General features: G+C 73.4%; 398 protein-coding genes, 1 tRNA gene and 2 riboswitches (1 of these 401 running past the window's edge). Of the genes, 199 read left to right on the forward strand and 200 right to left on the reverse strand.

Going from position 1 to position 452,649, the window contains the following annotated elements; all coding sequences use genetic code 11:
• Positions 1-26: 26 nt before the first annotated feature.
• Positions 27-434 carry a VOC family protein gene (locus ACZCLJ_RS14160; RefSeq protein WP_251152792.1) on the reverse strand — a complete coding sequence of 136 codons (408 nt, stop codon included), beginning with the start codon at positions 432-434 and terminating at the stop codon, positions 27-29.
• 154 nt (positions 435-588) lie between these two features.
• Between ACZCLJ_RS14160 and ACZCLJ_RS14165 the strand changes: the two genes are divergently transcribed.
• Entirely contained in the window at positions 589-840 is a 252-nt protein-coding gene (locus ACZCLJ_RS14165) for a hypothetical protein (protein ID WP_251152791.1), read from the forward strand.
• A gap of 139 nt (positions 841-979) precedes the next feature.
• On the opposite strand, the gene metE is transcribed toward ACZCLJ_RS14165, so the two are convergent.
• Both metE and ACZCLJ_RS14175 read right to left on the reverse strand, forming a co-directional pair.
• The gene (gene metE / locus ACZCLJ_RS14170) at positions 980-3,520 is read right to left on the reverse strand and encodes a 5-methyltetrahydropteroyltriglutamate--homocysteine S-methyltransferase (protein WP_463104172.1); all 2,541 of its coding nucleotides are present in this window, start codon (positions 3,518-3,520) and stop codon (positions 980-982) included.
• Positions 3,521-3,561: 41 nt separating this feature from the next.
• Positions 3,562-4,623: a methylenetetrahydrofolate reductase gene (locus tag ACZCLJ_RS14175; RefSeq protein WP_463104173.1), complete on the reverse strand. Its 1,062-nt coding sequence runs from the start codon at positions 4,621-4,623 to the stop codon at positions 3,562-3,564.
• A 117-nt stretch (positions 4,624-4,740) separates the two neighbouring features.
• A riboswitch (SAM riboswitch) is annotated at positions 4,741-4,843 on the reverse strand.
• 103 nt (positions 4,844-4,946) lie between these two features.
• Here ACZCLJ_RS14175 and ACZCLJ_RS14180 point away from each other — a divergent pair.
• Positions 4,947-5,645, forward strand: coding sequence for a hypothetical protein (locus ACZCLJ_RS14180; protein ID WP_463104174.1), 699 nt, complete (start codon positions 4,947-4,949; stop codon positions 5,643-5,645).
• A 14-nt stretch (positions 5,646-5,659) separates the two neighbouring features.
• Here ACZCLJ_RS14180 and ACZCLJ_RS14185 read toward each other — a convergent pair whose 3' ends face one another.
• Genes ACZCLJ_RS14185 through ACZCLJ_RS14210 form a run of 6 tightly spaced genes read right to left on the reverse strand, consistent with a single transcriptional unit; the run spans position 5,660 to position 12,360 of the window.
• Positions 5,660-7,207 carry a sodium/solute symporter gene (locus ACZCLJ_RS14185; protein WP_251152788.1) on the reverse strand — a complete coding sequence of 516 codons (1,548 nt, stop codon included), beginning with the start codon at positions 7,205-7,207 and terminating at the stop codon, positions 5,660-5,662.
• Complete coding sequence (locus ACZCLJ_RS14190; protein WP_463104175.1) at positions 7,204-7,662, reverse strand: heavy metal transporter; 459 nt, start codon at positions 7,660-7,662, stop codon at positions 7,204-7,206. The genes ACZCLJ_RS14185 and ACZCLJ_RS14190 overlap by 4 nt, the downstream gene beginning before the upstream one ends.
• Positions 7,659-8,552 (reverse strand): LytR/AlgR family response regulator transcription factor, encoded by an 894-nt coding sequence (locus tag ACZCLJ_RS14195; RefSeq protein WP_463104176.1) that lies wholly within the window; start codon positions 8,550-8,552, stop codon positions 7,659-7,661. Before ACZCLJ_RS14195 ends, ACZCLJ_RS14190 begins: the two co-directional genes overlap by 4 nt.
• Positions 8,549-9,775, reverse strand: a complete 1,227-nt coding sequence (locus ACZCLJ_RS14200; RefSeq protein ID WP_251152786.1) for a sensor histidine kinase — start codon at positions 9,773-9,775, stop codon at positions 8,549-8,551. Before ACZCLJ_RS14200 ends, ACZCLJ_RS14195 begins: the two co-directional genes overlap by 4 nt.
• A gap of 36 nt (positions 9,776-9,811) precedes the next feature.
• The gene (locus tag ACZCLJ_RS14205; RefSeq protein ID WP_463104177.1) at positions 9,812-10,078 is read right to left on the reverse strand and encodes a YbdD/YjiX family protein; all 267 of its coding nucleotides are present in this window, start codon (positions 10,076-10,078) and stop codon (positions 9,812-9,814) included.
• Positions 10,075-12,360, reverse strand: a complete 2,286-nt coding sequence (locus ACZCLJ_RS14210) for a carbon starvation CstA family protein (protein WP_463104178.1) — start codon at positions 12,358-12,360, stop codon at positions 10,075-10,077. The genes ACZCLJ_RS14205 and ACZCLJ_RS14210 overlap by 4 nt, the downstream gene beginning before the upstream one ends.
• 176 nt (positions 12,361-12,536) lie before the next feature.
• On the opposite strand from ACZCLJ_RS14210, the gene ACZCLJ_RS14215 reads away from it, so the two are divergent.
• The 3 genes from ACZCLJ_RS14215 to ACZCLJ_RS14225 all read left to right on the forward strand — a co-directional run bounded on the left by ACZCLJ_RS14215 (position 12,537) and on the right by ACZCLJ_RS14225 (position 16,713).
• On the forward strand, positions 12,537-13,148 hold the full coding sequence (locus ACZCLJ_RS14215; RefSeq protein WP_463104179.1) for a GNAT family N-acetyltransferase: 612 nt from the start codon (positions 12,537-12,539) through the stop codon (positions 13,146-13,148).
• Positions 13,149-13,230: 82 nt separating this feature from the next.
• On the forward strand, positions 13,231-15,990 hold the full coding sequence (locus tag ACZCLJ_RS14220; protein ID WP_463104180.1) for a hypothetical protein: 2,760 nt from the start codon (positions 13,231-13,233) through the stop codon (positions 15,988-15,990).
• Positions 15,991-16,074: 84 nt separating this feature from the next.
• Complete coding sequence (locus tag ACZCLJ_RS14225; RefSeq protein ID WP_251152783.1) at positions 16,075-16,713, forward strand: hypothetical protein; 639 nt, start codon at positions 16,075-16,077, stop codon at positions 16,711-16,713.
• A gap of 55 nt (positions 16,714-16,768) precedes the next feature.
• On the opposite strand, the gene ACZCLJ_RS14230 is transcribed toward ACZCLJ_RS14225, so the two are convergent.
• Genes ACZCLJ_RS14230 through ACZCLJ_RS14240 form a run of 3 tightly spaced genes read right to left on the reverse strand, consistent with a single transcriptional unit; the run spans position 16,769 to position 19,285 of the window.
• Positions 16,769-17,362, reverse strand: a complete 594-nt coding sequence (locus tag ACZCLJ_RS14230; RefSeq protein ID WP_463104181.1) for a TetR/AcrR family transcriptional regulator — start codon at positions 17,360-17,362, stop codon at positions 16,769-16,771.
• Position 17,363: 1 nt separating this feature from the next.
• Positions 17,364-17,945: a sugar O-acetyltransferase gene (locus tag ACZCLJ_RS14235; protein WP_463104182.1), complete on the reverse strand. Its 582-nt coding sequence runs from the start codon at positions 17,943-17,945 to the stop codon at positions 17,364-17,366.
• Positions 17,942-19,285, reverse strand: coding sequence for an MFS transporter (locus tag ACZCLJ_RS14240; protein ID WP_463104183.1), 1,344 nt, complete (start codon positions 19,283-19,285; stop codon positions 17,942-17,944). Before ACZCLJ_RS14240 ends, ACZCLJ_RS14235 begins: the two co-directional genes overlap by 4 nt.
• 153 nt (positions 19,286-19,438) lie before the next feature.
• Between ACZCLJ_RS14240 and ACZCLJ_RS14245 the strand changes: the two genes are divergently transcribed.
• Positions 19,439-20,743, forward strand: a complete 1,305-nt coding sequence (locus ACZCLJ_RS14245) for an NYN domain-containing protein (protein WP_463104184.1) — start codon at positions 19,439-19,441, stop codon at positions 20,741-20,743.
• A 9-nt stretch (positions 20,744-20,752) separates the two neighbouring features.
• Here the strand turns inward: ACZCLJ_RS14245 and ACZCLJ_RS14250 are convergent, their stop codons facing one another.
• Positions 20,753-21,964, reverse strand: coding sequence for a cation:proton antiporter (locus tag ACZCLJ_RS14250; protein WP_463104185.1), 1,212 nt, complete (start codon positions 21,962-21,964; stop codon positions 20,753-20,755).
• Positions 21,965-22,209: 245 nt separating this feature from the next.
• Between ACZCLJ_RS14250 and ACZCLJ_RS14255 the strand changes: the two genes are divergently transcribed.
• The 4 genes from ACZCLJ_RS14255 to ACZCLJ_RS14270 all read left to right on the forward strand — a co-directional run bounded on the left by ACZCLJ_RS14255 (position 22,210) and on the right by ACZCLJ_RS14270 (position 28,005).
• Positions 22,210-23,568 carry an 8-oxoguanine deaminase gene (locus ACZCLJ_RS14255; RefSeq protein ID WP_463104186.1) on the forward strand — a complete coding sequence of 453 codons (1,359 nt, stop codon included), beginning with the start codon at positions 22,210-22,212 and terminating at the stop codon, positions 23,566-23,568.
• Positions 23,569-23,855: 287 nt separating this feature from the next.
• Entirely contained in the window at positions 23,856-25,490 is a 1,635-nt protein-coding gene (locus ACZCLJ_RS14260) for a nucleobase:cation symporter-2 family protein (RefSeq protein ID WP_463104187.1), read from the forward strand.
• 250 nt (positions 25,491-25,740) lie between these two features.
• Positions 25,741-27,264, forward strand: coding sequence for an amino acid permease (locus tag ACZCLJ_RS14265; protein ID WP_463104188.1), 1,524 nt, complete (start codon positions 25,741-25,743; stop codon positions 27,262-27,264).
• A gap of 96 nt (positions 27,265-27,360) precedes the next feature.
• Complete coding sequence (locus tag ACZCLJ_RS14270) at positions 27,361-28,005, forward strand: lysophospholipid acyltransferase family protein (protein WP_251152775.1); 645 nt, start codon at positions 27,361-27,363, stop codon at positions 28,003-28,005.
• An 89-nt stretch (positions 28,006-28,094) separates the two neighbouring features.
• Here the strand turns inward: ACZCLJ_RS14270 and ACZCLJ_RS14275 are convergent, their stop codons facing one another.
• Complete coding sequence (locus ACZCLJ_RS14275; RefSeq protein ID WP_463104189.1) at positions 28,095-28,841, reverse strand: ZIP family metal transporter; 747 nt, start codon at positions 28,839-28,841, stop codon at positions 28,095-28,097.
• A 108-nt stretch (positions 28,842-28,949) separates the two neighbouring features.
• Between ACZCLJ_RS14275 and ACZCLJ_RS14280 the strand changes: the two genes are divergently transcribed.
• The 4 genes from ACZCLJ_RS14280 to ACZCLJ_RS14295 all read left to right on the forward strand — a co-directional run bounded on the left by ACZCLJ_RS14280 (position 28,950) and on the right by ACZCLJ_RS14295 (position 32,806).
• Complete coding sequence (locus ACZCLJ_RS14280; RefSeq protein WP_463104190.1) at positions 28,950-30,314, forward strand: sensor histidine kinase; 1,365 nt, start codon at positions 28,950-28,952, stop codon at positions 30,312-30,314.
• 54 nt (positions 30,315-30,368) lie between these two features.
• The gene (locus ACZCLJ_RS14285; protein WP_251152772.1) at positions 30,369-31,031 is read left to right on the forward strand and encodes a response regulator transcription factor; all 663 of its coding nucleotides are present in this window, start codon (positions 30,369-30,371) and stop codon (positions 31,029-31,031) included.
• A gap of 83 nt (positions 31,032-31,114) precedes the next feature.
• Positions 31,115-31,552, forward strand: coding sequence for a DoxX family protein (locus tag ACZCLJ_RS14290; protein ID WP_463104191.1), 438 nt, complete (start codon positions 31,115-31,117; stop codon positions 31,550-31,552).
• A 75-nt stretch (positions 31,553-31,627) separates the two neighbouring features.
• Positions 31,628-32,806: a hypothetical protein gene (locus ACZCLJ_RS14295; protein WP_463104192.1), complete on the forward strand. Its 1,179-nt coding sequence runs from the start codon at positions 31,628-31,630 to the stop codon at positions 32,804-32,806.
• 77 nt (positions 32,807-32,883) lie between these two features.
• Here the strand turns inward: ACZCLJ_RS14295 and ACZCLJ_RS14300 are convergent, their stop codons facing one another.
• From ACZCLJ_RS14300 to ACZCLJ_RS14310, 3 genes are all read right to left on the reverse strand, one after another.
• Positions 32,884-33,756, reverse strand: coding sequence for a hypothetical protein (locus ACZCLJ_RS14300; protein WP_463104193.1), 873 nt, complete (start codon positions 33,754-33,756; stop codon positions 32,884-32,886).
• 94 nt (positions 33,757-33,850) lie between these two features.
• A complete protein-coding gene (locus tag ACZCLJ_RS14305; RefSeq protein WP_251152768.1) occupies positions 33,851-34,498 on the reverse strand; it encodes a hypothetical protein in 648 nt (215 codons plus the stop codon).
• Between the two features lie 38 nt (positions 34,499-34,536).
• Complete coding sequence (locus ACZCLJ_RS14310) at positions 34,537-35,613, reverse strand: App1 family protein (RefSeq protein ID WP_463104194.1); 1,077 nt, start codon at positions 35,611-35,613, stop codon at positions 34,537-34,539.
• Between the two features lie 177 nt (positions 35,614-35,790).
• Between ACZCLJ_RS14310 and ACZCLJ_RS14315 the strand changes: the two genes are divergently transcribed.
• The gene (locus ACZCLJ_RS14315; RefSeq protein WP_463106412.1) at positions 35,791-36,216 is read left to right on the forward strand and encodes a hypothetical protein; all 426 of its coding nucleotides are present in this window, start codon (positions 35,791-35,793) and stop codon (positions 36,214-36,216) included.
• 10 nt (positions 36,217-36,226) lie between these two features.
• On the opposite strand, the gene ACZCLJ_RS14320 is transcribed toward ACZCLJ_RS14315, so the two are convergent.
• Positions 36,227-36,430 carry a hypervirulence associated TUDOR domain-containing protein gene (locus ACZCLJ_RS14320; RefSeq protein ID WP_463104195.1) on the reverse strand — a complete coding sequence of 68 codons (204 nt, stop codon included), beginning with the start codon at positions 36,428-36,430 and terminating at the stop codon, positions 36,227-36,229.
• Between the two features lie 70 nt (positions 36,431-36,500).
• Between ACZCLJ_RS14320 and ACZCLJ_RS14325 the strand changes: the two genes are divergently transcribed.
• Positions 36,501-37,130: a pyridoxamine 5'-phosphate oxidase family protein gene (locus tag ACZCLJ_RS14325; protein WP_463104196.1), complete on the forward strand. Its 630-nt coding sequence runs from the start codon at positions 36,501-36,503 to the stop codon at positions 37,128-37,130.
• On the forward strand, positions 37,127-37,492 hold the full coding sequence (locus ACZCLJ_RS14330; protein WP_463104197.1) for a TfoX/Sxy family protein: 366 nt from the start codon (positions 37,127-37,129) through the stop codon (positions 37,490-37,492). The genes ACZCLJ_RS14325 and ACZCLJ_RS14330 overlap by 4 nt, the downstream gene beginning before the upstream one ends.
• On the opposite strand, the gene ACZCLJ_RS14335 is transcribed toward ACZCLJ_RS14330, so the two are convergent.
• Positions 37,489-38,133 carry a nucleoside/nucleotide kinase family protein gene (locus ACZCLJ_RS14335; RefSeq protein WP_463104198.1) on the reverse strand — a complete coding sequence of 215 codons (645 nt, stop codon included), beginning with the start codon at positions 38,131-38,133 and terminating at the stop codon, positions 37,489-37,491. The two genes, ACZCLJ_RS14330 and ACZCLJ_RS14335, sit on opposite strands and share 4 nt — an antisense overlap.
• 81 nt (positions 38,134-38,214) lie before the next feature.
• On the opposite strand from ACZCLJ_RS14335, the gene ACZCLJ_RS14340 reads away from it, so the two are divergent.
• Both ACZCLJ_RS14340 and ACZCLJ_RS14345 read left to right on the forward strand, forming a co-directional pair.
• Positions 38,215-38,679, forward strand: coding sequence for a MarR family winged helix-turn-helix transcriptional regulator (locus ACZCLJ_RS14340; protein WP_463104199.1), 465 nt, complete (start codon positions 38,215-38,217; stop codon positions 38,677-38,679).
• Positions 38,680-38,758: 79 nt separating this feature from the next.
• A complete protein-coding gene (locus ACZCLJ_RS14345; protein ID WP_463104200.1) occupies positions 38,759-39,181 on the forward strand; it encodes an organic hydroperoxide resistance protein in 423 nt (140 codons plus the stop codon).
• A 49-nt stretch (positions 39,182-39,230) separates the two neighbouring features.
• Here the strand turns inward: ACZCLJ_RS14345 and ACZCLJ_RS14350 are convergent, their stop codons facing one another.
• Complete coding sequence (locus tag ACZCLJ_RS14350; protein ID WP_251152761.1) at positions 39,231-39,740, reverse strand: MarR family winged helix-turn-helix transcriptional regulator; 510 nt, start codon at positions 39,738-39,740, stop codon at positions 39,231-39,233.
• Between the two features lie 93 nt (positions 39,741-39,833).
• Here ACZCLJ_RS14350 and ACZCLJ_RS14355 point away from each other — a divergent pair, with 93 nt between their 5' ends.
• Together ACZCLJ_RS14355 and ACZCLJ_RS14360 are read left to right on the forward strand one after the other, a co-directional pair.
• Positions 39,834-40,262 carry a Rid family hydrolase gene (locus ACZCLJ_RS14355; protein ID WP_251152760.1) on the forward strand — a complete coding sequence of 143 codons (429 nt, stop codon included), beginning with the start codon at positions 39,834-39,836 and terminating at the stop codon, positions 40,260-40,262.
• A gap of 50 nt (positions 40,263-40,312) precedes the next feature.
• Positions 40,313-41,152 (forward strand): NAD(P)H-binding protein, encoded by an 840-nt coding sequence (locus ACZCLJ_RS14360; protein ID WP_463104201.1) that lies wholly within the window; start codon positions 40,313-40,315, stop codon positions 41,150-41,152.
• Between the two features lie 15 nt (positions 41,153-41,167).
• On the opposite strand, the gene ACZCLJ_RS14365 is transcribed toward ACZCLJ_RS14360, so the two are convergent.
• On the reverse strand, positions 41,168-42,493 hold the full coding sequence (locus ACZCLJ_RS14365) for a serpin family protein (RefSeq protein WP_463104202.1): 1,326 nt from the start codon (positions 42,491-42,493) through the stop codon (positions 41,168-41,170).
• Between the two features lie 154 nt (positions 42,494-42,647).
• Here ACZCLJ_RS14365 and ACZCLJ_RS14370 point away from each other — a divergent pair, with 154 nt between their 5' ends.
• Positions 42,648-42,818, forward strand: a complete 171-nt coding sequence (locus ACZCLJ_RS14370) for a hypothetical protein (RefSeq protein WP_463104203.1) — start codon at positions 42,648-42,650, stop codon at positions 42,816-42,818.
• Positions 42,819-42,829: 11 nt separating this feature from the next.
• Here ACZCLJ_RS14370 and ACZCLJ_RS14375 read toward each other — a convergent pair whose 3' ends face one another.
• From ACZCLJ_RS14375 to ACZCLJ_RS14385, 3 genes are read right to left on the reverse strand one after another with little or no spacing between them, the layout of a single operon-like run.
• A complete protein-coding gene (locus tag ACZCLJ_RS14375; protein WP_463104204.1) occupies positions 42,830-43,663 on the reverse strand; it encodes a ferredoxin reductase in 834 nt (277 codons plus the stop codon).
• A complete protein-coding gene (locus ACZCLJ_RS14380) occupies positions 43,656-44,255 on the reverse strand; it encodes a sulfite oxidase-like oxidoreductase (RefSeq protein WP_251152755.1) in 600 nt (199 codons plus the stop codon). The genes ACZCLJ_RS14375 and ACZCLJ_RS14380 overlap by 8 nt, the downstream gene beginning before the upstream one ends.
• Before the next feature lie 38 nt (positions 44,256-44,293).
• Positions 44,294-44,944, reverse strand: a complete 651-nt coding sequence (locus ACZCLJ_RS14385) for a TetR/AcrR family transcriptional regulator (protein WP_463104205.1) — start codon at positions 44,942-44,944, stop codon at positions 44,294-44,296.
• 127 nt (positions 44,945-45,071) lie between these two features.
• Between ACZCLJ_RS14385 and ACZCLJ_RS14390 the strand changes: the two genes are divergently transcribed.
• Together ACZCLJ_RS14390 and ACZCLJ_RS14395 are read left to right on the forward strand one after the other, a co-directional pair.
• On the forward strand, positions 45,072-46,385 hold the full coding sequence (locus tag ACZCLJ_RS14390; RefSeq protein WP_463104206.1) for a glycosyltransferase: 1,314 nt from the start codon (positions 45,072-45,074) through the stop codon (positions 46,383-46,385).
• Between the two features lie 155 nt (positions 46,386-46,540).
• Positions 46,541-47,902: a glycerophosphodiester phosphodiesterase family protein gene (locus ACZCLJ_RS14395; protein ID WP_463104207.1), complete on the forward strand. Its 1,362-nt coding sequence runs from the start codon at positions 46,541-46,543 to the stop codon at positions 47,900-47,902.
• Positions 47,903-47,917: 15 nt separating this feature from the next.
• Here the strand turns inward: ACZCLJ_RS14395 and ACZCLJ_RS14400 are convergent, their stop codons facing one another.
• Positions 47,918-48,658, reverse strand: a complete 741-nt coding sequence (locus ACZCLJ_RS14400) for a class I SAM-dependent methyltransferase (protein WP_463104208.1) — start codon at positions 48,656-48,658, stop codon at positions 47,918-47,920.
• A gap of 108 nt (positions 48,659-48,766) precedes the next feature.
• On the opposite strand from ACZCLJ_RS14400, the gene ACZCLJ_RS14405 reads away from it, so the two are divergent.
• From ACZCLJ_RS14405 to ACZCLJ_RS14415, 3 genes are all read left to right on the forward strand, one after another.
• Positions 48,767-49,393, forward strand: coding sequence for a carboxymuconolactone decarboxylase family protein (locus ACZCLJ_RS14405; RefSeq protein WP_463104209.1), 627 nt, complete (start codon positions 48,767-48,769; stop codon positions 49,391-49,393).
• A 4-nt stretch (positions 49,394-49,397) separates the two neighbouring features.
• On the forward strand, positions 49,398-50,270 hold the full coding sequence (locus tag ACZCLJ_RS14410; RefSeq protein ID WP_463104210.1) for an RNA polymerase sigma-70 factor: 873 nt from the start codon (positions 49,398-49,400) through the stop codon (positions 50,268-50,270).
• A 96-nt stretch (positions 50,271-50,366) separates the two neighbouring features.
• Entirely contained in the window at positions 50,367-50,723 is a 357-nt protein-coding gene (locus ACZCLJ_RS14415; RefSeq protein WP_463104211.1) for an iron chaperone, read from the forward strand.
• A gap of 94 nt (positions 50,724-50,817) precedes the next feature.
• On the opposite strand, the gene ACZCLJ_RS14420 is transcribed toward ACZCLJ_RS14415, so the two are convergent.
• Positions 50,818-51,744: an NAD(P)-dependent oxidoreductase gene (locus ACZCLJ_RS14420; protein WP_463104212.1), complete on the reverse strand. Its 927-nt coding sequence runs from the start codon at positions 51,742-51,744 to the stop codon at positions 50,818-50,820.
• A 50-nt stretch (positions 51,745-51,794) separates the two neighbouring features.
• Between ACZCLJ_RS14420 and ACZCLJ_RS14425 the strand changes: the two genes are divergently transcribed.
• Positions 51,795-52,181: a MerR family transcriptional regulator gene (locus ACZCLJ_RS14425; RefSeq protein WP_463104213.1), complete on the forward strand. Its 387-nt coding sequence runs from the start codon at positions 51,795-51,797 to the stop codon at positions 52,179-52,181.
• Positions 52,182-52,345: 164 nt separating this feature from the next.
• Here ACZCLJ_RS14425 and ACZCLJ_RS14430 read toward each other — a convergent pair whose 3' ends face one another.
• Both ACZCLJ_RS14430 and ACZCLJ_RS14435 read right to left on the reverse strand, forming a co-directional pair.
• Entirely contained in the window at positions 52,346-52,966 is a 621-nt protein-coding gene (locus tag ACZCLJ_RS14430) for a response regulator (protein WP_463104214.1), read from the reverse strand.
• Positions 52,963-54,465, reverse strand: a complete 1,503-nt coding sequence (locus ACZCLJ_RS14435; protein ID WP_463104215.1) for a histidine kinase — start codon at positions 54,463-54,465, stop codon at positions 52,963-52,965. The genes ACZCLJ_RS14430 and ACZCLJ_RS14435 overlap by 4 nt, the downstream gene beginning before the upstream one ends.
• Between ACZCLJ_RS14435 and ACZCLJ_RS14440 the strand changes: the two genes are divergently transcribed.
• Together ACZCLJ_RS14440 and ACZCLJ_RS14445 are read left to right on the forward strand one after the other, a co-directional pair.
• Positions 54,440-55,495, forward strand: a complete 1,056-nt coding sequence (locus tag ACZCLJ_RS14440) for an ABC transporter permease (RefSeq protein ID WP_463104216.1) — start codon at positions 54,440-54,442, stop codon at positions 55,493-55,495. The genes ACZCLJ_RS14435 and ACZCLJ_RS14440 overlap by 26 nt on opposite strands.
• Before the next feature lie 45 nt (positions 55,496-55,540).
• Entirely contained in the window at positions 55,541-56,266 is a 726-nt protein-coding gene (locus tag ACZCLJ_RS14445; RefSeq protein WP_463104217.1) for an ABC transporter ATP-binding protein, read from the forward strand.
• Positions 56,267-56,389: 123 nt separating this feature from the next.
• Here ACZCLJ_RS14445 and ACZCLJ_RS14450 read toward each other — a convergent pair whose 3' ends face one another.
• A complete protein-coding gene (locus ACZCLJ_RS14450) occupies positions 56,390-56,983 on the reverse strand; it encodes a hypothetical protein (protein ID WP_463104218.1) in 594 nt (197 codons plus the stop codon).
• Positions 56,984-57,137: 154 nt separating this feature from the next.
• Here ACZCLJ_RS14450 and ACZCLJ_RS14455 point away from each other — a divergent pair, with 154 nt between their 5' ends.
• Positions 57,138-58,196: a GlxA family transcriptional regulator gene (locus ACZCLJ_RS14455; protein ID WP_463104219.1), complete on the forward strand. Its 1,059-nt coding sequence runs from the start codon at positions 57,138-57,140 to the stop codon at positions 58,194-58,196.
• A 27-nt stretch (positions 58,197-58,223) separates the two neighbouring features.
• On the opposite strand, the gene ACZCLJ_RS14460 is transcribed toward ACZCLJ_RS14455, so the two are convergent.
• Both ACZCLJ_RS14460 and ACZCLJ_RS14465 read right to left on the reverse strand, forming a co-directional pair.
• Positions 58,224-59,675 carry an L-serine ammonia-lyase gene (locus tag ACZCLJ_RS14460; protein ID WP_463104220.1) on the reverse strand — a complete coding sequence of 484 codons (1,452 nt, stop codon included), beginning with the start codon at positions 59,673-59,675 and terminating at the stop codon, positions 58,224-58,226.
• 46 nt (positions 59,676-59,721) lie between these two features.
• On the reverse strand, positions 59,722-60,375 hold the full coding sequence (locus tag ACZCLJ_RS14465) for a DNA-3-methyladenine glycosylase I (RefSeq protein WP_463104221.1): 654 nt from the start codon (positions 60,373-60,375) through the stop codon (positions 59,722-59,724).
• Between the two features lie 153 nt (positions 60,376-60,528).
• Here ACZCLJ_RS14465 and ACZCLJ_RS14470 point away from each other — a divergent pair, with 153 nt between their 5' ends.
• Both ACZCLJ_RS14470 and ACZCLJ_RS14475 read left to right on the forward strand, forming a co-directional pair.
• Positions 60,529-62,253, forward strand: a complete 1,725-nt coding sequence (locus ACZCLJ_RS14470; protein WP_463104222.1) for an ATP-binding protein — start codon at positions 60,529-60,531, stop codon at positions 62,251-62,253.
• Positions 62,254-62,260: 7 nt separating this feature from the next.
• Entirely contained in the window at positions 62,261-63,976 is a 1,716-nt protein-coding gene (locus tag ACZCLJ_RS14475) for a tetratricopeptide repeat protein (RefSeq protein ID WP_463104223.1), read from the forward strand.
• A 27-nt stretch (positions 63,977-64,003) separates the two neighbouring features.
• On the opposite strand, the gene ACZCLJ_RS14480 is transcribed toward ACZCLJ_RS14475, so the two are convergent.
• Positions 64,004-64,864, reverse strand: coding sequence for a TetR/AcrR family transcriptional regulator (locus tag ACZCLJ_RS14480; protein ID WP_463104224.1), 861 nt, complete (start codon positions 64,862-64,864; stop codon positions 64,004-64,006).
• Positions 64,865-64,968: 104 nt separating this feature from the next.
• Here ACZCLJ_RS14480 and ACZCLJ_RS14485 point away from each other — a divergent pair, with 104 nt between their 5' ends.
• Genes ACZCLJ_RS14485 through ACZCLJ_RS14495 form a run of 3 tightly spaced genes read left to right on the forward strand, consistent with a single transcriptional unit; the run spans position 64,969 to position 67,620 of the window.
• Complete coding sequence (locus tag ACZCLJ_RS14485; protein ID WP_463104225.1) at positions 64,969-66,117, forward strand: ATP-binding cassette domain-containing protein; 1,149 nt, start codon at positions 64,969-64,971, stop codon at positions 66,115-66,117.
• Positions 66,114-66,965, forward strand: coding sequence for an ABC transporter permease (locus ACZCLJ_RS14490; RefSeq protein WP_463104226.1), 852 nt, complete (start codon positions 66,114-66,116; stop codon positions 66,963-66,965). Before ACZCLJ_RS14485 ends, ACZCLJ_RS14490 begins: the two co-directional genes overlap by 4 nt.
• Positions 66,966-67,023: 58 nt before the next feature.
• Positions 67,024-67,620 (forward strand): GNAT family N-acetyltransferase, encoded by a 597-nt coding sequence (locus tag ACZCLJ_RS14495; RefSeq protein ID WP_463104227.1) that lies wholly within the window; start codon positions 67,024-67,026, stop codon positions 67,618-67,620.
• Between the two features lie 29 nt (positions 67,621-67,649).
• Here the strand turns inward: ACZCLJ_RS14495 and ACZCLJ_RS14500 are convergent, their stop codons facing one another.
• A complete protein-coding gene (locus tag ACZCLJ_RS14500; protein WP_463104228.1) occupies positions 67,650-68,660 on the reverse strand; it encodes a LacI family DNA-binding transcriptional regulator in 1,011 nt (336 codons plus the stop codon).
• 133 nt (positions 68,661-68,793) lie between these two features.
• Between ACZCLJ_RS14500 and ACZCLJ_RS14505 the strand changes: the two genes are divergently transcribed.
• The 4 genes from ACZCLJ_RS14505 (at position 68,794) to ACZCLJ_RS14520 (ending at position 74,522) form a co-directional block, all read left to right on the forward strand.
• Positions 68,794-70,662 (forward strand): HAD family hydrolase, encoded by a 1,869-nt coding sequence (locus ACZCLJ_RS14505; RefSeq protein WP_463104229.1) that lies wholly within the window; start codon positions 68,794-68,796, stop codon positions 70,660-70,662.
• A 103-nt stretch (positions 70,663-70,765) separates the two neighbouring features.
• The gene (locus ACZCLJ_RS14510; protein ID WP_463104230.1) at positions 70,766-71,770 is read left to right on the forward strand and encodes a hypothetical protein; all 1,005 of its coding nucleotides are present in this window, start codon (positions 70,766-70,768) and stop codon (positions 71,768-71,770) included.
• The gene (locus tag ACZCLJ_RS14515) at positions 71,770-73,662 is read left to right on the forward strand and encodes an ABC transporter ATP-binding protein (RefSeq protein ID WP_463104231.1); all 1,893 of its coding nucleotides are present in this window, start codon (positions 71,770-71,772) and stop codon (positions 73,660-73,662) included. The genes ACZCLJ_RS14510 and ACZCLJ_RS14515 overlap by 1 nt, the downstream gene beginning before the upstream one ends.
• A complete protein-coding gene (locus ACZCLJ_RS14520; protein ID WP_463104232.1) occupies positions 73,659-74,522 on the forward strand; it encodes an energy-coupling factor transporter transmembrane component T family protein in 864 nt (287 codons plus the stop codon). Before ACZCLJ_RS14515 ends, ACZCLJ_RS14520 begins: the two co-directional genes overlap by 4 nt.
• Positions 74,523-74,535: 13 nt before the next feature.
• On the opposite strand, the gene ACZCLJ_RS14525 is transcribed toward ACZCLJ_RS14520, so the two are convergent.
• Together ACZCLJ_RS14525 and ACZCLJ_RS14530 are read right to left on the reverse strand one after the other, a co-directional pair.
• A complete protein-coding gene (locus ACZCLJ_RS14525) occupies positions 74,536-75,342 on the reverse strand; it encodes an SDR family NAD(P)-dependent oxidoreductase (RefSeq protein ID WP_463104233.1) in 807 nt (268 codons plus the stop codon).
• A 163-nt stretch (positions 75,343-75,505) separates the two neighbouring features.
• Positions 75,506-77,326 (reverse strand): hypothetical protein, encoded by a 1,821-nt coding sequence (locus tag ACZCLJ_RS14530; protein ID WP_463104234.1) that lies wholly within the window; start codon positions 77,324-77,326, stop codon positions 75,506-75,508.
• A gap of 392 nt (positions 77,327-77,718) precedes the next feature.
• Here ACZCLJ_RS14530 and ACZCLJ_RS14535 point away from each other — a divergent pair, with 392 nt between their 5' ends.
• Positions 77,719-80,727: an esterase-like activity of phytase family protein gene (locus ACZCLJ_RS14535; RefSeq protein ID WP_463104235.1), complete on the forward strand. Its 3,009-nt coding sequence runs from the start codon at positions 77,719-77,721 to the stop codon at positions 80,725-80,727.
• A gap of 186 nt (positions 80,728-80,913) precedes the next feature.
• Here ACZCLJ_RS14535 and ACZCLJ_RS14540 read toward each other — a convergent pair whose 3' ends face one another.
• Positions 80,914-82,017, reverse strand: a complete 1,104-nt coding sequence (locus tag ACZCLJ_RS14540; RefSeq protein WP_463104236.1) for a pectinesterase family protein — start codon at positions 82,015-82,017, stop codon at positions 80,914-80,916.
• Between the two features lie 156 nt (positions 82,018-82,173).
• Positions 82,174-82,389: a PspC domain-containing protein gene (locus ACZCLJ_RS14545; protein ID WP_285821140.1), complete on the reverse strand. Its 216-nt coding sequence runs from the start codon at positions 82,387-82,389 to the stop codon at positions 82,174-82,176.
• A 119-nt stretch (positions 82,390-82,508) separates the two neighbouring features.
• Here ACZCLJ_RS14545 and solA point away from each other — a divergent pair, with 119 nt between their 5' ends.
• Together solA and ACZCLJ_RS14555 are read left to right on the forward strand one after the other, a co-directional pair.
• Complete coding sequence (solA, locus tag ACZCLJ_RS14550) at positions 82,509-83,696, forward strand: N-methyl-L-tryptophan oxidase (RefSeq protein WP_251152727.1); 1,188 nt, start codon at positions 82,509-82,511, stop codon at positions 83,694-83,696.
• A complete protein-coding gene (locus ACZCLJ_RS14555) occupies positions 83,693-85,060 on the forward strand; it encodes an APC family permease (RefSeq protein ID WP_463104237.1) in 1,368 nt (455 codons plus the stop codon). Before solA ends, ACZCLJ_RS14555 begins: the two co-directional genes overlap by 4 nt.
• A gap of 96 nt (positions 85,061-85,156) precedes the next feature.
• Here the strand turns inward: ACZCLJ_RS14555 and ACZCLJ_RS14560 are convergent, their stop codons facing one another.
• The 5 genes from ACZCLJ_RS14560 to ACZCLJ_RS14580 all read right to left on the reverse strand — a co-directional run bounded on the left by ACZCLJ_RS14560 (position 85,157) and on the right by ACZCLJ_RS14580 (position 93,492).
• Positions 85,157-86,365 carry a beta-ketoacyl-[acyl-carrier-protein] synthase family protein gene (locus ACZCLJ_RS14560; protein ID WP_463104238.1) on the reverse strand — a complete coding sequence of 403 codons (1,209 nt, stop codon included), beginning with the start codon at positions 86,363-86,365 and terminating at the stop codon, positions 85,157-85,159.
• Positions 86,366-86,546: 181 nt separating this feature from the next.
• Positions 86,547-91,259: an ATP-dependent RNA helicase HrpA gene (gene hrpA, locus ACZCLJ_RS14565; protein ID WP_463104239.1), complete on the reverse strand. Its 4,713-nt coding sequence runs from the start codon at positions 91,257-91,259 to the stop codon at positions 86,547-86,549.
• 143 nt (positions 91,260-91,402) lie between these two features.
• The gene (locus tag ACZCLJ_RS14570; protein WP_463104240.1) at positions 91,403-92,203 is read right to left on the reverse strand and encodes a hypothetical protein; all 801 of its coding nucleotides are present in this window, start codon (positions 92,201-92,203) and stop codon (positions 91,403-91,405) included.
• On the reverse strand, positions 92,200-92,829 hold the full coding sequence (locus ACZCLJ_RS14575) for a helix-turn-helix domain-containing protein (protein ID WP_251152722.1): 630 nt from the start codon (positions 92,827-92,829) through the stop codon (positions 92,200-92,202). The genes ACZCLJ_RS14570 and ACZCLJ_RS14575 overlap by 4 nt, the downstream gene beginning before the upstream one ends.
• A 195-nt stretch (positions 92,830-93,024) precedes the next feature.
• Positions 93,025-93,492, reverse strand: a complete 468-nt coding sequence (locus tag ACZCLJ_RS14580; protein WP_463104241.1) for a hypothetical protein — start codon at positions 93,490-93,492, stop codon at positions 93,025-93,027.
• Positions 93,493-93,560: 68 nt separating this feature from the next.
• Between ACZCLJ_RS14580 and ACZCLJ_RS14585 the strand changes: the two genes are divergently transcribed.
• On the forward strand, positions 93,561-94,022 hold the full coding sequence (locus ACZCLJ_RS14585; protein WP_463104242.1) for a VOC family protein: 462 nt from the start codon (positions 93,561-93,563) through the stop codon (positions 94,020-94,022).
• Positions 94,023-94,157: 135 nt separating this feature from the next.
• On the opposite strand, the gene ACZCLJ_RS14590 is transcribed toward ACZCLJ_RS14585, so the two are convergent.
• Together ACZCLJ_RS14590 and ACZCLJ_RS14595 are read right to left on the reverse strand one after the other, a co-directional pair.
• Positions 94,158-98,771, reverse strand: coding sequence for a metallophosphoesterase (locus ACZCLJ_RS14590; protein WP_463104243.1), 4,614 nt, complete (start codon positions 98,769-98,771; stop codon positions 94,158-94,160).
• 137 nt (positions 98,772-98,908) lie between these two features.
• Entirely contained in the window at positions 98,909-99,496 is a 588-nt protein-coding gene (locus ACZCLJ_RS14595) for a GNAT family N-acetyltransferase (RefSeq protein ID WP_463104244.1), read from the reverse strand.
• Positions 99,497-99,660: 164 nt separating this feature from the next.
• On the opposite strand from ACZCLJ_RS14595, the gene ACZCLJ_RS14600 reads away from it, so the two are divergent.
• Positions 99,661-100,551 carry a siderophore-interacting protein gene (locus ACZCLJ_RS14600; protein WP_463104245.1) on the forward strand — a complete coding sequence of 297 codons (891 nt, stop codon included), beginning with the start codon at positions 99,661-99,663 and terminating at the stop codon, positions 100,549-100,551.
• Positions 100,552-100,558: 7 nt separating this feature from the next.
• Here ACZCLJ_RS14600 and ACZCLJ_RS14605 read toward each other — a convergent pair whose 3' ends face one another.
• Both ACZCLJ_RS14605 and ACZCLJ_RS14610 read right to left on the reverse strand, forming a co-directional pair.
• A complete protein-coding gene (locus ACZCLJ_RS14605) occupies positions 100,559-100,954 on the reverse strand; it encodes a type II toxin-antitoxin system VapC family toxin (protein ID WP_463104246.1) in 396 nt (131 codons plus the stop codon).
• Positions 100,951-101,205, reverse strand: coding sequence for a type II toxin-antitoxin system Phd/YefM family antitoxin (locus tag ACZCLJ_RS14610; protein WP_463104247.1), 255 nt, complete (start codon positions 101,203-101,205; stop codon positions 100,951-100,953). The genes ACZCLJ_RS14605 and ACZCLJ_RS14610 overlap by 4 nt, the downstream gene beginning before the upstream one ends.
• Before the next feature lie 140 nt (positions 101,206-101,345).
• On the opposite strand from ACZCLJ_RS14610, the gene ACZCLJ_RS14615 reads away from it, so the two are divergent.
• Positions 101,346-102,464, forward strand: a complete 1,119-nt coding sequence (locus tag ACZCLJ_RS14615; RefSeq protein ID WP_463104248.1) for an NAD-dependent epimerase/dehydratase family protein — start codon at positions 101,346-101,348, stop codon at positions 102,462-102,464.
• Between the two features lie 140 nt (positions 102,465-102,604).
• Here ACZCLJ_RS14615 and ACZCLJ_RS14620 read toward each other — a convergent pair whose 3' ends face one another.
• From ACZCLJ_RS14620 to ACZCLJ_RS14645, 6 genes are all read right to left on the reverse strand, one after another.
• Positions 102,605-103,684: an LLM class flavin-dependent oxidoreductase gene (locus ACZCLJ_RS14620; protein ID WP_463104249.1), complete on the reverse strand. Its 1,080-nt coding sequence runs from the start codon at positions 103,682-103,684 to the stop codon at positions 102,605-102,607.
• Between the two features lie 130 nt (positions 103,685-103,814).
• On the reverse strand, positions 103,815-104,315 hold the full coding sequence (locus tag ACZCLJ_RS14625) for a hypothetical protein (protein ID WP_251152712.1): 501 nt from the start codon (positions 104,313-104,315) through the stop codon (positions 103,815-103,817).
• 89 nt (positions 104,316-104,404) lie between these two features.
• Positions 104,405-105,289 (reverse strand): metal ABC transporter permease, encoded by an 885-nt coding sequence (locus ACZCLJ_RS14630; RefSeq protein WP_251152711.1) that lies wholly within the window; start codon positions 105,287-105,289, stop codon positions 104,405-104,407.
• Positions 105,286-106,146 (reverse strand): metal ABC transporter ATP-binding protein, encoded by an 861-nt coding sequence (locus tag ACZCLJ_RS14635; RefSeq protein ID WP_463104250.1) that lies wholly within the window; start codon positions 106,144-106,146, stop codon positions 105,286-105,288. Before ACZCLJ_RS14635 ends, ACZCLJ_RS14630 begins: the two co-directional genes overlap by 4 nt.
• Entirely contained in the window at positions 106,146-107,132 is a 987-nt protein-coding gene (locus ACZCLJ_RS14640; protein ID WP_463104251.1) for a metal ABC transporter substrate-binding protein, read from the reverse strand. The genes ACZCLJ_RS14635 and ACZCLJ_RS14640 overlap by 1 nt, the downstream gene beginning before the upstream one ends.
• Before the next feature lie 73 nt (positions 107,133-107,205).
• Positions 107,206-108,120, reverse strand: coding sequence for a universal stress protein (locus ACZCLJ_RS14645; RefSeq protein WP_463104252.1), 915 nt, complete (start codon positions 108,118-108,120; stop codon positions 107,206-107,208).
• 195 nt (positions 108,121-108,315) lie between these two features.
• Between ACZCLJ_RS14645 and ACZCLJ_RS14650 the strand changes: the two genes are divergently transcribed.
• From ACZCLJ_RS14650 to ACZCLJ_RS14660, 3 genes are all read left to right on the forward strand, one after another.
• Positions 108,316-109,038 carry a response regulator transcription factor gene (locus ACZCLJ_RS14650; RefSeq protein WP_463104253.1) on the forward strand — a complete coding sequence of 241 codons (723 nt, stop codon included), beginning with the start codon at positions 108,316-108,318 and terminating at the stop codon, positions 109,036-109,038.
• A 124-nt stretch (positions 109,039-109,162) separates the two neighbouring features.
• Entirely contained in the window at positions 109,163-109,597 is a 435-nt protein-coding gene (locus tag ACZCLJ_RS14655) for a pyridoxamine 5'-phosphate oxidase family protein (protein WP_251152706.1), read from the forward strand.
• Between the two features lie 104 nt (positions 109,598-109,701).
• Positions 109,702-110,202: an N-acetyltransferase family protein gene (locus tag ACZCLJ_RS14660; protein WP_463104254.1), complete on the forward strand. Its 501-nt coding sequence runs from the start codon at positions 109,702-109,704 to the stop codon at positions 110,200-110,202.
• 3 nt (positions 110,203-110,205) lie between these two features.
• On the opposite strand, the gene ACZCLJ_RS14665 is transcribed toward ACZCLJ_RS14660, so the two are convergent.
• A complete protein-coding gene (locus ACZCLJ_RS14665; RefSeq protein WP_463104255.1) occupies positions 110,206-111,369 on the reverse strand; it encodes a GAF domain-containing sensor histidine kinase in 1,164 nt (387 codons plus the stop codon).
• Between the two features lie 128 nt (positions 111,370-111,497).
• On the opposite strand from ACZCLJ_RS14665, the gene ACZCLJ_RS14670 reads away from it, so the two are divergent.
• Positions 111,498-112,316, forward strand: a complete 819-nt coding sequence (locus tag ACZCLJ_RS14670) for a tetratricopeptide repeat protein (protein ID WP_463104256.1) — start codon at positions 111,498-111,500, stop codon at positions 112,314-112,316.
• A 169-nt stretch (positions 112,317-112,485) separates the two neighbouring features.
• Here ACZCLJ_RS14670 and ACZCLJ_RS14675 read toward each other — a convergent pair whose 3' ends face one another.
• Together ACZCLJ_RS14675 and ACZCLJ_RS14680 are read right to left on the reverse strand one after the other, a co-directional pair.
• Entirely contained in the window at positions 112,486-113,112 is a 627-nt protein-coding gene (locus ACZCLJ_RS14675; RefSeq protein WP_463104257.1) for a DoxX family protein, read from the reverse strand.
• A 104-nt stretch (positions 113,113-113,216) separates the two neighbouring features.
• Positions 113,217-113,732 carry a hypothetical protein gene (locus tag ACZCLJ_RS14680; protein ID WP_251152701.1) on the reverse strand — a complete coding sequence of 172 codons (516 nt, stop codon included), beginning with the start codon at positions 113,730-113,732 and terminating at the stop codon, positions 113,217-113,219.
• Between the two features lie 189 nt (positions 113,733-113,921).
• Here ACZCLJ_RS14680 and ACZCLJ_RS14685 point away from each other — a divergent pair, with 189 nt between their 5' ends.
• The 3 genes from ACZCLJ_RS14685 to ACZCLJ_RS14695 all read left to right on the forward strand — a co-directional run bounded on the left by ACZCLJ_RS14685 (position 113,922) and on the right by ACZCLJ_RS14695 (position 118,378).
• Positions 113,922-115,877, forward strand: coding sequence for a M15 family metallopeptidase (locus ACZCLJ_RS14685; protein WP_463104258.1), 1,956 nt, complete (start codon positions 113,922-113,924; stop codon positions 115,875-115,877).
• A gap of 157 nt (positions 115,878-116,034) precedes the next feature.
• Complete coding sequence (locus ACZCLJ_RS14690; RefSeq protein WP_463104259.1) at positions 116,035-117,795, forward strand: ABC-F family ATP-binding cassette domain-containing protein; 1,761 nt, start codon at positions 116,035-116,037, stop codon at positions 117,793-117,795.
• 58 nt (positions 117,796-117,853) lie between these two features.
• The gene (locus ACZCLJ_RS14695; protein ID WP_463104260.1) at positions 117,854-118,378 is read left to right on the forward strand and encodes a DUF2087 domain-containing protein; all 525 of its coding nucleotides are present in this window, start codon (positions 117,854-117,856) and stop codon (positions 118,376-118,378) included.
• 24 nt (positions 118,379-118,402) lie between these two features.
• On the opposite strand, the gene ACZCLJ_RS14700 is transcribed toward ACZCLJ_RS14695, so the two are convergent.
• Entirely contained in the window at positions 118,403-119,050 is a 648-nt protein-coding gene (locus tag ACZCLJ_RS14700) for a TetR/AcrR family transcriptional regulator (RefSeq protein ID WP_251152697.1), read from the reverse strand.
• A 129-nt stretch (positions 119,051-119,179) separates the two neighbouring features.
• Here ACZCLJ_RS14700 and ACZCLJ_RS14705 point away from each other — a divergent pair, with 129 nt between their 5' ends.
• From ACZCLJ_RS14705 to ACZCLJ_RS14730, 6 genes are all read left to right on the forward strand, one after another.
• Positions 119,180-120,883 (forward strand): TIGR03086 family metal-binding protein, encoded by a 1,704-nt coding sequence (locus tag ACZCLJ_RS14705; protein WP_463104261.1) that lies wholly within the window; start codon positions 119,180-119,182, stop codon positions 120,881-120,883.
• Between the two features lie 38 nt (positions 120,884-120,921).
• Positions 120,922-121,446, forward strand: coding sequence for an aminoacyl-tRNA deacylase (locus ACZCLJ_RS14710; RefSeq protein ID WP_463104262.1), 525 nt, complete (start codon positions 120,922-120,924; stop codon positions 121,444-121,446).
• Between the two features lie 293 nt (positions 121,447-121,739).
• Positions 121,740-122,114, forward strand: coding sequence for an STAS domain-containing protein (locus ACZCLJ_RS14715; protein ID WP_251152694.1), 375 nt, complete (start codon positions 121,740-121,742; stop codon positions 122,112-122,114).
• 80 nt (positions 122,115-122,194) lie between these two features.
• Positions 122,195-123,454 carry an exonuclease SbcCD subunit D gene (locus ACZCLJ_RS14720; RefSeq protein ID WP_463104263.1) on the forward strand — a complete coding sequence of 420 codons (1,260 nt, stop codon included), beginning with the start codon at positions 122,195-122,197 and terminating at the stop codon, positions 123,452-123,454.
• Complete coding sequence (locus tag ACZCLJ_RS14725) at positions 123,454-126,720, forward strand: AAA family ATPase (protein WP_463104264.1); 3,267 nt, start codon at positions 123,454-123,456, stop codon at positions 126,718-126,720. Before ACZCLJ_RS14720 ends, ACZCLJ_RS14725 begins: the two co-directional genes overlap by 1 nt.
• Before the next feature lie 306 nt (positions 126,721-127,026).
• Entirely contained in the window at positions 127,027-127,437 is a 411-nt protein-coding gene (locus ACZCLJ_RS14730; RefSeq protein WP_463104265.1) for a class I SAM-dependent methyltransferase, read from the forward strand.
• Here ACZCLJ_RS14730 and ACZCLJ_RS14735 read toward each other — a convergent pair.
• Positions 127,391-128,071, reverse strand: coding sequence for a TetR/AcrR family transcriptional regulator (locus tag ACZCLJ_RS14735; RefSeq protein WP_251152690.1), 681 nt, complete (start codon positions 128,069-128,071; stop codon positions 127,391-127,393). The genes ACZCLJ_RS14730 and ACZCLJ_RS14735 overlap by 47 nt on opposite strands.
• A gap of 102 nt (positions 128,072-128,173) precedes the next feature.
• On the opposite strand from ACZCLJ_RS14735, the gene ACZCLJ_RS14740 reads away from it, so the two are divergent.
• Positions 128,174-128,602 (forward strand): VOC family protein, encoded by a 429-nt coding sequence (locus tag ACZCLJ_RS14740; RefSeq protein WP_463104266.1) that lies wholly within the window; start codon positions 128,174-128,176, stop codon positions 128,600-128,602.
• A gap of 87 nt (positions 128,603-128,689) precedes the next feature.
• Complete coding sequence (locus ACZCLJ_RS14745; RefSeq protein ID WP_251152688.1) at positions 128,690-128,854, forward strand: hypothetical protein; 165 nt, start codon at positions 128,690-128,692, stop codon at positions 128,852-128,854.
• A gap of 1 nt (position 128,855) precedes the next feature.
• Here the strand turns inward: ACZCLJ_RS14745 and ACZCLJ_RS14750 are convergent, their stop codons facing one another.
• From ACZCLJ_RS14750 to ACZCLJ_RS14760, 3 genes are all read right to left on the reverse strand, one after another.
• Entirely contained in the window at positions 128,856-129,641 is a 786-nt protein-coding gene (locus ACZCLJ_RS14750) for a uracil-DNA glycosylase (protein ID WP_463104267.1), read from the reverse strand.
• A gap of 124 nt (positions 129,642-129,765) precedes the next feature.
• Positions 129,766-131,091: a multidrug effflux MFS transporter gene (locus tag ACZCLJ_RS14755; protein WP_463104268.1), complete on the reverse strand. Its 1,326-nt coding sequence runs from the start codon at positions 131,089-131,091 to the stop codon at positions 129,766-129,768.
• An 80-nt stretch (positions 131,092-131,171) separates the two neighbouring features.
• A complete protein-coding gene (locus tag ACZCLJ_RS14760) occupies positions 131,172-131,957 on the reverse strand; it encodes an LLM class F420-dependent oxidoreductase (protein ID WP_463104269.1) in 786 nt (261 codons plus the stop codon).
• Positions 131,958-132,075: 118 nt separating this feature from the next.
• Between ACZCLJ_RS14760 and ACZCLJ_RS14765 the strand changes: the two genes are divergently transcribed.
• From ACZCLJ_RS14765 to ACZCLJ_RS14805, 9 genes are all read left to right on the forward strand, one after another.
• Positions 132,076-132,765 (forward strand): LmeA family phospholipid-binding protein, encoded by a 690-nt coding sequence (locus ACZCLJ_RS14765; RefSeq protein WP_463104270.1) that lies wholly within the window; start codon positions 132,076-132,078, stop codon positions 132,763-132,765.
• The gene (locus ACZCLJ_RS14770) at positions 132,762-133,967 is read left to right on the forward strand and encodes a DNA glycosylase AlkZ-like family protein (RefSeq protein ID WP_463104271.1); all 1,206 of its coding nucleotides are present in this window, start codon (positions 132,762-132,764) and stop codon (positions 133,965-133,967) included. Before ACZCLJ_RS14765 ends, ACZCLJ_RS14770 begins: the two co-directional genes overlap by 4 nt.
• A gap of 46 nt (positions 133,968-134,013) precedes the next feature.
• Entirely contained in the window at positions 134,014-134,649 is a 636-nt protein-coding gene (locus tag ACZCLJ_RS14775) for a hypothetical protein (protein WP_463104272.1), read from the forward strand.
• A 40-nt stretch (positions 134,650-134,689) separates the two neighbouring features.
• Complete coding sequence (locus tag ACZCLJ_RS14780) at positions 134,690-136,003, forward strand: FAD-binding protein (RefSeq protein WP_463104273.1); 1,314 nt, start codon at positions 134,690-134,692, stop codon at positions 136,001-136,003.
• Between the two features lie 129 nt (positions 136,004-136,132).
• Entirely contained in the window at positions 136,133-137,731 is a 1,599-nt protein-coding gene (locus ACZCLJ_RS14785) for a sodium-dependent transporter (RefSeq protein WP_463104274.1), read from the forward strand.
• On the forward strand, positions 137,728-137,895 hold the full coding sequence (locus tag ACZCLJ_RS14790) for a methionine/alanine import family NSS transporter small subunit (protein WP_251152680.1): 168 nt from the start codon (positions 137,728-137,730) through the stop codon (positions 137,893-137,895). Before ACZCLJ_RS14785 ends, ACZCLJ_RS14790 begins: the two co-directional genes overlap by 4 nt.
• Before the next feature lie 196 nt (positions 137,896-138,091).
• Positions 138,092-139,042: an ABC transporter substrate-binding protein gene (locus ACZCLJ_RS14795; protein ID WP_251152679.1), complete on the forward strand. Its 951-nt coding sequence runs from the start codon at positions 138,092-138,094 to the stop codon at positions 139,040-139,042.
• 136 nt (positions 139,043-139,178) lie between these two features.
• A complete protein-coding gene (locus ACZCLJ_RS14800) occupies positions 139,179-140,219 on the forward strand; it encodes an amino acid ABC transporter permease (protein WP_463104275.1) in 1,041 nt (346 codons plus the stop codon).
• A 68-nt stretch (positions 140,220-140,287) separates the two neighbouring features.
• Entirely contained in the window at positions 140,288-141,052 is a 765-nt protein-coding gene (locus ACZCLJ_RS14805) for an amino acid ABC transporter ATP-binding protein (protein WP_251153031.1), read from the forward strand.
• A 9-nt stretch (positions 141,053-141,061) separates the two neighbouring features.
• Here the strand turns inward: ACZCLJ_RS14805 and ACZCLJ_RS14810 are convergent, their stop codons facing one another.
• Complete coding sequence (locus ACZCLJ_RS14810; RefSeq protein WP_251152677.1) at positions 141,062-141,268, reverse strand: hypothetical protein; 207 nt, start codon at positions 141,266-141,268, stop codon at positions 141,062-141,064.
• A 166-nt stretch (positions 141,269-141,434) separates the two neighbouring features.
• Here ACZCLJ_RS14810 and ACZCLJ_RS14815 point away from each other — a divergent pair, with 166 nt between their 5' ends.
• Complete coding sequence (locus ACZCLJ_RS14815; RefSeq protein WP_251152676.1) at positions 141,435-141,875, forward strand: SRPBCC family protein; 441 nt, start codon at positions 141,435-141,437, stop codon at positions 141,873-141,875.
• A 2-nt stretch (positions 141,876-141,877) separates the two neighbouring features.
• On the opposite strand, the gene ACZCLJ_RS14820 is transcribed toward ACZCLJ_RS14815, so the two are convergent.
• Positions 141,878-142,708 (reverse strand): DUF1090 domain-containing protein, encoded by an 831-nt coding sequence (locus tag ACZCLJ_RS14820; RefSeq protein WP_251152675.1) that lies wholly within the window; start codon positions 142,706-142,708, stop codon positions 141,878-141,880.
• A 140-nt stretch (positions 142,709-142,848) separates the two neighbouring features.
• Between ACZCLJ_RS14820 and ACZCLJ_RS14825 the strand changes: the two genes are divergently transcribed.
• Both ACZCLJ_RS14825 and ACZCLJ_RS14830 read left to right on the forward strand, forming a co-directional pair.
• Positions 142,849-144,624, forward strand: coding sequence for a SpoIIE family protein phosphatase (locus ACZCLJ_RS14825; RefSeq protein WP_463104276.1), 1,776 nt, complete (start codon positions 142,849-142,851; stop codon positions 144,622-144,624).
• A 76-nt stretch (positions 144,625-144,700) separates the two neighbouring features.
• Positions 144,701-148,735 (forward strand): TM0106 family RecB-like putative nuclease, encoded by a 4,035-nt coding sequence (locus tag ACZCLJ_RS14830; protein WP_463104277.1) that lies wholly within the window; start codon positions 144,701-144,703, stop codon positions 148,733-148,735.
• On the opposite strand, the gene ACZCLJ_RS14835 is transcribed toward ACZCLJ_RS14830, so the two are convergent.
• Positions 148,732-149,508 (reverse strand): hypothetical protein, encoded by a 777-nt coding sequence (locus ACZCLJ_RS14835; RefSeq protein ID WP_463104278.1) that lies wholly within the window; start codon positions 149,506-149,508, stop codon positions 148,732-148,734. The genes ACZCLJ_RS14830 and ACZCLJ_RS14835 overlap by 4 nt on opposite strands.
• Positions 149,509-149,746: 238 nt before the next feature.
• Entirely contained in the window at positions 149,747-149,950 is a 204-nt protein-coding gene (gene cspE / locus ACZCLJ_RS14840; RefSeq protein WP_047231069.1) for a transcription antiterminator/RNA stability regulator CspE, read from the reverse strand.
• An 871-nt stretch (positions 149,951-150,821) separates the two neighbouring features.
• On the opposite strand from cspE, the gene ACZCLJ_RS14845 reads away from it, so the two are divergent.
• From ACZCLJ_RS14845 to ACZCLJ_RS14870, 6 genes are all read left to right on the forward strand, one after another.
• A complete protein-coding gene (locus ACZCLJ_RS14845; protein WP_251149712.1) occupies positions 150,822-152,072 on the forward strand; it encodes a branched-chain amino acid ABC transporter substrate-binding protein in 1,251 nt (416 codons plus the stop codon).
• Positions 152,073-152,187: 115 nt separating this feature from the next.
• Positions 152,188-153,246, forward strand: a complete 1,059-nt coding sequence (locus tag ACZCLJ_RS14850) for a branched-chain amino acid ABC transporter permease (RefSeq protein ID WP_251149713.1) — start codon at positions 152,188-152,190, stop codon at positions 153,244-153,246.
• Positions 153,243-154,610 carry a branched-chain amino acid ABC transporter permease gene (locus ACZCLJ_RS14855; protein ID WP_463104279.1) on the forward strand — a complete coding sequence of 456 codons (1,368 nt, stop codon included), beginning with the start codon at positions 153,243-153,245 and terminating at the stop codon, positions 154,608-154,610. Before ACZCLJ_RS14850 ends, ACZCLJ_RS14855 begins: the two co-directional genes overlap by 4 nt.
• Complete coding sequence (locus ACZCLJ_RS14860; protein ID WP_463104280.1) at positions 154,607-155,656, forward strand: ABC transporter ATP-binding protein; 1,050 nt, start codon at positions 154,607-154,609, stop codon at positions 155,654-155,656. Before ACZCLJ_RS14855 ends, ACZCLJ_RS14860 begins: the two co-directional genes overlap by 4 nt.
• Positions 155,643-156,362, forward strand: coding sequence for an ABC transporter ATP-binding protein (locus ACZCLJ_RS14865; RefSeq protein WP_463104281.1), 720 nt, complete (start codon positions 155,643-155,645; stop codon positions 156,360-156,362). The genes ACZCLJ_RS14860 and ACZCLJ_RS14865 overlap by 14 nt, the downstream gene beginning before the upstream one ends.
• A gap of 38 nt (positions 156,363-156,400) precedes the next feature.
• On the forward strand, positions 156,401-158,311 hold the full coding sequence (locus tag ACZCLJ_RS14870; RefSeq protein WP_463104282.1) for an outer membrane protein assembly factor BamB family protein: 1,911 nt from the start codon (positions 156,401-156,403) through the stop codon (positions 158,309-158,311).
• A 32-nt stretch (positions 158,312-158,343) separates the two neighbouring features.
• Here the strand turns inward: ACZCLJ_RS14870 and ACZCLJ_RS14875 are convergent, their stop codons facing one another.
• Genes ACZCLJ_RS14875 through ACZCLJ_RS14885 form a run of 3 tightly spaced genes read right to left on the reverse strand, consistent with a single transcriptional unit; the run spans position 158,344 to position 161,208 of the window.
• A complete protein-coding gene (locus ACZCLJ_RS14875; protein WP_463104283.1) occupies positions 158,344-159,294 on the reverse strand; it encodes a transglutaminase-like domain-containing protein in 951 nt (316 codons plus the stop codon).
• Complete coding sequence (locus ACZCLJ_RS14880; RefSeq protein ID WP_463104284.1) at positions 159,291-160,181, reverse strand: MerR family transcriptional regulator; 891 nt, start codon at positions 160,179-160,181, stop codon at positions 159,291-159,293. Before ACZCLJ_RS14880 ends, ACZCLJ_RS14875 begins: the two co-directional genes overlap by 4 nt.
• Positions 160,182-160,236: 55 nt before the next feature.
• Entirely contained in the window at positions 160,237-161,208 is a 972-nt protein-coding gene (locus ACZCLJ_RS14885) for a GGDEF domain-containing protein (protein WP_251149719.1), read from the reverse strand.
• A 172-nt stretch (positions 161,209-161,380) separates the two neighbouring features.
• Here ACZCLJ_RS14885 and ACZCLJ_RS14890 point away from each other — a divergent pair, with 172 nt between their 5' ends.
• The 5 genes from ACZCLJ_RS14890 (at position 161,381) to ACZCLJ_RS14910 (ending at position 168,118) form a co-directional block, all read left to right on the forward strand.
• Positions 161,381-163,804, forward strand: coding sequence for a S9 family peptidase (locus ACZCLJ_RS14890; RefSeq protein ID WP_463104285.1), 2,424 nt, complete (start codon positions 161,381-161,383; stop codon positions 163,802-163,804).
• A complete protein-coding gene (locus ACZCLJ_RS14895; RefSeq protein WP_463104286.1) occupies positions 163,801-164,724 on the forward strand; it encodes a hypothetical protein in 924 nt (307 codons plus the stop codon). The genes ACZCLJ_RS14890 and ACZCLJ_RS14895 overlap by 4 nt, the downstream gene beginning before the upstream one ends.
• Before the next feature lie 110 nt (positions 164,725-164,834).
• Entirely contained in the window at positions 164,835-166,433 is a 1,599-nt protein-coding gene (locus ACZCLJ_RS14900; RefSeq protein WP_463104287.1) for a hypothetical protein, read from the forward strand.
• Positions 166,434-166,577: 144 nt separating this feature from the next.
• On the forward strand, positions 166,578-167,822 hold the full coding sequence (locus ACZCLJ_RS14905; protein ID WP_463104288.1) for an anion permease: 1,245 nt from the start codon (positions 166,578-166,580) through the stop codon (positions 167,820-167,822).
• An 11-nt stretch (positions 167,823-167,833) separates the two neighbouring features.
• Positions 167,834-168,118, forward strand: a complete 285-nt coding sequence (locus ACZCLJ_RS14910) for a hypothetical protein (protein ID WP_251149724.1) — start codon at positions 167,834-167,836, stop codon at positions 168,116-168,118.
• Between the two features lie 4 nt (positions 168,119-168,122).
• Here ACZCLJ_RS14910 and ACZCLJ_RS14915 read toward each other — a convergent pair whose 3' ends face one another.
• Both ACZCLJ_RS14915 and ACZCLJ_RS14920 read right to left on the reverse strand, forming a co-directional pair.
• Entirely contained in the window at positions 168,123-169,334 is a 1,212-nt protein-coding gene (locus ACZCLJ_RS14915) for a glycoside hydrolase family 3 N-terminal domain-containing protein (protein ID WP_463104289.1), read from the reverse strand.
• Positions 169,335-169,398: 64 nt separating this feature from the next.
• Positions 169,399-169,812, reverse strand: a complete 414-nt coding sequence (locus tag ACZCLJ_RS14920; protein WP_463104290.1) for an SRPBCC family protein — start codon at positions 169,810-169,812, stop codon at positions 169,399-169,401.
• Between the two features lie 131 nt (positions 169,813-169,943).
• On the opposite strand from ACZCLJ_RS14920, the gene ACZCLJ_RS14925 reads away from it, so the two are divergent.
• Entirely contained in the window at positions 169,944-170,939 is a 996-nt protein-coding gene (locus ACZCLJ_RS14925; protein ID WP_463104291.1) for a hypothetical protein, read from the forward strand.
• An 85-nt stretch (positions 170,940-171,024) separates the two neighbouring features.
• Here ACZCLJ_RS14925 and ACZCLJ_RS14930 read toward each other — a convergent pair whose 3' ends face one another.
• Positions 171,025-172,176, reverse strand: a complete 1,152-nt coding sequence (locus ACZCLJ_RS14930) for a threonine aldolase family protein (RefSeq protein WP_463104292.1) — start codon at positions 172,174-172,176, stop codon at positions 171,025-171,027.
• A gap of 99 nt (positions 172,177-172,275) precedes the next feature.
• On the opposite strand from ACZCLJ_RS14930, the gene ACZCLJ_RS14935 reads away from it, so the two are divergent.
• On the forward strand, positions 172,276-172,653 hold the full coding sequence (locus tag ACZCLJ_RS14935; RefSeq protein WP_463104293.1) for a hypothetical protein: 378 nt from the start codon (positions 172,276-172,278) through the stop codon (positions 172,651-172,653).
• 78 nt (positions 172,654-172,731) lie between these two features.
• On the opposite strand, the gene ACZCLJ_RS14940 is transcribed toward ACZCLJ_RS14935, so the two are convergent.
• Together ACZCLJ_RS14940 and ACZCLJ_RS14945 are read right to left on the reverse strand one after the other, a co-directional pair.
• Positions 172,732-174,435 (reverse strand): alpha-amylase family protein, encoded by a 1,704-nt coding sequence (locus ACZCLJ_RS14940; protein WP_463104294.1) that lies wholly within the window; start codon positions 174,433-174,435, stop codon positions 172,732-172,734.
• Positions 174,432-175,424 (reverse strand): TIGR03885 family FMN-dependent LLM class oxidoreductase, encoded by a 993-nt coding sequence (locus ACZCLJ_RS14945; protein WP_251149731.1) that lies wholly within the window; start codon positions 175,422-175,424, stop codon positions 174,432-174,434. The genes ACZCLJ_RS14940 and ACZCLJ_RS14945 overlap by 4 nt, the downstream gene beginning before the upstream one ends.
• Before the next feature lie 119 nt (positions 175,425-175,543).
• Here ACZCLJ_RS14945 and ACZCLJ_RS14950 point away from each other — a divergent pair, with 119 nt between their 5' ends.
• Complete coding sequence (locus ACZCLJ_RS14950; protein WP_463104295.1) at positions 175,544-176,002, forward strand: VanZ family protein; 459 nt, start codon at positions 175,544-175,546, stop codon at positions 176,000-176,002.
• Here the strand turns inward: ACZCLJ_RS14950 and ACZCLJ_RS14955 are convergent.
• A complete protein-coding gene (locus ACZCLJ_RS14955; protein ID WP_463104296.1) occupies positions 175,941-176,801 on the reverse strand; it encodes a helix-turn-helix transcriptional regulator in 861 nt (286 codons plus the stop codon). The two genes, ACZCLJ_RS14950 and ACZCLJ_RS14955, sit on opposite strands and share 62 nt — an antisense overlap.
• Positions 176,802-176,894: 93 nt before the next feature.
• Here ACZCLJ_RS14955 and ACZCLJ_RS14960 point away from each other — a divergent pair, with 93 nt between their 5' ends.
• The gene (locus ACZCLJ_RS14960) at positions 176,895-177,500 is read left to right on the forward strand and encodes a dihydrofolate reductase family protein (RefSeq protein WP_463104297.1); all 606 of its coding nucleotides are present in this window, start codon (positions 176,895-176,897) and stop codon (positions 177,498-177,500) included.
• A gap of 6 nt (positions 177,501-177,506) precedes the next feature.
• Here the strand turns inward: ACZCLJ_RS14960 and ACZCLJ_RS14965 are convergent, their stop codons facing one another.
• Complete coding sequence (locus ACZCLJ_RS14965; protein WP_463104298.1) at positions 177,507-177,962, reverse strand: YchJ family protein; 456 nt, start codon at positions 177,960-177,962, stop codon at positions 177,507-177,509.
• The gene (locus ACZCLJ_RS14970; RefSeq protein ID WP_251149736.1) at positions 177,959-178,471 is read right to left on the reverse strand and encodes a MarR family winged helix-turn-helix transcriptional regulator; all 513 of its coding nucleotides are present in this window, start codon (positions 178,469-178,471) and stop codon (positions 177,959-177,961) included. The genes ACZCLJ_RS14965 and ACZCLJ_RS14970 overlap by 4 nt, the downstream gene beginning before the upstream one ends.
• 98 nt (positions 178,472-178,569) lie before the next feature.
• On the opposite strand from ACZCLJ_RS14970, the gene ACZCLJ_RS14975 reads away from it, so the two are divergent.
• Positions 178,570-179,160, forward strand: coding sequence for an NADPH-dependent FMN reductase (locus ACZCLJ_RS14975; RefSeq protein WP_251149737.1), 591 nt, complete (start codon positions 178,570-178,572; stop codon positions 179,158-179,160).
• A 126-nt stretch (positions 179,161-179,286) separates the two neighbouring features.
• Here ACZCLJ_RS14975 and ACZCLJ_RS14980 read toward each other — a convergent pair whose 3' ends face one another.
• Positions 179,287-181,071, reverse strand: a complete 1,785-nt coding sequence (locus ACZCLJ_RS14980; RefSeq protein ID WP_251149738.1) for a carbohydrate-binding protein — start codon at positions 181,069-181,071, stop codon at positions 179,287-179,289.
• A gap of 156 nt (positions 181,072-181,227) precedes the next feature.
• Here ACZCLJ_RS14980 and ACZCLJ_RS14985 point away from each other — a divergent pair, with 156 nt between their 5' ends.
• Complete coding sequence (locus ACZCLJ_RS14985) at positions 181,228-181,902, forward strand: DUF305 domain-containing protein (RefSeq protein ID WP_251149739.1); 675 nt, start codon at positions 181,228-181,230, stop codon at positions 181,900-181,902.
• A 57-nt stretch (positions 181,903-181,959) separates the two neighbouring features.
• Here ACZCLJ_RS14985 and ACZCLJ_RS14990 read toward each other — a convergent pair whose 3' ends face one another.
• Both ACZCLJ_RS14990 and ACZCLJ_RS14995 read right to left on the reverse strand, forming a co-directional pair.
• A complete protein-coding gene (locus tag ACZCLJ_RS14990) occupies positions 181,960-184,206 on the reverse strand; it encodes a hypothetical protein (protein WP_463104299.1) in 2,247 nt (748 codons plus the stop codon).
• A gap of 1 nt (position 184,207) precedes the next feature.
• Complete coding sequence (locus ACZCLJ_RS14995) at positions 184,208-184,606, reverse strand: hypothetical protein (RefSeq protein ID WP_463104300.1); 399 nt, start codon at positions 184,604-184,606, stop codon at positions 184,208-184,210.
• A 176-nt stretch (positions 184,607-184,782) separates the two neighbouring features.
• Between ACZCLJ_RS14995 and ACZCLJ_RS15000 the strand changes: the two genes are divergently transcribed.
• Positions 184,783-185,817, forward strand: coding sequence for a PfkB family carbohydrate kinase (locus ACZCLJ_RS15000; protein ID WP_463104301.1), 1,035 nt, complete (start codon positions 184,783-184,785; stop codon positions 185,815-185,817).
• A gap of 126 nt (positions 185,818-185,943) precedes the next feature.
• Here ACZCLJ_RS15000 and ACZCLJ_RS15005 read toward each other — a convergent pair whose 3' ends face one another.
• Positions 185,944-187,551, reverse strand: coding sequence for an asparaginase (locus tag ACZCLJ_RS15005; RefSeq protein WP_463104302.1), 1,608 nt, complete (start codon positions 187,549-187,551; stop codon positions 185,944-185,946).
• A 236-nt stretch (positions 187,552-187,787) separates the two neighbouring features.
• Here ACZCLJ_RS15005 and ACZCLJ_RS15010 point away from each other — a divergent pair, with 236 nt between their 5' ends.
• Positions 187,788-189,797 (forward strand): DHA2 family efflux MFS transporter permease subunit, encoded by a 2,010-nt coding sequence (locus tag ACZCLJ_RS15010; protein WP_463104303.1) that lies wholly within the window; start codon positions 187,788-187,790, stop codon positions 189,795-189,797.
• 47 nt (positions 189,798-189,844) lie between these two features.
• Positions 189,845-191,218 carry a pyridoxal phosphate-dependent decarboxylase family protein gene (locus ACZCLJ_RS15015; protein WP_463104304.1) on the forward strand — a complete coding sequence of 458 codons (1,374 nt, stop codon included), beginning with the start codon at positions 189,845-189,847 and terminating at the stop codon, positions 191,216-191,218.
• A 192-nt stretch (positions 191,219-191,410) separates the two neighbouring features.
• Here the strand turns inward: ACZCLJ_RS15015 and ACZCLJ_RS15020 are convergent, their stop codons facing one another.
• The 3 genes from ACZCLJ_RS15020 to ACZCLJ_RS15030 all read right to left on the reverse strand — a co-directional run bounded on the left by ACZCLJ_RS15020 (position 191,411) and on the right by ACZCLJ_RS15030 (position 194,616).
• Positions 191,411-192,655 carry a ScyD/ScyE family protein gene (locus ACZCLJ_RS15020; RefSeq protein WP_463104305.1) on the reverse strand — a complete coding sequence of 415 codons (1,245 nt, stop codon included), beginning with the start codon at positions 192,653-192,655 and terminating at the stop codon, positions 191,411-191,413.
• Between the two features lie 298 nt (positions 192,656-192,953).
• Positions 192,954-194,072, reverse strand: a complete 1,119-nt coding sequence (locus ACZCLJ_RS15025; protein WP_463106413.1) for an endonuclease/exonuclease/phosphatase family protein — start codon at positions 194,070-194,072, stop codon at positions 192,954-192,956.
• 358 nt (positions 194,073-194,430) lie between these two features.
• On the reverse strand, positions 194,431-194,616 hold the full coding sequence (locus ACZCLJ_RS15030) for a hypothetical protein (RefSeq protein ID WP_454042562.1): 186 nt from the start codon (positions 194,614-194,616) through the stop codon (positions 194,431-194,433).
• Between the two features lie 155 nt (positions 194,617-194,771).
• Here ACZCLJ_RS15030 and ACZCLJ_RS15035 point away from each other — a divergent pair, with 155 nt between their 5' ends.
• Positions 194,772-195,611 carry a VOC family protein gene (locus tag ACZCLJ_RS15035; protein WP_463104306.1) on the forward strand — a complete coding sequence of 280 codons (840 nt, stop codon included), beginning with the start codon at positions 194,772-194,774 and terminating at the stop codon, positions 195,609-195,611.
• A 119-nt stretch (positions 195,612-195,730) separates the two neighbouring features.
• On the opposite strand, the gene ACZCLJ_RS15040 is transcribed toward ACZCLJ_RS15035, so the two are convergent.
• The 4 genes from ACZCLJ_RS15040 to ACZCLJ_RS15055 all read right to left on the reverse strand — a co-directional run bounded on the left by ACZCLJ_RS15040 (position 195,731) and on the right by ACZCLJ_RS15055 (position 201,245).
• Positions 195,731-197,668: a glycerophosphodiester phosphodiesterase gene (locus ACZCLJ_RS15040; protein WP_463104307.1), complete on the reverse strand. Its 1,938-nt coding sequence runs from the start codon at positions 197,666-197,668 to the stop codon at positions 195,731-195,733.
• Between the two features lie 214 nt (positions 197,669-197,882).
• A complete protein-coding gene (locus tag ACZCLJ_RS15045; RefSeq protein WP_463104308.1) occupies positions 197,883-198,848 on the reverse strand; it encodes a glycoside hydrolase family 19 protein in 966 nt (321 codons plus the stop codon).
• Positions 198,849-199,188: 340 nt separating this feature from the next.
• Complete coding sequence (locus tag ACZCLJ_RS15050; RefSeq protein WP_251149751.1) at positions 199,189-199,908, reverse strand: histidine phosphatase family protein; 720 nt, start codon at positions 199,906-199,908, stop codon at positions 199,189-199,191.
• 98 nt (positions 199,909-200,006) lie between these two features.
• A complete protein-coding gene (locus ACZCLJ_RS15055) occupies positions 200,007-201,245 on the reverse strand; it encodes a hypothetical protein (protein ID WP_463104309.1) in 1,239 nt (412 codons plus the stop codon).
• 132 nt (positions 201,246-201,377) lie between these two features.
• Between ACZCLJ_RS15055 and ACZCLJ_RS15060 the strand changes: the two genes are divergently transcribed.
• Positions 201,378-201,923, forward strand: coding sequence for a hypothetical protein (locus ACZCLJ_RS15060; protein WP_463104310.1), 546 nt, complete (start codon positions 201,378-201,380; stop codon positions 201,921-201,923).
• A gap of 177 nt (positions 201,924-202,100) precedes the next feature.
• Positions 202,101-202,967 carry an alpha/beta fold hydrolase gene (locus ACZCLJ_RS15065; protein ID WP_463104311.1) on the forward strand — a complete coding sequence of 289 codons (867 nt, stop codon included), beginning with the start codon at positions 202,101-202,103 and terminating at the stop codon, positions 202,965-202,967.
• A gap of 112 nt (positions 202,968-203,079) precedes the next feature.
• Here ACZCLJ_RS15065 and ACZCLJ_RS15070 read toward each other — a convergent pair whose 3' ends face one another.
• Together ACZCLJ_RS15070 and ACZCLJ_RS15075 are read right to left on the reverse strand one after the other, a co-directional pair.
• Positions 203,080-203,724, reverse strand: a complete 645-nt coding sequence (locus ACZCLJ_RS15070) for a hypothetical protein (protein WP_463104312.1) — start codon at positions 203,722-203,724, stop codon at positions 203,080-203,082.
• Between the two features lie 146 nt (positions 203,725-203,870).
• Positions 203,871-204,980 carry a saccharopine dehydrogenase family protein gene (locus tag ACZCLJ_RS15075; RefSeq protein ID WP_463104313.1) on the reverse strand — a complete coding sequence of 370 codons (1,110 nt, stop codon included), beginning with the start codon at positions 204,978-204,980 and terminating at the stop codon, positions 203,871-203,873.
• A gap of 528 nt (positions 204,981-205,508) precedes the next feature.
• Here ACZCLJ_RS15075 and ACZCLJ_RS15080 point away from each other — a divergent pair.
• From ACZCLJ_RS15080 to ACZCLJ_RS15100, 5 genes are all read left to right on the forward strand, one after another.
• Entirely contained in the window at positions 205,509-206,660 is a 1,152-nt protein-coding gene (locus ACZCLJ_RS15080; RefSeq protein WP_463104314.1) for a multicopper oxidase domain-containing protein, read from the forward strand.
• A gap of 170 nt (positions 206,661-206,830) precedes the next feature.
• The gene (locus tag ACZCLJ_RS15085) at positions 206,831-210,754 is read left to right on the forward strand and encodes a ThuA domain-containing protein (RefSeq protein WP_285821084.1); all 3,924 of its coding nucleotides are present in this window, start codon (positions 206,831-206,833) and stop codon (positions 210,752-210,754) included.
• Between the two features lie 147 nt (positions 210,755-210,901).
• Positions 210,902-213,373, forward strand: a complete 2,472-nt coding sequence (locus ACZCLJ_RS15090) for an OmpL47-type beta-barrel domain-containing protein (RefSeq protein ID WP_463104315.1) — start codon at positions 210,902-210,904, stop codon at positions 213,371-213,373.
• Between the two features lie 244 nt (positions 213,374-213,617).
• Entirely contained in the window at positions 213,618-215,351 is a 1,734-nt protein-coding gene (locus ACZCLJ_RS15095; RefSeq protein WP_463104316.1) for a nuclease-related domain-containing DEAD/DEAH box helicase, read from the forward strand.
• A gap of 36 nt (positions 215,352-215,387) precedes the next feature.
• On the forward strand, positions 215,388-215,909 hold the full coding sequence (locus tag ACZCLJ_RS15100; RefSeq protein WP_463104317.1) for a hypothetical protein: 522 nt from the start codon (positions 215,388-215,390) through the stop codon (positions 215,907-215,909).
• 106 nt (positions 215,910-216,015) lie between these two features.
• Here the strand turns inward: ACZCLJ_RS15100 and ACZCLJ_RS15105 are convergent, their stop codons facing one another.
• The gene (locus ACZCLJ_RS15105; RefSeq protein ID WP_463104318.1) at positions 216,016-216,456 is read right to left on the reverse strand and encodes a HEPN domain-containing protein; all 441 of its coding nucleotides are present in this window, start codon (positions 216,454-216,456) and stop codon (positions 216,016-216,018) included.
• 31 nt (positions 216,457-216,487) lie between these two features.
• Positions 216,488-217,084: a MarR family transcriptional regulator gene (locus tag ACZCLJ_RS15110; protein ID WP_463104319.1), complete on the reverse strand. Its 597-nt coding sequence runs from the start codon at positions 217,082-217,084 to the stop codon at positions 216,488-216,490.
• A 54-nt stretch (positions 217,085-217,138) separates the two neighbouring features.
• Here ACZCLJ_RS15110 and ACZCLJ_RS15115 point away from each other — a divergent pair, with 54 nt between their 5' ends.
• Positions 217,139-218,230 carry a type II toxin-antitoxin system HipA family toxin gene (locus ACZCLJ_RS15115; RefSeq protein ID WP_463104320.1) on the forward strand — a complete coding sequence of 364 codons (1,092 nt, stop codon included), beginning with the start codon at positions 217,139-217,141 and terminating at the stop codon, positions 218,228-218,230.
• A 32-nt stretch (positions 218,231-218,262) separates the two neighbouring features.
• On the opposite strand, the gene ACZCLJ_RS15120 is transcribed toward ACZCLJ_RS15115, so the two are convergent.
• The 5 genes from ACZCLJ_RS15120 to ACZCLJ_RS15140 form a co-directional block, all read right to left on the reverse strand.
• Positions 218,263-219,945 carry an SIR2 family protein gene (locus tag ACZCLJ_RS15120; protein ID WP_463104321.1) on the reverse strand — a complete coding sequence of 561 codons (1,683 nt, stop codon included), beginning with the start codon at positions 219,943-219,945 and terminating at the stop codon, positions 218,263-218,265.
• A 94-nt stretch (positions 219,946-220,039) separates the two neighbouring features.
• On the reverse strand, positions 220,040-220,714 hold the full coding sequence (locus ACZCLJ_RS15125) for a hypothetical protein (protein WP_463104322.1): 675 nt from the start codon (positions 220,712-220,714) through the stop codon (positions 220,040-220,042).
• 29 nt (positions 220,715-220,743) lie between these two features.
• Entirely contained in the window at positions 220,744-221,601 is an 858-nt protein-coding gene (locus ACZCLJ_RS15130; protein ID WP_463104323.1) for a protein NO VEIN domain-containing protein, read from the reverse strand.
• A gap of 38 nt (positions 221,602-221,639) precedes the next feature.
• Complete coding sequence (locus ACZCLJ_RS15135) at positions 221,640-222,899, reverse strand: McrC family protein (protein ID WP_463104324.1); 1,260 nt, start codon at positions 222,897-222,899, stop codon at positions 221,640-221,642.
• Entirely contained in the window at positions 222,883-225,264 is a 2,382-nt protein-coding gene (locus ACZCLJ_RS15140) for an McrB family protein (RefSeq protein WP_463104325.1), read from the reverse strand. The genes ACZCLJ_RS15135 and ACZCLJ_RS15140 overlap by 17 nt, the downstream gene beginning before the upstream one ends.
• Positions 225,265-225,390: 126 nt before the next feature.
• Here ACZCLJ_RS15140 and ACZCLJ_RS15145 point away from each other — a divergent pair, with 126 nt between their 5' ends.
• The 4 genes from ACZCLJ_RS15145 (at position 225,391) to ACZCLJ_RS15160 (ending at position 227,881) form a co-directional block, all read left to right on the forward strand.
• Positions 225,391-225,780, forward strand: a complete 390-nt coding sequence (locus ACZCLJ_RS15145) for a hypothetical protein (protein WP_463104326.1) — start codon at positions 225,391-225,393, stop codon at positions 225,778-225,780.
• Positions 225,781-225,832: 52 nt separating this feature from the next.
• Entirely contained in the window at positions 225,833-226,924 is a 1,092-nt protein-coding gene (locus ACZCLJ_RS15150; protein WP_463104327.1) for a hypothetical protein, read from the forward strand.
• 70 nt (positions 226,925-226,994) lie between these two features.
• Complete coding sequence (locus ACZCLJ_RS15155) at positions 226,995-227,543, forward strand: hypothetical protein (protein WP_463104328.1); 549 nt, start codon at positions 226,995-226,997, stop codon at positions 227,541-227,543.
• Positions 227,544-227,560: 17 nt separating this feature from the next.
• Entirely contained in the window at positions 227,561-227,881 is a 321-nt protein-coding gene (locus ACZCLJ_RS15160) for a hypothetical protein (protein WP_463104329.1), read from the forward strand.
• 78 nt (positions 227,882-227,959) lie between these two features.
• Here the strand turns inward: ACZCLJ_RS15160 and ACZCLJ_RS15165 are convergent, their stop codons facing one another.
• From ACZCLJ_RS15165 to ACZCLJ_RS15175, 3 genes are all read right to left on the reverse strand, one after another.
• Complete coding sequence (locus tag ACZCLJ_RS15165; protein WP_463104330.1) at positions 227,960-230,218, reverse strand: 3'-5' exonuclease; 2,259 nt, start codon at positions 230,216-230,218, stop codon at positions 227,960-227,962.
• A 17-nt stretch (positions 230,219-230,235) separates the two neighbouring features.
• On the reverse strand, positions 230,236-236,736 hold the full coding sequence (locus ACZCLJ_RS15170; protein WP_463104331.1) for a DEAD/DEAH box helicase: 6,501 nt from the start codon (positions 236,734-236,736) through the stop codon (positions 230,236-230,238).
• Positions 236,737-236,931: 195 nt separating this feature from the next.
• Positions 236,932-237,165, reverse strand: coding sequence for a hypothetical protein (locus ACZCLJ_RS15175; RefSeq protein ID WP_463104332.1), 234 nt, complete (start codon positions 237,163-237,165; stop codon positions 236,932-236,934).
• Between the two features lie 111 nt (positions 237,166-237,276).
• Between ACZCLJ_RS15175 and ACZCLJ_RS15180 the strand changes: the two genes are divergently transcribed.
• Positions 237,277-238,512 carry a helix-turn-helix domain-containing protein gene (locus tag ACZCLJ_RS15180; protein WP_463104333.1) on the forward strand — a complete coding sequence of 412 codons (1,236 nt, stop codon included), beginning with the start codon at positions 237,277-237,279 and terminating at the stop codon, positions 238,510-238,512.
• A gap of 456 nt (positions 238,513-238,968) precedes the next feature.
• On the opposite strand, the gene ACZCLJ_RS15185 is transcribed toward ACZCLJ_RS15180, so the two are convergent.
• The 7 genes from ACZCLJ_RS15185 to ACZCLJ_RS15215 form a co-directional block, all read right to left on the reverse strand.
• Positions 238,969-239,736 (reverse strand): PP2C family serine/threonine-protein phosphatase, encoded by a 768-nt coding sequence (locus ACZCLJ_RS15185; RefSeq protein ID WP_463104334.1) that lies wholly within the window; start codon positions 239,734-239,736, stop codon positions 238,969-238,971.
• Positions 239,737-240,420, reverse strand: a complete 684-nt coding sequence (locus tag ACZCLJ_RS15190) for a vWA domain-containing protein (protein ID WP_463104335.1) — start codon at positions 240,418-240,420, stop codon at positions 239,737-239,739. It lies immediately after the preceding gene.
• Positions 240,408-243,188, reverse strand: coding sequence for a CFI-box-CTERM domain-containing protein (locus ACZCLJ_RS15195; protein ID WP_463104336.1), 2,781 nt, complete (start codon positions 243,186-243,188; stop codon positions 240,408-240,410). The genes ACZCLJ_RS15190 and ACZCLJ_RS15195 overlap by 13 nt, the downstream gene beginning before the upstream one ends.
• Before the next feature lie 740 nt (positions 243,189-243,928).
• A complete protein-coding gene (locus ACZCLJ_RS15200) occupies positions 243,929-246,172 on the reverse strand; it encodes a DUF262 domain-containing protein (RefSeq protein WP_463104337.1) in 2,244 nt (747 codons plus the stop codon).
• A 13-nt stretch (positions 246,173-246,185) separates the two neighbouring features.
• A complete protein-coding gene (locus ACZCLJ_RS15205) occupies positions 246,186-246,890 on the reverse strand; it encodes an 8-oxoguanine DNA glycosylase OGG fold protein (protein ID WP_463104338.1) in 705 nt (234 codons plus the stop codon).
• Entirely contained in the window at positions 246,890-251,827 is a 4,938-nt protein-coding gene (locus tag ACZCLJ_RS15210) for a class I SAM-dependent DNA methyltransferase (protein WP_463106414.1), read from the reverse strand. Before ACZCLJ_RS15210 ends, ACZCLJ_RS15205 begins: the two co-directional genes overlap by 1 nt.
• A complete protein-coding gene (locus ACZCLJ_RS15215) occupies positions 251,827-254,868 on the reverse strand; it encodes an SNF2-related protein (RefSeq protein WP_463104339.1) in 3,042 nt (1,013 codons plus the stop codon). The genes ACZCLJ_RS15210 and ACZCLJ_RS15215 overlap by 1 nt, the downstream gene beginning before the upstream one ends.
• 312 nt (positions 254,869-255,180) lie before the next feature.
• On the opposite strand from ACZCLJ_RS15215, the gene ACZCLJ_RS15220 reads away from it, so the two are divergent.
• On the forward strand, positions 255,181-261,450 hold the full coding sequence (locus tag ACZCLJ_RS15220) for a DUF4011 domain-containing protein (RefSeq protein ID WP_463104340.1): 6,270 nt from the start codon (positions 255,181-255,183) through the stop codon (positions 261,448-261,450).
• Positions 261,451-261,559: 109 nt separating this feature from the next.
• Here ACZCLJ_RS15220 and ACZCLJ_RS15225 read toward each other — a convergent pair whose 3' ends face one another.
• Positions 261,560-264,547, reverse strand: a complete 2,988-nt coding sequence (locus ACZCLJ_RS15225) for a DUF3427 domain-containing protein (protein ID WP_463104341.1) — start codon at positions 264,545-264,547, stop codon at positions 261,560-261,562.
• Positions 264,544-264,948 (reverse strand): (deoxy)nucleoside triphosphate pyrophosphohydrolase, encoded by a 405-nt coding sequence (locus ACZCLJ_RS15230; RefSeq protein ID WP_463104342.1) that lies wholly within the window; start codon positions 264,946-264,948, stop codon positions 264,544-264,546. Before ACZCLJ_RS15230 ends, ACZCLJ_RS15225 begins: the two co-directional genes overlap by 4 nt.
• A gap of 958 nt (positions 264,949-265,906) precedes the next feature.
• Here ACZCLJ_RS15230 and ACZCLJ_RS15235 point away from each other — a divergent pair.
• Both ACZCLJ_RS15235 and ACZCLJ_RS15240 read left to right on the forward strand, forming a co-directional pair.
• Positions 265,907-266,260 (forward strand): hypothetical protein, encoded by a 354-nt coding sequence (locus tag ACZCLJ_RS15235; RefSeq protein WP_463104343.1) that lies wholly within the window; start codon positions 265,907-265,909, stop codon positions 266,258-266,260.
• Positions 266,261-266,330: 70 nt separating this feature from the next.
• Positions 266,331-269,744 carry a helicase-related protein gene (locus ACZCLJ_RS15240; protein ID WP_463104344.1) on the forward strand — a complete coding sequence of 1,138 codons (3,414 nt, stop codon included), beginning with the start codon at positions 266,331-266,333 and terminating at the stop codon, positions 269,742-269,744.
• 6 nt (positions 269,745-269,750) lie between these two features.
• On the opposite strand, the gene ACZCLJ_RS15245 is transcribed toward ACZCLJ_RS15240, so the two are convergent.
• Both ACZCLJ_RS15245 and ACZCLJ_RS15250 read right to left on the reverse strand, forming a co-directional pair.
• Positions 269,751-271,379 carry an Hsp70 family protein gene (locus ACZCLJ_RS15245; protein ID WP_463104345.1) on the reverse strand — a complete coding sequence of 543 codons (1,629 nt, stop codon included), beginning with the start codon at positions 271,377-271,379 and terminating at the stop codon, positions 269,751-269,753.
• Positions 271,376-273,535 carry a hypothetical protein gene (locus tag ACZCLJ_RS15250; RefSeq protein WP_463104346.1) on the reverse strand — a complete coding sequence of 720 codons (2,160 nt, stop codon included), beginning with the start codon at positions 273,533-273,535 and terminating at the stop codon, positions 271,376-271,378. The genes ACZCLJ_RS15245 and ACZCLJ_RS15250 overlap by 4 nt, the downstream gene beginning before the upstream one ends.
• 493 nt (positions 273,536-274,028) lie before the next feature.
• On the opposite strand from ACZCLJ_RS15250, the gene ACZCLJ_RS15255 reads away from it, so the two are divergent.
• Together ACZCLJ_RS15255 and mug are read left to right on the forward strand one after the other, a co-directional pair.
• Positions 274,029-274,286, forward strand: a complete 258-nt coding sequence (locus ACZCLJ_RS15255) for a DUF4352 domain-containing protein (protein ID WP_463104347.1) — start codon at positions 274,029-274,031, stop codon at positions 274,284-274,286.
• Positions 274,287-274,369: 83 nt separating this feature from the next.
• Positions 274,370-274,972: a G/U mismatch-specific DNA glycosylase gene (gene mug / locus ACZCLJ_RS15260; RefSeq protein ID WP_463104348.1), complete on the forward strand. Its 603-nt coding sequence runs from the start codon at positions 274,370-274,372 to the stop codon at positions 274,970-274,972.
• A gap of 55 nt (positions 274,973-275,027) precedes the next feature.
• On the opposite strand, the gene ACZCLJ_RS15265 is transcribed toward mug, so the two are convergent.
• Positions 275,028-276,320: an FAD-dependent monooxygenase gene (locus ACZCLJ_RS15265; protein WP_463104349.1), complete on the reverse strand. Its 1,293-nt coding sequence runs from the start codon at positions 276,318-276,320 to the stop codon at positions 275,028-275,030.
• A 200-nt stretch (positions 276,321-276,520) separates the two neighbouring features.
• Here ACZCLJ_RS15265 and ACZCLJ_RS15270 point away from each other — a divergent pair, with 200 nt between their 5' ends.
• Positions 276,521-278,716, forward strand: a complete 2,196-nt coding sequence (locus ACZCLJ_RS15270) for a family 43 glycosylhydrolase (protein WP_463104350.1) — start codon at positions 276,521-276,523, stop codon at positions 278,714-278,716.
• A gap of 38 nt (positions 278,717-278,754) precedes the next feature.
• Here ACZCLJ_RS15270 and ACZCLJ_RS15275 read toward each other — a convergent pair whose 3' ends face one another.
• A complete protein-coding gene (locus ACZCLJ_RS15275; RefSeq protein ID WP_463104351.1) occupies positions 278,755-279,753 on the reverse strand; it encodes a ribonuclease Z in 999 nt (332 codons plus the stop codon).
• A 180-nt stretch (positions 279,754-279,933) separates the two neighbouring features.
• Between ACZCLJ_RS15275 and ACZCLJ_RS15280 the strand changes: the two genes are divergently transcribed.
• The 9 genes from ACZCLJ_RS15280 (at position 279,934) to ACZCLJ_RS15320 (ending at position 287,749) form a co-directional block, all read left to right on the forward strand.
• Entirely contained in the window at positions 279,934-280,524 is a 591-nt protein-coding gene (locus tag ACZCLJ_RS15280; protein WP_463104352.1) for a DUF6318 family protein, read from the forward strand.
• Between the two features lie 299 nt (positions 280,525-280,823).
• Positions 280,824-281,471: a hypothetical protein gene (locus tag ACZCLJ_RS15285; RefSeq protein ID WP_463104353.1), complete on the forward strand. Its 648-nt coding sequence runs from the start codon at positions 280,824-280,826 to the stop codon at positions 281,469-281,471.
• Positions 281,472-281,711: 240 nt separating this feature from the next.
• Positions 281,712-282,395, forward strand: coding sequence for a histidine phosphatase family protein (locus ACZCLJ_RS15290; protein WP_463104354.1), 684 nt, complete (start codon positions 281,712-281,714; stop codon positions 282,393-282,395).
• A 179-nt stretch (positions 282,396-282,574) separates the two neighbouring features.
• Positions 282,575-283,453 (forward strand): tryptophan 2,3-dioxygenase, encoded by an 879-nt coding sequence (gene kynA, locus ACZCLJ_RS15295; protein WP_251149798.1) that lies wholly within the window; start codon positions 282,575-282,577, stop codon positions 283,451-283,453.
• On the forward strand, positions 283,450-284,700 hold the full coding sequence (locus ACZCLJ_RS15300; protein WP_463104355.1) for an amidohydrolase family protein: 1,251 nt from the start codon (positions 283,450-283,452) through the stop codon (positions 284,698-284,700). Before kynA ends, ACZCLJ_RS15300 begins: the two co-directional genes overlap by 4 nt.
• On the forward strand, positions 284,697-286,100 hold the full coding sequence (locus ACZCLJ_RS15305) for a kynureninase (RefSeq protein ID WP_463104356.1): 1,404 nt from the start codon (positions 284,697-284,699) through the stop codon (positions 286,098-286,100). Before ACZCLJ_RS15300 ends, ACZCLJ_RS15305 begins: the two co-directional genes overlap by 4 nt.
• Complete coding sequence (locus tag ACZCLJ_RS15310; RefSeq protein ID WP_463104357.1) at positions 286,097-287,014, forward strand: PaaX family transcriptional regulator; 918 nt, start codon at positions 286,097-286,099, stop codon at positions 287,012-287,014. The genes ACZCLJ_RS15305 and ACZCLJ_RS15310 overlap by 4 nt, the downstream gene beginning before the upstream one ends.
• 40 nt (positions 287,015-287,054) lie before the next feature.
• Entirely contained in the window at positions 287,055-287,285 is a 231-nt protein-coding gene (locus tag ACZCLJ_RS15315) for a FitA-like ribbon-helix-helix domain-containing protein (protein ID WP_463104358.1), read from the forward strand.
• Positions 287,282-287,749, forward strand: a complete 468-nt coding sequence (locus ACZCLJ_RS15320) for a type II toxin-antitoxin system VapC family toxin (RefSeq protein WP_463104359.1) — start codon at positions 287,282-287,284, stop codon at positions 287,747-287,749. The genes ACZCLJ_RS15315 and ACZCLJ_RS15320 overlap by 4 nt, the downstream gene beginning before the upstream one ends.
• Before the next feature lie 55 nt (positions 287,750-287,804).
• Here ACZCLJ_RS15320 and ACZCLJ_RS15325 read toward each other — a convergent pair whose 3' ends face one another.
• Both ACZCLJ_RS15325 and ACZCLJ_RS15330 read right to left on the reverse strand, forming a co-directional pair.
• Positions 287,805-288,476 (reverse strand): sugar O-acetyltransferase, encoded by a 672-nt coding sequence (locus ACZCLJ_RS15325; RefSeq protein ID WP_463104360.1) that lies wholly within the window; start codon positions 288,474-288,476, stop codon positions 287,805-287,807.
• A gap of 142 nt (positions 288,477-288,618) precedes the next feature.
• Positions 288,619-289,347, reverse strand: a complete 729-nt coding sequence (locus ACZCLJ_RS15330; RefSeq protein WP_463104361.1) for a hypothetical protein — start codon at positions 289,345-289,347, stop codon at positions 288,619-288,621.
• Positions 289,348-289,566: 219 nt separating this feature from the next.
• Between ACZCLJ_RS15330 and ACZCLJ_RS15335 the strand changes: the two genes are divergently transcribed.
• The 3 genes from ACZCLJ_RS15335 (at position 289,567) to ACZCLJ_RS15345 (ending at position 294,294) form a co-directional block, all read left to right on the forward strand.
• A complete protein-coding gene (locus tag ACZCLJ_RS15335) occupies positions 289,567-289,998 on the forward strand; it encodes a ChaB family protein (RefSeq protein WP_463104362.1) in 432 nt (143 codons plus the stop codon).
• A 189-nt stretch (positions 289,999-290,187) separates the two neighbouring features.
• Complete coding sequence (locus ACZCLJ_RS15340; RefSeq protein WP_463104363.1) at positions 290,188-291,900, forward strand: collagen-binding domain-containing protein; 1,713 nt, start codon at positions 290,188-290,190, stop codon at positions 291,898-291,900.
• A 225-nt stretch (positions 291,901-292,125) separates the two neighbouring features.
• Positions 292,126-294,294 (forward strand): purple acid phosphatase family protein, encoded by a 2,169-nt coding sequence (locus ACZCLJ_RS15345; protein WP_463104364.1) that lies wholly within the window; start codon positions 292,126-292,128, stop codon positions 294,292-294,294.
• Between the two features lie 109 nt (positions 294,295-294,403).
• On the opposite strand, the gene ACZCLJ_RS15350 is transcribed toward ACZCLJ_RS15345, so the two are convergent.
• From ACZCLJ_RS15350 to ACZCLJ_RS15360, 3 genes are read right to left on the reverse strand one after another with little or no spacing between them, the layout of a single operon-like run.
• Complete coding sequence (locus tag ACZCLJ_RS15350; RefSeq protein ID WP_251149808.1) at positions 294,404-294,709, reverse strand: hypothetical protein; 306 nt, start codon at positions 294,707-294,709, stop codon at positions 294,404-294,406.
• Complete coding sequence (locus ACZCLJ_RS15355; RefSeq protein ID WP_463104365.1) at positions 294,706-295,332, reverse strand: hypothetical protein; 627 nt, start codon at positions 295,330-295,332, stop codon at positions 294,706-294,708. Before ACZCLJ_RS15355 ends, ACZCLJ_RS15350 begins: the two co-directional genes overlap by 4 nt.
• 42 nt (positions 295,333-295,374) lie before the next feature.
• Entirely contained in the window at positions 295,375-296,364 is a 990-nt protein-coding gene (locus ACZCLJ_RS15360) for a WXG100 family type VII secretion target (RefSeq protein ID WP_463104366.1), read from the reverse strand.
• A gap of 153 nt (positions 296,365-296,517) precedes the next feature.
• Between ACZCLJ_RS15360 and ACZCLJ_RS15365 the strand changes: the two genes are divergently transcribed.
• Positions 296,518-296,997 (forward strand): heme-degrading domain-containing protein, encoded by a 480-nt coding sequence (locus tag ACZCLJ_RS15365; protein ID WP_251149811.1) that lies wholly within the window; start codon positions 296,518-296,520, stop codon positions 296,995-296,997.
• Between the two features lie 175 nt (positions 296,998-297,172).
• Here the strand turns inward: ACZCLJ_RS15365 and ACZCLJ_RS15370 are convergent, their stop codons facing one another.
• Positions 297,173-297,697, reverse strand: coding sequence for an Hsp20/alpha crystallin family protein (locus tag ACZCLJ_RS15370; RefSeq protein WP_463104367.1), 525 nt, complete (start codon positions 297,695-297,697; stop codon positions 297,173-297,175).
• A 170-nt stretch (positions 297,698-297,867) separates the two neighbouring features.
• Here ACZCLJ_RS15370 and ACZCLJ_RS15375 point away from each other — a divergent pair, with 170 nt between their 5' ends.
• Positions 297,868-298,227, forward strand: a complete 360-nt coding sequence (locus tag ACZCLJ_RS15375) for a hypothetical protein (RefSeq protein WP_463104368.1) — start codon at positions 297,868-297,870, stop codon at positions 298,225-298,227.
• A 3-nt stretch (positions 298,228-298,230) separates the two neighbouring features.
• Here the strand turns inward: ACZCLJ_RS15375 and ACZCLJ_RS15380 are convergent, their stop codons facing one another.
• Together ACZCLJ_RS15380 and ACZCLJ_RS15385 are read right to left on the reverse strand one after the other, a co-directional pair.
• Positions 298,231-299,208, reverse strand: a complete 978-nt coding sequence (locus ACZCLJ_RS15380; RefSeq protein ID WP_463104369.1) for a hypothetical protein — start codon at positions 299,206-299,208, stop codon at positions 298,231-298,233.
• Between the two features lie 84 nt (positions 299,209-299,292).
• Complete coding sequence (locus tag ACZCLJ_RS15385; RefSeq protein ID WP_463104370.1) at positions 299,293-300,636, reverse strand: exonuclease domain-containing protein; 1,344 nt, start codon at positions 300,634-300,636, stop codon at positions 299,293-299,295.
• A 113-nt stretch (positions 300,637-300,749) separates the two neighbouring features.
• Between ACZCLJ_RS15385 and ACZCLJ_RS15390 the strand changes: the two genes are divergently transcribed.
• Positions 300,750-302,492 carry an acyltransferase gene (locus tag ACZCLJ_RS15390; RefSeq protein WP_463104371.1) on the forward strand — a complete coding sequence of 581 codons (1,743 nt, stop codon included), beginning with the start codon at positions 300,750-300,752 and terminating at the stop codon, positions 302,490-302,492.
• Between the two features lie 78 nt (positions 302,493-302,570).
• Positions 302,571-303,233 (forward strand): SDR family oxidoreductase, encoded by a 663-nt coding sequence (locus tag ACZCLJ_RS15395; RefSeq protein ID WP_463104372.1) that lies wholly within the window; start codon positions 302,571-302,573, stop codon positions 303,231-303,233.
• Between the two features lie 130 nt (positions 303,234-303,363).
• Here the strand turns inward: ACZCLJ_RS15395 and ACZCLJ_RS15400 are convergent, their stop codons facing one another.
• The 7 genes from ACZCLJ_RS15400 to ACZCLJ_RS15430 form a co-directional block, all read right to left on the reverse strand.
• The gene (locus tag ACZCLJ_RS15400; RefSeq protein WP_463104373.1) at positions 303,364-305,127 is read right to left on the reverse strand and encodes a M20/M25/M40 family metallo-hydrolase; all 1,764 of its coding nucleotides are present in this window, start codon (positions 305,125-305,127) and stop codon (positions 303,364-303,366) included.
• 178 nt (positions 305,128-305,305) lie between these two features.
• The gene (locus ACZCLJ_RS15405) at positions 305,306-305,761 is read right to left on the reverse strand and encodes a hypothetical protein (protein WP_463104374.1); all 456 of its coding nucleotides are present in this window, start codon (positions 305,759-305,761) and stop codon (positions 305,306-305,308) included.
• A 126-nt stretch (positions 305,762-305,887) separates the two neighbouring features.
• Complete coding sequence (locus ACZCLJ_RS15410; RefSeq protein WP_251149820.1) at positions 305,888-307,222, reverse strand: NAD(P)/FAD-dependent oxidoreductase; 1,335 nt, start codon at positions 307,220-307,222, stop codon at positions 305,888-305,890.
• 125 nt (positions 307,223-307,347) lie between these two features.
• On the reverse strand, positions 307,348-309,195 hold the full coding sequence (locus tag ACZCLJ_RS15415) for an AMP-binding protein (RefSeq protein WP_463106415.1): 1,848 nt from the start codon (positions 309,193-309,195) through the stop codon (positions 307,348-307,350).
• 61 nt (positions 309,196-309,256) lie between these two features.
• Entirely contained in the window at positions 309,257-309,544 is a 288-nt protein-coding gene (locus ACZCLJ_RS15420; RefSeq protein ID WP_463104375.1) for a hypothetical protein, read from the reverse strand.
• A gap of 12 nt (positions 309,545-309,556) precedes the next feature.
• Positions 309,557-310,075: a hypothetical protein gene (locus tag ACZCLJ_RS15425; RefSeq protein WP_463104376.1), complete on the reverse strand. Its 519-nt coding sequence runs from the start codon at positions 310,073-310,075 to the stop codon at positions 309,557-309,559.
• Positions 310,072-310,683 carry a class I SAM-dependent methyltransferase gene (locus ACZCLJ_RS15430; protein ID WP_463104377.1) on the reverse strand — a complete coding sequence of 204 codons (612 nt, stop codon included), beginning with the start codon at positions 310,681-310,683 and terminating at the stop codon, positions 310,072-310,074. The genes ACZCLJ_RS15425 and ACZCLJ_RS15430 overlap by 4 nt, the downstream gene beginning before the upstream one ends.
• 34 nt (positions 310,684-310,717) lie before the next feature.
• Here ACZCLJ_RS15430 and ACZCLJ_RS15435 point away from each other — a divergent pair, with 34 nt between their 5' ends.
• Positions 310,718-311,443: an MOSC domain-containing protein gene (locus ACZCLJ_RS15435; RefSeq protein WP_463104378.1), complete on the forward strand. Its 726-nt coding sequence runs from the start codon at positions 310,718-310,720 to the stop codon at positions 311,441-311,443.
• A gap of 33 nt (positions 311,444-311,476) precedes the next feature.
• Entirely contained in the window at positions 311,477-312,811 is a 1,335-nt protein-coding gene (gene fes / locus ACZCLJ_RS15440) for an enterochelin esterase (RefSeq protein ID WP_463104379.1), read from the forward strand.
• A 41-nt stretch (positions 312,812-312,852) separates the two neighbouring features.
• On the opposite strand, the gene ACZCLJ_RS15445 is transcribed toward fes, so the two are convergent.
• Together ACZCLJ_RS15445 and ACZCLJ_RS15450 are read right to left on the reverse strand one after the other, a co-directional pair.
• A complete protein-coding gene (locus ACZCLJ_RS15445) occupies positions 312,853-313,422 on the reverse strand; it encodes a PH domain-containing protein (RefSeq protein ID WP_251149826.1) in 570 nt (189 codons plus the stop codon).
• A gap of 69 nt (positions 313,423-313,491) precedes the next feature.
• A complete protein-coding gene (locus ACZCLJ_RS15450) occupies positions 313,492-314,139 on the reverse strand; it encodes a histidine phosphatase family protein (RefSeq protein ID WP_463104380.1) in 648 nt (215 codons plus the stop codon).
• Between the two features lie 337 nt (positions 314,140-314,476).
• On the opposite strand from ACZCLJ_RS15450, the gene ACZCLJ_RS15455 reads away from it, so the two are divergent.
• The 3 genes from ACZCLJ_RS15455 (at position 314,477) to ACZCLJ_RS15465 (ending at position 316,194) form a co-directional block, all read left to right on the forward strand.
• Entirely contained in the window at positions 314,477-315,172 is a 696-nt protein-coding gene (locus ACZCLJ_RS15455; RefSeq protein ID WP_463104381.1) for a DinB family protein, read from the forward strand.
• Positions 315,173-315,197: 25 nt separating this feature from the next.
• Entirely contained in the window at positions 315,198-315,872 is a 675-nt protein-coding gene (locus ACZCLJ_RS15460) for a DsbA family oxidoreductase (RefSeq protein WP_463104382.1), read from the forward strand.
• A 148-nt stretch (positions 315,873-316,020) separates the two neighbouring features.
• Entirely contained in the window at positions 316,021-316,194 is a 174-nt protein-coding gene (locus tag ACZCLJ_RS15465) for a hypothetical protein (RefSeq protein WP_251149830.1), read from the forward strand.
• Between the two features lie 16 nt (positions 316,195-316,210).
• On the opposite strand, the gene ACZCLJ_RS15470 is transcribed toward ACZCLJ_RS15465, so the two are convergent.
• Together ACZCLJ_RS15470 and ACZCLJ_RS15475 are read right to left on the reverse strand one after the other, a co-directional pair.
• Positions 316,211-317,233, reverse strand: a complete 1,023-nt coding sequence (locus ACZCLJ_RS15470; protein ID WP_463104383.1) for a DNA-3-methyladenine glycosylase family protein — start codon at positions 317,231-317,233, stop codon at positions 316,211-316,213.
• Between the two features lie 120 nt (positions 317,234-317,353).
• On the reverse strand, positions 317,354-318,004 hold the full coding sequence (locus ACZCLJ_RS15475) for a ribonuclease H family protein (protein WP_463104384.1): 651 nt from the start codon (positions 318,002-318,004) through the stop codon (positions 317,354-317,356).
• A gap of 280 nt (positions 318,005-318,284) precedes the next feature.
• On the opposite strand from ACZCLJ_RS15475, the gene ACZCLJ_RS15480 reads away from it, so the two are divergent.
• The gene (locus ACZCLJ_RS15480; protein ID WP_463104385.1) at positions 318,285-318,998 is read left to right on the forward strand and encodes a DedA family protein; all 714 of its coding nucleotides are present in this window, start codon (positions 318,285-318,287) and stop codon (positions 318,996-318,998) included.
• Between the two features lie 115 nt (positions 318,999-319,113).
• On the opposite strand, the gene ACZCLJ_RS15485 is transcribed toward ACZCLJ_RS15480, so the two are convergent.
• Positions 319,114-319,485, reverse strand: coding sequence for an FKBP-type peptidyl-prolyl cis-trans isomerase (locus ACZCLJ_RS15485; protein WP_251149833.1), 372 nt, complete (start codon positions 319,483-319,485; stop codon positions 319,114-319,116).
• A 107-nt stretch (positions 319,486-319,592) separates the two neighbouring features.
• Here ACZCLJ_RS15485 and ACZCLJ_RS15490 point away from each other — a divergent pair, with 107 nt between their 5' ends.
• From ACZCLJ_RS15490 to ACZCLJ_RS15500, 3 genes are all read left to right on the forward strand, one after another.
• Positions 319,593-320,711 carry a VIT1/CCC1 transporter family protein gene (locus ACZCLJ_RS15490; RefSeq protein ID WP_463104386.1) on the forward strand — a complete coding sequence of 373 codons (1,119 nt, stop codon included), beginning with the start codon at positions 319,593-319,595 and terminating at the stop codon, positions 320,709-320,711.
• A 102-nt stretch (positions 320,712-320,813) separates the two neighbouring features.
• Positions 320,814-322,046 (forward strand): hypothetical protein, encoded by a 1,233-nt coding sequence (locus ACZCLJ_RS15495; RefSeq protein WP_463104387.1) that lies wholly within the window; start codon positions 320,814-320,816, stop codon positions 322,044-322,046.
• A gap of 80 nt (positions 322,047-322,126) precedes the next feature.
• On the forward strand, positions 322,127-323,800 hold the full coding sequence (locus tag ACZCLJ_RS15500) for a hypothetical protein (protein ID WP_463104388.1): 1,674 nt from the start codon (positions 322,127-322,129) through the stop codon (positions 323,798-323,800).
• Positions 323,801-323,921: 121 nt separating this feature from the next.
• Here the strand turns inward: ACZCLJ_RS15500 and ACZCLJ_RS15505 are convergent, their stop codons facing one another.
• From ACZCLJ_RS15505 to ACZCLJ_RS15525, 5 genes are all read right to left on the reverse strand, one after another.
• On the reverse strand, positions 323,922-324,602 hold the full coding sequence (locus ACZCLJ_RS15505) for a hypothetical protein (protein ID WP_463104389.1): 681 nt from the start codon (positions 324,600-324,602) through the stop codon (positions 323,922-323,924).
• The gene (locus ACZCLJ_RS15510) at positions 324,602-325,432 is read right to left on the reverse strand and encodes an ATP-binding cassette domain-containing protein (protein WP_463104390.1); all 831 of its coding nucleotides are present in this window, start codon (positions 325,430-325,432) and stop codon (positions 324,602-324,604) included. Before ACZCLJ_RS15510 ends, ACZCLJ_RS15505 begins: the two co-directional genes overlap by 1 nt.
• Positions 325,429-325,791, reverse strand: a complete 363-nt coding sequence (locus ACZCLJ_RS15515; protein ID WP_463104391.1) for a PadR family transcriptional regulator — start codon at positions 325,789-325,791, stop codon at positions 325,429-325,431. The genes ACZCLJ_RS15510 and ACZCLJ_RS15515 overlap by 4 nt, the downstream gene beginning before the upstream one ends.
• A 63-nt stretch (positions 325,792-325,854) precedes the next feature.
• Positions 325,855-327,237 carry a GntP family permease gene (locus tag ACZCLJ_RS15520; protein ID WP_251149841.1) on the reverse strand — a complete coding sequence of 461 codons (1,383 nt, stop codon included), beginning with the start codon at positions 327,235-327,237 and terminating at the stop codon, positions 325,855-325,857.
• Between the two features lie 40 nt (positions 327,238-327,277).
• Positions 327,278-327,865 carry a gluconokinase gene (locus ACZCLJ_RS15525; RefSeq protein ID WP_463104392.1) on the reverse strand — a complete coding sequence of 196 codons (588 nt, stop codon included), beginning with the start codon at positions 327,863-327,865 and terminating at the stop codon, positions 327,278-327,280.
• 151 nt (positions 327,866-328,016) lie between these two features.
• Between ACZCLJ_RS15525 and ACZCLJ_RS15530 the strand changes: the two genes are divergently transcribed.
• The gene (locus ACZCLJ_RS15530; RefSeq protein ID WP_463104393.1) at positions 328,017-328,724 is read left to right on the forward strand and encodes a FadR/GntR family transcriptional regulator; all 708 of its coding nucleotides are present in this window, start codon (positions 328,017-328,019) and stop codon (positions 328,722-328,724) included.
• 124 nt (positions 328,725-328,848) lie between these two features.
• Here ACZCLJ_RS15530 and ACZCLJ_RS15535 read toward each other — a convergent pair whose 3' ends face one another.
• The 4 genes from ACZCLJ_RS15535 to ACZCLJ_RS15550 form a co-directional block, all read right to left on the reverse strand.
• Entirely contained in the window at positions 328,849-331,047 is a 2,199-nt protein-coding gene (locus ACZCLJ_RS15535) for an ABC transporter permease (protein WP_463104394.1), read from the reverse strand.
• A gap of 34 nt (positions 331,048-331,081) precedes the next feature.
• A complete protein-coding gene (gene modA / locus ACZCLJ_RS15540; protein WP_463104395.1) occupies positions 331,082-331,867 on the reverse strand; it encodes a molybdate ABC transporter substrate-binding protein in 786 nt (261 codons plus the stop codon).
• On the reverse strand, positions 331,864-332,268 hold the full coding sequence (locus ACZCLJ_RS15545; RefSeq protein ID WP_463104396.1) for a TOBE domain-containing protein: 405 nt from the start codon (positions 332,266-332,268) through the stop codon (positions 331,864-331,866). The genes modA and ACZCLJ_RS15545 overlap by 4 nt, the downstream gene beginning before the upstream one ends.
• Positions 332,269-332,555: 287 nt before the next feature.
• Positions 332,556-333,128, reverse strand: a complete 573-nt coding sequence (locus ACZCLJ_RS15550; RefSeq protein ID WP_463104397.1) for a TetR/AcrR family transcriptional regulator — start codon at positions 333,126-333,128, stop codon at positions 332,556-332,558.
• A 73-nt stretch (positions 333,129-333,201) separates the two neighbouring features.
• Here ACZCLJ_RS15550 and ACZCLJ_RS15555 point away from each other — a divergent pair, with 73 nt between their 5' ends.
• The gene (locus ACZCLJ_RS15555) at positions 333,202-333,780 is read left to right on the forward strand and encodes a dihydrofolate reductase family protein (RefSeq protein ID WP_463104398.1); all 579 of its coding nucleotides are present in this window, start codon (positions 333,202-333,204) and stop codon (positions 333,778-333,780) included.
• A gap of 79 nt (positions 333,781-333,859) precedes the next feature.
• On the forward strand, positions 333,860-334,354 hold the full coding sequence (locus ACZCLJ_RS15560) for a GNAT family N-acetyltransferase (protein ID WP_463104399.1): 495 nt from the start codon (positions 333,860-333,862) through the stop codon (positions 334,352-334,354).
• Between the two features lie 106 nt (positions 334,355-334,460).
• Here ACZCLJ_RS15560 and ACZCLJ_RS15565 read toward each other — a convergent pair whose 3' ends face one another.
• The 6 genes from ACZCLJ_RS15565 to ACZCLJ_RS15590 form a co-directional block, all read right to left on the reverse strand.
• On the reverse strand, positions 334,461-335,033 hold the full coding sequence (locus tag ACZCLJ_RS15565; protein WP_463104400.1) for a DoxX family protein: 573 nt from the start codon (positions 335,031-335,033) through the stop codon (positions 334,461-334,463).
• Between the two features lie 119 nt (positions 335,034-335,152).
• The gene (gene narI / locus ACZCLJ_RS15570; protein WP_463104401.1) at positions 335,153-335,911 is read right to left on the reverse strand and encodes a respiratory nitrate reductase subunit gamma; all 759 of its coding nucleotides are present in this window, start codon (positions 335,909-335,911) and stop codon (positions 335,153-335,155) included.
• Entirely contained in the window at positions 335,908-336,711 is an 804-nt protein-coding gene (gene narJ, locus ACZCLJ_RS15575) for a nitrate reductase molybdenum cofactor assembly chaperone (RefSeq protein WP_463104402.1), read from the reverse strand. The genes narI and narJ overlap by 4 nt, the downstream gene beginning before the upstream one ends.
• The gene (gene narH, locus ACZCLJ_RS15580; protein WP_463104403.1) at positions 336,708-338,540 is read right to left on the reverse strand and encodes a nitrate reductase subunit beta; all 1,833 of its coding nucleotides are present in this window, start codon (positions 338,538-338,540) and stop codon (positions 336,708-336,710) included. Before narH ends, narJ begins: the two co-directional genes overlap by 4 nt.
• An 85-nt stretch (positions 338,541-338,625) precedes the next feature.
• Positions 338,626-342,714: a nitrate reductase subunit alpha gene (locus ACZCLJ_RS15585; RefSeq protein ID WP_463104404.1), complete on the reverse strand. Its 4,089-nt coding sequence runs from the start codon at positions 342,712-342,714 to the stop codon at positions 338,626-338,628.
• 114 nt (positions 342,715-342,828) lie between these two features.
• A complete protein-coding gene (locus ACZCLJ_RS15590; protein WP_463104405.1) occupies positions 342,829-343,929 on the reverse strand; it encodes a 3-keto-disaccharide hydrolase in 1,101 nt (366 codons plus the stop codon).
• A gap of 129 nt (positions 343,930-344,058) precedes the next feature.
• Here ACZCLJ_RS15590 and ACZCLJ_RS15595 point away from each other — a divergent pair, with 129 nt between their 5' ends.
• Entirely contained in the window at positions 344,059-344,574 is a 516-nt protein-coding gene (locus ACZCLJ_RS15595; RefSeq protein WP_463104406.1) for a MogA/MoaB family molybdenum cofactor biosynthesis protein, read from the forward strand.
• Positions 344,575-344,609: 35 nt separating this feature from the next.
• Here the strand turns inward: ACZCLJ_RS15595 and ACZCLJ_RS15600 are convergent, their stop codons facing one another.
• The 4 genes from ACZCLJ_RS15600 to moaC form a co-directional block, all read right to left on the reverse strand.
• Positions 344,610-344,846, reverse strand: coding sequence for a MoaD/ThiS family protein (locus tag ACZCLJ_RS15600; RefSeq protein WP_251149854.1), 237 nt, complete (start codon positions 344,844-344,846; stop codon positions 344,610-344,612).
• Positions 344,847-344,848: 2 nt separating this feature from the next.
• Positions 344,849-345,133 carry a DUF6457 domain-containing protein gene (locus ACZCLJ_RS15605; protein ID WP_251149855.1) on the reverse strand — a complete coding sequence of 95 codons (285 nt, stop codon included), beginning with the start codon at positions 345,131-345,133 and terminating at the stop codon, positions 344,849-344,851.
• Positions 345,130-345,783: a molybdenum cofactor guanylyltransferase gene (mobA, locus tag ACZCLJ_RS15610; protein WP_463104407.1), complete on the reverse strand. Its 654-nt coding sequence runs from the start codon at positions 345,781-345,783 to the stop codon at positions 345,130-345,132. The genes ACZCLJ_RS15605 and mobA overlap by 4 nt, the downstream gene beginning before the upstream one ends.
• 101 nt (positions 345,784-345,884) lie before the next feature.
• Entirely contained in the window at positions 345,885-346,355 is a 471-nt protein-coding gene (gene moaC, locus ACZCLJ_RS15615) for a cyclic pyranopterin monophosphate synthase MoaC (protein ID WP_251149857.1), read from the reverse strand.
• A 92-nt stretch (positions 346,356-346,447) separates the two neighbouring features.
• Here moaC and ACZCLJ_RS15620 point away from each other — a divergent pair, with 92 nt between their 5' ends.
• The gene (locus ACZCLJ_RS15620) at positions 346,448-347,119 is read left to right on the forward strand and encodes an AIM24 family protein (protein WP_463104408.1); all 672 of its coding nucleotides are present in this window, start codon (positions 346,448-346,450) and stop codon (positions 347,117-347,119) included.
• 35 nt (positions 347,120-347,154) lie between these two features.
• Here the strand turns inward: ACZCLJ_RS15620 and ACZCLJ_RS15625 are convergent, their stop codons facing one another.
• Complete coding sequence (locus ACZCLJ_RS15625; RefSeq protein WP_463104409.1) at positions 347,155-347,946, reverse strand: MmyB family transcriptional regulator; 792 nt, start codon at positions 347,944-347,946, stop codon at positions 347,155-347,157.
• An 88-nt stretch (positions 347,947-348,034) separates the two neighbouring features.
• Here ACZCLJ_RS15625 and ACZCLJ_RS15630 point away from each other — a divergent pair, with 88 nt between their 5' ends.
• Positions 348,035-348,448 (forward strand): nuclear transport factor 2 family protein, encoded by a 414-nt coding sequence (locus ACZCLJ_RS15630; RefSeq protein WP_463104410.1) that lies wholly within the window; start codon positions 348,035-348,037, stop codon positions 348,446-348,448.
• Between the two features lie 20 nt (positions 348,449-348,468).
• Here ACZCLJ_RS15630 and ACZCLJ_RS15635 read toward each other — a convergent pair whose 3' ends face one another.
• Complete coding sequence (locus ACZCLJ_RS15635; RefSeq protein ID WP_463104411.1) at positions 348,469-349,875, reverse strand: molybdopterin molybdotransferase MoeA; 1,407 nt, start codon at positions 349,873-349,875, stop codon at positions 348,469-348,471.
• A gap of 104 nt (positions 349,876-349,979) precedes the next feature.
• On the opposite strand from ACZCLJ_RS15635, the gene ACZCLJ_RS15640 reads away from it, so the two are divergent.
• From ACZCLJ_RS15640 to ACZCLJ_RS15650, 3 genes are all read left to right on the forward strand, one after another.
• Positions 349,980-350,729 (forward strand): PAS and ANTAR domain-containing protein, encoded by a 750-nt coding sequence (locus ACZCLJ_RS15640; RefSeq protein ID WP_463104412.1) that lies wholly within the window; start codon positions 349,980-349,982, stop codon positions 350,727-350,729.
• A gap of 13 nt (positions 350,730-350,742) precedes the next feature.
• Positions 350,743-351,606, forward strand: a complete 864-nt coding sequence (locus tag ACZCLJ_RS15645; protein WP_463104413.1) for an SDR family oxidoreductase — start codon at positions 350,743-350,745, stop codon at positions 351,604-351,606.
• Positions 351,607-351,876: 270 nt separating this feature from the next.
• Entirely contained in the window at positions 351,877-352,677 is an 801-nt protein-coding gene (locus tag ACZCLJ_RS15650) for a GAF and ANTAR domain-containing protein (protein ID WP_463104414.1), read from the forward strand.
• Here the strand turns inward: ACZCLJ_RS15650 and ACZCLJ_RS15655 are convergent.
• Entirely contained in the window at positions 352,666-353,412 is a 747-nt protein-coding gene (locus ACZCLJ_RS15655) for a PAS and ANTAR domain-containing protein (protein WP_463104415.1), read from the reverse strand. The two genes, ACZCLJ_RS15650 and ACZCLJ_RS15655, sit on opposite strands and share 12 nt — an antisense overlap.
• 145 nt (positions 353,413-353,557) lie before the next feature.
• On the opposite strand from ACZCLJ_RS15655, the gene ACZCLJ_RS15660 reads away from it, so the two are divergent.
• Positions 353,558-354,067: a DUF6328 family protein gene (locus tag ACZCLJ_RS15660; RefSeq protein ID WP_463104416.1), complete on the forward strand. Its 510-nt coding sequence runs from the start codon at positions 353,558-353,560 to the stop codon at positions 354,065-354,067.
• 23 nt (positions 354,068-354,090) lie between these two features.
• Here the strand turns inward: ACZCLJ_RS15660 and ACZCLJ_RS15665 are convergent, their stop codons facing one another.
• Complete coding sequence (locus ACZCLJ_RS15665; RefSeq protein WP_463104417.1) at positions 354,091-355,356, reverse strand: MFS transporter; 1,266 nt, start codon at positions 355,354-355,356, stop codon at positions 354,091-354,093.
• Positions 355,357-355,465: 109 nt separating this feature from the next.
• Here ACZCLJ_RS15665 and ACZCLJ_RS15670 point away from each other — a divergent pair, with 109 nt between their 5' ends.
• From ACZCLJ_RS15670 to ACZCLJ_RS15685, 4 genes are read left to right on the forward strand one after another with little or no spacing between them, the layout of a single operon-like run.
• Positions 355,466-356,170, forward strand: coding sequence for a DUF1361 domain-containing protein (locus tag ACZCLJ_RS15670; protein WP_251149868.1), 705 nt, complete (start codon positions 355,466-355,468; stop codon positions 356,168-356,170).
• A gap of 33 nt (positions 356,171-356,203) precedes the next feature.
• Positions 356,204-356,911, forward strand: coding sequence for a hypothetical protein (locus ACZCLJ_RS15675; RefSeq protein ID WP_463104418.1), 708 nt, complete (start codon positions 356,204-356,206; stop codon positions 356,909-356,911).
• A complete protein-coding gene (locus tag ACZCLJ_RS15680; protein ID WP_463104419.1) occupies positions 356,908-357,570 on the forward strand; it encodes a hypothetical protein in 663 nt (220 codons plus the stop codon). Before ACZCLJ_RS15675 ends, ACZCLJ_RS15680 begins: the two co-directional genes overlap by 4 nt.
• Positions 357,567-358,139: a hypothetical protein gene (locus tag ACZCLJ_RS15685; protein ID WP_463104420.1), complete on the forward strand. Its 573-nt coding sequence runs from the start codon at positions 357,567-357,569 to the stop codon at positions 358,137-358,139. The genes ACZCLJ_RS15680 and ACZCLJ_RS15685 overlap by 4 nt, the downstream gene beginning before the upstream one ends.
• Here the strand turns inward: ACZCLJ_RS15685 and ACZCLJ_RS15690 are convergent.
• Together ACZCLJ_RS15690 and ACZCLJ_RS15695 are read right to left on the reverse strand one after the other, a co-directional pair.
• The gene (locus ACZCLJ_RS15690) at positions 358,103-359,503 is read right to left on the reverse strand and encodes a hypothetical protein (protein ID WP_463104421.1); all 1,401 of its coding nucleotides are present in this window, start codon (positions 359,501-359,503) and stop codon (positions 358,103-358,105) included. The genes ACZCLJ_RS15685 and ACZCLJ_RS15690 overlap by 37 nt on opposite strands.
• 60 nt (positions 359,504-359,563) lie before the next feature.
• Positions 359,564-359,830 (reverse strand): DUF4235 domain-containing protein, encoded by a 267-nt coding sequence (locus tag ACZCLJ_RS15695; RefSeq protein ID WP_251149873.1) that lies wholly within the window; start codon positions 359,828-359,830, stop codon positions 359,564-359,566.
• A 111-nt stretch (positions 359,831-359,941) separates the two neighbouring features.
• Positions 359,942-360,045: riboswitch (TPP riboswitch) on the forward strand.
• A gap of 67 nt (positions 360,046-360,112) precedes the next feature.
• Here ACZCLJ_RS15695 and ACZCLJ_RS15700 point away from each other — a divergent pair.
• The 4 genes from ACZCLJ_RS15700 to ACZCLJ_RS15715 are packed head-to-tail and all read left to right on the forward strand — an operon-like array spanning position 360,113 to position 364,472.
• Positions 360,113-361,201, forward strand: coding sequence for a thiamine ABC transporter substrate-binding protein (locus tag ACZCLJ_RS15700; protein ID WP_463104422.1), 1,089 nt, complete (start codon positions 360,113-360,115; stop codon positions 361,199-361,201).
• Positions 361,198-362,937, forward strand: a complete 1,740-nt coding sequence (locus ACZCLJ_RS15705; RefSeq protein WP_463106416.1) for an ABC transporter permease — start codon at positions 361,198-361,200, stop codon at positions 362,935-362,937. The genes ACZCLJ_RS15700 and ACZCLJ_RS15705 overlap by 4 nt, the downstream gene beginning before the upstream one ends.
• Positions 362,937-364,094, forward strand: a complete 1,158-nt coding sequence (locus ACZCLJ_RS15710) for an ABC transporter ATP-binding protein (RefSeq protein ID WP_463104423.1) — start codon at positions 362,937-362,939, stop codon at positions 364,092-364,094. The genes ACZCLJ_RS15705 and ACZCLJ_RS15710 overlap by 1 nt, the downstream gene beginning before the upstream one ends.
• 57 nt (positions 364,095-364,151) lie before the next feature.
• On the forward strand, positions 364,152-364,472 hold the full coding sequence (locus tag ACZCLJ_RS15715; protein WP_251149876.1) for a DUF4235 domain-containing protein: 321 nt from the start codon (positions 364,152-364,154) through the stop codon (positions 364,470-364,472).
• Positions 364,473-364,498: 26 nt separating this feature from the next.
• On the opposite strand, the gene ACZCLJ_RS15720 is transcribed toward ACZCLJ_RS15715, so the two are convergent.
• Together ACZCLJ_RS15720 and ACZCLJ_RS15725 are read right to left on the reverse strand one after the other, a co-directional pair.
• Positions 364,499-365,185 carry a response regulator gene (locus tag ACZCLJ_RS15720; protein WP_463104424.1) on the reverse strand — a complete coding sequence of 229 codons (687 nt, stop codon included), beginning with the start codon at positions 365,183-365,185 and terminating at the stop codon, positions 364,499-364,501.
• Positions 365,182-366,489 carry a sensor histidine kinase gene (locus ACZCLJ_RS15725; protein WP_463104425.1) on the reverse strand — a complete coding sequence of 436 codons (1,308 nt, stop codon included), beginning with the start codon at positions 366,487-366,489 and terminating at the stop codon, positions 365,182-365,184. Before ACZCLJ_RS15725 ends, ACZCLJ_RS15720 begins: the two co-directional genes overlap by 4 nt.
• A 203-nt stretch (positions 366,490-366,692) precedes the next feature.
• Between ACZCLJ_RS15725 and ACZCLJ_RS15730 the strand changes: the two genes are divergently transcribed.
• A complete protein-coding gene (locus ACZCLJ_RS15730; RefSeq protein WP_463104426.1) occupies positions 366,693-367,169 on the forward strand; it encodes a DUF6069 family protein in 477 nt (158 codons plus the stop codon).
• A gap of 150 nt (positions 367,170-367,319) precedes the next feature.
• Positions 367,320-367,937, forward strand: a complete 618-nt coding sequence (locus tag ACZCLJ_RS15735) for a dihydrofolate reductase family protein (protein WP_463104427.1) — start codon at positions 367,320-367,322, stop codon at positions 367,935-367,937.
• Here ACZCLJ_RS15735 and ACZCLJ_RS15740 read toward each other — a convergent pair.
• The 7 genes from ACZCLJ_RS15740 to pgi form a co-directional block, all read right to left on the reverse strand.
• A complete protein-coding gene (locus tag ACZCLJ_RS15740) occupies positions 367,895-369,532 on the reverse strand; it encodes a SpoIIE family protein phosphatase (RefSeq protein ID WP_463104428.1) in 1,638 nt (545 codons plus the stop codon). The genes ACZCLJ_RS15735 and ACZCLJ_RS15740 overlap by 43 nt on opposite strands.
• On the reverse strand, positions 369,529-371,277 hold the full coding sequence (locus ACZCLJ_RS15745; RefSeq protein ID WP_463104429.1) for a sensor histidine kinase: 1,749 nt from the start codon (positions 371,275-371,277) through the stop codon (positions 369,529-369,531). The genes ACZCLJ_RS15740 and ACZCLJ_RS15745 overlap by 4 nt, the downstream gene beginning before the upstream one ends.
• Positions 371,274-372,320: an ATP-binding SpoIIE family protein phosphatase gene (locus ACZCLJ_RS15750; RefSeq protein ID WP_251149883.1), complete on the reverse strand. Its 1,047-nt coding sequence runs from the start codon at positions 372,318-372,320 to the stop codon at positions 371,274-371,276. Before ACZCLJ_RS15750 ends, ACZCLJ_RS15745 begins: the two co-directional genes overlap by 4 nt.
• On the reverse strand, positions 372,317-372,733 hold the full coding sequence (locus ACZCLJ_RS15755; protein WP_251149884.1) for an ATP-binding protein: 417 nt from the start codon (positions 372,731-372,733) through the stop codon (positions 372,317-372,319). The genes ACZCLJ_RS15750 and ACZCLJ_RS15755 overlap by 4 nt, the downstream gene beginning before the upstream one ends.
• A complete protein-coding gene (locus tag ACZCLJ_RS15760) occupies positions 372,730-373,134 on the reverse strand; it encodes an STAS domain-containing protein (RefSeq protein ID WP_251149885.1) in 405 nt (134 codons plus the stop codon). The genes ACZCLJ_RS15755 and ACZCLJ_RS15760 overlap by 4 nt, the downstream gene beginning before the upstream one ends.
• Positions 373,131-373,970: an STAS domain-containing protein gene (locus tag ACZCLJ_RS15765; protein WP_463104430.1), complete on the reverse strand. Its 840-nt coding sequence runs from the start codon at positions 373,968-373,970 to the stop codon at positions 373,131-373,133. The genes ACZCLJ_RS15760 and ACZCLJ_RS15765 overlap by 4 nt, the downstream gene beginning before the upstream one ends.
• Before the next feature lie 157 nt (positions 373,971-374,127).
• A complete protein-coding gene (pgi, locus tag ACZCLJ_RS15770; protein ID WP_251149887.1) occupies positions 374,128-375,855 on the reverse strand; it encodes a glucose-6-phosphate isomerase in 1,728 nt (575 codons plus the stop codon).
• A gap of 173 nt (positions 375,856-376,028) precedes the next feature.
• Between pgi and ACZCLJ_RS15775 the strand changes: the two genes are divergently transcribed.
• Positions 376,029-376,607: a dienelactone hydrolase family protein gene (locus ACZCLJ_RS15775; protein WP_251149888.1), complete on the forward strand. Its 579-nt coding sequence runs from the start codon at positions 376,029-376,031 to the stop codon at positions 376,605-376,607.
• A 10-nt stretch (positions 376,608-376,617) separates the two neighbouring features.
• Here ACZCLJ_RS15775 and ACZCLJ_RS15780 read toward each other — a convergent pair whose 3' ends face one another.
• The 3 genes from ACZCLJ_RS15780 to ACZCLJ_RS15790 all read right to left on the reverse strand — a co-directional run bounded on the left by ACZCLJ_RS15780 (position 376,618) and on the right by ACZCLJ_RS15790 (position 379,424).
• Positions 376,618-377,790, reverse strand: a complete 1,173-nt coding sequence (locus ACZCLJ_RS15780) for a GNAT family N-acetyltransferase (protein ID WP_463104431.1) — start codon at positions 377,788-377,790, stop codon at positions 376,618-376,620.
• Positions 377,787-378,998, reverse strand: a complete 1,212-nt coding sequence (locus tag ACZCLJ_RS15785; RefSeq protein WP_463104432.1) for a GNAT family N-acetyltransferase — start codon at positions 378,996-378,998, stop codon at positions 377,787-377,789. The genes ACZCLJ_RS15780 and ACZCLJ_RS15785 overlap by 4 nt, the downstream gene beginning before the upstream one ends.
• Before the next feature lie 159 nt (positions 378,999-379,157).
• Positions 379,158-379,424 (reverse strand): GlsB/YeaQ/YmgE family stress response membrane protein, encoded by a 267-nt coding sequence (locus tag ACZCLJ_RS15790; protein WP_251149891.1) that lies wholly within the window; start codon positions 379,422-379,424, stop codon positions 379,158-379,160.
• Positions 379,425-379,592: 168 nt separating this feature from the next.
• Here ACZCLJ_RS15790 and ACZCLJ_RS15795 point away from each other — a divergent pair, with 168 nt between their 5' ends.
• Positions 379,593-380,012, forward strand: coding sequence for an RNA-binding S4 domain-containing protein (locus ACZCLJ_RS15795; protein WP_463104433.1), 420 nt, complete (start codon positions 379,593-379,595; stop codon positions 380,010-380,012).
• A gap of 100 nt (positions 380,013-380,112) precedes the next feature.
• Here the strand turns inward: ACZCLJ_RS15795 and ACZCLJ_RS15800 are convergent, their stop codons facing one another.
• The 3 genes from ACZCLJ_RS15800 to ACZCLJ_RS15810 all read right to left on the reverse strand — a co-directional run bounded on the left by ACZCLJ_RS15800 (position 380,113) and on the right by ACZCLJ_RS15810 (position 382,759).
• Positions 380,113-380,841 (reverse strand): lytic polysaccharide monooxygenase, encoded by a 729-nt coding sequence (locus ACZCLJ_RS15800; protein WP_463104434.1) that lies wholly within the window; start codon positions 380,839-380,841, stop codon positions 380,113-380,115.
• Positions 380,842-381,071: 230 nt separating this feature from the next.
• Positions 381,072-381,809 carry a lytic polysaccharide monooxygenase gene (locus ACZCLJ_RS15805; RefSeq protein ID WP_463104435.1) on the reverse strand — a complete coding sequence of 246 codons (738 nt, stop codon included), beginning with the start codon at positions 381,807-381,809 and terminating at the stop codon, positions 381,072-381,074.
• Between the two features lie 359 nt (positions 381,810-382,168).
• Complete coding sequence (locus tag ACZCLJ_RS15810; protein WP_251149895.1) at positions 382,169-382,759, reverse strand: 1-acyl-sn-glycerol-3-phosphate acyltransferase; 591 nt, start codon at positions 382,757-382,759, stop codon at positions 382,169-382,171.
• A 183-nt stretch (positions 382,760-382,942) separates the two neighbouring features.
• Here ACZCLJ_RS15810 and ACZCLJ_RS15815 point away from each other — a divergent pair, with 183 nt between their 5' ends.
• The 3 genes from ACZCLJ_RS15815 to ACZCLJ_RS15825 are packed head-to-tail and all read left to right on the forward strand — an operon-like array spanning position 382,943 to position 386,552.
• Complete coding sequence (locus tag ACZCLJ_RS15815) at positions 382,943-384,175, forward strand: ROK family transcriptional regulator (RefSeq protein ID WP_463104436.1); 1,233 nt, start codon at positions 382,943-382,945, stop codon at positions 384,173-384,175.
• A complete protein-coding gene (locus tag ACZCLJ_RS15820; RefSeq protein ID WP_463104437.1) occupies positions 384,172-385,095 on the forward strand; it encodes a polysaccharide deacetylase family protein in 924 nt (307 codons plus the stop codon). Before ACZCLJ_RS15815 ends, ACZCLJ_RS15820 begins: the two co-directional genes overlap by 4 nt.
• The gene (locus ACZCLJ_RS15825; protein WP_463104438.1) at positions 385,092-386,552 is read left to right on the forward strand and encodes an MFS transporter; all 1,461 of its coding nucleotides are present in this window, start codon (positions 385,092-385,094) and stop codon (positions 386,550-386,552) included. Before ACZCLJ_RS15820 ends, ACZCLJ_RS15825 begins: the two co-directional genes overlap by 4 nt.
• 136 nt (positions 386,553-386,688) lie before the next feature.
• Here ACZCLJ_RS15825 and ACZCLJ_RS15830 read toward each other — a convergent pair whose 3' ends face one another.
• Entirely contained in the window at positions 386,689-387,258 is a 570-nt protein-coding gene (locus ACZCLJ_RS15830; RefSeq protein WP_463104439.1) for a MarR family winged helix-turn-helix transcriptional regulator, read from the reverse strand.
• A gap of 88 nt (positions 387,259-387,346) precedes the next feature.
• Here ACZCLJ_RS15830 and ACZCLJ_RS15835 point away from each other — a divergent pair, with 88 nt between their 5' ends.
• Positions 387,347-388,327, forward strand: a complete 981-nt coding sequence (locus ACZCLJ_RS15835) for an LLM class flavin-dependent oxidoreductase (RefSeq protein ID WP_463104440.1) — start codon at positions 387,347-387,349, stop codon at positions 388,325-388,327.
• A 2-nt stretch (positions 388,328-388,329) separates the two neighbouring features.
• A complete protein-coding gene (locus ACZCLJ_RS15840) occupies positions 388,330-390,678 on the forward strand; it encodes an LLM class flavin-dependent oxidoreductase (protein ID WP_463104441.1) in 2,349 nt (782 codons plus the stop codon).
• A 167-nt stretch (positions 390,679-390,845) separates the two neighbouring features.
• Here ACZCLJ_RS15840 and ACZCLJ_RS15845 read toward each other — a convergent pair whose 3' ends face one another.
• Positions 390,846-392,051, reverse strand: a complete 1,206-nt coding sequence (locus ACZCLJ_RS15845) for a benzoate/H(+) symporter BenE family transporter (RefSeq protein WP_463104442.1) — start codon at positions 392,049-392,051, stop codon at positions 390,846-390,848.
• Positions 392,052-392,127: 76 nt separating this feature from the next.
• Between ACZCLJ_RS15845 and ACZCLJ_RS15850 the strand changes: the two genes are divergently transcribed.
• Positions 392,128-392,691, forward strand: a complete 564-nt coding sequence (locus ACZCLJ_RS15850) for a helix-turn-helix domain-containing protein (protein WP_463104443.1) — start codon at positions 392,128-392,130, stop codon at positions 392,689-392,691.
• Here ACZCLJ_RS15850 and ACZCLJ_RS15855 read toward each other — a convergent pair.
• From ACZCLJ_RS15855 to ACZCLJ_RS15865, 3 genes are all read right to left on the reverse strand, one after another.
• The gene (locus ACZCLJ_RS15855) at positions 392,619-393,869 is read right to left on the reverse strand and encodes a PrsW family intramembrane metalloprotease (protein WP_463104444.1); all 1,251 of its coding nucleotides are present in this window, start codon (positions 393,867-393,869) and stop codon (positions 392,619-392,621) included. The genes ACZCLJ_RS15850 and ACZCLJ_RS15855 overlap by 73 nt on opposite strands.
• Before the next feature lie 135 nt (positions 393,870-394,004).
• Complete coding sequence (locus ACZCLJ_RS15860) at positions 394,005-394,448, reverse strand: transferase (protein WP_463104445.1); 444 nt, start codon at positions 394,446-394,448, stop codon at positions 394,005-394,007.
• 86 nt (positions 394,449-394,534) lie between these two features.
• Positions 394,535-395,536 (reverse strand): LacI family DNA-binding transcriptional regulator, encoded by a 1,002-nt coding sequence (locus tag ACZCLJ_RS15865; RefSeq protein ID WP_463104446.1) that lies wholly within the window; start codon positions 395,534-395,536, stop codon positions 394,535-394,537.
• 209 nt (positions 395,537-395,745) lie between these two features.
• Here ACZCLJ_RS15865 and ACZCLJ_RS15870 point away from each other — a divergent pair, with 209 nt between their 5' ends.
• The 5 genes from ACZCLJ_RS15870 to aspA all read left to right on the forward strand — a co-directional run bounded on the left by ACZCLJ_RS15870 (position 395,746) and on the right by aspA (position 403,267).
• A complete protein-coding gene (locus ACZCLJ_RS15870) occupies positions 395,746-397,032 on the forward strand; it encodes an ABC transporter substrate-binding protein (RefSeq protein ID WP_251149906.1) in 1,287 nt (428 codons plus the stop codon).
• An 8-nt stretch (positions 397,033-397,040) separates the two neighbouring features.
• The gene (locus ACZCLJ_RS15875) at positions 397,041-398,087 is read left to right on the forward strand and encodes a carbohydrate ABC transporter permease (RefSeq protein WP_463104447.1); all 1,047 of its coding nucleotides are present in this window, start codon (positions 397,041-397,043) and stop codon (positions 398,085-398,087) included.
• A complete protein-coding gene (locus tag ACZCLJ_RS15880; RefSeq protein WP_251149908.1) occupies positions 398,087-398,980 on the forward strand; it encodes a carbohydrate ABC transporter permease in 894 nt (297 codons plus the stop codon). Before ACZCLJ_RS15875 ends, ACZCLJ_RS15880 begins: the two co-directional genes overlap by 1 nt.
• Before the next feature lie 53 nt (positions 398,981-399,033).
• The gene (locus ACZCLJ_RS15885; RefSeq protein ID WP_463104448.1) at positions 399,034-401,598 is read left to right on the forward strand and encodes a beta-xylosidase/alpha-l-arabinosidase; all 2,565 of its coding nucleotides are present in this window, start codon (positions 399,034-399,036) and stop codon (positions 401,596-401,598) included.
• 115 nt (positions 401,599-401,713) lie between these two features.
• Positions 401,714-403,267, forward strand: coding sequence for an aspartate ammonia-lyase (gene aspA, locus ACZCLJ_RS15890; RefSeq protein WP_463104449.1), 1,554 nt, complete (start codon positions 401,714-401,716; stop codon positions 403,265-403,267).
• A gap of 47 nt (positions 403,268-403,314) precedes the next feature.
• On the opposite strand, the gene ACZCLJ_RS15895 is transcribed toward aspA, so the two are convergent.
• The gene (locus ACZCLJ_RS15895) at positions 403,315-404,295 is read right to left on the reverse strand and encodes an ArsR/SmtB family transcription factor (RefSeq protein ID WP_463104450.1); all 981 of its coding nucleotides are present in this window, start codon (positions 404,293-404,295) and stop codon (positions 403,315-403,317) included.
• 70 nt (positions 404,296-404,365) lie between these two features.
• On the opposite strand from ACZCLJ_RS15895, the gene ACZCLJ_RS15900 reads away from it, so the two are divergent.
• On the forward strand, positions 404,366-404,701 hold the full coding sequence (locus ACZCLJ_RS15900; protein ID WP_251149911.1) for a cupin domain-containing protein: 336 nt from the start codon (positions 404,366-404,368) through the stop codon (positions 404,699-404,701).
• The gene (locus ACZCLJ_RS15905; protein WP_251149912.1) at positions 404,701-404,994 is read left to right on the forward strand and encodes a DUF4287 domain-containing protein; all 294 of its coding nucleotides are present in this window, start codon (positions 404,701-404,703) and stop codon (positions 404,992-404,994) included. The genes ACZCLJ_RS15900 and ACZCLJ_RS15905 overlap by 1 nt, the downstream gene beginning before the upstream one ends.
• A 57-nt stretch (positions 404,995-405,051) precedes the next feature.
• Here the strand turns inward: ACZCLJ_RS15905 and ACZCLJ_RS15910 are convergent, their stop codons facing one another.
• Positions 405,052-405,477 carry a MerR family transcriptional regulator gene (locus ACZCLJ_RS15910; RefSeq protein ID WP_463104451.1) on the reverse strand — a complete coding sequence of 142 codons (426 nt, stop codon included), beginning with the start codon at positions 405,475-405,477 and terminating at the stop codon, positions 405,052-405,054.
• A 65-nt stretch (positions 405,478-405,542) separates the two neighbouring features.
• Between ACZCLJ_RS15910 and ACZCLJ_RS15915 the strand changes: the two genes are divergently transcribed.
• The 3 genes from ACZCLJ_RS15915 (at position 405,543) to ACZCLJ_RS15925 (ending at position 407,967) form a co-directional block, all read left to right on the forward strand.
• Positions 405,543-407,096, forward strand: a complete 1,554-nt coding sequence (locus ACZCLJ_RS15915) for a SulP family inorganic anion transporter (protein WP_463104452.1) — start codon at positions 405,543-405,545, stop codon at positions 407,094-407,096.
• Between the two features lie 65 nt (positions 407,097-407,161).
• Positions 407,162-407,662, forward strand: a complete 501-nt coding sequence (locus tag ACZCLJ_RS15920) for a hypothetical protein (RefSeq protein WP_463104453.1) — start codon at positions 407,162-407,164, stop codon at positions 407,660-407,662.
• The gene (locus ACZCLJ_RS15925) at positions 407,659-407,967 is read left to right on the forward strand and encodes a transcriptional regulator (protein ID WP_463104454.1); all 309 of its coding nucleotides are present in this window, start codon (positions 407,659-407,661) and stop codon (positions 407,965-407,967) included. Before ACZCLJ_RS15920 ends, ACZCLJ_RS15925 begins: the two co-directional genes overlap by 4 nt.
• A gap of 19 nt (positions 407,968-407,986) precedes the next feature.
• Here ACZCLJ_RS15925 and ACZCLJ_RS15930 read toward each other — a convergent pair whose 3' ends face one another.
• Positions 407,987-409,258, reverse strand: a complete 1,272-nt coding sequence (locus ACZCLJ_RS15930) for an APC family permease (RefSeq protein ID WP_463104455.1) — start codon at positions 409,256-409,258, stop codon at positions 407,987-407,989.
• A 125-nt stretch (positions 409,259-409,383) separates the two neighbouring features.
• Between ACZCLJ_RS15930 and ACZCLJ_RS15935 the strand changes: the two genes are divergently transcribed.
• Positions 409,384-409,653, forward strand: coding sequence for a hypothetical protein (locus ACZCLJ_RS15935; protein WP_251149917.1), 270 nt, complete (start codon positions 409,384-409,386; stop codon positions 409,651-409,653).
• 12 nt (positions 409,654-409,665) lie between these two features.
• On the forward strand, positions 409,666-410,835 hold the full coding sequence (locus ACZCLJ_RS15940; protein WP_251149918.1) for a YihY/virulence factor BrkB family protein: 1,170 nt from the start codon (positions 409,666-409,668) through the stop codon (positions 410,833-410,835).
• An 86-nt stretch (positions 410,836-410,921) separates the two neighbouring features.
• On the opposite strand, the gene ACZCLJ_RS15945 is transcribed toward ACZCLJ_RS15940, so the two are convergent.
• The 6 genes from ACZCLJ_RS15945 to ACZCLJ_RS15970 all read right to left on the reverse strand — a co-directional run bounded on the left by ACZCLJ_RS15945 (position 410,922) and on the right by ACZCLJ_RS15970 (position 416,936).
• The gene (locus tag ACZCLJ_RS15945; RefSeq protein ID WP_463104456.1) at positions 410,922-412,811 is read right to left on the reverse strand and encodes an alkyl/aryl-sulfatase; all 1,890 of its coding nucleotides are present in this window, start codon (positions 412,809-412,811) and stop codon (positions 410,922-410,924) included.
• A 105-nt stretch (positions 412,812-412,916) separates the two neighbouring features.
• On the reverse strand, positions 412,917-413,831 hold the full coding sequence (locus tag ACZCLJ_RS15950) for a formylglycine-generating enzyme family protein (RefSeq protein ID WP_463104457.1): 915 nt from the start codon (positions 413,829-413,831) through the stop codon (positions 412,917-412,919).
• A 71-nt stretch (positions 413,832-413,902) separates the two neighbouring features.
• Entirely contained in the window at positions 413,903-414,349 is a 447-nt protein-coding gene (locus ACZCLJ_RS15955) for a VOC family protein (protein WP_463104458.1), read from the reverse strand.
• Between the two features lie 53 nt (positions 414,350-414,402).
• A complete protein-coding gene (locus tag ACZCLJ_RS15960) occupies positions 414,403-415,284 on the reverse strand; it encodes a helix-turn-helix domain-containing protein (protein ID WP_463104459.1) in 882 nt (293 codons plus the stop codon).
• Positions 415,285-415,419: 135 nt separating this feature from the next.
• Positions 415,420-416,007, reverse strand: coding sequence for a sugar O-acetyltransferase (locus ACZCLJ_RS15965; RefSeq protein ID WP_251149922.1), 588 nt, complete (start codon positions 416,005-416,007; stop codon positions 415,420-415,422).
• 44 nt (positions 416,008-416,051) lie between these two features.
• A complete protein-coding gene (locus ACZCLJ_RS15970; protein ID WP_463104460.1) occupies positions 416,052-416,936 on the reverse strand; it encodes a helix-turn-helix transcriptional regulator in 885 nt (294 codons plus the stop codon).
• A 143-nt stretch (positions 416,937-417,079) separates the two neighbouring features.
• Between ACZCLJ_RS15970 and ACZCLJ_RS15975 the strand changes: the two genes are divergently transcribed.
• From ACZCLJ_RS15975 to ACZCLJ_RS16010, 8 genes are all read left to right on the forward strand, one after another.
• Complete coding sequence (locus ACZCLJ_RS15975; protein ID WP_463104461.1) at positions 417,080-418,099, forward strand: zinc-dependent alcohol dehydrogenase family protein; 1,020 nt, start codon at positions 417,080-417,082, stop codon at positions 418,097-418,099.
• Positions 418,100-418,140: 41 nt separating this feature from the next.
• Positions 418,141-418,539, forward strand: a complete 399-nt coding sequence (locus tag ACZCLJ_RS15980) for a (R)-mandelonitrile lyase (RefSeq protein ID WP_251149925.1) — start codon at positions 418,141-418,143, stop codon at positions 418,537-418,539.
• A 142-nt stretch (positions 418,540-418,681) separates the two neighbouring features.
• Positions 418,682-419,629: a choloylglycine hydrolase gene (gene bsh, locus ACZCLJ_RS15985; RefSeq protein WP_463104462.1), complete on the forward strand. Its 948-nt coding sequence runs from the start codon at positions 418,682-418,684 to the stop codon at positions 419,627-419,629.
• A gap of 9 nt (positions 419,630-419,638) precedes the next feature.
• Positions 419,639-420,088 (forward strand): hypothetical protein, encoded by a 450-nt coding sequence (locus ACZCLJ_RS15990; RefSeq protein ID WP_463104463.1) that lies wholly within the window; start codon positions 419,639-419,641, stop codon positions 420,086-420,088.
• Between the two features lie 110 nt (positions 420,089-420,198).
• Complete coding sequence (locus tag ACZCLJ_RS15995; RefSeq protein WP_463104464.1) at positions 420,199-420,468, forward strand: type II toxin-antitoxin system Phd/YefM family antitoxin; 270 nt, start codon at positions 420,199-420,201, stop codon at positions 420,466-420,468.
• Positions 420,458-420,907, forward strand: a complete 450-nt coding sequence (locus tag ACZCLJ_RS16000) for a PIN domain-containing protein (RefSeq protein WP_463104465.1) — start codon at positions 420,458-420,460, stop codon at positions 420,905-420,907. The genes ACZCLJ_RS15995 and ACZCLJ_RS16000 overlap by 11 nt, the downstream gene beginning before the upstream one ends.
• A 101-nt stretch (positions 420,908-421,008) precedes the next feature.
• Positions 421,009-421,938: a cold-shock protein gene (locus ACZCLJ_RS16005; protein ID WP_463104466.1), complete on the forward strand. Its 930-nt coding sequence runs from the start codon at positions 421,009-421,011 to the stop codon at positions 421,936-421,938.
• Between the two features lie 84 nt (positions 421,939-422,022).
• Positions 422,023-422,742: a Type 1 glutamine amidotransferase-like domain-containing protein gene (locus ACZCLJ_RS16010; RefSeq protein WP_463104467.1), complete on the forward strand. Its 720-nt coding sequence runs from the start codon at positions 422,023-422,025 to the stop codon at positions 422,740-422,742.
• Positions 422,743-422,765: 23 nt separating this feature from the next.
• On the opposite strand, the gene ACZCLJ_RS16015 is transcribed toward ACZCLJ_RS16010, so the two are convergent.
• Positions 422,766-422,996: a hypothetical protein gene (locus ACZCLJ_RS16015; RefSeq protein ID WP_463104468.1), complete on the reverse strand. Its 231-nt coding sequence runs from the start codon at positions 422,994-422,996 to the stop codon at positions 422,766-422,768.
• Positions 422,997-423,193: 197 nt separating this feature from the next.
• Here ACZCLJ_RS16015 and dnaK point away from each other — a divergent pair, with 197 nt between their 5' ends.
• The 5 genes from dnaK (at position 423,194) to ACZCLJ_RS16040 (ending at position 427,860) form a co-directional block, all read left to right on the forward strand.
• Positions 423,194-425,077, forward strand: a complete 1,884-nt coding sequence (dnaK, locus tag ACZCLJ_RS16020) for a molecular chaperone DnaK (protein WP_463104469.1) — start codon at positions 423,194-423,196, stop codon at positions 425,075-425,077.
• On the forward strand, positions 425,074-425,757 hold the full coding sequence (gene grpE, locus ACZCLJ_RS16025) for a nucleotide exchange factor GrpE (protein WP_251149932.1): 684 nt from the start codon (positions 425,074-425,076) through the stop codon (positions 425,755-425,757). The genes dnaK and grpE overlap by 4 nt, the downstream gene beginning before the upstream one ends.
• A gap of 150 nt (positions 425,758-425,907) precedes the next feature.
• The gene (locus tag ACZCLJ_RS16030) at positions 425,908-426,906 is read left to right on the forward strand and encodes a DnaJ C-terminal domain-containing protein (RefSeq protein WP_463104470.1); all 999 of its coding nucleotides are present in this window, start codon (positions 425,908-425,910) and stop codon (positions 426,904-426,906) included.
• Positions 426,907-426,911: 5 nt separating this feature from the next.
• Entirely contained in the window at positions 426,912-427,385 is a 474-nt protein-coding gene (locus ACZCLJ_RS16035) for a heat shock protein transcriptional repressor HspR (RefSeq protein WP_463104471.1), read from the forward strand.
• Positions 427,386-427,551: 166 nt separating this feature from the next.
• Positions 427,552-427,860, forward strand: a complete 309-nt coding sequence (locus tag ACZCLJ_RS16040) for a DUF1540 domain-containing protein (protein WP_251149935.1) — start codon at positions 427,552-427,554, stop codon at positions 427,858-427,860.
• A 124-nt stretch (positions 427,861-427,984) separates the two neighbouring features.
• On the opposite strand, the gene ACZCLJ_RS16045 is transcribed toward ACZCLJ_RS16040, so the two are convergent.
• Positions 427,985-428,782: a hypothetical protein gene (locus ACZCLJ_RS16045; protein ID WP_251149936.1), complete on the reverse strand. Its 798-nt coding sequence runs from the start codon at positions 428,780-428,782 to the stop codon at positions 427,985-427,987.
• A 204-nt stretch (positions 428,783-428,986) separates the two neighbouring features.
• On the opposite strand from ACZCLJ_RS16045, the gene ACZCLJ_RS16050 reads away from it, so the two are divergent.
• Positions 428,987-434,248, forward strand: a complete 5,262-nt coding sequence (locus ACZCLJ_RS16050) for a sigma-70 family RNA polymerase sigma factor (protein WP_463104472.1) — start codon at positions 428,987-428,989, stop codon at positions 434,246-434,248.
• A gap of 63 nt (positions 434,249-434,311) precedes the next feature.
• Here the strand turns inward: ACZCLJ_RS16050 and ACZCLJ_RS16055 are convergent, their stop codons facing one another.
• The 3 genes from ACZCLJ_RS16055 to upp all read right to left on the reverse strand — a co-directional run bounded on the left by ACZCLJ_RS16055 (position 434,312) and on the right by upp (position 436,763).
• Complete coding sequence (locus ACZCLJ_RS16055) at positions 434,312-435,028, reverse strand: NAD(P)-binding oxidoreductase (protein WP_463104473.1); 717 nt, start codon at positions 435,026-435,028, stop codon at positions 434,312-434,314.
• A 135-nt stretch (positions 435,029-435,163) separates the two neighbouring features.
• Positions 435,164-435,850 carry a winged helix-turn-helix domain-containing protein gene (locus ACZCLJ_RS16060; RefSeq protein ID WP_463104474.1) on the reverse strand — a complete coding sequence of 229 codons (687 nt, stop codon included), beginning with the start codon at positions 435,848-435,850 and terminating at the stop codon, positions 435,164-435,166.
• 277 nt (positions 435,851-436,127) lie between these two features.
• Positions 436,128-436,763, reverse strand: a complete 636-nt coding sequence (upp, locus tag ACZCLJ_RS16065) for a uracil phosphoribosyltransferase (protein ID WP_251149940.1) — start codon at positions 436,761-436,763, stop codon at positions 436,128-436,130.
• A 149-nt stretch (positions 436,764-436,912) separates the two neighbouring features.
• On the opposite strand from upp, the gene ACZCLJ_RS16070 reads away from it, so the two are divergent.
• A complete protein-coding gene (locus ACZCLJ_RS16070) occupies positions 436,913-437,464 on the forward strand; it encodes a nucleoside deaminase (RefSeq protein WP_463104475.1) in 552 nt (183 codons plus the stop codon).
• A 239-nt stretch (positions 437,465-437,703) separates the two neighbouring features.
• Here the strand turns inward: ACZCLJ_RS16070 and ACZCLJ_RS16075 are convergent, their stop codons facing one another.
• The 4 genes from ACZCLJ_RS16075 to ACZCLJ_RS16090 form a co-directional block, all read right to left on the reverse strand.
• Positions 437,704-438,498, reverse strand: a complete 795-nt coding sequence (locus tag ACZCLJ_RS16075; protein WP_463106417.1) for an NAD-dependent protein deacetylase — start codon at positions 438,496-438,498, stop codon at positions 437,704-437,706.
• 649 nt (positions 438,499-439,147) lie between these two features.
• Entirely contained in the window at positions 439,148-441,166 is a 2,019-nt protein-coding gene (locus tag ACZCLJ_RS16080) for a carbohydrate-binding domain-containing protein (RefSeq protein ID WP_463104476.1), read from the reverse strand.
• The gene (locus ACZCLJ_RS16085; RefSeq protein ID WP_463104477.1) at positions 441,166-442,113 is read right to left on the reverse strand and encodes a polyphosphate polymerase domain-containing protein; all 948 of its coding nucleotides are present in this window, start codon (positions 442,111-442,113) and stop codon (positions 441,166-441,168) included. Before ACZCLJ_RS16085 ends, ACZCLJ_RS16080 begins: the two co-directional genes overlap by 1 nt.
• Positions 442,110-442,763, reverse strand: a complete 654-nt coding sequence (locus ACZCLJ_RS16090; protein WP_463104478.1) for a DUF4956 domain-containing protein — start codon at positions 442,761-442,763, stop codon at positions 442,110-442,112. Before ACZCLJ_RS16090 ends, ACZCLJ_RS16085 begins: the two co-directional genes overlap by 4 nt.
• A 249-nt stretch (positions 442,764-443,012) precedes the next feature.
• Between ACZCLJ_RS16090 and ACZCLJ_RS16095 the strand changes: the two genes are divergently transcribed.
• The 3 genes from ACZCLJ_RS16095 (at position 443,013) to ACZCLJ_RS16105 (ending at position 445,089) form a co-directional block, all read left to right on the forward strand.
• On the forward strand, positions 443,013-443,852 hold the full coding sequence (locus ACZCLJ_RS16095) for a siderophore-interacting protein (protein ID WP_463104479.1): 840 nt from the start codon (positions 443,013-443,015) through the stop codon (positions 443,850-443,852).
• An 8-nt stretch (positions 443,853-443,860) separates the two neighbouring features.
• A complete protein-coding gene (locus ACZCLJ_RS16100) occupies positions 443,861-444,901 on the forward strand; it encodes an iron-siderophore ABC transporter substrate-binding protein (RefSeq protein ID WP_463104480.1) in 1,041 nt (346 codons plus the stop codon).
• 98 nt (positions 444,902-444,999) lie between these two features.
• A tRNA-Ser gene (locus ACZCLJ_RS16105) sits at positions 445,000-445,089 on the forward strand.
• An 88-nt stretch (positions 445,090-445,177) separates the two neighbouring features.
• On the opposite strand, the gene ACZCLJ_RS16110 is transcribed toward ACZCLJ_RS16105, so the two are convergent.
• Positions 445,178-445,768 (reverse strand): TetR/AcrR family transcriptional regulator, encoded by a 591-nt coding sequence (locus ACZCLJ_RS16110; protein ID WP_463104481.1) that lies wholly within the window; start codon positions 445,766-445,768, stop codon positions 445,178-445,180.
• Positions 445,769-445,792: 24 nt separating this feature from the next.
• Between ACZCLJ_RS16110 and ACZCLJ_RS16115 the strand changes: the two genes are divergently transcribed.
• Entirely contained in the window at positions 445,793-447,076 is a 1,284-nt protein-coding gene (locus ACZCLJ_RS16115; protein ID WP_463104482.1) for an MFS transporter, read from the forward strand.
• 222 nt (positions 447,077-447,298) lie between these two features.
• A complete protein-coding gene (locus tag ACZCLJ_RS16120) occupies positions 447,299-448,993 on the forward strand; it encodes a glycosyl hydrolase family 18 protein (RefSeq protein ID WP_463104483.1) in 1,695 nt (564 codons plus the stop codon).
• 94 nt (positions 448,994-449,087) lie between these two features.
• Here ACZCLJ_RS16120 and ACZCLJ_RS16125 read toward each other — a convergent pair whose 3' ends face one another.
• Genes ACZCLJ_RS16125 through ACZCLJ_RS16135 form a run of 3 tightly spaced genes read right to left on the reverse strand, consistent with a single transcriptional unit; the run spans position 449,088 to position 450,916 of the window.
• The gene (locus ACZCLJ_RS16125; RefSeq protein ID WP_463104484.1) at positions 449,088-449,780 is read right to left on the reverse strand and encodes a phosphatase PAP2 family protein; all 693 of its coding nucleotides are present in this window, start codon (positions 449,778-449,780) and stop codon (positions 449,088-449,090) included.
• On the reverse strand, positions 449,780-450,478 hold the full coding sequence (locus ACZCLJ_RS16130; protein ID WP_463104485.1) for a phosphatase PAP2 family protein: 699 nt from the start codon (positions 450,476-450,478) through the stop codon (positions 449,780-449,782). Before ACZCLJ_RS16130 ends, ACZCLJ_RS16125 begins: the two co-directional genes overlap by 1 nt.
• A 48-nt stretch (positions 450,479-450,526) precedes the next feature.
• Positions 450,527-450,916: a RidA family protein gene (locus tag ACZCLJ_RS16135; RefSeq protein ID WP_463104486.1), complete on the reverse strand. Its 390-nt coding sequence runs from the start codon at positions 450,914-450,916 to the stop codon at positions 450,527-450,529.
• A 167-nt stretch (positions 450,917-451,083) separates the two neighbouring features.
• On the opposite strand from ACZCLJ_RS16135, the gene ACZCLJ_RS16140 reads away from it, so the two are divergent.
• The gene (locus ACZCLJ_RS16140; RefSeq protein ID WP_463104487.1) at positions 451,084-451,575 is read left to right on the forward strand and encodes an NUDIX domain-containing protein; all 492 of its coding nucleotides are present in this window, start codon (positions 451,084-451,086) and stop codon (positions 451,573-451,575) included.
• Positions 451,576-451,675: 100 nt separating this feature from the next.
• Here the strand turns inward: ACZCLJ_RS16140 and ACZCLJ_RS16145 are convergent, their stop codons facing one another.
• Together ACZCLJ_RS16145 and ACZCLJ_RS16150 are read right to left on the reverse strand one after the other, a co-directional pair.
• Complete coding sequence (locus tag ACZCLJ_RS16145) at positions 451,676-451,816, reverse strand: hypothetical protein (protein ID WP_251149960.1); 141 nt, start codon at positions 451,814-451,816, stop codon at positions 451,676-451,678.
• Positions 451,817-451,997: 181 nt separating this feature from the next.
• Positions 451,998-452,649: the 3' portion of an acetyl-CoA C-acyltransferase gene (locus tag ACZCLJ_RS16150; protein WP_463104488.1), read on the reverse strand. The gene runs 584 nt beyond the window's last position; 652 of the gene's 1,236 nt are visible here — the last part of the coding sequence; the start codon falls outside the window, past its right edge; the stop codon is at positions 451,998-452,000.

The raw sequence follows: 452,649 nt of genomic DNA on the forward strand, positions 1-452,649 counted from the left end.
TTCGGGCACGCGGACCCGGGGAACCGTCACCCGGCGGCGGAGCCGGCCACCGCGTCGCCGAGCTGCACGACGACGATCCGGTGACCGTCGGGGTCCTCGACGTGCGCGAACCGGTCACCCGTCTCGTCGTCGCTGCCGGGCCCGACGGTCGGCTCGACCCCGACGGACGAGAGCCGCGCGAGCTGCGCGTCGAGGTCGTCCACGTACAGCACGAGGTTCGGGAGGCCGAAGCGCACGAGCGGGGACGCGCCGTCGGGCAGCGGGACGAGCCACAGGCCGGGCTCGTCGACGCGGCCCGGGCCGACGTGGAGCAGGGGGAAGCCCTCGGTCTCGCCCCGGAACAGCGTCCCGAAGCCGAACCCGCCGGCCCAGAACGCGGCGCTCGCGTCGAGGTCCCGGCACAGCAGGACGGTGCGGCCGATCGTCGTCGTCATGCCGGGGAGCCTAGCCACGCCGACGTCGGCACGCGTGCCTGGTGAGGACGACCGGCATACCGTGGGACGACACCGGTCCGGGTACGGTGGAGCGCTGTCTGGAAGGTCGGTGATCGAGCCCGACCTCCACGAGACCTCAGAAGGAGTCACCGACATGACCACGAGCAGCGAGCAGGCGGCACGCAGCCCTCTTCCGACCGGCACCGAGGGCCGTGACATCCCCGGACACGCCGGCGCGTTCGCACGGTTCGTCGTCTCGCTCGTCCTGTTCGTCGGCGGCATCGTCCTCATGGGCGCCGGGATGTCCCGTCCCGACGACGGGGTGTGGCTGTTCGTCGGCGGCATCGCCGCGTGCACCATCGCCTTCATGTGGCCGATGACGGTCACGGGCAAGACCGAGCGCTGACGGCCGCCCTGCCTCTCGCCGAAGTAGAACGACAGGTCGCGAGGTAGAACCTCACGGGTTCTACCTCGCGACCTGCGGTACTACTTCGCGACCTGCGGTACTACCTCGCGGACTGCGGTACTACCTCGCTACCTGAGTACTACTTCGCGGACTCGGCGAGCGTCGCCCGGACCGCCTTCGCCGCCTCGACGAGGTGCTCGAGCGACGGGACCGTCTCCTCGTAGCGGCGCGTCTTGAGGCCGCAGTCGGGGTTGACCCACACGACCTTCGGGTCGATCGCCTTCACCGCGAGCTCGAGCAGCTCGGTGACCTCCTCGGTCGCCGGCACCCGCGGGCTGTGGATGTCGTAGACGCCCGGCCCGATGCCGCGGTGGTAGCCGGCCTCGGCGAGCTCCGGCACGATCTCCATGCGGGAGCGCGCCGCCTCGACCGACGTGACGTCGGCGTCGAGCCCGTCGATCGCACCGATGACCTCGCCGAACTCCGAGTAGCACAGGTGCGTGTGGATCTGCGTCGCCGGCTCCACGCCCGACGTCGCGAGGCGGAAGGACCGCACCGACCAGTCGAGGTACGCCGCCTGGTCGGCGCGACGAAGCGGCAGGAGCTCGCGCAGCGCGGGCTCGTCGACCTGGACGACCCCGATGCCCGCCGCCTCGAGGTCGGCGATCTCGTCGCGCAGCGCGAGCCCGACCTGGTTCGCGGTGTCGCCGAGCGGCTGGTCGTCGCGCACGAACGACCACGCGAGGATCGTCACCGGGCCGGTCAGCATGCCCTTGACCGGCTTCTCGGTGAGCGACGCGGTGTACGCGGACCACTCGACCGTGATCGGCGCCGGGCGCTGCACGTCGCCCCACAGCAGCGGCGGCCGGACACAGCGCGAGCCGTACGACTGCACCCAGCCGTTCGCGGTGACGGCGAAACCGTCCAGGTGCTCCGCGAAGTACTGGACCATGTCGTTGCGCTCCGGCTCGCCGTGCACGAGCACGTCGAGGCCGAGCTCCTCCTGCAGCCCGACGACGCGCGCGATCTCGTCACGCATGGCCGACGTGTAGTCGGCGTCCGACAGCTCGCCCTTCGTCCACAGCGCGCGGGCACGGCGGATCTCCGGGGTCTGCGGGAACGACCCGATGGTCGTGGTGGGCAGGGGCGGCAGGTCGAGGCGCTCCTGCTGCGCGGCCGCCCGCTCCGCGTACGGTCCGCGCGCGAAGTCCCCGTCGGTCAGCGCGGCGGCACGCTCGCGGACGGCGGGGACGACGACGCCGCTCGCCCCGGCCCGCGACGCGACGGCTGCGCTCGACGCGGCGAGGGCGTCGGCCACCGCCTCTCGTCCGTCCGTGAGCGCGCGGGCGAGCGTTGCGACCTCGCCGACCTTCTGGTCGGCGAACGCGAGCCAGTCGCGCAGGCGCGGGTCGAGCGTCGTCCCGGTGGCGGCACCCGGCTCGGCGAACGTCTCGTCCTCGACGTCGTGCGGCACGTGCAGGAGCGACGTCGACGTCCCGACCGCGAGAGCGCCCGCGCCGAGATGACCCGCGGCGTCGAGCAGACCCAGCTTCGCCGCGAGGTCCGCCCGCCAGATGTTGTGCCCGTCGACGGCACCCGCGACGAGCGTCTTCGTCGAGAGCCCGGGGATCGTCCCGTCCGGGGCGGATCCCACCGGGACCGCACCCTTGACGAGGTCGACGGCGATCGCGTCGACGTCGGTCCCGGCGAGGAGGGCGAGACCGTCGCGGGCCGTGCCGTGGGATCCCGACGCCGCGGCCTGCAGCCCGCCGAACGGTGCCGCGACGAGGATCGCGGGCCGCGAGCTGCTCGCCGAACCCGGGGTTGTGGCGCCCTCAGCGGCCTGATCGCCGTGCAGACCGGGGTTCGGCACCGTGCCGGGAGGCGTCACGACCGTGAGGTCCGACGCGAGGGCGCGGTACGCGGACTCCACGGCCGCCGCCAGCTCGGCGAACGACACGTCGACGTTGTCCGTCACGAGGATCGGCTCGTCGAGCTGGACCCACGGCGCGCCCGCCGCAGCGAGCGCGCGCAGCAGGTCGGCGTAGGCGGCGACGACGTCGTCCAGGCGGTCGAGCGGCGAGTACCCGGCGGGGGCGTCGTCGGCGGCCTTCGACAGCGCGAGGAACGTCACGGGCCCGACGACGACCGGCCGGGTCACGACCCCGGCCTCCTTGGCCTCGACGAACTGGCGCACGACGTGGTCGTCGACGAACCGGATCGGGGTGTCCGGACCGATCTCGGGCACGAGGTAGTGGTAGTTCGTGTCGAACCACTTGGTCATCTCGAGGGGTGCCCGCGAGTCCTGGCCGCCGGTGCCGCGAGCGACCGCGAAGTACCCCGCGAGGTCGAGCCGGCCCTCGGCGTCGGTGAGCCCGGCGAACCGGGACGGCACGGCGCCGAGCGTCGCGACGACGTCGAGCACCTGGTCGTAGAAGGAGAACGAGCCGGGGACGGACGCGTCGTCGGCGCCGAGGCCGAGGTCGACGAGACGCCGCACGGTCGCGAGCCGCAGCTCGCGCGCCGTGGCCTCGAGCTCGTCCGCGCTCGTGCGCCCGGCCCAGAACGCCTCGACGGCCTTCTTGAGCTCGCGGCGGCGCCCGATGCGCGGGTAGCCGAGGACGGTACCGGCGGGGAAGTCGACCGGAAGGTGGGTAGGGGAGGGTACGGAAGTGGCCATGTCGATACCTCTAGCTGGTCCGGGAGGACCGGTCAGACGGGCTAGCCGTGCGTGGCGGCGCTCGTCGTGGGCAGGGAGGTGCCGGAGACCCACGGCCCGCTGGCCAGGTCCGGGACGCCCGGGAGGTCGACGACGGCCGAGCCGTCGTCGCCGTCGCTCCCGTGCGTCCCGCCGCCGAGGTGGACACCCTCGAGCAGGTCAAGTGCGGCGTGGTGCTTGTTGAACGTGTACACGTGCAGGCCCGGCGCACCGGCGTCGAGGACGCGCTGCGCGAGGTCGACCGAGTACGCGATCCCGTAGGCGTGCTGCGCCTCCGGGTCGGGGAGGGCGTCGAGCGCGTCCAGCAGGTGCTGGGGAGCGGGGACGCCCGTGAGCTCCTCGACGCGACGGAGCCTGCGCGGCTCCGTCGTGGGCAGCAGCCCGGCGAGGATGGGGATCGTCACGCCGGCCGCGCGGGCCTCCGCGACGAAGTCGGTGTACGACGACGCGTCGTAGAACAGCTGGGTGATCGCGAAGCTCGCGCCCGCCTGCTGCTTCTGCACGAGGCGCTGCACCTCCTGCGTGCGCGTGGTGCCGGCGGCGCGGTTCCCGTCCACGAACGTCGCGACGGCGATCGTCAGCGGTCGGGCCGCGCCGCGCAGCGCGAGCGACGGGTTCGCCGCGCAGCGGGAGGCCTCGACCTCGCGCAGGAGCGCGACGAGCTCGATGCTCGACCCCACGCCGTCGGGCGAGGGACGCCAGTCCGGCTGGTCCTTGGGCGGGTCGCCGCGCAGCGCGAGGAAGCTGCGGACGCCCGCGTCGAGGAAGTCGGTGATGACGTCCTGCACGTGCTCGCGCGACGCACCCACGCACGTGAGGTGCGCGATCGCGTGCACGGGCGTGCCCTGGAGGAGCCGGCCGATGACGTCGAGCGACGTCTGCCGGTCGTTGCCCGCCGCGCCGTACGTCACGGACAGGAAGTCCGGCTGCGTCGCGACGAGCCGGCGCGCGGTCTCCCAGAACTTCGGCGCGGCGTCCGGGCGCCGGGGCGGCATGAGCTCGAACGAGATCGTGGGGCTCGCCGCCTCGGCGTGGGCGCGCCGGACGGCGTCGGCGACGCTCACGGCGCGACCTCGCGCGGGGGCTGCGCGGCCGGGCGCGCCGACGTGCGGACGGGAGCGCTCGCCGTCGGGCACGGAAGGCCCGGACGGTGCGCGAAGGATGCCTCGTTGACCATAGTCACTCCATCGACCCTGGCGTTAGCACCTTTGTCCTCGGGAGGCTTCCGTCGGCGGGTTGCTGCGGTGTCGTCGAGCCAGGACTCTCGACCGCTCTGGATGGTTCACCCGATCCTAAGCGCTATCCGCCATGCGGTCGAGGGCGCTCGTCAGGTGAGACGCGCCGTCGGCTAGCGTGAGCCCGTCGCGACACCTGCCCACGGAGGACCATGAAGACGACCGCAGCGCTGTTCTCCCGGCAGGAACGGCTCACCAGGGCGCTGGCGAAGGAGCTCGCTGCCCCCCAGGCTCCAGGGTGGGAGAGCATCTCCTTCTGGGCCAACGTCGTGGACGACCGGGTGCAGTCGTCGGTCTCTCTCCTGCGCGAAGGGACGCCAGACGCGGTCGGACCCCCGACGCCCAGGTTCTGGGAGCTGCTCGACACGTTGCGCGCCGTCATGGCCCGCCGCGGCCGGGGCACGTGGTTCGGGATGTCTCTCAGCGTCCCGGCCAAGGGCCGCGCGACGGCGACCTTCGACGGCGACCGCGAGCCGCTGATCGTGCCCCCGCCCTCCTACGAGAACTTCGGAAGGGACGAGGCGCGGTTCCCGCGCGACGTCGAGCACCGTCCCGCGTGGTTGCGCGAGCGGCTCTCCTGGGCGGCGTTGACGCCGGCGCAGCTCGAGCGCGCCGAGCTGGGGCGCTCGCACATGGAGGTGCCGATCTACGGCGGTACGCGGCAGCTGTTCCCCGTGTCCGTCGTGCCTGACGACGTCGTCGTGGTCACCGACTCGTGGACCGGGGCCCGGGCGTTCGTCGCCGCGGACGGGACGGTCCGCGTCGTCGAGGGCGAGCAGAGGACGCGCCCGAGCCCCGGGCCGCAGCCTCCCGCGCCGCCCCGTGGAAGCTGGCCCGGCGACGCGACGTGAGCCGACCGGCCGCCTCAGGAAGCGCGCGCGGTGGACGCCCCCGGACGGCGCGGTCGTTCCGGGACGTGCAGCCGGCGCAGGATCCGGTCGGCCCGCAGCGGGGGACCGCGGCGGTCGAGCCGCGACACGACGACGACCGTCGCCGTCGCGAGCGGGATCGTCCACGCCGCAGGCTGGGCGAGGAGCGCCCGCACCCACCCCGGCACGTCGCCGTCCGCGCCCGACGGCGACACCCCGTAGCCGGTGACGACCGCCGAGGACGCGAGCAGCGCCGTCGCGCACAGGACCGCACCCACGACCATCCCCGCGACCGCGCCGCGCGCCGTGAGGCCTCGCCACCACACGCCGAGCAGGATCACGGGGGACAGCGCCGACGCGGCGAACACGAACACGGTCCCGACGCTCGTGACGAGGCCCTGGGGGATGGTGAGCAGCGCGACGGCGAGCGGGACGACCGTGCACGCGACCGCGGACCAGCGGAACGAGCGCACGGTGCCGCCGAACAGGTCCTGGCTGACGACCCCCGCGAGCGCCACGACGAGCCCGGACGACGTCCCGAGGAACGCCGCGAACGCGCCCGCGACGACGAGCGCCGCGAGCAGCTCGCCGCCGACTCCCGGCACGAGGCGCGTCGGCAGGGTGAGCACCACGGTGTCGGCGAGACCGGGTTCGGCGAGGTCCGGTGCGACGACCCGGGCGACGAGTCCCAAGGTGCTCGACACCATGTAGAACACGCTGATCATGACGATGACGACGACGGTCGTGCGCCGCGCGGACCCGCCGTCGGGGCTCGTGTAGAAGCGGACGAGCACGTGGGGGAGGCCGATCGTGCCGAGCAGCAGGGCGAGGAGGAGCGACGTCGTCGCGTAGACGTCGGAACCGGCCGGGCCCTGCGCGTGGGGGAACACGACGGCGGGGTCGTGCGCGGGCGCGTCGGCGAGCGGGCCGGCGTCGGCGCCGAGCGCGAGGAGCAGGAACACGACGGGCACGGCGAGGGCCGTGAGCTTGACCCAGTACTGGAACGCCTGGACGTACGTGATGGACCGCATGCCGCCCGCCGCGACGACGGCGCACACGACGACCGCGACGCCCACCGACCCGACCCACGGCGGGACGGGGGCGACGGCGGCGATGACGAGAGCCGCGCCGTGGAGCTGCGGCACGACGTACAGCCACCCGATGACGAGCACGAGGACGCTCGTGACGCGCCGCGCGGTCACGGAGTCGAGCCGGGCCTGGACGAAGTCGGGGATCGTGTAGGCGCCGCTGCGGCGCAGCGGTCCCGCGACGAAGAGCAGCACGAGCAGGTAGCCCGCGGCGTACCCGACGGGGAACCAGAACGCCTCGGAGCCCGCGAGCAGCGCGAGCCCGGACAGCCCGAGGAACGTCCCGGCCGACAGGTACTCGCCGCTGATCGCCGACGCGTTCCACACCGGTCGCACCGTCCGCGACGCGACGAAGAAGTCGCTCGTCGTGCGCGAGATGCGCAGCCCGTAGACGCCGATGAGGACCGTCGCGAGCAGGAGCAGCCCGACGGCGACGAGCGGCAGCGCGGTGCTCACGCGTCCTCCGCGGTCTGTTCGCCGGGTGCGTCGTCCGGCTCGGCGAGCGCCCGGAAACGCCTCTCGTTGCGCGCCGCGGCGACGGCGAACACGACCGCGAACGCGACGATCACGGGGTAGAAGCCGTACGCGTGGACCAGCCAGGGGAGCGGCACGCCGGCGACGACGACCTCGTCGAGCGCGCTCGTGGTCGTGACGAGCAGGGCGAGCAGGAGCACGGCCACGAGGAACGTCCCGGCGCACGCGAGGGCGAGCCGCAGCTGGGCGCGTGCGAGGCTGCGGGCGTAGACGGTGACGTCGTCACCCGCCTCCACGGCGCGGGGCGGCCGGGCCGTGGTGCCCGACGGCGCGGGGTCGGGCAGGAGGGCCGGAGCGCCGGGGCCGGCGGGCGGAGCGGGGTCGGTCGAGCGGACGCGCACGCGACGCGCGCGTCCCTCGTCGAGCGGGTCGCTCACGACGGTCGCCGCCGGGGGCGCAGGAACGCGTCGCGCACCGCGGGGAGCATGCGCCGGCTCACGGGCACCTCCTGTCCCGCGACGACGAGCACGGGCCGCGGCCCGCCGAACCGCGCCGCGGTGACGGCGCCGCGCTGCACGAGGTACGAGCGGTGGACGCGCAGGAAGCCGGCCTCCGCCCAGCGCTCCTCGAGGTCGGTGATCGGCTCGCGCACGAGGTAGGAGTCGGCGTCCGTGACGAGGCGGGAGTAGTCGCCCTGCGCCTGGACCCAGCGCACCGCGCTGCGCCGCACGACCCGGGTCGTCTGGCCGACGGTCACCGCGAGGGCCTCGTCGTCAGGGGTGGTGTCGCCGGCCGGGGGCCGCTCGCCGGCGTCCCCGGGTGGGCGGCGCCCGTCGTCGTCCGCGGGCGGCCGGTCCGACGACGGCTCGGCGGGCGGCGCCGGGCGGCCGGCCTCGACCCGGGCGACGACGCGCTCGACGGCCCGCGCCAGGCGCTCGCGCCGCACGGGCTTGAGCACGTAGTCGACGACCTCGAGGTCGAACGCCTCGAGCGCGCGGGCCTCGTCCGCCGTGACGAGCACGACGGCGGGCCGGTGCACGAAGCGTGACAGCGCCCGCGCGAGGTCGAGCCCGCTGAGGCCGGGCATGTGGATGTCGAGGAACGCGGCGTCGAGCCGTTCCTCGGCGAGGACGCGCAGGGCCTCCGAGCCGGTGGACGCCGTGCGCACGGACCGGACGTGCGGGTCGCGCCCGAGCATGGCGGCGAGCTCGTCGAGCACGGGCCGCTCGTCGTCGGCGACGAGGACGTCGAGCGTCGGCCCGCCCGTCGTGCCCGGGTTCGTCCCGCGGTCCGTCGCGCCGGGGCCCGTCGTCCCGGGTGTCGTCACGGGCGGGCCTCGGTCTCGTGCAGGGGCTGCGAGAGGGGGATGCGCATCCGCACCATGGTGCCGGACCCGGGCGCCGTCTCGATCTCCAGGGCGTGGTCGTCGCCGTAGAGCTGGCGCACGCGCGTGTCGACGTTGCGCAGCCCGACGTGTCCCGCGCGGTCGCCGACGAGCACGGCGTGCAGCGTCGCGGGGTCCGTGCCGACGCCGTCGTCCTCGACCGTGATCTCGGTCTGCGTCCCCTCCGCGCGGGCGGTGATGACGATGGTGCCGCCCTCCTCGCGCGGCTCGAGCCCGTGCCGCACCGCGTTCTCGACGAGCGGTTGGACCGACAGGAACGGGATCGTCGTGGCCAGCACCTCGGGGGCGATCCGCAGCGTCACGGTGAGGCGCTCGCCGAAGCGCGCCCGCTCGAGCTCGACGTACGAGTGGATGCTGCGCAGCTCGTCGGCGAGCGTCGTGAAGTCGCCGCGGTCGCGGAACGAGTAGCGCGTGAAGTCGGCGAAGTCGAGCACGAGGTCGCGGGCCCGCTCGGGGTCGGTGCTGATGAACGCCGCGATCGCGCCGAGCGCGTTGTAGACGAAGTGCGGGCTGATCTGCGCGCGCAGCGCCCGTAGCTCGGCCTCGGCGAGCGCGGTGCGCGACGCCTCGAGCTCGCCGAGCTCGAGCTGGGCCGCGCACCACTGCGCGACCTCCTCCGTGGCACGCACGAGCGGCGGTCGCACGCGGTCGGCGAACGCGACGACGGCACCGACGACCGCGTCGCCCGCGACGACCGGCGCCCCCACGGCCTCGCGCTGCGCGTACGTGCCGACGTCGACCGTGCCCGACGGCGCGTCGCGCGCCGGGCGGTCGTCCCGCCCCTCGGAGACCTGGCGCCGTCCGGTCGAGACGACCTGCTCGGCGAGGCGCCTCGCGTCGGGCACGAGGTGCGACGGCCCGTCGAGGGCGAGGACCCCGTCGCGCGTGACGATCGCGAGCGCGTCGCACCCCAGGAGGGTCCGCAGCGACCGCGCGGCGCGGCGGACGTCGTCGCCGTCGAGCCCGTCGCGCAGGTGGGTCGCGGCGCGCGAGGCGAGGTGGAGCGTGCGGAAGGTGGCCTGCTCGGAGTCGCTCCCGAGCTCGCGCGTGCCGCGCGCGAACCGGAGCGCGAGGACGAGGCCCGCGGTGATGAGGACCCCGACGACGAGGCCGGCGGCGACGCCGGCGAGCACGGGCCCGGTCATGCAGCGATCGTAACGAGGCTCGACCGTGGGCCGGGGTCAGCAGCAGCGCGAGCCCGGGTTGGCGTCCTGCTCGGCGTGGCGCGCGCGCCAGAACTCGCCCTCGCTGACGACGTCGCACCCCGGGTGCGCGGCGCGCTGGTGCGCGACGTAGGTGGGGTACGCGTCGTCGCCCATGACCTGCCGGACGTACCAGCGGACGGCGGCCGCGGCGTCGTGCACCCGCCGGCCCGCGGTGCGGAGCCCCGCCACGACGGTCGCGCGGACCGTCGTGGCGGAGCCCTGCGGGTCCTGTCGCACCGTCACCGGTGCCCCGTCGCGACAGGACGCTTCTCGGCCGGCAGTGCCGACCACTCCTTCTCGAGGGACTTCTCCGCCGGGCTGGCGACGAGCCCCGAGGGCGCGAACCGGCGCGACGGGACCGCCGGGTCCTCGTGGTTCTCGCCGCCGCCGGCGCGCAGCGCCTTCACGGTCGTGACGACCGAGGCGATCATGACGACGATCGCGAGGACCACGAACACGATCGACAGGGTGCCCTGGACGAAGGTGTTGCGGACGACGGCCTCCATCGCCTCGACCGATCCCGCCGTGCCGAACGACGTCTCGCCGGCGTCGAGCGCGTCCTGGAACGCGTTGTGCTGCGCCCAGTACCCGACCGCGGGGACCGGCGAGAAGATCTTCTCGAACGACGCCGTGATCGTCACGACCGCGGTGAACGCGAGCGGCAGCGCGATGATCCACAGCCACCGGAAGTAGCTGCGGCCGCGCTTGGTGACGATCGCCAGCACGACGGCGAGCGCGATGGCGGCGAGGAGCTGGTTGGCGATGCCGAACAGCGGGAAGAACGTGTTGATGCCGCCGAGCGGGTCGGTCACGCCGAGGTACAGGATCGACCCCCATCCGGCGACCATGATCGCGGTGCACAGCCAGACCCCTGGCCGCCACGTGACCTCGCGGAACTTCGGCGCGACGTTGCCGATCGTGTCCTGGAGCATGAACCGCGCGACCCGCGTGCCGGCGTCGACGGCGGTGAGGATGAACAGCGCCTCGAACATGATCGCGAAGTGGTACCAGAAGCCCATCATCGCGGTGCCGCCCACGAGCTGCTGCATGATCGTCGCGAGGCCGAGCGCGAGCGTCGGGGCGCCGCCGGTGCGGGACACGATGGACGGCTCGCCGACGGCCTGCGCGGTCGAGGTCAGCATGTCGGGCGTGAGGTTCACGCCCATGAGCCCGAGGCCGTTGACGAACGCGACCGCGCCCTCCACCGTGCCGCCGGTCGCGGCGGCCGAGGAGTTCATCGCGAAGTAGATGCCGCGGTCGATGGAGATGGCCGCGACGAGCGCCATGATCGCGACGAACGACTCCATGAGCATGCCGCCGTAGCCGATGAAGCGCGTCTGGCGCTCCTTCTCGACGAGCTTCGGGGTCGTGCCGGACGCGATGAGCGCGTGGAACCCGGACAGCGCCCCGCACGCGATCGTGACGAAGAGGAACGGGAACAGCGACCCGGAGACCACCGGGCCGGTCTCGCCGCTCGCGAACTCGCTGATCGCGGGGACCGTGATCTCGGGCCGCACGACGATCACCGCGACCGCGAGGACGACGATGACGCCGATCTTCATGAACGTCGACAGGTAGTCGCGCGGCGCGAGGAGGAGCCACACGGGCAGCACGGCCGCGACGAAGCCGTAGACGATGACGCCCATCGCGATCGTCGTGCGGTCGAGGTGGAACATCTCCGCGCCCCACGCGGTGTCCGCGACCCAGCCGCCGCCGATGATCGCGGCCATGAGGAGCACGAAGCCGATGATCGAGACCTCGGTGATGCGGCCCGGACGGAGGTAGCGCAGGTAGACGCCCATGAACAGCGCGATGGGGATCGTCATGGAGACGCTGAACACGCCCCACGGGCTCTCGCCGAGCGCGTTGACGACCACGAGCGCGAGGATCGCGACGATGATGATCATGATGAGCAGGGACGCGACGATCGCGGCCGTGCCGCCCACGCGACCGAGCTCCTGGCGCGCCATCTGGCCGATGGTCCGGCCGCCGCGGCGCATGGAGAAGAACAGGACGAGGTAGTCCTGCACCGCGCCCGCGAGCACCACGCCGACGATGATCCAGATCGTCCCGGGCAGGTAGCCCATCTGCGCGGCGAGCACCGGCCCGACGAGCGGCCCGGCACCGGCGATCGCGGCGAAGTGGTGGCCGTAGAGCACGCGGCGGTCCGTCGGGACGTAGTCCTTGCCGTCCTCGCGGACCTCGGCGGGCGTCGCACGGCGGTCGTCGGGTCGCGTGATGTACCGCTCGATGACCTTCGAGTAGAAGCGGTACGCGATGAAGTAGGTGCACACCGCGGCGAACACGAACCAGATCGCGTTGACCGTCTCGCCGCGCACCACGGCGAGCATCACCCACGCGATCCCGCCGAGCAGCGCGACCGCGGACCAGACCGCGATCCGCGTCGGGGTCCAGCGCGGGGCGAGGTCGTCCTCGGGGACGGCGGTCGGGGGGAGCGCGGGATCGGGGACGATCTCCGGCTCGGGGGCCGCGGGTCCTTCCGCGGTCCGGGTGGACGATGACACAGGAGCCTCCCAGGGCGTCGCGTCGTTGCGTTCGACACGAGCAGGCTAGAGACGCAGGTCACACCGTGACGTGCCCGCCGGGACCGGCGGTCCAGGGGTGCGACGAACGGTGGTCGGCGTGCGACGAGCGGTGCGTCGCTGCTGCCGTCGACGCCCGGCCGCGCGACGATGGCGACGTGGAGGACGACCGTGCGGTGGACGGAGACCGTGCCGTGGACGGAGACCGTGCCGTGGACGACGACCGTGCCGTGGACGACGGCCGGACCCCGACGCTCGACGCGCCGCCCGTCCGGCTCCGCGCCTGGCGGCCCGACGACGCGCACGTCGTCGTCGAGGCGTCGCAGGACCCGCTGATCCCGCTCGTGACCACGGTCCCTCGCACTGCGGACCCCTGCGCGGTGGACGCGTACGTCGCGAGGCAGCGCCGGCGGCTGGCCGACGGGGTCGGCTACTCGTTCGTCGTCGCGACGGCCGACGACGACCACGCCGTCGGGCAGCTCTCCGTCCTGCTCCGCGACGCCGACCACGGTCGGGTCAGCATCGGGTACTGGGTCGCGGCGAGCCGCCGACGGCGGGGCTACGCGGGAGCGGCGCTGCGGGTCGCTGCGGACTGGGCGCTGGGCCTGCCGGGCATCCAGCGCGCGGACCTCTTCGTCGAGCCGTGGAACGAGGGCTCGTGGCGCGCCGCGGAGCGCGCCGGCTTCGTCCGGGAAGGGCTGCTGCGGGGGTGGCAGCGCGTCGGCGGGGTACGTCGCGACATGTTCGTCTACGGGCGCCTGATCGACTGAGCACGTCTCGGGTCGTCGCCGGGCGGGTGGGCGGTCCCGGCGATAGGTTCGTGCCGTCCCCCTGTGACGGAGGTCTCGACCCGTGCACCATCGCTCGTCCCCGGCGGCCCGTGCCCCCCACCCCCTCGCCACGGTCGGCGCCGCGCTCCTCGCGCTCGCCCTCGTCCTGGCGCTCGCGATCCCCGCGGCGCTCACCGCCGCGGCGCAGACCGGCACGGGCACGCTCTCTCTCTTCAAGCGCATCGAGAACCTCGACACGGGCTCCTCCGAGGGGCGCCGCGAGCTGTGGACGATGCACGCGCAGAACGTCGCCACGGGGGAGGTCATCGAGGGCGACGGGCTCAACGGCGTGCAGTCGCTCCAGGTGCCCGCCGGGACGTACCGGATCTGGGAGAGCGGCGGCGTCGCGGGCTACCGGTTCCAGGACTGGAACTGCGGCGGTGAGGACATCTTCGACCCGACGCCGGAGATCGTCGTCCCCGCGGGCGGCACGCTCACGTGCACGGTGGACAACGAGGCGATCTACCCGACGCTGACGCTGGTCAAGGACGTCGTCGGCGGTACTGCAGCACCCGAGGACTGGACGCTGCGCGCGCAGGGGCCGTCGTCGATCGGCGGGCCGTCCGGCTCCGACGAGGTGACGAACCAGGAGGTCCGGATCGGGCAGTACACGCTGTCCGAGGAGGGCGGACCGGACGGCTACCGCGACGACGGGTGGTCGTGCGAGGGCGCGGAGGTCGACGGGTCGACCGTGACGATCGACCTGGCCGACTCGGTGACGTGCACCGTGACGAACGTCGGGCCGGTGACGCCGACGGTCCCGACCCTGACCCTCGTCAAGGAGGTCGTCGGCGGGCCGGCCACGGCCGCGGAGTGGGACCTCACGGCGACGGGTCCGTCGACGCTCACGGGCGCGACGCGCGACCCGACGGTGACGGCGGTCGAGGTGGAGCCGGGGTCGTACGCGCTCACCGAGGACGGGCCCGCCGGGTACGACGGCGCGTGGTCGTGCAGCGGTGCGGCGTCCGGCGACGGGTCCGGCGGCTCCGTGACCGTCGCCGAGGGCGAGGACGTGGTGTGCACGGCCACGAACACGTGGACGGGTGCGACGCTCACCCTCACGAAGCTCCTCGAGGGCGAGATCTTCGCGCAGCCCGAGCACTGGACGCTCACCGCGACCGGGGGGCCCGACCCGGATGATCCTGTGTCGGTGAGCGGCCCGTCCGGGTCGGACGCCGTGACGGACGCCTTCCTCCCCGCGGGGGACTACACCCTCGCCGAGGACGGGTGGAGCGGCTTCGAGGCCGGCCCGTGGGAGTGCACCGGTGCCCCGGTGACGGGCGACGTCGTGAGCATCGGCGCGGGCGCCGACGTCGCGTGCACGATCACGAACACCCCGCTGCCGTCGCTCCTCACGCTCGTCAAGGTGGTCGACGGCGGTCCCGCCGCGCCCGAGGACTGGACCCTCTCGGCCACGGGGCCGCAGGCGGACGGCGAGCCCGGGACGATCTCGGGACCGTCGGGCAGCGTGGCGGTGACGCAGGTCGACGTGGGCGAGGGCGTGCACACGCTGGCCGAGTCGGGCGGGCCGCCGGGCTACGAGCCCGAGGGCTGGGTGTGCGAGGGCGGCCTGCTGCAGGAGGGGTCGAGCGTCGTGATCGGGCCCGACGAGGACGTCGTGTGCACGGTGACGAACACCTACGTCGAGTCCACGCTCACGCTGGTCAAGGTGGTGGTCGGGGGCTCCGCGGACCCCGCGGCGTGGACGCTCAGCGCGACGGACGCCTCCGGCGAGACCGTGGCCGAGGGCGCCGCGGGCAGCACGGACGTCACGTCCGTCCCGCTCCCTCCAGGGAGCTACGACCTCGCGGAGTCCGGCGGCTACGGCGGCTACGTGTCGGAGGGGTGGACCTGCGGACCCACGCCGGTCGACGGTTCGACGGTCACGCTCGGCCCGGGGGACGACGTCACGTGCGTGGTCACGAACCGCGCGGAGCTGCCGCACCTCACGCTCGTCAAGGAGCTCGACGACCGCGGGTACACCGGCGACGCCGAGCCGACGGACTGGACCCTCACCGCCCTCGGTGGCGGGACGTCGATCTCGGGGGTGACGGGCAGCCCGGAGGTCTCCCACGTCGCCGTCGCGCCGGGCCGGTACGTCCTCGGCGAGACCGGCGGCCCCGACGGGTGGACGGCGCTGCGCTGGGTGTGCGACGCCGCGCGCGTGGTCCAGTCCCCGGGCGAGGACGGCGCCCTGCTCTCGACCGTCGTGGTGGAGCCGGGCGACGACGTCACCTGCACCGTCACGAACCACTGGCTCGCGGGCACGCTGACCTTGCACAAGCAGGTGGTCGACGACGTGGTCCCGCTCAGCGACTGGGAGCTCACGGCGTCGGGACCGACGCCGATCTCGGGCTTCGACGGCAGCCGGGACGTGGCACTCGTGCCCGTCGCGGAGGGGACGTACGACCTCTCGGAGTCGGGCAGCGGGTGGGACTACACCGAGCAGGGCTGGGTCTGCGACGGCGGCGAGCTGGTCGACGAGGACACCGTCCAGGTCGACGACGGCGCCGAGGTCACGTGCACGGTGACGAACACGGTGCTCGACCCGCCGACGCCGTCCCCCACGCCGACCCCCACCCCGACGGACCCGACCGTGCCGCCCACGGACGGGCCGACGGACGTCCCGACGGGCGGCCCGGACGACACGCCGAGCGGCGACGCGGACGGCGGCGACCAGATGGCCGCGACGGGCTCCGACGTGGGCGCGCTGCTCGCGGTAGCCCTCGCGGCGCTGCTCGTCGGCGGCGTCCTGCTCGGGCTGCGACGCCGCGTCGGCTGAGCCCCTCCGCGGCCGTTCGCGCGGCGTCGTGCCTGCTGAGCCGTCCGCCGCGCGCGGCCCGACGGCGCGGGCTACTGTCCTGCCGTGGCCGACGACGAGGCGGGCAAGAGCGGTAGGTCCTTCCGGGAGACCGTGACGGTGATCCTTCTCTCCGTCACGGCCGTCCTCACGGCCTGGAGCGGCTTCGAGGCGAGCAAGTGGGGCGGCGAGATGTCGATCGCGTTCTCGCGCGCCTCGACGCAGCGCATCGAGGCGTCCACGGAGCGGACCCGCTCGGAGGCTGCGCGCGCGATCGACCTCCAGGTGTTCAGCCTGTACCTGGAGGGCGTCGCGAACGAGAACGACGAGCTCGAGAGCTTCGCGCGCGACCGCTTCACGCCTCACTTCGAGCCGGCGTTCGAGGAGTGGCTGGCCTCGCGCCCGCTGCAGAACCCCGACGCCGCCCTGAGCCCGTTCGCGCTCGACGCGTACGTCCCGCCCGGCGAGGTCGAGGCCGTCGAGGCGGACGCCCGGGCCGACGAGTACTTCGACCAGGCGCTCACGAACAACCAGCGCGGCGACGACTACACGCTCGTGACCGTCCTCTTCGCGCTCGTGCTGTTCTTCGGCGCGTTCGCGGGACGGTTCCGCTCGGAGCGCGCGTCGTGGGGCATGGTCGGCGCGGGCGGCGTCCTCTTCCTCGTCGGCGTCGGGCTGCTCCTGAGCTTCCCGAAGATCGTCTGACCGCCATCGGTCGACCGGAGCGCCGCCGGTCATCGACGACCGTCCCCACCCGGGCTCAGGCGTCGCCGGGTGCCGGGACGCCCGTGAGGCGACGGACCGCGTCGAGGACGTCCGCGTCGTCGTGCGGCTCGGTGTCGAGCGCGCGGTGGATGGTCATGCCCTCGACGAACGCGTCGAGGGCGCGGCACGTCGTGGGGTCGAAGTGGCGTCCGAGCGCCTCGCGGCTGCGGCGCATCCAGTCGTTCGTCAGGGTGCGGAAGGCGGGGTCGCGCGCCGCGAGCGTGTAGAGCTCGTGGCTCAGCACGAGGTCGCGCTGCGTGGCGAAGACGTCGTGCGTGACCAGCAGCGTCACCGCCCGGACCGCCTCCTCGGGCGTCCGGGCCTCGACCATGCGGCGCTCGAACTGTGCCGCCGCCTCGCGCGCGAAGCGGCCGAACGCCTCGCGCAGCAGCTCGTCCATCCCGGCGAAGTGGTACGTCATCGACCCGAGCGGCACGTCGGCGGCGGCCGCGACGCGGCGGTGCGACGTCCCCGCGACGCCCACCTCGGCGAGCACGTCGAGGCACGCGTCGACGATGCGGTCGCGGCGCCCCGGGTCGTGGCGGCGGGCGCGGCTCGTCGGCCGGGCTGCGGCCTCCCCGGGAGCCACGTCAGACCTCGCGGGCCACGCGCGCCGGGTTGCCGACGGCCACGACGTTCGCGGGCAGGTCGCGCGTCACGACGGCGCCGGCCCCGACGACCGTGTTCTCCCCGATGGTCACGCCCGGGCACACGATCACGCCACCGCCGAGCCACACGTTGTCGCCGATCGTGATCGGCCGCGCCGCCTCGAGCTTGTCGCGCCGGGGCTGCGGCTCGACGGGGTGCGTCGGGGTGAGCAGCTGGACGTCCGGGCCGATCTGGCAGTCCTCGCCGATCGTGATCGCGGCGACGTCGAGCGCCGTGAGGTTCGCGTTGACGAACGTGCGCGCGCCCACGTGGAGGTTCTCGCCGTAGTCGACGACGAGCGGCGGCCGGATCCACGCGCCGTCGCCGAGGGTGCCCAGGAGGTCGGCGAGGATCGCCCGGGACGACCCGTCGTCCGCCACGACGGCCCGGTGGTACTCGTCGGAGAGGCGGATCGCGCGCTTCGCGAGGCGCTCGTTCTCCGGGTCGTCCGCGATGTACAGGTCGCCCGCGAGCATGCGCTCGCGGTTCGTCCGGGGGTCGCCGGCGAAGTGGTCGGTCGTCATGGGGTGGCCTCCTCGGGCTCGGTGGCGTGCAGGTCGTGGCGGTCCGTGCGAGGCGGTCCCTCGGCGGCCGGGGGCGGGGCGGTCTGGCGACGGCGGCCCGTGAGGACTCCGCTGAGGAGCACGACGACGACGCCCGCGGCCGGGAGCACGAGCAGCCCGGTACGCAGGCTCGACGCGTCCGCGACCAGCCCGACCAGCGGTGGCGACAGCAGGAACCCGAGCCGCATGAGCCACGACACGAGGGTGAGCCCGGTGCCCGGGCGCAGGCCGGGGACCTCGTCCGCCTGCTGCATCGCGGCGGGCACGAGCGTCGCGGTGCCGAACCCCGCCGCGGCGAACCCGGCGATCGTGCCGGGCACGGAGGGGAACGCGAGCGCGAGGCCGGCGCCGACAGCGATGAGCGCTCCGCCGAACCGCGCGACGCCACGCTGGCCCCACCGGTCCACCATGCGGTCCCCGACGAGGCGCCCGACGAACTGCGCGCCGACCAGCGCGACGAACCCGAAGGCCGCGAGCTCCGCCGTGGCGCCGAGCGCCGGACTCGAGAGGTAGACGGCCGCCCACGTGCTGCCCGCGTCCTCGACGAGCGCTCCGGCGATCGCGACGAGCACGAGCGCGGCGAGCAGGCCCACGGTGCGCACGGTGACCCGCCGCCGGCCCGGGAGGAGGTCGCCCGCCCCGCGCGTCGGTGTGGCGTCCGGACCCGTGACGTCCCGGTCGGGGGCGGCGCCGACGGCTGCCGCGTCGTCGAGCCCCGTGTCCGGGCCGGGCAGGCACCAGCGCCGCGCGAGCAGCGCCACCGCCGAGAAGAGCAGCCCGGTGATCGCCAGGTGCACCCCGAGCGGGAGGCGCAGCGCGATCGCGGCGGCCGCCATGAGGCCGCCGGTCACGGCGCCGACCGACCAGACCGCGTGGAACCCGTTGATGATCGACCGGCGGTAGCGGCGTTGGACGCGCAGGCCGTGCGCGTTCTGGGCGACGTCGGTGAACGCGTCCATCGCGCCGCCGACGAAGAGCGCCGCGACGAGCAGGGGGAACACGGGTGCGGATCCCGCGAGGAAGACGCCGATCCCCGTGAGGACGGTGCCCGCCACCGCGACACGCGCCGAGCCGAACCGTCGCAGGAGGGGAGCGGCCAGCAGGCCGGCCGCGATCGCTCCGGCGGGGAACGCGGCGACGGCGGCGCCGTAGCCCGCGTTGCTGAGGTCGAGCGCGTCCTTGATCTCCGGGTACCGGGGCACGAGGTTGGCGAACAGCGCACCGTTGGTGAAGAACAGCAGCGCGACGGCGACGCGCGCACGGCGGTCGACCGTCGCGACCGCGGCGGAGGACGACGACATGCGTACGATCGTACACATGATGCCTGGGTCACCCGGCCCCCGAACCCGGGGTTGCCGGGCGTTCCGGGGTCCGGACGGCGCACGACCCCGGGTTCGGCACGATCTCCGGTGGGCGATCCGGCGTCCGCGCCGCGGGCCCCCTAGGCTCGGGGCATGGACCTCGAGGAACGCCTGGCCGTCTTCATCGACTACGAGAACCTCGCGCTCGGCGCGCGTGAGCACCTGGGCGGGATGTCCTTCGACTTCGGGCCGATCGCCGACGCCCTCGCGGTACGGGGCCGCGTCGTCGTGCGGCGCGCCTACGCGGACTGGTCGTACTTCGACGAGGACCGGCGCTCGCTGACCCGGCACCAGGTCGAGCTCATCGAGATGCCGCAGCGCATGGGGGCGTCGCGCAAGAACGCGGCCGACATCAAGATGGTCGTCGACGCGATCGAGATGGCGTTCGAGCGCGACTACATCTCCACGTTCGTCATGTGCACCGGCGACTCCGACTTCTCCCCGCTCGTCCACAAGCTGCGCGAGCTGAACAAGCGCGTCATCGGCGTCGGGGTCGAGAAGTCGACGTCGCGCCTCCTGCCGCCCGCGTGCGACGAGTTCTTGTTCTACGACCGCCTCGAGGGCGTCGACGTGCCCGACGAGCCGGAGGAGCGCTCGACGTCGCGCCGCGGTTCTGGCCGGTCCGCGGGCGGGGCGAGCGGCTCGGGAGGCAGCGGCGCGCGCGGCCGGAGGCGCGCGACGTCGGGCACGGAGAAGGCGGCGAAGCCGGAGCGGACGCGCGAGGAGTCCGCGCGCGCCGCGGCGGCCGCGCTCGTGGGCACGGACCTGGCGGGGGCACCGGCCGAGGAGACCGCGCCCGTGGCGGGCGACGGCGCGCCGGAGGGTGCGGACGAGGCGACCGTGCCGACGACGGTCCCGGCCGGCGCGGACCCGGTCGCTCCGGACGAGCCGGCCGACGCGGCCGACGACGACGCGCCCGCGGGCGAGGACCTGCCCATGGAGGTGCGCGTCGCGCAGACCCTCGCGGACCTGGCGTCGTCGACGGGTGGCGCCGTGACGGCGTCGGTCCTCAAGCGGACGCTCCTGCGCAAGGACCCGACGTTCAGCGAGGCCGACTACGGTTTCCGCACGTTCGGCGAGTTCCTGCGGTTCCTCGCCGACCGCGGGTTCGTCGAGCTCGCGACGGGTCCGGCCACGGGAGACCCGGAGGTGTCCCTGCCCGCGCAGGGTGACACGGACGCGACCTTCGAGCTCCTGCGCTCGGTCGTGCAGGAGGAGGGCGGGTCCGCGGCGCTGTCCGGGCTGAAGAACGCCATCCGCAAGAAGCGGCCGGACTTCAGCGAGAAGGCGCTCGGCTACCGCGGGTTCCTGCAGTTCTGCAAGGCGGCGCAGGCGGCGGGCGCCGTGACGCTCGCGTGGGACGACGACGCCGACGACTACCTCGTCACGGTGGCCTGACCGGACCGCTCACACCGTCTCGACGACGCCGTCCTGCGGCCCGTCCGTCCGTCGGTCGGCTGCCAGGGCGGCGTCGTCGCGGTCACGTCCGAGCCTGCTCGCCACCATCGGCAGGATGATCACGGAGAGCACCCCGGCTCCCACGAGCGCGGTGCCGGTCCGTGAGCTCATCGCACCGTCGTCCACGGCGAGCTCGGTGAGCGCGACGAGGACGGGCAGCGCCGTCGCCGAGTAGAGCGCCGTCTGCACGCGCTCGCGCGCGGGCAGGTCCCGACGGAAGAAGAAGAGCACCGGGCCGCCACGGACGAGGAGCATCAGGACCAGCAGGAGGACCGGCAGGGCCGGCGCGGCGACGATCGAGTCGACGTCGAGGCCCATGCCGGAGCTGACGAAGAACACGGGGATGAAGATGCCCCACGCGACGACGTCGAGCTTCTCCTCGAGCCGTCGCACGTCACCGGGGGCCCACCGCCGCAGGACCATGCCGCCGACGAACGCCCCGAGCACCGCGTCGAAGCCCATCGCCGCCGCGGTCGCGAGGAGGGAGACCAGCAGCAGCACGGTCAGGCGCAGCGTGCTCTGCCCGGTGCCGTGCTCCGACGCCTCGAGGAGGCGCAGGCCCGCGGGCGCGTGGACCCGCGCCGGGAGCGCCGAGAGGCCGATCGCGACGGCCCCGAAGAGCACGAGCAGGACGGCGGCGGCCCCCGTCTGGCGCGTGCCGAGGAGCAGGGCCATGGCGACGATCGGAGCGAGCTCGCCCACCGCGCCGTTGACGAGCACGGTCCGTCCCAGGCGCGTGCCGAGCCGGCCCGCGTCGCGCAGGATCGGCAGCACGATCCCGAGCGCCGTCGTCGTCAGGGCGATCGCGCCCGCGGCGAGCGCGTGGACCGTGTCGTGCTCGAGGAGGAGGAAGGCGACCAGCGCGCCGAGCAGGAGCGAGGTCAGCCACGCGCCGCCGGCCCGGCGGCCCTCGCGCTCGCGCAGCACGCTGGGCTCCAGCTCGTACCCGGCGAGGAGGAAGAGGAACCCCATGCCGAGGTCCGAGAGCAGGACCACGTCGTCGGGACCGGCGACGTCGAGCAGCTCGGGACCGATGACGACGCCCCCGAGCAGCAGGAGCACCACCTGGGGGAGCCGGGCGCGCGTTGGCATCAGCCCCGAGAGCAGCGGCGCCAGGAGCGCGACGACGAACACGGGGACGAGCGGCGCGTACTCGTTCACGGCGACTCCCTGGGCGGCGGACGGCGGCACCAGCATGGCGCACCGGCCCGCAGGGCGCGCGGGCGGAGCGCGCGGGTGGGCCGCGCTCCGTGGTTGACCTCGCGCCCCGACGGGTCCTACCGTCCAGAGGAGCCGCGGCGCACCGCCGCCGGCCCCTGGATCGGCAGACAGGACCACTGAGCCGGCGCACCGAGGCGCCGGACGTGCGCCACCGGTGACGCGACGACCAGCCACCAGGAGTCCTCATGACCCGTCTCTGGATCCGTGACCCGCTCGGCGTCTTCACCGCCGACGACACCCCCGCCGCCCCCGACGCGCGCGGCGGGATCGTCGTCGAGGAGGGCGTCGTCGCGGAGCTCGTCCCGGCGGGCGGAGCACCCGCGACGCCCGTCGACGAGACGTTCGACGCGTCGCAGCACGTGCTCACGCCCGGCCTCATCAACACGCACCACCACTTCTACCAGACCCTCACGCGCGCCTGGGGGCCCGTCGCCGACGCCCCGCTGTTCCCGTGGCTCCAGCGCCTCTACCCGGTGTGGGCGCGCCTCACGCCGCGCGACCACGAGCTCGCCACGACCGTCGCGCTCGCCGAGCTGCTCCTGTCCGGCTGCACGACGGCGGCCGACCACCACTACGTGTTCCCCGACGGCCTCGACGACGCGATCGACATCCAGGTCGAGGCCGTCCGGCGCCTCGGGATGCGCGCGACCCTCACGCGCGGGTCGATGACCCTCGGCGAGGACGACGGCGGCCTCCCGCCGCAGTCCGTCGTGCAGACCCTCGACGTGATCCTCGAGGACTCCCGCCGCCTCGTCGAGACGTACCACGAGCGCGGCGCCGGGGCCCAGGTCCAGATCGCGCTCGCCCCGTGCTCGCCGTTCTCCGTGACGACCGAGGCCATGCGCGAGAGCGCCGCGCTCGCCGAGGCGCTCGACGTGCGCCTGCACACCCACCTCGCCGAGACGATCGACGAGGAGGACTTCTGCCGCGAGCGCTTCGGGCTGCGCACCGTCGACTACCTCGAGTCGGTCGGCTGGCTGACCGACCGCGCGTGGCTCGGTCACGGCATCCACTTCGACGACGACGAGGTGCGCCGCCTCGGAGCGGCCGGGACCGGCGTGGCGCACTGCCCGACGTCGAACATGCGCCTCGCGTCCGGCATCGCGCGGGCCGTGGAGCTCGAGGACGCGGGCGCGCCCGTCGGGCTCGGCGTGGACGGATCGGCGTCGAACGACGCCTCGACGATGATCCTCGAGGCCCGCCAGGCGCTCTACCTGCAGCGGCTCAAGTACGGCGCGGACATCCCCGTGACGCGCGCGCTCGGCTGGGGGACGCGCGGGTCCGCACGCGTCCTCGGCCGCGACGACGTCGGCGTGCTCGCCGTGGGCAAGCAGGCCGACCTCGCGCTGTGGCGCCTCGACGAGCTGCGGTTCTCCGGGACGCACGACCCCGTCGCCGCGCTCCTGCTGTGCGGCGCGGACCGGGCGGACCGCGTCATGGTGGGAGGAGAGTGGCGCGTCGTCGACGGCGCGATCCCCCGGCTGGACCTGGGCGCTCTGATCGCCGAGCACTCGGCTGCCGCGCGCCGGCTCGTCGCGGGGTGAGCCCAGGGCTTCGTGGGGGTCGAGCGCCGTGGGGGGCCGGGCGGGGGCCTGCGTGGGGCGGCGGCGGGCCTACCATCCGCGGCCTCGTCCCTCGGCCGCTCCCGCCAGGCCCACCACGACCCGCCGCCGCCCCACTCCGGCCCCCGCCCTCCGCCGGCTCCCACCTTTGCGTCGCCGCAGGCCACGGACGAGTTGGTGGCGGAGACTTGACACACGTCACAGTTGGGGTTCGAATGGTGGAAGTACTTTTCCGCTGAGCGGAACGATAGCCGACGAGGAGGTCCGCTATGAACGCGCGAGCCCAGAAGGTCGCGGACGACGCCGAACGCCGTCCGGTACGCCCCGAGGACCAGCGTCTGCCCCTCGGGGCGACGTTCGGTTACGGGTTCCAGCACGTGCTGACGATGTACGGCGGCATCATCGCGCCGCCGCTGATCGTCGGCTCCGCAGCGGGCCTCACGCCCGCCGAGATCGGTGTTCTCGTCGCCGCGTCGCTCTTCATGGGCGGCCTCGCGACGATCCTGCAGACGATCGGCATCCCGTTCTTCGGCTCGCAGCTGCCGCTGGTGCAGGGCGTCTCGTTCGCGGGCGTGTCGACGATGGTCGCGATCGTCGGCGGCGGGGGAGGGATGCAGGCCGTGCTGGGCGCCGTGCTCGTGGCGTCCGCGGTGGGCTTCCTCATCACGCCGTTCTTCGCGCAGATCATCCGGTTCTTCCCACCGGTGGTCACGGGTGTCGTCATCACGACGATCGGGCTCACGCTCATGCCCGTCGCGGCGAACTGGGCGATGGGCGGCAACGCGGAGTCGCCGGACTACGGCTCGGTGAGCAACATCGGGCTCGCGGCGCTGACGTTCGCGATCGTGATCCTGCTCTCCAAGGTCGGCAGCGGGACCGTCTCGCGCCTGTCGATCCTCCTCGCGATCGTCCTCGGCACCCTCGTCGCGGTCTTCACCGGCCAGGCCGACTTCGCGGGCGTGGGCGACGGTCCCGTCGCCGCGTTCCCGGACTTCCTCGGCTTCGGCGCCCCGACGTTCGAGATCGCCGCGATCGTGTCGATGCTCATCGTGATCCTCGTGACGCTCACCGAGACGACGGCGGACATCATCGCCGTCGGTGAGATCGTCGAGACGAAGGTCGACCGCAAGCGCATCGCCAACGGCCTGCGTGCCGACATGGCGTCCTCGGTGGTCTCACCGTTCTTCGGCTCGTTCACGCAGTCCGCGTTCGCGCAGAACGTCGGCCTGGTCGCGATCACGGGCGTCAAGTCGCGGTTCGTCGTCTCGGCCGGAGGCGCGATCCTCGTGGTCCTGGGCCTGCTGCCCATCCTGGGGCGCGTGGTCGCCGCCGTCCCGACGCCGGTCCTCGGCGGTGCGGGCGTCGTGCTGTTCGGCTCGGTCGCCGCGTCCGGCATCCGCACGCTCGCCAAGGTCGACTACTCGAACTCGATGAACCTCATCATCGTCGCCGCGTCGATCTCGTTCGGCATGATCCCCATCGCGAAGCCCGACTTCTACGACCAGTTCCCCACGTGGTTCGGCATCATCTTCCACTCCGGGATCAGCTCGGCCGCGATCATGGCGATCCTGCTCAACATCCTGTTCAACCACATCAAGGCGGGCACGCCCGCGCAGCCGTCGGTGTTCGCCGAGGGTGCCGAGCGCGGCGCGAGCTCGGTCGACGACGACGATCTCGACGACCTCGAGGACGACGGCGTGCTCAACGGCTCCACCGGACGTCCCGGCCCGGCGTCGTCGACGAGCGCTCCGCGCCCGACCACGGCCCCCGACGCCGTCGCTCCGACGTCCGCTCCGACGTCCGCCCACCCGACCGCCAGCGGCGCTGCCGCCGAACCACCGGCCCACGAGGGCGACACCCCCGCCACCCGGCCCACCACAGCGCCGCGCACGGCGACCCCGTAGGACCCAGGCACGACGGCGTGCTCGACGACGCCCCGCACCCGCGTGATCTCCGCGCCCGGGTGCGGGGCGCCGTCGTGCACCGGCCTGTCAGTGCGGGAGGTCACCGGGGTGACCCGTGGCCCTGACACGTCGGTGTCGGCGCGCCGTTGTCAGGCTGAGAGGTCACCGGGGTGATCTGTGGCCCTGACAGGTGTCGGGTAGCGTCGGACGTCGGCCGACCGGCCGGAGCCCCCTACCGCTGGACCGCACCATGAGCACCCCACCCCCTGACCTCGGACCCGCCGGCCCTGTGGCGACCGGCCCCGGTACGACCGGCCCCGGCACCACCGCGCGCGAGGCGACCGCCCCGACCACCGGCGCGACGTCCGCCGACCGGCTCGGCCACGGCCTGCGCGCGCGGCACCTGACGATGATGGGGCTCGGCTCGGCGATCGGCGCCGGGTTGTTCCTCGGCTCGGGCGTCGGGATCGCGACGGCCGGGCCGGCGGTGCTCGTGTCGTACGCGATCGCCGGCGTCCTCGTCATCCTCGTCATGCGGATGCTCGCCGAGATGGCCAGCGCGCGGCCGGCGAGCGGGTCGTTCTCCGTGTACGCCGAGGAGGCGCTCGGGCCGTGGGCGGGGTTCGTCCTGGGGTGGCTCTACTGGTTCATGCTGGTCATGGTCCTCGGTGCGGAGATCACCGGGGCTGCCGTGATCGTCACCGGCTGGTTCCCGGGAGTGCCGCAGTGGGGCGTGGCGCTCGCCGTCGTGACGGTGTTCGCCGTCGTGAACCTGTGGGGCGTGCGGCAGTTCGGCGAGTTCGAGTTCTGGTTCGCGTTCGTCAAGGTCGCGGCGATCGTCGGGTTCCTCGTGGTGGGCGTCCTGCTCGTCCTGGGTCTGCTCCCGGGCACCGACCCCGTGGGGACGAGCAACCTCCTCGGGAACGGCGGCTTCGCGCCCGAGGGCTGGGCGGGCGTCGCGGCGGGGCTCCTCGTCGTGGTCTTCGCGTTCGGCGGCATCGAGATCGTCACGATCGCCGCGGCCGAGGCGCGCGACCCGCGCACGGCCGTCGCGCGCGCCACACGGTCGATCGTCTGGCGCATCCTCGTGTTCTACCTGGGCTCGGTCGCGATCATGGTGCTCGTCCTGCCGTGGGACTCGCCGCTCCTCGCGGAGAGCCCGTTCGTCGCGGTGCTGGACCTCGCCGGCCTGCCCGGCGCGGCGCGCCTCATGGAGGTCGTCGTGGTCGTCGCCCTGCTGTCGGCGTTCAACGCGAACGTCTACGGCACGTCGCGCATGGCGTACTCGCTCGCCGGGCGCGGTGACGGCCCGACGGCGCTGCGCCGCGTCTCGCGCCGCGACGTCCCGTGGGTCTCGGTGCTCGTGTCGGTGTTCTTCTCGCTCGTCGCCGTGGGCCTCAACTGGCTGGCCCCCGACGCGCTCCTGGGCGTCCTGCTCAACGCCGTCGGTGCGGCGCTGCTCGTCGTGTGGGTCCTCGTCGCGGTCTCGCAGCTGCGCCTGCGCCGTCGGCTCGAGGCCGAGGCGCGCGCCGCCGGCGAGCCGATGACGCTGCGCATGTGGGGGTTCCCGTGGCTCACGTGGGCGGTCCTCGTCGGGCTCGCGGCGCTCACCGTCCTCATGCTCACGGACGACACCGCGCGCGCCCAGCTCGCCTCGACGGCGGGGCTCGTCGTCGTGCTCCTCGCCCTGTACGCGCTCACCCGCGGAGGCCGCGCGCGGCGGCTGGCGGCGACACCCGACCCGGCCCGCGACCGGTCCGGCACGGCCACCTGAGACCCGGGACGACGTCGTGCACCGGCGTGCACGACGTCGTCGCAGGTCACGTCGCGTGTGCACGGGCGTGCGCGGACGACGGTGCACAATGAGCGGATGACCTACCGCGTCCTCAGGCTCATCCTGTCGCTGCTCGCCTACGTGCTGCTGCGACCCCAGGTGACCGGACGCAACAACATCCCGCGCAACGGTGCGGTCATCCTCGCGAGCAACCACCTGTCGTTCATCGACTCGCTCCTCATCCCGATCGTCGCGCCGCGGCACGTGACGTTCCTCGCCAAGGCGGAGTACTTCGAGGGCCGCGGCATCAAGGGACGGCTGTCGCGGTGGTTCTTCACGACGATCGGCATGATCCCGGTGCAGCGCGACGACCCGCGCGCCGGCCAGCGTTCGCTCGAGGACGCGCTCGAGGTGCTGCAGCGCGGCGGGGCGTTCGGCATCTACCCCGAGGGGACCCGTTCGCGCGACGGCAAGCTGCACCAGGGCCGCACCGGTGTCGCGTGGCTCGCGCTCGCCGGGCACGCGCCCGTCGTGCCGGTCGCGGTGCGCGGCACGGACAAGGTCCAGCCCATCGGCGCGCGCCTCCCGCGCATCCACCGCGTGCAGGTGCACTTCGGCAAGCCCATCGACCCGCAGCGCCAGCTCACGGCCGGGACGAGGCCCGCGCAGGCACGCCGCGAGCTGACCGACGAGGTCATGGCGTCGATCCACCGCATGAGCGGCCAGGACCTCGCGGCCTGACCGGAGTCTCGCCGAACACGACCTGACGGTCGTTATCGAGCCCTTCGCGACCCTCAGGTCGTGCTCGACGGCGCGCGACGGCGTGCTCGTCACCCGATCGAGCTGAGCCCGAACGCCGTCGCGAAGCCCAGCACGGTGACGAGGCCTGTCACGGGCCCGCCGAACTCGGTGGCCTCGGGGATCATCGTGTCGACGAGCATCGTGAGCAGCGCGCCCGCGGCGAACGCCTGCGTGACCGCCACGACGGCCGGCGACGCGCCGTCGAGCGCGAGGTAGCCGAACCCGGCGGCGAGAGCCGACACGACCGTCGTCGACCCCCAGAGCAGCCACAGCGGCGACGGGCTGGTCCCCGACTTGAGCAGGCCCGACGTCGCCGCCATCGCCTCGGGCAGGTTGGACAGGAAGACGGCGGCGAGCATCGCGACGCTCACGCCGCCGCCACCGATGAGCGTCGCGCCGAGGACCACCGACTCGGGGATGCCGTCGAGCACCGTCCCGAGCGCGATCGCTGCGCCGCCCGTGCCGCCCGCGGCCTGGACGGTGTGCCCCTGCACGCCGGTCGAGCGCTTGCGGCCCTCGCCCCCCAGGTTGTCGATCACCCGGTCGCCCAGGAAGAACGTGAGCGCGCCGCCCGCGAGCCCCGCCAGCAGCAGCCACCCGCTCACGCTGCGCGACGCGTCCTCCACGAGGTCGTACGCCACCGCGCTGATGAGCACGCCCGCGCCGAACGCCATGACGAGGCCGACAGCGCGCTGTCCTGGCGGGCGCCACAGCACCACCGCCGCGCCGATCAGCAGCGACGAGCTCGCGAGCAACCCCCACCAGAAGCCCTCCATGGGGACAAGTGGACCAGCGAGGCGCACGGACCGCGCGGCGGGCCCGACGGCGCCGCTCACCCGGGCGGGGGAGGCGGCCCGTGCGGGACCCGGGGGAGGATGGGGCGCATGACGCAGGGGACGCGCCCGGGCGGTGGCGACACGGCACGGCGGCTGACCGCGCCGCTGCGCAGCGCGTCGACCGTGCGCGCGGGCGTGTACCTCGTGATCGGCGGGGTCGTCGCGGGCGCCTACCTGGTCCTCGTGACGGGCTTCGTGCAGATGTTCGCGTCGACGCAGACGCCGCGCGTCGCCGCGGGGGTCCTCGCCGTCCTCTCGGCGGTGATCGCCGGCACGCCGCCGTTCCTCGCGCCGGTGCGTGCCCTGGAGATCGCGGCGGTGCGGACGTTCCTCGACGTCGACCTGCCGACACCCGCCGGCGACGCGAACCCGAGCGCCGCCACCCGGTGGCGGGCCGCGGCGTGGTACGCGCTGCACCTCGCGCTCGGGGCCGCCGTGCTCGTCGTGGTGCTCCTGGCGATCCCGGTCGCGACGCAGCTCGTCCTGTCGGCCCTCGGGATCGAGCCGGTGCTGCTCGGCGACTGGCGACCCTGGGAGCTCGTGCCGTCCTGGGCGGACACCTGGGCACTGGCACTGATCGCTGTCGTGCTCCTTCTCCTGCTCCCGTACGTGATCGTCGCCGCGCGGGAGCTGCTCCGCCAGGCGGCCTGGCCGCTGCTCGGCCCCGACCAGCTCGAGCGCATCGCGGAGCTCGAGGTCGCGGCCGACCGCGACGCCGAGCGGGGACGGCTCGCGCGCGAGCTGCACGACTCCGTCGGGCACGCGCTCACCGTCACGACGCTCCAGGCCGCGGCGGCCTCCCGGTTGCTGGCCACGGATCCCGAGGCCGCGCGGCGCGCGCTCGCCGCGATCGAGGAGACGGGCCGCAGCGCGATGGCCGACCTCGACCACGTCCTCGGTCTGCTGCGGGCCGACGGCACCGGCACAGGACCACGATCGCCCGCCCGCACCCTCGCGGACCTCCCCGCGCTGCTCGACGACGCCCGCCGCGCGGGTGCCGACGTCGTCCTCGTCGACGTGCCCGAGCGACCGCGCGGTCTCGGCCACGGGAGCGTCCGCGGCACGGAGGACGCCCGTCTCGTCGACGTGCCGCGCGCGACGTCGCAGGAGGCGTACCGCGTGGTGCAGGAGGCGCTCACCAACGCCCTGCGGCATGCGCCGGGCGCGCCGGTGACGGTCACCGTCGGGATCGAGGGCGCGGAGCTGCTGGGCGTCGAGGTGCGCAACCCGCTCCCGGAGGGCCCCGCGCCACCGCCCGACGGTTCGCGCCCCGCCCGCTCCGGAGGTCGCGGCGTCACGGGCATGCGCGAGCGCGCCCGCCTGCTGCGCGGGGAGGTCGACGCCGGTCCCGCGTCGGACGGCGGCACGTGGCTCGTGCGGGCGACGTTCCCGCTCAGGAGGTCCGGTGCGTGACGGTCCCGTGGGGACGATGGAGCGCACGCCGCCGCCGCTGAGAGGATCGAGCACATGACGGGCAGCCCACGCGACGGGACCATCCGCGTCGTCCTGGTCGACGACGAGGCGCTCGTGCGCGCAGGACTGCGCGTCATCCTCGACGCGGAGCCGGACCTCGAGGTCGTGGGCGAGGCAGGGGACGGCGTCGACGTGCCGCGCGTCGTCGCCGCGACCCGGCCCGACGTCGTGCTCATGGACGTGCGCATGCCGCGCGTCGACGGCATCGCGGCGACGACGGCGCTCCTGGCGCGCGAGCCGGCCCCGCGCGTGCTCGTCGTCACGACGTTCGAGAACGACGACCACGTGCTCGACGCCCTGCGTGCCGGCGCCCACGGGTTCCTGCTCAAGCGCGCCCGGCCCGAGGAGGTCGTGCAGGCGGTGCGCGTCGTCGCGCGGGGCGAGTCGCTGCTCTTCCCGGACGCCGTGCGTCGCCTCGCGACCGCACGGCCACCTGCCGGCGACGAGCTGCGCGGCGCACGGCTCACCGAGCGCGAGGGAGAGGTGCTGCGGCTCATGGCCGGCGGCCTGTCGAACGCCGAGATCGCGGGCGAGCTCTACCTCGGCGTCGAGACCGTGCGCACGCACGTCGGCAACGTGCTCGCGAAGCTCGGCGTGCGGGACCGCACCCAGGCGGTCGTCCGGGCGTACGAGTCGGGGTTCGTCCGAGCGGGGTGATGCGTGGGCCTCGCGGCGAGCCCGGATCCGCCGAGGGAGTCCCGCGGTGTCGCGAAGCAGGGCCGCGGTGCGACGATCGGTGGATGGACCTCTCCGTGCTCACCCAGCCGACCCGCACGTCCGTCCCCGCCACGATCGCGCGCGTCGCGCTCGGCCTCGCGCTCGTCGGTGCCGGCGTCAGCCACCTGACCGTCGCGCGCGAGGAGTTCCAGGCGCAGGTGCCCGACTGGTTCCCGGTCGACGAGGACGTGACCGTCCTCGCGTCCGGCGCGGTCGAGATCGCGCTCGGCGCGTCGCTCGTCGTGCTGTCGCGGAGGAAGGTCGCCGTGGGCCTCGTCGCGGCGGCGTTCTTCGTCGTGATCTTCCCCGGGAACGTCGCGCAGTGGATGGAGGGCAAGGACGGGTTCGGGCTCGACACCGACGCCAAGCGCTTCGGACGGCTGTTCTTCCAGCCCGTGCTCGTCGCGTGGGCGCTGTGGTCGACCGGCGCGCTGCGCGCTCTGCGTCGCGCCCGCGACTGACGGTCACCCGACCGGGGGAGGGGCGTCACCGCGGCGGGTGATCCCTGCGGCCTCGTGCGGGACGAGGGTCGGGTCATGAGCACACGACACCCCGACACCCGTCCCGTCCCCGGCGAGCCCGCCCCGACCGCTCCCGACCGTCCGCCGGCACCGAACCCCCAGCGGCCACGCCGTGCCGAGCCGGCCGACCGTGCCCGTCGGGCGCGCGGTACCTGGATCGGCCCGACCGCCGCGCTGTGGTGGGTGGTGGGTGCCGTCGTCGCGCTCGCCGTCACGCTCGCAGGCGACACCCTGCCGGTCGGCGACGCCGACGCCACCGGGTTCAGCGCGCTCACCGCCGTCCGCGGCGCGAGCCTCACCCCGTGGGTCGCCGTCCTCGCGCTGACCGGCGCGGCGCTCGCGGCGTGGACCTGGCGCGGCGGCCGGTCCCGGCCCGTGGCGCGGGGCGTGCGCCTCGCGACCTGCGCCGCCGTGGGCGTCGTCCTCGCGGGTGCCGTCGCACTGGTCGACGCGTCGATCCTCGCCCGGCTCGGCTACCTCCCGGTCACCGCGATCATGGCGCCGTTCGATCCGGAGCTGCGCGCCGCGTTCGCCGAGTTCCTCACCCCCGGCGTGCTGCTGCAGCTCGCGGTGCTCGTCGGCGCGGGGCTGCTCGCGGCGTCGACCACGCGGTTCGCGCGCCGAGCGGTCGGCGCGTGCGAGTCATGCGGCCGTCGGCACGACGGCGCCGACCCGGCCTGGACGACGCCCGCGTCCGCCGCCCGCTGGGGCCGCGTCGCCGCGCTCGTCGCCGCCGCGATCCCGCTGTTCTACGCCGTGACGCGCATCGCCTGGGTGCTCGGCATCCCGCTCGGCTTCTCGGCCGACGACGTCGCGGCACTCGCCGGGGACGACGCCTGGATCGCGGCGCTCGGCCTGGGCGGCTTCGCGCTCGTGGGCGCCGTCCTCACGCTCGGACTCTTCCAGCACTGGGGCGAGGTCTTCCCCCGCTGGATGGTCGGCCTCGCGGGCCGTCGCGTCCCGGTCAACCTCGCGGTGGTCCCCGCGACGATCGTGGCCGTCGCGGTCCTCCCGGCCGGTCTGTCGCTCATCGCCCTCGGCGTGAGCGACTCGAAGCTCGCGCTCACGGCCGACTCGTGGGGCGCCGTCGGCCCGGCGCTCCTGTGGCCGCTGTGGTCCGTCGCCCTCGGCGCCGCGACCTACGCCTACTGGCTCCGCCGCCGCGGCGCGTGCGTCGTGTGCGGCCAGGGCTAGCCCCCGGGGTCGCCGACCACGACCTGGGGGTCGTTCTCCGCGTGAGAACGGCCCCCAGGTCGTGCTCGGCGGCCGCGCTACTGCGGCTCGACGGGTCCGTCCTGGCCGGCGACGAGGTCGCCGCAGCTCGTCTCCTGGGCGGTCGTGACGACCGCGTCTTCCGGGCCGGCGCCCGTCGCGACGGTCTCCTCCTGGCCGTTCCTCGCCGTGCGGGCGTCGGTGTCGAGGTCCACGAAGGTGCGGTCGACGGTGAAGGAGGTGCCGTCGTCGGACACGGCGTCCAGGCCCGCGAGCCGCAGCTCGCCGCCCTGCTCCGTGCAGCCGACGCCGGTGCCGAACCCCGTGAAGCCCTTGTCGAACGTGTAGGCCTCGCCCTGGGCGTTCTGCGTCGGGGTCACCGCGCAGCCGGCCGCCGAGAGGAGCAGCACCTCGCGGCCCGTGTCGACGAGGGCGATCGGAGAGGTCCCGTCGCCCGCCGCGACGAGCTGCACGATCGCGCTCGCGGGCTGGGGGCTCGCCGACCCGATCGGCGCGGAGAACGTCGCGCCCGACGCCGTCGTGATGCCGAAGGCACGGTCGGCGCCCCCGGTGATCCAGGCGGTGTCGGGGCGGCCGTCGCCGTCCACGTCGACGATCTCGTGCGTGTCCGCGCCCTCCGGCGGGCCGTCGCCCTCGGCCGGGCAGCCCTCGGCGGCGGGGGCCGACGTCGTCGGGCTGTCACTCGGCGACGAGGTCGCGGTCGGCGACGCCGACTCGCTCGCGGTGTCCGACGGCGCGGGCGACGCGGCGGGCCCGCCGTCCGTGGGCCGGTTGACGAGCCACACGACGAGCGCGACGACGAGCACCGCGACGACGGTCAGCACGATCCACGGCCAGGTCCGCCGGGTCTGGTCGTCGGTCTCCGAAGGGTCGGGACCGGCGGGTGGTGGGGCGGAGCTCGGCGTCATCATGTCCTCAGGCAACCACCGGCCTGCCGCCGCGGCATCCGGGCAGCCGCGGCGTGCGGACGGCGCGCCGACCCGCCGGCTGCCCTCGACCGGTCGTCTAACCGGGCGGGTGCGCCTGCTCGGCGAGCTCGGTGAGGGCGGTGAGCCGCGCGGCCCAGAAGGCCTTGAGCGGCGCGGCGTCGTCGGCCGAGCGCAGACCACCGTGCTGCACGCCGACCCGGACCTTGCCCGCGGGGGTGCCGTCGGCGGCGCGCGGCTGGTACAGCCCGATGGTCACGCGCCCGGGTCTGTCCGGCGGTGCGCCGAGAGCGCCGACGGGCCACGCGAGCCGCACGGACGACGTCGGCGTGGCCCCGAGCACCTCGAGCCGCTCGCCCGCACCCATCTCGCCGAGCGCGACGTCGAGCCACCGCGCACGCGAGGCGTCGTCCGCGACGAGGGCGAACACCTCGTCGAGCGTCCCGACGACGGACCGGCTGGGCGAGACCTCGTACGTGCCGTCGGACCGCTGGCCGGGCGCGCGCATCCCGCGCTCCTGCTCGTACGCCACCGTGAGCGACTGCGCCCACCAGCCGTCGACCCCCTGCTCCTCGACGAGCCAGGCGGCGATGTCCTTGTGGGTCCACGTCGTCGCGTCCTGGGCGTCGAGCAGCGCGAACCACGTCGCGCGTGGCTGGCCGGTCGCGGTGGCGACGGCGTCGTCGCCCAGGGCCTCGGTGTGTCGGCGGACGCCTCCGGTGCTCATGAGCCCAGCGTCCCACCACGCCCTCGCGGGCGCACCACTCAGCGGCGGTAGGACGCCAGGGCCGCCGCGAGCGAGCGGGCGAGCGCGGCGCCGTCGGGCCCCTGCGCCGCCGGGACGGGCGCCTCGTGCTCGGGGCGGTGGGCGTCGTCGCCGGGCGTCGGCAGGGGCGAGCCGTGGGAGAGCACCTGCTGCGTGGGCGTGAGCTGACGGATCGCGATCGCGGCGACGTGGTCGGGGTGCAGGCGCGCGGCGCGCGTGTAGATCTCGGGGTCGTGCTGGCCGTCGTCGCCGATCAGGAGCCAGTCGACGTCCGGGAGGTCGCGCACGAGCCGGTCGATCGAGGTGTTCTTGTGCTCGCGGCCGCTGCGGAACCACCCCGTGTTGGTGGGGCCCCAGTCCGTGAGCAGCAGCGGGCCCGGCGGGTACGCGTGGCGCTGCAGGAAGCGGCGCAGGTTCGCCGCGGTGTTCCACGCACCCGTCGACACGTAGACGAACGGGGTGCCGGGGTTCGCCGAGGCGATGCCCTGGTAGAGCACGGCCATGCCGGGCACGGGGACCCTGGCGCTCGAGTGCCGGACGAAGGTGTTCCACGCTGCGAGGAGCGGACGCGGGACCGCGGTCACCATCGTCGTGTCGTCGATGTCGGAGACGACGCCGAGCCGTCGGCCGTCGGCGACGACCAGCACGCGGCCCGTCACGAGCTCGCCCGACGCGGGCCGGAACGTCACGTCGTGCCAGCCGGGCTCGAGGTCGACGTCGACCGTGACGTCGAGATAGCCCGACCGGTCCGAGCAGACGTCGACCACCGTCTCTCCGAGGTGCACCCGCACCTCCTCGCGCGACGCGGGCGCGGTGAAGAAGTAGCGCCAGCCGCGCCGGTCCGCCGTGGCCGCCGGGTCGTACGCGGGGCTCGCGAGCAGCACGCGGCCCAGCACGCGCACGCGGCGCGTGCTCCCGTAACCCGTGAAGGGCTCGACGCGCGGGCGCCACCCGCGCGCCTTCTGGAACCGGGAGACGACGGCGCGCCACCGGTCCTCGAGGCGGGCCGCCCGGTGCGGACGCTGGCTCCTGGACGGCTCGGTGGTGACGGAGGGTGCGGGGGCGGTCTCTGGCATGAGCGGTTCGGGCGTCTCCGTTCGGGGGTGGGCAGGTCCACACTGACACAGCGTTCCTCCGTGCGCGGCCGGGGGACGGCTCGCCCCGGCTCCTCGCGTGCGGGCGCCTCCTGCCCGTCCTAGCGTGGCCGCGTGGCCGACGACGCGACCGACCGAGACCCCCGCGAGACACGGGACCTGCCGGGGAGGGCGACACCCGACGGCGTGAGCGACGCGACGGTCGAGGCCCTGGGCGCGCTGAGCGAGGCGCTCGAGACGGTCGAGCGCGCGCGGGGGCACCTCTACACGTTCCACCAGCTCACCGGCGAGGCGGACCTCGCCCTCGGCGACGCGGTGGAGAAGCTCCGCGCGGCGGGGCACGACGACGTGGCGGACCGTGTCGCGGCGGACCTGGTCGGGCGCAACGTGGTCGGGGGGCGCTGGACGTTCCAGCTCGTCGAGGACTACGACGACGGGTATTGGTCGGCGTTCCGCGCGCACGAGCGGCGGGCGCGCGACGAGCTCGCCGGCGGCGTCCGGCACCTGTACGAGGCACGGATGAAGCAGGACCGGCGGTCGTCGGGCCGCGCAGGTCATGAAGCAGGGCCGGTGGCCCCGGCCTGACAGCGCCCGGTCAGAGCGCCCGGAGCGACGACTCCTTGTGCGCGGCGCGGGCGCCGCTCTTCTCCGACTCGACGATCCAGTACGGGTCGTCGTCGGTCGGGACGAACGTCTGGCCGTCGTGCTCGAACCGCTCGGTCCGCTTCTCGACGACCGTGCCGGTCGTCCGCCCCTGCGACGTGTTCCACGAGACCCGGTCCCCGCGCGAGATGCTCATCCACGGACCGTAGGCCGATGAGTCCGTGCTCGCCCACCGGTCCCAGTGGAGACCGACGAGAGGACCCGACGTGACCGCCACCCCCGACGACACCGCCGACATCCCGACCTCCGGACCGACCTCCCGCCCGACCTCCGCCGACACGGTCGAGACGCCCGGCGACCCCGCGGGGACGCTGATCCCCGGCTACAGCTCGCCGGGCGCGCGGCCCGTGCCGTGGGAGACCGTGCGGCGGGTGCTCGAGCGCGCCGACATCTCGTGGATCTCGACGGTGCGACCTGACGGGCGGCCGCACGTCACCCCCCTCATGACCGTCGTCGCCGACGGGTGCCTGCACCTCACCACGGGCCCCGAGGAGCGCAAGGCGCGCAACCTGGCGGAGAACCCGCACGTCGTCCTGACGACGGGGACGAACGCGTACGTCGACGCGCTCGACGTCGTCGTGGAGGGCGAGGCGGTGCGCGTGACGGACGACGCCGCGCTGCACCGGCTCGCCGAGCGGTGGCGGTGCAAGTACGGCGACGAGTGGGCGTTCAGCGTGCAGGACGGGACGTTCCGGCACGGGGACGGCGGCGAGGCGCTCGTCTTCGCCGTCCGGCCCGAGGTCGTCTTCGCGTACGAGCGGACGGCGGAGCACGCCGCGATGCGTTGGCGGTTCGACGGCGACGGCCGTGAGACACGCACTGCGGGTGCGTCATGACGGGCGACGCCGCGACGGTGGCACGCGACGAGCTGGTCGGCCGGCTCCGGGCCCTGCTCGCCGACGAGCCGTCGGTGCGCGAGGTGTCGATGTTCGGTGGGCGGTCCTTCATGGTCGACGACGCGCTGGTGGTCAGCGCGCTCCGCGGCGGAGACCTCCTCGTCCGCGTCGATGCCCGCCGTCACGACGAGCTCGTCGCGCGACCGGGCGCCGCGCAGGCCGAGATGGGCGCGGGCCGCGACATGGGGCCCGGCTGGGTCGCGGTCGACGCCACCGCCGTCGCCGGCGACGGCCTGTCGTCCTGGCTCGGCGTCGCGCTGGAGCACCACCGGGCCGCGACAGGAGGGCAGACCGAGGGCTAGTCCGGGATCACGCCGGAGACGACGACGTCGGCCCGCGACCGCGTCGCCTCGACGACGAGGGCGTTGCGGCCGTCGACCTCGGCCGCCCAGGCGGTCGCCGCCTCGACCGTGCGCCCGTGCCGCGTGTGGCGGTCGACGAGCCGTCGCCGGCGCTCCTCGTCGGTGGCGCGGCAGAACCACGCCTCGTCGAGCAGGTCGCGCACGCGCCCCCACGGCTCCTCCGCCACGAGGAGGTAGTTGCCCTCCACGACGACGACCCGGTGCTCGGGACCCACGGCGATCTCGCCGGCCACGGGCTCGTCGACCTCGCGGTGGAACGACGGCGCGTACACCGGGTGGCCGACCTCGTCGCGCACGCGGCCCAGCAGGGCGACGAACCCCCAGCCGTCGAACGTGTCGGGCGCGCCCTTGCGGTCGTGCCGGCCGAGCCGGTCGAGCGTCGTGTTCGCGAGGTGGAACCCGTCCATCGGCAGGTGGACGGCCTCGGGGCCGAGGGCCTCCGTGAGCCGGACGGCCAGCGTGGTCTTGCCCGCGCCGGGGCTGCCGGTGATCCCCACCACGACCCGCCCGTCGTCCGCCCGGTCCTGCAGCGCGCGCACGCGGGCGACCAGCGCGCCCAGGTCGTCCACCTCGGTCTCCATGCCGCCAGTGTCCCGGAGGACGGGGACATGGTCCGACCGGAATAGGTTGTGCACAACCAGGTTGTGCGCCATGATGTGGAGGTGAGCACCGCGAGCCCGCCGACCGACGTCGGCGACATGGTCTGCTTCTCCCTGTACGCCGCGGCACGCGCGACGACGCAGGCCTACCGGGCGCTGCTCGCGCCGTGGGACCTCACCTACCCCCAGTACCTGGTGCTCGTCGACCTGTGGGTGCACGAGAGCCGGACGGTCGGGGAGCTCGGCGCGTGCCTCGGCCTCGACTCGGGGACGCTCTCCCCGCTCCTGCGGCGCATGGAGCGCGCGGGACTCCTGGTGCGCACGCGCGACGAGACGGACGAACGGGTCGTGGTGGCACGGCTCACCGACCGCGGCCTCGCGCTCCATGACGAGCTCGGCGACGTCCCCCGGCGCGTCTACGAGGCGATGGGCCTGGACCTGGACCAGGCCCGCCGGCTGCGGGACGCGGTCCACGGGCTGACGGACGGCATGAAGGCCGTGACGGCGTCCACCCGCCACGCCGGCTGACCCCTCGTCCTCCCGCTCCACCGCGCGGACGTCCGCGCGGTGCTCCCGGGGCACGGCCCCGGCCGACGAAAGGAACTGCATGACTCCGCTGTACACCGCCGAGGCCCTCTCGACCGGGGGCGCCCGGAACGGCAACGTCCGCACGAGCGACGGGATGCTCGACCTCGACCTCGCCGTCCCGCGCGAGATGGGCGGCGCGGGCGGCGCCGCGAACCCGGAGCTCCTGTTCGCCGCCGGCTTCTCCGCGTGCTTCCACTCGGCCGTGCAGTCGGTCGCCCGGGCGCGCAAGATCCCGCTCCACGACTCGTCCGTCGGCGCGCGCGTCCAGATCGGCCCCGACGGCGAGTCCGGCTTCCGCCTCGCCGTCCACCTCGAGGTCGTCCTCCCGGACGTCCCTCACGACGTCGCGCAGGAGCTCGTCGAGGCGGCCCACCAGGTCTGCCCGTACTCGAACGCGACGCGCGGCAACATCGACGTCACGGTCTCCGTCGTGGAGGACTGACCGGAAGGTCGACCCCGGGTCGCGCGTGCTCGCGAGACCCGGGGTCCCCTCACGAGGCCGTGAAGTCCTCCGGCCGGGTCCGCAGCTTTTCCGCGATCCGGGCGAGCGCCCGCTGGTCGGTGACCGTCAGCGGGTCGAGCACGTGCTCGCGCACGGACCGCACGTGCGCGGGGGCCGCCTCGACCACCTTCGCCCAGCCCTCGTCCGTGAGCACCGCGATCGTCCGCCGCCCGTCGTCCGGGTCGGGGTGGCGGTAGGCCCAGCCGCGGGCCTCGAACCTCTTCATGACGTTGGACAGGCGGGACAGCGAGCCGTTGGTCAGGTATGCCAGCTCGCTCATCACCAGGCGGCGGTCCGGCGCCTCCGACATGTGGCTCAGCGTCAGGTACTCGAAGAGGGTCAGTCCGGCCGCGCGCTGGACGGCCGACTCCAGGCGGTTCGGCAGCAGGAGCATCAGGGAGACGGCGCCCGTCCAGGCCTCCTTCTCGCTCGGGGAGAGCCAGCGCGGCTCGTCCTCGGCGTCCGCGCCGACCTGCGCGTCCTGGGTCGGTTCCGGCATGGAGCCGACTCTAACAGCGCGCACTCACTTCACAGGTGAAGTCAGGAGTGCTACGTTCATTTCACGCCTGAAGTGACAATCGAAGGAGTTCCCATGGTCACCCCCCAGTTCTTCGCCACCCCCGGCTACGGCGACATGATGCGTGAGCGCCTCCACTACCAGCAGGCGGTGCGCCTCGGCGACGTCGTCCACCTCTCCGGCCAGGGCGGCTGGGACGACGAGATCCGCTTCCCCGAGGACCTGGGGGAGGAGATCGTCCGGGCCTTCGACAACGTCGAGCGCACCCTCGCGCTGGCGGGCGCCACCTGGCGCGACGTCGTCGCCGTCGACAGCTTCCACGTCCCCACGCGCCCGGACGAGATCGGCGACGAGCACACCGCGGTGATGGTCGAGCAGTTCCGCCAGCGGATGGGCGACCGGGCGCCGGTCTGGACCGAGATCGGCGTCGCCGCCCTCGGCGCCGTCGGCATGCGGGTCGAGATCCGGGTCACCGCGGTCGTGCCGGAGAGCACCGGCTCCTGACCCGCCCGACCGCGCACGACCACCAGGCTCCGAACGGAAGGGCAGGCACGATGCGCATCCTCATCACCTCCGTCCGCGGGAAGACCGGGTCGGCGCTCGCCGACCGGCTCGCGCCGCGGGACGACGTCGAGCTGCTCGGCGGGAGCACCGACCCCGCGCGCGTCACGCGTGACGGCGTCGTCCCGGTCGAGCTCTCCTGGGACAGGCCGGACGGCTGGGCCCGCGCCAGCGCGGGTGTCGACGCGGTCTTCGTCGTCGTGCCGCTCCGGGCGGACGCTCCGGAGCTCGTCGCCTCGTACCTCGCGACGACGTCGGCCTCGACCCACGTCGTCCTGCTCTCCGAGCGCGACCCGGAGCAGTCCGGACCGCAGGGCTGGTCCTCCCGCGTGGAGCAGGCCGTCCGGACGAGCGGGCGGTCCTGGACCGTCCTGCGGCCCGGCTGGTTCATGCAGGTCATGACGGACCCCCGGTTCCTGCGCGACCAGATCGCCGGCGGAGAGCTCGCCTTCCCGCACGCGGAGGCGCCCGTGGCGTGGACCGACGTGCGCGACATCGCCGAGGTCGCGGAGCTCGCCCTGCTCGACCGGGAGCACGCCGGCCGGACGTTCGAGCTCTCCGGCCCGCAGGCCGTGCTCCACACCCGGACGGCGGAGCTCCTGTCCGCAGCCCTCGGCCGGGTGGTCGTCTACACCGAGCTCGGGGCCGAGGAGGCTCTGGACGGGCTCACCGGGTTCGAGCGGGAGCTGACCGCCCTCACGTACGAGCGCGTGCGCGCCGGGCACTTCGCCGTCGTCACGGACGACGTGCCGCGCCTGACGGGCCGGCCGGCGCGTTCCCTGGAGGCGTTCGTCGCCGACGCGACGGCGGCCGGTGAGTGGTCGAGTCCGTAGCCGCGGGCGCCGACCTCAGTGCCGCGGGTCGCGGATCGCGGACGTGAAGAGGGCCCAACCCGTCTCGGAGTGGGCCACGGAGAAGACGTACGGGCGGTCGACGTGCACGACGACGGGCTCGATCGGGACCTCGGCGGACGCCGCCGAGATCCCCAGCTCCGTGACCGCCGCGGCGACGGTGCCCTCGGCGTCGACCTGCAGGATCGACTGCTGCTTCGCCTGCGACAGGAACAGCTCCTCCCCGCTGACGCCGGAGAGGTCCGGTGGCGGCAACGGGACGAAGAGCGCGCCGAGGCCGGCCGCGGTCAGCGCCGGCTGGAGGTCCAGCGGCTCCTCGGCGGGCACGTCGAGCGTGGGCATCGTGAGGTCGACCGGCACAGGACCCGCCGCGGCGAGCGCGTCCCGCAGCGCCGCGCTCGTCCCGGCCGGGAGGGACGCGGGGTCGGTCCCCTCGGGCGGGAGGACGACATCCGCGTGGAACGCCTCGACGTAGGGCAGCCGTACGGCGCGCCAGCCGTCGACCTCGGCGTACCGCGCCACGCTCGTCTGCCGCAGCGACTCGGCCCGGACCTCCTCGCCCGACGCCAGGAAGAAGGGGCGCTCCGTCGTCTCGGAGTCCTCGAACGGCTCCTGCCAGCGCGCGGCGAAGAGTGTCGCGTTCTGCAGCACGAGGCGCAGGTCGGGGTCGGGCTCGATCGCCGAGCCGTCGACGAGACCGCCGGTGTGGTAGCGGACCCAGTCGCTCAAGGGCTCGATCCCGGCCGTCGAGCCGAGGTCGGTCGGCAGGACGCCTGCGCCGTAGCCGGCGGCGAGCGCGTCGAGGTAGGAGGCGTGCAGGCGTGCCTCGTGGTCGACCACGACCTGGTTCGCGACGTGGGCGAGCGGCTTCTTCGGGAGCTCGTCCGCCCGGACGGTCGCCGGGTCGCCGTCGTGCTCCTCGAGCGCGGCGAGGAGCGCACCGACCGCCTCGGTCCGTGCGGTGCCGGACGCGCCGAGCGCGTCGTCGAGCGCGGCGGCCGTGTCGCCGCGGGCGCCCTCGGCGAGCATCGAGAGCGCGACGACGACGCTCGCCGGGGACACCACGACGTTCCCCTCGGCGGGGGCGGACGCGAGCAGGGTCGACCCGAGCCGGTCGGTCGCCGCGACGACGTCGGGGACGGACCCGGCGTCGGCGACCGCCGTGATCTCGCGGGGTACGTCGGCCGTCACGAGCGGCAGGTCAGGCGGCGTGGAGCGCGGCCCGCCGCACCCGGCGAGCACGGCGACCGCGACGGCCGCCCCCGCGACGTGCTGCAGCGGTCCGTACCGTGCCCTCGCGGTGCCGCGTGCCCTGGTTCCCATGGCGTCCCCCGTGCCGTCGCCCGTCGGCGCCGCACGGTCGTCCCGTCCGCGCGATGCCCCTGCCCGGACTGTGTGGCGGCGCGCGCAGACCTTGCGCGTCTCGCCACCAGGCAGTGCGCGCAGGCGGACGGTCGTCGCCCGCTAGGGTCCGCCCATGGCCATCTATCCGTTCCTGATCCTCGCCTACGTCCTCGTCATCGCGACGGTGGCCGTCCTCGTCGTCTGGGCCCTCGTGCTGACGATCAAGCTGCTCCGCAGCGTGCTCGCGGAGCGCGAGGAGCGGGCGCGTGCGTGGGCGCACGCGACCGTCGAGCCGCCGCAGTAGTCGCCCCGCGCTCAGTCGCCCGCGGGGCCGAAGCGCTCCGTCTTCACGCGCGCCGGGTCGTGCCCCAGCCCGACGAGCGTGCGCGACACCGCCTCGACGAACCCCGTCGGCCCGCACACGAAGCACGCGGGCCCGAGCTCGGGAGGCCACCCCCACGCGCCGAGCTCCGCGAGCGTGAGCCGGCCAGGGCCACGCCGCGAGTCGAGCGGCGCGGCGCGCGTGAACGCGATGCTCACGTCGAGGCCGTCGCCGGCGCGGGCGAGCCGGGCCAGCTCGTCGACGTAGAGACGGTCCTCCGGTCGGCGCACCGAGTACACGAGGCGGAACGGCGTGCGGTCGCCGTCGTCGCGCCGGGTGCGGAGCATCGCCATGAGCGGCGCGATCCCGGACCCGCCGGCTGCCAGGAGGACGGGGGTCCCGGCGTCGTGCTCGGGCGACCACACGAACCAGCCGCCGATCGGCCCGCGGACCTCGATCGCGTCGCCCACCGTGAACGCGTCCGCGAGATAGCCGGACACCTCGCCGCCGGGCACGCGCTGCACGGTCACCTCGACGCGGGCGGACGCCGAGGGGTCGGTCGCCGGGCTCGCGACCGAGTAGCTGCGCTCGGCCGTGTAGCCGTCGGGCGCGGTGAGGCGCAGGTCGAGGTGCTGCCCGGCGAGGTGCCCCGGCCAGTCGGGGACCTCGAGGACGAGGGTGCGCGCCGTCGGGCTCTCCGCCCACGCGTCGACGAGCGTGGCGACGCGCCAGCCCGACGGCATGGCGTATCGCGCCCCGAGCCGGGCGCCGCCGGCCTGCTCCGCGGCGCCCGGGGAGGCGACGCCGTCGGTCACCTCCTCAGTCACCCTGGTACCTCTGCTCGCGCCACGGGTCCCCGAGGTCGTGGTAGCCGAGCCGCTCCCAGAAGCCCTGCTCGTCCATGGGCATGAGCGTGATGCGGTTGACCCACTTCGCGGACTTCCAGAAGTACAGGTGCGGCACGACGAGCCGCGCCGGGCCGCCGTGGACCGGGTGCAGCGGCGCACCCTCGAACGTGTGGGCGATCCACGCCTTGCCGCCGAGCAGCTCGGCGACGGGAAGGTTGGTCGTGTACCCGCCGTAGCAGCCGACCATCGCGAAGTCGGCCGTCGACTCCACGTCGGCGAGGAGCGTGTCGAGCGAGACGCCGCGCCACGTCGTGCCGAACTTCGACCACCGGGTGACGCAGTGGATGTCGACCGTGGGCTCGTCCTGGGGGAGTCGCATCAGGTCGGCCCACGTCCAGGTGTGCGTGGCACCGGTCTCGGTGACGACGTCGAGCCGCCACGTGCTCGTGTCGACGCGCGGGGTGGGTCCCGCGGAGAGGACGGGGAACCCGTCCTCGACGTACTGCCCGGGCGGCAGGGCGACGCCCTGCGGTCTCGGTCGGCCCTGGAAGCCGGGGGTGAGGGTGCTCATGCCTCACGGTAGGCCCGTGCCCGACGGCGCGTCATCCGTCAGGTGACCGGCGCGGCTCCGGGGGGTGTCGCCACGAGCCGCACGACGGCGTCGCGCAGCCAGGCGCGGTACGCCGTGTCCGACCACCCGGCGCTCGTGACGAAGTGGGCCCGGCCCTCGGGGGCGAACACGTACGACAGCGTCTCGGCAGCGTCGTCGCGGGAGGTGCGGAGCATGAACCCGTGCGCGACGAGGAGGTCGACGCTCGCGCGGACGGTGGTCCGGCGGCGCTCGAACAGCGCCTCGAGCTCCGCGGCGACCTGGTCGTCGCCCTGGGCCGCCGCGGTGAATGCCGGCCACAGCCCGGCGACGCGCGCGTTGGCGTCCGCGACGAGCGCGACCATCCCGTCGAGGAAGGCGTCGGGCTCCGTCAGGGCGACGACGTCGCGACCCTCGGGTCGCTCGGCGAGCGACTGCGGGCCCACGGAGCCGCCGAACGTCAGCTCGAACGCGGCGAGCAGCAGTGCCCGCTTGGGGCCGTGGGACTTGACGGTCTCGAGCGAGACGCCGGCCCGCTCGGCGACGCGCACGAGGGTCGTGCGGTCGTAGCCGTTCTCGGCGAGCTCGGTGGCGGCGGCCCGCACGACGCGCTCGCGGGTGAGTGCGGCCTGCTCGGCACGCAGGTCGGACGAGTAGGCACGAGGGACCACTATTGACTACCCCCTGAGGGTGATGAATACTTTCGACGGTTGGTCGATCTTCTCACAGCCGGACGGCCCGGTCCGCGCCTCGCAGACCTCTCTCCACCCGTAGCGCTCCCCACGAAAGGCACGTCCGATGGCTTCCGTCCTCCTGTGCTCGACCCCCGTCCACGCCCATGTCACGCCGCTGCTCGCCGTCACGCGCAGCCTCGTCGCCCGCGGCCACGACGTCCGGTTCCTCACCGGCGCCCGCTTCGCCGCGGCCGTCACCGCCGCCGGGGCGCAGCACCTGCCGCTGCCCGCCGAGGCCGACTTCGACGACCGCGACCTCGCCGGGCACTTCCCCGGGCGCGAGGGGCGGACCGGCCTCGACGCCATCCGGTACGACATGCTGCAGATCTTCGTCGGGCCCGGGCACGCCCAGCACCGTGCGGTGCTCGCCGCCCTCGCCGACCGGCCGGCCGACGCCGTGCTCGTCGAGCCCCTGTTCCTCGGCGCGACGGCGCTCGCGGCCACGCCCGCGGACCGCCGCCCGCCGCTGGTCGCGCTCGGCATCTTCCCGCTCGGTCTGACGAGCGCGCACACCGCGCCGTTCGGTCTGGGCGTGCTGCCGGCGTCGGGCCGGCTCGGGGTCGTGCGCAACCGGGTGCTGCAGCGCGTCGTCGAGCGCTCGCTCGCCCCTGCCCAGGAGGCGACCGCCGAGCTGGTGCGGGCCGCAGGGGAGCGGCCGCTCGACGGGTTCTTCCTCGGCTGGCCCGCCCACGCCGACGCGATCGCCCAGCTCACGGTCGAGGCGTTCGAGTACCCGCGCCCCGACGTGTCGACGCCGGTGCACTACGTCGGCCCGCCCGCGGCGTCCAGTGCCGCGGGGTCGGGCGGCCCGGCCCTGCCCACCTGGTGGAGCGACCTCGACGGGTCGCGACCGGTCGTCCACGTCACGCAGGGCACCGTCGCGAACGAGGACCTGGACCAGCTCCTCCTGCCCACGATCCGCGCCCTCGCGGACGAGGACGTCCTCGTCGTCGCGGCGACGGGGGGACGGCCCGTCGAGGCCCTCGGCGCGCTGCCGGAGAACGCCCGCGCGGCGGAGTACCTGCCGTACGAGTCACTGCTCCCGCGGACCGCCGCCTACGTGACGAACGGCGGGTACGGCGGCGTCCACCACGCGCTGCGCCACGGCGTGCCGATCGTCGTCGCGGGGAAGACCGAGGACAAGGCCGAGGTCGCCGCGCGCGTCGCCTGGTCCGGCGCGGGCGTCCGGCTGCGGACGAACGAGCCGCGGCCGTCCCAGGTGCGGCGCGCGGTCCGGCGCGTGCTCGACGACACCACCTACGCGGCCGCGAGCGCGCGGATCGGCGAACGCATCGCCGCGTCGCCCGGGACGGACGGCGTGGTCGACGTCGTCGAAGGGCTCGTGGGCGCTGCGGCCCGGACCGCGATCGACGGCTGAGACGGTACCCACCGCGCTCGGGGCCGGTCGCGCCCGGTCACCCGCTGTTCACGCGCGCGACGCCCCGGTGTGGGCCTCGCGCCACTCGCCCTGCCTAGCCTCGGGCGCGCGGCACGCGGCAGCGTGCCCGTCGAAGGAGAGAAGGGGATGAACCCGTGAACCGTCGTGCACCGCTCCTCGCCGCGGCCCTCGCGGCGGTGCTCGCCTGCGGCACCGGAGCCGCCGCGGTCGCCGCGCCCGCGGTCCCGCCGCCCGGCGCGGACCTGCCGTCGTTCGACGCCCAGGCCCACCGCGGCGGCGTCGGTCTGAACGTCGAGAGCTCGGTCGCGTCGTTCTCCGAGGCGCTGCGGATGGGCGTCACGACCCTCGAGCTCGACGTGCAGATCACCGAGGACGGGCAGGCGGTCGTGACGCACGACCGGCGCACGACGCCTACGGTCTGCCGGGACACGCGACCCGCCACGCCGGGCGACCCGGAGTTCCCCTACGTCGGGCGGTACGTCAAGGACCTCACGCTGGCGCAGCTGCGCACGCTCGACTGCGGGTCCGTGACGAAGCCGCAGTTCCCGGACCAGAAGGCCTCGCCGGGCGCGCGCATGATGCTGCTCACCGAGGTGTTCCAGCTCGTGCGCGACCACGGCGCCGACGACGTCGTGCTCAACGTCGAGACCAAGGTCGAGGCCGGCGCGCCGCACGAGACGGCGCCGCGCGAGGAGTTCGTCCAGGTCGTGACCGGGCTCGTCCGCGCGTGGGGCATGGCCGACCAGGTGACGATCCAGAGCTTCGACTGGGGGTCCCTCATGCGCGTGCGCGAGGTGATGCCGGAGCTCCCCATCGTCGCGCTGACCAACGGGCAGCAGTTCCTCCAGGTGGGGATGCCGGGAGCGTCGCCGTGGCTCGGAGGCATCGACATGGACGACTTCGGCGGAGACCTCGTCGCCGCGGTCGACTCGTTCGGCGCCGACGCGATCTCGCCGGTGCACGGCGACCCGCAGAACGGGTCGGTCGACGACCCCGGCTACGTGCCGTTCACGACGCAGGAGCTCGTCGACGACGCGCACGCCGCCGGGATCCGCGTGGTGCCGTGGACGGTCGACGACCGTCCCACGCTCGAGCACCTGGTCGACCTCGGCGTGGACGGGATCATCACCGACCACCCCGACGTGCTGCGCGAGGTCCTCGCCGACCGCGGCTACGACCTCCCGGAGGGCCACGCCTGGGAGGGCGACCCGCGGCTCGTGGACCTCGCTGCGCGGGCGCAGTGCGTGGGCGGCCGCGCGCACGTCGCCGTCTACGCGGTCAACGGCGAGCGGGCCCCGATCGACGTCCGCCTCACCACGCCGTACGGCGACGCGAAGCGCAGCGGGGTCCAGCCGGGCGCGGCTGCGTACGTGCTCGTGAGCTCGCGCGCGACGAGCGTGCCCGCGGGGACGGCGACCGTCGCCGGGTACCTGTGGGACGGCGTCGGGCACCACGAGGTGCGGACCGTGCCGTACGCGGGCGTGGCCTGCGGCTGATCGCGTCGCCCCGGCTCAGGCGGGCGGGTCCTCTGTGCTCCGCAGGAGGTGCAGGACGGTCTGGTAGTGCTCCGTCACCGTGCCACCCAGGTCGTCGACCGCACGCGCGACCTGCTCCGCCTCGTCGGCGGTCCAGTCGCTGAACGTGCGGAAGAGCCGGTGGACCTGGTCGCGGTCGAGGTCGATCGACCAGTGCCAGCGATCGGTCAGGACGTGCTCGAACAGGCCGCCGGCCGACAGCTCCGCCACGGTCGGCCGCTCCTCGCGCGCGGGCGCGTCGTCGGTCCGGTCGCGCTGCGCCACGATCTCGTCGACGCGGCTCCGGAACGGGGTGGGGACGTCGTCGCCGAACACGTTCCGCCAGACGGCGAGCCAACCGCTGGGCCGCAGCGTGGCGTGCAGCGCGGGAAGCCCGACGGCGAGATCCACCCAGTGCATCGCCGTCGCCGCGACGACGGCGTCGAACGCGTCGTCGGGCAGTCGCGCGTCCTCGAGCCGAGCCACGCGCACTTCTGCTCCCGGGGCGGTGGCCTGCGCGAGCGCGGCCAGGCGTTCGCCCGGCTCGAGCGCGACGACGTCCGTCCCGCGGCGCACGAGCTCCGCGGTGGCGAGGCCCGAGCCTGCCCCCACCTCGAGGACCCGCAACCCACGACCGATCGCGCCGGCCGCCTCCAACGCGTCGAAGACGACCGCCGGATAGGGCGGGCGGGCGGACGCGTACTCGGCGGCCATCCCCTCGAAGTGCAGGCTCGACACCGCCCCACCCTACGGCGAGGGCCTCGCGCCGGATCTCGAACCGGGCTGTCACAGCCGCCGCCCGGCCGGTGTCTCCATGTCGACACCACGAGAACCTCTGGAGGAGACATGGTCAGCGAAGCACGGGTGCCCGCCGTCGAGATCACCGGCGTCTACGGGGCACTGGTCAGGACGATGAGCCGTCGGATGCTCGGACAGGTCCCGGACTCGCTCGGAGTCATGTGGAACAACCCCGCCGTGTTCAAGGACCTGATGGCGCTGGGACGCAGGGCCGAGAAGTGGGACCGGCTCGACCCGAACCTCGCGACGTTCGCGCACATGGCGACGGCCGCGACGGTCGGGTGCGGGTTCTGCCTGGACCTGCAGTACTTCCTCGCGCACGACAAGGGCCTCGACGAGGCGAGGGCGCGCGAGGTCCCGCGGTGGCGCGAGTCCGACGTCTTCACACCGACCGAGCGTCGGGTCATGGAGTACGCCGAGGCGATGTGCCAGACGCCGCCCGCCGTGTCCGACGAGCTGTCCGACGCGCTGCTCTCCGACATCGGTCCGGCGGCCCTCGTGGAGCTGGCCGCCAAGGTCGGGTTCATGAACGCCACGGCCCGGGCGAACGTGGCGCTCGGCATCCGCTCGCAGGAGCTCGCGGCGTCGTGCGGCCTGCCGCCGCTCGCCCGCCGGTCGCCCGCCCGCCCGTCGGACGCCGCCGCGGACACGGCGGCCGCCGTCGTGGCAGGCTGACCGCATGGGCGAGGACCCGTTCGTCGTGCACCGGCGCCTGCTGTTCACGGTCGCGTACGAGATGCTCGGCTCCGCGGCCGACGCCGAGGACGTGGTGCAGGACGCCTGGCTGCGGTGGGCCGACGTCGACCAGGACGAGGTGCGCGACCCGCGCGCGTACCTCGTCCGCACCGTCACCCGGCTGGCGCTCAACCGGATGCGGACGGTCTCGCGCCGCCGCGAGGACTACGTCGGCGAGTGGCTGCCCGAGCCGCTGCTGACGAGCCCCGACGTGGCGGACGACGTCGAGCTGGCCGAGAGCGTCTCGCTCGCGATGCTCACGGTGCTCGAGACGCTCCGCCCGGCCGAACGGGCCGTCTTCGTGCTCCGCGAGGTCTTCGACGTGCCGTACGACGAGATCGCCGAGGCCGTCGACCGCTCGCCGGCGGCGGTGCGGCAGATCGCGCACCGGGCGCGGGACCACGTCACGGCGCGGCGGCCGCGCGTCGCCGTCGACCGGGACGAGCAGCGGCAGGTGGTCGGGCGGTTCCTCGCGGCCCTCTCCACGGGGGACGTGCAGGGCCTGCTCGACGTGCTCGCCCCCGACGTCGTGCTCCTGTCCGACGGCGGTGGTGTCGTCTCCGCCGCCCGTCGTCCCGTGGTGGGGGCGGACCGGCTGGCGCGGTACCTCGTGGGTGGGCTCGCCAAGGCCACGGGGACCGTCACGGCCAGCCCGGCGTGGATCAACGGCGCGGCGGGCCTGCGGATCGAGATGGACGGCGAGCTGGCCAGCGCCGTGGGAGTCGTCGTCGAGAACGGCCGGATCACGCGACTCTTCGGCATCGCGAACCCGGAGAAGCTGGCGTGGCTCGACGACGAGGCGGTGCTGGCGCGGTAGGGGCGTGCGCCTAGGGTGTTTCTCTCCGCGGGGTTCGTCCAGCGACGACCTTGACCGCGACGAGGAACGACGAGGAACCAGGAACGAGACGCCTCCATGACGACGACATCCGACCACGACGCCTACATCGCCGCGGCGCCCGAGCAGTTCCAGCCCGTCCTGAGAAGTCTGCGGACGCTGCTGTCCCGGGTCCTGCCGGAAGCGGAAGAGATCGTCGCGTACGACATGCCGGGATTCACGATCGACGGCACGGTCGTCGCGAGCTACGCGGCGTTCAGCAAGCAGTGCGGGCTGTATCTCCGCCCAGGCGCCATCTCCGAGCATGCCGAGGACATCAAGGCCGCCGGACTCAAGGCAACCAAGACCGGCATCACCTTCTCGCCGCGAGCACCGATCCCGGACGACCTCGTCGAACGGTTGGTGCTGGCGTCACGCAAGGACGCCGGGGTCTAACGGCTCAGCCTCGGTCGACGGTCACCCGCAAGGCCTGCCGATGCCTCCTCGACGACGACGTCGCGCACGTGCCGGTCGAGGATCGCGCCAGGGCCTAGCGTCCGGAGGGCTCCGCCTGGCCGGCCCCGGACGGCTTGGAGAACTCTTCGATCAGCACAGGGTACTGCTCGGTCCCGTGCCCGGCGGCGACGGAACGGTCCGCGATGGCCTTGATGAGCCGTGGCAGCTCGTCGTTCACGCCGGCGGCCTCGCTCTCGGCGATCAGGTGCGACATCGCCCGCACATCGGTCTCCAGGGTCGAGACCTCGGCGGGGAAGGACCCGCGGTCGACCTGTTCCGCGTACCCGTGCAGCCAGCCGGCCACCTCGACCGCGATCTGCTGCGCGAACGGTGCGAACGTCGCGGCGTCGACCCCGGCCGTCCGGAGCAGGGCGGTGCCGTGCAGCCACGCGTCGAGGACGCTCCACATCATGGTCAGCCCGGCGACGTCGTACAGTGCCGCCAGCCCGGGGTCCTCGCCGAGGTGGGTGACGGTGCCCAGCGCTGCAAGGGTCGGCTCGTGCTTCTCGAAGACGGACCTCGGACCGCTGTGCAGCACGACCGCGTCGGCGGTCCCGATCGCAGACGGGACGGCCATGATGGCGCCGTCCAGGTACCGGGCGCCCCGTCGCTCGACACGGCGCGCCGCTTCCCGACCGTCGGACGAGCTGCCCGAGGTCAGATTGACCACGGTGGTGCCGTCGAGCCCGACGTCTTCCCCGTCGAGGACGTCGAGGACTGCGGCGTAGTCGGTGAGGCACAGGACCGTGAGGGAGCCGCTGCGGAGGGCGTCGCCGGCCGACGGCGCGAGGCGCGCGCCGTCCGCGACCAGCTGTGCAGCCTTGGACGAGGTGCGGTTCCACACGGTGACGGGGTGCCCGGCCCGCAGGAACGCCCGGGCGAGCGACCGACCCATCAGGCCGAGACCGACGACGGACACGGGGAGGGTGGATGACGAGGGGGTGCCGGAGGTGTTGTCCATGGGGGGAATCGTCGACGTTCGTACCGGTATGAAGGTCAAGGGGGAGCGGCATGCGGATCGGAGAGCTGAGCCGACGGACGGGGGTCCGTGCGCACCAGCTGCGCTACTACGGGTCACAGGGCCTGCTGGACGCCGAGCGCAGCGCGAACGGCTATCGCGACTACGGCGAGGACGCCGTGCTCCGGGTGACGCAGATCCGACACCTCCTCGGTGCGGGCCTGTCGTCCGAGGACATCGCGTACGTGCTGCCCTGCGCCGTCGGCGAGGAGCCGGAGCTGGAGGGATGTCCCGAGCTGCTGGCCGCGATGCGCACACGGCTCCAGCGGTTGGAGGACGAGGCGGCCCGGCTGGAGAGGTCCCGCGCCGCGCTCGCCCGCTACATCGCGGCCGCCGAGCGGACGGATCGTGAGAGCCGCCCGACGCTCGTCGACCGGTGAGGCAGGGGTCTCGACGAGCAGGACGGGCACTCGATCGTCCTCGCCGAGTCGTCACACGAGCAAGGCACGGACCTCTGCCTCTGGATCCAGCGCGACAGCGAGCTCGTCGGCAGCGGTCGTGGTGGCCCGGTCTCCACGGAGGGACCGCGCGACCGGCCAGTCCCTCAGAGCATGCCGCGGTCGCGGGCGGTGGCGGCGGCCTCGGTGCGTGACTGGGTCCCGAGCTTGGTGTTGATGTGCGCCAGGTGGGACTTGACGGTCGCGACGGAGACGAAGAGCTCGCGGGCGATGGCGTCGTTCGACCGGCCTCCTGCGACCAGTCGCAAGACCTCGAGCTCGCGTGCGCTGAGGTTCTCGCCGGGGGTGCGCATGCGGCCGAGGAGTCGGCGTTGCACGCCTGCGCCGAGGGCGACCTCGCCGGCAGCGGCCGACCGGATGGCGCGGGCGAGCTCGTCCGTGGGCGCGTCCTTGAGGAGGTAGCCGGTCGCGCCGGCCTCGATGGCGGCGAGGATGTCGGCGTCGGTCCCGTAGGTGGTGACGACGAGCACCGGCGTGCTGTGCCGGCGCACGATGGTTCCGGTGGCGGTCGCGCCGCCCATCCGAGTGTCGCCGAAGCGTAGGTCGAGCAGGATGACGTCGGCTCGGCCGCTGTCGTCGAGCCAGGCCAGCAGGTCCTCGGCGGTCGAGGTCTCGTGCACGACACGCATGTCCGGCTGGCTGTCGACGACGGCTCGCAGCCCGGCGCGGACCACGGGGTGGTCGTCGGCCAGGACGACGTCGATCATCGCGCGCTCTCCGTCTCTCGGGTGGGCAGGGTGACCGCGACGGCGGTGCCGGTCCCGGGACTGGTCTCCAGCGCGAGCGTGCCACCGAGCTCGTGGGTCCGCGAGCGGATGGCGGGGATGCCGAAGCCTCGCCCGTGGGCGGCGCGGTCGTCGCTGACGTGAGCGGGGTCGAACCCTGCGCCGTCGTCCACGACGTCGAGCGTGACCGTGTCGTCGGCATAGGTCAGCGTCATCTGGGCGCGGGTGGCGTCTGCGTGCTCGGCGACGTTGGCGAGGGCCGACTGCGCGATCCGCAGCAGGGCGGTCTCGAGCGGCACGGGTAGGGAACGGACGGTGCCGCTGGTGCGGACGGTGACGGTCAACGGTCTGCGTCGTCCGGCGTCGGTGTCGTTGTACGTGGTTGCGGTGCGGTCCGCCACCCGGCGCAGCGCCGCGACGAGGGTCGTGCGGTCGAGGTCGCTGGGGGTGAGGTCCTGCACGACGCGCCGGGCTTCGTCGAGGCCGTCGCGTGCTGCGCCGCGCGCCTGGTCGATCAGCGTCCCTGCCTTCTCGTCGTCGGTGCCGATGGCGTCGTCCGCCGCGCGGAGCAGCAGCTCGATCGCCGACAGGGACTGGGCCAGGGTGTCGTGGATGTCGCGGGCCAGGCGGGCCCGCTCGTCGGTCACGGCCCGCTCCCGCTCGGCCTGGGCGAGGTGCTGGCGTACCTGGGTCAGCTCGTCGACGGTGTGCTGCCGTGTCTGGGACTCGCGCACGAACGCCTCGATCCCGAGCACCACGCCGACGGCGACGGCTGCGCCGAGCACCGGGCCGAGCACGAACCCGGTCCAGTGGTCGTCTGCGTCGGCCTGCACCAGCAGGCCTTCGGCGACGGCGAGGACCGTGGTGACGGCGACCGCGGCGACGCCTCGGTGCGGGCCGAGCACGTGCATCTGCAGCAGCATGAGCGGGAACGCGAGCCACAGCGCGGCCGGCGACAGCCACAGCAGCGCGGCCCAGGGGACCAGGAGTGCGGCGATCCACGCGGCGTCGGGCCACCAGCGTCCCCTGGGGGTGTCCACGGATCGTTCGTGCACCCGCACGACCAGACGGCCCCCGACGTACAGGGCGCTGAACGCGACGGCGGCGAGGAGCACGGGCCAGCCGATGCCCGACGGTGCCTGCGCGACGGCGACCACGAGGAGTGCCGCGATCAGGACGTCCAGGCCCCGGATGAGGCCCCGCGTCGCCGAGGGCGGGGGGTGGCGGATCACCCGTCCACGGTAGCCAGACCCGGCGCCGACGCATCGTCCGAAAGGTTGATCGGCGCGCCCACCCTTCAGCGCCGAGGGATCACCCCGGATCGCGATGACCGCGGGCGCGGTGACGCGGAGGCTGGAGGTAGTCCCAGCAACTGCTGCACGCGCAGCCCGTTCGGAGGTTTCCATGTTCGTCGCCCTGCGCGATCTGAAGCATGCCCGCGGCCGTTTCGTCCTGATGTCCGTGGTGATCGTGCTGATCACGTTCCTCGTCACCTTCCTGGCGTCCCTCACGGCCGGGCTGGCCCGTGAGTCGACGTCGGCCGTGACAGACCTGCCCGCCGACCACCTCGTGTTCTCCATGCCCGCCGAGGGCGACGCGCCGGAGTTCACCGCGTCGCGTGTCGACCCCGACCAGTGGGAGGGCTGGGCCGACATCGACGGCGTCGAGTCCGCCGCGCCGTTGGGCGTGGCGACCACGCGGGCCGAGACGGACGGCACGACGGCGTCGGTCACCGCCCTCGGCGTCGACGAGGGCACGGCCCTGGTACCCGTCGAGGACGGCGGCGAGGCCGGGGACGTCGAGCCCGGCACGGTCGTGCTCACCCCGGGCGCGGCCGACGCTCTCGACGCCCAGGTAGGCGACACGGTGACGCTCGGCGGCACCGAGCTCACCGTCGCCGCGACCGTCGAGGCCGACCAGTCCATCTCCCACACCCCGGTGGTGTGGACGTCGCTGGAGGACTGGCAGGACATCGGGGCCCGCGGTCAGGCCGACCAGGCGGACGCGCCGGTCGCCACGATCGTCGCGCTGACGACGTCCGGCGACGTCGACCTCGCTGCGGCGGACGACGCGCTCGGCACGACGACCGTCACCACGTCGGAGGCGCGCTCGGCCGTGTCGTCCTTCGCCGGGGAGAACACGTCGCTGACCACGATGCAGGCGTTCCTGCTCGTCATCTCGGCCCTGGTGGTGGGCGCGTTCTTCACCGTGTGGACCATCAGCCGCTCCGGCGACATCGCGGTGCTCAAGGCACTCGGCGGCTCCACCCGCTACCTGCTGCGCGACGCCCTCGGACAGGCCGCGGTGCTGCTGATCGGCGGCGTCGCCGTCGGCACCGGGCTGTCCGTGGCAGCCGCGACCCTGCGGCCCGACGCCGTCCCGGTCGTCGTCACCGCCGCCACCACCCTCGTGCCCGCCGCAGCCCTGATCCTGCTCGGCCTGGTCGGCGCCGGAGTCTCGGTGGCCCGCATCACCCGCATCGACCCGCACGCGGCCCTCGCTGCCCGTTGACCCACCCGACCACCCCGACGATCCGACCCCTGCGAAGGAGACACCGTGGACCTGCACCTGGAGCACATCACCCTCGTCTACCCCGACGGCGACACGACCCTCACCGCTGTCGACGACGTCGACCTCACCGTCCCCGCCGGGACGACCACCGCCCTGCTGGGCCCGTCCGGGGCCGGCAAGTCCAGCCTCCTGGCCGTCGCGGCCGGCCTGACCCGCCCCAGCCGCGGCACGGTCACCATCGGCGGGGACGTCGTCCTCACCCCCGAGACCTCGGTGGCACGGTCGACCCGTGTGCGGCTCGAGCGCATCGGCATGGTGTTCCAGTCGCCGCAGCTGCTCGGCTCGCTCACCGCGCTCGAGCAGCTCGAGCTGCACGCCCACCTGCGAGGCGAGCGCCCGGCCAGCGTGCGCACCCGGGCCATGGAGCTGCTGGACGCGGTCGGCGTGGCCGACCACGCCGGCAAGCTGCCCGCACAGCTCTCCGGTGGTCAGCGCCAGCGCGTCGCCATCGCCCGCGCCCTCGTCGGCCGACCCGAGGTGCTGCTCGTGGACGAGCCGACGTCCGCGCTCGACCACGAGCGCGGCACCCAGGTGGTCGAGCTGATCACCCGTCTGGCCCGGGAGATGTCGGCCGCGACGCTCCTGGTCTCGCACGACGCCTCGACCCTCGCGACCGTCGACGCCACCGTGCGGATGCTCGACGCCCGCATCGAGGAGCCCACGAAGACCGGGTCGCGTCCAGAGCGTCCACTGAGACCGGGGCGATCCTGACCAGGGTCTCGATGGCCTCGAATGCCCTGGGTGGCCACACCGCTGGCCCGGTGACCACTGCGCCGGGCGGGCTCCGCGTACGGAGGGATCGCCGTGCGGAGTGCGAGCCACCGGGCCGCACCCTCAGCCGAGGACCGCAAGGGCGATGCATCCCAGGCCGAGCGGGACGTCGAGGTAGAGGCACGCCTCCGCCATGGAACGCGGCACGACGTCGTTGCGCCGGTGGTGGATGACGTCCCACACGGCATGGCTGGCGAGAGCCAGCCCTGCGACCCACAGCCCGACGTCGGGGTCGATGACCAGTGCCGTCACGGCGACGGCACCGAAGCCGAGAAGCGCGGCCCCCTGGACGAGCGTCGGTCGTGCCGCCCCGCGAGCGACGCCGATCCCCAGGAGCGTCAGCGCCGTGATCCCCAGGCCCGCCCACCAGGCGAGCCCCGCGACCTCGCTCGCGACGACGACGAGCGAGGCGCCGAGAATGCTCGCCCACGCGACCCACGGGCGCCCGAACGCAGCCGCGGCCAGGTAGCACAGCGCTGCGGCGCTCACGCCGATGGCCAGGGTGGTGCGGTCGGCCGCTCCGATCGCGAGCAGCAGGACGGCGACGCCCAGTCCCAGGGCGGCGGGCCAGCCGCTCAGGAGCGTGCGCGTGGCCGTCGCCGGCGGTGTCGTCGTACCGGCTGCGGCGCTCGTGCGGGTGGTGTGCTGCGTGCTCATCACGTCCTCGTCTCTCGGTGAGCGAGGTGCGTCCTGACACCCCGCGGCCTCGTCGGACGACCAGCGTCCCCCGGAGCGCCGGTACGCCCCGGGGGTATGGTGAGAGGCGTCCGGATCCTTGGACCGGACGTCGGGAATCCGGGGGTGGGGACTCATGGTGGAGCGACTGGTGGCGGTCGTCGGCTACGCCGGTGCGGAGCTGCTCGACATCGCGTGCGTGACCTCGACCTTGGTCCTGGCCAACCGCGTCGGTGCCCGGCCCGCGTATCGGGTCGTGCTGCTCACCCCGGCGGGCCGTCCCGTCACGTGCGACTCCGGCCTGAGGCTCGAGAGCCAAGGCTCCCTGCAGCGGTGGGTCGAGCACGTCGACACGGTCGTCGTGACGGGAGGGCTCGGTCACGAGGACGCGGGTGCGGACACACTCGTCGTCACGCACGTCCGTCGGATCGCGGCACTGAGCCGCAGGGTGGCCTCGGTCTGCACCGGGGCGACGGTCCTCGCCGCTGCTGGTCTCCTCGACGGACGGCGCGCGACCACGCACTGGCGCTATGCGGACCGGCTCGCGCAGGACTACCCGTCGGTGCGCGTCGACCCGGCACCCATCTACGTCCGGGACGGCAACGTGTACACGTCCGCCGGCGTGACCAGCGCCCTCGACCTCACGCTCGCGCTCGTCGAGGAGGACAACGGACCGGAGGTCGCGCGCCGCGTGGCCCGCGCTCTCGTGACCTACCTGCAGCGCCCGGGCAACCAGGCGCAGATGAGCATCTTCACCGCGGCCCCGCACGTGCGGGACGAGTGCGTGCGGGCCGTGGTGGACCTCGTCGCCACCCGGCTCGACACCGACCTCACGGTGGCCGCGCTGTCCGCTCACGCGGGTGTGAGCCCGCGGCAGCTCACCCGGCTCTTTGTCCGGAACCTCGGCCGCACGCCCGCGCGCTACATCCGGCGGGCCCGGACCGAGGCGGCCGCGCAGCTGCTCGCGTCGACCGACCGGACCGTCAGTGCCATCGCGCACGACTGCGGCCTCGGATCCGCGGAGGCGCTGCGGCAGGCCTTCGCCGCGGAGTACGGCCTCCCGCCCTCGCAGTACCGCGCTGCTCACCGCCGCGCTGCGTCGCCCCACCGGCCTGAGGAGGAGAACCGGCCGAGGGAGGTCAGCGGCGCCGGGCGCCGCGCAGCAGCCACTTCGCCCGGGGTCTCGTCGGCGTAGCCTGCGCTTGCTTCGCTGCGCTCCGGCTCAGCACTCGATGACGTTGACTGCGAGGCCACCCGTCGACGTCTCCTTGTACTTCGTCGACATGTCGACGCCGGTCTGGCGCATCGTCTCGATGACCGTGTCGAGGGACACGACGTGCGAGCCGTCGCCCTGCAGCGCGAGCCGGGCCGCGGAGACCGCCGTGCAGGCCGCGATGGCGTTGCGCTCGATGCACGGCACCTGCACGAGCCCGCCCACGGGGTCGCACGTCAGGCCCAGGTTGTGCTCCATCGCGATCTCTGCCGCGTTCTCGACCTGGGCCGGTGTGCCACCCAGCACGGCGCACAGTGCGCCGGCCGCCATCGAGCACGCCGACCCGACCTCGCCCTGGCACCCCGCCTCCGCGCCCGAGATGGACGCGTTGCGCTTGTACAGCGCCCCGATCGCGGCCGCCGTGAGCAGGTACGTCCGCATCGCCCGACGGCGCCGCTCGTCGTCCGCGGCCAGGTCCGGGTGGGTCCGCAGGAAGTGGCGACCCACCGCGGGGATGATCCCGGCCGCGCCGTTCGTCGGGGCGGTCACGACACGGCGACCGTCCGCGTTCTCCTCGTTCACCGCCATCGCGTACGCCTGCAACCACTCGATCGAGTGGTCGACCGCGCTCGACCCGTCGCGCTCCTGACTCTCGAGCCGCTCGCGCTGCGCGCGCGCCCGACGTCGCACCCCCAGCCGGCCGGGCAGCACGCCCTGGCGGTCCAGGCCCGCGTCGACGCACGCGCTCATCGCGTCCCAGATGCGGTCGACCCCCGCGCCCACCTCCTCGGCGCTGCGCAGCGACGTCTCGTTCTCCCACGCGACGGCGGCGATGGTCGTCCCCTGCGCGGCGCACGTCGCGAGCAGCTCGGCGGCGTTCGCGAAGGGGAACGGCACGTCGACCGGCTCCGTCGCGCGGTCCACCGGCTCGCCCGAGAGCTCCGCCCCGATCTGCGCCGCCTCGTTCGCCGACGCCGCCGCGAGCTCCTGCGCCGTGAGGACGAACCCGCCGCCGACCGAGTAGTAGGCCTCCTCGGCGAGGACGTCGCCTGCGGCGGACAGCGCGGTGCACCGCATCCCGTTCGGGTGCCCCGGCATCCGCGTCAGCGGGGCGAGCCGCACGTCCTCCTGGCGCACCGTCACGTCACGCCGACCGAGGAGTGACAGCCTCGCGCCGTCGCCGAGCTTCTCCCACCCACCCGGCACCCGGTCCGGGTCGCACGTCTCCGGGTCGAGGCCCGTCAGGCCGGCGACGACCGCGTCGGGCGTGCCGTGCCCCACCCCCGTCGCGCCGAGCGACCCGCACAGCACGACGCGCACGCCCGCGACCTCGTCGAGCGCACCGCTCTCGGCGAGGGAGCGCGCGAACGCCCGTGCCGCACGCATCGGACCCACCGTGTGCGAGCTCGACGGCCCGACGCCGATCGAGAACAGGTCCAGCACGGACACGTAGGAGCTCATGCTCCCATCGTCGCACCTCGTCTCATGATGCGGACACGTCGTGGGGTCAGGGCGTGCGCGCGAGCACGACCGGGCACGTCGCGAGGTGGTCGTCGACGAGCCCGCACGCCTGCATCGCGGCGTACGCCGTCGTCGGGCCGATGAACCGGAACCCGAGCTTCTTGAACGTCTTCGCGAGGGCGACGGACTCGGGGGAGGACGGCGGGACGTCCGCCCACGTCCGCGGCCGGGCGGCCTCCGCCCGGGCCTCGGGCGCGAACGACCAGAACAGCTCCTCGAGGGTGCGGCCCTGCTCGTGCAGCGAGAGGACGGCGCGCGCGTTGGAGATGGTCGCCTCGATCTTCTGCCGGTTGCGGATGATGCCCGCGTCGCCGAGCAGGCGCGTCACGTCGTCCTCGCCGAACGTGGCGACGACGTCCGGGTCGAAGCCTGCGAACGCCGCACGGAACGTGGGGCGCTTGCGCAGCACCGTGAGCCACGACAGGCCCGACTGGAACCCCTCGAGCGCGATCCGCTCGAGCAGCGCCGCCTCGCCGCGGACGGGCACGCCCCACTCCGTGTCGTGGTAGTCCTCGTAGAGCGGGTCCCCGTCGCCGAAGCACCGGGTGCCGCTCGGAGGTCGCGCCGGGGCGTCGTCGGGCACCGCGAGGGGAGTCGCGGCCCTCGCGGGGGTCTCGGTGTCGGGTGCGTCGGTCGTCATGGGCCCCACTGTGCCGCGCCGCGCCGACATCGTGGTGCCCGAGACGCGGATCTGTGGACGGGGCCCGTGCTCGTCGGGACTGTGAACGGCGAGGGGCGGTGTCGCCGGGGCAGGGCACACTAGGTGCGGCCCACCCCTTCCCGAGGAGCTCGCATGTCCGACGCCGCCCTCTCCGCGCTCGCCGCCGCCGTCCAGGCCGCGCCCGACAGCGCACCGCTCCGGCTGCACTACGCCGCTCTGCTCCTCGAGGCGGGTCGCGCGGTGGAGGCCACGGAGCACGCGAGCGCGGCCCTGCGCATCGACCCCACGAACGCCGAGGCGCTCGCCGTGCTCCAGCGCTCCGCGGCAGCCATCGCGAGCCGGACCGGAGTTCCCGCACCCACCTCTCCGCCGTCCGCTCCGGCGCCGTCGGCCCCGCAGTCGGCGCCTGCGGACGCCGCCCCCACGACACCCGCGAAGGAAGCACCCCCGGGCGCGGCAGCGCCGCCCTCGACCGCAGCGCCCTCGACCGACGACCCGCCCTCGACCGACGACCCGCCGTCGACCGACGGCGCACCCTCGACCGACGAGCCTCCGTCGACCGTGCGACCACCGACGTCGTCACCGCTCATCACCGGCATCCCGGACGACCTGACCGTCCCGCGGCGTCCCGCCGCCGGCGACGACCGGCCGGCCGGCTCCCCGGTCGTCCGAGCCGAATCCGGCGCCCCGGACGGCCCGGGAGCCCCGGGCGACCCGGCCGCGCAGGGCGACGCCGCGGCGTCGGGCATCGACTGGCGGCGTCTCGAGAAGGAGATGGGGCTGGACGTCCCGCCGCCCTTCGTCGAGGGGAGCGGGCCGGGATCGCCTGGCGACGCGTCGTCGTCGGGCAGCGTCACGCCGCAGCCGCAGCCGCAGCCGCAGCCGCAGCCGCAGCCGCAGCCGCAGCCGCACGCCCCCACGCCGCCCGGGCTCGTGCCGGCGCGGGACGACGTCGAGGCCTCGGACGACCCGTCGCTCGTCGAGGTGTCGCGCGAGACGATCACGCTCGCGGACGTCGGCGGCCTCGAACAGGTGAAGAAGCGCATCCGTGAGGCGTTCCTCGAGCCGATGCGGAACCAGGCCATCGCGCGCGCGTTCGGCAAGTCGCTGCGTGGTGGCCTGCTGCTCTACGGGCCGCCCGGCACGGGCAAGACGTTCATGGCGCGCGCGGTTGCTGGCGAGCTGGGCGCGCGGTTCCTCACGGTGACGCTCGCGGACATCCTCAACCGGTGGCAGGGCGAGTCGGAGAAGAGCCTGCACGAGATCTTCCAGAAGGCGCGGCGTCTCGCGCCCGTGGTGCTGTTCCTCGACGAGGTCGACGCGATCGGCGGCAAGCGCGCCCAGTACTCGGGGTCGTCGGGGATGCGGACGATCGTCAACCAGCTCCTCCAGGAGATGGACGGCATCGGGTCCGACAACGACGGCCTCTTCGTGCTGGGCGCGACGAACCACCCGTGGGACGTCGACACCGCGCTGCTGCGACCGGGTCGCTTCGACCGCGTCGTCCTCGTCCTGCCGCCCGACGAGCCCGCACGCGAGGCGATCCTGCGCCACCACCTCGCCGGACGACCCGTCGCGGGGATCGACCTGCGCGCGATCGCCGCGCAGACCGACGGCTTCTCCGGCGCCGACCTCGAGCACCTGTGCGCGACCGCCGCGGAGAAGGCGATGATGGACTCGATCGCGTCCGGGGAGGTCCGGCCGATCACGATGGCCGACGTGCGGGCCGCGCTCGCCGAGCTCCGCCCGTCGACGACGGCGTGGCTCCAGTCCGCGCGCAACGTCGTGACGTTCGCCAACAACGACGGCCGCTACGACGACCTCGCGGCGTACCTGCGCTCGCGGCGCATGCTCTGAGCGACCGGTGAGCACCACGACCGACCCTGCGACCGTCGTCTCGCGCGTCGAGCTGCTCGTCCAGATGGGACGGCCCGAGCGCGCGCTCGACGAGGCCGACGCCGCGCTCGCCGCCACCCCCGACGACCCGCGCCTCCTCGCCACCGCCGGCTGGGTCCGGCTGCGCCTGCAGCGCTCCGCGGAGGCGGTCCCGCTGCTCGAGCAGGTCGTCGCCGGGCACCCGACGGCGCACGGCGCGCTGTACCTCCTGTCGATCGCGCAGCAGAACACCGGCGACGTCGCGTCGGCGCGGGACAGCGCCGCTCGCGCGCTCGAGCTCGACCCCGACGACGCGCGGTACCACCTGCAGCTCGCCGACACGCACCTCGTGGGGAAGGTCCGGCGGCAGGACCGGGCGCTCGCGCGCGAGCGCATCGCGTCGGCGCTCGAGCTCGCGCCCGAGGACCCCGACCGGCTGCTCCAGGCAGCCCGCCTGTGGTCGCGGCTCGGCGACGACGACACGGCGCGCACGCTCGTGCGGCGAGGGCTCGCCGTCGCGCCGCAGCACGAGGACCTGCTGTACCTCGACGCCGCGCTCACGACCGACGCGGGACGCAGCGCGAAGGGCTTCGGCGCCGTCCTCGCGCAGAACCCCGAGCACGCCGAGGCCGGCTACGTGCTGCATCTCAGCGTGTGGCGGCAGGTCCTGCGCCTCGTCGAGGCGCCGATCCTGCTCGTCGGCGCGGTGGCGCTCGTCGTGACCTTCACGATGAGCGACGCGGCTGTGGGGAGCACCGCGGTCTGGGGGGTCGTCGTCCTCCTCGGGGTCCTCGTCACCGCGCTGCGCGCCGTGCCGGTGCTCGTCCAGGTGCCGCCCGGTCTCCTGCGCCGCACCCTGCGCTGGACGCCGTGGCGGCAGGGGACCACCGTGGCGCTCGCGGTCGGGTGGGTGGGTGTCGTGGCGGCACTCGTCCTGCTGTACGGGGTGCGCGACGCCGTCGCCGTGCGCTGGTCCCTCGTCGGCCTCGCGGGCGCCCTGCTCGTCAGCGGCGCCACGTCGACGATGCTGCACCGCGCGATGCTGACGCAGGCGCGCGACCTCGGCTACTTCCCGTCCGGGCGCGCCGGCACGGCGCGGCTGACCGCGCTGCGGTCCGGCCTGCGGGCGGAGACGACCCGCCGCCTGGTCGTCGTCGGGATCCCCGCGGTCGTCGTCCTGGCGATCGGCGCGAACGCTCTCGCGCGCGAGGACGGTCGCGGCGTCGCGGCGCTCGCCGCGGTCGCGTGGACGCTGCCCGGCCTCCTGGCGCTGTGGTTCGCGCGGTCGCTCCTGGGTCGCGTGCGGGCCGAGGGACCGGAAGAACTACGGACGGATGCCGCGAGGACCGTGCGGGCCGTCGTCGGTGGTGCGGTGCTGGCCCTCACGACGGCGCTCGTCGCCCTCGCCGGGGTGGCGGCGCTCGTCGCGGTCCCGGTGGTCCCGAACGCGCACGACGCCGACGGGCGCTACGTCCAGGAGGTCCGCGACCCCTCGGACGGGCCGACGTCGTCGTGCGGCGGACGCCCGGTCACCCGGCTCTCGTGCCTGCAGCGCGAGCGCGAGGAGCGCCTGGACGAGATGCAGGAGCGGATGGAGGACATGGAGGTGCCGACGTTCGAGGTGCCGGACATCGAGATCCCGGACTTCGACCTGCCCAGCGTGCCGCCCCTCGACGGCGAGGTCCCGGTGGTCCCGACGCCCTGACGGCTGCGGGGCTCGGCGGCCGCAGCGTCAGCGCCGCCGTAGGGCGGTGCGCTGCTCGACGAACGCCTCGATGCCGTCGAGGACGATCTGCAGCCCGACGTCGAAGCCGTCCTCCCACCCGTCGTCGTGGCGTGGCTGCTCCGGGGGCGGCCCGTCGGCGGCCAGCGCGGCCACGAGGTGCGGGTACGCCTCGGGTCTCGCGAGGTGGCGGAGCACCGTCTCGAAGTCGTGGTACGGGTTGGCGCGCTCGAGGGCGTCCGGGTCGAGCGCGGACTGCGGGGTGTCGTCGGGCAGGCCCTCCGCGCGCCGGACGGCGACCGCCGCCGCGCGCTGGGTCTCGACGACCACGCGTCCCTCCCCGAGGACGTGCTGCGCCAGGAGGCCGATGATCTGCAGCTTCTCGTCCGCCGTGAGCGCGACGTCCCGCAGGGCCCGGAACGCGTGGTCGAGCCACCGCACGCGGTGCGGTCCCAGACGGACCGTCGTGAGGGGCAGCTCGAGGAACCAGGGGCGCTCGAGGACGCCGTCGATCTGCGCGCGCGTCCACGCCTCCAGCCCTGCGCGCCAGTCGCTGCCGTGGTCGACGGGGAGCGGGAGGTCGGCGACGGCGGTGTCGGCCATGAGCGACAGGAGCTCGTCCTTGCTCGCGACATACCGGTAGAGCGCCATCGACGAGTAGCCGAGCGACTCTGCGACACGCGCCATGGACACCGCATCGAGGCCTTCGGCGTCGGCCAGCGCTATCGCGGCACGGGCCACTTGGTCGAGGCTCAGCGCGGGCTTCGGCCCTCGACGGCGTGCCTCGCCCCGCCCCCAGAGGCGCTGCAGCGTGGGGGAGACCGCAGGCTCGGGAGCCACCGTCACCTCGTCCGGCGCATCGTCGTCCATGCGGTCATCCTCTCGCGGGTGTTGACCCGCCGCGAAACTGTGTCTACCGTACACGTAACTGCTCTGCACATAAACAGTTTCCGCCCTACGCGCTAGGAGTCCTCATGGCACCGCCACTCGTCCAGGCCATCGGGCTCCGCAAGACCTTCGGTGGCCCGCGCAGGCCTGTCCCGGTGCTCGACGGCGTCGACGTCTCCCTCGCCGAGGGGGAGGTCGTCGCGCTGCTCGGACCGAACGGCGCCGGCAAGACCACGACCGTGCGCATCCTCACGACGCTCCTTCGACCCGACGGCGGCACCGCGACCGTCGCGGGCCACGACGTCGTGCACGACGCCGCCCGCGTGCGCGAGCTCATCAGCCTCACCGGGCAGTACGCGGCCGTCGACGAGAAGCAGACCGGCCGCGAGAACCTCGCCATGATGGGGCTCCTCGCGCACCTGCCGCGCCGCGCCGTCCGCCGCCGCGTCGACGACCTGCTCGACGCGTTCGACCTCACCGCCGCCGCCGACCGCCGCGTCGCCACCTACTCCGGGGGCATGCGCCGCCGCCTCGACCTCGCCGCCGGGCTCCTCGCCCGACCACGCGTCATGTTCCTCGACGAGCCCACGACCGGCCTCGACCTGCGCAGCCGCCAGACCATGTGGGAGGTGGTGCGGCAGGTCGTCGCCGACGGCACGAGCCTGTTCCTCACCACGCAGTACCTCGAGGAGGCCGACCAGCTCGCGGACCGTGTCGCGCTGATCGACGACGGGCGCGTGGTGGCGGAGGGCGCGCCGTCGGAGCTCAAGCGGCGGGTCGGCGACGCCGCCGTCGAGCTGACGTTCGCGACGCCGGAGGATGCGGCCGTGGCGCGGTCCGCGGGCGTGGGGCCGGAGGTGCTCGGGCTGGCCGCGCCGTCGCCCGGCGCGTCCGGCCGTCCGTTCGCGAGCGCGGCCTCTACGGCCTTCGCATCCTCCGCCCCCACGCCCGCTCGTCCTGTCGTCTCGCCCGGTGCGGACGGCGGTCGGAGCGGCTCCGGCCTCCCCGCGCAGCCGGGCGCAGCGGCCGTCGCGACGCTGCGGGTGCCGACCGACGGGTCGGTCGGGCACGTGCGGGACGTGCTCGCCGCGGTCACCGCGGCCGGTGTCGAGCCTGAGCGGTGGGAGGTGCGCGAGCCGACGCTCGACGACGTGTTCCTCACGTTGACGGGCCACGCGGCACGGACGACCGACCGCGCCACCACGCCTGAGCACCACGAGGAGGCCGCAGCATGAGCGCCCAGACCCTGTCCGCGCCGTCGGGCACGGGCTTGCCGCGGAGCGACGCGCTGCCGCGGCCCGGGCGGCACGTGCTCTCCGACGCGTCCACGATGATCGGGCGGTCGTTGCGGCTCGTGCGCCGCGAACCGGACGAGCTGCTGCTCGCGCTCGTGCTGCCCGTGATGATCATGGTGCTGTTCGTCTACGTGTTCGGGGGCGCGATCTCCGTCGGCGTCGACTACGTCACCTATGCGACGCCCGGGATCATCCTGCTGTGCGCGGGGTACGGGGCGTCGAACACGGCGATCTCCGTGGAGCAGGACATGTCCGGCGGCATCATGGACCGCTTCCGCTCGATGCCGGTCGCGAGCGCGACGGTGCTCGTGGGGCACGTCGTCGCGAGCGTCGTGAAGAACCTCGTGACGACGGCCGTCGTGCTGGGCGTCGCCTACCTCATCGGCTTCCGGGCCGACGCGTCGGCGCTCGAGTGGCTCGGCGCGTTCGGGATGGTCGTGGCCTACGTCGTCGCGATCACGTGCGTCGCGACGTTCGTCGGCGTGCTCGTGCGCTCGGCCGCGGCCGCCGGTGGTTTCGGCTTCTTCATGCTGTTCCTCCCGTACGTGTCGAGCGCGTTCGTGCCGCCCGAGACCATGCCGGAATGGTTGCGCGGCTTCGCCGAGCACCAGCCCGTCACACCCGTCATCGAGACGATCCGCGGCCTGCTGGTGGGCCTCGGTACCGACGGCGCCCCGGTCACGGACCTGGGCCCGACGGCGGCGATCGCCCTCGCGTGGTGCGCGGGCCTCGTCGTGGTGTTCCTCGGCGGCGCCGCGTGGGCGTTCGCGCGACGGCGGCGGCAGTAGACCTCGTGGCACCGGGTGGCGGGACCGCCGCCGGTCGACCTCCTGGAAGGACGGCAGCATGATCGAGATCGAGCGGGGAGACACGCTCGGCGAGGCCTACCGGCGACGGATCACCGAGGTCCTCGTGCAGGGGTTCGCCGAGGACTTCGTGTACTTCTCCACCGACCCGCGCGTCCTCGCCGACGCGTTCGAGCACATGCTCGTCCTGGACCGGTTCTACGTGGCGCTCGTGGACGGTGAGCCGGCCGCGGTCGCCTCGCTCACCGAGGGGACGCAGGAGTGCTTCGCACCGGAGAAGGGCCCCTTCCGAGAGGCGCTCGGTTGCGTGCACGGCGCGATCAGCCATCGGATCGTCCGCAGCCAGTTCCTGGGTGCGTACGACGGCGCCCGGGAGGGCCTCGCGGAGATCGGGTTCGTCACCACCACGCCGGAGCAGCAGGGCAAGGGCGTGGCGACCGCACTCGTGCGTCACCTGATGGACCTGCCGTACGACGAGCTCGTGCTGCGCGACATCAAGGACACGAACGCGCCGGCGCTCGGGCTCTACCGCAAGCTCGGGTTCACCGAGTCCTCCCGCCGCCCGGTGCGGTTCGCCCGGCGGGCGGGGTTCTCGGCGTACGTGTCCATGAGCCGTACCCGCGGCGCCGCGTCCTGAGCGCTCGGCGCGTGCGTGCCCGCCGGGTCTCAGCCGGCCTCAGCCGGTCGAGCGCTCGAGCCGCGTACGACGAGCGTGGGGGCGAGCACCTCGTGCACGTCCTCCCGTCGTCCGCCGGCGCGCTCGCGGAGCAGCTCGACCGCGCGTCGGCCCATGCGCTCGCGCTGCTGCTGCACGCTCGTGAGCCGCGGGCGGGCGCGCGTCGCGAGCGCGGTGTCGTCGTAGCCGACCACGGCGAGGTCGTGCGGCACGCGCAGGCCCAGGTCGTGCGCCCGGTCGAGGACGTCGAAGGCCTCGACGTCGTTGCGGGCGAAGACCGCGTCGTGCCCCGCCGCGAGCAGCGGGTCGAGCGGGGGCACCGCGCCGTCGTGCTCGACGACGCGGACCCGGTCGCCGAGGCCGTGGTCGCGCATCGCCGCCTCGTAGCCGCGCCGGCGGGCGGTCCCTGCGGGGCGTCGTGAGCCGGTGACGTGCGCGATCCGGGTACGCCCGGTGGTGACGAGGTGGTCGACGACGAGGGCCGCGCCGCGCTCGTCGTCGTTGTTGACGAGGTCGACGCCCGCCACGGGTGCGGCCGGGCGGCCCACCATGACGACCGGTGCACGGCGCGCCGCGGCGGTGAGCACCTCCGGCTCGACCCACGACGACACCACGACGAGCCCGTCGACCGCGAGGTCGAGGAGCTGCTGGACCCTCCCGGCGAGGTGGCCGCGGTCGCGGGAGCCGTGCGCGAGAAGGACCGACAGCCCGTCGGCCTCCGCCGCGGCCTCGACCGACGCGACGATCTCGGTGTGGTACGGGTTGTCGAGGCTGGACAGCACCACACCCAGCAGCATGCTGCGGCCCTGCTTGAGGGCGCGCGCCAAGGTGTTGGACCGGTAGCCGAGGGCGTCGGCCGACGCGAGGATCCGCTCGCGCGTGCGGTCGCTCACGCCGGTGTCGCCGCGCAGCGCCAGCGAGGCCAGCGACTTGGAGACCCCGGCGTGCGCGGCGACGTCGAGCAGGGTGGGTCGGCGCGAGCCGGTCGAGAGGGTCGTCACGAGTCCATCCTCGCGCCTCGGCGGCCTGCGTTCTCGCGGCAAGTCTGGAACGTTCCAGAAGTTCTGGTGCCGTTCACCGTCGCGCCACCTGCCGGACGACGGCGGTTGGGCGGCCGTCCCTAGCGTCACCGTCGTGACCCTCACCACTCCCGTCCCACCGGCCCGGGTCGACCGCCGGACCGCGGTGGCGGCGTCGTCCACCGGTGGCCTGACGACCCGGCCGACCGCCCTGCTCCTCGACTTCGGGGGCGTCGTCTTCGCCACGCGCAAGCGCCCGGACGGCATGGCCACGATGGCCGCGCACGTCGAGGAGGTCCTGGCCCGCGGCGGCCAGCACGTCCCGGCCGAGGAGCTGCTGCCCGTGCTGCAGGGCGGCCAGGTCGCGCTCAAGCACTGGAAGCACGCGCAGTCCCGTCGCCTCGAGCCCACGGAGCTCGACCACCGGACGATCTGGCGCGAGTTCTACGGGGGACCGCTGCCCGAGCCGGCGCGCGAGATCCTCGCGGGGAGCGCCGGGGCGCTGCAGGAGCTCCTGACCGCGACGCTCGCGGAGCACGTCGTGCGGCCCGGGATCCCCGAGCTGCTGGACCTCGCCGCGGACCTCGGCGTCCCGGTCGGCATCGTCTCCAACGCCCACAGCGGGCGCGCGCACCGCGCGCTGCTGGCCCGCCATGGGCTCGAGGACCGGTTCGCCGTGCAGGTGTACTCGGACGAGGTCGGGATCCGCAAGCCGCACCCCGGCATCGTCGAGCTCGCCGCGCGAGCCCTCGGGACCACGGCGTCCCGCTGCTGGTACGTCGGCGACACCCAGGACCGCGACGTCGTCGCCGGACGGCGCGCGGGCGTCTCGGCCGTCGTGCTCACGCGGCACACGCACACGGACGACCCGCCGTTCCCCGTCCGCGAGACCGCCGACGCCGTCCTCGACACCCCGGCGGAGCTCGTCCCGCTGCTCCGCGACGGCGACGCCCGCGACGGTGCGGACCGTGCGCACCCCGGACCGGCTCGCGCAGCGGCGCGGGTCGGCGCGGCGACTTCCGGTCAGCGGCAGGCCCTGCCGTCGGCGATCCTCCTCGACCACGGCGGGGTCATCGCCGTCTCGGCGCCCGACGAGACCGTCCGCCGTCGGTTCGCCGAGCACCTCGCGCAACGGCTGACCCGCGCCGGGTACGCGGTGTCGACCGACGGCGCGGCGTCAGCGCTGCAGGAGGCCCGCGTCCGGCACCGCGCCTGGAAGACCGCGCACGAGACGCCGCGGCACGCGGCCGTCAGCGACGCCGCGCGCACGGCGGCCGTCCCCGAGATCGACGCCGCGACGTTCTGGGTCGACCTCGTCGCACCGTGCCTCGACGGGGTCGTCGGGGAGGAGGCCTCGGCGGGCACGACCCCGCAGGAGGTCGTCGTGGGGCCGACCGCGCAGGAGACCGCACCGGGGAGGACCGCCGACGGCGCGGGGTCCGTGGACGGCTCGCGCGCCGGGATGCGCGACTGGCTGCGCGCCGAGTGCCACGACCTCATGGTCCGGTACGCACGCAGCAAGTCGGTGCCGACCGTGCGTCCGGGGGTCCGCGCGCTGCTCGAGCGCGCCCGTGACCTCGGCGTCCCGGTGGCGGTCGTGTCCAACACCGTGTGCGGGCGCGCGGTCCGGGACGAGCTGGCGGAGGCGGGTCTCGACGAGCTCGTCGGCGCGCACGTGTACTCCGACGAGCTCGGCGTCCGCAAGCCCGACCCGACGACGGCGCGCACGGCCCTCGTCGCGCTCGACGCCGACCCGGCGCGGGCGTGGTTCGTCGGCGACAAGCCGGGTCGCGACGTGCCTGCCGCTCGCGGTGCCGGGGTGGGCACGGTCGTGCTCGTCCGCGGCGGCTCCACGCCCGACGCCGAGCTCGACGCCCTCGGGCCGCTCGGACGAGCGGGCGCGATCACCGCGGACGTCCTCGCGACGAACCCGGACCTCGTCGTGGACGGGGTCGACGACCTCGTGCGGCTCGTCCTGCCCTGACCCGCACGGGTCTGACCACCGCCGACGCCTGACGACGGCATCCCGCACCGCCGACGCTCCACCACCCGCACCGACGAGCACCACCGACCCGAGGAAGGCCCTCATGACCGGCTCGCCGACCACCACGCCCCCCACGACCCCGACGACGACAGCCCGCCCGTCCTTCCGTCGCCTCGTGCACGACCCCGACGGCATCTCCGGCTCGCAGAAGCTGATGATCCTCGTGCTGTCCATGACGCTGTACGGCGTCGCCGACATCGTCGCGGACATGCTCCCGTCGTTCGAGGTCGGGTCCTTCGAGGTCGAGATCGCGTACTTCGCCTTCATCCCCGTGGTGCTCGCCGCGCTGCTCACCCCGCTGTGGGTCGCGCTCGGCGTCGCGATCGGCGAGGCGATGATCGCCGACATGCTGCTCGGCAGCTTCGGCGGCTTCGGCGAGGTCGAGGGCTTCCTGCAGCTCTTCGTCGGGACGTACGTCGCCGGCTGCATCGTCCGCGACCCGCGCAACCGGCGCCAGCTCTTCTGGGCGGCGATCGCCCTCGTCTCCCTCGACAAGGTGAGCTCCGCGGCCATCGACGTCGTCAAGGTCGCGGTCGGCGTCGACCCCGACGCGCTCGACGAGTCCGGCGGCACGCTCGGAGCGGTCGTCGTCGCGGAGAGCCTCGAGCTCCTCGGGGCGCTGCTCGTCACCGGCGTGCTGTTCGGCGGGCTCGCCGCGATGTGGCTCGCGCCGCGCCTGTACGGCAAGATCGAGCCGCTCATGGGCCTGCGGCCGCGCGACCCGCAGAACCCGCCGCGACTCGCCGGGCCGTGGGGCGTGAGCTTCTGGCTCGTCGCCGCCCTCGGCATCGCCGCCGCGGCGGCGGTGGGCGTGCTGAGCCAGTGGGAGGACCACGCGGGCCGCGAGGACGCCGTCACGACGCTCGGCGCGTTCGACGCCGAGCTCGTCGACGCCTACGGGGAGAACCTCCCGTGGGTCGCCGCCGTCGTGGGCCTCGTCGTCGGACTGGCCGCGGTCGTGGCGATCGCCGCCGTCGTGAACCGACGGCGCGACCGGTCCGCCGCAGGCGACCGCGCGAACGACCAGACCCCCGGCGCCGGCCGCTGATGGGCACGCCGACCGTCGGCCACGAGTCGACCCGCGAGCCCGCCCGCGAGCCGGTCCACGAGTCGGTCCACGACGCGGCCCACGAGCGAGCGGCCGAGGTGGCCGTCGAGGTCGAGGGACTGACGTTCCGGTACCCGGGGGCGACGGTCGACTCGCTGCGCGGCGTCGACCTGCGGATCGAGGCGGGCGACTTCGTGGCCGTGGTCGGCGGCAACGGCTCGGGCAAGACGACGCTCTGCAAGGCGTTCAACGGGCTCGTGCCGCACTTCTGGAACGGCGACCTGGAGGGCACCGTGCGCGTCTTCGGGCGCGACACCTCGACGCTCACCGTCGCCGACCTCGCGGACGACGTCGGGTACGTCTTCCAGGACTTCGGCAACCAGCTCGTGCGCCCCACGGTGCGCGACGACGTCGCGTTCGCGCCCCTCAACCTCGGCCGCGCCGACTGGGCGGCCCGCGCGGACGGCGCCCTGGGCGTGCTCGGCCTGGGCCCGATCGCCGACCGCTACACGTGGCAGCTCTCCGGCGGGCAGCAGCACCTCGTCGCGCTCGCCGGCGCGATGGCCCTCGCTCCGAGGCTCCTCGTCGTCGACGAGCCGGCGGCCGAGGTCGACCCGGCGCGCGCGGCGGCGATCTACGACCACCTCGCGCTCCTCAACGAGCGGGGCGTGACGGTCGTCGTGGTCGAGCACCACGCCGAGCTCGTCGCCCGGTACGCGCGGTCGGTCGTGCTCATGGCCGACGGCGCGCCCCTGTGGCACCTGCCCGTCGCCGAGGCCATGAGCCGGACCGACGACCTCGCGGCGGCCGATATCCCTGCGCCCCAGGTGGTCGCGCTCGCCCGCGCGCTGGACCCCGTCGTCCGTGCGGGCGGTCCGCCGCCGCTCACGGTCTCGGCGTGCGCCGCAGCACTCGCTGCGGGATGCCACCACGCGCCGTCGAGCACGGGATCACCCACCGTCGAGCACGCGATGGGCGACCGTCTGCGCGGAGATCCGGTGGCGAACCGCGTGCTCGGCACCGACGACGCGCACGCGCAGCGGACCGACCGCGACGCCGGGGCTCCGGCCGCCGTCGTCGCGGAGCTCCGCGGCGTCACGCACGGCTACCGCACCGTCTCGGGGCCGCGCTCCACCGTCCTCGACGGCCTCGACCTCACCCTGCACGACGGCGAGCGGGTCGCGCTCGTGGGGTCGAACGGCGCCGGGAAGTCGACGCTGCTGAGCCTGATGTCCGGGATCGCCCTGCCGCACGGCGGGTCGGTCGCCGTCGACGGGCGCGACACCCGCACCACGACCGCCGCCCAGCTGGCCGACGCCGTGTGCTACCTGGTCCAGCGCCCGGAGGAGATGTTCCTGCAGGACTCGGTCCGCGGCGACGTCGCGATGCACCCGCGGGGCCGCGGCGTGCCGGACGCCGAGGAGCTCGTCGAGCGCGTGCTCGAGCAGGTGCAGCTCACGGCGCTCGCCGACCGGGACGGGCGCCTGCTGTCCGGCGGGCAGCAGCGGCGCGCGGCGCTCGCCGTCGCCCTGGCCATGCGGCCGCGGCTGCTGCTCCTCGACGAGCCGACGTCGAGCCTCGACGTGCGTTCGCGCGACGACGTCATCGCCATGCTCGCGGCCCTCGCGGCGCACATCCGCTGCACCGTCGTCGCGACGCACGACATGCACCTCGTCGCCGAGTGGGCCGACCGCGTCGTGGTGCTGCACGAGGGCCGCGTGCTCGCCGACACGGACCCCGCGACCCTCTTCGCGTCGCCCGTCGTGCTCGCCGCGGCCCGCCTCGTCCCGCCGCAGGTGTCGCAGGTGGGCGCGGCGCTGGGGGTCGTCCCCGTGCCGCTGACCGTCGACGAGCTGGTCCGCCGGCTCGCCCCCGTGGAGGTTCCCGCATGACCGCCGGCCAGACGACCGTCGACGCGGCGGCCGGTGCGGACGCGCGGGAGACGGGCCGGCGCAGGACCGGGTTCGACCGCGCGTCGGTCGAGTGGGTCGTGCTCGAGCTCATGCGCGTCGCCTACGCCACGCGCGGCGGGTTCCTCGCCCGCCGCGATCCGCGCGCCGTCGTGCTCTGGTACGCGGCGTGCGCCGTCGTGCCGTGGTTCACCTACGACCTGCGCGTGCTGGGCGTGTTCTTCGCCCTCGCGCTGGGCTGCGCCCTCGCGGCGCGCATCGGGCCGTTGCTGCTCGGCCTCTTCGTGCTCGGGACGGTCGGTGAGCTCGTCTACGTGCTCGTGCTGGCGTTCGTGCTCGACGGCGACCTGGGCGCCCTCGTCGGCCTCGCCCAGGCGTTCCTCAAGCTGAGCACCGTCTCCCTCGTGAGCATGGCGGCGTTCGTCTCGCTCGACCCGGAGAAGATCTCGGACGCCCTGCTCGCCCTGCGGCTGCCCGCCATCCTCGGGTTCGCGGTCAGCTACGGCTATCGCATGGTCCCCGTGCTGGTCGAGGAGTTCCGCACGATCGTCGACGGGCACCGGATGCGCGGCGCGCCCTCCCGGGGGCACGGCTTCCTCGGGTGGCGCACGGTGGTGCGCGGCGCCTCCATCGCCGTGCAGGCGTTCTACCCGCTCGTGCTCAACACCGCGAAGCGGACGCGCACCACGGTCGAGGCGCTGGAGACGCGCGGCTTCACGTCGGCGTCCCGCGACGGCGCGGGGCGCCGGCTGCGGCTGGCCCACCTGCGGTACACCGCGGGTGACGCGGCGCTGATCGGCGTGACCCTCGCCGTCGTCGTGGTGGTGCTCGTGGTGCTGTGAGGCCGCCGCGCGGTCAGTCGTAGGCCGTCCACGGGTCCGACCGGACGCGCTCGTCCACCGCCGTGGCGTCCGCACCGATGACGACACGCCAGTCGCCGCGCCGCACCGCCTCGACGATCGCCGTGGCGGCCGCCGCGCTCGACACGGGCTCGTAGTCCGCGAAGAGCGAGCCGAGTGCCCGCCGCCACGTCCGGGGCGGGGACGGCATCCGGGTGCGGACGTGACCGGGCAGGACGAGCACCGCGGACAGGTGCGGCGCGTGCGCCTGGAAGTCGACGACCAGGGACTCGGTGAAGCCGCGCACGGCGAACTTCGCCGACGAGTACGCGCTGTGCGGGGTCCTCGGGCCGAGGCTCGCCCACAGCCCGCTCACCGACGACATGTTGACGACGACGCCCTGGTCGGCCGCCAGCAGCAGGGGCAGGAACGCCCGGGTGCAGTGGTAGGTCCCGAGCCAGGAGACGTCGAACGTCCGCTCCCACTCCACCTGCGGGCCGGTGACGAACGACGTCCCGCCCACGATCCCGGCGTTGTTGACCACGAGGTGGACGACGTCGGTCCCGTGCGCCTCCGCCACCTCGTCGCGGAAGCGATGGACCGCCTCCACGTCGGCGACGTCCACCACGTGGCCCGTCACGCGGACCGCGGGACCGACGGTCCCTGCACGCCGCACCGCCGCCGCCAGCCGGTCGCCGTCGACGTCGCAGACCGCGACGTGCACGCCCCGCCGGACGAGCTCGAGCACGAGGTCACGCCCGATCCCCGACGCGCCTCCCGTCACGACGGCGAGGCGGTTCTCGAACCTCTCGAAGGGGGCCACGGCGCCCACTCTGCCAACTCGGCGGCGAGCAGCCCCCGTGACACGTCGGCGACGAAGGAAGGGGCGGTGGTCCCGGTGCCCTGATGCACCGGGACCACCGCCCCGCGAGGGCGGCACCGTCGACGTGAAGCCGCCCTCGAGCTCGTGACCGCGCGGACGAGGGTCAGGCCTGGAGACGGCGCCGCAGGCCGAGCCCGATCCCGGCGACGCCCGCGAGGACGCTCCCACCGAGGAGCGCCGACGCGCCGACCGACAACTTGCCGGCGGGGGACTCCTCGACCTCGGTCCTGAGCTCCGTGGTCCCGGCCTGGAGCGTGCCCGTGCCGTCGGACAGCGTCTCCGCGCCGTCGGCGATCTTCGCGCTGCCGTCCCTCAGGTCCGACGCGCCGTCCGCGAGCGACGACGTGCCCTCGTGGAGCGTGACCGAACCCGTCGCGAGCGCCGCGTTGCCCTCGGCGAGCGTGGTCGCGCCGGCCGACAGGGTGGTCAGGCCGCTCTGGAGCTGCAGCGTCCCGTCCTCGAGGCGCGTCGTCCCGGCGAAGAGGTCGCCGGATCCCGTGGCGAGCCGTGCCGCACCGTCACGGAGGTCGCCCGCACCCGTGGCGGCGCGGAGCGTCCCGGCCTTGAGCTCCGCGGCGCCGTCGGACAGGCGACCCGTTCCCTCGGCGACCTGTGCCGCCCCCGCGCTGAGCTCACCCGTCTTCGCGTCGAGCGTCGCGGCACCGGCCTCGAGCTCTCCGATCCTGGCGTCGAGGGTGGCCGCACCGCCCGAGAGCTTCTGGACGCCCGACGCGAGGTCGGTGTCGATCCCGGCGCGCAGCTGCCGGACGCCGGCACCGAGACCCGGCGACTCGGCGGTGCCCTCGCCCAACCCGGCCTCCAGGCGAGCCAGTCCGACGGACAGGCCGGGCTTCTCCGCGGTCCCGGCGCCGAGGCCGGTGGTGAGCGCGTCGATCCCGCCGCCGACCCGGCCCGCTCCCGCGGCGATCTCGCCCGCGCCGCCGGCGATCCGCGCCGTGTACCCCGGCGTCTCGGCCGTCCCGTTGCCCAGCGCGCGGACCGTGCCGGCGAGCCTCGCGAGGGTCTCGGGCGTCGCCGGGACCTTTCCGCTCGCGAGCGCGTCGAGCGTCGCGGCGACGTCGTCCAGGCCGTTCCCGACACCCTGCGCCGACGTCTGGAGCGTCTCCGCGGACGTGCCGAGGGACGTGGCGCCGTCTCGGGCCGCACCGGCCCCCGCGATGAGCTGTCCGACGCCGGCCTGCAGCTGGTCCACCCCGCCCTGTGCCTGCGCGACACCCCCGGCGAGGCGCCCGGCGCCGTCCGAGAGCCGTTCCTGACCTGCCGCGAGGTCTCCGACGCCGCCGCCGAGCTGGTCGCGGACACCCGCCCGCAGCGCGGTCGTGCCCGCGGCAAGGGTGCCCGCACCGTCGGAGATCCTGCCCGCGCCGTCGGCCAGCGCGGAGGCCCCGTCCGCGGCGGTGACGGCACCCGTGCTGAGCCGACCGGCGCCGGCGTCCAGGTCGGCGGTTCCCGTGGCGAGGCGCGCCGCCCCTGCCGCGGCGTCGCCGGCACCGGTGGCCAGGCGTGCCGCGCCGTCGTTCAGCTCGTCCGCGCCGGTGGCGAGCTCGGTCGCGCCGTCGAGCGCGGTGGTGCCGCCGGCGGCGAGCCGGGCCGCGCCGTCGGACGCCTTCTGCGCCCCGGCAGTGAGATCGGCGGCCCCGTCCTCGAGGTCGCCCGCCCCGATCGCGAGGCGGACGGCGCCGTCCTGGGCCGTGGCGGTGCCGTCGGCGAGCTCGGCGGCGCCGTCGTCGAGGCGGGAGGCGCCGTCGTCGAGCCGGGTCGCGCCGTCGGCGACCCTTCCGTTGAACACGAGCAGGTACGCGACGAGCCCACCGACCAGCACGGCCAGCACGACGAGGGCGGCGGACGTGAGGACGGTGTGGGCGCGGGACGGTCGGGTGGCGGCGTGCAGCGTGGTCGGCATGGTCGTCCTTCCTCGCGCCCGGCGTCGTCGCCGGGCGGTCGGGAGCGGGGAGGGAGGCCCGAGGAGGTGGGCCACCGGACGTCCGCCCCCTTTGGCGGGACGCCGGGTATCAGGTAAATCTCGATCGACGCTAGCAACGCGAGCGGCACCGGGGACAGCGAGTAGCAGGTACATGTGCCTGACGTCGCCGTCACGATTCGGTCACGGGGGCGGAGTATCCAGTACTTCGTCGGTCACGAGGTCGCCCGCGGCAACCGAGGTCGTCCACCGTCGGTGGACGGTGCCGTGGATTGTTCACCACGACGTCACCCGGCGGTCCCGCACCGGATGCCCGAGCGACACGGCGCGCCACGACGCTCTGCTCGGCCCGTCAGACCCGCCGAAGGAGACCCATGCCACCGACCACCGCGCGCACCGGCACCCGCCGCTCGCGCCTCGCCGCGTTCGTCGCCACCGGCGCCGCGCTGACCCTGGGGCTGGCCGCGGTGCCCGCCCTGGCCGCCGTGCCGTCGGGCACGGGTACGCAGGGGACCGTTGCCTCCCTCGCCCGCGCTGCGACGTCCATCTGGGCGCAGCCTGCCCCGGACGAGACGTTCCACCGCCTCGCGACGTACCCGGTCTTCGAGAACCGGCCGAGCGGGGCCGCGGTCGAGGACACGACGGTCGCGGAGATCTCGGCGGTCAGCGAGGACGGGAGGACCGTCGTGCACACCGACGCCGCCGCGCGCCGCATCGGGTTCCTCGACATCTCCGACCCGAGCGCGCCGAAGGGTCTCGGCACGCTGAGCCTCGCCGGGCTCGGCTCGGAGCACGACGAGCCGACGTCCGTGGCGATCGTCGGCGGCTACGTGCTCGTCGTGGTCGACACCTCGGAGAGCTTCGTCGACGCGAGCGGTCGACTCGACGTCGTGGACCTCGCGACGCGCGAGCGGGTGACGTCCTTCGACCTCGGCGGGCAGCCGGACTCGATCGTCGTCACGCCGGAGGGGCGGCACGCGGTCGTCGCGATGGAGAACCAGCGCGACGAGGAGGCGACCCCGGAGGGCGCGGACGAGGGCGACCTCCCGCAGCTGCCGGCAGGCTTCCTCCAGGTCCTCGACCTGCCGGGCGACGACCCGGCGGCCTGGTCGACGCGGCCCGTGCCGCTCGTCGCCGAGGACGGCTCGGCCCTGCCGCTGCTCGTCGAGGCGGGTCTCGACACACCGCAGGACCCGGAGCCCGAGTACGTCGCGGTCAACCCTGCGGGGACGACCGTCGCGGTGACGTTGCAGGAGAACAACGGGGTCGTGCTCGTCGACGTCGCCACGGGCGAGCTCGAGGGCGCGTTCTCGGCCGGCACCGCGTCGGTCGCGGGCGTCGACACGGTCGAGGACGGCGTCATCGACCTCACCGGCGCGATCACGGACGTCCCGCGCGAGCCCGACGCGATCGGCTGGCTCGACGACACGCACGTCGCGACCGCCGACGAGGGCGACTGGAAGGGCGGCTCGCGCGGGTGGACCGTCTTCGACACCACGTCGGGCGAGGTCGTGTGGGAGGCGGGTGCCGAGATGGAGCACCTCGCGGCGCGCGTCGGCGTGCACAACGAGAGCCGCACGGAGAACAAGGGCACCGAGCCCGAAGGCCTGACGGTCGCGACGCTCGGCGGGACCAGGTACGCGTTCGTCGGGTCGGAGCGCTCGAACGTCGTCGCGGTCTACGACGTCACCGACGCCACGTCGCCGCGGTTCGTGCAGGTGCTCGCGACGACGAACGGCCCCGAGGGCCTGCTCGTGGTGCCGGAGCGCGACCTGCTCGTCGTGTCGAGCGAGGAGGACGACGCCGAGGTCGGCGTGCGCTCGGCCGTCACCGTGTTCGGCCTCGGCGAGCAGTACGCCGACGCCGCGGGGTCGCCGCAGTTCCCGAGCGTCGTCTCCGCGGACGTGACCGAGGGCGACGCCGCGGGCACGCCGATCGGGTGGGGCGCGCTCGGCGCCCTCACCGCCGACCCGGCCGATCCCCAGCGCCTGTGGACGGCGACCGACGCCGCGTACGCCGTGACGCAGCTCCTGTCGCTCGACGTCAGCGCCTACGGCGACGGTTCGCCCGCCCTGATCGACCGGTCCGTGACCCTCACCGCCGACGGCGCGCCCGTCGGCCTGGACGTCGAGGGCCTCGCCGCGCGTCCCGACGGCGGGTTCTGGCTCGCCGTCGAGGGGGCGTCGGGTCCGGAGAACGCGGTCGTCCGCGTGGACGCGGACGGCGCTCTCGTCGAGACCGTCGCGCTGCCCGACGACGTCGCCGCCGGCCTCGGCAAGCAGGGCCTCGAGGGTGTCGCGGTCCAGGGCTCGGGCGCGACCGAGCAGGTGTGGGTCGCGCTCCAGCGCGGCCTCACGACCGACGAGGGCGGCACCGCCGGGACCGCACGACTGGGCCGGTACGACGTCGCCACGGGCACGTGGGACTGGTTCGCCTACCCGCTCGAGCAGACCACGACGGCGGGCGACTGGACGGGCCTCAGCGAGGTCGCGGTCGTCGACGACGACACCCTCGCGGTGATCGAGCGCGACAAGCTCAACGGTCCGGCGGCCGCGCTGAAGCGCGTCTACGCGGTCGACGTCCCCGAGACGGCGGTCGGCGCGGCGTCGTCCACCCCGGTCGCGGTGACCAAGGAGCTCGCGCACGACGTCCTGCCCGACCTGCGCGCCACGAACGGCTGGACGCAGGAGAAGCTCGAGGGCCTGGCGGTCGCGGGCGACGGCACGGTCTACGCCGTCACCGACAACGACGGCACGTCCGACGCCACGGGCGAGACCGTCCTCCTCGGTCTCGGCGACGCGGCGGACGTGTTCAAGGACCACCTCGACCCGGCCGAGCCGGGCGAGCCCGGCGAGCCGGGGGAGCCCGGTGGCGAGACGCCGGGAGCGGGCGCGGAGCCGCCGTCGCCGGCCCTGCACACGGTCGACGCCGACGACCTCACGGACGACAACCAGGGCGGCCTGACGCTCTCGCCGAGCCGCGTCCGCCCGGGTCAGCAGGTCACGGCCACCGCCGACGGGTTCGCACCGGGGGAGTGGGTGGCTGCGACGCTGTTCTCGACGCCGGTCGAGCTCGGGATGTTCCGCGCGGACGCCGACGGCGTGCTCACGGCGACGGTGACGATCCCGGCCGACGTCGCGGCGGGCACGCACCGGTTCGCGATCGTCGGCCAGGTCGACGGCCGCGTCCTGTGGACAGAGCTCGAGGTGCTGGCCGACGCCTCCGCAGGCGGCTCGGGCGAGGACGACGACGCCGGGTCGCCGGGCGGTCTCGCCACGACGGGCGCGCACGTGGGCGCCTTGGTCGGCCTCGCGATCGTCCTGGTCGCCGGTGGCGTCGCCATCGTCCTCGCCCGCCGTCGGATGCGCCGCATCCCCGGGTAGGCGACGCGAGCAGGAGCCCTGGTGGGGCGACGTCGGATGCGAAGGGCGTCGAAGCCGCGCGCGGCCACGGACGGCCGACCGTCCGTGGTGACGGCGCAGCAGCCCGAGCACCGACGGCGCACCACCAGGGCGGGAGCGGGGGCCGGGGCGGGGCCCCCGAGTCCACGGGCGGTCGCGGCGCGGGGCTCAGCGGTCGTACGGCGCCCAGCCGTCGTCGCCCGCGAGGTACGCCTCGGGCGTGTGGGCGCGGGCCTCGGCGCGGGAGAGCTGAGGTCGTCCGGTCCCGGTGAGCGCCCCCGGGCCCCGGTTGGCGTGCTCCGCGTTGCTGCCGGGGTTCCAGTCGAAGCCGGACATGGTGGTCCACACGTCGTCACGCTTCAGGTGGGCGCCCAGCCACGAGCCACGGACCACGACCCTCGGGTCGGTGTCGGGGTTGCTGCTGGGGTGCCACGGTCGTCCGAGGTGGTACGAGCCGCGGTCGGCGTCCGTGACGAACCGCGACCCGACCACGAGGAACCCGTGGGAGAACCCGGAGGACGTGCTCGGCGCGAAGACGTAGCCCGACGGCGTGCTGTCGCGGCGCAGGGCCTTGATCCGCGAGTCCTCGATGACGGCGGTCGCGCGGCCGAAGACGAAGTCGACGTCGCCCTCGACGTAGGAGCCGGTGATGTAGACGCGTGCCGCCACGTCGACGCTCGGGGTGTCCAGGTAGAGGGTGTCCTGGTTGCCGAGGAACCGGACGTCGTCGAAGACCACCCGGTCGGCGCGGGTCTTCACCGCGACGGCCTGGTGACCGGAGAGCTCCGGGTGGGCGGCCTCGTCGAACCCGTTCTCGAACGTGACGTGCCGTGCCTCGAAACCCGCTCCGGAGACGGTCACGGTCGCGCTTCCCGTCGTGCCCCACGTGCCGCCCTCGGGCTTCGGGGTGCCGGCCGCGCGGTCGTCGGTGATCACGACGTCCTCGGGGTCCCCGGTCGACCCGACGAGCAGCAGGTTGGTGCGGTCGGCGGGGACGTCGACGCGCCCGGGGTACGTCCCGGGACGCACCAGGATCCTGACCTGCTCGGCGGAGTGGGCGGGCGCGAGGTCGACGGCGCCCTGGATCGTCGTGGTGTCGCCGGAGCCGTCGGCGGCGACCACGATCCGTGGCGCGGGCTCGTGGTGCCGGGGCGACGCCGTCGCGGCCGACGCGGGGACGAGGAGGAGGGCTCCGGCGGCGAGCGCGACGGGCAGCGGGGAGCGGCGGCCGCGGTCGCTGCGGCGGGACGAGGACGGGTGCGGGCTGGGCAAGACGGTGCCTCCTGGGATCAGCGGGTCAACATCGACCCGGACGGCTCCTCGGCGGTGAGAAACCGGTTCCCCAGATGGTGTCACCCGCCCCGACGCGGGACAAGTCGCGAGTCGGGGCGCCGTCCGACGTGGCCCTCGGGGGCTCGGTGCCGTCGTTCAGTCCCGGTCGTTCGGCATGAGGAGCCACAGGACGAGGTACGCCAGGACCTGGGGGCCGGGCAGCAGGAGCGACACGACCGTGACGACGCGCACGACCGTCGTGCTCCAGCCGAAGCGGCGCGCGATGCCGGCGCACACGCCCGCGATCATGCGGCCCTGACGCGGGCGCGAGAGCGTGGCGGAGTTTCCGGAGGAGGCTGCAGGAGTGCTCATGTCCTCGACGCTACGACCGCTCGTGCGCGAGCGACATCCGGAGAACCCCCGACCCGACCCTGGTTCTCGCGGACCGGACCCCGAGCCGCGTCTCGCGCCCGGAGGCGAGACTGGTCGGCATGACGTGGGACGCGCAGGTCGGGGTGGTCGGTCTCGGGGCGGCGGGCAGCGCGGCGCTGTGGCGCGCGGCGGCCCGCGGCGCGAGCGTGGTCGGGTTCGAGCAGCACGAGCCCGGTCATCCGCACGGGTCGTCGCACGGGCACTCGCGCCTGTTCCGCACCGCGCTCGTCGAGGGTCCGCAGTACGTCGACCTGGTGCGGCACGCGCACGGCCTGTGGCGCGAGCTCGAGCGTGCGTCCGGCCGTGACCTCCTCACGCTCACGGGCGGCCTGTTCGTCGGCCGGCCCGACGGCGCGATGCTCACCGCCACGCTCGACGTCGTCCGGGCGCACGACCTGCCGCACGAGCTCCTCGACGCCGCGCAGGTCCGTGCCCGCTTCCCGCAGCACGCGGTGGACGACGACGTCGTCGGCCTCCTCGACCCCGGCACCGGCGTGCTCCGCCCGGAGGCGGCGATCGTCGCCGCCGTCGAGGAGGCACGGCGTCTCGGTGCCCGGGTGCGCAGCCACGAACGGGTGGTGGCGGTCGAGCCGGAAGGAGGGGGCGTCGTCGTGCACAGCGACGGGCCGGACGGGGGCAGGTCGTGGCGCGTGCGGCGCCTCGTGGTCGCCGCGGGTGCCTGGGCGGACCGGCTGCTGCCCGCGCTCACGGTGCCGCACGAGGTGCGGCGCGTGCTGCTCACGTGGTTCGCGCCGCGGCCCGGGCAGGACGCAGCGCACCGTCCCGAACGGTTCCCGGCGTTCGTGCACGAGGCGGACGGGCGTCTCGCGTGGGGAGCGCCCGCGTTCGAGGGGCGCGGCGTCAAGGTCGGGCTGCACGACGCGCCCGTGCCGCTCGTCGACGACCCCTCGTCGAACCCGATCGAGGCGGCGCCCGAGGAGTGGCGCGAGGTCGCGGCATGGGTGGCCCACCGTCTTCCCGGGCTCGACCCGGCGGCTGTCACCGCCGAGGGGTGCATGTACACGCGCACGCCCGACGAGGCGTTCTCGATCGGCGAGCCCGCCGCCTACCCGGGCGTCGTGCTCGCCGCCGCGTGCTCGGGCCACGGGTTCAAGCACGCGAGCGCCGTCGGGGACGCCGTGGCGGCGCTCGCGCTCGACGAGGCGCCGCTCGTCGACCTCGGTGCCTTCTCGCCGGACCGGTTCGGGCCGCGAGCAACGGGAGTCGGTGCCACATTGGCCCGATGAGCAGCACCGACACCTCGCAGAGCCCCCGGAGCGCGGACCCCGACACGCGGCTGTCCCGGTCCGTCGGCGGCCGCCTCCTGTACCTGTTCATCCTCGGTGACGTCCTCGGCGCGGGCGTGTACGCCCTGGTCGGTGAGATGGCGGGCGAGGTGGGCGGCGCCGTCTGGCTCCCGCTGCTCGTCGCGCTGGGGCTCGCGCTGCTCACCGCCGGGTCGTACGCCGAGCTCGTCACCAAGTACCCGCGCGCGGGCGGCGCCGCGGTGTTCGCCGACCGCGCGTTCCGCAGCCCGCTCGTGTCGTTCCTCGTCGGCTTCTCGATGCTCGCGGCGGGCGTCACGAGCGCGGCAGGGCTCTCGCTCGCGTTCGCGGGCGACTACTTCGCGACGTTCGTCGACGCGCCCGACCGGCTCGTCGCCGTGCTGTTCCTGGCGGCCGTCGCCGCCCTCAACGCGCGCGGGATCAAGGAGTCGCTGCGTGCGAACGTCGCCATGACCGCGATCGAGCTGTCCGGGCTGGTCCTCGTGGTCGTGCTCGCGGCCGTGGTCCTCGGGCGGGGCGAGGGCGAGCCGGCCCGCGTCACGCAGTTCGCCGAGGGCACGACGCCGGCGCTCGCCGTCCTCGCGGGCGCCATCCTCGCGTACTACTCGTTCGTGGGCTTCGAGACGTCGGCCAACCTCGCCGAGGAGGTGCGCGACGTCCGGCGCACGTACCCGCGCGCCCTGTTCGGGGCGCTGATCACGGCGGGCGTCGTGTACGTGGCGGTCGGGCTCGCGGCGGTCGCCGTCGTGTCCCCGGAGACGCTCTCGGGCTCGTCGGGGCCGTTGCTCGAGGTCGTCGACGCGGAGGGCTCCGTCCCGGCCTGGGTGTTCTCGCTCGTCGCGCTCATCGCCGTGGCCAACGGCGCGCTGCTCACGATGATCATGGCGAGCCGCCTGGCGTACGGGATGGCCGAGCAGGGCATCCTGCCGTCGGTGCTCGGACGCGTCCTGGCCGGCCGTCGTACGCCGTGGGTCGCGATCGTCGTCACGACGATCGTCGCCATGGGTCTCGTCTTCACGGGCGACGTCGCGGCGCTCGCCGAGACGGTCGTCCTGCTGCTCCTGCTCGTCTTCGCCTCGACGAACGTCGCGGTCCTCGTGCTGCGCCGCGACCACGTCGACCAGCCGCACTTCCGCGTCGCGACGGTCGTGCCGGTGCTCGGCGTTGCGTCGTGCGTGCTGCTCCTCACCCAGCAGGACGGCGTCACCTGGCTCCGCGCGGGCGCGCTGCTCGCCGTCGGTGTGGTGCTGTACCTGGTGATGCGGTGGACGGGCGGCGTCGGCCGCGATCGCGGGCGGTCGACCGAGATCGGCACGTCGGCCTGACATCGGTCCTTCGGGCGGCCGATCTCGTGCGCTCGAACCGATCTCGGGGCGTCGTGCCGATCTCGAGCGCCCGCTCGCTCGGTGCGAGACGTGAGCTCAGTCGCGCGACACCACGACGCTCGCGCTGTGCCCGCCGAACCCGAACGCGTTGACCAGCGCGTGCCGCGCCGTCGTCTCCTGCGCGGCACCGCGGACCACGTCGAGGTCGATCGCCGGGTCCTGCGTGTCGAGGTTGAGCGTGGGCGGCACGATGCCGTCACGCAGCGCGAGGACCGCCGTGAGCACGCCCAGCGCCCCGGAGGCGCCGAGCAGGTGCCCGGTGGCGCCCTTGGTGGACGTCACGGGGGGCGGCGTACCGAGCGCCGCCCGGATCGCGGTCGCCTCGTTGGCGTCGCCTGCCGGGGTCGACGTCGCGTGCGCGTGCACCAGCCCGACGTCGCCCGGCTCGAGCCCCGCGGAACGCACCGCCTGCGTGATCGTGCGCGCCTGGTTCTCGGGGTCGCCGCCGACGATGTCGAACGCGTCCGACGTGAGCGCGGCGCCGGCGACGACACCGTGGACCGTCGCGCCGCGCGCCAGTGCGTGCCGCTCGCTCTCCAGCACGAGCACCGCAGAACCCTCCGCCATGACGAACCCGTCGCGGCCGACGTCGAAGGGTCGTGAGGCCTTCTCCGGGTGGTCGTTGCGCGTCGACAGCGCGCGGGACTGCGCGAACGCGGCGATCGAGAACGGCAGCACGCCCGCCTCGACGCCGCCGCAGACGACGACGTCCGCCGAGCCCGCGAGGATCATCTCCCGGCCCATCGCGATGGCCTCCGTGCCGGCCGCGCACGCGCTGATCGGCGCCCGCGCGCCGGCCTTGGCGCCCAGGACGATCGACAGCCACGCCGCGGGCCCGTTGGCCATGAGCATCGTCACGGTGTGGGGAGAGACCCGGCGGTAGCCCTGCTCGTCGAGCACCTTGGCCTGCGCGAGCGTCGTCGCGATGCCGCCGTTCGCCGACCCGATCGCGACCGCGAGCCGCGTCGGGTCGACGTCGGGCGCGCCGGCCGAGCCCCACGCCTCACGTCCGGCGACGAGCGCGAGCTGCTCCGCGCGGTCGGTCCGGCGTGACTCGCGGACGCTGAGCGCCTCCGCGAACGCGTCGTCCACCCGCGCCGCGATGCGCACCGGCAGGTCCTGCGCCCAGTCGTCCTCGATGGCTCGGATCCCCGAGCGCCCCCCGACCAGCCCCTCCCACGTCGCCGCCGCGGTCGTCCCCAGGGGGGTCACCGCTCCGAACCCCGTCACCACTGCGCGCGTCATGGCTGCCCCCGCTCCCTCGACCCGCCGGTGCGTGCGCCACGACGGGTGCCGGCCGATGGGACCCATTCCAGAGCATCGGACCCGGTTCTGTCGTATCGAGCGGTATACCGGCGGGTCGTCCGGGGTGCACGACGCATACCGTGGAGGCCTGCTCGACACGCGGACCGAGGAAGGGCCCGGGTCACCAGCCGCCGGGGCTGAGGAGCTTTCGGATCCGCTTCTCGCTCACCGGCCCGTCCGTGCCGAGCTGCTGCGCGAACAACGACACCCGCAGCTCCTCGATCAGCCAGCGCACCTCGGCGAGCTCGCGCGACCGGCCGACGTCGGGCGGCCCGGCGGCGTAGGCGGCGCGGGCCTTCGCGAACGCCTCCTCGACGTCGTGCACGCGCCACGCCAGCTCGGCGTCTCGGTTCGGGTTCGCCTGTGCCTTCTCCAGCCGGTACGACGCCGCGCGCAGGTACCGCGTGAGGTGCGGGAGCCGCTCGGGCGGGGTCGCCGAGACGAAGCCGTCGTGGACCAGCCCCGAGACCTGGTCGCGCAGGTCCGTGAGCGTGTTGAGCAGCGCGAGGCTGTTCGCCGACCGGATCTCCCCGTCCAGCGTCCGCGCCGCCGAGAGCGCCGCCACCACGTGCCCGACGACGCGGTGCACCTGGTCCTCCAGGTGCTGTCGGACGAACGTCCGCGCCGCCGCGTACGCGTCCGCGTCGCGGACCGTGCGCGCGTCCGGCTGCGCGCCGTACGACCCGCCGCCCCCGCTCGTGAGCGCGATCACGGCAGCGAGCTGCAGGTCTCCGACCAACGCCTCCGTCGACCGGTACGGGCTCGCCGCGAGCGTCAGCGACTGCGTGCTGCTCCACCGGCTCGTGATCCGGCCCGTCGCGAGCGCCGTCTCGCCGAGCAGCAGCCGCCGCACGCCGCGCGCGTGCTCGCGCACCTGCGCGTTCGCGTCCGCGAGCACCCGCAGCGCGACCGTCGGCTTGCCCTTGGCGTCCTGCTCCTCGACGACCGCGGGATACCCGCGCACGACGACACCGCCCCCGACGTCCGTCGACACCGTCTCCGGGATCGCACCGCTCGGCAGGTCCGTCGGCCACGACGTGAGCCCGGTCTGCTCGGCGACGAGGGCCGTCGTGGTCGGGCCGGCGTCCGGTGCGCCGTCGGTGCTCGGGCTGGCCGCGCCGTCGCCCCGTGCGGTCGGCTGTCGGTGGCCGCGCGCGTCCTCTACGCCCTTCGCATCCGACGTCGCACCGCCCGCTCGTCCGTCGTGTCGCCCCGGTGAGCCGGACGCCGACGCCCCCTCCGCCGCCGAACCCGACCCCGCAGCCTCACGCAACGCCGCGCCCACCGCGCCCTTCACGGCGGCGCGGACCGCGGCCTGGTTCTGGGCGGCGAGCCGACGCTGGAGCGCGAGGAGATCCTTCGACTCGTCGAGGACGACCGAGCTCGCGGCGCGGCCCGTGCCTCGAGAATCGATGACGCGGAAGGTCATGCGCAGGTGCGCCGGGAGGCGGGACTCCTGCTCGGGGCCCCACGCGTCGTCGGGGATGACGACGTCGCGCAGGGCGCGGACAGCGCGCGTGAAGGCGGCGGGGAACGGCTCGGCCATGTCGCCGGCGCGGGCCATGTCCTCCCACGCGGGCGAGTTCTCGCGCAGCCAGGCGACGACGTCGCGCGCGACGTCCGGGGCGGGCACGAGCTGGACGCGGACCGGCTTGGGCAGCGAGCGGATCGTCGCTGTCGCGAGCTCGTCCAGGAGGCCGGGGACCATCCAGTCGAACCCGTCGGGCACGACCCGGTTGAGGACGGAGATCGGGACGTGGACGGTGACGCCGTCCGCCTCCGTGCCGGGCTGGAACTGGTAGGTGAGCGGGAGCGTGAGCTCGCCCTGCGGCCAGGTCTCGGGGAACTGCGAGGTGTCGACCTGGTCCGCGTCGGGCACGAGCTGTTCGAGCGTGAACGTGAGCAGGTCCGGGTCGTTCCGGCGTGCGCTCTTCCACCAGCGGTCAAAGTGGGCCGCGGAGACGACGTCGTCGGGTACGCGTTCGTCGTAGAAGGCGAACAGGGCCTCGTCGTCGATCACGAGACCGCGCTGGCGCGAGCGTGCCTCGAGCTCCTCCGCCTCCTCCAGGAGGCGCCGGTTCTCGTGGAAGAACTGGTGGTGCGTCGTCCACTCGCCCTGGACGAGCGCGTGCCGCACGAACAGCTCGCGCGCCGCCTCGGGGTCGACCTTCGCGTAGAGCACCTTGCGGTCGGCGACGATCGGCACGCCGTACAGCAGCACCTTCTCGACCGCGATCGCGGCGCCGCGCTTCGTCGACCAGTGCGGCTCGGAGTAGGTCCGCCGCGCGAGATCGCCCGCGAGGTCCTCGGCCCACTCCGGCTGGATGCGGGCGACGTCGCGCGCCCACAGGCGGCTCGTCTCCACGAGCTCGCCCGCCATGATCCACGCCGGCGGCTTCTTGCTCAGCGGCGACCCCGGGAAGATCGCGAACCGCGCGCCCCGCGCGCCGGTGTACTCGTTGCGCGCCTGCTTCTGCGCCCGGCGCAGCGCCTTGGCACGCGCCTCGCCCTTGAGGTGCGCGACCGACGACGCCTTGACGTCGCCCGTGTCCTGCATCCCGATCTGCGACAGCAGCCCGGCGAGCAGCGCGCGGTGGATGGTGTCGCCGTCCCACGAACGCTTGTACGCGGCCGAGGCCGGGTCCGCGGCCGGTGCGCCGCCGGTGCTCAGGTCGGTGGCCGGGTGCGCGGGTGGTGCGCCGTCGGTGCTCGGGCTGGCCGCGCCGTCGCCTCGTGCCGTCGGCCGTCCGTTCTCGCGCGCGGCGGAGCCCGACCGGGGCTTGTAGGACATGTCGATGCCGAGGGGCTTGGCCATGTCGCGGAGCTGGGCGACGACGTCCTGCCACTCGCGGATGCGCAGGAAGTTGAGGTACTCGGCCTTGCAGAGGCGGCGGAAGGCCGAGGAGGAGAGGTCGTGCTGCTGCTCGCGGACGTACTCCCAGAGGTTGAGGTACGTGAGGAAGTCGGAGTGCGGGTCGGTGAAGCGGGCGTGGAGCTGGTCGGCCTGCGGGCGCTGCTCGGCGGGGCGCTCGCGCGGGTCCTGGATGGACATGACGGCCGCGATGATGGCGACCTCGCGCGCGACGCCGAGCGTCGAGCCCTCCCAGATCATGCGGGCCAGGCGCGGGTCCATGGGGAGCTGCGCGAGGACGCGACCGACCTCGGTGAGTCGAGTGGTCTGCTGCGCGCCGCCGGCCGCCGCGACGGTCTCCAGGGCGCCGAGCTCGGTGAGGAGCTGGACGCCGTCGCGCACGGCGCGCGTGTCCGGGGGCTCGACGAACGGGAAGCGCGCGACGTCGTCGGGCGAGCCGACGACGCCGACCGAGATCATCTGCAGGAGCACCGACGCGAGGGACGTGCGCAGGATCTCGGGCTCGGTGAACTCGGGGCGGGAGAGGAAGTCGTCCTCGGAGTAGAGGCGGATCGCGATGCCGTCGGCGACGCGGCCGGAGCGGCCCGAGCGCTGGTTGGCGCTCGCCTGCGAGACGGGCTCGATCGGCAGGCGCTGGACCTTCGTCGCCTTGGAGTAGCGCGAGATGCGGGCGGTGCCCGGGTCGACGACGTAGTGGATGCCCGGGACGGTGAGCGACGTCTCGGCGACGTTCGTGGCGAGGACGATCCGGCGCGACGCGTGCTGCTGGAACACGCGGTGCTGCTCGGCCGAGGACAGGCGCGCGTACAGCGGCAGGATCTCGACGCGCTGCGGGTGCTTCGGGTCCCGCACGCGGTCCTTGAGGTGACCCTCGAGCGCGTCGGCGGCGTCGTGGATCTCGCGCTCGCCGGAGAGGAACACGAGGATGTCGCCGGAGCCCTCGCGCATCAGCTCGTCGCACGCGTCGACGATGCCCGTGACGAGGTCCTTCTCCTCGGCCCTGGCCTTCCCGACGCTCTTCCCGCTCCCCGGGTCGACGTCGGGTGAGAGCGGCCGGTAGCGGATCTCGACCGGGTAGGTGCGACCGGAGACCTCGACGACGGGCGCGGCGTCGGGCAGGGCGTCGACGACGTAGTCCGGCGCGCCGCCGAGCTCGGCGAGGTGCGCGGGCGAGAAGTGCGCGGCGAAGCGGTCCGAGTCGATCGTCGCGGACGTGATGACGAGCTTGAGGTCCGGGCGCTGCGGGAGCAGCCGCGCGAGGTACCCGAGGAGGAAGTCGATGTTGAGCGACCGCTCGTGCGCCTCGTCGATGACAATCGTGTCGTAGGCGAGGAGCTGCGGGTCGCGCTGGATCTGCGCGAGCAGGATGCCGTCCGTCATGACCTTGACGAGCGTGTCCTCGCTCGACGTGTCGGTGAACCGGACCTGGTACCCGACGACCCCGCCGAGCGGGACCTGGAGCTCCTCGGCGATGCGCTCAGCGACTGTGCGCGCGGCGATCCGCCGGGGCTGCGTGTGCCCGATCTGCCCGGCACGCCCGCGCCCCAGGTCGAGCAGGATCTTCGGGAGCTGCGTCGTCTTGCCGGAGCCCGTCTCGCCCGCGACGACCACGACCTGGTGGTCGCGGATCGCGGCGGCGATGTCGTCGCGCCGCGCGCTGACGGGAAGCTGCTCGGGGTAGACGATCGGCGGGACGACGACGGCCCCGCGCTTCTCGGCGGCGCGGTCAAGCTGGGCGCGGCTGACCTGGCGCGTGCCCGACGCCGGCCGGTTGCGCCGGTCCGGCCGGGTCCCCGGGGCCGTGCTCTGGGTCTGGTTCGGAGCCTGGCCCGCGCCCTGCGGCGCGCGACCGCGGCGGCGGTTCCCGCGTCGCCGGCCCGGCGTACGAGGGGTGCCCTCGTCGGCGCCGTCCTGCTGGGCAGGGCGCACGTCGGGCTGGGGCTGGGAGGACTCGGGACTCACGACGACCCATTCTCTCAAGCGGTGGCAACCGCAAATCGCCGGACGGGCTCCGTCCCGCGAGAGAACGGCCCGATGATGCTGTCAGGGTCCCGCCAGCTGTGGAGTTCGATCGGAGCGGCCCCAGGTCGATGCAGGGTGGCAGGCTAGCTCCGCTTGTTCTTCGGCACCGCCCAGTCAGGTGTTCGGCGCTGGATCGGCTGCGCCTGGTGCCTCGGACGAGAGGCGTACGTGGACAGGCGGTCGAGTGCAACTGCTCCGCCGTCGACCAGCGCGACGATTGGTCTGTGGTCTCGGCGCAGTACGCCGATGGCGTGAGCGAGCCGTTCGGCATCCAGCTGGTTGAGCTGTGCGTCATTCTTGAAGTCTTCTGGCTGGACGAGGACTGCCATCGCGACGAAGTCCTCGAGGTGCCGGCGCACGTCGCCGGGAAGCAGCAGCGCAGACGCCTTGCCGATCAGCGATCCGACCAGCGTAGGCCGGTTGACGGTCGCGGACCGGTCGCTGATGACGACGGTGACCTGCTCGCTCCGGTTGATCTGCTTCTGAGCGCCCGGGGTCTCTAGGCCCCGGGCGCCGTGAATGTCGGTCCGGGAGGAGGCGACGGGGCCCAGGAAACGAGGGATGAGAACATCGATGACCGCCTCGTCGCGTCGCCACCGATGGTTGACGTCGTTGACGGACATGGCGAGGTCGGTGACGAACCCGATCTCCGACAGGATCTGGGTGACGGATCTGAGGGCGTTCGGCTGCTCACGGATGTGAAGGACCGTGTCGACATCTGTGGTGGAACGAACTGGCGGAAAGCCGCGTTCGAAGCAGTGCAGCTGGACCATCTGCCCACCGACGAGTGTCCAGTCATCGGGCATACGGTCTGCAAGGTCGAAGAGGCCTAACCAGGAGGCGGTCTGCGCTGGCGGCATCTCCGGCAACACGATGGTGGTCACAGGTACTCCCTCGCCAGCTCACGTGCCTGACGGACGTCGCGCTCTGACCCGTTGTCCACCAGGTCGGCGATGACGAGGGCGATGGGCACCGGGTTGGGTGGCAAGAACGGTGACACGTGAAGGATGGCGTTCGGCTTGCCGCGCGATGGCACGAGCCAATGGTCAGCCTTGATCGCCTCGGCTTCATCCTGATGGACGTAGCCCTCGACCAGGTCCGATACAGCCATCTGGGAGCGTCGGTCGCTGACTCCGCTGGGCACGACCCTGATGTCGTCGAGCACCTTGGCGGGATCGGGCGCGGACATCTCGAGTCGCTCGCCGCGCGAACGCAGCCATGATGCCAGGACCAGAGCGGGGTCGCTCCGGTCGCGCAGGTGGGACATCCGATCGTTGAGCTTCCACGCTGCCTGGGCGTCGAGCCAGCTGTCCGTCTTCAGGATGAGCGCCCACGCGTTGCGGGGACTCATCGGTCGCCCGGCCGGCTTGGGTTGGCGTAAAGAATGTGGACTGACTACCCAGCGTCCGCCGACCTTCTCGCCCTTGAGCTCGCCGGAGTGCAGCATGGCGAGCACCCGACGTTCGGACACGCCGAGTGCTCGTGCTGCGTCGGCTACGGAGACGATCATGTCGCCAATTATACGGGTGCACGAACGATTGACGACACCGCTCCGGCGGATCGGTTGCTCGTGTCCTTCGGGTGCACGAACGGCTGCGTTGCACGAGGTCGGCAGCCGGAGCAGCCAGCTCGCGGAGAGCGGGGTCGGCGTACGGAGCTCCAGTCACCTCCCTGGAGCCGGCAGCAGAGAGAGCGAGGCCCGGAGTCAGCGCGTCACGTTCCACACGAAGGTGGTGTCGCACGTGGCGGGGACGTGGAGACCGGCGGGTGACTCCCAGCCCTCGGGGGCACTCTCGGCCAGCACGCCGCCGGCGAGCACGACGGGGTCACCGTCGACGGACGAGCCGCCCGCCCCGCTCAGCGTGGTCCCGTTCCAGGCGACGAGGTCCTCGCTGAACACCGGCAGCCAGCGGGTGCCGAACCCGTCGGTGACGTAGACGCACCCGTCCTCGACGGTCAGGCGACCCTCGAGGAGGGCGTGGTCGCCCGCGCCGACGCTCTCGCCCCACACCGCGACCTCGTCGACCGTGACCCCGTCGGAGCCCGTCCACAGCGAGGCGCAGCCGCCCGCCGCACCCGCGCCGAGGGCGAGGAGGGCCGCGGCGGTGACGGGGCGCCGTCGGCCGGCCGGACTGCGGGTGCGCGAGCGCGCCGTCGCGCCGGTGCGTGTCATGGCGCGACCGTAGCGGGTGTCGGGGGGCGGTGGGACGCTCGGACGACATCGCCGAGCGGGGAGGAACCATGAGCAGCACGGTCCAGGTGACGTTCGACGCGCGGGACCCGCGCGCCCTGTCCATCTTCTGGAAGGAGGTGCTGGGCTACGTCCACCCGGGCCCGCCGGGCGTGGAGCTGCCGGACGGCGCGGACCCGCTCGCGGCGTGGGACGAGTTCCTGGAGCGTTCGGGCGTCCCGGAGGACCAGCGCAACAGCGCGTCGGCGCTCGAGGACCCGGACGGCAAGGGTCCGCGGATCTTCTTCCAGCAGGTTCCCGAAGAGAAGGTGGCGAAGAACCGCGTGCACCTCGACGTGCGGACTGCGCCGGAGCTGCGCGGCGACGAGCGGATGGCGGCTCTGGAAGCCCGGTGCGACGAGCTCGTCGGGCTCGGCGCCTCGCGGCTGCGACGCTTCGAGCCGGAGCCCCCGACGAGCATCGGGTTCATCGTCATGACCGACCCCGAGGGCAACGAGTTCTGCCTCGACTGAGGACGTCGGCCCGCTCCTGCGGCGAGGACGCGTCACCGCCCGGACGGCTTCACGGCCCGGACGGCTTCACCGCCCGGACGGCGTGACCCGCCCGCCCTGACGAGCGGACGGGTCACGGGTGTGAGGTGCGGGTCGTCAGCCGCAGGCGACGCCCTCGAACGGGACGGTGACGCTCTCCTCGGGACCGGTGCCGTCCGTGGCGGATGCCGTGACGGTCACCTCGCCGTCCTCGACCGTGCCGGACCTGGTCGAGAACGACGCGTACGCGAACTTGCCCGGGGCGACCGCGGCGAAGTCCTTCGCCCCGAAGCCCGTGTCGAACCGCACGTCGAGCGCCGCGTCGTCGGCGTTCGCGGCGCGGACCGCGACGTACGCCCGGCCGGCGAGGCAGCGGGACTCGGCGGTGACCTCCGAGAGCGTCGACGGCCCGGTGGCGTCGCCGACGGTGAAGGTGTGCACCGGCGAGACCACGGTGCCGCCGTACGGCCCCGTGACCACCGCGTACCACCCGTGCTCACCGGGCTCGACGTCGGTCCAGGTCGCCGTCGCAGCGGTGCCGCTCGGCACGCCGGTGACCTCGTCGATCGTCTCGGTGGTGAGCACGTCCACGGTCAGCCCGTCGGTCGCGAGCCGCTTCGTGGTCGGCTCCAGCCCGAGCGCGGCGTAGGGGATCTCGAAGTCCTGCATGCCGGGCGGGTCGTTCAGCGCGGCGTCGTCGGAGTCGAAGTCGTCCAGCGACGGCGAGTACGTCCGCACGACGATCCGGCCGCTCCCGTCGGTGCCGCCGTCGTTGTCGAAGTGCAGCAGCCGCAGGTACCCGAGACCGCCCTCCGGCAGGCCCTGGTAGTCGAACAGCATCGAGTACACGGTGCGGTCGGCGACGCCGTCACCGTCGTCGTCGAAGTCGTCGGTGCGGGTGTAGGCGTCGTGGTAGTGGCCCGAGCTCACGAGCACGACGTTCGGGTTCGGTGCCACGACCTCGTCGAGGATGCGCTGCGGGATCGGCCCGAGCCCTCCGGTGGTGAGCATGTACTCGTGCAGGTTGATCCAGACTGTGCGCTCCGGGTACTGCGCGATGACGTCGTTCATCCACTCGATGTGCTCGTCGCCGGGTGCCCACCCCATGTACAGCATGAGCAGGTCGACGCCCTGGACGCTGACCAGGTCGTAGTGACCCCGGTTGTCCTGGATGTCACCTCCCCACCACGGGTTGGCCGAGAACCGGTCGGCGCCGAAGTACTCCGAGTACGTCGAGTAGTCGGCGAGCGCGCCGCCGACGTCGTGGTTGCCCGCCAGCACGCCGTAGGGCAGCCCGGCGTCGTCGAGCGTGCGGTATGTCGGGTCGGCGTTGAGCCACTGGTGCTCCTGGTCCCAGTCGTCGACGATGTCGCCGGTGTGGACCAGGTACTGCAGGTTCACCTCGTCGCGGGCCTCGAGGACGAAGTCGTGGATCGCCTCCTGGTGCGAGTACCACTCGTCGCCCGAGCCGTCCGTCGGCTGGCCCTGGTTGTCGTTGTAGTACTGCGTGTCCGACTCCCAGGCGATCGTGAAGTCGTACTCCGACCGGGCCGTGGCGTCGGGGTGGAACGGCGTGGCGACGTCCTCCCGGCCCGACCGCGGCGCCCCGGCAAAGCCCTCGGAGTGCTGCACCAGCACCGTCACCTGACCGTCGCGGACATGGCCCTCGACAGGGACGGTGCCGCCGAGCTCGAACTCGGTGGCCGCCCCGTCGGTCGTGACGTACCGGTCGACCTCCTGCCAGGTGTCGCCGGCCACGTCGAGGACGGACAGCAGCACCTTCGCGCCGGCGTTCGCCGACCCGGACCAGGCGATCCGCACCTCGCTGTCGGAGCCGGCGTCCTCGGGCACGTCCACCGTGAACAGCTGGTACGGGAGCTCGGTGTCCGAGGAGACCTCGGCGGAGAGACCGTCGATGCCGACGATCCTGTCGAGCTCGTCGGCGCTCAGGAGGGTGCTCCCGTCCCGGGCGGTGGACGACGCATCCGTCGTGGTGCCCGAGAACGCCTCGACCTGCGGGTCCGCGGCGTCGACGGTGTGGCCGACGCGGAACTCGACGTCGAGGTCGTCACCGGTCGCCGACCCCGGGGTCGCGGACAGCGTCACGTCGCCGGCCTCGACCGTCGCACCGTCGGCCGGCGCGCCGAGCTCGACCGTCGGGACCTCGTCGGGCGTCGTGAGCCGGAGCGTCCGCTCAGCGAGGTTGCCCAGCGCGTCCGTCGCCCTCAGGACGACGGTGTGGTCGCCGGCGGCGAGCTCGAGCGACGACGTGGTGTGGGGCAGGTCGATCTCCTCGCCGTCGAGCGTGGCCGTGACCGAGTCGACGCCGGAGCCCGCGTCCGACGCCTGCGCGTCGATCGTGAAGCTCCCGCGGTACGTCTCGCCGTCGACCAGGTCCGTGCTGAGCTCGGGCGCCGTGTTGTCGACGACGACGGTGCGGGTCACGGACCCGGCGCCGTCGGCGCGGCTCGCCGAGACGGTGTGCTCGCCGTCGTCCACCGCGGTGGTGTCCCAGGTGTGCGCGAGCGAGTCGAACGCGTCCTGCGGCACCGAGAAGGTGGCGGTGAAGTAGACCTGGTTGGCGTCGTTGAAGCCGATCCGCGTGGTGGGGTCGGGGCACTCGCGGACCGTCTCCTCCTGGCCCTCGCCCGCCCCACCGCACACCTCGGGGCGCAGCACGCGGCCGTCGGGCAGGGCGAGGCGCAGGTTCATCGCCACGAAGTCGTCGTTGTTCTCGTCCGGGTCGGGCTCGGGCCACGCCTTGGTGCCGGCGTAGATGCCCAGGGTCAGGCCCTCCCCGGCGACGACGCGCTCGACCGGCACCTCGCTGGTGACCGTCTCGACGCGGGAGTAGAAGCCCTCGTCGAAGATCGTCAGCACGTCGTCGCCGAGCCTGACGCCGTTGCGGAAGAACGCGTCGGTGTTCGTGGCCTCGAACGCGAACAGCGCGGGGGCCTCGAGCGCCGCGGTGAGCTCGTCGACCTCGGAACCGTCGATCGACAGGCTCAGGTCGGCGGGGTCACCGGTCGTCGTGGCCGCGACCCGCGTCGCGCCGCCGACGTACTGCCCGTCGGCCACGCCGAGCCGCACGGGAGCGTCGCCGGTGTCGTCCAGGTCGACCCTGACGGGGCCGAACGTGGTCGCGTTCTGCCCGTCGGACGCCCAGACGGTGTACTCGACCCAGGCCTTGCCGTAGAGGTCCACGGCGGGGACGGCGTAGGAGAACCGGTCGGCGGCCTCGGCACGCAGCAGCTGGGTGACCGGCTCGCCGACGTCGGAGGTCAGGGTGAGCTCCACGGTGCTGACCAGCCGGTCGTCCGTCGCCTCGAACAGCAGGGCGAGCACGTCCGTCTGCGGGGCGTCGTCGCTGCCCGTCAGGTCGCTGACCACCGGCTCCTCGTCGTCCTGCGGCGTGACGACGAGCCCGGCGGGCACCTGGTCCGGCGCCACCGAGCCGGGGGTCGCCGCGCCGGTCCCGACGAGCGTCTGGGTCGTGCCCTCGTCCCAGCGGTACTGGATCGGCTGGTCGGCGACCGTCTGGCCGTCGTTCATGTAGTCGGCGCGGGAGACCGGGTGACCGGTGTTCGTCTCGACCTGCAGGCCGCGCAGGCCGCCGTTGGCCATGCCGCCGGAGGAGATCTCGACGAGGTCGGTGCCGGCCGTCAGCGTGCTCCCGAAGTGGGCGTTGAAGTCGGCGGCCGTGAGGTGGTCGTTCGCGCCGTTCTTGATCCACAGGACGAGCGTGCGCCCGGGCGCGATCACCGGGTCGGACGGCGTCGCGGGCCACAGCGTGCTGCTGGTGATCGCGTGGTTCGCGTCGAGGTAGAGGTAGCTGATCGTGTGCTCCGAGAACGGCACCGGCGCGTCGGACCCGTTGTAGACCTCGATGAACTCGTAGGCGTCCGCACCGGCGACGTTCGCCGTGTCCGGAGCCACCTCGGTCACCTGGAGGGCGGGCGCGTCGAGGGCCGGGTCGGTCGGGACCGGGTCCGGAGTGTCGGTCGGCGTCGGATCGGGGGTCTCGGTCGAGGTGGGGTCGGGTGTCTCGGTGGGGTCCGGCGTGGGTTCCGGGCCGACCGGAGCGAGCTGGGTGGCGTCGACGGAACCCGGCGTGCACGGGCCGGTGGAGTGCTCCACCAGGGCCGTCGACCCGTCGCCGGGGACGGCGAAGTGGGTCGAGACGCCCGGTGCGGTGGAGGTGCGGTCGTAGACCGACCAGCTCAGCGCGTGCCCTGCCGGGTCGTCCACACGGATGCCGCGCGACCCGCTGTTGGCCATGCCGGGCTGCCCGGTCACGTGGAAGAGCGGGACGTCGGCGGCGGCACCGACCGCGGCGCGGAAGTCGCCGTCGGTCCGCGCGAAGCTGTCGACGGTGGTCGACGTGTACTGCAACCAGAGCACCGCGCTGCCGTGCGCGGGGATCGTCGCCGTCTCCTCGGCGAGCGTGAGCGGCTTGTCGCTGCTCGACGTCCCGGCGTTCGTGAAGACGTAGGTGAAGCCGTGGCCGGCGACGTCGACGGGCTCGTCGGTCGTGTTCGTCACCTCGAAGAACTCGAAGTCGTCGTACCCGTCGTTGTCGGGGGCGATCTCCGTGACCACCAGGGGTGAGAGCGGGGTCGTGTCGGTGGTCGCGGCTGCTGCCGCCGGGACGGTGGCGATCGAGCCGCCGGCGACCACGAGCGCGGTGATGCCCGCGACGCGTCTGCTGAGGGCATGTCGTGACAGAGGCATGCGAAGAGGACCCTTCGTTCGTGGATGACGGTCGAACGCTGCCCGCACCACGTGAACGGATCCGTTCTCGGAGGTGAACCCGCGGCGACCGGGAGCGGTCGGGCGGGGTGCGCTGAAACCTGGGTTTCAGCGTGTGCTCAGCCGAGCATCCTGCGCATGACGACGCGCGACGTCCCGCCGCTGCGGCCGGTCGTCGCGGCGGCGCGCTCGAACCCCGCGCGCTCGAACAGGGCGACGTTCCCGACGTACCCGGAGATGACGTCGACCCGCTCCGGCCCGGAGTCCACGGGATAGCCCTCGATCGCGAGCGCGCCGTGGCCCTCGGCGTGCTCGACGGCGCCCGCGAGAAGGTGGTGCGCGAGGCCCTTCTTCCGGTACCCGGCACGGACCACGAAGCACACCACGCTCCACGCGTCGAGCTCGTCGACGAACGGGATGGTGCGCGAGTGCATGAGGCGCCGGTACGTGCTGCGCGGTGCGACGGAGCACCAGCCCGCGACCTCGCCGTCGACGTACGCGAGCACTCCGGGTCCGGGCTCGGTGCCGCACAGGTCGGCCATGTAGTCGGGGCGCTCGTCGTTGCCGACACGGCTGTCCCGGTACGACATGCACCAGCAGCCCTTCACCCCGGGGCTCTTCGGGCCCACCACGGTCGCGAAGTCGTCGAAGCGGCCGACGGCGGTGCGCACCTCCACCCGGCTGCCGCCCCACGTGCCCGTGCCCACGGTCGTCACGCTAGTCCGCCCCGCACCCCGCCGCGTGCCGAACCCCGGCTTGTGGCGGCATCTGGAGCCCATGTGCCGCACAACCCGGGGTTCGGCAGCCCCGCCGGGCGACCGGGTCGCGTCGCCGGGGGCGGCCGGGTGGCGTCGTGTGATGGGATCGACGGGTGTTCACGCGTCCCCGCACCCGCCTCGACCTGGTCCCGCGCCGCGTCCGCGTCCAGGCCGTCGTCGAGACCTCGACCGCGCTGCGCCGCATCACCTTCCGTGACGCCGGCGAGGGTGCGTCCGGTGTCCCGGGGTCGGACGACCCGGGGACGCTCGCCACGCTCCGGGCGCCCGGTCCCGACGACCACGTGAAGGTCTTCCTCCCCGACCCGGCGACCGGCGTGCTGCACCCCCCGACGCTCACTGCCGACGGTGCGCTCCAGCGTCCGGGTGGCGTCGTGTCGATCTCGCGCGAGATGACGGTCCGGGCGACCCGGACGGTCGACGGCGCGGTGGAGGTCGACGTCGACTGGGTGCTCCACGGCGACGACGTGCCCGGTGCCCCTCCCGGCGAACCGGGCGGTCCGGCGTCCGCCTGGGCGGCGCGCGCGAGGCCCGGTGACGAGGTGGTGCTCGTCGGACCGACGGCGAGCCAGGGCGTGCCCGACGGGATCGGTCGGCTTCTGGTCGTCGGGGACGAGACGGGTCTGCCCGCGCTCGCGCGATGGGTCGCGGCCGTCGGGCCGGAGATCCCGGTGACGGCGATCGTCGAGATCGGCGACGACGTGGACGAGGCGTTCGTCGAGGACGAGCTCGGGCGCGCGACCGTCGAGATCCTCTACCGCACCGACGGCCCGGGCCAGCTCGCCGAGGCCGTGCGCGCTCTCGGTCCGATCGACGCGGACGAGTACGTGGTCGGCGCAGGCGAGGCGACCGACCTCGTCCCCGTGCGCCGCGACCTGCGCCGCGCGGGCGCGCGCCCGGACCAGCTCGCGATCCGCGGCTACTGGCGGCGCGGCGTCGTGAACCTCGACCCGGAGGCCCCGCTGGACCCGAGCGACCCGGACTGACGGGTCGCTAGGCCCCGGCGACGACGTCGACCGCGAGACCCCGGCTCGCGGCGTGCAGGCGCTGGTCGTCCGTCCACAGCGCGGAGCACCCGTGCACCTGAGCGGTGGCGAGGTGGAGTGCGTCCGGGGTACGGAGGCCGAGCGCCGCCCGGAGGCGGGCGGCTCGCTCGAAGACGTCGGCGGGGACCGCCAGCTGGTGGAAGAGGGCGAGAACCGTGCGGTACCGCGCCTCGAGCTCGAGGTCGCCCCGGCGCAACGGCCCGACCAGGCACTCCATGGCGACGAGAGGGCTCACGGCGACCGCTTCGTCGCCGGCTCGCGCGAGGCGGCCCCGCACCGCGTCACCGCGCGTGCCTGGATCCTCGACCGCGTAGATGACGACGCACGAGTCGAGGTAGATCACTCCCAGCCCTCGCGCTCCGCCGCGATGTCGGCGTCGACCGCCTCCGCGCTGCGGACCGAGCGCCGTGGTGCCGGGTGGGCCTCCAGCCACTCGAGGATCGCGGGCCCCGTCCCGTGCGAGAGGTCGGCCCGCACAGGGACGAGTCGCACGACGGGGACGTCGCGCTTGGCGATGACCACCTCCTCGCCCGCAGCAGCGCGGGCGATCAGCGCCGACAGGTTGTTCTTGGCCTCGAGCACGTTCACCTGCATGCGTCCTCCTCGTCCTGGCCAGGTTACCTGGCCAGGCGACGCGAACGTCAAGGGGCTCTGGAGGACCCGAGCGATGCGAGGCCGTCTGCCGACCGCGTAAGCGGCTGCGTGCGGGCGCGCCGTGCGCGACGCTGGGCCGCATGACGACTCGGCTCCTGGTCCTCGGTGGTTCGGACTTCGTCGGCCGCGCGGTCGTGGACGACGCGCTCGCCCGCGGCTGGGACGTGACCGTCCTCAACCGCAGCACGCGGCCTGCGCCCGACGGCGCGCAGCAGCTCGTCGGCGACCGCACCCGCCCGGACGGGCTGGACGACCTCCGTGCGGACGACGTCGCGCAGAAGTGGGACGTCGTCGTCGACACGTGGTCGTGGGCGCCCGTCGCGGTGCGCGACGCCGCGCGTCTGCTCGCGGGGCGGATCCCGGGCGACAGCCGGTACGTGTACGTGTCGTCACGCTCGGTGTACGCGCCGTGGACGCCCCGGGGCGCGGACGAGTCGGCGCCGCTCGTCGACGCCCACCCGGACGAGGAGACGCACGACGACTACGCGCGCGCGAAGCGGGGCGCCGAGATCGCCGCCGTCGACGCCCTGGGCGACCGCGCGCTCCTGCTGCGCGCCGGCCTGATCCTCGGGCCGCGCGAGAACGTCGGCCGCCTGCCGTGGTGGCTGCGCCGCGTCGCGCAGGGCGGTCCCGTCCTGGCGCCGGGCCCGGCCGAGCTCCCGCTGCAGCACGTCGACGCCCGCGATCTCGCGGCGTTCGCGCTCGACGCGGCGCTCGCGGGCGCGTCCGGTCCGGTCGACGTGGTCTCCGCACCGGGCCACGCGACGATGCGCGACGTGCTCTCCGCGTGCGTCGCGGTGACCGCCGAGGCGGCCGCGGCGGCCGGGAACCCTCCCGCCGAGCTCGTCTGGGTCGAGCCGGAGGTGGTCGAGCGAGCGGGCATCGCCCCGTGGTCGCAGCTGCCGATCTGGATCCCGCCGGGCGAGCTGTACGACGCGCTGCACGGCTCGGACACGTCGCGCGCGTTCTTGCTGGGGCTCCGAACGCGCGACGTGCGCGAGACGGTCCGTGACACGTGGGACTGGCTGCAGGCCCTGGACGCCGACGGCGAGGCGACGCCGCAGCGCGAGGACCGCCCCGGCGTCGGGCTCCCGCGCGAGCTGGAGGAGGAGGCGCTCCGCCTCGCCCGGTCAGAGGCCGCCGACGGCTCCGGCGGCGGCGACGGACCCGGCCGACCTGGCGTCGGCTTCACGGCCTGAGATCCTGTCGCGCGAACGCGGCCGGCGGTGCGTGAGCTCGTGGTGCCGAGCACGACGCCACGCGCCGTCGACCACGACCTGAAGGTCGCCGACGACCGGTTGACGACCTTCAGGTCGTGCTCGGCGCGGTGCGTCCCGGCTCAGCCCTCCGCGAGCAGCTCGCGCACCCGGGGGATCACCCGTGTCCCGTAGAGCTCGATGCTGCGCATCATCGCGTCGTGCGGCAGCGTCCCGGACGAGTACTTGAGGTCGAACCGCCCGGCCCCGAGCGTGCGCACGGTCGAGGCGATCTTCTGCGCCACGGTCTCGGGCGACCCGACGTACAGCGAACCGTCCCGGATGTCGTGCGCGAACCGGCCCCGGTGGTACGCGGGCCAGCCGCGCTCCCGGCCGATCCGGTTGTTCATCGCGGCGAAGTGCTCGTAGACCTCCTCCTGCGCCTGCTCGTCGGTCTCGGCGACGTGCCCGGGGGAGTGCACGCCGACCGGCAGCACCGGCTGCCCGAGCTCGTCGACCGCGCGGTGGTACAGGTCGACGTACGGGCGGAACCGCTCGGGCTCGCCGCCGATGATCGCGAGCATCAGCCCGAGCCCGTGCCGCGCCGTGCGGACCACCGACTCCGGCGAACCGCCGACCCCGACCCACGTGCGCAGCCGCCCCGACTCCGTCTTGGGGTACACCTCCTGGCCGGACAGGCCCGCGCGCGTCGTCCCCGACCACGTGACGGGGCCCTCGTCGAGCAGGTGCACGAACAGGTCGAGCTTCTCCTCGAACAGCACCTCGTAGTCGGAGAGGTCGTAGCCGAACAGCGGGAACGACTCGATGAACGACCCGCGCCCGAGGATCACCTCGGCGCGACCGTCGGACAGGGCGTCGAGCGTCGCGAAGCGCTCGAACACGCGCACGGGGTCGTCGGAGCTGAGCACCGTGACGGCCGACCCGAGCCGGATCCGCGACGTGCGTGTCGCGATGCCCGCGAGCACGACCTCGGGCGCGCTCACGGCGAAGTCCGCGCGGTGGTGCTCGCCGACGCCGAAGAAGTCGACGCCCACCTGGTCCGCCAGCACGGCCTCGTCGACGACCTCGCGGATCGTCCGCGCCGCGGTGACCGGTGCGCCGTCGGGCCCGGCGGTGACGTCGCCGAAGGTGTCGAGGCCCAGCTCGACCTGGTCGGGGGCAGGCGCGGCGCCCGTCGTGGGGGTGGTGGTCGGCTCGGACATGGTCTCTCCTCGGTCGTCGCACGCCGTCCGGTGGCGGCGGTGCGTCCCGGACAACCGTGCGCGGCCCCGGAATCTTCCGCACGTCCGCCGGACGACCGACCCGGGCGCCAGGAGCTGCCGAGGAGAGGTGTCAGGCGGTCGCGCGGGTCGTCTCGCCCCTGAGCTCGTCGATGTGCGACTGGAGCCGCTCGAGCGCGACGGCGACACCCTCGCCGGCGTCGTGCGCGAGGTCCGTGACGTACCGGAGCTGGGCGGACGCGGCGTCGAGCGCGACCTGCGCGTCGGCGAGGGCGATCGTCGCGCGCCCGTCGGCCGCGTGGTCGGCGTCCTTCGCGTGGTCGAGAGCGGCGCGCGCCTCGTCGGTCGCGGCCTGGACGGACTCGGTCGCGTCGACGACGTCGTTGCGCAGCACGGGGTGCAGGGCGGGAAGGTGGGAGCCGACGCGTTCGATGTCGTCGCCGATCGTCTCGGTTTGGACCTGTGCGTCGGCGATGAGCTGTTCCACCTCGGCGGCGCTCGCGGTGGCGCCGAGCGGGAGCATCATCGACAGCGCGAGCAGGCTGGCGGCGGCGAACCGGGCAGACGTCCTCGTCCGCGGCGTCGCCGACTGATCGCTCGTCCTCGCTGACATGGTGAACAGTCTGGGGTGCGTTCCTGGGAAGAGCCAGGGAATCAGGGCCCGAGGTGTGGAGATTTCGCACACAGCGCAGGTCGGACGGCTCAGGATCGCGACGCGGCGACGGCGCGGCGCCGTCGGGCCCGCGCGACGCGCGTCGTGAGGAGCCCGTGCCGCGGGCTGAACAGGTAGGCGAGCGCGAAGACGGCACCGAGCGTCACGACCACCGTCCCGCCCGACGACGTGTCGAGCCAGTAGCTGAGGAAGATCCCGACGACTCCGGACGCGGCCGCGACGAGCGGGGAGATCCACAGCATGTGCGAGAACCGGTCCGTGAGCAGGTACGCGGTCGCGCCCGGCGTGATGAGCAGCGCGACGACGAGCACGACCCCGACCGCCTGGAGCGCGACGACGACCGTCAGTGCGAGCAGCCCGAGGAGCAGCGCCCCGAGCCGGCGCGGCGAGAGGCCGATCGCGTGCGCGTGCACGGGGTCGAAGGCGTAGAGCGTGAGGTCGCGCCGCTTGAGCACGACGACGGTGAGCGTCACGGCGCCGAGCACCAGCACCTGGAGCAGGTCCGCGCGCGAGACGCCGAGCAGGTTGCCGAACAGGATGTGGTTGAGGTCGGTCTGGCTCGGGGTGACGGAGATGAGCACGAGGCCGAGGGCGAAGAGCGTCGTGAACACGACGCCGATCGCCGCGTCCTCCTTGACGCGGCTCGTGTCCCGGACCGCGCCGATGAGCAGCACCGCGAGCAGCCCGAACAGGAGCGCGCCGAGCGCGAACGGCGCCCCGACGACGTACGCGAGCACGACGCCCGGCAGCACCGCGTGCGACACCGCGTCGCCCATGAGCGACCAGCCGACCAGCACGAGCCAGCACGACAGCACCCCGCACACGATGCCCGCCGTGAGCGTCACGGCGAGCGCCGTCCGCACGAACTCGAACGACAGCGGCTCGACGACCAGGTCCCAGATCCCCGGGCTCACGGCGCGACCTCCAGCCCGAACGCGAGCGCCAGGTTCTCCGGGCGCAGCACCTCCTCGGGCGTCGCGTGCAGCAGGACGCGGCGCATGAGCAGGATCGCCTCGTCGGCGAGCGCGGGCAGGCCGTGCAGGTCGTGGGTCGAGACGAGGACGGTCGCGCCGTCGTCCGCGAGCTCGCGCAGGAGCGCGGTGATCGTCGTCTCGGAGCGCTTGTCGACCCCGGCGAACGGCTCGTCGAGCAGCAGGATCGTGGCGCCCTGTGCGAGCCCTCGCGCCACGAACGCGCGCTTGCGCTGCCCGCCGGACAGCGCGCCGATCTGCCGGTCCGCGAGGTCGGCGAGCTCGACGCGCTCGAGGGCGTGGTCCACCGCTGCGCGGTCGGCGGCCCGCGGACGCCGGGTGAAGCCCTGGAAGCCGTACCGGCCCGTCATGACGACGTCGCGCACGCTCAGCGGGAACGCCCAGTCGACGTCCTCGCTCTGCGGGACGTACCCCACGGCCTGGGCGCGCCGGGCGCGGGCCGGCGGGGCGCCGTCGAGCAGGACGGTGCCGTGGTCGGGGCGGAGCATGCCCATGATCGCCTTGAACAGCGTGGACTTCCCGGACCCGTTCATCCCCACGAGCCCGCACACCGTCCCGCGACCGCGGGTCGAGCCGACGGTCAGGGACGCGGCGTCCAGCGCCAGGACCTCCCCGTGGTGGACGGTGAGGTCGCGCACCTCGATCGCGGGAACGGCGCCGGTGCCCGACGCCGCGCGGTCGCCCGACGCCGCCTGCTCGCCCCGCGCCGCCCGGTCGCCCGACGCCGCCTGCTCGCCCCGCGCCGCCCGGTCGCCCGACGCCGCCCGGTCACGTGCCATCAGTCCTCGCTCCCCGGCGACTCACCGGTGAGGCCGGCGACGATCGTGTCCGCGTCGTGGCGCAGCAGGTCGAGGTAGGTCGGGACGGGGCCGTCGGGCTCGGACAGCGAGTCGACGTAGAGCACGCCGCCGAACGTCGCGCCGGTCGCCTCGACGACGCGCTGCATGGGACCGTCGGACACCGTGGACTCGCAGAAGACGGCCGGGACGTCGTCGTGCTCCACGAGCTCGATCGTGCCCGCGACCTGCCGCGGCGTGGCCTGCTGCTCGGCGTTGACGGCCCACAGGTAGTGCTCGGTGAGGCCCGTGTCGCGCGCGAGGTAGGAGAACGCGCCCTCGCACGTGACGAGCGCGCGGTGCTCGGCGGGAAGGGAGTCGAGCGACGCCGTGAGCTCCTCGTGCACGGCGTCGATCTCGGCGGCGTACTCGTCGGCGGCGGCGTGGTAGTCCTCGGCGTGCTGGGGGTCGATCTCGGCGAACGCGGCGGCCATGTTCTGCGCGTAGAGCCGGCCGTTCACGGGCGACATCCAGGCGTGCGGGTTCGCCGTGCCCCGGTACTCCTCGGCCGTGTCGTCGCCGAGCGCGATGGTCTCCACCCCGTCGCTCACGACGACGTGCGGCACGTCGAGGTCGCCGACGAACCTGTCGAACCACGCCTCGAGCCCGAGCCCGTTGTCGAGGATCAGGTCGGCCTCCGCGGCGCGCCGCAGGTCGCCCGGGGTGGGTTCGTAGCCGTGGATCTCCGCCCCGACCTTGGTGATCGACTCGACGCGCAGGTGGTCGCCGGCGACGTTGCGGGCCATGTCGGCGAGCACGGTGAACGTCGTGAGGACGACCGGGCGGTCGTCGGTGGCACCTCTCGACGACCCGGCGTCCGTGCCGGTCGAGCACCCACCGAGACCCAGCGCGACGGCGAGCGCCACGAGCCCTGCACCCGCGCGGCGCGCGGCCTGTCCGGCGGTGACCCGGAGAGGAAAGTTCGGCATACCGAATAATCTAGTCCGGCGGCGCGTGCCGGGCAACGAGGGCGCGCGGTGCGCCGGACCGGACGCGGGTGGGTCAGGGCTTCGCCGCGTGCACGACGGCGACCGGGCCGTCGGCGTGGTGCAGCACGTCGTGGCTCACGGAGCCGATGAGCATGCCCTGGACGTCACCTCTGCCGCGCGACCCGACGACCGTGAGCCCCGCGCTCCTGCCGGCCTCGTGGAGCGCGACGCCGGGCCGCCCCTCGACGACGAACGTCTCGACGCCCACCGCGTCGTGCTCGGCGGTGCGCACGCGAGCGAGCGCCGCCTCGACGGTGCGCGCCGCAGCGCGTCGCGCGTCGCGCTCCGCCTGGGTGTCGAGCGCGAGGCGCTCCTCCGGCTGCAGGCTCGCGGCGAGACGCCACGCGCACACCGCGACGACGCGCCCGCCCGTCGCGGCGGCCTCGTCGAGCGCGAAGCGCAGCGCCGCATCACCGTGCACCGACCCGTCGACCCCCACCACGACGTCCGCCGTGCGGTGGTGGCACCTGTCGACGGGCGGCACGACGACCACGGGCGCCGGGCTGCGGGCGGCGAGGCGCGTGGAGACGGAACCGAGGAAGGCGGCGCCGACCGAGCCGAGGCCCCGCGTCCCGACGACGACGAGGTCGGCGTCCTTCGCGGCGTCGAGCAGCACCTCGGTCGGGGCTCCGGAGCGCAGCGTCGTGCGCACGTGCACCGTCGGGTCGACGCGCGCGGCGCGGTCGACGGCCGCGTCGAGGACGGGTCGGGCGATGGCGTCGACCTCGTCGACCGTCGGGTAGTACACGCCGCCGACGAACGGCGTCGACACCACGGGTACGTACGCGACGTGCAGGACGCGCAGCGTCGCACCGCGGCGGGCCGCCTCGCGGACCGCCCAGTCGAGGGCGCGCCCGCTCGTCGTGCTGCCGTCGACGCCGACCAGCACCACCGGCCCGTGTCCCTCGCCCGCTCCGTCCGTGCGCATCGTCCTCACCTCGCCCTCCGCGACGGGCCCGTCCCGTCCTCTCCTGGATACCTCCGCGGGACCGCCACCCGCGACGGCCGCACGGCCTGCCGGGCCCGGTCCGACGGCACGACGGCCGGGGACCAAGGTCCTGACCTCGCCGTACGGGCCGCACCCGACGGGAGACGGCGCCGTCGAGCGACTAGGTTGAGAGCCATGGGCTCTCCCCACCCGATCCGCGTGTTCCTGCTCGACGACCACGAGGTGGTCCGCCGCGGCGTCGCCGCGCTGCTCGAGGCGGCCGGTGACATCACCGTCGTCGGCGAGGCCGGCACGGCCGCCTCCGCGCTCTCGCGCATCCGCGCGACCCGGCCCGACGTCGCGATCCTCGACGTGCGGCTTCCCGACGGCTCCGGCGTCGAGGTGTGCCGCGAGGTCCGCTCGGAGCTTCCCGAGGTCGGCTGCCTCATGCTCACGTCGTTCGCCGACGACGAGGCGCTGTTCCAGGCCGTGCTCGCGGGGGCCTCGGGCTACGTGCTGAAGCAGATCCACGGCTCGGACCTCGTCGGCGCCGTCCGCACGGTCGCCGCGGGCGGGTCGCTGCTCGACCCGTCGAGCACCGCGCGCGTGCTCGAGCGCTTGCGGCACGCCGCGGACGAGATCCCCGACCGGCTCGAGGGGCTGTCGCAGCAGGAGCGCCAGATCGTCGCGCTCATCGGCGAGGGCCTCACGAACCGGGAGATCGGCCAGCGGCTCTACCTCGCCGAGAAGACGGTGAAGAACTACGTGTCGCACGTGCTCGCGACGCTCGGCCTCCAGCGCCGCACCCAGGTCGCCGTGCTCGCGACGGAGATCCGCACCGAGGAGGCGCGCGGCGGGACGACCGGGTCGCCGGGCTCGACGGGCGGGGCTCCCGGTGGGCAGCGGCCCCGGCCCTGACGGTGCCGGCCCCGACGACGCCGGACCTGACGGCGCCGGACCCTTCGCTCCGGGGCCCGGCGACCGCGCGTCGTCGGGACCTTCGGCACTCACGGATCTGACACCCCGGCGCGACGATGAGGACATGACGACCACCGGCGCCCGGGGCGGGCTCGCGTCGGCGGGGCTCACGGAGCTCGCGCCGGAGGAGAGCTACGCGCTCCTCGCGACGGTGCCCGTGGGGCGCATCGTCTTCACCGATCACGCGCTCCCGGCCATCCAGCCGGTGAACTTCGTCCTCGACGGGCCCGACGTCGTCTTCCGGACGGGCGAGGGGTCGAAGCTCGCGGTCGCGGCGAGCCGCGCCGTCGTCGCGTTCGAGGCCGACTGGTTCGACGCCGAGGCCCGCTCGGGCTGGTCCGTCGTCCTGGTCGGCCGGACGTACGAGGTGACGGACCCGGAGGAGCGCGAGCGCCTGCTCTCCCTCCCGCTCGTCACGTTCGTGCCGGGGGACCGCGACCGCGTCATCAAGGTCGTGCCGCGCATCGTCACGGGCCGCCGCATCGCCCGGTCGGCCTGACCGTCCGGCGGGTCCTGCACCTTTCGGTACCTGGAACCGCCGAAGCCGGTGCTCGGCCGCCGACGACCGCACGAACCGCCGAACGGTCCGGCTAGCCTCGACCCGTGACCACCGCGCCCGCCGTCCGCGACGCCGACCTCGCCGACTGGCCCGGCATCTGGCGCGTCCTCGAGCCCGCGTTCCGGGTCGGCGAGACCTACACCTACCCGCGCGACATCGCCGAGGACGACGCCCGCGTCGCCTGGACGGGCTCACCGGGCGTGCGCGTGCTCGTCGCCGTGGACGACGCCGGAACGGTCCTCGGCACCGCGAAGTACCTGCCGAACCATCCGGGGGCCGGGGCGCACGTCGCCAACGCGAGCTTCGTCGTCGGGCCGGACGCCGCGGGGCGCGGCGTCGGGCGGACCCTGGCGCGTGCGGTGCTCGACGGCGCCCGCGCCGACGGCTACCGCGCGATGCAGTTCAACGCCGTGGTCGAGACGAACGAGCGCGCCGTACGTCTCTGGGAGTCGCTGGGCTTTGCGGTCGTCGCGACCGTCCCCGAGGCGTTCGACCACCCGGTGCACGGGCTCGTGGGCCTGCACGTCATGCACCGCACGCTGTAGCCGCTACCCGAGCGGAGCCCACCACTCGAGGCGCGTGCCGCCGTCGGGCAGCGCGGTGACCGTGCACCCCCCGCCGAGCGCCGACGCCCGCGCGTCCATGTTGCGCAGCCCGGAGCGGCGCCCGCCCTCGCGGATGCCGACGCCGTCGTCGGTGACGGTCAGGCGCGCCTCGTGCGCGGTCACGCCGAGGTGCACGACGACGGCGCTCGCCCCCGCGTGCCGCGCGACGTTGGTCAGGCCCTCGCCGAGGACGACGACGAGCTGGTCCGCGACCTCCGCGGGCATGCTCGGGGCACCCTCGGTCACGCCCGCGCCCGAGCGCTCGCCCGAGACCTCGACCTGGACGTCGGGCGCGAACCCGAGGACCGTCGTCGCCGCCGCGGCCTGGGCACGCAGGCGGTCCTCGATGGACGGGGCGTCGGGGTCGGCCGCGGTGTGCAGGGCGAAGATCGTCGAGCGGATCTGGCGGATCGTCTCGTCGAGGTCGGCGACGGTCTCCTCGATGCGCGTGCGTGCCGTCGGGTCTGCGACGAGCGGCTGCACGCTCATGAGCGACATCGCGGACGCGAAGAGGCGCTGGATGACGACGTCGTGCAGGTCGCGCGCGATGCGGTCGCGGTCCTCCAGGACGCCGACCTGCTTCGCCCGTCCGTAGAGCCGCGCGTTCTCGATCGCGACGCCGGCCGCGGCGGCGAGGGCGACCACGGCCGCCTCGTCCTGCGCGGTGAAGGGCTCTCCGCCGGCCTTGTCCGTGAGGTACAGGTTGCCGAAGACCGTGTCGCGGACGCGCACGGGCACGCCGAGGAACGTGTGCATGGGCGGGTGCCCGTCGGGGAAGCCGGCGGAGCGTACGTCGTCGGCGATCTCCGGCACGCGGATCGGCTCGGGGCGGTCGATGAGCTCGCCGAGGAGGCCCTCGCCGTGCGGCCAGTGGTCGATCGCCGCGACCTCGTCGTCGGAGAGCCCGAGCGGGACGAACCGCGCGAGGCGCTCGCGACCCGAGGGGTCCAGGACGCCGAGCGCGCCGTAGCGCGCGCCGGTCAGGTCCATGGTGGCCCGGACGATGCGCTGCAGCACCTGGTCGAGGTCCAGGTCGCTCGTCACCGCGACCACGGCGTCCAGCACGCGCTGCCCGACGCCGTCCGGCAGGTCGGTCTCTCCGCTCACCGGTGCAGTCTCCCAGACGGGCGTGCGCGGGCCGTCCGCCCGGCGCGTCCGGTGTGACCCACGTGACATCGTCGTGCGCTAGGGTGCGTCCACGCCGACGCGGGGGGACGGAAGGACGCGCTGCTGCCATGTCCACCCTGCCCTCCACCCGTGAGAGCGCTCTCGCCGACCTGCGCGCCGCCGTCGCGCACCTGCACCCGGACGACCCCGCCGAGCTCGTCGCGATCGCCGACGACCTGTGCGCGCTCGGCACCCCGGCCGCTGCCGTCCCGTTCTACGAGGAGGCCGCGGCGAGGGAGGTCCCCGGGGCGCTCTACCGGCTCGGCATCGCCCGGTACGACGCGGGCGACGACGTCGAGGCCTTCCGCTGCTTCGAGCTCGCGGGCCTCGCCGGGGACGCCCACGGGGCGTTCATGGCCGCCCAGGTCGCGCACGAGCGCGGTGACCTCCACGCGGCTCGCCGCTGGTACGAGCAGGCGGAGGGCGTCGACGGCGCGTCGGAGCGTCTCGCGCAGGTCCTCGCCACCCTCGGGGCCGGGTCGGGCGAGCCCTTCGGCGCCGGCGCCGGGGCGGGCGGGGCGTTCGGCGCCAGGACGGCCGGGCCGCCTGGCGGGACGGCCCGCGAGGACTGGGAGACCGCCGTCGAGCAGGCGCGGTCCGGGTCCATGGGGCCCGACGCCGCCGTCGGGCTCCTCGAGTCGTGGGCCGAGGCCGGGGAGCCCCGGGTCGCGCCGGCGCTCGCGGACCTGTACACCCGCGCGGGTCGCCTCGCCGACGCCGAGGACCTGCTGGAGCAGGCGGCGCTCGTCGGCGACGCGGCGTCGGGCACGGCGCTCGGCGTCCTGCGGCTCAAGGCCGGCCGCGTCCCCGAGGCGATGGACCTGTGGCGCGACGCCGCGGACCGCGGCGACCAGGACGCGGCGGAGCTCCTGACGCGGTTCGGCTGACGCCCCGGCCCCGGCGGCTCGGGGCACGACAGAGGGTGTGCGGGTGGTCTCCCCACCACCCGCACACCCTCTTCCCCGGGGCGGCCTGCGCTGCGACGGCCTCAGAATCGTCGCGCGGTCCTGGGTCCTGCCCCTGTGGCCCGCCGTTCGCGGCGAGCGGTCCGGTGCGTCACACGAGCCAGCGGTTGCGGCGGACGACCGGGAGGTTCTTCCAGACCTTGCCCAGACCGAGCACGTCACCTCCGCCGATCAGCGCGAGCGCCACGATCGTCAGCGCCATCGTGAGGTGGTCGTCGATGATCGGGTTCGTCTCGAGCGGCAGCGCCGCGAGGTACATGAAGACCAGGAGCAGCGAGCCGCTCACCGCGGCGATGCGCATCCCGATCCCGAGGACCAGCGCGAGCCCGATGCCGAGCAGGCCGACCATGAACAGCCAGTCGGCCCAGACCGCGCCCGCCATGCCGTTGAAGAACCCGGCGAACGGACCCTCGACGCCCGACAGGAAGCCGGTCGTGGGGCTCCCGCCGTTGACCCAGGCCCTCTCGGCCGGCGTCGCGAAGCCGAGCCCGAACGTCTTGTCGAAGAATGCCCACAGGAAGTAGAACCCCAGGGCGATGCGCAGCACGCCGAGCACGACCTGCGCAGGCCGGCTCGCTCGTGCGGCGAGGCTGAGGGTCTCGGGCGTCGTGCCCTCGACCGTCGTGAGCGGTACGTTCACGTCCCGCTCGGTCGTCCCCGTCATCGTCGTCCCCTTCTCGTCGACCCGGTCCCTGTGGCCGGGCTCCTCGATCTCCATTCCACCGTGTGGAGGAGTCGTGGACGCCAGGAGAAGGTCGCGCGACGGCAGGACCTAAGACCTTTCGTGGGGACGAGGACGTGGCGTCGGGCGCACGCCGGCGCTCAGCCGGTCGACGAGTCGAGCCCGGCCCGCAGCTCGTCCACCTGCGCGCGCAGGTCCTCGAGCGACTCCCGGACGGCCGCGTCCGCGTCGGAGAGCGACGACGCGACGGCGTCGAGCTGGTCGGACGCCGCGTCGAGGCGCTCCTCGGCGTCCGCGAGCCGCTGCTCGGCCTCGGCGCGCTCGGCCTCCGTGGCCGACGCCGCGTCGTCGACCGCGCTCCGGGCCTCGTCCGCCGCGTCCTGGGCGGCGGTGACGGCCTCCTCCGCGCGGGCGCGCGCGTCGTCGGGCAGCGAGCCGAGGTCGTCGGTGAGCGAGCGGACGTCCTCACCGATCGTCTCGGCCTGCGAGCGCGCGTCCTCGAGCAGCTGCTCCAGGCCGTCGCCGGTGAGGGTGAACTCCGGGACGGAGACGGAACCGTCGTCGGCGCAGGCCGTGAGCGCGAACGAGCCCGCCACGGCGACCGCGGCGAGCGCGCCGCGCGATCTTGACCAGGGATGACGCGCAGATGAACTCATGGGTTCGATTCTCCTGTCCGATCGTGACCACATGGTGAGGGCCGTGGGGACGCGGTGTACCGTAATCGGACGAGGCACTGCGGCGGTCCGACATCGCAGCGCCGGGCGCGACGACGCGTGCGACCGGGCATCACCATGCACGACCAGGACCGCACGGTGCGACACGTCAGCGCGTACGAGGGAGTCACGGTGGGCACGGAGACGCACAGCGAGGACGCGGGCGACCGCGCGCTGCCCGCCTCGTCGAGCCGGGCCCGCACCGTCTCTCAGGTCCTCATCTCGTCCGCGCTCGGCATCACGCTCGTCGCGGCGCTCGCGAGCAGCGCCCAGCCCCAGCAGGGTGCGTCCTTCTACGCGACCCCCGTGTCGACCGCCGCCGAGCCGGTCGCGAGCGTGCTCGGCACCGGGCTCGACGAGTCCCAGCAGCTCGACGGCGCCATCGAGGTCCTCGCGACCGCGAACGCGCTCGAGTCGGGTGTCGTGAGCCCGTCCATCGAGCAGGCACGGTCCGAGCTCGGGATGCTGCTCGCGACCTACCTCGCACAGCAGGACGCCGCACGCCGGGTGCCCGTGCAGGTCGTCCCCGAGGACGAGCTCGACCTCGACTCCTCGCTCGACGAGCCCACGCTCCCGGGCCTGCCCGACCCCCTCGCGCCGCCCGCGGACGACCTGGACGGCGACGCCCCGCTGGAGGACGCGCCCCCGGAGGACGCCCCGGCCGGCGACGCCCCCAGGGCGGCGGTGCCGAAGAAGGACGCGCCCGACGAGAGCGCGCCGGACGACGAGCCCGCCACGCTCGCCTCGTCGACCCCCGCCCCCGTGCCGACGCCCAGCGGCTCTCCCTCGGGGACGCCGACCGACGTCCCGTCCGACCTCCCGACCGACGTCCCGACGGACCTCCCGACGGACCTCCCGACCGGGCCGTCGAGCGGCTCGGACGACGCGCCGTCGGGCACCGAGCAGCCGGACGGCTCGGGTGAGCGAGTGCTCCCCGAGGACGCCGTGCCCGCGCCGGACGGTGTCGCGCCCGGCGAGCTCGAGGGCGACGACGAGGGCGACGACAGCTCCGGCGACGGGGACGACGACGGCGCGCATCACGACGAGGACGGCCACGACCACGGAGCGGTCACGCTCGACGACGTGGTGGTCTCCGCCACGCACCTCGCCGACCTGCTCGGCACGACGACCGCGTTCCCCGAGGTCGACGTCCTCCCGGCGGACGGCATCGACCCGGCGACCGGAGCGCCGGTCGGGTCCACGCTCGCGGACCGCCTCGCCGAGGTCGTCGCGAAGTACGCCGGCTCCACGGCCGAGTACGAGAACGGGCGCATCCCCGCGAACGTCCTGTGCGACCTGTCGTTCGCGCCCGGCCAGTCGCTGCGGTGCGACGCCGCGGAGCAGCTCGAGGCCCTGGCCGCCGAGTTCGAGAAGGCGTTCGGGTACGCGCTGAGGATCACGGACTCGTATCGGCCGTACGAGGACCAGGTGCGGCTCAAGGCGATCAAGCCCTACCTCGCCGCGGTGCCCGGCACGTCCCAGCACGGGTGGGGGCTCGCGATCGACGTCGGGGGCAACGTCCCGTCAGGGACCTCCGCCGAGTACGTGTGGATGCGCACGCACGCACCCGACTACGGGTGGGACAACCCGTCGTGGGCCCGGCCGAACGGGTCGAAGCCCGAGCCGTGGCACTTCGAGTTCTTCGGTGCGGGCGCGATGCCGGACCGGTACACGCCGGCCGAGACCACGACCCCGACCCCGAGCCCGTCGCCGAACCCCGCGCCCGGGCCCAAGCCCACCGCGCCGCCGGCCCCCGCGCCGACGCCGACCCCGAAGCCCACGCCCACTCCGACGCCGACCCCGACGGACCCGCCGACGAAGCCGACCGATCCGCCGACGAAGCCGCCGACGGACCCGACGGACCCGCCGACGGACCCCACGGACCCGCCGACGGACCCCACCGATCCGCCCACGGACCCCACGGACCCCACGGACCCCACGGACCCGCCGACCGACCCCACGGACCCCCCGACCGAGCCGACGCCGGACCCGACGGACCCGCCGACCGAGCCGACGCCCGACCCGACGGACGAGCCGACGTCGATCCCGACGGAGTCGCCGACAGAGGGCGCGACCGAGGCGCCCTGACCCGGCCGCGCGAAAATCCCGTGACGTCGGGACGTGCGCCGCGTAGCGTCGTGCCCGATGTGATCCTCACCTGCCCCGACCGGCCCGTCCGTCCTCGCCCGAAGCCGGCCCACGCCCCGTCGCGTGGAGCCCCGGGCACCCCTTGGCAGGTGATCCCATGAATCCCGTCCTTCGTGCGTCCGACGTCCACATGTCCTACGACGGCCGCGCCGTGCTGCGCGGAGTCGACCTCGCCGTCGACCCCGGCCACCGCGCCGGGCTCGTCGGGGAGAACGGCGCCGGGAAGTCCACGCTCCTGCGCGTCCTCGCGGGCGCGACCGCCGCGGACTCCGGCACGGTCGAGCGCCCGCCGGACCTCGGGTTCCTCCACCAGGAGTTCCCGTACCCGCCGTCGACCACGGTGCGCGCCGTCGTCGACGACGCGCTGGCGGAGGTCCGGGCGATCGAGGCCGCGCTGGAGGCGGCGGCCGTCACCCTCGCGAACGTGTCGGGGCCACAGGTCGCCCCGGCGACGCCGTCGACCGACAGCCCTGGCACGCGTGAGCGCGACGCCGAGGCCGCGTACGACCGCGCCCTCACGCGCGCCCAGCTGGCCGACGTGTGGGACGCCGACGCACGGGCCGCACGCACGCTCGCCGGGCTCGGGCTGGACGTCGAGGGGGTCGCGGACCGGCCCGTCGGGACGCTCTCGGGCGGGCAGCGCACACGGCTCGGGCTCGCCGCCCTGCTCGTGCGGCAGCCAGGGGCGCTCCTGCTCGACGAGCCGACGAACCACCTCGACGACGGCGCCGCCGAGTTCCTCGCCGCCGCGCTGCGCGCCCTGCCCGGTGCCGTCGTGCTCGCGAGCCACGACCGCGTGTTCCTCGACGAGGTGTGCACGGAGATCCTCGACCTCGACCCGTCGGCGGCGCCGCACCGCGGGGCGTCGGGGGACGGCGCGTCGTCGGGCATCACGGCCTACGGAGGGACCTACAGCGACTACCTCGAGGCCAAGCGCGTCGAGCGCGAGCGCTGGGAGCAGCAGTTCGCGGCGGAGCAGGCGGAGCTCGCCGAGCTGCGCCGGTCCGTCGCGGTGACCGCGCGCGACGTCAGCAAGAACCGTGAGCGGGGCAACCAGGCGAAGATCCTCTACGACTTCAAGGGCGAGCGGGTCCAGAGCCAGGTCTCGCGCCGCGTGCGCAACGCCCAGCTGCGCCTCGACACGCTCGACCGCGAGCAGGTCCGCAGGCCGCCGCCGCCGTTGCGCTTCGCGCCGCCCGCCGCGGCGTCGCGGTCCGCGCGGGGGGAGGCGCTCGGAGGTGACCTCGCGGTGTGGGCGCGGGACGTCGTCGTGCGCCGGGACGGTCCGGTGCCGCCGGGGGAGCGGGCCGCCCGGCTCGACCTCGCCGCGTCCGGCGCGCGGTCGATCGAGGTCGCGCGCGGCTCGCGCCTGCTGGTCACGGGTGCGAACGGGGCCGGCAAGTCGACCCTGCTGCACGTCCTCGCGGGGGACCTCGTGCCCGACGCCGGATCGGTGGGCCGGGCGAAGGGGGTCCGGGTGGGGCTCCTCGAGCAGGACGTCCACCTGCACGACGACGCCCGCACCCCGCGCGAGCTCCTCGCCCTCGTGCAGGGTGTGGCGGAGGGCGAGGGCGCGCGCGACGCTCGGGTGGACGCGCACGGGCTCGTCGCGCCGCGCGACCTCGGCCGTCCGCTCGCGGACCTGTCGGTCGGGCAGCGACGCCGGGTCGTGATCGCGATGCTCGTGTCGCAGGCGCCCGACGTGCTCCTTCTCGACGAGCCGACGAACCACGTCTCGCTCACGCTCGCGACCGAGCTCATGGAGGCGGTCGAGGACTGGCCGGGCGCCGTCGTCGTCGCGTCGCACGACCGGTGGCTGCGGCGGCGGTGGACGGGCGACGTCGTGCACCTCGCCTGAGCCCTCGGCCAGGGACCCCCGGTGCGGCGAGCCGCCCGCCCGACCGTAGGGTCGGGGCATGGACAGCACGCTCCCGGTCCCCGCCAACGCCTGGAAGCAGGTCGTCGCGTCGCTCGCGGACGACGGGCGGCTGCGCCTGTTCGGTCGCGTCGTCGTCGAGGCGCCCGCGGAGGCGGACCTGACGACCGACGACCGGCGTCGGCTCGCGCCGCTGCTCGCGGCGGGCGTCGTGGTGCGCGACGACGCCGGGGTGCTGCGGGCCGACCCCGGCCGGTTCGCGGCACTGCTCGCGGGCGCGTCCGCACCGCAGGAGACCGGTCCGGAGCGGTTCCTCAGCGAAGGCCGCCTCGTGCGCAGCCCGAAGCGCCTGCGCGACCGGCAGCTCGTCGTGCGGTACCTCGCGTCGCAGGTGCTGCCGCTCGAGGAGCCGGTCACCGAGCTCACGTTGACGAAGCGGCTCGCGGAGCGTGCGGTGGACCCCGTGTCGCTCCGGCGCTCGATGGTCGACGCCGGCCTCGTGCACCGCACGCGCGACGGCGCCGAGTACTGGCGCACGGTCGTCACCGAGTTCGACGACGTGTGACGCCTCCGCGGTGAACCCGGGACGTCAGCCGCGGGGGACCCAGCGGACGCCGAGCTCGTCCTGCGTCGGGGCGCTCCCCGGAAGGCGTCGCCCGTCGCTGGCGGACGCGCGCAGCCCTGCGAGCTGCAGCTCGAGGTACCGGCGGCGCAGCGCGGCGACGCGGTCGGGGTCGCCGAGACGGACGGCCGCGAGCTGCTCGTAGACCATCGGCAGGTCGGTGTCGTCGACGTCGGCACGCACGACGCCCGCCTGCTGGGCGCGCCGGAGCACGGTGCCTGCGAGCTCGCCGGCCTCGACGGCGAGCTCGCGGTGCTCCGGTGTCGGCGTGAAGCGGCCCGCGAGCTGCACGGTCAGGGAGTGCACGTCCGCGTCGACGATGCCTCGCAGGAACGTCTCGAACGACTCCCACGGGTCCGTGACGTCGAGCGCCCCGCGGGCGACCTCGACGAACCGGCGCAGCCCGTCGAGGCACAGGGTGGCGAGCAGCGACTCCTTGCTCGGGTAGCGGCGGTACAGCGCGCTGATGCCGACGCCCGCGGCCTGCGCGACGGCGGCGACCGGCGCGTCGGGCTCCGCGACGAACACGTCGCGCGCCGCCGCGAGGATCGCGGTGTCGTTGCGGGCCGCCTGGGCGCGCCGTCCGCTCAGCGCCGGGCTGCTCTCGGTCGTCATGAGCACGACCATAGCACTTGTGCGGAACGGAACGTTCCGCTACTGTGGAAATAGAACGGAACGATGTATTCCGTTCCCGGCGATCGGACCCGACCGCCGGAGGGCAGCGCCCGGACCTCGGAGGAACCCATGACCACGTACACCGACCCGACGGCAGTGATCGACCGCGCCCACGCCGCGCTGCGGCAGGTGGTCGCGGCGCTCTCCGCCGACGACCTGGCGCTCCCCACCCCGTGCGCGGGCTGGACGGTCGCCCACGTCCTCCAGCACGCTGCGGGCGACCAGCGGGCCTACGTCGCCGCGCTCACGGGGGAGGGCGGGCCGACGGAGGACCCGTTCGCCCCCTCGGGTGAGCTCGCCGAGAGCCCGGGCGAGCTCGTCGAGCCGGCTCTCGCCGCGTCCGCCGCCGCGTTCGCGCTCGTCGAGCCCGGCAGCGAGGTCTCCACCCCGCTGCCGATCGGGCCGGTGCCCGCGCTGTCCGCGGCCGGCGCCGCGGCGATCGACGCGGCCGTCCACGCGTGGGACGTCGCCGTCGCCACCGGGCAGGACTCTCCCCTCGACGACGACCTCGCGGCGTTCCTGCTCTCCGTCGCGCCCCCGCTCGTCGAACCGGTCCGGCCCTACGGCGTGTACGCGGCGGCGCTCGACGCCCCCGACGCCCCCGACGGCGCGGACCCCGGCCCGGCCGACGCGCTCCTGCGCTACCTCGGCCGCGACCCGCGCTGGACCGCGGTCGTCCCGACCCGGATCGAGATCCGCCAGGCCGACCTGGACGACGTCCGCGAGCGTCTCGCGCGCACGCGCTTCACCGACGCGCTCGAGCCCGACGAGGGGTACGGCACGAGCGTCGCGTCGGTCCGCGAGCTCGTCCGGTACTGGCTCGAGGACTTCGACTGGCGCGCGCTCGAGGCCCGCCTCAACGCGTACCCGCAGGTCGAGACGGTGATCGACGGCCAGCGCGTGCACGCGCTCCACGTGCGCTCGGGCCGGCCGGACGCCGTCGGGCTGGTCCTCACGCACGGCTGGCCGGGGTCGGTCGTCGAGTACCTCGACGTGATCGAGCCGCTCACGGCGGCCGGGTACGACGTCGTCCTCCCCTCGATCCCGGGCTTCGGCTTCAGCGGTCCGACGACGGAGGTCGGCTGGGACAACCGGCGCGTCGCGCGCGCGTGGGTCGAGCTCATGCGCCGCCTCGGGTACGAGCGGTACGGGGCGGTCGGGAACGACGCGGGGTCGATGATCTCGCCGGAGGTCGGGCGCCTGGACCCCGAGCACGTCGTCGGCGTGCACGTCACGCAGCTCTACTCGTTCCCGTCGGGGGACCCGGCCGAGATGGCCGACCTGAGCGAGGAGGAGCAGGCGGCGCTCGCCCACCTCGGCTGGTTCTGGGAGAACCTGGGCGGGTTCAACGTGCTGCAGTCGCAGCAGCCGCAGACCCTCGCGCACGCCCTCGCCGACTCCCCGGCCGGGCTGCTCGGCTGGAACTCCCAGCTCATGGGCGACGTCGGCACGGAGTTCGTCGTCGCCAACGCGGCCGTGTACTGGTTCACCGGGACGCAGGGGTCCGCGCTGCGGATGTACCGCGAGAACGCGCTCGCCCAGCAGCGGGCGGCGGCGCCCGAGGGCGGTGGCGGGGAGCCGTCGGGCCCGACGACCGTCCCCACCGCGCTCGCCCAGGCCACGGGCGACTTCGCGTCGATCCGTCGCTTCGCCGAACGGGACCACGCGGACATCCGGCAGTGGACCACGTACGAGCGGGGCGGTCACTTCGCGGCCCACCTCGAGCCGGAGCAGACGGCAGGCGACGTCGTGGGGTTCTTCGACGGGCTCTGAGCCCCACGGCGCGGACGGGCCGCGTAGGGTCGGGTGGCATGGGCAGCGAGCGCGCCGAGGCGGCGCTGGAGGCGTCGGGCATCGACCACACGATCACGCGGCACGGACCGGTCTCCTCGCTCGAGGAGGCCGCCGCGGCGCGCGGCGTGGACCCGTCGCGGGTCCTCAAGACGATCGTCGTGCGGCGCGCGGAGGACGACTACCTCTTCGTCCTCGTGCCCGGCGACCGGCAGATCTCGTGGCCGAAGCTGCGTGCGCTGCTCGGCGTCTCGCGGCTCTCGATGCCCGACAAGGAGGTCGCACGCGAGGTCACCGGGTACGAGCGCGGCACGATCACGCCGTTCGGCGCGACGCACGCGTGGCCGGTCGTCGCAGACCTGCGCGTCGTCGCGCTCCCTGACGGGGACGAGGTCGACGTGTCCGGGAACGCCGCGGACGCCGGGGACGGCGTCGGTCAGGTGTCGATCGGTGCGGGCGCCCACGGCGTCGCGGCGACCGTCGACGGTGCGGCGCTCGTCCGCGCGCTGGGCGCGCAGGTCGCCGACGTCACCGACCCCGCGTAGCCTTCCGGGGCCGTGACCGGCGGTGCCCCGCGTCCTCGTCGGGTGCCTCGCCCCGGTCCTCGCGCTCCGACGGCCTGTGGACGTCTCGCGCAGATCCGTCCTGGCGGGAGCGCACGGGGTGGTGTGCCGGCCGCGACAGGTGCAGACTCAGGGTGCTTCGGCCGCGGTCGTCCGTGCGGGACGTCACCCCACCGTGCACCCTCCGGGGAACAGGGGTCGTCCTCCGGGCGTTGGACGTGGTCGGGGCAGGGGCGCGACAGCAGTCGGTTCGAGAGACGGTGGAGCTGGGACGCATGGAGACAGTCAGCGTGATCGACCGCGCGAACGGGATCACCTACGCGCCGCACGAGGGCGGCGTCGTCGTGACGATGTGGGGCGAGGTGGACGCCGCGCTCCGCGACCGGGCGAGCGAGGCGATGTCGTACGTCCTCGACACGCGCGGGCCGGTGACGGTCGACGTCGCCGGCGTGACGTTCATCGACTCCTCGGGCATCGCGTTCATCATCCAGCTCTACATGCTGGGCGAGGAGGACGGCCGCGCCGTCGAGCTGCGCGACCCGTCCCCGAGCATCGTCGAGCTGCTCGAGATGATCGGCATGGGCGGGCGCATCCCCGTGGTCCGCAGCGGCGCGACGACCGGGCCGACCGAGGTCGTCCGCGTGGGCTGACGCGCCGCGGCCGGTCTGCGCCGGCCGGTGTCCCGCCGGGCCTCCCGGACGGTGTCGGTGCGTGCGGCTACGGTCGCACCATGCGGTTCCTGCACACGTCCGACTGGCACCTCGGGCGCACGCTCCACGGGGTCGACCTCCTGGAGCACCAGGCCGCGTTCGTCGACCACCTCGTCGAGCTCGTCCGTGCCGAGCGGGTCGACGCGGTGCTCGTCGCCGGAGACGTGTACGACCGGGCCATCCCGCCGGTGGAGGCGGTCTCGCTCCTGTCCGACGCCGTGGCGCGCATCGCGGAGCACGCGCACGTCGTCCTGACACCCGGGAACCACGACTCCGCGGTCCGCCTCGGCTTCGCCGAGCAGTTCCTGCGGCCGGGCGTCCACCTGCGCACGCGGGTGCCCGACGTCGGGGCTCCGGTCGTCCTGGCGCCTCACCCGGGGAGCCGGGCGGGGGCGGGCGACGGGACGATGCTCGTGTACGCCCTGCCCTACCTCGACCCCGACGCGGCACGGTCCGTCCTCGCGGACGACGCGTCGAGCCCGCTCGCGCGGTCCCACGAGGCCGTCATGAGCGCCGCGATGCGCCGGGTGGGCGGGGACCTCGCACGTCGTCGCGCGAGCGGGTTCGTGGGCCGGGCGGTCGTCATGGGCCACGCGTTCGTCGTGGGCGGGCTGGTGTCCGAGTCCGAGCGGGACATCCGGGTCGGTGGCGTCGACGCGGTGCCCGCCGGTGCGTTCGGCGGGTGGGGCCTCGACTACGTGGCGCTCGGCCACCTGCACGGTCCGCAGCGCGTCGTCGTGCCCGAGGTCGCCCGGGACGCGCCCGGAGAGGCCGGCCCCGTCGCGGGTGCCGCGGCGCCCGTCGCGCGGTACTCCGGGTCGCCGCTCGCGTTCTCCTTCTCGGAGGCGCGCCAGCGCAAGTCCACGGCCCTCGTGGACGTCGGACGGCTGGGGGAGTCGGGCGACGACGCGGTCCAGCTCGTCCCTGCGCCGGTTCCTCGTCGGCTGGCGGACCTCACGGGGACGCTCGACGACCTGCTCGGCGCCGCGGGGGAGGACCACGTCGACGACTGGCTGCGCGTCGTCGTCACGGACCCGGTGCGCCCCTCCGAGCTCTACGCGCGCGTCAGGGGGCGGTTCCCGCACGCGCTCCAGGTGACGCACCGTCCGCCGCGCCCGGCCGAGCGGGAGACCGTGACGGCCGTCGGTGCGGGGCACGACCCGCTCGACGTCGCGCGCGACTTCGTCGAGCACGTCTCGGGTCGCGCGCCGTCGGACGCCGAGGTCGTCGTGCTGCGCGGCGCGCTCGAGGACGCACTCGCCGCGGACCGGAGCGCCTGATGCACCTGCACTCCCTGACCTTCCAGGCGATCGGACCGTTCCCGGGGCAGCACCGCATCGACCTCGCGACGCTCGGCGCGTCGGGCATCTTCCTGCTCGACGGACCGACCGGGTCGGGCAAGTCCACGATCATCGACACGATCGTCTTCGCCCTCTACGGCAAGGTCGCGTCGGAGGCGACGAGCGACGACCGGCTGCGCTCGGCCTTCGCGGCGGGGGACGTCGAGTCGTTCGTGGACCTCGTGCTCGAGGTCCCGGGCGGCGTCTTCCGCGTGCGCCGGACCCCCGAGTACCGCCGCCCGAAGAAGCGCGGCGAGGGCATGACGACGCAGCAGGCGTCGGTCCGGCTGTGGCGGCTCCCGGCGGTGCCGTCCTTCACGGACGAGGACCCGCAGGGCGAGCTGCTGTCGGCCCGGCTCGACGAGGCCGGGGCGGAGATCCAGCGTCTCGTCGGTCTCGACCGGCGCCAGCTCGTGCAGACGGTCGTGCTCCCGCAGGGGGAGTTCGCGAGCTTCCTGCGCGCCGAGCCCGAGAAGCGCCGCGACCTGCTGCAGAAGGTCTTCGGCACCGAGGTCTACGAACGGTCCGCCGCACGGCTCGGCGAGCTCGCGCGGGCCGCCCGTGCCCGGACGGACGTCGCGCGGCAGGGCGTCACGGGCGCCGTCGAGCACTTCACCGGGGCGGCGGGCCTCGCCGTCGACGCCGCGCACGAGCTGCGGGAGGCCGCCCGCGACGACGCGTGCCTGCGCCGGGCGACACCGGACGACGTCGACGCGCTGCTGGCCGGTGGCGTCGCGGACGTGGACGCGGACACGGATGCCGGGTCGGTCGTCCCTGCGGCGGCCGAGCCCGCCGAGGAGGCGACCGCCCGCGCCGGGGTGCACGCGCTCGCGCTGGCGCGCGCCCGGCGTCGCGAGGCGGAGGCGGACGAGCTCGTGGCCGCCGAGCTCGTCGCGAACGAGGCGCTCGTCGTCGCGCGCGACCGCCTGGAGGTGGAGCGGTCGACGGCCGCGGCGCTCGACCGCCGCGCCGCGCTGCGCGCCGAGCGCGCACGCCTCACGGAGGCCGAGCCGCGGGTCGCGGAGCACCGGCGGCGGCTCGACGCGGCAGCACGCGCGGCGGTCGTCGCTCCGGCGGCGCGGAGCGCGGTCGCCGCGGCCCACGCCCTCGGGGCTGCGCTCGAGCGCGAGGAGCTCGCGCGTGCCGGCGTCCCCGCGGGGCTCGCGGGCGCTGACGAGAGCACGCTCGAGGCAGTGCGCTCCGACCTCCTGACGGCGACCGTGCGCGTGCAGCGGCTCCTCCCCGTCGGCGCTGCCCTTCCGGCGCGCGAGCGCGAGCTGGCCGACGGTCGCAAGGACGTCGAGCGCGCCGCCGAGGAGCGGCACCGCGTGCTGGCCGAGCGTGCCGGCCGTCCCGCTGCGCGCGAGGCGCTCCGGCAGCGCGTCGTCGTGCTCGGCGAAGCAGCGGGCCGGCTCGGCGAGCTCCAGGAGCGCGCCCTGCGGGCACGCGCGGTCGCCACCGCGGCGGGAGACGCCGAGGCGCTGGACGCCGAGCTGGCCCGCGCCCTCACCGACCGGGCGAGCGCCGCCGAGCGCGCGCGCGACGCCGTGGAGGCCGAGCGGCGCGTGCGCACCGCGCGCATCGCCGGGATCGCGGGCGAGCTCGCCTCCGGCCTCGGTGCCGCGGAGCCGTGCCCGGTGTGCGGCTCGCCGGAGCACCCCCGACCCGCCACGCGGACCGACGACCACGCGACGCCGGCCGACGTCGAGGCGGCCGAGGCGGCGCGCTCCGCGGCCGAGGCCACGCTGGCCGACGTGTCCGGCCGGGTCGTCGCGCTCACCGAGCGCCGCGACGCCTTGCGGCACGCGGCGGGAGGCCTCGACGCCGGCACGGCGTGTGACCGGGTCGCAGCCGTCGAGGCCGAGGCCGAGGCCGCGCGGGACGCGGCGGTCGAGCGCGCGGCCGCCGAGCGCGCGCTCGACGAGCACGACGCGGTCACGGCCGCGCTCCAGGAACAGGCCGCGGCGCTGGCCGAGGCCGTCGCGGCGGGGACGTCCCGGCTCGACGAGCTGGCCGCTGCCGTCGACGCCGACCGGGCGGAGATCGCGCGCGAGACCGCCGCCGCGCTCGCGCTCGTCGACGGGCCCGTCGGGGCGGACGCGCCGGCCGGGTCGGACGGTGCACGGGCGACGGACGGGCCGGGGCGTGCGGACGGCACGGAGACGGCGCTCGACGGCACCGGGGCGCGCAACCAGGTCGCCGTGCTCGCCGCGCGACTGGCCGAGCGCGTCCGGTCCGTCGCCGCCCTCGCCGAGGCGCACGCGGCGGTCGCGGTCGCCCGGCGCGACGTCGACCGGCGGGACGCCGAGGTGGCGGACCTCGTGGCCCAGGGCGGTTTCGCCGACGCCGCGGACGCGCTCGCCGCCGTGCTCGAGGGCGCGGACCGGACGCGGCTCGAGCACGAGGTGTCGCAGCACGCGGCGGCGCTCGCGATGCTCCGCGCCGGGCTCGCCGAACCGTCCGTCGCCACGCTCGCCGAGGACACGACCGCGGACGTCGACGCCGTCCGGGCCGCCGTCGCCGAGGCCGAGGAGGCGGCGCGGGCGGCGACGCGACGGCACGAGTTCGCCGCGCGGCAGGCAGCGGCTGCGGCGGACGGGGCCGACGCGATCGGCTCCGCGGTCGACGTGTGGCACGCGGCCCGCGCCGACGCCGCGCCCGTGACCCGGATGGCCGCGCTCGCGGCCGGCACGGGCAGCGACAACGTCCAGGCGCTGTCCCTCGCGACGTTCGTCCTCGTCCAGCGGTTCGAGGACGTCGTCGCCGCCGCGAACGACCGCCTCGCGGAGATGTCCTCGGGACGCTACGAGCTCGTCCGCAGCGCGACGCGCGAGGACGTGCGGTCGCACCGCACCGGTCTCGCGATGAAGGTCCTCGACCACGTGACGGAGCGCTCGCGCGACCCGCGCACCCTCTCGGGCGGGGAGACGTTCTACGTGTCCCTGTGCCTCGCTCTCGGCCTCGCCGACGTCGTGACCGCCGAGGCGGGCGGCGTCGAGCTCGGCACGCTGTTCGTCGACGAGGGCTTCGGGAGCCTCGACGCGGAGACGCTCGACGTCGTGCTGGGGGCTCTGGGGCGGCTGCGGGCAGGGGGACGGGTCGTCGGCGTCGTCTCGCACGTCGAGGCGCTCAAGCAGGCCGTCGCGGAGCGCGTCGAGGTCCGGCGTGCGCCCGGGGGCGGGAGCACCCTCGCCGTGCGAGCGTGAGACGAGGCAGGAGCACCGGACGACGAGGAGTGGCGTGGCCGACGACGCGACGGGACCCGACGCGCGTCCCCCGTCCACCGGGCGCAGGCTGCACCGCCTGCGCCGGAGGTGGGACCGCGAGGCCGGTACGTACGACCGCGCCATGGCGGTCGCCGAACGACGGCTCTTCCCGGGCGTGCGGCAGCAGGTGTGCGCGCTCGCGCAGGGCCGCACGCTCGAGGTCGCGGTCGGCACCGGGCTCAACCTCGCCCACTACCCGGCGGCCGTGGTCGCCGCCGGCTCACGGGTGTGGAGTGGAGCCCGGCCATGCTCGACCACGCCCGACGGCGCGCGGCCGACCTCGACCTCGACGTCGACCTCCGGCTCGGCGACGCACAGGACCTCGACCTGCCCGACGGCGCGTTCGACACGGTCGTGTGCACCTTCTCGCTGTGCGCGATCGCGGACCACGAGGCAGCGCTCGCGGAGATGGCGCGGGTCGTGCGGCCCGGCGGTCTCGTGCTCCTCGCCGACCACGTCGTCTCGACGTCGTGGCCGCTCCGGCTCGGTCAGGCCGTGGCGGAGCTCGTGAGCGTGCCGATCGCGGGCGAGCACTTCCGCCGCCGGCCGCTGCGCTGGGTCGAGGAGCACGGTCTCGACGTCGAGCGTCAGGAGCGGTCGCGGCGCGGCGTCATCGAGTGGGTCGCGGCGCGCACACCCGCTCGACCAGCTCCGTGACCGCGCGGCGGAGCGCGTCGCGCCCCGGTCCACCGCCGTCGTCGGACGCGAGCGCGGCACGGTCGAACGCCGCGGAGAGCAGGAGCGTCAGCGCGTCGAGCTCGCGGGCGCCGGGACCGTCCGCGCCCGGCACGTCCGCGCCCCGCACGCCAGCGCCGGGGGCGTCCGCGCGCATCGCCGCCTGCAGCCCTTCGCGCAGGGTGCGGCGCGCGTGCCGCGCATCGAGGTCGTCGGCCGCTGCCGCGCCGAGGACGGCCGGGGCGTCGACGAGCAGCAGCCGCGTGCGGCCCGGGACGGCCATCGCGTCGAGGTAGGCGGTGGCGCCGGCCGCGAGCTGCCGGCGGGCCGCGGCCGGGGTGTCCTCCTCGGCCGGGGCCGCGGTCTCGATCTCCCGCGCGACGGCCTCCGCCTCGGCCTCGACGACGGCACGGAACAACGCCTGCTTGTCGGCGAAGTGGTGGTAGAGCGCGCCGCGGGTGACGCGCGCGGCGGTGGCGATCCGGGGGGTCGACGTCGCGGCGTACCCCTTCTCCACGAACAGCGCCCGAGCGGCCGAGACGAGCGCCGCCTGCGTGGTGCGGGTCCGCTCCTCGTTGCTGCGCCGGGTGCTGCGGTCTCGCGGTGCCTCTTGCATACCGACAGACTGTACGTCATTCTGGAGAAACAGACAGACTGTATGTCAACCGTCCGGAGCTGCCGGATCTCTCCGGCCCGGGCGCGAGGAGAGGACACCGTCGTGCGCATCACGAGCTGGTACCCGGTGATCATGACCGGCGACGTCGCGGGGACCGCCACGTACTACGTCGATCACCTGGACTTCCGGCCGCTCTTCACGAGCGACTGGTACGTGCACCTGCAGTCCGTGCACGACGAGTCCGTGAACCTCGCCGTGCTCGACGGCGACCACGAGACGATCCCGGAGAGCGGTCGGGGCTGGGCGGGCGGTCTGCTGCTCAACCTGGAGGTCGAGGACGTGGATGCGGTCCACGCGCGCTTCGTGGACGCCGGCCTCCCGGTCCTGCGGTCGCTGCGCGACGAGGCGTTCGGCCAGCGGCACTTCATCACGGCCGACCCGAACGGCGTCCTCATCGACGTCATCACGCCGATCCCCCCGACGGGCGAGTTCGTCGAGCAGTACGACCCCTCCGTGCTGCCGACGGGGTGACGCTCTCGATGTCACGAACGGACGTCGTCACCGTCCCTCCCCTGGGGGCAGGGAGGCGGCACGTCGGTCCGGTCGAAGGAGAGCAGCATGGCAGCAGCATCGTCCCTTCTGGAGCGTGAGCTCCGGCGCATGGAGGTCATCGAGCGCCGCGAGCAGCTCCGTCTCGTCGGGCGTGTGGCACCGCGCGTCGCGGAGCGGCGCCGGTGGGCCGACGCGCCACGCCGGCAGTCGCCGACGACCGCATCGCGCTGAGTCAGCCGATGGGTTCGCCCAGCCCGGCGTGCACTCGCGCGCGGAGCAGCACGGCGTCGAGCATGTCGGGTGTGAGCCGTCCCGTGAAGGTGTTCTGCTGGCTCACGTGGAAGCACCCCAGGAGGGTGAGGGTCTGCTCCTGGGCTGCGCCCCCGCCGTCGGGCACGGGTGCACGACGCCGCAGCGTCACCTCCGCGCCGTGCGCGAACCGGGGGCGCGGGCGGGGGACCTCCCACCCCTGCTCGGCGAGCGTCGCGAGCAGCGCCTGCCAGCCGAACCCGCCGAGCACGACGGCGACCCGCACGGTCGCGCCCAGGAGCTCGACCTCGCGCGCGAGGTACGGGCCGCAGCGCTGCCGCTCCGCGGGGAGCGGCTTGTTGTCGGGCGGCGCGCAGCGGACGGGCGCGGTGACGCGGACGCCCGTGAGCCGCAGGCCGTCGTCGGCGCTCACGGACGTGGGCTGGTTCGCGAGGCCGGTGCGGTGCATCGCCGCGAAGAGGAAGTCGCCGCTGCGGTCGCCCGTGAACATGCGTCCCGTGCGGTTCGCGCCGTGGGCGGCGGGAGCCAGGCCGACGACGAGGATCCCCGGCCGGTCGTCGCCGAAGCTCGGGACCGGCCGCGCCCAGTACTCGTCGTCCCGGAACGACGCCCGCCGGACGACCGCGACGTGCTCGCGCCACGCGACGAGCCGCGGGCACGCGCGGCACTCCACGAGGTGCGCGTCGAGCGCGTCGAGCGTCGGCGCGTCACGCACCTCGCGAGGGTAGGCGTCGTCGTCGGGCGTCACGCGGCCATCCTCGCCGAGAACGGTCCCCGTCGATCGCCGAGCACGACCTGAGAGTCGCGAACGGGCCGGAAACGGCCCTCAGGTCGTGCTCGGCAGCGAGCAGGTACGTGCTCGGCGTCCCGCGTCAGGCGTGGACGTCCGCCGTGGCGGGCTGCGGGGTCGGCGGCAGCGACGTCGTGCTGTCGACGGGTGCGGCGAACGTGCGACGCACGGCGACGAGGATCACCCCCGCGACGGCGACGACACCGAACATCACGGCCGCCATGGTCACCGCCGGCGGTCCGCCCAGCAGGCCCGTGACCGGCGCGATGACCGCCCCGACGCCGAACTGCGCCGCGCCGATGAGCGCCGCCGCGCTGCCCGCCCTGTGGGCGTTGCGCTCCAGCGCGATCGCCGGGACCGACGGCATGACGAACCCGGCCGTGCCGAGCGTGAGCACGATCAGCGGGACGAGCACCGCGAGCCCGCCGCCCGCGAGCGCCGCGACGAGGAGCGCGCCCGACAGGACGAAGCCCGCGGCGATCGCGGCCTGGAGGATCCGCTCGGGCCGGACCCGCCCCACGAGCGCGCCGTTGATCTGCGACCCGGCCGTCACGGAGACGGCTCCGGCGCCGAACACGATCGCGTACTGCTGCGCGGACATCCCGAACGTCTCCTGGAAGACGAACGTCGACGCGGAGATGTACGTGAACATGGCCGCCATGTAGAACCCCGCGATGAGCGCCAGCCCGACGAACGACCCGTCGGAGAGCAGCGACCCGTACGAGCGCAGTGCGGCGCCCGTGCCACCGGTCCGGCGGCGCTCGACGGGCAGCGACTCGCGCAGGCGCAGGAGCACGACGACGAACAGCACGACCCCGACGCCGGCGAGCGCGACGAACATCGAGCGCCACGTCCACAGGTGCAGGAACTGCGCGCCGATGGTCGGCGCGAGGATCGGCGCGACGCCGACGACGAGCATGAGGCGCGCGATGACCTTGCCGATGCGGTAGCCGTCGAACAGGTCGCGCACGATCGCCATGGACAGGACCATGCCCGCCGCGGCGGACAGGCCCTGGACGAACCGCAGTCCTGTGAGCGCCTCGACGGAGCCGGCGAACACGATGCCGACCGACGCCGCGACGTAGACGGCGAGCGACACGAGCAGGGGCAGGCGCCGCCCGACCGCGTCCGAGAGCGACCCGATGAGCAGCTGCCCGAGCGCGAGGCCGGCGAGCGTCGCGGTGAGCGTGAGCTGGACGCGCGACGCGGTGGTGCCGAGCTCGTCGACGATCTCGGGGAACGCGGCGAGGTAGAGGTCGATCGTCAGCGGGCCGACGGCGGTCAGGGCCGACAGCAGGATCACGAGACCCGCGGGGATCCGCTGGTCGCGGGGGAGCCGGGTGCGGCGCGCGGGTGCCGTCGTGGTGGGGGCGTCGGGGGTCGTCGACGCGGGGGGTTCGGAGGGCATGTGAGCGGCAACCGTGATCGCGCACGACGTGTTCCCGCACGCCGTACGCGATCACGTGCTGAGACGGCCGCCCGGTCGCGTCAGCCCTGCGCGTCGCGCCAGGCCACCCACTCCTTGGTGAGCGTGAGGTCGTAGTCGGGGCCGTCCGTGTCGGTCGTGAACAGCGTCGCGCCGGCGGCGACGAGCTCGTCCGCGACCTCGCTCGGCGGGCGCGAGACCCCGATCGACCGCTCGACGAGCGCACCCGTGTCGCGCCCGACCGCCGCGCCGTGCTCGTCGAGGATCGCGCTCTTGCGCGTGAGGGTCGACGCGTCGCCGAAGGAGTGCCACACGTCGGCGTGCTCGGCGACGAGGCGCAGCGTCTTCCTCTCCCCGCCGCCCCCGATGAGCACGGGGATGTCACGCGTCGGCGCGGGGTTCTTCGCGGCCCAGCGCGCCCGGATGCGGGGGAGGGCGTCCGCGAGGTCGGCGATGCGCGAGCCCGCGGTCCCGAACTCGTAGCCGTACTCGGCGTAGTCGCGCTCGAACCAGCCGGCACCGATCCCGAGGATCAGCCGGCCGCCGGAGATGTGGTCGACCGTGTGCGCCATGTCGGCGAGCAGGTCCGGGTTGCGGTAGCTGTTGCACGTCACGAGCGCGCCGATCTCGACGCGCTCGGTCTGCTCCGCCCAGGCCGCGAGCATCGTCCAGCACTCGAAGTGCTTGCCGTCCGGGTCGCCGCTGAGCGGGAAGAAGTGGTCCCAGTTGAAGATCACGTCGACGCCGAGGTCCTCCGCGCGCAGCACGGCGTCGCGGATCTGGGCGTAGTCGGCGTGCTGCGGCTGGAGCTGGACGCCGATGCGGAAAGGGTGCTGCGAAGAGGTCATGGGCGGCAATCTACGTCGCCGTCGAGCACGAAGCCGCCCGCGGTCGAGCACGACCTGGGGGACGCGAAGGTGCTCAGAACGGCCGTCATGTCGTGCTCGGCGGACCTAGGGTGGGCGCATGAAGCGCCTCGTCGGTGTCCTGGTCGTGCTGGTCGTCCTCGTCGGGGTCGCGGTGGTCGCGGACCGCATCGCCGTGCGGTCGGCCGAGCGAGGCGCCGTCACCGCGTTCGAGCAGGAGGCGGACGACGTGACCGGCGCGCAGATCGACATCACGGGCTTCCCGTTCCTCGCGCAGGTCGCGCGCGGCGAGCTCTCGCACGTCACGGGCTCGGCCGACTCGGCGACCTTCGCCGGCTATGCCGTCTCGGACCTCCAGGTCGACGCGCGCGGGGTGGGGACGTCGGAGCCGTACACGGTCGCGTCGGGCACGGCGTCGGGCGTCCTCGCGGAGTCGTCGCTGCAGGAGGCCGTCCAGGAGCAGTCCGACCTCGACGTCACGGTCACCGCCGACGGCGACGTCCTCGCGCTCGGGGTCGACGTGCTGGGCCTGCCCGTCACCGTCGACGTCACGCCCCGCGTCTCCGGTCCCGAGACGCTGGCCGTCGACGTCGAGGCGGTGCGGACAGGTCTGGGCGTCGTGTCGGTCGACGACCTCCCCCCGGGGGTCGCCGGGGCCCTCACCGACCTCCAGATCGCCCTCGACCTTCCCGAGGGCGTCGCGCTCGACTCCGTGGCCGTCGCGGAGGGCGGGGTCCGGGTCGCGGTCACGGGGACCGACGTCGTCGCCACGGACCTCGTCGCGTCGTGAGCCCCGGGCGAGGTGCCGCGCGCGGACCCGAACCGGGGACACCGGCGGTCGACGGCGACGGCGTGCGCGCGGCGCGCCTCGCCGCGCACCGGCTGCGGTCACCCGACCTGCCGGACGTCGCGACCGCCGTCGGGCACCTCGTCGCGGTGCAGGGCCAGGAGTTCCACCCCGCGCTGTGGGGGCTCACGCGCCGGCTCGACCCGGCGGTGCGGCCGGGCGCCGCGGGTGCGGTCGCGGCGTGCGACCGGGGCGAGGTGCTGCGCACGCACGTCCTGCGGCCCACGTGGCACCTCGTCCGGCCCGACGACGCGCGCTGGCTCCTCGGGCTCAGCGCGCCGCGCGTGCACGGGACCAACGGGACGATGTACCGGCAGGTCGGCACCGCCGATCACGCGCGTCAGCGCGACCTCGTCGTCGAGGCCGTGCAGGACCGCCCGCGCACGCGTCGCGAGCTCGCCGCGCTCCTCGCCCAGCGCGACCTCGCGCTGGACGGCATGGCCCTCGGGTACGTCCTCATGGCGGCCGAGCTCGACCGTCAGGTGATCAGCGGCCCGGTGCGCGGGAAGCAGCAGACGTACGCCGCGTTCGACGACCGGGTCCCTGCCGGGTACGGGCCGCTCGGCGCGACGTTCGACCGCGACGCGGCGCTCGTCGAGCTCGTGCGCCGGTACCTCGCGAGCCGGGCGTGCGCGACGGTCAAGGACGTCGCGCAGTGGTCGGGCCTCACCCTCACGGACGTGCGCCGCGCGCTGGACCTGCTCGGCGAGGAGGTCGTCGCCGTGCCCGGAGGGGGTGCGCTCGACGCCCTCGTGCTGTGGCGGCTCGCCGACGACGCCGCGGGGGAGCGCGTGCTCGACCCCGAGCGGTATCTCGCCGTCAGGGGCCCCGACGGCCATCCCGGGGGTCCCGTCGTCGACCTCCTGCAGAGCTACGACGAGCTGTTCATGTCCTACGGCGAGAGCCGCGGCGTCGTCGTCGCGCCCGGCGTCGACCTGGGCGACCGGCTCGGGTCGTTCATCCACGGTCTCGCCGTCGACGGCGTGGTCGTCGGGCGGTGGCGGTGGGTCGTCGGAGCGCGTGACGTCGCGGTCGAGACGCAGTGGCACCGCGACCCGACCCCGGCGGAGCGTGCGGCGTTCGCGGCGCAGGCCCACGAGGTCGCGACGCACTGGGGTCTCCCGCTGCGCGACGTCACGTCGTAGGGTTTCGGTCGAGCCGTCATGAGGACGGCCGGGCCAGGGGGGCACGATGACGTCGGAGCGACCGGGAGCACCGCCGCAGGGGGCGGCGCGGACACCGTCACGGTCCGGGCTCGTGCTCGCCGGCGGAGTCGTCGTGGTCCTCGCGGGCGTCGCGCTCGCGCTCGGTCCGGCGCTGGCACCGGTTCCTCGCGCCGCGACGGCCGACGAGAGTCCGGCACGGCACGTCCCCGACCCGGAGGTCGAGCCGAGGACCGGCGGGGAGGCTCTCGACCCGCAGCCCGCAGAGCAGGCCCGCCCCGTGCTCCCGACGAACGGCATCCGCGACTGCTCGTCGGCGGACCAGCCGTCGCAGGGCTCCGTGAGGGTCCTCGGCGAGGACGGCGAGGAGTACGAGCACCGGGGCATGGAAGGGCCGTGGAGCAGGTTTCCCGCGGACGAGGAGGGGAACGTCCTCCCGGTCGAGCAGTGGCCCCTGTCGGACCTCGAGCACGCGGTGATCGCCCAGGTCGAGACGACCACCCGCACGGTGCTCATGACCTTCGACCGGCGGACCTGCGCGCCGGTCCCCGACTACGTCGCGCCGTCGCTCGACCACCTGCCGCCGTCCACGGTCGTCGTGCTCGACGTCGAGACCGGTGCGGTGGTCGCGGAGGAGCGGGTCACGCTCGTCGAGAGAACCTGAGCTCGCGTCGAGGCGCGCCCAGGCGTGGCAGGGTGGTCCCGTGACGACGCCGACGACGACCCGCACGAGCCGCACCACGAACTGGGCGGGCAACCTCACGTACTCCTCGACGGAGGTCGTGCGCCCGACGACGCCCGACGAGCTCGTCGAGCTCGTCCGCACGTCCCCGCGGGTCAAGGCGCTCGGCTCGCGCCACTCGTTCGACGACGTCGCCGACACGACCGGGACGCACGTCGTGCTCGACGCCTACGAGGACGGACGCCCGCCCGTCGAGGTCGACCCGGCGACCGGGGTCGCGTCGATCGCCGCCGGGTTGCGCTACGGCGACGTCACGCGTCACGTCCTGGGCGCAGGGCGCGCGCTCGCGAACCTCGCATCGCTCCCGCACATCTCCGTCGCGGGCTCGGTCGCCACCGCCACCCACGGCTCGGGCGACGGCGTGGGCTCGCTCGCCAGCGCGGTCGTCGGGGTCGAGCTCGTCACGGGCGGCGGCGAGGTCCGCACGCTCCGGCGGGGCGACGCCGACTTCCCCGGCGCCGTGGTGGCGCTGGGCGCGCTGGGCGTCGTCACGCGCCTCGAGCTCGAGACCGAGGCGACGTTCGACGTCCGCCAGGACGTGCACCTCGGGCTGCCGTGGGAGGCGATCACGTCCCACCTCGACGAGATCACCGGCTCCGCGTACTCGGTGAGCCTCTTCACGGACTGGGGGCCCGACGGCGCGCAGCAGGTCTGGCGCAAGACGCGCCTCGCGCCCGGCGAGGAGGGAGCGCCGGGGGACCTCTTCGGCGCGCGGCCCGCGACGACGCCCGTCCACATGCTCGACGGCATCGACCCGGTGCACTGCACGCCCCAGCTCGGCGAGGCGGGCCCGTGGAACGAGCGCCTGCCGCACTTCCGGCTCGACTTCACGCCGAGCAACGGCGAGGAGCTGCAGTCCGAGTACCTCGTGCCGCGCGAGCACGCGCTCGCGGGCATCGCGGCGCTGCGCGCGCTCGGCCCCCGGGTCGCGCCCCTGCTCCAGGTCTCCGAGATCCGGACCGTGGCGGGGGACCGCGAGCCGCTGTGGCTGAGCCCCTTCGACGGCCCCACGGTCGGCTTCCACTTCACCTGGAAGAACCTTCCCGACGACGTCGCAGCCCTCCTGCCGGACGTCGAGGCCGCGCTCGCTCCCCTCGGGGCGCGCCCGCACTGGGGCAAGCTGTCGCACGCGGTCGCCGCCGGGGCGGCGCCGGAGGCGCTCGCGCGACTCGCGGACGCGTACCCGCACCTCGCCGACTTCCGCGCGCTCGCGGAGCGCTACGACCCGGCGGGGACGTTCCGCGGCGGGTTCGTGGAGCGCCTGCTCGCGCTCTGAGGGTCGGGCGGGCGCGACCGCCCCCGTTCGCGCGCGACGAGGGCCCTCGGTACGGTCGATGCGGACGATCCGGCCCGCCGTCGCGCCTCCGTGCCGACGCGCGAGCCACCGCACGGCACGAGGAGACCTGTGACAGCGACACCGAGCACGACGGGCGGGGCGGCCGCCCAGGACGCTCCGCGCGAGGAGTGGACCGGGCAGGTCGGCTTCATCATCGCGGCGATCGGCTCGGCCGTCGGGCTGGGCAACATCTGGCGCTTCCCGGGCGTGGCGTACGAGAACGGCGGTGGCGCGTTCCTCGTGCCCTACCTGATCGCCCTCCTCACCGCCGGGATCCCGATCCTGTTCCTCGACTACGCGCTCGGGCACCGCTTCCGCGGCTCCGCGCCGACCGCGTTCCGTCGCGTCGCACGCTGGCTCGAGGGCCTCGGCTGGTTCCAGGTGATGATCTGCTTCGTCATCGCGGTCTACTACACCGCGGTCATCGCGTGGGCGGTGAGCTTCTTCGTCTTCTCGTTCGACCTGCGCTGGGGCGACGACCCGGCCGCGTTCTTCACCGGCGAGTACCTGCAGCTCGCGGACCCGGGCATCTCCTTCGACTTCGTCCCTGCCGTGCTGATCCCGCTCGTGCTCGTGTGGGTCGTGACGATCGTGGTCCTGGCGGCCGGTGTCGCGAAGGGCGTGCAGCGCGCCAACACCGTCTTCCTGCCGCTGCTCGTCGTCGCGTTCCTCGTGCTCGTGGTCCGCTCGCTGTTCCTCGAGGGCGCGGCCGACGGCCTCGACGCGCTGTTCACGCCCAACTGGGCCGCGCTCGGCGACGCGAACGTGTGGATCGCCGCGTACAGCCAGATCTTCTTCTCGCTGTCCATCGCCTTCGGGATCATGATCACGTACGCGTCGTACCGCAAGCGCCGCGCGAACCTCACGTCGCCGGGCCTCGTCGTCGCGTTCTCCAACTCGTCGTTCGAGATCCTCGCGGGCATCGGCGTGTTCGCGACGCTGGGCTTCCTCGCCCACGAGGAGGGCATCGGCGTCGGCGAGCTCGAGGGCATCAGCGGACCGATCCTGTCGTTCGTCACCTTCCCGGCCATCGTGTCCGAGATGCCCGGCGGCCCGATCTTCGGCGCCCTGTTCTTCGGCTCGCTCGCCATGGCCGGCTTCACGTCGCTGCTGTCGATCCTCCAGGTGGTCTCCGCGGCGTTCCAGGAGAAGTTCGGCTGGACCCCGCGCGGGGCGGCGACGCGCGTCGGCGTCGTGAGCGCCGTCGTGTCCGTCCTGCTGTTCTCCACGACGACCGGCCTGATCGCGCTCGACACCGCGGACCAGTGGGCCAACAACATCGGCATCGTCGCGTCGGCCGTCCTCACGACGATCCTCGTCGTGTGGGTCCAGCGGCGCGGCGAGGAGCTGCGCTATCACCTCAACGCCGTCTCGACGTTCCAGGTGGGGCGCTGGTGGGTGTGGCTCGTCGGGCTGCTCGCCCCCGTGGTCCTCGGGTACATGCTCGTGTCGCGCATCGTCACGCTGCTGACCGACGGCTACGAGGGGTACCCGGCGTGGTACCTGGCGGTCTTCGGCTGGGGCGCGGTCCTGCTCATCGTGGTGGGTGCCGCGGTGCTCACCGCGATGCGCTGGCGTCGCAGCCCCGACGACTTCGCGGCGTGGCCGCCCTTCCCGCCCGACCGGGCGACGTCGACCCGCCGCACCGAGCCGGAGGTGACCCGATGAGCACGGAGGCGATCGTCCTGCTGGTGCTCGCGATCGTCGTCGTGTGGGGCGGGCTCGTGGCGAGCGCGCTCGCCCTGCGCGCGCGCTCGGAACGGACGGACTTCCCGCCGGGCGGGGAGGACGACCGCCGCGAGGACGCTGCGCCTCTGGAGCGCGACACGTAGGGCTGGCGCGGCGGCCAGGGCCTGCCGGTTTGGCGTGCGGGGCCCGTCTCCCGCACACTCGTCCCCTGGTGCTGCGCACCGCCGGGTCCTCTGTTCCCCGTACGTCCCCCCACCCCCCCGGGTGCCGACGTAACACGACGGAGACGATCGGTGAATACGCTGCCCCTGCCCGGCCCACCCCCGATCGGAGAACCTCATGCGTACGACCTCGCGCAAGCCGTCCCTCACCGGTCTCGTCGCGCTGACCGCGACGAGCGCCCTCCTCCTCACCGCGTGCACCGACGCGTCCCAGACCGGGACCGACGGCAGCACCGCGGGCACGGACGGCGAGTCCAGCGCCGCGCCGTCGTTCGACCCGTCGACCATCGAGGTCGACGACGCGGCGGCCGCGCTGCTCCCCGAGGAGATCGCGTCCGCGGGCGTGCTCACCGTCGGCTCCAACACCGAGTACGCGCCGGCCGAGTTCATCGGCGAGGACGGGCAGACGCCCGTCGGGTTCGACATCGACACGATCAAGGCCGTCGGCGCGACGCTCGGCCTCGAGGTCGAGATCCAGTCGGCCGACTTCCCGGCGATCATCCCCGCGCTCGGCACCAAGTACGACGCCGGCATCTCCTCCTTCACGATCACCGAGGAGCGCATGCAGGAGTCGAACATGATCTCCTTCCTCAACGCCGGCTCCGCGTACGCGGTGGCCTCGGGCAACCCGGACGACATCGACCCGGAGAGCCTGTGCGGCGTCACGGTCGCGGTCCAGACGGGCACGATCCAGGACGAGGACATCGCCGTCCAGAGCGAGGAGTGCGAGACCGCCGGCGAGGAGGCCATCGACATCCTCCAGTACGAGTCGCAGGCCGACGCGACGACGAACCTCGTCGGTGGCAAGGCGCAGGTCATGTACGCCGACTCCCCGGTCATCGGCTACGCCGTCGAGCAGACCGGCGGCCAGATCGAGCAGCTCGGCGATGTGTTCGACGCCGCGCCGCAGGGCATCGTCGTCGCCAAGGACGCCACCGACCTCGCCGCGGCGATCCAGGCCGCGCTCCAGACGCTCATGGACGACGGGACGCTCGTGGAGGTCCTCGACGGCTGGGGCTCCGGCGACGCCGCGCTCGAGACCGCCGAGATCAACCCGTCGGTCGGCTGACCTTGCCCTGACCGCGCCGGTCGCGGGCCCCGGAAGCAGATCGGGGCCCGCGACCGGCACACTGGTCGTCGGCGGGAGCGAGGACGCACCCGCCGCGGCCGCTCGGTGACCCGAGCCCGAACCCCGAGGTGGACCCATGGCCCTGCCCGGACCGAACGCCCCGCACCGCGCCGCCGACGCGGCGTCCGACCGGTCGCCCGACGCGTCGACCGACCCGGTGCCCGACCGGATCCACGCCCGGCCGGTGCCGCGCCCCGGCCGGTGGATCTCGGCCGTCGTGCTGCTCGTCCTCGCCGCGATGGCGGTGCACGGCCTCGTGACCAACGAGAAGTTCCGGTGGGACGTCGTGTGGCTGTACCTGCGCGACGTCAACGTCATCCGCGGCGTCGGGTGGACGCTCGTCCTGACGTTCGGCTCGATGGTGATCGCCATCGTGCTCGCCGTCGGGCTGGCCGTCATGCGACGCTCCGACAACCCGGTGATGCGCTCCGTGAGCTGGGCGTACATCTGGTTCTTCCGTGGGACGCCGATCTACACCCAGCTCGTGTTCTGGGGCCTGCTCGCGGTGCTCTATCCGCGGCTCAGCCTCGGCATCCCGTTCGGGCCCGAGTTCTTCGAGTTCCGCACGCAGGACGTCATCACCGCCTTCTGGGCGGCGATGTTCGGGCTCGCGCTCAACGAGGCGGCGTACCTCGCGGAGATCGTGCGCGCAGGCCTCGGGTCGGTGGACCCCGGGCAGAGCGAGGCGGCGCGGGCGCTGGGCATGAAGGACCGCAAGATCCTCACGCGCGTCGTGCTGCCGCAGGCGATGCGCGTCATCGTGCCCCCGACGGGCAACGAGACGATCTCGATGCTCAAGACCACGTCCCTCGTGCTCGCCGTGCCGTTCACGCTCGACCTCACGTACGCGACGAACGCGATCGGCAACCGCACGTTCCTGCCGATCCCGCTCCTCATGGTCGCGGCGTTCTGGTACCTGCTCATCACGAGCATCCTCATGATCGGCCAGTACTACATCGAGCGGTACTACGGCCGCGGGTTCGGCGACCAGGCCGGTGCCCGACGACGGGGCGGCGGCCCGGGCGGGCGGCGCCGCCGGGGCAAGCCCAGCAAGCAGGAGCTCATCGCGGCCTCCCGCACGACCAAGGACGACCCCTTCCTGGAGGTGACCCCGTGAGCGGGACGGACGGCACGGCAGCGGGCACGACGTCGAGCACGGGGCCGACCCGGCGGGACGACACGCCCATGGTGCAGGTCGAGGGCCTGCACAAGATGTTCGGCGACCTGCACGTCCTGCGCGGCGTGGACCTCGACGTGCCGCGCGGTTCGGTGTGCGTCGTGCTGGGGCCCTCGGGCTCCGGCAAGTCCACGCTCTTGCGGTGCGTCAACGAGCTCGAGGAGATCACGGGCGGGCGCATCCGCGTCGCGGGAGAGCTCATGGGCTACCGCGAGGTCACGAAGAACGGACGGACCGTGCTGCACCGCCTGCACCCGCGGGTCGTCGCGCGCCAGCGCGCCCGGATCGGCATGGTGTTCCAGCGCTTCAACCTGTTCCCGCACATGACGGCGCTCGAGAACGTCATGGAGGCGCCAGTCCAGGTGCGTGGGCTCAGCAGGGCGGAGGCGCGGGCCCGCGCGAACGAGCTGCTCGAGCGCGTCGGCCTCTCCGACCGCGCCGACCACTACCCGGCGCAGCTCTCGGGCGGTCAGCAGCAGCGCGTCGCGATCGCGCGGGCGCTCGCGATGGACCCGGACCTCATGCTGTTCGACGAGCCGACGTCCGCGCTCGACCCCGAGCTCGTCGGCGAGGTGCTCGCCGTCATGCGCGACCTCGCGCGCTCCGGCATGACGATGATGGTCGTCACGCACGAGATCGGGTTCGCGCGAGAGGTGGCCGACACCGTCGTCTTCATGGACGAGGGCGTCATCGTCGAGCAGGGCACGCCCGACCAGGTGCTCGGCGACCCGCAGCACGAGCGCACGAAGGGGTTCCTCGCGCACGTGCTGTAGGGAGCGGGGTCAGGAGGCCCGACGGCGCGGCAGGACGGGCACGTCCTCCGACGGGACGATCCGGGGTTCGAGGCCGACCGGACGGGCGACCGTCACCATCTCTCCGCTGAGCGCCCGGCCCAGGTGGAGGAGCGGGAGCTGGTTCTCGTGCTCGACGACGAGGGCGTCGAAGATCGGGGTCTCGCTGTCACTGGTTCTGGTGTCGGTCCTGCGCACCCGACAACTCTCCGTGATGGGCGTGAAGGGCGCGACCGGAAGCGGTGACGTGTCGGTGACGACGTCGTGCGCAACCGTGCAGGGGCCACCGTCGCCGGGTGGCGGTCCGGGCCGGGGCGCGGTTCGATGGGCGCGTCCCCCGCGCCCGGGATCCACGGGAGGTCCGATGAGCCTCGCCCCGATCGTCCACGAGCTGCGTCTCGCGTGCCCCGTCGACACCGCGTTCGACACGTACGCGCGGCGCATGGGCGAGTGGTGGCCGCCGCAGTACACGGCGCACGCCGCGACGTTCTCGGGCCTCGCCGTGGAGCCGGTCGTCGGAGGCCGGCTCGTCGCGTCGTACGGCGCGGTCGAGCACGAGTGGGGGCGCGTCACGCTCTGGGAGCCGACGGCGCACCTCGCCCACACCTTCACGCTCGCCCAGCCGTCGGGCCGGGAGTCGCTCGTGCGGGTGGACCTGCGCGCGACGCGGCACGGCACGGCCGTGCGCGTCGAGCACGGCGGGTGGGCGCAGGGGACCGAGGGCGTCCGTGCCCGGTTCACCGACTGGCCGCTCATCCTCAGCCGGTACGCGTTCCTCGCAGAGCACCCCGACCCGGAGAAATAGGCTCAGCCCCAGCTGCCGAGGTCGCCCCAGGACCAGCCGGAGTCCTCGCCGTCCTCGTCCTGGTCGCCGTTCCCGTCCTGGTTGCCGTTCCCGTTCTGGTCCCGGTTCTCCCGGTCGCGCCGTTCGCGCTCTGCCGTCGCGTCGTCGAGCTCCTTCTGGCGGGTGGCGGCATCCTCCTCGGCCTTCGCCACCGCGGCCTCGCGCTCGGCGAGACCGGCCTGTGCGGCGTCGACCTCCGTGCGCTGCGCCTCCAGGTCCGCGCGCTCGGTCTCGAGCTGCTCCCGCTCCGCCTCCACCTCTGCCTGCACGCGCTCCGCCTCGGCCGTCGCCTCCTGCGCGGCGCCCTGCGCCGACAGCGTGAGACCGATGCCGACGAGCAGGCCCAGCGCGAGGCCCGCGAGCCCGACCGCGCTCGGTACGAGCCAGCGCCGTCCCCGGTCGGGGGTGTGGTCGTCGTCGTCGGCCGCAGGGAGCGACAACGGACCGAGCGGAGCCGCCGCTCCGCGCGCGGCCGGCACCGAGGGCGCCGGGGGCGGCGACGTGGCGGCGAGGCCGGCGAGGCTCGGCAGGACCATCGTCGAGCTCGCGACCGGGTGCGCTGCGTCGTCGGCGACGACGGGCACGGGGCCGGACGGGCGCTCCCGCAGCGACCGACGACTCGGCGGGACGTCTGCCCGCACCGGCTCCGGGGCGGGCGGCGCGGGGATCTCGTCGACCCAGAACACCCACCCGGGCGGCGCCGGGGGCCACGACGGGTCCGGGTGCCAGTCGGTCGTCGGCGTGAAGCCTGGCGGGACCGACCAACCGGGGGGCGGCGTGAACCGCACGGCCATGGGACCTCCTTCGACGGGCGCCGGTCGGCGCGATCGACGGGAACACTATGCTGCAGCGGGCTTCCGCGGGACGAATCGCCCGTCCCGCCGCGGGGTGGCCCGGATGCGGTCCAGGGGCGCGCGCCGCATAATCTTGCGCGATGAGACCCGACTGGTTCGCGCGCGCGACCGCGACCACGAGCACGGGTTCCCTCGCCGGGGAGGTCGACTGGTCGGCCACGCCCCTCGGCCGGCCCTCGACGTGGCCGCACGGGCTCCGGGCGGCGTTCGTGCTGTGCTTCAGCACCCGCTTCCCCGTGATGCTGACGTGGGGGCCCGAGCTGACGATGATCTACAACGACGGCTACCGGGAGATGCTGGGGAGGGACAAGCACCCCGCCGCCATGGGAGCGCCCGCCCGGGCGGTCTGGGGCGAGATCTGGGACGACATCGGGCCGCTGTTCGACCAGGTGCTGGCGTCGGGCCGTCCCACCTGGACCGTCGACGCGAAGCTCCTCATGGAGCGATCCGGCTACGTCGAGGAGACCTACTTCACGTTCTCCTACAGCCCGCTCGAGGACGACGACGGCGTCGTGCGCGGCGTGCTCGACATCGCCACGGAGACGACGGACCGCGTGGTCGACCGTCGTCGGATGCTGCTGCTGAGCCGGCTCTCGCTCGCGCTGCAGGACCGGACGCACCGGGTCGACGAGCTGGCCCGGACCTTCGTCGACGAGGTCGCCACGAGCGCCGACCTCGTCGGGGCGGAGGTGTGGGCGCGCAGCGGGGAGGGCGAGGACGTCGTCGTCGTCGCAGCGACGGCCGAGCGGCCCGCCGCCTACCGGGCGCCGTCGTCCGACCCGGCTCCCACGGCCACGGGCCCGTTGCGCGCGGTCGCGCGCGAGGTGCTGGAGGACGGCGTCGCGCGCACGCTCGGCGCGACGCTCGTCGCGCCCCTGCACGGGCCGGGTACCGCTGCGCCGCTCGGCGTCGTCCTGCTGGAGGCCGTCCGGACGCGTCCGGTCGACGCCGCCGCGCTCGACTTCCTGCGCCTGGTCGCCGCCACCCTCGCCTCGGCGGTGCGCGACCGGGTGGGGCACGAGCGCGAGGTCCGCGAGGCGCGCGCGGCGAGCGAGGCCTTCCAGCTCGCGATGCTGCCCCCGCAGCTCACCACCTCGCGATGGACGACGCGCTACCAGCCCGCCGACGACCGGTACGCGGTGGGCGGCGACTGGTACGACGTCGTGCCGCTCGGGGACGGGCGGTGGGGCGTGCTCGTCGGCGACTGCGTCGGGCACGGGCTGCACTCCGCCGCTCGCATGGGCCAGCTCCGCAGCGCGGGGCGCGCGCTCCTGCTCGACGACCAGGGACCTGCCGCGACGCTCGCGGCGCTCGACCGGTTCGCCGCGGAGCTGCCGGGCGCCGAGTACACGACGGTGCTGTGCGGCGTCGTCGACGAGACCACGGGCACGCTCACGTGGTCGTCCGCGGGTCACCCGCCCGGGCTGGTCGTGCGCGACGGCGCGGCACACTGGCTCGCCGGAGGTCGGGGCGCCCCGCTCACCCTCGCGACGTCCGCGGGCCGCACGGAGACCAGCACCGCGCTCGAGGCGTCCGACGTGCTCGTCCTCTACACCGACGGGCTCGTCGAGCGTCGTGGCGAGAGCCTGCGCGAAGGGCTCGCGCGACTCGCGGACGTGGCGTCGCGGACCGTGCGCGAACGCCCCACCACCGAGGTGGCCGACGCGCTGCTCGTCCGGCTCGTCGGGGACGCGGCGCGCGACGACGTGGCGGTCGTCGTGTACGCGGTGCCGGCACACGTGGCGACCGGCACCGAGGCGGTCACCGGACGTCGCGGCGTCGACGGACCGGCCGGCGGGCAGGACGGTGTCGAGGGCGCGATCGGCGCGGCGGCCGGCGTGGGTGGCCGCTGGTAGAACGGGCAGCAGCCGGGACGACCGGCTCGCCGGCCGCTCACCAGCACGCCGGTGCCGTCCGAGCACGGAGGTGCGCGTGTTCCTGGTCGACGAGCCGACGAGCGGCGCCGTGCCGGGCGGAGCGCCGGCGACGGGGGTGACGACGACCGCCGTCGTGCACTCCGCGAGCGACCTGGTCGTGGCCGCCGGGTGCGAGTACCGGCTCCTGAGCCGCCTCGACGAGCAGCTCGGTCGCGCGCCCCAGCGCGAGCACGCCCAGGACGTCATGCTGGACCGCGCCGCGACCCTCGGCCGACGGCACGAGGACGCGGTCCTCGCCGACCTCGAGGCACGCCACGGCGCGTACGACCCCGCGACCGGCCGCGGGGTGCTGCGGATCGAGCCGCCGCGGCACGGCTCCTGGGACGACCTCGTCGCAGCGCACCTCCGCACGCTCGCCGCGGTCGAGGGCGGCGCGGACGTCGTGCACCAGGCGGCGTTCTTCGACGGCACGTTCCACGGCCGGGCCGACTTCCTCGTGCGGGTCCCCGAGCCCGGCGACGTGGGCGGTCCCGCACGGCGCGCCGGGGAACCCCCGCGGTACGCCGTCATGGACGCCAAGCTCGCGCGCCGCGCGAAGGTGCCCGCGCTCCTGCAGCTCGCCGCGTACGCCGACCAGCTCCTCGCGGCGGACGTCCCCGTGGCTCCCGAGGTCGTGCTCGTCCTCGGCACGTGCTCCCGCAGCACCCACCGGCTCGCCGACCTCCTGCCCGTGTTCCGGGCGCGCCGGGACCGCCTGCTGCGGCTCACCGACACGCACCTCGCGCGCGACGGACGTGCACCCTGGGACGACCCCGAGGTCCGCTCCTGCGGGCGCTGCGACGCGTGCCGCGAGCAGGTCGAGGCCCGGCGCGACGTCCTGCTCGTCGGCGGCGTGTACGAGCGGCAGCGCACGCTCCTGAACGCAGCCGGCATCCGGACCGCCGACCAGCTCGCCGCCGCGACGGAGCCCCCCGAAGGGATGACCGCGTCGTCGTTCCGGCGCGTCCGCGACCAGGCGGCCCTCCAGCTCGGCACCGGCACCGCGGACGGGACCGTCGTCTGGGCGGACGCGTCCGGCCCGCGCGAGCTCTCGTGGCGCATCGACGACCCCGCGCCCGTCCACGCGCTCCCCGCGCCCAGCGCGGGCGACCTCTTCTTCGACTTCGAGGGCGACCCGCTGTGGGTGGATGCCGACGGCACGAGCTGGGGCATCGACTACCTCTTCGGCTGGGTCGAGCGACCCGTCGACCCGGAGGGTCCTCCGCCCTCCCACGCGCTGTGGGCGCACGACCTCGCGTCCGAGCGCGACGCGCTCGTCGCGTTCGTCGACCACGTGAACGCGCGGCGCCGCGAGCACCCGGACCTGCACGTCTACCACTACGCCGACTACGAGAAGACTCACCTGCTGTCCATCGCCGCGCGGCACGGCGTGTACGAGGAGGAGGTCGACGACCTGCTGCGCGACGGCGTGCTCGTCGACCTCTACGCGGTCGTGCGACCGGCTCTGCGCATCTCCGACCCGTCCCGTTCGCTCAAGAAGCTCGAGCCGTTGTACATGGGCGACGAGCTCCGCGGCGGCGACGTGAAGGACGCCGCGGCGTCGATCGTGGCCTACGCCGAGTACACCGGCCTGCGCGACGCCGGCCGGCACGGGGAGGCCGACGAGCTGCTCCGCGGGATCGAGGACTACAACCGCTACGACTGCGTGTCGACGTTGCGGTTGCTCGAGTGGTTGCGGTGGGCCGTCGCTCGGTCCGCGTCCGCGTCCGCGTCCGCGTCCGGGTCCGAGGTCGTGGCCGGGTCGGGTGCGGGGCCGGAGGAGGCGCGCGCCGTCTACCATCCGCGTCCTCGTTCCTCGGACGCTCCCGCCAGGCCCGCCACGACGGCGCGCGCCTCCTCCGACCCCGCTGCGGACGTCACCTCGGCCGCTGGGTCGGTGGGCGAGGCGACGGCCGGTGGTGGGTCCGCGAGTGGCTCCGGTGACGGTGTCGCCCCCTCCGGTGGGTCGGTGGGCGGGGCGTCGGCCGGTGGTGGGTCCGCGGCTGGGTCCGGTGACGGTGTCGCCCCCTCCGGCGGGTCGGTGGGCGGGGCGACGGCCGGTGGTGGGTCCGCGGCTGGGTCCGGGGACGGCGTCGCCGCGGGTGGCGAGCCCGGGGCGAAGGAGGTCGCGCTCGCGCTCGAGGCGGAGATCCGGGAGGTCGTGGGGGAGGGCCGGGCCGGGCGCGATGCCGGGATGCAGGCGCTCGCGATGTACGGGGCCGCCGTCGGGTACCACCGCCGGGAGGCCAAGCCGTTCTGGCAGGAGCACTTCGCGCGCCTCGCGCTCCCCGTGGAGGAGTGGCCGGGGCGCCGGAACGCGTTCCTCGTCGAGCAGGCGGAGGTCGTGAGGGGGTGGGAGGTCGAGCCGGGGCGCCAGACGTCGTCGCGGCGGCTCGAGCTCGTCGGGCGGCTGCCCGAGGGCACCGACCTGCGCGTCGGCGTCTCGCCCTACCTGTTGTACGACGCCCCGCTGCCGCCGGGCGCGCAGACGTCTGCCGACGGCGTGCGCGGCTGGGGGGGCGGAGCCACGATCGTCGGCGTGGGTCGCCGCACCACGCCTGCGGGGGAGCGGGACGTCCTCGAGGTCCGCGAAGGGGCGCGGCGCAAGGCCGACCCCTTCTCCGCGCTCCCGATGGCGCTCACGCCGTCCCCCGGCCCGCAGACCGGGCCGCTCGAGGCGGCCGTCGCCGGCGCTGCGCGTCGTGCGCTCGAGACCTGGCGCGAGACCGGAGCGCTGCCGCTCGACGCGGCGTCGGACGTGCTGCTGCGCCGTCCTCCGCGGCTCGTCGGGGCGGGTGCGCTGCCGCGTCCGGTCGGTGACGACCTCGTCGGCGCAGTCACGGCCGCCGTCGAGCGGCTCGACCGGTCGTACGTCGCGGTGCAGGGCCCACCCGGGACGGGCAAGACGTACGTCGGCTCGCACGTGATCGCGCGCCTCGTGGAACGCGGGTGGCGGGTGGGGGTCGTCGCGCAGTCGCACGCCGTCGTCGAGAACATGCTGCGCGCCGTCGTCGAGAAGGCCGGCGTGCCGGCAGGCATCGTCGCGAAGAAGCTCTCGGGCGACGGGCCGTCGCCCACCGCCGTGTGCGCGGAGCTCGACGGCGGCGCGCTCTCGACGTTCGCGACGGAGCCGGGCCCGCGCGTCGTCGGAGGCACCGCGTGGGACTTCTCGGCCGAGCGGCTCCCCGAGGGCACGCTCGACCTCCTCGTCGTCGACGAGGCGGGGCAGTTCTCGCTCGCCGCGACGGTCGCCGTCGCCCGCGCCGCGCGCAACCTCCTGCTGCTCGGCGACCCGCAGCAGCTGCCCCAGGTGAGCCAGGGCACCCACCCGGAGCCCGTCGACCGGTCCGCGCTCGGCTGGCTCGCCGACGGTCACCGCGTCCTGCCCGACGAGCTCGGGTACTTCCTGGCCCGCACGTGGCGCCTGCACCCGCGGCTCGCGGCGGCGGTCTCGACCCTCTCCTACGAGGACCGGCTGGGCGCCCAGCCGGTCGCCGCGCAGCGCCTGCTCGACGGTGTGCCGCCCGGGATCGAGCAGGTGCTCGTCGAGCACGCGGGCAACGGTGTCCGGTCCCGCGAGGAGGCGGCCGAGGTCGTCCGGCAGGTCGAGCGCCTCGTCGGGCGGTCGTGGACCACGTCGGTCGACGGGCGCGAGGTGGTCCGACCGCTCGGGCAGGCGGACGTCCTCGTCGTCGCCGCCTACAACGCGCAGGTCTGGGCCGTCCGGTCGGCGCTCGCCGCCGCCGGGTATCCGGACGTCCAGGTCGGGACCGTCGACCGCTTCCAGGGCAAGGAGGCGGTGGTCGTCGTCGTGACCCTCGCCGCGTCGTCCGCACGGGACGCCTCGCGCGGCCTCGGTTTCCTGCTCTCGCGGCACCGGATCAACGTCGCCGTGTCACGGGCGCAGTGGGCGGCGGTCGTCGTCCGGTCGCCCGCGCTCACGGACTACGCGCCGAGCACGCCCCGAGGGATCGAGGAGCTGGGAGCGTTCCTCGGGCTGGGCGCCGCCCCGCCCGTCGTCGTCGACGAGCAGGGCGGTCCGGACCTCTAGAACTCGCCGAACCCGCCGCCGAAGTCGTCGAACCCGCCGCCGAAGTCCCCGAAGCCGCCGTCACCACCCGGGTCGGCACCGGCACCAGGGTCGGCGCCGGACGCCTCGACGGCGCCCGCGTCGCCGGCACCGGCGTCGCCACCCTCGCCCGCGCCCGGGTCCTCGCCACCCGATGCCGCAGCGGCGTCCTCCGCGACCGGCTGCGAGGGGTCGCCGAACGCGGGTCCGAACATCGCGTTCGCGACGGCCGAGCCGATGACGACGCCCGCGACGGTCCCGAGCAGGCTCGAGCCGACCATCGAGCCGAACCCCGGCGCTCCGCCGGTCCGGCCGCCGAACGAGCGCTCCAGGGTGCCCGGTTGACGCATCTCGGCGCGCGTCGCCATGCGTGCGAGGTCCTGGGGCCTGTCGGTGAGGGCGCGCTCCGCGGGCGGCACGGCCGCGCCGAGCTCGGCGAGGACCTGGCTCCGCTGCTGGGGCGTGAGCCGTGCGAACGCCTCCGCGTGCGCCTGCTCGACGGCGTCCGGCGGCGCCGTGCGAAGCATGTACCGGTACCGGTCGATCGCGACCTGGTCCGGCGTGCGCGGCGCACCCGGCACACCCGGCGCAGCCGGCGCGGCGTCGTCGGGCGTGCCGTAGGCGGGACCGCCCGGGGGGTACTGCGTGGGGTATCGGTCCGGCTGCTGCGAGGGCGAGCCGTAGCCGCCCTGGGCGGAGGGGCCGCCCTGCGCGTCGCGCGGCTCGCGGCCGAGAAGTCGGTCGAGGAATCCCATGTTCGTCCTCCGGGGTCGTCGTCGGCGGGCGTCCACCCACCACTCGGGGAACGAGCACGGGTCGCGACCGGTTCCTCGACCCTGCCGAGCCCGGGGTTGCAGGTCACCAGGGCCGGTCCGTGCCGCACGACCCGGGGTTCGGCGCGACCGGCCTGGCCCGGGCGCACGAGTGCCCCCCGACCCGGAGGTCGAGGGGCACTCGTCAGATCAGTTCACGCAGCCTGACGGCCGCGGGAGATCAGATCGCGCGGATGTTCTCCGCCTGCGGGCCCTTCGGGCCCTGCGTGACGTCGAACTCGACACGCTGGTTCTCCTCCAGCGTGCGGAAGCCCTGCGACTGGATCGCGGAGTAGTGCGCGAACACGTCGGCCGAGCCGTCCTCGGGGGCGATGAAGCCGTAGCCCTTCTCGCTGTTGAACCACTTCACGGTTCCGGTAGCCATGGTTACTCCTTCAAGAGTGTCAACCTTCACCCCCCACGGTCGCGGGGGCGTACATCACAGGTGTTCGTCGTCAACTCTTGGGGTAACAAGGTCCGCCGGGGCTCCACCCGAGGGTGTCACCTCAGCGCGAGGACAAGCGAGGCACTGCAATCTCGCGCACAACCGTACAGCCTTCGTCCGTTCCTGGCTATGGATCTGGAGACTTCTCGTGAGAGAGTCCCCGGGCCGCGCGTCGGCTCGTCTCCGAGGCGTCGACCGGAGCTCGACGACCGGTACGACACGCCTCCGGTCGACCTCGCCCCGGGGCCTCATCAGCGGCTTCGCCCGCTCCCGCGGGACCGGATCGAGCGGAGACCGGGCCCGTCCCGAGCGCACCGCGTGGTCGTCGCCGAGGCGAGCGCCGCCGTCGGGTGCGAGCGTGCGCGGCCGGGTGCGCCCCCGGTCCCGGAGACCGCGACGGCGCGCGGACCGGCCAGCGGAAGTGCCGCCGCGTCGATGCGGCGCCGATCGCTCCGCCGTACGGGCGGGCTCCGGTCGCTGCCCGACGATGGCTGGTACCGCCGTACCAGCACCGGTCCGAACAGAGACCTGCGCGTTACGAGTCGGTAACAACTGGTAGCCGTCCGTGAAACCCGACGCGCCTAGGTTCGCCGCACCCAGGTACGCGGAGAGCGCCCCCTCCCGCGGATTTGCCGGGCCGGAGGTCCCTGCCGCAGCGCGGGGACCTCCGGGTGGCGGTCCGCAGGCGGGTTTCGACTGTCGGTGACCTGTGTCACTATTCAGCACGCTATTCAGTGTTGAACTCAGCGATCGACCGTGGAGGCGTGCGGCTCACGCCACCTCCGCGGGGATCTGGACCACGGAGGTTGGCATGCATCGCACAGCACGACGGGCGAGCGGGGGTGCTGCCCTGCTCCTCGCGGCCACCCTCGTCCTGACCGCCTGCGGACCCCAGTCCCAGGGCGGCGACGACGAGACGACCGAGACCTCGACGGAGACCAGCGACGCGGACTCCGGGGAGCTCGGCATCGTCCCCTCCGTGCAGATCGACATCGAGGGCGCGGAGGTCGAGGCCGAGGCGGGTGGAGACGCCGTCGACCCGGCCGGCGACGGCAGCGCGGAGTGCGCGGAGGGCACCGCGATCGCGATGGCCGGGGCCCTCACGGGACCGAACGCCGCGCTCGGTCTCAACATCCAGTACGGCGCTCAGGTCGCCGTCGACGCGTTCAACGAGGCGAACCCGGGCTGCCAGGTGGAGCTCAAGCCGTTCGACACCGAGGGCGACCCGCAGAAGGCGACGCAGGTCGCACCGCAGATCGTCGGCGACGAGAGCGTCATCGGGCTCCTCGGCCCGGCCTTCTCGGGTGAGACGGCCGCGACGGGCGACGTGTTCAACCAGGCCGGCCTGCTGTCCCTCACGGCGTCGGCCACGAACCCCGACCTCACGGCCAACGGCTGGACCAACTTCTTCCGCGGCCTCGCGAACGACGCCGTGCAGGGTCCGTCGGTCGCGAAGTACCTGGTGAACACCCAGGAGTTCGCGAGCGTCTGCGTCGTGGCGGACAACTCCGACTACGGCATCGGCCTCGCCGAGCAGATCACGACCGGTCTCGGCGACGCGGCGAACCCGGACTGCGCCGCCGAGGTGAAGACCGGTGACAAGGACTTCTCCGCAGCGGTCCAGATCATCGCGGGCGCCGACGCGGACGCGGTGTTCTACGCGGGCTACTACGCGGAGGCGGCACCGTTCGTGCAGGGCCTGCGCGACGGCGGGGTGGACCTCCCGTTCGTCTCGGCGGACGGCACGAACGACCCGCAGTTCGTCGAGCAGGCGGGCGCCGCGTCCGAGGGCGCGATCCTCTCGTGCCCGTGCGGTCCCGCGCCCGACGACTTCGCGGCGACGTACGAGGAGTCGGCCGGCCAGGCGCCGGGCGTCTACTCGGTCGAGGGCTACGACCTCGCCACGATCATGCTGACCGGCATCGCGTCGGGCGTCACCGACCGCGCCGCGATGATCGACTACGTCGCGAACTACTCCGGTGAGGGCCTCGCCCGCAACTACGAGTGGGACGACATGGGCGAGCTCGCCTCCGCCCTCATCTGGATCTACGAGGTCCAGTAGTCCGACGACGACGGGCGCCTCGCCCCGCACCCCGCCACCTGCGGGGCCCAGCGGGCGGGGCGCCCCGTCGTGGACCACGACCTCGCACGATCCGAGCCAGAATCCAGGGAGCGTCATGCCCGCTCTTGCCGACGCGCTGCTCGCCAGCGCGACCGCCGGTCCCCTCGTCCACCAGTCGCTCATCGACTTCGACCTCGCCGCCCTCGGCCGCAACTTCTGGGGCCTCACCATCGAGGGCCTCACGTACGGCGCGATCTACGCGCTCGTCGCCGTCGGCTACACGCTCGTCTACGGCGTGCTGCGGCTCATCAACTTCGCCCACTCCGAGGTCTTCATGCTCGGGATGTTCGGGCAGTACGCGACCCTCCTGCTGCTCGGCTTCTACCCGAGCGGCGACGCGTACGACAAGGGCATCGCGCTCACCGTGCTCTACCTCGGGATCGCGATGCTCGGCGGCATGCTCGTCGCGGGCGGCACGGCCGTCGGGCTCGAGCGCGTCGCGTACCGACCTCTGCGCAAGCGCGGCGCACCCTCGCTCGTGTTCCTCATCACGGCGATCGGCATGTCGTTCATCCTCCAGGAGTTCGTGCACTTCGTGCTGCCGAAGCTCACGGGCGGCACGCTCGGCGGCGTCAACGCGGAGCAGCCCATCCGGCTCGTGCAGCCGGAGGTGCAGTTCACCATCGGCGGCGCTCCCGTCACGAACATCACGCTGGTGATCATCCTGTCCGCGCTCGTCCTCGCGCTGGCGACGGACATGTTCATCAACCGGACGAAGTTCGGGCGCGGCATCCGCGCCGTCGCGCAGGACCCGGTCACCGCGACCCTCATGGGCGTCTCGCGCGAGCGCGTCATCATGCTGACGTTCCTCATCGGCGGCATCCTCGCGGGTGCCGCGGCGCTGCTCTACACGCTGCGCGTGCCGAACGGGATCATCTATTCCGGCGGGTTCATCCTCGGCATCAAGGCCTTCTGCGCCGCGGTGCTCGGCGGGATCGGCAACCTGCGCGGCGCGCTGCTCGGCGGTCTGATCCTGGGCGTCATGGAGAACTACGGCCAGGTCGTGTTCGGCACGGAGTGGCGCGACGTCGTCGCCTTCGCCCTGCTGATCATCGTCCTGATGTTCCGCCCGACGGGCATCCTCGGGGAGTCGCTGGGGAGGGCCCGCGCATGAGCACGTCGACACCAGCACCCCAGCCCGGCGGCGGCGCGCCGGTCCAGCTGCCGCCCGCCGGGCGCACGGCGACCAAGGACCGCCCGCACGGCGGCGTCGGGGACAGCTTCCGCCTCTGGTGGGACGCGCTCCCGCGCCCCGCCCAGTGGGCGGCGGGCGTCCCGTTCCTGATCTTCATCGCGCTCGTGCCGATCCTCAACATCCCCGTGCTGACCACGGTGGGCACGAACTTCGGCGGCGTCATGGCGCAGTTCGGCATGATCGCGCTCATCGCGATCGGCCTGAACGTCGTCGTCGGCCAGGCGGGCCTGCTCGACCTCGGGTACGTCGGCTTCTACGCGATCGGCGCGTACACCGTCGCGATCCTCACGAGCCCGGACAGCCCGTGGAACCAGACGGACGAGTGGCTCGCGACCGAGTGGGCCTGGCTCGCCGCGCTCCCGATCGCCGTCGCGATCACGGCGATCTCCGGACTGATCCTCGGGTCGCCGACCCTGCGCCTGCGCGGGGACTACCTCGCGATCGTCACGCTCGGGTTCGGCGAGATCGTGCGCCTGCTCGCCGACAACCTCGACGAGCTGACGGGTGGTGGCCAGGGCCTGCGCGGCGTGGCCTACCCCCGGCTCGGCGTCACGGAGGACCTGCCCAACGGCGTCTTCTCCGCGGGCAACGCGAGCGGCACGCTCAACTCGGGCGTGTGGTGGTACTGGGTGAGCCTCGTCTTCATCGTCATCTCGCTGCTCTTCGTCGGGAACCTCGAGCGGTCGCGCGTCGGCCGCGCCTGGGTCGCGATCCGTGAGGACGAGGACGCGGCGGAGATCATGGGCGTCCCCACGTTCCGCTTCAAGCTGTGGGCGTTCATCATCGGCGCGTCGATCGGCGGCGTCGCGGGTGCGCTCTACGCGGGACAGGTCCAGTTCGTCATCCCGACGAACTTCAACGTCATCAACTCCGTGCTCTTCCTCTGCGCCGTCGTGCTCGGTGGCCAGGGCAACAAGCTCGGCGTCATCCTCGGCGCGTTCATCATCGTGTACCTGCCGAACTTCTTCCTCGGCAGGACCGAGATCTTCGGCATCCCGATCAACGGCAACGAGATCGCGAGCTACCGGTACCTGTTCTTCGGCATCGCGCTCGTGGTGCTGATGATCTTCCGGCCGCAGGGCCTGATCCCCGTCCGGCAGAAGCTGCTCACCTACGGCCGCGAGCTCTACGTCGCGGCACGCCGGCTGGCCCGTTCCGGGAACGGAGCCGGCGGCGCGGCACGCCCGGGCGCTCCGGCGCCCGCAGCGGCGTCGGGCACCGGTGGCACGACGAGCGGCACGGTGAGCGGCACGGCGACCACGAGCGGGGAGGAGACCCGATGAGCACCCACGACCCGGGCGGCATCGGGGCCGGTGGCGAGCACGGCGACGAGCACCTCGCCGCCTCCGGCCGCGCCGACTCCACCCGCCCCGACACGTACATGCCGGGCGCGGTCCTGGACGAGCCGGTCATCGTCGACGTCGAGTCCGTGCGACCCGAGCTGGCGGACCCCGAGCTCGTCGACGCGATGGTCGCGCCGGACCGCGCCGTCCAGGCGAAGATCGGCGAGCCGCTCCTGCAGATGGAGCACGTCACCGTCCAGTTCGGCGGCCTCGTCGCGCTCGACGACGTGACGTTCGACATCCGGCGCGGGGAGATCCTCGGTCTCATCGGCCCGAACGGCGCGGGCAAGACGACGGCGTTCAACGCGATGACGGGCGTGTACCGGCCCACCAAGGGCCAGGTCGTGTTCGACGGCGCTCCCCTCGGCGCGCTCAAGCGGTACCAGATCACGCAGCGCGGCATCGCCCGGACGTTCCAGAACATCCGGCTGTTCAACGAGATGACGGCGCTGGAGAACGTCGTGGTGGGCACGGACGCGCGGCACCGCACGTCGGTGCCGGGCGCGCTGTTCCGCTCACCGCGGCACCGCCGCGAGGAGCGTGACGCGATCGACCGCGGCATGGCGCTCCTCGAGTTCGTCGGGGTCGGCGGCCGGGCGACGGAGAAGGCGCGCAACCTCTCCTACGGCGACCAGCGCCGTCTGGAGATCGCCCGCGCGCTCGCCACGGAGCCGAAGCTGCTGTGCCTCGACGAGCCTGCGGCGGGCTTCAACCCGGCGGAGAAGGAGGCCCTCATGGACCTCATCCGCCACATCCGCGACGACGGCTACACGGTGCTGCTCATCGAGCACGACATGCGCCTCGTACGCGGTGTCACGGACCGGATCGTCGTGCTCGAGTTCGGCCGGGTCATCGCGGACGGCACTCCCGACGAGGTGACGAGCGACCCGAAGGTCATCGCCGCCTACCTGGGGGTCCCGGACGAGGAGCTGGTCGGGGACGCCGCCACCACGGACGAAGGAGGCAGCGGCGATGCCACTGCTTGAGCTGCAGGACGTGACCGTCGCCTACGGGCGCATCGAGGCGGTCCGGGGGATCTCCATCACGGTGGAGGAGGGCGAGCTCGTCACGCTCATCGGCGCGAACGGCGCCGGGAAGACCACGACGATGCGCGCGATCTCGGGCATCCGGCCGGTCGCGCGCGGGCGGATCATCTTCGACGGCAAGGACATCACGCGCATGAAGGCGCACCTGCGCGTGCTCGAAGGCATCGTCCAGGCGCCGGAGGGTCGGGGCATCTTCCCGGGCATGACGGTGATCGAGAACCTCGAGATGGGCGCGTACTCCCGCACCTTCGCCACCAAGGCCGAGCACGACGAGACCCTCGACCGGGTGTTCGAGCTGTTCCCGCGCCTCGCTGAGCGCAAGGACCAGGTGGGTGGCACGATGTCCGGCGGCGAGCAGCAGATGCTCGCCATCGGGCGCGCCCTCATGGCGCGCCCGCGGCTGATGCTCCTCGACGAGCCGTCGATGGGCCTCGCCCCGATGGTGATCCAGCAGATCTTCCGGATCATCTCGGAGATCAACGCCCTGGGCACGACCGTCCTCCTCGTGGAGCAGAACGCCCAGCAGGCGCTCTCGCGGTCCCACCGCGCGTACGTCCTGGAGACGGGTGAGGTCGTCCGCACCGGCGGCGGCAAGGAGCTCCTTGCGGACTCGAGCATCAAGGAGGCGTACCTGGGCGTCGCCTGACGTCCGCGAGCGACGCCGAGCGCGCCTACCATCGTCTCGTGCCCCTGCGACGCCGCGCGGCCGCTGCCGACCGCCACACGTTCGAGCTCGTCGACGACGGGTTCGACGACGAGCCCGAGCTGGACGGGCCGTCGTCCGCCGGGTCTGCGGGACGCGTCCACTGGACAGGTGGGGCCGGCCCCGGCGTCCGGGCGCACGAAGACGTCGACGCAGGCGCGATCCTCGACGGTCTCGCCGGAGACGACGGCAGGCGCTTCGGCGACGGCACGGGCGACGACGGCCCGGACGGCGACGGAGCGGACGGACACGGCCCGGACGGCGACGGCCCGGACGGCGACGGACCGGACGGCGACGGCCCGGACGGACACGGCCCGGACGGTGAGGCCGCGGAGCCGACGCCCCGGTCGCCCCGGCGCCGCCGTGCGGTCGTGGGCACCGCAGCGGCCGTCGTGCTCGTGCTCGGCGGGATGACGGCGGTCGACGCGGTCACGCAGCACGTGCAGACGGCGCGACTGCGCGACGCGCCCGGAGGTCTCGCACCGATCGGCGACGCGCCGCGCGTCGCGTGGGAGCTCGACATCGAGCTCGCCGGTCAGCCGCTCGGTGTGATGCCGGGTGCGCTCGTCGCGAACGACGGGAACGACGTCGTCGGGTACGACCTCGACTCGGGCCAGGAGGCATGGCGGACGACGTTCGACGGGCCGACCTCGTGCGGCACGCTCGCCCAGTGGTACTCCGCGGTCTCCGTGGACGTCGAGGAGTCGTCGACGTGCGTGCCGTCCTTCGACGTCGCGGTCTCCGTGGCGAGCCCGGCTGAGGACTGGGACCCGGTGCCCGTCGCGGTGCTCGCCGCTGACGGCACGATCGAGGCGGCCCGGGAGCTCGGCCCGCCCTCCGGGCCGGTCGACGGCGCAGGTCCCGGTGAGGTCCGCTGGATCCGCCCGTCCGCGGGCCCCGACGGGACGCTGCTCTGGGTCGGCCGCATCGGTCCGGCGGCGGAGCAGCAGGGCGAGAGGGTGCCTGTCGACGAGTCCACCGGGTTCGTCCCGGTCTCCGGGGACCCGCCCGACGTCGCGCTCGCGCTCCAGGACGTGGCGAGCGGCGACCTCCGGTGGAGCGCGGTGGTCCCCGCCAGGATGCGTGACGAGGCGTCGTACGAGTGCGCCCAGTGGGGTGTCTCGGAGGGCAGCGGCGAGGAGGTCGCGACGGTCGACCTCGACCAGGCGTGGGGCTTCGGCACCCACCGTGCGGTGCACGTGCAGGGCTGCGGCGTCACGGCGTCGTTCACCGCCGACGGCGTGCGCACCGACGACCCGGCCGTCGTCGGGGACGTCACCTTCGCGCACGGCGACGGCTACCTGCGGGACCCGTCCGGCGGCTCGGTGATGTACGGCGGCTCGGGCCTGTACGACGAGTCGGGAGATCCGCTGCGGTCGGCGCTCCTCGCGGCCGACGGGTCGGTCGCCTGGGAGGCGCCGGGCCTGCTCGTGCCGCCGCTCGCGACCGACGGCCGGTCGGAGCTGCGCTTCGTCAAGACGGGTCTGACGATCGCCGCGTTCGACGGGTCGGGCGCCGAGCTGTGGGAGCCGGACACCGCGGGCACGCCCGAGCAGGTCCTCGTCGCGACGGCCGACGCCGTCCTCGTGTCGGTGCGGGGCGCGCTCGCGGCCCTCGACCCCGCGACGGGGCGGACCCGGTGGAGCGTCGAGCCGTCAGGGCTCGGCGGGTCGGGCTTCTCGTCGGGCTCGGTGATGCAGGCGTTCACCGACGGTCGTACCGCGCTCCTCGTCCTGAGCACGGCTGCGCCGGCGGCGGCTCTCGTCGCGATCGACCTCACCGACGGCCGGGTGCTGTGGACCGAGGAGGGCTTGCCCGACGCGTGGTCGTACCTCAGCGTCGAGGGGCGCCTCGTGTCCGTCGGCGAGCGCACGGTCGCACTGCTCCGCTGAGCGTCGCTCCGCTGAGCGTCGTCGAGGCGCGGTCACTCGTGCGTCACCAGCAGGCGGCTCCCGGGTTCCCCGGTGACGTGCCAGGCCGTCGTCCGGCCGGTGAGGTCCGTCGAGCCGAAGCGTCCCGCCGGGGACCACGTGGAGACGACCGGCCCGGGGCGCAGTCGTGCGTCGTCGGCGGCCCACAGCGCCTCGAGCTCGAGCTCGGCCGCGGTGTCCCCGGCGTCGGCGCGGACGACGAGGCGCGCGACGCGGTCGGTCAGCGCGGCGTCCCGGGGGTCGACCGGGGACCGGAAGAACCGCGACGTTCCCCACGCGTCCCACAGGAGCAGCTCGGTCCGCATCCGGTGGGCGAGGTCGCCGAGCACGTAGCGCTGCACGATCGTCGGCCCGCCGAGCTCCGGGAGGCCGGGCGCGACGCCGTAGGCGGCAAGGTCCGTGCGGCCCTCGCGGTACGCGAGCCAGGCCTCCGCGGCGGTCTCGAAGGGTGCGCCCTCGCCCGTGGCGAGGTCGTGGACGTCGAACGCGCGCGAGCCGGCGGCCAGCTCGGGGTCGAACCGGACCCACCGCCCGGGCTCCCAGCGTTCCGCGACCACGTGGTCGGTGCGGAAGCCCTCGTCGAGGTAGCCGGCGAACCCGAGGCGCGTGCGCGCCGGGATCCCGTGCTCGCGCAGGATCGCCACCGCGAGCAGCGCGTGGTCGCGGCAGCAGCCGCCGACCTGCTGGGCGGGGTCGCGCGGGTCGGTGAGCGCGCGGCCGGGAGCGCGCCGGGTCGCGGTGTCGAGGATGGTCTCGACCCAGCGTCCGTCGACGTCGGCGAGCTGGTCGGGCGTGGGCGGGGTCGCCCCGGCCCGGTAGTGCACGACGGCGGCCGTGACCGCCGCGTGCAGGCTCGCCGGGTCGGTGGGGACGGCGTCGAGCAGGGTCGCGTGCGGCCCGGGGTCGGAGTACGGGCTGTGGGTGGCGTAGTCGGCGAGGTTCATGACGACACGGTGCGGTCTGCCCCTGGGGCAGGGTCAACCGGGACGACGACCTCGGCGACGAGCGCGTCGTCGTCGGTCGACCACGGCACCGGGTAGACCTCGCGCGTCGGGCCCGCGGGCCCCCCGCGCTCGCGGGCCGCCGCGAGGACCGCACCGCTGTACGCGAGGATCTGCGGGTACCGGCAGTCGACCGCCGGCACGGGGACGACCAGCTCGGTGCGCGCGGGCTCGACGCGCAGGGCGACGCCTTCCGCCGGGTCGACCGTCCCCTCGTACGGGACGCACGTCTCGATCCGGCCGGGCGCCGCCGCTCCCGGCGGCTCGTGGTAGACGACCCAGTGCTCCGAGCCCCACGTCGCGCGCTGCGCGTCGAGGTGCGCACGGATGCCGAGCACGTCCGCGGTGAACCGCGGGACGAGGCCTTCCTGGTCGACGAGCGCTGCGACGGTCGCGACCTTGCGCGCGGGGCAGCGGCGCTCGCGCACCGTGCCGGGTGTTCGCGCCGGTGCCGGCTCCGGCAGCGCGCCGATCTGCCGAGCGGCGGCGTGGAGGGTGTCGCGGCGCGCCAGGAGCTCGGCCTGGTGCGCGGACCACCACGCGAGGAGGACGTCGCGCGCACGGTCGGGGCCGGCGTCGAGCACGTCCGCGATCGTGGCGAGCGGCATGTCGAGGCGGCGCAGCAGCGCGATCGAGCGACCTCGAGCGACCTGCGCGGCGGCGTACGCGCGGTACCCGGTACGCGGGTCGACGCGCACGGGGGCGAGGAGCCCGTTCGCGTCGTAGAGGCGCAAGGCCTTCGGGGACAGGCCCGACGCGCGGGCCATGGCGCCGCTCGTCAGCTCGCCCGCCGCGGGGCTCGGGTGCGCGGCGCTCCGGTCCGTGTGCACGGGCCCGAGCGTACGGCGCGGGGCTGGACGAGCGGCGCCGGACGAGCGGCGCCGGTCAGGCCGTGGCCGGCGCGTACGGCAGCACGGTCCGGACCAGCGCCAGGCGGTGCTCCGCCTCGCGGACCAGCTCGTCCGGGTCGGCCGCGCCGGCGACGGACCACACGGCGGCGGCGTCGACCGTCGGCCAGGCGGCTGCCGGGACGGGTCCCGACGGCCCGACGAGGCGTCCGAGCACGTCCTGCCGCAGCGCCTCGACGGACGCCGCGGCCTGGATGTCGTCCATGGCGGGCAGGGTCGCGAGGACGGCGAACCGGTCGCCGTCGACGCGGCCGGCCTCGCACCCGCCGGGCACCGCCGCGGCGAGCCGGGCGGCGACCTCGACGAGCACGGCGTCCCCGGCCTCCTGGCCGAAGCGGGCGTTGATCGCGGCCATGCCGTGCACGTCGAGCAGCAGGAGCACGACGCGCGTCCCGCCGCGCGCGACGAGGCGGCAGCGCCGGGTGAGCGAGTGCCACGTGGTGCCGCGCGTGGACAGGCCCGTCAGCGCGTCGTGCGACGACCGCTCGGCGAGCGTCCCGACGAGGGAACGCATGAGGTCGGCCGTGCTCGCGCTGCGCCAGGTCGACCCGGCGACGAGGACGTCGTCGTACCGGTGCTCCCCGGGGCGCTCCATGGCGAGGGTCGCGACCTCGGAGATCGACGCGTCCGGGCGCACCGCGAGCGGCGACCAGTCCGTGACGCTCTCGGTGGGTCGGCGCTCCAGCACGGCCCGGCCGTACCCGAGACGACCGGTGAGCGCCCCGGTGATGCCGGCCCGGGTCACGATGCCGGTGCGGTGGCCCCCCGCGTCGTCGTGCACGACGACGCACGCGACGTCGGCGGGGCGGAAGATCACCTCGAGCTGCCCGACGGGCATCGACGAGCCGACGGCGAGCACGGGGCGCGCGAGCTCCGCGACGACCCCGACCCGGTGCGCGCGCGGGCGGACGGCGACGTGCTGGGCCAGCTCGGCGAGGGTGTCGTGCACACCGGAAGTGTGGCGTCGCCGCGACCCGGGGAGGAAGGTCCGGGTCGAGTGTTCCGGCACTGTTCAGCGCGAGGACACCGACCGTTCGGCGGGGCGTCGCCGGCGCCCGGCGGGACGTCGCCCGGGCGGGCTGCGGCCCCCCGGGACGAGCGCCGACCACTACCCTGGCCAGATGTCCGACGACGTCATCGCGCCCTCGTCCACCCCCGCCGCCCGACCTGGCACCCGACCTGGCACCGCCCCCGTCACGCCCCCGGCCGCGGCACCCGTCGCTCCTCGCCGCCCGACGTCGCGCACCCACCACGGGGAGACGACCACCGACGACTACGAGTGGCTGCGCGACAAGGAGTCGCCGGAGGTGGTCGCGCACCTGGAGGCCGAGAACGCGTGGACCGAGCGTGAGCTCGCCCACCTCGCGCCCCTGCGCGGGCGGATCTTCGAGGAGATCAAGGGGCGCACGCGCGAGACGGACCTGTCCGTCCCCGTGCGCCAGGGTGACCACTGGTACTACGCGCGGACGGTCGAGGGGCACCAGTACCCGGTGCACGCGCGCGCCCCGATCGACGCGACGCTCGGGAGCGACGCACCGTCGGCCTGGGTGCCGCCCGTGCTGGAGCCCGGGGTCCCCGTGCCCGGCGAACAGGTGCTGCTCGACGACAACGTGGAGGCCGACGGGCACGACTTCTTCTCGCTCGGCTCGTTCGACGTCTCGGTCGACGGTCGCCTCCTCGCGTACGCGGTCGACGTCGTGGGCGACGAGCGCTATGAGCTGCGCGTGCGGGACCTCACGACGGGGGAGGACCTGGCCGACGTCGTGCCGGGCACGTTCCCGGGCGCCGTCTTCTCCCCGGACGGCCGGTACGTGTTCTACCCGACCGTCGACGACGCGTGGCGCCCGTGGCGCGTGTGGCGCCACGAGGTCGGGACGCCGGCGACGCAGGACGTCGTGGTCCTCGAGGAGCCCGACGAGCGGTACTGGGTGGGCGTGGGGGTGTCGCGCTCGCAGCGGTTCGTCCAGATCGAGCTGGGTTCCAAGATCACGTCCGAGACGTGGCTGATCGACGCCGCCGACCCGGCGGGCGAGGCGCGCGTCGTCTGGCCCCGTCGCGAGGGCGTCGAGTACACGGTCGAGCACGCCGTCGTGCCGAGCACGTGGTTGTCGACGCCCGAGCACGGGGTCGGCGACCGGATCTCTCCGGATCCGGTGGGCGACCTCGTGCTCGGCGTGCCGACGACCGACGTGCTCCTCGTCCTCCACAACGACGGCGCGGAGAACTTCGAGCTCGCGGTCGTGGACGTCCCCGGCGCCACCACCGAGGCGGAGGCCGCCGCGACCGCCGCGACCGGGCCCGCCGGCGCGCGCGTCGTCGTGCCGCACGACCCGGCGACGCGGCTCGAGGGCGTCGACGCGTTCGCCGGCCACCTCGTGCTGTCCTACCGGCGCGACGCCCTCTCGCGCGTCGGCGTGATCGACCTGTCGGCGCAGACGGCGCCCCGCCCGGCCGGGCTGCCGACCCCCGTCCGCACGGGCGGAACCGCCGCTCCCGGCGTGCCGTGGCACGTGCACGAGGTGGAGTTCGACGAGCCGCTGTTCACCGCGGGTCTCGGGCCGAACCCCGAGTGGGACCAGCCGACGGTCCGCCTCTCCTCCACGAGCTTCGTCACGCCCGCGACGGTCTACGACCTGCGCGTCGGGACGGACGAGCTGACGCTGCTCAAGCGGCAGCCCGTGCTCGGCGGCTACGACCCCGCCGACTACGTGCAGCGCCGCGAGTGGGCGACCGCCGAGGACGGCACGCAGGTGCCGATCTCGCTCGTGTGGCGCAGGGACGCCCTCGGCCTGGACGCGACGGGGACGGGCGCGGAGCCGGCGCCGCTGCTGCTGTACGGCTACGGGTCGTACGAGATCAGCATCGACCCGGCGTTCTCGGTCTCCCGGCTGTCGCTGCTCGACCGGGGCGTCGTCTTCGCCGTCGCGCACGTGCGCGGCGGGGGAGAGCTGGGTCGCACCTGGTACGACGACGGCAAGATGCTCGCCAAGACCAACACGTTCACCGACTTCGTCGCCGTGGCCCGGCACCTCGTCGAGACGGGCTGGACGAGCCCGCAGCAGATGGTCGCGCAGGGCGGCTCGGCCGGCGGGCTGCTCATGGGTGCGGTCACCAACCTCGCGCCCGAGCTGTTCGCCGGCGTCCTCGCCCAGGTGCCGTTCGTCGACGCGCTGACCTCGATCCTCGACCCGTCGCTCCCGCTGACCGTCGTCGAGTGGGACGAGTGGGGCGACCCCCTGCACGACCCCGAGGTCTACCGCTACATGCGCTCGTACACGCCGTACGAGAACGTGCCCGACGACGCGTCCCGCTTCCCGCGGATCCTCGCCGTCACGAGCCTCAACGACACGCGCGTGCTGTACGTCGAGCCCGCGAAGTGGGTCGCGCGGCTGCGCGCGGCCGGCGCCCCGGCCCTGCTGCGCATCGAGATGAACGCCGGCCACGGCGGGGTGTCCGGGCGGTACGACTCGTGGCGAGAGGTCGCCTACGAGGACGCGTGGGTGCTCGACGTGCTCGGCCGCGCGGGCGGCGACGGGGCGGCATGACCGAGGACGAGCGCCCGCCGGGCACCGCGCGGCTGCTGCTGCGCCCGCTGGGCTACCTGGCGATCGGGTGCGTGTGGCTCGCGATCGGGCTGTTCCTGCTCGGGGCCTACGCCGGGCTCGGCGTCGCGCAGGTGCTATGGGGCCCCGACGTCGGGCCGATCTGGGAGATCGACGGTGAACCGATGGCCTGGGGTGCGGCGGCGCTCGTGGTCGTGCTCCTGGCCCCGATCACGGGGCCCGCGGCGTGGTACCTCGGGTGCGCGTCGTGGCCGCTCGCCGCGCTGTCGTCCGTCTACGTCCTGCGTGCGGTGCGGCCTTCCTACCGGGGGGAGGAGCTGTCGTTCACGTCCTACGCCGCGCCCGGGACGACGCTCGGACCGCCGACCGCGACGAACGTCTCGCTGTCGCTCCAGCCGGTGCGCCGCTCCGGCGTGACGGACGTGCTCATGCGGTTCTACGTCTGCGGGTGGCAGCCGGACGTGCGGGACGTCGCCGCCACCCTGCCCGCCGGCTTCGGCTGGGCGGCCGCGACCGTCGCCGCCTCCCCGTTCCTCGCGCCGGGCGTCCGGGCGCTGCTCGTCGCGGTCGCGCTCGTGCTCTACGGGGCGACGGCCGTGCTGCTGCGGCGCCGGTGGGTCTGGCGTTTCCACCGCGAACGTCCGCGCCCGGGACGCCGCGAGCGGACGGTGGCGCAGCTCGACGGCAGCGGCGGGCCCGTCCTCCGCGACGGGCCGCGTGTCGTGCGGTCGAGGCCGCAGTCCGCGGCGCACCGCGAGCACGTCGAGGTGGAGCGTGCGCGGGCCCGGCAGGAGACGGAGCCGCTCACCGCACTCACGAGCGACGCGATCGGCGAGCGACGCGAGCGGGCTCTCCGGGCTCGCGAGCGGAGGCTGCGAGAGCAGGGCCGGGCGGACGGGTAGGCCGACGAGCGCTGACCGTGCGGCCGCCGCTCGTCCCGGCACCGGGACCGGCGCGGTGGCGGGGAGAGGTCCCCGTGGACAACGGCGCGACGCTGAGTACGCTCGCGCGCATGTCGACCTACAGCTCCTGGCGCTCGGACCACGGCAACATGCAGGCACTCTCCGAGGAGCTGGAGGCGCAGGCGGCGATGGCGCGCTCGCGCGAGGCGTCGCTCAACCGACGCCTGCGGTCGCTCGAGGGCGACCTGTCGAGCCGCGTGGAGGTCCTCCAGCGCCTCGTCAACGCCCTGATCGAGCTCGGCGAGGTGCGCGAGGAGCTCGCGCTCTTCACGCCCGCGCGCCGCGCGCGCGACGCCGCCCGCGCCCTCGTGCGCGCCGTCGTCTCGGGCGAGGGCGACGTGTCCTACCTGCGGCGCTCGCCGGACCTCGCCGACGTGCACGGGTACTGGCTCGTGCCGGCGGCGCTCGCCGTCGCCGACGTGCGCGAGGGGCGCCTCGACGACGACGCGGCGCAGGAGGCCCTCGTCCGCGACCGTCGGCGCGCGGCCGTCTTCCTCGTGGGGGTGTGCGCGCTCGTCGGGCACCCTGGCCTCGCCGAGCCCTGGCTGTCGTCGGTCCTCCACGCGCCGGCCGTGCCCGACGCGGGCTGGGGCAGCGCGACCGACCTCTCGGCGCCCGACCCCGACGAGGGGGCGGTCGAGGAACCCGTCACGGTCGCCGAGCGGGCGCTGTGGCTGGCCGCCGCGGCAGGCCTGCTCGGTCCCGCGGGCGCGGAGAGCGTGCGCGACGCGCTCGCGCAGCGCGTCGGGCTGCTCGACGCCGGTGCGCGCGACCGCTTGCGCGGCGCGCTCCTCGCCGAGGCGCCCGCCCTCGGCGGGGGCGGCGACTCCTGGGGGAGCCCGTCGGGCGCTCGCGACGAGCTGGCGGTCCTGCGCGCGTGGGCGGCGTGGGCACGTGCGGCCGCCGGCGGGCAGGGTGACGGTGCCCCGTCCGAGGCCGCGCGCGCGGCCGTGCGGTCCGTGGTCTCCTCGGTCGTCGACGAGGGGGCGCCGGTCGAGCGCGACCTCCTCGGACGGGCCGAGATGCTCAGCGAGCGCGTCGGCCGGGCGCCGGGCGAGGAGCAGGAGTGGTCGGCGCCGGGCGAGAGCCTCGTCGACCTCCTCGCCGCGGACGCGCGCGGCGACGACCCGGACCGTGCGCGGCTCGTCGCGCCGCTCGTCGCCGAGGACCTCAGGGCCGCCGCGCACGACCTCGCCGCGCGGCTCGCGGCCGAGCCCGCGCCGTCGCGGACGCTGCGGCTCGCCGGCCGGTCCGTCACCGTCACGCCCACGGACGACGGCGCGCGCCTCGCCACGACGGCACGCGCGGAGCTCGTCGCTCGACCGGTCGACGGGATCTCGTGGCCGGTCGTCGGAGGCCTGGCCGCCGTGGCCGTCGTCGCGCTCGTGCTGGCGGTCGTGGTGGCGCCTGCCTGGTGGCTCGTCGTGGCGCTCGTCGGGGCGGTCACGGGGTACCAGGCGGTCGGCGGCGCGCGTCGCGCACGCGACCAGCGCGAGCACGTCCGCCGTCAGCTCGAGCTGTTCGACGCCGAGATCGTGCGCGCGCGGCAGGACGTGGCCGACGACGCGGAGCGGGCAGGGACCCGGCGCGAGGCGGTCGCCGAGGTCGTCGTCGAGCTCGACCGGGCGCTCGACGGGGTCCGTGCCTGACGGCCGTCCAAGGTCGTCGGGCAGCCGTCGTCGGGACCTCCGAGGGGCGGTTCGAACAGGGCTTCGAACGCTGGGTGAACTGTCGATGAACACTGGTCGAAGAATCCACAGGATGGTCGAGACCGCTCCCGGTGCGACCCCACCATGGAGTACGTGACCGAGACGCTCCTGCTGGTGCTCGTCGTCGTGACGGCTCTCGCCTTCGACTTCACCAACGGTTTCCACGACACGGGCAACGCGATGGCCACCTCCATCGCCACACGCGCCCTCAAGCCCAAGACCGCCGTCGCGCTGTCGGCCGTCCTCAACCTCGTCGGCGCGTTCCTGTCGCTCGCCGTCGCCGCGACCATCGCCAAGGGCCTGGTCGACGCGAACGTCATCACGCTCGAGGTGGTGCTCGCCGGTCTGGTGGGCGGCATCACCTGGAACCTGCTGACGTGGCTGCTCGGCCTGCCGTCGAGCTCGTCGCACGCCCTCATCGGCGGCGTCGTCGGGTCGGTGCTCGCGGCCGTCGGGACGTCGGGCGTCATCTGGACCGGCGTCGCCGCGAAGGTGCTGATCCCCGCGCTGCTCGCGCCGCTCGTCGCGATCGGCGTCGCGAGCGTCGGTACGTGGCTCGTCGCGCGGCTCACCCGCGACGTCCCCGAGGACACGAGCAACCGCGCGTTCCGCTGGGGCCAGGTCGGCTCCGCGTCGCTCGTCTCGCTCGCGCACGGCACCAACGACGCGCAGAAGTCGATGGGCATCATCCTGCTCGCGCTGATCGCGGGCGGCGCCGTCCCGGCCGACTCCGGGGTCCCGTTCTGGGTCATCCTGTCCTGCGCCCTCTTCATGGCGCTCGGCACCTACCTCGGCGGCTGGCGGATCATCCGCACCCTCGGCAAGGGCCTCGTCGAGATCGACTCCCGGCAGGGCATGGCCGCCGAGACGTCGTCCGCCGCGGTCATCCTCATGTCGGGCTTCTTCGGCTTCTCGCTCTCGACGACGCACGTCGCGACCGGCTCGATCCTCGGCTCGGGCGTCGGCATGCCGGGCGCGAAGGTCCGCTGGGGCCTCGCGGGCCGCATGCTCGCCGCGTGGGGGCTGACGCTCCCCGCCGCGGGTGTGGTCGGCGCGGTGTGCTACTGGATCCAGGCGGGGATCGGCGGCGTGCTCGGCACCGCGGTCGTGTTCGGCATCCTCGTCGCGACGGCCGTCGCGATCTGGGTGGCGTCGCGCCGCAAGCCGGTCGACCACAACAACGTGAACGACGACTGGGAGGCCGCCGAGCCCGAGCCCGTCGAGCCCGTGCTGGCCGACGTCGCCGCGACCCCGGCCGTCGTGGCCACCGACGCCCCGGTCCCGTCGACCACCGAGCCGCAGGGCGCGCGACAGCGCGCCGGCGTCTGAGAGGAACCCCCGTGTCCGAGTTCATCGAGATCGACTCGCTGCTCAAGGTCGTCGTCGCCGGCCTGATCGTCGGCGCCGGGCTGCCCGCGCTGTTCGCGCTGGGCGTCCGGCTCGCCGCCGGCCGGACCACCCCGGCCGCCGTGGACGCCGACGGCGTGCACATGACGCCGTCGGGCGAGGTCGTGACGGTCGCGCGCCCGTCGACCGTGCGCATCATCGCGGCGGGCGTGTGCTTCCTGGTCGTCGTGCTCGCCATCGCCGGGGGGATCGTCTTCCTCGCCAACGGCGGTCACTGACACCTCAGCGCAGGCGCTCCTTCGCGCCGAGCACCCGCTCGACGGCCGCGTCGACCTTCGCCGCGAACGCCGGGTCGCCCGAGGCACGCTCCGCGAGCGCGTCGGCCATCTCCGCCACGACGGACGGGTCCGCCGACGCGAGGACCATGTCGCCGCCGGCCTCGATCGTCAGGACGGCGCGCTCGGCCGGCGACCAGGCCTGCACCTGGGCCGCCGCCGAGACGTCGTCGGTGATCACGACGCCGTCGAAGCCGAGGTCTCCCCGCAGCATCCCGTCCACGACCACGGGCGAGAACGCCGCCGGGCGGCCCGGGTCGATCTGCGTGTACACGGCGGTCGACATCATGACGAACGCCGCGCCGGCCTCGATGCCCGACGCGAAGACCGCGACGGACGGGTCGTCGCGCGTCGTGACGTCGTCCGTGACACCCGCGTCCGTGTCGGTGTTCGCGGAGACGCGCCCGAGCCCGGGGAAGTGCTTGATCGTCACGTCGACGCCCGAGGCCTCCATGCCCGCGCTGAACGCGTTCGCGTGCGACGTGACGGAGTCCGGGGTGAACCCGTAGGCCCGGTCGAAGTACCCGATCGGGGGGTTCTGCGCCGCCGACTGCTCGGGCACGAGGTCCATGACCGGGGCGAGGTTGAGGTTGACGCCCGCGGCGGCGAGCTCCGACCCCCACGTCGTCGCCTGGTCCTGCAGCGCGGCCGGCCCGAGGCGCGACTGGTCGAGCGCCGTCGGGATCTGCGAGAACCCGGGCCCGCGCAGCACCTGCACGTTCCCGCCCTCCTGGTCGGTCGCGACGAACAGCGGCGCACCCTGCGTGGTCTCCGTCGACACGAGCGCCGTGAACCCGGCGACGAGGTCCAGCGTCGCGGCCTTCCCGGCCTGCGACCGCCCCGCGAGGAACACGTTCCCCACGTGGTGCTGGGCGACGGCGTCGTAGCTCACCTGCTGCGGCGAGCGCACGTCGACCCCGACCATGAGGAGCTGGCCCACCTTCTGCTCGAGCGTCCAGCCGGCGAGCGGGTCCGGGGCGGGCGTCGTGGGCGTGGGCGGGGTGGCCGAGGGCGCGGGCTCGCCGGTGCTCGTGGCACCGGGCGTCGGGGGCGACGCGACGGTGGCCGGTCGCAGCACGTACCAGACCACGGCGGCGATCGCCGCCGCCGTCGCGACCACGGCCACGACGACCCAGACGGTTCGGGCCCTGCTCGCCACGCGACCACCTCCGCCTGCCACCGTAGTGGGACGCGGTGTCCCTCAGCTGCCCGTCAGCTGTCCGTCAGTCGTGACCGGCGAGGGTCGCGAGGGCCTTCGCCCACAGGGCGTGCGCTCGCTCGGCGCGGTCCGCCGTCTCGATGTTCTCCTCGAGGACGCGCACCTGCGTGCCGGCGTCGTCGGGCTCGAGCGTGATGGTGATGTCGTGGTAGTTCTCCGGGGTGTCGGGGAGCTCCATGGTGGGCGAGAAGTGGGTGAACCGGAGCAGGCGCGGGCGCTCGACCGCGACGACCTCTCCCCAGTCGGCGAACTCCCTGCCCATGTAGTGACCCTCGAACGTCACGGGGCTGCCCGGCTGGTAGTCCGTCTCGACGTTCATGCCGAGCATCCACCGCGCGCCGGGATGGACCATCTGGGACCACACCACCTCGGGCGGGCGAGCGACGTGGATCTCGGCGGTGGTGGAGTGGGGGGACATGCGAACCTCCTGAGACGTGCGTGAAGCAGGGCCGTGGGGCAGGGCCTGGGAGCGACCGTAGACCGTCCGGGCGCACGCGGCAGCCCGGGCGGTGGTGGGCGGACCCGATCGAGCCTGGGTAGGTTCGTCGCGTGACCCGACTCGTGCTCCTCCACGGCCGCGACAACCAGGGCCTCGACGCGGAGGACCTCGAGCGGACGTGGCGCACGGTCCTGTCCGCGGGGCTCGCGGCAGCGGGCCGGCCGCGGCACGTGACCGACGACGACGCCTCCTTCGTCTACTACGGCGACACCCTCGCCGCGCTCGTCCGGGGTGACGGCACGCCTCCGCCCGTCACCGTGCACGCCGTGTCCGGCTCGCGGTGGGACCGGATCGACCTGGACCGACGCGCGGTCGCCGACCTGCCGGAGGACGAGCTGCGGTTCCTCGAGTCCGTCGCGTCCGAGGTGCTGCGCGCCGCGGGGGTGGGCGAGGCCCAGGTCGCGGTGGACGCGCGCGAGGGCGGTGCACCGACACCCCCGCTCGGTGCCGCGAGGGGTGCCCTGGGCAGTCTCGGGGAGCTGGGCGGCTGGGTCAACGCGCTGCTGTCCGCGCTCGACGCGTACGTCCCCGGGCTGAGCAGCGGCGTCCTCGTGCTGCTCGTGCGTGACGTCTGGGCGTACCTGCACGACGCGGACGTCCGGCGGGTGATCGACGACGCCGTCGCGGCCGCGGTGCCGACCGACGAGCCGGCGGTGGTCGTCGGGCACTCGTTCGGGTCGGTCGTCGCGTACTCGGTGCTGCGCGAGCACCCCGACGCGCGACGCTGGGACGTGCCGCTGCTCCTCACGCTCGGGGCCCCGCTCGCCGTCCGCGCGACCCGGGACGCCCTCGCCGCGCGGGCGCCGCTGCGCGTGCCCGCCGAGGTGGACCGGTGGGTCGCGGTCCGTGACCGGCGCGACCCGCTCGCGTTCCACGGCCTGGGCCCCGCCGTGTTCCCGCTCGCGCCGGGGTCGCCGCCGATCGAGGAGCTCGAGGTGGAGAACGACGCCCCGGGCCGCCACGCCGCCGCCGTCCTGCTCGACGACGGCCGCCTCCCCGCGGGATACCTCGCCCTCCCCGAGGTGGCGCGCCTCCTGCCGAGGTAATACCCCGGTTCCGCGAGGTAGCACCGTGGTTCCGCGAGGTAGTACCGCGGTCTCAACCGCGGTACTACCTCGCGCTGCTGCGGTACTACCTCGCGAGGGCGGCGCGGACGTCCGCGACGAACGCGTCCACGTCGGCGGCGGTGGTGTCCCACGCGCACATCCAGCGCACCTCGACGCGGTCGGGCGTCTCGCCCGCGCCCCAGTCGTAGAACCGGTGCCGCTCGCGCAGGGCCGCCACCACGGCGCGCGGCAGGGTCGCGAACACCGCGTTCGCCTCGGTGGGCTGCGTGAAGACGATGCCCGACGCCGCGGGCCGGGTTCCGCCGTCGGGCGCCGGCGCCGGGACGTCGGGGTGCGCGACGTCCGCCGGCGAGAGGTCTGCGAGGCCGGCACGCAGCCTCGCGGCCATCGCGTTCGCGGCCCGGGCGTTGCGCACCCACAGCTCGTCGGCGGCGGCCATCTCGTCGACGTCCGCGACCGGGTCGCCGACGGGCTCGAAGAGCGCCAGGAGCTGCGCCGAGACGTACCGCATCTTCGAGGCGAGCTGCATCGTCGCCTTCCGGACGAACTCCACGCCGTCGACGGCCGAGGGGTCGAGCACGACCACGGCCTCGCCCAGCGCGAGGCCGTTCTTCGTGCCGCCGAAGGACAGCACGTCCACGCCGGCGTCGGTCGTGAGCGCGCGCAGCGGGACGTCGAGCGCCACGGCGGCGTTCGCGAGGCGCGAGCCGTCGAGGTGCACGCGCATCCCGCGCGCGTGCGCGGCGTCCGAGATCTCGCGGAGCTCCTGCGGCGTGTAGACCGTGCCGAGCTCGGTGGCCTGCGTGACCGACACGACGAGCGGCTGGGCGCGGTGGGGGTCGCCGAGGTCGGCCGCGAACCGGTCGACGGCCTCGGGCGTCAGCCTCCCGTCGGGGGCGGGCACGGTGAGGACCTTGATCCCGCCGACCCGCTCGGGGGCGCCGTTCTCGTCCGTGTTCAGGTGCGCGTGCTCGGTCGCGACCACGGCGCCCCACCGGGGCAGCATCGACATCAGGGCGATGACGTTGGCGCCCGTGCCGGTGAGCACCGGATAGGCGGTCGCCTCCGCGCCGAACCGGGCGCGCACCACCTCCTGCAACCGTGCCGTCCACGGGTCCTCGCCGTAGGAGACCTCGTGCCCGGCGCTCGCGGCGGCCAGCGCGGCGAGGACGTCGGGATGGGCGGGGGCGTAGTTGTCTGACGCGAACGAGCTCACGGGCACAGCCTAGGCATGCGGCGCGCGAGCGGCCCCGTCCGGGCCTACCGTCGGGAGGGACGCCGACGTCGGCGTCGCACTCGACGCTGGAGGTGCGCGATGACCACGATCCCCGACCCGGGCTCGGTGCCGGACGACCCGAACTTCACCGGTCTGCCGCGCGACGAGCGGGACACGTTCGCGAACCAGGCCGAGCCCACGGACCCCGCGGGACCGGCCGAGCCGACCGGTCCGGTCGACCCCGGCGGTCCCGTCGAGCCCGGAGGTCCGGTCGAGCCGGTGCGGCCGGCCGAGCCCGTGGTGGAGCCCCCGAAGTCTCCCGGGCCGCCTGCCGACCCCTCGGCGCCCCCGCACGAGCCGGTGCCGGGCGAGCCGGTCCCCGGCGAGCCGCGCCCGAGCGACCCCGTACCGGACGACCCGGGCTGGCCGTCCTCGCCCGGCCCGCCCGTCGGCCCCGACGAGCCGACGCACGGCTGACGTCTCGACGACGGCCACGACGCCCCGCCCGGGCAGGACCCGGGCGGGGCGTCGCGCGTCACGGTGCCGTGCGTCGGCTCACAGGAGCCGACGCGCCTCCGGGTGCGTCACGCGCAGCCAGCGGAAGCCGTACCCGTCGAGGCGCACCTCGGCCGTCCCGTCCGGCGCCGGCTCGACGTCGTCGTGGTCCAGCAGGTCGACGAGCCGGGCGCCCTCGGGCAGCTCGCCGAGGGAGAGCGGCACGACGGCGGGGTCCGGCGACAGGTTGTGCAGCGTGACCATCGACGCGTCCTGCCACGTCGTGCGCAGCGCGAGCACCGAGGGCTCCGGCTGGTCGAGGACGACGGCGTCGCCCCACCCGAGCTCGGGGCACTCCCGGTAGCGGTGCGCGAGCAGGCGCACGAAGGTCAGGAGCGAGTCGGGGTCGCGCCGCTGGTCGGCGACGTTGACGTGCTCGGGTGCGTAGCCGTCGTCGGGCAGGGGCGCGGCGAGCCGGCGCGCGGGCGCGCGCGAGAACCCGCCGTTGTGCTGCGACGTCCACTGCATGGGGGTGCGCACGGCGAGCCGACCCGGGACGTCGAGGTTCTCGCCCATCCCGATCTCCTCGCCGTAGAACAGCACGGGCGTCCCGGGGAGCGCGAAGAGCAGCGAGTAGACCATCCGCAGCCGCCGCGGGTCCCCGCCCAGCATGGGCGGCAGCCGACGGCGCAGCCCTCGCCCGTAGAGCTGCATGTCCTCCTCGGGGCCGAACGCCGCGAAGACCTCCTGGCGCTCGTCCTCGCTGAGCTTGTCCAGGGTGAGCTCGTCGTGGTTGCGCACGAACGTCGCCCACTGGGTGTCGTGCGGGATGGGCGGTCGTGCCCGCAGCGACGCGGCGAGCGGGCCGGCGTCGTGGCGCGCGAAGGCCAGGTACATGGCCTGCATGGCGTTGAAGTCGAACTGCATCGTCAGCTCGGAGCTCGTCGTGCCTCCGGGGTCGCCGTCCGCCGGGTTCCCGTCGCCGAAGAAGCGCGCCTGGTCCGGGTAGGGCAGGTTGACCTCGCCCATGAGGATCGCGTCGCCGGAGCGGCGGCCGAGGAACGCGCGCAGCACGCGGAGCATGTCGTGCGGGTCGTCGATCTCGTCGTCGGGGTTCGCGGCCGCGTCGGTCAGGGCGAACGGGACGGCGTCGACGCGGAAGCCCGAGATCCCCAGCTCGAGCCAGAAGCCGATCGTCTTGGCGATGGCCTCGCGGACCTTCGGGTTCGCCGTGTTGAGGTCCGGCTGGTGCCGGTAGAACCGGTGCCGGTACCACTCGCCGGTCTTCTCCTCGAGGGTCCAGATGCCGTCCTCCTGGTCGGGGAAGACGACCTGGTCCTTCGTGGACGGCGGCTCCTCGGAGCGCCACACGTAGAAGTCGCGGAACGGGTCGTCGGTCGAGCGGCGCGCGCTGCGGAACCAGGGGTGGCGGTCCGAGGTGTGGTTGATGACGAGGTCGACGATGACGCGGATGCCGCGGTCCCGCGCGGTGCGGACCAGCTCGACGACGTCGCCCATGTCGCCCAGGCGCGGGTCGACGCCGAGGAAGTCGGTGATGTCGTAGCCGTCGTCGCGCTCTGCGGTCGGGTAGAACGGCATGAGCCACAGGCACGTCACGCCGAGGTCGGCGAGGTGGTCGATGCGCTGCACGAGGCCGGGGAAGTCCCCGATGCCGTCGTCGTTCCAGTCCATGAACGTCTCGACGTCGAGGCAGTAGACGACGGCGTTCTTCCACCACAGGTCGCCGGTGTCGCGGATGTTCATGCGGCACCTCCGGCCGTCGTCGAGGCGGCGGCCTCGCGGATCCGGGGCAGCAGCACCTCGCCCGCGGCGTCGAGGAACGCGTCCTGCTCCTGGCCGACGTGGTGCAGGTAGACCGCGTCGAAACCGCACGCGGTCATCTCGGCGACGCGGTCGGCGAGGCGCTGGGCGTCGTGCTCCACGAGGACGGTCCCGCGGACCTCCTCGGGCCGCACGAGGTCCGCGACGGCGTCGAACTGCTCGGGCGTCTCGAGGTGCCAGTTGACGCTCGGCGGCAGGAGGTTCGAGCGCCACTGGTCGTGCGCGACGGCGAACGCGGCCTCGTCGTCCTCGCCCCACGCGACGTGCACCTGCAGGGCCAGCTCGCCGCGGCCGCCGGCGTCGCGGTACTCGCCGACGACGCGGCGCAGCGACTCCACGGGCTGGTTCACGGTGACGAGGCCGTCGGCCCAGTCGGCGTGGCGGCGCGCGGTCCGCGGAGTGACCGCCGCGCCGACGAGCCGCGGGGCGACGTCGGGCAGCGACCACACGCGCGCCCGGTCCACGGTGACGTGCCCGTGGTGCGTGACCTCCTCGCCCGCGAGCAGCGCCCGCATGACGTCGGCGCACTCGCGCAGCCGCTCGTCGCGCTCCGCCTTCGTGGGCCAGCGGTCGCCCGTGACGTGCTCGTTCATGGCCTCGCCGGAGCCCAGCGCGGCCCAGAACCGGCCGGGGAACATGGAGCCGAGGGTCGCGATCGCCTGCGCGAGGATCACCGGGTGGTAGCGCTGGCCCGGTGCGGTGACGACGCCGAACGGCAGGTCGGTCGTCGCGAGCGCGGCGCCGAGCCACGACCACGCGAAGCCGGACTCGCCCTGCCGCTCGCTCCACGGCGCGAGGTGGTCGGAGCACATCGCCGCGTCGAAGCCCACGTCCTGCGCACGCCGGGCGGCGGCGAGGAGGGGGCCGGGCGGGATCTGCTCGTGGGAGGAGTGGAATCCGAGGGTGACCATGGCGCCCAGTGAACCCAGAGTCGCGCCGGCCCGCGCGTCGAGGGCGGTTTGGGTGGAGGGCGCGTGGTGGTCCGGCGCACGGAGGAGCCCCGCGCCGCCCGGTTCCCTACGCTGTGGCGGTGCGCCTGCTGACCTGGACGTTCGTCGCCTACCTCGCCGCCGTCGGGGTCGTCACGCTGTGGCCGTCGCCGCAGTCCACCGCGGCGCCCGGCTGGGCGACGGCGACCCTGGACGCGCTGCACGGCCTGGGCGTCCCCATGACGCTCCCGGTGCTCGAGGCGTCCGCCAACGTCGTGATGTTCCTGCCGTTCGGGGTGCTCGGGCTGCCGCTGCTGCGCGCTGCGGTCGCGCGCCGCGGGCGCCGGGAACCGGGCGTGGGGCGTGCCGTCGCGGTCGTGACCCTCGCGGCCGCCGCGCTGTCCACCGCGATCGAGCTGACGCAGAACCTCCTGCCCGGTCGGGTGCCCACGGTGCAGGACGTCGTGCTCAACACCGCGGGGGCGCTGCTCGGCGCGCTCACGGTCGCGGTCGTGCTGGCTCTTCTCGGTCGACGAGGCCCAGTGCGGTCGACGGCGTAGGCCGGCGCGCGGCGGCGAGGGCGCTCGGCGTCTCCCCCGAGTACCGGACGACGTCGTGCGTGAGGTGGCTCTGGTCGGAGTACCCGTGGCGGGCGGCGATCTCGGCCAGCGGGAGCACGCCGAGGTCGGCGGAGGCGTGCTCGAAGCGGACGACGCCCGCCGCCCGCTTGGGCGTGAGGCCGACGTTCTCCGCGAACACCGTCGCGACGTGCCGGTGGCTCCAGCCCGTCTGGTCGACGAGGTCCGCGATGCGGGCCTGCCCGCCGCTCGCCCGGATCTGCCGCCACATCCACGCGACCCACGGCGGGACCACGCCCGCGTTGCGCGCCGCGTGCCGGGTGAGCGCGGCCTCGACGAGTGTGAACCGCTGCTCCCAGCTCGCCGCGGACGCGACACGGTCGGCGAGGTCGTCGCCCAGGCCGGGGACGACGTCGTCCACCGCGACGACCCGACGGGCCACCTCGGCGCCGGGTACACCGAGGACGCGGCGGACGCCGAGCGGGGTGAGGTACACCTGCAGGCAGTCCATCGTCCCGGCGAACCGGGTCGTCGCGTGGCCACCCGACAGGCCGGCGACGAACGAGCGGTAGGAGCGGCCCGCCCCCGCCCCGTCCGCGAGGTCGACGACCTCGAGCGCGCCGTCGAAGGTGAGGACGAGCGGGAGCAGCGTCCCGGCCGGCTGACGACGCATGACGGCGCCGGGGGCGCTCTCCGACAGCCCGACCATGCCGGCGACCAGCCCGGCGAGGCCCGGCCCCGGGCGGTGCCGGACGAGCGAGACGCGGTGGCCGTCGTCCATGACGGCAGTATGGCGCGCAGCGCGGCCGGTCCGGTACCGCCAGGTCACCTTTCTTCAAGCCGGCGCAGGGTCGCAGGGACCAGCATCGACGTCATGAGACGACTGGTGATCATCGAGTTCCTGACCGTCGACGGCGTGATGCAAGGCCTCGGCTCGCCCGAGGAGGACACGGACGGCGGCTTCGCCCACGGCGGCTGGGGCGCGCCCTACGCGGGAGCGGTCCACGAGGCCGTCGCCGCGGACGGGTTCGGCCGGACGACCGGCTATCTCCTCGGCCGGCGCACCTACGAGAAGATGGCGGCGTACTGGCCCCACGCGCCCGCCGACGACCCGATGGCGCGGCACCTGAACGAGACGCCCAAGCACGTGGCGACACGGACCCTCACCGACCTCGGCTGGGAGGGCGCGCACGTCCTCGACGGCGGGCTGGAGGCAGCCGTACCGCGGCTCAAGGCGGCAGGCGACGGCGACCTCGCCGTCCTGGGGAGCGGCGACCTCGTCCGGCAGCTCATGGCGCTCGGGCTCGTCGACGAGTTGCGGCTCTTCGTCCACCCGCTGCTGCTGGGTACCGGCAAGCGACTGTTCCGCGAGCTCCCCGCGCCGCGGTCGCTCCGGCTGACGGCGTGCTCCACGACCAGCCTCGGCACCGTGGCGGTGTCGTACGACGTGCTCGGCCCCGGCACCGCGACGCCGTCCTAGCGGTACCTAGCGCAGATCGCCGTCGAGGTAGGTCCAGCGCCCGTCCTCCCGGACGAACCGGCTCTCCTCGTGCAGCCGGCCACGCGTCGCGGGGCCGCCGGTGCGCGAGCGGTGGTGGGCGACGAACTCGACGACGCCCGTCGCGTCGAACGGCCCGCCGGCCTCGACCCGCACGACGTCGAGGCGCCGCCACTCGAGGTCGTCGTCGAGCTCGAGCGTCGTGGGCCGGGTGGACGGGTGCCAGGTCGCCAGGAGGTAGTCGGCGTCGCCGACCGCGAACGCGCTGTAGCGCGAGCGCATGAGCGCCTCGGCGGTCGGCGCGTACGGGCCTGTCGTGTCGCCGACCGGCTCGGTGCGGAGGGCCGCGTGGTACCGACCGCAGCACGCGCCGTAGGCGTCGCCGGACAGGCACGGGCACCGCGCGTCGTCGGGCACGGCCCGCCTGCCGGGGGACACGTTCACGACGCCGCCCCCGTTGGTGCCGCTCGGCGTGCGGCGGGCGCGCCGGGCCGGCCGGAGCGCTCGACCGCGTCGACGACGCGGTGGGCGACGTCCTCGAGCCGCGCGAGCCCGTCGGGACCCAGCGGCTCGAACAGGACCTCGCGCAGCAGCTCGGTGTGACCGCGGACCGCCCGGAGCAGTGCACGGCGTCCGGGGTTGCTCAGCACGATCCAGGTCCCGCGTGCGTCGTCGACGCACTCGGTCCGCTCGAGCAGCCCGCGCTCGGCCATCCGGCGGGACAGGTGGGAGACGCGGCTGCGCTCCCAGTCGAGCGCGGCAGCGAGCTCGCCCGTGCGCAGCGCGCGGTCGTCGGCGGCGTGCAGCACCGACAGCACCTGGAACTCCGCCGGCGACAGGTCGCCGTCCGTGCGCATGGCGGCCTCGAGCACCCGGTCGAGCGAGCGTCGCATCGTGAGGTAGGCGTCCCACGCGTCCCGCTCGGCGTCGTCGAGGATCGGGTGTCCCGTCATGCGGACGATCCTACCGTCGATGGATGACACGTCACCGAGAACGCGTTACGGTGACGCATCACCAATTTCGGTGACACGTCACTTTCTCTGGAGGAACCATGACCTCGACCCCGCGCATCGCGATCCTCGTCGGGAGCACGCGCACCGGCCGCAACAGTGCGGGCGTCGCGCACTGGGTGCTCGACCGGGCCGCGCAGCGGTCCGACGCGACCTTCGAGGTCGTCGACCTCGCCGACCACCCGCTCCCGCACCTCGACGAGGCGCTCCCGCCGCGGATGCAGCAGTACGAGAACCCGCTCGCGTGGGAGTGGTCGCGCGTGATCGACGGCTTCGACGGGTACGTCGTCGTGACCCCCGAGTACAACCACGCGCCGGCCGCCGTGCTGAAGAACGCGATGGACTGGCTCTACCACGAGTGGGCGGACAAGGCCGTGGGCTTCGTCGGCTACGGGGTCCAGGGCGGGTCGCGGGCCGTCGAGCAGCTGCGGCTCGTCGCGGGCGAGCTCCAGCTCGCGGACGTGCGCACGCAGGTCGGCCTGTCGCTCTACGACGACTTCGAGGAGTACGCCCGGCTGGCGCCGCGCGCGCGGCACGAGGGGGACCTCGACGCCATGCTCGACGAGCTCGTCGCGTGGAGCGTCGCGCTCGCGACCGTGCGGGAGCGCAGGGCGGCCGTCGCCGCGGCGTGACCCACCGGTGCGCGGGAACCTGCGACCCGCACGGGACCCCGCGCGACGGCGCCCGCCCACCGGAGGGTGAGCGGGCGCCGTCGGGCCTGCTGGTCGCCCGGGGTCACGACCCGGGCGGGACGTGGGTCAGTCCTGCGGGTCCCACGGGCCCCAGCGGTCGCCGGGCTCCTGGTTCCGGGTCCACCACTTCGCGGTGTACTCGGTGCCCTCGTGCGTCACGGTGTCGCCCTTGACGTACACGCGCGTCGGCTTCCACGCGCCGACGCCCGCGGAGTCGACGCCCGCGATCTCCTCCCACGGACCCCACGGGTCGCCCGGCGTCTGGCCCTTGGTCCACCACTGGGCCTTCCAGACGGCGCCCCCGTACGTGACGACCGCGCCGCCCTGGTACGCGGTGCCCTTGGCCCAGGCCGCCGGCTCCTCGTACGTCGGCTGGGCCTGCGGGTTGAGCTCGTCCGTCAGGACGGACTTCGCGGCGTTGGTGATCGGGTCGTCGAGCAGCAGGACGTCGAGGCCCTGCTGGATGTCGTTCGAGATGATCGCGCCGTTGTACCAGTACGCCGACCACGAGCCACCGAGGATCAGGCGCTCGGTCGACAGCGGGCCACGGTCGAACCACGCGATCTCGACGGGGTTCGCCGAGTCCGTGAAGTCCCACACCGAGATGCCGCCCTGGTACCAGGCCTGGACCATGATGTCGCGGCCCGGGACGGGGATGAGCGAGCCGTTGTGCGCGACGCAGTTCTCCGTCGGCGCCTGCTCACGGCTGATCTTGTAGTAGCTCTTGAAGACGAGCTGGCCGTCGACGATGTCGTAGATCGCGTCGGCGCCCTTCTCCGGGCCGACGGTCGCGTTGCACGTCGGTGCGCCGCCGCCGCCGAGCTCGTCGGTGAAGACGACCTTCGTGCCCTCGTTGTTGAACGTCGCCGAGTGCCAGAACGCGAAGTTCTCCGTGTCCCGGACCACCTCGGTCACGACGGGGTGCGCGCGGTCGGTGATGTCCATGAGGACGCCGTCGCCCATGCACGCGCCCGCCGCGATGTCCTTCGACGGGTAGGTCGTGATGTCGTGGCAGCCCGACGTCGTGCTCGAGCCGTTGCCACCGGGGTTGCCCCCGTCCGGGAAGAGGACGGGCGTCGACACCACGGCCGACGACGCCGGGTCGTCGAGCGGGACCTGCACGACCGAGATGAGGTCGTGCGGCGGCTGGCAGTCGGGGAACGACGCGCTCGGGCTGTACGACGAGACGTAGACGAAGAGGTCCTCGCCGTCCTTGCTCGGCGCGAGCGAGTGCGTGTGGGAGCCGCACTGCGTCTCGACCGACGCGACGTACTGCGGCGACGTCGGCTCGGAGATGTCGAAGACCTTGATGCCCTCCCACGACTCCTTGACCGTGGCGCTCTGCGCGACGTTGTCGCACGAGTCGTTGCTGCGCGACGAGTCCGTGCTGAGCACGAGGAGGTCGCCGTGGACGGAGATGTCGTTCTGCGAGCCCGAGCAGACGACCTGCGCCACCTGTTCCGGGTTCCGCGGGTCCGCGACGTCGTAGACCGTGAAGCCGCCGTAGTTGCCGGCGAACGCGTACCGTCCCTGGAACGCGAGGTCGGAGCTGTACTGGCCCTCGGGGGCGAACGCGCCGTTCTTCGGGATGTTCGCGACGTGGGTCAGGTTGGGGCTGCCGGCGACCTCTCCCGGTGCCAGGACGTCTGCGGCCTGGGCGAGAGGGGCGAGGCGCTGGGCGGGCAGCTCTGCGGTGGACTGCTCGACGATCTCCGCGACGGCCTCGGGCGAGCCGTCGGACGGCTCGGCGAGGGCTGGTGCGGCGACCGCGAGGGAGGAGACGGCGAGTCCTGCGGCGAGTGCTGAGGCGACGATGCCCCGGCGTCGTTGCCTGTGCGTCGGTTGATGCACGGGGGAAACACCTCCTTGGTAGGGTTCTGCGAATTCTGACGGGCAATTCGAGGCTCGGCTACCCAAACCGGACACTTTCTGGCGAAGTTTTACACGGAGGGAACGGGCGGCGTGAGGAGTTTTCCTGGCGGTAACGTGCGGCGGCGTCGGCGCACGGTGGTTCTGACCTGCGCGGTCGTCCTCCCGGCGGTCCTCCTCGCGTCGGCCTGCACGGGCGACGGCGACGCGTCGGCCACGCCGTCGAGCGTCGTCGTGCAGCCGGAGCGGCCTGGCGAGGACGCGTCGACGACGGCGCCCGAGGACTTCGAGGGCCCGCCGTCCACGGGGGAGTGGAACCAGGCCGACGTCACGTTCGTGACGAGCATGATCGGGCACCACCTCCAGGCGCTGGACATGGCGGCGCTCGCGCCCGAGCGGGCGCAGGCGCCCGACGTGGGCGCCTTCGCCGAGCGCGTCACCGCCGCGCAGGGCCCCGAGATCCACGCGCTCGCCGCGTGGCTCCAGGAGCGCGAGCTGCCGGTCCCCGCCGAGGTCGAGTCGCTCGACGGCACCGGGCCGCGCGTCCCCGACACCGGGCACGACCACGAGCACGACGGGATGGCCGGCATGCTCAGCCCGGAGCAGATGACGGCGCTCGAGGCCGCGACGGGGGACGAGTTCGACCGCCTGTTCCTCGAGGGCATGATCCAGCACCACCAGGGCGCGCTCGACATGGTCGACGTCGTGCTCGTCGACGGGCAGGACACGTACGCGCTCGAGATCGCCGCCGACACCGCGGCCGGCCAGGGCGCCGAGATCGACCGCCTGCGCGGTCTGCTCGACACGCTCTGAGGCGCGCCGACCTGCCCGGACCGTGGGACCCGGCGGGGGGTCCGCGCCGTCGACAGGTCAGGGGACGGAAGAGCTGGGCGGGACCGCGAGCGACGTCCCGCGGTACGGGGCGAGGTCGGCCGCCTGCTGGAACGGGGCGCCGAAGCCGCTGCGGTCCTCGCCGTCCTCGGTCCGGACGAACGCCGCCGCCCGGTCCGCGGCGTCCTCCGGAGGCACCCCGTCCGCGACGAGCGCGGCGACGACGAGGTCGTGAGCGCGCGAGCGCAGGACCGTGCTCTCGGCCGTGCCCTCCGCGCTCGCCCGGTCGACCGTCGTCGTGAGTCCGGAGTCGAGGTCGACCAGGTGGCCCTCGACCACGGCGAGCGCCGGCGTGGTCAGCACGGCAGCGCCGGGCGCGACGTCGCCCAGCACGCCCATGAGGAACCCGATGCGGGACTCGTAGCGCTCGGCGGCGTCCACCGCGGAGGCGACGTCGGCGCGGTGCATGCTGCCGACGATCACCCCGGCGTCGGACAGCGCCTTGTCGTGCGCGTCGAGCGCCCGCACGACGCCGGTGCGCAGCTCAGGGTCCGTCGGGTCCGGCTGCGCCGGCGTCGGGCCGAGCGCGTCGACCACGGTCGCGTCGTGGTGCGCGAGCATCGTCGCGGTCCAGGACCGCACGCCGTCGGGCGACGCCATCGTCGCGGAGAGCGTCCGGGACAGGGCCTCCGGCTCCAGCAGGGGAAGGGTGCGGCCACCGCTTCCGTCGGCCCGCGGTGGTCCGACGTAGACTCCGACGGCGTCGAACGGCTGCTGTGCGGCGAAGCTCGTGTCGAACGCCTCGACGTAGGGCGCGTAGGCGGCCTCGAGATCCGTCTGGGCGGTGGGTGACAGGGAGACGGCGGCGAGGCCGCGCGGTGCGTCCCAGGTCACCCGGGACAGCAGCAGCGCCGCGCTCTCCCGGTCCGTCTCCGACGGGCTCGCCGCTCCGTGCTCGATGGCGGCCCGGACGACCGCGGCGACACCCTCGCCCTCGTCCGGCCAGCCGCCGAGGGGGACGGCACCCACCCAGAGCGCGGACCGGGCGGCGACGAGGTCGTGGTCCGCGTCGCCCGCGAGAAAGCGCAGCGACTCCTCGGGGGAGCCCGCGAGCCCGCTGAGCGCGGCGCTCATGACGAACCGCCCGTCGCGCTCGAAGGAGAGGGGGGCCAGGGGGTCGGGCGAGGCGGCGTCGGCCTGCCGCTGCGCGTCGACGCGTTCCAGCGCCCCGCGGTGCACCCGGGGTGCGCCGTGCGCCGCGCCGAGGAGCGCCGTGGCCGTCGCGGACCACCCGACGGGGATCGTGACCGTCCCCAGGTCGTCGACCACGGCCGCGCCGAGCGCCTCCTGCTCCTCGGGTGCGAGCGAGGACGCCCACGGGCCGAACGTGCCCGCGACCGCGAGGGCGATCGCGCCGTGGTGCGTCCCGGGGTGGAGGACGGAACCGTCGGGCCTGAGGTGGCCGCCCTCCAGCAGCACGTAGAGGTCGCCGGGCGGGGTCGTGGCGTAGAAGGCGGACCAGAACGCCTCGTCCGTCCCCGCCGCGCCGACGACCCGGGCGAGCTCCTCGACCGCCGCCGTCTCGCCGTCGTCGTCCAGCCCGCGAGCGGCGAGGCGGTCGACGAGGGTGGCGGCCGCCAGACCCGAGAGCGTCGACGCCGCGCTCACCGTGGCGCCGCCGCCCGACCACGTGGTGCGGAACGCCGACGCCTGCCCGCCCGAGGCGACCCACGCGCTCACGGCACGGACGTCCGTGAGCGGACCGAGCTGCGCCGCCGCGCGCCGCGACTCGGCCTGCTTCGCCTCGCGTGCGGCGCGCCAGTCCTCCTCGGCCCGACGCACCTCGTCGTGCGCCTCGGCCACGCGCCGGGCGGCGTCCCCCAGCGCGCTCCCGTGGGCAGCGCCCCACGTCTCGAGGAACGGGGCCCGGTGCAGCGCGTCCAGCTCGGCGTCCCTGCGGCGCACGTCGTCCAGCGCGGACCGACGTCGCGCGATCGCTGCCGCTGCCTCGAGCTGGCGGCCGAGGAGGAGGTCGGCCTGTCCGTGCAGGACGCGCGCCGCGGCGTCGAGCACCGCGCCCTGGGTGGACGCGCGCCGGGTGAGGTCGTCGAGCCGTCCGAGGGCGAGCGCGACGGCGTCGCTGCGCTGGGGCGCGACGGCCGCGCGCACGCGCGAGAGCTCGTCGCCCGCGACCCCGAGCGCGTCACGAGCCCGGGCCAGCGCCGCGGCCGTCCCGTGCAGCGCGGCGGAGTCTCCCGTCAGCGGCAGGTACTCGACGTCGGCCACGTCACGCCACCCGCGCCTGCGCGGGCGGTACGGCCGACGGCACGCCCCTCACCGCTCCCACACCCGGCACCGGTCCCACGGCCCGCACCGCTCCCGACGGCACGAGGATCTCGGCGAGGCTCCGCGCCGCCCCGGTCTCCGCGCCGTCGAGCAGTGCCGCCGCCTCGCGGAGCGCCCCCGCGAGCTGGTCGAGCTCGGTGAGCAGGAGCCGCCGCGCCGGACCCCACGCGCCGAGCAGCCCGGCGACCGCGTCGGCGAGCACCGTGTCTCCCGCCGCCACCGGATCGACCGCCCGGTCCGCGATCTCCGGACCGCCGACCGCGAGGAGCGCACCGGCCGCCCCCGCCGTCAGCGCAGCCGCGAGCGTCAGCGCGTCGGTGTCCACCTCGACGTGCGCCACTACCGACCCCCTGTCGTCGCGGTCCCGAGGGCCGGCGGTCCTCGATCCGGTGCGACGCTAGCAACCGCGCGCCCGGTGACAGGGGTTGTCCACAGGCGCTGGTGGCGCGCGGACCAGGACCGATCGTTACGCTGCGGAGCATCGCGGGCGGCCCGCGACCAGGGAGGCGATCGGGCGTGAGCAGGTCGGGGGAGCGGGGACGCGTCGTCGTCGTGGGCTCCACGAACGTCGACCTCGTCGTGGACGTGCTGCGGCACCCGGGCGCGGGGGAGACGGTGCTCGGCGGCGACCTGCGCCGGTCGCCGGGCGGGAAGGGCGCGAACCAGGCCGTCGCGGCCGCGCGCGCCGGGGGTGCGGACACGACCTTCGTCGGCGCGGTCGGCGGCGACGACGGCGCAGAGGTGCTTCTCGCGTCTCTCGACGCGGCGGGCGTGCGGACCGACCGCGTCGCGCGCCTCGACGCGGCCACCGGCACCGCCCTCATCACCGTCTCGCCCGACGGCGAGAACACGATCGTCGTCGCCCCGGGCGCCAACGCCCACGTCCGGCTCGGCGCCGAGGACGTCGCGCGGGTCGCCGCGGCCGACGCCGTGCTGGCCCAGCTCGAGGTGCCGCTCGACGTCGTGCGCGACGCGGCGGCCGCACGCCGCCCGGGCGTCCCGATGATCCTCAACGCCGCGCCCTCTCGCGACCTCCCCGACGACGTGTGGGCTGTCGTCGACGTGCTCGTCGTCAACGAGCACGAGGCCGCCGACCTCGCCGGCTCGCTCGGCTCGCTCGACTCGCTCGACTCGCTCGGCTCGGCAGGAACGGCAGGAACGGGTGCGGCCGGCTCGGCCGGTGCCGCAGGCCACGACCGCACCGACGCGCAGGGCGCCGGGGCGCTCGCGGTCCTGCTGCTCGCGCGCGTCCCGGCGGTCGTCGTGACGCTCGGAGGGGCCGGGTGCCTCGTCGCCCGGCGCGCACAGGGCGCGGGGGCGGAGCCCGAGGTCGTCGCCGTCCCCGCGTTCCCCGCCGACGTCGTCGACACGACGGGGGCGGGGGACACGTTCTGCGGCGTCCTCGCGGCCGCCCTCGCCCGCGGGGCGGACCTCACCGAGGCTGCACGCCTCGCAGCGGCCGCCGGCGCGCTCGCCGTCGGGCGCCCAGGAGCGCAGGACGCCGTCCCGGACGAGGCGAACGTCGTCGCCCTGGCCGCGACGAGGGGCTGACGGGAGCAGGACGGACGACCGCCGAGCACGGGGTCAGCGACCGGAATCCTCAGGAGACGGTCGCCGATCCCGTGCTCGGCGGTCGCCGACCCCGTGGTCGGCTGCTGGGTGCGAGTCAGCCGGGCGTCAGCAGGTCGTCGCGGGGTAGGCGACGGTCTTCACCGTCTGGATGCCCTTGCCGTCGACGTTCTTGTAGGCGATGAGCTTGGCCTCGCCCGCCGCGAGCTCGGCGACCTTCGCCGGGATGGTGTGCTTCACGGTCTGCCCCGCCGGGATCTTCGTGAACTTGTACCCGCCCGCCGGGCTCTCGACGCGCAGGTCGACCGGCACGGCGTCGGAGCTGGTGATCTCGATCGTCAGCTCGGCCTTCTGGGCCTTGCACGACGGCGTCGCGGTCCCGGAGAACAGCACGGCCGTGCTGCCCGGCGTGGCGCCGACCGTGTCCGCCGTCGCCGACTGGTCGAACGACGCGTTGCCGTAGGTCGCGAACCAGCCCTGCGCCGTCGCGAAGTCCTCGGTGAACGCGCGCGACAGGAGGAGCAGGAGCCGCGCCTTGATCGCGGTGAGGTCGCCGCCCGCAATGAGGCCGTTGCCCGAGCCGTACGACGACCCGGAGCCGGTGCGCGTCGTCGAGACGAACCACACGCCCTTGTCGCGGATCGCGGCGCTGCGGGCCTGGCTCATCGCGGACGAGATGCCGCCCGCGCCGGTACCCGCGGTGACGATCCCCTTGACGCCCGCGTTCGCGAACGCCGTGACCGGCTCGCCGCCCGCCTGCTGGTACGACATGAGGATCTCGGTCCGGGGCAGGTTCTCGGGCGCGACGTCCGTCAGGTCGAACGGCGTGAACCAGTCCTCGGTGTCGCACGTCATGACGCGGGCCGGGGCGCGGCCGAGCGTGATGTTGTCGCCGTCGATCCAGCCGAGCACGCCGTACTCGCGGGTCTGGAACGTGTCGGTGCGGTACGAGTTCGACTTGGTGACCTCGCGGGCCGCCTGGATCTCGTCGTTGAGCATGAGCACCGTGCCGAAGCAGTACGTCTGCTGGGACGCCGCGACCTTGATCGCGTTGTACAGGTTGGCCGGCGCGTCGGTGCCGAACACGAGGCTGTCCTCGGGGCCGTCTCCCGACCCCCACGGGCGCATCGAGCCAGACGTCACCACGGGCTTGCGGGACTGCACGGTGAGGTCGAGCCAGTACGCGAACTCCTCCTGCGTGTCCGTGCCGGTCGTCACGACGACGGCGTCCGCCGTCTCGAGCTGCTTCTCGACCTCGAGCGTCAGCGCGTGGAACTGCGCGATCGAGTAGCCGGACGAGCCGGCGTTGCCGAACTGCACCGCGGTCACGTCGGCGACGGCGTCGAGCTCGGGCCGCAGCGTGTCCAGCATGTCCTCCATGAGGTACGTGCCCGCGCGGTAGCTCGTGAACGTGTCGCGGCCCGTGGCCTTGCCGGCCATGGTGCCGCCGGTCGCGACGACGACGACCTTCGGCTTGGCGCTCGCGGCGTTCGCGGTCGCGGTGCTGTACCGGGCGGACGCGATGCCGAGCGGGTTCGTCGCCGCGCCTGCGGCGAGCACGGGAGGCTGTGCGCCGTCGGCCCGCGCGGCGGCGGCCGTGGCGCGCGAGTCGGCGACCGAGTACGCGACGGTCGCGACGACCGCGGCGAGCGCGAGCGCGACGGCGACGACGAGCGCGACGACGCGCCCGGAGAGGGTCAGTGTGAGCGTTCTCAAGGGTTGGCCTTCCGTCGGTGGTCCCTGCGCGCCCGACGCTAGGCACTGCGTGTTGCCTGCGGGTTGCCCGGGTGTAAGAAGTACGCGCGTCCAGGAACCCCGCGCGTCCAGGAGGCGCACGCGTCCAGGAACCCCGCAGGCCGGGCGTCGGCCCGCGCACGTGCATCGCCCACGTGCAGCCGGACTGCCGCCGTGCCATGCTCCGACGAGCGAGCTTCGCACCCGGGGGAGGGGCTGTGAGCACAGCGTTGCCGGAGACCGAACTGCCGAAGCGCAGGGTCTACCTCGTCTTCGCCGGGCTCATGCTCGCGATGCTCCTCGCCGCGCTCGACCAGACCATCGTCGCGACGGCGCTGCCCACGATCGTGTCGGACCTCGGCGGCGCGGAGCACCTGTCCTGGGTCGTCACCGCGTACATGCTCGCGTCGACCGCGACGACCGTGCTGTGGGGCAAGCTGGGCGACCTCGTCGGGCGCAAGCCGCTGTTCGTCGTCTGCATCCTCATCTTCCTCGCCGGCTCGATGCTGGCCGGGACCTCCCAGACCATGGGGCAGCTCATCGCGTGGCGCGCCGTGCAGGGCGTCGGCGGCGGCGGTCTCATGGTGCTCGCGCAGGCGATCATCGGCGACGTCGTCTCGCCGCGCGAGCGCGGTCGCTACCAGGGCCTGTTCGGCGCCGTCTTCGGTGTCTCGTCCGTGGCCGGTCCGCTGCTCGGCGGGTTCTTCGTCGACAACCTCGACTGGCGATGGGTGTTCTACATCAACGTGCCGATCGGGGTCGTCGCCCTGATCACGGTCGTCGCGGTGCTCCCGCGGATCGCGTCGACCAAGCACCCGAGCATCGACTACGCGGGCATCATCCTGCTCGGCGTCATCGCCACCAGCATCGTCCTCGTCACGAGCCTCGGCGGCACCACGTGGGGCTGGAGCTCCGTCCAGGTGTACGGGCTCGCGGCGGTCGCCGTCGTGTCGCTCGTCGCGTTCGTGCTCGTCGAGCAGCGCGCCGCGGAGCCCGTGCTGCCGCTGCGCCTCTTCAGCAACCGGGTCTTCAGCACGGCGGCCGTCGTCGGCTTCGCGGTCGGGTTCGCGATGTTCGGTGCCATCACCTTCCTGCCCCTCTACCTGCAGCAGGTCAAGGGAGCCACCCCCACGGCGTCGGGCCTCCAGATGACGCCCATGATGCTCGGGCTCCTGCTGACGTCGATCGGGTCCGGGCAGATCATCTCCCGCACGGGCCGCTACAAGGTGTTCCCCATCGCCGGGACGGCGATCACGGCCGTCGGGCTGTACCTGCTGTCCCTCATGGGGCGCGACACGACGACGCTGCAGGCCGGCCTCAGCATGTTCGTCCTCGGCCTGGGGCTCGGCATGGTCAACCAGGTGCTCGTCCTCGCGGTGCAGAACGCCGTCGAGTACCGCGACCTCGGCACCGGCACGTCCGGCGCCACGTTCTTCCGCACGATCGGCTCGTCCGTGGGCGTCGCCGTGTTCGGCACGATCTTCGCGAACCGGCTCACCGCGGACCTCACGACCGGCGTCCCTCCGGACGCCCAGGGCCCGTGCGGGCCGGACGCGCTCGCGGCGTCGAGCGCCGCGCTCGCGCAGTGCCCGACGGACGTCCAGGACTGGTTCCTCGACGCCTATGCCGACTCGCTCTCGACCGTCTTCCTGTGGGCCGTGCCCGTCGCGGTCCTCGCGTTCGGCCTGTCGTGGCTCCTGCCGGAGACCACGCTCCGCACGTCCGCGCGCGACGGCGCCACACCCGACCGCGCCGAGGTGGCCGGCCACTCCGCCGGCGAGGCGTTCGCCCTGCCGTCGAGCCGCACGTCGCTCGAGGAGCTGCGGATGATCCTGTGGCGGCGCGTGGGCGTGCGCGACCCCCTCGCGGTGTACCGGTTCATCGCCCCCGAGGTCGGGCTCGAGCCCGGCCAGGCGTGGATGGTCACGCGCGCGTCGCTCAAGGGCTCGCGGTCCGTCCGGACCATGGCGGAGCGTTCCGGCCGGACGGAGGACCGGGTGCGCGACGTCGCGCGGTCCCTCGCCGAGCGCGGCCTCGTCACCGTCGAGGACGACCGGGACACCGTCGTCGCCACCGACGCCGGGCACGCCGCGGCCGCCGCGCTGCGAGCGGCCGAGCGGGACCGTCTCGCGCGGTACGTGGAGGGCTGGGACCACGAGCCGGACGTCGACGAGCTCGTCGAGCAGTTCGCCGACGACGTGCTGGCGGACCCGGTGCACGACCGCTGACCTGGCGCGCACGAGCGCGCACGAGCGCGAACGACCTGGGAGGACCGATGGAGGAGACCGGCGCCGCGCTGCGGCGTGCGCACGCCCACGCGACGGAGTGGCTGGACTCGCTCGCGACGCGACCCGTCCCGCCCCGCGCGGCCGTCGACGACGTCGTGGCGGCGCTGGGCACGGACCTCCCGGCGGGCCCGACTCCGGCCGCGGACGTCGTCGACCTCCTCGCCGCCGCGTGCGACCCGGGTCTCACGGCGATGCCCTCGGGGCGCTTCTACGGCATGGTCATCGGCGGCAGCCACCCGGCGGCGCTCGCCGCGGACTGGCTCACGAGCGCGTGGGACCAGAACTCCGCGCTGCGGACGGTCACGCCGGCGCACACGGCGGTCGAGGACGTCGCGAGCGCGTGGCTGCTCGACCTCCTCGGCCTCCCGCCCGCGAGCGCGGTCGGGTTCGTCACCGGCGCGACGACGGCGAACTTCACGGCGCTCGCGGCGGCGCGGGGCGAGGTCCTGCGCCGGGTCGGGTGGGACGTGCGCCGCGACGGGCTCGCGGGGGCGCCGCGCGTGCGTGTGCTCGTGGGTGCGGAGCGGCACGAGTCGGTCGACCTCGCGCTGTCGTACCTCGGCCTCGGCGCGCCGGAGGTGGTGCCCGCGGACGACCAGGGCCGCATCCGGACCGACGCGCTGGCCGCGGCGCTCGACGCGGGCTCGCACTCCGACGGGCCGCCGCCGATCGTCCTCCTCCAGGCCGGGAACGTGCACTCGGGCGCGTTCGACCCGTTCACCGACGCGGTCGACGTCGCGCACCGGCACGGCGCGTGGGTGCACGTCGACGGCGCGTTCGGGCTGTTCGCGGCCGCCTCGCCGACGTACCGGCACCTCGTCGCGGGCTACGAGGCCGCCGACTCCTGGGCGACCGACGCGCACAAGACGCTCAACGTGCCGTACGACTGCGGTCTCGCGATCGTCGCGGACCCGGTCCCGCTGCGCGCGGCGATGGGCATGCACGGCGACTACCTCATCCAGAGCGACGCGGGCGACCCGTTCGACAAGGTCCCCGAGCTGTCCCGCCGGGGCCGGGCGTTCCCGGTCTGGGCCGTGCTGCGCTCGCTCGGGCGCGAGGGCGTCGTCGACCTCGTCGACGGGTTCTGCCGCCACGCGGCCGCGTTCGCGGACGGGCTGCGCGCGCTGGACGGCGTCGAGGTGCTCCACGACGTGGTGTTCACGCAGGTGTGCGCGTCCTTCGGCAGCGACGAGCGCACGCAGGACGTCGTGCGCCGCGTGCTCGAGGACGGCACGGCGTGGATGTCCGGCTCGCGCTGGCACGACCGGGCCGTGCTGCGCATCTCGGTGAGCAGCTGGGCCACGACCGACGCCGACGTCCGGACGAGCCTCGCCGCCCTGGCCCGCGCGGCGTCCGCCTGACGCGTCGCGGGCGTGGCGCACCGCCGACGCGAGGCACCCCCGGCGCGAGGTACCGCCTGCGCGAGGTACCGCTGGCGCGAGGTACCGCCGAACATGACATCGCGGTCGTTCTCGGGGTGAGAACGACCGCGATGTCATGTTCGGCGGTGAGCAGCGTCGTGCTCGACGGCGCCCCCCGGCAGGCCGGCGGGCTCAGCGGTCCCGGTCGAACCAGCCGCCGAGGCCGTGCCGGTCGCCCCGCCAGTCGTCACGCCCTGAGCCCCAGCCGCCGTGGCCGCTGTGACCCCCGTGGCCCCCGTGGCCCCCGTGACCCTTCGTCTTGCCGAGGCTCACGGTGGTGACGCGGCCGTCGGGCGGCGCGCCCTCGCCCGGGAGTGCGTTCGTCGTCGCGACGAGGCCCTTGCCCGTCCACTCGACGGCGCCGGGGAGAGGTACCTCGACGAGCGTGCGGAGCCGGCCGCGCTCGACGACGGAGATCTTGCCGCCGAACAGCTCGGCCACGTAGACCGTCCCCGTCGGGGTGACGGCGAGGTCGGTGGCGGTGACGAAGCCGGTCGCGATCTGGCGCACGGTGCCGCGCCGGGGGTCGACGGTGAACACCACACCGCGCGCGACGTCCGGGTCCTCCGGGCCGCCGGGGAGCGCGGTCACGTAGAGCTGGCCCCGCGGCCCGACCTCGACGTCGGTCGGCACGGGCTCCCACCAGTACGTCTCGCCCACGACGCACTCCGGCCACCCGACCTGGCCGGCGATGTCCGCGGTCACGGCCAAGGGCTGAGGTGGCAGGACCGCGACCGTGCGCAGTCCGCGACGGTCGTGCGCGAGGATCGCGTTCATGCCGGCGTCGGCGACGTACGTCGTGCCGCGCGAGGTCGTCGTCGCGTACGGGTGGGCGTCGACGATCCCCGTGTACGTCCCGGGCAGGAAGGCGTCCTCGGGGATCTGGTCGAGGCACGCCGGGTCCGTCTCGAGCAGCCCGTACGTCACGTCCCCGTCCGGGTTGCTCGCCGTCTCGAACGCGTGCACGTCGGCGAGCACGGTCGGTGCGCCCACGGGCGTGCCGCCGCGGTCCGTCCGGACCGTCTTGAGCACGGCGGACAGCGACGTGTCGCTCTCGCCGTAGAAGGTCTCGGTGAAGGTGATCGTCCGGTCCGCGTACGACACGCCCCCGACCTCGTGCCCGGCCTCCGCTCCGTGGAGCACGGTGGTGGTCCCGTCGCGTGCGACGGACGTGAGCAGCCCGGCGAAGTCCTGCGAGACGTAGGTGATGCCGTGCGGGCCGACGGCGAGGCTCAGGGGCCCGAGGAGCCCGCCGGTGACGTCCTTGACGGTGGGTGGGCGGGGTTCGGGCTTGCCCCCGCCGTGCGCGACGGCGGGGGTGGCGGCCAGCAGCAGCGTCGTGGCCGCGGCGGCCAGGACGGTGGGAACGCGTCTCATGGGTGTGCTCCAAGGTCCGGCGGTGCCCGACACCCGCAAGGGGACGGCCCGCGGTAGCGGGCACGCGAGGTCCGGGCGTGTTCAGGGATGTCGTCGGGCCGGACGACGGAGGCGCGCGTCGCGGGGCGACCGTGCCGGGGGCCGGCGGAGCCGGCCGCAGTCTCGGTGAGAGGTGGCTGTGACTCAGCAGTGAGCACGAGCCTCCACGAGTGTGCACCCTCCGGTCGGGGCCGCGCCAGAGCCCGGTCCCGGCCGGAGGGGTGAGATCCCGGGTGAAGATCCCGGACGCGATGAGCGCTCAGCGCACCGCGACGTCGACCCACACGAGGCGGTGGTCGCTGCTCGGGAACGGGTAGACGCCCGTGAGCCGCGACAGCGGGTCGGCCTGGACCGGCCAGAACACGCCGGCGTCGCGCACGCGCAGGTCGCGCGACGGGAGCACGTAGTCGGCGCGCAGGTTGCCGGGCGCGGTGTCGGCGAAGTCCGCGGTGTCGTACGCGGGGTCGCCCTCGTGCGTCGCGTTCGCGCCGCCCTGCAGCGCGGCCGCCTCCGGACCGCCCTCCGACGTGGGCAGCGGGTCCGTGATGCGCCGGTGGTCGAGGAGCTGGTCGATCGCCGCGTCCACGGAGTCGCCGTCGAGCGGGTCGGCGTTCTGGTCGCCCAGGACCACGAACGACTCGCTCGGTCGCAGCCCGCCGCGACGGCCGTCGTCGTCGTAGACGTACCGCGAGGCCTTGCCCGGCGTGACGTAGTCCGCCCAGAAGCGGATCTCGTCGTGGTTGCGGCGGCCGTTGCGGTCCTCGGGGCCGTCGAAGGTGGGCGGCGTCGGGTGCGAGGCGAGCACGTGCACGGTGCGCTTGCCGACGCGGACGGGGACGTCCCAGTGCGACTTGCTCGACAGGCGCACGACCTCGAGCTCCTCGGGCGTGAACCAGTCCGCCGGCTCGGGCGTCGCCGGGTCGTCCGGCAGGAGCGCGCCCGGCATGTCCTTCCAGAGGAACTCCTGGAACGTGCGGACGTCGCGCGTGTCGATCGGGTACCGCGACAGGACCGCCATGCCGTACTGCCCCTCGAACAGGCCGAACCCGAGGGCGTCGTCCCCGCCGCCCACCGTCCCGTCGTTGTTGAGGTCGAACCCGCTGGGGATCCCCGTGTTCGACGGCGCCACGTACGCGTACCGGTACTCGATCGGCTGCGCGCCGCCCTGCGGGACCTCGAGGTAGTTGTCGCGGAACAGGTCGACGGCGCGGCCGTCGGGGACGTGGTCGAACTCGTTGAGCAGCACGACGTCGGGGCGCGTGCGCTGCAGGACCTCGGCGATCGTGGCGGCCTGAGCGTCGTCGGGCGTCGACAGGTCGGCCTCCAGCTCGCCCGCGGCGGCGCGGTTGAGGCTCGCGTTGTACGTCGCGACGCGCAGCGTCTCGCCCTTCCCGTGCCCGCTCCCGCCGCCGTGCCCGCTCCCGCCGCCAGGCCCGCTCCCGCCTCCGTGGCCGTGGCCGTGGCCGCCGCCGTTCCCGTGGCCGCCGCCGTGGGCGACGGCGGCTCCCGCCGACGCGCCGACGGCACCCAGCGCCAGGGTGGCGGTGAGCGCCGCGGCCAGCGCCGTGCGGGTCCGCGGGCGGGCGCGGGGACGGCTCGTGGTGGGGGTCGTGGTGCGGGATCGCGCGGTACTCGTGGTCACGGTCGGGCTCCCTCGTCGTCGACGGATCGTCCCCGCCACCGTACGAGGTCGGGGTGACGCCGGGAAGACCGGGAGGTGACTCCCCGGCGTCGGGTCAGAGCAGCCGCCGGGCCTTCTGGGCCAGCCCGTCGACGGAGCGCAGCCCGCGCGAGAGCGTCGTCGGCCCGCCGTGCTTCGCCTCCGTGCGATCCGCGATCGCCCGCGCGACCCGCGTCGCGACGGGGATGAGCACGACCGCGATGACGAGCGTGCGCAGCCGGCGTCCGAAGAATGCCCACATGGTCGTGCCTCCGGGGTGTCGAGGTCGTCGGACCCTGACCGTAGGGCCGCGCTCCGGTGCTCGCGCGGCGGGGAAGGGTCCGGCCCTTGCGGAGGCGGGCTCCACGGGCCGAAGGTGGGACGGGGCCGCGCGCAGCGGCACGGACGGAGGTCGACATGGCGGACCAGCAGCCGGGCGGACCGGTCCCGCGCACCTATCCCCACGGCGTGCCGTGCTGGGTGGACACCGAACAGCCCGACGTCGACGCGGCGCTCGCGTTCTACGGCACGGTGTTCGGCTGGTCCTTCGAGGACCGGCTCCCGCCCGGGACGGACGGCCGGTACGTCGTCGCGTCGCTCGGCGGGCAGCCCGTCGCGGCCATCGCCTCGGGGGAGGGGCCCGCGCAGTGGGTGACGTACGTCGCGGTCGACGACGTCGACGCGGCGGCGCGAGGCGTCGAGGACCTGGAGGGCGAGGTCCTCGCAGGGCCGACGACGGTCGGCTCCGCGGGCCGGATGGCCGTCGTGCGCGACCGCCAGGGCGCGACGTGCCGGTTCTGGGAGCCGGACGAACGCCTCGGGGCCCAGCGCGTCAACGAGCCCGGGACGTGGAACTTCAGCATCCTGCGGACGCCCGACCCCGAGCGGGCGCTGCACTTCTACGGGCCGCTGCTCGGGTGGGAGGTGAGTCCCGACCTCGGCGCCGGCATGGTGCGCGTGCCCGGGTACGGGGGCCACCTGGCGCGGACGTCCGACCCCGGGATCCACGAGCGGCAGGCGAAGCTGCCCCCGGGGTTCGCCGACGTCGCCGCCGGGATCGAGCGGGCCGACGGCCCCGCGCGCTTCGTCGTGACGTTCGCCGTCGCCGACCGCGACGCGTCCGTCACGACCGCCGAGCGTGCGGGCGCGGCCGTCCTGTCGACGGTCGAGACGGACTGGTCGCGCGACGCGGTGGTCCGCGACCCGCAGGGCGCCGAGCTCACGCTCTCGCAGTTCGCCCCGAAGCAGCCCGTCTGACGGACGGACCCCGGGTCGCGCGTCCTGAACGCCGAACCCCGGGTCGCACGGCGATCGGACGGTCGATCGACGCGCAACCCGGGGTTCGGCGAACGGGTCAGTGGTGCGTCAGTGACGCGTCAGCGTGCCGCGAGGTGGTCGATTTCCGCGGCGAGACGTTCGACCGTCGCGTCGTCGTCCACGTGCTTCGTCACGGTGCGCACGAGGCGGTCCCAGTCCTCGCGCTCCAGCGCGGAGAGCAGCTGCTGGAGCTGGCCCGTGCTCACGTCCAGCCCGGCGAGCCGGGCGCGCAGGCCCTCGGCGGTGACCGTCACGACGACGGTCCGCTCCGCCGTCGCCTCGCCGCCCTCGCCGGTCGCCGTCGCGACGACGGTGTGCTCGCCGAGCGCGAGGTCGGCGGCGGGGATCGTGGCGCCGTTCTCGACCGGCTCGCCGTCGAGCGTGAGCACGACCTCGTCGGCGTCGGTGGACGACGCGGCGGCGACGAGCGTCTGACCGCGCTCGACCTCGGTGCCCTCGGCCGGGCTGACGATGCTGACGGTCGGGGCGGGTGGCTCGGGGTCGACCGCCTGGCCCTGCGCCTCCTTCCAGCCGACGAAAGCCCCGGCGCGGTCGGTGATGACGCCGTCGACACCGATCTCGGTGAGCCGCTTCCAGTCCGCCGCCGAGTTCACGGTGTACGGCATGACGGCGATCCCTGCCGCGTTGAGCTCTCCGACGACGCCCGGCCGCGCGAGCAGCGCCGCCGCAGACGGGTTGTACATGACCGCGCCGAGTTCCTGCGCGACGGTGACCGGGTCGGCGTCGAGCGTGCCGCGGAGCAGGCCGCGCGGGATCTGCGGTGCGTGCTCGCGCGCGTACCGGAGAGCGTCCACGTCGAACGACTGCAGGACGACGCGGTCCTCGAGCCCGGCGTCCACGATCATGTCGACGACGCGCTCCACCTCGGCGGACGTCTCCGGCCCCTTGATCTCGAGGAGCATCGTCGACGATCCGGTCTCCACGAGCTCCAGCATGTCGGCGAACGTCGGCAGGCGCTGGCCCGCGAACGCCGGGCTGTACCAGGAGCCGGCGTCGAGCCCGGCGAGGTACGAGGACTGCAGCTGCGCGACGTCGCCCGACCCGTCGGTCGTCCGGTCGACGGTCTGGTCGTGGCTCACCACGGGGACGCCGTCCGCGGACGTGTGCACGTCGATCTCGACGTACTCGGCACCGGTGCGCATGCCCGCGGCGTACGCGGCGAGGGTGTTCTCCGGCGCGACCGACGAGTAGCCGCGGTGGGCGACCGTGACCGGCAGCTCGCCGTCGTCGCCGACCCAGGACGCGGGCTCGATCTCCGTGACGCTGACGTCGTCGATGCTCACGGTGGCGCCTGCTGTGACGAACCCGAGCGCGCCGCCGTCGGTCCGGTCGATGCGACCCTCGAGCACCTCCCGGCCGTCGAGGGCCCACGTCGCCTGCGCGCCCTGCACCTCGACGGCGAGCGCGACGTCGCGGCCGGTGCCCGCGTCGAACGGCGCCGACGCGGTGTACGGGACGTTCCACGCGTTCGCGCGCGTGCGCTGCGCGATCTCGGCGCCGTTGCTCGCGGTCGAGGTGCTGCGCAGCACGGCCTGCCACCACGGGACGGACCCGTCGGGCGCGACGTCGAGGATCGCGCCCGCCCAGCGGGAGGCGTTGTCGACCTGCTCGAAGCGCAGGGTCGCCTCGAGGCGGAAGTTCTCGATCGACTCGCCGAACGTGATGCGCGCGGGCGAGGACCCGTCGGGCGCGTCGCCGACGAGCCGGCCGTCCTGCACCTGCCAGTCGCCGAGCACGGGCGTCCAGCCTGCGGGGAGGGTGTCGCCGTCGAACGTCTCGGTGAGCACGACGTCGCCCGGCTCCTGGGCGAGCACGGCGGGCACCGCGCCGGCACCGGGAGCGGCGGGGAGCGGCGCGGCACCGGCGACGCCGGGGGCGAGCGCCCCGGCGGCGACCGTGGCGGCGACGAGCGCCGCGGCGAGGCCGGAGCGCCTCGCGGCGGGTCTGCGGGTCGGGCGGGTGGTGGTGACGGTCATCGTCGGGTCCTCCAGGCGTCGTGCTGACGGTTGCCCTGACGACGCTAGGAACACCGGGTGGCCCCCGCGCGACGAGCGGACCAACACCGCGCGTCGGTCGGGTGACGCCCCGAACCGGTCGGCCGGCCGTCCGGGGACCGCGGGAGCTCACCGTCCGGAGGGCGCGCCGGCGCCGGTGGGGCGACCGGCGCCGGCGCGCCTCCCGGGGTCGGGGTCAGCAGTACAGGTTCGCACCCGTCGTCGTGCCGAGGATCTGCGCGAACCGCTGGAACGCGGTCACGCGGGACTGGACCTGAGCCGGGTTGCCGCCGTTGCACTCGATCGACCCGTTGATCGAGCGGATCGACTCGCCGAAGCCCGCACCGCCGACGATCGCCTGGTGCCCGGACATCGTGCCCGCGCCCGACTGCGTGTTCCAGAACCAGAGCCCCGTCTTCCACGCGACGGCCGGGTCGGTCTCCACGAGGTACGGGTTGTTGAGCAGGTCGATGCCGAGCGCGTCGCCCGCAGCCTTGTAGTTGTAGTTCCAGCTCAGCTGGACCGGGCCCTTGCCGTAGTACGCGCTCTGGCCCGCGGGGCACCCGTACGGCTGGGAGGTGTCGCAGTAGTGCGGGTAGTTCGCGGTGTTGATCTCCTTGACGTAGACCAAGCCACCGGTCTCGTGGTTGACGTTCGCGAGGAACGCCGCGGCCTCGCGCTTCGCGATCTCCGTGCCGCCCGCCGACGCGAACTGCGGGTAGGCCGAGAGCGCCGCGACCAGGCCGTCGTACGTGTAGAACGGGTTCCGGTTCGGGAACATCTGGTCGAACTGGGCCCTGCTGACGACGAAGCTGCCGGGCGTGCCCGGGTCGGTCGGGCCGCCGGGGTCGGTCGTGCCGCCGCACGCGCCCTGCGAGCGCCACACGCCCCACTCACCGGTGGTGCCGGGGCGCTCGTTCTGGGTCCACCAGCCCGCGCGCCAGTTCTGGCCGCCGTGCGAGACGACGGCACCGCCGGTGTACACGGCGCCCGCGCTCCACGCGGGGGCGCACGCCGTGGCGGCCTGGGCGGACGGCGTCGGGCCGGCCGTGGTCAGCGCGAGCGCGGCGAGGAGCGCCAGGGTGAGCGCGAGCAGCGCGGCGAGCGGCCGGGAGAGCGGGGCCGGGAGCCGGGAGACACGGGTCTGAGCGGGGGAGTGCATCGGTGCACCTCTCGTCGGGATCGGGTCACCGACGAGCCTGTGCCGCCCGCCCTGGGATGGACAACCCCCGTACGGGGAACCCCGTAGTCGTCCGTCCCGCGTCCGGTCGCCCGGCTCCCGTGGCGTTCCGTCCGCCCGGCGTCCACGACGGCGCGCGCGGGTCTATCATCCGGCCGCTCGTGCCTCGCGGCCTCCCGTCAGACCCGCCACGACCCGCGCGCGCCGTCGTTCCCGCCGGGCTCTCCGTGCGTCCCGGTCGGCTGCCGCGCTCCCGTCCCGGCGCCGTCCCACCTCGGCCCGTTCGTGCGAGGGGCGACGGGACGTGCCTCCGTGCTCGGCTCTAGCCCGGCACGGTCGCCGAGCGCGCGGCGACCACCGAGGGGTCGACCGGGACGCCGCCCGGGGGCAGCGGGGCGGGCCGTGCCGCGACCGAGCCGTGGCCCGCGACGTCGACCCCGACCGAGACGGCGCGCGCGGTGCCGTCGGTCACCTCGACCGTCGAGACGGACGCGTTCGGCAGCGCGGCGAGGCACGTCGGGTCGAGCGTCGCGAGGTAGGCGCCGAGCGTCAGCCCGTGCCCGACGACGAGCACGTCCCGGTCCTGCGTCGCACCCGGGCGGGCGGCGTCGTCGTGCGCGGCGACGATGCGGTCGAACACCGCGGCGACGCGGGCCATGAAGTCTGCCCCCGGCTCTCCGCCGCCGACGCCCGGGTGGGTGCCGGCGAGGACGGCGGGCACGAGCTCGGACCACGGCTCGACCGCGTCGAGCTCGTGCTCGGGCCGGCGCTCGAACGTGCCGAACGACAGCTCGCGCAGGTCGTGGTCGACCGTCATGGTCAGGTCGGGGTGGTGCCGCAGGATCTCCATCGCCGTGAGGACGGCGCGGCCCTGCGGCGAGGAGTACGCGGTGTGGAAGTCGTGGCGCGCGAGGTGCTGCGCCGTCACGCGGACGCCGGCGCGGCCGGTGCGCGTGAGAGGGGAGTCGCACGCGCCCTGGAGGTGGCGGCGCGCGTTGAGGACGGTCTGCCCGTGGCGGACGAGCGTGATCGTGAGGGTCATCGTCGGTGTGCCCTTCCGGTGGTTCCCGGTGTCGCGGTCGACCGCGACGCTAGCGCGCCGAGGTGACCGGGCGGCGTCGGGCAGGGGTCCGGGAGGAGTCAGGCAGGGGTCCGGTCGGTGACCGGGCGCGCTCGCCGCCCCGCGTCCGCGCCCTCGCTCTGCGCCTGCTCGTCCCGCGGCGCCTGCTCGTCCCGTGCCGCGTCCTCGCCCTGCTCGCCGTGGTCCGGAACCGCGGGGTCCTCCGTGGCCACCGGAGCCGGTGCGGGAGCGGGCCAGGGGTCCTCGAGGGGGACGCCCTCCGGCACGACGGTCCCCGCGTGCCGGTGGACCAGGACGGTCAGCAGCGCGACGACCCAGCCGAGTCCGATGCCCCAGGCCAGGGCGTCCTGCACCGGGGGCAGGACCTGGTTCAGGTCCGGTCCGGACAACGACCCGAACACCTCGAGGCGGTGCGCCACCTCGCGCACCGCGGCGGCGGTCGCCGCCGCGGCGACGCACGCGAACCACACCGCGAGCCCCAGCGCGACGCGGCCGGTCGCCGGCGGGAGCCGCCGCGTCGCGAGCGCCACGAGCACGCCGACGACGAGCGCGACGACCCCTAGCAGCCCCAGCTCGACCGGCTGGTCGAGGAGGTCCTGCGGGCTCTCGCCCCAGCGCATCGCGGGCGGCGGGACGCGGCCGTCGAGCGGGCCGAGGACGTCGCGCGCCCACGACGTCGCGAGCAGCACCTGGCGCGCGAACCCGGCGCCCGCCCACACGGCGACCGCCGACACCACGGCCGTGAGCACCGCGGGCAGGATCCGCACGTGCGGCAGGGCGCGCGCGTGCCGCGACCCCGCCGGGTCGTCGCGCCGGTCGTTGAGCGCGAGCGTCACGACGACGGCGAGGCCCACCACCCAGCCGTTCACCAGGCCCCAGTACCCGTCCACGAGCGCGCCGAGGAGACCCGACGTGCGCTCCGCCGTCCACGGCAGCGTCATGCCCGAGAACCAGCGCGCGGTCCCCGCGCCGACGGCCGCCGCCACCACGGTGAACCACACCGCGAGGAACGCCGCCCAGCGACCCGTCCACAGCGGGAGGCGCCGCACCGCGAGGAACGTGCCGAGCGCGGCGACGGCGCCCGCGAGGACCGCGGTGAGGACCGCGTTCCCGGTCAGCGGCTCGCCGCCGAGGACGAGGCCGGTCGGGTGCGGCAGGACGGTCCGGACGATCGCGCTGTGGACGAGGTAGGTGGCGTTCGCGTGCACCCAGTCGGCGGCCTGGCCCGTCAGCAGCCACAGCAGCGCGGTGAGCAGTCCGGCGACGACGACGGGAGGGGCGGTCCTCGATGACGGCATCCTGCGAGGGTAGTGGCACCCGGGTGTCACGAAGCACGTCGAGCCGGACATCTCCGGCGGGCGCCGGAGGGGCGCGAGGTCGACCAGGCACGTCGTGGAGCTGACCGGCTGACGGGTCGTAGGGTGGGCGCCGTGCCGACCGCCGCCGACCTCGCCGCCGCCGTCGGGCAGCGGCTCGAGCAGACGCCCTACCGGATCGTCGACCCGCGCCCGGACGGGTTCACGATGCAGCTCGACCTCGCCGACGCGCGCTGGTGGGGCGTGCTGTCCCGCAGCGGTCTGCGGGAGACGTACGACTTCGTCGTCCGGGTCGAGCCGGACGGGCCGGGCTATTCGATCCTCGAACGCCGGACGCAGGTCGAGTGGGTCGTCGGCGCGCACGGTCCGCAGCCACGGCTCGGAGGGGTGCTCTCGGCGTCCCGGTTCGACGGGACGAGCTGGACGTACTCGGCGAAGATCCGGGTCGGGCTCGACGACGAGGGGCGGCTGCGCGCCGTCGTCGCCTACGCGTTCTCGCCGGTCCCCGGCCGCCGCATCATCCGGGAGGCGGCGAGCTCGCTCGGGCTGCGCCTGCGGATGACCGGGCGGTCGAAGGTCGCCCTCGGGGCGGCGGTCCTCGGCGGCGTGGTGGCGGTCCTTGGCGTCGTCGTCGCGATCGTGGCGTCCGGCGCCGCCTGACGCGCACGCCGTCCCGGCGGACAACGGCTGAGCCCGCGGGACCCGCGGAGGCGAGCCGGGCGCGACGACCGCATCGAGGCCGATCAGTTCTCGTCGGTCCCCGCGTCTACCGTCCATGAACGCCGACCCGCCGCGCAGGGCGGCCGGGCCGGCAGGACCGACGACGCGGAGGCTGACATGAGCGAGCGCACCACCCACACCCTGGACGTGCCCGGTGCCGTCCTCACCTACGACGTGATCGAGCCCGGCACCCCGGGCGACCAGCCGCCGCTCGTCGTCATGGGCTCGCCGATGGGGGCCTCCGGCTTCACGCAGCTCGCCGAGCTGTTCGACGACCGCACGGTCGTCCTCTACGACCCGCGCGGAGCCGAGCGCAGCACGCTCGCGCCCGGCGGCGAGGTGACCATGCCGCTGCACGCGGACGACCTGCACCGGATCGTCGAGGCGCTCGGCATCGGCCCGGTCGACGTCTTCGGGTCGAGCGGCGGCGGGATCGTCGGCCTGTCCTGGATCGAGCAGCACCCGGAGGACCTGCGCACCTTCGTCGCGCACGAGCCGCCGCTCACGGCCGTGCTCGAGGACCGCGAGGTCGCCGACGCGGCGGAGCTCGACATCGTCGCCACCTACCACCGGGACGGGTACGGGCCGGCGATGGCGAAGTTCATCGCCCTCATCAGCCATGTCGGCCCGCTGCCGGCCGACTACCTCGACCGCCCCGCGCCCGACCCCGCCATGTTCGGGATGCCGACCGAGGACGACGGCTCCCGCGACGACGTGCTGCTGTACGGCAACCTCGCGGCCCAGCCGCTGTACGCGCCGGACGTCGAGGCCCTGCGGTCGTCCGGGGTGCGGATCGTCCCCGCGGTCAGCGCGGACGGCGAGGGTACGCTCGCCTGGCGCGGCGGGGTCGCCGTCGCCGGGGCGCTCGGCGTCGAGGCCGTGACGTTCCCCGGCGACCACGGCGGCTTCATGGTCAGCGAGTGGTCGCCGGACAACGACCCCGCGGCGTTCGCGAAGACCCTGCGCGAGGTGCTCGCGGGCTGACCCGCGCGTCGAGATCGGCAGGGCGGCGTGAGACCGGTCCTCCAGAGGGCCGGTCTCACGTCATTCTGCCGATCTCACGTCCTTCTGCCGATCTCACGTCTCGCCGCCGATCTCAGGGCTCCGTCGTCCCGTAGGCGGGGCGCGAGAAGGCGAGGACGATCCCCAGCCCCTGGCGCGCGGCGAGGAGCGAGCGGTCGTCGGGGTGGTCCAGGAGGTGGCGCAGCACGAGCGCGACCGCCTCGGCGTCGACGAGGTCGACGGCGCCCAGGTCTGGCGCGGCACCCGGCGCCCGCGCCCGCAGGAGGTCCTCGCCCTCGGCCAGGACGATGCGGGCCCCGTCGCGCAGGTCCACGGCCACGGACGGACGGCGCTCGCCCGGCACGACCCGCACGTCGGCGACGTCGTCCCAGTTCACGACGACGCGCGTCGTCTCCGTGCGACCCGTCGGCAGCTCGACCCCGTCGGGTCGCAGGACGACCGACCCGCGCAGCGGGGCGCGCACGTACAGACCGAGACCGCACGCGAACCCGAGCGCCGCCAGGGCGGCCACGAACCCGGCGAACCCCTCCTCGGCACGCAGGGCCAGCACGCACAGGACCACGCACCCGCCGAGCAGGGCGACGAGGATCAGCAGCACCGCGAGGAAGTCCACGAAGGGCGAGAGGCGCTCGCGGCCCCGCACTCCGCCGCGCACGCGGGTCCAGACCATCGCGCGCCGGTGCACGGGCACGGGCACGGGTCGAGCGGTGCGGGTCACGGGACCAGTGTCCCGGATCCGTGGACCGCGTCGGCCCGGGTCGGCCGACGGCGACGTCCCGGGTCGGTGGACGACGTCGCGGGTAGGCGAGCGACGTCCCGGGTCGGCGGGCGACGTCCCGGGTCGGCGGACGACGACCTCCCGCCTCAGCGGATGCGGACGCCTGCCTCGCGGAGAGCGTCGAGCATGGCATCGAGGCCGAACGCGTCGACGGGACCCAGCGCGCCGGTACCCCGGACGCCGTCCTCGGCCGCCCGCAGGGCACCCCACGCGAGGAACCGGGCGGTCAGGTCGTAGGGGTCCGGCCCGTCGAGGCGGACGCGCCGCAGCAGCGCGCCGTCGGCGTCGCGGGCGTCGGCGACCACGTGGCTCCGCGACCGCGCGCGTCTCGCGGCGTCGGGGCCGCCGGACGAGCCGGTCGACCTGGCTTCGAGCACGCGGCGCACGCGGGGGCCGAGGCCGGGGACCCGGAGCGCGCCGGTGAGGAGCGCCGTCGCCGCGGGCACGAGCCGCAGCGAGGGGGTCCTCGCGCCGATCACGACGTCGACGTCGCGCAGACCGGGCGCGAGCGCCGGCAGGGTGAACGGCTCGGTGCCGCCCGCCGAGACGCCCCGGACCCGCCGTCCGTGCCCGAGCTCGAAGGTCACGACCCGCGCGCCGACCCGCTCCGCGCGCAGACGCCCGCCGCGGAAGGCGTACGACGGCTCGAGCACGACCCGTGCCGCGCTCGCCAGGGTGCCACCGCTGATGCCGCCCCCGCCGCTGCCGAAGTAGCCGATGCTCAGCCGCGTCGTGGCGTCACCCGCCTCGCGGAGCACGAGGGCGCCTGCGACGTTGCCGGGCACCCAGTCGTGGCCGAACGCCGTGAGGAGCGCGGTGCCCGCCGCACCCGCTCGCGGGCCGTACCGCTCGACGACGTCGCGGATGAACGCGGGCTCGCCCGTCGAGTCGAGGTAGACGGCGCCGGCGTCGATCGCGGCCTCGACCGCGGGTCCACCGTGCCGCGCGAACGGGCCGACCGTCGACACGAGCACGTCGCCGGGCTCGACGAGCGCGCGCACCGTGGCCGGGTCGTTGACGTCGGCGATCGCCGTCTCGAGCCGCGGACCGGCCACGCTCGTCAGGTCGTCGACGAGCGACGCCAGCCTGTCGCGCGACCGCCCGGCGAGCAGCGGCCGTGCCCCGAGACGCACGAGCTCGTGCGCGACGAGCGTGCCGGTGTACCCCGTGGCGCCGAGCAGGACGATGCGTCGCATCCCGTGAGAGTACGAGCGCTCCGGACGGCTCGCGCGCCGCCCGTCGCGCCGAGGGCGGGATGGCACCGCTCCCACATGCTGAGCGCTCTGTCGATCGACAGGGGACTTTTGCGCGTTGACGACAAAACTTCCGTACACCTGTTGACACCGCTGTCTGGGTGGGGTGTGATGAATCTCAGTTGCCCCTGGAATCCACCGGGGGATCCGGACGTCGGGCCCAGGGGAAGCCGGGCGTCCGGACCGACCGCCGGCCCGCACGCATCGCGGCGTGCACCGGCACGGCCCTCGCTGGCCCTGGACCTCCTCGCGGCTCGGGTACCTGCCCACCGCGCGATGCGCCCCGCCCGTCCGACAACCTCATCACGCCTCCGACGTACCTCCAGCGCGGGAACGACCCCGCGTGCTCAGTCGTGCCCTCGCGGCACGGGCCCCGGCCCGTGACCGCTCGATCGAAAGACGTGGCACCGATCGCCGCGGCGCGCCGACGCGCCGGGTCGACTCGGCATGCCTCCGTCCGGAAGGAGAACCATGTCCGCACCGACGACAGACGGTGAGTCCCCCACGAAGCCGCTGTCCCGACGCTCCCTGCTCGTCGGGGCCGGCGTCGTCGCCGCGAGCCCCGCGGCGGCGCTCGTGCTCGGCTCGGGAGGCAGCGTCGTCGCTGCCGCGCCCGCGGCCGCCGCGGGCTCGACCGCCGCGGCACCCGTCGCCGCCGCGGCGAGCGGCACCCGCAAGATCACGATGTACGCGGAGCGCATCGACGACCGGACCGTCGGCTACGGGCTCGAGCCGGGGAAGGCCACGGTGCCCGGCCCGATCCTCGAGATGTGGGAGGGCGAGACGCTCGAGATCACGCTGGTCAACACCACCGACCAGCGGCTGTCGATCCACCCCCACGGCGTGAACTACGACGTCAACAGCGACGGCAGCCCCTTCAACGACTCGTTCAACGAGCCGGGGGAGACCCGCACGTACGTCTGGTCGACCGTGCCGATGCGCCGCGACCGCGGCATCTGGATGCCCGGGAGCGCCGGCTACTGGCACTACCACGACCACGCGTGGGGCGAGCACGGGACGCCGGGCATCGCCGCCGGGCTGTACGGCGCGCTCGTCGTGCGCCGGGTCGGGGACGTGCTGCCCGAGAAGCAGTTCACCGTCGTGTTCAACGACATGCTCATCAACAACAAGGCCGCTCCGGACACGCCGATGTTCGAGGCGAACCTCGGGGAGCGCGTCGAGTTCATCTGCATCGGGCACGGCAACACGTTCCACACGTTCCACCTGCACGCGCACCGCTGGGCGAACAACCGCACCGGCCTGCTGTCCGGGCGTGAGGACGTGACCCAGGTCGTGGACAACCGCGACCTCAACCCCGGCGACGCGTTCGGGTTCCAGGTCGTCGCCGGGCTGGGGGTCGGGGCCGGTGCGTGGATGTACCACTGCCACGTCCAGTTCCACGCCGACGGCGGGATGGCAGGCATCTTCCTCGTCCGCAACGCCGACGGCAGCATGCCGGCCGGTGCCCAGGAGTCCATCGACCGCTTCCAGGCGCACGGCGGGCACGCGGCGTCGGGCACGTCCAGCGGGACGACGGCGACCACGGAGCCCGGGGCGGACGCCGCCCCCACGGACCACGGCGTGGCGGGCCTGCCGCCGCTGGCGGTGCACACCGACCACTGACCCGGTTCCCGCACCACCAGGAGCCGTACCACCAGCCGTTCCACCCCGGCGCCCGGTCCCGTCCGGGTGCACCGCACCGATGACGAAGGAGTTGGAGAGTGCTATCCAGACGTGCAACGTCCCCCACCACGAGAGGGCGCTCCCGACCGGGAGCGCTCCGCTCGGTCGCCGTGGGTCTGACGAGCGTCGCGCTCGTCGCGAGCGCGGCCGTGATCCCGGCGTCCGCCCAGTCCGGCCTGACCACGGGCACCACCCCGACGGCGGCGCAGCCCGCCGCCGTGAAGACCGCGACGAACGCAGCGCCCGTGCGCGTGCTCGTCTTCCACGGCGCCCCGGACGCGCAGGACGACCCGGTCGTCGACGCGACGCAGGCCCTCTCGCAGCTCGGGTCCGCGAACGGGTTCGAGGTCGAGGCGTCGTCCGACCCGGCGGTCTTCACGGAGGCCGCGCTGAGCGACTACCGCGGCGTGGTCATGCTGTCGGCCGAGGGCATCGAGCTGAGCGCCGCCCAGGAGGCGGCGCTCCAGGCCTACGTGAACGGCGGCGGCGGGTTCCTCGGCGTGCGTGACGCGGCGCGCGCCCAGGAGGCGTCGCAGTGGTTCACGGGTCTCGTCGGTGCCCGGATCGCCGGCGCCCAGCCCGACGCCGCGGACGTCGCCGAGGTCACCGCGACCGCGGAGAACCCGCCGAACGAGGACGCACCGAACCTCGTCGACGGCGACCCCGGCACGAAGTGGCTCGCGTTCGAGCCCACCGCGACGATCACCCTGCGGCTCGAGGAGCCGCTCGAGCTCGCGCGCTACACGCTCATCTCGGCCAACGACTCCGCGGGTCGCGACCCGCAGAACTGGACGCTGCAGGGCTCGACGGACGGCGAGACGTGGGTCGACGTCGACGAGCGCAGCGACGAGGACTTCCCGCAGCGCTTCCAGCCGCGCGACTTCGACGTCGAGAGCGACACCGCCTACGGGTGGTACCGGCTCGACATCACGCAGAACGCGGGCGAGGGGCTGACGCAGCTCGCCGAGATCTCGCTGTTCGACGACGAGTCGGTGAACCAGCCGGCGCCCGAGATCCCGGTCGAGACGCGCACGGTCGACCTCATCGACCGGCAGCACCCCGCGACCGCGGAGCTGCCGCTCACGTGGGAGCGCGACGACAAGTGGCTCGACTGGGCCGACAGCCCGGCCGGCGAGGTGCACACGGTCGCGCAGGTCGAGCCGGGCCCCGACGCCGGGCCGACGACCAACCCCTTCCACCCGGTGTCCTGGTGCCGCGACTACGACGGCGGCCGCTCCTTCTACACCGGCATGGGGGGCACGCCGGAGAGCTGGGCGGACGAGTCGTTCCGGCAGCACCTGCTCGGCGCCCTGCAGTGGACGACGGGCGTCGTGCGCGGCGACTGCCAGGCCACGATCGCGTCGAACTACACGACCGAGCGCCTCTCGGCCCCGAACACCGCGGGCCAGCTCGACCAGAACGGTGAGCCGCACGGCCTGACGATCGCGCCCGACGGCACGGTCTTCTACATCGGCCGCGGCGCGTGCCCGACCGGTCCGATCCCGTCGTGGTCCAACCCCGACGTGGGCCTGGGCTGCGGCACGATCCACCAGTGGGACCCGGAGACGGGTGAGGTCGACCTGCTGACGACGCTCGAGGTCATGGGCAACCGCGGCAGCGGCGACGAGCTGGTGAAGAACGAGGAGGGCCTGCTCGGCATCACGCCGGACCCGAACTTCGCCGAGAACCACCACCTCTACGTCTTCTGGATGCCGCACGAGTCGATCGACACCGAGCGCCGCGTCGGCATGCGGACCGTCTCGCGGTTCACGTACGACCCCGCGGGGCCGAGCATCGACCAGAGCACGCGCGTCGACCTGCTCGAGTGGGAGACGCAGATCCACAGCTGCTGCCACGCGGGCGGCGGCATGGCGTTCGACGACGACGGGAACCTGTACATCGGCTCGGGCGACAACAACTCGTCCGGCGGCTCGAACGGCTACTCCGGCAACAACTGGACGCAGGAGTACGCCGGGATCAGCTTCCAGGACGCGCGCCGCACGTCGGGCAACACGAACGACCTCAACGGCAAGATCCTGCGGATCCACCCCGAGGCCGACGGCACCTACACGATCCCGGACGACAACCTCTTCCCGGTGGGCGAGTACCCCGCCGACAAGACGCGCCCCGAGATCTACGTCATGGGCGTGCGCAACATCTCGCGCCTGCAGATCGACCCCGACACCGACTGGCTGACCGCCGCGTGGGTGGGGCCGGACGCCGGCATGCCGGACCCCGAGCTCGGCCCGGCCAAGTACGAGACGGCGACGATCATCACGTCCGCCGGCAACCAGGGCTGGCCGTACTGCATGGGCAACCGCCAGCCGTACCGTGACCGGAGCAACGAGGACGCGAGCGTCCTCACCGGCTGGTACGACTGCGACAACCCGAAGAACACGTCGCCGCGCAACACCGGTCTGGTCGACATCCCGCCGGTGCGCGACAACATGATCTGGTACTCGCCGAGCGGCGGCGGCCCGGTCTTCCCGATCGGCGAGGACGGCATCCCGTCCTACGAGGACGACGAGGCCACCTACACGATCCCGTGGCTCCGCGGTGGCGGCCAGGCCGTCATGTCCGGCCCGACGTACCGCACGTCGCAGGTCGACCCCGAGTCGGACGTCGCGTGGCCGTCGTACTGGGAGGGCAAGTGGTTCCTCGGTGACCAGTCGAACTCGAACAACCGCACCGCGGTGACGGTCGACCCGGACGCCGTGGAGTCGCAGGGCGCCCCGGCGTTCATGGAGGACCTGCGCCAGATCCTCCCGGGCGGTCGTGGTGACGACCTGGTGCAGAGCTGGATGGACGCGAAGTTCGGTCCCGACGGCGCGCTGTACCTGCTCGACTACGCGGGCGGCTTCTTCAGCCTCGACCCGAACCAGAAGCTCGTGCGCGTCACGTACGACGGCGGGGCACCCACCCCGCTGCCGACCGCCACCGCGGCGAGCATCCAGGGCGACCCGCTGACGGTGGCCTTCACGGGCGCCCGCTCCGGCGGCGTGTCCTACCAGTGGGACTTCGGCGACGGCTCGACGTCGACCAAGGCGAACCCGCGGCACACCTACCCGCGGGTGGGCGAGTACGAGGCGACGCTGACCGTCACGTACGCCGACGGCACCACGGAGACCGTCACGGCCGACGCGAGCACCACGTGCACGCTGCCGGACGACCGCGAGACGGTGTTCTTCGGCGAGTTCGACTCCGGCGTCGCGAACGACGACCTGGGCGGCTGCACCATCGCCGACCTGTTCCAGGACGAGAAGGAGTGGGACACCCACCAGAAGTTCCTGCGCCACGTGAAGGCCGTCGCGAAGAGCCTCTTCGACGACAGCCGCATCACGGGCTCGGAGCGCAACGCGCTGGTGAACGCGGCCGCGCGGTCGCAGATCGGCGTCGACCCGGGCGGGTACCGGACGATCTTCGACGGCACCCAGGAGTCGCTGTTCGACTGGAAGCAGGCGCCCGGCGGCAGGTTCGTGCTGCAGCCCGACGGGTCGCTCCGCTCGGAAGGCGGCCTGGGGATGCTCTGGTACGCGGCCGAGGAGCTCGGGGACTTCTCCGTGAAGCTCCTGTACCGCGACATCTCGGAGGGGAACACCTTCGCGAACAGCGGTGTCTTCACCCGGTTCCCGAACCCTGACGCCCCCGGCGACGTCGAGTGCGCCGAGGGTCAGTCCCCGGCGTGGGTCGCGATCTCGTGCGGTCACGAGATCCAGATCTACGACGGCACGACGGGCGAGCCGCAGAAGACCGGCTCGGTCTACAACTTCGACCCGGTCGGTCTCGACACCCCGGGGCTGAAGCCGAAGGGCGAGTGGAACGAGTACGAGATCCGGGTGGTCGGCCAGCAGTACACGATCATCCGCAATGGCGAGGTCATCAACGAGTTCGAGAACTCGCCCGGCCAGGAGTCGTCGCGCGCGGGCGACCCGCCGACCGACCTGCGTCAGTTCGAGCGCGGGTTCATCGGGCTGCAGAACCACGGGAACGCGGACCTCATCGAGTTCCGTGACGTCCGGGTGGCCGACCTGTAGCACCCGACCGGGCCGGCGGGGGCGATGCGCCCCCGCCGGTCCGGCACCGCGCCGCCCGCGCGGCGCAGCGGCTTCCCGGGGCGCCGCCCCGGGGTTCTTCCGTACGACCGACCTGAACCACCGCACATCGACGAGGAGTGCACCCCCATGGAACGACACAGCGCGAGAGCGCGCGGCACCCAGCGGCTCGTAGCCGCCGTGGTCGCCGGCCTCACCGCCGCGACGGTCATCTCCGTCGCCCCGGCGACGGCGAGCCCCCTGCCGGCGGCCTTGCCGTCGGTCGCCCAGCCGGCGGACGCCGAGGCCACCCAGGCCGTCGTCGCCGCCGAGCAGGTGCTGACCTGGACCGGCGACAACAGCGTCAGCGACTACAAGACCTTCCCCGCCACGGCGACCGCCGGTCCCGCGACGATCGTGTTCGAGAACAGCATCGCGACCGGCAGCACGTTCGGCATGAGCCACACCCTGACGTTCGACACGTCGACGCCCGGCTACAACCACGACGTCGACCTCAACATCCTCGCGAGCCCGTTCGACGCGAACGGCGGCCTGCACGAGGCCGAGGTCGTGCTCACCGAGGGCACGTACCGCTACTTCTGCGCGATCCCCGGTCACGGCGAGATGTGGGGCGAGCTCGTCGTCACGGGTGACGGCGGGGGCGGCGACGACACCACCGCGCCCTCGGTCACCGCGCAGGTGACGGGCGAGCAGGACGGCGACGGCGCGTACGTCGGCGGCGCGACGGTCACGCTCGCCGCGACCGACGACGACTCCGGCGTCGCGGGCGTCGAGTACGACCTCGACGGCGCGGGCTGGCAGGCCTACGACGAGCCGTTCGTCGTCGACGCGGTCGGGGCGCACACGCTCCAGTTCCGCGCGACGGACGCCGCGGGCAACACGTCCGAGGCGCAGACGGCGGAGTTCACCGTCGTCGAGGGCGAGGAGCCGGTCGAGGACACGACCGCCCCGGTCGTCGAGCCGATGGTCATGGGCGAGCAGGACGAGGACGGCGCGTACGTCGGCTCGGCCGCCTTCATGCTCCACGCCACCGACGAGGAGGGCGGCTCGGGCGTCGCGTCGATCGAGTACGCGGTCGACGGCACCTGGCTGCCGTACACGACGACCGTGCAGTTCACCGAGCCCGGCGAGTACGCGGTGCAGTACCGCGCGACGGACGAGGCGGGCAACGTCTCGGAGGCCGGCACGTCGACGTTCACCGTCGTCGCCGACGGCGGCGGCGAGGACACCACGGCCCCGACCGTGACGGCCGAGGTCACGGGCGACCTGGACGACAACGGCGCGTTCGTCGGGTCGGCGACCGCGACGCTCACCGCGACCGACGACGCGTCCGGCGTCGAGACCGTCGAGTACGACCTCGACGGCGCGGGCTGGACCGAGTACACCGAGCCGGTCGTCGTCGACGAGCCCGGCGAGCACACGCTCGTCTACCGGGCGACCGACGTCGCGGGCAACGTCTCCGAGGAGACGGTCACGGAGTTCACCGTCGTCGCCGAGGGCGGCGGCGAGGACACCACCGCGCCGACGGTCGCCACCGAGCTCAGCGGCACGCAGGACGACGACGGCGCGTACGTCGGCTCGGCGTCGGTCATGATCACCGCCACCGACGACGGGGGCGTCGCGTCCGTCGAGTACGACCTCGACGGCGCAGGCTGGGCCCCGTACACCGAGGCCGTCGTGGTCGACGAGCCCGGTCAGCACACGCTCGCCTACCGCGCGACCGACGAGGCGGGCAACGTCTCCGAGGCCGGCACGGTGACCTTCGTGGTCGTGGCGGGCGACGGGAGCGACACGGTGGCGCCCGAGGTCGACCACCGCGTCTACGGCCAGCAGAACGATGCCGGCGAGTACGTCGGTCCCGCGTTCGTCCGACTGCGCGGGACCGACGCCGGCTCCGGCGTCGCGTCGATCGAGTACCAGGTCGACGGCGGCGAGTGGACCCCGTACGCGAAGCAGATCTCGCTGCGCACCCCGGGCGAGCACGTGGTCACCTACCGCGCGACGGACGTCGCGGGCAACGTGTCCGCGCCGGTGAGCGTCACCGTCGTCATCGAGGGCGGAGAGCCCGGCGGCGAGGGTCCCGAGGTCACCGCGGGCATCGGCGGCAGCCGCAACCGCGACGGCGCGTTCGTCGGTCGTGCGACCGTGACGCTCACCGCCGTGGACGAGGAGTCGGGCGTCGACCGCACCGAGTTCCAGGTCGACGGCGGCACGTGGCAGCGCTACGCCGCACCGTTCGTCGTCGCGGCGGACGGCGAGCACGTCGTGCGCTACCGGGCGGTCAACGGCGCCGGCGAGACGTCGCAGACGGGCGAGGTGACGTTCACCGTCGTCCAGCTGCTGCGCGACCGCTGCCCCGGCTCGGACGTGCGGCCGACCGTCGTCATCGACGGCAACGACAGCACCGTCGGGAACTTCGACGACGGCGAGGGCTGCACCGTCAACGACCACATCGCCGAGGACGACGAGTACCCGACGCACCGCGAGTTCGTCCGCCACGTCCGCGAGGTCACCCGTGACCTCGTCGACGAGGGCGTGCTCATCGGCGCCGAGCGGCAGCTGATCATCGCTGCGGCAGAGCTGTCGGACATCGGTCGCTGAGGCGCTGACGCGTCGAGGGCTGATGTCCTGAGGCGCTGACGCGACACGGCATGGAACGGCGGGCCGCGCCCCCTCGGGGGCGCGGCCCGCTGCTGCGTGGTCGCGGACCGGTGCGTCGTGCGCGGCGAGGCCGCGGTCGTGCGCCGAACACGACCTGAAGGTCGCCATGAGCTCGATAACGACCGTGAGGTCGTGGTCGACGGCGCGTGGTGTCGTTCTCGACCACGGTCGCGGGTGAATTCTCATGACCGCGGCGTCGATCTCGCCCGGCGCGCGTGACGGCGTCGGGCACGTGCGGTACGAACGGGTCATGCCGCGTGCGTACCCGCCCGACCCGACGTTCCCCGACGACGGCGGGGCCGAGCGTGCCGTGTGGGAGGCGCTCGTCGACCAGCTGCCCGACGACGCTGTCGTCGTCCACGGGCTGCACCTCCAGGAGGACGAGCACGAGTACGAGATCGACGTGCTCGTCGTCTGGCCCGGCGTCGGGATCGCGGCCGTCGAGGTGAAGGGCGGGTACGTCGACCGGGTCGACGGCACCTGGTACCAGGGCAGCGGCGAGCGGCGCCATCGGATCGACCCGCTGCGCCAGGTGCAGGGCGCGCGGCACGCGCTGCAGGCGCTCCTGGGTCGTCGGGATCTCTGGGCGGGGGAGGCGCGCACCGCGCACCTCGTGGCCCTGCCGCACCGGTACGTGCCGGCCGACTGGTCCGCGCTCGACCTGCCGCGCGACATGCTCGCCGACCGCGGCGACCTGGAGCGGCCGTTCGGCGTGGCGGAGCGCGTCAAGCACGCGATCGAGCGCCACGGTCAGGGGCACACGCCGCTCGCGCCCGACGACGTCCCCGACCTCGTCGAGTCGCTCACCGGTGGCTTCCCGAGCCAGGCGGAACATCTCGCGCTCGCGGCGCAGCACGAGACGCGGCTCGAGCAGATGACGCGCGACCAGTCGCGCACGCTCGACGCGCTCTCGGGCGTGCGTCGGATGCGCGTCGTGGGCGGCGCGGGGTCCGGCAAGACGTGGCTCGCTCTCGAGCAGGCACGGCGTCGGGCGCGATCGGGGGAGCGCGTCGCGCTCCTGTGCTACTCGCGTGGCCTCGGCCGGTACTTCGAGCGGGTCGTCGAGCAGTGGCCGCCACGTGACCGGCCCGCCTACGTCGGTCTGTTCCACGACCTGCCGCTCGCCTGGGGTGCGGAGCCCGGCGCCGACGACGACCCGGACTACTGGGAGCGGCGGCTGCCGCTCGCGCTCGGGGAGCTCGCGGACGGGCGCGGGCCGGGCGAGCTGTTCGACGCGGTCGTGGTCGACGAGGCGCAGGACTTCGGCGACCTGTGGTGGCCGTCGCTGCTCCGCTGCCTGCGCGACCAGGACGGCGGCGGGCTGTACGTCTTCATGGACGACGCGCAGCGCGTCTTCCCCCGCGAGGGTCGTGTCCCGCTCGAGCTCGTGCCCGTGACGCTGCACGAGAACCTGCGCTCGACGAAGCAGATCGCCCAGGTGTTCGGGGCGCTCTCGCCGGAGCGCATCACGCCGCGCGGGATGGAGGGGCCGCCCGTCCGGGTCGTCGACGTGCCCGCGACCGACGCCGTGGGCGCCGCCGACGACGCCGTGGAGGCCCTGCTCGACGAAGGCTGGGAGATCGGACAGGTCGCGCTGCTCGCGACCGGACGCCGGCACCCGCAGCAGGTGAACGAGGTCCAGGCCGGCGGCCACGCTGCCTACTGGGACGCGTTCTTCGCCGAGGACGACGTGTTCTACGGGCACGTCCTCGGGTTCAAAGGCCTCGAGCGGCCGGTCGTGGTGATCGCGGTCAACGGCGTGCGGGACGAGTCGCGGGCGCGCGAGATGCTCTACACGGGGTTCTCGCGCGCGCGATCGCTGCTCGTCGTGGTGGGCGACCGGTCCTGGATCGAGCGCGTCGGTGGGGAGGCCGTGCGGCGCCGGCTCGAGCGGGCGGAGGGGTGGCTCCCCGGGTGAACCACCTCACGAAGGCGGCCGTGGAAGGGTAGTGGGATGACGACGCTCGCCCAGCTCCGCAAGGCCGCGCTCGCGCTGCCTGAGACCGTCGATACGTCGCAGGCCGGGGCGGTGGCGTTCAGGGTCCGTGACAAGCGTTTCGTCGCGGTGACGAAGGACGACGTTGTCCAGCTCCACCTCCTGGCAGGCGACGTCGAGCGGCTGCTCGCCGAGCATCCCGGCGCGTCGCGACTGACTCGGGGCGGTTCCCTCGTCGGGGCGTGCGTGCTGCTCGACGAGGTGAACGGGCAGCAGCTCAATCACTGGGTACGCCGCGCGTGGCTGCACCGGGCGCCGAAACGCCTCGCGGCGTCGGTCGCGGCGGGGGACGCCGCCGAGCCGGGGCAGATCGGGGATCTTCCCGCCTCCATCGGAGGCCCGGCCACGCGCGCGCTCGCCGGCGCGGGTCTCACGTCGCTGTCCGACGTCGCGCGGCTGAGCGACGCGGAGCTGCTGGCCCTGCACGGGGTCGGGCCCAAGGCGGTGCGGCTGCTGCGCGAGGCGCTCGCGGGAGTCTGACGTGGATCTTGACGGCGATGACCATGGCGACCCTCCGCCCCAGAAGCCTCAAGAATTTGGCACCGTTTGCCAAGTTGTTGGCATCAGCGGCGAGATCTCTTCGGCGTCACCAGGGGCCGACGAGCGGGATGAAGCGTTCCATCGCAGCGACAACCGACCGTGCGTCCTCAAGTCCCTCTCGCGCCTGGTCGCTCGTGACGGGCTGGCTGTCGAGGTCGGGGTACTCGGAGTCATGACGGCGCAGTCGAAGCTCTCGGAACCTTCGGACGACGGTTCGGCCGTCGGGCCCGAGCTGAGCCTCGAGGACGTCCTGGACGACGCGGTGTCCTCCGCGCGCTGTCGGCCGCAGACCCTGCGTGGCGAGAACGGCGACCATCGACTTGCGCGCTGCGTCGTACAGCATGGTGAACGCGCCGGCAGGATCGACGTCCACGACGAGTGCTGCCGTCCGGAGGTGCTGCTCGGCCTGTTCGACGAGCAGCGCGGCGTGCTCGGTGGACGGGTGCACCGTCTGGAGCCGGCGCTGTTCGATGGCCGTTGCGACCACCCGCTCGCCCGTCGTCCACCGACCCCGAGAATCAGGCATCGTCGCCTCCGGAGGGGACGATCACGTCGACCGTCGCGCCATCGAGCACCGTGCGCTTGAAGCTGCTCGTGTCCTTCGCCCAGTCGTCGGCGCGTACGCGTCGGACGTTCACCTCGCGGTGCAGTCGGCGTTCGGACTCCTCGACGGCGTCCGCCAGCTCGTCGCGGTCGGGGTCGCCCACGACGAGGAGGTCGATATCGGCTGGCACCGGTCCCGGCTGCTCCTCGTAGCGAGCCGCCCACGACCCGTAGATGAACGCATGCGTGATGCCCGCCACGCCGTCGAGCTCGTCGCGCAGGACCGCGAGCGGACCGAAGGTCACGGCGAGCAGCTCGACGAGCGGGCGGTAGACGACCGAGTCGGTGAGCACCCGGACCAGGCGCGTGTTGCCGCGCTTCGTGGTGTGTACCAGTCCGGCGTCCTCGAGACGCGAGACCTCCCGCGTCACTGTCGGAGCCGAGGTGTCGACCGACTCGGCGATCTCGGAGATGCTCTGCTCCCGGTCCGGCGCGAGGAGGATATGGGCGAGGATCTCGCCCTGCGTCCGCGACCGCAGCAGGGGGAGCAATAGCGGCGACGAAACTTTCATAAAACAGAGGCTAGCGGTCGTCTTATGAAAGCAACAAGGTTGCTCTCGGAGTCGGTGCCGCTGAGTCTCGTGGAGAACCGCGCGCGTGCGGCCCGGCGGCGCAACTACTTCGCGGAGGTCCTCCCCGAAGGTCGGGTCCTGAGCGACCTCGCCGGCCGCGCACGCCTCGCGGAGAGCGACGTCGTCGGGCTGCTCGCGCGCTACGGGCGCGACGTCGCCGGCGCCGTCGAGCTGTACGACCCCGACGCACCCGGCGAGCCGCGCACACCGCGCACGACGCCGCTCAGCGAGGAGCAGGTCGGCGAGCTCCTCGGCAACACGCGAGGAATGCCGCTCGGGAACTCGCCGCTCGGCGGCAAGTCGTCCCTCGCCGGCGTGCAGGAAAAGATCGTCCTCGCCCTCGTGGAGGGCGTCTGGCACCAGGTCCACGACGGATACCCGTCGACGCACATCCTCAAGCCCCACTCCGCGGCGAACCCGACGATCATCTACGACGAGGAGTACGCGACGCGGATCGCCGCGCGCATCGGCCTGACGCAGGGGACGGTGCGCCTGCACGACTTCGGCGGACGGACCGCCCTTGTGATCGAGCGCTACGACCGGTCGCCAGACGCTCCCCGTGGACGCCTCCACCAGGAGGACATGAACCAGGCGCTCGGTGCGCGCGGTGACGAGAAGTACCAGGAGATCGGTGGCAAGGTCAGTCTCGCGCGGATCGCGAGCGCCCTCCGTCGTGCCGCCGGTCCGACCGCGGTCGAGCAGCTCCTGCGATACGTCACGCTGACCGTCGCCGTCGGCAACCTCGACATGCACGCCAAGAACCTCTCGATGCTCCACCTCCCGGACGGCTCCGCGCACATCGCGCCGATGTACGACGTCGTGCCGCTGCGGCACCAGCCGACCGACGGTCGGCTCGCCCTGGCCGTGAACGGTGCCTACGTGCACAGCACGGTCACTGCGGACGATCTCGTCGCGGAGGGTGAGGCGTGGGGTGTGGCGACCGCGCGGGATCTCGTCGCTACGACGCTCGGTGACGTCGCTGCCGTCGTCTCGGACGAGGTGCCCGACCCGCGAGCGCACCCCGGGCTGCAGGACGACGTCGCGCGCTTCACGAGCAACCTCCTCGCGGAGGGTGCCCTAGGTTAGGGCCACACTCGTGTCTGCTCGACGTGGATCGGTCAGCTCGGTGAGGACCCCGCGCCGAACTGGTCGAGGGCGTCCGCCAGCTGGGTCCACGCATCGTCCGTGCCGAGCAGGCGCGCGGTTCGCGCCGACACGCGGAGCGTGGCGACGAGCGCTGCTGCCTCGTCGCCACGCTCGTCGGCGTACCGGTCGTCGAGCAGGTGCGGTGCGTCGCGCTCCGCGTGCATCGCGACGACGTCGAGGAACACCGTGAGCGCTCGCGCGGCCCGACGACGCTCGGCCGCCTCGCGGTCGCGTCGCTCCTCGTCCGACTCGGCGGGTTCGGGCGCCGGTGCTCCGGTCCGGTCGGCGACGTCCAGGGTGGGGACGACGACGTCGAACCGGCCCTTCCACAGGCGGCTGAACGCCGCGTCGTCGGCGAGGTGGACGACCGTGCCGATCTCCGGCGCGCTCGGGTCGTGCTTCTCGATGCTCGCGCGGAGGCCGGCCACCTCGTAGGCGAAGCGCAGCAGGTTGTCGTCGGTCATCGAGGCGCCGACGACGAGCAGGTGCTTCGTCATCATCAGCGACTGGACGAGCGACCCGACGGGCTTCCACCGGGAGTCGTAGTGCACGAACGAGCTGCGGGACAGCACGATCGAGTCCGGGTGCTCCACGTCGCCGTGCATCTTGAGCAGCCACGGCCGGTCGGTGCTCGTGCGGTCCCACGGGAGCCGGTCGATGGCGACCCGCTGGTCGTCGGACGGGCGGCCCCCGGTCGCGGTGACGGCCTGCTCGTAGAGCTGGTCGTAGTTGGTCGTCGTCGCCTCGCGCACGCGCATGCTCGCGAGGAGGGTGTGGGCGAGGCTGGGTCGGGCGGACGCCGCCTTGATGATGCTCGCGACGCGGCTGCCGAGTGCCTTCTGCGTATCGGCCTTGGCACGCGCGGACCGGTCGGCGAGAGCGACCTGGATGAGCTCCGCCTGCTCGAGCGGGCCGAGCTCGCTGATGCGTTCACGCACGTCGCTGTCCAGGTCGAGCCTCGCGACCAGCTCGGTGAGCAGGCGGTTCCACGACGGCAGTCCCGCGGCGATGCTCACGCCGGCGCCGAAGAACAGGGCGAGGTCACCGTCGGAGGCGTGGCGTCCCAGCTCTTGCGCTCGTGTCGTCGTCTCCGGCGGGAGCCCGGTGGGGCGGGCCAGCGCCCGACGGCGGTGCTGCAGCGCCGAGTAGTCCGCCCGGTTCGACGCGACGAGGGCGACGTCGACGCCGAGGTCGCGTGCGGCGTCGTGCAGGGTGGTGAGGAGCGCCGAGATGACCTGGCCGCGGCGCAGCCGGTGACCGCCGTAGCCGGTCCCGACGATCGGGAGCGCGACGAGCGGCAGGTCGCGACCCGCTGTCTCGGCAGCGGTGCGGAGACGGTCGGCCGAGTGCTCGACGATCGCGGCGACGGCCCGGCGGGCGGCGTCGCCGACGCCGTCGGGCGTGGTGGCGATGGTGTCGAGGAACCAGACCTCTGGCTGGTGCTTGGCGCTACGGCGGGAAGTCCGCGCGGGGAGGGCGGCGCCCTGCGCCCAGCCGCCCGGCTTGACCTGGCTCCAGGTGGTCGCGGGCTCCAGGCCGGCCGCGTCGCGCCACCAGCGCTCGACGTGGAAGCCCGCGTCGGTCGGGATGACGACCGCATCGGCGCTCAGTGCCTCGAGGCGGCCGTTGACGACGAAAAGGTGTCCGGATGTCATGGGAGTTCTCTGATCAGGATCGCTGGTGGCCGCGCAGTTTTCGTCAACCGGTGTCTAACAACCGTCTGATGAAAGTGCTCGGAGGGACGCGTGGTCAGCGCGCTCGTTCCGCGCGCCAGATTGCGTGGTCTACCGTCCACGGCGTCACGCGCCGCTCTGATGTCGACACCTCAGCCGCGATCATGCGCAGCAAGGGCTTGGCTCCCGCCACGTCTGTCGTGACGCCGTGCCGCTCGAGGAAGCGCAGGATCATCCGATCGGGTTTCACGGTGTCGTCGTCGCCGACGAGCATCCAGAAGTATCCGGTGCGGACGCCGTCGCCGGGGATCTTCCGGAGCCGGGCGCTGATCTCATCGACACGTGCGAAGTCCGCGAGTGTCTTGGTCGCCGACGCGAGCGTGTCGACGCCCTCGTCGATCAGGACGTCCGCGTAGCGCAGGGCAGCGTCGGCCTTGAGGATTCCGCTTCTGGACGACGTTCGATGCGCCGTCGTGATCTCGACGAGGTCGTCAGGCGTCGAGAACATGTCACGAAACACCGAGAGCGGCAGCGGATCGGACGTGGGGAGGTCGTTGAGGGCGACCACCGGTGCAGCGTCACCCACGGCTTCGGCGACCTTGCGGACGGCCGGAACGACGTGGCGGTCGTAGTTGATGCTGATCGACCAGACGGCGTCGAGAACGCAGTACGTGACGCTGCTCCAGCGGCGTTCACGCGGGCCGAGGTCGAGTGCACGCACGGCGTCGACGAGGGAGCGGGAGATCTCCATGGTGGTCCTCTTCATTCAGCTCGGCTGCTTCAGGAGCGTGGCGGTGTCCAGGTGAGGGTGACGGGCGCGAGGTCTTCGTCGTGCGGAGTCCAGTCGAGAAGCTCGAGCGTGCCGCTGCCCTGCACCACGTCGTCGTCTGCGCTGAGCTTGATGCCGCTGACGATGCCCATCACGCACTCGCCCGGATGGTCGACGGCGAACTCCACCTCGCCCGCGGTCACGAAGACCGAGGTGCCGGCTCCTTGAGTTCCCTTCGCCTCCAGGTAGCGCAACTCGTCACCACGGCGAGCGATGGCGTCGTACGGATGCCCGATCCGAGTGTCCGTGACATCCCAGCCGTCGTCACGGAAGTGCTCCTCGAGGAGTTGCTGTGCATAGTCCTCGATCGCACCACGAGCGCGAGGCGAGACGGCGCGACCTTGCCCAGTCCCGGGTGCCGGACGGTGGAGGGAGCGGGCGACGTGTGCGGCCCACAGGTCATCGACCTTGGCCATGGCGTCATCGGTGATGTCGTTGCCGCTGCTCTGCATGTAGTTCCAGCTGACTTGCGACACATCGGCCAGGAGTACTTCGGTGGGCAGCGGGTCATCCTGCTCGAGCACGGTGTCCCATCGGACCTCGACGTAGCGCGCGGTCGGGCTCTGGTCGTCGAAGCCCTCGTCCTCGAACACCTCGCCACGGGTCCAACCGCTCGCGACGATGCCACGTGGTTCAGCGCCCTGACGAAGAAGGAAGGCGCGCTGTCCGACCGGGATGGAACGCCGTCGCCCGACCGACCACTGATCGTCGGATGTGCCGCCCGCTTCGGTGCGTTCGCGTGCGGCCTCCCACTCACCGTCCTCGAAGGCCCATCGTTCCGGGTTCCACGTGAAGATGACTGCGGGCATGACGTGCTCCTTCGTTCTGTCCGGGATCCATCGCGACCCTATGGGGCGAGAACACGCACGTCACCGGTCGAGCGTGACCTGTCCGGGTGAAGTTGGCTCCTGTGCGCAGCCGCATGGGCGATGAGGTCCGTGAGGGTGTCGACCTGTTCGAGAATCTGCCCCAGCGGCACAGAGAGATCGAAGGCGTGGAGGTGGATCCTCGGGCCGCTGCGGACGACCTGCACGGGTGCGAGTGGAGACCCGTCGAGGTTCGCGTAGACAAGGTGCCCGTCGGGCAGGCCGAGAGCCGTGCAGTAGGCGAGCAGCTGATACGTGTTGTCGCCGTGCGTGTCCCGAGGCCCGACTGTCTGGTACTTGGCGTCGATCACGGCGACCGGAGCACCGTCGAGGTCCCAGACGAGGTCAGGTCGGAGCGGGACACGTCGGCCACGATCGAGCCACCACCGCGTGTCCTGCGCACGGGCGACGCCGCCTCTCGACTCGAGTCGCTTGCCGAGCTCGCGTGCAAGGAAGTCCTCGAAGACGCGCGGCATGTCGAGCGTGAGCGACCGGGCGGGTACGCCGCCGGCCGCGACGTCGACGCCGACTCCGTCGAGCACCAGTCGTGCCAGCTCGACGGCCGGACGATAGCGCTCGTTCATCCGCGTCCAGTGGACCTGAGGCGGGCTGGGGATCGACGCTCCCGCACTCACCGCTTGTAGCGTCATGAGGATGCGGTGCAGACCGCGCTGTACCGGGCCGTCCGCGAGCCCCAGCCTCTGGAGCGCCGATGCGGCCGCCTTGACGACGCGGTTCTCCACCACGTCCTCGTCGTGCTCTTGATAACTGACGGCGAGCGGGAGGTTTCGGCCGGGACGTCGCCGGATCTGCTCCGCCAGGTCGATTCGGCCGCGTACGGTCATCAGATCGTCGCGCTGCTCCCGATAGCCGCGGAGAACGCCCTCGCTCAGGGTGCGCTCGGTGGTGAGCACGAAGAGACGAGCCAGGGCGAGATGGACGTCGTCGCGCGCGGCTGCGGGTGCTTCGTCGTCCGTCCAGGGCGTGGCGGATGCGCCCGCAAGCGTCAGGACGTTGGCGACCGGGATGCGTGGACGCACGACGATGATGGCTTCGTCCGTCCGATCGACGCCGACGATCCCGCTCGGACGGACGCGCCAAAACTGCCGGTCTCCCGTGACGCGCGCCGGTGAGATCTCGGCCTTGAAGACGTCGCGAAGCAATCTGAGTTCGGCGATGTCGCACGCGACCTCGGTGGGCGTCCACTCTCTGAGGTGGAGGACCTCAGACGTCGTCGGCATCGTCGAGGCTCTGCGACGTGACGGAGGAAGGGCGAAGTGCCTCGAAAGAGAGCAGCTCCAGAACGTCGCGGCGACCGTACAGGTGCTCGCGGAGCGTCGGCAGCACGTCGTAGGTCCAGATGCGTCCGACCAGCACGTCGTCGAGGTCGTCGCGGAGGAAGTGACTCGGACCGATGGACGCCAACGGGTCGTCGAGAAGTGTGTTCGCCCGGTCGACGACCTCCGCCACCCACCGAAGCTGTGGATGCCTGACGGCCAGGAACTCCGGAAGGACGCGTGACACGGGTCCGGTCGTCGGATCGAAGTCGACGAAGGAGAAGCGACGGCGCAGCGCAGTGTCGAGGAGCGCGATCGACCGGTCCGCGCTGTTCATGGTCCCGAGGACCAGCAGGTTCTTGGGCAACGAGAACGGCTCGTTCGAGTACATCAGCCGGACACTGTGGTCGCGGTACTCGAGCAGGAAGTAGAGCTCGCCGAACACACGGGCGACGTTCCCGCGGTTGAGCTCGTCGATGAGCAGCACGTAGGTGTGGTCGGGATCGGCGCTCGCCCGTTCGGCGATCGCGCGCAGGGGACCTGGGCGCAGCATGAAACCGCCCTGCTCCGTCGGACGATACCCCTCGACGAAGTCCTCGTACGAGTACGAGGGGTGCAGCTGGACGAGGCCCACCCGGTCGTCGGCGCCGGCAAGCCATGCTGCGAGCCGACGGGCGACGAACGTCTTGCCCGTTCCCGGGTTGCCCGTGAGGATGACCTGGCGCCGGTCCTCGATCAGTGCACGGATGTCGTCCACGAACGAGGGCTCGAGATAGAGCTCGGTCGCGAGCTCCTCGATGGAGACGTCCCTCAGCGCCTCGGGGGTCTCGTCTGGTGTGGCGTCGTCAAGGTGGCGCTGGCCGGCCGGCGGGTCGACCTTCCTCCCGGCGCGCCACTGCTCGACGGCGGCACGCTCGGTGGGGAACCACGATTCCGACGCCTCGCTCGTCATCGCGGTCCAGAGGAGGCCCTGTGCGTCGAGCGCGTCATCCAGTTCGATTCCGTGCCGTTTTGCCATCTCAGCGACGAGGGCAAGGAGGGCCAGGAAGCTGTCGTACACCTCGCTGTCAGGAGCGCTCGGCGCCGGCGCGCGGAAGCCGATGATGCGCGTGAAGGCGGCTACGTAACGCGACCGCCAGACCGGCGCATCCGCCGGCTCCACCGCCATGCGCAGGAAGGAGGAGACGCTGAGCCTCGACCCACGCTGGACGAGGATATCGGCCGGAAGCGATCCAGCGAAGCCGTTCAGTGCGGTGTCCCTGTCCGCGGCCCAGAGGCGCAACAGGGCGACGGCGGCGGCGTCCGGATCTGCCTCCGCCCAGCCGAGCAGCTCCTCGGCGGCGCGGTAGTTCACGAGGTTTGTCTCGCGCACGGTCTTCTTGAGCAGCGGCAGCCAGTCACCGCGTTCCGAGACTGCGTGCCGGACGTCTCGCAGGCGATCGACTGTCTCGAGCTTGTACGCGCGTTCCGCCGCATCGAGGTCAACCCGGTCGGCGAACCATCGGAACCATCGACCCGCGCGCTCCCAGGCCTCGGTGGGTGCCGACCACTGCCACAGCCACGGTGCGCGCCACAGGTCGACGAAGGTCTCGGCGTCGTCGTTCGCTCTCGCGAGGGCCCGAAAGACCGAGGCGAGCCGCCGGGGCTCGGTCGGGCCCGTCGCCACCTCGCTCCAGCGAGCGACCATCGCGGCCCGTGCGTCGCGGCTGATGACCGGCGGGAAGGCGTCTGGGAACAGCAGGTGCTGGAGCGCGAGCTTCTGGATCTGCCCACCCTCAGCGTCGTCGATCGGTTCGAGCAGCGAGACGAAGGCGTCGGGGTCCCGCAGCACGCGGGTGCGTTCGTCGAGCGGCAGACGTTTGAGCGCGACAAATGTCTCGATCAGGGTCGCGAAGAGCTTCCATCGGTAGGTGCCATAGGCGGTGCCCGGGCGGACAAGGCCCGCGTCGAGTGCTGAAGCGAGGTCTTGCGGGGTCGCGTGCGTGCCTTCCCGGAGCGCGAGCACGGTATCGATGACCTCTCGCTTCTTCGCCCCGCTGACGGCGTCGGCGCGCGCTATGAGCAGGTGCACGTAGAGGAGCTCCGCGGCGAGCTGTACTGCGCCCGTCGGCGTGGTCGCCAACTGCGTCCCGAGCTTTGTGAGGAAACTGCCCTTGCCGGTGTCGGGACTGGCGACGAAGTCGCGCACCAAGGCCTCACCGTCCGCCAGCGTCGAGCCCGGACCGTCCGAGAACAGCGAGCGATCTTCCAGGAGGGAGACCTCGCGCCACCGGGCTGCCGCTGCGTAGATCGGCTGGGCGGTCGGGTAGGGGATGCGGGTGGCTGACATGGATCTCCTCGTCGGCGAGTGGCGCCGTCACGGTATCCCGCCGAGCCGCTGCGCCGGCGGGCCTGGCCGGGTGAATCTGACGTGCAGACCTTGCGCGTGTGCAGTTACTGCGCATAGTGTCAATACATGACTACTCACCCGGCGCGACGCTCCCGCCCTCGCCTCGACGACGTCCGTGCTGCGCTCGACGAGGCGACGAAGGCCGCGCCGGGACAGGCGGTCGAGCCGCTCGCCCGGGCGCGTGGATTCCTCGACGCCGCGCTCGACGAGGCGATGGCCGAGTCGTTGCTCGCCGGGGCGTCGATGCGGTCCGTCGCGGAGGAGGCGGGTGTCGCGCCCAACACCGTGCCGCCGCGGCTCGGTCGGACCGAGTCGCTCGGGGGCTACTCCGGCCCCGGCGGCCGCGTCTCGGCCGAGGGCGTCACCCGGGCCCGCTACGACCGGGAGCGCGGCACCCCGCCGCCGGCCGCGCCGTCGTCCACGGAACCGTTGCGGTTCCGACGACGCCGTAGCTGAGCTTGCACCACTCTTCAGGACCCAGACCAGCAGCACGACGAAGGGAACCGCCATGCCTGACAACGCCCTTACCCACCTCGCCATGCTGCTCGACCGGTCCGGTTCGATGCAGGCGATCAAGACGGCCACCGAGCAGGGCTTCGACCTGTTCCTCTCCGAGCAGCGCGAGGCGCCGGGCCGCTGCACGGTCACGCTCGCGCAGTTCGACAACGAGTACGAGGAGGTCTACACCGACCTCGACATCCGCCAGGTCCCGCCGCTCGACCTGCGGCCGCGCGGCATGACGGCGTTGCTCGACTCGATCGGCCGGCTCGTCCAGACGACCGCGCTGCGCATCGCGCAGATGCCGGAGGAGCAGCGCCCGGGCGCGGTGATCGTCGGCATCATGACCGACGGCATGGAGAACGCGTCGAAGGAGTTCACGCACGCCGCGATCAAGGCGCTCGTCACCGAGCGCGAGGAGGCGTTCGGCTGGACGTTCCTCTACATGGGCGCGAACCAGGACGCCATCGAGGTCGGCGAGTCGATCGGCGTGAAGCGCGAGCGGTCGCTCACCTACGACACGGCGAACGTCGAGCAGGCCTACGCCGCGACGTCGCGCAGCATGGCCGCGATGCGCGGCGCTGTGTGGGCGGGGGCGGCCCCCGCCGCAGCGCGCGACCAGCACGCCGGGTACACGGAGGCCGAGCGCCTCAGCGCCGCCGCTCCCAGCGGCGGGCGGCGGGCTGCGCGCCCCACGCCTCGTCCCGAGGCCCGCCCCGCAGCCCGATCCGCCGGCGACGGCACCCAGGCGGCGCCGTTCTCGGAGGCGGAGCTGCTCACCCACCTGCGGTCCGTCGTCGCGTCCGGCTCACCGACGCTGGCGGACGTGGCGACGTTCGGCGGGCGCGCCGTCGTCTTCGCCTCGGTCCGCGGTGTCCCGGTGTTCCTCAACGCCGACACGACCCGCGCCGCCATCCAGGACCTCGTCGACGCAGCGGAACGAGGGCCGGTGCACTGGGCCGTCATCGCGAACCGGAAGGGCGAGCTCAACAAGGTCACCTTCCGGCCCGACGGCGCTCGCGTCCCCGGCTTCTACTGCTACACGCGCGACGTGCAGAGGGTGGCCGGTCCGCTGGGCGCGTCGGTTCCCGCCGCCCGCTGAGACGGGCCCCACGGCGCTGGGCGAGTCGCGAGACGGCTCGCCCAGCGCTCCTTCCCGACGGAGGAGAGCGATGAACGAGAAGAACGAGCTGGTCGACGGCGCTGAGCTCTACCGCACGAAGGGGCGTGGACGACTGCACGTCCTCGGGTGCAGCCATCTGCAGACGACGGACCTGTCGCAGCTGATCGTCGCCGACGAGACCGACCGGGCCGAGCGAGAGCTGTGCAGCGAGTGCGACAAGGAGATCCGCGGCGTCGGCAGGACGGAGTACCCGTCGCTCGGCGCAGCCTTCGAGGCGCTGAAGTTCCCGGTGGAGAACCGTCCGCGCATGCGGGAGATCGCAGCGGAGCTCGACTTCGACCTGGTGTGGGCGCCGCAAGCGCGAAGCTACGTCGCCGCGGGACACCGAGACAGGCACGCGGCGGCCGCCGCGTACTTCAACCGCGGATTCGTCGACGTCCATCTCGACACCGGTGGGTACACCCGGCACGAGCTGCCCACGGCGGTCCAGCGCGGGGGAGGAGACGGGAGACGGCAGGGAGCCGAGCGGATCGCCGCGACGTGCCCGACGTGCTTCCTGGAGCTCCCGGCGAACGGTACCTGCGACACCTGCGACTGAGCCATGGTGTGCGCGTCGTGCTCGAGCTGGACGACGTGCGCCGCGAGCTTGTCGACGATTTGCTGCGCAGCGGCGCCGAGCCATTCGCGCTGAGCGCCGTGCGCGTCGATCATCGGGCCGTCGAGCCGGCGACGGAACGATTCCGGACTCTCGACCCGTCGACGCGCTATCTGACGTACGCCCGGTGGGCCTTTTCCTCCCCGAGACACCCGCGGCGCTTGCCTCGTGAATGCGCGCCCGGACCGTGCTGCACGTGTGGGCGTTGGAGATCACTCATCCTCTGCTCGGTGCCCAAGGCCTCGTCGAGGATCGTCGCCGCCGGCAGATCCGCGCGGTGAAGTCGATATCGACGTCACGGTTCTCGATGTCGATAGTGAAGTCATCCTTGTGCTTCGCTGCGGGTGCTTGTGGCTTTCCTAGACCGACGGCGTGGACTTGAGGGGTGCGGGAAGCAGGTCGCTGCGCCGGCCGTTCCACAGGACCGCGAGCTCGTCGCGCGCACGCGTCGCCGCGACGTAGAGCAGCGACCTCTCGCGCAGCTCGCCGTCGACCCGATCGGCCTCGGGGAGCGACGACAGCCCGGAGCCCCAGCCGCCCTCGTCCGACGAGACGCCGAACAGCACGACGCGCTTGAACTCCATGCCCTTGGAACGGTGCATCGTCATGACGAGCACGCTGCCCGATCCCGTCGCGGCGTCGTCCTGGATGAACTTCGCCTTGACCCCACGCTCGCTCAGCGCGTGGACCACCTTGTCGCCGATGTGGTTGGCGCGGACCAGCACACCGATCGTCTCGGGAGGGTCGCCTCCGTCGCGCCAGCCGCGGACGAGGTCGGCGGCCTGTTCGTATTCGTCGACGAGTGAGCTGGCCTTCACCTCACGCGGCACCGGCCCGGACCGCGCGGACCGGTAACCGGTGGCCGCGGCGTCCTCCGCCTCCATGTCGATCCACTCCTCGCCCGCGAGCACCCCGACGGCGTAGCGCAGCACCTGCGCCGTCGTGCGGTAGTTGAGCCTGAGGCGGCGTGAACGGCCCTGGATGTTGATGCCGTACCGGGAGAGCACGACCTTCTGCCCGTAGATGCGCTGCTGCGAGTCCTCGGCGAGAAAGAGGTCGTCCGGTCCCTGGGCGACGAGCGCACGCAGGAACACGAGACGGGCCGGGGCGAGGTCCTGGGCCTCGTCGACGAGCACGTGGTCGGCGAGGCGCGGCTCGCCCGCCGCCGCCCGGGCGTCGAGGTGGGTGGCCGCGATCATGGCCTTCTCGTCCCAGTCGGTCGACCCCGCGGCGTCGGCGGATGCGCGGTAGGCCTCCACGACCTCCCACACGGCGACGCGCTGCAGCCGGTTCAGCGCCACGCCTCGTCCGGGCCGGCGGACGCGCAGGTACTCGTCCCGCGACGTGATCCGGTTCGGGACGACGACGGTCGAGTACTCCGCGACGAAGAACGCCTGGCTCCGCAGCTCGGGTGCGAGTCCGGGACCAGCGGCCGAGATGGCGGCGTCCCACCGTGCGGCCGTCGTGAGATCGAGGACGTACGGCGAGCGCGGCCCGAGCACGGCGGCGACCGTCTCTCCCCAGGCGGCAGAGGCCACGTGGACGTCCTCGGCCTTCGCGAGCACCCGTCGCGAGAGCGCGTCGACGCTGGCCACGTACACGCCGGGGTCGCCGAGGTTCTTCGCGATCGGCAGAGACGGGTCGAGGAGCTTCAGCGTCTCCTGCAGCGAGGAGGCGAGAGTCCGGTTGTACGTGGTGAGGACGACGCGCGCCGCGGGGTCGGTGCGCGCGAGGTGCCGCGCACGGTGGAGCAGCACGACCGTCTTGCCGGTGCCGGCGCCGCCCGAGAGTCGGAACGAGCCGGTCCGGGCCTTGAAGGCGTAGTCGCGCTGCTCCGGGTGGAGGAACACCCGCCAGCGGCCGAAGTTGTCGTCCTCGATCGCGGCGCGCAGCGCGGCGTCGTCCTCGATGAACGCGAAGTCCATCTGCGCCGCGGGCTGCTTGAGCGCGTCGAGCAGCTGCTCGTCGCTCTGGGGGTCGGGCTCGACGGCGAGGACCGTCAGCCCGAGCTTCTCCTTGACCGTCGCGAGCCCTGCGCCGGTCGAGAGGTCGAGCAGCGCGTCACCCTGCCACGTCGCGGGGGCGCGCTCGGCGACGGCGAGCATCGCGTCCTCGGTTTCGGCCGTCGCAGCAGCGTTCGCGATCTCGACGTCGATGCCCAGGTCGACGAGGTCGGCGAGGGAGATCCCCTGCGTCTGCAGCAGGGGGTAGGTCGTGTGGTCGACGTCGTCCGGCTTCGGCCGCGGCTTCTCGACGACCGGCTTCTCCACCGCGGGCTCGACGACTGACGCAGCCTCGACCAGCTCGGCGATGCCGTTGCGGGGGTTGACCCGCACGACGGCGGTCTTGGCCCGGCTGATCGCCTCGTCGTGAGGGTAGGTGCCGAGGTAGACGTAGTGGGCCTCGGCGGCCTGGCCCTGGATCTTGACGAGGAGGGCGCGCCAGAACTCGTTGACGCGGCCGGTTCGGATGCGCGAGTCGGCGGAGCCGTTGATCGGCTCGATGTGCAGGCCCGGGGTGGCGTCGTTCTCCTGAAGCTTCTCGAGGAATGCGTACGCGGCCTTGCGCACGGCGCCGTCGAGCTTGCCGAACGACGGTCCGAGGATGATCTGCGGCATCGGGGATGATCTCCGGTTCAGGCGGTCAGGGCCCCGCGGAGCGCGGCAGCTTCAGGTTCGACGACGACCCATCCGTCGGCGTGGAGGGTGCGGATCGTCTCGTGGTCCAGGTCGTCGACGTGCACGGTCACCTTACGGTCTGGCCACGACAGTGAGAGGGGTACGCCGTCGCCCACCTCGTCCCCGATCGTCGGTGCCTCCAGTCCCGAGGCCGCGAGGTCGAGGAGCTCGACCAGCAGATCGTGCTCGGCCTCCGTGGCGAGCCGCGCCACAGCACGCCAGTCGGGGTACGCGTCGAGCTGTGCACGGAGCTCGGCCTCGACCCGGCTGGTCTCCTCGGCGTCGGCGAACGAGGGCTGGACGGCCGGCTCCGCGCCCGTGAGCATCGACCGGGTCACGATCCGCAGCGGCAGGTCCTCGCGGAAGTTCAGCAGGTTGGCGAGGCGCAGCCACTCGTGCCACGAGGCCTTCTGGTCGTGGCCGAGCGCGTCGACCGCGTCGTCGAGCACGACGGCGACCTCAAACGACTCACCGACGAACGACCGCACGCCGATCGCGACCGTCCCCTGATGCCACACACCACCGAACTTGGTCCCGGGCGGGAGACCCGCGCCGTCGAGCACGTCGAGCGTGACCTGGTCCATGCCGACCTCGGCGGAGATCGCGCCGCCGTTCAACGACGGGGCGACGAGAAGGGGCAGCCAGCGTGCGAGCTGTGCTCGGCCGTTGCGGTCGGGACGCTGGACCCAGTCCAGCAGGAGGTCCAGCGCGGGGCGGGTCACAAGGGCGACGGTCGCCGGCGACAGCGAGTCCTTGGCCTCGCTCAGCACGGCCGCGGTCGCTTGCGGGTGCAGCCACGGCACGTCCGTCGTGGATCGCTGCTCGCGGTCGAGGTCCTCCCACGTGAAGGCGAGCACCTGGTAGCCGAGGTCGCGCAGCGCCTGCCGCTTGGTGGCGTCGTCGGCGACCCGGTTGACGGCGGGGGAGGCGTGGAACTGCCAGCCGTCGGTGTAGATCGCCGTCGGTGGGACGTCGGGCCGGTCGCTGCGGAGCACGAAGTCGGGCTTGGTGCCGGCCTGGGCGACGAGCACCTGCGGTTCGAGCCGCCAGTGGGCACCGCCGGGCATGGTGATGGACCACGTGTTGCCGTTCGGTCCCGGCTTCTCGGTGATGGTCGAGCCCATCTTCTCCAGGCGTTCGCGCAGCACCTTGCGGAAGAGCAGCTCGATGTGGGTCTCAGGGTCCGACATGGCCGGCTCGTCCACGGTGACGGACCAGGGGCTCGTGGTCGGGACCTCGTCGTCGGCGCCGACCTGCGACCGGCCGAGCAGGATCGATCGGAGGTGACGTGCCGCGGAGGCGCGTGAGACGTGCTCGACCTGGTGCAGCGCGGCGTGGGGGAGCAGGCAGCGCTCGCAGGCGAGCTTCCCGTCGTGCTGGCAGGGGCACTCCTCGAGGTGCTGCCAGGCGTCGCGCAGCATCGCCCAGACGGCCTCGTGGTCGGCGAGCTCGGCGAGGTAGCCGGTGCCGCCGCGGACGACGTCGTGCAGGAGCAGGGCCTCGGCAGTGCTGCCGGCCGCGGGGCTGGGATCGACGACGTCGGTGACCTCCAGGTGGTCCGGGTCGCCGCCGATCCGGATGCGCAGCGCGAGCAGCAGCGCGGCGCGCAGCGACGGCAGGGAGAAGTCGTCGCCGAGGGTGACGGACTCGGGCAGCCGCAGGACGAGGCCCTCGGTGGTCATCGACCGTGCGAGCGCCACCGTCCGGACCTTCTCGTTGCTGGCCTTGCGCAGCGGGCACCACGGGCGGTGCTCGGACGCGCGGTTGGCGCCGGTGGAGGTGTCGAGCTTTCCGCACTGCTCGCACACGCGGAACAGCGCGACGTCGTGCGGGTGCCCGGCGAGCTCGACGGTGGCGCCCTGCGAGGAGGCCTTGCCGAGGTTGAGCCACCGGATGGTCATCTGCCGCTGGTAGCGGGCGCCGAACCCGTAGTCCTCGACGAACCACTGGCGTGTGACGGCGGTCGGGTCGACGTCGGCGAGCGTCCGGATGGTGAAGCGCTCCCGCTCGCGCTCGTCGTGCCGGTCGTCGATGGTCGCCTCTTCGCGCCGGATGACGGACGAGACGCGCTGGAGCTCGACCACCTCGACCTGCTGCGCGACGTCGGCGATCCCGGGATCGCCGCACCGCGGACACGACGACGGCGCGCCGGTGCTTCCTGGCGCGGTGGAGTCCGTGACGTCCTGCGTGTAGCCGCACCGCGGGCAGCACGCCCAGGTGCGGACGGCGTCGTCGTCGCGGCCGAGGTCGAGCGCGTCGATGGCGATGGCGTACCCGCGGGCGTAGAAGGTGGAGCCGGGCGCGAAGTCGCGCAGCGCCTGCGCCGAACCCCGGTTCAGCTCCATGTGCTCCGTGCGGTACTCCTGGGAGTCGGGGTCCACCCAGGACAGCGCGACCTCGAGCGACACGGAGTCGTCGAGGAGCGTGTAGTTGGGGAGCAGGCCGTGCTCCTCGAGCACGCCCACCCAGTGCTCGGTGGACGCCAGGGCCTTCTGGTACTGGGTCAGCTTGAGCGCGGCCTGCGCGGTGCGGAGCGCGCGCTCGTCGTCGCTCGTCGCGGCGGGCGACTCCGCCTTGATCCGCAGACCGTCGGCGGCGTTGATCGCCGTCTGGATCTCCTTCTCGCGGTACGCGAGAGTCTCCATGCGGGCTCGCCAGGCCTGGGACGCCGCGTGCGCACGTCCGGCCAGCTCGGAGGGGACGGCCTCGCCCGAGCTCGCGTCGACGGACGGCAGCGCCCACGCCCGCAGGCTGTCCTTCACGGCGTCGGAGATCTCGGCGAACCCGCTCAGGAACCGGTCGAGCAGCGCACGTCCCTCGGCCTCGGACAAGGCGACCAACTCGCCGAGGAAGGTGCCCGGGTCGCTGCTGCCGAGCGCGTCGGAGGCGGTGCGCGGGTGCGGCGCGTCGGGCCGTCGCGCGAGCTCGTCGGCGAGGGACGCGACGTACTGGCGGCGCAGGATCTCCTCGGCGTCGAGGTAGGTCGCCGGCGGGCGCACGGCGCCGTTGATGACGCTGCCGGGATCGGTGAACCGCGGGAGCTGGTCGCCGCGTGCGGTGACGAACGCGAGCGCGAGCGCGTTGCCGGTGAAGCGCCCGGCGCGGCCGACGCGCTGCAGGTAGGACGCGACGGTGCGAGGCAGGGAGCTCAGCATGACGGCGGACAGCTCGCCGATGTCGATACCCATCTCCAGCGTCGGTGTCGCGACGAGGACGTTCGGCGCGTCGGGTTCGGGGTCGCTGGACTTGAACGCCGTCTCGTACGCCAGCCGGACCTCGTCTTCGAGCATGCTGGTGTGCTCGCGCGCGACGACGCGTGCCGGGTCGGAGTCCTCGTACATCCGGCGGTAGAAGTTGTCGGCGATCGTGTGCCGTCGCAGGCGCCCGGTGCACCGGGCGACGAGGCACGGGGCGCCGTCGAGCTGGTCGACGACGGTCGCCGTCGCGGGCACCGTCGAACCGCAGTCGCTGCACTCCAGGCACAGGGCTCCGGAGCCGAGCGCGTCCGTCGCTGCGGCCTGGACGGTGACGCTCCGGGGTGCGAGGTGGTACGTCGTGGCACCGGACGACGACAGGAGCGTGCCGACGACGTCGAAGCGCGCGAGCTGCTTCATGAGCAGGCGCGCGAACGTCGCGGCCTCGGTCTTGTCGACGTGCAGGCACTTGTGCGTCCACGCCGCGTACCAGCCACGAGAGGAACCGACGGGCTCGAGGTCGTCGCCGGGTGCCTTCGCGCCGGCTCCGGTGGTGACGGCGCCCCCGACGCGCGGATACCCCGGCGCGCTGGCGCCCTTGCCGAATCCGGGCATTCCGTCGTGACGTCGACGGCCGCCGGTGATCCACCAGCGGTTACCGTCCTCCTCGCGGAACTTCTTGAACCACTCGTGGTCGATCGCCCCACGGGTGCGCATGTGCTCGAGCACGCCGCGCACCCACGCCCGGAGGTCGGCGTCGGTCGGCGCGAAGCCGTCGAGCACGCCCTGGCGGTCGGCCTCGTCGAGGGCAGCGCGTGCAGCGGTGAGCAGCAGCTCGGGATCGGCTTCGACCTCGGCGACCACGGTGCCCGTCGCCTCGAGTGTGCGGCCGACGGCGGAGCGCAGCCCGTGCTCGAGCAGCACGTCGAGCAGCAGGCGGCGGCGCACGCGTCCTCGCACCGTGTGGTGGACCCTGGCCCAGGACGTGGCCTTCCAGAACGGGGCGAACTTCTCGCGGTCCGCGAGGTCCGGCGGGAGCAGCCGGTATCGCTTCTTCGCGTCGCCCCCGGCCTCGGCGATGACGCGGTCCACGAGTGTGTCGAGATCGACGGGATCGTCGCCGACGGCGTGGCGCAGCACGGCACGGAGGGTCAGCGCGTGCGAGCGGGACTGCACGAACCCGGCGCGGTGCGCGGCGTCCTGCACCGAGTCGGTGAAGACGAGCGCCTTCTTCTCCGCCGGGTCGAGCCCCGCGGTGCCGAACAGGCTGGACAACGACACCGACAGCAGCGTCGCGATGGCCGAACCGAGGAACCGGATGCCGTCCTTCTGCCCGCACGACGGGCAGTCGTCGTCCTTCGAGGGCTTGGCACCGGCGTCGTCCATGGCGTGCGCGAGAACCGGGAGGGCACCCTGGTCGGCGTCCTCGCCGTCCGGCGGTGAGGAGACGAGGCGGCGCTGCCCGACGAGGAACCACCACAGGCCCTCGATCTTCTCGCCACCCTCGGCGCGCTCACCCTCGGCGGGGGCGTGGACGAGGGCGCGGAACCGCTCGTCCCCGCGCAGGTGACGGCCCCGGATGTCGTTGTCGTGCGTGTCCAGATCGGTCCCGGTCGGGGCGAGCGCGACGCCCCAGCCGGATCGGCCGCAGTGCCGGCAGTACAGCGCGGGGAACGCACGTGACTCGTCGCCGGACTCGTCCTCGTCGGAGTCCTGCACGACGACACCGTCGTCCTGCCAGCGGAACTGGGCGACGCCCGCGGTCGTGCGGTTCAGGCGCGTCAGCTCGCGGGTCCACAGGTGCACGTCAACCGACAGTGCGCCACGCCCTGTCTCCTTGCGCAGGTGCGACAGGGCGGAGAGCACCGCGGTGAGCGTCTGCTCGGCGCGGGCACGCCAGGCCGGGTCCGACGACGGTGTGAACACCTGGGCGGCGAGCTCGCCCAGGTCCACGGCGTGATCCGCGAGCCGGGCCAGGCCGTGGTGCCCCGAGACAAGAGGAAGCGCCTTGACGAGGGTCAGGAGGTCGTCGTTCGAGTCACCCGACAGGTCCGGGCGGGGCGACGCGGGGTCGACGTAGCCGGCGTCGCCGGAACCCTCGCGGTACAGGTGGGACAGCACCCTCCGGGTGAGGGCGTCGGGGTCGGCCGGGTCACCCTCGCCGAGGTCGGCGAGCAGAGCGCGTGCGACGACGTCGTCCACGTCGACCGGGTGCAGCCCGCGCGCCTCGGTCCGGGCCACCGCGTCGCCGACCCACTCGTCGAGAGACAGGCGCGACTCGGTCACCACGGACTCCGCGGGGAACTCCTCGCCGAACACCGTGCGAGCAAACTCCAGCATCGCCGTCGGGTCGCCCTTGTCGCCCAGCGTCGCGGACGTCGCGACCGGCGTGACGATCCCGAGCGGGCGTTCGACGTCGGCCTCGGTGAGTCCGGCATAGGCCAATGCGTCGGGCTCGGCGGGCCAGTGGGACTTCAGCGCGAGCCCCAACCGGCGGATGAGCATCGCGACGTCGGTACCCTGCGCGCCGTCATAGGTGTGGAACTCGTCGAGCACCAGGTACTGCAGGGAGCGGGCGCTCGCGGACCACAGCTTCGCGTCCGCGTGGCGGAGCAGCAGCTGGTCGAGCATTTTGTAGTTGGTCAGGAGGATGTCGGGCGGCGTGTCGCGGATGATCGCGCGGTCGGTGATGAGGCCGGCGGTGCTGACCTTCGAGCGAGTGCCACCCTGCTGACCGGTGTAGAGCGCGGCGGTAACACCGCCGAGCTCGGAGTTCCTGGTGAGTAGTTCCGTGAGGCGCTTCGCCTGGTCGTTGGCCAGCGCGTTCATCGGGTAGAGGATGACCGCCTTGATACCGCCGAGGCCCGCGCGCTTGGCCCGCAGCACGTGGTCGAGGATCGGGTAGAGGAAGGACTCCGTCTTGCCCGAGCCCGTGCCCGTCGTGACCAGCGTCGGCTGCGGTCGGCGGAGACCACCGTCCGGTGCGAGCGACGACAGCCGCTGGAACGCTGCGGCCTGGTGCCCGTAGGGAGAGGGGTAGCCGCCGTACCAGTCGAGCGAGTCGCGCCAGCCGTCGTCCGCGGGGCGGAACGGGAGGCGCAGCCGCACGTACGGGCCGCGGAACAAGCCTGTCTGAGGCGAGCGGAGGAAGTCCTCGAGCGACGTGCGCGTGCTGGCGTCGGCCAGGGCGAACGTCGTGCCCAGGTACTCCAACAACGCCGCACGCAGGGACTCGGCCTGGGAGACCGGAAGGAGCTCACTCACCTGTGCATGGTTTCAGATTTCTCGGGCCATCTCAGGCGGTATCCGGCGCCTGCGCCTGCTCCCGCCGGAGTTCACCCGCTCGCGGCCTCGACCAGCACGGCGGTCGCCATCACTCGCCGCGCCGGCGGGCATGCAGTCAAGGTCGGCTCGTCGCGCCCACTTTTGAGACGATTTCGAGGTCGGCAGGCACGCCGGTCAGGCCCACGTACGAGCCGCGCCGACCGTGCCTCCGCTGCCGGAGCGCCGCCAGGCTCGTCCGGTCGTCGTGACAAGATGGGCGGCAGACGCGCCGGCTTCTCGCGCATCGTGGGCGAACTGCTTGAACGCTACGAGGACCTCCGGGTCCTTGCGGACTTCGTCACAGCGGTAGATCCCGTCGATGACGACAGCGGCGGTTTCCGCGGCAAAACGGATATCGATGCGAGCCATGTGCGTACTCCTTGATCGGGCCCGCTCGTCGAGCCGCCTTCGAGCAGGCTAATGCTAGATGGCTTACTTAGCAACACTAAGTGTTTGCTAAGTATGCGCTAGTCTCGTTGTATGGACTACACAGCCGCCGCGCTCGGGCGTGTCATCAGGCGCCTACGCGAGGAGCGCGAGCCCCCCATGACCCAACAGGAACTCGGTGAACGTGCCGACTACCGTGGCGGCGCGGGTGTCTCGATCTCTCGTATCGAGTCAGGGACCATCCGACCACGGCCTGACAAGTTCGCGGCAATTGCGCTTGCCCTCGACCTGACCCCCAGGCAGCTCGAGGTTGCTGCGTATCAGGAGTCGAGGACCGATACCCTGCGGGGGGACGGCGAGAAGTCCACCAGGGGATCAGCGGGCCGCCGTTCGCTCAAGGAACGTCTCGAGAGGGTTCAGGAGCGAACGAAGCTGCGTACCGATGCCGTCGCCGACCTCGGCGCGGCCTTCAACACGGCGCACGACACGGCACGTGACAAGTTCTTCCTGAGACTCGTTGACGTCGGGCGCGAGATTGACGAAGTACCGCTGCCGGAGATGCCGCCCGAGGCGGAAGCCGTTCCAACCGGCCGCGAAGGCAGCGCGCGCCAGGCCTCATGGACCACGGAGGTGTTGTCCCACAAGATCACCGCCGCACTCCTAGGCGGGGCAGGTGGCGCGGCTCTTGGCGGTGCGACCGGGGCTGCTGCGGCCTACGCGACGTTCTCGGCCGCGGCGATGTTCGGGACGGCGTCTACCGGCGCGGCCATCTCTGGACTGTCTGGCATCGCCGCCACCAACGCCACGCTTGCATTGCTCGGCGGCGGGGCATTGGCAGCAGGTGGCAGTGGCATCGCGGCGGGCACTTTGCTGCTCAGCAGCATCGTCGCGGCCCCCGTGGTGGTCCTGGCGGCGGGGGGTTTGTACTTCGCTACGAGGCGGCGTACAAAGGCCGAGGAGGCCCGGCTGATCGCTCAGCTGGACGATGCCGAAGCTCAGTTCGACGCTACTCAGCTGGGGTTTGACCTCCTTGTGGACACACTCGAGAAGGCGACGCACATCCTCGAGTATGTAGGGCAGCACGCTGCTCACGCGCTGAGGAAATGGGAAGCAGGCCTCGGGCGTCGCCCGCTCGACTGGACGGTTCTTTCCGCCCGTCAACAGCAGGCGTACCGAGATTTTGTCGAGATTGCGGCTTGTGAGCTCATGGTCGACAGCATCGACGCGACGAGGTTTATGACAGTCGAGCCGGATTCCCTGGAAGACCTCGCGATCGATGTCGCCGGCATACTGCGCAATGCGGACGACACAATCCGCAATCTGGTCTGAGCGCCCGAGGCGCGGCGCGTCAGGGGACGGAGCCAGTCGGCCGCGATCCCATTGCCGCGCTCGAGCGGTGGCCGCGTCGCACGTCTTACTGTCGTCGATCGCCACGTACCGCTGCGTGGTGGCGAGGGAAGGTGTCCGATGTTTGCCTCAACGAGGTGGATGTCGCGGGTCTACTCGTCGATCTCCGCGGCACATACGTGACGGAGCTGGTGCATGGTCGTGCCATCACCAAGCAAAGGCGAGACAAGGGCAGTTACGCGCGCTTGAAAGACGCTAGCAGGCACGTGACGGCCTTCGAGGTTCAGACGACGCTGGCAGCGCTGGGCTGCCGGTGGGCGACGAGCGGCCGGTGCCGCGACGAAACGTGGCCGCCCCTGACCCTGGGCCCGACGACGACGTTCAGCCGAACTTGCAGTGACGGGTGTGGCCACGTGGGACGCTCGGCGGCCATGCATCTCAGATGGCGCTGGGCGGGGATGCCGGCCGACTGAGGATCGCGAGCGAGCAGTCATCCCTTGTTCTGCCCCGGATCGTGGTGTTGACCACCTTCCGCAGCTGCTTCTTGTGGGCAGGGTTCCGAACCTGAGCACTGGAGGCCTGACCGACGACTTCGATGAACTTCGCGCAGGCCTTCGCTAGCCTGCCAGAGCGCGGATCATACAGGCTCGCTTCGGTGCCGTCGCTCATGAGGACAAAGCCGGTGATCCCCTCGAGCGCCCCACGGTAGAGGTTCATGCGCGTGGCTGCCCGACTCGTGGTGACAAACGTGGTCTGGTTCGCGAACTCCGCGTTGTCGGGCGCGGAGATCACGCGAAGCTCGCCATCCTTGACGAATCCGATCACACCGTCGCCGATGTGCATGGCGACGAATTGCGTATCGGACACCGCGACCGCAAGGAAGGTGGCTGCCAGATCCTTGACCTGGCAGCCACGTCGGTCAGCGGTTCGCGCGAGCGCACCGAGAAGGTGTTGAACGATCATGCTCCTGACAGCAGGTGCGTCGTCGTTCGTGACGAGATCGGGGAAGCTGTCGACGAGGAGCCCGCAGCCGGCGTCGGTGATCGTTTGCGCTCCGAACTCCGAGTGGCTGGCCGTTCCGGCCCCGTCGGCCAGGCAGATCGCCTGAACACCTCGGCGAGACAGGTACTGGGTGCGGTCCTGGCACACGGTCCCGTCTACGGCGTGTCCCCGACCCCGTACCTGGTGGTGGAACTCCTTGAACAATTACAGCTCCGCCCAGCCGGCGAGACCTGCGAGGTCCAGCTTGACCTTGTCGCCGGGGCTCGACTGGGACACGCGCGCCACGGACTTCGAGAGCCACTCGAAGAACTCCTTGAAGCTCAGCCCCTGGAGCCGGAGCGGAGGGCGGCTCGGGCTGAACCGAGCGAGGACGTCCATGTCGGCTCCCGAGCCGATGCCGATCGAGAACACGGTGAGCTTCTTGTTCTCCACGAGGTCGGAGACGCGCTGGACCGCTCGTTCGAGCTCGGCGCGGTCACCGTTCGGGCCTCCGTCGGTCATGAGGACGAGCCACGGCTGGTAGTACAGAACGCCGTTGTCTGAATAGAGCTTCTTGCGAGCGTCCAGAGTGTCGAGCGCGAGGTTGACGCCCTCGCCCATGTACGTGAGGCCGGTCGGTGCGATGCTGGTGATCCGTTGCAGCCGCTCGACGCTCGCGAACTCCTGGATGACCTTCGCCCCCGAGTTGAACTCGACGATGCAGACCTCAGCGGCGTCGTGGGCGTCGTCGTCCTCGTCGATCGTGTCGTAGAACTGGTTGACGCCGGCCACGAGCTCACGGATCGGATCTCCGGACATCGAGCCGCTCGTGTCGATGCAGATGGCGACCGGCACGCGAGGTGTCGGGTTCTCGATCAGGTCCTCGGTATCGATGCTCAGCTGTGCCACGTGGGAGCTCCGTTCGTCGGCTTGCCGGCGGACGGCAAGCCGTCCGACTTGGTGGGGTCAGGGTCCTGATAAGGGTCGTTGTTGATCCCTGACGTCATGAGCAAGGTCACGACCGGGTTCAGCACGCGCCGAACGGGTACGGCGAACCACCGCTTGTCGCCCAGGAAAGCCACGAGGTTCGGGCTCACCGCGTAGTAACAGCGGATGAACAGCCGTCCGGCGCCGGTTGTCCGGAGACGCATGTCCCGCCAGCGCCTCAGGACCCTGACTTCGGGGCAGTCGTACGAGCCGTAGACCGCGGTCGCGACGAAGCACCCGTCAGACTTCTGCGTTGAGCCGGTGCTCGCCGGGCGCTTCGACGCGGCGCCCTTCGAACCGCCGCTCGGGCGCGACGAGGTGGGCGCGCACGCGGTGTCATCCCGCTTGTGAGATGTCGGGACGGGCCTGTGATTGCGTTCGTGCCACTCGACGTTGCCGTACGTGATGAACGGCCTCTTGCAGCGTCCGCAGAGGCGGCTCGGGTCGACCGTCTGCCTCCGCCTCTGTCGCTCAGCCCGCAGTGCATCGTTCGACGCTCGACACTTCGCACAGCGGCCGTAGGAGAGGGCTGCCTTCTGGACCCGGGCGCCACAGTCGTTGCAACTGACGGATTGGCACTGTCCACATGAGCCATCGACGAGATATCGCTCAGGGACGGTACGGCCACACGCCGTGCAGGAGCCCTGATTGCAGTTGTAGCAACGCCCGTCCCTGAGGGACCGCACCGACGTTTCTTGCCCGCATCCCGCGCACGCGCTGAAGTTCAGCTTCCGGTTGCACTCGTAGCATCGCCCGTCCTTGAGCGACGACCTGTGACGCCGGCAGTCAACGCACCTGGGCAGATTGGACCTGCACTTGGGGCAGTGCGGCGGCGTCGCGTACGACTTCGTCGTGTCGCTCCAGATGCCAGCCATCGATGCGGCGCACCCGGAGCACTCGTACAAGGGCGTGTCCGGCGACATCGCCTTGAAACGGGTGGGGTAGACGTCGTTCGACATCGGGTCGAAGTTCGCGGGGCTGACGAGGTGCCTCCGGTACGTGCGGAAGGCGGAGAGCCACTCCTGGTCGGTCGGGCGGTTGTGATAGCGGTCGCCGTCGCGATGGAAGGTGTTCCAGAACAGTCCCTTGAGACCGACCTGCAGGTGGCTCCACATGAACCGCCAGTTCCCTGCCGGTTGGTCCTGCTTCGAGTTCTCCTTGTACTGGAAGGCAAAGTTGCCCTCCTTGATGAGTCTGACGATGTCGCCGTCCGAACCGGACCGGGCGTATGGGAACTGGCCCGTGATCAGGATCATGAACAGCATGGTTGCAACGGCGAAGCGCTCGTCCTCCATCGTGCGGACAAAGTCTGGGTAGCGCCGGCCGATCACCGATGGCGCGCTGAACATCTCCGTTCCGACCGGGCATGGGTATCCCTCGAGCTGCCACGAGTCGGCGTCAATGATCCAGACGTCCTTGTTCGCGTCGACCAGGAGGTTCTTGGGGTTGATGTCGCCGAGGATGATGTTCTGCGAATGCAGATAGGCCACCTTTTCCAGGAACGAGATCGCGACGTCGACAAGTTCCAGCTTTGTCCAGGCGGGGTACTCCTTGCGGAAGCGTCGCGGATTGAAGAGCGCCTTGGAGAACTCTCGCCCACTCGCCCTGGGCATGAGGTATCCGACAAATTCGCCATGAAGGTTGGTGACGGACGCCTGAGGGAAGCAGATGCCGGGCTCGTCGAACCGTCGTGAGACGAGCAGCTTGATCTTCTCTTCGCGATGGCGCGTGACGTGCTCGCTGTCGAGGATCTTGATGACCTGAGTATCGGAGACGGCGTAGACGCAGCCCTCGCCGCCCTGGCCGATCTTGGTGAGCAGAGTGTGCGTCGTAGTGCCGTCCGGAGACGCCGCCAGTACCTGATCTCCTTCGCCCGGGATCTCGCGCACGCTCAGGATGTCGTCGGCGCCCTTGAAGGCGGCGTCTTCGATGAACGCCCGATGCCCCTCGGGCCGAGCGAGGTCTTTGACGTCAAGTTGGCCGACCGCAGAGCGCTCGCGCGGCTGGGGCCGACCTGCGGTGACGATGCCAAACGCTTCGGCGTACTCGGTGAGCACCGACTGCAGAGACGCGACCTCGAGGTGGTCCGGCCTCTTCCCCAGGCCGGCCTCCAGCCGGGTGGTCAGCCGGCGGAGCTTCCGCACTCCCCGGTCGTGGAGCGACTGGGGATCGTCGCATTCCAGCAGACCTTCGCGGGTCAGGCTTCCGGCCAGGACGGGGTGTGCGCTCTGCTGTCCAAGGAGGTTGATCCGCAGGAGGAGCGTCACATCGTTCGTAATCAGGAACATCGCGTACTTTGCCGAGTACGTCTCGAACAAGCTGACGAACAGGTCGTCGGCGTACGGGTTGGTCCCGTCTCCGAGGTCGTTGCGGACGAGGCCCGCAGCCTCCGCCGAGCGAAGGAAGACGAGGGCGTTCGCGGCTTTCCCGCTCGCGGCGAGTCCATCCTCACTGAGCTGCGTCGTGTTGCTGCGGCTCTTCACCGCCAGCTCATCGACGACCTTCGTCGGAACGATCACGGGTCGGTCGAGCTGGCGGATCGGTCGAGCGATGCGCTCGAAAAGGCCCTTCACGCCGCCGTCGCGTCGGGGGTCTGTGTCCATGAAGACGTTGGTGTCGATGAAGAGTCGCGACTCCGAACTCACGAGCTCGACCGGGTCGATGAGCGTTGCCTCGGTGGTGCTAGACATCGAACTCCACACCGGACACAAAGTTCTGAGCGGAGGGCTGGTGGATCTCCGGTCGTGTCACCGGTTGGTCCGCGAACCGAACGTTGCTCATGAATCGGACCTGGAGTGTCACGGGTCCCGTGTGCTCCGTGTTTCTCACGATCTCCGCCTCGAAACGGATGCGCGGCTCGTCGGGTATGGATTCATCCGGGGTGATCGTCAGTGCGACGGATTCGACCGGTGTGCGGTCTGTATCACGGCCCTGATTGGCGGGGGCCGGTCCTTGGGCAGCACGAACGATCTCGTCGAGATGCTCCGGAACCTGCAGAAGATCGGCCAGCAGTCGCGATGAGGAGGGGCGAGGGCTCGGGCCGCTGCCCCACGAGCTACGAGCGGGAGCCCCGGCGCTTGACGCTCCGCGCGTCGACCGGCCGATCGTCTGGCTCGCCCGGCCAACCGAATAGTACTTACCGTCGTAGTTCCCGTGCGCCTTCAGTGTGGCGATCTGTCGACCGGTCGCGGGCCGCGACCAGCTGCTCGAGCCCGACCGGCGTGCCATGTCTCCCCTTGACTCCCGCGACGTGCTCAGCGCCGTCCACGAATGATGCGCTGAATCTACAAGACGCCGACCTGGGGGCATCCTCGTCCGGTGCGATTTCACCCGCTCCTGCATTCAGGACCCGGCACCCAGTGGCGGCCGTAGATCCAAGAGCACGTCCCGTCGCGCGCCTTGTCGGGCTCGTGGGGGAAGGCGGTGCCTTTCAGCCGACCGGGGGGAGGTCGCGGATCTTCCTCCACAGCTCCGCATCGGCGGCTTCCATGCGGTAGTGCCACTGTCCGGCGACGTTGACGAAACCGAGCGGCGGGTTCGAGCGCTGGTAGCGCGAGTACACCATCCGCGAGAGCGCGCCGGAGACGCCGGCGATCTGTGCCGAGGTCAGGTCGAGTGAGGCGAAGTCGCCGCCTCGTAACAGATCGCCCGCGCGCTCGGTGGCGACGAAGTCGAGGACGGAGAGGGTGGTGGGGGCGCATCGGCCCGCGAGGTCGGTGAGCTCCGTCTCGGTCCAGGGCATCTCGGTCAGCGTGGCGGATTCGGAGCTCTCGGTGATGACCTCGCCGGGCACTTCCTGGTCCTCGGCCGCGGGCTCGACGGGCGGAGGTCCGGGCCAGGAGGCGCAGATCGCCTTGGTGAGGGACGTGGACCGGGCGCGGATGTCCTCCTCAGTCCATGCGTCCGGGTGCTGAGCGACGATGTGCTTCGTGAGGACCAGCAGGGCGAACTCCTCCAGGAGCCCGCGCTTGCCGCGTCCTGCCATCCCGCCGATCTTCATGCCGGTTGCCTCGGTGTCGGTCCACGGGCGGTGCGACAGCGAGCCGTTGAGAGGCTGCGTGACGAGCGTCAGGTTGCCCAGGGTGTTCACGAGCTGGTCGCGTGCGGCAGCCTCCTCGATGCCGAGGGGCGGCTCGGTGTCCCAGTGCGTACGCCAGCCCTGCGGCATCACGTGCTCCACCTGGAGCTTCGGCGGCTGGGGGAGGTTCTCGTTGAACTTGGTGCGCAGGCTCGTCTCGACGGCCCACAGCACCTCGGCGATGCGTGACTGTCGGATGTTGCCGTAGAGGCGCAGACCGGGCAGGACGGCGAGCATCTCCTCGTCCGTCGGCCAGTACCGTGCGTCGGCTGACTGGCGAGCCAGGTAGGCGCGGACGGCGTCACCGGCGGTCTCGACCGGGGCGTCGGCCACGACCTTGAGGATCGCCACCATGAGCTGGTTGACGCCCTTCATGGTGGCGCGCACGAGCGTCCGCCGGATGACCCAGCTCTCGAGGGCGTTAAGGCCGACGGCGACCTGGGCGGTGGGGACGTCGTGGTTCTCCGAGACGAACCACAAGAGAAGGGGACTGGTGGCGGCGAGCTCCATCGTCTCGACGACCCGGGAGTAGAACGAACCCTCCGGCGAGGTCGGGTCGAGCTGGGCGAGCTGGCGGTACGTGTCCGCGTCGCGGCGCATCGCACTGAGGAAGGCCTCCGCGCCGGCGGCGTCGGTCATGTGGGGCTGCGCGTACTGGGTGAAGGTGCGGAAGACTTGCTCGGTCTTCACCTCGTCGCGCATCCGCATGGTGAGCCAGTACTGCAAGAAGATGTCGATGCGGGAGCGTGTGTGACGACCCTGGGAGATCTCGGCCCGCCACCAGGTGTCGTCGAAGTCGACCCAGTGCGTCTCGGGCCATGCCTCGACGTCGGCACCGACGGAGGAGCCGACCTTGTAGACCCAGTTCTTGATGAGGTCGGCCTTGAGCAGCGGCGTGCCGCGGTCGTTGAGGGTCTCGAAGATGAGCTGGGAGTCGTCGTGGCCGGTGAGGTTGATCGCGACGACGTAGAGCCCGTCCTGAAGTGTCGACGTGAGTGCCCACGCCCGCTGCTCCTCGGTGCCAGGCGGCAGCGCCCCGTCATCGTTCGGCTTGCCCTCGAGCCACGTGCCGGCCTCTCGGCGGAAGAACCGATGTGCCTCAAGGACGCGGTGCTCGCCGTCGGACGGGCGGGTGTCGTCCATCGCCTGCTCGAACGCCGCGCGGTCCTGCCGCGACGGCCACAGCTTGAAGCGCTCCGGCTTTCCGCGGAATGCTGCGGACTTGTTGAGGGCAAGATCCTCCAGGTCCTCGGCGAGGGCCTCGTGGTCGCGCGCCGCGATGGCCGACTGCACGGCGTCGATGACGAGCTGGAGCGTGGTGGTGCGCTGCTGGCCGTCGATTACCAGGTGCCGTGTGACGTCGCCGACGACGGGCGGCCGGGACTCGTAGACGATGGCACCGAGGAAGTGGCGCTCCGGTTCGACGGCTGCACCGGACTCCGACGGCAGGTAGCTCACGGCGACGCGGAGGATGTCCTCCCACAGCGGTGCCCACTGATCCTCCTCGTTCCACACGTAGGGGCGCTGGAACGACGGGATCTCGTAGTGCATCTTTCCGTCGAACAGCTGCCGCGGGGTGAGGGCGTCGGCCTTCATGGTGACTCCTTCGTCAGAGCGTCTTGCCGTAGGTGAAGTAGGCGTACTCGATCTCGTCGCGTCGGACCGGGCGGCCGAGCTCGGTGGCGGCGAGGTCAGCCTCCATGCTCGCAATGTCGAGCCACTCGGGGTAGCGGGCGGGTGCCCAGCCGTACGTCGGCTCAGACCAGTCGTGCAGTGCGTGCAGCGCCTTGACGACGAACTGGTCCATGATGAGCGCGCCATCCGGCTGCTCGACTCTTGCCGCGTCAGCGACGTAGAGGAACTTGGTGAAGAACGCCGGTCCCAGGTGCTTGATCGATGCCGCACCGCCACGGCTCAGCTCGCGGTAGGCAGCTGAGGGGCCGTCGGCGCCAAGAGCGTCAACAGCCACCGCGAGCCGCTTCTGCAGATCAGCGGAGTCAGTGTCGCGGAAGGTGCGGGCTCGCCGACCGACGAGGAATCCCAGGTTGCCTGTGCCCCAGACATAACCGGCGAGCAGGGCGCGTGACTCCCAGCCGTCGGTTCCGTCGGCCATGGCCAGCATCTTGCCCCGGGTGATGCGGTGGTACCCGCGACGGTCCGGGTCCGCAGGGAGATCGTCGAGCCATCGGGACACGGACACCTCGTCGACGCGGCTCGTCCACCAGGCCGGGCGGAACTTGAAGCCCTGGCTCAGCAGCCTTTCTGTCCCCGGCAGCAGGCCAAGGATCGTCCGTCCACCCGCGAGCTCTCCCATCAGTTCTCCCGCTCGGCGAGGCGGCGCACGAACTCGGCGTAGGCCTGGCGCATGTGGGCCTCGCGGTCGAGGGTCTCGAACGGGAGCTCGTAGAGGTAGTCGACGCCGCTGCCCGGGTGGGTCGAGTTGAGCTCCTCGTCCGTGTAGCGGCCATCGTTGCCACCCCGCTTGCGCCAGAGCGTCAGGACGCTGTTGGGCACGATGCGGCCGTTGGCGTCGAAGTGGTCGCGATTGCGGTCGTAGCCGTAGAGCACCGGGAACTGCGTGCGGTAGATCGTGCAGAGCTCGTCCGCCGTGAGGCCCAGGGACAGGGCGACCAGTGCGTCGATCTCCAGGAGTGCCTGACGGCGGTCCTCCGCACGACGTAGCGGCGTCTCGGGCGTCCAGACCGGCTCCACGTCGCCGAGGTCCACGAAACCGGAGCGCTCGGGCAGCCCGGTCCAGGAGTCGTCGGTGAACGCGGGATCGAAGCAGTCGGCCCAGAGGCCGGCGTAGGCGTCGGTCACACAGTTCAGGCGGAGGACCCGCAGCAGAAGTTCGGCATCCAAGGGGCCGCGGGGCAGAGGCAGTCGCGACACAGTAGTCGCCGAGATGGTGGACTTCGGTGCGACTCGTACCGAGAAATCGCACACCAGAGACGACATCAAAGCAGCAGCCAATGCGAGATCACGAGCTGCTCGCGAAGTTGCAGCCATGGACGAAACTCCATGGATATGGGCTGGCCCTGGGGGAATCAAGACTGGCGTGGTCGTGCGCTCACTGACGTTGTTCGCCATGTTTCGCCAGGCGAGGCGGTAGAAGCCTCGGGCCGAGACCGATTCCGTACGGATGCGAGTGCCGTCGGCGTCGGTGCGATGCTCGACGTTGCGCACGTATTGCGGGTCGACGGTGGGCACGGCGGCGAGGGCGGAACCGTCCAGCGCCTCGCGCACCTCGCGGGTCCAGTGCGTGTACGCCGCGTCGTACGCCGCGCGGCTCCCCCGCGGCTTGTACGACGTAGGGGGAATGGTTTCGGGCGCAATCTCCTCCAGGTCAACGGCGGACCAATCGAGGTTGTGGAGCATCGTTGCGTTCGGCGTCTTGTAGGCAGGATTCGCTACGTGCAGGTGGGGTCCCTGAAGAATCACACTGGCCCATGAATCGGCAGGGCCCCATTCTTTCGCAAAAAAACCGTTCTTGAAGTCGGTTGTCTCGTTCCACCCCTGGGAGAACTGCAACCCAAGTGATTCGATGCGCGGCGCTGCGGCGATCTTGTCGAGCACGGCGGCCGTCGATCGGTTCACTGCATAGACCATCCGGCTCTGACGTACTGGAACCGTGTCGTTTTCCAATACCGCGTGCCAGGTACCAAGAACCGAGTCGTCGACAACGATCCTGCGCCCTTCGTGAGGACGAAGGTCCCAGTTGCCGTCCGGGTCCTTCAGTCCGGGCTCCGCACCCGAACCGTCGTGTGCAAGTGAACGCAGCGCAGTGTCCGGGTGGTAGAGCGAAGCGGCCTGCATGAACTTTGGCGAACGCGCGGAGCCGTAGACGTGCACTCCGTAGCTTACGAGGTGGTGAACCTCGAACAAGGTTAGCTCGTTTATGAACTGCCAGTGCCGACGCAGCCGTTCGTAGGTCGCAGCACGCAACGGTCCCGCCTTCTCGTCGGTGAAGTGGGTCTCCGGGTGAATCAGGCCGATTGAGCCCACAACCGAGCTGTGCCGCCACGTCTGCTCCATGAAGCAGCGATAGAGGTCCGGCCGCAGGCCGTCGAGGTGCGGATACTCCGCGGTGCTCGACACCGCCTCGCGGGTCGAGATCGTCGACGTGAGCGTATCGAGGTAGAAGGCCTTCGCCTCGGGGTTCGCGAACGTTCGCTCCCGGAGCTCTATCGCCCGCGTGGTAGCGAGTTTGCCCTCCAGCGCGAACCCGATCTCGTACTCCGCGAGCGCCGACGCCTCGTCGAAGTCAGGCCGCACCCACGGCGGGTTCCCTACCTGCAGGTCGAACCCACCCCTGCCCGCGAACACCGGAGCGAAGTCGAGCTCCCAGTGGAAGAACCCCTGCTGCGTGGCGACCTTCTCGCAAACGTCAAGCCACGGGTGCTCCGCGAGCACCTTCGCGGGGTCGAGCGCCTGCGCGAAGCCCAGGTCGAGCTCCTCGGCGGTGTTGAGCTCGTCCCAGTCGGCCACGTCGGAGAACGTCTGGTCGCCACCGCGCCAGCGCTTGCCCGAGCCCGTGCTCGCTGCCGAGACGGTCACGCCGACGAGCTTCTGCAGCGCGTCGATCCATTCGCCGAGCGACGGCGGATCGATCCGAACCCGACGGGGCTCCCCGCGGTCCGGCACCTCGGCACCCGCTCCTTCGGTGTCCACCGCCTCGATGCGCGTGGTCAGCTCGTCCGTGAGCGGCCAGAACCACAGCGCGCACCAGGCGTCCATGATGCGGCGCAGGCGCTGGTACGCGCCGCGCGCGTCATCGAGGCTCGCCTCGATCTGCTCGCGGGTCACGGCCCCACCGGCAGGGAGGTCGTCGGCACCCCAGACGTCGACCTGCCGGCGGATCTCGGACTCCGCGATCGTGAGCCGGCGCAGCGCGATGTCCCAGAGCTGCTCGACGCGCAGCGCGATGTCGTTGAGCGTCTTGGCCTGCGCGGCCGTCGGGCGCACGAGCACGCTCTTGCGCCACGCCTTGAGCCGGGCCAGCGCCTCGGGCGCGAGCTCCTTGGCTTCCTTCGCCTCGACGGCCGACCCCCAGCCCTCGGCGGGCAGCAGGAAGTGGTGGATGCCGCCGTCGACCCCTGATTCCGCGCCGCCCCCAGACTCAGGCGCCCCCGGCAGGAGCGAGACGTCCCGCGGGATCGCTTTGAGCCAGTCCTTCTTGGTCACCTGGTCGCGGCGGAACACCGCGCGCCTGGCCCCGATGAGCGAGTTGCCGCGCTTGAGGTGCAGTCCGAACCACGGTGCGCTCAGGCCCTCGCCCATGGTGTCGAGCCACAGGGAGATCTCCGCGAGCTCGACCGCGGTCGCGTTGAGGTCGACCCCGTACACCTGGTGCAGGGCGATGTACGCCTTGACCTTCTGGAGCTCGGCCGCGTACCTGTCCGGGTCGATCGACTCACCGCGCTCCGCCTGGGCGCGCTTAAGGTACTCGGCGGCGAGCTGGCGCACCGCCTCGATCGCGAACGCACCCGACCCGAGGGCCGGCTCGCACACGGTCAGATCGAGGATCTCCCGGGCGGACGTCGTCCGATGCACGCCGTCCGGGCCCTCCTGGTCGAGCAGCTCCTCCAACGCCTGCGACACCGTGAACCGGGTCAGCACCTCGGGCGTGTAGTACGACGCCGACTGCTGCCGCTCCCGGCCTGCGAGGCGGAACACGAACGTGCCCTGCTCGTGGACTACCGGCTTGAGCTCGCCCGTGACGGGGTCCGGCGTCTTGACGAAGTCCTTGACCGCGATGGACTGGGACCTCACGACCGGGACCACCCACGAGCCCTTCTCGGAGTTCCCGTCCTTGGCGACCTCGTGCAGGTCCTCAGTGGCGAAGAAGCCCGTGTAGCTCATGAGGCCCTCGTACACGGCTCCGAGCTGGTTGATGCCGAGCTCGGCGTACGAGATGAACCCGCGGTCCTTGCCCTTCGACTCCTTGCTCAGCAGCAGGTGCCGCAGCACCTGCTGCAGAGCCGCGTTACCCAGCCCGACGGCGTCGATGTGGGCGGTGGCCTTCGGCAGGAACAGGTCGGCCTTGAGCGGCTGGAACGTCAGGCCGTCCGCGCCGTCGTCGACGCGCTGCACCTCGCCGTCGACCCGCTCGCCTCGTGAGGCGCCCGCAGCGCCGTCGTGCCCCTCGTCGACGAGCGCGAACAGCGTGCCCAGCGACTGGTACAGGTGCGTGCCGTGCTCGGAGCGCGGCCCGGCGATCTCCACGAGCGTCAGCTCGCGCAGTCGGTCGAGGCTGTACCCCTGCTCGTACGTCGGGTCGCCGACGGGCAGCACGCCGAGCTCCGGCGAGGCCTCCGCGAACAGCAGGAAGAGGATGCGGTAGAGGTAGCGCAGCGCGTGCCGCGCGAGCTCCTGCGCCTCCGCCTGCGGCAGCGGCTCCAGCCCCTGCGCGGCGCGGCGCCGCACCACCTCGTTGGCGATGATCTCGATGGACAGCCGCACACCCTCGCGCAGGTCCTTCGACACCCCGACGGTGTGCTTCACCGACTCGTCGAGGACGCCCGGCCACCAGAGGTTGCCCTCCGGGTCCGGGGCGAGCGACGCCGCCTCGACGCACGTCAGCGCGGTGTCCGTCTCGCCGCCGCGCTTGTCGTCCGCGCGCTCGGCCACGAGCTGGAGGTCGACGGCGAGGTACCGGCCCTCGGCCCAGCGGGTCTTCTCCGCGACGAGCATCCACCCACCCGCCAGCACGAGCGCGAACTCCGGGGCGTCGTCCTGCACGAACAGGTAGGACAGCAGCCGCGCCACCGAGTGGATCTGGGTCTTCTCGTCGACGTCGTACGGCTCCAGCAGCGTCCGGTCGCGGCGGGCCGGCTTGGCGGGGTCACCCTTGACCAGCAGCGACTCGACGTCCTTGACCGCGACCGCCTCGACGATCACGAGGGGCGCGGCGGCCTCCAGGCCGGTCGCGTGGATCCACTCGACCGGCCCGACGCGCTTGGACTGCAGCGCGACCGTCGAGTACCCGAGCACGTCGCGCAGCTCGGCGTAGAGATCGGGCAGCACGGCGAACCGGCCGCCCGCTTCGCCGAGGCCCGCCAGAGTGGACAGCAGGTTCGCGCGCGCGCCCATGAAGCGGGCGCGCGTCGTCTGCTCACCCTCCTTCGCGGCGTCGTCCCACGCCTTGCGGCGCTCCAGCACCTGCGAGCGGAACGATTGCTTGCCGTCCGTGCCGAAGTAGTGCTCGCTGATCCAGTCCTCGCCGACGACGATCGCGTCGCTCGCGGCCATCAGTGGTTCTCCTCGATGTGGTGCGGGACGACGACGAGCAGCGGCCTCAGCAGCGTTCGCTGCGGCGCCATCTCGCGCGCCAGGCGCGACTCCTCGTCGATGTCCGACTGGTGGTTCGTGATGCCCGCCTTGGCCGCTGCGGCCTCGCGGCTCATGAGCGCGGAAGCCTCCATGCGCCAGTGCTGACTGCGCCTCAGCCACGCCTCGACGCGCTGCTGGGTCTCGGCCTCGATCGACGCGATCTGGTCGCCGACGGCGACCTCCGCCGACCGGACCGCCTGCCGGACGAACGGCTGGAACGACTCGGCGCCGTCGATCGCCCCGGTGTTGGTGACACTGACACCCAGGTGCGCGACGGCGTCGGGCGCGGACCCGTGCTTGGTCACCAGGCCGAACGACGGGCTGTCCGGGTTGGGGAACGCCACCGTCTGGTACGACGTCGCGACGACTTGCCCCCGCGCGTTGTACAGCGCGGCTTGCACCAGGACTGTCAGGTCCTCGACGTCGCCGCGCACGGCGAACACCTGGTTGCGGCCCAGCGACGCGAGCGCCCGGTCGGACGCCCAGTCGACGATCGGGTGCAGCGGGCCGAGGAAGTGCGCCTCCGGCCAGGTGGACCGGGACTCCGCGCTCTTGGCGTTCGTCAGCTCCTGCTTGCCCTGCGCGAGCGACGTCGCCAGGCGCAGCGTCTCGGTGACGTGCCGGTCGGCGAGGTACGACTGCGGCAGGACCTCCAGGCGCTGCTGCAGGTCGCGCGGCGGCTTGAGCGACGCGATCGACTGGTGCGGGAACGTCTTCCACGCGACACCGTTCGTCGGCTCCTGGCCGGGCGTCGTGTAGATCTGGGTGAGCGCGTCCTCCAGGAACGTCAGCTCGTCGTCGTAGACGCCGGTGCGACCGCCGGTCTCCGGGGTCGTCGGTGGCTGCGCCGGGGTGGCGGGGCTTGCGCTGCCGAGGTTCATCATGCGCGCCAGGAGGCCGGCGGGGCCGTCGTCGGAGACGATCTCCTCGACCTCCTTGACCACGCTCTCCAGCGGCTTCGCCTGCCGGAGCACGTCCGCGATCGCGCGCTCTTCGGCTTTGACCGAGTACTCGCCCATGAGCGACGCCGTGTCTCCGAGCGCGGTGTGCGCGTGGTGCTCGCGGTCCACCAGGCGCGTCAGGACGCGGATGTCGCCGCCGAACCGGGTCGTCGTCTGCGGGTCCAGGAGCAGCGTGGTGATCTGCGGTGGATGCTTCTGGCCGTACCGGTCGATGCGGCCGTTGCGCTGCTCGATGCGGATCAGCGACCACGGGATGTCGTAGTGCACCAGGTGGTGGCAGTGGCTGTGCAGGTTCACGCCCTCGGACGCAACGTCGCCCGTCACCAGCACGCGAATGGGGGAGGACGCCAGCTTGAACGACTCGACGATCTCCTGCTGGTCGACGTCGGACAGGCCACCGTGCAGCACGACGACGTTCTCGTCGGTCAGGCCGAGGTCCTTCACGAGCTTCGCCCGCAGCCAGCCCAGCGTGGCCACGCGTTCGGCGAAGACCACCGCACGGGTCTCCGCGCCCTTGCGGACGCCGATGCCGCGCAGGTGGGCGAGCAGAGCCCCGTACTTCGCCGAGGGCTCGGACTTCGACCGCACGGCGAGCTCGTGCAGGCGCGTCAACGCGGCACGCTCGTCGGCGCGGGAGCCGGTGCTCGCCGATGCCCTGCGTACGGGGGAGGCGGGATCGGGTGACCCGATGCCGGGAAGGTGCGCGTCGCCGTCGGGCACCTGCTCGGCGCTGTCGGGTGCGACGAGCGAGTCCTCGTCGTCGGACTCCTCGCGGCCACCTTCGAGGACGCGGAGCCGCTTGCGCACCGACTCCTCCAGGGCTGCGGGGGAGGAGAGGAACGCCTTGGCGAGCGTCCACGGGAACAGCGTCGCGCCACCCTTGCCTGAGTACGGGCTGGCGCCACCCGCCGGCCAGAGCCACGTGCGCTCCAGCTCGACCGCAATCTCCTCCTCGATCGGCGACGGCTCGACGAGCGTGTTCTGCGGCTCCTCGCGCTCCGCCCAGTCCGCGCCCACGACCGACGCGACCTCGGGGGAGTGGCGGTGGCGGCGCACGATGAGCCGGTCCACCTGCTTCTCGTCGAGCTCGACGCCGTCCGGCTTCACCGCCGACGGCTCGAGCATGCGGATCAGCGCGGCGAACGACTTCGGGTCGCCGTTGTGCGGGGTCGCGCTCGCCAGGACCATGGCGTCGGTCTGGCGGGAGAGCATCGTCGCGAGGCGGAAGTTCTGCGTCGAGGAGTTCGTGACGTTGTGCGACTCGTCGATGACGACGGCGTCCCACCGGTGCTTGCGCAGGTGCGCCACGTACTTGTCGGACTTCAGCGTGTCGATCGAGATGATGACCCGCTTGAAGTACGCGAACGGGTTGCGGTTCGCCGGCAGCTTCTGACGGATGCGCTGGATCCCGGTGCTGTCGAGGCGGACGAACGGCAGTGCGAAGCGCGTCCACAGCTCGAACTGCATCTGCTCCAGCACGTGCTTGGGGGTGACGACGAGGATGCGCTCGCCGCGGCCTCGCCGGGCGAGCTCCGAGAGGATCATGCCGATCTCGAGCGTCTTGCCCAGACCCACCGCGTCGGCCAGCAGGATGCGCGGGCGCAGGTTGTCCGGGTCCAGCGCCTTGCGCACCGCGGCGAACTGGTACGGCAGCGGGTCCGCGAGGGCGCGGTGGGCGGTGGTGAGCGAGTCCTCGGCGATCGGGACCGGCGTCTTGCGCAGCATCGCCTCGAGCCACAGCCGCGACTCGCGGTACCGGGGGGAACCGTCCGCCACGACGGTCGTCTCCGCCGGGTCCGCGACCACGACGTCGTCGATCGCCGTCGAGAAGATGGCCTCTGTGTCGCGGACGAGCTCCGAGAGCCCGACGACGTGGACGAAGTGACCGTCCGTCGTCGGCTCCACCTGCGTGACGAGCCACTCCTCGTCACGGACGACCACCGTCGAACCTGGAGCGGCGGCGAAATCGGTGGTCCGTGACTCGGTCGGTGCTGCCACGCTCAGTCCTTCGGTCGCGCTCGGTCTCGGTGCACCGTCTGTGGTGCGGTCGCTCGTGGCCGACGACACTGCGGCAGCCAGGAACCACCCCGAGGATATCCGTGGTTCAGCACGGTATGTCCCTCCTGCGGGTGAAGTTTCCCCTCCTTCATCGCAGGACACAGGGGCGAACCGGCGGAGAGCAATTTCACCCGGCGACGGTTGCCGGAGGACATCGGAAGCGGCCTTTCTGTCGGTTCTGCGCGTTACAGTCGCTTCGATCACCGGCGAGGTTCACCGGACACATGATCGTGAGACGAGCAGGAGCCTCGAGTGACGGACGTGCTGGACAGCGACCAACCCTGGTCCGAGGCAGATCCCACGGACGTTCACGTCCAGTTGCAGACCCTAGTCAGCGAGGAATGGTCCTGGGCTTCGTCGCTCGCTAGGATCCCGCAGATCACCGAAGTCACGCTGACCGTCTCCGCGCCGCTCTCCGACGCGCGTGTCGAGGTCGCACTCGTCGACGGCGAGTTGCGCTACGGATCGACCGTCGTGCACGACGGACCGGTGCGCACCCCAACTCTGCACCTCGGTAGCGTCCACGTGCCGCTCTCTGCCACGGTCATGGCGACGATCGACGAGCGTCGGACGGCCGAGTGCGTGGTGACTGTGTCCGCGCGGGGAACCGTCCTCGCGCAGAAGGCGACCGCGGTGGACGTGCAGCCACGCGATCTGTGGAACTGGCAGGGCGACCCACGCCGAACGCCCTCCCACCGGGCCGCCCTCCAGCGACGTGTGAACGAACTAGAGGCACATGCTCAACCGTCCGGACTCTCGGGGCCCGGCACGGAGGTGGCACGCCTGAGGCGTCTTCTACGCGACGGTTCCGGGGGCGGCCTCGCCCGGGCACTTCTAGCCTCCTTCGTGCGGCCCAACCACCCCGAAGTCGCGGCGATTGCACGAGAAGCCGCGGACGTGCTCGGCGCGAAGACTGGAGACCCCGGCTTCAAGGCGTTTCAGGCAAAGGATCCCGGGCTCGCGGCGAAGCGGGTCGACGACACGGTGATCGCGGTCTACGAGGCGCTCCGGGCGCGGAAGATCGCCTACTCCGAGCCTCCACCTGGATGGGACTACACCAAGGCCGGGCAGCGGGTGCGTGACCACGGCGATGTCGCGCGCGGTGGGCTCGGTACATGCATGGACACCACGGTGCTCATGGCTGCGGTACTCGAGCACGTCGGACTGCTGCCCGTGCTCGTGCTGATCCCGGAACACATCTTCGTCGGTTACTGGCGCAGGGATCCCGGACAGGGGACACACCAGGACTGGTACCCCGGCCGGCCTACCTATTTCGACGTGGCTGGCATCAGCAGCCTTGTCGAATCGGGGCTGCTCGGCGTCATCGAGACCACGACGTTCACCCTTGGGAAGGCGGTCTCACCCCGAGATGCAGGTCTCGTCGCCCGTGGAACGAACCTCAGTGACGGGCGCACCGCCGGCAGTCTGGCCCTGATCGACGTCGCAGCGGCTCGTAAGGACGGTGTTCGGCCGCTGCCTGCCGTCAGCGCGCGGTCGGACGGTGTCGTGGAGGTCATCGAGTACCAAGCAGGCGAACGTCCAGCAGTGCTGCGGGAGGAAGACTCCGCCAACGGCGTCACGCCTGGCCCTCGGCATGTCGACCACCACCCGACGAGGTTCCGCACATGGAAGTCGTCGTTGTTCAGCCTGAACGCTCGTAACGCGCTGCTGAACCTTGGCCATGGACCGACCGTCCAGCCGTTCGTGCTTCCCGGAACGGCGCTCGGCGAACTGGAGGATCGCCTGAATCAGGATGTCGAGTTCAACCTCGTGCACGGCAGCGAGGTCTCCGAAGTCGACCGGGCTCAGGAGTTCCGGAACGCCCTCGAGCTCGAGCCGGAGCAGCTCCTTCGACGGTTCCAGGACCGCTCGCTCTACGTTCAACGGATTAGCCGCGCGAAGTCCACCCCGGGCGCCGTGACGAGGACAAAGTTCGTCTCAGAGCTCCGGACGATGGCCCGTCGTGCAAAGGAGGCGCGGGACGAGAAGGGGATGAACCCGCTCTTCCTGTGCCTCGGCCTTGTCCAGTGGTCCCACAAGGGGCAGGCGATGGCTGAGGCTCCGCTGATCCTCGTTCCTGTGCATCTCGCCGAACGCCGCGTCAGGGGACGGTTCTCGCTTGCGCTGGACACCTCCTCGCAGACCACGCCCAACGCTGCCCTGATCGAGTGGCTGCGGAGCGAGCACGAGCTGGTGATTCCCGAGCTGGCCGAGCCAGCCGCCGACCGCGCCGGGATTGACGTGGATGCGGTGCTCTCGGCGGTCGGTGCTGCCGTCGCCTCGCGCGGGCTCCCGTTCACCGTGGCGGCGGAGGCGCGGCTCGCTGTCCTCGACCTGACCGCCTTCCGGATGTGGAGCGACCTCAACCAGCACGGCGACTCCTTCCTGGAGCAGCCTCTCGTCAAGCACCTGGTGCACACGCCGGCCGATCACTTCGTCGACCCGGCGGTCGTGGGTGACGGCATGGTCGATCCTGCAGCGCTGGACGATCTGCAGACCCCGATCCCTGCGGACGCCACCCAGAAGCTCGCCGTCCTCTGGGCGAAAGAGGGGCGCACGTTCGTCCTCCAGGGCCCACCCGGCACGGGCAAGTCCCAGACGATCACCAACATGGTGGCCGAGTGTGTGCAGGCTGGGCAGAAGGTCCTGTTCGTCGCGGAGAAGGGCACGGCGCTCGCCGTCGTGCAACGCCGGCTCGAGGCCATCGGGATGTCGCCCTTCACGCTCAACCTTCACCACGAGGGGTCGAGCTCGGCCGTCGTGCGGGACCATCTGAAGCGCTCCCTGAGCACGCGGGTGACGCCCGATCCCGTCGCGATGGAGAACGCCCAGCGGCGGCTCAAGAGCTCGCGCTACGAGCTCGGGCAGTACCCGACCCGGCTGCACCGGGAGAACCCCGTCGGCCTGTCGGCCTACGGCGCGCACGACAGGCTTCTCGTCCTCGGCGAAGGCCCTGTCGTCGAAGTGCAGCCCGAGGTCGTCGCGCACCGTCCGGACCTCGTGGACCAGGTGAGGGAGGCGTTCTCGCGGCTGCCGCAGCTCGCCGCCACCGCTGACGTGCGCCACGGCCACCCGTGGCGGTTCGTCGGGCGCGCTCCGGCCGGATCTCGTGACGTCACGGCGGCAGCGACGGCGACTGTGAAGGGGATCCTCGACGGTCTGGTGTGGATCGACTCACTGACCGGGCCGCTGCGCACCGCGCTCGACACGGCGACCACCCCCGGACCGCTCCGGCTCCTCGTGCTCGCCGCTGACCCCCTCCTTCCGCGTGGCCACGAGCTCGACGGCCTGTTGCAAGCCTCCTGGCCCGAAACCGCCCGACAGAATCTCGAAGCCTGCGAGCGAGCGGTTGCCGAGCGGCGGACGTATCTCGGAGGTTTTCACCCGGACGTTCTCCTGCTCGACCTGAGGCAGATCGGGGCCGCCTTCGAGTCTGCGACGGCGTCGGGGGCCCTCGGTCGCGCGAAGCGGCAGACCGCAGCGCTCGAGCCGCTTCGGGCCTACCTTCCGGCCGGGGTGACGCTCGCTCCCGGGGACGCCCGAGCCGCGCTCGGCGCACTGATCGCAGCCCAGGACACCGGACGCTGGTGCGTGGAGACTCTCGCACGGACGCCGGGGCTCGCGCCGGGTCAGTGGATCAACGTATTCGCCGATGGCGTGCTCGACGGCGCACGACGTCGGCTCGACGATCTCCGCAGCGCGACAGAGCCGCTCCGTGAGGACTCCTCGTGGGGCCGGACGGTTCGCGAGCTTGCCGTCGCCGGGATCGGCCTCCACCTGGCGCCCCTGCGCGCGTACGCGGACGCGTGGACGAGCGCGTTCGAGGTCCTCGGTGCGACGCCCGCCGACCTGGAGGTGTGGCGGGACGGGATCAGCCTGGCGGCTGCCGCCCGACGCCATGCTGCCGTCTGGCAGGGCCAGATCGACCACGAGCGTCTTCTCCCGCTCCAGCGGTGGACAGATCTCGTCGGCTCTCTCCAGCCACTCGTCGACGCGGGGATGGGCGCAGTGCGGGCTCAGATCCTCGACGGAAGCCTCCCGGCAGACGAAGTGGACGAGGCCTTCGAACGCGGGCTCGCTCGGGCGTCGCAGATCGAGCGTCTGCGCACCGAAGGACTCGACCGCTTCGACTCGGAGGCACACGACCGGCGCGTCGTCGCCTATGCGCAGGCGGAGACCGAGGCGAGACGGCAATGGGTGACGAGCGGCCCCGCCGCACTCCTCGAACGGCGGGGCGGGAAAGGCCTCGGTGCGCGCACCGGCGGGCTCGCGCGCGAGCTGGAGAAGACGCGCGGGCGGTTGGGTACGCGCGCGATCCTCAAGCGCTATGGCAGCGCCGTCCAGGAACTGACGCCGCTCGTCCTGGCCAGCCCGTCGTCGGCCGTCGACCTCATCGCACCGGGCGTCATGGAGTTCGACCTCGTGATCTTCGACGAAGCGTCCCAGATCACCGTTCCTGAGGCCGTGGGGGCGATCGGACGCGCCCGCGCCGTCGTCGTCGTGGGGGACAGCAAGCAGATGCCCCCGACCAGGAAGGTCGGGACGCAACCCGCCACGGAGGAGGAGATCGAGGATCCCGAGCTCGAGATCATCGAGGACCAGGAGTCGATCCTCAGCGAGTGCGAGCTCGCACGAGTGCCGACGCTGCGGCTCTCCTGGCACTACCGCAGCCAGGACGAAGCGCTCATCGCGTTCAGCAACGGCGCATACTACGACGGCGACCTCAGCAGCTTCCCGGCGCCGACGCTGCTCTCGGCAGCGACCGGGGTGGAGCTCGTCCGGGTGGACGGGTCGTTCATCCGCGCCGGGAGCAGCGAGAAGCGCGAGCTCGGAACCACCGAGAAGATCGTCGCCGGCAGGGGAACCAACGCCGACGAGGCTCTCGCCGTCGTGGACACCGTCCGAGCACTTCTCGCCGTTCCGAACCCGCCCACGATCGGCATCGTGACCTTCAACGAGCAGCAGCGTCAGCTCATCGAGGAGCTGCTCAAGGACACGAGCGACCCGGCGGTCCAGGCGGCATGCAACGAATCGGCGATGGGCCCGTCGGACGTGCTCTTCGTCAAGGCGCTGGAGCAGGTCCAGGGTGACGAGCGCGACGTCGTGCTCTTCTCCATCGCGTTCTCCAAGCAGGCGAACGGCAAGATCCCCCTCAACTTCGGGCCGTTGTCGAACCTCGGTGGTGAGCGACGGCTCAACGTCGCCGTAACGCGGGCGCGGCGCAAGAACATCGTGTACTGCAGCTTCGACCCCGACGAGCTCGACGCGGACAGTGCCACCTACAAGGGCGTCAAGGACCTCAAGAAGTTCCTGCTCTTCGCCCGGGACGCAAACGATCGCGCCGACGTCAGCATCGGGCTCGACCGTACGGCCGTGCGAGACCGGCACCGCGACGACGTCGCCGCAGCGCTCCGAGAGGCCGGGTTGCACGTCCTCACCGACGTCGGGCTCTCCGACTTCCGGCTGGACCTCGTCCTCGCCCGACCGGACCGTCCGGATCGGCTGCTCCTGCCCGTGCTGCTCGACGGGGAGAGCTGGAGGTCACGCGGAACGGTCTCCGACCGGGATGTCCTCCCCGTCGAGGTCCTGCGGAATCTCATGCGCTGGCCCGCCGTCGCACGGATCTGGTGGCCGATGTGGCTGCAGAACCGCCAAGAGGTCGTCGATCGGATCCTCGCCGAGGTCGACAAGGCGGACCTTGCGCTCGCCACGAGCGAGGAGATCACGGAAGAGTGCGAGCGTCGCGACGGGTTCCCCGCTGCATCGGTCTCGTCGACGGTCCGAGCGACCGAGGAACGCGATGAGTTCACCTACGGCCAGGTCCACAGCCTGTTCGGCGCCACGCCCGATCTCTTCGAGGCGCCTGACGAGCTGCCCGACAACCGGCCTGACGGCACCGCAGGCATCGGCGATCGGTTGGTCAGCCCGGTCACCGTTGTCTCGTCGGCGGGTGACGGCGTGAACACGGCAATGCCCGGAGCTCCCGAACGGGCCATCTCCGCGCCAGCGACAGCCCAGGTCAGCGTCTTCGTGCCCGCCCACACCGAGGTTGTGGGCAGCCGCGACGTGCTCGATGCCCTGCCCGACCGTGCTGCGGCGGTCGCCGTTCGAGCACAGATCATGGACGTCATCATGGTCGAAGGGCCGGTGGCGCTCGACCGCCTGGTGCGTATCGTCGGACGACGGTTCGGCCTCACCGCGGTCCGGGCGTCGCGAGCGGTCGACATCGCCAAGCTGGTTCCGCGTGCTCAGATCCGCAAGAGCGCGCTAGGTGTCTACGCCTGGCCGGTCGATGTCGAGCCTGACTCGTGGACGGTCTTTCGAAGGTCTGACGCGGATGCCACCCGTCGGTTCGATGAAATTCCACCCGAGGAGATCGCCAACGCCATGCACGCCCTCGTCGACGCCGATCCAGCGCTCAACGATGAGGAGGTCCTCCGACAGACCGCCGCCGTCTTCGGACTCTCACGACTTAGCGCCAGCGCACGGGGGAGGCTCGAAGCTGTCGCTGGACATCTCTGAGCAGGCGCCACGCCCGAGAGCAGGCACGGACCCGTGGTGTACCGCCGGACGCCTGCGTTTCAGCGGTGCGGCGAAGGTCCCAGCTGCGGCAGTCGATCGCCCGGGCCGTTCAACTGAGGACTGTCGGGTGGAAGTAGTCGTAGAGAGCGGACTCGATTGGTGAATTGAATCGCAGAACCATGCGTACGACGGGCAGGCCCGCACCCGTTGAGCTGGGCATCGTTGTCTCCTCCGCATCGTGAGAAGTTGCCTGACCAAGGAAGTAGAAATCAGTGCCTTCTGCATCGTCCTTCTTGACGAAGACGTAGATCCCCACGTCGTTGGAGACGATCGGCCTGACTTCGCTGCTCGACAGGGTGCGGCGGCTCCGCGTGTACCAGAGCATCGATGACGGGTCGAGCAGCGTGTCCTCGTACGCGGTGCTGGCAGAGACTTCGTTGGACTTATGCAGCGTTACGAAAATTGGGCATGCAGGTGCCGGCCCGGTAGAGTGGTCAACCTTGTAGCCGTAGACGGTCGAGGCCCACTTGCGTGGCCAGCAGAGAAGGCGTAAAACCTCCTTGCGTGAATACTGTCGTCCTGGAGTGAAGGCCGATGACGGGTTGTAGTTCTTGTTCACGAGGGCGAGACCGGTCTCCAGGAGGTCGTCCGCTGCCCTCGAGAAGACTGAGTTCGACCGGTAGGCAGTCGCGACCTCCGGCCTGAGTGCGACCGCGAATTCGCCGTCGCGATCGACGATCCCGCCGCGGTATCGCTTCCAATCAGCTTCAGCGAAGCCGTCCAGCGTGAGCGTGTCGATCGCGCTCTGAACGTGGGCTCTGCTCGCGGGAAGGCCACGGTCGCGGAACATGGACTCTAATCGCGGTAGCGGGACGCGAACGTCGTCGAGCAGCGCTCTGAGCAGGACGAACTCGTGGGCACGCTTGGCGGGAAGCACTTCGTGGGACAACAGCTGGAGAGTGCGGCCTGCCTCCCCAGGCAACTCGACATCGACCTTCAGCGCGCTCTCGACAAGCGCCGGATAGTGTTCCTTCTTCGTCGCGAGCAGCACAGGGTCGACTGACTCGAAGCGGAAGAAGTCCCACAGTTGGGGCACGCCGCCGACCCGGTTGCGCATCGCGACGACGGCAGCCTTGAGACGCGACATGTCGTCGAGCTTGGTATCCCGTATCGAGGAAAGCACCCGTTCCTGAGAAATTTTGTCGAACTGAACGCTCGACAGACCTGGCAGTGCGCCAGCCTCCTCGGCAGCGATGAGGTTCTGCCGCAGTGACTCCTTGTTGAGCGAGTTGTCGCCAAACAGCGCGATGGGGATCAGGAAGTTGTTCGCGTAGTTCCCGATAAAGTCAATGACGACGAGGTAATCCTTCCCGTCGTGCTTGCGCAGGCCACGGCCGAGCTGCTGGACGAAAACGATCGCCGACTGTGTCTGTCGAAGCAAGATGACCTGGTTGATCGAGGGGATATCGACGCCTTCGTTGAAGACGTCGACGGTCAGGATGTAGTCGAGCTCGCCGCGTTCGAGCCTCTCGACGGTCTTCTCGCGGTGCTCGATCGAGTCCTCGCCAGTGAGAGCCGCGGTGCGCAGCGTCCGACCGCGCAGGCTGTTGCCGTTCAGCGCGTCTGAGAGCCGTCGCGCCTCGTCCTTGCGGCTGCAGAAGATCAGCCCTCGCGGGAGGACCCCTCCGTGTCCGTAGGTCTCGATTGCCCAAATTAGGTGCGAGATCCGGTCGGGAGAGATGAGTAGGTTGAGGTCACTCTGTGCATCGACGGTGGAACTGTCGCTAAACGTAACGTCGGTAATCCCGTAGTAGTGGAACGGCGCGAGCATGTCCTCTTCAAGCGCATGGTTGAGCCGGATCTCGTACGGGACGTTGTAATCGAACAGTTCGTAGACGTTGAACCCGTCAGTCCGTTCGGGCGTCGCTGTCATACCGAGCAGGAAAACTGGGTCGAAGTGCGCGATCACGCGCCGGTGCGTTGCAGACCCAGAACGGTGAGCTTCGTCGATGATGACGTAGTCGAATGTGTCGGCAGCGAAATGTGCAAGAACGTCCGGTTGCGAGAGCGTTTGAACTGTGGCGAACAGGTATCGGGCGCCGAAATGCTTTGATGACCCGGTCAGTTTCCCGTAGTCATGCAGCTCTCCACCAAGGACTTTGCTGTACTCCTGGATTGTCCGGTCGAGGATCTGCTCCCGGTGCACGACAAAGAGCAGTCGCCGGGGGTTGACAGATCGGACGTCGAGGGCGGACAGGATGGTCTTTCCCGTACCGGTCGCGGAGATGACGATCGCACGCTTCTCGCCGGACTCCCGGACGAGCGCGAGTGCGTCCAGTGCAGCCCTCTGCATCATGTTTGGCTCGATGCTCGGAGTGCCCGCCTGAACGGCGGGTACGAAGGGCCGCGCCGGGTCACGCAACGTAGGGTTGACTGGAGCCGGAGTAGTCGTTGACACCAGAGACGAGATGTCACGCGGAGCCCGCGGCGGGCGCCCATTCGGCCGCACGTAGCTCTGGGCGTAAAGCTCTATCCACTCGGTCGTGATCGGGAGAGAATCCGCGATCTGGCGCTCGATGAGGTCGCTCACCTGAGCCGCGAGATCGCTATCGGGCGCAGCGGATACCTTGAGATTCCACTCGTGGTTCCTCAGTAGGGCGCTTGGGGTGAGGTTCGAGCTCCCCATCATCGCGGTTACGGCGTTGTCGTGCTCGAAGATGTAGCCCTTCGGATGGAATCCCTCGGCGTTGTGTAGCCGCACATCAATACCGAGGTTCTGCAGGTTGCACAGTTCAGCGAAAGCTTCCGGAGAGTTGAAGCCTAGGTAGTCCGACGTGACGATGCGGCCCACGCCGTCGAACTCCACGAGGTCCTGCTTGAGCAGCGCAATCGCTCCAGGCGACACGAAGGCGACGGAGAAGGTAAACGATGTGCACCTGCGGAGTTCGCTACGGATCGCGCGCAGCACGGTACTGCCGTCGCTGTTCAGCACGATGCGCGGGTTGTGGCTCCGCGGAGCCCCGTGGGTGGAGGTGCTAAGGAACCCGTAATCGACGTCGAGCTTGAACCGCTCGCTCCAGACAAAGTCGGCGGTCACGACGCGTGGTCTCCTTGAATCCTCTCGACAGCCGGCACGTCGGCAGGCGCCCACTCGAGCGCGCCAAGGTCTGCTGGCGGCAGCCACTGGACTGCTGAATGTTCGGAGAGAGTGGGCGTACCGGAGACGAGCTCGCAGTAGAAGGTGGTGAGTGTCACGACCCCAAAGTCGTACGCGTGGCTGGTCGTCTCGACGTGTTCACCGACGCGAACAACGCAGCTGAGCTCCTCGTCGATCTCTCGTTGGAGCGCCTCGCGTGGTGTCTCGCCCGGCTCGATCTTTCCGCCCGGAAACTCCCACATCCCCGCGAGGCTTCCCTTCGCTCCACGTTGCGCGCAAAGAACTAGCCCTTGATCCATGATCACTGCACCGACGACGTCGATCCGCTTCTCTGAAGGCACACGCGGAGCTTCGCACGGACGGCGCCCGTAGCCCAATCGACTGGCCGAAGGATCCGGATGCGCCGACGATCGGCCGCGCGACTTGTCACGCTGCCGCGGGCGGAGTTGCGCCCCGGGTCCGGTCGCGACTCTCAATCCACGCAAGGTTGAGATCCATGGCTGCACAGAGGAAGTACCCGCCCGAGTTGCGGTAGCGGGCGATCCGAATGGCTGTCGATCTGCGACGTGATACGGCGTTGAGGACCTGGGCATTGTGCCGGGTCGCGGAGCAGCTCGGGATCGATGCCGAGACGCTACGGAACTGGGGTGCCCCCAGGCCGAGGTCGATGCGGGCGACCGGCCCGGGACGACCGCCGCGGAGTAGGCGCGGATCAACGAGTTCGAGCGGGCGGTCGGCGATCTGCGGCGGGCAACCAGATCTTGCGGACGGCGTCGGCATCTTTCGCCGCGGCGGAGCTCGATTGCTAGCTCACGTGAGTACGGCCGTGCTGGTCGAGTACATCGATCAGCATCGCGAGAGGTTCGGGGTCGAGCCGATTTGTCGGCTCCTTGCCGGTGCAGGGATGCAGATTGCGCCGAGCGCGTACTACGCGACCAACACGCCTGCGCCGTCGCGCCGGTCGGTGACCGACACGGCCCGACCACGCTGATCGAGCGGGTGCACGCGGATATTTTGGGGTCTACGGCGCCCGCCTGATCGACGCACCCCGATCGGCGGCCCGGGAACCGCGATCCGCTCGGGCCTGATCGAGCGCAACTTCCCGCCGACGCCCCGAACAGGCTATGGGTCTGCGACATCACCTACTGCCGCACCTTCTCCGGCTGGGCCGCCGCCTTTGTCACGGACATCGTCTCGGCGGGTGGTCAGCTGGCAGCTGTCGAGGTCCGTGCGCACTGACCTCGCAGTGGACGCCCTGAGAGATTGCGATCTCGACATACACGCTCGAGGGGGCCCGACGTGACCGGCCTGACGCACCACCGCGATAAGGGCATCCAATATGTGCGGTTCACTAAAACCCACCCGCTCGCCGGGGCCGGCATCGTCGCCTCGGTCGGGTCCACCAGCCATTCGTACGACAACGCCGGCGAGACGTTCAACTCGCTGTTCAAGGCCGGGCTGGTGTGCGACCGGGGGCCCTGGAACAAAATCGACGACCTCGACACCGCCACCGCCGAGTACATCGACTGGCTCATCCACCAACGCATACACGTCGAGATCGGCATGACGCCGACCGCCGAGTTCGAGGACGACTACTACCGTCGCAACACCACCCCGGCTACCGTCGAGGCGTCAGTTCCGAGCCTCCACTGAACCCGGGGCGCCAACGCCCCTATGGAATCTGCGACCGCATGTCAACCGTCGAGACACCCAAAGGACTGCCATGGATGACCTTCTCTACTTGCCCTGGAGTGCAGGGCTGGACTGGATCGAAGAGAACGACCTCGAACGCCTGCTGGTCGTGGGAACCGGATCCGAGGAGGACGTTCAACGGCTCGTCGGTCGAGCGCATGAAACTCGTGAAGTACCGCGTGACGCCGAGATCGACCTACCTCGGGGCGTCTATGCGAAGTGGTTTCGCGGCAGCTGGTACGCCGTGGCGCGCGCTACCGGCGCTCAGGAAGAGGTGCCGCAGGCGTTCAGGTCCAGACGAGCCACGCCAGCGTCAACTGGCCGCATCGACAGGTCGCTGACCGCCCTGGACGGATGCTGGGACGGCGCCTCGGTCATGCAGCCGGCGAGCGACATCCATGTGGGAGACACGGTTCGACTGGTGGGGTCGGGCGAAGTTGGCGCCGTCCTGAAGGTGACACGCTTGCGTTCCGGGTACCAGATCGCCGTCTCGGTCTCTGGACGGTCGCGGAACTTCCGCCCCGAAAGCCTGGAACGAATCCAAGGTGACCCCTACGACCCAAAGTTCTGGATCCAGCAGGGTGCCGCTGCGGCCGACGACGTGGCGCTGACCATGACTTACACCAAGCTGCGCAATCCACTAACCGACGTCCTGTACTCGTATGCAGCGAGCAAGACCATCTTCCGTGCCTATCAGTTCATCCCCGCCATCCGGATGCTCACAGGAGGGACCGGACGTCTTCTCGTCGCTGATGAGGTCGGGTTGGGAAAAACCATCGAAGCGGGTCTGATCTGGAACGAGCTGGACCAAAGGTTCGGCCAAGACCAGGCAACTGGCGGGTATCTGCGGCGCGCGCTGGTGATCGCGCCGGCGAGCTTGGCGTACAAGTGGCGCGACGAGATGGACCGTCGATTCGATCGGCCGTTGGAGATCATCAAGCCCGATCGCCTCGGTAAGATCGCCGCCGACGTGGCGTCCGGCGGCGACCCCAGTATCAATGCCGTGATCAGCGTCGAATCTCTGCGGGCGCAGGAGGAGATCCTCGAGCTCCTGAGCGAGGCTCACGTGCGGTTCGACCTCGTGGTCATCGATGAGGCGCACCAACTGCGGAACAGGGGAACGAAGACAAATGACATGGGCAGGCTCTTCTCTCTGTTGGCCGACAACCTCCTCCTGTTGTCCGCTACGCCTGTGAACCTTAGGACGACCGACCTCTTCAACTTGCTCAACCTGCTCGACGAGGGCACCTTTCCCGACGAGGAGACCTTCAATGCGCTCGTCGAGCCAAATGCCGCGTTGAACCGGGCGCTCCGATCGGTGCTTCGCGTGGAGCCTGGCCGGAATGCCCTCCGGGAGCTGGATGCACTGGGTCAGGGGAGGCGTGCCGGTCCTCGCGGTAGCGTGGGCGGAGCGCTCCGTGAGCGCCCGATCTTTCGGACGCTCACTTCGCTGCTGGATACTGACGAACCGCTCGACCCGTCGGCTCGGGCCGAGGCCAGGGCGATCATCACCGACCTCAACCCGCTTGGCAGCGCTCTTACGCGCACGCGAAAAGTCGACCTCCACGAGGACCGGGCGGTACGTGAGGCGCAGCAGGTCCAGGTGCGGTGGAGTCCGGCAGAAGCCGAGCTGTACGACCTCGTCTGGGAGTTCTTCAGGGCGCGCGCAAGGGAGTCCAACACCCCTCCAGGCTTTGCCATGCAGATGCCGCTCCGTCAGGCAGCGAGCTGTCTGCCTGCGCTCCAGCGTCGAGCGCGGAATGCCTCGATGGAACAGGCGCGCCTCGATGACGATCCGGACGAGGTCGAAATTGGCGGCGCGGAGCGAGCGAGTGCTTGGGCCGAGCTCGCTGCGCAGCACCCAAAGATCCTCACCCCGATCGTTGACGACGCCAAGTACGACGCCTTCGTCATCAAGCTTCAGCAGCTGAAGTCGGCCGGGATCGTGCAGTACATGGTCTTTTCGACCTTCCCTGGCACCCTTGACTACCTGCAGGAGCGGCTTGTGAGGGACGGGTTCGACGCTCGCGTAATGACCGGTCAGACGAAGATGGATCAGCGCGCCGACCTCATGAACCAGTTCCGGGAAGGTCAGTTCGACGTGTTCTTGGTCAGCGAGGTCGGTTCCGAAGGGCTGGACTTCCAGACGTGCAACGTGGTGGTCAACTACGACCTGCCGTGGAACCCGATGCGTGTGGAACAGCGCATCGGTCGGGTGGACAGGTTCGGTCAGGAGCAGGAAAAGATCTTCGTGATCAACATGCATGTTCCTGGGACGATCGAATCGGACATCTTCGAGCGCCTTTACTCGAGGATCGACATCTTCCGTGACTCCGTCGGCGACCTCGAGCCGATTCTCGAGTCGGAGATGGCCGAAGTTGCGCGCCAGGTTCTCGACCCGACCTTGAACATGCAGCAGCGGAAGCAGTTGATTGACTCCAAGGCGACTGCGCTCGAGAACCACAAGAAGGACCTCCAGCGCCTAGAGGACTCGCGGGCCTACCTCGCGAGCCTCGACAGTCTGCGTATCGCAGGGGTGAGTGAGAACGGTCCCGACGGAGGGCGGTTCGTGGGTACCGCGGAGCTCGAACGGTTGCTTCGCCGCCTGATCGAACCACTTGGCGGCACCCTAAAGTCGTCGAAGGTGCCGCATATCTGGCAACTTCGCGGTACGCCAGACGTTGCTGAACGCATCGCGGAGATCGCGCGCCACCGTCGGAGCGACCGTAACCGATACAACCGCTTGGAGGTTGGCCTGCGCAACGGAGGTGTGCTTGACGTGACCTTCGATGCGTCAACCGCGAGCAAGCAGAACGTCGATCTAGTGTCGGTCCGGCACCCGTTAATCGAGGCCGCGCTTCGAGAGGTAGAAAACGACGCAATGGGCTTGAACCGCTATGGAGTGGTTTACGTGCCCGGACTAGAACTCGGGTCGTGTTATGCGGTCCAGCTCGACCTGGCCGAGAGCACGGGAATTCGGCCCAGACTGGAGATGTGGGCGACTGCTATCGATTGTGCCACACTCGAGCCTGCTCTAGATGTTGAGAATCTCTTGCTCACGGCCCTGGCTACCGGGACGTTGGTCGATGGTGCGGTACCCGACGGCGTGCACATCGCCGACTTCCTTGATGACCTTGCCAACGAGGCGTGGGACCGGCACTCCCTCACGGAACAGAAGCGCTCAGCAGATAACAGGGCCCTGGTCTCGGCGCGGCTGGGAGCCAAGGAGCGATCACACGATGCTCAGCGCAAAAGGTGGGTGGAAGATCTAACGAGCGGCAGCGGTCGATCGCGTGACGACCGCATGATTCGCATGGCACGCGGCGCGATCAGGAATATCGACGCCCAGTGGCAGCGTGAGAGCCGAGCGATCAGGTCCAAGGCGGAACTTTCATTGGACCTCAGTACTGTCGCGTACCTCCTTGTCGTAGGCGACGCGGCCTGACCCGATCTACTGACCGGCCTCGTAATCACGCCACGTCTTTCTTGACGATTCGCCGAAGTGCCCCTTCTGCTTCATGACACGGAGCGAGTCGCCATAGCCCGGACCTTTCAGGACGGGCCAGCGGTCGAGCTTCAGCAGCCGGTCCGAGCTCCTGTCTTGAATGATGATCTGTCCGTTCTGCGAAAGGACGAAGCCAAAGCGCGGTCCGAAGCTGACGGGGATCTCTTCGAGTTCAATATTGCCGGGAAATGTGAAGTTGACGCGCTCGCCGTCAAGCGATCTTACTGAGAGTCGCCCTTCACCGGCGACGGGTAGAATGCGGCCGCGATCGCGAAATGAGTACTTTGCTGTGTCTGCGTTGAAGACCTGCAGGCCGGAGTAGAACGGCGTGTACGCCTCGTAGATGACGTGCTCGTGCGACTTGCCGCGGTCCTTCCACTCGAGGACAAAGTCAAAACCCGGCCGATGCAGCGACAGGCGTTCGTAGGTGTCCGTCTCCGCCAGCCCCACCGCGATGGCCTCGTCGGGCGGTATGTCCGCAATGGTATGCATCTCAGCGGCAGGGAAGAGGGAACGAAGATGCTCCTCAACCGCCGGCGTGCGGCTCATACCGCCGGCCAGGAGCACGTAGGAGATGGATGAGCGGATCTCTTCGTCGCTCATCTTGCGGAGCTCCATCGGCGTGTACTGTCGATGGTTGGAGTCGAGAGTTTCCGTGAGCAGCGATGCGCGGATCGCTTCGTGCGCCGTCTGGGTCGAGCGATCAAGCTGGGGAGCGATGATTGCTTCGAACTCTGCGCGGTCGATCTCGAGGTCAGGTAGGGGGTCGCCTGTCGACTCGACGAGGACGGAGGTTCGCAACGCTCTCGTCAGGTCAAGCTTTGCCGCGCGGGCTGCTCGGAGGAGGTAGGCCAGTGCGACGGGTCGACGTTCCAAGCGGCGATGCTCGATATTGTTCGTCGCTAGGTAGTGCTCGACAATTGTCTGGTCGACCATGTCGCCCGCTTCGGCGGTGCCATGCGCGGCCAGCACATTGATCTCGGGATCTGTCCCTGGGCCCCCGGCGACGTGCAGCACCGCCACGTCCAGAGTTCCTCCTCCCATGTCGTAGACGAGGACCTTGCCTTCAGTGTGTACTCCCAAGTTGCGAGTTCGCTGCATGATCCAGGCCACGCCAGCCGCGATGGGCTCGTCAATAAGGGTTCCGGGCTGGACCGCGATACCGGACTTCTTCGCAAGACGGATGAGCCGAGCCCGCTGAGCACCGGTCCACATGGCGGGGCACCCAAGGCGAACTGAACCGTTCTGGAGGTCAAGTCCCAGGTTGACGGCGCGGTTGCGCAGTTCGGTCAGGACGGCAGAGATCACCTGGTCAACCTGGTCCTCCGTCAGTCCCTCGTCTGCGAAGTCGCGGTTCTCGGTGATGGCTCGCTTGATCGAGCGGATCAATCTCTGGGGAGCGCGACGCTCGGCCTCTTCACCGGCGATAACCCGGCCATCGACCTGGGCGGCGATCGACGGCATCCATGCCGTTGTCTCTCCAATCGGCACCGTTCTGGGGTCGCGGCTTGTGCGCCCTTCGGCGATCAGAGATGTCGACGTTCCAAAGTCGACCCCGATGGCGTACTCGTTCAACCGTGCTCCTTAGATACTCGACGCTCGACGTCGGCACGCATCAGGACGATCCGCTCGCTGCCATGCGCCCAAAGATACCCGGGGGTTCTGACAACAACGTCGTCTCCGGGCTCGAGTTCCGGTTCGACACTCAGGTGGCGACCAGGATCGAAACGCGAGTCCAGTCCCATTTCTCCGATCGGTTCGATGCCTTCGCGTCCCGCGAGGAGCCGTGCCCGCGTGCGGAGCGAATCTATGCCCGCGATCTGCGATACGTCGATCTGCCGGAGAAGGCGGGCGAGAGTCCGCATGGCATCGATCTTGAGCTGACGCTCTTCGGCACCTCGACGATCGCGCTGGTCCGAGCGCAGGCTCTGTGCGGCCGCTTCCGCCTTCTCAACGCGAGCCTTGAGCGCTCTGATCTCGGCTTGGGCGCGATCGCGCGAGTCCTCGGCCGCCGCCGTTGCCAATCTCAGGTCCGCGATGTCGCTCTTCAACGCCTGGCGCTCCGTTGTGTGGGTGATCTCGTTCGCCCACGCGCCAAGTGCCTCATCCTGGCGGGAGACGCGGTCGAAGGCTGCGCTGACTTGGGAGGCGCTCAGTTGCTCGACGACTGCCCGCGAACCGCCGAGGATCTGGAACAGGTCTTTCCTAGTCGACACTTCGACCACGGCGGTCTGAAGTCTGGGTCGGACCTGGGACGCGGCCACCTCCTGGTCGGCGAGCACGGGCGCAAGGATGTTGCCAGACTCGAGCAGGTCTACTAGGGATATGTTTTTCCACCAGACATCGTCGCTCACCGCATGGCCGTCCGTCCGAAAGATGTTGGCGATGAGCTCCTGGCGTGCCCGGGACGTACGGAGATTGAATTGCGCCGCACAGCGAGCCAGCCGAAGCCGCCCATCGCCGTCGATGCTGTCCCAGCTCAGGGGAACGAGTGACGAGATCTTCCTGAGGACGACTTCGCGGTCTTCAGCCTTGGAGATGGCCGTCGCGCCCGCCTCGAGAACTGTGATCAGCACGGAAAGCCGGGCGCTTTCGGCCAGGGCCGAGGTAGTGCGTTTTACCAGCTGCCGTAGTGCCGATTTCGTAGTTCGGTCAGCATTGGGGCCCTGCGCGAGTGAGATTAATGTGGTGATCGTCGCTTCAACCGCATCGGCGAACCTGAGCTCGTCGTCGGTCGTGACCGGTGTAGGAGCAGCGATCACCTTGCTCTCCTGCGGGTATGCGGCGAGCAGCGCGCGGACCACAGGCTGACGGGCGATCAGGGAGGCTTCAGCGACTACTTCATATGGCAGCGCCGCGATAAAAGTGATGAAGGCGCCCGGGTCCTCCTGGAGAGCCCGTACTCCGGTGGGCGCCGGGTTCCCGGCGAGTAGGTCCCCGATCAACTGAGCGTAGGGGTCGCTGACTGATGCCAGGACGTTGTTGACATGGCTGCGGCGCTGAGCAGGAGGAAGAGCAACGGTGTCGGCTAGATCGGCCGCAATCCTCTTGGGATTGAGATTCGCCCGATCGCGTGCGACCTTAGCGCCGCGGTCCGGCATCGCGGCTGGGGATTCGTGACGGCCGTTCGAACTGATGACTTGCGCGGAATCGGGACTGTCCTTTTCTTGGTCTGACGACGCGGTACGGGCCCGCCTAGGCTCTTCGCCTCCTTTAGCGGGTTCGTGCACGGCGGTTCCCTGAGAATCGGACGCAGCTCCTCGGGAGGATTGTTCTGGGTCGTCCATGAGCCGCTTGACGCCGGGAGTCAGGATGCCGTCCGGGCGGATCTTCTTGCCGTGTCGCACGGCGAAGCCGGTGTCGACCAGGTGGTCGAGAGCGGACGCGTAGTTCGCGTCGAGCCACCCTTGAGATACGCCCTCCTTGAGGGCCTCTTTCTGAAGGGCGGCGATGGTCATCCCGTCGGGTCGCCCGCGCAGGAGGCGGTGCACCATCTCCGCGGGATCCTTCTGGGCCAGGCCTGTCCATCGTGCCTTGTCGGTCCACTGGAGGTGGATGAGGCTACCTTCGGGCATCCGAGTGAGGCGCCCCTTCACCGGAACGGTCTCGATTGTGCCGTCAGACCACCGCACCGACGTGTCGCCATCTGCGAGTTGCTTCAGGACGACGCCGTGCCGCGCCACCGTCTTGGTCTTGAAGTCGATCTGTAGGGCAGCCTCAGGAATCGTCACTCTCCGATGCTACGAGGCGAACGGTCGAGAACCTGCGCGGTCGCAGTCTCGACGGGTGGTCTGGCCGTGACTGCGGGTGGCCCTTCCGATCGCAGACGGATCCTTCATCCGGTGGCTCTTGGTGGCGTCTCCGAAGCGCGTGCACAGGATGCCGTCTCGTTCGGTCGAGAGCTGCACCATTGGCCGTGTCGGAGCGGCCTGGTATATGTCGCGCGGGCTGAAGTCGGGCTTCTTGTAGTCGAGGAGTCCTCGTAGTCGTGCAGCTCGAGGATGTCGTGCCGGTGTCCCGCGCGGTACTGCGGGACGCGGATCGCGCCATGGTCTCGTAAGGCCATGTTCTCTCGATTCGAGGCCATGCATGGAAGTGTCGGTGACCCACAGGCTGGCACACGTACACCTGGGCTGGCCGCCGGGTCGGTTTGACTTGCGATGCTTGGCTTTGGCGAAGCACGACGAGCACCAACCGTGCTTGGGCTCGTTCATGCATACGACGGTGACAAACACCAGCGATGTGGCGCAGATGTTCGACGGGTCGAGCCAGGATGTCGCCGGCACCGCAGGCCGCACGCACTCCTCCGACGGCAGCGCGGCGATCTACCTCGGGGACGCGAACAGCTTCCTCACCGACATCAACCCCGGGAACTCCGTCGAGGGGACCGTCGTGTTCGACATCCCTGCCGATGCCGTGCCGGCGTCGATCGACCTGCACGACTCGTTCTTCTCGGGCGGCGTCGAGGTCGCGCTGGGCTGACGTTCGTACGAGGAGGCTCTGCCGCATCGGGCCGGGGCGACGTACGCGTCGACCCCGGCTCCTGTGCGCGCCAGGATGGTCCGGTGCCTCCCCGCAGCCCCGACGACCGCCCGACGCCGCCCTACCCGCGCCCCACGCCGACCGAGCTCGCCGCCGCGCGTGACCACGAGATCGACGACTGGCTGCGCCCGGACCTTGACGTGTTGTTCTGCGGCATCAACCCGGGCCTGTACTCGGCGGCCGTGGGGCTTCCGTTCGCCAACCCGGGCACGCGGTTCTGGAAAGCGATGCACGCGGCCGGCTTCACCGATCGCGTCCTCGGCCCGTGGGAGCGCGACGCGTTCCTCGGCGCCGGGCTCGGCATGACGAACGTCGTGCGACGCGCGACGGCGTGCGCGGACGAGCTCGCGCCCGAGGAGATCGTTCACGGCGGTCGTCGGCTCGAGGAGACCGCCGAGGTGTGGCGCCCGCGCTGGGTCGCGGTGCTCGGGCTGGGCGCGTACCGCACGGCGTTCGGCGACCGCCGTGCGACGACGGGCCCGCAGGAGCGGCGCATCGGCCCGGCGCGTGTGGGGCTCCTGCCCAACCCGAGTGGGCTCAACGCGCACCACTCGGTCGCGACGCTGGGGGCGGTGTACACGGAGCTGCGCGATGCGGCGGGGCTGCCGGACCGCCGTCGAGCCTGAGGTGCGTGCCTGCGATCGAGCGGTTCGTACTCTCGAACAACGTCGTGGACGTGCCTCAGCCACCGGTCGTCGGCGGCCGCCAGCCCATGACGCCGTCGAGCGCGCGCGTCCCGAGCGACGCCGCCCACGTCCCAGCCGCTCGCGCCCCGAGGTCGCGGGCGCCGGTCAGCACGGGCGACGTCCATCGCGTCGGGACGGCGACCTGCGCGGACAGCTTCATGACTTTCTCGACCCGCGGCCGGCGCTCGGCCGACCACGCCTGCAGCGCCGACGCGACGTCGAGCCCACCCGACCGGCGTGCCGCCGACGCCGGCACGCGCGCGCCCAGCACCACCGCGTCCTCGAGCGCCTGGCACCCGCCCTGCCCGACGTTCGGCAGCATCGCGTGCGCCGCGTCGCCGACGAGTGCGACGCGTCCGGTCGCGAGCGTCGCCGGGGGAGCGGGCAGGCAGCGGAGCGCGTGCCGCAGCGTCTGCGCGGGGTCGACGGACGCGAGCAGCTCCGGGATCGGCTCGTGCCAGTCGGCGAGGCGCTCGCGGAGCTCCTCGAAGGACTCCGGCACGCCCGCCGCGTCGGCGATCGAGACGTAGGAGTACACCCGACCATCGGCGAGCGGCACGATCCCGACGACGATCCCGCGCCCCCAGGTCTCGCCCCCAACGATGTCCGTCCGCACCGGAGCGACGAGCCGCCACGCCGTCGACCCACCGTGCACGGGCCGCGGCGCGTCCGGCCACCACCGCGTCCTGGTGGGGGAGTCGATGCCGTCCGCCGCAACCACGAGGTCGGCCTCGACCTCCTCGCCCGACGCCGCGGCGTCGGGCGCGTCCGTCCCCGCCGGCCCCGCGCCGTCGCGCACGTCTCCTCCCGCGGGACCCGCGGCGTCGGGCACGTCACCGTCGACCGGCCCCGCGGCGTCGGACACCCGGACCACCGCAGGCCGCCCGCCGTCCCCGGCGTGCACGACGGCGGCGCTCGCCCCGAGCCGGAGCGCACCGTCGGGCAGGGCGTCCGCGAGCATCCCGACGAGCTGCGCGCGGTGCAGGACGAGCGTCTGGTCGCCGAACCGCGCGCCGGCGTCCGCCGTGTCCGCGCGCACGAGCCACCGGCCGTCGGGGCGGCGCATGCTGACCTCGCCTTGGAGGGTCGAGAGGTCGCGTAGCGCGTCCCCGAGACCGAGCGCGCCGAGCGCGCGCACCGCGTTGGGCGCGACGGCGATCCCGGCGCCGACGGGCTCGAGAGACGTCGCGCGCTCCAGCACTGTGACGTCCCAGCCGCCGCGCGCGAGCGCGACCGCGGACGCCAGCCCGCCGATGCCGCCGCCGATCACGACGGCCCGCGCGGTCACCGTCGTCCGTCCTGAGGTGCAGTCACCCGCAGACCGTACCGTCCGCCACGGCGCCTCCACCCCGACTCCGTCGGTGGTCGATATCGCAGTGTTTGCTCTTGCCCGAATGTGTTGACTCGTGTGCGTTCGCCAGGGACACTCAGATTCCCAGGGACGACGCTGCCCCGGGGACACCGCCCCTCACCGTCGAGAGGACACCGATGAGGCCACGCGCCCGGTCCACCCGTTCCCTGCCCTCGCTCGCCGCGCTCGCGACGAGCGCTCTCGTCGCGCTCGGCCTCGTCGCGTCCGCGACGACAGCCACCGCGGCCGCCCCGAGCACCGCGACCACAGGTCCCGTCGCGGCGCAGGCCGCTGCCGACGCGGCGCCCGTGATCGAACCCGTGATCGACGACAACTTCCCCGACCCCGACATCCTGCTCGTCGACGGCGTCTACCACGCGTACGCGACGAACTCCGGCGGCGACAACGTCCAGCACCGGACGTCGACGGACCTCGTGACGTGGACCGAGCAGCCCGACGCCGCGCCCGAGCTCGGCGCCTGGGTGGGGGAGTGCAGCTTCAGCCCGGGCGGCGCGACGGACCGGTGCGTCTGGGCGCCCGAGGTCGCCGCGGTCGAGGGCGGCTACGCGCTCTACTACACGGCGCGCGACGCGACGACGGTGCGCCAGTGCATCGGCCTCGCGCTGTCCGACACCCCGGACGGACCGTTCGTGCCCGTCGGTGACGACCCGATCGTCTGCCCCAACGGCGAGGCCGGCACGCAGGACCTCGGCGGCGCGATCGACGCCGGCACGTTCCACGACGGCGACCAGCTCTGGCTGCTGTGGAAGGCCGACGGCAACTGCTGCACGGGCAAGACGGCGATCATCTACGCCCAGCCGCTCTCGGCCGACGGCACCACGCTCACCGGCCCGGCGACGGAGCTCATCCGTGTCGACCGCGCGAACGAGGGTCGCGTCGTCGAGGCGCCGACGATCGTCGAGCGCGACGGCACGTACTACCTCATCTACTCCGCGAACGACTTCTACGGCGGCGCCTACCGGACGGCGTACGCGACGTCGGACAGCGTGACCGGCCCGTACACCAAGGCGACCACGGAGCTCATGACGAGCGACCGCTTCCGGGGCGACGTGCGCGGCCCGGGCGGGCAGGACGTCGTGACGGCCCCCGACGGCGGCACCGCGATCGTCTTCCACGGCTGGAACGAGGCGTTCACCTACCGCGCGATGTACCTCAGCGACCTCGAGTGGTCGGAGGACGGCGTGCCGTCGGTCGCTGCCGCATCCGACCGCTACCAGGCCGAGGACGGCGTCGTGACGAACGCGCGCGTCGTGCAGGACGGCAGCGCGTCGGGGCTCGCCAAGGTCGGCGGGCTCGACTTCGCGGACAGCTCGGTCTCGGTCGAGGTCTACGCCGACGAGGCCGGTCCGGCCCTGCTGGGCGTCCGGTACGCGAACGGCTCGACGGACGGCGCCGAGCGCGTGCCGTCGACCCACACGATGACGGTCAACGGTGCGGACGCCGGGACCGTGACGTTCGCCCACACGACGTGGGGCAACTGGCAGACGGTCGAGCACGTGGCCGAGCTCGACGCGGGCTGGAACACCGTCACGCTGACCCGCGCTACGTTCTTCGCCGAGATCGACGCGATCGACGTGTTCCCCGTCCTCGACGAGCCGCGGACCGTTGTCCCGCCGGTGATCCCCGACGACGCGACGCGGTACGAGTTCGAGGACGGCGTGATCGTGCGCGGCTCCGTGGGCACCGCTGCCGGCGCGTCGGGCGGCGAGAAGGTCGGCGGCCTCGACTTCGCCGACAGCTCCGTGACGCTCCAGGTCCAGGCGGAGGAGGCCGGGCCGTACACGCTCGCGGTCCGCTTCGCGAACGGGTCGGAGCGCGGCGGGTACACGCTCTCGTCGACCGACCGCGTCACCGTCAACGGCGAGGACGCCGGGGTCGTCACCTTCCCGCACACGACGTGGGGCAACTGGCAGAGCGTCGAGCACGACGTCGAGCTCCAGGCCGGGCTCAACACCGTGACCTTCACGCGCGGCACCTGGTACACCGAGCTCGACGCGCTCGACGCCTACCCGCGCGAGGAGCCGCCGACGGAGATCGACGTCGCGGTGACCGCGCAGACCCGCTGCCTCGGCAACGCAGCCTTCGTCGCGGTGCGGGCGACCAACGACGGGGACGAGGCGCTCGCGCTGACGCTCTCGACGCCGTTCGGCGACAAGAGCTTCGCCCAGGTGGAGCCCGGGAAGAACGCGTACCAGTCGTTCAAGGTGCGCGGCACGGCGGCAGCAGGGGAGGCCACGGTCACCGCGACCGCCCCGGACGGGACGTCGCAGACGTTCACCGCGGCCTTCGACGCGCCGAGCTGCGGCGCCTGACGCCGTAGACCAGCACTACCCGCGAGCCCGGCGGCCCCTCACGACGAGGGGCCGCCGGGCTCGTCCGTGCCCACGGGGCGGGGCGCGTCGTCGGGCGGTCGGGCGCTGCGGCGTCGGGGAACCGGCACGCGGTCGAGGTCCTGCGCGACGGTGAGGTCGCCGTCGAACACGGTGCGGGCCTCGCGCTCGAACTCGACCGGGTCGGTGTAGCGCTGCGAGAAGTGCGTGAGGACGAGGTGCCGCACCCCGGCGTCGGCCGCGACCTTCGCCGCCTGGAACGCCGTGAGGTGACCCCAGCGTTCCGCCTGGTCGAGGTCGCGGTCGAGGAACGTCGACTCGATGACGAGCAGGTCGACGCCGTCCACGAGCTCGAGCACGGCGTCGCACAGGCGCGTGTCCATGACGAACGCGAACGACTGGCCGGGGCGGGGCGCGCTCACGTCGTCCAGGGTGACGGTCCGGCCGTCGGGCGCGGTGACGGTGCCGTCGCGCTGCAGCTGCCCGACGACCGGCCCGGCCAGCCCGTGCCGCGCCAGGAGGGTGGGGTCGAGGCTGCGGCCGTCGGGCTCGTCGAGCCGGTACCCGACCGCCTCCAGCGTGTGGTCGAGGCGGCGGTGGCTCAGCGTGAAGCCGGGGTCGGGGCGGTCGGGCGAGGGAGGGACCTCCCCGTCCGTCGTGAGCGGCTGCTCCAGCACGTGGCCGCGGCGGTGGTGCGCCGACGCGTCGAGCAGGTGGTCGACCCACCGCTGGCCCGACGCCGGGTACGACACCGGGATCGTGTGCCGCACCCCGTCGCCGCTGATGCGCTGCGCGACGCCCGCGAGCCCCAGGCTGTGGTCGCCGTGCAGGTGCGTGATCGCGATGCGCGTGAGGTCCGTCGCGGAGACGCCCGCGAACGTCATCTGCCGCTGCGTGCCCTCGCCGGGGTCGAAGAGGATCGCCTCGTCGTCCCAGAACAGCACGTATCCGTTGTGGTTCCGCGTCCGGGTCGGGACCATGCTGGCCGTTCCGAGGACCACGAGCTCCCTGCGCGACATGCCGACAGGGTGCCACGCGACGTCGTTGTCCACAGACCGAGAACACAGGTTCCGCCGGACGTCACGGTTCGCTAGGTTCTGGGGCAGTTCGTGCGGCGCGGCCCGGATGCGGGCGCGCAGGGGGTCTCAGGGGGTTGCATGCGTCTCGCGTCAGGTTCGTCGTCCCGTGCCCGACGGCGCGTGCTCAGCCTCGGTGTCGTCGTCGCCGTGGGGCTGGTGGTCGGTGGGTGCACGGCGGAGGAGCCTGTCGAGCCCGAACCGTCGACGAGCTCGGCCGAGGAGACGCCCGAGCCGACCGAAGAGCCCGAGCCCACACCGACCGAGACAGGCCCGGTGAAGCCTGAGCGCCCGGCGGCGATGGAGCAGGAGGATGCCGAAGGTGCAGCGGCGGCTGCGGAGTACTTCATGTCTCTCTACGCTCCAGCCCTACAGGCGCAGCAGATTGACTCCCTTGCGTCCATGTCGCATGAGTCGTGCGGTTTCTGCTCGGCCACGCTTGAAAAGGCGGCGTGGCTCTCGGATTCTGGCGCGATCTTCGAGGGAGGGGCGATCACGCTGTCGATCGACGAGCCACGGAGGTATCAACGAGACGAGGCGACTGGGATCTTTCCGCTCGATGCCGAGATGGCTCAAGAGGCTGTAAGGGTGACCGGCGCTGACGGAGCAGTAGTCGCTGACGAGCCCGCATACAAAGACTCGGTACGCGTAGAAGTTGGCCGCGCTAACGGTGAGTGGGTCATCGTCGAGATCGCCCCGATCCCCGAGGGGTGAGCGGCGTGGCCACGCGACTTTGGTTCCGCGCCCCAATCGTTGCATCGTCGGTCATCGCGAATGCTATCGGGAGTGTCGTGCTTCCGTCGGAAGGTCTGGCTCTTGACGTCGTTGCCGGACGAGTCGAGTTCTCGGTACCAGCGCCACCTGGCTGGACTGCCGGCGGCGACGTACACGATCAAAACGTCACGGTGGGAGCGGCTCGCGAGGGAACCCGCGGCGGTGGCGTCTACATTGCCGCCAGCACTGACGACCCGCCCGACCGATACTTCTCCGCGACGCCTGCGCTGTGCTCGCTTGTGACTAGCCTCGACGGTCCGTCGACGCGCTACGACTTCGCGTGCACCGAGGGTGAGCAGCTCGCCTACGAGGGCATCGAGTGCGGGCCGGACGAGTTCGCGGAGGGTGCGCTGTTCCGCGAGGCCCGGCAGCCGGACGGTTCGTGGGGGCCGCCGGAGCTCGTCGGTGACGAGGGCTGCATCACGCCCGCCGACCTGCTCGCCGAGGCGGAGCGCGAGTTCGCGACGCTGCCGATCGCGCCGTCGTCGATCGTCGTGCAGCCGCCCGACGGATGGACGCTCGTCAACGTCCCGACCATCACGTACACCGACTCCGCGGAGCAGACGTTCGACGCCACGCTGCTCGGCATCCCCGTGCAGATCCGCGCGACGCCCGAGTCGTTCGCGTGGGACTACGCCGACGGCAGCGCGCCGCTCGTCACGTCCGACCCCGGCGCGCCGTATCCGGACCACACGGTGCACCACACTTACGAGCAGCCGGTCGAGTCGCTGACGATCGGGCTGACGACGTCCTGGTCCGGGCAGTTCCGCATCGCCGGCGCACCGACGTGGACGGACGTGCCGGGCACCGCGACGACGGCGAGCGCGGCCGAGCCGCTCCAGGTGTACGAGGCGCGCTCGCGCCTCGTCACGGACCCAGTCGGCTGACGGGGGCCGGCCCCAGGAACGGCCGCGGCGCGTAGCGGCAACCCTCGACCCCCGACCCCCACGACACCCCGACCCCCACGACACCTCGCGCAGCTCCCGGGGCCACCCTCCGGCACCACGATGGCGCCCTCCCGGTGCCCTCCGGCGCCGTCTCGTTCGCCCCTTTCGTCGCGCCGCCCGTCGAGGCATGCGGGGGTTTCGGACCATAGGGTGGCGGGGAACCCCACGAACCGGAGAACCATGCGCCTGCTGCTCGTCCGTCACGGACAGACCCCGTCCAACGTCGCCGGTCTGCTCGACACCGGCCACCCCGGCCCCGGGCTCACGGCGCTGGGTGCGCGCCAGGCCGCGGCGCTCCCTGACGCGCTCTCGGAGCGGGTGATCGACGGCATCGCCGTCTCGACCCTCGTCCGCACGCACCAGACTGCCTCGCCGCTCGCCGAGCACCGTCAGCTCGAACCGCTCGAGCTGGACGGGTTCCGCGAGGTCGAGGCCGGCGACCTGGAGATGTCCGACCGCCACGAGGACCACGTGCTCTACCTCGAGACGGTGTTCGCGTGGGGCGGCGGCAACCTCACCCGGCGGATGCCGGGCGGCCCGTACGGGACCGAGTTCGTGGCGCGCTTCGACGACGCGGTCGCGAAGGTCGCGGCAACGGGCTGGCAGACGGCCGTCGTCGTCTCCCACGGAGCCGCCATCCGCTCGTGGACGAGCATCCGCGCCGAGGGCGTCGACCTGCACGCCATGGCCTACACGCCGCTCGAGAACACGGGCCTGGTCGAGGTCGAGGGTGACCCGGAGAACGGCTGGCGCTACGTCGGCATGAGCGCCGGCCCCCTCGGTGGTCACGTCCTGGCGGACGAGCTCGCCGACGACCCGACCGGAGAGTCCGTCGCCGAGGAGCGCGCCGACGCCGAGTCCTGACGCGCACTTCTCCCGCGAGCGGCCGCGCCGAGGGGCGCTCCTCGCCCGGGCGGAGCGGCGAGATCGGCAGGCGCGCGTGAGACCGGTCTTTCGTCGTGCCGATCTCGCGGCGAGCTGCCGATCTCGAGGGGCATTGCACACTTCTGGCTCTCGTCACGTCCGTAACATACGCTCGGCGGATGGTCGAACCGTCACAGCGCGCGAACCCGCCCTCGAACGAGCGTGCCCTCGAGCCCGATATCGTCACCGACCTGCGCGAGCGCATGACCTACGGCTCCTACCTGCACCTCGACACGCTGCTCGCGGCGCAGGAGCCCACCAGCACCCCGGCGCACCACGACGAGATGCTGTTCATCGTCCAGCACCAGACGACCGAGCTGTGGCTCAAGCTCGTGCTCCACGAGCTCGTCTCGGCCCGCGACCTCCTCGCCGCCGACGAGCTCCAGGCCGCCCTCAAGCGGATCGCCCGCGTCAAGCACATCCAGCGCACGCTCACCGAGCAGTGGTCCGTCCTCGCGACGCTCACGCCCAGTGAGTACGCGCAGTTCCGCGGGTTCCTCGGGAACGCGTCGGGGTTCCAGTCGTGGCAGTACCGGGCGGTCGAGTTCCTCCTCGGCAACAAGAACGCGGGGATGCTCCAGGTCTTCGCGTCCGAGCCCGCCGCGCACGCCGAGCTCTCCCGGCTCCTCGGTGAGCCGAGCGTCTACGACGAGTTCCTCCGCTACCTCGCCCGCCACGGCCATGACGTCCCGGCACATGTCCTCGACCGCGACGTCACGCACGCGCACGTCCTCGACGACGATCTCGTCGATGTCTTCCGCCGCATCTACGACGACCCCGACACCCACTGGTCCGCCTACGAGACGTGCGAGGAGCTCGTCGACCTCGAGGACAACTTCCAGCTCTGGCGCTTCCGCCACATGAAGACCGTCCTGCGCATCATCGGCACCAAGCGCGGCACCGGCGGGTCGAGCGGCGTCGGGTTCCTCCAGAAGGCCCTCGACCTCACGTTCTTCCCCGAGCTCTTCGCCGTCCGCACGGAGATCGGACGGTCATGACGCTCCGGGCGATCGGCCGGGCCGTCGACGGCGGGACGCTTCTCCCGCCGTTCACCGACGCGCACGTCCACCTCGGCCTCGTCGACGCGACCGCCCTCCTCCCGCACGGCATCGCCGCCGTCCACGACCTCGGCTGGGTGCCCGACGTCGCGGCGACGTGGGCTCGTGACGCCGAGTGCTCCGGGTCCCCGGAGGTCGCGTTCGCCGGTGCGTTCCTCACCGCGCCGGGCGGCTACCCCTCCGACCGTGCCTGGGCGCCGCAAGGCTCGGTCGCGGAGGTGTCGTCGCCCGACGAGGCGGTCGCCGCCGTCGACCGCCAGCTCGCGGCCGGGGCGTCGTTCGTCAAGGTCGCGCTCAACAGCGAGGCGGGTCCCGTGCCCGACGACGTCACGCTCGCCGCGATCGTCGCGCGCGCCCACGAGCGGGGCCGGGACGTCGTCGCGCACGCGGAAGGTCCGGGTCAGGTGGCGCGCGCGTTCGAGGCCGGCGTCGACCGCCTCGCGCACGCCCCGTTCTCCGAGCGACTGCCCGACGACCTGATCCTCGCCATGGCGCGCCCGGGCCCCCGCCCCCGCGCCGAGCACGACGCTGCGCGCGGTCGAGCACGACCTGAGGGCCGGAATGCGCCCGAGAACGACCCTCAGGTCGTGATCGGCACGGTGCCGGTGAGCCGCACGACGTGGGTGAGCACGCTCGACATCCACGGGTGGGGCACGCCGACGCCCGCGCAGGACGTCGCGATCGACAACGTGCGGCGCTTCGCGGCCGCGGGCGGCACGGTCGTGTACGGCACGGACCTGGGCAACGGCCCGCTGCCGGTCGGCGTGAACGAGCGCGAGCTGCGCGCTCTCACCGCCGCCGGGTTCGGCCCGGACGCCCTCGTGCGCGCCCTCACGTCCACCACGTCCTCGACCTCCACCCGTCCCGAGGCCTCCACCCGTCCCGAGGCCTCCACCCGTCCCGCGGGCTCCACCCGTCCCGCGGGCTCCACCCGTCCTGCGGCCTCCACGCTTCCCGTGACCTCCGCCCTTCCTGCCGAGCACGACCTGGAGGACGTCGTGAGCCGCGGAACGACCGGCAGGTCGTGGTCGGCAGAGCGGGTGACGTTCGTGCCGGGCGCACAACCTGACGACCCGGACGACCTCCCGCGCTGGCTCGCCGGCGCCTCGACCCTGCACCTGGACGACGTGCTGCGCCCGGGGTTCACCCCGCCGTCGGGCACGACCACCCGGAAGGACCAGCCATGACTCCCACGACCGCGTCCCGCGACGACCACCCCGACCGTCCGGCCGACCATGCCGACCACGCCGCCGACCGCGCCGCCGACCCCGCCGACGACCCCGCCGCCGACCCCGCCGCCGACCGTGCCGCGCGGGCGCGCCGGCTCGACGCCGCCGATCCGCTCGCGCACCACGTCGACGCGTTCGTCCCGTCGGACGACGTGGTCGCCTACCTCGACGGCAACTCGCTCGGCCGCCCGACGCGCGCCTCTGCCGAACGCCTCGCGCGGTTCGCGACGGAGCAGTGGGGCGCGCGGCTCATCCGCGGCTGGGACGAGGAGTGGTACGAGCTGCCGCTGACGCTCGGGGACCGGATCGGCGCGGCGGCGCTCGGCGCGGCGGCGGGCCAGACGTTCGTCGCGGACTCCACGACCGTGGTCCTCTACAAGCTCGTCCGCGCGGCGCTCGCGGCCCCGCAGGTGGACGGGCGCGACGAGATCGTCCTCGACTCCGGCAACTTCCCGACCGACCGCTACGTCCTCGAAGGGGTCGCACGCGAGCACGGTGCGACGCTGCGCTGGATCGAGCCCGACCGCGACGCCGGTGTCACGCCAGACCAGGTCGCCGCTGTGCTCTCCGACCGCACCGCGCTCGTCGTGCTGAGCCACGTCGCGTACCGGTCGGGGTACGTGAGCGACGCGGAGGCGATCACGCGCCTCGCGCACGACACCGGAGCGCTCGTCCTGTGGGACCTGTGCCACTCCGCGGGAGCGGTGCCCGTCGCGCTCGACGCGTGGGGCGTCGACCTGGCGGTCGGCTGCACGTACAAGTACCTCAACGGGGGGCCGGGCGCGCCCGCGTTCGGGTACGTGCGCGCCGACCTGCAGGAGACCGTGACCCAGCCGATCCAGGGCTGGATGGGCAGCGCGGCGCCGTTCGAGATGGGGCCGGGCTACGACCCGCACCCCGGACCGCGAGGGTTCCTCAGCGGGACGCCCGCGATCGTCGGGATGCTCGCGATGCAGGACATGGTCGACCTGATCGCCGACGCCGGCATGGACGCGATCCGCGCGAAGGCCGTCGCGCTCACCGAGCACGCGCTCGACCTCGTGGACGAGCTGCTCGTGCCGCTCGGTGCGCACGTCGCGTCTCCGCGCGACGCCGCCCGGCGCGGCAGCCACGTCACCGTCGACCACGACGCGTTCGAGGCGACGCTTCCCCTGCTCTGGGCGCGTGGCGTCATCCCGGACTTCCGTCGTCCGAACGGCCTGCGCCTCGGGCTCTCGCCCCTGTCGACCTCGTTCGACGAGGTGCGCATCGGTGTCGAGGCCGTGCGCGACGCGCTCGTCGAGGTGACGTCCGGCGCGCTTCCCGCCGAGCGTCTGGCCGACGACGCGCCCGACGCGCCCGACGCCCCGACGCCGTGAGCCGGCAGCTGAGCCCGGCACCTGACACCGACGCCGTGGTCCTCGACGACCTCGACGCCCGCCCGGGCAGTGCGACGTCGCTGCTGCGCACGGTCGTCGGGCTGTATCTGCGCGACCTCGGCGGCTGGGTCGCCGTCGCGGACCTCGTCGCGCTGCTGGACGCCGTGGGCGTCCCGTCCGCGGGCGCCCGCAGCGCGGTCTCGCGCGTCAAGGCGAGAGGGCTGCTCCTCGCGGACGACGTCGGCGGTCGACCGGGGTACCGGCTCGCACCCGGCGCCGACGCGATGCTCGCGCGCGGCGACCGGCGCATCTTCGCCTACCGGCAGCAGGCCGACGACGACGCGTGGCTCCTCGTCTCGTTCTCCGTCCCCGAGGACCGGCGGGCCGCGCGTCACCAGCTCCGACGCCACCTCGCGGGGATCGGGTGCGGGACGGTCGCCGACGCCCTGTGGATCTGCCCGGCGCACCTGTCCGGCGAGGTCGAGCAGATTCTCGACCACCTGGACCTGCGCGACGCCGCGACGCTGTTCGTCACCGGGACGCCCCAGACCCACGGGACCTTCGCCGATGCCGCGGCTCGCTGGTGGGACCTCGACCGGATCGCCGCGCTGCACCGCACGTTCCTCGCGGCGCACGGGGGCGCACCTCGGCGGCCCGGGCCCGACGACGCCGGGTCGTCCGGGTCCACCCTCTCGCCGCGGGAGGCGTTCGCCCGGTGGGTGCGCGCCGTCGACGACTGGCGGCCCGTCCCGTACGTCGACCCGGGACTGCCCCCGAGCGCCCTGCCCGCCGACTGGCCGGGGACGGCCAGCATCGCGCTGTTCGGTGCCCTGCGGGCCGCGCTCGCCGGCCCGGCGTCCGAGCACGTCCGAGCCGTCACGAGGGAGAGCCCAGGACGTCACGGCCGGCCATGACGTGCATGCAGAGTGCCTGCATTGGCGCTATGATGCCTGCATGGTGACGATCACGATCCGCGACGTCCCGCAGGACGTGCGGGACGAGCTCGCGTCGCGCGCAGCAGGCAGCGGGCGGTCGCTGCAGGAGTACCTGGCGGCGGCGCTCCGCGAGATCGCCGCGCGTCCGTCCCTCGAGAGCGCTGTGGTGGAGGTGCGCCAGCGCGCTCGTGGCCTGCCGGAGCTCGAGGTCGGCGACGTCCTAGCCGACCTCGCGGCCGACCGGCGGTGAGCAGCCGGTCGCCGGCGCATCGCGGCTCGAGCGGCCCGGCCCGGTCGCCGTCCGGCGGGGCGCCCCTCGGCCCGCTCGTGGTCGACGCGTCGGCGGTGCTCACGATGCTCGTCGACCCGGGCGCTCGCGGTGAGGCGGTCGCACGCCGCACGCTCGGGGTCGGCGTGCTCGACGCCCCGGACCTCCTGCCCTACGAGGTCGCGAACGTCCTCCGTCGTCGACGCGCGTCGGGGCTCCTGACCGGGCGTGAGGCGCGGTCCGCGCTGGAGGGCTTCGAGCTCCTACCTGTGCAGCTCTGGCCGTTCGCCGTCCTCGCGGCGCGGGCGTGGGAGCTCGGTGCGAACCTCTCGACCTACGACGCGTCGTACGTCGCGCTCGCGGAGCGGCTCGGCGGGACGCTGTTCACGGCCGATGCGCGGATCGCGAGAGCGCCGGGCATCCGGTGCGCGGTCGACCTGCTCTGAGAGGCCGGTGCAGCGGACGTGGAGCCAGCGAGTGCCGGTTACCGCGACCTCGACGTCAGACGGCGGTGCCCGGCGCGGCGGCGGGGACGATCCGCGGGCCCGGACCCGGGACGTCGAGCGTGCGCGGCGCGCGGTAGGTCCACTCGCGATCGGCGTCGGTGATCTCGCGCAGCACGCGCGCGGGCACGCCCCCGACGACGGTCATCGGCGGCACGTTCCCCGCCACGACGGCTCCCGCGGCGACGACCGAACCCCGCCCTACGGTGACGCCCGGCAGGATGACTGCTCCCGTCCCGACCCACACGTCGTCCTCGATGACGACCGGCGCGGAGAACTGGGTGCCGTCGGGGCGGAGGTCCGGGTGCACGGGGTGGGCGGTCGTCGAGATCGTGACGTTCGGCGCGAACATCACGCGGTCGCCCACGGTGATCTCGGCGTCGTCGACGAGCGTGAGCCCGAAGTTCGCGTACACGCCGTTCCCGAGGCGCGTCGTGCAGCCGTAGGCCACGCGCAGCGTCGGCTCGATCCACACGTCGTCGCCGACGGCGGCGAACAGCTCGCGCAGCAGACGCTGCCGCTCGCCGGTCGCCGACGGGCGGGTCGCGTTGAAGTCGTAGGTCAGGTCGGTCGCACGGGCGCGCTCGGCGGCCAGGCCGGCGACGCCGTGGTCCGTGTACAGCTCGTGCGCCGCCATGCGCCGCCGGATCTCGCGTTCGTGCTCGTCCACAGGTCTCGGCTCCCAGGGATCGGGGTGGAGGTCGGGTTAGGGACCAGCCTCTCGCACCCGAGCTCGAACGACGCACTCCGGGCCGAGAGATGCGCTCTCCCGTGCATCCCTCGAACGGGAGCGCATCTCTCGCCGGCTGCCCTCAGGCGACGTCCCCTCCGCCGTCCGGCAGGACGATCGTCGTCACGACGTCCGTCACGGCGGGGCGTCGCGGCGTCGACCCGAACCCGAAGCGCACCGGCGGGTCGACGGACGTGAGGCTTCCCAGCGGCTCGCCGTCCCACGAGGACGTGACCTCGTCGAGCGCGTGCACGTCCGTGGCGCCGTAGTGCTCGACGCGGCCCGACCCTGCGCTCCCGCGCGTGCGCACGCCGTGCAGCAGCGCTCGGGCGACAGGGTCGGTCACGGTCGTGAACCGTCGTGACCCGGCGACCCGATCCGGGACCGCCCGCAGCGCGTGCCCCAGGCCGGTCCGCCGCCCGACGACGAGCCGCGCCTCGAGCGGGCCAGCCGTTACCTGCCACGGGCGCGGAACCCGATCCAGCCGCGTCCGGCGGCCTGCCGAGCCGCCTGTCGTTCCGCCCGTCGTTCCGCCCGTCGTCCCGCCCGGCGGAGCCTCGACGTCCGTGACCTCGACGTCCACGACCCGCACGGCGACGACCTCAACCCGGTCGAACCGGTACGTCGAGGCCACGAGCTCGGCGACCTCCGCGGTCGGTGCGAGCAGGAGGCGCTCGCCGTCGGGTCGTTCCACCATGACGTCGGCGAACGCGCCGAAGGGTGAGCGGTCCCAACGGCCGACGACGACCCGGGTCCCGGACGACGTGCCCCAGCCGGCGATCCGGCCGTGGAAGATCAGGGCGCGCGACATCCGGGAAGCGTAGGCCGGTGCGTTCCTGGTCGCCCGTCGGTGGGCACGTGGCGTCGACCCGCGGCGCCGCCGCGCCGCCGCGCCGCCGCGCCGCCGCGCCGCCGCGCCGCTGCGCCGCTGCGCCGCCGCGCCGCCGCGCTGGCGAGCGACGGCGCGTGGCGAGACGCTCGACGGGAGGCGGCGACCGCCGTCGGGCAGCGAGCGCGAAGGAGGCCGACCGTGCCGAAGACGACCCGCAGCGGGGACGCGAAGGAGTCCGAGATCCCGAGCACGCTCCAGCGCTCGGACGAGAAGGCGCAGCGGACGTTCGCCAAGGCCTACGACGCCGCGATGGAGCAGTACGGCTCCGCCGAGCGCGCAGGCCGCGTGGCGTTCGCAGCGCTCAAGCACACGCACGAGAAGGTCGGCGACCACTGGGAGCCCAAGGACGAGCCGGGGCCGTCGGACGAGCGCGCCGAGGAGGACGGCCTGGAGTCGGAGTCCTCGGCGGAGACGGCGGGCGGCGTGGACGCGAAGGCGACCAAGGAGCACCTGCTCGACGTCGCGCGACGGCTCGACGTGGACGGCCGTTCGTCGATGACGAAGGACGAGCTGGTCGAGGCGATCCAGCGCGCGAACGACCGCGCGACCAGGCACGCTCGCGGCGACTGACGGACCTCGGCGTCGGCGACTCTGACAACTCCGGCACTCCGGGAGCAACCAGGACGGCACTCCGGTGGCCTTCGTCACAGCCTGACGCGTTCACCCGCGCTCGCCCCCGGAGGTGCGTCCGGAGCGACCTACGGTGGATCCGTGGGTCGCCCCCGGCCCGCCGCCCGTGATGCCGACCCCCAGGTAGTGATGACCCTCTCGACGACGTCCGTGTCCCCTCTGTCCTCGGAGCTGTTGCTCCGGTCAACCGGTCCCCGGCGTCGACGCCGGACGCGCGCGGCCCTGACCGCGGCGGCCCTCGTCTCCGCGTCCCTGCTGCTCCCGACCCAGGGAGCCGTCGCCGCCGTCGAGCCGGTCAACCCGTTCGACCTCGCCGGTGGCTTCAGCGTCTACGCCCGCGGCGACGCGCAGCTCGACAACACCGAGACCGAGGGCGCGGTCGCCGTCGGCGGCGAGCTCGCCGTCCGTGCCGACGGGGGCATGTACGGGATCATCCACCACGCAGCAGGCACGGCCGACTACACGATCCCGACCGTCGACGGCGACCCGACGCGGCTCCTCGTCGGCAGCTACGCGCCGACGTCGGGCACGGTCGAGATCACGAACCAGGGGGTGCCCGCGGGCAGCGGCGGCGAGCTGGAGGGATATCTCAAGGTCGTCGGCGACGACCCCGCGTTCGGCACCTACGAGCGCGGTAGCTGGGTCCGGTACCGCACGGCCGTCGACGACGCACCGGCGATCGACGCGACGAACCAGGACTGGCCGGCCGACGCGGGGACCGTCGCGACGCAGGGAGACTCCGTCGCGGGGTACGTCGAGCAGGGCGCGACCGACCCCGACGTCGTCCGCCAGTGCCTTGCCGACCTCGTCCCCTCCGGAGCGGCGCACGAGCTGACCGTCACCGAGGACGCCGGCGACCGCGTGGTGCTCTCCGCGCTCGAGCCCGGCCGTCCGAACGTCGTCGACTACGCGGCGATCGCCGACGCGTACCAGGTCCAGTTCGCCGACGGGGTCCTGCCCTCGGTCGACGCGCCGCTCGTCGTCTCCGTGCCCCCGGGCACGACGACGGTCGAGGGCAAGGTCTTCGGAGCGCAGGGCGAGGCGTCGCGCTACGTCCTGTGGGACCTCTCGCAGCTCGACGGCGCGGTGACCCTCGACGGCGCGGGGACGCGCGTCGACGGCTCGGTCTACGCGCCCGACGCCGACCTGACCGTGGACGCGGCACCGCTCGACGGCCAGGTCGTCGCGCACGATCTCACGCTCCTCGGCGGCGAGGCGCACGCCTACCTGTTCGCCGGGGCGATCCCGTGCGAGACAGCGCCCGTCGACGAGACCGGCAGCATCACGGTGTCGAAGGTCGTCGACGGCGACACGGCGAGCGCCGTCCCGGACGGCACGGAGTTCACCGTCACGTACGTCGTCGACGGGGCGTCGGGCGAGCTGACCGTCCCGGTCGGCGGCTCGCAGACGATCGACGACCTCCCGCTCGGCTCCGAGGTCGTCCTGTCCGAGCCGACGTTCCCGGAGGTCGACGGCGTCGTGTGGGGCGAGCCCGCCTGGGAGGTCGACGGCGAGCTCGTCGAGCCCGCCGCGGACGGTGTGGTGAGTGTCGAGGTGAGCGGTACCGACGGCGTCGAGCTGGTCCTGACGAACACGGCGGGCAGCGAGCCCGCGCCGGACCCGACCCCGGACCCGACCACGGACCCCTCCCCGAGCCCGACGCCGGACCCGACACCGACCACCCCGGACGCGACCGTCACGCCGACGGAGACCGCGACGGACACGCCGACGGACGAGGGCCTCGCCACGACCGGTGCGCAGACCGTGGGGATCGCCGTGGCCGCCCTCGTGCTCGTCGCGCTCGGCGCGGTGCTCGTCGCGCGCCGTCGCCGGAGCGTCTGACCGGCGACCCACAACCACCACGAGCCGACGCCGCGTCCCCGCCCGGGGGCGCGGCGTCGCGCGTCTCCCGGGGCGGCTACCTGATCGCCGCGCGGCGTTCACGGTGAGGACGACTCCGGGACATCGGCCCTCCGTAGCGTGACAGCGCTTCCCTCCCCGGGTCCTGCGCTGCCACGGTGGTCCGACGGCCGTCGCTGCCGGGACCCCTGACCTGCGAAGGAACCCATGACCCCGCATGCCTCCCGGCAGCCCGGCGCGCTGACGCGCGCGGCCGCGGCGACGCTCGCCGCGTCGCTCGTCGGCACCGTCCTCGTCACGAGCAGCATCGCGACCGCGTCCTCCGCGGTCGCGGACGACGAGTCTCTCCTCAGCACGAGCGGCACCACGTGGCGCTACCTCGACGACAACACGAACCCCGCGGGCGCCGACGCGGACCAGCGCGTCTGGACCACGACGGCGTTCGACGACACGGCCTGGAAGTCCGGCACCGGCGCGTTCGGCGCGAAGCGCGGCCAGCCGACGGGCATCGGTGCGGCGTTCCCGATCACCACCCTGCTCACCCAGTACATCGCCGGCACGACGACGGACGTCCCGACGTTCTTCTTCCGCACCGACGTCGACCTCACCGCGGCGGACCTCGACGGCGTCCCGGCGTTCGAGGGGGAGATCGTCTACGACGACGCCGCGATCGTCTACGTCAACGGCCAGGAGGTCGCGCGCCTCGGCGACGACGCCGGCGAGATCACGGAGAACCTGCAGTACCACGGCAATGGCCGCACGGACCCGGTGACGAGCACGTTCGTCGTCCCGGCGGACGCGTTCGCGGCGGGGGAGAACACGATCTCCGTCGCGCTCTACCAGGACGCCCCGACGAGCTCCGACATCTACCTCGACGTCCGCTCGCTCGTGCCGACGCACGGCGAGGTCCGCGACGTCGCGCTCAACGTCGGCGCGGACGAGACGCAGGCGAACGTCGCGTGGTTCTCGACCCTGCCCGGCGCGGGCGAGGTTCAGTGGGCGCGTGCCGACGAGGCGACCGACGCCGCGGGCGACCTCTCGTGGGAGGGCGCGGCGACGGCGTCGTCCACGGGCGGCGCGTCCGCCGACGGCGCGACGTACCACCACGCCACGATGACCGGCCTGGAGGAGGCCTCCTCCTACGTGTACCGCGTGGGCAGCGCCTCCTCCGGCTGGTCGGAGCCCAGCACGTTCGACACCGGCGCCTTCGGGGACGAGTTCTCGTTCCTGTTCGTCGGTGACGCGCAGATCGGCGCGAGCGGCAACGCCACGAACGACGCCGCGCGCTGGGCCGAGAACCTCGGCACGATGACCGCTCGCCACCCGGACGCGTCGTTCCTCGTCTCCGCGGGGGACCAGGTCGAGCACGCGGGCAGCGCCCAGCAGTACACGGGCTTCCTCGCCCCGCAGCAGATGCGCGAGCTGCGGTTCGCGACGCAGGACGGCAACCACGACACGGCGAGCGCGCTGTACGACCAGCACTTCGCGATGCCGAACGTCTCGGCCGAGCAGCGCCGCGACTACTGGTACGGCTACAACGACGTGCTCGTCGTCGGCATCGACTCGAACGACTGGAGCGAGGCGGACCTCGCCGGGCACGAGGCGTTCCTGCGCAACGTGGTCGGCACGCACGGCGACTCCTACGACTGGGTCCTCGTGACGTTCCACCACTCGCTGTACAGCCAGGCGTTCCACTCGCGCGACCGCGACGTCGTCGCGATGCGCGACGCCCTGTCGCCGGTGTTCAGCGACCTGGGCGTCGACCTGGTGCTCGCGGGCCACGACCACATCTACACCCGCAGCCACCTCATGGAGGGCACGACGCCGGTCGCCCCGGCGACCGACCCCGCCGTCGGCGACGTGCTCGTCCCCGACGAGGACCAGGTCCTCTACGTGACCGGGAACTCCGCGAGCGGCTCGAAGTACTACGGCTTCGACGGCGACAAGCCGTGGACCGCGCGCTGGGAGCAGGAGCGCACGCCGAGCTACTCCGACGTCGACGTCACGCCCGAGGCGCTGACGATCACGACCTACGAGACCGCGACCGAGCGCGTCATGGACCAGGTCACGCTGCAGCGCGCGCCGCAGGGCCCTGAGCTCGCCGAGGTCACCGCCCAGACCCGCTGCCTCGCGGGCACGGCCTACGTCGCGGTCCGCGCGACGAACGGCGAGGACGTGCCGGTCGACGTCACGCTCGCGACGCCGTTCGGCACCCGCGCGTACGCGGACGTCGCGCCCGGCAGGGCGGCGTACCAGTCCTTCCCGACGCGTGCGACGTCGGTCGAGGCGGGCACGGTCACGGTCACCGCGGCACGGCCCGACGGCGGAGCCTCCCGGGCGTACGACGTCCCGGTGGATGCCCTGACCTGCTCCTGACAGCAGTGCCGAACCCGGGGTTTGCGCGTCACGAACCTGCTGACGTGGCGTGCGACCCCGGGTTCGGCGTCACCGTGTGCCTGCGCGGCGTCTCAGCGCGCGGGAGCGGTCAGCGGCGGTTCGGCGGCGGGTACGCGCCGCTGCGGATCTGACGCATCGCCAGCCCGCGGGTGACCCAGGCGAAGATGCCGACCCCACCGAACGCCACGACCCCGATCCAGCGGGCGACGTTCTTGCTCTCCCCGGCCCAGGCACCCGTGAGCAGCCCGACGAGGAGCGCGACGGCCACGACCAGGGCGATCGTGCCCATGACGGGGAGCCAGTAGCGGACGAAGCGCACGGCACCCTCGGGCGTGCGACGCCCGTTCCCGTGCGGCGCGGGAGGCGGTCCGGGGTGCTGGGGGTGGTGGCTCATCGGAGTGCGGCTCCGAGTGCGGCGAGTGCCGCGTCGGCGTCGGGGAAGGTCTCGTCCCGGATGGTCAGGGCGCCGTCGGCGTCCACGGGCTCGGTGGCGACGCGCCACGTCCCGGCGTCGTCGCGGTGGACGGCCGCCGCGACGCTGCCGTCGAGCGTGGTCACCTTGAGGCTCGCGCTGACCGGCTGGTCCCCGGCGTCCTCGATGCCGCGGCGCGCGAGGTCGAGGCCGCCGTCCAGCAGGTCGGACCCGGGCCGCAGCGGCAGGACGTCCCACGTGTCGAGGCCGCGCGGGCTGACGAGCAGCCCGCTGCCGCCCACGCCGACGAGGACGGCGGCGTCGGTCCGGTCACGGCGGACGATGCCCACCTCGACCCACCGGTCTGCCCGGGTCAGCACGCCGCTCACGCCGCCCGCGTTGCCGAGGGGCGCGACCTGGCCGTCGGTCGCGACGGCGAGCCCGCGGACGAGCAGGGAGGACAGCCCGGCACGGCGCGCCTCGGGGGACGGCTGCGTGTCCGCCAGGCGCAGGCTCTGCGCGGACTGCGTCGCGGCCGCGCCGGGCTGGAACGTCAGCAGGGCGACGAGCTCGAACGACGTGAAGGGCATCGCGGGGTTGCTCAAGGGGTTCTCCGGCTGGTGTCGGGTGCTCGGTCAGGCCGGTGCTCAGCCGAACCCGAACAGTGTACGGACGGGTGAGGTCACGTCGTCGACGAAGTCGCTCGCGGCGTCGACCGCGTGGGACGCACCCTCCGCGATGTTCGACCCGACATCGCCCGCGAACGACGTGGTGGCGTTCCAGGCGTCGCTCGCCATGCCGCCGATCCACTCGGTGGTCTCCATGCCGTCGGGCGTGAGGAGGTTGAGGCCGCCCCAGACGAGACCGGCGACGCCGATCCCGGCGGCGACGCCCCAGCCGACGGGGTTCGAGGCGAGGGCCGCGATGGCGACGGCGGTCCCGGCGCCGCCGATGGCCGTGCTGATGACGCCGTCCGCCGTGGCCCAGCCGTTCCCGTCGATGATGCCGTTGACGCCCTCGACGATGCCGTCCGCCATGGTGAGGGCGGAGAAGAGACCGCCCGCGGCGGTGAAGGCCGAGCCGAGCGCGGTGACGCCCTTGCCCGCGTTCGCGAGGAAGCCGAACTCGTCCAGGCTCGAGAAGATCAGGTCCGCGGTGCCGGCGACGAGGCCGCCGCCGGTGACCGCGTCGGACACCCAGCCCGGCAGGCCGAACCACCACGTGTCCTCGTCGGCGCCCGGCGTGCCGGGTCCGCCCGGTCCACCGGGACCACCGGGTCCGCCGGGACCACCGGGTCCGCCCGGTCCGCCCGGTCCGCCGGGACCGCCGGGACCGCCGGGACCCCCGGGACCGCCCGGTCCGCCGGAGGCGGTGCTCGTCTGCTCCTGCTGGTCGGCGTTCGTCTGCAAGGACTCGGCATGACCGGCGAGCATGTCGGCGACGGAGGTGAGCTGCGGCGCCAGCGCCGCGTCCCACGTGCCGATGAACTCCGAGCGGTCGGGTCCGGACCACGGGCTCTGCGCCACCTGCGGCCCGACGGTCGACGCCACCGAGCGCAGCGTGTCGCTCGCGGTCCCCATCTGCTGCGCGAGAGCGCGCAGGGCGGCGATGTCGGCGCCCCACATCCCTGAGCTCACGCGTCCCCCTCGTCGTCTCGTGGATGCTGCGCGGGCCGTGCCCGCGCGGGTGTCGTGCGCCGGTGTGCTGCGCTCCGAGGACCCTAGCCGACGGCGGTGCGGGGCTCCCATGGGGAGAGGTGCCCATCGGCCCGCTCGTGCCACGATGGCGGCATGACGACGACGCCCGACGACCTTGCCGCGACCATCGCCTCCGTCGAGGCGCAGGAGCACGAGCTCGTGCTCGCCTCGTTCACGCACGACGACGCGTGGCGCCTCGGGTGCCTCCTCGTCGAGCTCGCCGCCGAGCGCGACCTCGCGGTGACGATCGACGTCCGGAAGGGCACGCAGCAGGTGTTCCACGCGGCGCGCGAGGGCACGACTCCCGACAACGACTCCTGGGTCGAGCGCAAGGTGCGGGTCGTGCAGCGGTTCGGGGCGTCGTCGTACCTCGTGGGCCTGCGGGCGCGCGCCAAGGGGACGACGTTCACCGAGCAGCACCAGCTCCCGCTCCAGGAGTACGCCGCGCACGGCGGGGCGTTCCCGGTGCGCGTCGAGGGCGTCGGGCCCGTCGGGGTCGTCACCGTCTCGGGCCTGCCGCAGGCGGACGACCACGCGCTCGTCGTCGAGGCGCTGCGGGCGTTCCGCGGCTGAGCGGCCGCCTGCCGAACCCGGGGTTACGCGTCAGTCGAGGCGCTGAGTGATCCGTAAACCCGGGTTCGGCACGTTCAGGCCGCCGCACGACGACGGGCCGGTACCTCGGGAGGTACCGGCCCGTCGGGCCCGGCCGCACCAGGGGCGGGGCGCGGCCGGAGCAGGGAGCGCGGCGTCAGGCCGCGCGCGTGACCTCGATGCGCTGCGGCGCACGGCCGGCGAACACGCCGGCCACGGTCACGGTGAGCACGCCCGCGTCGTACGACGCGCGGACGGCGTCGGCGTCCGCCGCCTTCGGCAGCGTGACGGTCCGGCGGAACTCGCCGAACCGCACCTCACGGATGCGTCGGCCGACCGGCTTCTCGACAGGCTCGGCGACGGGCTCCACCGCAGTGCCGTCGGTCGCCTCGGAGCCCTCGGCGGGCTCGTCGGTGGCCTCGGGCGCCTCGACGACGCGCTGGTCGCGACGCTCGCCGCGCACGACGAGACGGCGACCCTCGAGCTCGACGTTCACGTCGCGCTCCGGGTCGACGCCCGGCAGGTCGAAGCGGGCGACGAGGTCGTCGCCGTCGCGGTAGACGTCGGCGGCCGGTGCGTAGCCGCTCCGCTGCACAGGGGCGGCGGGACGGGTCCACAGGTCGCGGACGAGACGGTCCGCGGCCAGAGCGCCGAACGGGATCGGGGTGAGGGTGGTGGTCATGGTGACTCCTCCGGGTCTGCTGCCGCGGTGAGCCCGCGGCGTCTGACGGGATCAACCTTGAGCGGTCCCGGCTCAATCCCGCGTTCGCGCACGACGAACGGCGACGGTACGGGTCGGCCCGTGCAAGGTCGCGCGGGGTCACCACACGATCAGAGCGAGGGGAGGACGTGATGACCGGAGCACTTCGCGGTCGCCGGGGCGCGGCCGTGCTCGTCGTCCTGACGGCGTGCCTCTCCGCGTGCGGTCCAGCGGTCCGAGGGCCGGACGACGGCGCGCCGGACGAGGCCTGGACGATCGGCGCCGCGCACGGCGAGGGGGACTGGATGTCGTGCGTCGAGGCGTCGGGCCTGTCGGTCGCCGAGATGATCTCCACGGCCGACATGCCGGCGTCGTCGGTCGGCGTGCGGTTCGATCCGGGGGTGTCCCGGTCGGACGCGTCCGACGTCGTGCGGTGCATCGAGGACCGGCTCACGGCGGGCGAGGTGTCGCTGGAGCTGTCGCCCCCGATCGCCCGACCCGGCGTGGGCTGAGCCTCAGCGCCGCGGGCGACGGGCGGCGCGGCGAGCCTTGCGCGCCTCGGCGGCACGCTCCTCCGCCGCCTCGAGCGCGTCGTCGGCGGACCCCAGCTCGGCCCGTGCCTCGTCCTGTGCAGCGCGCGCGGCCTCCAGCCGGGTGCGGGCCTCGTCGCGTTCGTCGGCGAGCCGGGCGAGCTCGTCCTCGATGCGGCCCAGCTCGTCCTCCACCTGCCCGACGGCGTCGCTCGCCTCGCGCGCCAGCGCGTCCGCCTCGTCACGGGCGGCCTCGAGCCGGTCGACCTCGGCCGCGGTCTCCTCGACGGCGCGCTCGGCCTCGGCGAGCGGGTCCGGCTCCTCCGCTTCCGCGGGCTCTGCCCCGGCACCCTTGCCGCCGGCGCCGGCCTTCCCCTCGCCGGCGCTGCGGCGACCCTTCCGCGGACGTGCGCGGCCGTCGTCGCCCACGACGTGGAGGGTGACGACGTCCGCGGGCTCCCCGCCCTCGTCGACGATCCCGAACCCGACGTGCTGCAGCGCCTGGCTCAGGCGCCCGGCCTGCACGACGGCGCCTGCGTCCGGGTCCATGACGGCGGCGGTCAGCGTCTCGGCGAGGCGGTCGACCGCGCTCGAGGAGACCGCGCGCCCGGCGACCTCGCCAGCCTTCCTCACGGTCCCGACCAGCGCCTCGACGCGCTCGCGACGCAGCCGGTCCAGAGCGGTCAGCCGGCCCCGGTCGCGGTCCTCGGTCGCGTCGCGCAGCTCGTCGCCGATCGCGACGAGCGCCGCGACCTCGTCGGGGTGCTCGCGCGCGACCTGGTTGACGACCCACGCCGCGACCGTCGGCTTGGGGAGCCGCCCCACGCGCTCGGCACCGACGGCATCGCCCGACGCCTTGATCCGTTTCGACGCCGCCGTGCGCGCGACGACGAACTGCTCGAGCGGCAGCGCGTACAGCTCGTCGAGCAGGGTGTCGACGTCGACGGGTGCGTCGGGGCTCATGGGGACAGCCTCCCCGCTGGCCGCACGTCGCGCAGCGCCGAGCCCCGCGCGCGAGCTCGCCCAGCACTCGGCGGGGGTGGGTGGTCACGCCGTGCGGGCGACCCCGACCTCGTCGAGCATCCGGGCGAACGCGTCCTCGGTGATGATCGGGATGCCGTAGCGGCGCGCCGTGCGGGCCTTGGTCGACAGCGAGTCCGGGTCCGCCGCGACGACGAGCCGGGTGCGGCGCGTCACGTACGCCCACGGCGCGAGCCCGGCCCGGCGCACGGCGTCCTCCCACGCGGGACGCGTGCGCCGCATCGACCCGGTGAGCACCACTTCGTCACACGGCACGAGGACGAAGCGCTCCCGGTGCCCGACGCCGACCCGCGCGTCGCCCACGAGCCGCGCCCCGAGCGCGGCCTGGGCCGCGGCGAGGACGTCGTCCGCGTCGAGCCCGAGCTGGCCCGCGACCTCGTGCAGCGTCGGGTCCTCCGTGAGGGCGCCGAGCACCCCGGTCTCGTCGACCCGCTCGCCGAGGGCCGACGACACGGCGACGTCCAGGACGTCGCCCGCGAGGAGCGCGAGGTGGTCGCGGTGCAGCCGCTCGACGTCCGACCGAGACAGCCCGGCACGTCGCGCGGCATCCACCAGGGCGCTGCGCTCGGTGTGCGACACGTACCGGTCGAGCAGCGCGAGGTCGAGCAGGGAGAGGTACTCGTCGGTCGAGCCCGCCGTGACGGCCGCGGACCGGGACGCCCGACGTCGCCCCGCGCCGTCGGGCAGCGCATTGGCGGCAAGGACGGGTGGTCTGTCGAGGGCCGCGAGCCAGTGGCCGTGGAGCCGGCTCGCGCCGCGCTGCACGGGCTCGACGTCGAGCGCGGGCGGGAGCGTCCAGCGCACGCCGTCCGCCGCGGCGCGGGCGACGTCCCAGCACTCGTCCTCCCGTGCGACGTCGAGGTAGTGCGCGAGCAGCCCCGCGGTGGCGCGCGCGTCCCCGAGGGCCGAGTGGACGCCGTCGTGCACCACGCCCACGGTCGCGCAGCACGCGGCGAGGCTCCGCGACCCGGTGAGCCAGCGCCCGGCGAGCTGCTGCGTGCACAGGCACGCGAGCGGGTCGATCGCCGCCGCGACGCCCGCACGGCCGAGCTCGGCGCGCAGGAACCGGGTGTCGAAGGACGCGTTGTGCGCGACGAGGACCCGGCCGTCGAGCAGGCGGAGGAGTGCCGGGACGACGCGGTCGAACGCCGGCGCGAGCGCGACGTCGGCGGCCGCGATGCCGTGCACGTGCTGCGGACCCAGGTCGCGCCCGGGGTTGACCAGGGTGCACCACTCGTCCTCGACCCGGCCCGCGTCGTCGACCAGGACGACGGCGACCTCCGCGACCCGGTCGCCGAGGCGAGGGGAGAACCCGGTGGTCTCGAGGTCGACGACGGCGAATCCGGGCACGGGCACAGTCTGCCCGACGCCGCCGACGGGGACCTCCGAGCGCGCGTGACCGTTTCCGTTCGGTTCCGCCGCGGCCGAGGTCGGTCCGGTCGGCCTGTGCGAGCCTGGTGCGCGTGCCCGGCCCGCTGACCCCCGACTACGCCCCCTGGACCTTCGACACCACGGCCTCGCCGGAGCAGCGCGAGGCGAACGACGAGCGCGTCGCGTCCCTCCGCGCGGCCGGCCACGCGATCGGTGACGCCTGCGTCGTCTCCGGCCTCGCCGACGTCGACGCCGACACGTTCGCCCTGGGTGACCGCAGCTACGTCGCCGCGCACGCCCACGTGACGGGCGACGTCGCGATCGGGGCGGACTGCTCCGTCAACGTCTCCGCCGCGATCCGGGGGGCCGTGACCGTCGGCGACGCCGTGCGCATCGGCAGCCACACGAGCATCCTCGGGTTCGACCACGCGTTCGACCGCGTGGACGTGCCCGTGTTCCGGCAGGGCCTCACGTCGCGCGGCATCACGATCGGCGACGACGTGTGGATCGGCGCGCACGTCGTGATCCTCGACGGGGTCGTCGTGGGCGACCACGCGGTCATCGGCGCGGGCGCCGTCGTCACGCGCGACGTACCTGCGGACGCGGTCGCCGTCGGCAACCCGGCGCGCGTCGTGCGCGACCGCCGCACGGGCGAGCGGCCCGCCACCTCCACCGGCACCGCACCCCCGTCCGCGCCGGCCCGGCGCCCGGAGCCCGACGCCGAGCGGGCGCGCCGGCTCGAGCGCTTCGGCGCCGAGGCGCTGGCGGCCCTGCCGGCGCTCGTCGAGCGGGCGTTCGACGGCCAGGACCACCGCGACGCGCCCGGTGCCCCGCCGACCGTGCGCGCCCACTGCGACGCCGTCGAGCTCGCGGCGCTCGCGGGCGGCGCGCCCGCGGGTCTGTCGCGCGACGAGCACGTCCGGCGCCTCACGGACCTCGTCGGTCCGGACGGTCGCACCCCGGAGCTCGGGCACGGGGAGAAGGTCCTGCCCGGCGTCGCGGGGCCCGACGACGCGGAGCCCGGCGGCACGCAGCCCGGCGGCGCGTGGGCCGACGGCCCGGCCGCGTACCACGTGCTGTGCGTCGGGTACGCGCTCGACCTGCTCGGTACGACGCTGCCCGCCGTGCCGTCCGTGGCCGCGAGCGCCGCCGAGGTCGTGCGGAGGCTCGAGGCGCTGCCGTGGGCGACGAACGCGTGGGGTGCGGGGTCGACGGTCGACACCGTCGGGACCGCGCTGACGTTCGCGCGCGAGGCCGGCGTCGAGGTGCCCGCTGGGGCGCGGGAGGCCCTCGTCGGCTGGCTCGTCGAGCACCGCGACCCGGTGACGGGGCTCTGGGGCGCCCCGCGCGCGTCCGACGGGTGGCGCGAGCCGGTCAACGGGACGTACCGGCTGGTGCGCGGCACGTTCGCGCAGTGGGGGACGGCCCTCGGGCTCGGGCGCGAGCTCACGGACTCGGTGCTGCGGCACGCGTCCTGCGGGGTGCTCGACGCGCCGCGCGTCACGGCCTGCGACGCGCTCGACGTGGTGCACCTGCTGTGGTGGGCGCGCCGGTGCGGCGCCGACGGCTACCGCACGGCCGAGGCGGACGACGTCGCGCGCCGCGTCCTCGACGGGATCGTCGAGCGCTGGACGCCGGACGGCCTGGCCTTCGCCCCGGAGGGGTCCCGGACGGCCCGGGGCGGCACGGCGTCGGGTGTCCCGGACGGGCTGCCGAGCCTCCAGGGCACCGAGATGTGGCTCGCGACCGCGTGGTACGCCGCCGACCTCCTGGGCCGTCCGGGCGTCCTCGGGTGGGTGCCCCGCGGCATCCACGCCCCCGCGCCGCGCGTCTGAGCCTCGCCCCGGGTGGCGGCGGGCCCGCTCCCGGGCCACGGTGGAGCCACATCCAGCACCCCCACGGAAGGACGCCCCATGAAGGTCGCCGTCATCGGAGCGCACGGCAAGGTCGGTCGGCTGCTCCTGCCGATCCTCGCGGACCGCGGTGAGCACGCGGCGGGAGTCGTGCGGCGCGAGGAGCAGGTGCCGCTCGTCCGCTCCCTCGGCGCGGAGCCCGTCCTGCTCGACGTGGAGCACGCGTCGACGGAGGAGATCGCCGCGGCGATCGACGGGTTCGATGCCGTCGTGTGGAGCGCCGGGGCCGGCGGCGGTTCCCCGGAGCGCACGTACGCCGTCGACCGGGACGCCGCGATCCGCTCGATGGACGCCGCGGCGTCGGCGGGGGTCCGCCGCTACGTCATGGTGTCGTGGATCGGCTCCGTCCCCGAGCACGGCGTCCCGGAGGACAGCAGCTTCTTCGCGTACGCCGACGCGAAGCTCGCCGCGGACGACCACCTGCGCGGCACCGACCTCGAGTGGACGATCCTCGGGCCGGGCACGCTCACGGACGACGACCCGACGGGCGCGATCACGGTCCTCGCGGACGACGCCGAGACACCGGAGGGCGCGGCGTCGCAGGTCTCCCGGGCGGACGTCGCGATGGTCGTGACGCAGGTGCTGCGCACGCCCGGAACCGTCGGCCGGTTCGTCCGGTTCACCTCCGGCGACGCGCCGATCCTCGAGGTGTTCGCCGAGTAGCCGGGCGCGTCCCGCCCGAGGCCGAGGCCGAGCGCGGGGTCGCGGCCGGCCCGAGGTCCCGGGCCCTGCACGAGAACGGCGACCGGGTCCGTGCGGACCCGGTCGCCGTCCTCGTGCTCACCGCCAGACGTCAGCCGCAGCTGATCGCGTCGTACGGCACCTCGTACACCTGGTGGCGCGGGTCGCCGTCGTTCCACCGGTACGCGCTGACCGTGGCGCTGCCGGCCTCGACCGACGCCGAGCGGGTGCTGAACGACTGGTACGCGTTCGAGCCGGACCCGACCTTCGTGAACTTCTTCTGGCCGAACTCCGTGGCGATCCGGACGTCCGCCCACCCGGTCTCGTCGTTCGTCGCGCGCACCGCGACGTACGCCGTGCCGTTCAGGCAGCGGGCCTCGGCCGTGAGCGCCGTGAGCTCCGGGTTGCCCGCGCCGTTGACCGGGAACGTGTCGTCGGCGAGGGCCGCGACCGCGTGGCCGATCGCGCGCGACATGATGTCGAGCGCCGTCGGGTCCACGTTGTCGATCGTGTCCTCGGGAGAGTGGTAGTTCGGGTCGTAGAAGATGCCCTCGGTGCCGCCGAACAGCGCGACCTCCTCGGCGGTCTTCGAGCCGTCGGCGCCGGTGAACAGACCGGACGCCGGGACGCCGTTGTTGATGAACGCCTGGTAGTCGGAGCGGCCCGAGAACTCCGTGTCGACCCACGGCTGCCCGATCTGGTCGAAGTAGTCCGTGAAGACGGCCTCGGTCTCGGCCGAGCCCTCCGGCACGGGGACCGGGGCCTCGTGCGTCGACTCGTCGGCGTCGTAGACGCCGATGATGTAGTTCGGCGAGCCGACCATGTCGAAGTTGAGGTACGTGGCGATGTCGTCGAGCGCCGCGGGGTCGTTCGCGACGAGGTCGTCGACGTAGTGCGTCGAGCCGACGAGCCCGACCTCCTCCGCGCCCCACCACGCGAACCGCACCGCGTTGTCGGGCCAGCCGTCCTCCTCCGCGGCGGCGGCGAGCTGGACCGCGACCTCGAGGATCGCCATCGAGCCCGACCCGTTGTCGTTGATGCCCGGGCCCTCCTCGACGCCGTCGAGGTGCGCGCCGGCCATGACGACGTTGTTCGCGCGGCCGCCCGGTGTCTGGGCGATGACGTTGAAGGTCTCGAACTCGTCGACGTGGTACTGGTAGTCGTAGGTCGCCTCGGCGGCGGCGCCTCCCTCGAGCGCGGCGAGGATCTCCTGGCCGTCCGACAGCGAGAGCCCGACCGTCGGGACCCACGCGCCCGCGGCACCGAGCGTCGGGTTCAGCGGTTCGTCGACGTTGTTGTAGAGGATCACCGCGACGGCCCCGTCGGCCATGGCGTTCGTGACCTTGATCGAGAAGGCGCACGTGCCGCGGCTGACGAGCGCGACGGCGCCCGTCGCGTCGACGCCGTCCCAGTCCGCGGCGGTGCAGCCGTGGCGCAGGTCGTCGACGGGCTGGACGATCGGCCCCGTGACGCCGTCGTCCGGGGTGGCGGGGGAGAACTCCGCGGCGTAGAGGTCGTCGGTCGGCTCGACGCCCGCCGCCGTGAGCGAGAGGTCGTCCACGACGAGGTCCTCGAACGTGAAGTACTGGCGCTCGGGCGTGTACCCGGCGGCCGTCAGGGCCTCCTCGACGTACACGGCGCTGGCCTCGTACCCGGGGGTCTCGAGCGCGCGGCTGTTGCCGTTCGCGTCGGCGATGGCCTGCAGGTCCACCAGGCGGTCCATGACCGCGTCGCCGGTGACGAGGTCCTCGAGCGGGAGCGGGTCTGCGGCGGCGCGCAGGGCGCCGGCGGGGGCGGCGCCCACCGGCGCGGCGGACAGGACCGCGAGCACGAGGCTCGCGGCGGCTGCGGACGGGACGAACGTTCGTGGTCTCACGCATCCTCCTCGGCAGTGGCCCCCGCCGGCCGCCCCCGGTCGTGCCGAGGGGTCAGCCGAGTCGCACACGAGACGCGACGGTGCGAGGACTCGTGTGATCGTGAGCGTAGGCGCTGCCCGGGGCGCCGTCGAGAGGTCGACGGCTCGGGGTCAGGCGGGAGGGCGGCTCAGTGTCGGGTCAGGGGCACTGGCGAGCGTTCGGCGCGGCGGTGAGCACGACCTCGGCAGCGTCGATCGTGAAGGTCCCCGCAGCGGGCTCGTGCTCGCACACCGTCCAGCCGCTCGACCGACCTGCGACGACGTCGCCACGACGCGCGTCGACCACCTGGACCGTCGTCGCTCCCTCGCGGTCGAGCGTGCGACGCGCCTGCCCGAGCGAGGCCTCGACGAGGTCGGGCATCGTGTAGCCGGGCTCGATGCGGACGCGGACGTCGACACCCTCGCTCCCCCCGGGGAGCGCCGGGTCCGCCGGGTCGGTGGTCGGGGTGCCGTCCGTCGGCGCGGGCGTCGGCTGGTCGGTGGGCGCGTCCGTCACCGGGCTCGTGGGGCCCGGCGGCGTGGTGGGCCCGCCCGCGCCGGGATCGACAGGCGCACGGCACGCCCCGAGGACGGCGACGACCACGACGGCCGTCACCACGGCACCACTCTGACGCACGACACAACGCACTGCTGCCCCCCGGCATCGGTGGGCGCCGCCCCCTGCGGCTCCCACGTCGAGCGTACGGGACGATTGCCCCCGGCGATCGAGAGTCGGGGTGTTTCAGGCGGACCTGTCCGCGATGTCCGTCCGGTCGGTGGCCGCACGGGCCGCACCGGGGCCCTTCTTGGGGGGTCGGATCGTCGGCACGTCGCCCACGATGGGGATGGGGCGGCGGTGGAACGGGAAGCCGTACCGCGTGACCAAGCCCGCGAGCGTCGTCAGGCGGTTGCGCGGTCCGATGAGGCCCATGATGTGCACGAACAGCCAGGCGAGCCAGGCGACCCCGCGCGTGAGCCGGACCTTCCCGACGACCTCGGCGATCGCTGCGCGCCGCCCGATGACGGCCATGGTGCCCTTGTCGAAGTAGTGCAGGGGCGCCGTCGGGCGCCCGTCGACGAGGGCCCGGATGTTGCGCGCGACCTGCGTGCCGGACTGGATCGCGGGCTGCGCGAGCTGCGGCAGTCCCGCGGGCGAGGCGGCGATGTCGCCCGCCGCGAACACGCCGGGCAGGCCCTCGACCTGCAGGTCGTCGCCCACGACGACGCGACCGCCCTCGCCGCGCGGCAGACCCCAGTCGTCGACCTCCTCGTGCGGGTGCACGCCCGCGGACCAGACGGTGAGGTCGGAGCGGATGCGCGTGCCGTCGGTGAGCACGACGGCGTCGGGCAGGACCTCCGCGACGCCGGCCCCGAGGTGCAGGCTCACGTCGCGACGCCGCAGCTCCTCGGCGGCGTAGCGGCGCAGCCGCGGGTCGAAGGACTTGAGCACCTCGGCGCCACGCTGGACGATCTTCACCTCGAACGCGTCGCCGTGGATCTCCGGGTACGCGGGCCGTAGCCCGGCCGTGCGCAGCTCGGCGAGCGCCCCGGCGACCTCGACGCCCGTCGCGCCGCCGCCCACGACCACGACCCGCAGCCCGTCGTCGGTGCCCGGCGTCGACGCCGCCTTCTCGAGCCGGACGAACAGCGTGTCGCGGATCTTCATCGCCTGGGACCGCGAGTACATGGGGAACGAGTTCTCCTTGGCGCCGGGGGTGCCGAAGAAGTTCGCGGTGACGCCGTTGGCGAGCACGAGGTAGTCGTAGCCGACCCACTCGTCGTTGAGGAGCCGGATGCGCCGGCCCTCGTGGTCGATGCCGACGAGGTGCTCGTGCACGACCCGCACGTTCTTCTGCTTGAGCCGCAGGCCGCGCAGGAAGTACGTGACGTCGCCCGGGTTCAGGCCGCCCGTCGCCACCTGGTAGAGGAGCGGCTGGAACGTGTTGTAGACGCGGCGGTCGACGAGCGTGACGCGCACGGGGGCCTTCGCGAGCTCCTTGACCACGGCGAGACCGGCGAACCCGGCGCCGACCACCACGACGTGCGGCAGGGCGGTGGGTGGGGCGGACTCGGGCACGGGGCCTCCTCAGGGCGACGGGTGGTGGGCCCGACGGCGCCCGCCACCTGCGTCGCGGACGTCGCCGACGACGCCAGCCAGGTTACGGCGGGCGCGCGCCGCCTGCGAACGGGCGGCGCCCGCCGTCAGCCGCGGTGGCGCTCGACGTCGTCGCGGTCGAGGAGGTCCTCGCGCACGACGCGGCGCAGGACCTTGCCGATCTGCGAGCGCGGGAGCTCCGGCACGACGGCGAGCGTCCGCGGCAGCGCGTACCGGGCGAGGCGCTTCTCGCCCCACTCCCGGACCGCGGCGAGGTCGACGCGCGGCGGCGACCCGCCGTCGTCGGCCCCGACCGGACCACCAGACGCCTCGTCCAGGACGAGGACGGCCGCCACCTGCTCGTCCGAGCCCGTCCCGGGCAGGCCCACGACCGCGACGTCGCGCACGCCGGGCATCTGCCGCAGGTGCTCCTCGACCTGCGACGGGTACACCTTGAACCCGCCGGTGACGATCATCTCCTTGATGCGGTCGACGAGCGTGACCGTGCCGGCGTCGGGACCGTCGAGCGGCACCTCGACGACGTCGCCGGTGCGCAGCCAGCCGTCGTCGAGGAGCTGGCCCGCGGTCTCGTCGGGGCGCTGCCAGTAGCCCTGGAAGACCTGGGGGCCGCGGACGAGGAGCTCGCCCCGGACGGTCGGGACGCCGCCGTCCGGCGTGGTGGGCTCCGCGTCGCGCAGGTCGCCCGCGTCGAGCGCCTCGGCGTCGACGACGCGGATGTCGGTGCTCGGGAACGGCAGGCCGAGGGTCCCGGGGCGGCGGTCGTCGGAGCAGGGGTTGCCGAGCGCGACCGGTGCCGTCTCCGTCATGCCGTAGCCCTCGATGAGCAGGCCGCCCGTGGCGTCCTCCCAGCGCTGTGCGGTCTCTGCGGTGATCGGCATCGCGCCGGCGAACGCGAGCCGGATCGACGACAGGTCGGCCCGGGGCTCCGCCGCCCGACCCTCGGAGCCGTCGCCGGACGCGGTCCCGGTGGCGGCCGCGACGATCCGGTCGAACATGGGCGCGACGCCGGGCAGGAACGTCGCCGGGCGTCGCTTCTGCGCGGCGACGAACGCCTGCGGGTCGAACTTCGGGAACGCGACGAGCGTCGCGCCGATGCGCGCGGGGAGCGTGAGGCAGAACGTCAGGCCGAACGCGTGGAAGAACGGCAGGACGCCGTAGACGACCTCCGCGCCCTCCGTGAACGCGGCCCACGCCTGGCCCTGCACGACGTTCGCGACGAGGTTGCGGTGCGTGAGGACGGCGCCCTTGGGCGTGCCCGTGGTGCCGCCCGTGTACTGGATGAGCGCGACGTCGTCGGAGGTCGGGTGGGGGAGCGCCTGCGGCAGGCGGCGCGCGCGACGGACGAGGTCGTGCCAGTCCGGGACCCCGGCGGGGACCGGGCCGCGCAGCGCGTCGCGCTGGGCGCGGGCGCGCGCCACGGGCAGGCGCAGGGCCAGCCGTGACGCGGTGGGCAGGTCGCGTGCCAGGTCGACCGCGACGACCGTGCGGAGGTCGGGTGCCGCGTGCTCCGAGCCGTCGCGGGCGGCGAGGACCGCTGGCACGGCCTTGGTCCACACGAGAGCGACGCTCGCACCCGAGTCGGCGAGCTGGTGCGCGAGCTCGTCCGCGGTGTACGTGGGGTTGTGCTCGACGACGACCGCGCCGAGCCGCAGGACCGCGTAGAACGCCACGACGTGGGCGGTGATGTTGGGCAGGACGATCGCGACGCGGTCACCACGCCGCACGCCGAGGTCGTGGAGGGCGCCGGCCGCGCGCTCCACCTCGGCGGCGAGGTGCGCGTAGGTGGTCGTCGCGCCGAAGAAGTCGACCGCGACGCGCGCGGGCCAGCGGCCCGCGGCCGCGGTGAGGGCAGCGGTGACCGGCTCGTCGGGGATCTTCACGTCGGCCGGGACGCCCGGTGCGTAGCGGGACGTCCACGGCTTCGTCGCCAGCATGTTCACTACGCCACCGTAACCTACGGTTGCGTAGGTTCTGTGAGGCCCTCGTGCCCGCTTCTCAGGCGGGGTACCAGCGCGCGCCCCACCGTCGGGTCAGGCGGCGGTCCGACGCCGCCGCGAGGGTCCGCACGCCGGCCTCCACCGCTCGGGCCACCGTGTGCGCCGCCTCGTCGCCGTCGGCGAGGAAGCGCACGGTGATGCGCGCCTCCCCGCGCACGACGCCGACGTCGTACGCCTCGACGGTCGTGCGCTCGCGGCCGGCGGCGACGGCGGCGGGCAGGACCGACTCCGGGTCGGCGCCGGGGTGCAGCAGCCCGACGGCGAGCGTGACGCGGTAGGAGGGCACGGGCGCTCTCCGTCAGCCGAGTGCCGGCAGGCCGGCCTCGTCGCACGGGTCGAGCGCGACCGGGCCGGACAGGTCGAGGCGCACGACGTCGCCGTCCGCGGTCACGCGGACCGACCACCCGGCGGGGTCCTCGGCCTCGACGTACGCCGACCCCCCGTGCTCCGGGTGCACGACGTCCGAGGGCGCACCGAAGCCGTGCTCCTCGAGCCTGGAGGCGATCGCGTCGGGAACCTCCTCGAGCAGGTCGTAGGACGCCGAGCCCTCGCGCGTCGCGTGGGAGTCCAGGAGGAAGACGACGCAGCGGCCGTCGTCCTGCCCCGTCGCGGTGGGGACGTGGTCGTCGGCCCAGCCGTCGGCGCCGAGCACGCCGTCGACGTCGGCGCGGAGGGCCCGACCCGCCTCCGCGTAGGACGTGAGCGCGTCCGGCGGGGGTGCGGGTTCCGACGGTTCGGCGCCGCCACCGCACGCGGCCACCGCCGCGAGCAGGCCGAAGGAGAGGACCGGGCCGCCCGCGCGTCGTGCGGCGCTCACGGCGCGGAGAGCACGGCGACGAGGAAGTCGGCGTCCGCAGAGTAGGGACGCAGGTCCCACGTCGCGAGGGCGAGGTCGACGCGCAGGCCTGCGGTCGCGACGTCGGCCAGGAACGCGTCGTGCGGGTACCCGCGTCCGGCGCCGAACCCGACGACGGCGCGCCCGCCCGGTGCGAGGTGCGCCCCGAACCGGCGGAGCACCTCGACCTCGGTGCCCGGCGCGAGGAACGTCATGACGTTGCCCGCGCACACGATCGCGTCGAACGGTTCGGCGACACCCTCCGCGGGCAGGTCGAGCTCCGCGAGGTCCCCGACGCGCCAGTCCGGTCCCGGGTGGTCGGTGCGAGCGGCGTCGACGAGCACCGGGTCGACGTCCACGCCGACCACGACGTGCCCCCGCGCTGCGAGCTCCGCCCCCACCCGGCCCGGGCCGCACCCTGCGTCGAGCACGCGCGAGCCGCGCGGCAGCATCGCGTCGACGAGCCGCGCCTCGCCCGCGAGGTCGGCGCCGTCGGCGGCCATGCTGCGGAACCTCTCGACGTACCAGGTGGAGTGGGACGGGTCGGCGGCGACCTTCTGCTCCCAGCGGGAGGGACGGGCGGTGCTCATTCCCCGACGGTACCCGGGCTGCGACAATCCGAGGATGAGCACCACGACCACCGCCCCCGTGACCGATCTCGCGTCGTCCGCCCCGACCGGAGCGCTGCTCGCCGTGTGCCGCGTGCACGCACTCCTGCCGGACGCCGGCCCCATCGGTGTCACGGCGATCGACAAGAGACCCGTCGACGGGCCCGTCAAGGTGCGCCGCCTCGGGCTCTACGCCGACGTGCAGGCCGACCGCGCCGACCACGGCGGCGAGGAGCAGGCCGTGTACGCGTACGGGCAGGACGACGCCGAGTGGTGGGCCGGCGAGCTCGGGCGCGAGGTCACGCCGGGCCTGTTCGGCGAGAACCTGCGCGTGCAGGGCATCCCGGTGAGCGGCGCCGTCGTGGGCGAGCGGTGGTCCGTCGGCACGGCGCTGCTCGAGGTCACCCTCCCGCGGACGCCGTGCGCGACGTTCGCGCGCTACCTGGGCGAGGAGAGGTGGGTCAAGCGGTTCGCCGTCGCGAACCGGACGGGTGCGTACCTGCGGGTCGTGCGCACCGGCGAGCTGCGCGCAGGTGACGCCGTGACCGTCTGCTACCGGCCGGAGCACGGCGTGACGCTCCAGGACTGGTTCGGCGCGTGGACCGGCCGCGGGGCCGACCCGGAGCGTGCCGCCGACGTCGCCCGGCGCCTCCTCGCGGCCCACCTCGGCGGCGACACGACCCTCGCGGACGAGCTGCGCGAGCGTGCCGAGATCGCCGCCGGCCACGGCGTGGACGACTGAGGCGCCCGGCCGACCGCGGCTACCCTTCGTCACGTGCAGGCCACGTCACCCGCGTCCGTCGTCCGTGATCTCCGGCCGCTCCTCCGTGAGGGGGTGCGCGGGCGGCTGTCGCTGGCCGCGCAGAGGCTGTGCGCCGTCGTCGCCGGCCCGGCGGCGGTCGGCTCCGACGCGTGGTGGGACGAGGTCGCCCGGATCGGCACGCCGCTGCGCATCCCCGGCCCGGGGACGACCGACCTCACGCTCTTCCTCCACCGGGACGCTCACGCCGCCGCCGTGTACGTCGACGTCCAGCCGTTCGCCGACCGCTCGCACCTCGCCGACGGTCTCATGGAGCGCGTGCCCGGGACCGACGTGTGGTGGGCGGCGTTCGCGACCGGTCCGCAGTGGGTCTCCGGGTACGGCTTCCTCCCGCTCGACGAGGAGCCGGTCGCCCCGGGCGGCAGGGACGACGCGGATACGCGCGCCTGGTGGCTCGACCTCCTGGGGCGATCCGTCCACGACGTGCTCAACCCGTCGCCGTCGTACCGGGGTCTGCGCGGCGAGGCCCGCTCGGTCGCCCGCGGCCCGCGCGCGCCCCGCCCGCTCGCACTGCCCGACGGCGCGCCGCGCGGCGTCCTCGAACGGCGCACCTGGCAGCGGCCCGGCGCGGGCGCCTACCCCGTGTGGACGTACGTGCCGCCGGGCTCGGGCCACGCGCCGGCCGGGTTCCCGGTGGCAGGCCGGCGCGAGCTGCCGCTCGTCGTGCTGCACGACGGCCAGGTCTGGGCCGAGCAGCTCGACGCCCGCTCGCTGTTCGACGCCCTCGTCGCGCACCGCACGGTGACGCCGTTCGTCGCCGTGCTCGTGGGTTCCCTGACCCGGGCCGAGCGCGGACGGGACCTGCCCGGCAGCACGGCGTACTACGACGACCTCGCCGACCACCTGCTGCCCGAGGTCACGCGGGACCTCGCCGACCGCGGGGTCCGCGTCACGCGCGACCCCGCCCTGACCGTCGTGGCCGGGCAGAGCCTCGGCGGTCTCGCGGCGCTCCAGGAGGTGCGGCACCGTCCGGACCGGTTCGGGAACGCCCTCGCGCAGTCCGGATCGCTGTGGTGGCCCGACCTCGACGACGCGTCGGCGCGCGACGTCGCCGGCTGGCTCCGGACCGCGGGCCCGCGCACGGGCCGCACGGTGCTGCAGGTCGGGGCCCACGAGGGGACGGTCACGGACGCGAACCGCGAGGTGCGGGACCTGCTGCGCGGCCGGCGCGAGCACGTGGTCCTCACCGAGGTCGACGGCGGCCACGACTGGGCGTGGTGGCACGCGTGCCTCGGCACCGGGCTGGTGGAGGTCCTCGGCCCGCCGAAGGGGACGGGATGGTCGCGCTGAGCGTCAGCCGTGCTCGGGGCGCGGGACGGTCGCGCTGAGCCTCAGCCGTGCTCGGCGCGCGGGATGCGCGGCGCGCGAGGGCCCCGAGGGCCGCGCGGCGGCTCGTTCGGCGGCCACTCGCCGTCGTCGGAGCCGTCGTCGGCGCTGAAGAGGAGGTCGTGCAGGCGCACCTGGACGGTCTCGACGTCGGGGACGTCGTGCAGCTCGAGGCCCGGCTTGTCGGTGGCGTCGGAGATGACGAGCGTCCCGCACCCGAAGAGCCGGTCGATCGGGCCCTTCTCGTAGTTGACGTCGTTGATGCGGTAGAGCGGGATGTCGCGGCCGGTGCGCGTGATGATGCCCGTGCGCAGCGAGATGCGCTTGTTCGTCACCGTGTACTCCGTGGTGCGCCAGCGCAGCCACGGCACGAAGACCCAGATCACGGCCGCGACGAGCGCGACGCCGGCGATCACCCAGCGCACGACCGGGTCCGGGACGAGGACGACCGCGACGACGACCGCCGCGACGAGGAGGGCCAGCAGCGCGAGGGGCCAGAACAGCGCCTTCGCGTGCTCCTTGAGCTCCATGACGACGTGCTCACCCTCGGTGAGGTGCTTCTCGCTCAGTCCCATGGGGAGCATGGTGCCACCTCGTGACGCGCCGGCCCAGGGCGTCCCACACCTGTGGACCGCGCCGCGAGGTCAGCCGTTCGCGGGCAGGTTCCAGCCCTCGATCGTGCGCAGACCGTGGCCGTACCCGAGCAGGCAGATCGTGGCCGTGCCGAGCTCCAGGCGTGCGCCCAGCCCGGGGTCGACGCCGAGCCACACGGTCGCGAGGACGCGCAGCACGTGCCCGTGGGCGAACAGCACGACGTCGTCGCCGTCGCGCAGCGTCGGCTCCACCCGGGCGAGGACCCGGGCGCAGCGCGCGGCCACGTCGTCGAGCGCCTCGCCACGGTGACCGTCGGGCGAGGAGAGCACGTTGACCCCGTCGCGGAACACGAGCCACTCGCGTCCGAGCTCGGCGGAGATCTCGCGCGTCGTGCGGCCCTCCACCGGCCCGTAGTCCCACTCGACGAGGTCGTCGTCCGTCGGCACGTCGGCGAACCCCGCGAGGTCGGCCGTCCGTCGCGCCCGCTGCCGGGGGCTCGCGAGCACGACGGCGGGGCGTCGCCCGCGCTCGTCGGCCCACCGCTGCAGCCACACGCCCGCTGCGACGGCCTGCTGCTCGCCCGCGACGGTGAGCGGGATGTCGCTGCGGCCGGTGTGCCTGCCCGTCGCGCTCCACTCGGTCTCCCCGTGCCGGACGAGCACGAGCTGGGGGTCGGGTGCGGTGTCGTTCGCAGTCACGGGGGGCCTTCCTGCTCGGGGTCCGAGGGTCTCGGGCCTCCCAGCAGGATCCCCCGCGGTCCCCGTGGGCGCGCGGCGGGCAGCGCGGAGGGACGGTCCGGCGTCAGTCCGGGACGCCGTCGACCCCGTTGACCGCGAGGAAGACGACGAGCGCGGCGAGGAGCACGACGGCGATCCCGGTCGCGACGAGCAGGACGGTGCGAGGGCGGACGCGCAAGGCTGGGCTCCGGTCGGTGTCGTTGTCGGTGTCTGTGTCCGTGTGTGTCTGGCGGGCCGGTGTGGGCGGCTCGTCCTAGTGTCGCGCAGGTCGAGCAGCTCCACGGTGAGGAGAAGGACGATGGCGCGCGAAGGCGGCGGCACGGACGGCATTGACGGTACTGACGGCACGGACGGCGCTCGGGCCACGGATCAGGACGAGCACACGTACGGCAGCCCGGAGTTCGACTGGTCGGTCCTGGAGGTCCCGACCGCGGCAGCCGTCGTGCGGGGCCAGCTCGGGTTCTCCTGGCTCGTCCTCGCGGAGCGCCTCGCGACCGTGACGCAGGCCGAGCTCGAGTGGGAGCCGGGACCGGACGCGCTGCGGGTCGTGCGGCGCGGGGAGGAGCGCGCGCCCCGGACGCTCGGGCCGGGGGAGTGGGTCATGGAGTGGCCGGCAGGTCCGGAGTCGGCGCAGCCCCGCACGATCGCGTGGCTCGTCGCGCACCTCACGGAGGCGTTCTTCGAACGCTGGGAGTGGACGTTCGGCGACCACGAGCGACGGCGCGACGCGGTGCCGTTCTCGGGCGAGGTGGGTCCTGCCGTCGACGGGCTGCGCCGCGGGGTGGACCGCTGGCGCGAGGGCGTCGAGGCGCTGCCCGACGACGAGATGTTCACGGTCGGCCTGAGCCAGGCCACCCCGATCGACGCGCAGTCCCCGTTCGCCCACCTCGTCGCGCACATGAACCGCGAGCTGATCCACCACGGCGCGGAGATCATGGTGCTGCAGGACCTGTACCGGGCGTCGCACGTCACAGCGGCGCCGGGGAATCGGTGAGCCTCCTGGACAGTTGAACCGTCACATGACGCAGAACCCCTCGACGGTGAAGATCGACATCTGGTCCGACGTGGCGTGCCCGTGGTGCTACGTGGGCAAGCGACGTCTCGAGACGGCGCTCGGGCGCCTCGAGGAGAGCGGCTTCGCGCCGCAGGTCGAGATCGAGTACCACTCGTTCGAGCTGTCTCCCGACACCCCCGTCGACTTCGACGGCACGGAGGTCGACTTCCTCGCCGGGCACAAGGGGATGCCGCGCGAGCAGGTCGAGCAGATGCTCGGTCAGATGACGCAGCTCGCCGCCGCCGAGGGCCTCGCGTACGACTTCGACGCCGTGCAGCACACGAAGACGCTGGCCGCCCACGAGCTGCTGCACCACGCGAAGGCGCACGGCAAGCAGGTCGAGATGAAGGAGCGCCTGCTCAGGGCCTACTTCGAGGAGGGACAGCATGTGGGCCGTCCCGAGATCCTGGCCGACCTCGCCGCCGAGGTGGGTCTCGACCGCGACGAGACCGTCGCCGCGCTCGAGGACGGCCGGTACGCCGACGACGTGCAGGCGGACATCGAGCAGGCCCGCGCCTACGGCATCAACGGCGTCCCGTTCTTCGTCGTCGACGGGCGGTACGGAGTCTCAGGCGCACAGGACCCGGCAGTGTTCGTCCAGGTGCTCGAGCAGGCGGCGGCGGAGGGTGCCGCAGCCTGACAGGCCTGCGACCAGGGCGACGCACGTCACAGGCGGTGCGGTGGAACCGAGACGCGGTATCACCGACACTGGACAGAAGCCCGCACCGCCGCCGGCACCGACTCCCACGTGCACCGGAGCCCGTGAATCCCACGAGGAGGATCTCCCGATGACCGACACCACGCTCTTCCACTCCATCGCCAACCCGCGCCGCACGACCCTCATGACCGTGTCCGCCGCGGAGGCCGCGGCGCCCCACCACGAGGACGCCCAGACGTTCACGATGGTCGGCTCCGACGACGCCGGCGCGTGCGTCGACGGGGTGTGCGCGCTGCCCGAGTGACGGGTGGGGCGGCCGGTCAGTTCTGCCGGTGGTCCTGGATCGAGAGCTTCGGTCCGCGGCGCGGAGGTCGCGCGCGCCCGGAGATCTCGAGCAGCCGCACGACGCGGTAGCGGTGCGGCGCGTAGGGGGCGAGGAGCTCGAGCATGCGGTCGTCGTCGACGCGCTCGCCGACGAGCGCCCACCCCACCGCCTTCGACAGGTGGTAGTCCCCGACCGACACCGAGTCGGCGTCGCCGAGCGCGCGCTGCGCGACCTCGGCCGCCGTCCAGACACCGACTCCCGGGACGAGCCGTAGCCGTGCGTGCGCTGCGGGCGCCCCGTCGGCGTCGAGCACGTCGGCGCACTCCTCGAGCCGTCGCGCGACCTGCGCCGCCGCGCGCACGGTCCGCGCGCGTCCCGGGTCCACCCCGGCCCGGTGCCATTCCCAGCTCGGGATGCCCACCCAGGTGGCGGCGTCGGGCACGACGAGCATCCCCACCCCGCCCGCGGGACCGGGGGCGGGCTCGCCGTACCGGCGCACCAGCGAGATCCAGGAGCGCCACGCGACGACGGTCTGCACGCGCTGCTCGAGGATCGCGGGCACGAGCGCCTCCAGGACGCGTCCGGTCCGGGGCACGCGCAGACCGGCCGCCCGACGGTGGACGTCGCGGAGCGAGGGCGGCGGGACGAACCCGGACGCGTCGTCGTGCTCGCCCAGGAGGGCCGGGAGCCCGTCGAGCGCCTCCTCGGCGCCCGGGCCCCACGCGTGGCAGACGACGTCGCGCGGCCCCGCCTGGACGAGGCAGCACGTGACGGGTCCGGACGCGAGACGGCTCGTCCGCCAGACCTCGCCGGACGGCGACACGCGGACGGTCGGGTCGTAGGGTCCGCGCCGGAGCCGGGCGAGCGTGAGGTGGAGGTCGAGCGGCCGGTCGGAGGTGAGGCGTCGGGCGCGGGGCTCGTCTGCCGCGAGCACGGGATCGGCCACCGGTTCCGGCCGAGAACGGTCGACAGGCCCGTGCTCGGCGGGCTCCAGGCCCGTGCTCGGCGCGACGGTCACCGTTCCATGGTCGCACCCGCCCCCGACGCCCGAGCACGACGCTGCTCGCTGCCGAGCACGACATGGAGGTCGTTCTCGCCGGGATGGCGACCCTCAGGTCGTTCTCGGCGGGGCGGAAGATCAGTCGAAGAGCGTGTCCATGCCCCAGTCGGGGGCCGCCGCACCCGCCTTGGTCGTGGCCGTCGTGGCCGTCGTGGCCGTCGTGGCCGTCGTGGCCGTCGTGGCCGTCGTGGCCGTCGTGGCCGCCGCGGCCGTCGCGGCGGACGACGGCGCGGCTCGCCCGGGAGCGGCGGTGGGGTCGCCGAGCTCGGGGACGAGGGTCCCGTCGAGGTCGCCGCGACCGGCGGCCCAGTCCTGGGCGGCGAGGCCGGCGAGCTGGTCCGCGCGCTCGTTGAACGGGTCGCCCACGTGGCCGCGGACCCAGCGGAAGCGCACCGGCCCGGCACGCTCCGTGATCGCCCGGTCGATGGCCTGCACGAGCTCGAGGTTCTTCACCGGCTGACCGCCGGCGGTCCGCCAGCCCTTGCGCTTCCACGCGACGACCCACTCCGACGCGCACTTGATCGCGTACTGGGAGTCGGACTCGATGAGCAGCGGCTCGGCACCCGGGTGCGAGCGGACGGCTTGGAGGAGGGCCGTGAGCTCGGCGACCTGGTTGGTCCCGCTCACGGCACCGCCGGAGTCGAACGACCCGTCGTGGTTGATCCACGCCCAACCGATCGCCCCGCCGGGGTTGACCAGGCACGAGCCGTCGGTGCTGACAGTGATCACTGCGCTCCTCGATCCACTGTGCTCCTCGATCACGGACGTCCCCGTCCGCGGGCTGCGGCGCGGGGAGGCGAATGCGTCGGGGCACATTGTCTCCCGTCCGGGGACGACGTCGTGCACGCGTCCGGCGTCGAGGTCGACGGGCCCGACGGACCTGCCGTCCCGTACCCCGGCGCGACGTCGGGGACCCCGGTTCTCCCGCGGCACGGTCGGGGTCGCCTCAGGGGAGAACCGGGGGGATACCCCATGGTGGGAGGCCGGGCCGGTCGTCGAGGGTGGGGGCATGGTCACGTGGGTGGGGGAGCTGTGGGGACAGGTCGAGTCATGGTTGCTCGCGCTCGTCGACTCCGTGTGGGCGCTGCCGACGCTCTTCGCGACGACCGCGGCCGACGGGTTCTTCCCGCCGATCCCCGGCGAGACGGTCATCGTCATGCTCGCGGTCGGGGCGCAGTCGGGCGGCGGGGTGCCCTGGGGGCTCGTCCTGCTGGTCGCGGCGCTCGGCGCGTGGTGCGGTGACCAGCTCGCCTACGCGCTCGGTCGCGCGCTCGGGACACGGGCGCTCCCTGCCCTGCGTGGCTCCCGCGGGCAGCGCACCGTGGGCTGGGCGGCACGAGCGCTCGACCGTCGCGGCGCGTCCGTCGTCCTGGCGGCGCGGTTCGTGCCCGTCGGGCGGACGGCGGTCAACGTCACGGCCGGTGCGGTGGGCTTCTCGCGGCGGCGCTTCATGGGACTCTCGGCGGTCGCGTCCGTGGTGTGGTCCGCGTACTCCGTCGCGGTCGGCACGCTCGCGGCCGCCTGGCTCGGCGACAGCCCGCTCCTGGCCGTGGTCGTCGGTGTCGTCGGGGGAGTGCTCGTCGGCGTCGTCGTCGACGCGGTGGTTCGGGTCCGCGCTGCCCGCCGGGAACGGTCCGTACTGACGTCGGGCGTCACGAACCCGGACCCGTCGCCGGCTGATCGCGAGGCGGCTCTGGTCCCGTGCTCCGCTCCGGCGAGGTAGTACCCCGGTCTGAAGACCGCGGTACTACCTCGCGCTGAAGACCGCGGTACTACCTCGCGGACCGCGGTACTACCTCGCGGACCGGGGTGCTACCTCGCGGGAGAGGCGGTGCGGGTCAGGAGACGCCGAGCAGGTCGATGACGAAGATCAGCGTCTTGCCGGACAGGCGGTGGCCGCCGCCGGCGGGGCCGTAGGCGAGCTCCGGCGGCACGACGAGCTTGCGGCGCCCGCCCACCTTCATCCCGGGGATGCCCTGCTGCCAGCCCGCGATGAGGCTGCGCAGCGGGAAGTTGATCGACTGGCCGCGGTTCCACGACGCGTCGAACTCGTCGCCGGTCTCGTACTCGACGCCGAGGTAGTGGACGTCGACGGTCGAGCCGGGGGTGGCCTCCGGTCCGTCGCCGACGACGACGTCCTCGACGACGAGCTCGGTGGGTGCGGGCCCTTCGGGCGCGTCGATCTCGGGGCGTTCAGGCTGTGTGGTCATGCCGTCGATCCAACCACGTGCCGACGGACGGCGTCAGACGGACACCGCCGTCCCCGTCTTCGGGGAGGCGAAACACCCGGACGCGAAAGATCGCCATCATGGGAGGCATGGCCACCTCCCCCGAGCCGTCGTCCGGCGTGCCCGCAGAACCTTCCGCCGGCGTCGCCCCGAGCGCCCGCGACGTGCGCCGGTGGCGCCGGTACCTCGCCGACGAGCGTGCGGAAGCGGCGTCCTACCGTGACCTCGCGAGCCGGCGCAGCGGCGAGGAGCGCGAGATCCTCCTCGCCCTGGCCGACGCCGAGAGGCGCCACGAGCAGCACTGGCTCGACCTCCTCGGCGACGACGTCGGGCGGCCGCTGCGCGGCAACTGGCGCACCCGGAGCCTGGGCTCGCTCGCACGGCGCTTCGGTGGCGTGTTCGTCCTCGCGCTCGCGCAACGGGCCGAGTCGCGGTCGTCGTACGAGACCGACGCGGACGCGACCGCGACGATGGCCGCCGACGAGCGCATCCACGAGGAGGTCGTGCGCGGCCTCGCGACGCGCGGGCGGAACCGGATGTCGGGGACGTTCCGCGCCGCCGTGTTCGGGGCCAACGACGGGCTCGTGTCCAACCTCGCCCTGATCCTCGGCATCGGGGCGTCGGGTGCCTCGAACCAGACGGTCCTGCTCTCCGGGCTCGCCGGGCTCCTCGCCGGGGCGCTGTCGATGGGCGCGGGCGAGTACGTGTCGGTGCGGTCGCAGCGCGAGCTCCTCGACGCGTCGACGCCGAGCCCGCACGCGTCGGCCGCGCTGCCCGACCTCGACGTCGACGCGAACGAGCTCGCGCTGGTCTACCGAGCGCGCGGCATGACCGCGGGCGAGGCCGAGGCGCACGCGTCCGAGGTGCTCTCGACCTACACGGCGCAGACGGAGATCGCGCCCGCCCCCTCGGTCGACGAGCACGAGACCCACGGCACGGCGATCGGCGCGGCCGTGTCGTCGTTCCTCTTCTTCGCGTCGGGTGCGCTCATCCCGGTCCTGCCCTACCTGCTGGGCCTGACGGGAGCGGCGGCCGTGGCGGTCGCCGGCGGTCTCGTCGGGATCGCGCTCCTCGCGACCGGTGCGACGGTCGGCCTCCTGTCCGGCACGTCGCCCGTGACGCGCGGGCTCCGGCAGGTCGCCATCGGGTTCGGCGCTGCGCTCGCCACGTACCTGCTCGGTCGGGTGTTCGGGGCAACGGTCGGGTGAAATCGGGTGCGTCGGGTGGTGTGACCGGCGGCTCTCTGCCTACCGTGGCCCGGACCGGTCCTGCGACGGGCCGGCCATGGGGGATCGACACAGGGGACGGTCGTGGACGAGACGCAGGGACAGCAGCGCAGACGCTCCGGCGTCCGCCGCTGGGCGCTGCGCGGCCTGCTGACCCTCGGTGGTGCGGGCCTCGGGCTCGGCCTGGCCGTCGCGACCGCCGGTGGTGCGAGCGCCGCCGAGCGTGACCCGCTGGGCCTCGGCGCCCTCCTCGACCCCGTCACGTCGACGGTGCAGACCGTCGTCGAGCCGGTGGTCGAGCACGTGGTGGAGCCGGTCGCCGCACCGGTCGTGCAGCACGTCGTCGAGCCCGTGGTGCGCGACGTCGTGGCGCCGGTCACCGCACCCGTCGCCCCGGTGCTCGAGGCGGTCGCTCAGCCCGTGGCTCCCGTGGTGGAGCAGGTGGTGGAGCCCGTCGCCCCCGTCGTCGACGCCGTGGCCGAGCCGGTCGCTCCCGTGGTGGAGCAGGTGGTGGAGCCCGTCGCCCCGGTCGTCGAGGCGGTGACGGATCCCGTCGCTCCCGTCGTCCGCCCGGTCGTCGACGCGGTCGAGCCGGTCACCACGCCGGCCCTCGACACCGTGACCGACGTCGTCACCCCCGTGGTCGGTGCCGTCGCGCCGGTCCTCGACCCGGTGCTCGCGGCGAGCGCGCCGCTGGCGCCCGTGACCACGCCGGTCCTCGACCTGCTCGCGCCGGTGACCGACGAGCTCGCGCCGATCACCGACCCGGTCCTCGGCCCCATCACCGGGCCTCTCGTGCCGGTCGAACCTCTGGCGCCGCTGCTGCCTCAGGTGCCGGGACCCGGTGGCACCGGCCCCGGGACACCCGGCATGCCTGCGCCGCCGGGAGGCTCGACCTCCCACCAGCCGGGCGCCTCCGACGGCCCTGCGGCGCCGGTGACAGCCGCCGTCGCCGGACCCTTGAGCGGCGCGCCCGCGTCGTCGTCGGCCGGGGGCCGCGGGTCGGGCGCCCTCGGCGCGCCGGGTACGTCCGTGACGCAGGACGTCGCCGGCGAGGGCTTCCCGGAGGCCACGGTCGCGACGCCGGCCGGCGCGTCCGGGACCGACGGCGGGCACCACGGCCCTGCGGACGGGACCCTCGGCACCGCGCCCGCGCCGTCGGGCAGCGTGACCCCGCGCACGGCCGGCGGCGGCGCCGACGCGGCGCTCGGCGCCCACGCGGCCCTGGCGGCCCCCGACACCTGGACCGTCGTCGTCGACGACGCGCGGTCCGCGCACCCGTCGACCTTCTTCGAGGTCCCGGTCTCTCCTGCCTGAGGCGGTCGCGCCGTGCCCCGAGCACGGCACGCGACCCGGCGCACCGAGCGCCACCACCTCAGACCAGGAAAGAGCACATCATGCACATCTTCGTCAGGCGTGCGCTGCGCACAGCGCTCGTCACAGGCGGCCTGCTGGCCGTCGGGGCCGGAGCGGCCCACGCTGCCGAGGGCGACCTCCTCGGCGATCTCGGGATCGACGTCTCGGTCGACGCTCCGCTGAGCGACGTCGTGGACGTCCTGCCCGACGTCTCGGTCGACGTCCCCGTGGACGTGCCGATCTCTGTGTCCGACGTCGCGGTGGGGGTGGTCGGCGACGCGAGCGTCGCCCCGGCCGAGGCCCCCGCCCCGACGCCCGAGGCGGCCCCCGCACCGGCACCCGAAGCGGCCCCCGCACCGGTGGTCGAGCCCGCGGACGTCGCCGTGGACGTGCCGGTGACCGTCCCGGTGGACGTCTCCGGCGTCGCCGTGGGCGTCCTCGGCGACGCCGCGGTGGAGCCCGCACCGGAGCCCCCGGCTTCGGCTCCCGCCCCGTCGCAGGACGCACCGGCGGAACCGGCCGCAGCAGCTCCCGACGTGGACGTCGACGTACCGGTGACCGTCCCGGTCGACGTGTCCGGTGTCGCGGTGGGTGTCCTCGGCGACGCGACCGTGACGCAGCCCACGACGGGCGGAGGAGCGAGCGCGCCCGCGTCGCCGCCCGCGCAGGGTGAGGCGGGGACCGTCGACGTCGACGCGCCGGTGACCGTGCCGGTGGACGTGTCGGGCGTCGCGGTGGGCGTCCTGGGCGACGCGGTGGTGACCTCCCCGGCGGAGGGCGCCGCGGGCGAGACCCCGGCACCCGGCGGCGCGACCACCGACGACAGCTCGTCCGACGTGGACGTCGACGCACCGGTCACGATCCCGGTGGACGTGTCCGACGTGGCGATCGGCGTGGTCGGCGACGCCGTCGTCGGATCCGGTTCCGGTTCGGGCTCGGGTCCGGGGACGGGCGGCGACGGCGCCACGGGCGACGACGGCGGTCTGCTCGACGACCTTCTCGGCGCGGGCGGCCTCGTGGACGACCTCCTCGGGAACGGTGACGGTGACGGTGTCCTCGACGGCGTCCTCGGTGACGGTGGTCTGGTCGAGGACCTGCTGGGCGACGACCTGGTCGGCGGCGGGGACACCGGCGGTCTGCTGGACGGGATCGCCGGTGACGGCGGTCTGCTGGACGGTGTCGTCGGTGACGGCGGTCTGGTCGACGGGCTGCCCGACCTCGACGTCGACCTGCCGGTGACGGTCCCGGTGGACGTCTCCTGCATCGGCGTGGGGCTCCTGGGCGACGCGAGCCTCGCCTGCCCGGCCGCCGTCGTCCCGACGGACCCGACGGACCCGACGGACCCGACGGACCCGACGGACCCCACGGACCCCACGGACCCGACGGACCCGACGGACCCGACCGACCCGGTGGACCCGACGGACCCGACCGACCCGACGACCCCGGGCGGCTCGGACGGCACGGTGATCCGGGTGCAGTACCCGACCGGCTCGGGGAGCGGTGCCGTGACGACCGGTGGGGTCGGCACGGCGGGTCCGGTGGTCGCCGCGTCGGGGCCGACGGCTCTCGCGACGACGGGCGCCGGTGACGACCTCGGCCTGCTGCTGATGGCCGGCGGGCTCACGCTCGTCGGGCTGGTCATGCGACGCCTGCGCCGCAAGCCGTGGCTCGCGGACCCCGACGCGTACGCCCCGGTGTTCACCGAGCGGGGCTGACCTCACCGATCACGGGACCGCCCGGGCCTCGCGCCCGGGCGGTCTCCGTGGCGCGGTCGCGCAGGACGTGGGCGGGGGGCGACGTGACCGCCCCGGGCGTCACCTCGGCCCGGCCTCGCCCTCACGAGGGAGGCCGGATCTCGGCGGGGCGGAGTCGCGCGATGCTCACGACCCACGCGACGAGCACGCACAGCGTGGCCGTGAGGGCGAAGTGGGCCAGACCTGCGGTGAGGGAGTCGGTCCCGGTGCTGCCGTCGATGGCATAGCCGGACAGCTCGCGGGTGGACCACAGCGGGAGGAGCCAGGCGAGGGAACCGGAAGGATCGACCAGGAGCTGGAGCGACATGATCGAGAGCAGCGCGAGCGCTCCCTCGAGCTCGCGCGTGATGACCAGGCTCACGAGCGCGCCCAGGGGCGCGGCGACGCACACCGTGGTGACCAGGAGCAGCGCGATGCCGCCCAGCCGCGGCAGGTCGGGCTGGGTGAGCGCGACGAGACCGAAGTAGACACCCGCCATGACCAGCCCGACGGCGAGCAGCGCGAGCTGTCGGCCGAAGAACAGGGCGGTGGGCCGTGCGCCCACGACGCTGAGCCGCCGGTCGAGGTGGCGCGAGCCGACGTGGCTGAACAGCGACAGCGTCGCGACCGCCCAGCCGATCCCGAGGGCGAGGAACCGGATCGCCTGCCAGTGCACGTCGAGGCGGACCAGGTAGAAGACCAGCGGGAGCAGGAGGACGAGCAGCAGCGCGACGCGTCGCCTGCTCATCTCGCGCAGGCTCGTCGTCGCGACGGTCAGCAGCATCACGTCTCCTCCACCGGGGCCAGCTCGAGCACGTGGTCGACCCGGTCGAGGTCGTGCAGGAGGTGCGTCACGACGAGGACGCCGGCACCGGCGTCCCGCCAGCGGAACAGCTGGTCCCAGAAGTCGAGGTACGAGTCCTGGTCGAACCCTTGGTATGGCTCGTCCAGCAGGATCAGGTCGGGCCGGCCGATCTCGCCGAGCACGACGTTGAGCTTCTGCTGCGTCCCACCCGACAGCTGCGCGACGACGCCGTCCGTACGCGCCCGCCACCCGAGCTGGGCGGCGAGGTGGTCGCCGAGCGCCACCGACTTCCGGGCGGTCATCCGGTGGGCTGCTCCGAAGAGCCGGAAGTGCTCCGAGGGTGTCAGCAGAGGGGCGACGCCGTTCTGCTGGGGCGCGTACCCGATCCGCTCGGTGCGCTCGACCGTCCCGGACGAGGGCCTGGTCGACCCGGCGCAGATGTTGAGCAGCGTCGACTTCCCGGAGCCGTTGGCGCCCACGACCGCGGCCACCTCGCCTGCCCGGAGGGTGAGGTCGACGTCGCGCAGGACGTGTCGCCGCCGGTAGCGCTTGGACACGCCCAGCAGCCGGAGGACGACCGGGCCGAGCACGCGCGGCAGCGGCGCCGCGGCGGCGGCGCCGGACCGTGCGGCCTGTGCCAGCGTCCCCGCGTAGGCGACGGCGGGCCCGTACATCGCGGCCGGCTCGACGTCGGCGGCCCGGGACTCGGACAGGGCGTCCGCGGCGAGCTCGTCGGCCTGGGTGACGCCGATCCCCAGGTCGGTCAGGCGACCGCGAAGCTGTCTCGCCCACTCCTCGGCCGTCGTCATGGCGTCGCGCCGTCCCGGGCGGTCGCGGTCTCCGAGGGCTTCACGACGGCGTCCACAGCGGTGCGGAACTGGCGCCACGCCACCCGGCGCTCTCGGACGGCCGCGCGGCCGTCGTCGGTGAGCTCGTAGTACTTCCGCGGTGGACCGGAGGTGGACGGCTCCTTCTCGGTGCGCACGAGGCCCTGCGTCTCCAGGCGCAGGAGCGCCGGGTACAGCGTCCCGCCCGGGACCTCGTCGAACCCGGCCTGCACGAGCCTCTCGACGAGCCCTCGTCCGTAGTCCCTGCTCTCGTCGAGCAGGGACAGGAGGCACGCGTCGAGAAGCCCGTGGAGCCACTGCTGCCGCACGGTACGAGTCACATAGGTAGATTAACTTCCTACCGGTAGTCAGTCCACCTACCCACCGCGGTCGGTCGGGTCTCGTCAGGCGACGACGAACACCAGGGCGGCGATCGCGAAGCCCATCACGCCGATGGCCGTCTCCATGACGGTCCAGGTCTTCAGCGTCGTCTTGACGTCCATGTCGAAGAAGCGGCCGACGAGCCAGAACCCGGAGTCGTTCACGTGGCTGAGCACCACCGACCCGGCGGCGACCGAGACGACGATCGCGGCGAGCTCGACCGGGTTGAAGGATCCCGCCTCGACCGCCGGGGCGATGAGGCCGGCCGCCGTCGTCAGCGCGACGGTCGCCGACCCCTGCGCCACACGCAGGATCGCGGCGATGAGGAACCCGGCGACGATCACGGGGAGGCCGAGGTCGCTGAGCACCTCCGCGAGCGCGTCGCCGATGCCGGTGGCGCGCAGCACGCCACCGAACATGCCGCCCGCGCCCGTGATGAGGATGACGGAGCAGACCGGCCCGAGCGCGGAGTCGAGGGTCTTCTCCAGCGCCGTCCCGGTCACGCCGCGGCGCTTGCCGAGGACCCAGGCCGCGACGAGCACGGTGATGAGCAGCGCGACGGGCGTCGCGCCGATGGCCCGCAGGGCGAGCACGCCGGGGTTCTCGCGGTCGACGGCGCCCGCGGCCCCCAGCGCGTCGAGGCCTGTGTTGGCGAAGATCAGGATGAGCGGCAGCAGGAGGATCGTGATGACCGTGCCGAACTTCGGCGGGTTCTCGAGCTGGTCCTCGTCGGCCTTGCCGAGGATCGCGGGGATCGGGAGGTCGATGCGCTTCCCGACGTAGCGGCCGAACAGGTAGCTCGTGACGTACCACGTGGGGATCGCGACGACGAGGCCGAGCAGGATGACGATGCCGATGTTCGCGCCGAGGAACTCGGTCGCGGCGACGGGGCCGGGGTGCGGCGGCACGTAGATGTGCATGACCGAGAAGGCACCCGCGACGGGGAGGCCGTAGAGCAGGAGCGACCCGCCGAGCTTGCGCCCGACCGAGAAGACGATCGGCAGCATCACGACGAGGCCGGCGTCGAAGAAGATCGGGAACCCGAAGATGAGGGACGCGAGCCCGAGCGCGAACGGTGCGCGCTTCTCGCCGAACTTGTCGATGAGGAAGTCGGCCATCACCTGGGCGCCGCCGCTCGTCTCGACGAGCCGGCCGAGCATCGCGCCGAGCCCGACGAGCAGGGCGACGGTGGCGAGCGTCGTGCCGAACCCTGCCGTGAGCACCTCGATGACGGACCCCGTGGGGATGCCGGCGACGAGCGCGGTGAGCAGGCTGACGACGATCAGGGCGAGGAACGCGTGGAGCTTGAGCTTGATGATGAGGAACAGCAGGAGCGCGATGGCGCCCGCGGCGATCGCGAGCAGCGGGCCCGCGGTCAGGGTCTGGGTCCAGTCCTCGGGGGGCATGGGTGTCTCCGTCGACGTCGTGGGGATGCGGTCAGGTAGGTCAGCGGGCCTCGGCGGTGCCGCGCAGGTGCGCTCGCGCGAGGATCTCCTCCACGAGCTGCTCGGGCGGCGCGGCGATGTCGAGCCGGAAGCCCCGCTCGTCGTCGGTCAGGGGCTCGAGCGTGGCGAGCTGTGACGGCAGGAGCGACGTCGGCATGAAGTGCCCGCTCCGGTGCTGCATGCGATCGGCCAGGAGCTCGGGCGACCCGTCGAGGTGCACGAAGCACACCTGGCCGCGCGCGGTGCGCAGCAGGTCGCGGTACGAGCGCCTGAGCGCGGAGCACGTCACGACGCCGGACCGGCCGGCGTCGGCCTCGCTGCTCAGCCAGTCGCGGATCGCCTCGAGCCACGGCCAGCGGTCCTCGTCGGTGAGCGGGGTGCCCGCGCTCATCTTGTCGATGTTGGCCTGCGGGTGGAATTGGTCGGCCTCGGCGTAGGTGATGCCGAGGTGGTCGCCGAGGAGCGTCGCGACCGTGGTCTTGCCCGAGCCGGCCACGCCCATGACGACGAGGTGCTCGGGTGCTGGTGCGGTGGAGCCGGGCGCCTGCGCCGGCGTGCCGGGAGCGTCTTCGCGTTCCGTGCTGTCCATGCGGATTCCTGTCCGGTCCGTTCGGACCGACGTCGACCGTCGACGTCGGTGTCGCGGCGCGGCCGTCGCGCCGTGCGTTCGAGGATGCATCATTGATCACACCATTGGCAAGTGATTGATCACACCAATGGTCACCACTAGGCTCGACGTCATGGCGACGACGGTCCTGCACACCACCGTGCTCGACTCTCTCGGGCGTCGCATCACCAGCGGCGACGTCGCCGCCGGCACGCCCCTCACGCTCGACGCGATCGGGACAGAGTTCGGCGTCTCGCGCACCGTCGCCCGCGAGGTCATGCGCCTCCTCGAAGGGCTCGGCCTCGTCCGCTCCGGGCGGCGCGTGGGCATCGTCGTGCTCGGCATGGACGCCTGGAACGTGCTCGACCCGCGCGTCATCCGCTGGCGGCTCGAGGGTCCCGGTCGTGACGCGCAGCTCCGCACGCTCACCGAGCTGCGCCACGCCGTCGAGCCGCTCGCCGCGGCGGGCGCCGCACGGAACGCGACGCAGGAGGTCCGCGACGAGCTCGTCGCGACCGCCGCGCGCATGCGGATGCTCGGCGAGGCGGGAGACCTCGAGGAGTTCCTCGCGCTCGACGTGCGCATGCACGAGCTCCTGCTCCGATCGAGCGGCAACGAGATGTTCGGGGCGCTCGCGGACGTCGTCGCCGCCGTGCTCTCCGGCCGGACGCACCTCGGGCTCATGCCCGCGTCGCCCGTCCCCGAGGCGCTCGACCAGCACGAGGCCGTCGCGCACGCCGTCGCGGAGGGCGACGCGGAGCGGGCCGAGGCGGCGATGGCGGCGCTGGTCGGCGAGGTGCGCAGCGCGCTCGGCGGCGTCTCGCCGTCCTCGTCACGCTGACCCTCCGAACCCGGGGTCGTGTCCACCCGGGCGGATCCGCGGCGCGCAACCCCGGATCGGCCGACGCTCACCCGGGAACGGCGAGGGGCCCGAGGGGGATGGGCGTTCCCGGCAGGCGGTCCCGTCAGCGCGCGTGGATCCGGACCTCCGCCGCCTTGACGACGAACCAGACGCTCTCGCCGGGCGCGAGGCGCAGCTCCGCCACCGCGCGCGGGGTGAGGTCGGCGGCGAGGCGCGGGGCGTCGTCGCGCACGACGGCGGACCGCTCGCCCGGCCGGAGGTCGTCCCGCTCGACCCGGCCCCACGCGCGCAGCAGCGGGCCGTGCGGCTCGACGCTCGTGACGACCACGCGCCACGCGTTGCGCGGGCTGCCCTCCGGCGTCGCGCGGTGGACCGCGACCGTCCGCGGCTCGAAGACGGCCACGGCCGCGGAGCCGACGGCGAGCGGCTCGCCCGCCGTCCCCAGCACCCCGGTCTCGGTGCCGCCGACCGACAGCGCCGCCTCGTGCTCGACGGCTTCGACGGCCTCGACGGCCTCGACGGTACTGAGGGCGGACCGCGTCGAGACCGGCACAGGTTCGGTGACGTCCGAGACCACTCCGGCGAGCAGGTTGACGCCCGCGAGCCTCGCCGCGAACCGGGACCGCGGACGCGTCAGCACCTCGGCGGCCGGGCCGTCCTCGACGACGCGGCCGTCCTCGAGCACGACGGCGCGGTCCGCCAGGAGCAGCACGTCCAGCAGGTCGTGGGTGACGAGCAGCGTCGTGCGCGGCCGGTCGCGCTGCGCGTCGTGCAGCACCGAGCGCACGCGCTGCGCGACCCCGACGTCGAGCGACGCGAGCGGCTCGTCCAGCAGGAGGACGCGCGGGTCCGTCGCGAGGGCGCGGGCGATCGAGACCCGCTGCGCCTGGCCGCCGGACAGCTCGGTCGCGCGGCGTCCCGCGAGGTCGTCGACGCCGACCCTTGCGAGGACGTCGAGCGCGGTGGCCCCGGCCGCCCCTCGTCCGGCACCGCGAGCCCTCGGGCCGAACGCGACGTTGCCGACGACCGAGAGGTGCTCGAACAGGAGCGGGCGCTGGCTGAGCCACGCGACGCGTCGGCCGCGCGGCGGCTCGCGCGTGACGTCGGCGCCGTCGACCGTGACGCGCGCGGACCGGGCCTCCGCGGGGGGCAGCAGCCCGGCGACCGCCTGGAGCAGCGTCGACTTGCCCGAGCCGTTCTCGCCGAGCACGGCGACGACCTCTCCGGGAGCGATCGTGAGGTCGACGTCGAGCCCTCGCCCCGGCACGACGGCCCGGACGGAGAGCGAGGCGGCCGGCTCCGCCGCACCCATGACCGCCTCGGCGACATCCGCCGGGGCCCGTCGCCCGACACGCGCCGAGGCCCGGCGACCGACGAGGGGTCGGGGTGGGGACGCGCGCCCGACCGTGGCGGGTCTGGCGGGAGCGTCGCGAGGAACGAGCGGCGCGGAAGGTAGGTCGGGCGCGCGTCCCCGCCTCGGCCCCGGACCTGAGCGGCCGGCACCCGCGCCGTCGAGCACGCGCGGACCGTGGACCCCGGCGGTGATCACCACCGCGACGACGACGAGCACGAACGACAGCGCGACCGCGGCGTCGGGGTCGGCGCTGCGCTGGAGGTAGATCTCGAGCGGCAGCGTCTGCGTCACGCCCTGGAGCGCGCCCGCGAACGTGATCGTCGCGCCGAACTCGCCGAGGGCCCGCGCGAACGCGAGGACGGAGCCGGACAGCAGCGCGGGCAGCACGCGGGGGAGCGTGACCCGGCGCAGCACGGTCGTCGGGCGTGCGCCGAGCGTCGCGGCGACGTCCTCGAACCGGGTGTCCTGGGTGCGCAGCGCGCCCTCGAGGCTGAGGACGAGGAACGGGAGCGCGACGAACGTCTGGGCCAGCACGACCGCCGTCGTCGTGAACGCGATCTCGATCCCGAGCACCTCGAGGTGCTGCCCGATCAGGCCACGCCGCCCGAACGTGGAGAGCAGCGCGATGCCGCCGACCACGGGCGGTAGCACGAGCGGGAGCAGGACCAGCGCGCGCGCGACCCGCTGCCCGGGGAACGTCGTGCGCGCGAGGACGAGCGCCATCGGCGTGCCGACGACGACGCAGCACGCCGTGGCGGCGAGCGACGTCCGCAGCGACAGCCAGAGCGCGTCGACCGCGGTCGGCGACGTGACGAGCGACCAGAGGCCCCCCGTCCCGTCCGCACCCGGCGCGAGGTCGACACGGGCGAGCATCGCCCCGAGCGGCACGACGACGAACAGCGCGCCGAGCACCGCCGGGACGAGCAGCCAGCGGGGGAGCGTGCGCATCAGCCGGTTCCTGGCACGGCGCGCCTCGTGGTCGTCACGGCGTGCCGAAGCCCGCCTCGGCGAGCGCGGCCCGGCCGGTCTCGCCGGTCACGAGGTCCACCCACGCCTGCGCGAGCTCCCGCTGCTCCGCCCCGGCGTCGGTCGCGGCCGCGACCACGGCGATCGGGTACGTGTTGAGCGCCGCGTCGGTCTCGGGCACGTCGACGACCTCGACGTCGTTCCCCGCGAGCGCCGCGTCCGTGACGTAGACGAGCCCGGCGTCTGCCTCGCCCGCCGTGACCTTGCCGAGCACGTCGGTGACGCTCGCCTCCTCGCTCACGCGGTGGATCGTCACGCCCGCGGCGTCGGCGACCGTCTCCGTCGCGCTCCCGCACGGCACCTCGGGCGCGCACACGACGACCTTGACGTCGTCGCGGGCGAGGTCGGCGAACGACCCGACGCCCGCCGGGTTGCCCGGAGGCGTGACGACCGTCAGCGTGTTCGTCGCGAACGCGACCGGGTCGTCCGCGTCGCCGGCCTCGACGACACGGTCCATGGACCGCTCGTCGGCGGACGCGAGGACGTCCGCAGGCGCACCCGCGAGGATCTGGTCACCCAGGTCCGACGATCCCGCGAACGAGAGCGTCACCGTCACGCCGTCGTGCTCCGCCTCGAAGTCCGTCGCGAGGTCGGTGAACACGTCACGCAGCGACGCCGCCGCGAGCACGGTGAGCGTGCGCTCCTGCGGTGCCCCGGCCTCCGCGTCCGCGCCGCACGCCGTGAGGCCCACCGCGAGCGCGAGCGAGCCCAGTGCGGCCGTGCCCCGGGCGGCTGCGCTCACGCGGCGCCACCAGGGGTCTCGACGATGACGGTCGTCGCCTTGACCACCGCGACGGCGAGACTCCCGGGCTCGAGCCGCAGCTCCCGGACGGCCTCCGTGCTCATGAGCGACACGACGCGCTGCCCGCCGCACAGCATCTCGACCTGCGACATGACCTGGTCGCTCACGACGCCCGTCACGATGCCCACGAACCGGTTGCGCGCCGAGCGCGCGACGCCCGACGGGTCCGGCGTCGGGTGCGACTGGGCGACGGCGAACCGTGCGAGCTCCGCGCCGTCGACCACCTTGCGCCCGGCGTCGTCGGCGCTCGCGGCGAGGTCCCCGGCGTCGACCCACCGGCGGACGGTGTCGTCGCTCACGCCGAGAAGACTCGCGGCCTGACTGATCCGAAAGTGCGGCATGAGAACGATCATAGATCCGCATGTGCGGGTTGTTGCGGACTCTTGGGCAGCGGTCGGTTCGCGGACGGTGCGCCGCCGGTGCTCGGGCTGTCCGCGCCGTCACCTCGTGCGGTCGGCCGTCCGTCTGAGGAGCGCGGCCTCTACGCCCTTCGCATCCGACGCCGCACCGCCCGCTCGGCCGTCGTCTCGCCGCGGTCCCGGTCGTGCACGACGCCGCTGCGTCCGCTCCTCCACCCTCTCGCCCTGGCGATCCGGCCGGGACGCGCCGTCGCCGTCGGCTCGCGACCTCACCGCGCCGGAAGCAGGCCTGCCACGAGTGCGTCGATCACGTCGTCGACCGGGATCTCCGGGTCGACCGGTGTCGTCAACCGGTCGAAGAGGAGCCCGTCGATCGCGTAGTGGAACAGGGCGATCTCCCTGCGCCCGCCGGGCAGGCCCGCCGACCGGTTGAACTCGACGTCGGCCTCGAACCCCGTGCGCAGCCACGGCCCGAGCACGGCGGCGAGCTCCGGCCGGCGCCCGGAGGCGAGCCGCAGCTCGAACAGGGCTCGGGTGACGTCGGGGTCGGCGGACAGCCGCCGCACGATGTCGCGGAGGTAGTCGGCGAACAGCGCGCGACTGGGCTGCTGTGCTGCTCGCCGGGCCAGGTCCTCCGGTGTCGGCGCGAGCCGGGCCCCGATGCGCTCGAACAGCCCGGCGACGAGCGCGTCACGGCTCCTGAAGTAGTTCGACGTCGTTCCCGTGGGAACCCCGGCCTCGTCGTCGATCGCTCGATGCGTCAGGCCGCGCGACCCCTCGCGTGCGAGCACGGCGATCCCCGCGTCCGCCAGTGCGCTGCGTCGTGCCGTGTTCTTCGCCATGCGCCGACGATAGCCCGACCACTGCACCTGTTGTAGTCTCCAACCACTGCACCTGTAGTTATTGGAGTCTCTGATGCGAGAAGTGACCTATTACGCCGCCGTCAGCCTCGACGGGTACATCGCCGGTCCGGGCGGTGAGTTCGACGCCTTCCTCGCCGAGGGCGACCACATGGGACCGATCTGGGCGCGGTACCGCGGCACCGCGCCGACGCGGCTGGCCGAGGCGGTCGGCCTCCCGGTCGACGACGGCCCGTTCGACACCGTTCTCATGGGATGGAACACCTACGCCGTCGGCCTTCCCGACCACCACCTGCCGAACCCGTACGAGCACCTGCGGCAGATCGTCTTCTCCCGCACGCACGAGGCACCTGCCGGGAGCGAGGGGGTGCACGTCACGGACTCGGACCCGGTGGAGACCGTCCGCGCGCTCAAGCAGGAGGACGGCAAGGGGATCTGGCTGTGCGGCGGGGGCGTTCTCGCCGCGGTGCTCGCCGACGAGATCGACCGGCTCGCGCTGAAGATCAACCCCGTCCTTCTCGGTGGGGGGATACCGCTCTTCGGCGCGCGGGACTACGCGCCGCAGCGGTGGGAGAACACCGCCACGCAGACCTTCGGGTCCGGCGTGACGCTCGCGGAGTACGCCCGGTCGTGAGGTCCGCACCCGTCGGGGGAGGACCTGAGGCCTGAGGGCGCGGCTGCTCCACGATCGGGGGGTGTGGCACCCTCGTCCCGTGAACGACACGACCACCCGGGGCGACGTGCGCGTCGCCGTCGAGGACCCGTCGGCGACCGACGTCCTCGCGCTGCTGCAGGAGCACCTCGACGACATGTTCGCGACGTCGCCGCCGGAGAGCGTGCACGCGCTCGACGTCGAGCGGCTGCGGGTCCCGGAGATCACGTTCGTCACGGCGCGCTCGAGCGAGGGAGCGCTGCTCGGCTGCGGCGCGCTCAAGGAGCACGCGGGCGGGCTCGGGGAGCTCAAGTCGATGCGCACGACGGCGGCCGCGCGCGGGCGAGGGGTCGCGACGACGGTGCTGGTGTTCCTGCTCGACGAGGCACGACGCCGCGGGATGGATCGGGTGAGCCTGGAGACCGGGGCGGAGGACTACTTCGCTCCGGCGCGTCGTCTCTACGCGCGGCACGGGTTCGTCGGGTCCCCGCCGTTCGCCGACTACACCGACGACCCGAACAGCGTGTTCATGACCCTGGGCCTCCAGCTCCGCTGACCGACGGCCACCACCGCCGAGAAGTGGGTTCCCGCCCCGAGCTCTGCTGATCCCGGGCCGGAAACCCACTTCTCGGCGGTGGTGGTGCTGTCGGCGTGCGGTGCGGTCATGCCTCGAGCTTCAGGCGTGCACCGAGGGCGACGGCCGCGACCACGGAGGCGCCTGCGACGAGCACGGCGTCCTTGAGGACGTACTGGCCCATGAGCGTCATGCCGTCGCCGAAGAGCTCGCCGAAGAACAGGAGCAGCGGGGACAGGATGCCGACCAGGGCGACGGCGAGCGCGAGCAGGCCGATCTTCAGGAAGCGGCCGGTGACGAGAGACAGGCCGATGAACGTCTCGAGCACGGCGGTGAAGAGCACCGCAGCGGTGCCGCCGACGAGCCCGAACGTGAGCGTCTCGACGGTGCGCGCGGCGATGGTCTCGGCAGGGCTGCCGCCCGGCACGAACTTCAGGACGCCGAAGCCGAGGAAGACCAGGCCGATCGCGACGCGCAGCGCCGGCACCGACCAGCGTGTGAGGAACCGCGCGGTCGCGGCGACGGCGGTGTCGACGTGCCCGGTGACCGTGGCGACGAGCTGACGCGTCGGCGGGGCGGCGGCCGGAGCGGCGGGACCGGCGGTGACCACCGGACGTGGTGCGGCGGCCGGGGTGGCGTGTGTCGGGGCCGGGTGGAACATGGTGAAGCCTCCTCCAGGTGGTGGGAGCAGCCGGTGTGGCCGCCTCTGGAAGGAGGGGAGCGCAGGACCCCGTGGGGCGTCCTCGCGCCGTTTTCACCCAGGCGGGTGGCGGAGTGCCGTCACCGCCGCTTCGGCGCGGAGGACGGGTCCCAGCCGGGGCGCGGCTCGCGCGACGTCGTCGACGCGTCGCGCGAGCGGTACACGACGTAGGGCCTGAACAGGTACGGGACCGGCGCCGAGAAGGCGTGCACGAGGCGCGTGAACGGCCAGACGGCGAACAGGAGCATCGCGGCGACGACGTGGACCTGGAACGCGGCGGGGACCCCGGCCATCAGCTCGGGCTGCGGCTGGAGGTACCAGAGCGAGCGGTACCAGGGGGAGATCGTCTCGCGGTAGTCGTAGCCGTGGCCGCCCGCCAGGATCTGGGTCTGCACGGTGGCCCACGCCCCCGAGAGGATGGATGCCCCGAGGAACACGTACATCCCCTTGTCCACGCGCGTCGTCGCGAGGAACACGGGGCCGGTGGTGCGGCGCCGGTAGATGAGGATGAGGAGTCCCGCGACGGCGACGACGGCCGCGACCGTTCCCATCGACGTCGCGATGAAGTGGTAGAACCCCTCGCTGATGCCGACGGCCTCGGTCCACGCCTTCGGCACGACGAGCCCCAGCAGGTGGCCCAGCACGACGAACAGCAGCCCGAAGTGGAACAGCGGCGAGCCGAGGCGCAGGAGCCTCTTCTCGTAGAGCTCGCTCGACCGGGTGGTCCAGCCGAACTTGTCGTAGCGGTACCGCCAGATCGACCCGACGACGAGCACCGCGAACGTCACGTACGGCAGCACGACCCAGAGCAGGACCTCGCCCGCGCTCACGCCGCTCATCGCCGTCCACCCCGTTCGTCCGTGTCCGTCGGCCCGAACGGCGCGAGCCCCTCGAGCCCGACCATCTCGCTCGGCGGGCCCGCCGTGACGAGCGCCTCGTAGCGGCGCTCGGCCGCCTCGTCGAGCGGCGGCAGCGTGAGGCACACGGCCTCGACGACCCCTGTCCACGGCGCTCCCGTGTCCGCGAGCGCCGCCCGCAGCACCTCGATCCCGTCGCGGTGCATGCCCAGGAGCCCGGCGGCGATGGTCGCGTCGTCGCCGGTCGTGCGGGCCGAGAACTCGAGCACGGTCGGCAGGTAGTCCGGCAGCTCCGGTCCGCCCGCGGACGTCCGGGCGGCGAGCTCCCAGCCGGCGGCGCGGTACGCCTCGACGAACCGGACGAGCGCGATCCCGCGCCGCCGGGTGTCCCCGGCGGCGTAGTACGAGAGGTACATCGAGCACTTGCGCTTGAGGTCGAACGTCGCGACGTAGAGCGCCTGGAGCTCGCGCAGCCCGCCGGGCCCGGGTCCGTCCGTACCGCGGGTGCCCGACGCCGCGTCGTCCAGCAGGTCGCAGAACCCGCCGAGCCGCTCGGCGACCGGGGCCGGCAGCCCGGGCAGCGCGGGCCGGACGGCGGCAGCGGCGGCGAGCACGTCGTCGTCGGGATAGGCGAGCAGGAGCGAGGCGGCCATGTGCGCGGTCCGGCGCTGGGCCGCCGTCGTGGGGACGGGGGCGACCGCCCGGGCGGCGTCGTCGGCGGTCCCGGCGCCGCGGCGTCGGGCCCCTGGGCGCAGGCGGGGCAGCGGGAGGAGCGAAGTCATCGCGCACCGCCCGTGGTGTCCAGGGGTCCGGGGCTCGGGGGCTCGCCCGACGACTCCACGCCGCCGGGAGCGTCGTGGCGCGCGTCCTGCCGTCCGCCGGGAAGCGTGCCGGGCGCACCGGGCGGGGTGCCGCCGCCCTGCCCGACCGCCGCCGCGTGACCCGTCTCCATCTCGGGCGGGAACAGCCCGGCGGGCCGCCCCCTGCCGTCCCAGTTGAGCAGGTTCACGCGCGACGTGGTCGACGGCTCGTGCGGCGAGTCCGCCGTCTGGCGGGCCTGGAGCACGTGGAAGTTCTCGACGGCGACGGGCATCGGCTGCCCGGAGGACGACCCGAACGGTCCACCGCCACCCATGGTCGTCCCGCCGTACCCGCCCATGCCCGGGCCGCCGTCGACGTCGAGCGAGCACGCCATCTCGTCGAGCTCGCGCGCGATCTCCGTGTGCGCGGTGGGGATGACGTAGCGCTCCTCGTACTTCGCGATCGCCAGGAGCCGGTACATCTCCTGCACCTCGCGTCCCGTCATCCCGACCGCGGTCGCGTTCTCCTCGGGGAACGCGTTGCCGAGGTTGACCTCGCGCATCGACGAGCGCATCGCCGCGAGGCGTCGCAGCACCTTCTCCACAGGTGCCGTGTCGCCCGCGGTGAACAGCCCGGCGAGGTACTCGAGCGGGATGCGCAGCTGCGAGATCGCGGCGAAGAGCGTGCGCCCGTCCTCGCCGTCGTTGCCGGACGCCGTGACGGTGTCGACGACGGGGGACAGCGGCGGGATGTACCAGACCATCGGGAGCGTGCGGTACTCGGGGTGCAGCGGCAGCGCGACCTCGTACTCGGAGATGAGCTTCCAGATCGGCGACGCCTGCGCCGCGGTGATCCAGTCGTCGGGGATGCCCTCGCGACGGGCCGCGGCGACGACCTCGGGGTCGTGCGGGTCGAGCAGGATCGAGCGCTGCGCGGCGAGCAGGTCGTGCTCGTCCTCGGCGGCCGCGGCGGTCGAGACGCGGTCGGCGTCGTAGAGCACGAGACCGAGGTAGCGCAGGCGGCCCACGCACGTCTCGGAGCACACCGTCGGCAGCCCCACCTCGAGCCGCGGGTAGCACAGCGTGCACTTCTCGGCCTTGCCGGTCTTGTGGTTGAAGTAGACCTTCTTGTACGGGCATCCGGTCACGCACATGCGCCAGCCGCGGCACTGGTCCTGGTCGACGAGCACGATGCCGTCCTCGGCCCGCTTGTACATCGCGCCGGACGGGCACGACGCCACGCACGCCGGGTTGAGGCAGTGCTCGCAGATGCGCGGCAGGTAGAACATGAACGTCTTCTCGAGCTCTTCGGCGACGTGCTCGCTCATGTGCTGGAGCACGGGGTCCTGCTGCATGGTCGCCGTGGAGCCCCCGAGGTCGTCGTCCCAGTTCGCCGACCACGAGATCTGCATGTTCTCGCCCGTGAGCAACGACTTGGGGCGCGCGACGGGTGTGTGCTTGCCCTGCGGCGCCGAGAGGAGCATGTCGTACTCGTAGGTCCACGGCTCGTAGTAGTCGTGGATCGACGGCAGCTTCGGGTTCGAGAAGATCGTCGCGAGCTTCTTGAGCCGCCCGCCGGCGCGCAGCTTGAGCTTCCCGCTCCTCGTGCGGACCCAGCCGCCCTCCCACTTCTCCTGGTCCTGGTACGTCCGCGGGTAGCCCAGCCCCGGGCGCGTCTCGACGTTGTTGAACCACACGTACTCCACGCCCGTGCGGTTCGTCCACGCCTGCTTGCACGTCACCGAGCACGTGTGGCACCCGATGCACTTGTCGAGGTTCATGACCATCGACATCTGCGCCATGACTCTCACGCCGTCACCCCCTCGCGCCGGTCGATACGGTCACGTTCCGCTCCGGACTCGTCCCTCGCCCTGCGCGTCACCGTTCCACCGACCTTCACTGGTACCGGACCTCCTGCGAGCGCCGCCGGATCACCGTCATCTCGTCCCGCTGGTTGCCCGTCGGGCCGAGGTAGTTGAACGCGTACGACAGCTGCGCGTACCCGCCCGCGAGGTGCGTCGGCTTGAGGAGGATCCGCGTCAGCGAGTTGTGGATGCCGCCGCGCAGCCCCGACGTCTCCGCGAGGGGCACGTCGATCGTCCGGTCGGTCGCGTGGTGCATGTAGACCGTGCCCTCGGGCATGCGGTGGCTCACGACCGCGCGTGCCACGACGACGCCGTTGCGGTTGTACGCCTCGATCCACTCGTTGTCCGCGACGCCGATCTTCGCCGCGTCGGCGGGGCTCATCCACACGTTCGGCCCGCCGCGCGACAGCGACAGCATGAAGAGGTTGTCCTGGTACTCCGAGTGGATCGACCACTTGTTGTGCGGGGTGAGGTACCGGACCGCGACCTCGGCGTGCCCGTCCGAGCCCGGGTAGCCCGACGGCGACGTGTCGCCCACCACGGGCGAGTCGCCGAACAGGCGGTGCATGTCGAGCGGCGGCCGGAACACCGGCAGGTGCTCGCCCAGCTCGATCATCCAGTCGTGGTCGAGGTAGAAGTGCTGCCGACCGGTGAGCGTGTGCCACGGCTTGAGCCGCTCGACGTTGACGACGAACGCCGAGTACCGGCGCCCGCCGTGCTCCGAGCCGGACCACTCGGGAGAGGTGACGACCGGCGTCGGGCGCGACTGCACGTCCGGGAACGTGATCCGCACGCCCTCCTCCTCGCGGGCCAGGTCCGCGAGCGGCCTCCCCGTGCGCTTCTCGAGGTTCTCGAACCCCTGCACCGCGAGCCGGCCGTTCGTCGTCCCGGACAGGGCGAGGATCATCTCGCACGCGTGCGTGTCCTTGTCGAGGCGCGGGCGCCCGGCGGCCGGTCCGTCCTGGACGACGCCGTTGCTCCGGCCCAGGCGGCGCACCTCCTCGTCCGGCATGAACGCGACGCCCTTCGTCGCCATCCCGGCGGTGTCGGTGAGCGGTCCGAGCGCCGCCATGCGCGCCGCGAACGCGGGGTAGTCGCGTTCCACGACGACGAGCTTCGGCATGGTGCGGCCCGGCACGAGCTCACGCTCCGTCATGGGGGCGCCGGAGTCGGGGAGCGCGCCGTGCGGCACCGCCATCTCGTCGGGGGTGTCGTGCTGCAGCGGCACGGCGACGAGGTCCTCGCGCACCCCGAGGTGCGTCACCGCCATCTCGGAGACCTTCGCCGCGATCGTGTGGAACGTCGCGAAGTCCGTGCGCGTCTGCCACGGCGGGTCGACCGCCGGGTTGAACGAGTGCACGAACGGGTGCATGTCCGTCGACGACAGGTCGTGCTTCTCGTACCAGGTCGCGGCCGGCAGCACGACGTCGCTGAACAGCGTCGTCGACGTCATGCGGAAGTCCATCGTCACGAGCAGGTCGAGCTTGCCCTGAGGCGCCTCGTCGCGCCACGTCATGGTCTGCGGCCGCCGGTCGGGCCCCGACTCCGACGCGTTCACCGCCGCGTCCGTGCCCAGCAGGTGCTTGAGGAAGTACTCGTTGCCCTTGCCCGACGACCCGAGGATGTTCGCGCGCCACACCGTCACGACGCGCGGGAAGTTCTCCGACGCGTCCGGGTCCTCGCACGCGAACCGCAGGTTCCCCGACCTCAGCTCGTCGACGACGTGCTGCGCGGGCTCCTTGCCCGCCGCGCGCGCCTCGTCCACCAGGTCGAGCGGGTTGCGGTCGAACGTCGGGTAGCTCGGCATCCACCCGCGCTGCGCCGACTCGACGAGCGTGTCGGCCGTCGTGCGCCCGGCGAACTGCCCCTGCGCGAGCGGCGACGCCAGGGCGTCCGCCGGCAGCCCGTCGTAGCGCCACTGGTCCGTCGCGAGGTACCAGAACGCCGTCCCGATCATCTGCCGCGGCGGGCGCACCCAGTCCAGCCCGCCCGCGTACTGCGCCCAGCCCGTGACCGGGCGGCACTTCTCCTGCCCCACGTAGTGCGCCCAGCCGCCGCCGTTCACGCCCTGGCAGCCCGTGAGCGTCGTCAGCGCCAGCATCGCGCGGTAGATCGTGTCCGAGTGGAACCAGTGGTTCGCGCCCGCGCCCATGATGATCATCGAGCGCCCGCCCGAGTCGAGCGCGTTCTGCGCGAACTCCCGGCCGATGCGCTCCGCGGCCGGCGCGGGCACCCCCGTGAACTGCTCCTGCCACGCCGGCGTGCCCGGCGTCGCGGGGTCGTCGTAGCCCGTCGGCCACTCGCCCGGCAGGCCGAGCTCCGGCCGGTCGACGCCGTACTGCGCGAGCATGAGGTCCAGGACCGTCGTCACCACGTGGTCCCCGACGCGGCGCACCGGCACACCGCGCACGACGACGCCGGAGCCGCCCGTGTGGGCGGAGGCGTCGTCGCCCGGCGTCGGGTCGAGGTCGAACCGCGGGAGCGCGACCTGGACCGTCTCGTAGGTGTCCGGGGCGCTGTGGCCGGGTCCGGCGGGGGCGGGGGCGGGGGCGGCGTCGGGGCTCGGGCTACCCTCCGCGCCGCTCGTCCCTCGCGTCGCTCCCGCCAGGCCCGCCACGCCCTTCGCCTCCGACGCCGCCCCCGTCCCCGCCTCCGCGGCCGTCTCGCCTTCGTGCGCTGCCGAGGTAGTACCGCGGTCCGCTGAGGTAGTACCGCGGTCTGGCGAGGTAGTACCGCCGTCGGTCGAGCCGCGGGTCGGGGCGCCGCCCGGGGCGCCGAAGAAGGCGCCGTGCGGGTCGGCGACGGAGAGGAGCGGGTCGATGTCGCCCAGGTCGAGGTTCCAGCGGCCCGCGTCGGCGTCGCCGTAGCGGTGGCCGAGGGAGCCGTTCGGGATCCGGGGCGTGCCGTCGGCGTCGAGGACCACCGTCTTGAACGCCGCGTTCGCGGGCGGGGAGCCGTCGGGCGCGGGCGCAGCGGCGGCCGCGGCGAGCATCTGGTCGGGCAGGTCCGCGGCGGTGAGGAACTTGGCCGGGAGGTACGTGCCGTCGTCGCGCTGCTCGAGGCGCACGAGGTGCGGGAGGTCCGTGAAGCGGGCGCCGTACTGCGCGAACTCGGGCGTGCGGCGTCGGGCGTAGTGCTCGGTGAGGATCACGTGGCCCATGGCCTGGGCGAGGGCGCCGTCCGTGCCCGGCTGCGGGGCGAGCCACTCGTCGGCGAACTTCGTGTTGTCCGCGTAGTCCGGCGAGACGACCACGACCTTCTGGCCGCGGTAGCGCGCCTCGGCCATGAAGTGGGCGTCGGGCGTGCGGGTCACGGGGACGTTCGAGCCCCACATGATGCAGTAGGTCGAGTTCCACCAGTCGGCGGACTCCGGGACGTCGGTCTGGTCACCGAAGACCTGGGGCGACGCGACCGGGAGGTCGGCGTACCAGTCGTAGAACGAGAGCATCGTGCCGCCGAGCATCTGCACGAACCGCGCGCCGACGCCGTGCGACACCATCGACATCGCGGGGATCGGGGAGAACCCGGCGACGCGGTCGGGGCCCCACCGCTTGATCGTGTGCACGTGCGCCGCCGCGACGATCTCCGCCGCCTCGTCCCACGACGCGCGCACGAGCCCGCCCTTGCCGCGCGCCGCCTTGTAGGCGCGCGAGGCGTCCGGGTCGGACGTGAGGAACTCCCACGCGAGCACCGGGTCGCCCCCGACGGTCGCCTTCGCCCGCCGGTACAGGTCGAGCAGGACGCCACGCACGTACGGGTAGCGGACCCGCGTGGGGGAGTAGGTGTACCAGGAGAACGCGGCGCCGCGCGGGCACCCCCGTGGCTCGTACTCCGGCGAGTCCGGGCCCACCGAGGGGTAGTCCGTCTGCTGCGTCTCCCACGTGATGATGCCGTCCTTGACGTACACCTTCCACGAGCACGACCCCGTGCAGTTCACGCCGTGCGTCGAGCGCACGACCTTGTCGTGCGACCACCGGTCCCGGTAGAAGACGTCGCCCTCGCGACCGCCGCGCAGGAAGACCTGGCGGAGGTCGGCGGACACCTCGCCGCGGCGCAGGTGCTTGCCCAGGCGGAGCAGGGCGTCCTCGACGGCGTTGTCGGGCACGGTGGACTGCGACATGCGGCCTCCTGGGCGAGCAGGGTGGGCGTGGTCGGTCGTCGTCCACTATGCCGAGGAACGTCGGGGACCGCGCGGCGAGCGCGCGGTCCCCGACGTGCCGGCTCCTACGGGTGGTCAGCCGCAGTCGGCCGCCGCGAACGGGGTCTCGACGACGACCGGTTCGCCGTCGTCCCCGACGACGGTGAGGGACACGGAGCCCGCCGCGACCGACGCCGCCCGGGTGCTGAACGACTGGTAGGCGCTGCGCTGCGGCGCGACGTCCGTGAACGTGCGCTCCCCGGTGGGCGTCGCGAGGGTCACGTCGACCGGGGTGTCCCCGACGTTCTCCGCACGGACGGCGACGTACGCCGTCCCTGCGAGGCAGCGGACGTCGGCCTGCGTCGTCACGGGCGGCAGCTCGCGCACCCGGATGTCGCGGTACGACACCACGTCCGGAGCGGAGCCGTGCGCCTGCACCCCCACGTACCCGACGAGGCCGCGGCTGCTCGAGTCCGGGTCGAGCGGCCGGCCCGGGAAGGGGACGCCGGGCAGGTTCTCGTACTCGTTGATCACGACGCCGTTGCGGATCACCGTGTAGTGCTGCCCGACGACGCGCACCTCCAGCTCGTTCCACGTCCCCTTGGGCGTGGGCATGGCCCGGTCGAGCCCGATGTCGGCGAAGCCGTAGATCGACCCCGTCTTGCGCGGGTCGTTCGACCCGCCCTCGGGCGAGTCGTTCACCTGGATCTCGTGGCCGCAGTTCACCGCGATCCACGACAGGTTGCCGGTCTCGCTCCCGTTGAAGGTCGTCGGGCAGCCTTCGACGGGCCCGTCCAGGGCGGGGAAGCGGACCTGCACGCCGCTGTTCCCGCGCAGGTCGCCCGGGGCGTCGTCGCGGAACTCGAGCGTCAGGGAGAAGTCGCCGTACTGGCGGACCGGGTACCAGAGCGTGCCGAAACCGCCGTCCTCGCCGACCCGGCTGCGCATCGTGCCGTCGTCGAGCAGGTCGAACCCGCCGTCGCCGGCGTACTCCCACGCGTCGAACGACTCCTGCGTCCCGTCGAAGATCACCTCGTAGCCGTCGTCGGCAGCCTGGGGGGTGACGACCGGGGCGGCGGAGGCAGGCGTCGCGAGGGCGAACGCCACGACGACCGCGGTGCCGCCGGCGAGCCGGGCAGCGTGCCCGGCTCCCCACCGGGGCGCGCGGCGGGAGGTCACGGACCGGGAGGTGCTCATCGGAACTCCTTCGTTCGGCGGGCCACGAGGGAGCGGCGCCGGTGCCGTCATCCCTCCACCCACCCTAGGCACGTGCCCCGCGGTCTCGCGCGACGGCTGCGCCGGCTCCGGCGTCGGTACCGTGCCCCCATGAGCGAGCACCCCCGACAGCCCTCCGTCGACGTCCACGTCGTCGTCGTCACCGTGTCCGACCGCTGCTCGCGCGGCGAGGCCGAGGACCGGTCCGGCCCGCTCCTGGTCGGGCTCCTCGCGGACGCGGGGTACGGCCGCGTCGGCACCGACCTCGTGCCCGACGGCGCCGCGTCGGTCCGCGACGCCGTCGCCCGGGCCGTCGCCTCCGGGGCGCGCGTCGTGCTGACGACGGGCGGGACCGGCGTCGGGCCGCGCGACCTGACGCCCGAGGGGACGCGCCTGGTCGTGGACCAGGAGGTCCCCGGCATCGCCGAGGAGCTGCGTCGGCGCGGCGCCGCGCACGTGGCCGCCGCGGTGCTGTCGCGCGGGATCGCCGGGACCGCCCCGGGACCGGACGGTCGCGTGCTCGTCGTCAACCTGCCCGGTTCGACGGGCGGGGTGCGCGACGGCTGGGCCGTTCTCGAGACGATCGTGCCGCACGTGCTGTCGCAGCTCGGCGGCGGCGACCACTGACCTCGCGGTCGCAGGTCCGCGCCGACCTCCGGGCGTCAGCCCCCGGCGAAGGGTGGCAGGACGTCGACGAGCTCGTCGGCGCTCACGGGTGCGGCGTCGTCGGACGCGCGGACGCCGCCCACGAGCAGCGAGCAGCGCGGCAGGACGTCGGCCAGGGCCGGGTGCCGCGAGACGAGCGCCGCGTGCAGCGCGCCGACGGTCGTCGCGACGACGGTCTCCGACTCGACCCCCGCGGCCTCGCGGGCACCGGCGAAGTACCGGACGGTCGCCACGGTCAGGCCTCCGGCGTCTCGGTGCCGGGCAGCTCGGGCTCCACGGTCCAGGCGAGAGCGAGCTCGGTGGCGCGAGCCAGCACGTCCTCGATCGGGTGGTCGGCCCCCTCGCCCGCGGCCATCCCGGCGACGTACCCCGCGATGAACGTCGTGAGCGGGGCCGCAGGACGCTCGACGCCGTGGGCCGCGTCGCGCGCGAGGTCGAGGACGGCCCCGATGTCGACGACCTCGGGGTCGAGGTCGTACTCGTCGACGAGGGCGTCCACCCAGCGCTCGAGGTTGGTCATCGCGGCCTCCTGTCCTCGGGGGTGGCGTCCGCCGCGCGGTCGGTCCCGGCGCGACGGTCGTGCTCGTGGGCATCCTGCCACGTGTCCACGTCGTCGGTGAGGCCGGCCGCGTCGTCGACGGTCCGGGCCGGCAGCGCGCCGAGCAGGCGGTGGGCGGGCGCGCCGTCGACGCCACCCGCCGCGCGCAGCCGCGCGACCGCGGCGTCGAGCGCGTCACGGCGGTAGAGACCCACGAGCCACTGGTCGCGGCCGTCGCGCACGGCGCGGACCGCGTCCACGCGGTCGCCGGTAGCGTCGGTGTCGGTGTCGGTGTCGGAGTCCGCGGCTGCCGCGAGCAGGAGCGGGACGGCGTCCGCGGCCTGGGGGACGTCGCACGCGAGGACGAGCACCCAGGGTGCGGGGGCGCCGTCGGGCAGGGCGGCGAGGCCCGCGGCGATCCCCGCCACCGGACCGCCGAACGGGGGGTCCTCGCGCGTCAGCAGGTAGCGGGCCGGCCCGACGGTGGGGTCGGCGAGCTCGGCCGGCCCGACGACGACCGTCGCCCGCGCGCCCGACGTCGCCGCCAGCGCGTGCTCGAGCAGGGGTCGGCCGGCGACGACGAGGCCCGGCTTCGGCGTCCCGAGCCGCTCCGCGCGCCCGCCGGCGAGCACCACGGCGTCGTACGGCGGAGGTCCGGACGGTTCGGCACCCGAGGCACGGTCCGGCAGCTGCCGGACCGGAGCGCCGGCTGCCGAACCGTCGGCGTGCCGGGTCACGGCTCGCGGTGCCAGTCGCCGGACTTGCCGCCGGTCTTCGCGACGAGGCGGACGTCCGTGAGCTCGACCGACTTGTCGAGGCCCTTGACCATGTCGACGACGGCGAGGCCGGCGACGGCGACGGCGGTGAGCGCCTCCATCTCGACGCCCGTGCGGTCGGCCGTGCGGACGGTGGCCGTCACGTCCACCCCGTGGTCGCCCACGGTCAGGTCGACGACCGCGCCGTGCACCCCGATGACGTGCGCGAGCGGCAGGAGCTCGGCCGTGCGCTTGGCGGCCGCGATCCCGGCGACGCGTGCGACGGCGAGCACGTCGCCCTTCGGGACGGCGCCGTCGCGCAGCGCCGCGACGACGTGCGGCGAGCACCGCACGACGCCCGTGGCCGTCGCGGACCGGACCGTCGGCTGCTTCTCGGTGACGTCCACCATGCGCGCGTGGCCGCGCTCGTCGAGGTGCGTGAAGCTCATGCGCCCACTCTTCCACGGCTCCCCGCGGTCTCCGCCCACGACGAGGTGTGCGGTCGTTGCCACGGGCGCCGCCGTGCCGCAGGATCGAGGGCATGCGCAGCTCACTCCTCGACCACGCCGAGCGCTCCGTCGAGCCCGGCAGCTTCCAGCTCCAGAACGACCGCATGCTCAAGGTCGACCTGACCGGCACGGGCGGGTTCTTCTTCGCCAAGCAGGGCTCGATGGTCGCCTACCAGGGTGACGTCGACTTCGCGTACGAGGGCTCGGGCGGCCTCGGGAAGATGTTCAAGAAGGCCTTCACCGGCGAGGGGATGTCCCTCATGAAGGTCTCCGGCAGCGGTGACGTGTTCCTCGCGCAGGACGCCGACCAGGTGTTCGTGCTCCACCTCGAGGACGAGGGCGTCACGGTCAACGGCGCCAACGTCCTCGCGTTCGAGAGCAGCCTGACGTGGGACATCAACCGCGTCGAGGGCGCGTCGATGATGAGCGGCGGGCTGTTCAACACGACCTTCCGCGGCACGGGCTCGATCGCCGTGACGGCGTACGGCACGCCGGTCGTGCTGAGCGTCGACGTGCCGACGTACGTCGACATGCAGGCCGCGGTCCTCTGGTCGACGTCGCTGCAGTCGGCGGTCCGCAAGACGGCGAAGCTGGGCGCCGCGATCGGCCGCGGCTCGGGCGAGGCGTACCAGCTCGCGCTGTCCGGGCAGGGGATCGTCGTCGTGCAGGCCTCGGAGGGGCACCCGATCCCGACCGCGAAGTAGTACCCGGGTCGCCCCGGCCCACGGCCGGTGGGGCGCTAGCTGGCCAGGCCCCCCTCGGGCGGGCCTCCCGCCTCGAAGTACGCGGTGCTCTCGGGATCGGCCGGGTAGTACATCTCGACCGCGACCTCGTCGAGGGTGACGTCTCGTGGCGAACCGAAGGTCGTGATGGTCGAGAACAGCCGCAGGTCCTGGCCGTCCACGCGCAGGTGCATGGGGATCGCGACGTCGGACTCGATCGACGGCTCCGTCCCCTCCTCGGCACCCGGGCCGAGCAGCTCCTCGTAGAGCGCCGTGAGGGCGGGGTCCGGCGCGGCGGCGAGCTGGCGCCCGATCCGGGCGCGGAACATGGCCCGCACGTCCGCCAGGTTGACGACCAGCGGTGCCAGCCCGCGCGGGTCGAGACCGAGGCGCACCAGGTTGACGGGCGGTCGCAGCAGGTCGGGGGAGACGTGGGCGAAGAACGGCTCGACGGCCCGGTTGGTCATGATCACGTCCCAGCGGCCGTCGACGACGACCGCCGGGAAAGGCTCGTGCGCGCGGATCACCCGCGCCACGGCGCGGTGCGCCGCGGCCAGCTCGTCGTCGTCGAGCGGGCGCTCCGGGAAGCGCGGGGCGAAGCCCGCGGCGAGCAGGAGGCGGTTGCGGTCGCGCAACGGGACGTCGAGGTGGTCCGCGAGCCGCAGGATCATCGGTGCGCTCGGATGGGACCTGCCGGTCTCGACCAGGCTGACGTGCCGGGGCGAGACGTCGGCGGCGATGGCCAGGTCCAGCTGGCTCAGGCGCCGTCGACGCCGCCAGGATCTCAACAGCTCCCCGACCGTGTGCACAGTCGTCGACGCTAGACGGTGCCGGCACGGTGCGCCATGACATGCCATGTCATCGACAGGGGGCGGGAGGCGAGGAACGGTGGGCGTCATGACCACACAGGGCACGACCACCGGCAGCGCCGGGGAGACGAACGTGGACACCGTGCGGCGGGTGCTCGGGGAGGTGTTCGTGGCGGGCGACGTCGGCGCACTCGTGCCCGTGCTCGACGAGAGCTTCGTGCACCATCGGCCTGACGGGACGTCGCGGGGCCGGCAGGAATGGGTCGCCGCCGTCCGCGAGACGGTGGCCGAGGCCCGCGGCGTGCAGGTGGACGTCCAGCACCTGCTGGCCGACGGCGACCACGTCGTCATGCATTCCGTGCGCCGCCTGCCCGGTGGGCCCGCGGTCGCCGGGGTGGACATCTGGCGGTTCGACGGCGGCCGGGTCGTCGAGGCGTGGGAGGTGCTCGAGCCGGCGGCGGAGGCGGCGGGGCACCTGCGGTGGTGGGAATCAAACGCCTGACCCGGGTGAGGAGACTCGACCTAGTCCAGGAGGAGCACGCGGACCGCGTCCCCCTCCGCCAGGGCCGTGACGTCCGCCGGCACGACGGCCACCGCGTCGGCGATCGCCAGCGCCGAGAGCCGGTGCGACCCGGAGCCCTCCCGACCGTGCTGCACCGGACGTGCGAGGACGACGCGCGCGTCGTCGGGCCCTGCGTGCCGCACGAGGACGAGCTGCTCGCGGCCGGGTGGCGACGCCCACCCTTCGCCCGCCACCCGGGTGACCAGGGCGCGCCGTGGTTCCCGACAGCCGCGCAGCCGGTCCACGACCGGACGGACGAACAGCTCGAACGACACGAACGCGCTCACCGGGTTGCCCGGCAGGGCCAGCCACGGGACGCCCCGCCAGCGCGCGAGGCCCTGGGGCTTGCCGGGCTGCATGCCGACGGCGACGAGCTGCGCGTCGGTGACCGCGTCCGCCCAGGGCGTCCCGGCCCGGGTGGCGGGGTCGAGCAGCCCGCGGACGACGTCGAACGCCCCGGCGCTCACCCCGCCCGTGGTGACGACGAGGTCCGGTGGTGCGACGGCGCCGTCGGGCCACGCGCCCGAGAGCACCTCGTCGAGCGCGACGCCGAGGGCCTGGACCGTGTCGCCCACGGCACCGCGCCGCACGACGTGCGCGCCCAGGGCACGCGCCGCGGCGGCGACGAGCACGGAGTTCGAGTCGGGGAGCATGCCGGGCCCGGGGACCGTCCCGGCGGCGACGAGCTCGCTGCCCGTCGAGACGACGGCGACGCGCGGCTCGCGGTGCACGGGCAGCGTCGCGTACCCCGCGGACGCGGCCACGGAGACGTGGCGCGCGCTCAGCCGCGTGCCCGACCCCAGCACGACGTCGCCGCGCCGCACGTCCTCGCCCCGGGCGCGGACGTGGGTGCGTCGCGCACCGCCCCGGCCTGCGACGGGGAGCGTCACCGTGCCGGTCCACGAGTCCGGGGACGCGGGCGAGCCGGGCACGAACCGGCCCGTCGACGTCTCCTCCACGGGCACGACGGCGTCCGCGCCGGCCGGGACGACGGCCCCCGTCATGATGCGCGCCGCCTCCCCGGGCCCGATGCGTGGTCCGGCAGCGCCGGGTCCGCCGTCCACCCCGGCCGGGCCGCCCGGGCCGCCCGCCGGGCCGCCCGGGCCGCCCGCCGGGACGTCCGCGACGACGCGCAGCGTCACAGGGTCGGTCGGGGTGGCGCCCCGCACGTCGGCGGTCCGGACGGCGTAGCCGTCCATCGCCGACGAGTCGGACGCGGGGGAGTCGAGGAGCGAGACCACGTCCGAGGCGAGCACGAGACCGAGCGCGGCGTCGAGGCCGTGCTCCACGACCGGCAGGGGTGCGACGAGGGCGAGCGCGGCGTCCACGTGCTGCGCGACGGTCCGCCGGTCCTCGGGAGGGGTCATGGGCGCACGCTACCGAAGTGCGGGTGCCGTCCGTCGACCACTGGGCTAGGTTGGAGGTGGAGTCAAGAAGCGGCCCGAAAACCCCCTGGATCCAGGAGGACCACATGGCCCCGAACTCCGTGACCGCCGACACCCCCGCGCAGACCACCCCCGTGCGCCCGGCGTCCCTCGCCGAGGTTCTCGCGCTCGGCACGCACCTCCTCGTCGGGCAGTACCGGGTCGAGATCGGCACCGGCACGTGGTGGTGGTCGGACGAGGTGTACACGATGCACGGCTGGGAGCCCGGCGACGTCGAGCCCGGGCTGGACGCGCTGCGCTCGCGCAAGCACCCGGACGACCGCGCCCGCGTCGTGCGGGTGGGGACCGAGGCGCTGCGCACGGGACGTCCCTTCTCGTGCGCCCACCGGATCGTGGACGGCCACGGCCGTGCGCGGACCGTCGTCATCACCGGGCAGGGGCGGCGCGACGCGAGGGGGCGCGTCGTCGAGATCGCCGGGTACGTCGTCGACGTGACGCCGGTGCAGCGCGAGGTGCTCGACCGCGAGGCGAACCGCGCGGTGACCCGGGCGTTCGTGACCGCCGCCGCCGTCGAGCAGGCGAAGGGCGTCCTCATGGCCGTCCACGGCGTGGACGACATGGAGGCCGCTCGGCTCCTCGCGGAGGGCGCGAGCGAGGCGGGGACACCCGTGCACGACGCCGCGGCCCAGGTGATGGCCGCACTGACGAAGGCGGGCGGGGTCGGCCCGACGGCCGAGGCGACCGTCGCCGGAGCGCTCGCCGCGGTCAAGCCGCCGGCCCGGCCGCGCGCCCACGACGCCCAGCTCGCGCGACGTCGCGAGCCCGCCCGCAGCTGATCAGGAGGTCGAGATGACGGACGACACCACCGCTTTCCCCGCCCAGCAGCAGGAACCGCCCGGTCTGACCGGGCCCATGGACCCGACGCCCGACCACGGCGAGCGGTCGTACCGCGGAAGCGGCCGGCTCGAGGGTCGACGGGCGCTGATCACCGGCGGCGACTCCGGCATCGGCCGCGCGGTCGCCATCGCCTTCGCCCGCGAGGGCGCCGACGTCGCGATCTCGTACCTGGCCGACGAGCAGGAGGACGCCGAGGAGACCGCGCGCTGGGTCCGTGAGGCCGGTCGCACGGTCGCGCTCCTGCCCGGCGACCTCACCGAGGAGGCGACGGCGCGCGCCCTCGCGGGACGGGCCGCGGCCGAGCTCGGTGGCCTCGACGTGCTCGTGAACAACGCCGGCTTCCAGTACGCCCGCCGCGAGTCGTTCGCGGACGCGACGACCGACGAGTTCGACCGGGTGCTGAAGACGAACCTGTACGCCCTCCTGTGGGTGACGCAGTCGGCGCTCGAGCACCTGGGCGAGGGGGCGAGCATCATCAACGTCTCGTCGATCCAGGCGTACCAGCCCTCGACGTCGCTGCTCGACTACGCGTCGACGAAGGCCGCGATCAACAACCTCACGGTCAACCTCGCGGCCGAGCTCGGTGCGCAGGGGATCCGGGTCAACGCGGTGGCCCCCGGGCCGATCTGGACGCCGCTCCAGCCGGCCACGCAGCCGCCGGAGAAGATCGAGCAGTTCGGCCAGGACACGCCGCTCGGCCGCGCGGGGCAGCCCGCCGAGGTCGCGCCCGCGTTCGTGTTCCTCGCGTCCGCGTCGGACGCGAGCTACGTCTCGGGGACGGTGCTCGGTGTCACGGGAGGAAAGCCCGTGTTCTGAGCCACGATGCCTCCCCCGGGTCGCGGCTGCTCGGCCGATCGCCGCAGCCCGACGGGAGGACGGAGGACGAGCCAGCCGTGCTCGTCCGGGGGCGGGTCCTTCGCGAGAGCGACGGCGCCCGACCGGGACACAGGCCGCCACGCCTTGTGCGGGCGAGACGGCCCACCGCTCCCGCCCCGTCCGGGCCGCGCGCCCGGGCGGGGTTCCCGAACCGGTCGCCGGCGAGCCCGACGTAGTCTGGTACCGGACAGACCGAGAAGGAGCCGCACGATGAGCATCGAGCAGCGCACTGCCGACCTGGGCAGCACGACCGAGGACGAGCCGCGCGCGGCCGCGCCCGGCGCGCCGATCGTCGTCGACGGGCTGACCGTGACGGGACGCGTCGCGGACGCGGCGCGTGCCCTCGCCGACGAGCCGACGCTCCAGCAGACGCTCGACCGTGTGGTCGAGCTCGCGGTGTCGATGGTCGACGGCTGCGAGTCCGCGGGCATCTCGCTCATCTCGCGGGGTCGCATCGACAGTCCCGCGGTGTCGGACCCGCTCGTCGCGCGCGGGGACGAGCTGCAGTACGAGTTCGGCGAAGGGCCGTGCCTCGACGCGATCCGTCAGTCCCCCCTCGTGGAGTCCGGCGACATCGAGGCCGACGTGCGCTGGCCCCGGTGGGCCCCGCAGGTCGCGGACGAGCTGGGCGTCCGCTCGATGCTCTGCGTCCAGCTCTACACGTCGGAGACCGCCCACGGCGCGCTCAACATGTACGCGACGACACGGAACGCGTTCGGACCGGACGACCACCACCTGGCCTCCACCTTCGCCGCCGTCGCCGCCGCGGCGATCTCGGCGGCGCGGACCGAGGAGCAGCTCCAGTCCGCCGTGCAGACCCGCACTCTCATCGGCCAGGCGCAGGGCATGCTCATGGAGCGCTTCTCGCTGTCGGCGAGCCGGGCGTTCGCGGTGCTGAGCCGGGTGTCCCAGGACTCGAACGTCAAGCTGGTCGACGTCGCGCGGGAGATCGTCGAGACGCGCCGCGTCCCCGGGATCGACCGCCCCGACGCGCCGACGTCAGGATCCTGATCCCTCCAGGTCGGCTTCGCCGGCGGCACCCGCGGCGGGACGGCGCTCCGCGTCGGTGAGCAGCGCGTCGACGCGCTCGCGGGCCGCCTCGACGACGTCGCCCGAGGTGCCCAGCCCGCCCACGAGCCGCCGCGCCAGCTCGCGCACCGCGACGTTGGCGTCGTTGGACCGCTTGCGCAGCAGCTCGAACGCCTCGTCGGAGTCCACGCCGAAGGCGACCATGAGGACGCCCTTCGCCTGCTCGATGACGGAGCGCGAGGCGTCCGCGGCGCGGATCGCCGCGGTGGCCTCGCGACGCGCCGCCTCCTGGTGGTGCTCGGTGACGTCCACGAAGTAGCCGGCGATCTCCGCGACCTGCCCGCTCGTGCGGTTGCGTCGGCCCTGCGCCGCGACGGCGAGGATGCGTGTGGCGCCGGAGGCGTCCACGATGCGGTGCATGGACCCGAAGGCGTGTCCGCTGCGTGCCGCGAGCGCGAGGGCGCGCACGCCCCGGTCGCGGTCGTCGGGATGGGTGTGCGACACGAGCAGCGAGGTCGTCGGCACGACCTCGCCCGGCGCGAACCCGTGCATGGCGAACACCTCGTCGGACCACCACCACCGGTCGGTCGCGAGGTCCACGCGGAAGCGGCCGACGGGCTGCGGCTCGCCCGCGACGAGGGCGGCGAGCACGGTGACGAGATGACCCTGGCTGGTGATCGCGAGCTGTGGGTCGTCGAAGGGCTGAACGGCGTCCATCGATGGGTGTCCCCGGGGGTCGAAGCAGGACGGAGCCGATTCCTGACCCCAGCAGTGGAAGATTAGCCCAGCGCGCGGCCGAAGGCGGCCCGCGACGTACGAGTGGTCGAGCAGGCGGCACCTGCTCCGACGGACGGAGGACGACATGGGTGCGGGCGAGGACGAGGCGCGGGCCGGGAAGGACGACCGAGGCCGTGACGAGACCCCCGACGAGCGGTCCGACCGCAACTGGGTGGAGCTGCTGCAGGAGCTGCGCGTCATGCAGACCGGCGTGCAGATCCTCACGGGCTTCCTGCTGACGCTGCCGTTCCAGGCGCGGTTCGCCGACCTCGACGAGTTCCAGGTGGGCGTGTACCTGACGCTGGTCGCGCTGTCCGTGCTGACGACGGGTCTGTTCGTCACGCCGGTGAGCATCCACCGGGCGCTGTTCCGCAAGCATCGCAAGCCCGAGCTGGTGACGCTGAGCGACCGCGTCACGCGTGCCGGGATCGTCGTCCTCGCCCTGGTCTTCACCGGGACGGTCCTGCTCGTCGTGGACGTCGTCGTGGGCCGCACGGCCGCGCTCTGGGCGAGCGGTGCGGTCCTGGCGCTGCTGGCGACGCTGTGGCTCGTCCTGCCGCGCGTCGCGGTGCGCGACGCGGTGCGCGAGGCCTGAGCGAGACCGGCCGCCGTGCGGGGTCAGGCGGAGGCCGTTGCCTCGCGGGCCCGCACGCCCCGGCGGACCGGGCCGAGCGTGAAGAGGAGCGTCGCGAGCGCGGTGAGGGCGAGCAGCCCGAAGCCGAGCCCGTACGTCCCCTCGAGCTGGTAGACGGCGCCCATGAGCAGCGGCGGGATGAACCCGCCGAGGCCGCCCGCGGCGCCGACGAGGCCGGTCACGGCACCGACCTTGTCGGGCGGCGCGACCTTCGCGACGAGCGCGAACGTCGCGCCGGAGGACGCGCCGAGCGCCGCGGCCAGGCCGAGGAACGCGATGGTGCCGACCGGCACGAGGTCGGGCTGGAACGCGACGACGGCGGCGAGCGCCGTCACGACGACGAAGCACACGACCGAGACCGGGACGCCGCCGAACCGGTCCGAGAGCGTGCCGCCGACGGGTCGCATGACGACGGCGAGCACGACGAAGCCCGCGGTGCGCGCCGCGGCGTCGGACACGGTGAGGTCGTAGGCGTTGACGAGGAAGGTGGGCAGGTAGACCGAGAACGCGACGAAGCCGCCGAACCCGACGGCGTACAACCACGAGAGCTGGAGCGTCACGGGCATCCGGAACGTCGACCACGTGCGGGCCCAGAAGCCGCCGGCGGCCCCGGCCGCGCGCCCGGGCGCGTCGCGCAGCAGCAGCCACGACGCGACGGCGAACACCGCGAGGATCGCCGCGACGAGCAGGAACGGCGCCGCGTCGCCCCAGGCGTCACGGATGCGGACGGTCGTGAACGCAGAGATCGCCGTGCCGCCCATGCCCATGCCGAAGATGCCGATCGCGGTGCCGCGCCGGGCCGGCGGGTACCACGCGTTGACGAAGGGCACGCCGACCGCGAACGCCGTGCCGCCGAGACCGAGGAAGAACCCGCCGACGATCAGCGCGACGAAGCTGTCCGCGACGAGGCCCACGAACAGCACGGGCAGGATCGTGGCCGCGCTGACGAGCGGGAACATGAGGCGTGCGCCGAACCGGTCCGTGAGGGCCCCGACGGGGATGCGGCCGAGCGAGCCGACGACGACCGGCACCGCGACGAGGACCGAGACCTGGACGTCGGTGAGGTCGTACTGCTGCCCGTACGCGGCGCCGAGCGGGCTGATGAGCGCCCAGGCCCAGAAGTTCACGGCGAACCCGATGGTCGCCAGGGCGAGCATGAGCGTGGGGGAGGTGCTGGGTGCCGGTGGTCCGGCGGGGGCCTCGGGCGCGACGTGCCGGGGCGTCGCCGGGGTCTCGTCCTGCCGTGCCATGTCCGCTCCTGGGGGAGGTGCCCGTCCTCGGGCACGGGGAGGTTCGCCGCCGTCCACGCTATCGGCGTCGTCCCGGGCCCGCGCGACGAGCCGCCCGTAGCGTAGGGGCGTGCTCACCTGGCTCTTCGGCGGCGTCGCGCTGCTCAACGTCTACGCGCTGGTGCTCATCGTGCTGCGGGCCGTCGTCTACCGCACGACGGTCTACCGGCCGATGCTGCTCAACCTCGCGCTCTCGATCGTGCCCGTCTTCGTGCTCGGTGCGGTGGTCCTCGTCGACGCCGCGCTGCTCGCCGCGGGGGTGACGTCGTGGGTCGTCGCGACGGTGGCCGTGCTGGGGACGCTCGTCTGGCTGGTCCTGCTGCCGAACGCCGGCTACCTCGTCACCGAGCTGAACCTCAACCACCGCAAGGACGGCGAGGGGGTCCCGCTCTGGTACGACATCGTCGCGGTGCTGACGCTCGCGCTGTCCGGGGTGCTCAACACGGTCGTCAACGTGCTCGTCGCGCAGATGCTGTACGCCGTCGTGCGGTACCCCGAGGACGACGCCCCGTTCGCCCGGCCGGGGTCCTGGCTCGCCGTGGCCGCCGTGCTGGTCCTCGTCACCGTCGGGATCTACCTCGGCCGCTACGTGCGGTTCAACAGCTGGGACCTGCTGCACCCCGCGCAGTTCGTGCGCAAGCTCGTGCGGCACCTGCGCGAACCGGGGACGCTCGGCCAGGCCGTGCTGTTCTGCGTGCTGCACACGCTGCTGCTCGCCCTGGTCTACGCCGTCGTGGTGGGACCGATCACGACGGTGTTCGTCCGCGGGTCCTGACGGCACCGCTCGCACCACCGTAGGATGCGCGGCGTGACCACGACGCCGCCTCGGGCCGCCCGCGCCGTGCCCGTGGCGCGAGCCCTCGTCGGCACGTGGCCCCGCCGGGCGGCCCTCGCGGCCGTGCTCGGCGTCGTGGTGGGCACGACGGCGGCCGGGGGCCTCGCGAAGCACGTCGCCGCCGACGCGGGGCCGGCCCGGGCCGCCGCCGGCGAGCCGGTCCCGACCGGGCCGTTCGACCTCACCGTGCGGTCGTGGTCCGTGACCGACGACGTGCAGGTCTCCGCGCTCGAGGACGCCGGCGCGGACGCGTGGCTGCTCGTGGTCGTGGGCGCGCTCGACACCGATCGTGAGTCGCGCCGCCTCGACGACACCGCCGTGACGCTCCCGGCGGAGCTGCCCGCCGGCCTGGCGCTCGTGGGCGAGGCGGAGCCGGACCGTCCCGGGACGACGCTGCTCGTGCGCGACGCCTCGCTCTACCCCGTCCTGCAGCCGGGCCTGCCCGAGGACGTCGCGCTCCTGTGGCCCGTGACGGTCGAGGACGCGGGCGCGGTGTCCGACGACCCGGCCACACCCGACGAGCCGCTCACCGTGACCCTGCCGACGTTCCGGTACCGGGACATGACGATCGGGGGCGGGAGGCGGTGGGCCGAGACGGGCGCGGTGGTGCTCGTGGACGTCCTTCCCGGCGACGTGCCGGCGGACGTCGTGGACCCGCCGGAGGAGGAGGTCGACTGGTGAGCGATCAGACCACCGAGGCGGCCGTCGTCGGGTCCGCGCGGCCGGCGCCGTCCGACGCGCCCGTGACCTCGCGGCCGCGGCGCGGCGACCGGGTCGTGACCGCCGTCCTGCTCGCCCTCGCCGTCGTGGTCGGGGCGGCGGTCTCGCGCGTCGACACGTGGTGGCCCACCCTCACGTCGACGACGACGCGCGGTGCCGTGGGCGAGGTCGTCACGGCGGGGCCCGTGCGCGTGCGGGTCGACGACGTCCGTACCGGCACGGTGCTCGAGGACGGCTTCGACACGCTCGCGACCGACGGCGTCTGGGTCGCCGTCGACCTCGCGGTGTCCGGCACGACGCAGGAGGCGGGCCTCGAGGTGCTGGAGCTGCGCGACGCCGACGGTCGTGACCACGAGGCCTCGCACCGGGTGCGCAACCCGATGATGAGCACGTTCGTGGACCCGGACGTCCCCGAGGCGGGGACGGTCGTCGTCGAGGTCCCGGCCGAGGCGCTCGAGGGGGACGTCGTGCTGCGCGTGCTCACGGAGCACCAGGACGCGGACATCGACCGCCCGCAGGCCGTCGCCGAGATCGACCTCGGCCGCGTCGGGCCGCCGCCGGACGGCGGCACCGTCGAGATGCTCGAGCCCGCGCTCGTCCCGGGCGGGTGGGGCGGTTGAGCGGCGTCGGCGGCGTCGGATGGTGGCGCGCGAACCGCTGGTGGCTGGTGGTGCTCGCGGTCGCGCTCGCGGCGCTCGGCGCGCTCACCTGGCGCTCCGACGCCGTGCAGGGGTGGTGGGCGTCGGAGCCGCACCGCGGCCACACGGCGGACGACGAGGGCTGGGCGCAGGTCGGCGACGTGCGGGCCCGCCTCGCCGGGACCGAGGTCGTCGACTGGCTCGACGACGGCTACGACGGCCGCGTCGAGGCCCCGGACGGGTACACCCTGTGGGCCGTCGACCTGTCGGTGCGCTCGGACGCCACGCCCGGCCCGGCGAGCGCGGAGGAGGCGTACTCCGCGTGCGAGGTCGTGCTCGTCGACACGTCGGGCCGCCAGTTCACCGCGGGCGCGTCGTCGCTGCCCGGCATGCCGGTGACCGATCCGCCGGTGTGCACGGGTGCCGTCTCCAGCCGCGCCACGCAGTACTTCCTCACGCCCGACGACGCCGAGCCCGCCGAGGTGCGCCTCGTCGAGCCGGAGCTCCTGCCGGACTACTGGTCCTTGCCGGTCACCGCCGGGTCCGGCTGACGCTCGCGCGAGAGCCGCGCCGCGCGTCGCGTGCGCAGCGCCGACGGCAGTCCCAGGTTGGCGAGCAGCGCGTCGGCCGCGGCGGCGAGCAGAACGGTCGTGAGCACCTGCACGACGACCGTCGCGACGGTCTCGAGCGGGCCGATCACCGCGCGCCACGCGACGATGCCGGGCTGGCCGAGCACCGCCTGGGCCGCCGTGAAGACGGTCTGCTCGGCGAGCGTGAGCAGCGCGAACGCGACGCAGAACAGCAGGACCGCGCTCCAGCGGCTGCGCCACAGCATGCCGAGGGCGCCGACGAGGCCGCCGAACCGCCGACCCGGGTCGAGCATGAAGCCCCAGGCCGCCTGGGCACGCTTCTCGCCGAGCGTGCGGTTGACCCGGTCGACGACACGCGTCGCGCGTCCGTCGGTGCCGTCCTGCGCCGCGCGCGTCCGCGCGGGGTCGACGACGTCGACCGCCTCGACCCCGTAGACGATCGTGCCGAGCGTGAGCCACGCGAGCGGCACCACGAGCCCGGTGACGATCCCCGCGAGCAGGAGCGACGTCGTCGGACCGACGGCCGCGACCAGCGGCTCCAGGAGGTCCACGCGTGCGACGACGCCGTCCCACCACGTCGTCACCTCGACGACGACGACGCGCGACGTCCACCACTCGCGGACGCTCCCGACGACCGCCGTCACGGTGAAGGCGCCGACGACGATCCAGACGACCTCGCAGTACCCGGCGACGATGCGCACGGCGGCCGTGCGGGCGCTGCGTCGGGCCTCCCCGCCCGCCTCGACGACGCCCCGCTCCAGGCGCTTCGCGAGGCGCTCGAGGAGGGTACGGGCGAGCAGCGCGCCGGCCACGAGGAGCACGACGGTGAGCCCGAAGCCCTCGGGGATCGGGTCGGCGGTCTCGATCCCCGCACCGGCGGCGAACGCGTGGTCGAGCGCGGCGGAGTCGACGTACGCCTGCCAGTCGGACGACAGACCGCCGTAGAACTCGTAGATGACGAGGTACGGGACGAGCACCGACGCGATCGACCCGAGGAGAGCGCGCACCTCGATCCGGTCGCGGTCGTCCCGCGGCTCGCGGCGCAGGACGTGCAGCATGACGACGATCCCGACGACCGTCGCGAGCGGCGAGAAACACAGCACGAGCAGCCCGAGCTCACCCGACGACGGCGCGACCGTGAGCGCCGCCTGCAGCGCGAGCTCGTGGGCCACCTGGGCGAGCACCGCCACCGCGACGAGCGCGGGCCAGTGGCGCACGAGGAGGCGTCCGGCGTCGACGAGGACGCGCGAGCCCGCGCGCAGCACGGACGGCGCGGCGCCGGCGTCGGGCGCGGGCGTCGAGGTCATCGGGACGGGGTCCGTCACGCGCGCCAGGGTACCGGGGCTGCGCGCCGGGGCCCGACCTGGCTCACGACGAGCCGAGGACTACGACAGGAAGCGCGTGACGACGCGCTTGGCCTCCTTGCCGGCGAACCGGCGGGCGAGGACGCCGACACCCGCGGCGACGGCCGCGAACGTCACGGCGGAGACGATGCCGACCTCCTCGTCGTCGAGGTCCTTCGGCGCGTCGTGCCCCGTGACCTTCGCCCACACGAGCGTGACGAGCTTCTGCGCCGCCCAGCCGGCCGCGAACGTCAGCGCGACGGTCCCCACCTTGACGGCGAGGGTGGCCTTCTCCTCGGTGTCTGCCACGGGTGCTCCTCCATCGGGTCGGCGGTCCCGGCGGGGCCGGGTGTGCTGCGCACCACCGTAGTCCCTGGCCTGCGTCGACGCCGTGCGGCAGCCACCGCGGTGTACGCTCGCCGGGAACGACAGGGGAGCTCCCCGGGAGCTGAGAGTGCGGACCACCGCAGACCCTCGAACCTGATCCGGTTAGCACCGGTGGAGGAAGTCGGGAATCTCGATCACCCGTCCGCGTCGGCCGTCGCGCCGACGCTGGCGGATGGACCCCTCCTGAACGTCCGGGGAGGACACATGCAGCACACCACCCGTCGTCGGGCAGCGCGGCCCGGCCGTCACGTCACGACGGCGTCCCTCGCCGCGGTCACGCTCCTCGCCGCTGCCGCGTGCAGCGGGGGCGACGACACGGCCGGGGGCGACGGCGCGTCGTCGGGCACCGTCACGCTCGTCACGCACGACTCCTTCGCGGTGAGCGACGACGTGCTCGCCGCGTTCGAGGAGGAGAGCGGGCTGACCGTCGAGCAGGTCGCCCCCGGCGACGGTGGCGCGCTCGTCAACCAGCTCGTGCTCACCAAGGGCTCGCCGCTCGGCGACGTCGTGTTCGGGATCGACAACTCGTTCGCGACCCGCGCGATCGACGAGGGCGTGCTCGACCCGTACACGCCCGCCGACCTCCCGGCGTCCGCAGAGCCGTACGCCGTCGGCGACGGCGAGCTGACGCCCGTCGACGTCGGCGACGTGTGCATCAACGTCGACCACGCGTGGTTCACCGAGGCCGGGGTGCCGGAGCCCGAGACGCTCGAGGACCTGGCGGAGCCCGCGTACCGGGACCTGCTCGTCGTGACCAACCCCGCGACGTCGTCGCCCGGGCTCGCGTTCCTCCTCGCGACCGTCGGCGCGTTCGGCGAGGACGGCTGGGAGCAGTACTGGGCCGACCTGCGCGAGAACGGCGTCAAGGTCGTCGACGGCTGGTCCGACGCCTACTCCGTCGACTTCTCCGGCGGCGAGGGCGCGGGCGACCGCCCGCTCGTGCTGTCGTACTCGACCTCGCCCGCGTTCACGGTCTCCGAGGACGGGACGTCGTCGTCGACGGGCGCGCTGCTCGACACGTGCTTCCGCCAGGTCGAGTACACGGGCGTCCTCGCCGGGGCCGAGAACCCCGAGGGCGCCCAGCAGCTCGTCGACTTCCTCGTGAGCGAGGCGTTCCAGGCCGACGTCCCGGGCCAGATGTACATGTACCCCGTCGACGACACCGTCGCGCTGCCCGCCGAGTGGGAGCAGTTCGCCCCGCTCGCCGACGAGCCGTTCGAGGTCGCGCCCGAGGACATCGACGCGCACCGCGACGAGTGGATCAAGGCGTGGACGGCGACGGTCGTCGACTGACCACGCCGGTGCTCGGCCGTGGGTGGTCCCGTGCTCGGCGCGGGCTGCTGTGGGGGGTCGCGGCGGCGGTGCCGCTGGTGTTCCTCGGGGTGTTCTTCGCGTGGCCGGTCGTGGCGCTCGTCGCGCGGGGGTTCGTCGGGCCGGAGGGCGGGCTCGACCTGTCGGGGTTCGCCGAGGTGTTCTCCGACCCGCGGACGTGGCGGATCGTCCGGCTCACGCTGTGGCAGGCCGTGCTCGGGACGACGTTCTCGCTGCTCCTCGGCGTGCCCGGCGCGCACGTGCTGTACCGGTGCCGGTTCCGCGGGCGGCGCGTGCTGCGCGCGCTCGTCACCGTGCCGTTCGTCCTGCCCACGGTCGTCGTGGGCGTCGCGTTCCGCACGCTCCTCGTCGAGGGTGGGCCGCTCGGGTTCCTGCGGCTCGACGGGACGTTCGCGGCGATCGTCGTGGCGCTCGTGTTCTTCAACTACTCCGTCGTCGTGCGCACGGTCGGCGGGCTGTGGGAGCACCTCGACCCGCGCGCGGAGCAGGCGGCGCGCGCGCTCGGCGCGACGCCGTGGCGCGCGTTCCGCACGGTGACCCTGCCCGCGCTCGCCCCGGCGATCGCGAGCGCCGCGTCGATCGTCTTCCTCTTCTGCGCGACGGCGTTCGGCGTCGTCCTCGTCCTCGGCGGCATCCGCTACGGGACGATCGAGACCGAGATCTGGATCCAGACGACGCAGTTCCTCGACCTGCGCACCGCCGCCGTCCTGTCGGTCGTGCAGCTCGTCGTGGTCGTGGCGGCGCTCGCGGTCGCGAACCGCACGCGCGCGAAGCGTGAGCGGGCGTTGACGCTCACCGCCGCGTCGAGCGCTGCGCACCCGCTGCGGCTGTGGCAGCGCGGGTCGGGCGGTCCGGCGAGCGGCCGGCCCGGCGGTGACCTCCTGCCCGCCGCGCTGACCGCCGTCGTGGTCGTGGTGCTGGTCGGGCTGCCGCTCGCGACGCTCGTCGTGCGGTCGCTGCGCGTGCCGGGCGGCGGCTGGGGTCTCGACAACTACGCGAACCTCGGCACGACGGGCGGGCGCAACGCGCTGTCCGTCACCGTGTGGGAGGCGGCGGGCAACTCGCTGCGCACCGCGGCGCTCGCGACGCTGCTCGCGGTGGTGATCGGGGGCCTCGTCGCGCTCGTCGTGTCCCGGCGACCGCGGTCGCGCACGGGACGCCGGGCGATCGGCGCGCTCGACTCGCTCTTCATGCTCCCGCTCGGGGTCTCCGCGGTGACGGTCGGTTTCGGGTTCCTCATCACCCTGGACCGGCCGCTCGGGCTCGACGTCGACCTGCGCACCTCGGGCCTGCTCGTGCCGATCGCGCAGGCGGTCGTGGCGATCCCGCTCGTCGTGCGCACGGTGCTCCCGACGCTGCGCGCGATCGACCCGCGCCTCCGGGAGGCCGCCGCGACGCTCGGTGCCGCGCCCGGCCGCGTGTTCCGCAGCGTCGACGGCCCCATCGCCGCGCGGTCGCTCGGCCTCGCGGTCGGGTTCGCGTTCGCGGTGTCGCTCGGCGAGTTCGGCGCGACGTCGTTCCTCGCCCGCCCCGACACCGCGACCCTGCCCGTGGTGATCTTCCGGCTCGTCGGGCGACCGGGTGCCGAGAACCAGGGCATGGCGCTCGCGGCGAGCGTCGTCCTGGCCCTGCTCACGGCCGTCGTCATGCTGCTCGCCGAGCGGTTGCGCGGCGACCGCCCCGGAGGAGAGTTCTGATGGTGCACACCGACCCGACCACGCGGCCCGTCGCGCCCGGCCCGGCACCGCGACCCGTGCAGCACGCGGCGGACGGCGCGGGCCTCGAGGTGCGCGACGTCGTCGTCCGGTACGACGGCGCCTCCCGCCGGGACCCGCGCACGACGGCGGTCGCGGGCGTCTCCCTCGACGTCGCCCCCGGCGAGGTGCTCGCGCTGCTCGGGCCGAGCGGCTGCGGCAAGTCCAGCCTGCTGCGCGCCGTGGCCGGGCTCCAGCCGGTCGCCGGCGGCACCGTGCGCTTCGCGGGCGACGACCTCGCGGGGATGCCCGTGCACCGGCGCGGGTTCGGGCTGATGTTCCAGGAAGGCCAGCTCTTCCCGCACCGCGACGTCGCGGGCAACGTCGCGTACGGGATCGCGGACCTGCCGCGTGCCCAGCGGGACGACCGGGTGCGCGAGCTGCTGGGCGTCGTCGGGCTCGCGGGGTACGAGGGGCGCGCGGTGACGACGCTCAGCGGCGGCGAGCGCCAGCGGGTCGCGCTCGCGCGGTCGCTCGCTCCCCGGCCGCGTCTCCTGCTGCTCGACGAGCCGCTCTCCGCGCTCGACCGCGGGCTGCGCGAGCGGCTCGCTCTCGACCTGCGCGCCGCACTGCAGGCGACCGGCACGACCGCCGTCTTCGTCACGCACGACCACGACGAGGCGTTCACGGTGGCCGACCGCGTCGCCGTCATGGACGCCGGCCGGGTGCTCCAGGTCGCCCCGCCCGAGGAGCTCTGGCGGGCGCCGTCGTCGCGCCGCGTCGCGGAGTTCCTGGGCTACCAGGCGTTCCTCCCGCTCGGGGACCTGTCCGGCCGAGTGGTCACCGGAGGGTCCACCCGCCCTGACGCGCCGCGTGACGGAGTGCTGGCGATCGGGCCGCGGGGGCTGCGCGTCGTCGGGCCGGCGGACGTGTCAGGGTCACCGGTCACCGGGGTGACCGCTCGCCCTGACACGTGGCGCGGGACGGTCGTCGGGAGCGTCTTCCGCCGCGGTGCGACGGAGGTGACGGTCGACGTCGCGCTCCCCGGGGGCGCGGGACCCGCCCGCGTCGTCGCGCTCGCCGGCGGGCCCGCCTGGGCGGCGGGCGACGAGGTCGACGTCGCTCTGGACCCCGCGGGGTGCGCCGTCGTGCCGGCCTGAGCGTCGTCCACGGCCGTTCGGCGCGCGACGACGACGGGCACGTCCTAGCGTCGAGGGATGAGCGACGCATCGATCGGAGAGCAGCTTCCCGAGAAGGACGGCGGCAAGGCCGCCAAGATCCTCTACCGTCCGATCGGGCTCGTGAGCTCGATCGTCGGCGGGCTCGTCGCGGGGCAGGTGTTCAAGCAGGTCTACAAGCGCGTGGCCCCCGGAGACCGCAAGGACGCCCCCACCCCGCTGCAGTCGGAGTACCCGCTCAAGGAGATCGTCCTCGCGGCGCTGATCCAGGGTGCGATCTATGCGGTGGTGAAGGCACTCATCGATCGTGGAGGCGCCCGCGCGTTCGAGCGCTGGACGGGGGAGTGGCCGGGCGACTGACCGCTCGGCGGTGGTCGTCCGCCCTCTCAGGCACCCCTGTCGGCGCCCGCGTCGTGCACCACGAGCGCGACCTGGGTGCGGTTCTCGACGCCCAGCTTGAGCAGCACGTTCGACACGTGCGCCTTGACGGTCGGGACGGAGAGGTAGAGGCGCGCCGCGATCTCGGCGTTGCTCGCGCCGCGGCCGATCTCGACCGCGACGTCCCGCTCGCGCGCGGTGAGCCGGCCCATCGTCGCGAGCGCCCGTTCGCGCGTCCCGCCCGCCGACGCCGCGGACGTCATGAGGCGCCGCGCGATCGTCGGCGACAGCACGGGCTCGCCCGCGGCCGCGGCGAGAACCGCGGCCACGATCCGCTCGGGTGCCATGTCCTTGAGCAGGTAGCCCGAGGCCCCGGCGTGCAGCGCGCCCACGACCTCCTCCTCGGAGTCGAACGTCGTGAGCACGACGACGGCCGGTGCGGCCGGCCGCGCCCGCACCCGGCGCGTCGCCTCGATGCCGTCGACGCCCGGCATCCGCAGGTCCATGAGCACGACGTCGGCCGGGTGCGCGTCGAGCACGCCCGCCACGGCGCCGCCGTCGGACGCCTCGCCCACGACCTCGATGCCGCAGGCCCCGTCGAGCATGAGCCGCAGCCCGGACCGCACGAGCGCGTCGTCGTCGACGACGACGAGGCGCGTGCGCCGGGGCTGCTCCGCGGGCAGGTCGGCGCTCATGCGCCCCACGGTAGCCGGGCGTCGAGGACCCAGCCCGCGTCGTCCAGGTCGTCGCGGGGCCCTGCGTCGAGGCGTCCGCCCAGCAGGTCGACGCGCTCGCGCAGGCCGACGAGCCCCGTCCCCGTCCCGCCCCGGACGGCCGGCGGGCCGCTCGGCACGAGGCGAGCGCCGACGTCGGACACCACGACGCGCAGCTCGCCGGGCGAGACCGCGATCCTCAGCGCAACCGGGCTCCCGGGGGCGTGGCGCCGCGCGTTCGTCAGGCCCTCCTGGGCGACGCGGTACGCCGCGACGGCGACGGCCGGCGGCGGCACGGTGTCACCCGTGCGCTCGTAGGCGACGTCACCTCCCGCCGCGCGCACCTCGGCGACGAGCCGGTCGACGTCGGCGAGCGTCGGCGGGGGAGCGAGCCGGGTCCCGTCCGCCGGGCGACCGTCGTCGGGCACGTCGCGGAGCACGCGCACGACGTCGCGCAGGTCGTCGAGCGCCGCGCTCACGCCCTCGCGCACGAGCGCGGCGGCGGACGCGAGCCGCTCGGGCGGCGCGTCGGGCCGGTACTCGAGCGCGCCCGCCGTCGAGGCGAGGAGGGACAGGCGGTGGGCGAGGGTGTCGTGCATCTCGCGGGCGATCCGGGTCCGCTCGGCGAGGCGGGCCTCGACGACGCGACGCTCCGCGTCCGCCTCGGCGCGGTGCGCGCGCCCGCGCAGCGACCGCAGCAGGTCGGCGCGCGCCTGCCAGTACGCGCCCCAGCCGAGGAGCGCGGCGTGGACGGCGAGGTCGCACAGCAGCCACCAGCCGAGGGGAAGGGCGACGGGCCGCCAGAGTGCCTGGACCGCGTGACCGAGGAACCCCGCGAGCGCGACCCGCAGCGCGGTCCGCACGGGGTACCAGCGCGCGACGTGCAGCGTCGCGACGGTCGACGCGGGCGTCGCCGTGCCCGACACGGCGACGAGCACCGCGAGGGCGACCGCCACCGGGACAGGACGTCGCGTCCACAGCAGCGGGAGGGCGGCGACCGCGGCGACCGCCACGGCGACGTCGACGGCCGCCGCAGGCGACGACGCGTCCGCGTCGAGGAGGGGCACGAGCGAGAGGAGCGTGAGGACCGCGACGGCGGCCCAGGCCGCCGCGACCCACGACCACGGCATGAGGCGCGCCGTCGGGTCGCGGCGCGCGGACGGCGTCGCGAGGACCGGGGGCCCGGCGAGGGGCGGGCAGTCGAGAGCGGGGTCGGGGATCGGGTCGTCGGCCGGGGTGACGGCCGGACCGCGCGGGCTGCGGGGGTTCGGACGGGGAGTGCTCATGGCGGCGACGCTAGGCCGCGCCGCCACCGACCGACACCGACCAAGGTCGGGGGTCGAGGTCGAGCGGTCGGGGGCGGCCCCCGACTCCGGGTGGGTCGGCCGCCGACGTCGGGCGGGCGCGGCGGCGCGCTCCGCGGCGGGAGCGTGGTGGACGCCGGCACGAGGCCGGCCGCGGCTCCGGCCGCGTGACGAAGGAGGCCATCATGACCACGTCGCAGAACACCCCGCGCACCGCAGGGACCGTGCCGTCCGTCCGAGCAGGCTCCGGGCCGGACGACGCCCCTGGTACCTCGTCCACGGCCCGACGACGCGTGCCCCGCTGGACCGTCCCGTTCGCGGCCGCCGTGGTCGCCGCGGCCGTGTGGCTCGTCGGGACGGCCGCAGGTGTCGACGTCGCCGCCCGGTCGGGCACGACGACGCAGCAGGTCGGGATCCTCGCGGTGGTCGTGGCCGCGCTCGTCGTCGGGTTCGCCGGGTGGGGCGTGCGCGCCGTGATCGGGCGCCTCCGGGCGTCGAGCCCGGGCCGCGGCGAGCGCGCGTGGCTCGTGACGTGCGGCGTACTCCTGGTCGTGTCGCTGCTCGGACCGCTCGGCGGCGTGAGCGCCGGGGCGGTCGTGGTGCTGCTCGCCGAGCACCTCGCCGTTGGCGCCGTCGTCGCCCTGGGCCTGCGCCGCTCGTGACCGACCGCCGACCACGGGATCACCCACCGGATCCGCTCGGAGACGGTGGGCCGTCCCGTGCTCGGCGGTCGTCGGCGGACCGATGAGTTGCGCGGGCGGTCGTGGTCCACCCCGTGACCGCGCACGACCCGATCGCACCTGGAGGAACCCATGGCGACGCTCGTCTCGACCCTGTTCATCTCGCTCGACGGAGTGGCCGAGATCGACCCGGAGTGGCACTTCCCCTACTTCGACGACAACATGGCGGCCGCGGTCGACGACGACTACCAGGAGGTCGACGTCCTGCTGCTCGGCCGCGTCACCTACGACAGCTTCGCCGGCGCGTGGCCGGACCGGGAGGCCGCGGGCGAGGAGGACGCCGAGTTCGCGAAGCGGCTCGGGGACACGCGCAAGGTCGTGGCGACACGTGGCGACCAGGACCTCGGGTGGCGCCACGTCGAGCGGCTCGACGGGGACCTCGTCGAGACGGTGCGCGCGCTGAAGGCGGAGCCCGGCACACGCCGGATCCTCGTCGCGGGGTCGATCTCGGTCGTGCGGCAGCTCCTCGCGGCCGGGCTGCTCGACGAGCTGCGCCTTCTCGTCCACCCTGTCGCGGCCCGCGCGGGCGAGCGCCTGTTCGACGAGGGCGAGCCCCGCTACCCGCTGACGCTCCTGCGGTCCGAGACGTTCCCGACGGGCGTCGTCCGCCTGGTCTACGCCCCGGCCGAGGCGCCCGCCGACACCTCCTACGAGGACGTCAAGGACAAGGTGCCGTCCGGGGCCGAGTGAGCACCCGGGTGAGCGACCGTCGCGCGCCGCACCACGACGACCGCCACGTCGTCCTCGCGCCCCCCGTCGTCGAACGCGTCGACGAGGTGGTCGCACACCGCGGCCGGCGCGTAGCCCGCGCTGCGTGCCGCGACCTCCGCGAGGCGGTCGACGGCGTCGAGCAGCGACCCGCCGCGCCGTTCGACGAGGCCGTCGGTGACCAGGACGAGGAGGTCGCCGTCGGCGAGGACGTCGGCGTACGAGGGGCGCTCGCCGGGGCTGGGGACGCCGAGCAGCCGCGAGCCCGCCTTCGCCTGGACGACCGTCCCGTCGGTCCGGACGACGAACGCGGGAAGGTGTCCGGCGTCCGTGACCTCGACCGCGCCGGTGCGCGGGTCGAGCACGCACACGCACACGGTGACGAACTCCGAGTGGTCCTGGCGCAGCGCGTCGTTGAGGAGGTCGAGCGCGCGGGCCGCGGGGTGGCCCTCCCGCAGGTAGGCGCGCAGCGTGAGCCGGACCTCGGCCATGACGGTCGCGGCGCGCAGCGAGTGCCCCTGGACGTCGCCGATGACGACCGCCACCCGTCCGTCGGGGAGGTCGAACGCGTCGTAGAAGTCGCCACCGACGTCGAGGCGGTCGTCGGCGGCCTCGTAGCGCGCGGCGACCTCGACGCCCCCGGTGACCGAGAGCGTCGCCGGCAGCATCGTGCGCTGCAGTGCGAGCGCGATGCGGTGCTCGGTGGTGAACGTGCGCAGGTTCGACAGCGCCACCGTCGCCGCCTCGACGAAGCGGTCCGCGACCTCCTGCTCCTCGGTGGTCGGCCCGACCGTCGGGTCGTCGAGCCGCACCCCGAGCCCGCCGACCAGCGCACCCTCGCCGTCGACGAGCCACAGGGTCCACCACGCCCCGTCGGCGACGCCAGCCTCCTCGAGCAGGGGACGCCACGGCGCCGGGACCTCGTCGGGCGGGAAGACGACGGACCGCAGGTCGGAGGGAGGCAGGACGGGAGCGGTGCCGCGGCCGCGCACGAGCCCGGCGTCGGGCGAGGTGCAGACCGTGCGCAGCACACCGGCCTCGGCCACCACCATGGCGACGACCGGGCGACCGAGGACCGCGCACGCACCCCGGGCGGCGTGGTCGACGACCGCCTCCGCCGAGCGCGCCTCGTGCAGCGGGACGAGCGCCGTCGACAGCGCCTCGAGACGTCTCGCCGTCCGTCCGATGCCCCGCTGGGCGTCGTGCGTGCGGCACAGGGCGGTGATCGTCGCGAGGAACTCGTCGCGGTCGAGGGGTTCCGGGAGGTAGGCGTCGGCCCCGCCCTCGAGCCCGGCGGTGCGGGCCGCGGCGTCCACCGCCGTCGCCGACACGTGGAGCACCGGGACGTGCGCGGTCACCGGGTCGGCCTTGAGCCGCCGGCAGACCTCGCGCCCTGACACGTCCGGGAGGTTGACGTCGAGCACGACGGCGTCCGTCGCGCCCGTCGCCCTCTCCAGGGCCTCGGCGCCGGTACCGGCTTCCATCACCTGGAAGCCCGCGCGACGCAACCAGCTCGCCATGACGTAGCGGTGGGCCGGCGTGTCGTCGACGACCAGGACCGTCCGCGCGTCGCTCACCGGGTCGCCTCCGCGCGGCGCAGGGCGGCGACCAGGACGGTGCGGTCGATCGACGACTTCGCGAGGAACGGCACGGCCGCGAGCTCCGCCGGCAGCGGCGGCCGGGGACCGCTCGACATGAGGACCGTGGCGGTGCCGGGGTGGAGCGCACGCACGCGCGACAGCAGCGTCGGTCCGTCCGTCCCCGGCATGCGCACGTCGAGCAGCGCCACGTCGGCGGCGCCGTCGCGCAGGAGGGCGAGCGCGTGGGAGGCGTCGTGGGCGACGCTCACGCGGGCGGCGTCGTCGCGCAGCATCGAGACGAGCACCGACGCGTAGGGGCGGTCGTCGTCGACGACGAGGACGTGGCCGAGGGTGGTGCCGCGCTCCGGGGGCTCGGGCTGGATCTGCGTCCGTGGACCCTCGGCCGCCTCCGCAGCGACGGGCAGGGACGGCAGGCGCAGCGAGAACACGCTGCCCTCGCCGGGCAGGGAGGACGCGTCGAGCGTCCCGCCGAGCGCCTCGGAGGTCCGTCGCGCGTAGGGCAGCCCGAGACCCGTGCCACGGACCGTCGGCTGCAGGCGGTTGGGCACCTGGACGAACTCCTCGAAGACGGACTCGAGCTGGTCGGCGGGGATGCCGAGGCCGGTGTCCTCGACGGTCAGGCGGACCAGGTCCCCTTCAGGCTCCGCGGAGAGCCGGACGTGGCCCGTGTCCGTGAACTTGACCGCGTTGGTGAGCAGGTTGCGCAGGACGCGCGACACGAGCCGCCGGTCGGTCACGAGCGTGAGCCCGGCCGGCACCTCGGTCCGCAGCGTCACGCCGGCGCGGACGAGCGGCAGGGTGGTGCCGCGCAGCTCCTCGAACAGCTCCGCCACGTCGATGCGTGCCGGTTCGACGTCCTCGTGGCCCGCCTCGGCGCGCGCGAGGTCGAGCAGCTCGTTGACGAGAGTGAGCAGCGTGTCGGCGCTCTCGCGGACGAACGTCACCTGCTGGGTCTGCTCCCCGTCGAGGTGGGAGTCGGCGAGGAGCGACGCGAGCCCGAGGATCGAGTTGACCGGCGTCCGCAGCTCGTGGCTCACGTTGCGCAGGAACCGCGACTTCGCCTCGTTCGCGGCGGCGAGCTCGCGGCCGCGCTCGTCGAGCTCGGCGTAGAGCGCCACGACGCCGGTGTTCGTCTCCTCGAGCTCGGAGGAGAGCTGGTCGTACATCGCGAGGACGCCGCGGTTCGTCTCCTCGAGCTCGACGTTCACGCGGCGGAGCTCCTCCCTCTGGAGGGTCAGCTCGTCGAGCGTCCGCACGAGCTCGGAGTTCTGCACGCGCAGCTCGTCGAGGGCGTCGGCGGTGTGCGCGGAGCGCGCGGAGCGCCGCGCCGCGGCGAGCGTCGCGTCGTCGAGGTCGGTCGACAGCCCGAGGACCTTCGTGAGCACGACGCGCGCACCGTTCGGGTCCAGCTCGAGCGAGTCGACGAGCCGCCGCGCCGCGGGCAGGCCGCCGTCGCTGGAGTCGCCGTCGACGGGCAGCGGCGCCGACGCGACGACCTCGGCCCGCAGCGTGGGGCGCACGGGCGACGGCGTCACGGTGATCACCACCCGGGCGGATCCCGTGGCCACCGCCGCGCGCCCGACCTCCGAGAGCGCCGTCGCGACCCGCACCTGGTCCTGCACGTCGAGCCCGAGCCGGCGCCCGATCTCGCGCCCGGCCCGGCGGAGGGCGAGCACGTCGGTGTCGGAGAGCAGCTGCGTCGCGAGGAGGGTCGTGCTCACGCGTCACCCCGCGCGGTCGGTGGCAGCACCGGCAGCACGGCGACGCACGAGTCGTCGCGCCGCACCGCGTGGTCGCGCAGGACGACGCCCGCGACGACGAGGGGCGAGCGGGCGGCGAGACCGGGGTAGTCGGCGAGCGACCAGCGGCTGGTCAAGCCGTCGCTGTGCATCACGACGACGTCCCCCGGCTCGATCGGGTACGTCGTCTCGCGGAGCGCACGACCGTGCGAGCCGGCGATCCCCGGGTGGCTCACGAGGCCGCGCGTGCGGCCGCCGTACACCGAGCCGGAGATGTTCCCGAGCCCTGCGTAGCGCAGCGTCGGTCCTTCCACCCGGGCGACCGCGACGGCGGCGCCGCGCGTGCCGCCGAGCGCGCCGTGCACCCGCTGGAGCAGCGCGGCCGGCAGCCCTGCCGGGGCGTCGAGGAACGCGCGGACCGCGGCGCCCGACGCCGTCGCGGCGAGAGGCCCGTGCCCCAGCCCGTCGGCGACGAGCAGGGTGGTCACGCCGTCGTCCTCGCGCAGCGCGAACGCGTCGCCGCACACGGCCTGGCCGGTCAGCGGCCGCGTGATCCCGCTGGGCTCCCGGAGCCCTGCGGACGTGCCGGGTGCGGCGAAGACCGCAGCGACGACCGTCCCGCGACCCGGCGCCGTCCACGCGTCCCACGCCGTCGCGAGCCGGGGCAGGGTGCCGAGCCCGATGCCGAGCGTCCCGCGGCTGGAGGTGCCGTCCCGCATCGCTGCCGTGATGTCGCGCATTCCCGGTCCCGAGTCCACGGCGAGCACGTCGAGGACGGCGTCGCCGCCGGTCCGCCGCACGCGCACGAGCACCGATCCTGAGCCGGCGTGCCGACAGATGTTCGTGGCGAGCTCGGACACGACCAGCCCGACCTCCGCCGCGCGGTTCTCGCCGAGCCCCAGCCGCAGCGCGGCCGTGCCGGCGGCGCGGCGCACGCCCCCGACCGCCGACGGGTGGTCGACCGTGTGCCAGGCACCCTCGTCGACGACCGTGCGCCGGGCGTCGAGGCGGTCCGCCGAGCTCATCGGGTCCAGGTGGCGATCTCGACGCGGGTCCCTGCCCCGGCGGCGGTGTCGATGGTGAAGTGCTGGACGAGCCGGCGTGAGCCCGAGAGCCCCAGACCCAGGCCGCCGCCGCTGGTCCACCCGTCGGTCAGCGCGAGGTCGAGGTCGGGGATCCCCGGCCCTTCGTCGGCGAAGAGCGCGCGCACGCCGGTCCGCGCGCCGTCGCGCACGAGCTCGACCTCCGCCTCGCCGCCACCGCCGTACACGAGGGTGTTGCGGGCGAGCTCGCTCGCCGCGGTGACGAGCTTCGTCTGGTCGACGAGGGAGAGCCGTGCCTGCTGCGCCAGGGTGCGCACGAGCTGCCGCACCCTCACGACGTCGGCGTCCGTGCGGACGGGCAGGCGTTCGCCGGTCGACGTCGTCGGGGTCGTCATCTCTCCTCGCGCTCGGCGGCCGCGAGCAGCACGTCCTCGCCGGACTGCTCCTGCGGCGCGAGAAGGGCGAGACCACGCTCGACGTCGAGCGCCGTCCGGACCTCGCCGAGCGACAGGCCGAGCTCGACCATCGTGATGGCGACGGCAGGCCGCATCCCGACCACGACCGTCGTCGCGTCGAGCACGTGGGAGATCGCGGCGACGGAGGCGAGCATGCGGCCGATGAAGCTGTCGACGATCTCCAGGCCGGAGATGTCGATGACGACGCCCCGGGCACCGGTCGCGGTGATCCGCTCGGCGAGGTCCTCCTGCAGCCGCAGCGCGGTGTCGTCCTGGAGGTCGACCTGGATCGACACGAGGAGCGTCGACCCGATCTTCAGGATGGGGACGCCGTCGTTCATGCCGGCAGACCGGTTCGCGCCCTGCTGCGGTTGGAGCGCAGCGCGTCGACGAGCGCGTCCGCGAGCGTCGCGCGCGTGCGGATGTCCCCGAACTCGATGCCGAGCGCGACGATCGTCTGGGCGATCTGCGGTCGGATGCCGCTGATGGTGCACTCGGCGCCCATGAGGCGTGCCGCGACGACGGTCTTGAGCAGGTGCTGCGCGACCTGGGTGTCGACGGCCGGGACACCCGTGATGTCGATGATCGCGTGCTCGCTGCCCGTGTCGACGAGCGTGTTGAGCAGCTTCTCCATGACGACCTGGGTGCGCGCGGAGTCGAGGGTGCCGACGAGGGGCACGGCGACGACGCCCTCCCAGAGCTTCACGACGGGGGTCGAGAGCTCGAGCAGCTGCTCGGCCTGCTCGCCGATGATCGCCTCGCGCGCGGACGCGAACGTCTCGAACGTGAAGAGCCCCAGCTCGTCCACGAGGCGCAGCAGGCTCGTGACGCCCGCCTCGGTGGACGCGGCGAGCCCGTACAGGCCCTCCTTGAGCGCGAAGATGCCGATCGCGGTCTCGCGGGGCGTGAACCCGAGCCGGGCGCGGGCCGCGGAGACGTCGGCGAGGATGCCGCGGAGCTGGTCGAACGCGGGGTCGGAGAGCGCCGTGCCCCCCGCGCGCAGCCCGTCGGTCAGCGCGTCGAAGATGTCGGACTGCTCGCGCTCGAGCTCTCCGCGGGAGGTGCGGCCGTGCAGCTCGCGGGCGGCCGTCTCGAGCCAGGCACCGCGCACGCGGTCGGCGTCGTCGACGAGGAGCTGAGCGAGGTGCTCGGGGGCGGTGGTGCCGGTCGAGGCCATCCAGGTTCCTTCCAGGAGAGAGCGACCGTCGCAGGGCTCAGCGGCGGTCGCGCGCGCCCAGTGTACGCAGCGCGCGGGCCCTCGCACCCGGACCGGACGCGACGGTCGGCCCGGAGCAGGGCGCGCTCCGGGCCGACCGCGGTGGGGCGGTGGACCGTCAGTCGCGCAGCTCGAGGTAGCGCGTGATGAGGGCTTCCGTCGAGGGGTCCTGTGCGGCGAGCGCGGCCTCGTCGCCGGCGACCGCGGGCGCGATCTCGAGCGCGAGCTTCTTGCCGAGCTCCACGCCCCACTGGTCGAAGCTGTCGATGCCCCACACGACGCCCTGGACGAACGTGATGTGCTCGTACAGCGCGATGAGCTGGCCGAGGACCGACGGCGTGAGCGCCGGGGCGAGGATCGACGTCGTCGGCCGGTTGCCGGGGAAGGTCCGGGCGGACACGAGCGCCTCGTCCGTGCCCTCGGCCCGCACCTCGTCGGCCGTCTTGCCGAACGCGAGCGCCTTCGTCTGCGCGAAGAAGTTCGCGAGGAAGAGACCGTGCACGTCGGCGCCGGGCTGGACCGCACCGCCGTCGCCGACGTCGTCCGTGAGGGGGTGCGCCGGGTTCGCGACGGCGATGAAGTCGGCCGGGATCAGTCGCGTGCCCTGGTGGATGAGCTGGTAGAACGCGTGCTGGCCGTTCGTGCCCGGCTCGCCCCAGAAGATCTCGCCGGTCTCGGTCGTCACGGGGGAGCCGTCCCAGCGCACACGCTTGCCGTTCGACTCCATCGTCAGCTGCTGCAGGTACGCGGGGAAGCGGTGCAGGTACTGCGCGTAGGGCAGGACGGCGTGCGTGTGGGCGTCGAGGAAGTTGACGTACCAGACGTTCAGCAGGCCCATGAGCACGGGCACGTTCTGCGCGAACGGGGTGGTGCGCACGTGCTCGTCGATCGCGTGGAAGCCGGCGAGGAGCTCTGCGAACCGCTCGGGCCCGAACGCGATGGCGAGCGACGTGCCGATCGCGGAGTCCACCGAGTAGCGGCCGCCCACCCAGTCCCAGAAGCCGAACGCGTTCTCGGGGTCGATGCCGAACGCGGCGACCTTGTCGAGCGCCGTCGAGACGGCGACGAAGTGCTTCGCGACGGCGTCCTGGCGCGCCTCGTCCGTGTCCTGGATCGCGCCGAGCTCGACGAGCTCCGTCCACAGCCAGTCGCGCGCGAGGCGCGCGTTCGTCAGCGTCTCGAGCGTGCCGAACGTCTTCGACGCGACGATGAACAGCGTGGTGCGCGGGTCGAGGCCCGCGGTCTTCTCCGCGACGTCCGTCGGGTCGATGTTGGAGACGAACCGGACCTCGATGTCCTCGTGCTTGTACGGCAGCAGCGCCTCGTACGCCATCACGGGCCCGAGGTCCGAGCCGCCGATGCCGATGTTCACGACCGTGCGCACGCGCTCGCCGGTCACGCCCGTCCACTCGCCCGAGCGCACCGTGTCGGCGAACCCGTAGACCTTGTGCAGCACCTCGTGCACGTCCGCGTCGACGTCCTGGCCGTCGACGACCAGGTGCTCGTCGTCGCCGAGCGGGGCCGGGCGGCGCAGCGCGGTGTGCAGGACGGCGCGGTCCTCCGTGACGTTGATGTGGTCGCCGCGGAACATCGCCTCCAGCCGTCCGCCCAGGCCCACCTCGTCGGCGAGGCGCGCGAGCAGCTCCAGCGTCTCGTCGGTGACGAGGTTCTTCGAGAGGTCGACCGTGAGGTCGGCCGCCTGGTGGGTCAGACGGTCCGCGCGCTGCGGGTCGGCGGCGAACCAGCCGCGCAGGTCCGGGTCCAGCGAGTCGCGGTGGGCGGTCAGCGCGTCCCACGACGCGGTCGTGGTGGCGTCGACGGGCGGGGGAACGGGCGAGGTGGTCATGCGGGCCACGCTACTGACCGCCGCCGCCGCGCGCCCACCCCGCCCGGCCCGCGAGAGGTCCGCCGCTCGCCTGACGAACGTCCCGGCCGTCGTACGATCGGCGTGCGGCCGCGTCACGGACCACGATGGGTCGGGCGGCGCGGACGCGCGACGACGGACGAGACGGAGGAGACATGGCCGAGGTGCTGCTGTTCCACCACGGGCTGGGCGTCACGGACGGGGTCGAGGAGATCGCGGTCCTGCTGCGCGACGCGGGGAACGTCGTGCACGTCCCCGACCTCTTCGAGGGCCGGACGTTCGACTCGCTCGAGGACGGGGTGGGCTACGCCGAGGAGCTCGGGTTCGACACGCTGCTCGACCGCGGCCAGGCGGCGGCCGACGCGCTCGGGCCGGGCCTCGTGTACGCGGGCGTCTCGCTCGGCGTGCTGCCCGCGCAGATGCTCGCTCAGACGCGCGCGGGCGCGAAGGGGGCGGTGCTGCTCGAGGCGTGCGTCCCCGTGTCCGAGTTCGGCGAGGCATGGCCCGACGCCGTTCCCGTCCAGGTGCACGGCATGGACGCCGACCCGTTCTTCGCCGGCGAGGGCGACCTCGAGTCGGCGCGCGAGCTCGTGGACTCCACGCCCGACGCCGAGCTGTTCCTCTACCCCGGCGACCACCACCTGTTCACGGACCCGAGCGTGCCGTCGCACGAGCCGGAGGCGTCGGCGCTGGTCGTCGAGCGCGTCGTGCGGTTCCTCGACGGCATCCGCTGACCGCGCCCGCTCAGCTGGCGGGGGCGTCCCCGGCGTCCTCCAGGCGGAGCTGCCACTCGGCGTCGACGCTCGTCGGCGCGAACCCGAGCGCGACGTTGATCGCGAGCATGTGGTCGTTCTCCTGCGCGTTCCAGGTGTGGACGCGCCGCGAGCCGGGGCGCGAGCGCGCGAGCTCGTCGAGCACCGCGACCTTCACGAGCAGGCCGAGGCCGTGGCCACGGTGCTCGCGCAGCACGAGCGTGTCCTCCTGGAACACGACCTCCGGCTTGTCGTGCGGGTAGGCGACCATGGAGAACCCCGCCAGCGTCCCGGTCGGGACGTGCTCCGCCGCCGCGATGACGTAGCCCTGGCCGCGGTCGTGGAAGTCCTGCGACGCCGTACGCACGCGCTGCGCGTCCCACGGATCCTCTTCGATCTCCAGGCCCGCGCTCGGGGCGTCCGTGCTCATGCGCGTCTCGAGCACGGCGAGCTGGTCGATCCAGGCGTCCGGCACCTCGTCCGTCCACACGTGCACCCGGTACCCGTCCGCGCGGCGCCGGGCGTCGTCGCGCAGGGCGTCGAGACGCTCGGCGGGCACCGGGAGCTCGAGCACCGAGTGCCGCACGACCTGCTCGAGCGCGAAGCCGCGGTCGAGCACGAACGTCGTCGCGGCGTCGTGCCGGGGGATGCGGCCGCTGCCCGTCGGTGCCTCGAGCGAGTCCGGGCCGGGCGGGGGCTCGGGCGCGAAGGTCGAGTCCGCCAGGATCACGCGCCGTCCTGCCTCGCGGGCGATCGCGAGCGCGTCCTCCCACAGCGCGGTCCCGACGCCACGGCCGCGGTGGTCCGGGTGCACGCCCACGTAGACGATCGCGGTGTGGGTGTTCCCCTGCAGCGGCAGGGCGATCATCGACCGGCCGACGACGTCCTCGGGGCGCGGCGTCCGGCCGCCGGCCGGGTCCTCGGGGTCCGCGCCGTCGTCGACGACGGCGACGCGCCGCACCGTGCGGCGGTAACCCCCGCTGGCCACGCTGATGACGACCGTCCCGGCGTCGAGTGCGAGGTCGGTGTGGCCGTAGACCTGGCGGTCGATCGCCTCGCTGACGAGGACCGAGCCGTGCACCGCCCAGGCGTCGGGGGCGTCGGGCGACGCCGGGACGGAGTCGATCCGCACCGTCGTCGTGCCGGTACGGGTCGTGCTGCTCATGCGTCCTCCTGCGACGTGCCGGTGGTGGCGCCGGTCTTCTTCTGCCACGCCGCCCAGCCGCCCGCGGGCCGGAAGCCCAGGGCGACGTTGATCGCGAGCATGTGCTCGTTCTCCTCGGCGTTGCCGGTGTGGATGCGCCGCGTCTCCGGGCGGGCCGCGCCGAGCGCCTCGAGGTTCGCGACCTTGACGAGCGTCCCGAGCCGGCGGCCGCGGTGCTCGCGCAGGACGAGCGTGTCCTCCTGGTGCGCGAACTCCGGCCGGTCCTTCGGGTACTCGAAGAGCGTGAAGGCGGCGAGGCCGCCGGACGGCACATGCTCCGCGACCGTCATGAGGAACCCGTAGCCCTTGCCGCGCAGCTGGTCGACCCACGTGCGGACGCGCCGCGCGTCCCACGGGTCCTCCTCGTAGTCGACGCCGCCGACCGGCGCGTCGGTGCTCATCCGGGTGAACAGGGTGGCGACGTCGTCCACCCGCTCGTCCGGGACCTCGTCCGTCCAGGTCGCGAGGCGGTAGTCCGGACCGGCAGCGGCCCGGGACTCGGACCCGAACCGCTCGAGGAGGCCGTCGGTGACGGGCAGATCGAGGACCGAGTGCCGGTCGACCTGCTCCAGCGTGTAGCCGTGCGCCAGCGCGAACCGGGTCCCGGGGGCGTCGGCGTCGACGCGCCCCGCCCCGGTCGTCGCGGCCACGGTGCCCGGCCCCGGTGCCGGCTCGGCGCCCTGCAGGGTGTAGCTCACGAGCGACGTGCGGCCGGCGTCCGCCGCGAGACGCTCGGCGATCGCGAGGAGGGTCGAGCCGATGCCCTGCCTCCGCGCGGACGGCCGCACGAACGGGTACGACTCCGCCAGGCGAGGGTTGCTCGTGGTCGGGTGGGCCACGAACAGGTGCGCGACGACGTCGTCCACCGTGGGCGGCGGGACGTCCCGTCCGAGCGCGTCGGCCCGCACGACCACGAAGCGCCGCTTCGTCGCGTACTCCTGGTGCCGCATTCCGGAGAGCGCGTCGCGCGCCTCGAGCGCCATGTCGTCGTAGCCGTGCGTCTCGAGCTCGAGCTCCCGGTCGACGTCGGCGACGGCCCGGTATGCCCACGCCTCGGGCGCGTCGGCGGACCCGACCGGCGGGTCGTCGGCGAGCACCTCGACGAGGACGAGGCCCGGTGGGAGGTCGACGTCGACGACGGTCGACGCGGTCGTGCTCGTGCTGCTCATACCCTCAGGGTCACGCCGACGGGGGAGGGTGTCCACGGATTTCGCCACCCGGTGCGGCGGGTGGCGGGCGGCGACGGACGGAGGGCGACCGACGACGGCCCGGTCCCCGGAGGGCCGGGCCGTCGCGGCAGGCTCGGTCGGCGGGCCGACCGGGGCGCGTCAGGCGCGCTTGCGGTTCGTGAACCAGGACCAGGCGAAGACGACGATGAGCGAGCCGAGGAGCGCGAAGCCCCACGTGCCCAGGTCGAAGAACTCCTCGTTCACGTCCGTGTCGAAGACCGCGGACGCGATGAATCCGCCCAGGAGCGCTCCGACGACGCCGAGGATCAGCGTGACGATCCAGCCGCCCTGCTGCTTGCCCGGGACGATCGCGCGGGCGATCGCACCCATGATGAGCCCGATGAGGATCCAGCCGATGATTCCCATGTCACGTCTCCGTTCCTGTAGGACACATCCCGCCACCGCGGGGAGGTCACCCCGGGCGGCGTCGCTTCACCGTGGCACGGACGACCACTTCTCGCACGCCGGAGAGCCGTCGCGGGGTATGTCGTGGCAGGTCACGGCAGCGGGACCCGGACCTCGTAGGCTCGGGTCATGGTGACAGGCGGTGCGACAGGTGGTGCTGCGGCCAGGTCGACCGGCGGCTCCGCGACGAGCGCGCGCGTCGACAGCTGGCTGTGGGCCGTCCGCGTGTACAAGAGCCGGTCGCAGGCGACCGCCGGCGTCAAGGCCGGACACGTGCGTGTCAACGGCGAGCGCGCGAAGCCCGCGACGAACGTCAAGGTGGGGGACCGCGTCGTCGTGCGGGGCGGTCTCGCGGAGAAGGTGCTCGTCGTCGAGAAGGTGCTGGTCAAGCGCGTCTCCGCGGCGCTCGCGGCCGACGCGCTGACCGACCAGAGCCCGCCCCCGCCGCCCCGCGAGCTCACCGTGCCGCTCGCCCTGCGCGACCGTGGAGCCGGTCGTCCGACGAAGCGCGAGCGGCGCGAGATCGACCGGCTGCGCGGCCGCGGCTGACGAGAACCCGCCGACCCACCGAGCGGCCACGTCCGGCCGAGCGATGCACGTCGACGTGCATCGCTCGGCCGCGGGCGCACCGCCCGGCGCGCCGGGCGGGTCAACAGGCGCCGAGGTCCTTCCAGACGCCCCACTGGCCGCTCTGGGCGGGGTTCTCGCCCGTCGTCCACCACTTGGCCTCGTAGGTCTTCCCGCCGTGCGAGACGCGCGCGCCGCCGAGGTAGACGCCGCTCGTCGACCAGACGGGTGCGGTGCAGTCGCCGGGCGGGTCGGTCGGCGGGTCCGTGGGCGGGTCGGTGGGCCCGCCCCCACCGGTCCCGATGGTCAGGTCGACGCAGTTGTAGAACGCCATCGGCGTGTTCGACACGTTCCAGCGGGCCAGGATCGTGTGGTTGCCCTGCGGCAGGCCGGTCAGCGTGTGCGAGATGTCGCTCGGCGGCTGCGCGCCTCCCTGGCTGAACGTCTTGAACAGCACGCCGTCGACGAAGTACTCCCACGTGCTCGTGTTGTGCGCTGCCGTGAGCCTCCACCGGAAGGTCACCGACGACCCGACCTGGGTGCGTGGCCACGGCTTGCTCGCGTCGTCGAGGATGCTGAAGCCGCTGCCGCCCGAGCACTGCATCGAGCCCTTGGCGGCCTCGACGCTCTGCGGCTCGTACCTGATGGACCCGCAGTCGAAGGACGTGGTGCCCTTCGCGCAGTGGTCCTGCCGGCTCGGCGGCGACGTGATCCAGCCGTGCGCGGACGCGCTCGGCGCGACGACGACGGGTGCGATGATCGCCGTCGCGCCGAGCACGGCCGCGAGGAGCGCCGCTCTGAGTCTTCGCATGATGTCTTCTCGCTCTCCATCCGGTGGTGCGGGGTCCTCGCAGGCCCGCTCCCTCGCGGGCCGCACGCGGATCGGACCCTGTCGACGCTACGGAGGCGGGTCGGAACGGACAATCGTGTGAATCCCGTACGCGGCCCCCCGTACGTGCTCCGGCCCGACGGCGTCCGCCCGGGCTGGGCGGGTGCCGTCGGGCCGGGTGTGCCGGTGTGCCGGTCGGGTGCGTCAGGTCGTCAGCAGACGCCGACGAGCTTCCACGGTCCCCACTCCTCGGCGCCCGGGACGTTGTTCTGGGTCCACCACTTGGCCTCGTAGACGTTGCCGTCGTAGGAGATCTTCGCCCCACCGGTGTAGACGGAGGACGCGGACCACGCGGCGTCGGTGCACTCGCCCGGCTCGGGGTCGGTCGGCGGGTCGGTGGGGTCGGGGTCGGGCTCGCCCGGGTCGGTCCCGCCCGCCGTCACGGTGATGTCGACGCAGTTGTAGAACGCGTTGACGGTGTTCGACACGTTCCAGCGCGCGAGGATCGTGTGGTTGCCCGCCGGCAGCCCGGTGAGCGTGTGCGAGATGTCCTTCGGCGGCTGCACCCCGCCCCCGTCGAACGTCTTGAACAGCGTGCCGTCCACGAAGTACTCCCACACGCTCGTCGCGTGGTTCGCGGTGAGGTTCCACTGGAACGTCACCGAGCTGCCCGTGGTCGTCCGCGGCCAGGGCTTGCTCGCGTCGTCGAGGATCGCGTAGCCGCTGCCGCCGGAGCACTGCATCGAGCCCTTGGGGGCCTCGACGCTCTGGGGCTCGTACTCGATGGACCCGCAGTCGAAGGACGTGGTGCCCTTCGCGCAGTGGTCCTGGCGGCTCGGCGGGGAGGTGATCCAGCCGTGGGCGGAGGCGGACGGGGCGACGACGATCGGGGCGACGATCGCCGTCGCGCCGAGGATCGCGGCGACGAGGGCCGCGCGGAGCCTTCTCATGGGGACTCGCTCTCTGGTTCGGGGTGGGCCGACACCGCAGGGAGTCCGTGCTGTCGGCCGTTGACCCGACGAACGGTAGGCACGCGTCGCCGCCGCCTCAACGTCGGGGCGGGCCGCTCCGCGGCTACGGGGATCCCCGTACGAGCACGTCCCGTTCGCCGGGATGACGCCGTTCGGGCGGCGTGCGGGCCGGTCGTCGCGGAGGTCGCCGGTCGCGTGGAGGAGCGAGATCGTGTGGGGATCACGTACCCCGGGCCGGAGATCCGGGCCGGTGCCACGGACCGCTTCCTCGGACCGGTGCTCCGACGCGCGGGAACCCGACGGTCGCGCCCGGCTCGACGGCCGTGCCACGCGGAGGCTCAGTCGGCCGCGCCGGGCGGCGCGTCCTCCTCGCGCAGGCGCGGCTCGGTGCGCGACGCCGGTCGCAGCCCGGACTTGTCGGCGTAGAAGGCGCGCACGACGTCCATGTCGGCGCGCACGTCGCCCGTGAGCTCGACGGTCGGGCCGAGGCCGGTGGTCATCGTCGTGCGGTCGACGTACCCGAGCGTCACGGGCAGCCCGGCCTCGCGCGCGATGCGGTAGAAGCCGGACTTCCAGTACGTGCCGGCGCCGCGCGTGCCCTCGGGCGTGACGACGAGGGAGAAGACCTCGCCCGCGGCGAGGCGCGCGACGACGTCGGTCACGACCCGGCTCGGGTCCCGCCGGTCGACGGGGATGCCCCCGAGCGCGCGCATGACCGGTCCGGCCGGCCCGGCGAACAGCGAGTGCTTGCCGAGCCAGCGGAAGCGGATGCCCGTGCGCCACGCGATCGCGAGCATGAGGACGAAGTCCCAGTTCGACGTGTGCGGCGCGCCGATCAGGAGCGTCGGACGGCGGGTGTCGTACGGCTGGGAGCGCAAGGTCCAGCGGCTCGTCGCCCAGTAGGCGCGGGCGATGGCTCGGCGGATCACCCCGTCACGGTACCCGTGCGCCGCGCCGGGTCCGCCATCCCGGCGTCCTGGGCGCACGCCGGTCCACAGCCCGGGCGGATGCCGTCGACAACCGTCCCGGCGGATCGCTACCCTCCCGAGGAGGTCGGCCACCCGACCGAGCGCGCTGCTTCCCGGCGCACACCGACCGTCGACGGAGACCAGATGGACACGCTGCCAGCAGGTTCCCCCGCGCACCTGCGCACGCTCAACGCCCGCGCCGTGCTCGACTCGCTGGGCCGGGAGGACGCGCTCAGCCGGCCGGACGTCGCCGCGGCCACCGGGCTCGCGCGGAGCGCGGTCACCCAGACGCTGCGTGCGCTGGTCTCGACGGGTGTCGTGACCGAGGCCGGGATCGACCGGGAGCGTCGTGGGCCTGCGGCGACCCGGTACCGGGTCGACCCCGACCGCGGGTTCGGGCTCGGGGTCGACGTCGCGCGCGACCGCGTGCGGGTCGCGCTCGTCGACGTCACCGGCGCGGTGCGGGCGCGCGCTGAGCGCCGGGACGTCGCCGCGACCCCCGTCGCGCGGGCGCGGGCCGCCGCCGAGCTCGGGCGCGGCTGCGTGGCCGACGTGGCGACGCGCCTCGGGCGGGAGACGGGCATCGAGGTGAGCCGTGCGGTCGCGGCGGTGCCGGCGATCGTCGGGAGCGACCAGGAGACCGTCCGGCGCGTCCCGGGCTTCGAGAAGGGCGGGACGACGCTCCACGACGCGCTCGTCGACGCACTGGGCTGCCCGGTCGCGCTCGAGAACGACCTGAACCTCGCCGCGCTCGCCGAGCAGCGCGACGGCGTCGCCGTCGGCGTGCCGACCTTCGTCGTGCTCGGGCTCGGCGGGGGTTTCGGCGCCGGGGTCGTGGTCGACGGGAAGCTGCACCGCGGAGCCGCGGGCGGGGCGGGCGAGGTCTCGTTCCTGCCGCACCCCGAACGGCCCCTCGGGTCCGAGGTCCTCGGCGCGGTGTCGATCCGTGCCATCGCCAAGGAGAACGGGCTGCCGGAGGACGTGACGGTCCGCGACGTGGTCGACCGCGCCGAACGGGGCGACGGGGCCGCCTCGGACGTCCTGGACCTGGTCGCGGAGCGGATCGCCGTCGTCACGGCGACGATCGCCCTCGTCGTCGAGCCCGAGCTGTTCGTCCTCACCGACCAGGCGGCTCGGGCACCGATCGCGGACCGCGTGACGCGCTTCCTCGCCGACCGGGTCGCCGTCCTCGGCCTGCGCGTCGCCCCGTCCACGCTCGGGGCGGACGCGGTCGTCGTGGGCGCCGCCCGTGCGGCGAGCGACGCGCTGCGCGACGACGTGGTCCGGGCCGCCGTGGCCGTCGACGTCGCCCCCGCGGACGGTGCGAACGGCGGGGAGACCGCCGACGAGCCCGAGGCCGCCGAGGCCGTGTCGTGACCGCGCCGCTGACGTCGCGCCTCGGTCTCGACCCCGGCACGCGCGCGATCATCCTCAACGCCGACGACTACGGCATGTGCCGGGCCGCGAACCGCGCGGTCGAGGAGCTGCTGCTGGCGGGCCACGTCGACTCCGCCTCGCTCATGGTCCCGTGCGCGTGGGCGCCCGACGCGCTCGCGTTCGCCGCCACGCACCCGCAGGCCGACGTCGGCGTCCACCTCGTCCTGACGAGCGAGTGGTCGCGGTACCGGTGGCGCCCGCTCACCGGGACGGGCACGTCCCTGGTCGACGCCGCGGGGTACTTCCCTGCCGACGTCGCCACCGTCGAGCGGCAGGCCCGCGACGAGGACGTCGCGGCCGAGCTCGCCGCCCAGCTCGACGCGGCGCTCGCCGCGGGGGTCGAGGTCTCGCACCTCGACAACCACATGGGTTCGGTCTACGGCCTCGAGACGGGCCGCACGTTCCTGCCCCAGGTCTTCGAGCTCGCGGCGCGGCACGGGCTGCCGTTCCGGCTCCCGCGGACGACCGACGGGATGGCGCTGCCTCCCGGTGACCTCCAGCCCGTCCTCGAGGAGGCGACGGCAGCGGCCGACGCCCTCGGCGTCGTCCTGCCCGACCGGGTGTGGACGCACCCGTTCGCGCTCGCGGGCGAGGGCACGCCGGGCGAGGAGGACTACGCGGAGGTCAAGGCCGGCTTCCTCGACCTCCTGCGCCGCGTCCCGGCGGGGGTCACCGAGATCTACCTGCACCCCATGCTCGACGACGATGAGCTCGCCGACGTCGCCGACTACGGCGTGCCCAAGCGGGGCTTCGAGCACCGTCTGCTCGCCGACCCGGACGTCGCCGCCCTGATCGCGACCGAGGGGATCGTGCGGGTGGGCTGGCGTGACCTGCGCGCGGTGCAGCGGGGCGAGCGGTGAGCGACTCCGCGGACGGGTCTCCGGGCGCGCGCGACCACGCGGCGTCGGGCACGGGCCTGCTCGCCCGGGTGCGCGACCGGCGGCTCGTCGGGCCTCCGACGCGGGCGCAGCGCGTCGCGTACGGCGCGTCCGCGTTCCCTGCCAACCTCCTGCTGCAGACGTTCTCCGCGTTTGTCGTGTACTTCTACGTCGACCACCTCGGCGTGCCCCCGGGCTGGGTCGCGGGCGCGATGGTCGCGCACGGGGTGCTCAACGCGCTGCTCAACCCGCTCGTGGGCGCGGCGTCCGACCGGCGGCGCACGCGCTGGGGCCGGCGCGTGCCGTGGATCGGGCTGGGCGTCGTGCCCCTCGTCGTGGCGTTCGCCCTCGTGTGGATGCCGCCGCCGTTCGGGCCTGCGGGGCTCGTCGCGTGGTTCCTCGTGGTCGTCGCGGTGTACGACGTCGCGTACGTCGTCGTGGTCCTCAACGTCTCGGCGCTGTTCCCCGAGCTCTTCCGCACGACGGCAGAGCGCGCCCGGGGCAACGTGCCCCGCCAGGTCTTCGGGCTCGTCGGCATGATCCTCGGCACGGCCGGCGCGCCGCTGCTGTACGGGACGCTCGGCTGGACGTGGATGGCCGTCGCGCTCGCCGTCGTCAGCCTCGCGTTCTTCGTCTGGTCGTTCGCCGGGATGGTCGAGCGGCCGGTGGACGAGGCCTCTGTGCGCGAGCGCGAGGCGGCCGTGGGACTGCGCGACCAGCTGCGCTACACGTTCGCGAACCGTGCCTTCGTCACCTACGTGCTCGGCTCGCTCCTGCTGCAGAGCACGACGGCGATCGTCCTCGCCGCCGTGCCGTTCTACGTGCGGTACGTGCTCGGCGGGGCCGAGGCCGACGCGACGCTCCTCCTCGCACCGATCTTCGTCGCCGCGATCCCGTCCATCCTCGGCTGGTCGTGGGTCGTGCGCCGCGTCGGGCCGCGGACGGCGATGCTCTGGGTGGTCGCGGTGTACGGCCTCGCGACGACGCTGTACCTGGTCCCCACGACCGTCGTCGGGGCAGCCGTCGCGGGGCTGGCGGTCGGGGTCGGTGTCGCCGGGCTCATGCAGGTGCTCGAGGTGGCGCTCGCCCAGGTGATCGACGACGACGAGCGCCGGACCGGCCTGCGCCGCGAGGGCATGTACTTCGGCGCGAACGGGTTCGTCGTGCGCGGCTCGGTCATCGTGCAGGCGGTGCTGGTCGCCGCGGTGCTCGGCGCGAGCGGGTACGTCGAGGGCGCCGCGACGCAGGCTCCCGAGGTGGCGACGGGCGTGCGGCTGCTCCTCGGCGCCGTCCCCGTGGCGCTCGCGGCGCTCGCGTTCGCGTGCTTCTGGCTCTACCCGCTGCGCGGGCGGGGCGACGGAGACGGCGAGGTGCCGGTCGCCGAGGCGGTCGCCGACGCCGCAGCCTCGCCCACGGCGTCCGACCCCCTGCCGAGGTAGTACCGGCACCGCGAGGTAGTACCCCGGTCGCGCGGGGTAGTACCCCGGTTGCGGGGGGTAGTACCCCGGTCGCGCGGGGTAGTACCCCGGTTACGCGAGGTAGTACCCCGCGTTGCGGGGGTTCGTACCCGCGGTACTACGTCGCGGGGTGGGTGGTTCCTCCGGGCCCGGCGAGCTCGTCCTCCGCGACGGCGCACAGGTCCGTGCCGGCGTCGACGTCGCGCAGGTCGCACGCGACCCGGCGCATGAGCAGGCGGAAGGCGTGGCGCTCCTCGGGCGAGAGCGTCCGCAGGAGCGCGTCCTCGGCGTCGCGCACCTGCGTGGCGAGCTCCGCCAGCCGACGGCGCCCGAGGGCCGTCGCGACGATGCGACGCGCCCGCCGGTCGGCCGGGTTCTGCTGCCGCTCGACGAGCCCGGCGGCGACGAGGTCGTCGACGAGGTAGGTCATGACCGTGCGGTCGATGCCGTGGTGCTCGGCGAGCGCGAGCTGGGTGGGCTGGTCGCCCTGCACGACGGACACCAGGACCTGGTACCCGCGCGTGCCGTGCGGCACGTCGACGAGCGCCTCCTCGACGGTCGCACGGTAGGCGCGCAGCAGGACGCCGAGGTGCCAGCCCAGGTCCTCGAGGTGCCCGGGCGTCGGCGCGAGGGCGGGACCGTCGCCGTGCGTCCCCGGGTGCGTCGTCGGCTCTGTGGACGTGGACATGCGCCCAGGGTACCGCGGGAATGCTGTTGCGCCACCTATCTGTTACGGATATGTTCTGCTCGACAACACATCTTCGGATCGAGGACGCATGGACTACGGCCACGAGCTCCGCTTTGGCTCCTTCATCACCCCGTCGGCGGCGTCACCGCGTGACGTCGTCGACCTCGCCGTGCTCTCGGAGCAGGTCGGGCTCGACCTCGTGACGTTCCAGGACCACCCGTACCAGCCGGGCTTCCTCGACACGTGGACCCTCATGAGCTGGGTCGCGGCTCGCACCGAGCGCGTGCGGATCGCCGGCAACGTCCTCAACCTCCCGCTGCGCCCGCCGAGCGTCCTCGCGCGGTCCGTCGCGAGCCTCGACCGGCTCTCGGGCGGCCGGGTCGAGCTCGGTCTCGGCGCGGGCGGGTTCTGGGACCCCATCGCCGCGATGGGCGGCGAGCGTCTCACGCCGGGGGAGAGCGTCGACGCGCTCGACGAGGCGATCGACGTGATCCGCGGGCTGTGGGACACGTCCACCCGCGACCGGCTCGTCGCCGGCGGCGAGCACCACCGCGTCGACGGCGCCAAGCGCGGACCTGCGCCCGCGCACGACGTCGAGATCTGGGTCGGCGCGCTCAAACCGCGAATGCTGCGCCTCGTCGGCCGGACGGCGGACGGCTGGCTGCCGTCGCTCGCCTACCTGCAGAGCTTCGAGGCCCTCGCGCGCGGCAACGCGGCGATCGACGACGCCGCCCGAGACGCCGGGCGCGACCCCTCCGCGATCCGCCGTCTGCTCAACGTGGGTGGCCGCGTCACGGCCGATCGTGGCAGCGGCTTCCTCCAGGGGCCGCCGCAGCAGTGGGCCGAGCAGGTCGCCGCCGTGACGCTCGAGCACGGCGTCTCGACGTATGTCGTGGCGGGCGACGACCCGACGACGCTCGCCGTCGTCGGCCAGGAGGTCGCCCCCGCGGCGCGCGAGCTCGTCGCAGCAGAGCGCGGCACGACCGGTACCGCGGGAGCCAGCAGCACCAGCAGCACCAGCAGCACCAGCAGCACCAGCAGCACCAGCAGCACCGCCGAGGAGGCCTGAGCATGACCGACTACGGCCACCCCCTCCGGTTCGGCACGTTCGTCACACCCCTCGCCGACGACCCCGACCTCACCGTCGCGCGGGCCGTGCTCGCGGAGGACCTCGGCCTCGACCTCGTGACGTTCCAGGACCACCCGTACCAGCCGCGGTTCCTCGACACGTGGACCCTGCTGACCTACGTCGCGTCCGCGACCGAGCGGATCCACGTCGTGCCGAACGTCGTCAACGTGCCGATGCGCCCGCCGGCCGTGCTCGCGCGCGCCGCGGCGAGCCTCGACCTGCTGTCGGACGGCCGCGTCGGGCTCGCCCTCGGCGCCGGCGCGTTCTGGGACGCGATGGAGTCGATGGGCGCACGGCGTCTGTCGCCCGGCGAGAGCGTCGACGCGCTCGCCGAGGCGGTCGACGTGATCCGCGCGATCTGGGGCGAGGACGTCGCTCGCGCCGTCCCCGCGGGTTCGCGGGGCGGCGTCCTGCTGCCCGGCGAGCACCACCGCCTCGAGGGTGCCGAGCCCGGGCCGGCGACCACGCGTCGCATCCCCGTGTGGCTCGGCGCGCTCGGGCCGCGCATGCTGCGGCTGACCGGTCGGGTCGCCGACGGCTGGCTGCCGTCGCTCGGGCGCATCGGGACCGACGGCCTGCGCGCGGGCAACGCCGCGATCGACGCCGCCGCGGCCGCGGCCGGCCGCGACCCGCGCGAGATCACGCGCGTCCTCAACGTCTCCGGGGCCTTCGAGGTCGGGGCGCCGCAGCCTCGTGGCATGGGCGAGCCCGACGTCGTCGGGCCGCCGGAGGCCTGGGTCGAGCGGCTGCTGCCGCTCGTGGTCGACGAGGGCGTCTCGACGCTCGTCCTCGCGTCCGACGACGAGGCCACCACCCGTCGCTTTGCCGAGGAGGTCGTGCCGGCGCTGCGAGCGGCGGTCGAGCGTGAGCGCACGGCGACCGGCACGGACACGAGCCGCGTCGTCCCGGCCGCGGTGCGCGGGGCGCGTCGACCCGGCATCGCGTACGACGACGTCCCCGCCTCGCTCGCCGAGCGCGCCGTCGAGCCGGGCGACGCCCAGCACGCGGCCGTGCGCTCGACGTACCTGCGCGGCGGCTCGCCCGGCCTGGTGCTGCGCCCGCGCGACACGTCCGAGGTGGTCGAGGCGCTGGCGTTCGCGCGTGCCCAGGAGGTCACGCGGCGCGTCCCGCTGTCGGTCCGCTCCGGCGGCCACGGGATCAGCGGGCGCTCGACGAACGACGGCGGGATCGTCGTCGACCTCGGCGCGCTCGACGGGATCGAGGTGCTCGACGAGACGACCCGGCTCGTGCGGCTCGGGCCAGCCGCGCGCTGGGGTGATGTCGCGACGGCGCTCGCGCCGCACGGCTGGGCCATCACGTCGGGCGACTCCGGCGGCGTCGGGGTCGGCGGCCTCGCGACCGCGGGCGGCATCGGGTGGCTGGGCCGCGCGCACGGCCTGACGATCGACCACGTGCGCGCCGTGGAGATGGTGCTCGCCGACGGGTCGGTGGTCCGCGCGAGCGACACCGAGAACCCGGACCTGTTCTGGGGCGTGCGCGGGGCCGGGGCGAACCTCGGCGTCGTGGTGTCGTTCGAGCTCGTCGCCGACGAGGTCGGCGCGGTGGGGTTCGCCCAGATGGTGCACGACGCGTCCGACACCGCGACGTTCCTCGAGCGATGGGGCGCCGCCGTCGAGGCGTCGCCGCGCGACACGACGAGCTTCCTCCTCATGGGCCGCCCGCGGCCGGGCCAGCCGGTCGTCGCACAGACCATGACGATGGTCGACTCGGACGACCCGGACACGGTGATCGAACGCCTGCAGCCGTACGCGTCGATCGCGCCGCTCCTCCAGCAGGCACAGGCGCAGATCCTGCCGTACGCCGCCGTCGTGCAGGCGCCGCCGCGCGGACCGCACGCTGGATCTGGTGAGCCGGTGGCTCGGTCCGGCCTGCTCGAGCACCTCACGCCCGCCGCGTCGGCGCGGCTCGCGGGCCTCGTCGCGAGCGGTGACACGTACTTCTTCCAGATCCGCTCGACGGGCGGGGCGGCGTCGGACGTCCCCGCCGACGCGACGGCGTACGCCCACCGGTCCGCGAACTTCGCGGTGAGCGCGATGGGCGCGAGCCGCGCACGTCTCGACGCGCGCTGGGACGCGATCGCGGACGTCTTCTCGGGCTCGTACCTGAGCTTCGAGACCGACCCTCGCCCGGAGCGGGTCGAGGACGCGTTCCCGCCCGCGACGCTCGACCGGCTGCGCGCGCTGAAGCGCCGCGTGGACCCGGGCAACCTCTTCCGCGACAACTTCCCGGTGCTCGGCCCGGACGCCCTGGACCTCGCCCCCGCGAGGTAGTACCTCAGGAACGCGAGGTAGTACTACGGTCCAGCGAAGGCGGACCGCAGTACTACCTCGCGGGACCGGGGTACTACCTCGCGGGACCGGGGTACTACCTCGCGGGACCGGGGTACTACCTCGCGGGACCGGGGTACTACCTCGCGGGACCGGGGTACTACCTCGCGTTACCGGGGTACTGCTTCGGCGCCGGCCGGGCTGTCCTCCGGTGCCCGACGGCGCACGTGCAGCACGGCGTGGACGGCCAGTCCGGCGAGGATCGCCCAGAACGCCGCGCCGACGCCCCCGACGCTCACTCCCGCGGCGGCGACGAGCAGCGTGACGACGGCGGCCTCCCGCCCCCGCGGCTCCGCGAAGGCCCCTGCGAGCGCACCACCGAGCGCGCCGACGAGCGCGAGCCCCGCGGCCGCCTCGACCAGACCGGGCGGTGCGGCGGCGACGAGCGACGCGAGCCCCGCCGACGCGACGGCGAGCACGAGGTAGGCCCAGCCCGCGGTGTGGGCGGCGACCCACCGCCGTCGGGCGTCGGGGTGGGCCTCCGGCCCGGCGGCGAGAGCGGCGCTGATCGCGGCGAGGTTGATCGCGTGCCCGCCGGCGAGCGCCCCGGCGAGGGTCCCGAGCCCCGTCACGGTCATGGCCTCGCGCCACGGCACGCGGTAGCCGAACGACGCCATGACCGCGACTCCCGGCACGTTCTGCGACGCCATCGTCACGACGTAGAGCGGCACCGCGAGCCCGACGACGGCCTGCCACGAGAGCGCCGGGGCGGTGAGGTCGAGCCGGGGGACGGCGTCGGACCACGCGAGCGCACCGGAACCTGCGGCCGTCACCACGACGACCGCGAGCGCCACGACGAGCGCCACCGGGGCGGCCCACCGTGGCGCGAGGCGCAGGAGCACGAGCCAGACCGCGACGACCGGCGCGACGAGGAGCGGCAGGTCCACGAGCGCGCGCACCGGCGCGAGGCACAGCGTGAGCAGGACCCCGGCGAGCATGGCCTGCGCGACGGGCCGCGGGATGGCGCCGACGAGATCGCCGAGCCGGGGCCACAGGGCGGTGAGCAGCACGAGCGCGCCCACGAGGCAGAACGCCCCCACCGCTGCCGGCCAGCCGCCCGCGACGGCACCCGTCGAGACGAGCAGCGCCGCGCCCGGCGTCGACCACGCGAGCGTGATCGGCGTCCGGTGGCGCCACGTGAGCCACAGGATGCCGACGCCCTGCGTGACGCACAGCGCGAGCAGGCCGGACGCCGCCTGCTCGGGCGTCGCGCCCACGGCCCGCAGCCCGGCGAGCACGACGGCGAACGAGCTCGTGAATCCCACGAGCGCGGTGACGAGCCCCGCGAGGACGGGCGGGGTGCGGTCGGACGGCATGCGGTGCTCCTGGATCGTTCCGTTTCCGGAACGCTATCAGGCATCGTTCCGGAAACGGAACGGTAGGCTCGGGTGCGTGAGCCACGACGACGCGTCCAACGACCGGGAAGAGGTCGCGCACGCCGTCGCGCGACAGCTCCGGGCGCTCCGGACGGAACAGGGCCTGTCGCTCTCGGGCCTCGCCGCCGCCGCCGGCATCGGGAAGGGCTCGCTCTCGGAGATCGAGCAGGGCTCGCGCAACCCCACGCTCGCGACGCTCTACGCCCTGGCCGGGGCGCTCCACGTCCCGCTCGCGGTGCTGCTCGCGGAGCGGGTCGGCACGCAGGTCTCCTCGGAGGGTGTCACCGCGCGCCTGCTGGACGCGCACCACGTGCCCGACAGGACCGCGGTCGAGGTCTACCACCTGCACCTCGACGCGGGCTCGCGCCGGACCTCACCGCCGCACGGCCCGGGCGTCGTCGAGCACCTGCTCGTCACGGACGGGCGGCTGCGCGCCGGACGCGTCGGTGCCGAGGCGGAGATCGGCGTGGGCGACGAGCTGCGCTGGGTGTCCGACGTCGAGCACTCCTACCAGGCGCTCGGCGGCCTGTCGGTGGACGCGGTCCTCGTCATCAGGACGCCGCCCGGCGCCGACACCTGAGGGGCTCGGGCGAGGAACGCCGCGCGCGTCGTCGCCATGAGCGTGAGCAGCGCCCGCCGCTGGCCCTCCACGCGCCAGGCTTCGACGATCCCGCGCGCCACGCGCTCGTGCAGCAGGGCGAGCTCGGTCGCCGCCTGCTGGTAGTCACGCATCGCCCGGGCAGCACCGGGTCCGGCGGTGCGGCGGGCCCATTCGCGGGCCTGGCGGCGGGCCGCGAGCGTCGAGAGCATCGTGAGGTCGGGCGGCCCGACGAGGCCGGTCGCTTGGTACGGCGCGAGGTTCCGGGCGATCGTCGCGACCGTGCGGCGGCGGTCGGCCACCAGGACGGCGACCAGCGTCGCGAGCACACCGAGGCCCACGAGGTAGGCGAAGCCCAGGCCGAGGAGGCCGAACCCGATCGACCCGTTCCACAGCGCGTGCAGCGCGATCGCCGCGACGAGCCCGCCGATCGGCGCCAGGACCCGCCGCGGCCCGCGCGCGGTCATGGCCGCGCTCGCGACACCGAGGCCGATGAGGGCCGTGCAGAGCGGGTGGAGCAGCGGCGAGACGACGGCGCGCAGCACGAACGTCGGGCCCAGCGTGTCCGTCTGCGCGGCGGTGATGAAGTAGGAGACGTTCTCGACCGCGGCGAACCCGAGCGCGACGACCGTCGCGTAGATGATGCCGTCGGTCCACCCGTCGATCTCGTGCCGCCGGAACCACAGCATCCCGAACAGCACCGCGCCCTTGAGGATCTCCTCGACCACGGGGGCGACGACGGTCGCCACCGCGTACCAGCCGGTCTCCGCGCCCAGCAGCGGGCCGGCGACCAGCTCGAGGCCGAGCGTGTTGACGATCCCCGCGAGGAGCGTGGCGACGCCCGCGCCCCAGAGGAACGCGACGACGAGCGCGCTCGGCGGCTCGGGCTCCAGGCGGTCGAGCGCGAGCACGACGGGGAGCCAGATCCCGAGCGGCAGCAGCGCGAGCACGAGGCTCAGGCCGAACGACGCGCCGTCGAGCAGGGCGAGGGGGACGAGGCCGAGCAGGAGGCACACGCTCGACACGGCGATCGCGACGATGAGGCCGACGGGCGTCTTGCCGGGCAGGCGCCAGTCCAGCACGGCGCGCGGGTCGAGGGGGAGCGGGCCGGGCCCGTGCGGCGGGAGTCCCGGCGTGTGGCCGGGCTGCGGGTGCGTCACCCGCGGGATCGTACGCACCCGGCGCCGGTCCGGACAGGGCTGTCCAGCCGGATCAGGCGCCGAACCCCGGCTTGTGCCGCCATCAGCCGCCCGAGGGGCACGCAACCCGGGGTTCGGCAGGCGAGCCCGTCATTGCTACGCGGCCTGCGACCACGCGGCCCGGCCGGTGGGCCGACGGCGCACGGTCGCGTCCTCCTCGACCACCGCGTCCGGCAGGACGACCGCCCCCGGCTCGACGACGACGTGCCCGCCGACGCGCGCGCCGCTCCCGACGCGGGCGCCGTCGCCGACGCGCGTGCCCGGACCGAGGCGGACGTTGTCGCCGACGGTGACGTCACGGCCGACGAGGCAGTCCTCGTCGAGCCAGCTCCCGACGCCGACGCGACAGCCCGGCCCGATCCGCACCCCGGCCTCGACGTACGTGCCGTCGCCGAGGGGGACGTCGTCGGGGACGTGGGCGCGCGGCGAGACGAGCCCGCCGCCGGTGTGCCGGACGTAGTGCTGGATCTCGCCGAAGTCGTTCTCGACCTGGACGCGACGGGCGACGCGGCGGCGGGTTCCGCGGGCAGGCTGGACCATGTGACCTCCTCGGGTCGGCTCGACAGGTTCTGCCTGACATAACGCCGATCCGAGGCGCAGGATTCCGGCGCACGGCGCCGGGTGGGTCACAGCGCGCGGGTGCTCGCGCGGACCACGAGATCGGTGGGAAGCCGCAGGTGGGCGTCGCGCGGCCGACCCTCGAGGAGGTCGACGACCATGCGCAGCGCCGCGGCACCCATCTCGTGGATGGGCTGGCTGACCGTGGTCAGGGGCGGGCTGGCGAGCACCGACTCGGGCACGTTGTCGAACCCGACCACCGAGACGTCGTCGGGCACCCGCAGGCCGAGCTCGGTCGCGACCTCCATCGTGCGGATGGCCGACAGGTCGTTCGCGGCGAAGACGGCGGTCGGCCGGTCGGGCAGGGACAGGAGCTCGTGCGCGGGGGAGTCGGCGAGGTCGGGGCGGTAGCCGCCGACGCGCATCAGCGCGGGGTCCACTGCGATCCCCGCGTCCTCGAGCGCCTCGCGGTAGCCCTGCTCGCGGAGCCGCGCGGACTCGAGGTCCGGCCGGCCGCCGAGGAACGCGATGCGGCGGTGGCCGAGCGCGAGGAGGTGCTCGGTCGCGGCGCGCGCGCCCGCGAGGTTGTCGGAGTCGACGGTGGGGGCCCCGGACGGGCCGCGGTGCGGGTCGACGGCGACGACCGGGACCGTGCCGCTCGGCGCGACCACGGTCGGCGTCACGAGGATCGCCCCGTCGATGAGGGTGCCGGCGAGCCGTGACAGGTAGCGCTGCTCCCACCCGACGCGGTCGTCGCGGCGCAGCCCGCCGGAGTACGCGAGGAGCTCGTAGCCGGTGTCCTCGACGGCCTCGGAGATGCCCTTGAGGAGCTCGGTGGAGAACGGCTCGAACTCGGCGACGAGGATCCCGATGACGTTCGTGCGGCGGCTGCGCAGGCTGCGCGCGACGATCGACGACTCGTACCCGAGGTTGGCGATGACCTCGTGGACGCGCGCGGACGTCTCCGGCGCGACGCCGTACCGGTCGTTGATCACCTTGGAGACGGTGGCCACGGAGACGCCGGCGGTGCGCGCGACGTCGCCGATGGTGACCCGCCCGGACGCTCGCATGGCATGACCCTAGCGCCTGCCCGCCGGGCCGGGCTGTCGCGACACCGGTCGGACCACGATGTTTCGAAACCGTTATCGACAACGATTGACACGACCCTGCGCGGCCTGCCAGTCTCGGATGCACCCGCTGCCGACGACGTGCGGCGGAACGGTCCCGGACGGTGCAGGGACGGACCTGCAGTCTCGACTCGACGAAGAGGACGGATCCCATGAAGGCAAGGAAGCTCCTGGCGGTCTCGACCGCCGTGGTCGTCGGAGGGCTCGCCCTCGGCGCGTGCGGCGGGGGAGACGGCGGCGGCGCGGACGACGGCTCGACGGCAATGACGTTCTGGCACAACTCGACCACCGGCCCCGGCAAGGCCTACTGGGAGGACACCGTCGCCGCGTTCGAGGAGGCCAACCCGGGCGTGACGATCGAGATCCAGTCCATCCAGAACGAGGACATGGACGGCAAGCTCCAGACGGCCCTCAACTCGGGCGACGCGCCCGACATCTTCATGGCGCGCGGCGGCGGCAAGCTGGCCGACGTCGTCGAGGCAGGCCAGGTCAAGGACCTCACCGACCTCGTCGACGCGGACGTCGAGGAGGCGGTCGGCGGCGCGCTGAGCGCCATGACGGTCGACGACAAGGTGTACGGCATGCCCGTGTCGATCCTGCCCGGCGGCCTCTTCTACAGCGCGGACCTGTTCGAGCAGGCCGGCGTCAGCGGCACCCCGGAGACGATCGAGGACCTCGAGGCGGCGGACGACCAGCTCAAGGCGGCAGGCGTCGCCCCGATCGCGCTGGGCGCCAAGGACGCGTGGCCCGCGGCGCACTGGTACTACTTCTTCGCCCTGCGGTACTGCTCGCAGGACACCATGACCGAGGCGGCCGAGACCCGCACGTTCGACGCGCCGTGCTGGACCGAGGCCGGCGAGGCGCTCGCCGACTTCGCCGCGACCGAGCCGTTCAACGACGGCTTCCTCACGACGTCCGCCCAGCAGGGCGCCGGCTCGTCGGCGGGTCTGCTCGCCAACCACCAGGCCGCGATGGAGCTCATGGGCGCGTGGAACCCCGGCGTCATCGCGTCCCTCACGCCCGACGAGCAGCCGCTGCCGGACCTGCAGTGGTTCCCCTTCCCCGCCGTGGACGACGGCGAGGGCGAGCCCGGCGCGATGATGGGCGGCGTCGACGGGTACTCGTGCTCGGCGGACGCCCCGGACGCGTGCGCCGACTTCCTCAACTTCGTGCTGTCGAAGGAGTCGCAGGAGGCCTACGCCGACGCGTTCCAGACGCTCCCCGCCAGCACCGAGGCGCAGTCCGTGGTGACCGACCCGGCGCTCGTGTCGATCCTCGAGGCGTACAACGAGGCCCCGTACGTGTCGGTCTGGCTCGACACGCTCTACGGCCAGAGCATCGGCAACGCGCTCAACACGGCCGTGGTCAACATGCTCGCAGGCCAGGGCACCGCAGCGGACATCGTCACGGCCGTCAACGACGCGGCCGCCAAGGAGTAACCAGCACCATGACCGTGTCCCAGGGCATGTCTCAGGAGGCAGCCTCGCCGAAGGGCTCGACACGTGGGGACCGGCAGGACCGAGCCGGGGACGGGGGCGGTGCGCAGGCACCGACCCCGCCCTCGGCGGCCAGGCCCCGACGGGGCCGGGACGGTCGGTGGGCGAAGCGCGCCGAGATCGCGGTGCTCGCCGGGCCGGCGCTCGTCGTCTTCCTGACGTTCGTCATCGTCCCGGTCCTCATGGCGGCGTACTACGGCTTCTTCAAGTGGAAGGGCTTCGGGCCGCCGACGGAGTTCGTCGGTCTCGACAACTACCTCATCATCTTCCGCGACGCCGAGTTTCTCGCCGCGCTGCAGCACAACGGGTTCATCGTCGTCATGTCGCTGCTCCTGCAGGGGCCCGTCGCGGTCGCGGTCGCGCTCATGCTCAACCGGCGGATCCGCGGCCGCTCGATCATCCGCGTGCTGGTGTTCGTCCCGTACGTCGTGTCCGAGGTGATCGTCGGCACGGGGTTCAGCCTCATGCTCGCGACGAACGGCGCGGTGAACGACCTGCTCGGCAAGATCGGGCTGGACGTCCTCGCGGTCGACTGGCTCTCCGACCCCGACATCGCGATCTGGACGCTCCTGCTCATCATCTCGTGGAAGTACATCGGCTTCGCCGTGATCCTCTTCCTCGCCGGGCTGCAGGGCATCCCCGACGAGCTGGCGGAGGCCTCGGCGATCGACGGCGCGTCCTACTGGACGACGCAGCGGTACATCACGCTGCCGCTCCTGGGTCCGACGCTGCGCATCTGGGCGTTCCTGTCGATCATCGGCTCGCTCCAGCTCTTCGACCTCGTCTACATCATCTGGGGCCAGTACGTGGCCTCGACGGCGGGCACCTCGACCATGGCGACCTACATGGTCGCGAACGGGCGCAACGCGGGGAACTACGGGTACGGCAGCGCGGTCGCGGTCGTGCTGTTCCTCATCTCGCTCGCGGTGGCGCTCGTCTACCAGCGGTTCGTCCTGCGTCGTGACACCGAGGGCGCGATCACGGAAGGGAAGAAGTGATGGCCACCGTCACCGCCGCACCCACCCCGCCCCGCGCGCCGGGAACCGCGGCGCCCCGGGCTCCGAAGGGCTCCGGCATCGGCAGGGGCGGTCCGCTCACGTACGTCGTCGCGTACCTGCTCGTCGGGATCTGCCTCGCACCCATCGCGTACATCGTGGTGGGCGGCTTCCGGACGAACGCCCAGATCACGGCGGACCCGTCCGGCCTGCCCAGCCCGTGGCAGCTCGAGAACTACCTCGACGTCCTGTCGAGCTCGATCTTCTGGCAGCAGCTCGGCAACTCGGTCGTCGCAGGCCTGCTCACGACGCTCGGCGTCGTGGTCCTCGGGCTCATGGCGAGCTACGTGCTCGCGCGGTACGCGTTCTTCGGCCGCGCCGCGATGTACTCGCTGTTCGCCGCGGGCCTCATGTTCCCCATGACGGTCGCGATCACGCCGCTGTACATCATGATCCGGAGCCTGGGCCTCATGAACAGCGTCGGCGGGCTGGTCCTGCCGCAGATCGCGTTCGCGCTCCCGACGACCGTGATCATCCTCGTGCCGTTCCTGCGCGCCATCCCGCGCGAGCTCGAGGAGGCCGCGTCGATCGACGGCGCGAGCCGGCTCGGGTTCTTCTTCCGGATGGTCGTGCCGCTGTCGGTGCCGGGCGTCGTGACCGTCGGCATCCTCGCGTTCGTCGCGAGCTGGAACAGCTACATGCTGCCCCTCTTCATCCTCAACGACGAGACGTCGTACACGCTGCCCCTCGGCGTGCAGGCGTTCGCGTCCCAGTACTCCGTGGACACGGCCCGCGTGCTCGCCTTCACGTCCCTGTCGATGATCCCCGCGCTCGTCTTCTTCTCGTTGTTCGAGCGACGCATCGTCGGCGGCCTCACGGGCGCCGTGAAGGGCTGAGGCCCGCCCCATCTCGCGCACGTCCGCGCGCACCATCGAAGGAGAACGGTCTCGTGACCGACGTCGTCCCCGCCGCCCCGACGGCACCAGCACCGCCCGCAGCCCTCGCCGCAGCCGCACGGACAGGTCCGCCCGCAGCACCCGCGGAGCCCGCGGCGCCACCGGTCTCGGAGCGAGTCCGCGCGCTCCACGCCCGCATGACGCTCGAGGAGAAGCTCGCGCAGCTCGTCGGCTACTGGATCGACCAGAACGGCACGGTCGCCCCGATGCAGTCGGAGATGACCGCGGGCCAGAAGGACTCGGGTCGTCTGGCCGAGATCACGCGGGACGGCGTCGGCCACTACACACGGGTCTACGGCACGCGCCCGGTCGAGCCCACGGAGCGCGCGGCGTGGCTGTGGGCCGAGCAGCGCCGGCTCGTGCGCGAGACGCGTCTCGGCATCCCGGCGCTCGTGCACGAGGAGGCCCTGCTGGGGCTCGCCGCGTGGAAGGCCGCGACGTACCCGACGCCGCTCGCGTGGGGCGCGTCGTTCGACCCGGCGCTCGTCGAGGAGATGGCGTCGCAGGCCGGTGGGTCGATGCGTCGGCTCGGCGTGCACCAGGCGCTCGCGCCCGTGCTCGACGTCGTGCGGGACCCGCGCTGGGGGCGTGTCGACGAGTGCATCGGCGAGGACCCCTATGTCGTGGGCACGGTGGGCACCGCCTACGTCCGCGGCCTGCAGGGCGCGGGCGTGCACGCGACGCTCAAGCACTTCGCGGGCTACTCGGGGTCGCACGCGGGGCGCAACCACGCGCCGGTGAGCGCCGGTCCCCGCGAGGTCGCCGACGTGTTCCTCCCGCCGTTCGAGATGGCGGTGCGCGACGGCGGCGCGCGCTCGGTCATGAACTCGTACACCGAGGTCGACGGCGTCCCCGTCGCGGCGAACCCCGAGCTCCTCACGGACGTGCTCCGCGGCCGGTGGGGGTTCGACGGCGTCGTGGTCGCCGACTACTTCGCGGTCGCGTTCCTCGAGGTCATGCACCGCGTCGCGGCGGACCGCGGCGAGGCGGCAGGGCTCGCCCTCGCGGCGGGCATCGACGTCGAGCTGCCGTCGGGCGACGCCTATCTCGAGCCGCTCGCGGAGCGCGTGCGCGCGGGGCTCGTGGACGAGGCGCTCGTCGACCGCTCGGTGCTGCGCGTGCTCGCGCAGAAGGAGGAGCTCGGCCTGCTCGACCCCGACGCGTTCGCGGGCGAGCCGCCGACGAGCATCGACCTCGACCCGCCGGAGCACCGCGCGACCGCCCGGCGGCTCGCGCAGGAGTCGCTCGTGCTCCTCGCGAACGACGGCGTGCTGCCGCTCGGCGGTGGCGCCACGTCGCCGGGCCGGCCGTCGGGGACGACGTCCGGCACGGTCCCGGCGAGGGTCGCGGTGGTCGGGCCGAACGCCGACCGCGCCGAGGCGCTCATGGGCTGCTACTCGTTCGTCAACCACGTGCTCGCGCACCACCCCGGCACGCCGCAGGGCATCGAGCTGCCCACGGTGCTCGACGCGCTGCGCGACGCGCTGCCCGGCACGGACGTCGTGCACGCGCCGGGCTGCTCGGTCGACGGCGACGACACGTCGGGCTTCGCGGCGGCGGTCGACGCCGTGCGGGGCGCGGACGTCGCGGTCGTCGTCGTCGGCGACGACGCGGGACTGTTCGGCCGCGGGACGGTCGGGGAGGGCAACGACGTCGAGACGCTCGAGCTCCCAGGCGTGCAGCGCGCGCTCGTCACCGAGCTCGTCGCGACGGGGACGCCCGTCGTGCTCGTGCTGCTCACGGGCCGCCCGTACGCGATCGGCTGGGCGCTCGACGACGCGGCGCCGGGCGCTGCAGCACGGGGAGGCGCGGGCGATGCCCCGAGGCGACCGGCCGCCGTCGTGCAGGGGTTCTTCCCCGGCGAGGAGGGCGGCCGCGCGGTCGCGGACGTGCTCACCGGTGCCGTGAACCCCTCGGGGCGCCTGCCGGTCTCGCTCCCGCGCGCCGCGGGCGCGCAGCCGTACACCTATCTGCACCCCGTGCTCGGCGGGCCGTCCGACGTCACGTCGACCGACCCGACGCCCGTGCGCCCGTTCGGGTTCGGGCTCTCGTACACGACCTTCGCGTACTCGGACCTGCTCGTCGACGGGTCGACGCGTACCGACGGCGCGTTCGACGCCGCCGTGACCGTGACGAACTCGGGAGACGTCGCCGGGACGGACGTCGTCCAGCTCTACGGGCGCGACGTGATCGGGTCCGTCCCGCGGCCGGTCGTGCAGCTCCTCGGCTACGCGCGCGTCGACCTCGCGCCCGGCGAGTCGCGGCGAGTGCGGTTCCGCGTCCCGACGGCGCGGCTCGCGTTCTCCGACCGCCGCCTGGTGCGCGTGGTCGAGCCGGGCGACGTCGAGGTGTGGGTCGCCGCGCACGCGGGCGTCGCACCCGCTGCGCCGCTCGGCGACATGACGGGCGGCGCGATCGTCGCGCAGGGAGCGACCGCACGCCGAGCGGTCGCGGGCGAGGCCACGCCGCGCGCCGTCGTGACGTTCACGGGTGCCGTGCACGAGGTGACGGCCGCCGACGCACGGATCGTCGACGTCGAGGTCGGCGCCGCGCCCTGATCCGCGGCCCCCAAGTCGGCCGAGACGTGAGCTTCCGCCCCTGATCCGCCCCGTTCGAGGGCGGAAGCTCACGTCTCGGCGCGTGTGGTGCGCCCGGTGGCGCTACCGTCGGGGCATGTCGTCGAGTGCCCGGACGCGGATCGAGGAGGACCTGCTCGGCCGGACCGAGGTGCCGGAAGACGCCTACTACGGCATCCACACGGTCCGCGCGACGAGGAACTTCCGCATCTCGGGCACGACGATCGGCGACGTGCCCGAGATGGTCCGCGGCATGGTCATGGTGAAGAAGGCGGCGGCGCTCGCGAACCGCGAGCTGCGCACGATCCAGCGCGACATCGCGGACGCGATCGTCGCGGCGTGCGACGCGATCCTCGTCGACGGGCGGTGCCTCGACCAGTTCCCGGTGGACGTCTTCCAGGGCGGGGCCGGGACCAGCGTCAACATGAACACGAACGAGGTCGTCGCGAACCTCGCGCTCGAGCTCGCCGGGTTCGACAAGGGGCGCTACGACGTCATCAACCCCAACGACCACGTCAACCGGTCGCAGTCCACGAACGACGCCTACCCGACGGGGTTCCGGCTCGCGGTGCACGTGCTCGTCGGTCGGCTGCAGGGCGAGGTCCGGCTCCTGGAGCGCGCGTTCGACGAGAAGGCGTCGGAGTTCGCCGACGTGCTGAAGATGGGCCGCACGCAGCTCCAGGACGCGGTGCCCATGAGCCTCGGTCAGGAGTTCGCGGGGTTCTCCGTGAACGTCGGCGAGGAGGTCAAGCGGCTGTCCGCCGCGGCCGACCTGCTGCTCGAGGTCAACCTGGGTGCGACGGCGATCGGCACGGGTCTCAACACGCCGCCCGGGTACCCGAAGGTCGCGACGCGCCGCCTCGCCGAGGTGAGCGGGCTCGCGACCGTCCCGGCGGAGAACCTCGTCGAGGCGACCTACGACAACGGCGCCTACCTCGCCGTGCACTCGGCGCTCAAGCGGCTCGCGGCCAAGCTCTCGAAGATCTGCAACGACCTGCGGCTGCTCTCGTCGGGACCGCGCGCGGGCCTCGGCGAGATCAACCTGCCCGAGCTGCAGGCCGGGTCGTCGATCATGCCCGCCAAGGTGAACCCGGTGATCCCCGAGGTCGTCAACCAGGTGTGCTTCAAGGTCATGGGCAACGACGTGACCATCACGCACGCGGCCGAGGCCGGGCAGCTGCAGCTCAACGTCATGGAACCCGTGCTCGCGCAGGCGATGTTCGAGTCGCTGCGGCTCCTGACGAACGCGTGCGAGGCGCTGCGGACCACGTGCGTCACGGGCATCACGGCCAACGTCGAGGTCTGCCGACGGCACGTGCTCGACTCGATCGGCATCGTCACGTACCTCAACGAGATCATCGGGCACCGCAACGGCGACATCGTCGGGGCGGAGGCGGCGCGGACGGGCGCGTCGGTGCGCGACGTCGTCGTGGCACGCGGCCTGCTCACCGCGGCGCAGGTCGACGCCGTCCTCACGACGGAGAACTTCCTGCGCCCGCGGTACACCGGCCGGTACTTCGAGGCCGACGAGCGCGGACTCCCGGCCGCGGGCGAGGAGGGCGAGTCGTCCCGCGTGGTCGAGTCCGACGACGCGGGCGGCGCCCCGAGCGACCCGGAGCCCGAGGAGGCCGAGGGCGTCTCTCGCTCATAGCGTCGGTCCTGGTCCGCGAGCCCGTCGACGAAGAGACCTGGAAGGTGTCACCCGCCGACGAGCGCCTCGCCGAGGGGCGTGCGGACGTGCATGACGCGGTTGCCCTCGCGGCGCGCGTCGACGAGCCGCGACGCGCGGAGCACGGCGAGGTGGTGGGAGGTCGTCGAGATCGCGAGCCCTCCCGCTCCGGCGGCCTCGCTCGTGGACATCGGCTCGTGCAGCGCGAGGAGGACGCGTGCACGTCCCTCGCCGAGCAGCGCGGCGAGGGACGCGGAGAGGTCCGCACCCGCCGTCGTCCACGTCTCGGAGACGCCGAGGGCGGGGTAGAAGAGCGTCGGCTGGGCGGGCCTCTCGGTCAGTGCGGCGCACCCCCGCGACATCACCGAGGGCACGAGGACCAGGCCGCTGCCCGCGCAGTCGAGCACCTCCTCGTGCTTCGCGAGGCGGACGCGGACCGCGTCGGAGCCCCACGTCACCGCCTCGGTGAGCGACGCGACCATCGCGCCGAGGCCGTGCGTCGTGACCCGCCGGGAGCGGATCCCGATGTCGGCGCGCAGCAGCCGCTCGACCTGCGGCCAGAACGGCGCGAGGGCGGCGTCCCAGAGCTCCTCCCAGGAGTCCGCGACGGCGGCCCTCGTCCCGGCGGGATCGTCGGCCATGGCCTGCAGGGCGCGCTGCTCCTCGTCCGAGGTGCGGAGCACGCGCTTGCCGAGGTCGACGCGCATCGGCCCGACGTCGGCGCGCCGGAGGCGGTCGAGCTCGTCACCGGGGCTCAGGTCCCAGTCAGGGGTCGACGTGAGGAAGTCGGGCATGTAGCCCTCGTCGCCCACGACGAGCCGCAGCAGCTCGAAGGCTGCGCGAGGCACCTGCCGACGCGTGCTCCGCAACCATCCCCACTGGAGCGGGTGGTGCTGCGGGCGGGCGAGCACGCGGACCGCGTGCGCGAGCTCGTGCCCGGGGGACAGGCCGAACCGGATCGCGGACAGGTCGTCCGGCGCGAGCCGGAACTCGACCATCTTTCGATGCACGTCGAAACAGTAGCGGGGGTGTTCGCCGGCCCGGCACGGTGAGCGCACACCCGAGCAGAGGAGGCCACTCATGGCAGCCGTCATCCCCGCCGAGGACATCCGCGTCACCGGCTCGCGCACCCTGCGCTTCGAAGGTGCCGACCACGGCTCCGGCATCTCGTTCTTCCTCGTGACCAACGAGCCGGGTCAGGGCCCGGGCCTCCACCGGCACCCGTACTCGGAGACGTGGACCGTGCTCGACGGAGAGGCGACCATCACGGTCGGCGGCGATCAGGTCGTCGCGCGAGCGGGGGACACCGCCGTCGTCGGGCCGCACGTCTGGCACGGCTTCACCAACACCGGCAGCGGCACGCTGCGCGTCATGTGCGTCCACGCGTCCGCCACGATGATCCAGGAGAACCGCTGATGTCCTTCCAGGCCTACCTCGACGCCGTCGAGACGAAGACCGGTCTCACCCCGCGCGAGCTCGTCGAGCGCGCGCACGAGCAGGGCTTCGGCCCCGGCACCAAGGCGACGCCGATCGTGGAGTGGCTCGCCGCCGAGCACGGGCTCGGACGCGGGCACGCCATGGCGATGGTCCACGTCATCACCAAGGGCGACCGGATCAGCACGAAGCACGTGGGTACGGACGGCACGCACCGCGACGAGAGCGACCGGCTCTGGCTCGACGGCAAGGCCACCAGGCCCGCGGACTGGTGAGCGGGCGTGGCCTGCTGAGCGGTCAGGTGCTCGGTCCGTCGCGCGGACGGTCGCGGGTCATCGGGAGCGCAGGAGCGTGATGAGCTCGTCGGCCCACTCGAGCTTGCGGGCCAGGTCCGCGCGTCGCTCCTCGGCGGCGTGCACGTAGGCCGCGAGCCGGTCGCGCAGGTCGTCGTCGGTCCCCGACCCGTGCAGGGCGGCCGACGGCGCGTCGCCGTCGCGCGCGGCGAGCCGGTCCGCGACGTCGAGCAGGTCGGCCATCTCCTCGAGCGAGAACCCGAGCGGCTTCATCCGGCGCACGAGGAGCAGGCGCTCGACGTCGGCCTCCGTGTAGAGCCGGAACCCGCCGTCGGAACGGCCCGAGGGGCGCACGAGGCCGACCTCGTCGTAGTGGCGCAGCGTCCGCAACGACAGGCCGGTGCGGTCGGCGACGACGCCGATGTGCATGGTCGGCTGCGCGGCGGTGGGGCGGGGCTCGCTCATGGGGACAGTCTCCCGGATCGTGGACGGCGCAACCCTACCCTCACGTAAGGGTAGAGTTCTGCCCCGTGCCGTCCGATGCTCACCCTGCCCTGCCCGGTCCCGCCCCCGCGCCCCGGCCCGTGACCGGCGCGCCCGAGGCCGACGAGTCCTACTCCGTCCTCGCTGCCCTGAAGTCCCCGCGCCGGCTGAGGACCGAGGTCCTCGCCGGTCTCGTCGTCGCCCTGGCGCTCATCCCCGAGGCGATCGCGTTCTCGATCATCGCGGGCGTCGACCCGCGTCTCGGGCTGTTCGCCTCGTTCACGATGGCGGTCTCGATCGCGTTCCTCGGCGGGCGCCCCGCGATGATCTCGGCCGCGACGGGAGCGGTCGCGCTCGTCGTCGCCCCGGTCGCCCGTGACCACGGCGTGGACTACCTCATCGCCACGGTGATCCTCGCCGGCGTGATCCAGGTCGCCCTCGGCCTGCTCGGGATCGCCAAGATCATGCGCTTCATCCCGCGCTCGGTCATGGTCGGGTTCGTCAACGCGCTGGCGATCCTCATCTTCCTGTCGCAGCTCCCGCACCTGCAGGGCGTGCCGTGGATGGTCTACCCGCTCGTGGCCGTCGGCATCGCGATCATGGTCCTCCTGCCGCGCTGGACGAAGGTCGTCCCCGCGCCGCTCGTCGCGATCGTGCTGCTCACCGCCGCGACCGTGACCGCGGCGATCAACGTGCCCACCGTGGGCGACGAGGGCGAGCTGCCGGACTCGCTGCCGTCGCTGCTCTTCCCAAACGTGCCGCTGAACCTCGAGACGCTGCAGATCATCGCTCCCTTCGCGCTCGCCATGGCCCTGGTCGGGATCCTCGAGTCCCTGCTCACCGCCAAGCTCGTCGACGACGTCACCGACACCCACTCCGACAAGACCCGCGAGGCCTGGGGCCAGGGCGCCGCGAACGTCATCACTGGGTTCTTCGGCGGCATGGGCGGGTGCGCCATGATCGGCCAGACCATGATCAACGTGAAGGCCTCCGGGGCGCGCACGCGCATCTCCACGTTCCTCGCCGGCGTCTTCCTGCTGATCCTCGTCGTGGGTCTCGGCGACGTCGTCGCGATCATCCCCATGGCAGCCCTCGTCGCCGTGATGATCATGGTCGCGATCGGCACCTTCGACTGGCACTCCGTGCGGCCCGCCACCCTGAGGCGCATGCCCAAGTCGGAGACCGCCGTCATGCTCGCCACCGTCGTCGTCACCGTGTGGACCCACAACCTCGCCTACGGCGTGATCGTCGGCGTCCTCGTCGCCATGGTGCTCTTCGCGCGCCGCGTCGCGCACTTCACGACCGTCACCCGCCTGGACGGTTCCGACGCGGACGACCAGCGCGTCTACGCCGTCGAGGGCGAGCTCTTCTTCGCCTCGTCCAACGACCTCGTCTACCAGTTCGACTACGCCGGCGACCCGAAGGACATCGTCATCGACATGACGAAGGCCCACGTGTGGGACGCCTCCACCGTCGCGACGCTCGACGCCATCCGGACGAGGTACGAGGCCAAGGGCAAGACCGTCACCATCGTCGGCGCGAACCCCGACACCACCGAGCGCCTCGACCGGCTCGCGGGACGGCTCGGGGCGGGCCACTAGGGCACGACCTCCGGCGGTCCGGAAGTCTCTTGCCAGATGTGCAAGTCATCCATAGACTTGCCGACATGGAAAACGACTCTCGGGGCGACCGCTCCGGCCGCGCCACGCCCGGACCCACTCCGTCCGAGGCGCGCGAAGCGCTGGCCGGGCTCGAGGCCGACGACGCGCGGCTCGCCGAGCGGCTGGTCACGCCGGGGTGGTACCACCCGGTGCTCGGCGCGATCGTGGCCCTGATCGTCTGCACACAGGCGTTGCCCTCCCCGGCGTCGGTCGCCTTCCTGCCCGTCGCGCTGTTCGCGCTGCCGGCGCTCGTCCTCGTCTACCGCCGGCGCTACGGTCTCTGGGTCGGCCAGCCGGTAGGACCGCGGTCGAAGCGCCTCCTGGGGGTCATGGCGGTGCTGTTCCTGCTCTGCTTCGGCGCGGCGCTGGTCGTCAAGTTCACCGCGGTCGACTACTGGTGGGTGCTGCTCCCCGCGCTCGTCGGGTTCGTCGCGTCCGTGGTGCTCGGCCGCCGCTACGACGACGCCCTTCGCCAGGAGCTGGGGGGGACGGTGGGCGAGGCGTGAGCGCCGGCACCGCGCCCGCCTTCAACGAGGTGATCCACTCGCCCGTGCGCCTGCGCATCTGCGGGGTGCTCCGGCGGGGCGCCGAGCTCGAGTTCGCACTCCTGCGCGACACGCTCGACCTCACCGACGCGAACCTCTCGAAGAACCTCCGCGTGCTCGCCGACGCGGGTTTCGTCACCGTGCGCAAGGAGAGCTCGCCCGCACGCACCGACGCCCGCCGCCTCACCTGGGTCACGCTCACGCCGGACGGGCGCCGCGCCGTCGAGGCCCATCTCGCCGCCCTCGCCCAGATCGCCGAGGGCTGACCGCGCCACGGCGTCGCGGTCAGGCCGCGCGTCGCCCTCGCCGCTGCAGGCGCCACCACCGCAGGGCGACGCCGACGGCGAGCACGCCGGCTCCCGCGGCGACGGCGGGCAGGGGCAGCGTGAGGACGAGCGCGACGCAGCCGACGGCACCCAGCACCTGGGCGGCCCGTGGATACAGGCGGTGACCGCCCGTCTGCCGCAGCGCCGACAGGTTGGCGACGAGGTAGTACACGAGCACGCCGAAGGACGAGAAGCCGATAGCCCCCCGCAGGTCCGTCGTGAGCACGAGGACCACGACCACGGCGCCCACCACCAGCTCCGCGTGGTGCGGCACCGCGAACCGGGGGTGCACCGCGCCGAGCCAGCGCGGCAGGTCGCCGGCCCGCGCCATCGCGAGCGTCGTGCGGCTCACGCCCGCCAGCAGGGCGAGGAGCGCGCCGACGCTCGCGGCGACCGCGCCCACGGCGACGACGGCGGGTTCCCAGCCCCACCCGCCGGCCGCCGCGGCGTCGGACACGGGTGCGGCGGACCGCGCGAGCGCGTCCGGCCCCAGCACCGCGAGGAGCGTCGCCGCGACGACGCCGTAGAGCACGACGACCACGCCCAGGGCGAGGAGTATCGCGCGCGGGATCGTCCGCCGCGGGTCGCGCACCTCCTCGCCGAGCGTCGCGACGCGGGCGTAGCCGGCGAACGCGAAGAACAGCAGCCCGGCGGACTGCAGCACGCCGTACCAGCCGCCGTGCGCGCCGTCGGCGTCCAGGACCGCGGACCACCGGGCCTGACCGCCCGTAGCCCCCGCCGCCACGGCCACGGCGAGCGCGACGAGCGTCACCGCGACGAGCACGCGGGCCGCCTGGGCCGTGCGCGTCACCCCGCGGTAGCCGACGGCCGTGAGCACCACGACCACGGCGACCGCGACCGGACGCTCCCACCCGGGCGGGGCCGTGTACGCGGCGACGACGAGCGCCATGGCCGCGCAGCTCGCCGTCTTCCCGACGACGAACCCCCACCCCGCGACGTAGCCCCACCACGCGCCGAGGTGCTCGCGCCCGTACACGTACGTGCCGCCCGACGTCGGGTGCTGGGCCGCGAGCTGCGCGGACGAGGTCGCGTTGGCGAGCGCCACGAGCGCGGCGAGCGCGAGACCGACGAGCAGACCGGTGCCCGCGGCCGCCGCAGCGGGCGCGAACGCCGAGAAGACGCCCGCCCCGATCATCGACCCGAGGCCGATCGTCACGGCATCGGCGGTGCCGAGGCGACGGGCGAGGCGCGGTCCGTCGGAGTCCTGCATGGGCACAGGGTGGCAGACGCGGGTGGCGCGCCGGTGAACGCCTCGAGTTGTGGGTCGGTCGGAGCCACCTACCGTCGGAGAAGGGAGTCGGCGTGCGCCGACCACTTCGACGGAGGGGACCTGTCATGAGCCAGACGGAACCGGGCGGCCGCGGCACGGGCGAGGAGCAGGACCGGCGTGACGACGACCCGCAGGGGGAGCCCGACCTCGGCACCGGCGAGCCGGACATCGGCACGGCGGGCGCCTTCCCCGCGCTCGCGAACGACGCTCTTCCGAAGGACCCCGACGTCCCGACGGACGTCGACCCTGGTGACCCGCGCCGTCCTGCGGACGGTGGCGAGCTCGACGACGAGGGCGGCTCGCGATCCGACGGCCCGTCCGGCACCGACGACTGAAGGGGGCGCGACATGACCGACAGCGATCGCGCGGGCCAGAAGACGGACGTCCCCGCACCGGACGACCGCCGCAAGCCCGACGACCCGACCGACCTGCACGCGCCGTCGTGGAAGTACTCCCTGAAGAGCACGGTGAGCCAGTTCTCCCGTGACCAGTGCCTCGACCTGGCCGCGGGGCTGACCTACTACGCGGTCCTGGCCGCGGCGCCCGCGCTGCTGGCGCTCGTCTCGCTCCTCGGCCTCCTGGGCGACGCCGAGAGCATGGTCAACCGGGTGATGGGCTTCCTCGAGGGGCTCGTCCCGGAGGAGACCCTCACGACCATCGAGCCGCTCGTCGAGAACGCCGCCGGGGGCGGCGGGCGTGCCGGCCTCGCACTGGTCATCGGTGTCGCGCTCGCGCTGTGGTCGGCGTCGGGATACGTCGGCGCGTTCGGCCGGGCGATGAACCGCATCTACGAGATCGACGAGGGCCGACCGATCTGGAAGCTGCGACCCGTGATGCTGCTCGTCACGGTGGTCACCGTGGTCCTCGCGGCGCTCGTCGTCGCGGCGCTCGTCCTCACCGGACCGATCGCGCGCTCCGTCGGGGACGCGATCGGCCTCGGGTCGACCGCGGTCACGGTGTGGAACGTCCTCAAGTGGCCCGTCGTCATCGCGCTGGTCGTGGTGCTGCTCGCGATCCTGTTCCACGCGACGCCGAACGTGCGGCAGCCGAAGTTCCGCTGGATCAGCGTCGGCGCGGTCGTGGCGCTGCTCGTGTGGGCGATCGCGTCGGCGGCCTTCGGCTTCTACGTCGCGAACTTCGGGAGCTACGGCGCGACGTACGGCTCGCTCGCGGGCATCATCGTGTTCCTCCTCTGGCTGTGGATCACGAACCTCGCCCTGCTCTTCGGAGCGGAGCTCGACGCCGAGCTCGAGCGGAGCCGCGAGCTGCAGGCCGGGATCGCCGCGGAGGAGAGCATCCAGCTGCCGCCGAAGGACACCAAGGCCAGCGACAAGCGCGAGGCGAAGCGGCAGGAGGCCATCGAGCAGGGCCGCGGGATCCGTGAGTCCGCTGCCGCGAACGGTGCGGGCGGTGACGGTGCGGACGGTGACCGTGCGGACGGCGGCCGGGGGAGCGCTCGGCGCGAAGGTCGCGAGCGCGACGAGCGCGACCGTCGCTCCGAGACGACCGGGTCCTGACGCGCCGAACCCCGGGTTGCGATCCCTTCACGTGCGTGAAGGGATCGCAACCCGGGGTTCGCCGTCTTCGCGGGACGGTCAGGGCGTCAGGGCGTGACGATGGCGAAGTCCGGGTCGCCCGGGTCGATGACGGCGCCGAGGCGCGACAGGACCGATGCGTCGCCGCTCACGTCGATGCCCGCGCCGGCGAGGGTCTCCGCGGTGAGACCTCCCAGCGCGAGCGCCGGCAGGGCCCCGCGCGTCGTCGTGAGGGTCGCGTCGGCCTCGCCCTGCTGTGCTGCCGCGGAGTACGTGAGGACCCCGTGGGCGAGGCGGAGCCGGTAGCGGTCCCCCGAGTCGGTGAGCACGACGTCCACCGACAGGTTCTCGTCCCAGGCGCGCGGACCGTCCACCTGGACGGCGAGGGCGTCGAAGAGCATCTCCGGGGAGAGCTGGGCCACCATGTCGGGTGAGCTCGTCGCGGTCGGGGTGCCGAACGCGCCGTCACGCAGCTCGGTCGCCCCCGAGAGGAAGAAGTTGCGCCACGTCCCGTTCTCCGCGCCGTAACCGAGCTGCTCGTACGTGTCGGCGAGCAGGTCGCGCGCTGCACCGTGGTCCGGCTGTGCGAACACCGCGTGGTTGAGGAGCTCGGCGGCCCAGCGGAGGTCGCCCGCCTCGAACGCGGAGCGGGCCTTCTCCACGACGGCGTCCACCCCGCCGGCCAGCTCGACGTACCGCGTGGCGCGCTCGACCGGCGTGTGCTCCCACAGGTGGGCGGGGTTGCCGTCGAACCAGCCGAGGTAGCGCTGGTAGATCGCCTTGATGTTGTGGCTGACCGAGCCGTAGTAGCCCCGGGTGCTCCACGCGTTCTCGAGCGCCGGGGGAAGGGTGAGCTGCTCGGCGATCTCGGTGCCGACGAAGCCCTTGTTGAGCAGGCGGACGGTCTGGTCGTGGAGGTAGCCGTAGAGGTCACGCTGGATCGAGAGGAACTCGACGACGCGGTCCGCACCCCACGTCGGCCAGTGGTGCGAGGCGAACACGACCTCTGCCTCTCCGCCGAAGAGGTCGACGGCTTCGGTGAGGTAGTTCGACCACGCGTGCGGGTCACGGACCACCGCGCCGCGCAGCGTCAGCAGGTTGTGCAGGTTGTGCGTCGCGTTCTCCGCCGCGCACAGCGCCTTGCGGTCCGGGAAGTAGAAGTGCATCTCCGACGGCGCCTCGGTGCCGGGTGCCATCTGGAACACGATGCGCACCCCGTCGACGACCTCCTCCTGGCCGGTCGTCGTGATCTCGTGCGTCGGCGGGATGAGCGTCACCGTCCCGGTCGACGTGGTCTGCCCGAGACCCGCGCCCACCTGGCCCTGCGGTCCGCGGGCGAGCACCGCTCCGTACATGTACCCCGCTCGGCGCGACATGGCCGTGCCGGCATAGACGTTCTCCGACACCGCGTGCTCCACGAAGCCGGCGGGGGCGATCACGGGGACGCGACCGGCGTCGACGTCCTCCTGGGTCGTCACTCCCTTGACGCCGCCGAAGTGGTCGACGTGGGAGTGCGTGTAGATGACGCCGGTGACGGGACGGTCGCCGCGGTGCTCGCGGTAGAGACCGAGCGCAGCGGCGGCCGTCTCGGTGGAGATCAGCGGGTCGATGACGATCACCCCGCTCGAGCCCTCGACGAACGTGATGTTCGACAGGTCGAGGCCGCGCACCTGGTAGATGCCCTCGACGACCTCGTACAGGCCCTGCTGGGCGACGAGCTGCGACTGCCGCCACAGGCTCGGGTTCACCGTGTCCGGGGCGTCCCCCTCGAGGAAGCCGTAGGAGTCGTTGTCCCAGACGACGCGGCCGTCTGCGTGGGTGACGACGCCGCGCTCGAGCCGGCCGAGGAACCCGCGCGCGGCGTCGTCGAAGTCCTGGGTGTCGGAGAAGGGCAGGCTCTCGAGCAGCGCACGCTGCTGCTGGGCGATGGTGTCGGATGCTGGCTTCGGTGTCGACATGTTCGGAGCATCCCAGCGCGCTACGCATGATGCATCCGGAAGGTCTCGCTCGCCCGGAGACCGCTCCGAACTCTCAGGAGCGCGTCGCGTCCGCCATCTCGCGCGTCATCTGTCGGTGGCGTCCGCAGGCAGGTCCGAGGCGCAGCGGAAGCCGAGATGGGAGGTCGAGCTGTCGTCGCTCTGCGGCGACCGCGCCGCGGGCCGGTACCGCAGGCAGTACTCCGGGGCGCACAGGTGCGAGCCGCCCTTGGTCACACGCAGGACCCGCGGGGACGTCGTCGGCGCGAGGAGGTCCGTCCGCGCACCCCGGGGGACGGGCGTGGCGTCGGCGGGATGGTGCCGCGGGGCGTACACGTCCGACGTGCGCTCCCACACGTTGCCGATCATGTCGAGGAGCCCGTACCCGTTCGCGGTGTACGCGCCGACGGGCGAGGTGCCTCCCCAGCCCTCGTTGCGGAAGGGGAAGGCGCCGACCCACGTGTTGGCCATCCGTCGCCCTCCCGGCAGGGCGTCCGCGCCCCAGGCGTACTCCGCGCCGTCGAGACCTCCGCGCGCGGCGCGCTCCCACTCGGCCTCGGTCGGCAGACGCCGGCCGGCCCACGTGGCGTACGCCGCGGCGTCGGCGTAGGCCACGTGCACGACGGGGTGGTCGGCCCGGTCGCCGACGTCCGAGCCCGGTCCCTCCGGGTGCCGCCACGACGCACCCGGCTGCCAACGCCACCACTGCCGCCAGTCCTGCAGGTCCACAGGTCCCGCAGTGGGGGTGAAGACCACCGACCCCGGGACGAGCGACGCGGGGTCTGCTCCGGGGAAGTCGGCGGGGTCGGGGGCACGCTCGGCGACCGTCGTCCAGCCCGTCGCGTCGACGAACTCGGCGAACTGGGCGGTCGTGACGGGGTGGCGCTCGAGCGCGAACGCGGCCACCTGCCGCGGGTGCGCCGGTCGTTCCTCCGGATAGTGGTCGTCGGAGCCCATGCGAGACGTCCCGCCGGGGATCGTCACGAGCTCGGTGAGGGTCACCGGCTCAGCATAGGAAGCCACGGATCGGTCGGGCACCCGCGGCGCCACGTCCGGCGTCCCGCGGTGGGCGGCTACGGCCGGGTCGACTCGCCGCGATAGCTGCCGAAGGACCACAGGTTGCCCTCCGGGTCGGCGCACGCGAAGGTCCGGCCGCCGTAGTCCGGACTGCCGAGCGGCTGGATGATCCGCGCCCCCGCGGCGACCGCCCGGTCGTGGACCTCGTCCACCCGGTCGGTCACCACGTAGGCCCCGCCGGTACCGGGCTGCTGCGTCCACGGGGTGCCGGGCCGGTCGCTGCCGAGCATGACCCCTCCGCCCTCGGGCCACGTCAGCTCGGCGTGCTGGACGACGTCCCCGTCGGCGTGCACCGCCGTGGCCGTGAAGCCGAGCACCGTCGTCAGGAACTCGATCAGGGCGTGCGCGTCCCAGGCGCGGAGCGTCGGCCAGACGCTCGGTGCCGGAGCGGCGGGCGCTGTGCTCGTGTCCGTGCTGTTCTGCCTGCTCGTCTCTGTACTCATGGCACCACCGTGCCGCGCGGGTCGCCGGCAGGGATTGAAGGTTTCGGCGGAGATCACCCTGTGGTGGGGTCCTGGCGGTACCCGTCGGCGGACAGGGTGCCGTGCTCCTCGGCCAGCCAGCGTGCCGGGCTGGTCCCGACGAGCGAGCCGAAGTCGCGCGTCAGGTGGGCCTGGTCGGCGTATCCGCACCAGGCGGCGACGTCGGCGAGGTCGACGTCCGTGCCACGAGCGACCCGTCCGCCGATCAGCTCCTTCGCCCGCTGGAGCCGGAGCAGGCGGTTGAACCGCTTCGGGCCCACCCCGAGCTCCGCGGTGAAGACGGCGTGCAGCTGGCGCGGGCTGAGCAGCACGTGGTCGGCGAGGGACGAGATCCGCCCGGTGCCTCGGCGCCGCACGAGCCAGCGCCACGCCTCCGCGACCTCGGCCCGGACGGGCGGCCGGTCGGCGGCCCGCTCCACCTGGTCCTGGAGGAAGCCTCGCACCAGGGCGAAGCGGCCGGTCCAGTCGGGGCTCTCGATCAGCATGTCGCGGAGCCGACCGAGCCCCGGACCAGCCACGTCGCAGCCCTCGAACGTCCGCTGGCACAGCTCCGCGGCGGGCACCCCGAAGACCGCCCGCGCGGCCGTCGGGTGCACGGCGATCTGGATCCCGGACTGCCTCGGCGGCTGCCAGACGTACGCCGGCTGCGTGTGCAGCCCGGCCGCGACGACGTCGACGCGCGTGGCCGACGGCCCGGACGCCTCCTCGACGGACCAGCCGGTGACCACGGGCTCGTCGAGGGTGAGGACGAGGGTCAGGTGGGGCGACGGCAGCCCGCGGTGGATCGCTCTGTCGTGCCCCCGGGCGTCGTACCCGACGACCGCGCCGGCGACCCCGGGCATCAGACCGTCCGCGCGCCGGAATCCCCACTCGGGAACGTCGGCAGCGCGAGCCATGCTCCATCGTGGCACGGTGCACCCGATCGGGCCCTCACGGTCGTCCGGCGACCGGCGACCGGCGACCGGCGACCGGCGACCGGCGACCGGCGACCGGCGACCGGCGACTGGCGACTGGCGACCGGCGACCGGCGGTCAGGCGTCGGAGGTCGTCCCGAACCCGGTCGGCCGGACGACCCGGGCCGGTACGCCCGCGACGACCGTGTCGGCAGGCACGTCCTTCGTCACGACCGCGCCGGCGCCGACGATCGCTCCGTCACCGATCGTCACCCCGGGCACGATCGTCACGGCCGCACCGAGCCAGACCTTGCGGCCGATCACCACGGGCGCGGGGACCATGTCGGCACGCCGGGCCGGGTCGACCGCGTGGTTCAGGGTGACCACGGTCGTGCCGTGCCCGACGAGCGTCCCGTCCCCGACGGTGATGCCGCCGGCGTCCTGGAAGCGGCAGCCCATGTTGACGAAGACGTCGCGCCCGAGGGCGAGGTTCTTCCCGAACTCGCAGTGGAACGGCGGGAACACCGTCACCGACTCGTCGACGGTCCGGCCGGTCAGCCGGGACAGCAGGGCCCGCACCTCCTGCGGCGTGCGGTACCCGGCGTTCAGCTCGGCGGTGATCCGCAGCGCCTCCTGCGCGGTCTCGTGGAGGAACGCGTGCTGGGCGGAGCCGCCCTCGATGACGGCTCCGCCGCGGACGTGGTCGAGGAAGTCCTGCAGCTGCATCGATCGATCCTGTCGTCCGGGGCCCGGCGTGAGGGCGGTGTCGTTCATCGGTCGCTCATCGGGGCGTCATCGTGGGCGGGTTCGGCCGCCCAGGACGCGAGCACGCGCAGGCGTTCGGCCGACGGCGAGCCCGGCTCCGCCGTGTAGACGAGCAGCACCTGGCCCGGCTCCGCGGTGATGGCGAGCTCCTCGTACGCCAGCGTGAGGTCGCCGACCACCGGGTGGTGGAACCGCTTGGTCCCGGTGCCGTGCGTGCGGACGTCGTGCGCGCCCCAGAGCCGACGGAACGTCTCGCTGCGCGTCGACAGCTCTCCGACGAGGTCCTGCAGGCCCTTGTCGTGCGGGTCCCGGCCGGCCTCGGCACGCATGATCGCGACACACATCTCGGCGAACAGGTCCCAGTCGGGGTAGAAGTCGCGTGCCGCGGGGTCGAGGAACTGGAACCGGGCCAGGTTCGGCGTGCGGCCGCCGTCGCCGACGACGGGGGAGTAGAAGGCCCTGCCGAGCGCGTTGGTCGCCAGCAGGTCCTGGCGCTGGTCACGCACGAACGCGACGCCGTCGGTGATCGCGGACAGCGCCCACTGCAGGCTCGGCCGGGGTGGCGCCGACCGGGTCGCGCGCCGGCGCGCACGCCCCGACGACGGGATGCCGTCGGCGGCGCGCGCGAGGTCGAACAGGTGCGCGCGCTCGGTGTCGTCGAGCTGCAGCGCCCGTGCGACGGCGTCCAGCACGGAGGCCGAGGCGCCGCCGACAGCGCCGCGCTCGAGCTTGGCGTAGTACTCCACGCTCACCCCGGCGAGCGTCGCGACCTCGCTGCGCCGCAGACCCGGGACGCGCCGGTTGGTCCCGACGACGACGCCCGCCGCCTCGGGCGACACCTTCGCGCGCCGCGACACGAGGAACTCGCGGACGTCAGCCCTGTTGTCCATGGTTCGAGGGTAGGCCGGGACCTGCGCACCCGAGGGAGTCCCTGGCGTGGGGTGCACCGCCGGTACACCCCACGCCAGGGACTCCCGGCCGTGCCCGGCGGCTGGTTCGCTGGCACGGTAGACCTCGAGAGAAAGGCACCACCATGCGTGCAGTCGTCATGTACGCCCCGGGCGACGTCCGGGTCGACGAGACCGAGCGGCCGACCGTCGTCGAGCCGACCGACGCGATCATCAGGGTCGCCGCGACGTGCATCTGCGGGTCCGACCTGTGGCCGTACCGCGGCGCGGACGACGTCGACCACCAGCCGATGGGCCACGAGTACGTCGGCGTGGTCGAGGAGATCGGCTCCGCCGTGCAGGAGGTGAAGGTCGGCGACTTCGTCGTCGGGACGTTCTTCTCCTCCGACAACACGTGCGAGATCTGCCGGGCCGGCTACCAGACCCACTGCGTGCACCGCGGCCCCGGGGCGGTCCCCGGCGCCCAGGCCGAGTACGCGCGGATCCCGCACGCGGACGGCACGCTCGTCGCCACGCCCGGCATGCCCGACGACGACCTGCTCCCCTCCCTGCTCGCCGCGTCCGACGTGCTCGGCACCGGGTGGTTCGCCGCCGTCGCGGCCGAGGCCGGTCCCGGCAAGACCGTCGCGGTCGTCGGTGACGGCGCGGTGGGTCTGCTCGGCGTCCTGGCCGCCAAGCAGCTCGGCGCCGAGCGGATCATCGCGATGTCCCGGCACGCCGACCGGCAGGCGCTCGCCCGGGAGTTCGGCGCCACCGACATCGTCACGGAGCGCGGCGACGCGGGCGTCGCGCGGGTCAAGGAGCTCACCGGAGGGCTCGGTGCGCACAGCACCATCGAGGCCGTCGGCACGCAGGAGTCGATGATGCAGGCCATCCGGTCCACCCGGGCCGGCGGGCATGTCGGCTACGTCGGCGTCTCCCACGACGTCTCGCTCCCCGGCCAGGAGCTGTTCTTCTCCGGCGTCCACCTGCACGGCGGTCCGGCGCCCGTGCGGCGCTTCCTGCCCGAGCTGATCCGGCTCATCTGGGACCGGACGATCGACCCGGGCAAGGTCTTCGACCTCACCCTGCCGCTCGAGCAGGCGGCAGAGGGCTACCGGGCCATGGACGAGCGCCGCGCCACGAAGGTGCTCCTGACCCTCTGACCGGCCCGTCGAAGCACACAGCGAGAGGAAGGACCACCACCATGAAGCTGACGAGGAGCGGCGGCACGACCGCCCCGGGACCCGACGACTGGTTCACCGGCACCGTCTACATCGACGGGATCCGCAATCCTGACGACCAGTCCTCCGTGGGCTGCGCCCACGTGCGGTTCGCCCCGGGGGCCCGCACGGCCTGGCACCGCCACCCTCTGGGGCAGACGCTGTACGTGACCGACGGTATCGGGTACGTCGCGACCCGCGGCGGCGAGGTCCAGGAGATCCGGCCGGGCGACGTCGTCTACGTCGAGCCCGGCGAGGAGCACTGGCACGGCGCGACGTCGGACCGGTTCATGGCCCACGTCGCGCTCCAGGAGGCCGACGACCAGGGACAGGTCGTCACGTGGCTCGAGCACGTGACCGACGAGGAGTACGGACGCGGCTGACCGGGCGAGCCGCTGGTGACCGCACGCCCGACCTGAGCCGGGTGACCGGGGCGTGCCGCGATCTCCAGATGCTCCGCTCCCCCCGCGGGAGCATCCTGGAGAAGGCGGTACGCCGACGTCCGCCACGGACAGGGGGCACCACATGTGCACGGGCATCAGGTTCTCGGACGGTCACGACAACCTCTATCTCGCACGGAACCTCGACTGGACGAGCGGTTACGGCCAGCAGGTGGTGGTCACGCCCACGGGGTACGCGCCCCGGTCGCCGTTCGGCGCGGTCCCCGGTATCCGCCACGCGACCATCGGCATGGGCATCGTGGAGGACGGCACACCGCTCTACTTCGACTGCGGCAACGACGCGGGGCTCGCCGTCGCCGGGCTCAACTTCCCCGGGTACGCGGACTACGCGCCGGGACCCGTCGAGGGCGCGACCAACGTCGCCGCGTTCGAGGTCCCGCTCTGGGTGTGCTCGCAGTTCGCGAGCGTCGACGAGGTGGAGGCGGCGCTCGCGGACGTGGTGATCGTGGACCGTCCGATCAACGACAGGTACCCCAGCTCGCTGCTCCACTGGATCGTGGGCGACGCGACGCGCTCGATCGTGGTGGAGCACACGAGCGACGGCATGCACGTCGTCGACGACGACGTCGACGTCCTGGCGAACCAGCCCGGGTTCGCCTGGCACCACGAGAACCTGCGCAACTACCTCAACACCTCGCCCGAGTTCCCCGAGGAGGTCGAGCTCGGCAGGGCACACCTCGCGCCGTTCGGTTCGGGATCGCACATGCGCGGGATCCCGGGCGACTACTACTCGCCGTCGAGGTTCGTCCGCGCGGCGTACGTCAACGACCACTACCCGACGAAGGCGAGCGAGGAGGAGAACGTCAGCCGCGCGTTCCACACGCTCCAGCAGGTCGCGATGGTCGACGGCTGCGCCGCGATGGGCTCGGGCGAGTTCGAGACCACCATCTACACGGGGCTCTTCTCGTCGAGGACGACGACGTACTACTGGAACACCTACGACGACCCGACGATCCGCAGCGTCGCGCTGGCGGACCGCTCGCCCGACGGGACGGAGCTCGTCGTCGCCTAGGGTGCGCGTATGAGCAACCTCAGCACGGTCGGCGACCGGGACTCGTGGCGCTGCTGGCTGTGCGACGAGCCGGTGGACCCTGACGCCTCGGTGAACTCCGACCTCGGGCCCAGCGTGGACCTCGGCGCCACGACGTCGAAGAAGGCGAAGAAGCCCGCGGCGGGCACCGAGCGGCTCGCGCACCGCGCCTGCAACACGCGCAAGGGAGCGGTCGCGCCGGTCGTGCCGTGGTCTCCCGACCTCTTCGTCGTCGACCCCGCGCCCATCGTGGCGACGGTGGAGCGCCTCGGTCGCAAGGGAGGGCGCGAGGTCGTGGCCCGCTGCCCGAGCCGCGCGGACGCCGACCAGGCCGCGGCCTGGCTCGTGGACCGGTTGTCACGCCTGGCCCCCGGCCTGGCCGTCACGACGCAGGTCGAGCCGGGCGGCGGGCAGTTCCTCCTGGTGCTGCGCGCCGCCTGAGGCACGGCGGGTGGTGCGGCACCGGGGGATCCCGCGCCGTGGAGGGCGCGGGTATGCGCTGCCGTGCTACTCGATGGCACGCCGTAGCACGTGCGCGCTAGGATCTTGCCATGTCGCTCCGGCCCGAGGTCAGCCAGCGAGACCTGCGCATGCGCTCGAAGGAGATCATGGACGCCGTCGAGCACGGTCAGGGCTTCACGGTGACCCGGGACGGCCGCGGGATCGGAGAGCTCGTCCCGCTCCGACGGAGCCGTCGGTTCGTCCCCCGGGCGGAGTTCGCGGCGCTCTCCCGCACGGCTCCGGCGATGGACCTCGACGCGTTCCGTGCCGACCAGGAGGCGCTGGCGGGGACGGACCTGGACGACCCGTATGCCCGCTGAGGTGCGGCGCGGGCTGCTCCATACGGACATCCTGGTCCTCCGGCGGTCCATCGACACGAGCGTTCTGCCCGAGGAGGTCGCGATCAGCGCTGTGACGCTCGCCGAGCTCGCGGCCGGGGTTCATCTGGTGGGCGGGGACGACACCGCCGCACGGGACGAGCGGGCGCGGCGCACCGACGTCCTGCAGCGGGCGGAGCACGAGTTCGACCCGATACCGTTCGACGCCGAGGCCGCCCGCGCCTTCGGCAGGATCTGCGCAGCCGTTCGCGGTGCGGGCAGGACACCGCAGCGCCGCGTGGCCGATCTGATGATCGCTGCCGTCGCGGCGGTCAACGATCTCCCGCTCTGCACGACGAACCCTGACGACTTCGCGGGCCTCGAGGGTCTGCTCGAGGTCGTCGAGGTCGCTCGTCCGGTCATCGGCGACCGGGAGAGCTGATCACCGCCGCGTCCGTCGACTCGCGACCAGCGACCCGTCTGCGGTTCTGGTCAGGGACACTGGGGTGACAGCAATCTTCGCCGAGACAAGGAGTTCACAAGGTGCCCCAGGGAACTGTCCGATGGTTCGACGCCGACCGAGGGTTCGGCTTCATCGACCTCGGGAACGAGGCCGAGGACCTGTTCGTGCACGCGTCCGAGATCGTCGGTGACGACGGCCCGAAGCTGCTGCGCGAGGGGCAGGTCGTCGAGTTCGAGGTGGGCGAGGGTGACCGCGGCCCGCAGGCGCGCCGCGTCCGTGTCACGGGCGACCGGGCCGCCGACGCGCCCGCGGGCGTGCTCGGCACCGTCACCTGGTACGAGCCGGCCAAGGGGTACGGCTTCGTCACGCCCGACGACGGTCGCGCCGAGGTCTTCGTGCACAGCTCGGCCATCGTCGGCGGCGGCGTGATCTCGGAAGGGCAGCGGGTCGCGTTCCTCGTCGTCGAGGGGGAGAAGGGGCCACAGGCGGATCACCTGCTGCCGCTGGCGGCGGAGGTCGCACGGCCGACGTCGGACGGCGCGGACGGCACGGTGTCCTGGTACGACGACACCAAGGGCTTCGGGTTCGTCCTTCCCGACGGGGGTGGCGACGACGTCTTCGTGCACGTCAGTGCGCTCGGCCCGGGGTTGACCGAGCTCGCCGAGGGTGCGCGCGTGACGTACGACGTCGTCGCCGGCGACAAGGGGCCGAACGCCCGCAACGTGCAGCTCGTGCGCGGCTCCGGAGGGGCGCGCGCCGCCACCGATCGCGGTCGGTCGAGCCGTCCCTCGGGATCCGGCGCGCCTGTGCGCGGAGGCGAGGGCACCGTCGCGCGATACGACGCAGACCGCGGCTTCGGCTTCATCACGCCCGACGCCGGGGGTGCGGACCTGTTCGTGCACGTGTCGGTCGTGCGGGGCGCCGAGGTCCTGGAGGAGGGCGACCGCGTCCGCTTCAAGATTCGTCAGAGCGACCGGGGGCCGCAGGCCGACGGCGTCGAGCGGGTGTGAGAGAGCAGGGGGCGTCGTGAGCGACGGGGACGAGCGGTCTCCGGCGAGCCGGCCCGCGGGCTCCCGGGCACAGGGCGGCTCGTCATGAAGCTGCTGCTCACCTCCGGCGGAGTCACGAACACGAGCATCCGCGACGCGCTGGTCGACCTGCTGGGCAAGCCGATCGAGGAGTCCAGCGCCCTGTTCGTCCCGACGGCGCAGTGGGGCCAGCCCGCGTGCACGCCCGCGTCGGTGTGGAGCTCGACCGCCGACCAGCGGCCGGACGGGCCGAGCCTCACCGGGCTGGGGTGGAGGTCGGTGGGCGTGCTCGAGCTCACCGCGCTGCCGAGCATCGCCGAGGACCGCTGGGTTCCGTGGGTCCGCGACGCGGACGTCCTGCTGGTCGACGGCGGCGAGGCGATCTACCTCGCGCACTGGATGCGGGAGTCCGGGCTGGCTGACCTGCTCCCGTCGCTGCGCAGCACCGTGTGGGTCGGGGTGAGCGCCGGCAGCATGGTGATGACGCCTCGTACCGGTCGCGAGTTCCTCGACTGGGACCCGGACGGCACGGACGAGGCGCTGGGTGTCGTCGACTTCTCGATCTTCCCGCACCTGGACTACCCGGGCTGGTCCGGCAATACCACCGACAGCGCGCGCCGATGGGGGACGGACATCCCCGGGCCGGCGTACGCGATCGACGACCAGACGGCGATCGCGGTGGTCGACGGCGTGGCCCGGGTCGTCTCCGAAGGGCACTGGGAGCTCCTCAACCCCCCAGTCGGCAGCGAGCCGCAGGCCGACCGTGCCGAGGAGGGGAGTCCGTAGGACGACTCCGAGCTACCGGCGCTTCACTCCTGCGGTCGCGGTGCGGGCGGCGCGGTCGGCTGGATGCCCGGGACGAGCCGGTCCATCATCTGCAGCAGAGCGGACGCCTGGTAGACCTCGGCGCGCCGGAACCGCCCGCCCGAGGGCTGCAGCACGCCGACGTCGACCAGGCCGTCGACGACGTTGCGCGCCGTCTGACTCTCGCCCGCACGGCTACCCCCTCCGGCCTCGATACACGGTGAAGGCTCGCTCATGAACCTTGACCGTGGCCGAGGAGCGGTGGGAATAGATCGCCCACCGAGCAGGGTTGAGCCAAACAGACTCAAGTTGGGGCCTCGAAACTTGCGCGAGCGGGGATCGGGTGCCTACCTTGAGTGAAGCAGACTCAACCCGGACCGCCCGGCGTGACGTAGCGCCGTCGGGCATCCACACCACCACGGAGGCAGCACACATGGCACGAGCAGTCGGGATCGACCTCGGAACCACCAACTCGGTCGTCGCCGTCCTGGAGGGCGGCGAGCCCACGGTCATCGCGAACGCCGAGGGTTCGCGCACCACGCCGTCGGTCGTCGCGTTCTCCAAGACCGGCGAGGTCCTCGTCGGCGAGGTCGCCAAGCGTCAGGCCGTCACGAACGTCGACCGCACCATCAGTTCGGTGAAGCGCCACATGGGCACCGACTGGGACGTCGAGATCGACGACAAGAAGTACACCGCGCAGGAGATCTCCGCGCGCATCCTCGGCAAGCTCAAGCGCGACGCCGAGGAGTACCTGGGCGAGCCCGTCACGGACGCGGTCGTCACGGTCCCCGCGTACTTCAACGACGCCGAGCGCCAGGCGACCAAGGACGCCGGCCAGATCGCGGGCCTCAACGTGACCCGCATCGTCAACGAGCCCACCGCGGCCGCGCTCGCGTACGGCCTGGAGAAGGGCAAGGAGGACGAGCTCATCCTCGTCTTCGACCTGGGCGGCGGTACGTTCGACGTCTCGCTCCTCGAGGTCGGCAAGGACGAGGACGACTTCTCCACGATCCAGGTCCGCGCGACGTCGGGCGACAACCGCCTCGGCGGCGACGACTGGGACCAGCGCATCGTCGAGCACCTCATCAAGCAGGTGAAGAACAGCTCGGGCGTCGACCTGTCCAAGGACAAGATCGCCCTGCAGCGCCTGCGCGAGGCCGCCGAGCAGGCGAAGAAGGAGCTCTCGTCCGCGACGAGCACCAACGTCTCGATGCAGTACCTCTCGATGAGCGAGAACGGCCCCATCCACCTGGACGAGAAGCTCACGCGTGCGCAGTTCCAGCAGATGACGCAGGACCTGCTCGACCGGACGAAGGCCCCGTTCCACAAGGTCATCTCCGACGCGGGCGTCTCGGTCTCCGACATCGACCACGTCGTGCTCGTGGGTGGCTCCACCCGCATGCCCGCCGTGACCGACGTCGTCAAGGAGCTCACGGGCGGCAAGGAGCCCAACAAGGGCGTCAACCCGGACGAGGTCGTGGCCGTCGGTGCCGCGCTGCAGGCCGGTGTCATCTCGGGCGACCGCAAGGACGTCCTGCTCATCGACGTGACCCCGCTGTCCCTCGGCATCGAGACCAAGGGCGGCGTGATGACCAAGCTCATCGAGCGCAACACGGCCATCCCGACGAAGCGCAGCGAGATCTTCTCGACGGCCGAGGACAACCAGCCGTCGGTGCTCATCCAGGTCTTCCAGGGCGAGCGCGAGTTCGCGCGCGACAACAAGCCGCTCGGCACGTTCGAGCTCACCGGCATCGCGCCGGCCCCGCGCGGCGTGCCGCAGATCGAGGTCACGTTCGACATCGACGCGAACGGCATCGTCCACGTCGGCGCCAAGGACCGCGGCACCGGCAAGGAGCAGAAGATGACGATCACGGGCGGCTCGGCGCTGCCCAAGGACGACATCGACCGCATGGTCAAGGAGGCCGAGGAGCACGCGGCCGAGGACAAGAAGCGTCGCGAGGAGGCGGAGACCCGCAACCAGGCCGAGGCGTTCGTGTACTCGACCGAGAAGCTCGTCTCCGAGAACAAGGAGAAGCTCCCGGCCGACGTCGTCACCGAGGTCGAGGCCGACATCGCGTCGGTGAAGTCCGCGCTCGAGGGCGAGGACGCCGCTGCGGTGAAGTCCGCGCACGAGAAGCTCGTCGCGTCCTCGCAGAAGATCGGCCAGGCGCTCTACGCGTCGGCCGAGCAGGAGCAGGCGGCCGGCAACCCCGGGGCGGCACAGGACGACGCGACCGCCGCGGCGGGCGCGGGCTCGGCGCCTGACGAGGACGTCGTCGACGCCGAGATCGTGGACGACGAGGACGACAAGAAGTGACGTCGGACGACGCACGGGGCCCCGAGGAGCAGGCCGGCGAGACCGGTCAGGGTCCCGAGGACAAGCCCTTCCAGTTCACCGACAAGCGCAAGGTCGACCCGGAGACCGCCCGGCCGCGCGAGAGCGCGGCCGGGGCCGGCCCGGCGGCCGGTCCCGCGTCCGACGCGTCGGCCGGTGCCGGCGACGAGACGGGGACCGACCCGCTCGAAGGGCTCGACTTCGAGCCCTCGGGCGAGGCCGAGGTCGACGCCGCCGTCCTGGCCGCGAAGGCCGAGGCGGCGCAGCACCTCGAGTCGCTCCAGCGCGAGCGCGCGAGCTTCACGAACTACCGCAACCGGGCGCTGCGCGACCAGGAGGCCGCGCGCGCCAAGGGCGTGGAGGACGTGCTGACCGCGCTCCTGCCCGTGCTCGACGACGTGGACCGCGCCCGCCAGCACGGCGAGCTCACGGGCCCGTTCGCCGCGATCGCGGACAAGCTCGACGCGAGCCTCGAGCGGTTCGGCGTCCAGCGCTACGGGACGGTCGGCGAGGAGTTCGACCCGACCGTCCACGAGGCGCTCATGCACCAGACCGAGCCCGGGGCCACGGCCACCACGGTCAACCTCGTGATCGAGCCGGGCTACCGCATCGGCGAGCGCGTCGTGCGTGCCGCACGCGTCTCCGTCGTCGGCCCGGAGTAGCACCACCCTCGTGCCCGACGGCGCGGCGCACCTTCCGCGCGAAGGTGCGCCCCGTCGTCGGGCACGGGACGATCACGACCGGAAGCACCCGCAGCACCGCACGAAGGACAGACCCACGAGCACACGAGACACGACCCGGAGGGAGGCGCCGTGACCGGCCAGGACTGGATGGAGAAGGACTTCTACGCCGTGCTCGGCGTCCCCAAGGACGCCGACGACGCCGCGCTCAAGAAGGCGTACCGCAAGCTCGCCCGCCAGTACCACCCCGACCAGAACCCGGGTGACGACGCGGCGGAGGCGAAGTTCAAGGAGATCGGCGAGGCCTACGCCGTCCTGTCCGACCCGAAGGAGCGCGAGCAGTACGACGCGATCCGGGCGATGGCGGGTGGCGGTGCCCGGTTCTCCGCGGGTCCGGGCGGCGCCGGCGGCGCCGGCTTCGAGGACGTGTTCGGCGGGATGTTCGGCGGCGCCCCGGGCGGAGGGCGCGTGCGCTACTCGACCGGTGGCCAGGGCGGCGCCGGGTTCGAGGACATCCTCGGGTCGATGTTCGGCGGTGGGGGCGGGGGCCAGCGGTTCGCAGGCCAGGGCTTCGGCGGGCCGCAGGCCGGGGCCGACGTCGCCGCCGCGACGACGCTGCCCTTCCGGCAGGCGGTCGAGGGCTCGACCGTCACGTTCACCGTCGACGGCCGCCAGGTGGCGACGCGCATCCCGCCCGGTGTGCGGGACGGACAGAAGATCCGCCTGCGCGGCAAGGGGCGCCCGGGCAGCGCCGGGGGACCGGCCGGTGACCTCGTCGTCACCGTGCGCGTCACGCCGCACCCCGTGTTCGCGCTCGACGGGACCAACCTGCGCGTGAGCGTCCCCGTGACGTTCGCGGAGGCCGCGCTCGGCGCGACGATCTCCGTGCCGACCCTCGACGGGTCCACGGTCAAGGTCAAGGTGCCGGCGGGCACGCCGTCGGGCCGGACCCTGCGCGTCAAGGGGCGCGGGGTGCAGACCGCCAAGGGCACGGGCGACCTGCTCGTGACGGTCCAGGTGGCCGTCCCGCAGAAGCTGTCGAAGGCTGCGCGCGAGGCCGTCGAGGCGTTCGCCGCGGAGACCGACGGGCACGACGTGCGCGCGGACCTCGCGCGCCAGGCGGCGGAGTGACGGGGATGGCGTCGCGCGAGGGGCAGGGCGTCCCCGAGGACGCGCCCGTCCTGGTCATCTCCCAGGCGGCGACGCTCGCGGGCATGCACCCGCAGACGCTGCGCCAGTACGACCGCCTCGGGCTCGTCGTGCCGCGCCGCGCCGCCGGGCGCGGACGCCGCTACTCGCTGCGCGACGTCGCGAAGCTGCGCGAGGTGCAGCGCCTCAGCCACGACGAGGGCATCAACCTCGCCGGGATCCAGCGGATCCTCGCCCTGGAGTCGCAGGTCGAGCGCCTCGAGCGCCGGCTCGAGGCGCTCTCGGCCCGCGTCGAGCCGGGCGGGCGGGTGTTCGCCGCGGCGGCGAGCGGCGACGTCGTCGTGGTGCCGCGCGGCCGCAGCGTGCGCCGTGGCGTCGACGACGCGCTGCGCGAGACGTTCGCCGAGCACGCCGAGGCGCGTGCGCTCGTCATCTGGCGTCCGGCGGGTCCTGCGGACTGAGCTCCGCCGCGCCCGGCCGCGACAATTTCGAAAGAATGACGTGCGCTAAAGAGCATTCTTCGAGGAATTGTTAGTGAGGCCTTGCTTGCTATACACCGGGGAATTCCGGGAATACCGTGGAGAACGGAAGCCCGGCCCCCCGGGTCCTCGGAGCGAGGAGACAACGATGAGCAGCCTCATGGAGATGCCCCAGGTCGTCGAGTGTTCCATCGACGGGTGCGGGTACAACCACGACCACGGGTGCCACGCTGGCGCCGTGACCATCGCCGGCCACGTCGGCGACGCGGAGTGCGCGACCTTCATCCCGCTCGGCACCAAGGGCGGGCTCGAGAAGGTCCTCGCCCACGTCGGCGCGTGCCAGCGGACCGAGTGCGTCCACAACGAGTCGCTCGAGTGCTCGGCCCCGTCGATCCGCGTCGGTGCGGGCCCGTCGAGCGAGATCAGCGCGGACTGCCTGACCTTCACCCCGCGCTGACGCGCGGGCCTCTTCGCCGGCGGTCGGGTCACCCACCGGACCGCAGTGACGCCCCACCCCCGGACGCCCCGGACCGAGCGCTCGCCCGCCCGGCCGGGGCGTCGTCGCGCCCGGCCGTCTCGCCTCAGCGTTGCAGCGTGTCGAGCAGCGCGACGGCGGCCGCGTGGGTCCCCGGCAGCGGCTCGGTCCACAGGCGCGGCGGGCGGCGCAGGATCGCGGAGACGCCGAGCGAGAGCCCGGTGCGCTCGATGCGACGGCGCAGCTCTGCCCGGACCGCCTCGCCGTCGACGAGGCGCTCACCGAGGACGACGAACAACCCGTTGCCGAGCGACGCCATGGGGTGCCCGTCCCCGAAGGTCTGCGTGAGCGCACGACCCATCGCCGCCGACCGGGCGAAGCGTTGCCACCCCGTCAGGTCGTCGACGGCCACGTCCACCACGAGCAGCCCGTGGGTGTCGCCGACGGGGACGCCCGAGCGTTGCGCCGCGCCGTACGTCTCCCGGAGCCGGTGCGTCAGGTACTGCGGCGTCGCGAGACCGGACTCCGGGTCGAGGACCTCCGGCGAGACCGGGGTCGCGGCGTAGCCCTCCGCCCACCCGACCGCGACGGCGCGCAGGAGCTCGAGGTCGGGCTCGCGGTCGTGCGAGCGGTACAGGCACGCCACGTCGTCGATCGCCTCGCCGATGCCGACGCCGGCCTCGCCGCGGGCCTGCCCCAGCCGCTCCGCGGCCGGGGAGACGTCGTTCCGCTCGACCACGGCCTCGGTCAGCGCGTCGACGGCGGGGTGGTACCAGTCGCCGGGGCGCAGCCAGACGGTCTCGACGCTCCTCTCGCGCCAGGCCTCGCGCAACAGCTCCGGGGCAGGCGCGGCGTACCCCTGGATGTGTTCCATGTACATGAGACGCTCGGGAGGCTCCCTCATGACGCGGTTTCGACGAGAATCTTCGGTGAGGTGCTGCAGCGGGTGAAACAGACTCCGGGTAGCGGGTAAAGACGGGACGAAGCGGGACGGTTCACCCCCCTGCGGGGTGGATCTGCTGGACCCCCTCCCTGGAACCTGGACAGGCGTCTACCATGAGCACCGTCGTACGTCTTGCTGCAGCAGGACGAAGTCCAGGGCGGTGGCATGACTGAGGCGCGAACACAGGTGTGGGGCGAGGCGTTGAGCGACGCCGAGCTCATCACCGCCGTGCGCGGTGGCGACCCGAGCGCCTACGGTGCCCTGTACGAGAGGCACGCGGCCGCGGCGCACTCCGTGGCACGGCAGTACGTCCGCTCGACGGTCGACGCCGACGACGTCGTCTCCGACGCGTTCGCCCGCACGCTCTCGGTCCTGCAGAACGGTGGCGGACCGGACGTCACGTTCCGCGCCTACCTCTTCACCGTCGTCCGCCGGCTGTCCTACGACCTCGTCAACGGTGCCCGGCGCACCCAGCCCACGGACGACGAGCGGACCTTCGAGTCCGCGTTCGGGCCGATGGCCTCGACGGAGGACCCCACGCTCGAGGGCTTCGAGCGATCGATCGTCGCGAAGGCCTATGCCGAGCTCCCCGAGCGGTGGCGCGCCGTCCTCTGGTACACGGAGGTCGAGAACCTCCCGCCCGCAGAGATCGCACCGATCCTCGGGCTCACCGCGAACGGTGTCTCCGCCCTGTCCTACCGGGCGCGCGAGGGCTTGCGCCAGGCCTACCTCCAGCAGCACCTGACGTCCGTGCCCGCCGAGGAGTGCCAGGGCGTCAACCCCCTGCTGGGCTCCTACGTGCGCGGCGGGCTCGCGAAGCGCGAGACGGCGCGCGTCGAGAGCCACCTCGACGGCTGCGGCGAGTGCCGCGGGCTCGTGCTCGAGCTCGGCGACGTCTCGCACGGCATGCGGGCGGTCATCGCGCCCCTGGTCCTCGGGATCGGCGCGCTGGGACTCGTCGGGACGGCGCTGCCGGTGTCCGGCGGGGCCGCGGTGGCTGGCGGTGCGGCCGCGGCCCTCGCCGGCGCCGGGGCGGGTCAGGGCGCCTCCGGCGGCGCGGCCGGTTCCGGAGGCACGGCGTCCGGCGGGACCGCGGGTTCCGGTGGTGCAGCGGGAACCGGTGGTGCAGCGGGAACCGGTGGAGCCGCGACCGGCGGCGCCGGCGCGGTCGGCGGTGGCGGGGCGGCCGCTGGTACCGGGGCCGCGGGGAGCGTCGTGGTGGGCGGTGGCGCAGCCGGCACCGGGGTCGCTGCGGCGGGTGCGTCGGCAGCGGGAGCCACCGTGGCGGCCGGCGGCGCGGGCGCAGCCGCAGCAGCCGGCGGCCTCGCCGCGCTGGTCGCGTCCGCACCCCTCGCGGCCGCGGCCGTCGGCGTCGGAGTCCTCGCCGTGGCGGGGCTCGGTGTCGCGGGTGCGCTGGGCGTCTTCACGCCCGACGACACCCCGACCCCCGAGCCCACGGCCGCGACGAGCCCGTCGCCCAGCGCCTCGCCGGAGCCCTCCGGCTCCGCGACGACCGAACCGTCCACGGCACCCACGGACCCGTCGATGGACCCCACGTCGCCGACGAACATCCCCGCCACGGACCCGACGACCCCGGAGGCGCAGCCGGGCGAGGACGCCGCACCGGTCACCGACGTCCCGGCTGCGTCGCCGGTCGACCCGGGCACGACCCCGGTCGAGCCTGCTCCGTCGCCCGTCGTGCCCGCGCCGGCCCCGGTGGATCCCACGCCGGCCCCCACCGATCCGCCGCCCCCTCCGCCCGCGCCGCCCGCGCTCGAGCTCTCGCTCGGGACGGTCACGCTCGCCGCGCGCCAGCCCGCCGACCTCACGGTCATCGCGTCCAACACCGGCGGCCGGGACGCGGAGGAGGTGCTCGTCGAGCTGACCCTGCCGGACGGGGTCGCGACGGGCAGCTCGTCGCTCGTCACGGGCGGCGCGTCCGTGGCGCCCGCGATCCGGGCCGCGGCGCTGCCGTGCGGGAGCGCGGCGCCCCAGGCGGACGGGACGAGCCTGGTGACCTGCTCCGTCGGCGTGCTGTCGCCCGGTGCGAGCCAGGAGCTCGTGGTCCAGGTGACGGCGCAGTCCGGTGGCGAGTACTTCTTCCACGGTGTCGCACGGGCGAAGGGCGTGGAGCCCGTCCGCAAGGCGTTCAAGCCGACGTCCGTCGGCTACTACGGCGCCGAGGTGCGGGTCGCCGCCTTGTACACCGAGGGCCGTGCGTTCGCGCTGACGAACCCCGGGACCGTGGACATGGCGCTCGAGGTGCGCAACGCGGGCGACAAGGTCGCGCGCCAGCCCTCGGTCGAGTTCGCGCTCCCGGACGGTGTCGTCCTCGTGACCGAGGACGACGGCGCGCAGCGTGCCGACGGGTGGACGTGCCGAGCCGACGACCGCTCGGTGGTCTCGTGCTCCACCGAGGCCGAGCTGGCGCCCAAGCAGCGGACGAGCTTCGCCGTCGACCTGCTCGCGGACGCCGCGGACGTCGACGGTGCGCGGCACACGGTGACGGTCAGCGGCGACGCGGCGGAGGCGCACGACGGCGCGACGACCGTCGTGCTGGACGTCGCCGAGGCCTGGGCCGGCGCCGAGGACGGGCTGACCGACCCGGTCGTGCCCCGGTGCGGCGTGCCGGAGGACCGGGAGCGCGCGTCGATCCACGCCGAGTACACCAACACGACGGCCTACGACGACCTCACGGTCACCGCCGAGGCGGCGGGGTCGGGCGCGTCGTCGGTCCTGGCACGTGGTGAGACCGGCGAGCTGCGCGTGGACGACGGCGTGCGGTTCCCCGCCGGGTCCGCCGCCCTGGTGCTCTCGACGACGATCGCGGACGAGACGTTCGAGCACCGTCTCGACGCCGGGTCCTTCGCCGCGCTGGACTGCTGGGACCCGACGTGGCTCACCGCAGCGGACGTCGGCGTCACGGCGGAGAACGTGGACGGCACCGTCCGGTACACGGCCGACGTCGTCAACGACACCGACGTGGCGATGGACGTGCGCCTGCTCGCCCCGACGGGCGGCACGTGGGACGACGTCGCGGACTCGGACGCCGCCAAGCTCTCTGCCGAGGGCGGCGCCGGCGCCATGGTCCTGGAGACCGGCCTGCGCGAGACCCCGCGGGGGAACGCGGTTCTGCGCCAGTACCGCTTCCACACGGATGCCGACGGCGACTCGAAGGGGTACCAGAGCCTTCTGCCGATCCTCCTCGACGAGCAGCGGATCGCGCCGGCCGTCGCCGAGCCGACCGTCGGGCAGTGCGTGTTCGACCCGGCGACGGACACGTCGTCGGCGCCCGTCGCGCTGCGCTACGACAACTCCGCGTCGACGCTGCCCGTTGTGTTCTCGGTCGACGGGCACGCCGGCGTCGCGCGGACCGTCCCTGCGGGGACCTCTCTCGACGTCGACCTGCCGCGCGCCGGTGCGGCCCCGGTCTCGTACACGGTGCGGACCGACGGTGCGCGGTCCGTCGCCCGTGGAGTCCCGGCCGTGGACTGCTTCGTGTGGTCGGTCGGAGGTTCGGCGGCGTCGCGGTGGTCGGCGGAGACCGGTTCAGTGGTCGTCGACGGCACGTTCCGCAACGGGCACGCGGTGGCGCCGCTGAGCGTCGTGATGGACGCGGGAGAGCTGGGCACCACGGAGGCCGTGGAGGTCGCGCCGGGTGCGGAGGTGTCGTTCTCGGTCGACACGGGTTCGCGGGACGTCGCGGCCGGTGAGGTGACGTTCCGGGTGGCGCGGCTCGACGGGTCCGAGACGTCCCGCGAGGTGTCGGCGGCGTTCGCGGCGGTGCGGTACGCGCCGTCGGCGGCGGCCGCGCCGGGCGTGGGCGAGTGCGTGTTCGACCCGGCGACGGACTCGTCGTCCGCGCCGGTGTCGCTGCGGTTCGACAACTCGGCGTCCACGGTGCCGGCGGTGTTCTCGGTCGAGGGTCGCGACGACGTCACGGTCTCCGTGCGGGGTGGTGCGGTGCGCGACGTCCAGGTGCCGGGCGGTGTCGGCAGCGACGCGACGACCCTCGTGGTGCTCGCCGACGGCGCGCCGCTCGCGACGCACGACGTCGCCGGCGTCGACTGCTTCGCCTGGTCCGTCGACGGCGCGGTGTCGTCCGGCTGGGTCGTCGACGCCGGGACCGGGTCGGCCGTGCTCACGGGCACCTTCCGCAACGACCACCGGGCGGCGACCCTGCGGGTCGTCCTGGACGCGGGCGCACTGGGCAGCACCGAGCCCGTCGAGGTCGCGCCCGGCACGACCGCGACCCTCACGATCGGGACGCGCCTGCGCGACCTGCCCGCCGGGTCGGCGACGTTCCGCGCGGAGCGGACGGACGCGACCGGAGGGACGCACGACCTCACCAGGTCCTACGACGCGTTCACGTACGTGCCGAGCTGGGCGACGACGGCGACCGTCGAGACCCGGTGGCAGGACGGATCGGTCAAGATCGTCGGCACGCTGACGAACGACTCGCCCGAGACGATCGACGGGCGCATGCTCGGCGGCTCGTTCGGAGACTCGGCGCCCGTGCAGAAGATCGCGCCCGGGCAGAGCGCCACGTTCACGATCGACACGAAGTCGCTCGACGTGAAGCCCGGCGCGGTGTCGTTCCGCCAGTACCGCTGGGTGCAGGGCAAGGGCTTCCAGGACACGGGCCTCACGGCGCGGTACGGCCGCGCGGCGTACGAGCCGGACTGGTCCGCGACGGCGACCGTGAACGCCCGGTGCACGGGTGACACCGTCTGGCTCACGGCGAGCCTGCACAACGACTCCGCGGAGACCGTGCGCGTCGTCGCCACGACGCCGTGGGGCACGCACGACCTCGGGGACGTCGCACCCGGCCAGGCGGCGAGCGCGGACGTCGACTCGGGCGCGCTGTCCGTCAAGCCCGGCAAGGTGACCTTCGACCTCTCCCGCACCCACCTCGGCAGCACGTTCACGCAGGCGCTCACGGTGCACGTCGACGCCGTCGACTGCGCCGTCGTGGAGCCGACCGTGGAGCTGGTCCTCGGTGACGCGTACTACGACGAGAGCCGCGGGCACTCCTACCGTGCGGTGTCGGCACTGCTCGACAACTCGGGCTCGAACGTGCCGGTGACCTTCCGGGTCACGGGCCAGGGCAAGGGGTCCTGGGACCTCGCGGCGCGCGAGGTCCGCACCGTGGAGCTCGGCGAGGCGCCGTGGTCCGGTGCGTCGTACGTCGTCCACACGGACGCCGGGACGCAGAAGCTGACCGTCGACCCGTTCAGCGTGGCACCGCAGTGCGCCACCGAGTGGCAGCGTGACGTGTGGTACCCCCACTCGGCCACGGTGTCCTACGGGGGACTCACCTACGAGGCACGCAACGGCAGCATCGGCATCAGGCCCGACCGGGACCTGCTCCGCCTGTTCTGGGAGCGCGGGACGCCCTGCGGCGAGAGCGGGCACGGCAAGGGCTGACCCACCGTCGAGCGGTGGCCGGGCGATCCGGCGACCGTGACGGGAGGACCGGTCCAGGAGGCGTCACGCAAGAACGCCTGCGAGGGCCTCCTCGACCGGGCGGTCGCCTCCCACCAGGTCGATCACCAGGCCTGCGGTGCGCGGCTCGTGGAGCACCTCCGCGATGACGAGCGCGACGTCGTCACGCGTGACCTCCTCGCGACCGGCACCCGCCTTGCGCCGCTTGCCTCGTGGGCGGCCCCCGTCGTCCTCGACCGGCGCGAGCGCGACGAGCCCCACGCCGGGCTCGTCGGTGAGGCGACCCGGTCGCACGACGGTCCACCGCAGGCCGTCGCGCGCGCGGAGGTCGTCCTCCGCGGCGGCCTTGGCCCGGAGGTAGGCCCAGAAGGTGTCGTCGACCCCGTCGGGGCGCTCGTCCGCCCGCGCAGCCTCCGTGCCGCGCGACGAGACCAGGACGTAGCGCTCGACCCCTGCGCGCTCGGCGGCGTCGGCGAGGAGAGCGGCCCCGGCGCGGTCGACGGTGTCCTTGCGCTCGGCGCCGCTCCCGGGCCCCGCGCCGGCGGCGAACACGACGGCGTCCGCGCCCTCCAGCTCGAACGAGACGGCGACGGCGTCGTCCTCCTCGAGGTCGACGAGAGCCACGTGCGCGCCGATCTCCGTGAGGTCCGTGATCTGCGAGGCGGAGCGGACGAACGCGACCACGTCGTCGCCGCGCTCCACCAAGGTCCGGGCCAGGCGACGGCCGACCTGGCCGTGACCTCCCGCGATGACTGTGCGCATGGGCCGAACGTATCGCCGCTGGGGCGCGTGTGCGCGTCGGCAGGATCTCGTGACGCGCGGGGCGGGAGAGCGCTGCCGGGCCTGCGGGAGCTCACGTACCCCCACGTCGTCCCGCGGCCCGGCAGCTCGGGGTCCTCAGGCGGCGTCCCCCGCGCTGCCGAGGACGACGGGGGTCTGCGGGTCGAACCGGTAGCCCAGGCCGCGCACGGTCGTGATGACGTGCTCCAGGCCGAGCTTCTCCCGCAGACGACGGACGTGGACGTCGATGGTGCGGCTGCCCGCCGCGACGGCGTGGTCGCCCCACACGGTGTCGAGCAGCTCCGCGCGCGTGACGACGCGGTGGGACGAGCGCGCGAGGTAGGAGAGCAGCTCGAGCTCGCGGTGCGTGAGGCGTGTGCGTCGTCCCTCGACGGTCACCGACCGGTCCACGGGGTCGATGACCACGCGCGGCACGGGCGACAGGGTCGCGAGCCGCTCGCGGAACGCCGCGATGTCCTGGACCGGCGAGCGCTGCCCGGCGTCGAGGGCGCGGCTGGGCTCGGCGAGGGCGAGGGCGGTGTACGTCTCGGCGCTGGGCAGCCAGTCGCGGGCGAGCTCCCCGAGGGCCTCCGCGAGCTCGACGAGCTCGGCGGCCGGCGTCTCGCCCGGTGCGGCGTCGACGCCGACGTACAGCACGAAGCCGGGGTTGCGACGGGGAGGGGTCGGGCTGACGACCCCGGGCTGTGCTGCCGGTGCCGTGCGGGGCGGGGCGCCGTGGGGCGTCGGGACGGCGGCCGCGCGAGGGTGGCGGTGCGTGGGGCGGGGTGCGGTGAGCGTGGTCATGGTGGCTCCGGGTGCGTCGGGCCGACGGCGGCACCGGGGATCCGGCGGGTCGGCGGGTCAGGGTCTGAACGAGACGGGAAGGTGCGTTCAGGCCTGACAACAGACGCACATGACCGCGCCCGGGAGCACGCCGGACGGCGTGCTGGCGGGACGGGTCGAGGTGCTCACGAAATGCAGCATGGCAGGGCGCGGGCAGCACCGCCAAGAGCAAGCGTGGAAAGTCTCACGATGCGGGACGAGATCGTCTCGCCGTGCGGGCCCGGCGGGGTCGGAGGGGTCAGACGACGCCGTACAGGCGGTCGCCCGCGTCCCCGAGGCCGGGCACGATGTACGCCTTGTCGTTGAGGCGCTCGTCGACGGAGGCCACGACCACGTGCACGTCCACGCGGTCGCCGACGGCGGCCTGCAGCACCTGGAGGCCCTCGGGAGCGGCGAGCAGGCACACGGCCGTGACGTCACGCGCCCCGCGCGCGAAGACGTAGTCGATCGCGGCGACGAGGGTGCCGCCCGTCGCGAGCATCGGGTCGAGCAGGAACACCTGACGACCCGTGAGGTCCTCGGGCAGGCGGTTCGCGTACGTGACCGCCTCGAGGGTCTGCTCGTCGCGCTGCATGCCGAGGAAGCCGACCTCAGCGGTCGGCAGGAGCCGCGTCATGCCCTCCAGCATCCCGAGCCCCGCGCGCAGGATCGGGACGACGAGCGGACGCGGCTCCGCGAGCCGCACGCCCACGGTCGTCGTGACCGGCGTCTCGATCTCGTGCGGCTCGACCCGCACCTCGCGCGTCGCCTCGTACGCGAGGAGCGTGACGAGCTCGTCGACGAGGAGCCGGAACGTCGGCGACGCCGTGTCCTTGTTCCGCAGGACGGTGAGCTTGTGGGCCACCAGAGGGTGGTCGGCGACGTGCAGGCGCATGGCCTCCACGGTACTGGACTGCCGGCGCGGGTCGTCAGCGTCACGTCGGTCTAGCCTGGTGGACGGCTGACACGTCCGGGACGGCTCCGGTCTGCCAGCTCCCCTGCCGCTCCCTGGGGCGGCGTTCCGCCGACAGCTCCGGAGGTCCCGTGCCCGACGACGACCCCCACCTCGGCGACGCGTCCCGCCCTGGCCTCGCCCTCCCGTGGTCCGAGGGGTCGTTCCCGCCGGCCACCCTCTCCGCCCGCCGCCAGGTGTGGGACGCGCTCATGGGGCTCGCGCTGCACGAGGCGACCCACGCCCTCGCGAGCGACGACGTGCCCGTGGGGGCGCTCGTCGTCGGGCCGGACGGGCGCCTGCTGGGAGCGGGCCGCAACCGCCGCGAGGAGACCGGCGACCCGACGGCGCACGCCGAGGTCCTCGCGCTGCGGCAGGCCGCCGCGACGCTCGGGACGTGGCGGCTCGAGGGGTGCACGCTCGTCGTGACGCTCGAGCCGTGCGTCATGTGCGCCGGGGCGCTCGTCCTGGCGCGGGTCGGGCGGCTCGTGCTCGGCGCGTGGGACCCGAAGGCCGGCGCGACGGGCTCGGTGTGGGACCTCGTGCGCGACCAGTCCGCCAACCACGAGGTCGAGGTCGTGCCGGGCGTGCGGGCGGACGAGTGCGGACAGCTCCTGCGGGACTTCTTCGGCACGCAGCGCTGAGCGCGGGTCTCCCGTGGTTCGGGGTGTGCCCGGGAGGGACGACGGCGCCGGGTCTACCATCCGCGGGCCTCGTCCCTCGGCCCGCTCCCGCGAGACCCGCCACGACCCGGCGCCGTCGTCCCTCCCGGCCGCACCGCTGTCTTCTCGCCGCAGCGCGTGGGCCTTCTCGCCTCAGCGCGTGAGCGTCTTCGTGGCGGCGGGTCGGCGTGAGGTCGGGGCGTTCGTCCGGCGGGACGGCGTCAGGTCAGGGCGTCCGCCAGAGCGGTGAGGGTCTCGGAGACGCCGGCCTCGACCTTGAGCGTCGCGAGGGGGTCGCCGCGGGTGGCGCCGCGGTTCACGATGACGACCGGCTTGCCGTCCTTCGCCGCGTACCGCACGAACCGGAGGCCGCTCATCACCGTGAGCGACGACCCCGCGACGAGCAGCGCGTCGCCCGCGTCGACGAGCGCGTACGCGCGCTCCACGCGCTCGCGCGGCACGTTCTCGCCGAAGTAGACGATCTCCGGCTTGAGGACGCCGCCGCAGAACTCGCACGGTGCCGGGTGGAAGTGGGACGTCCGCTCGATCACGGCGTCGGCGTCCGGCGCGATCTCGACGTCGCCCACGTCGCCGATCGACTCGAGGAAGCCCGGGTTGAGCGCCGAGAGACGCTCCGCGAGGTGCTCGCGCGAGACCACGCGCCCGCACTGCAGGCAGATCACGCGGTCGTAGCGGCCGTGCAGGTCGATGACGTTGCGGCTGCCCGCGTCCTCGTGCAGCAGGTCGACGTTCTGCGTGATGAGACCGACGAGCACGCCCGCCTCCTCGAGGCGCACGAGCGCGCGGTGCCCTGCGTTGGGGTGCGTGCGGTGCACGTGCTGCCAGCCGACGTGGTTGCGGGCCCAGTAGTGCCGGCGGAACGCCTCGTCCTGCACGAACTGCTGGTACGTCATGGGATTGCGGGGCGGCGAGTCGGGACCGCGGTAGTCGGGGATGCCCGAGTCGGTCGACACGCCCGCGCCGGTCAGCGCCGTGACGCGCAGGCCCCGCAGCAGCTCCGCGGCGTCCGCGACGGTCCCCGTGCGCGGTGCCGGGCCCGGGCCCGACGGCGGCGGCTGGCTCGGCCGCCACGTGAGCCTCGACGAGACCGTCGGGACGGGTGACGGCGGCGACGGCGGCACGTCGGCGGCGGAGGTCGCGACGTGCGCGGGGGAGGTGGTGGGGCCTGTCTGTGTCGGGTCAGGAGTCGGGTCGGGCACGCTTCCACGGTACGACGGTCCGGCGGGACCGGGTGTTCGGCACCGTGCGTCGAGGCTGGCGGCGCCGCCGTCGCGAGGTAGTACCGCGGTCGTGCGAGGTAGTACCGCGGTTGCGCGAGGTAGTACCGCGGTCAGGCGGGGTAGTACCGCGGTTGCGCGAGGTAGTACCGCGGTCAGGCGGGGTAGTACCGCGGTCCTTGTGCCCGACGGCGTGTGGTCGCCTGGCGTGTCGGGGGTGGGAGCGCCGCGTCTACCATCCGCGCCGTTCGTCCCTCGCGACGGATCCGCCAGACCCGCCACGACGCGGCGCCCCACCTACTCCTCCTGGTATCGCTTCACCCTGGTCTGTGGTCACGTTGACCCCGGTACTACCTCGTGTGACCGGGTACTACCTCGCGTGACCGGGTACTACCTCGCGTGACTGCGGTACTACTTCGCGGGGTCGTCAGGAGGTGGTGGTCGCGTCGTCGTCGGTGTCCGGTGTCGTGTCGTCGCGGCGGCCGCCTCCCATGCCTCCGCCCATGCCGCCGCCCGTCCACTCGCCGGCGGTCACCGGGGTCGAGGCGCTGCCGGTGGTGACGGTGTAGGACTCGCCGGTCGTCACGTCGGCCGAGGAGAAGACGACGTTCGAGGTGTCCTTCGTGACCGTGTACGTGGCGAGATCGGAGCCGTCGGAGGCCGAGATCGTCACCGTGTCGCCGGCGCTCGCGGTGACGTCCGTCGCGAGCCAGCCCTGTGCGGAGTCGGTGGACGGGGCGACCGCCATGCCCGAGCTGCCGGCGGCGAGGAGCGTGCCGCCGGAGACGGCGAACGTGCCACCGACGTCGAGCGCGCCGTTGCCGTCGTTCGTCGGGCCGTTGACGACCGTGTCGCCGCCGGAGATCGTCAGCGTGCCGTTCGAGTCGAGCCCGTCACCGCCCGCGTCGACCGCGAGGGTGCCGCCGGAGATCGTCAGCGTCGAGCCGTCGTCCTGCTCCATCCCGCCGGCCCCGCCACCCTGAGGCATGCCGCCACCCGTGCCGCCGCCCTGCGGCATCTCGCCGTCGGTCGGCGGTTCGGGCATCTGGCCGTCGGCCGGCATCTCGGGCGGGGTGCCGCCGTCCGCCGGTGCGCCCTCGGGCGGGGTGGGCATCGCGCCGTCGGTGCCCGGGGGCACCTGGTCCTGCGCGCCCGACGCCGTGGCGTCGCCCCGGTCGGTCGCCGTGCCCTCGGTCGTCGTGGTCGACCCGACGGTCGCGTTGAGGCCGTCGTCGCTCGCGGTGACGTCGACCGTCCCGCCGCTGACCGTGATGTCGGCGCCCTCGACGCCCTCGACCGACGTGAGGACGGTGAGGTCGCCGCCCGCGAGGGTGACGTCGCCGTCGGCGTGCACGCCGTCGTCGCCGCTCGACAGCTCGACCGTCCCGCCGGACACCGACACGGCGCCGTCCGAGTGCAGGCCGTCGTCCGCGGCGTCGACCGTCACGTCCGCGTCGTCGCCGACGACCACGCCGACATCACCCTTCAGGCCCTTGGCGGACGCGTCCTCCGCGACGGCCTCGCCTGCACCCCCGGCGGTGGTCACGTCGACCGTCCCACCGGAGACGACGACGTCCGTGACGGCCTGGACCCCGTCGTCGCCGGACGCGATCCTGATCGTCCCGCCGCGTACGTCGACGAAGCCGAGCGTCTCGTCGGCGTCCTCCGTGGACTTCAGCCCGTCGGCCGCGGCGGTCACGTCGAGCGTCCCTCCTGTGACGACGAGGTAGTCCTTGCCGCGCACGCCGTCGTCGCCCGCGTCGACCGTGAGGTCGCCGCCCGCGATGACGAGGCCGTCCTTCGAGACGATGCCGTCGTTCGCCGCCGAGGTCACGCTCAGAGCGCCGGAGCCGCCGATCACGAGGTCGCTCGTGGAGAACAGCGCGCCGTCCGGCTCGGAGTCCGCGTCCTGGCCGGAGTAGGTCTCGGCGTCCGTGAGGCGGTTGGTCGTGCCGTCGGCGAGGACCACCGCGACCTTCTCCGCGTCCTGGACGTTCAACGCGGCGTTGGCCGTGGCGCTGACGTCGGCGCCGTCGAGCACGACCTGGACGAGCCCGTCGTCGGCGGTGTCCACGACGACCTGGCCGTCGAGCGTCCCGCTCAGCACGTACGTGCCGGGCGCGGTGATCGTCACGGTCGAGCCGTCGACGCTCACGCCCTCGCTCGACCCGCCCTCGACCGACGCGGTGTCACCGTCGAGCGCCACGGTGACGGCAGAGCTCGCGTCGTACTCGAGGTCGGTGTCGTCCGCGGTCACCTCGGTGTTGTCGGCGCGGGCCTCGTCCGGGGTCAGCCCGGCGACGGCGGTCGAGGCGACGGTCGTGGTGGTCGTGGCGTCCGTGGTGGTCGACTCGGTGCTCGTCGAGCCGCCCGCCACGGAGCACCCGGCGAGGACCGCGGCGGCCGCGGCGGCGGTGAGGTAGGTCAGAGGGCGGCGGATACGCATCAGAGGCTCCTGTCGTCGTGCCCGCGCGTGCGGGCGGGGGGCGTGGGGTCGTGGTCGGCCGGCGCGATGGCAGCGCACGAGACCGTGGAAGAGGGTTCGGTGAGGTGGCGGCGGATGACGCGACGCCACGGGCCGTCGGGGAGGTCCGGCCGCAGGAGCGCCATCCCCGTGCCGTACTTGGAGATCCGCTCGGGCCGGTGGCCGTGCCGCCACAGCAGCCGGTCGAGGCCCGACGGCGTGGAGCCGCCCTTCGTCTCGACGATCACCAGGTGCGGCACCGCCCGCGTGGCGGGTGCGCCGTCGGGCAGGGTGGTGAGCTCCCACGCGAGCCCGGTGTCGACGGTGGCGCGCGCCCCGCCGTCGGGCCCGGGGAGGTGCAGGGTGGTGCGGCGGTAGCGGGAGACGAGGCCGGGCGCGAGGCGCAGGTGCGCCGCGGACGGCACGCCCTCGTGGGCGAGGGTCGTGGCGACGAACGCGCTGCCGCCGCCCAGCGTCGCCGGGTCCTCGGGGTGCGGCTCGCGCTGCTTGAGCGTCGTGCCGCGCGCGGCGCGCGTCTTGACCTCGAGGAAGCTCTGCCCGGAGTCGAGGTAGGTCCGCGTGCGGACCTTGAAGCGGCGCCGGCGGCGCGTCGCGGTGAGGTGGAACGACACGAGGTCCGGGGTGTCGAAGTAGACCGACTCGTAGCCGAACTGGCGCTCGCCGTCGATCTGCAGGACCCGGGCGTCGCCCGTGGTGACGAGACCGCCCAGGACGGCGACGGCGTCGTCCACGGTGAGGACGTACTTCCGGTCGACGCGGGCGAGGAGCGCCGCGGACGTCACGAGCTCGTCGAGGCCGACGGCGTCGAGCGGGTGGAGGGCGTCGCGGACTCGCCTGTGCGCGGTCGGGGCCCCGGGGGCCGCGGGCGCGGTGGTCGAGGAACCGGTGGTCACGGTCGCGGCGGTCACGCCGGCACCTCCACGCGCTCGCCGGCCGGGAGCGGCGTGGACGGTGTGGTCGTCGTGACCTCGGGGACCGTCCGGTCCGCGCGGTGGCCGGTCGGGCGACGTGCGTCGCGGCGCGCGTCGTAGCGGACGTCGACCCACGTGGTGTCGTTGACGAGGTCGACGCGCTGGACGCTCGCGCCGCGCACCCGTGCACCGAGCAGGTCCTCGACGTGGGCCACGAGGGCGTCCTCGTCGAGGAACGCGCGGTCCAGGACCATGCTCTGGGAGCGGGACCGGCGCAGGACGCGGGGGTGGTCGACGACGGCGATGACCGCCAGGACGAGGGCCGTGCCCGCGACGGAGAGCCAGCCGGTGGTGGCGCCGAGACCGCCGAGCAGGCCGATCGCGAGCGCGGCGAAGTAGTAGGCGACCTCGGTCTGCGACAGCTCGGTGGAGCGCAGGCGGATGATCGACAAGACGCCGAAGAGCCCGAGGCCGAGCCCGGCTCCGACGGTGCTGGTGGCGAGCGTCGCGGCGACGGCCAGGACCCCGACGTTCACCCCGAGGTACGCGACGACGAGGTCGCGGCGCCGGTGGCGCGGGTGGTAGAGGCCGAAGGCGAGGACCGTCACGGCGACGAGGTCGACGACGTAGAGGAGTGGCTGGGACACGAGGCGGCTCCGGGGCCGGGGCGCTGAGCGCGGTGGTTGCTGACCCGTCCATTCCGCCGCTCGCCGCTGTGAGCCTGCTGTGCGAGGCACAGGACGCGTGTATGAGTCCCGTTCGCTCGTGCGTCGCCGGGGTTCACCGGAGCGAGGCGCCGGTCGGCTGTGACCCGCGCCATCCGTCGGGCGCCCGGAGCGCCCAGGAAGTGATGTTAGCCTCACCTAAGCATCGACGGCCATCGACGAGAGGCAGGCATGTCGACCACCCCCACGCAGGCTCCGCGGCGAGCGCGCCCGCAGACCGTCCTCGACGTCCTCGAGACGACGTGGATCGCGCCGCACATGGTGCGCGTCGTCGCCGGCGGGCCCGGGTTCTCCGCGTTCCAGGGCAACGAGTTCACGGACAAGTACGTCAAGGTGCTGTTCGCGAAGCCCGAGCTCGGCCTCGAGCCGCCGTACGACGTCGCGGCGCTGCGCGAGACGCTCGCTCCCGAGGACCTTCCTGTCACCCGCACGTACACCGTCCGCTGGGTTGACGACGCGACGCAGCGCCTCGCGATCGACTTCGTCGTCCACGGCGACGAGGGCATCGCGGGGCCGTGGGCCGCGAGCACTCGGCCGGGGGACCGGATCGTCCTCTCCGGCCCCGGTGGGCTCTACGCCCCGGACCCGGACGTCGACTGGCACCTCCTGGTCGGCGACGACTCCGCGATCCCCGCGATCTCGGCGGCGCTCGAGGCGATGCCGCGCGACGCCGTCGGGCGGGCCTGGATCGAGGTCGCGACCGAGGCGGACGCCCAGGCGATCGACGCGCCGTCGGGCGTCGAGGTCACGTGGCTCCACCGCGGCGACGCACCCGCCGGGACGACGACGCTCCTGCCCGACGCCGTGCGCGCGGCGCCGTGGCGCGACGGCCGCGTGCAGGTCTTCGCGCACGGCGAGCGCGAGGCGATGAAGGCGCTCCGCCGCGTCTTCGCCGAGCGCGGCGTGCCGCGCGCGGACCTGTCCCTGTCCGGCTACTGGGCGTACGGACGCGCCGAGGACCGGTTCCAGGCCGAGAAGCGCGAGCCCATCGGTCAGATCTTCGAGGACTGAGAGAGACCATGAACGCACTGACCCACCGCGGCACCGCCGCGGCCCGCCGCGCCGCCCTCGCGGGCGTCTCGGCCCTCGCGCTGCTGGCCCTCGCGGCCTGCTCCGCCGACTCCGGTGACGACACCGGGGACGGCGATGCCGCGCCGTCGGGCACGGAGAGCGCCGCGGGCGAGCAGTTCCCCGTGACGATCGAGACCGCGTTCGGCGAGGTCGAGATCCCCGAGGAGCCGACGCGCGTCGTCGCGCTCGGGTGGGGAGACGCCGAGACGGCGCTCGCGCTGGGCGTCGAGCCCGTCGGAGCGAGCGACTGGCTCGCATTCGGTGGCGACGGCGTCGGGCCGTGGCTCGCCGACGCGTACACCGAGTCGCCGGAGATCATCGGCACGCTCGAGCCCTCCTACGAGCAGATCGCCCTGCTGGACCCCGACGTCATCCTCGACGTGAAGTCGTCGGGCGACCCCGAGCGGTACGAGCGCCTGGCGGAGATCGCGCCGACCGTCGGTGTCCCCGAGGGCGGCGAGGCGTACCTCGCGCCCATGGAGGACCAGGTCTCGATGATCGCCGAGGCGCTCGGTCGTGCCGACGCGGGGGAGGACCTGCTCGCCGAGGTCGACGACGCGTTCGCCGGCGCGCGCGAGGAGAACCCCGACTTCGAGGGGAAGACCGCCGTCATCGGGTCCTACTGGGCCGAGGGCTTCGGGGCGTACGTGTCGTCGTCGAGCCGCGGGGAGTTCATGCAGAGTCTCGGGTTCGTCACCAAGCCCGAGATCGACGAGGCCGCGGGCGAGGAGTTCTCCGCCAACCTCGGCACCGAGAATGTCGCGCTGCTCGACGCCGACCTCACCGTGATCCAGCCCATCGGCTTCGAGGCGGCCGACGTCGAGGCGCAGCCCGCGTTCCAGACCGTGCCGTCCGTCGCGGACGGCCGCTACGTGGTGTTCGACGACACGGACCTGTCCAACGCGTTCTCGCTCGGTACGCCGACCGCCGTCGTGTATGCGATCGACAACGTCGTGCCGCTGTTCGCCGAGGCGCTCGGGGGCAGCTGACCGGTCGGCTGCCGGTCGGCTGCCCGGTCAGCCGGGAGGCCGATTCGGTGTCCGGGGCCCGGACCAGGTATCCTTCCTGGGCCGGTGCACCCGGCGAAGGTAGCGTGTCCGAGCGGCCTAAGGAGCACGCCTCGAAAGCGTGTGTGGGTGAAAGTCCACCGTGAGTTCGAATCTCACCGCTACCGCCACCCGAAGGGCCCCACCCGCGAGATTCTGCGGCTGTGGGGCCCTTCGTCATGTGCGGAACCGACCGGATCGGAAGACGGTCCGAGCGCTTCAGGCGCGGTGGCGTGCGATCGCCGTGGCACCGAGTGCCCGGCACGGCAGCAGTGCGGGCCCGGCGTCACCCGCCACCGCGCGGCGGGTGCGCGCGGCGAGCGCGCCGTCGTAGAGCGCGAGGAGCTCGGCGGCGAGAGCGCCCGGGTCGTCGGCTCCCGTGGCCTCGGCGAGCGCGCGCAGCCGGTCGTCGAGCAGCTGCGTGTCGGCGGCGAGCCACCGGTACGCCGGGTGCTCCGGGTCGGTGACCTCGACGGCGGCGGCGAGGAACGCGCAGCCCCGTGCGCTCGCGCCGTTCTGGAACGTCTCGAGCGCGTCGAAGATCGACAGTGCCCGCGCGTCGGGGTCGTCGCCGCAGCGGTCGAGGGCGTCGTCCCACGTGGCGCGCCAGCGCTCGTGACGACGCTGCAGGTACGCCGCGACGAGGTGGTCCTTGCCGGCGAAGTGCGCGTACAGGGTCGCCGGTGCGACCTCGGCTGTCCGCAGGATCGCGTCCACGCCTGTCGCGGCGATCCCGTGCTGGAAGAAGAGCTCCTCCGCGGCGTCGAGCAGTCGCTCCCGCGCCGGCCGCCGTGCGCCCGCTTTGACCATGTGGGTAGTGTAACGATCACTATGGTGAAACGATCGTTACGCCCCACGAGCACCACGCCCGTCGGGCTCGTCGCCTCGGGCGCCGGGTTCATCGCGGTGACCTACGGGATGGTCCGTTACGGATACGGTCTGCAGCTCCCGCAGCTGACCGCGGAGCTCGGGCTCTCGCCCACCGCCGCCGGGGCGATCGCCTCCGGCAGCTTCGCCGCCTACTGCGCGGCCGCGCTGTGGGCCCAGCGGTCGATGGCCCGGCGGTCCCCGAGGGTGGCCCTGTGGTTCGCCGCCGCGCTCGCGGCGTCCGGCGCCCTCCTGGTCGGCGCGTCCTGGTCGACGGCGAGCCTCGCGGTCGGCGTGCTCGTCGCGGGGAGCGCGGCCGGCGCCGCGTCGCCCGCCCTGGTCGCGGCGGTCGGCTCGACGGTCCGAGGCTCGTCGGCGGATCGCGCTCAGGCGGTGGTCAACGCCGGGACCGGTGTCGGCGTCGCGCTGGTCGGCGCGGCGACGCTCGCGGCGCCCTCGGTGTGGCGGCCGGTCTGGTTCTGCGCCGCGGCCGGCGCGCTGCTCACGGCGGTGGTCGTCGACCGGCGAGCCCGGTGGCCGCTGGGCCCGGAGGGCGCGGGCGACGGCGCGCGAGACCCCGACGCCGGCACCGACGCAGCCAGGACGATGCTGCGACCTCTCGTCGCCGCGTTCGTCGCCGGGACGGGCAGTGCCGCAGTGTGGACGTTCGGGCGCTCCCTCGTCACGGACACCGGCGGGCTGCCCGAGCGCACGACGGCCGCCCTGTGGTGCCTGCTCGGAGCGGCCGCGGTCCTCGGCGCGCTAAGCGGTGACGCGGTCCGTGCGCTCGGACTGCGTCGGGCGTGGGTCGTGACCGCGGGGGCGGCGGCGGTCGGCACCGCCGCTCTCGCCCTCGCGCCGGGGAGCGTCCTCGTCGCGGCCGTCGCGGGAGCGTTGTTCGGCGGCGCCTACACCGCGCTCAGCGGCGTCCTTATCGCCTGGGCCGGGATCCTCCGGCCGCAGGCCGCGGGGCGGACCACCGCGACCCTGTTCGTCGCCCTGACCGCCGGGCAGGCCGTCGGCGCCCTGGCGGCCGGAGGTCTCGCCGGGCTGGCCGGCGCACAGTCGGCGTTCTGGGCTGGAGCGGCGCTCCTGCTCGTCGCGGCCTCGATCCGTCCCGCCATGCCGCCATGCCGGCGTCCCGGCGTCCCGGCGTCCCGGCGTCCCGGCGTCCCGCCGTGCCGGCGGCGCCGGTCGAGCGCACACCGCGCAAGGGCTCTGAGGGGCGGACCGCTGGGCAGTGACCGCTGAGCCCGAGCGCGTGGAGCTCCCATCGGGCGAGGGCTGCGACACGCGAACGTCATCAACCCGTGACGAGATGGTTTCGTTCGGACTCTGGCCGAATCGGGTGCCGGCCGATAGTGTGCAGGAGACCGAACAAACCCCGGAGCCCCAGTCCGGCGCACGAAGAGCAACGAGGCCTTCATGTCGTATCGATCATCCCCAGCACCCAGACCCTCGAGGCGTGATCCCGTGAACACTGCACCCAGCCGGTCCCGATCCCGTACGGCGGGGGTGGCGCTCGCCGCCGCCACCGCCCTCGCCGCGGGGGCGCTCGCCGCGCCCGCGGCCGCAGCATCCCTGCCCACCGCGAAGCCCGCCGCGTCGGTCGACGGCCCGGCCGACATCAACGGCTACCGCAGCGTCGGCTACGTCATGTCCGACTCGCGCGTCACCCGCGACTTCCAGGTGGCCGACCTCGTCCGCACGGGCGCGATCGAGGACCTCACCCACATCAACTACGCCTTCGGCAACGTCACGACCGACCTCGTGTGCGACATCGCCGACGTCCCGGGCGAGGGCGACCCGCTCAACGACTTCGTCGCGGAGGTCGCCGCCGCGGACTCGGTGGACGGCAAGGCCGACAAGCCCGGCCAGGCGCTCGCGGGCAACTTCAACCAGCTCCGCAAGCTCAAGGCGGTGAGCCCCGAGACCAAGATCCTCATCTCCCTGGGTGGCTGGACCTGGTCGGACAACTTCTCCGAGGCGGCCTCGACGCCCGAGGGACGCACCGCGCTCGTCGACTCGTGCCTCGACCTCTACATCGACGGCGACCTGCCGGAGATCGACGGCAAGGGCGGCGCGGGCGCCGCGGCCGGCATCTTCGACGGCGTCGACATCGACTGGGAGTGGCCCGTCACGGGCGGGGAGACGGCGAACGCCCGCCCCGAGGACAAGGAGAACTTCCTGCTCCTCATGGAGGAGTTCCGCGCCGAGCTCGACGCGCGCGGCGCGCAGGACGGCGAGGACTACCTCCTCACCGCGTTCGCCCCGGCGGGCGGCTGGAACGCGGGTCAGGGCGGCTGGCTCGACCCGCGCCTGTTCGCCGTCGTGGACTTCCTCAACGTCCAGGGCTACGACTTCCACGGCGGCTGGGTGCCGAACCAGACCGGTCACCAGGGCAACCTGCACCCCGACGGCACCCAGAACTGGGGCCTCGGGCTCGACGGCGCGCTGGCCATGTACGTGAACGCCGGGGCGGACCCGTCGCAGGTCAACGCGGGCCTCGCGGCGTACGGCCACGGCTGGTACGGCGTCGAGGACGGCACGCAGGGCTGGCAGCCGGCCGCGGGGTACGTGGGCACGAAGACGTACGCGGAGCTGCGGTCGTTCGGCGAGGCCTTCTTCGACCCCGAGATCGGCGCCAGCTGGCGCTACGACGGCGACCAGTGGTGGAGCTTCGACGACCCGACGTCGGTCACCGCCAAGGCCGAGTTCGTCGCGACCCAGGGCTACGGCGGCGCGATGTGGTGGGACCTGTCCGGCGACTACCGCAACGAGCTCGGCGACGCGCTCGGCTCGACGCTGCGCGCGGCGACGCCAGGCCCGGGCGTCGCGGACGAGTGCGCCGTGCCCTGGTACGGCACGGGCGTCTACACCGGCGGCGAGGTCGTCTCGCACGAGGGCTCGGAGTACAAGGCCCAGTGGTGGACCCGCAACCAGGAGCCGGGCTCGAGCTCGGCGTGGAAGAAGGTCGGCCCGTGCGGCACGGCGCCCGCGGTCGAGGTCGCCGAGTGCTCGGCGGAGTGGTCGCGCGAGACCGTCTACACCGGGGGCCAGAAGGTCTCCCGCGCCGGCGTGACCTACGTGGCCCAGTGGTGGACGAGGGGCGAGCTGCCCGGCTCCGTCACGTGGGGCGCGTGGGACCCGGTCGGTCTGTGCGCGTGAGCTGACGACGGCCGGGTGGCCACGCGCGACCCGGCCGGACGACGACGGCGGGCCCGGTCAGGACGACCGGGCCCGCCGTCGTGCTCCGGGCCGCTCAGCCCGCGCGCGCGTCGCGGCGCAGGTAGTTCCAGGCCAGGGCGCAGCAGACGATGCCGTTGACCAGCCCGACGACGACGTCCGCCGGCCCGTGCGCGCCGCGGTACAGGCGCGAGAACCCGATCGCCAGCGGGACGAGGCAGCACAGCACGGTCACGACGACGCGGAGCACGGGGTGCGTGATCCGCTGCGCGAGCAGGGCCAGGGTCAGGTAGAACGCCGCCGACGCGCCGGTGTGCCCGGACGGGAAGCTCGACGTCGGGGGTGCCTCGTCGAGGCGCGAGACGTCGGGCCGCTCCCGGCCCACGACGATCGAGGACGTGAGGAAGATCAGTGCCTGCAGCGCGACGGCGAGGGCGGGCACGATCGCGAACCACCACTGCCGCGTCCGCCACCACACGAGCAGCACCGCGAGCAGCGTCCCGCCGATGATGAACTCCGTGGTCCCGATCAGCGAGAGCACGTCGGTGACGGCGTCCCACGTGGGGGTGCGGCGCTCCTCGAGCCACCGGTTGACCGCCACCTCGCCCGGGAGGTCGCCGAGCGGACCGGTGACGAGGAAGCCTGTCGCGACGATGAGGACCCAGAGCAGGGCGCCGGGCAGGAACGCGCGGAGCCCGACGTCGCGCAGCACCTCCTTCGCCGTGGGCCGGGTCGTGTCGGTCTCGTAGCGGTGCACGAAGGAGTGCATCAGGCCTCGTTCCTGGGAGCGGCACCGGGGGTGCCGGGGGGACGGGTGGTCGTCCATCCGTGGTAGCCGACGGCGGACGCGCCGGCGACGGCGCCGCCGAGCAGGAGCCCGGCGACCACGTCGGACGGGTAGTGCGCGCCGAGGAGCACGCGGTCGGCGGCAGTGACGAGCCCGAGCGTCGTCGCGCCGACGACCGCCGCCGCGCGGCCGCGGCGGCCGAGCAGCGGCCAGACGAGGACGGTGAGCGCGACGCCGACGGCCGCGGCGTTCATCGCGTGACCGGACGGAAAGCTGCTGCCGGGGACCGTCGTGACGACCTCGTCCACGACGGGCCGGGCGCGGTCGACGAGCTCCTTCGCGCCGAGCCCGAGGGCCCACGCCCCCCAGATGGTGCCCGCGGCCCACGCGGCACGCGACGCGAGCCCGTGCCGGCGCCACGCCCAGACGCACACGCCCATCGCGCCGATGTTGAGCCACCGCGCCGCGAGCACCTCCTGGCCCACGAGCAGCCCGCGCTCGAGCACGGGCCGCTGAGCGGTGAACCGGGTCGCCGCGGCGACGGCGGCCCGGTCGGCGTCGACCACGAGGCCCGACTCTGCCCGCACGAGCCAGGCCAGCGCGAGGACCGGGACGGAGGCCACGACGCCGTACACCGCGGCGCGCGAGAGCGCGCGTCGTCGCAGCTTGTCGGCAGGCACCCCCGGACACTAGCGGGAGAGAACCGCTCTCGCGCGAGGTCTGCCGGTTCAGGCGGGGAGCGCGGCCACCGCCTCGATCTCGACGAGCGCGCCGGGCCGGCCGATCCCGACGCGCAGCACGGTCACCGCGGCCGGGTGGGGTCCCCACACCTCGCCCACGACGGCGAAGCCCTCCATGAGGTCGGCCTCGGGAGCCAGGTAGATCGCGAGCCGGGCGACGTGCTCGGGGCCCGCGCCCGCGGCGTCGAGCACGGCGAGGACGTTGCGCAGGGCCTGGGCGGTCTGCGGGGCGATCCCGCCGTCGACGATCTCGCCGTCGGGACCGGTCCCGTTCTGCCCCCCGACGTAGAGCGTGCGGCCGCTCTCGACGATCGTGCCCTGCGAGAACGCCGGGTTCGTGTGCAGCCCCGGCGGGTTGACGTGCGTGACGGTGCTCATCCTGGTCCTCCTGGGTGGTCGATCTGCGGACGGTCTGTCCTCACCGACGGTACGAGCCACCCCCGACACCGTTGAGGGCTGGGTTTTTGTCGTCCATAGGCCTCGTGAACGACAGATACCCAGCACTCAGCGGGCCAGGTCGGTCACGGCTGTGTAGGAATGGACAGGTGAAGCAGTCAGCAGGGCTCGTGCTGCACCGCGAACGGGACGGCGTCGTGGAGGTGCTGCTCGGGCACATGGGCGGCCCGTTGTGGGCGCGCAAGGACGCCGGGGCGTGGACGATCCCCAAGGGGGAGATCGACCCGGGCGAGGACCCGCACGCCGCGGCGCTGCGCGAGTTCGCCGAGGAGCTCGGCGTGCCGGCACCACCGAGCGACGAGCCCGACCTCGACCTCGGGACGGTGCGGCAGCGCGCGGGCAAGCTCGTCACGGCATGGGCGCGCGAGGGCGACCTCGACGTGTCGGCGGTCGTGAGCAACGCCTTCGCGATCGAGTGGCCGCCGCGGTCGGGCCGCATGCAGGAGTTCCCCGAGCTCGACCGCGCCGGCTGGTTCCCGCTCGCGACGGCACGGGGCCTCGTGGTCACCGGGCAGGTCGAGCTGCTGGACCGGCTCGACGCGGCGCTCGCGACGCGGGAGAGCTCGTCCGAGGCGCAGTGACCCCGGGCAGCGCGAGGCCCCGGGACCCGACGGGTCCCGGGGCCTGCTCGTGCGGTCGGGCCTCCCGGAAAGTACCTGGTCGGCCCGCGAAGGGCTCCGGTCAGCCCAGGAGGTACGGGGCGGCGACGAAGCCGGCCAGGAGGCCGACGGCGACGACCGCGACGGCGGACAGGTGCGATCGGCGTGCCCGTGCGGTCGCGCGGCGCGCGGTGTGGCCCAGGGCCTCGGTCATGGCGGTCATGACGGTCCTCTCGTCGTGGACGGTGTTCCAGGAGGAGAGACCGCGACCGGCGCGATCCATGACGCGGTTTCGGCAACCAGCTGACGCGATCCACGTCACACCTGACCGTCGAAACGCGTCGACCCTGGTTCATCATGATGAACCAGGGTCGTTCAGCACGCGCGCGCAACCGCGCCAGGGTTCAACCGGCGCGCAGGATCAGAGCGTCGCCCTGGCCGCCTCCGCCGCAGAGCGCGGCCGCACCGGTCCCACCACCGCGTCGCCGCAGCGCGAGCGCGAGGTGGAGCGCGAGACGCGCCCCCGACGCGCCGACCGGGTGGCCGAGCGCGATCGCGCCGCCGTCGGTGTTGACGACGTCCTCGTCGATCCCGAGGTCGGCGACCGACTGGAGCGCAACGGCCGCGAACGCCTCGTTGATCTCGACGAGGTCGAGGTCCGACGCCGCGAGACCCTCGCGCTTCAGCGCCGCCTCGATCGCGCGCGACGGCTGGGAGTGCAGCGAGCTGTCGGGCCCCGCGACCTGGCCGGCCGCGCCGATCTCCGCGAGCCAGTCCAGCCCGTTGCGCTTCGCGAAGGCGCGGCTCGCGACCACGACGGCTGCCGCGCCGTCGGACAGCGGCGAGCTCGACCCCGCGGTGATGGTGCCGTCCTCGACGAACGCCGGGCGCAGCCGCTCGAGCGCCTCGAGGGTCGTGTCCGCCCGTACGCCCTCGTCGTGGGCGACGACGACCGGCTCGCCCCGGCGTTGCGGCACGGTGACGGGGGCGATCTCCTCCGCGAGGTGACCGGCGTCGCGGGCGGCGGCCGCCCGCTGGTGCGAGCGCAGCGCGTAC

The organism is Cellulosimicrobium sp. So1_17, from assembly GCF_055181235.1.

What these genes read in the sequence shown, in the direction of transcription:
- ACZCLJ_RS14820 (WP_251152675.1), bottom strand. Translation starts at nt 142,708, where the DNA reads ATGGCCGTGCGGTTCACGCCGCCCCCCGGTTGGTCGGTCCCGCCAGGC.
- ACZCLJ_RS15875 (WP_463104447.1), top strand. Translation starts at nt 397,041, where the DNA reads ATGACCGTGTCCCAGGGCATGTCTCAGGAGGCAGCCTCGCCGAAGGGC.
- ACZCLJ_RS15375 (WP_463104368.1), top strand. Translation starts at nt 297,868, where the DNA reads ATGACCGGAGCACTTCGCGGTCGCCGGGGCGCGGCCGTGCTCGTCGTC.
- ACZCLJ_RS15055 (WP_463104309.1), bottom strand. Translation starts at nt 201,245, where the DNA reads ATGCCGTCATCGAGGACCGCCCCTCCCGTCGTCGTCGCCGGACTGCTC.
- ACZCLJ_RS15905 (WP_251149912.1), top strand. Translation starts at nt 404,701, where the DNA reads ATGTCCTTCCAGGCCTACCTCGACGCCGTCGAGACGAAGACCGGTCTC.
- ACZCLJ_RS14575 (WP_251152722.1), bottom strand. Translation starts at nt 92,829, where the DNA reads ATGATCGTCTCCGTAGCCGACGCAGCACGAGCACTCGGCGTGTCCGAA.
- ACZCLJ_RS14855 (WP_463104279.1), top strand. Translation starts at nt 153,243, where the DNA reads ATGAGCACGTCGACACCAGCACCCCAGCCCGGCGGCGGCGCGCCGGTC.
- ACZCLJ_RS16145 (WP_251149960.1), bottom strand. Translation starts at nt 451,816, where the DNA reads ATGACCGCCATGACCGAGGCCCTGGGCCACACCGCGCGCCGCGCGACC.
- ACZCLJ_RS14790 (WP_251152680.1), top strand. Translation starts at nt 137,728, where the DNA reads ATGAGCACGGAGGCGATCGTCCTGCTGGTGCTCGCGATCGTCGTCGTG.
- ACZCLJ_RS14455 (WP_463104219.1), top strand. Translation starts at nt 57,138, where the DNA reads ATGGTGGAGCGACTGGTGGCGGTCGTCGGCTACGCCGGTGCGGAGCTG.
- ACZCLJ_RS16095 (WP_463104479.1), top strand. Translation starts at nt 443,013, where the DNA reads ATGTCGACCACCCCCACGCAGGCTCCGCGGCGAGCGCGCCCGCAGACC.
- ACZCLJ_RS14625 (WP_251152712.1), bottom strand. Translation starts at nt 104,315, where the DNA reads ATGTCAGCGAGGACGAGCGATCAGTCGGCGACGCCGCGGACGAGGACG.
- ACZCLJ_RS15630 (WP_463104410.1), top strand. Translation starts at nt 348,035, where the DNA reads ATGACCACACAGGGCACGACCACCGGCAGCGCCGGGGAGACGAACGTG.
- ACZCLJ_RS14345 (WP_463104200.1), top strand. Translation starts at nt 38,759, where the DNA reads ATGACTCCGCTGTACACCGCCGAGGCCCTCTCGACCGGGGGCGCCCGG.
- ACZCLJ_RS14240 (WP_463104183.1), bottom strand. Translation starts at nt 19,285, where the DNA reads ATGTCGTCGTCCTCCGCCGCGGTCGCGACGGTCGACCGCCGTGCGCGC.
- ACZCLJ_RS15900 (WP_251149911.1), top strand. Translation starts at nt 404,366, where the DNA reads ATGGCAGCCGTCATCCCCGCCGAGGACATCCGCGTCACCGGCTCGCGC.
- ACZCLJ_RS15940 (WP_251149918.1), top strand. Translation starts at nt 409,666, where the DNA reads ATGACCGACAGCGATCGCGCGGGCCAGAAGACGGACGTCCCCGCACCG.
- ACZCLJ_RS15500 (WP_463104388.1), top strand. Translation starts at nt 322,127, where the DNA reads ATGCACATCTTCGTCAGGCGTGCGCTGCGCACAGCGCTCGTCACAGGC.
- ACZCLJ_RS14430 (WP_463104214.1), bottom strand. Translation starts at nt 52,966, where the DNA reads ATGATCGACGTCGTCCTGGCCGACGACCACCCCGTGGTCCGCGCCGGG.
- ACZCLJ_RS15165 (WP_463104330.1), bottom strand. Translation starts at nt 230,218, where the DNA reads ATGCCGCAGATCATCCTCGGACCGTCGTTCGGCAAGCTCGACGGCGCC.
- ACZCLJ_RS14370 (WP_463104203.1), top strand. Translation starts at nt 42,648, where the DNA reads ATGGCCATCTATCCGTTCCTGATCCTCGCCTACGTCCTCGTCATCGCG.
- ACZCLJ_RS16045 (WP_251149936.1), bottom strand. Translation starts at nt 428,782, where the DNA reads ATGAGGGAGCCTCCCGAGCGTCTCATGTACATGGAACACATCCAGGGG.
- ACZCLJ_RS14675 (WP_463104257.1), bottom strand. Translation starts at nt 113,112, where the DNA reads ATGGAGATCGAGGAGCCCGGCCACAGGGACCGGGTCGACGAGAAGGGG.
- ACZCLJ_RS15640 (WP_463104412.1), top strand. Translation starts at nt 349,980, where the DNA reads ATGGCCCCGAACTCCGTGACCGCCGACACCCCCGCGCAGACCACCCCC.
- ACZCLJ_RS15195 (WP_463104336.1), bottom strand. Translation starts at nt 243,188, where the DNA reads ATGTCTAGCACCACCGAGGCAACGCTCATCGACCCGGTCGAGCTCGTG.
- ACZCLJ_RS15920 (WP_463104453.1), top strand. Translation starts at nt 407,162, where the DNA reads ATGGAAAACGACTCTCGGGGCGACCGCTCCGGCCGCGCCACGCCCGGA.
- ACZCLJ_RS14755 (WP_463104268.1), bottom strand. Translation starts at nt 131,091, where the DNA reads ATGCCCTCCGAACCCCCCGCGTCGACGACCCCCGACGCCCCCACCACG.
- ACZCLJ_RS14590 (WP_463104243.1), bottom strand. Translation starts at nt 98,771, where the DNA reads ATGCCTCTGTCACGACATGCCCTCAGCAGACGCGTCGCGGGCATCACC.
- ACZCLJ_RS15530 (WP_463104393.1), top strand. Translation starts at nt 328,017, where the DNA reads ATGGCGACGACGGTCCTGCACACCACCGTGCTCGACTCTCTCGGGCGT.
- ACZCLJ_RS14390 (WP_463104206.1), top strand. Translation starts at nt 45,072, where the DNA reads ATGGCTTCCGTCCTCCTGTGCTCGACCCCCGTCCACGCCCATGTCACG.
- ACZCLJ_RS15535 (WP_463104394.1), bottom strand. Translation starts at nt 331,047, where the DNA reads ATGCGCACGCTCCCCCGCTGGCTGCTCGTCCCGGCGGTGCTCGGCGCG.
- ACZCLJ_RS14235 (WP_463104182.1), bottom strand. Translation starts at nt 17,945, where the DNA reads ATGACGACCGACCACTTCGCCGGCGACCCCCGGACGAACCGCGAGCGC.
- ACZCLJ_RS14275 (WP_463104189.1), bottom strand. Translation starts at nt 28,841, where the DNA reads ATGGAGGGCTTCTGGTGGGGGTTGCTCGCGAGCTCGTCGCTGCTGATC.
- ACZCLJ_RS14615 (WP_463104248.1), top strand. Translation starts at nt 101,346, where the DNA reads ATGACGACTCGGCTCCTGGTCCTCGGTGGTTCGGACTTCGTCGGCCGC.
- ACZCLJ_RS14920 (WP_463104290.1), bottom strand. Translation starts at nt 169,812, where the DNA reads ATGTCCCCCCACTCCACCACCGCCGAGATCCACGTCGCTCGCCCGCCC.
- ACZCLJ_RS15455 (WP_463104381.1), top strand. Translation starts at nt 314,477, where the DNA reads ATGGCGCGCGAAGGCGGCGGCACGGACGGCATTGACGGTACTGACGGC.
- ACZCLJ_RS15100 (WP_463104317.1), top strand. Translation starts at nt 215,388, where the DNA reads ATGACGACGCTCGCCCAGCTCCGCAAGGCCGCGCTCGCGCTGCCTGAG.
- ACZCLJ_RS14460 (WP_463104220.1), bottom strand. Translation starts at nt 59,675, where the DNA reads ATGAGCTCCTACGTGTCCGTGCTGGACCTGTTCTCGATCGGCGTCGGG.
- ACZCLJ_RS14720 (WP_463104263.1), top strand. Translation starts at nt 122,195, where the DNA reads ATGCGGTTCCTGCACACGTCCGACTGGCACCTCGGGCGCACGCTCCAC.
- ACZCLJ_RS15080 (WP_463104314.1), top strand. Translation starts at nt 205,509, where the DNA reads ATGTCCGCACCGACGACAGACGGTGAGTCCCCCACGAAGCCGCTGTCC.
- ACZCLJ_RS14760 (WP_463104269.1), bottom strand. Translation starts at nt 131,957, where the DNA reads ATGACCTCTTCGCAGCACCCTTTCCGCATCGGCGTCCAGCTCCAGCCG.
- ACZCLJ_RS14180 (WP_463104174.1), top strand. Translation starts at nt 4,947, where the DNA reads ATGAAGACGACCGCAGCGCTGTTCTCCCGGCAGGAACGGCTCACCAGG.
- ACZCLJ_RS14420 (WP_463104212.1), bottom strand. Translation starts at nt 51,744, where the DNA reads ATGGACAACACCTCCGGCACCCCCTCGTCATCCACCCTCCCCGTGTCC.
- ACZCLJ_RS15910 (WP_463104451.1), bottom strand. Translation starts at nt 405,477, where the DNA reads ATGAGCGAGCCCCGCCCCACCGCCGCGCAGCCGACCATGCACATCGGC.
- ACZCLJ_RS15655 (WP_463104415.1), bottom strand. Translation starts at nt 353,412, where the DNA reads ATGGACGCCGTTCAGCCCTTCGACGACCCACAGCTCGCGATCACCAGC.
- ACZCLJ_RS14645 (WP_463104252.1), bottom strand. Translation starts at nt 108,120, where the DNA reads ATGCGCACGGACGGAGCGGGCGAGGGACACGGGCCGGTGGTGCTGGTC.
- ACZCLJ_RS14245 (WP_463104184.1), top strand. Translation starts at nt 19,439, where the DNA reads ATGGACCTCGAGGAACGCCTGGCCGTCTTCATCGACTACGAGAACCTC.
- ACZCLJ_RS14765 (WP_463104270.1), top strand. Translation starts at nt 132,076, where the DNA reads ATGAAGCGCCTCGTCGGTGTCCTGGTCGTGCTGGTCGTCCTCGTCGGG.
- ACZCLJ_RS15350 (WP_251149808.1), bottom strand. Translation starts at nt 294,709, where the DNA reads ATGAGCCACCACCCCCAGCACCCCGGACCGCCTCCCGCGCCGCACGGG.
- ACZCLJ_RS14300 (WP_463104193.1), bottom strand. Translation starts at nt 33,756, where the DNA reads ATGATGACGCCGAGCTCCGCCCCACCACCCGCCGGTCCCGACCCTTCG.
- ACZCLJ_RS14875 (WP_463104283.1), bottom strand. Translation starts at nt 159,294, where the DNA reads ATGAACCTCGCCGACTACGCCACCCACAGCCCGTACTCCGACCCCGGG.
- ACZCLJ_RS15365 (WP_251149811.1), top strand. Translation starts at nt 296,518, where the DNA reads ATGACGACGACGCCCGACGACCTTGCCGCGACCATCGCCTCCGTCGAG.
- ACZCLJ_RS14585 (WP_463104242.1), top strand. Translation starts at nt 93,561, where the DNA reads ATGAGCAGCACGGTCCAGGTGACGTTCGACGCGCGGGACCCGCGCGCC.
- ACZCLJ_RS15735 (WP_463104427.1), top strand. Translation starts at nt 367,320, where the DNA reads ATGGCGACGCTCGTCTCGACCCTGTTCATCTCGCTCGACGGAGTGGCC.
- ACZCLJ_RS15865 (WP_463104446.1), bottom strand. Translation starts at nt 395,536, where the DNA reads ATGCGAGCGTCCGGGCGGGTCACCATCGGCGACGTCGCGCGCACCGCC.
- ACZCLJ_RS14730 (WP_463104265.1), top strand. Translation starts at nt 127,027, where the DNA reads ATGCTCGACCACGCCCGACGGCGCGCGGCCGACCTCGACCTCGACGTC.
- ACZCLJ_RS14705 (WP_463104261.1), top strand. Translation starts at nt 119,180, where the DNA reads ATGACCACGTACACCGACCCGACGGCAGTGATCGACCGCGCCCACGCC.
- ACZCLJ_RS14970 (WP_251149736.1), bottom strand. Translation starts at nt 178,471, where the DNA reads ATGACGGGACACCCGATCCTCGACGACGCCGAGCGGGACGCGTGGGAC.
- dnaK (WP_463104469.1), top strand. Translation starts at nt 423,194, where the DNA reads ATGGCACGAGCAGTCGGGATCGACCTCGGAACCACCAACTCGGTCGTC.
- ACZCLJ_RS15665 (WP_463104417.1), bottom strand. Translation starts at nt 355,356, where the DNA reads ATGGCACGGCAGGACGAGACCCCGGCGACGCCCCGGCACGTCGCGCCC.
- ACZCLJ_RS14610 (WP_463104247.1), bottom strand. Translation starts at nt 101,205, where the DNA reads ATGCAGGTGAACGTGCTCGAGGCCAAGAACAACCTGTCGGCGCTGATC.
- ACZCLJ_RS15525 (WP_463104392.1), bottom strand. Translation starts at nt 327,865, where the DNA reads ATGGACAGCACGGAACGCGAAGACGCTCCCGGCACGCCGGCGCAGGCG.
- ACZCLJ_RS16135 (WP_463104486.1), bottom strand. Translation starts at nt 450,916, where the DNA reads ATGAGCACCGTCACGCACGTCAACCCGCCGGGGCTGCACACGAACCCG.
- ACZCLJ_RS14440 (WP_463104216.1), top strand. Translation starts at nt 54,440, where the DNA reads ATGTCCGTGGTGATCGTGCTGATCACGTTCCTCGTCACCTTCCTGGCG.
- ACZCLJ_RS15270 (WP_463104350.1), top strand. Translation starts at nt 276,521, where the DNA reads ATGAGGCCACGCGCCCGGTCCACCCGTTCCCTGCCCTCGCTCGCCGCG.
- ACZCLJ_RS15650 (WP_463104414.1), top strand. Translation starts at nt 351,877, where the DNA reads ATGAGCATCGAGCAGCGCACTGCCGACCTGGGCAGCACGACCGAGGAC.
- ACZCLJ_RS16050 (WP_463104472.1), top strand. Translation starts at nt 428,987, where the DNA reads ATGACTGAGGCGCGAACACAGGTGTGGGGCGAGGCGTTGAGCGACGCC.
- ACZCLJ_RS14775 (WP_463104272.1), top strand. Translation starts at nt 134,014, where the DNA reads ATGACGTCGGAGCGACCGGGAGCACCGCCGCAGGGGGCGGCGCGGACA.
- ACZCLJ_RS14515 (WP_463104231.1), top strand. Translation starts at nt 71,770, where the DNA reads ATGGGCACGCCGACCGTCGGCCACGAGTCGACCCGCGAGCCCGCCCGC.
- ACZCLJ_RS15930 (WP_463104455.1), bottom strand. Translation starts at nt 409,258, where the DNA reads ATGCAGGACTCCGACGGACCGCGCCTCGCCCGTCGCCTCGGCACCGCC.
- ACZCLJ_RS15020 (WP_463104305.1), bottom strand. Translation starts at nt 192,655, where the DNA reads ATGAGACGCGTTCCCACCGTCCTGGCCGCCGCGGCCACGACGCTGCTG.
- ACZCLJ_RS15620 (WP_463104408.1), top strand. Translation starts at nt 346,448, where the DNA reads ATGCGCAGCTCACTCCTCGACCACGCCGAGCGCTCCGTCGAGCCCGGC.
- ACZCLJ_RS14545 (WP_285821140.1), bottom strand. Translation starts at nt 82,389, where the DNA reads ATGAGCACTCCTGCAGCCTCCTCCGGAAACTCCGCCACGCTCTCGCGC.
- ACZCLJ_RS15660 (WP_463104416.1), top strand. Translation starts at nt 353,558, where the DNA reads ATGGGTGCGGGCGAGGACGAGGCGCGGGCCGGGAAGGACGACCGAGGC.
- ACZCLJ_RS14865 (WP_463104281.1), top strand. Translation starts at nt 155,643, where the DNA reads ATGCCACTGCTTGAGCTGCAGGACGTGACCGTCGCCTACGGGCGCATC.
- ACZCLJ_RS15755 (WP_251149884.1), bottom strand. Translation starts at nt 372,733, where the DNA reads ATGACGACCCCGACGACGTCGACCGGCGAACGCCTGCCCGTCCGCACG.
- ACZCLJ_RS15605 (WP_251149855.1), bottom strand. Translation starts at nt 345,133, where the DNA reads ATGACCAACCTCGAGCGCTGGGTGGACGCCCTCGTCGACGAGTACGAC.
- ACZCLJ_RS14845 (WP_251149712.1), top strand. Translation starts at nt 150,822, where the DNA reads ATGCATCGCACAGCACGACGGGCGAGCGGGGGTGCTGCCCTGCTCCTC.
- narI (WP_463104401.1), bottom strand. Translation starts at nt 335,911, where the DNA reads ATGAGCGGCGTGAGCGCGGGCGAGGTCCTGCTCTGGGTCGTGCTGCCG.
- ACZCLJ_RS15015 (WP_463104304.1), top strand. Translation starts at nt 189,845, where the DNA reads ATGGAGGAGACCGGCGCCGCGCTGCGGCGTGCGCACGCCCACGCGACG.
- ACZCLJ_RS14890 (WP_463104285.1), top strand. Translation starts at nt 161,381, where the DNA reads ATGTCCGACGACGTCATCGCGCCCTCGTCCACCCCCGCCGCCCGACCT.
- ACZCLJ_RS15795 (WP_463104433.1), top strand. Translation starts at nt 379,593, where the DNA reads ATGGTGACAGGCGGTGCGACAGGTGGTGCTGCGGCCAGGTCGACCGGC.
- ACZCLJ_RS16080 (WP_463104476.1), bottom strand. Translation starts at nt 441,166, where the DNA reads ATGCGTATCCGCCGCCCTCTGACCTACCTCACCGCCGCCGCGGCCGCC.
- ACZCLJ_RS15945 (WP_463104456.1), bottom strand. Translation starts at nt 412,811, where the DNA reads ATGTCGACACCGAAGCCAGCATCCGACACCATCGCCCAGCAGCAGCGT.
- ACZCLJ_RS15205 (WP_463104338.1), bottom strand. Translation starts at nt 246,890, where the DNA reads ATGGGAGAGCTCGCGGGTGGACGGACGATCCTTGGCCTGCTGCCGGGG.
- ACZCLJ_RS14935 (WP_463104293.1), top strand. Translation starts at nt 172,276, where the DNA reads ATGACCACGATCCCCGACCCGGGCTCGGTGCCGGACGACCCGAACTTC.
- ACZCLJ_RS14850 (WP_251149713.1), top strand. Translation starts at nt 152,188, where the DNA reads ATGCCCGCTCTTGCCGACGCGCTGCTCGCCAGCGCGACCGCCGGTCCC.
- ACZCLJ_RS14700 (WP_251152697.1), bottom strand. Translation starts at nt 119,050, where the DNA reads ATGACGACCGAGAGCAGCCCGGCGCTGAGCGGACGGCGCGCCCAGGCG.
- ACZCLJ_RS15490 (WP_463104386.1), top strand. Translation starts at nt 319,593, where the DNA reads ATGGCCACCTCCCCCGAGCCGTCGTCCGGCGTGCCCGCAGAACCTTCC.
- ACZCLJ_RS15815 (WP_463104436.1), top strand. Translation starts at nt 382,943, where the DNA reads ATGGACACGCTGCCAGCAGGTTCCCCCGCGCACCTGCGCACGCTCAAC.
- ACZCLJ_RS15785 (WP_463104432.1), bottom strand. Translation starts at nt 378,998, where the DNA reads ATGAGCAGCACGAGCACGACCGCGTCGACCGTCGTCGACGTCGACCTC.
- ACZCLJ_RS15590 (WP_463104405.1), bottom strand. Translation starts at nt 343,929, where the DNA reads ATGAGCACCTCCCGGTCCGTGACCTCCCGCCGCGCGCCCCGGTGGGGA.
- ACZCLJ_RS15290 (WP_463104354.1), top strand. Translation starts at nt 281,712, where the DNA reads ATGCGCCTGCTGCTCGTCCGTCACGGACAGACCCCGTCCAACGTCGCC.
- ACZCLJ_RS15830 (WP_463104439.1), bottom strand. Translation starts at nt 387,258, where the DNA reads ATGTCCACGTCCACAGAGCCGACGACGCACCCGGGGACGCACGGCGAC.
- ACZCLJ_RS15130 (WP_463104323.1), bottom strand. Translation starts at nt 221,601, where the DNA reads ATGCCCGCAGTCATCTTCACGTGGAACCCGGAACGATGGGCCTTCGAG.
- ACZCLJ_RS14900 (WP_463104287.1), top strand. Translation starts at nt 164,835, where the DNA reads ATGTCGACCTACAGCTCCTGGCGCTCGGACCACGGCAACATGCAGGCA.
- ACZCLJ_RS15725 (WP_463104425.1), bottom strand. Translation starts at nt 366,489, where the DNA reads ATGAGCACTCCCCGTCCGAACCCCCGCAGCCCGCGCGGTCCGGCCGTC.
- ACZCLJ_RS14805 (WP_251153031.1), top strand. Translation starts at nt 140,288, where the DNA reads ATGGTGCAGGTCGAGGGCCTGCACAAGATGTTCGGCGACCTGCACGTC.
- ACZCLJ_RS16015 (WP_463104468.1), bottom strand. Translation starts at nt 422,996, where the DNA reads ATGAGCGAGCCTTCACCGTGTATCGAGGCCGGAGGGGGTAGCCGTGCG.
- ACZCLJ_RS15095 (WP_463104316.1), top strand. Translation starts at nt 213,618, where the DNA reads ATGACCGCGGCGTCGATCTCGCCCGGCGCGCGTGACGGCGTCGGGCAC.
- bsh (WP_463104462.1), top strand. Translation starts at nt 418,682, where the DNA reads ATGTGCACGGGCATCAGGTTCTCGGACGGTCACGACAACCTCTATCTC.
- aspA (WP_463104449.1), top strand. Translation starts at nt 401,714, where the DNA reads ATGTCGTCGAGTGCCCGGACGCGGATCGAGGAGGACCTGCTCGGCCGG.
- ACZCLJ_RS14355 (WP_251152760.1), top strand. Translation starts at nt 39,834, where the DNA reads ATGGTCACCCCCCAGTTCTTCGCCACCCCCGGCTACGGCGACATGATG.
- ACZCLJ_RS15435 (WP_463104378.1), top strand. Translation starts at nt 310,718, where the DNA reads ATGAGCACCACGACCACCGCCCCCGTGACCGATCTCGCGTCGTCCGCC.
- ACZCLJ_RS15430 (WP_463104377.1), bottom strand. Translation starts at nt 310,683, where the DNA reads ATGAGCACCGCCCGTCCCTCCCGCTGGGAGCAGAAGGTCGCCGCCGAC.
- ACZCLJ_RS15730 (WP_463104426.1), top strand. Translation starts at nt 366,693, where the DNA reads ATGACCACGTCGCAGAACACCCCGCGCACCGCAGGGACCGTGCCGTCC.
- ACZCLJ_RS14255 (WP_463104186.1), top strand. Translation starts at nt 22,210, where the DNA reads ATGACCCGTCTCTGGATCCGTGACCCGCTCGGCGTCTTCACCGCCGAC.
- ACZCLJ_RS14800 (WP_463104275.1), top strand. Translation starts at nt 139,179, where the DNA reads ATGGCCCTGCCCGGACCGAACGCCCCGCACCGCGCCGCCGACGCGGCG.
- ACZCLJ_RS14350 (WP_251152761.1), bottom strand. Translation starts at nt 39,740, where the DNA reads ATGCCGGAACCGACCCAGGACGCGCAGGTCGGCGCGGACGCCGAGGAC.
- ACZCLJ_RS15645 (WP_463104413.1), top strand. Translation starts at nt 350,743, where the DNA reads ATGACGGACGACACCACCGCTTTCCCCGCCCAGCAGCAGGAACCGCCC.
- ACZCLJ_RS14450 (WP_463104218.1), bottom strand. Translation starts at nt 56,983, where the DNA reads ATGAGCACGCAGCACACCACCCGCACGAGCGCCGCAGCCGGTACGACG.
- ACZCLJ_RS14280 (WP_463104190.1), top strand. Translation starts at nt 28,950, where the DNA reads ATGACGCAGGGGACGCGCCCGGGCGGTGGCGACACGGCACGGCGGCTG.
- ACZCLJ_RS14530 (WP_463104234.1), bottom strand. Translation starts at nt 77,326, where the DNA reads ATGCCGACCACGCTGCACGCCGCCACCCGACCGTCCCGCGCCCACACC.
- ACZCLJ_RS15800 (WP_463104434.1), bottom strand. Translation starts at nt 380,841, where the DNA reads ATGCGAAGACTCAGAGCGGCGCTCCTCGCGGCCGTGCTCGGCGCGACG.
- ACZCLJ_RS15140 (WP_463104325.1), bottom strand. Translation starts at nt 225,264, where the DNA reads ATGTCAGCCACCCGCATCCCCTACCCGACCGCCCAGCCGATCTACGCA.
- ACZCLJ_RS15110 (WP_463104319.1), bottom strand. Translation starts at nt 217,084, where the DNA reads ATGAAAGTTTCGTCGCCGCTATTGCTCCCCCTGCTGCGGTCGCGGACG.
- ACZCLJ_RS14940 (WP_463104294.1), bottom strand. Translation starts at nt 174,435, where the DNA reads ATGAACATCCGCGACACCGGCGACCTGTGGTGGAAGAACGCCGTCGTC.
- ACZCLJ_RS16060 (WP_463104474.1), bottom strand. Translation starts at nt 435,850, where the DNA reads ATGACCACGCTCACCGCACCCCGCCCCACGCACCGCCACCCTCGCGCG.
- kynA (WP_251149798.1), top strand. Translation starts at nt 282,575, where the DNA reads ATGGTCGAACCGTCACAGCGCGCGAACCCGCCCTCGAACGAGCGTGCC.
- ACZCLJ_RS15030 (WP_454042562.1), bottom strand. Translation starts at nt 194,616, where the DNA reads ATGTGGGCATTCTTCGGACGCCGGCTGCGCACGCTCGTCATCGCGGTC.
- ACZCLJ_RS14905 (WP_463104288.1), top strand. Translation starts at nt 166,578, where the DNA reads ATGGAGTACGTGACCGAGACGCTCCTGCTGGTGCTCGTCGTCGTGACG.
- ACZCLJ_RS15765 (WP_463104430.1), bottom strand. Translation starts at nt 373,970, where the DNA reads ATGGCCTCGACCGGCACCACCGCCCCCGAGCACCTCGCTCAGCTCCTC.
- ACZCLJ_RS14310 (WP_463104194.1), bottom strand. Translation starts at nt 35,613, where the DNA reads ATGCCAGAGACCGCCCCCGCACCCTCCGTCACCACCGAGCCGTCCAGG.
- ACZCLJ_RS16035 (WP_463104471.1), top strand. Translation starts at nt 426,912, where the DNA reads ATGGCGTCGCGCGAGGGGCAGGGCGTCCCCGAGGACGCGCCCGTCCTG.
- ACZCLJ_RS14295 (WP_463104192.1), top strand. Translation starts at nt 31,628, where the DNA reads ATGAGCACACGACACCCCGACACCCGTCCCGTCCCCGGCGAGCCCGCC.
- ACZCLJ_RS15595 (WP_463104406.1), top strand. Translation starts at nt 344,059, where the DNA reads ATGAGCGAGCACCCCCGACAGCCCTCCGTCGACGTCCACGTCGTCGTC.
- ACZCLJ_RS14655 (WP_251152706.1), top strand. Translation starts at nt 109,163, where the DNA reads ATGACGACCACCGGCGCCCGGGGCGGGCTCGCGTCGGCGGGGCTCACG.
- ACZCLJ_RS15075 (WP_463104313.1), bottom strand. Translation starts at nt 204,980, where the DNA reads ATGCGACGCATCGTCCTGCTCGGCGCCACGGGGTACACCGGCACGCTC.
- ACZCLJ_RS15035 (WP_463104306.1), top strand. Translation starts at nt 194,772, where the DNA reads ATGGCGGACCAGCAGCCGGGCGGACCGGTCCCGCGCACCTATCCCCAC.
- ACZCLJ_RS15135 (WP_463104324.1), bottom strand. Translation starts at nt 222,899, where the DNA reads ATGCCGACGACGTCTGAGGTCCTCCACCTCAGAGAGTGGACGCCCACC.
- solA (WP_251152727.1), top strand. Translation starts at nt 82,509, where the DNA reads ATGACGTGGGACGCGCAGGTCGGGGTGGTCGGTCTCGGGGCGGCGGGC.
- ACZCLJ_RS15040 (WP_463104307.1), bottom strand. Translation starts at nt 197,668, where the DNA reads ATGACCGTCACCACCACCCGCCCGACCCGCAGACCCGCCGCGAGGCGC.
- ACZCLJ_RS15485 (WP_251149833.1), bottom strand. Translation starts at nt 319,485, where the DNA reads ATGACCACACAGCCTGAACGCCCCGAGATCGACGCGCCCGAAGGGCCC.
- ACZCLJ_RS15145 (WP_463104326.1), top strand. Translation starts at nt 225,391, where the DNA reads ATGACTACTCACCCGGCGCGACGCTCCCGCCCTCGCCTCGACGACGTC.
- ACZCLJ_RS14485 (WP_463104225.1), top strand. Translation starts at nt 64,969, where the DNA reads ATGGCACCGCCACTCGTCCAGGCCATCGGGCTCCGCAAGACCTTCGGT.
- ACZCLJ_RS14200 (WP_251152786.1), bottom strand. Translation starts at nt 9,775, where the DNA reads ATGACCGGGCCCGTGCTCGCCGGCGTCGCCGCCGGCCTCGTCGTCGGG.
- ACZCLJ_RS15200 (WP_463104337.1), bottom strand. Translation starts at nt 246,172, where the DNA reads ATGAAGGCCGACGCCCTCACCCCGCGGCAGCTGTTCGACGGAAAGATG.
- ACZCLJ_RS15125 (WP_463104322.1), bottom strand. Translation starts at nt 220,714, where the DNA reads ATGGAGATCTCCCGCTCCCTCGTCGACGCCGTGCGTGCACTCGACCTC.
- ACZCLJ_RS15155 (WP_463104328.1), top strand. Translation starts at nt 226,995, where the DNA reads ATGAACGAGAAGAACGAGCTGGTCGACGGCGCTGAGCTCTACCGCACG.
- ACZCLJ_RS14745 (WP_251152688.1), top strand. Translation starts at nt 128,690, where the DNA reads ATGGCAGCAGCATCGTCCCTTCTGGAGCGTGAGCTCCGGCGCATGGAG.
- ACZCLJ_RS15715 (WP_251149876.1), top strand. Translation starts at nt 364,152, where the DNA reads ATGAGCGACGCATCGATCGGAGAGCAGCTTCCCGAGAAGGACGGCGGC.
- ACZCLJ_RS15345 (WP_463104364.1), top strand. Translation starts at nt 292,126, where the DNA reads ATGACCCCGCATGCCTCCCGGCAGCCCGGCGCGCTGACGCGCGCGGCC.
- ACZCLJ_RS14305 (WP_251152768.1), bottom strand. Translation starts at nt 34,498, where the DNA reads ATGAGCACCGGAGGCGTCCGCCGACACACCGAGGCCCTGGGCGACGAC.
- ACZCLJ_RS14320 (WP_463104195.1), bottom strand. Translation starts at nt 36,430, where the DNA reads ATGAGCATCTCGCGCGGGGACCGGGTCTCGTGGAACACGTCGCAGGGG.
- ACZCLJ_RS15340 (WP_463104363.1), top strand. Translation starts at nt 290,188, where the DNA reads ATGACCCTCTCGACGACGTCCGTGTCCCCTCTGTCCTCGGAGCTGTTG.
- pgi (WP_251149887.1), bottom strand. Translation starts at nt 375,855, where the DNA reads ATGACCACCTCGCCCGTTCCCCCGCCCGTCGACGCCACCACGACCGCG.
- ACZCLJ_RS14620 (WP_463104249.1), bottom strand. Translation starts at nt 103,684, where the DNA reads ATGTCCGAGCCGACCACCACCCCCACGACGGGCGCCGCGCCTGCCCCC.
- ACZCLJ_RS14715 (WP_251152694.1), top strand. Translation starts at nt 121,740, where the DNA reads ATGGAGACAGTCAGCGTGATCGACCGCGCGAACGGGATCACCTACGCG.
- ACZCLJ_RS14335 (WP_463104198.1), bottom strand. Translation starts at nt 38,133, where the DNA reads ATGGAGACCGAGGTGGACGACCTGGGCGCGCTGGTCGCCCGCGTGCGC.
- ACZCLJ_RS15460 (WP_463104382.1), top strand. Translation starts at nt 315,198, where the DNA reads ATGACGCAGAACCCCTCGACGGTGAAGATCGACATCTGGTCCGACGTG.
- ACZCLJ_RS15840 (WP_463104441.1), top strand. Translation starts at nt 388,330, where the DNA reads ATGACCGACTACGGCCACCCCCTCCGGTTCGGCACGTTCGTCACACCC.
- ACZCLJ_RS15845 (WP_463104442.1), bottom strand. Translation starts at nt 392,051, where the DNA reads ATGCCGTCCGACCGCACCCCGCCCGTCCTCGCGGGGCTCGTCACCGCG.
- ACZCLJ_RS15045 (WP_463104308.1), bottom strand. Translation starts at nt 198,848, where the DNA reads ATGCACTCCCCCGCTCAGACCCGTGTCTCCCGGCTCCCGGCCCCGCTC.
- ACZCLJ_RS15565 (WP_463104400.1), bottom strand. Translation starts at nt 335,033, where the DNA reads ATGTTCCACCCGGCCCCGACACACGCCACCCCGGCCGCCGCACCACGT.
- ACZCLJ_RS15505 (WP_463104389.1), bottom strand. Translation starts at nt 324,602, where the DNA reads ATGCTGCTGACCGTCGCGACGACGAGCCTGCGCGAGATGAGCAGGCGA.
- ACZCLJ_RS15870 (WP_251149906.1), top strand. Translation starts at nt 395,746, where the DNA reads ATGAAGGCAAGGAAGCTCCTGGCGGTCTCGACCGCCGTGGTCGTCGGA.
- ACZCLJ_RS15990 (WP_463104463.1), top strand. Translation starts at nt 419,639, where the DNA reads ATGAGCAACCTCAGCACGGTCGGCGACCGGGACTCGTGGCGCTGCTGG.
- ACZCLJ_RS15120 (WP_463104321.1), bottom strand. Translation starts at nt 219,945, where the DNA reads ATGACATCCGGACACCTTTTCGTCGTCAACGGCCGCCTCGAGGCACTG.
- ACZCLJ_RS15995 (WP_463104464.1), top strand. Translation starts at nt 420,199, where the DNA reads ATGTCGCTCCGGCCCGAGGTCAGCCAGCGAGACCTGCGCATGCGCTCG.
- ACZCLJ_RS15480 (WP_463104385.1), top strand. Translation starts at nt 318,285, where the DNA reads ATGGTCACGTGGGTGGGGGAGCTGTGGGGACAGGTCGAGTCATGGTTG.
- ACZCLJ_RS15305 (WP_463104356.1), top strand. Translation starts at nt 284,697, where the DNA reads ATGACTCCCACGACCGCGTCCCGCGACGACCACCCCGACCGTCCGGCC.
- ACZCLJ_RS15955 (WP_463104458.1), bottom strand. Translation starts at nt 414,349, where the DNA reads ATGAGTACAGAGACGAGCAGGCAGAACAGCACGGACACGAGCACAGCG.
- ACZCLJ_RS15720 (WP_463104424.1), bottom strand. Translation starts at nt 365,185, where the DNA reads ATGAGCGCCGACCTGCCCGCGGAGCAGCCCCGGCGCACGCGCCTCGTC.
- ACZCLJ_RS15240 (WP_463104344.1), top strand. Translation starts at nt 266,331, where the DNA reads ATGGATGACCTTCTCTACTTGCCCTGGAGTGCAGGGCTGGACTGGATC.
- narJ (WP_463104402.1), bottom strand. Translation starts at nt 336,711, where the DNA reads ATGACTTCGCTCCTCCCGCTGCCCCGCCTGCGCCCAGGGGCCCGACGC.
- ACZCLJ_RS14555 (WP_463104237.1), top strand. Translation starts at nt 83,693, where the DNA reads ATGAGCAGCACCGACACCTCGCAGAGCCCCCGGAGCGCGGACCCCGAC.
- ACZCLJ_RS15395 (WP_463104372.1), top strand. Translation starts at nt 302,571, where the DNA reads ATGAAGGTCGCCGTCATCGGAGCGCACGGCAAGGTCGGTCGGCTGCTC.
- ACZCLJ_RS14265 (WP_463104188.1), top strand. Translation starts at nt 25,741, where the DNA reads ATGAGCACCCCACCCCCTGACCTCGGACCCGCCGGCCCTGTGGCGACC.
- ACZCLJ_RS16055 (WP_463104473.1), bottom strand. Translation starts at nt 435,028, where the DNA reads ATGCGCACAGTCATCGCGGGAGGTCACGGCCAGGTCGGCCGTCGCCTG.
- ACZCLJ_RS14405 (WP_463104209.1), top strand. Translation starts at nt 48,767, where the DNA reads ATGGTCAGCGAAGCACGGGTGCCCGCCGTCGAGATCACCGGCGTCTAC.
- ACZCLJ_RS15545 (WP_463104396.1), bottom strand. Translation starts at nt 332,268, where the DNA reads ATGCCGCACTTTCGGATCAGTCAGGCCGCGAGTCTTCTCGGCGTGAGC.
- ACZCLJ_RS14735 (WP_251152690.1), bottom strand. Translation starts at nt 128,071, where the DNA reads ATGCAAGAGGCACCGCGAGACCGCAGCACCCGGCGCAGCAACGAGGAG.
- ACZCLJ_RS14680 (WP_251152701.1), bottom strand. Translation starts at nt 113,732, where the DNA reads ATGAGTTCATCTGCGCGTCATCCCTGGTCAAGATCGCGCGGCGCGCTC.
- ACZCLJ_RS16040 (WP_251149935.1), top strand. Translation starts at nt 427,552, where the DNA reads ATGAGCAGCCTCATGGAGATGCCCCAGGTCGTCGAGTGTTCCATCGAC.
- ACZCLJ_RS15880 (WP_251149908.1), top strand. Translation starts at nt 398,087, where the DNA reads ATGGCCACCGTCACCGCCGCACCCACCCCGCCCCGCGCGCCGGGAACC.
- ACZCLJ_RS15300 (WP_463104355.1), top strand. Translation starts at nt 283,450, where the DNA reads ATGACGCTCCGGGCGATCGGCCGGGCCGTCGACGGCGGGACGCTTCTC.
- ACZCLJ_RS15760 (WP_251149885.1), bottom strand. Translation starts at nt 373,134, where the DNA reads ATGAACGACGGCGTCCCCATCCTGAAGATCGGGTCGACGCTCCTCGTG.
- ACZCLJ_RS14365 (WP_463104202.1), bottom strand. Translation starts at nt 42,493, where the DNA reads ATGGGAACCAGGGCACGCGGCACCGCGAGGGCACGGTACGGACCGCTG.
- ACZCLJ_RS15275 (WP_463104351.1), bottom strand. Translation starts at nt 279,753, where the DNA reads ATGTCGCGCAGGGAGCTCGTGGTCCTCGGAACGGCCAGCATGGTCCCG.
- moaC (WP_251149857.1), bottom strand. Translation starts at nt 346,355, where the DNA reads ATGAGCTTCACGCACCTCGACGAGCGCGGCCACGCGCGCATGGTGGAC.
- ACZCLJ_RS14635 (WP_463104250.1), bottom strand. Translation starts at nt 106,146, where the DNA reads ATGGCACGTGACCGGGCGGCGTCGGGCGACCGGGCGGCGCGGGGCGAG.
- ACZCLJ_RS15175 (WP_463104332.1), bottom strand. Translation starts at nt 237,165, where the DNA reads ATGGCTCGCATCGATATCCGTTTTGCCGCGGAAACCGCCGCTGTCGTC.
- ACZCLJ_RS14815 (WP_251152676.1), top strand. Translation starts at nt 141,435, where the DNA reads ATGAGCCTCGCCCCGATCGTCCACGAGCTGCGTCTCGCGTGCCCCGTC.
- ACZCLJ_RS15750 (WP_251149883.1), bottom strand. Translation starts at nt 372,320, where the DNA reads ATGAGCTCGGCGGACCGCCTCGACGCCCGGCGCACGGTCGTCGACGAG.
- ACZCLJ_RS15180 (WP_463104333.1), top strand. Translation starts at nt 237,277, where the DNA reads ATGGACTACACAGCCGCCGCGCTCGGGCGTGTCATCAGGCGCCTACGC.
- ACZCLJ_RS15415 (WP_463106415.1), bottom strand. Translation starts at nt 309,195, where the DNA reads ATGCTGGCGACGAAGCCGTGGACGTCCCGCTACGCACCGGGCGTCCCG.
- ACZCLJ_RS14490 (WP_463104226.1), top strand. Translation starts at nt 66,114, where the DNA reads ATGAGCGCCCAGACCCTGTCCGCGCCGTCGGGCACGGGCTTGCCGCGG.
- ACZCLJ_RS16110 (WP_463104481.1), bottom strand. Translation starts at nt 445,768, where the DNA reads ATGGTCAAAGCGGGCGCACGGCGGCCGGCGCGGGAGCGACTGCTCGAC.
- ACZCLJ_RS14410 (WP_463104210.1), top strand. Translation starts at nt 49,398, where the DNA reads ATGGGCGAGGACCCGTTCGTCGTGCACCGGCGCCTGCTGTTCACGGTC.
- ACZCLJ_RS14285 (WP_251152772.1), top strand. Translation starts at nt 30,369, where the DNA reads ATGACGGGCAGCCCACGCGACGGGACCATCCGCGTCGTCCTGGTCGAC.
- ACZCLJ_RS15370 (WP_463104367.1), bottom strand. Translation starts at nt 297,697, where the DNA reads ATGACCACCACCCTCACCCCGATCCCGTTCGGCGCTCTGGCCGCGGAC.
- ACZCLJ_RS15805 (WP_463104435.1), bottom strand. Translation starts at nt 381,809, where the DNA reads ATGAGAAGGCTCCGCGCGGCCCTCGTCGCCGCGATCCTCGGCGCGACG.
- ACZCLJ_RS14270 (WP_251152775.1), top strand. Translation starts at nt 27,361, where the DNA reads ATGACCTACCGCGTCCTCAGGCTCATCCTGTCGCTGCTCGCCTACGTG.
- ACZCLJ_RS15960 (WP_463104459.1), bottom strand. Translation starts at nt 415,284, where the DNA reads ATGGCTCGCGCTGCCGACGTTCCCGAGTGGGGATTCCGGCGCGCGGAC.
- ACZCLJ_RS15465 (WP_251149830.1), top strand. Translation starts at nt 316,021, where the DNA reads ATGACCGACACCACGCTCTTCCACTCCATCGCCAACCCGCGCCGCACG.
- ACZCLJ_RS15330 (WP_463104361.1), bottom strand. Translation starts at nt 289,347, where the DNA reads ATGTCGCGCGCCCTGATCTTCCACGGCCGGATCGCCGGCTGGGGCACG.
- ACZCLJ_RS14380 (WP_251152755.1), bottom strand. Translation starts at nt 44,255, where the DNA reads ATGAGCACCCTCACCCCCGGCTTCCAGGGCCGACCGAGACCGCAGGGC.
- ACZCLJ_RS14560 (WP_463104238.1), bottom strand. Translation starts at nt 86,365, where the DNA reads ATGACGCGCGCAGTGGTGACGGGGTTCGGAGCGGTGACCCCCCTGGGG.
- ACZCLJ_RS14895 (WP_463104286.1), top strand. Translation starts at nt 163,801, where the DNA reads ATGACCGAGGACGAGCGCCCGCCGGGCACCGCGCGGCTGCTGCTGCGC.
- ACZCLJ_RS15775 (WP_251149888.1), top strand. Translation starts at nt 376,029, where the DNA reads ATGGCCGAGGTGCTGCTGTTCCACCACGGGCTGGGCGTCACGGACGGG.
- ACZCLJ_RS15585 (WP_463104404.1), bottom strand. Translation starts at nt 342,714, where the DNA reads ATGTCGCAGTCCACCGTGCCCGACAACGCCGTCGAGGACGCCCTGCTC.
- ACZCLJ_RS15550 (WP_463104397.1), bottom strand. Translation starts at nt 333,128, where the DNA reads ATGGCGAAGAACACGGCACGACGCAGCGCACTGGCGGACGCGGGGATC.
- ACZCLJ_RS15445 (WP_251149826.1), bottom strand. Translation starts at nt 313,422, where the DNA reads ATGGGACTGAGCGAGAAGCACCTCACCGAGGGTGAGCACGTCGTCATG.
- ACZCLJ_RS14535 (WP_463104235.1), top strand. Translation starts at nt 77,719, where the DNA reads ATGCCACCGACCACCGCGCGCACCGGCACCCGCCGCTCGCGCCTCGCC.
- ACZCLJ_RS16125 (WP_463104484.1), bottom strand. Translation starts at nt 449,780, where the DNA reads ATGCACTCCTTCGTGCACCGCTACGAGACCGACACGACCCGGCCCACG.
- ACZCLJ_RS15970 (WP_463104460.1), bottom strand. Translation starts at nt 416,936, where the DNA reads ATGGACAACAGGGCTGACGTCCGCGAGTTCCTCGTGTCGCGGCGCGCG.
- ACZCLJ_RS14290 (WP_463104191.1), top strand. Translation starts at nt 31,115, where the DNA reads ATGGACCTCTCCGTGCTCACCCAGCCGACCCGCACGTCCGTCCCCGCC.
- ACZCLJ_RS14360 (WP_463104201.1), top strand. Translation starts at nt 40,313, where the DNA reads ATGCGCATCCTCATCACCTCCGTCCGCGGGAAGACCGGGTCGGCGCTC.
- ACZCLJ_RS14465 (WP_463104221.1), bottom strand. Translation starts at nt 60,375, where the DNA reads ATGACGACCGACGCACCCGACACCGAGACCCCCGCGAGGGCCGCGACT.
- upp (WP_251149940.1), bottom strand. Translation starts at nt 436,763, where the DNA reads ATGCGCCTGCACGTCGCCGACCACCCTCTGGTGGCCCACAAGCTCACC.
- ACZCLJ_RS15520 (WP_251149841.1), bottom strand. Translation starts at nt 327,237, where the DNA reads ATGCCCCCCGAGGACTGGACCCAGACCCTGACCGCGGGCCCGCTGCTC.
- ACZCLJ_RS14690 (WP_463104259.1), top strand. Translation starts at nt 116,035, where the DNA reads ATGAATCCCGTCCTTCGTGCGTCCGACGTCCACATGTCCTACGACGGC.
- ACZCLJ_RS15555 (WP_463104398.1), top strand. Translation starts at nt 333,202, where the DNA reads ATGCGAGAAGTGACCTATTACGCCGCCGTCAGCCTCGACGGGTACATC.
- ACZCLJ_RS15090 (WP_463104315.1), top strand. Translation starts at nt 210,902, where the DNA reads ATGGAACGACACAGCGCGAGAGCGCGCGGCACCCAGCGGCTCGTAGCC.
- ACZCLJ_RS14480 (WP_463104224.1), bottom strand. Translation starts at nt 64,864, where the DNA reads ATGGACGACGATGCGCCGGACGAGGTGACGGTGGCTCCCGAGCCTGCG.
- ACZCLJ_RS15700 (WP_463104422.1), top strand. Translation starts at nt 360,113, where the DNA reads ATGCAGCACACCACCCGTCGTCGGGCAGCGCGGCCCGGCCGTCACGTC.
- cspE (WP_047231069.1), bottom strand. Translation starts at nt 149,950, where the DNA reads ATGGCTACCGGAACCGTGAAGTGGTTCAACAGCGAGAAGGGCTACGGC.
- ACZCLJ_RS14795 (WP_251152679.1), top strand. Translation starts at nt 138,092, where the DNA reads ATGCGTACGACCTCGCGCAAGCCGTCCCTCACCGGTCTCGTCGCGCTG.
- ACZCLJ_RS14670 (WP_463104256.1), top strand. Translation starts at nt 111,498, where the DNA reads ATGTCCACCCTGCCCTCCACCCGTGAGAGCGCTCTCGCCGACCTGCGC.
- ACZCLJ_RS16000 (WP_463104465.1), top strand. Translation starts at nt 420,458, where the DNA reads ATGCCCGCTGAGGTGCGGCGCGGGCTGCTCCATACGGACATCCTGGTC.
- ACZCLJ_RS14945 (WP_251149731.1), bottom strand. Translation starts at nt 175,424, where the DNA reads ATGGTCACCCTCGGATTCCACTCCTCCCACGAGCAGATCCCGCCCGGC.
- metE (WP_463104172.1), bottom strand. Translation starts at nt 3,520, where the DNA reads ATGGCCACTTCCGTACCCTCCCCTACCCACCTTCCGGTCGACTTCCCC.
- ACZCLJ_RS15975 (WP_463104461.1), top strand. Translation starts at nt 417,080, where the DNA reads ATGCGTGCAGTCGTCATGTACGCCCCGGGCGACGTCCGGGTCGACGAG.
- ACZCLJ_RS15860 (WP_463104445.1), bottom strand. Translation starts at nt 394,448, where the DNA reads ATGGTCCAGCCTGCCCGCGGAACCCGCCGCCGCGTCGCCCGTCGCGTC.
- ACZCLJ_RS14495 (WP_463104227.1), top strand. Translation starts at nt 67,024, where the DNA reads ATGATCGAGATCGAGCGGGGAGACACGCTCGGCGAGGCCTACCGGCGA.
- ACZCLJ_RS14695 (WP_463104260.1), top strand. Translation starts at nt 117,854, where the DNA reads ATGGACAGCACGCTCCCGGTCCCCGCCAACGCCTGGAAGCAGGTCGTC.
- ACZCLJ_RS15780 (WP_463104431.1), bottom strand. Translation starts at nt 377,790, where the DNA reads ATGAGCAGCACGACCCGTACCGGCACGACGACGGTGCGGATCGACTCC.
- ACZCLJ_RS14975 (WP_251149737.1), top strand. Translation starts at nt 178,570, where the DNA reads ATGACCTCGACCCCGCGCATCGCGATCCTCGTCGGGAGCACGCGCACC.
- ACZCLJ_RS15980 (WP_251149925.1), top strand. Translation starts at nt 418,141, where the DNA reads ATGAAGCTGACGAGGAGCGGCGGCACGACCGCCCCGGGACCCGACGAC.
- ACZCLJ_RS14835 (WP_463104278.1), bottom strand. Translation starts at nt 149,508, where the DNA reads ATGGGATTCCTCGACCGACTTCTCGGCCGCGAGCCGCGCGACGCGCAG.
- ACZCLJ_RS15380 (WP_463104369.1), bottom strand. Translation starts at nt 299,208, where the DNA reads ATGAGCCCCGACGCACCCGTCGACGTCGACACCCTGCTCGACGAGCTG.
- ACZCLJ_RS14960 (WP_463104297.1), top strand. Translation starts at nt 176,895, where the DNA reads ATGAGACGACTGGTGATCATCGAGTTCCTGACCGTCGACGGCGTGATG.
- ACZCLJ_RS15315 (WP_463104358.1), top strand. Translation starts at nt 287,055, where the DNA reads ATGGTGACGATCACGATCCGCGACGTCCCGCAGGACGTGCGGGACGAG.
- ACZCLJ_RS14725 (WP_463104264.1), top strand. Translation starts at nt 123,454, where the DNA reads ATGCACCTGCACTCCCTGACCTTCCAGGCGATCGGACCGTTCCCGGGG.
- ACZCLJ_RS15965 (WP_251149922.1), bottom strand. Translation starts at nt 416,007, where the DNA reads ATGCAGCTGCAGGACTTCCTCGACCACGTCCGCGGCGGAGCCGTCATC.
- ACZCLJ_RS14470 (WP_463104222.1), top strand. Translation starts at nt 60,529, where the DNA reads ATGTCCGACGCCGCCCTCTCCGCGCTCGCCGCCGCCGTCCAGGCCGCG.
- ACZCLJ_RS15835 (WP_463104440.1), top strand. Translation starts at nt 387,347, where the DNA reads ATGGACTACGGCCACGAGCTCCGCTTTGGCTCCTTCATCACCCCGTCG.
- ACZCLJ_RS14825 (WP_463104276.1), top strand. Translation starts at nt 142,849, where the DNA reads ATGAGACCCGACTGGTTCGCGCGCGCGACCGCGACCACGAGCACGGGT.
- ACZCLJ_RS15790 (WP_251149891.1), bottom strand. Translation starts at nt 379,424, where the DNA reads ATGGGAATCATCGGCTGGATCCTCATCGGGCTCATCATGGGTGCGATC.
- ACZCLJ_RS15150 (WP_463104327.1), top strand. Translation starts at nt 225,833, where the DNA reads ATGCCTGACAACGCCCTTACCCACCTCGCCATGCTGCTCGACCGGTCC.
- ACZCLJ_RS14520 (WP_463104232.1), top strand. Translation starts at nt 73,659, where the DNA reads ATGACCGCCGGCCAGACGACCGTCGACGCGGCGGCCGGTGCGGACGCG.
- ACZCLJ_RS14580 (WP_463104241.1), bottom strand. Translation starts at nt 93,492, where the DNA reads ATGACACGCACCGGCGCGACGGCGCGCTCGCGCACCCGCAGTCCGGCC.
- ACZCLJ_RS14260 (WP_463104187.1), top strand. Translation starts at nt 23,856, where the DNA reads ATGAACGCGCGAGCCCAGAAGGTCGCGGACGACGCCGAACGCCGTCCG.
- ACZCLJ_RS14640 (WP_463104251.1), bottom strand. Translation starts at nt 107,132, where the DNA reads ATGCCGAACTTTCCTCTCCGGGTCACCGCCGGACAGGCCGCGCGCCGC.
- ACZCLJ_RS14415 (WP_463104211.1), top strand. Translation starts at nt 50,367, where the DNA reads ATGACGACGACATCCGACCACGACGCCTACATCGCCGCGGCGCCCGAG.
- ACZCLJ_RS15635 (WP_463104411.1), bottom strand. Translation starts at nt 349,875, where the DNA reads ATGACCCCTCCCGAGGACCGGCGGACCGTCGCGCAGCACGTGGACGCC.
- ACZCLJ_RS14425 (WP_463104213.1), top strand. Translation starts at nt 51,795, where the DNA reads ATGCGGATCGGAGAGCTGAGCCGACGGACGGGGGTCCGTGCGCACCAG.
- ACZCLJ_RS14330 (WP_463104197.1), top strand. Translation starts at nt 37,127, where the DNA reads ATGACGGGCGACGCCGCGACGGTGGCACGCGACGAGCTGGTCGGCCGG.
- ACZCLJ_RS15935 (WP_251149917.1), top strand. Translation starts at nt 409,384, where the DNA reads ATGAGCCAGACGGAACCGGGCGGCCGCGGCACGGGCGAGGAGCAGGAC.
- ACZCLJ_RS15710 (WP_463104423.1), top strand. Translation starts at nt 362,937, where the DNA reads ATGGTGCACACCGACCCGACCACGCGGCCCGTCGCGCCCGGCCCGGCA.
- ACZCLJ_RS14160 (WP_251152792.1), bottom strand. Translation starts at nt 434, where the DNA reads ATGACGACGACGATCGGCCGCACCGTCCTGCTGTGCCGGGACCTCGAC.
- ACZCLJ_RS14165 (WP_251152791.1), top strand. Translation starts at nt 589, where the DNA reads ATGACCACGAGCAGCGAGCAGGCGGCACGCAGCCCTCTTCCGACCGGC.
- ACZCLJ_RS14955 (WP_463104296.1), bottom strand. Translation starts at nt 176,801, where the DNA reads ATGGACGACGGCCACCGCGTCTCGCTCGTCCGGCACCGCCCGGGGCCG.
- ACZCLJ_RS16010 (WP_463104467.1), top strand. Translation starts at nt 422,023, where the DNA reads ATGAAGCTGCTGCTCACCTCCGGCGGAGTCACGAACACGAGCATCCGC.
- ACZCLJ_RS16100 (WP_463104480.1), top strand. Translation starts at nt 443,861, where the DNA reads ATGAACGCACTGACCCACCGCGGCACCGCCGCGGCCCGCCGCGCCGCC.
- ACZCLJ_RS15050 (WP_251149751.1), bottom strand. Translation starts at nt 199,908, where the DNA reads ATGACCCTCACGATCACGCTCGTCCGCCACGGGCAGACCGTCCTCAAC.
- ACZCLJ_RS14510 (WP_463104230.1), top strand. Translation starts at nt 70,766, where the DNA reads ATGACCGGCTCGCCGACCACCACGCCCCCCACGACCCCGACGACGACA.
- ACZCLJ_RS15510 (WP_463104390.1), bottom strand. Translation starts at nt 325,432, where the DNA reads ATGACGACGGCCGAGGAGTGGGCGAGACAGCTTCGCGGTCGCCTGACC.
- ACZCLJ_RS15065 (WP_463104311.1), top strand. Translation starts at nt 202,101, where the DNA reads ATGAGCGAGCGCACCACCCACACCCTGGACGTGCCCGGTGCCGTCCTC.
- ACZCLJ_RS14710 (WP_463104262.1), top strand. Translation starts at nt 120,922, where the DNA reads ATGGGCAGCGAGCGCGCCGAGGCGGCGCTGGAGGCGTCGGGCATCGAC.
- ACZCLJ_RS15210 (WP_463106414.1), bottom strand. Translation starts at nt 251,827, where the DNA reads ATGGCCGCGAGCGACGCGATCGTCGTCGGCGAGGACTGGATCAGCGAG.
- ACZCLJ_RS14650 (WP_463104253.1), top strand. Translation starts at nt 108,316, where the DNA reads ATGGGCTCTCCCCACCCGATCCGCGTGTTCCTGCTCGACGACCACGAG.
- ACZCLJ_RS14860 (WP_463104280.1), top strand. Translation starts at nt 154,607, where the DNA reads ATGAGCACCCACGACCCGGGCGGCATCGGGGCCGGTGGCGAGCACGGC.